The organism is Bartonella sp. bp_1 (genome assembly GCF_055808085.1).
Genome location: NZ_CM147851.1, coordinates 172,190 through 633,562 on the forward strand (window position 1 = coordinate 172,190; position 461,373 = coordinate 633,562).

Sequence of the window (461,373 nt, forward strand, 5' to 3'; positions counted from 1 at the left end):
GCACGTGGTCAGCTCAAGCATAAGGGCTGTATGCGTATGGAGGAACTGGCCGAACATCCATTTGTATTTTTTGAGAGTCAGTTTGCCTTGTCACCGATTGTGCAGGACGCTTTTCGGGCGCGTGGTATAGAGCCAAAAATCGCGGCCCGTTCCAGCCAAATTGATTTTATTTTCGGGCTTGTCGCGGCTGGTATGGGAATCGGTTTTTTACCGAAATTCATTGTCGAGGAGCGCCATTATCAGGGGGTTGATATGGTCGAGATTGAAGGTAATCCGCTACAATGGCATATGGTACTGGTATGGCGTGAGCGTGCCCGTCTCGGCTATGCTGCACAGGAATGGCTCGCTTTATCCAAAATATTGCATCATGCTAACCATCCTGTATAGACTGCTGTATCTGGCTATCTATGATTTGATGTCTGTTTCTGCTATCGGATGCTTTATGATTGATAACCCGACTGGATATAGCCCCTATGGCAACCGAAATTGATTATGTCATTGCATGGGTGGATGGACAGGATCCGCAACATATGGCGGCCCGACAAGCTTATCAGAATGGCCCGCAGAAAGTCCATGCCGAGGCAAGGTCAGTCGAACGTTATCAGGATAATGGTGAAATCTATTATCATCTTGCATCTATTATACGGTATGCGCCTTTCATCCGTCGCGTACTGATCGTCGCGGATCAACAGCGCCCGCGCTTTCTTGATGATTTCTTGGCATTCAACCATTTGAATGCCGATTTTATTCGTATGGTCTCACATGACGAGATATTTGAAGGGCTTGGTGCTGTGCGCCCTTCATTCAATGCCCGTGCAATTGAATCGGCTTTGTGGCGAATCAAAGATCTGAGCGAGCATTTTGTTTTTGCTAATGATGATTTTTTTATCAATGGCGAGATTGATGAAAGTTATTTTTTCAAGAATGGCCTGCCTGTTATTTATGACCAGTGGGCAGTGCCCGAAGATTGGCGATGGAAATACCGTTTGCGTCAATGGCTGGCACGCATAACCTCCTATCGTTATAACCGACCCAATCATGGTTTGTCGCAATGGAAGGCTGCGCAGTATGCAGGTGTTGAAGGGCGATATTTAAGCCCTCATCATTATCCTCATCCCTTGCGGCGCTCTACATTGGAAAATTTCTTTTTAAAGCATCCGGATTTGCTCAGGAAACAGCTTGCTTATCGATTCCGCCATATCGAGCAATTCAATATGGTTACGCTTGCCAATAATATCGAGGTTTTCCAAAATAAGGTTGTGCCTGTAGTGCCACAAGGTCTGGCTTATATTGATCACGTCAAGCCGAAGCGGGTAATAGATGCACTTAGACAGATTGAGACTGCATCGGTTCCTTTTGGGTGTGTTCAGGGATTTGAACAATTCAACTGCTCGACCCGTCATCAAATCCATTCTATTTTGATACATAAATTTGCCGGTTTTTTACCGCCTTGTATTGTTTCGGCTTTGCAGAATTGTGGCTGATGGAGAGTGTGATATGCAAAATATAAAAGCGATGATTATCCATCTTCAACGGGCCCATGAGCGTCATGCACAGGTAGAGCATTTAAAAAATATCTTACCGGTGAAAACGGCAGTTATTGATGCCGTGGATGCCCATATGCTGGGTGATGATGAAATAGCAGACGTTTATCGTAAAAAAAGTTTCAAGCCCCATTATCCTTTTACTCTGTCACGTAACGAGATTGCTTGTTTTTTGTCGCACCGCAAGGCGTGGCAGAGCATTGTCGATGAAAAGCTGACAGCCGGTTTCATTCTTGAAGATGATATCGCCCTCCTAGACGGTTTTGATGAGGCATTCGCCTTTGCTACAGCGCATATCCAACAGGCAGGATTTATCCGCTTTCCTTTCCGGACACGTGAAACAGGTGTTTGCGTTGCGCAGACGGATCATTATCGTCTACTGAAACCTGTGCCGATCGGATTGGGGCAGGTCGCGCAAATGGTCAGTTATGAGGCTGCCCAGACTTTATTGGCGAAAAGTACATTTTTTGATCGTCCGGTTGATACATGGATGCAGATGTTCTGGCAGACGGATATTCATTCTTTGACTTTGCTGCCGCCGGTTGTCGAAGAAATATCGGCTGTGCTTGGCGGTACAACGGTGCAGAAGAAGGGGCGGTCATATTTTTCAAAATTACATCGTGAAATTGCCCGTCCGCTTTATCGCAAAAAGGTTGGTCGTCTTTCACGGCAAAAGGATGCTTGATATGGCAGTTCCCATTCTTCTTTATCATCATATTGGTGATGCACCGCCGACGGGAATACCGTCACGCTCCAATTATGTAACGGTCAAAAATTTTGAAAAACAGATGAGGACCCTCAAGGTTTTAGGATTTCAGGGGCTTTCTCTGGTCGAGGCCATGCCTTACATCAGGGGTGAGAAAAATGGAAAAGTTGCGGCTATTACCTTTGATGACGGTTTCTTATCTGTTTATGAGAAAGCCATGCCAATCCTAGACCATTTTGGTTTTAAGGCGACAAATTATTTTGTTGTCAACCAGATATCTGGTCAGAATGAATGGGACCCGCCTTTGGCCCGTCGCGAGCCTTGCATGGATGTAGCGCATATACGTCATTGGATGCAAAACGGGCATGAAGTTGGAGCACATACACTTGATCATGTGCGATTGGCCGAAGTTGATGCAGATCAGGCTTGTGAACAGATTATGCTTTGTCGTCAAAAACTGGAAGCAATAACGGATTGTGAGATTTCTTCTTTTGCCTATCCATATGGTAGCGAAAATGCGGCTGTTCGCGCTATGGTTGCAAAGGCAGGATATTCTTATGCTGTAACGACACGCAAGGGGCGGGCCAGTCGAATGGATGATTTGTATGAGTTGCCTCGTCACAGTGTACGCCGCAACGATGGTCTGATACAATTTATTTTAAAATGCCTGATACGATGAGCACGATATGCGTAAAGAAAAAAGCCGGGTTTTGACACCCGGCATAAAATTTGAAACAAGGGCACCTCGGACCAGAAATGGTGATTCCGAAATGTCGGCTGTATATTTAGCAATTTATGGTTAACGGTTGATTAATTGACGATAGGACAGAAAAATAAAAAACGACAGTGGTTGAGAGCTGTATTTTCAGCCTTTTTGGTTGTCGTGATTTTGCTTGCGGGTCTGCTTGCCGCATTGCCGTATCTGGTCTCGACTGATTCTATTCGTATTCGTCTTGCGCAGGATCTGAGTGTATGGACAGGTTATAATGTTCAACTGCATACGCCGCCGAAATTGACATTTTTCCCCCGTTTTCAAGCTTCTCTTGAAGGGGTTACATTGTCAAGCAACGAAGCCGGAGCTGTACCTCTGATGGAAGCAGAGCGGATTGATGTTGATCTTTCATGGGTGCGGGCTTTGATGGGAGAGATCGCCTTTTCGGAAACCCGTATCGTGCGCCCGCGCTTTGTGATGGACGAGCCATTGCAGACAACAGCGGATTTTCTTATTTCTTTATCCAATTCATCTGGGACATTTGGTCAGGCTTTGGCGCGTGCACGTGAAGTTGTCACACAGAATCCTGAATTCCCTGACGAGACAAAATTATTGGCCCAGCCTTTTGGTCGTATTATGATTGAAAATGGTACGTTGACCTATCATGTTTCTGAAAATGAGCAGGAACAGCTGATTAGCGACATTAGTGCGACAATCGATTGGCCTGATTCTAATCGTGCTGCCGATTTTCGGTTGCAGGGACGTTGGCATGGTGAGTTGACGGAGTTGCGTATCGATGCCGATCAGGCGCTTTTATTGTTGGCTGGCGGTCAGTCCCCCATGCGTATCAGTGTTAATTCCAAACGCGGCGGTGCAACATTGACGGGGCAGGCGCGTTTGATGGGCAATGTTTTTTTTGATGGCCGTTTGGCGGCCCGCTCCCCTGGTTTGAACCAGACATTGCGCTGGCTTGGTTTGCAGCGTCTTTTTGGTGTTGGTCTGAATGCACCTATTGTTTGGGAATCATCCTTGAATATACTGCCTGAACGAATCCAGATGAATGATGTCAGTTTTCGCTTGGGTGAAGACAATGCAAGAGGGGCAATGGAGATCAATCATCAGTCGGAGCTTACTGTAACGACCGGTTCTTTGGCCTTTCAATCACTGGATATGAATTTGTTGGCAACGGCCTTTTTCCCGGCAGAAGATAGTAGCGAACTGCTTGATTTGACATTATTGGATCATTTGGGGCTTGATCTGCGCTTATCCGCACCGGAAGCTCAGCTAGGGCAGACCAAACTTCATGATCTGGCGGCTGCTATCCAGATTCGCAACGGGCAGGGTATTTTTGATATTGGCAATGTCAGTGCTTTTGGTGGCAGTCTACAAAGCAATATACAGCTTTCGCGCAGTGGCAGTCATAGTTTCATAGAAGCGCGCGTTTCCGGTTCAAATGTTGAATTGGGTGGATTGGCGCCGGCATTCGACTTGCCGTCTGGCATCTCTGGTCCGGCAAATTTTATTTTGTCGATGAAAGCACCTTTTACAAGATGGTCGGATATTGGCTATGAACTTGATGGCAATATTGTTGTGAATGGTAATCGCGGTACTTTGAAGGGTTTTGACCTATCTGGTCTTGAAGGTGCCTTGGCGGATCCTGCTCCGATTTTATTGTCGAAAAATAAGGATGCTCAATTCAATTTTGGCCGTTTCAATATTGAGGCCCGTCTTGAAGATGGTCAGGCCAATGTCACCAAAGCGATTGTGCGTTTTGATCATCGCCAATTGATGTTCAACGGGCTTTTACCTTTCCGTCCTAGCCGCGATGTCTTGATAGGGGAAAGAGGTTTGGCTCTGGATATGATGCTTGTGCCGGAGAACTACTCGTCAGATATGTGTATACAGGCCGATTGCGTGATGGCCAGTTTGCAGGCACCGAAAGTCATGTTTCTGTCTGGAGATTTCAATCAGCCTATCTTGATTCATTCGCCTTCGCAGCTTTTTGCCGCGGCACCTTGAAGGCTAGGATATGTGCGTTCCAGTTTTTCTGCAAAGTTTGCATATTGGTAAAGTGGCATTATTGGCAGACCAAAAGACGCAATCGGCTATTGATAAAACGATGGTCGATGGCCCACTGCATTTGCGGGTGACAGGATTTGAAGGTGATAATCAGGCAGACAAACGTCATCATGGGGGTTTGGAAAAAGCCGTTCATCATTATGCTTTCGATCACTATCAAAGCTGGCGACAGCAATTAGGCGATATTCCCATTTTACAAAAGGCCGGTGCTTTTGGCGAGAATTTCTCCACGTTGGGTGTGACGGAAAAAAATGTGGCTGTCGGAGATCGGTTCCGTCTGGGAACGGCTTTGATCGAAGTTTCACAAGGGCGTCAACCTTGTTTTAAGCTCAATCAGCGTTTTAATGAAAGATCTATGTCCCGTCTAGTGCAGCAAAGCGGCAGGACGGGATGGTATTATCGGGTTATTGAGGAAGGAATAGTTTCGCCATGTGATCAGTTCGAGCTGGTTGATCGCGTGGCTCCACAATGGACTATCTGGAAGATATGGCATTATTTTTATGAAGATCGATTCAATCGTGAGGCTTTGGCCGCGCTTGCCGCGCTTGACGTATTGTCATCCAGTTGGCGATCGATTGCCCAAAAACGCATAGAGAGTAACGATCTTGAAGATTGGTCCAGGCGGTTGGATGGCCACTGAATATTTCGTTTAGCCCTGCCGCTGTTTATTCATTTCACGAACCTGGTTGGCCGATAGATAGGTGAATTGTTCAACAATAAGATCTTTGAGCACGGGCTGCGCAAAACGCTGATTTACACCATCAATAATCTTCTGCTTGACATCGTCAAATTTTACCCGTTCGATTTCTCTCGTGTCTGAATAGGCGGTAAAGAAGGCGCGAAAGACTTCATCATTGATGAAAAGGCCTAATGGAACGGTCAGCTGCGCTTTGATATTCGAATCTGTTGTATAGACAAGCTGTGAAATGACATAGCCTTCAACTTTGCCATCCACCATAACAGGAACACTGATAACATCTGTGCGGTCATATTCCGTTCGTGATACCGGCTGGCTTGTTTCAGCAGTTTGCGGTTCAGGTACATTCATCTTGATGCCGAGCATCAAAGTGCCGAATGCGACGAGGCAAACCCATAAGCCGATAACGACGATCTTGACCATATTCTAGCGTCCATGACTGTTCATCGAGAATGGATCATATGTTCCATCTGTTTCATTTGCACGTACCGCAGCCTGCATCATTTGTGATAATTCGCTGACGGCCTCAAGATGCATTTTAAGCACTTCGCTGTTTCGTTCAAGCTTCAATTTCAAACGTTCCAATAAGGTCTCTACATATTTTTCAACTGTTTCGTTCATATAACGCGCAACATCGGCCATTGTGTTGTTGAGATCGCGTAAACCGCGTGTTTTTTTGGCGTTCACAGATTGATAATCAGGGTTTTCATTTTTTTCCAGCATATCGGTTTCATATTCGACAACTTCTTCAAGAGAGGTGACGGCGGCTGTAAACTTCGCTATGGCAAGCTCACGTCCTTTGTTTTCTTCAGCTGAAATCAAGACAGGCTGCGAATTTGCTTCTTCGTGCGAGGTTTGAGCAGTATGAATATCGGCAGTGTTTTCTTGCTGTAGTGTCGACATTATCGGTTCCTAACTTTAGTATACGATATCAAAAAGGCTTAAAAATTTATCCGGCGCTATCAAGCTGGTCGCGGATCATATCCAATTGACTTGATTGAACGATACCGTTGATGACCGCTTGTTTGCGTAATCCTTCGCTAGATTGGTCTGTGCGATTGATCTGGTCTTGATTGATCAGTTGCGCAACAGAATCTGTCTGCGTATCAGGCTGGCCGGATTTGCGTTCCATATCTTTTTCAAGCATCTTAGCAATGCCGATGCCGCCCGCTTCAGCGGTTTCATTCGCCATGGCCTCAATCATCATGGACTTCCATATTTCTCCAGCTTGCCCTTTGCCATAGACGGACGGTGTATCGCTGGTGAACATATATTTCATCATGGATTGGAGCATAAAACCCTCAAATTTTTTGAAGGCTTCGGTTGTTTTTTGTGCTTTAGCCGCATCGGCATCTGGGGTTTTATGGATGGCTGTATTTTGATGTACAGGGGTGCTTTGAGCCATTTGTGCAAAATTATTGACAGATGAAATTTGTTGGTTTGCTGCGCGTACGGCGCTTTTAGCATTCCGTAATTTTTCAACAGAAGCCTGAAATTCAAGCGGATCAGCAGCACGCGCTACATCCATGATAATATCAGACGGTGGTCTAATGGCCATAATACATACCTCTTATATTATGGCCTAATATAGAGAACGAAGCTTAACCCAAGCTGGAGTCTTTGTGGAGGTGTGAAGAAACATATTCCTCTAGCATTTCAGCGGTCTCTTTGCGTTCTTCTTGTGATAGGGCCGCTTTGTATTTGTCGTCGAGAATTTCATTGCGGCGGGTTGATTGCAATAATAATTGGCGTTGGTGGGCAATGCGGGCATTGAGGATCGCCTCTTCACGGGCATTGCGTTCTAACCTTTTGGCAATCAATGAGGGATCAATCAGTCGGGCATTGGTTTCATTTTCCATCATGGCAAACAGGTATTGGTCTTCTTCTTGTAATGTAACAAGTGCACTGCGCATGGCATCCAGATCCGCCTCATCACGCGCTTTGATCAGTGATTGTGCTTTTTTCAAGCGTTTAAGACGTCGGCTATCGGTTGCCATTTAGGGGCCTCTTTGCAGCCATGCACCCAATTCGCCGCTAAAAAAGCGCAATATTTCGGGGATGAGGAAATATAAAAGAGTTATACCGCCGGCCAGTACGAAAGGCATAGAGATAAAATAGACCGGAATACTAGGTGTGAGCTTGTTAATGAGACCGACCGCAAAATTGACCAGAATGGCATAAATAATGAAAGGGGTCGCAATACGCATGATTGATGAAAAAGCAGTTGAAAGTGCATCGCGATAGTCGATCAGTGCGGAATCCGGCTGCGGAATGAGTGTTGCAGGTACAACTTGATAGGATAGCATAAGACCGCGGATAACAATCATATGCATATCGGCAGCAAAAAATAGCATTAGGGCGGATAATGAAATGATATTGGCAAGGGCTGCTTCAGGTTGGGAATCAATAACGCTATGGCCGGGTTGCCCAGAAAAATTCATGGAGAGGGCGATTACATTGCCCATGAATTGGAGTGCCCAGAAATAGGCTTGGGAAATAACGCCGAATGTAACACCGACTAACATTTCTGAAGCCAATGCGGTGGCAAGCTCGCTGACCGTGGGGTGGTAGGCCAATGTCTGTAGATTCTGTCCGGCAAGGGGAACCATGATAAGCGAAAAGGCGATCGCCAGAAAAAGACGCAAATTCATGGGAATGCGTGCGCTTGAGACGCCGGGCATCAACATTAGACATGCGCCGATCCGAGCAAAGATCAACATGGCGATAATCACCAGTTGATCAATAGGAATATTACTCAAGCCCGGCATATGTGCCCGCCTTTTCGGTCAGGAAATAGAACCCAATGTTTTCACCTCGATACCGCGTGCAATCTCTGCATGTGAGAGAACCGGCATGGTAGCAAATAGCCGTTCGACGATCATTCGCACATAAGGACGCGCTTCCGGTGAAGTAATAAGAACAAATCGTTCACCACGCTCCATATGTTGGCGAATGGCTGCCGATGCTTCCGTTCCAAATCTTTCCAGCTCGCGTGGATCAATATCGAACTCGACAACTTCACCTTTGCCATCACGTTTCAAGGCTTGATGGAAAACCATATCCCAATGGGAACCAAGGCGCAATACACTCAATGTGCCGTTATCTGACAGGTCTCCACAGATCTGTTGTGACATACGCATGCGCACATGTTCAACAATCAGTTCAGCCCGACGTACATGGGGTGCTATTTCTGCAATAGCTTCCAGAATAAGATCAAGATTACGGATTGATACCCGTTCGCTCAACAATAATTTGAGCACAGATTGCAAGCCGGAATAGGATAAATGCTGCGGGCAGATATCTTCAACAAGTTTGCGATATTCAGGGCCAAGACGCTCAAGCAGAATGCGCATGTCCTTGTAGGAGAGGAGCTGGGCAAGATTATTGCGCAAGACTTCGCTCAGATGGGTAAGCAGGACTGAAAGGTTATCTACGACCATATAGCCGTCACGAACCAATTCGCTGCGGAATGTTTCAGATGTTGCAAAAGCACGCATACCGAAGGCGGGTTCGATAATTTCTTCGCCGGGTAGGTTGGGCGCTTCACGCTCACCCAGCATGACAAGAACATCACCGATACGCATTTCATAAGTGGCAACGGCTGTACCATGCAATTTGATACGGTAAGCTTTGGCCGGTGTGTTATAGTCGTCGCTGACCTGGATTTCAGGAATAACAAAACCGAATTCCTGTGCGAATTTGCGCCGCATCTTGGCAACACGATCGGCTAGCTCGCTTTGTAAATTCATAAAACGTCCAGAGAGCTGTGGCCCAAGAGCGATCTCGATCTGTGGTATATCCAGAGAAGCTTTGACGGAGCTTTTTTCTTCGGTTGATGCCATTTCCTGAGCTTGTGCTTCCAAAGCTTGCTGGGCTTGTTCTGCACGCTTGAGACGGCGAGGAATGGAATAACCGGCAGCTGCCATGATCAGTGACAATGAGAGGAATGGAAATGCTGGCAGACCCGGCATCAAACCGAGAACCAGTAGTAGCAATGCTGCAACAAAGAGAGCTTTCGGATAGGCCCCAAGCTGGCCGAATACGGCTTTTTCTGTAGAACCGCGTGTGCCGCCTTTGGAAACAAGAAGACCGGCGGCTAGTGAAACGATCAGCGCGGGAATCTGTGTGACAAGACCATCACCCACAGAAAGCTTGGTGAAAACGTCTGCCGCCTGGGATAATGTCATGCCATGGCGGGTGACACCAATAACAATTCCGCCAAAAATATTGACGGCAGTAATAATCAGACCGGCAATCGCATCACCACGGACGAATTTTGACGCACCGTCCATAGACCCGAAGAATGAGCTTTCTTCTTCTAGTTCGCTACGTCGATGCTGTGCTTCTTTTTCGTCAATGAGACCAGAAGATAAATCGGCATCGATTGCCATCTGTTTGCCTGGAATAGCGTCCAAAGTAAAACGGGCACCGACTTCTGCAATACGGGTCGCACCTTTGGTGATAACCAGAAAATTGACAATGATTAGGATGGCGAAGACCACCAGACCGATAACGAAGTCTCCACCCATCACAAATTGTGAAAAGCCATGAATAACATGGCCTGCTGCGGTGTAGCCTTCACCGCCATGGGTCAGAATAACGCGTGTTGTCGCAATATTGAGCGATAGTCGCATCATCGTGGCAATCAGCAATACCGTTGGGAAGGCAGAGAAGTCGAGCGGACGCTGGATCCACAAGGATACCATGAGAATCAAAACAGAAAAAGCGATAGAAAAGGAAAGACCTAGATCGAGGACAAAAGCGGGAACTGGTAAGAATAATACTGTCAAGATAATGACAATACCGGCTGCAAAACCAAGGTCGCTACCGGAAAAACCAGTTGCTTTTAGTGGGGATGTCGCGCTTTGCTGCACAAGATTCTCCTAGTTTTTTCAATGGGTTGGCCTAAAAAAATGGCGCAATTCTACCTTCTGTCAATTGACAATAAAATACGAAGCTTGCGCGAAGGTGGCGTTGAAAACTGCGGTTCGGGATCATGCTAAATGGGGAAAACGAGAATATGGAACCTTTTTTTATTGAACTCATTGTAACACTTTGTTATGTTTCGTGTTGTAACAATGCGTGATTAGGTAGATGAAGTTTAAAACTTCCACACAGGTGTTTAAATGACTGATATGGTAAAAACTGCACTTCTTTATTCGGCTATGATTGTGAGCCTGAATGCTGTTCTTGTTGCTGCAATCTTTACAGCAGCCTGATAAGATTTAAGGCTAAGATGCCGTGGCTTCGAGATGAAGCCGGTTTCAGCTTGAGCAAATGCGTTGTTCTGAACTATAGATTTCAAAGTCATTGCCGCGAGCCCGTGCGATGAGTGTGATTCCTGATTTTTGACTGATAGAAATGGCATGTGCTGTCGGTGATGATATGCCGATTAAGATGGCGCTGCCTAAAATTGCTGTTTTTTGAACCATTTCAACAGATAGGCGGCTGGTAACGACCACACTGCCCTCCGCCGGATTAATGTCTTGTGCCGTCACCGCCCCAGCTAATTTATCGAGAGCATTATGCCGACCAACATCTTCACGTACCACCAGCATTCCATGTTGGGGATGGTAAAAACCGGCGGCATGGACGGCGTGTGTCAGATGGTTGAGCTCCTGCTGTTGGGACAGGGTCTCGATTGCATGGGTGATATGGCGTGGTGTAAAACAGATATCAGCCTGAATATGGGGAATAGAACGGGTTGCCGCGTCAATGGATTCAATGCCGCAAAGTCCACAACCGACAGGCCCTGCCATATGGCGCCGTCTTTGTTGGAAGGCATCGCGCTGTTTCTCATGCAAGCATATCTGAATGTCTATACCATTGTTAAAAGTGACAAGATCAATCATTTTTATTTCATCGCGGGTCTGGATGATTCCTTCTGTCAATGAAAAGCCGATAGCAAAATCTATAAGGTCTTTCGGGGTTGCCATCATGACTGCATGGGTTGTTCCGTTGTAGGAAAGGGCGATGGCCGTTTCGGTGGCGGTCTGTTTTGATTGGTTTTGCCATTGACCGTTATGATAGCTTTTAACGTTTGATGTTATTGCCGCTGGAAAAAGGACTTGTGTCATAAAATGCTCCACTCGGGAAACTGGCTCTATTTTTATTGATTGACTATATGACATCTATGGCGTTGATAAAACAAGTTACAGATAGTCTATTATGAAGTAGTAGGGTGAACGACGATCATGGAATTGAGTGAAATTAACGATGGGATTTTTGTAAGCGGCCAGATTGATGCTGATGATATCAAGCATTTGAAAGCGTTGGGTGTGTGTACATTGATTTGTAACCGTCCTGATAATGAAGAACCTGGGCAGATTAGCTTTTCTGAAATTCGTATATTGGCGGAAAAAGCCGGTATGCATTGTCATTATATACCGGTAACAATGGGTTCGGTATCTGTGGATGATGTGGTCGCTATGAAAAATGCGATTCAATCTGCCGAGCGACCTCTTTTGGCTTATTGCCGTTCTGGACGACGTTCTGCTTATCTTTATGAGATGAGCCAAGCGTAAGGGATAGACAGGTATCCAGCTTGCTTTGAAGCTTATTTGATACCCTTTTATCGACTATCCCCAATGCTGATATATGTCATGATGACGATAAAGATTGAAGCGGTGTAAGGCACTGATTGCCATACCAAGGAGTGCAATAGCAACACCACTTGCGACCAGCCAATGACCAATTCCATCAAGCAAGAAAGATACGGTCGGTTGGGTTTCGATCACGCCAATATAGATAATGCCAAGACATATCAGTATCGATGCAATGTGCCAATACGGTTGTGCGCCTGTATCGGATAAGGCTTTCCATAATGAAAAACCCAAGCAGAAAAATATAAAAATAAGGGCAAGTGCTGTGTTAAGCAGATCCATCGGATGCCAAGATGCTGTAAAAATTGCGGTATGCATGTCTTCCTCCTGTTTGTGAGGTAGTCAAATTTCGGATGATTGCAGCCATAAATTGCATTTTTATAAAAGGGAAAATTCGTCTCTTATAAAGGTATAAAGCTTTGAACAATGCTGTTTACAATATAATTCTGAAACAGATGAAATTAAAGCCCGCAGCAATAGTGCGGGCTTCACAAATTATAACGGCTGAATTATTTGATGTATTATTATGGCTGCAACGCTTTGAGCAGTTTCTCATATGTTGTGATAATCGTTGTGAGAAACTCTTTGGCGCTGTCATTCGCCGGCTGTCCATCGTCTGTTACAAAATTCTGGATGTTGCCAATATAGGCTTCTGGCTGTTGCATGGTTATAACGTCGTTGAAAACGAGTGCTTGACGCAGCTGGTGGTTAGCGCCGAAGCCGCCCATCGCTCCTTGCGATATAGAAATAACTGCACCGGTTTTTTTGTTCCATGCACCTTGCCCATAGGGGCGTGAACCAACATCAATGGCATTCTTTAAAGGAGCGGGGATGGAGCGGTTATATTCAGGGGTGATAAAGATGAGACCGTCGGCCGCAATAATTTCTTGACGAAAACGTGTCCAGCTAGCAGGTGGATTGGCTGTTTCAAGGTCTTCATTATAGAGAGGAAGGTCCCCGATTTCAACGATGTTGAATTTCATATCAGAAGGTGCAATGCTTTGTAGGGCTTTGGCCAGTTTGCGACTATAGGAATCTTTTCTGAGGCTGCCGAGAACAATGGCGATCTTATATTCTTTGGTCATAATTTCATCCTGCAAATATTGGGTTTCTTCAGCTTTATCTAGCTTTAAATAGCGTATAGGTAAAATGATATATAGGAGACGGATTGTCGCTTTTTTGTAGACAATATTAATGGATCAATCATCTGTTTACCAAAAGTCTTAAAGGCCTTGAAACAACTTCTCTATAGGGTGGAGATAAGTACAATTGAAGCTGTTTGACAGTTGTGAAATGAAAGCAGGATTATGTCACGTTCTCTTTATAGTCGGATGAATGGACTAGGCGAACCAGCTCGTAAGAACAGATTGTTTGCATTACTTGAGCTAAGTTTTATTGCCACAATGACAGTAATTGCTATTGTTTCTTCCTCATTCATCTTGCGTGATCTGGTTGTCAGTTATCTGTAAGAGGCTTTTAAAAAAATCCACAAAATAAAAACCGTCAGTGACGGTTTTATATGTATGATATTGCAGCCCTCTCACGGCAGGCGTGCTGTTTTAGCGTGATGCAGAAATACCGTAGCCGTCTTCGCTTGCCATGGCTGCATTGTCTGCTCCGCCAGAGCTGATGCCCGCTGCAATCATAACAAAGGCAAAAAGTGTGGCAATTGTTACAAAGGTCGCTTTTTTTGCGGACATGAGCCTTTCTCCAATCTGATCCTGCTTGATCAAAATCCATATTGATGGATGATGTTTGTTGATATGTAGCTTCTCATATAGTGCGAATATATTACCATCAAGGCTTAAGCACGTGATTGATTACAGTTTTTGTTGGATATTGGTTAAAATAGTATCTATGTGACGTGAAAGTCACGTCTTTGAAGTCTTTTGCCTCATATCCGGTTTGTCTGTTTTCATTTTCTTGTTATGTATACACTTGCGGTACGCCCTGCGACCAATCTGAGTTGATCTGTTACAGAATCAAGACGAATTCGCACCGGTACACGTTGAGCGAGCCGGACCCAGTTGAATGTGGGGGCAACATTGGCAAGAAGATTTGCTGATTCTGTGCGTTCACGGTCTTCAATGCCTGCTGCAATGCCTTCTACAACGCCTGTCAGAATAATATTGGCGCCCATAATATGGACTTCTGCCTTGTCGCCGATGGTAATGCGGTCCAGTTTGTTTTCTTCAAAATAACCGGAAGCATAGAAGGAATCGGTGTCAACTAACGCTAAAATAGGAGCGCCGCGGTTGACATATTCACCTGGTTGTAATGAAAAATTGGTGATCTGACCGTTTACCGATGCACGTACAACAGAACGTTGCAAATCAAGTTTGGCGGTATCCAGAGCGACTTGTGCCATGCGATAGGCAGCTTTAGCTTGGAGATTTTGCATTTCAGCTTGCTCAAGCTGTTGTTGGGTTACTGTCGCATTATCTAGTTTGCGATAACGTGCCAGATCACGGGCAGATTGGTCCATAGCGGCACGGGCATTATCAATTTGTGCCTGGGCATCTTCAAGCGCCAGATAAAAACGGGCTTCGTCTATCTGAAATAATACATCACCTTTTTTGACCAATTGATTGTCATGGACTTCGACTTTACTGACAAAACCAGAAACATCGGGTGCAATGCGGACAATATCGGCACGGATTTTACCATCGCGTGTCCATGGGTCATTCATATAGTAATCCCAGAGGTGCCACATCAACAAAGCCGCAACGATCACCATGACGAGGGTGAGAAAAATCCGTCCTGATTGTTGGAGAATACGGTTCATAAAATCATATCCTTATGCTGATGAGGGCAAGCAGCCCTAAAATAACAAAATAACTGGCTGCATCGAAAAGGGCACGGTGCCATATATATTTGGCCCAGCCTGTCCGATTGATCAAATTGTGTAGGCCGAGATTGAGAAAATAGCTCAACAGGGCCATAATACCCAGACTGGGCAAGTAAACACCATAAATGTCGATTTCGGGGTTCATGGCCTGTCTTTCACAGTTGTTTCAGAAGTAGTCTTATGCATAAGGAAAGGAGAGGCAAACGGAAAGAGGTTTTGTCTCAAGCCGGTCAGTGCAAAAGAAATGTCCTGATGCTGGTGGCTTTGGCTGCTTTTAAGAATACGCCGCAATGAATCATCCAGCGCATTAATCAGAGCATTTTCTTCAGGGTCATGATGGTGTTTGAGTTTGTAGCTGTAATAACGCCCAAGTTCGTCAAGGGTGCGGTCGATACTTTGTCGGCTTGTTGGGCCCAGATTGTTTTTTTTCTGCTGTAGATCAATTGCATTTATACCAACGCGGACATCACGGATGATATCGGCTTTTGCGGCAGCCGATTCCGGTGCAATGGCTGACAGGCGTGGTACAAACTGGCCGAACCGGTCAAGCATACGGTGCAGCAAGCGGTTTTCACTGGCCACGTCACGTTGACGATCACTGATCGCAATAATATCGTTATATCCGGATTTGACCAACCGCATAGCGCTCCATTCTGCGCCGACCGAGCGAACGACAGCGGTGGTGGAGGCTGCAATAATAATGCCGAGGATCATAGCCGCATTAGCATTGATGAAAACGTAAAAATCATCGTTGAACCGTGCTTGTAGCAAGAGTAGATTGGGTAGATTGACCCCGATGGAAAGTCCGAGCATGAATTTGGACGGAATAGTCATCCATATACCGGCAGGAATCAACGCGAAGGCCAGACAGAGAACCAGATCGAAATAGCTATCGACAAGCGGCAGTAAAGCAAATTGGAAGATAAAGGCGATCAAGACTACAATGATCAACATTTTGTTGAAAGTGCGGATCATTGGTACCGGATCATCCATGGTTGCAAACAGACAGCAAGAAATACCGGTCATCATTGCTGCTGTGCCGCCTTGGGGCCATTCGGTTAATCGCCAGAACATGACAGAAATGACGGTGGCAAGCATGGCGGCAAAAGCGGAAAGCGCGGCCATGCCGTAATCATAATGTATGGCCTGTTGTGTATCTTGGGCAAGAGCCGACCTTTTCCAACGCATCTGGTGGACGGTGCCATTGATAATGTCGAGTTTGAGGTTGAGGCAGTCACTATATATTTGGATGAGATCTGAAAGGCGCACCGTTAAATTACGCGAGATCAGATCAATCCATTTATGTGCGCCTGAAAAAGTTTCAAGAATATCATCACGCAATACGATGATTTGGTCACGTTCTGTCTCGTTAAAGGGCTTTTCACGTTCGAGAAATTCAATCGTTGCGCCGATGAGTTGGTCGAGTTTGCGTTGGGCCGGTTTTTGTTGGTCTTTGTCTGTTAGTAGGCGTTTGCGTATACTGACCAGATCGTTGGCGCTGGCTACCATCGGTAAGAGTGCAACCATGCGGCTTTGCAGGATGCGCATGGCATGGACGGTTGAGCGCAGCGATGATGTGTCATAGGCAATATGGGTAGTAAAATTACGCAGATCTACCGCATCCGTTGCCAGTTTGCGGCGTGTGGTTAAGGCCTGATCGTCATTGCCTTCGCCCATAAGGCTTTTAATAGCTAGATCGGCGCTATCCTTGAGCCAATTATCTATACGGCTGGCAAGGACAGGACCGGCATGGCGTGGAAAGACCAGACGACTGATGAGGGCGGCACAGATAATGCCGATGCCTATTTCTTCCGCCCGGCTTGTGGCGTAATCAAAAACATGGGTCGGTGTGTCAACGATCGGAAAGGCGATGAGTGTTGCTGTATAGCCTGCGAGCATGAAGACATAGGAACGTGGACTGCGGTCTAATAGACTGCAAAATAGACAGGCACCAAGCCAAAGTGCTAGCCCTAACGTTGTGAGTTCCGGTGAATTGATAAGTTGCGGCAGCATGACAACGGTTGCCATGCCGCCGATGGCTGTGCCGAGCAGACGATAAAGTGCCTTTGACGTTAGTGCGCCGGATAATGGGTGGGCAACAATGTAAACGGCGGCTAAGGCCCAATAGGGATTGGGTAGGTCGCATAAAAAGGCGACATAGAGAGCAAGACAAGCGGCAGCGAATGTCTTTAACGAAAAGACGACATCCCAAAATCCTGGCAATGCGGGTTGTGCCGACTGCATGGCTAATCCCGCGACAAGGTGCTGATACAGCCGTCGTGAGCATATGCAGATTCATTGTTTGAATAAAGACAATAATGGACAGGCACGTTTTGCACTTTCAGATATCTCGTATTATCGGAAATAACCCAGCATAAAAGTCAGGCTAAGAATTTTGAATAACGATGTTTTGAATGTGATGCCAATCACCTTTTTGTAAGTTTGGATGAGATTTTGTGAACGATGACAGGCTGTTGCAAAACAGTTTATCACTTTCTATAAAGTAAGAGAAACTAACATATTGTTTTATTTGTAAAAAGAGGTGCGATGCGGGCGAATTACAAAATGCAGAGGCTTTTTGTCGATGCGGTCATGGCGCAAGATGTCAATCTGACACTTGAAGGGGCACAGGCACATTATCTGTTGCATGTGCTGCGTAAGAAAGAAGGAAGCGAACTGTTGGTGTTCAACGGTCGCGATGGTGAATGGCGTGCTGTGATTACAAAAAATGGCAGAAAATCGGTTGATCTTGTTCTGACCGGATGTGAGCGGGTACAGACTCGGCCCTGTGATCTGATCTATTGCTTTGCGCCGCTTAAACATGCTCGTCTTGATTATATGGTACAAAAGGCCGTCGAGATGGGGGCAGGAAGCTTGCAGCCGGTTATGACACAATATACGCAGGCGACAAAACTCAATAGCGAGCGTATGCAGGCCAATATTATCGAAGCAGCGGAGCAATGTGGAATATTATCGCTGCCTGATTGCAAGGCGCCTGTAACATTGCAACAATTGCTGGACCATTGGGATAGGGCGCGTATACTTGTTTTTTGTGATGAGGCGGCAGACACCGATAATCCGCAGATGCTTTTGCAGCAGGCATTTGGAACGCCGGTTGGTATTCTGATTGGCCCAGAAGGTGGCTTTAGCGACGAAGAGCGGCAGATGTTGTGCCATCATGATTTTGTCCTTCCTATTCCACTGGGGCCGCGTATATTGCGTGCGGATACAGCTGCGGTGGCGGCAATGGCTGTGGTGCAGATGATGCTGGGGGACTGGCATTGAAGAAGGTGTCTTGCATTACCTGCTCAAACAGTTCTATCAATAGTCTCTTTGGTTCATATGCGGAATTCGGTTCATGGCGCGCGATACTTCTGATGATACATTAATTACCGGTTTTGACGATCTTGTCGGTTATTTGGCCGACGGTTGCAAACCGAAAGATCAATGGCGAATCGGTACGGAGCATGAGAAGTTTCCATTTTATCATGATGGCAATCGTCCTGTGCCTTATGAAGGTAAGAAGGGTATACGTGCACTTCTTGAAGGTATGCAGACAACGCTAGGCTGGAACCCGATTATCGATGAGGATAAGATTATCGGTCTTGTTGAACCGACGGGACAGGGTGCAATATCGCTTGAGCCAGGTGGGCAGTTCGAGCTTTCAGGAGCGCCGCTTAAAAATATTTTCCAGACCTGTCGTGAGGTAAACGCCCATTTGGCGCAGGTTAAGGAAATTGCCGGACCTTTGGGGATCGGGTTTTTGGGGCTTGGCGGTAGTCCGAAGTGGACATTGAACGAGACGCCTAGAATGCCGAAGTCACGTTATCAGATCATGACCGACTATATGCCGAAAGTTGGTAGTCAGGGCCTTGATATGATGTATCGCACCTGTACCATTCAGGTTAATCTCGATTTTTCCTCGGAAGAGGATATGCGTCGTAAGATGCAGGTTTCAATGAAGCTGCAATCGGTAGCAACGGCGCTTTTTGCAACATCGCCTTTTACTGAAGGCAAACCTAATAATTTGTTGTCATGGCGTTCGGATATCTGGCGCGATACCGATAATAACCGCTCGGGTGTTTTGCCTTTTGTTTTTAACGAAAATTTTGGTTTTGCCGATTATGTTGACTGGGCTCTGGATGTGCCGATGTATTTTATCGTACGCGAAGATCATTATATCAATTGCACCGATATGACATTCCGCCAGTTTATGGAGGGGGCCAGAAAACATCAAGGTATCACACCCAATATGGGGGATTGGATCAATCATCTTTCGACACTTTTCCCTGAAGTGCGGTTGAAGCGTTTTCTAGAAATGCGTGGTGCAGATGGTGGCCCGTGGCGTCGTATTTGTGCGCTTCCGGCTTTTTGGGTTGGACTGCTTTATGATGATGAGGCTTTAAGTGCTGCCGAAGCCTTGACGAAAGATTGGTCTTATGAAGACGTTTTAAATATGCGTAACGATGTGCCTAAAAATGCGCTTAACACCTTATTCGGCAATGGAACCGTGCTTGATTTGGCGCGTGAGGCATTGGAGATATCGCGTCTGGGGCTTAAAAATCGTCATCAACTCAACAGTGATGGCAATGATGAAACCCGTTTTCTTGATCCTTTGGAGGAGGTTGTGCTGATTGGCAAAACAGATGCTCAGAAGCTGCTTTCACAATATCATTCCATATGGGAAAAATCGGTTGAACCGGTATTTCTGGAATATGTATATTAGGGTAGGTTTTGTTGTGGTCTGATAAGGTTGTCGGCCTTATTGGAAAACAAAAACTATAATTAAGAGCACGAAGCCTGACTATGTGCCCATTCGCGTAAAATGCAGCTATATAACATGGTCGGTTTTCTGTTTTATGTTCAAGAATATAATGATGTGCACGAAAAACGGTTCCATTGGTGCTTTTGAAGTTCTAGAAAAAGACCATGAGTGATTTTTTTAAAAATATGGAATCAGAAACTGCAGCTGTTTCAAGCAATGCGGCAGAATATACAGTTTCGGAGATTTCAGGCGCGCTTAAACGTACGGTTGAGGATCAATTCGGCCATGTGCGTGTGCGTGGCGAGATTTCCGGTTATCGTGGTGCACATGGATCGGGGCATGCCTATTTTTCATTGAAGGATGACAAAGCGCGGCTTGAAGCGGTGATTTGGCGTGGAGTGATGGGCAAACTCAAATTTCCACCGGAAGAAGGTATGGAAGTTATCGCTACGGGTAAGCTGACGACCTATCCCGGTTCATCCAAGTATCAGATTGTCATTGATCATCTTGAGCCGGCAGGGGCTGGCGCTTTAATGGCTCTATTGGAAGAGCGTAAAAGAAAATTTGCTGCAGAAGGATTGTTTGACGACGCGAACAAGCAGCTTTTGCCTTTTATGCCAAAAGTGATTGGCGTTGTCACATCGCCGACAGGCAGTGTTATCCGTGATATTATCCATCGTATTTCTGATCGTTTTCCATTGCATGTGCTGGTTTGGCCGGTCAGGGTGCAGGGGGAGACCTGCGGAGCGGAAGTTGCTGCAGCTATTAACGGTTTCAACGCCATTGCCGATGGCGGGCCTTTACCCAAGCCCGATCTGATCATTGTCGCGCGTGGTGGGGGTTCATTGGAAGACTTATGGGGCTTCAATGACGAGGCGGTTGTGCGTGCTGCGGCTTCCTCTTTCATTCCGTTAATCTCGGCTGTCGGTCATGAAACCGATTGGACATTGATTGATTATGTGGCCGACCGGCGTGCCCCGACGCCAACCGGGGCTGCAGAAATGGCGGTGCCAGTCAAGGCTGATCTGGAAGCAACATTAGCCTCTTTGGGAGCCCGTCTTAAGGCCGGTTTGACCCGCTCTCTTGATTTCAGGCGTCAACGTTTGCAAGGCGCAATACGGGCTTTGCCGTCAAGCGATCAGCTGTTGGCCTTACCGCGACGGCGATATGACGAGGCGGCCTTGCGTCTTTCGCGTGCATTGCGGGTGAGCGTAGAAAAAAAGCGTGAACGTTTTATCGGTTTGTCTCGACATTTGTCGCCGTGGCTTGTGCAGGCTTTGATTGCACGTGGCGAGCAATTATTGGATAGTATGCAGCATCGTAGTGAAAGTGCTTTTCTTGCGCTGGTTGATAAAAGAAAACAGCGCATGGTGATGGCCGTACGTCTGCTGCAGTCGGTTTCCTATCAAAGCATTTTGCAGCGTGGTTTTGCGTTGGTGTTGGATGCGCAGGATGCCCTTATTAAACGTCGTTCTGCTGTGCCGGAAGACGGGCATATGCGCTTGCGTTTTGCGGATGGTGATGTGGCCGTATATACGGATGAGCGTGCCCCTGAGCCATCCAGAGCCATCAAGAAACCTAAAAATCAGATACCTCCCGGTGGACAGGGAGATCTATTTTGACAAATACCGGTCTGATCACTGGTGCTGATGGCAAAGTTCGCTGTTTCTGGGTGGGCCATGATCCGCTCTATAGGCGCTATCATGATGAAGAATGGGGTGTCGCCTGTCATGATGATAGACATTTGTTTGAAAAAATTTGCCTGGAAGGCTTCCAATCTGGCTTATCGTGGCTGACCATTTTGAAAAAACGTGAAAATTTCCGTGTTGCTTTTGATGGGTTCGATTTTTACAAAATCGCACTTTACGATGCAGAAAAAATTGAAAATCTGCTGAAGGATGCAGGTATTGTCCGCCATCGCGGTAAGATTGTTTCCACTATCAATAATGCGCAGCGCGCGCTTAAACTGGTTGCCGAAAAAGGCAGTCTGGATGCCTATTTTTGGTCTTTCAAGCCGCCCGAGAGCGAGCGTTTCAAACGGGTTGATTATGAAACACTTCGAGCTAATCCCACAACAGCGGCTTCTGTACGATTGTCCAAGGATTTGAAAAAGCGTGGTTGGACTTTTGTCGGTCCCACCACAGCCTATGCCTTTTTTCAGGCTATGGGCATGGTCAATGATCATATCGATGGTTGTTTTTGCCGGTGAATGTATATTTGCCTAAAAAGTAATTAAGAGATTGATTTTCAATATATGGTTGTTGGGTGCGTAACAATTGCCAACACTATGAATGATCACAAACAATTCATTCTTCTTTGTGCTTTTGTGAAAGGCTTGCGCCTTAATAAGACATAATTGGAGTGTGTTATGAATGGACAGTTTCATAAGGAGAAAGCAAATGTCACATTCAATTTCTACCAAAGTCTTGGGTGTTCTTCTGGCTACAGGATGTTTTATGTCAATGGGCAGCGCCTATGCGGCCGATAAGGTTAATATCGGCATGCTGGTTTGCACCGGCTCGGGAACAACGGGGAAAATTTTTAAAACGCAAGAGCAGCTTTCCTGTCTTTTCCAGCCTAATGATAAAAACCAACCGACAGACAAATATAACGGTTCTGTTAAACAGATCGGCATTGATATTGGTAAAAGCGGTGCGGGACAGATGTCATGGATGGTGATGGCTCTTTCCAAAGACGCATATAAAACGGGAAGTCTTGCTGGTGAATATGCCGGGGTCAGTGCTGATGCGGCCTTGGGGGTTGGCGGTGGTGCCAATGTTCTGCTTGGCAAGAATAAGACCTTTTCCTTGCAGCCAGTCAGTGTGCAGGCACATGAAGGGGCTGATCTTGCTGTAGGTGTGACAAAATTTGTGCTGACCTCGCAGAACTGATGATATTTTTATGGATAAGCTATGGACGCGCTGCATGGATATCCATGCAGCGTTAAAATAGTATGATAAGGCAATATATAAGGACAATCAAGCAAAGGGCGAGGAAACGGCGCGCTTCAGGCCGTTCTCTCCAGAATGGTAGAAAGCTTGCCAGATAGCCGTTGATGAATTCAAGTGTCATTTGAAAAAGACAAACAACAGAGAAAAGAGAGATAATCATATAATAGATGCTGATCGGCGCGATGTCTTGCTATTTGGTGACGCTGGACAGCAAATCATCAATATAGATTATATAGAAAATGGCGATGATAAGGCTCATGATGCTAACCAACAAAGCTATTATATAGATTTCGAATAATTCTTTTCTCTCTTCACCGGTAGACGGGGTTTTCTTGAATGTATTGAACATCCAAAGGCCTGCATAACGCCGACGGATGTCACGTGTTTTAGCTGGATCATCAGCAAGTTTTTTATGCGGCTATTTTTTGTAAATGACATAGATGATCAGGGCTGTCAGCAATAGATATAAGAACCAGTAATCAGGGAGCAGCCCGTCATTGTTCAATTTGTTAAAGCCGTAAATGATAAGCGGGATAGCAATATGCAATGTAACGAGCGTTGCGAAAAGAAAATAGAAGAATGCGCCCCATCCATCTTCATCGGGATGGGGCTTTGGTTTTTCCGTACGCTCTACTATTTGCTTTTTATTCATATTTTTTTCTAGCAAAGGTGCGGATATTTTTTAAATCGGTCTGCTTGTTATGCTTCAAACCTTGCCGCTTGCGGCTGGATGAGCTAGAAGCCAAGAGAAATTAATTTTTTATAAACCGATAAGGTTTCAACATGGCCGATAAAAATAACAAGCAGAACAAACCCAAAAGAACGGAAGCTCGATTGCCGCGTGGTTTTGTCGATCGCTCCAGCGCTGAATTGCGTTCTGTAGAAGCGATGATGGCAAAAATCCGTCAGGTCTACGAGTTGTATGGTTTTGAAGCTGTCGAGACACCGATTTTTGAATATACCGATGCTTTGGGTAAGTTTCTGCCCGATCAGGATCGTCCCAATGAAGGTGTTTTCTCATTACAGGATGATGACGAACAATGGTTGTCATTGCGATATGATTTGACTGCGCCGTTGGCTCGTCATTTTGCCGAAAATTTTGAAACCTTGCCTAAACCCTATCGCAGTTATCGTGCCGGTTGGGTTTTTCGCAATGAAAAACCGGGCCCGGGCCGGTTTCGCCAATTTATGCAGTTCGATGCCGATACAGTTGGTACGCCCACGGTGACAGCGGATGCAGAAATTTGCATGATGGCGGCTGATACATTGGAGAAATTGGGTATTGCACGTGGTGATTATGCTATCCGCGTGAATAACCGTAAAATTCTTGATGGTGTCATGGAGCTGATCGGCCTTGGTGGAGATGACAAGGCGGTGAAACGTCTATCGGTATTGCGGGCGATTGACAAGCTTGATAAATTCGGCGTCGAAGGGGTCAAGCTGTTGCTTGGTAAGGGACGTCTGGATGAAAGCGGTGACTTTACCAAGGGCGCGGAACTTGATGAAAAAGCGATTGATCATGTGTTGGCTTTTACATCGGCTGCCGGAAAGGATGGTCGTGAAACCATTGATAATCTTAGGGCTGTGGTTACAGGTTCAGCACGCGGCTTAGAAGGGGTTGAGGAGCTTGACGAAATGCAGGCTCTGTTTGCGGCAAGCGGTTATGAGGGAAGGGTAAAGATTGACCCGTCGGTGGTGCGTGGTCTTGAATATTATACCGGTCCTGTTTTTGAAGCCGAACTGCTTTTTGATGTCACCAATGAAGATGGCGAAAAGGTTGTGTTCGGTTCGGTCGGCGGCGGCGGTCGCTACGACGGGCTGGTTTCACGGTTTCGCGGTGAGGCAGTACCTGCCACGGGATTTTCAATCGGTGTTTCGCGTTTGATGACGGCCTTGAAGAATTTGGGCAAGCTTGAAAACAGTGCGCAGATCGGGCCGGTTGTTGTTCTTGTTATGGATAAGGATCGTGAGTCACTGGCGCGTTATCAAGGATTTGTCACGCAATTGCGGGCGGCTAATATCCGTGCTGAGCTTTATGTCGGTGGTTCGGGCATGAAGGCGCAGATGAAATATGCAGATCGCCGTTCGGCACCTTGCGTTATTATTCAAGGTAGTCAGGAGCGTGATGAAGGCAAAGTACAGATTAAGGATCTGGTTGAAGGTGCGCGCTTATCCCATGAAATCGAGGATAACCAGACATGGCGAGCAAGTCGTCCGGCGCAAGTGACAGTAGATGAAAAAGATCTGGTGATTACGGTTCAAAATATATTGGATGAACAAGCAAAGGAACGCCAAGACGCATGAAACGTGCACGACCGGATTTTGCTGACTCTATCTTGAAATTGCTTTATGCGCGGCAAGCCGAGGCAATAGATATTGACATTCTACAGCCTGCCGATCCGTTTCTGGATATGGCTGGCGAGGATTTGCGCCGTCGTATTTTTATGACCGAAAATGAGAATGGTGATTCCTTGTGCCTGAGACCTGAATTTACCATTCCGGTTTCAATACAATATATGGCGCGAGAGACGCAAAAAACGGCGCGTTATGCTTATTGTGGCGAGGTTTTCCGCCAAAGGCGCGACGGTGAGAATGCATTCTATCAGGCTGGTATTGAAGATTTTGGTGATGGTGACGAGGCGCATGCAGATGCCCGTTCTCTGACCGATGCTTTGGCTGCCTTGGTATTGGTGGCACCGCAGATTGATATGGATATTGTTGTCGGTGACCAGACGGTATTTGAAGCTGTGCTTGCCGCTTTGGGACTACCTAAAGGGTGGCAGAAGAAGCTTGCACGTGCTTTTGGCAATGACGAGCTGTTGCGTTCTTTATTGGCGGATTTATCTGCGCCCAAACAGGAAAGTACTTTGCCAGAATTCTTGGCAGGTTTTGTCACAACAGGTGACGAACTTGCTTTATCTCAGGCTTTAGAAGCTGAAATGCGCGAGGCCGGTATTTCACCGGCAGCCAGTCGCTCTCCACTGGAGATCGCCCGTCGAATGATTGAAAAAAGAGCGCTTTCGACCATAAGGCTCTCTGATCAGGTTATTACAGCGGTGAAGGATTTTCTGGCGATTAATTGTGCGTTGGATAAGGCCGAGGCTGTTTTATGTGATTTTGCGGATAGGAATGGTCTGGATGTGGATGCGATATTGAAGACCTTTATCCGACGCAATAAGGCTTTTGAAAACATGGGTATTGATCTGTCGATGGTCCAATATGATGCGGCTTTTGGTCGTCCGCTCGATTATTATACCGGTCTTGTTTATGAAATTCGTGATGGTGCACAGGTGATTGTCGGGGGTGGTCGATATGACCGGCTGTTAACGATGCTGGGCAGCCAAACAGAAATACCGGCTGTCGGATTTTCTATCTGGTTGGACCGGATCGGTGACAATATCTTTATTGATGCAAAGGATGGTGCATCATGACAGTCACACTTGCACTGCCTTCGAAAGGGCGCTTGAAAGAAAAGACACTCGATGTTCTAGTACGTGCCGGTTATGAGATTATACTGCCTGACGATGATCGCAATTATCGTGCATCGGTCAAGAATGCGCCAGAAATTGAAATTCTGTTTTTGTCGGCATCCGAAATTGCACGTGAGCTTGGCTATGGCAATCTTGATCTTGGTGTGACGGGGCAGGATCTAATTCATGAAACGCTGGCCCATCCTGATGAAAAGGTCAAAGTCGAGGTTGAGCTTGGTTTTGGTCATGCGGATGTTGTCGTGGCGGTGCCGGAAGTTTGGCATGATGTGGTGACCATGGCCGATCTTGATGATGTTGCAGCAGATTTTCGCCAGCGCCATGGTCGGCGTTTGCGTATTGCCACCAAATTTTGGCGGCTGACGCAGCAGTTTTTTTCGCACAAACATGGCATTCAGGTTTATCGTATTGTCGAAAGTCTTGGTGCAACAGAGGGGGCACCAGCTGCCGGTTCTGCCGATATGATTGTTGACATTACCTCGACCGGATCAACGCTTGTTGCCAATAAACTCAAGATCTTGCAAGATGGTATTATTTTGAAGTCGCAGGCTTCTTTGGTCTCGGCGCGACGGTCATCGGATCATCCTTCTGTTGTAAAATTTGTCGACCGTATTGCTGCGATGATGCAACAGCAAAATAAACAGGATAAATAATTCTGAATGGCAAGGCTCAATTAGCGTTATGATTTAGATATGGGCCATGGCGAGCGCATCGACAGTATCAATATCAAAAAAAGAAAAAGTCAGATATATCAGGATTGCCAGTAGTATAACGACAAGTAAGGTCAAAAAGACAACGCGACGGCGGAGATGCTTAGGCGTTAAAAAATCAGGAATAATCGGCTTTTCGCTCATTAGACCTTAGTCATCATTGTTTGAGTTGAGATTGCCCAGATAGTGTGCTGATGCCTTGGGATGGGGCGAGATACGGACGTCCTGCAAGGCTTTTTTGCGTGATAAAAGAAAAGCTGCATCCATATAGGAAAGAATGATGCATGGCACCAACGGTTTTCCATCAAGTATATGCCTGATTTGCTTGAGATTCTCCCTTGAAGAATAAACCCCGGATTGCTCCGGGGTGGGTAAGTTAGGACTGAAGATTTCTAAGAATCTTTTGGGGTGATGATTCACCGTAAGGATCGCTTTCACAATTGTCACAGCGACCTTCTTCTTCATACCATCTTTCGATGACGCCATCATTGATGACAGCACCATAACGCCACGAGCGCTTGCCGAAGCCGAGATTATCCTTGGCGACCAGCATACCCATAGCGCTGGTAAATTCGCCAGAGCCATCAGGAATCAGTTTGACGTTTCTGATCTTCTGCTGCTTGCCCCATGCATTCATAACAAAGGCATCATTCACAGAAAGACAATAAACGGCATCAATGCCGACAGCTGTGAACTGATCATAGAGTCTTTCAAAATCCGGCAGCTGGAAAGTCGAGCAGGTTGGTGTAAATGCACCTGGTAATGCGAACAGGACGACGCGCTTTCCCTTGAAGTAATCGTCACTTGTTACATCTAGCCAACGATAAGGGTTGGGGCCGTCAACATTCTCATCACGAACGCGCGTGCGGAAAGTGACATTTGGAACTTTCTTTCCAATCATAAAATGCTCCTACATATTTGAATCATGATACATATGTTGCAGACTGAAGCCGGAAGTTTGCAATCTAAAGTTAAGTCATGCAGGGCAAGGTTTCAAGATGGAAGTCTATGTTTTTAATATTTTCTCGCCTTTTTCTTATGACTGACATAATTTGATAGAAATATCGGCTAACAGATTTTCAATATGGGTGTAATATGGCCATTAAAACGATTGTGACGGTTCCTTTTTGTGATCAAAATCCGGGTACGTCGGGTTTACGTAAAAAAGTAACGGTCTTCCAACAACCGCATTATGCCGAAAACTTTATCCAGTCCATTTTTGCCAATATTGGCAATGTACAAGGACAGTTGCTGATTGTTGGAGGGGATGGGCGTTTTTATAATCGTGATATTATTCAAAAAGTGATTAAAATTGCAGCGGCCAATGGTTTTGGCCGGGTGATTGTCGGGCAAAATGGTCTTTTGTCGACGCCGGCTGTTTCCCATCTTATCCGCAAGAATAAAGCGCATGGCGGTATTGTGCTTTCTGCCAGTCATAATCCTGGCGGTCCGGATGGAGATTTTGGTATTAAATACAATATCGCCAATGGCGGTCCTGCTCCGGAAAAAATCACCAAGGCGATCTATGAATTTTCCCAAAATATAAACGCCTATAAAATTGCCGATACTGATGATGTCGATCTTTCTGTGATCGGTGCTGTAATGGTTGAAGCGATGGCTGTCGAAGTTATAGACAGCGTCAAGGATTATGCCGATCTGATGGAAGAGCTTTTTGACTTCGATTTGATGCGCAAGGTGATCAAGGCGGGGTTGCGCTTTAAATTTGATGCCATGCATGCGGTAACCGGTCCTTATGCGAAAGAAATATTCGAGCGGCGTTTAGGGTTTTCAGCCAATACCGTTGTTAACGGTATTCCGATGGAAGATTTTGGTGGCCATCATCCTGATCCTAATCTGGTTCATGCGCATGATTTATATGCTTTGATGATGTCGAATGATGGCCCTGATCTGGGTGCGGCTTCTGACGGAGATGGGGATCGTAACCTTATTATTGGCTGGAAGCAGTTTGTAACCCCTTCCGATTCATTGGCTATTCTTGCAGCCAATGCGCATCATATCAAAGCCTATAAGAATGGTATATCGGGTATTGCGCGTTCAATGCCGACAAGCTGTGCGGCCGATCATGTGGCACAAAAGCTTGGTCTTAATATCTATGAAACGCCGACCGGCTGGAAGTTTTTCGGTAATCTGCTGGATGCTGGAAAAGTTACGTTCTGTGGCGAGGAAAGCTTTGGTACGGGTTCCAACCATGTCCGTGAGAAAGATGGTTTATGGGCCGTTTTGTTTTGGATTAATCTGTTGGCGGCAACCGGTAAAAGTGTAGGCGAAATTGTAGAAGCGCATTGGCAGAAATATGGCCGTTCTTATTATTCCCGCCATGACTATGAAGAAGTTGATGCACAGGCTGCCAAAGAGATGATGGAAGAATTGCGTGGCAGATTGTCAACTCTTTCAGGGCATCGGGTTGCCGGATTGACCATTGAAAAGGCCGATGACTTTGCATATCAAGATCCGATTGATGGTTCATTGAGTGAACATCAGGGGATCCGTATTTTCTTTGAAGGCGGCGCGCGTCTTGTCTATCGTCTGTCAGGGACGGGAACAGCGGGTGCTACCGTTCGTATCTATATGGAGCATTATGAGGCGGACTGCTTGAAACAGGATGATGAAACACAAGAAGCCTTGGCGGCACTTATTGTGGCGGCCGATGAGCTGGTTCATCTGAAAAAACGCTTGCAGCGTGATCAGCCGACAGTGATTACTTGATATGAAATGGCATTTTGTGGGATTTGGGTTTATGATGTGCTCTGTACGCTTTTACAGACGTGCGTCCCGATGACATCACATTCTATACAGAAGCGGGATGTCAGCATTTTCATAAGGCCTATGCCAAAGGCGATATGCGGGTTTGTCATCCCAGTGTTTATCCGGTTGGTATTGTCTATTCGATAACACTTGCCAATATTGGCAAAGAGGATGATTGGATTATGAAGGTTATGAGCCCGATGGCTGAGCGGGTTGATTTGTGCCAGCCTTTGAAAAAAGCGTAGCCGATCAGGATCAGTTCCGGTGTGGATATTCAATCCATGCTGGACCGGCAAATGCGAAAAGTATGATATGCCTTTGCTTATACCAGCCCGTTCACAAATTTATATGTTTCTTCATGGGTTGAAATTCATGTTGAAAGAGGGATTTAAATCGGGAACATTTATACCGGTAACTTTTTATTTTGAAAAAGCTGGCAGGCTTGATACCGAATTCAAGGTTGTTCGTCCCGACGCATTTTGAAAAAAGCACTTCATTCCTTTTTTCTATACGACTATGTTTAATGAAGTTATGAAGGAGAAAATAGGTGTTCGATTTCAACGAGGCCATTGCCTGTTTTGAAATTGGCTATTGCTGGCGGTTGACAACGAGAAAATCAATAAATGAACGGATAACCGCATTATTATAACGCGAGGGAAAATACATGGCGTAAAGCTGGTGGGTTTTTGTGGAATGATAGCCATCTAGAACTGTAACAAGCGTTTTCTGTGACAAGGCCTGTTTGATTGCATAATCAGGAAGACATGCAATGCCATGACCATCAAGTGCGGCTTCCATGAGCATCAAACTCGAGTTGGCTGTCAAGCGGCCTTTGACTTTGATTGTCTCAACATGCCCTTTTTTTTCAAAATGCCAAAGACCATTATCACTCATATTGGGGTAGACAAGACATGCATGTTGGCGGATGTCAGATGGATGTTTCAATTGTGGGTGGTTTTTTATATAGGCGGGAGAAGCACAATAAATCCAGTGCACATCACCCAGACGGCGAGCCGCGTAGCCCCAGTCGGTTTTTGATGTGATCCGTAAAGCGATGTCGATATCGTCCTCGCCTAGGTTTCTGTAGTTGTCATCAAGCTCAACAATTACCTCTACATCGGGGTATTGCTTTTGGTATTTAACCAGTATTGCGGCCAGTTGTGTATATCCGAAAGCAATTGATGTTGTTAGCCGCAGTCTACCTTTGATTGCTTTCTGTGTGCCAGCAGTTTCATTCATTGCTGTTTCAAGATCATTTAATATTTTTTGTGCTCGTTCGAGAAATTCGGCACCTTGTTGTGTAAGCGAAACAGAACGTGTTGTTCGTTTGAGTAGTAATGTATCTAGACGCCTTTCAAGTTGTGTTAAACTTTTTGAAACGGCAGATGGAGAAAGATTGAGCTTTTGAGCAGCCTTGCTGAGGCTTTCGGTTTCAGCCACTTTAACAAAAATAGCCATTTGTGAAAATGAAGTTTGATAACGCATTTTTGACTTTTAGTTAAAATTAATTTGAAAAAAAACCGTTTCTTTTTCTTATCATTCAATTTTAGGCTGTTTGCAAACGGTATTCAATAACAACAAAAGCCGGGGAAACGAAAATTATTGCGCAATCATATCCGTTAAACTGATGTTGCAGGGATTGAGCTGTTGCATTCTCGGTCTTTTTTTGTCCTATTTGGTTGGGAATACCACAGAGAGGATAAAATATGTATGATTTTGATGAACTAGTTGACCGTGTACATTCCAATTCAATGAAATGGGCTTATTCCAACCGGTTGCTCAATGAGGAACAAGCGGCTGCCAATCCACTTCCTATGTGGGTAGCAGATATGGATTTCAAGGTCGCCGAACCGATTAGGCAGGCGATGTCGAAACTGATTGAACATGGTATATTTGGATATTCCGGTGTTACAGATTCTTATAAAAAAACAGTCAATAATTGGCAGCGTACCCGTCATAACTGGGATGTTGATCCCAATGCGCTGGTTTTAAGCCCCGGTATTGTCACTATGCTTAACTTGATTATCCAGACTTATACCCGTCCTGGAGATAGTGTTTTAATTCAACCGCCTGTTTACGTGCATTTCCATCAAGACGTTATAACGAATGGAAGAGAAGTCGTCTGGGCTCCGCTCAAGCTTGAGGGGGATCGTTATTGTTTTGATGCGGAAGTTTTTGAAAAGGCGATTAAAAGCAATACGCGCTTATTTATTCTTTCCAATCCGCATAATCCTACAGGTAATGTTTGGTCCGCCGACGAACTGAAGCAGATGGGCGATATTTGCGCGGCTCATGGTGTTATTGTTGTATCGGATGAAATCCATGGTGATTTGATCATGGACGAGACAAAGCGGCATGTTCCATTTGCCTCACTTGGCGATCAATATGCGCAAAATTCTATTATTTGTACGGCGGCAAGTAAAACCTTTAATCTTGCTGGTCTTCAATGTTCTAATAATTATATCGCCAATAAATTATTACGTGAGCAGATGCTCGCAACTATGAAGAAATGTGGTCTTAATCATATCAATATTATGGGCATGGTGGCGACAGAGGCAGCTTATCGTGATGGTGCACAATGGCTTGACGAATTATTGAACTATATACGCGCCAATCAGGTTTTCTTTGCGACTGCGATCAATCAGTCCGGTTTGCCTATCCATGTTATGGAAATGGATTCTCTTTATCTGGCTTGGATTGATTGTCGCAAGATGAATATGTCACCCGAGGAACTTAATAATTTTATGTTGACTGAGGCAAGACTATGGTTGGATGACGGTCGTAAATTTGGACCTCAAGGTCATGGTTTCATGCGTATTAATTTGGGATGCACCCGTAAAACAGCCGAAGAAGCAGTTAAGCGGTTGAAATCAACACTATTACGATAGACGGCATGCGCTAACCGACACTTTATCGGTTAGCGCTTCTTGTTGATGGGTATGGGGAAATGGAGGAGGAGACTATGGAAATTGCAGCACTGGAAAGATCAAAAAAGCGTGTGCCTTTTACGCGTTACGATTTAGGGTGGGTCATTCTATGTATTGGTATGGCTATTGGTGCCGGTATTATATATCTGCCTGTACAGGTCGGTTTAAAAGGGATCTGGGTGTTTCTGGCATCACTTATTTTTGCTTATCCTGCTTGCTATTGGATGCAGTCGCTTTATCTGAAAAGCCTCAGTGCAAGCGAAGAATGTGAAGACTATGCCAATGTTGTGAGCCAATATCTGGGTAAGAATTGGGGCATGATATTGGGTTTTTTGTATCTTGGAATGTTGATGAAAGGCATTTTAAGTTATTCGATTACAGTTGTCCTCGATAGTGCAAAATATCTGCAGGAATTTGGTGTTAGCGAAAGACTCCTATCCGGTAATATTTGGTATATCCTCGGTGTACTTGTCTTTCTCGTAGCCATTGCAGCTCAGGGCGAGAAACTACTTTTCAAGATTTCCGGTCCAATGGTTGTTGTTAAGGTCGCTATCATTGTGTTGCTTGGTGTCGTGATGATTCCTCATTGGAATTTTGCTAATTTGACAGGGTTTCCTTCGATATTGGTTTTTATTCGCGACACCATCCTCACGCTACCGTTTGCTTTGGTCTCAATACTTTTCGTGCAGATACTTAGCCCGATGAATATCGCCTTTCGTAAGCATGATCCAGATCCTGCGCGTGCAACCTATCGTGCATTGCGCGTTAATCTGATTGCCTTTGTTGTATTGGTTTTATGTGTTCTCTTTTTTGCACTGTCGTTCACCTTTGCAACTAATCATGACCAGGCCGTAATGGCACAACAGCAAAATATTTCAGCCTTAGCGCTAGCGGCAAGCGTCATGGATGGTAAGGCCATTTCGATCATGTCTGTATTGTTGAATATATTCGCTATTGTAACAGCCTTTTTTGCAATTTTCCTTGGCGTTTATGAGGCTTTTAAGGGATTGATTGTCAACATACTTTCTCGTTTTATTGATATGTCAAAAGTGCCTATGCTCATTTTGCATATCTGCGTTTGTGCTTTGATTGTTGCCATCTTATGGGGCTGGGTCGCACTGAATTTTTCCGCTTTGATGCTGATTCAAATTTTTGCTCCCTTTAATGGTATTGTTGGCTTTATTATTCCGTGTTTTCTTATCTATAGGGTGAAAGCTTTGCATCAATTTATAACGCCGACTTATTGGTATGTCTTTATATTTGGCATTCTGTTTACGTTGTCTCCTTTATTGATGTTTTTTCATTAATCAGAAAATAATTTAGGTGCACATCATGGAGAATGAGGCTTCTCATATTCGACGCAATCTTGTCCTATTGACATTAGCCCAAGCATTAGGTGCTTCTAGCCCGCCAATTATTATATCTCTTGGCGGGCTTGTCGGACGCGGGTTAATCGAAAATCAGGCTTGGGCTACACTGCCTGTGAGTATCTATCAGGCGGGAATGGCATTATGTGTACTTCCTGCGGCTTTGACTATGAAGGTTTGGGGACGACGAAATGCTTATCTTTTAGGCGGTTTATTTGGGGTTCTATCCGGTCTTTTTGCAACAATGGGTATTGTCGCAGGCTCTTTTCTCCTGTTTTGTTCGGGTACGCTGCTTGCAGGGATATATGGTGCCTATGTGCAAAGTTATCGATTTGCAGCGACAGATACGGCACCTACCAGTATGCGTAACAAGGCAATATCTTTGATTATGGTCGGTGGGCTTGCAGCCGCTATTATCGGACCTCAGCTTGTTATTTGGACACGAGATGCTTATGAGGGCATCTCTTTTGCAGGGTCTTTTTTGAGCCAAACAGCTTTAGCGTTGGTTGCCCTTCCTATTCTTGCGATGCTTAAAATGCCGGTCGTTAGGATCAAGTCGGACAAGGTAAAGTCTGGTGGAGGGCGCACAATAGTCCAAATCCTTTCCTTGCGTTCATATATATTAGCTGTTGTTGCCGGTGCCGTGTCTTATGGCTTGATGAGTTTCCTGATGACGGTGACACCTATGGCCATGCACGATCATCATCATACAGTAGCGCAATCAACAGTTGGTATTCAGTGGCATATCTTGGCCATGTATGGACCAAGTTTTTTTACAGGTTATGTTATTAATCGTTTTGGCGCTGAACGTGTAACCGCTGTCGGTTTAATCTTGATTATGATGGCTGCGGTTTTTGGTTTAAGTGGTTATGAAGTTTACCATTTCTATACTGCTCTTATAACTTTGGGCCTAGGGTGGAATTTTGGTTTTATCGGAGCAACGTCAATGATTGCAGCTTATTCAACACCGGAAGACCGTGTAAAAGTTCAAGGGATTAATGATCTTATTATTTTTGGCAGTGTAGCGATTTGCTCATTCTCGTCTGGGGCCTTGTTGAGTGCATCTGGTTGGACAACCATCAATTTGATTGTCTTTCCTATTGTGATTGCAATTCTGGTTCCTTTGTTATGGTTTGGGCGAGATAGACAATTAAAAAAACCTTTTTAATTGCATGACAGTTTTTTTTGAGTACCTATGGCTGTTGCTCAAAATCCATTCTTTCGGATTTGTAATATATCAAGAATAAATTGATTGTTGTGCTTGCTATCACTTTCTTTGAAAAGTTATTTCACCGCCGGCTTTTTAGGCAAACGGTAGAAGCGTGTGCTGATAATTTAGATGGCACATAAAGGTATTGAGATGGAACTTTGCCACAAATTTTAAGTCATCAAATAATAGGACAAGAAGAAGCCAGATATTAAAAAGGGGGCCACGGCCCCCTTTGCATTTCACCCAATTGGATTTACTTCGGATGGATCATTTCTTCCGGACGGACGATCTCGGTATATTCCGCTTCAGTAACGAGGCCGGTTGCAAGAGCTTCTTCGCGTAAGGTTGTACCATTTTTATGCGCGGTTTTGGCAATCTTTGCTGCGGCATCATAACCAATTTTCGGTGCCAGTGCCGTTACCAACATGAGGGACTGTTCCATCAGGTCATGGATACGGTTTTCATTGGCCTTGATCCCTTTGACACAATGGTCGGCAAAGGAAATCATCACATCAGAAAGGAGTTTGATCGACTGTAAGACATTATAGGCAATGACCGGTTTATAGACATTGAGTTCGAAATGCCCTTGTGATGAGGCAACAGTTACAGTCGTCTGATTGCCGAATACCTGACATGCTACCATGGTCATAGCTTCGCATTGGGTAGGGTTGACTTTGCCCGGCATGATAGAAGAACCGGGCTCGTTTTCCGGCAGGCTCAGTTCACCAAGGCCGGAGCGTGGGCCTGAACCCAAGAAGCGGATATCATTGGCAATTTTGAATAGATCCGTTGCCAGTGCATTCAGGCTGCCGTGAAAATCGGTAATGCCGCCATGACTTGCCAAGGCTTCGAATTTATTATTAGCCGTTTTGAATGGTAGGCCGGTAATATCACAAACGGCAGCGGCAAATTTTTTGTCAAAACCGATAGGAGCATTCAACCCTGTGCCAACAGCTGTGCCACCCTGTGCCAAATAAAGAATGCTGGTCAGGCTTTTTTCGATACGTTTGCGGGCATATTCAAGTGCAGCACGATAGCCAGAAAATTCTTGGCCCAATGTGACTGGTGTTGCATCTTGCGTATGGGTGCGTCCGATTTTGATGATCTTGGCAAATTCTTTTTCTTTGTCGTTTAAAGCTAGAATTAGATGATCAAGCGCGGGGTAGAGCTCTTTTACAGTTTGTACTGCGGTGGCAATATGGATAGCTGTCGGAAAAGAGTCGTTCGAGGACTGGCTCATATTGACGTGGTCATTGGGGTGGATAGGTTTTTTTGAGCCCATCTCGCCGCCCATCATTTCAATGGCGCGGTTGGAGATAACTTCGTTGACGTTCATGTTGGATTGGGTGCCTGATCCGGTTTGCCAGACAACTAGCGGAAAATTGTCATCCAATTTGCCATCAATGACTTCATCAGCAGCACGGATGATAATCTCACCCAGTTTTTTATCCAATTTGCCGGCATCCATATTGGCAAGCGCTGCCGCTTTTTTGACGATACCCAAGGCATGGATCAATGGTAGCGGTTGACGTTCGCCGCCAATTTTGAAGTTATGGCGCGAACGTTCTGTCTGTGCACCCCAATAATGATCGCCGGGTACTTCGATTTCACCAAATGTGTCGGTCTCTTTACGAATGGCGGCCATGGCTGAACTCCTCTTTATGGGTCGCTAAGAAATGTGTTTGCTGTCTAGCATATGAAAGACGATAAGTCTTTTCAAAATCTGTTGTGATATAGACATGAAGTTCATCGCCATTCAAGACCGCTGTATGATCTTATTATTTAGATGAAAATTGATAATAGTGGCTTCTTTGGGATAGATAATGCAACGTAAAGCGGTCAAAATAAAAAATGGGCCCGCAGGCCCATTTCTTTTGTTTTTGACTTCTTAGAAGTCCATGCCGCCCATGCCGCCGCCGGGCATTGGAGGCATTGGAGCCTCTTTCTTCGGCAGTTCGGCAATCATGGCTTCTGTGGTGATCAACAAGCCAGCAATGGAAGCTGCATTCTGCAGGGCAGAGCGGACAACCTTGACGGGATCGACGATACCGATCTTGATCAAATCGCCATAAGTACCGTTGGCTGTGTTGTAGCCATAGGTATCGGATTTGTTTTCCAAAATCTTGCCAACAATGATCGAAGCTTCTTCACCGGCGTTGGTTGCGATCTGGCGGGCAGGAGCCTGCAGTGCGCGACGAACGATGTTGATACCGGCTTCCTGATCGGCGTTGATGCCTTTGACCTTGATTTCGGTTGCAGCGCGCAGCAATGCTGTGCCACCACCAGGAACAATGCCTTCTTCAACAGCCGCACGGGTTGCGTTCAGTGCATCGTCAACACGGTCTTTCTTTTCTTTCACTTCGACTTCTGTCGAACCGCCAACGCGGATAACAGCAACACCACCGGCAAGCTTGGCCAGACGTTCTTGAAGTTTTTCACGATCGTAATCCGATGTGGTTTCTTCGATCTGTGCCTTGATCTGATTTACACGGGCGTTGATTTCTGCCTTTTTGCCGGCTCCGTCAACGATTGTTGTGTTTTCCTTGGAAATGTTGACCTTCTTGGCGCGGCCGAGCATATCAAGTGTGACATTTTCAAGCTTGATGCCGACATCTTCGGAAATAACCTGACCTGAGGTGAGGATAGCGATGTCTTCAAGCATGGCCTTACGGCGATCACCGAAGCCAGGCGCTTTAACAGCAGCAATTTTCAGACCGCCGCGCAGCTTGTTGACAACGAGTGTTGCCAAAGCTTCACCTTCTACATCTTCAGCGATGATGAGGAGCGGTTTGCCTGACTGGACAACAGCTTCAAGCACGGGAAGCAGAGCTTGCAGGTTGGAAAGCTTCTTCTCGTGAATGAGGATATAAGGATCGTCGAGATCGGCAACCATCTTTTCAGCATTGGTAACGAAATAAGGTGACAGATAACCACGGTCAAACTGCATGCCTTCAACAACTTCCAATTCGGTTTCAGCTGTTTTGGCTTCTTCAACTGTGATAACACCTTCATTGCCGACTTTCTGCATGGCTTCAGCAATCATCTTGCCGATTTCTTCTTCGCCATTGGCAGAAATAGTACCGACCTGGGCAACTTCAGCTGAAGTCTTGATCTTTTTGGCTTTTTTCAGGAGGTTGGCAACAACTTCATCAACAGCTGCATCGACGCCACGCTTCAGATCCATTGGGTTCATGCCGGCGGCAACAGCCTTGGCTCCTTCCTGAACAATGGCCTGACCCAGAACGGTTGCAGTTGTTGTACCGTCACCGGCAACATCATTGGTCTTGGAAGCAACTTCGCGCAGCATTTGTGCGCCCATATTTTCGAACTTGTCTTCAAGTTCGATTTCTTTGGCAACCGATACACCGTCCTTGGTGATGCGCGGTGCGCCGAATGATTTGTCGATGACGACATTACGACCTTTGGGGCCGAGTGTTACCTTGACGGCATTGGCAAGGATATCAACGCCGTGCAACATGCGCTCACGCGCATCACGACCGAATTTGACTTCTTTAGCAGCCATGTTTCTATCTCCTTAAGGGGGAATTCCCCGAATTAAACTAATGTCTAGGGCTGGCGATTAGCCGAGAATGCCCATAATATCGGATTCTTTCATGATCAGAACGTCTTCACCGTTAAGCTTGACTTCTGTGCCCGACCATTTGCCGAATAGAACGCGGTCGCCAGCCTTGACGTCAAGCGCTACGAGTTTGCCATTGTCATCACGAGCACCCGGACCAACGGCGATTACTTCACCTTCAGACGGCTTTTCTTTTGCAGTATCGGGAATAATGATACCGCCAGCAGTTTTTTCTTCTGAGTCAAGCCGACGCACAACAACACGGTCGTGGAGCGGGCGGAACTTTGTCTTAGCCATAGTTTGAACCCTTAAACTGTTAAACTCTTCTGGTTTATAATTATTAGCACTCGTAAGCGAAGAGTGCTAACATGATAGAACAGATAAAAATTGAGGGCACAGATGTCAAGAAGCAGGTCTAAAAAAATATCAAAATTTTCTTTATGGCTTAAATATCTATTTATTATTGGGGGAAGTCTTTATGTAGTAATCCATTTTGCGAGGGACTTCATTTATCGTTACGATGTATTGCAAGAGGGTATCATTCGCGGTACGTATTATTCACGTTATTTATCAGCTCGTTCCAATCGATATCCGGTTTTTGGTGAGCTCGGGCCAGTGGTGCAGTCGGTCTCTGCCCATGGGAATAGTGGTGAGTGGGTCGGTTATCTCGAATATGTAAGTTATCTTGATAGCGATGCATTAAAAAAAGAATATACTGCTTATGCTATTAGCCAAAAATGCGAAGTGAAATATAATCAAACCGGCTATTATACATGGCAGAATATAGACATAACACTTTTTTGTCCTGATAGATCGGGGAAATTGGATTTTGATAGCGAAATCCGTTTGGACACCCAACATAAGGGTGCAACAGAAGTGCTAATTGTTTTGGGGCCAGATGATAAGTTGGGTAAGTGATGCAATATGCTTTGATCGGGCGTGAATTTGCACTTTGAGGTAATTCACTCTATGGAATGCAATAAATATTATTATTTATGAATGGTCTGATTGATGAGTGAACTACCTGCATGCCCGAAATGTAATTCTGCCTATACGTATGAAGATGGTGGCAATTATATTTGCCCTGAATGTGGCCATGAATGGAACGCAGAAAGTGCAGTTGAGGGAGTGTTGACTGTACGCGATTCTAACGGTGTGGTGTTGAAAGACGGCGATACGGTAACAGTGATCAAGGATTTGAAGGTCAAGGGCTCGTCATTGGTGGTCAAGGTTGGCACCAAGGTGAAGAATATCCGTCTTGTCGATGGTGATCATGATATCGACTGCAAAATCCCCGGTATTGGCCAGATGGGGCTGAAATCGGAATTTGTCAAAAAGGTGAGTGAATGAAGCAAAATCGGGCTGATCCGATCGTGCTTCATTTCTATCTTATCGTTATTTGGGTGCTTCGACCAATATTTTTATCTGGTGTTTTTCATTGACCAGCGTTTCGAAACCTTCCTTGACGATGTCGTCAATTTTGATTTTCTTGGTCACCAGTTTGTCAGCGGCAAAATAGCCCTGTGCCATCAATTCCATGACGGCTGGGAAAATATCACGATAGGCGATGATACCTTTCAGTGTTTTTTCCTTCAAGACAACAGTATTGGGCTGGAAAGCCGCTTCGCTTTCCCAAATAGAGACAATCACAGTCTCGCCTTCATAAAGGGTTGAATCAATGCATTGTTGCAAAACTTTGGGCACGCCGGTCACTTCAAAAGCAACATCGACGCCTCCGTCTGTCAGTTCACGGATACGGGCTGCAGGATCTTCTTTTGAAGGATCAATCGCCAATCGCGCGCCCAGTTCGATAGCTTTTTGGGCGCGCTGTTGCGAGAGCTCCACAACATAAATTTCGGAAGCGCCGGCCGCTCTCAGGGCTTCGACAAGTAGAAGCCCGATTGGACCAGCGCCGTAAATGACAGCCTTGTCACCGGCTTTCAATTTGCTCAGGCGTACGGAATGTAATGCAACAGCTGCCGGTTCAACAAGGGCACCCTGTTCCATGGAAAGACCCTGTGGCATTTTATGGACCATATGCTCGTCAACCACTGTATAGGCCGCAAAACCACCACCGCCGCCGGAGAGACCATGGAAACCCAGATGGTCGCATAGATTATATTTTCCCTTTTGGCAGGCATTACACTTGCCACAAGAAAGAATGGGTTCGACAACGACCTTGTCCCCCTTTTTTACTTTGGTTACACCATCGCCGGTTTCAACGACTTCGCCGGAAAATTCATGCCCCATAATGATCGGCGCTTTTTCACCGCTGACAAAATGCGGTATGTCGACCGGTACAAAAATTGGTCCGGCGACATATTCATGCAGATCACTACCACAGATACCCGCCCATGCAACTTTGATTTTAACACGTCCGGCTGCAACGAGCGGCTCTTCAACCTCTTCGACGCGGATATCGCGGGCTTTATACCAACGAGCTGCTTTCATAGCTTGGTCCTTTCATTGCTTTTGCTAATTCATTCAAAACATAATTAAGTAATGTGGAGACGTGCTAAAAGTGACAAAAGCACGCAGGTAAAAGCGTGCTTTTGTAAAATGACCTAGAAAAAGCGATTAAGAGATTATTATTGCGGCATCGCTTCAACACCTTGAACTTCAGGCACAAAATGGCGTAGCAAATTTTCAATGCCATGTTTCAAGGTTGCTGTTGATGATGGGCAGCCGGAGCAGGCGCCACGCATATTGAGATAGACAACACCATGTTCAAAGCCGCGGAAAGTAATATCGCCGCCGTCATTGGCAACAGCGGGCCGTACACGGGTCTCGATCAGTTCTTTGATCGTGTCGACAATTTCAGCATCCTTTTCGTCAAAAAATTCCTCATCCTGTGAATGGTCAACAGCTGCTGTATTTGCGGTCAGGATTGGCGCACCTGATATGAGATGTTCCATAATGGTGCCCAAAATGGCAGGCTTTAAATGTGGCCATTCCGCTTCATTCTTGGTTACGGTGATGAAGTCATAGCCGAAGAACACGCTGCTGACACCGGGAATGGCAAAGAGCTTTGCCGCGAGCGGAGAACGCTCGGCCGCTTGTTCGGCATTGGTGAATTCTGCAACATCGTTTTCAAGGACGACTTTGCCAGGCAGAAATTTAAGCGTTGCAGGGTTAGGTGTAGTTTCAGTTTGAATAAACATGTGTCTTCTTCCTTAATCCATGTTCAAGGCATGGAAAGTGTTGAGAGGTTAATATGAACAGGATCATCCAATTTTTCAAGTGAGCAAAAAACAGCGGATTGTTCTGTTTTTGTAAAGATGTGGAAGGCCGAGCATCAGCCTAAGTAACGGCATCGATATCTTCGTCACTCAAACCATCAGGTACGATGGTTACAGGAATAGGGAAGGCATTGCCACGCCCGCCGATTGACTGGACAAGTGGACCGGGACCATCCGTACTGTTTCCTGCTGCCAGAACGAGAACGGCAATATCCTGATCCTCTTCAATAAGTTTCAAGATTTGCTCGGCCTTTTGTCCTTCCTGCACAATCAGTTCGGATTCTATGCCTTGTTCATCACGCACTTCAGCAGCAATTTGTGCCAAGGTTAGATGGGCACGTTCTTCCGCTTCAGCGCGCATAATGTCGCCGACACCGAGAAAATGCTGAAAGTCGGAACTGTCGATGACAAAGAGCAGCAATAAAGTGCCATTTGTATTTTTTGCGCGGCGTGATGCATAGGCGACTGCACGTCGACATTCGGGTGTTTCATCTATGACAGCAAGAAACTTGCGTCGGTGGCCGGTTTCACGGCTTAAGCGTTTTGTTACCATGTGTTCAATTTGCCATTCTGCGTGCAAGACTGCAAGTACAGAATAGCAAGAATGTTCATACGGCTAAAAAGCATACCATAATTTGTTTAAAGGTTTGCATTGTTTGTTTCGTGCGGCCTTATGAAGGACGTATTCTTAAAGCTTTTATTGCAAAAAGCCGATAATATCACGCACATCCTTCATGGTTTTTTCAGCCAATGTACCGGCTCGTTCGCCACCGTCTTTCAATACGGCATCGATATAGGAGGGATCGGCATTCAATCGGCGCAGTTCATTCGAGATAGGTTCCAGCTTGGATACGGCAAGATCGGCTAAAACCGGCTTGAAATCGGAAAATTGTTTCCCACCGAATGTCGCAATGACTTCTTTTTTACTTTGATCGGCAAGGGCGGCATAAATGCCGACCAGATTGTCGGCTTCCGGCCGGTTTGCCAAATTGTCAACGGTTTCCGGTAATGGCTCGGGATCTGTTTTGGCCTTACGGATTTTTTTGGAAATATCGTCGGCCGTGTCGATCAGATTGATACGGGAAAGATCGGAAGGATCGGACTTCGACATTTTCTTGGTACCGTCACGCAATGACATGATACGGGTAGCATTTTCACCGTATATACCTTCTGCCAAAGGAAAGAAGCCGTTGACCATTTCATCACCGACTTGCATTTCGATGCCGACACCGAGTTCGGCGATGCGGGCCGAATAGTCATTATTGAATTTTTGCGCAATATCACGGGTCAACTCAATATGCTGCTTCTGGTCATCACCAACAGGAACGTGGGTTGCGCGATAGACCAGAATATCAGCGGCCATCAGGCTGGGATAGGCAAACAGTCCAAGGGATGCATTTTCACGATCTTTGCCAGCCTTATCCTTGAATTGGGTCATGCGACTCATCCAGCCGATACGGGCAACGCAGTTGAATATCCACGCCAATTCGGCATGCTGGTAGACGCGCGACTGGTTGAAGACAATATGATTTTTAGGATCAATGCCGGATGCAAGAAAGGCGGCTGTCACTTCACGCGTAGAGGCTATGAGATCTTTTGGATCAGGATTGACAGTTAGGGCATGCATATCAACGACACAATAGATGCATTCATAGCTTTGCTGCAATTCGGTCCAGCGTTTGATGGCCCCCAGATAATTGCCCAGATGCAGATTACCGGTTGCTTGAACGCCGGAAAAGACCAGCTCTTTGAATGCTGACATAGCGATGTGTCCTTTTAATTCTTCATGCATGTAGATTTCCCAAAAGGTTTTCGGTTTTGGCTACACGCTATCGGTGAGTGGTTTTCGCAAAGCTTGGTTTACAAAGCAAGGGTATTTTTTCACGCCTGTAAAGAGTGAACTTTATCCCTATTGTGTTTTATTTTTGGGTGCACGCTTTAGACTGCGTTTGATCATATTGAGGCTGGCACCGCCAAGTATGAAAGTAAGGCTGAAGTAGAAGATCATAGCGCCGATAACCAATGCAAAAACGGTTGAGGCCCGTATGACAAGCGAAGCTTGGGATGAAAGCTCGAATGAGAGGTAAGAAATGGCATAATGCAATGCCACAGCCATTGCGATAGAGGCAATAACAAGTTTGGGAATACGTTTAAGCAAGACACTATCACTGCCCCAATGACCGCGTTTGGTCAGGGTGACGAAAAGCAATATGGCATTGACCCATCCGGCGCTAACTTCGGCAATGGCAATGCCGCGTGCTGAGAGTAATGGAAATAATGTCAATGCAATAGCAATATTGATGACAACTGAGATGCCGGCAAAAATCATCGGTGTCTTGGTATCTTCACGGGCAAAAAAGCCGGGAATGAAAGCTTTGATCAGGACAAAGGCGGGTAGGCCAAGGCCATAAATGCCCAATATGGCAGAAACGATGGATGTTGAATCAGCGCTAAAATGGCCGCGCTCGAAAAGGAGGCGTACGAGAGGTTCAGACATGACCAGAAAAGCGGTGGCGGCTGGTAATGTCAAAAAAAGAGTAAATTCGACCGAGCGGTTTTGCAGATGAGCGGCCTCTTCCATATCGCCGCTGCGTAATGCGCGTGCAAGTTCGGGGAGAAGAACGGTCGCAACTGCAATGCCGACAACACCAAGCGGCAATTGATAGAGCCGGTCGGCATAAACAAGAGCAGAAACCGCGCCGGATTCCCCGGACGCAATATTCGTATTGATGAGAAGATTGATCTGTGTGATGCCGCCAGTAATGGCTGCCGGTAGAGCCAACCATAAAAGACGGCGGACATTTTTTGTAAAACGGGGTAGCCGAAAGCCGATTTTCATACCGGCATTTCTAACCGCCACCCAGACAATGATCAATTGCACGATGCCGGATACCATGACACCCCATGAAAGACCAACGCCGACATGCCATGGATCAAGTTTATATATCCATGCATAGGCCAATACGCCGATCAGGATAATATTAAGGAATACCGGTGCGATAGCAGCGGCGAAGTAGCGATGCAACGAGTTGAGCATGCCGCCCATCATGGCAGCCAGTGACATACAGGTCAGATAGGGAAACATGATTACGGCAAACCGTACTGTTGCTTCGAATTTTGTAGCATTTTGTGTAAATCCTGGCGCAATGACATAGGCGACAAGCGCTGGCATGGAAAGTTCCATAGCGATGGTCAGGATCAGCAGAATGGAAAAGAGTACGCCGAACACCTCTTCGGAAAATTTTCGCGCGCTTTCCATGCCATCTTCTTCAATTTGCTTGGCAAAGAGAGGGACAAAGGCCGAATTGAAAGCACCTTCGGCGAAAAGTCGCCTAAAGGTATTGGGAAAACGGAAAGCCGCATTGAAAGCATCGGCAACCGGTCCGGTGCCGACCGCAGCCGCCATAAGCATTTCACGTACAAAACCAAAAATACGGCTCATCAAGGTGCCGCTGGCAACGGTTGCAAATTTTTTTATCAGGCTCATGAAACTGGTCTAACGCGAGAGTCTTTATTTTCGGTTTCAAACAGTGCCAATAATTTGCGGCGAATATTGGATTGGCGCTGTGGGCTGATGACTTTATGCCCAACAAGATCACGGACATAGAAACTATCGATAATTTTTTCGCCAAATGTCGTAATATGGGCCGAAGCAATATCAAGGGACAGATCGGAAAGTGTGCGGGTGAGTTCTGATAGCAGACCTGCACGGTCCATGCCTTCAACTTCGATAACGCTGAATTTGTCGGATAATGAATTGTTGATTTCAATACGTGGGGCAACAGTAAAGGCTTTGGCAGCCTTTTTAGGTTTCGCGCGTGCGGCAATAACTTCGGGCAAGCGGATTTTTCCTGCCAATGCATCCTCGATCATTTTACTGACACGTGCGGCACGCCGCCGCTCATCATCATCAAGATTGAATTCACGGCTGATCATGATTGTATCAAGCGCACGGCCATCCGTTGTGGTAAATATCTGGGCATCGACAATATTGGCCCCGGCCGCGGCACAGGCCCCGGTGACAACCGAGAGCACGCGAGGATGATCGGGAGCAAGTACGGTGATTTCGGTTACAGCTTCGAAATTATGAGGCTCAACGCTGGTTGCCAATGTTTTATGGTCTTTGTCTGCGGCTTCGATAAAGTAGGCGTGACGCAATTGGTCCTCGCTTGATACGGTAAGCCAATAATTGGAATAATGCAGATCAAGATAGGCTTTACGCTTTTTCTGTGGCCATGATTCTAGTTTTTCAATCAGGCTGTTTTGAACAGATTCGATGCGCTCAATGCGTGAGACAGTTGGGAAACCGCCGGTCAGTACAATTTCGGTTTCATAATAGAGATTGCGCAATAACTGGCCTTTCCAGCCATTCCATACGCCGGGACCAACACCTTTAATGTCACAGATTGTCAAGATCAGTAGTAGTTTTAATCGATCCATGGTTTGTACGACATTGGCGAAATCTTCAATGGTTTTACGATCATTGAGATCGCGTGATTGAGCCACCGTACTCATCGTTAGATGTTCTTGGATTAGCCAGGCAACAGTTTGGGTTTCTATGGGGGTAAGACCAAAGCGTGGGCAGAGTTTGCGCGCGATTCTTGCACCCGCAACCGAGTGATCCTCGGGCCTGCCTTTGGCGATGTCGTGCAGGAATAGGGCTACATAAAGCACCTTGCGCTCACGTTTGAAAGTAGGCAGGATTGAAGCCGCCAGTGGATGGTTGTGTGCGCTGTCGCCATGTTCAAGTTCGCTCAAAATGGCAATGCAGCGCAGTAGATGTTCATCAACTGTATAATGATGATACATGTTGAATTGCATCATGGCGACAATTTTACCGAAGTCGGGAACAAATTTGCCCAGAACACCGGTTTCATTCATCCGCCTTAAAATCAGGGCAGGGTCGCGGGGCGAACTAATAATATCGACAAACAGGCGGTTGGCTTGTTCATTATCGCGCAGGGTTCCGTTGATGAGTTTGAGCGAGCGGGATGCTTCCTGAACCGCATGGGGATGGAGTTCCAGCCCGTCACGATCAGAAATATGGAAAAGTCGGATGAGATTGACCGGATCATTTTTGAAAACATCATCATTGGCAATGTTAAGACGTTGGTTATCGATAATGAAATCGTTTGTGCCTGCAATCTTTTTACGGCGTTTGGAAAAGGTCAGGAATATCTGGTTCAATCCCGGAACCGGTTTGGCGTGTTCTTCTTCCAGAGCAGATGCGACGATGCGGGTAAGATCGCCAACTTGTTTGGCAACCAGAAAGTAATGCTTCATGAAGCGTTCGACATCTTCAAGGCCTGGATGGGCGGTATATCCAAGTCGATGGGCAATGTCGCGCTGGATATCGAAGGAAAGGCGCTCCTGCGCTTTACCGACGAGAAAATGCATATGGCAACGTACAGCCCATAAAAAGTCGTCGGCTTTTTTGAAAATACGCAACTCCGCTTTTGACAAGACACCAAGCGAGACCAGCTGGTCAACAGTCTTAATATGATAGTAATATTCACTGATCCAGAGCAAGAGCTGCAGATCGCGTTGACCGCCTTTGCCTTCTTTGACATTGGGTTCGACAAGATAGCGTGTTTCACCGGTTGTTTTGTGTCTATCATCACGTTCTGCCAGCTTGGCGCGAATAAATTCCGATGCGGTACCGGTGACAACTTCATTGTCATAACGTTTTTTCAACTCACGGAATAATTCTTTGTTGCCCGCTAGAAACCGCATCTCCAGCAAGGCGGTACGTACGGTCATGTCGTCTTTGGCCATACGGATGGAGTCATCGATATTACGGGTAGCGTGGCCGACTTTGAGACCAATATCCCAAAGCATGTAAAGAATATATTCCATGACCTGCTCACCCCACGGGGTTTGTTTCCATGGCAGCAGGAAGTGGATGTCGATATCAGACCCCGGAGCCATTGTACCGCGGCCATAGCCGCCAACGGCGACAAGAGTAATTTTCTCGCCGCTTGAAGGATTTGGCAATGGATAGATTTTTTCGCAGACAAAATTATAGAGTGTTTCGATAATATCATCGGTTAGTTGTGAAAGACGGCGGGCGCAATAGCGGCCGTGCCCATTTTGCAGTAAAATGGTTTCAGCTTTTTTTCGGCCTTCGGCGATAGCCTGTTTAAGCCGTGCAATAATTTGGGGCCGTATTTTTTGACTGATGTCGCTGTGGAGCTCATGGCCGACCAGTTTGTCAAGGTCGGCATGCAGTTGGTTTTTGTCTATCAGGGTTAAACCTTTTGCTGACGGGCGCAGGTGAGTTTCAAGGTTTGAAGCGACGGCATCTGTCATGAAATATCCGGTTTGATAGGGCCTTAAAAATGCGTGGAAGACAAGCATAATAAGCATGTTGACTAGACACAAGCAGGAAATGGGTTCTATCACGCATAGATCGATGCAAGGAAAGCCGATAAAGCAGATGACAGGCGCTTTGACTTGCTATAGGTCTTGACCATATTGATTGATGAATAGACCGGAACCATAGAGATGAAATTCATAACCTCCTTAGCAGAGATTGCAGACCAGTATGATGTCTTTTTTTGTGATGTGTGGGGCGTTGTCCATAATGGTGTTGCCGGTTATGAAGATGCTATCCGCATTCTAAAGACAATGCGTCAAAAGGGTAAATGCGTTGTTCTGGTAACCAATTCGCCACGTCCACATGATAGCGTTGAAACACAAGTGGCAGGATTTGGCATTGATGGGAGTTGTTATGATGCGATTGTAACATCGGGGGATGTTACGCGTAGTCTGATTGAAAATAGTGCCCGACGGATATTCCATATCGGAACCGAGCTGGAGCTGGTGCTTTTTGATGGTCTTGATGTCGAACTGGTTGAGGAGTTTGAAGCCAGTTGTGTTGTTTGCACTGGTCTTTATGATGATAGCAGCGAGACACCGCAAGATTATCAGGAAATGTTGATGCGGATCCGTTCGCGCAATCTTCCCTTTATTTGTGCCAATCCTGATATCGTGGTGGAACGCGGCAATAAGATGGTCTGGTGTGCTGGAGCCTTGGGGCGTGAATATTCTTTGATGGGTGGGCGTACATTGGTGGCAGGTAAACCGCATCGGCCGATCTATGAATTGGCGCTTGAAAAAGCCCAGGCAATTAAGGGACCGGTAGATAAAAACCGTATTCTTGCTATCGGGGATGGTATGTTGACCGATATTAAAGGTGCGGTTGAATATGGTCTTGATGCATTATTCATTGCTGGTGGCATTCATGAAAAAGAATATGTAACGGATAGCAAATTTGATCGTGATCGTTTAGCCGCTTTTATTGACAAGCAGGGACATCATCCTGTCGCTATTATGCCGTCCTTGGTATAAATAATATTCGGGAAATAAGTATGGAAAAGACATTCCTACAACTAACTAGTCCGGCTGAGTTGCCGTTTTCGCTAAAAGGCGGAGTGGTGGCGATCGGTAATTTTGACGGTGTTCACCGTGGCCATCAAGCCGTACTGGAAGAGGCACTATTACAAGCGAAAGCAAAGGGTTCTCCGGCCCATGTCTTGACATTCGAGCCACATCCGCGTGCATTTTTCAATCCCTCGCAACCGCTTGATCGGTTGACATCTCTCTCTGAAAAAGCGGAGCTGATCAGATTGATGGGGTTTGACAGTATTATTGTCCAGAATTTTACCCGTGATTTTGCCGGGCTGGCTGCTGATCAATTTATTCGTGATATTTTGATCGGACAAATGGGGGTACATGCTGTTGTTACAGGTTATAACTTTCATTTTGGGGCCAAACGGAGTGGCACACCGCAAACCTTGAAAGAAAAGGGTGACGAGTATGGATTTTCCGTGACACTTGTCGAGCCGTTTTGCGACGAGAATGGGGAGGTTATCTCATCAAGCCGTATTCGCAATCTTTTAGGCCAAGGGTGCATTGGTGAAGCCGCCGGACTTCTCGGGTATCGTTATGCAATCAAGGCCCCTATCATTCATGGCGAAAAACTGGGCCGTACCTTGGGTTTTCCAACAGCCAATATGATGGTTCCGCAAGCAACCGGTCTTCGATATGGTGTTTATGCTGTAAAATTCCGATTGATGGATGGTCAGTTGTATAATGGTGTCGCCAGTTTTGGCCGTCGGCCAACGGTGAATGAAGTAGATCATCCGCTGCTTGAAACTTATCTTTTTGATTTTGATGGCAACCTTTATGATCAGAATTGTCGCGTTTCCTTTTTTTCCTATCTGAGGGGAGAGGAAAAGTTTGATGGACTTGATCCATTGATTGCGCAGATAAAATTGGATTGCGCACAGGCAAAAGCCTTTATGGAGAAAGTCGAGCCACTTTCATTTCTTGACCGTCACTATACATTCTAGCAGATATAGTAATTGTCTGTGAGCAGGTTCGGTATAAATTTAAATTAAAAATTTACTTGTTGGGGGCATGGTAAGGGAACTTTAGCCCCTCAGGCCGCATGGTCTGTCCTGAGGGGTGATGTGTGTATTGCGTCGGAGTATTAAAGTGTCCCAACTAATGAAAGCAGGTTCTGTTTTTGCACTGAGCCTATTAATAAGTGAAACAGTTTTCGCTCAAGGTCTTTATAATTATCAGACAGGGCAGGTGGAAAGCCAGTCTTCTGCACAAAAGCAGGTAGACCAACAGAATTATCAGGCAACCAATACGCAAGGAAAAAAGAACTTTTATGCCGGACACTGGTCTTTGACATTGGGCGCTTCGGCTGCTGGTGCACCAAAATATATTGGCGATGATAGTTATGAGTTCAAAATAAAGCCGCTTATTTCATTTGGTAAATATGGTGCTGGTGCGCGTTTTGTTTCGCGCAATGACAATGCTTCTTTTTCACTTTTTGAATTGAATGCGCTTCGGCTTGGTTTGACCGGTAAGATTGTCAGTGAACGCGATGGTGGTACATCGGATGACCTGAAAGGCTTAAGTCGGGTCAAATGGGGGGCTGAAGTTGGGGGATTTGCTGAAATTTATCCAGTGGACTGGATGCGGGTGCGCGCTGAATTGAGACAAGGTATCCGATCCCATAACGGGGTTACAGCCGATGTGGCGGTTGATGCATTCAAGGATGTTACGCCGACTATCCGTATTTCAGGTGGCCCGCGTACATTTTATGCGACCAAGGATTATTTTAAGACATATTATGGTGTGAATGCTGAAGAATCATTGCGTAGCGGATTGAAGGAGTTCCATCCTGATAGCGGTTTTGGGTCTGTTGGTGTTGGTGGTGCCGTTACGTGGAAAACAACAGACAAAATAACAACAAATGTTTTTGGCGAGTATAGTCGTTTAACGGGAGATGCAGCCGATTCATCATTGGTGCGCGAGCGTGGTGATAAAAACCAGTTCACCCTTGGCGTATCGGCAACCTATCGGTTTGATTTTTCGCTCGATTGATTTTGGTTGTTATTCCTCTTTGTTAAAAGATATTCGGATCAGGTCCGATACGGCCGCCACTCTGGTCAAGTGCGGTAATCGTGTCATGATCTGCGGCTGTCAGCGAGAACGAAAAAATATCGAAGTTCTCTTTCATGCGTTGCGGATTGGCTGATTTGGGAATGGCAATGTTGCCGACTTCCATATGCCAGCGTAAAATAATCTGGGCAACCGAACGGCCGTGTGCTTGGGCAATCGTTTTTAATGCCGGTTCATTGAATAAAGCACCACGGCCAAGAGGGCTCCATGCCTGTGTCGCAATATCATGTTTTTGGTGATAGATGCGCAATTCCTTCTGTTGAAAATAGGGATGAAGTTCTATCTGGTTGAGAACTGGTTTTATACCGGTCTCATTGATGAGACGCTCAAGGTCAACAATGCGAAAATTACAGACTCCGATGGATTTTATACGTTGTTCTTCTTTGAGACGGATTAGGGCTTTCCATGAATCGACATAAAGATCACGTGACGGTGAAGGCCAGTGGATCAGATAAAGATCAAGCTGGTCAAGTTGTAGTCTTTTCATACTTTCATCAAAAGCCCGCAAGGTTGCATCATAGCCTTGGTCATCGCTGGCTAATTTTGTGGTAATAAAGAGTTGTTTGCGCGGTATTTCGCTTTGCTTGATTGCACGGCCAACACCATTCTCATTATTATAGAGCTTAGCAGTATCAATACTACGATAGCCGATATTGATGGCGGAGACTATGGCGGATGGTGTATCAATATCACTGATCTGCCAAACGCCATATCCGAGTTGGGGAATTTCATATCCATCATGAAAGCGGATTGTCGGCACACTCATTTATCTCTCCCGTTTAATATCTACGAGACCAATTGTATCTTATATGGTGACAAAAATATTGAGGTAAAGATTTGTCGTTGTGGGATGTAAAAAAATGAATATAAGCGAAATCCTCTTTATTCCTTAGGCTTTTCCATTACATGGCTGGCTTCAGGATGCGCGCATCATTGAGCGCTTGTACAAGTTTTTGGGTATTATCTTCTGCATCAGTTGCTGGGTTCTCAAAAATGATGTTGTCAAGCTGGACATTGAAGCTTTCAGCGGAAAGAGTCAGGCGGAAGTAGGCGGTAACGCCTTCATTGGAAAACTCCATGTCCAATGAGATCGAGGGAAGTTCATCCCATTCCAGCTTATAGTTGCCGCCATTGCCAAACCGCAAGGTGTGAGGATAGAAATGCAGCTCTGTGGCAGCATCGACAATATCTGTAATATTGGCAAATTGTTCAGCTTGGATATAGACAATGTAATCTGCAGGGTCGACAAGTTTGAGGTCTGGCAGGATACGGGCAACCTGACGGGCAATTATCATTTCACGCATTTCGGTGAATTCTTCATTTTTCATTTTTATACTCATTTGTTAAGGCCCCGAGATTTTGTTGTATAATGCGTTTCATGTAGTAATCAATGCAGCTTTTGTGTATTGATAAAACGGATTAGTTCGGCAACAGCCTGATAAAACTCTTGTGGGATAATTTGGTCAATCTCGACTTGCTTGTAAAGGGCGCGGGCTAGTTCAACATTTTCGATAACGGGTACATCGTTTTCAGTAGCGATTTCACGGATTTTCAAGGCCAATATATCCTGCCCTTTGGCAATAACGACGGGGGCGGGGTCTTGGGGCGGATTATAGCGCATTGCAACGGAAAAGTGTGTTGGGTTGGCAACAACCAGAGTTGCCGAAGGTACTTTGGCCATCATGGCGCGACGGATACGATCACGTGCTAATGAGCGCATACGCGCCTTAAGCATCGGGTTGCCTTCCATATCCTTGTGTTCGTCTTTGACCTCTTGTTTTGTCATACGCAACTGGTTGCGCCAATTGATGCGCGACCAGAAAATATCGAAACCTGCAATAGCGACAACGGCAACAGTATTGCAAATCAAAAGGCTGGCAAGTTCGGAACGGATAAATTCCGGAATTGCTTTTGGGTCAGTGGCGAGGGCATCGATAAAAACAGTATTTCCTTTAAAGAACGTCATGTAGACGATACCGGAAACACCGACAAGTTTTGCTAATGATTTGAGAAATTCAACGAAGCCAGCCTTGCCGAAAATACGGCTGAAACCAGACATGGGGGAGACGCGTGAAAATTGTGGCCTAATGCGTTCTCCGATGAAGCGGGGTGCGTTCTGGATCATTGATGCTGTCATGCCAGCAACAGGAATAATGACAAAAATAGGCGCCAAAGCTACACCGACGGTCGTACCGACAATAATCAAAAGATTCTTGATATCTTCTGCACCGTTAAGACGCCAATCTTCAGGTCTGTCTATCAGCTGGAATAAAAAGGTGGATAGTTTTGACATGCTTGGATAGGCGATGAACACAGCGATCATGGAAAAGGCAAGGAGTGAGCAGAAGATCGGTAATTCGCGAGAGACTGGAAGGTTACCCTTTTCTTCCGCTTTTCGGATCTTGTTTTCGGTTGGCTCTTCGGTTTGACTCTCTTTGTCTGGTTTATCCTCAGCCATCCACTATAGTGCAGCACTCAGGCTGCACCCTCCTCTTCACCGGCAAGGCTGATGGAACCCTGTTCGGCAAGTTGGATAGCTGCCTGCGCGATAGCACGTCGTGCATTGGATATATCGGTCTGACTGATTTGGTCGTTCGGGGTGGCCAGTTCACCTTCTACCATGCGGCGGCTGCGCTGCGACAGAGAACTCAAAATAAGTTCGCTCATCTGTGCGTCGGCGCCGCGCAAGGCCATGATAATGGTATCGGCAGGAATGTCATCAAAAAGCAGCAAGCGTGCGCGTTCGCTGAGCCGCGGAATGTCGTCAAAGACAAAGAGTTTCGATTTGATGGCAGCAAGGTCTTCCGGACTGATTCCTTCAAGACTTGATAACATTTCATCAATTTCACTCTTGTCGAGCTGATTAAGAATGGTTGCGACCTGACCGTAATGGGATTTTTCTTCCACAGCAGTTTCTTTAGTCAGCAGCGGACGCAAGGCGCTTTCAAGTAATTCATCTGCAGCCGGTTGGACATTGCGCAGATGCAGGGAACGCTTGATAATATCAGAGCGTACAGCCATGTTTTCTTCGAGGAGAATTTTAGCCGCAATGTCAGAAGGCAGTTTGGAAAAAATATAGGCAACAACCTGTGGGTGTTCTCCCGTCAGATGCCCTTGTAGGTCTTCCGGCGACAGACGCGCCATAATATCCCAAATACTTTCCATTGGCAGTGCGGGAGTGGAAGATGGATCAAGTACGGCTGCAGCCTCATCTTCTGGCAGCGTTTCAAGGACAAGGTTTTCGAAACGTTCGCCAGCTTGCGAGAATGAAACGCCTTCGGCGAATTTATCTTCAAACTCCCGAACCAAGACTTCAAAGTCAGACAGGCTAATATCAGGCAGTGTATGGGCCTGACCGGTAAGACGGCGTAGATCGTCAGGGCTGAAATGTTTCAAAAGTCTTGCGGCAGCAGGTTTGCCCATCGCAACCAGAAGCGCGGCCACCTTTTGTTGGCCGGTGAGTGAATCGATAATGGAAGAATGCAGCGCTTTTGTTTTTTCGCTGATAGAATCACCTGATACTTTCAGATTTTCTTTACCGATATCTGTCTTTTTTTCTGCTTCTGACATGTGCGTCTTTCGCTTGGTGCGTGCCGGTTATTTACCGATTACTTCTGTAAGGCTGACGCCGAAGCGCGAAGAATCATCCTCCAGAACAATAACTTCACCGCGTGCAATAATGCGACCGTTGACAACGATGTCCACAGGATCACCGATCTGTTTGTCAAGCGTAATAACGGCGCCGCGGCCAAGATTCATCAATGTTGCAACTGGCATGGTTGTTGAGCCCAGTACAACTTGAACCTCGACAGGGATGCTCATGATGAGATCAGAGTTACTGGCCGTATCGGCTGGTGCAGCAGTGCTGCCTGCCGGTTTGGCTGCGCCACCCGCTGCAAAATTACCCGCTGGTTTGGCACCGCCTGCAAAGCCGCCAGCACCCGGAGCGCTACCGCTCGGTTGAAATCCACCTGTAGCGCCGGCTGGTTTCGGCGCCATTGAAGGGGCTGCGCCCGGTGTTGGTTTTATTTCATCTGCCATTGGCTTCACCGTTTTTTCTATGGCCAGAAGGCCGTTTTATCGTTTTAAAGCTGGATCTTGTTGCCAAGGGCCGCTTTATGGACTTTTCGGTTCACGAAAACCGGCAAGCCGCTGGTTTGTACTGCTGGAGAAATAGCAGCTGAATGACCTGCGCTCGATGATACTGCTGGGCCGTGAGCCTGAGCTGTCAGGATACCACGCAGACGGTTAAAATCCCCTTGCAACTGATTGCGTACATTTTCCATATGGGCAACAGAGCGGTCAACGTCACGACGGATACGTGCCGATTCGCCAATCCGGGCATCAAGCTTACGGTTCTCGTCGCGGAAGTCCTGATGTTCTTCACGCAGTGCGCTGACTGCACGGTCAAGACTGCGTGTTGCAGCGTTTACCTGTATGGCAAGCTCGCGGCCAAGACGGATTGTGTTGGCAAGTTTGCGGGTTGTGATTAAAAACACACCCAGTGACAACATGGCCATAACGGCACTGATGATATTAACCATGAACCAGCTCATCGATCATTTCCTCTTCTTCATCAATTGGATCACTCACCCGGATAGAAAAATTTGTTCCTACTTTGCCGAGAGAGCATTTATAAAGTGGTTTGTCACCGCTTCGTAAGCGAATTTGTTTAACAGCGTTAACGGGCAACGGCAGAACTTGTCCTACAGTGAGATTGCACAGATCTTCCAATGTCAGTGTGCCCTGCAGCATATAGGCTTCGATATTGACGTGGGCACGGCTGACTTCTTGCCTTAAGCGTTTGGCCCATGTTGGATCCGTGCGTGTCGAAGGAGTACGCAACATACGTGTAATCGCTTCCTGAATAGGCCGATGGCAGCTGCGTGGCATCAGAATGCGTAAATTGGTATGTTCTTCACCATATTTCACAGAAAGCAGACAGGTGAACATGCGGGCATGTTCATATTCTTCCATATCAAATTGTGCTGCACTGACAATGTCCTTAACGCTCATTAATGTACCGTCGCCATTGCCAAAAATATCATCCATGGCCTGCGCTAGTGATTGGGCAACAGCTTGACCAACTTGCTTTTCAACAGCACTGATCGGACGGCCATTGCGATTGCCAGCGCTGGGCGTGGCGGCACCAAAAAAAGCATCTGTTGCAAGACTAAGCAGATCTGGATCAAGAATGAAAAGAACATTGCCGCCCCAACGGTCGGCTTCTGCCGTGACAACCAGTCCATCTGTTCCCATGGCGGCGGGAATATCCGATGGATTGAGGGTGTCGAGAGCTTCTACATTACTTTCAAATGGTGTCGAGCTATAGAGGGTAAGGCGTGAACACAGATTGATGACCGTATCACGAAAGATGTGCTGGAATGACATAAGGTCATCGCTGGAAAGACCAGCAGCGCGCAGAATGTGCTCGGCAAGCGCATCCTGTTTCTTTTCGTCGACGGGGGTTTCTGTATTCTGTTCAGACATGATTAGGCCGCTTCTTTCGCTGCGCCCGGTGCTGACATGGCTTCTTGTTCAACAACGTCAATAGTCGGACGGTCTTTGGCAGAAATGGTTTTGCGTCCGTATTCCAGTGCAATTTGTGGCATGGCACCGTTCATATAGGCAATCAGGGTTTGTTTGATGACAACATACATACGGGCTTTTTTATCGCGCACCATTTTGATTTTTGTCGCGATCGGACCAAACACACCATAAGAGAAGAAGATACCGGCGAATGTACCGACAAGCGCGGCGCCAATCAAATGGCCCAGCACTTCAGGAGATTCATTCAAGGCACCCATGGCCTTCACGACACCAAGCACGGCAGCCACAATACCGAGGGCAGGAAGACCATCGGCAATGGCCTGCATCGCCTCATAAGGCTTCTGGGAGTCGTGGCTGATCGTATGGATTTCTTCATCCATCAAGGCTTCAATTTCAAATGGCCTTGCATTCCCGATAATGATCAGGCGGCTATAGTCACATATGAAATTGGTAATGGAATCATCCTTTAAGACACCTGGATATTGTTGGAATAGCGAAGACTCTTTTGGATTGTCTATGTGGCCTTCTACCTCGGAACGTGATTTTGAACGCATTTCACGCATCAAAGCAAAGAGAAGGCCGAGAACAGAAAGAAAATCTTTCTGTTTTGGGACAGCATCTTTCAATGCTTCCAGCGTTGCTTTCATTGTATCCTTAATAGTTGGGAAGGGATTGGCAATGACAAAAGTACCCATAGCCGAACCGAGAATAATGACATATTCCCAAGGTTGAATGAGAACCGAGACGTGCCCACCCATGGCCATAAAGCCACCAAGCATACATCCCAGAGCAATTGCTATACCGATAATAATACCCAAGGCAAGATACTCCTATTGCCAGATTGATCGTGGTTATAAATGTTAGGGCTTGCGTGAAGCTTGCCACATGAAAATGTAACATAACACAAAAAGTAAAAAACTTGCATAGCCCCTGATTATGGCGCATTATATATAAAGGCTCATGATGAGTCAGACAATTGGTACAAGCGGCTATGTTATATGCCATCATCTTATTAATAGTTTTTTAAGAGATCAGGTTCAGGCAAGCTTCACCATCTATTCTCTCAGTTAATCGGGAAAGGTATCGCTATGATTGGCACTTATGTCAGCTATAGAAATACAATTGATAATATGAAGAAAACGCTTGAACGGGTTCAAAAAGATCCTACTGTCGAGCGTGAGACAGCCTATTATCAGGAAAATATTATTTACGCGAAATCGCTTGACGATTTTATGGCGGATGACCGACTCTATAATTATGCGACAAAAGCATACGGCCTTGAGGATATGTCTTATGCCAAAGGTTTAATTCGTAAGGTATTGAGTGATCCGAAATATGCTGCAGGCATGACGGATAAGCGGTTTCAGGCATTTGCAAAGGCTTTTGACTTTAATAAATATGGTGAAAAGACTACGCAGCAGGATTCAGCAACGAAAGTTGCTGTAAATCGGTATATGCAGCAATCGCTTGAAGAAGATGTCGGCAATTCAAATCCGGGCGCGCGTTTGGCGTTGTATTTCAATCGTACAATGACGACACTGGCACGTGATGGAAAATTGAACAAAGATGGATGGGCCTATCAAGTTCTTGCCGATAAGGCGTTGTCCGAAGTTGTTTTTACGGCATTAAATATTCCTGATTCTGTCAGGGCATCGGATATTGATGCGCAAAAAAAGCTGATTGAGAAGAAGCTTAATGTCAACGATGTCGTAACGGCGGATGGCGGTGTTTCTAGCCAGTTTATTGGTCGCTTCAGTGCGATGTACGATTTGAATAACCAGTCGCAGGTTAGCCCTGCATTGACAATTTTACAAAGTTCGAATGTAGGGGGTGTTGCAGGCTTTTCGCAAAATACCTTGCAGGCGATGCAAAATTTAAAACCTGGCGGATTCTGAAGGATAGAGGCTGTTTGAAGCTTATATCTTCTATCCGCCGGATATGGATCCGGTAAGCGGATCTATAGAAATGGAAGGATGGAAGATCGATGCAGAATCCGATCTATGTAGGTGTATCTGGTCAGATTGCACTGGCGCGACGCATGGAAGTGATCGCGATGAATATGGCCAATATCAATACGCCTGGGTTTCGAGGCGAGGCGTTGAAATTTGATAGCTTGGTTTCCCAAACTGCAACCGATAATCGTGATACAGTCAGCTTTTCATCTGCCGGTGAAAGTTTCATCACGACCAATCGCGGTCCCGTAACGCAGACAGGCAATGCGCTGGATGTTGCGGTTAAAGGGGATGCCTATTTTTCTATTCAGACACCGACAGGTGTTTCCTATACACGTGATGGCCGTATGATCATGACGCCGGAAGGTGGTTTGGTCAATGTTTCAGGCTATCCCTATCTTGATAATGGTGGGGCGCCTTTGCAGATTGATCCGCAAAATGGACCGCCGCGTATTTCGGCTGATGGTGCTATTTATCAGAATAATCTTCAGGTTGGTCAGATCGGGGTTTTCCAGCTTCAGGAAAATTCCAAACTGAGCTATGGTATGAATCAGTCTATTGTGCCGGATAAGCCGCCTGTGCCGGTTGTAGATGATGCGGTCAATGGCGGTGTCATGCAAGGTTATATCGAAAATTCCAACGTCAATGGCGTCATTGAAATGACTCGGTTGATCGAGGTCAGTCGTGCTTTCGAACAGGTGGAAGCAATGCTGCGCACCGAGGAAGAAAGTAACCGCAATGCTATCCAGACACTGGGCGGTAAAAACCAGTAAGTGTCTATATTTTCGATTAACATATAGTTTGAAAGATCTGATCTGTGGCCGATATTACCCCGACAGAAAATCGACCGGATGAAGCTGGTGCCTTAAAGGCAGCCGTTGTTGCTGAAGGTATGGATGATACTCCGGTTGAAGCAGGTGATGTGGCCGTATCTCAAGCTGAAAATGATAGTCGTCTTGTCGAGAATACGGATGATATTAGGGGGGCAGCAGCCTTGTCTTTGGCAACACCGTTGAAAAGCTTGTCGCGTCTGGCGGCTTTTATGGTTCGTGAAAATGCCCATCCTTCGACATTGGTCAGTTCAGGCGGGGTTGTGAGCGATGTATCACGTGCGGCAATTTCTACGCGTGGGCTTTCTGATTCTGTTGCATTAGGTGATAGTGTCTTGATTGAATGTAATCGGGAAATGTCTCGTGGTGAAGTAATCCGGGTTAATGCCGATCATGCGCTAATCAAACCTTTTGATGAAACCAAAGTGCCTGTTCTCAATGCATCTGTTTTTCCGGCCGGTCCCTTGCTGATGACGCCGGATGTGTCGTGGAGGGGGCGTGTTGTCAATGCGCTGGGTGAGGCGATTGACGATCTTGGGCCATTACTTTCAGGTGATCGTAAAATGCCGGTTGAAACCCATGCGCCGCCAGCATTGAAGCGTGGTCGTGTTGGTACAGGATTACGCACTGGTGTAAAAGTGATTGATATTTTTACACCGCTTTGTTTTGGGCAACGTATTGGTATTTTTGCCGGGTCAGGCGTTGGTAAATCGACATTGCTTGCCATGATGACCCAGACAGATGATTTTGATACGGTCGTATTGGCTATGACCGGTGAACGTGGTCGTGAAGTACGCGACATGCTTGATGATACTATGAAGGGCAAGCTTGATAAGGTTGTAACTGTTGTCGCAACTGGTGATGAAAGTCCGATGATGCGTCGTCTGGCGCCGGCAACGGCAACAACCATTGCAGAATATTTCTGTGCACGCGGTGACAATGTTTTGTTGATGGTCGACTCGGTAACACGTTATGCCTTGGCTGCGCGTGAAGTGGCTATTGCCGCCGATGAACCGCCGGTATCGCGTGGTTTTCCGCCGAGTGTTTTTTCTCAGCTTCCGCGTTTGCTTGAACGCGCAGGCCCCGGCCCCGAGGGCAAGGGTTCTATAACCGGTGTTTATGCGGTTTTGATTGACGGGGATGATCACAATGATCCTGTCGCCGATGCAATCCGCGGTACTCTGGATGGGCATATTGTGTTGGATCGTTCGATTGCGGCGCAGGGACGCTTTCCGGCTGTTGATATTCCTTCATCTATTTCACGTCTTGCTCCATTGAGCTGGACACCTGAACAGCGCAAGCTTGTACAGAGTTTGAAAGAGATGATTTCACGTTTTGAAGAATCTCGTGATTTGCGTGCTATGGGTGCCTATCGTCCCGGCTCGGACGCAATATTGGATCAGTCTGTTACTTTGGTGCCGCGTATTTACGAGGCGATGCAGCAGGGGCCGTTTACGGCAGTGTCGCGTGATCCTTATGATGAATTGGCGAGATCACTAAAATTAGACCCTGCAGCCCGACAAGTTGAAGGGGGGAGGCCATAATGACCGATATGACTCATGGTGATGATTTTGGCGGCTTTAGCACTCTGGTGCCATCGCGTCTCTTGCAGCGGCATAAGAAAATGCAAGAACGCTCACAGCGCGCGGAGCAGGAATTATCCCAGCTTCTTTATGGCATGGAACGTGGGCAGCAATCTGTCAAACGCGTTGAGGAGACGGCGGGCCAAAATTCCTTGTGGGGGCGTATAAGAGCATTCTTGACTGGTACGGAAGATGTGTCGTTGGATCTGTATTATGATAATAAAAGTCAGAGCCGGACCAAGGCACTGTGGATGGCAACAGGCGGAACGGGCTTATTGGGGCTTTTCACATCGTTGGATGCATTGTTGCGTATTGGCGGTATTGTGTTGGCATTGGGGTGTGGCAGTCTGCCGATTGTTGTTTATGCCTTGCAGATTAATATGCTGCATTCGGCTAATAATAATTGGTCATCTATGTCAAGCAGCCTATCCAGGCAGCCTAATGCACAAAGTCGTTTTCAGGAAGGGCCTTATGAGCCGGTAGACACAGTTGATCCTTATGCTGCGGCAGAATTGGATGAAGCAAAAGCCATTATGTCAAACGGAGCAGGCTTGCCTGTTGGTGATGTGCCGGCGCCAATCGATACGGGGTTAAAACCGACGGCACCTGCGGCAAAACCTTATGTCCTAAAAGATGTAGTCGATGGCATGGCCTTGATTGAATATGACCAAAATTATTGGTTTGCTGCACCGGGTGGTGTTTTGCCGGATGGCAGCCGTTATATCAGGGTTGTCAAGGACAAGCAGACAGGTGGTTGGAAAATGCGTACATCAAAGGGTGTTATTGTATCACAAAAGCAGGTCGGTAAGACTGAAGGCTAGTCTGACATAATGGTTATGGGCGTATTTTCTTAATGGCTTGATGATTTTTTTATTAAAAAATCAATATAAAACATTACGTTAAAGAATTTCTTTTAAATATTAACAAGACCTTACCCTGACGCAAGCTTTGCGCAAGATTGGGTCGCTATTGTGTTTTTATCGCAAGAAGCTCCTCTAAAACGGCATCGTCCGAGAATGAGGGCCAACAAGGTAAGGACACATGGTCGAATCGGTTAATCTTTTCGATTTAGCATCAAAGCAGGCTGAATGGCTTGCTGTACGCCAGCGTACAGTGGCGGGCAATGTTGCCAATGTGAATACGCCCGGATTTCAGGCGCGTGATGTCAAATCTTTTGAATCAGTTCTCAACAATCAAGTTATGAGTATGGCTGTTACCAATCAGGCGCATATGGATGTGACAGATGGTGGTATGGGAACAGAGGCTTTGCAGCCTATCGACACGAGTGAAACAACGCACTCGGGCAATACTGTTAATCTGGAAGATGAAATGCGCAAAGGCGGTGAAATTGGCCGTGAGATGCAGCTCAATACCGTTATTGTCAAAGCTTTCCATCGCATGATGATGGCAACTGTAAAAGGAGGTGCTTGATTATGTCTGATCCTCTAATCGCAGCAGGCCGCGTGGCGGCAACAGGTTTGTCGGCGCAGTCGACACGGTTGCGTATTATCGCAGAAAATATGGCCAATGCCAATTCGACAGGGCCGACGCCGGGGTCGACACCTTATCAGCGCAAAACAGTTAGTTTTGAAGCTGTGCTTAATCCTTATGAAGATTCACAAGGTGTCGAAATATCACGGATTGATCATGATCGTGCGCCCTATATCATGAAGTATGAACCAGGCCATCAGGCAGCCGATGCCAATGGTTATGTTAAATACCCCAATGTTAATGCCATTGTTGAAATGGCGGATATGCGTGAAGCCAATCGTACTTATGAAGCCAATCTTCAGGTCATCCGGCAGGCACGTGATCTTGTTTCACAAACTATAGATTTATTGAGAGGCTGATATGCTGGATATGAACCTGCAAGCAGAAGATATTGTTGTTGATATCAATGCATTGATTGAGAGCGCTGATGTCCTGACAGGCCAACAGGAAAGCACGATTGATGAATCTTACAAGGCTGATCTGGAAGTCATCCGCCGTTCGGCACATTTGATGGCTGGTCTCATTAAGTTTTCGAGGATTTAAAGATGATACAGTCTCTTACCAGTGTTGCGACACGTGCGGCTCTTGATCGTTTGACACAGACGCATGGTGCCGGTCAGGCAGCGCAGACAAATCCGATTACCCCGGGACAACAGACCCAAGACGCCAAGGCAACAAGTTTTGACCAGGTTTTGGCAGAAATATCAGGGGCGGCTAGCAACAAGTTACAAAATGCCGAAAGCTTATCGATGCAGAAAATGGCCGGTGGCGACGTTGCGGTGCGTGATGTGGTCAATTCGGTGATGGAAGCCGAGCAATCATTGAATACGGCAATTGCCATTCGTGACAAGATTGTTCAGGCCTATCTTGAAGTTAGCCGTATGCAAATTTAGTCGAAACCTTATGGTTTCTAGAATTTAGACAAGGAACGAAAACATGGTGATGAGAGCTTTATCGATTGCTGCAACCGGTATGAATGCCCAGCAGACCAATCTTGATGTTATTGCGAACAATATCGCCAACGTCAACACGACGAGCTATAAGCGTGCGCGTGCCGAGTTTGCCGATTTGATGTATACATCGGAACGTATGGTCGGTGTGCCGAACATGATGAATCAGGCAACCATTCCTGAAGGCGCGATGATCGGTATGGGGGTGCGTACAGCCGCTGTCCGTAACCTACATATGCAGGGTTCATTTATCCAGACCAATAATGATTTGGATCTTGCCATTCAGGGACGTGGCTGGTTTGAAATTCAAGATCCCAACGGTAATACATTCTATACTCGTTCGGGTGCGTTCAATATCAATGAAAACGGTGAAGTGGTCACACTTGACGGGAACCTCGTGCAGCCGGTGATCAATATTCCGAATGAAATCGGTAAGAATGGTATTATTACCGTCAGTCAAGATGGTACGGTCTATTATAAAACTGATGCCGATGCTGCACCGCAGGAAGCCGGTCGTATTAATTTGATCAACTTCACCAATGAAGCCGGTCTTGAACCGGTCGGTGACAATCTCTTTCGTGAATCACAGGCTTCTGGTCCTCCAATTGCCTCCAATCCGGGTGAAGAGAATTTTGGTACGCTGTTACAGGGATATCTGGAAGCATCCAACGTCGATCCAGTGAAGGAAATGACGGATATGATTGCTGCCCAGCGTGCTTATGAATTGAATTCCAAGGTTATCCAGACCGCCGACGAAATGTCAGCTGTTGTCTCGAAAAATCTGAGGTAATAAAATGAAAAAGCTTTCGTTTCTTAGCTTTGTGATAATGTTCTTTGCCATGATCGGACAAGGGCATGCTGACCGGTTTGATTTTATTGTACCGACAAAAACGGTCTATCCGGGCCAGACAATCACAGATATCGGGCTTATTGAGAAAAGCTTTTTTGTCAAAAACGATGCGGCTCCGCTTTATGTGCTGGAATTGAAACAGCTGATGAACAAGGTTGCTAAGCGTACTCTTGTTGCCGGACGGCCTATTTCCCTGTCGGCTTTGGGAGAGCCTGTTTTGGTTAATCGCGGTCAGTCAACTAAGCTGGTTTTCCAGTCAGGTGATCTGACAATTACAGCTAATGGTGTGCCGCTGGAGCCGGGTAGTGCCGGCGATATGATCAAGGTACGTAATGTCGACTCCGGTCGGGTTGTATCGGGTACGGTAATGGATGACGGAAGCGTCCGGGTAGGTTTCCAATGATTATACGTTCTTTTGCACTTTTTGCTGCATTGTTGACGGGGATTATGCCGCTTTATGCCGATGGGGCTGGAAAGGGCGCACGTCAATTCAGCTCGCAAGCAGCTGCCGATGCCGATTGGCTCGGTTCGGGTGGTGATCCGGCAAAGATGCGTTATGCCGAACTTGGTGCTTCCGGTGTTGTGGCTCGTCTTAAAGATATCGCTGAAATTCAAGGTGTGCGTGATAACCAGCTTGTTGGTTATGGTCTGGTCATCGGCCTTAATGGTACGGGTGATTCATTGCGCAATGCACCGTTTACCGAACAGTCCTTGCGGGCCATGCTGGACAATCTGGGGATTAGTCCGCCTGCAGGTGCTTCACGCGCCAACAATATTGCGGCTGTTATTGTGACGGCTGACCTGCCACCTTTTGCAACGCCGGGGTCACGTATCGATGTGTCGGTTTCTTCTTTGGGTGATGCGACATCGCTACAGGGTGGCACGCTTGTTATGACGCCTTTGTTGGGTGCAGATGGCGAGACATATGCGGTAGCACAGGGTAATATGATTATTTCCGGTTTTGGTGCACAAGGTGCGGCTGAAAGCGTAACGCAGGGTGTGCCGACATCAGGCCGTGTGCCGAATGGTGCATTGGTCGAGCGTAAGGTTGAAGGCAATTTCAATCATGAAAACGAGATTGTTTTGGAATTGCGCAATCCTGATTTCTCGACAGCCGTCCATGTTGCCGATTTGGTCAATATTTTTGCTTCCAAGCGTTACGGTAAGACAGTTGCCAAAGAGCGTGATGCCAAGACAGTTGTCTTGACTAAGCCTAGCGATATTTCTTCAACACGTTTTATTGCCGAGCTTGAAGGTTTGCCGATTCCCACAGATGAAGTGGCACGTGTTGTTGTTGATGAACGCACGGGTACTGTTGTTATTGGCGAAAAAGTTCGGGTTTCGAAAGTGGCGATTTCGCATGGTTCTTTAACTGTGCGTGTTACAGAAACGCCTTATGCTTCGCAGCCACAGCCTTTTTCCGAGACTGGTGAAACGGTTGTGCTGCCGCAGACAGCAGTTGATGCCAATGAAGAAACATCGCAAATTGGTGTTTTGAGCGGTACAGATCTTGATAATCTTGTGAAAGGTCTCAATCAGATCGGAATCAAGCCGACGGGCATTATTGCGATCTTGCAGGCCATCAAGACATCGGGTGCCTTGCATGCGGAGCTTGTCGTCCAATGATGAAATCACGCCGCCATGTGTTGACTGTTTTAAGTCTGGTACCCTTTGCCGGCCTGATCGGGAATGCTTATGCGCAGACACCGCAAGGGAAGCCCGCTGAAGCAACCCCGAAAATCGGTGGAGCTGCGCCGGCAATCGAACCTGGACAGGCACCATTGCCTTCAGCTAATGCCAGCGTCGATGAGATTGAACGCTTTTGCGGTAATATTGATAGTCAGGCTGCCGATGCGCGTTTTGAGTTGCAAAGTCAGCAACTGGTGCAGCTACGTTCCCAGATTGATGAACGTATCAAGGTGCTGGAAGAGAAGCGCAAGGAATATGAAACTTGGCTAGTGCGCCGTAACGAGTTTCTTGATAAAGCGCAGGATTCATTGGTTGCGATCATTTCAAAAATGAATCCATCGGCGGCTGCCGCCCAATTGGCGCTTGTTGATGATGTGGCTGCGGCTGCTATCATTCTCAAGCTGACACCGCGTGTATCAAGCGCGATTATGAATGAATTGCCGCCGGAGAAATCCGCTAATCTTACGCGTGTGTTGGTAAGTGTCCAACATGTGCCGGCCGGTAAACCCCTTCCATCTAAAGCCGCGGAGGCTACACAATGAAAAAGATTGTAACAATCCAAAATAAGATAAAAGCCATGAAAATTGTCGGGGGGATACTGGTTGCGGCGACAATGCTGTCGGGCTGTGCCTATAATACCAAAGATTTCAATCGTGCGCCTGATTTTTCACCGGTGCGTGCCGACCTTGGCTATGCGCCGTCACTTAATCCGGATCTTTATCCGTCCAAGCCGAACGAAAGCAAGTATTCGCTTTATCAAGCCAATTCGAAAAGCTTTTATCGTGATCCGCGTGCGACCAAGCCCGGCGATGTTCTGACGGTTATGATTTCGATCAATGACCGTGCCAATATGAATAATAAAAGCGATTTGAAAAAAGATTCGAGCGCCAAATACAGTCTGGGTGCGAGTTATCATTTGCTAGCCAGAAATGCCGGTAGTGTAAATGGTGATTCATCCGCCCATTCAAAGGGTGATGCCAAAGTTAATCGTAACGAGGATATCCAGCTTTCGGTTGCTGCTGTCGTGACCGATGTACTGCCTAATGGCAATCTGGTGATCAATGGTTCGCAGGAAGTACGTGTCAATTATGAACTACGTGTATTGAATATTGCCGGTGTTGTGCGTCCGCGCGATATTACTGGTAATAATACGATCGCTTATGACAAGATTGCCGAGGCCCGTATTTCTTATGGTGGCCGTGGTCGTATGAGTGAAATACAGCAGCCGCCTTATGGGCAGCAATTGCTCAATCAGATTTCACCATTTTAATCGTCGTTCAAGACAAGAGGCAATCCGTTTATCTTTCATAAACGGATTGCCTCTTTTGTATTTAGTCTTTATTCATTCCTTTAAATCAATATGGTATAGATGGGACATGGGGTGATCATATCATCCTGTTGTTTGGCAATTGTTGACAAGGTTTACTTATGGCAGCGGATGACGCTTCAGGTGCAAAGAAGAAAGATGGCGGTGCCAAAGCCCTTATTATTGCCGGGGCGGTGCTGACTCTCGTAGCGGCTGCCGGTGGTTGGCTGCTTGGGGCTCAGATATCCAAAGAGATTACGCCGCCACCGCCGCCGGAAGTTAAGGAAAAGGCTGAAAATCTTGGCAATATTATTGCCGCCAATGCCAATGTTACCGTATTGCCGCCGATTTTGACCAATATGGCTGCCCCCAACAATGCATGGATTCGTATGGAAGTGGCATTGGTTGCACAGCCGGGTGAAATTGTTTCTCCGGCTCTGGCAGCAGAAATTACAAATGATTTTCTGGCTTTTATGCGTGAGACAACAATTGCCCAGATAAAAGGTCCTTCCGGTTTATTAGGCTTGCGTGAGGATTTGCTGGATCGGGCGCGGGTGCGTTCGGAAGGAAAAATTTCCAACGTCCTGATTTCATCTTTGGTGATTGAACAATGAAGCGTCTAGGTCTTGCATTTATTATGGTATTGGTTTTTGGGATGGGGGCTGCTCTGGCGCAAAGCGCTGGTGGTGCTGCCGCTCCTACAGCCGGTGTGGGAAGTGCATTGGCCAATCTGGTACCGCAAGGGGCGACAACTGTTTCGGGACGTATCGTTCAGCTTTTCGGTCTTTTGACCGTTTTGTCGGTAGCGCCGGGGCTGTTGATGATGGTCACCAGTTTTACCCGATTTGCTATCGCTTTTTCCTTGTTACGCTCGGGCCTTGGGTTGCAGACAGCGCCTTCCAATCTTGTGATGGTATCATTGGCATTGTTTATGACTTTTTATGTGATGGCACCGGTTTTCAACCAGTCATGGACAAATGGTGTGCAGCCGTTGATTGATAATAAGATTACCGAACAACAGGCCGCGCAGGAAATCAGTCAGCCTTTTCGTAATTTTATGCTTTCCCAAGTGCGTGAAAAGGATCTTGATCTTTTTGTCGATCTTGCTGATCCATCTTTTCAGGTAGGCGAGGGAGAACAGGTCGATCTGCGTGTATTGGTACCGGCTTTTATGATTTCGGAATTGCGGCGCGGTTTTGAAATCGGTTTTCTGATTGTATTGCCGTTTCTGGTGATTGATCTGGTCGTTGCGACATTGACCATGTCGATGGGTATGATGATGCTGCCGCCGACTGTTATTTCTCTTCCCTTTAAAGTCTTGTTTTTTGTGTTGATTGACGGGTGGAATATTCTTGTCGGCAGCTTGATAAGATCATTTGGCGTATAGCGCTCCGGCTTGATGGCGCAATAGAATCTGAATTCTGGTTCAAGGAACAGATTTTGCTGGTTTTTACTTATTCCCTTTATGAGATGAATTCCATTTTTATAGATTCTCGCCGTTTATGCAGGCAACGATAAATCTACAAACGATAAATAGCGGTTTTTTGCGATGTCTTTTCTTGGGTTAACAAGAAAAAAACATGGAGTTTTTATTATGGTTAACGCTTCCTTGATGCCGGTTTTTAAGGCTTTTTTAAGGGGGCTGATATCTAGTCAAGAAAAAAAGTAAGATAAAGTAGAAAAAGGGACTTTACTTCATTGTCCAATATGATAGATATGAATGCGTGACGGGTTAGAAATATCTAACAGACATGATGTCGAGCCGTCGCCAGCTGGGAAAGCCAGCATGTCCCTCTCCAATTTATTCTTATTAAAGGGACAACTATTATGGGTACTAGCTTACTTACAAACCAATCCGCAATGACAGCTCTTCAATCATTGAAGACTATCGGCAACAATATGGACACAACACAGAATCGTATTTCGACCGGTCTTCGTGTTTCATCCGCTGCCGATAACACAGCTTATTGGTCAATTTCTTCGATGATGCGTTCCGATGCAAGCTCATTGGGCGCTGTCAGCGATGCGATGAACCTTGGCTATCAGCAGATCGATACTGCCTATCAGGCTGTTGAACAGTCAAAAGATCGCCTCAATGATATGTCTCAGACACTCATCACAGCCCAGAACAAAGAAGGCCGTGACGTTCAAAAGCTTCAGGCCGATCTTCGTAAGTCGATGGACGGTATGGAAAATGCCATTAAGTCGACAACAATGGCTGAAAAGAACTTCTTGACCGATGGTGGTAGTTCGGTTCGTGTGACCGGTGGTTACCGTCGTGAAGATAACGCTGTTTATGTTGATATGATCGATGTCGGCGGTAAGACGCTTAACTTCGGTAAAACAGATGCAACAACCGGCAAGGTTGATTTGAGCTCTGGCGTTGTCAGCACTGTTTTCGGCTCAGGTACGGTGAAACTTTCTGCAGCCTCTTTCAAAACTCAGGTGAGTGCTGTTGCCAAGGCTCAAGCTGATTTGGACGCATGGGTACAAGGTACGACTACTTCTCGTCAGAGTTTGGTTGACGCCGTCACCAAAGCACGTTCAGATCTTGTTAAAGAGATCTTAAAGAGTAACGTAAGTGTCAAGGATTTTGCTGAAGCCAAGCTTGATGGTATGAGCGGTGCTCTGGTTGAAGGTTTGATCACTGCCATGGGCAAACAGATTGAAACTGCCAACCAGAATGTTCTTGATGCCGGTGCCGATCTTGGTGCTTCGATGAAGCAGATCAAGAACCAGCAGAAATTCGTCGGACTTCTGACCGACTCTTTGGATAAGGGTATCGGCTCTCTGGTCGATGCTGACATGAACAAAGAATCTGCTCGTTTGGCTTCTCTGCAGGTTCAGCAGCAGCTTGGTGTTCAGGCTCTGTCGATTGCTAACCAGAACAGCCAGAATATCTTGGCTCTGTTCCGCGGCTAATTGCAGATTGGTTTACAAAACTAAAGAAGGCCGGGTTTTCCCGGCCTTTTTGTTTTCTATTCTTGCGATATAAGAACTTTTTTAGTTTGATCCAGATAAAATCTATTGGTTGATTTTCACCAGTGTAATCATGGCATCGATGCGTTTGAAACTATAAGGTATCTGTAAAGATTTTTCCTGCGGTGCCGGATAACGTTTGCCGGTTTTGGGATCTGTGTAATGGATCATTTTCATGGTGATATTACACAGCATCATATCTCCGCTTTGTCCGATGGTTTGCGGGTTGAGTAATTCAAGAGCGGCACGGGTGCCGTCATAATAGCCTTTGACACCGACTTCGTAATTGAGACCATCTATCAGTTTGCCACGCAGATTGGATATGACATCTTCGGACCCACATGTTGCAGGCTCACTGTCACAACCGGCCAATGGCAGGCACATTAATCCCAATGTTATGATCTGGCGAAATGAAAATCTGGGTAGGGTGCGCAAACGTCTCTCCTATCTCTAAGTTCTGAGCCTAATCTGTATGGGTTAATTCTTCTTATATATAGGGAGTGCCTGCTGTTGATGCCAACCCGCCATGATGTTTTTTTTAACTTTTTTTCCACCCATTTTTCTCGTTAAGGCCCCGTTAAGGTTAATAAAATCTTGAATATAGATCACCTTCGCGCAAGCTTCAGCCATTATGGTGCAGGATGAGATAAGGGTATTGTGATGCCGGATAGGCTTTAAGATACCGGAAATGAAGTGTTTTGGCCGGTGGCCGTATAAAAATGGTGAAGTTCGATGCTGGAAAGACTACAGGTGCTTTTAAGTTCATTGGGAACAGCTTTAGGCCGATTGGGAGCAAAACGTCTTATTGCTCTTGGTCTGGTTGGGTTGGCTCTTTTTGGGACAATTCTGTTTTCAAGCTTCTATCTGACGCGTCCAACCTATGAAACGCTTTATGTCGGTTTGTCCCGTGATGATGTTAACCGTATGGGTATGGCATTGGGCGAGGCCGGTATTGCTTTTGATGTCTCATCCGATGGCAGTGCGGTTCAGGTCCCCGTCGGGCAGGCAGAAAAAGCGCGTATGTTTTTGGCCGAAAAAGGGCTGCCGACATCGAATAATGCCGGTTATGAGCTTTTTGACAATATGGGCAATCTGGGCCTGACATCCTTTATGCAGGATATTACACGCCAGCGCGCCCTGGAAGGTGAAATCGCCCGTACGATCCAGGCGGTGCAGGGTGTCAAGGCTGCCCGTGTCCATATTGTGCTGCCAGACAAAGGTTCTTTCCGTCGTGCCAATCAGAAACCGACAGCTTCTGTTGTTATTCGTACAGAAGGCGGTTTTGCGCCAGAAGCGGCACAAGCCATCCGCCATCTTGTGGCTTCGGCTGTGCCTTCGCTCGAGGCAAGCTCTGTTACAATTATGGATACAAATGGCAAGTTGCTGGCTTCGGGTGCCGATATTATGAATGGGACGCCGATGATGGCTTCTTCATTACAGGAAAAAGTAACAAGCCAGATTGAAGACAATATCCGCCGCCAGTTGGCCCCGATTATCGGGTTACAGCATTTCCAGACATCGGTCAGTATCGAGCTTGATACAGACCGCCGTCAGACCAGTGAGACAACTTTTAACCCCGATTCACAGGTTGCGCGGTCTGTGCGCAATGTTCGTGAACAGGGAGACAGCCAGAATTCACGTAATAATAATGCTGTTGGTGTGGAGCAAAATATTCCCCAGGAAGAGTTGGCTGGCGGTGGCGGTGATAACTCATCGGATAAAAAAGATCGTCGTGAAGAAACAACCAACTATGAAATCAATTCTAAAACAGTCACAACAGTCAGTGATGGTTTTGCGATTAAAAATATGAAAGTGCAGGTAACGATTGACCGTGCGCGTTTGGCGCCGCCCGCAAGCGAGACGCCGGCTCCTGCCAATTATGTTGACGATCAGATTGCCCGTATCCAACAGATGGTGGCAACAGCAGCCGGTATTGATAAAAGCCGTGGGGATGAGGTCAATGTGACAGCAATGGACTTCATTGATAATCTGGATGCCAATATGGCACCGGTAGAAGCGCCGATGTGGCAGTCGCTGTCGCGCTATACATCTGGGCTTGTCAATGGTGCGGCTCTTGTTATTGCGGTTCTTTTGATCCTCTTTATGGGTGTACGTCCTTTGATGCGTGAAATGCGCGGTGGGCAGGCTGCTCTTGAAGGTAATGGTCAAACAGCATTGGCAGGTCCTGAGAATATGCCTGCACTGGCCAATCAGCAGCAATTGGCTGTTGAAGGTTTCAATAGCAATGCCATGGTAAATGGTGATATGCTGGGTGACCTTAGAAGTCGCATGCGTGTGCCACCGCAAAACCGCCTTGATCAGATGATTGATATGGATGAAGAACGGTTTGCCGGTGTATTGCGCGAGTGGGTCAATGATAGTGATGCTGCTGGTCGAACACCGCAGGTTGCCTGATTGATACCGCACGGATAGAGTAGATAATGCCGATGGAAAGCTTGGGAACCATGGATAAAGGACACAAAATTGAAGGCGGGCAGGCAGTTTTGTCAAACTTCCTGTCGGACTTCAGACCCAAGCGTGTTCCCGATGAGGCGATAGAGCTTTTTCCAGCGGGGCCTGATGTTGCATTTGATGCGCCTCCTGTTGTTGAGGAATCTGCCCCTGAGGGTGTGTTGGCTGATGCAGATGAATTTGATGCCATTGCAGCGGCTGATGGTGTTGCCAATGAAACGATGGAAGAACTGAGTAGCGGCCAGCCGATGAAAGCGGCAGCGCCACCGCCTGATCTTGATGCCATTCGTTCAGAAGCAGCTGCGCAGGCTGCTGAGCAGACCCGCGTTGAAATGCAGGCAAAGTTTGATGCGGAAAAGGCAGCACTTGAAAGTGCCCATGTACAAGCGCTTGAGGAAATTAGAGAACAGACGATCAATGAACTTGCTGCCCATCTGGATGAACAACTCAAAAGCGCTCTAGAGCAGATTGCGCAAAGTCTGTCATTGGAAGTAGCAACAGTTTTGCAAGGCTTTATTAGCGAAAGACTGACCAAGGAAGCCGTTGATGGGTTTGCGAAAAAACTGGCACAGACAGCGATAACAGCTGGAACGCCTTTGGTAATAGAAGGCAATGCCGTTTTGATTGCTGCTTTGAAAAAAGTGCCCGGTTTTAATGCAATGAAATATACCTATATAGAAAATGAGGATGGCGATATCCGTCTTCGTTTAGGTGATCAGGTTATTGCAACGCGGCTTGAGCCGCTAATGGCAGAGTTGAAGGAGCTTGTTCGATGACATCGACTGATCCTGAAACAAAACACGAAGAAATCATTATCGTTCGCCGTGGCGGGGAAGGGCATGGCGGCCATCATGGTGGTGCCTGGAAAATTGCCTATGCCGATTTTATGACTGCAATGATGGCCTTCTTTTTGGTGATGTGGCTGATTAATGCGGCCAATGAAGAAACAAAGGCCGCGGTGGCGAGTTATTTTAATCCGATTAAGCTGGTCGATCGTCGTACCAATCCGCGTGGTATTCAGGAAAATACGGAAGCCGGCAATGCTGATGTGCAGACTTCGAGTAAAGCTGACGATAAAGAGCATACCAAAACTTCTGCGGCTTCGGAGGAGACGCCGAGCAAGGAAGAAGAAGCCAAGATGATGAGTGAGCCTTATGAAGCACTCGACGAGATTGCGGCTGAGGAAAACCCAGATACAAAATTCCAATTGCAAGGCGAGGGAGGTGCATCGGAAGGTGGTAGTCAGAAAGGGGCGAGTGAAGGTACTGCCTATCGTGATCCTTTTTCGCCTGATTATTGGAGCAAGAATGCGCCGGTAGATGATGCCGCTTCTGTTGAGCTTGCCGAACAAAGCTCAGGTGGTGGCAGTGGGGCAGGAGCGCAAGAGAATACGACTAATGGCCCTCGGGTTCAGGTGGCCGAAAATCCACAACAGGTTTCACCAACTCAGTCTGATAAAACAAAAACAGAAGAATTAGCATTAAATGCACAGCAGACAGGTGATAAACCGCTTGGACCACCACAATTGTCAAAGTCAGAAGATGGAACAACGCCGACGATTGCCGGTGGGCAGGGACCGGCGATGCAAGCCTCTGAGGAAAAGGCAATTCAACAGGCTATGCAGGATGGGCAAAATCAGAATACAGGTGCGGAATCTGTAGGTGATAAAAAAGCCGGGGAAGAAAAAGCAGGCGATCAGCATGCCGGTGCTGGTGGGCAGGCTATGGTGGAACAGACACCGGAAGAAGCTGCTAATAATGCTGCACTGGATAAGCAGATTCGCGATCTGGCTAAAGATGTTGAAACATTGATACAAACGCAGGGCAATGGCAGCCAACCAGCGGTCAGGATTGTGCCGCAGGACGGTGGTGTCACGATTGAACTGACAGATCAGATGAATTACGGCATGTTTTCAATTGGCTCTGCAAAGCCCGATAAGGAAATTGTCAATCTTTTACAGGGTGTTGGTGAAATTCTTAAAAAACGTTCAGGTGACATTACTATTTCTGGTTATACGGACGCGCGTCCGTTTAAAAAAGCAAATTATGATAACTGGCAATTGTCTACGGCTCGCGCTCAAATGGCTTATTATATGTTGGTGCGCGGAGGATTGGATGAAAAGCGCATTGTCAAGGTGGAAGGCCATGCTGATCGTGATCTGAAAAATCCGGCTAATCCCTTTGCAGCAGAAAATCGTCGAATCGGTATTTTCATTAAGTTGAAACCCGAGGGGAAGCATAATGAATAGTTTGATCAAGCGCTTTCTTTTGTCGGGATTTTTATCGGGGTGTGCCGTTGTGCCGAGTGTCCACGCTCAAACGATGCTCGCTGCGCTTGAACCAGTTCGTCTTGTCAGGTCTTTGCAAAGTTTGCAGGATGATATTGCTATAGGACAGCCAGGCGCACAGCAGATGCAGGCCCATGTGCTTAATAATATTGGTAATAAGCTGATTGCACTTGATCCATCAGTTTGGGAAAATGCCGATAATCTTTATGCTGTCATTACCTATCTTTTTAATGGTGGCAACCCACAAGTCGTCGAGACTATTTTGAAACAGCGCCCGGAAGGGGTGATCTCGGATAATCTTGTTAAGGGAACACTTGCCTATATGCACCATAAAAAGGGTGCTTTTATGAAGGCTTTTGCTTCGCCGCCACCAGAAAATGCTGATATTCCGGCAGCACTTATCTTATCGATTTATCTTAGTACAGTTGTCGATCTATCTGAGGAAGACCCTGCTTTGGCTATGGATCGCCTTGATCGTGTCCGATTGATGGCACCGGGTTCCTTGTTTGAAGAGGCCGCAATACGCCGTCAGGTCAAGGTCGCGACAATGGTAGGAGATATTCCGAAAATTAAATTGTTGACACGCAATTATACAACGCGTTTTTCCAAGTCGCCTTATGCTTCAGAATTCTGGCGTGAGTTTATTGAAACACTTCCGCGTATTGATCGTAATCTCAATGATGATCAGCTTATACAGCTTATAGATTATGCACCGATAACAATTCAGTATGTTGTTTTGCTGCGTGTTACACGTGGTGCATTGATTGATGCGCGTATGGCGCGTGCGCATTTTGGTGCTGAAAAAGCATTGAATTTGGCAGAAGAACTGCATCATGACACGAGCCAGGCAAGATTTTATTATGCGGCTAGTGCTGTAGGTTCGACAGCAGCGGGTGATGCAGCAAGAATATTGTTGTCAATTGATCCTGCAAAACTGCAGGCGAAGGATCGTCCTTTGTTAGAGGCAGCACAGGCTGTCGCGCACGGTGTTGTATTGCAACCGGAAGATATACCGCAAGAGGTAGCGCATAGCGATGCTAAAGTAAAATCGGCCACGTCGGTTGAGTCTGTTGGTATACCGATTAATCAGCTTGAGGATGGCGCGGAAGCGATTCCAGCTAATCTGCCAACGCCGGGTAAGGTCACTTATAATCGCGGGTCGATGCAGAAAAGCAGTCAGGAAATAGATGACTATGTCAAAAAGACACAACAAAAGGTTCTAGAAATAGATCAGCTTTTAGGGGGCAAAAAATGATGAGTGCTGTTGAACACATTTCGAATTCGGCGCCACGCCCAGTCTCTCGTGATGCACAAGATAAAGCATCTGCGTCGGACCAAAATAATAGTTTTGAAACTATGGTCAAAAATGATGGCGCCCAGAAGCAAAATGCGGATGGTGCAAAAGTTGAGGAACGTCAACAAAAGGCACAAGATAAGCATGATGAGCAGTCGACAGATTCGAAAGATGAAAAGGCGCAGCAGGATAATAATGCCGTGGCAACCATGTCATCTTTGATGCAGCAGATTAATGATGCCAAGGAAAAAACGGTATCGGATAAGGATGCTGCAACTGAAAAACTGATGGCAGCTAAATTGTCCAGCAAAGAAGCCAAAATTGATAAAAAAGAAGAAAAGATATCTATAAAAGCAGGCGCCGACGATACCCGAAAAGATTCTGAAAAGCCGGTTTCATCGGGTAAATTATTATCGGAAGCTGTAGAAAGCAGTGATGGTGTTTCAAAAAGTGGACGTGGTATTCGTCAGTCGCCAGCGGATAAAGTTCGCGAAGCGTTAGCTATGAAGTTTGATGGTAATACGGGTGCGGTCGATAAAACGGGTGTGATCAATAAGCCTTTAGAAGTAGGCGATAAGATTGATCTTAAGGCGGTTACAGATAAAGCCACTCAATTATCAAGGATCACAGATGTTGAAGTGACCCAGAACAAGCAGGTCGGGGATCTCAAGGTTTTGCATATTAAACTGAACCCTGAGGATTTGGGTTCTGTGGATGCCCGTATGCGTTTGACACATAACGGATTACAAATCGAATTAAGAGCCGAACGTATTGATACAGCACGTCTTTTGGCAGCTGATCATCATATGCTTACTAAGACAATTGAAAAGGCAGGCTTCAACAATGATGATGGTCGCCTTTCTATCTCTATTGTTGATCGTAGTGGTTCTATCCAGTCGGTTCAGAATTCATCAGCAGGACAGGGCGCCAATAATCAAAGTTTTGGTGGGCAAGAACAATCAGGTCAACAATTCGGTGCCCAAACGGGACAGCAAGGACAGGGGCGTCAGAATAGTTCGGCAGCACAAGCAGGATTTGATAGCGCGTTAAGCGGCAAACCGGCTATACAGGTAGATGAAAAACAAAATGCGTATCGCGATCCTCGCCGTCTTGTTGTTTAACGCATTGACGCTAAGTCTGGCCTTTGGGCGCAATGCGTGCGAGGGTGAGATGGAAGCCGCTTCCAGGCGTTATGGTGTGCCGATTGGGATTCTTTATGCTGTTGGTCTGACGGAGACAGGTCATAAAGAATCACTCCAGCCTTATGCGCTTAATATTGATGGTAAAGCAGTATTTGCACGCTCTCAGGCTGAAGGTATACGATTTTTTAATGAGGCTAAAAAGCGGGGGAGCAAATTGATTGATGTCGGATGTATGCAGATCAACCATTATTATCATGGTGAAAAATTCCGTTCTGTCGCTGCTATGTTTACGCCATCCATCAATGTCGATTATGCCGCGCGTTTTTTAAAAGATCTTTATAAAAAGGAAGGCAACTGGACATTGGCTGTTGCCCGTTATCATGCAGGACCCAACAATAATCCGGCACAAAAACGTTATGTATGCCGTGTAATGCGTAACATGATTGCAACAGGTTTTGGAAAATGGACAAAAGAGTCCCAAGAATTTTGCAAAGGAGAGAAATAGTGGTACTTATTCTTTCTATGGTAAAAAAAACTGGTTAATTTCAATTATCTATTTGATTTTATTTGTTAAAAATAATTTATTTTTTGACCCTTTTATGGGGCGTGCAATATGGATTGATAAATTTAATCAACCTACAGTTGTTTTTTTGCTGGTATGGCATTGTCTTTGGGGCAAAAAAAACTTGTGTTTCTCTGAGTTAAATATATCTTAACGAAGAAGTAGAGGAATAGTTCCTCTTGAAACGCGTATTTTGTGAGGGCTCATGATTGTCATTGTTGATGAGCGAAAATTAGTAACAGACGGCTACACGGCTCTTTTTGCGCGTGAAGGTATTTCTGCGTCGGGTTTGACGTATGATGATTTTAATGATTGGGTCGAAACAGCTGAGAAAACTGATCTGAATGCTGTTGAAGCATTTATGCTTGGAGATTTTTCCGGTCGTATTGAGCTGCCTAAAAAGATTCGTGAATATTCTGATGCGCCGGTGCTGGCTGTATCGGACACCAATTCTCTTGAACAGACACTGGAATTATTTCAGGCTGGTATTGATGATGTTTTGCGCAAGCCTATACATGTGCGTGAAATCCTCGCTCGTGTTGCAGCGATCCGTCGTCGTATGGGCGGTGATGTACGTCCTGCAGAAGCAGCAATTGAAGTTGGTCCAATAGCTGTATTTAATGACGGTCGTGATCCTAAGATCAATGGTGTTGATTTTGTATTGCCGCGTCGTGAGCGCCGTATTCTTGAATATCTGATGGCCAATGTTGGACGCCGTGTAAATAAAACGCAGATTTTCAATGCTATTTACGGTGTATTTGATGCCGAAGTTGAGGAAAATGTTGTTGAAAGCCATATCAGCAAGCTGCGTAAGAAGCTTAAAATTCAGCTTGGCTTTGATGTGATTGATTGCAAGCGTTTTCTTGGATATAGCTTGAATCTGGAAAGCTGAGTATTATAAACACGAAACAAAGCCCGCTTTTAAGCGGGTTTTTTTATGCCCTTATTTTAGACTTCGGTATTAAAACCGGTGTGTTGGTGTCTATCTTATAAAAAAATTATATTGGTAAACAAAAGCTGACTATAAGACAGCTTCGCGCAAGGAAAGCACAGTAATGTGCCACCATGGTTCTCATTATAAGGAGAAAACAATGGGTATTTACAGCATGATGCGCACCGGTGTTTCCGGCATGAACGCGCAGGCCAACCGACTTTCATCCGTAGCGGATAACGTCGCAAACTCTAGTACTGTTGGTTACAAGCGTACGGACGTTCAGTTTTCAACGCTTGTTGTTCCCTATACGCGTAATGCTTATCAATCTGGAAGTGTCAATAGCCATGTGCGTCATGATATTGCAGTCAGTGGTGCGGCGCGTAATACAGCGCGACCGGGTGATATTATGATCAATGGCAATGGATTTTTCCGTGTTGCCGAGAATGCAAGTTCACCACAAGGACAATATCCATTATTGACCCGTGCCGGCTCTTTTGAGCGTGATGGCGATGGCTATATGCGTAATGCTCAGGGGTATTATCTGCTTGATGACAATGATGAGCCGATCCGTTTGGATCCGGCGGTCAAGGATACGGACTATTTTGAACCGCAGGCATCAACGGAATTGTCAATGACGATGAATCTGGATCCGAATGCAAAAGTTCCTAAAGATGATTCAGGCGTTGCGATTCCTTTTGATCCAACTAAAAGCGCCAGTTATAATCAGAAAAAGTCGACAACAATTTATGATGCGCAAGGTAATAAATTCAATGTCGATATCTATTTTGTAAAAACGGCTGATAATAAATGGGATGTCCATTATTATGATAGTAGCACACCACCCCAGAAGTTGCCGACCTCGACAGGTTCGAATCCGGCACAACTAACTTTTGATTCCAAGGGTAGTGCTGTTAATCCACCTGCCATAGCATTGGATATGCACACATTTGCACCGAGCCGTTTTCCAGCGCCACCAGATGGCAAGCCGGTTAATGTCGATTTCGGTAAGGCGCCTGATGGTAAGGCCAAAGTAACTCAATGGGGTGAGAATTTCAGTTTTGGTATTAAAAATGATGGTTACCCTTCAGGCTTTTATGATTCTTTCCGCTTCAGTGAGAAGGGTGAGGTTATGATCAATTACTCCAATGGTCAGACCCGTCAGCTGAAAAATGATAATGGTGATCCGGTCTATGTTGGTCTTGCAACAGTGACGTCGCCCAATAGTCTTTCTGTGCTCAGTGGCACTGTGTTCCAATATAATGCCGATTCAGGCAGCTATATTAAAGGAACTGCCGGTACAGGTGTTTTTGGCAATCTCTTTGAAGGGACGCTGGAAGAATCGAATGCCGATATAGGCGATGAGCTGACCGATATGATTGAGGCGCAACGTAACTATTCAGCAAACTCCAAAGTCTTTCAGACGGGTTCTGAAGTCATGGATGTGCTTGTTAATCTGAAGCGGTAATAGAGTAGAAAGAACGAGGGATTAAAGCGATGGCGCTCGGTTCGGCACTGGCTACAGCCAGAAACTCATTAAAGACGACGACGGGACAGATGAATTATGTCTCGCAGAACATCGCTGGCGCCAATGATCCTAATTATACACGTCGCGTAACATATACGCAGAGCGGTCCCCACGGATCTGTTTATGCGGTTGTGCGGCGTGAAGATAATACACGTTTGATGGAAAACTATACGCTGAAAAATAGTCAAGCAACATCATCAGATGTGATCGCCAATGGCATGGATCGTGTAGCTTCTGTATATGGGACGGATGATTATGCCCAGTCTCCCAACAAAATTTTGGTCGAGTTTCAAAAGGCTATCCGTGAATATGCCAATAGCACATCATCGGCGGCAGCAGGTGGGGCAGCTTTAAGCCAGGCTAAAGATTTATCGACGGCCTTGAATGAAGGCAGCCGTCAGCTTGAAAAAATTCGCAATGACTCGGATGCCGATATTAAAAATTCGGTTGATCATATTAATAGTTTATTGCAGCAATTTGATGATGTCGGCAAACAGATATTTGATGCCGAGCGGACAGGCAAAGATTCTTTTGCCTATCAGGACCAGCGCGATGGTATTTTAAAAGAATTGTCGGAAGAAATCGGTATTACGACTGTTAATCATGATGATGGAAGCATGTCGATTTACGGTCTGGATGGTTCTACTCTTTATGATAAGGCACCGCGTAAACTGACTTTTGAGCGCAGCTCGGCTTTACCTTCGGGAACACAGGGCAATATGGTTTTGATTGATGGTGTGCCGCTTGGACATTCATCATTTAAAGACCCGTATGGTAGTGGTAAACTGGGTGGTGCCTTGAAGGTACGTGATGATCTGGTGCCGCAATATCAAAAGCAGCTTGATGAAACTGCTGCTATGGTTATCAAGATGTTTGACAGTTCGTCATTGGGTGCATCCTTATTTCTGGATGCTGGTGGACCTGCTGCGACAGGGGCTGCAGGGCGTATTAAGTACAACGCTGCAGATTTTGATGGGCATCCTGAAAAACTTGGTAAAAGTGGTGATCCAGAAAAGTTCGGCGATGAGCTTCTGGCATTGGCCAATAGCTTTGATAAAAAGCAGACATTTGGTGCTGGCACTGGTCTGGAAACAAACCAGAGTATTATGGATTTTACTAAAAATTCACAGACATGGGTGGAAACAACACGTAAAAGTGCAGTTTCCGATGCGCAATATAAAGCAACTCAGAAAATGCGTGCCGGTGAAGCACTGTCAAATGGTGGCGGCGTCAATAATGATGATGAAATGGCGTTAATGTTGCAATTAGAGCAGACATATTCGGCAACTGCGCGTATAGTCAGTACTGTCGGCAAAATGCTTGATGATTTGATGGCAGCGATAAGGTAGGTGTGTGATGCGCGTTAATCACGTTTCAAGTTATATGATCGGTAATCATCAAAAGCCTATTATTGCACAGGGCCAGTCTGATCTGATCAATGCAAGTTATGAGGCAACCATGGGGCGGGTGCGGGATCCGGGGTTAACGCTCGGTTATCGTACGGGACACTTTTTGGAAACAGATAACCAGATTACATTGCTGACAAGTCAGCAAAATATGAACAATCTGGTGGCCCAGCGTATGAAAGCATCGCAGTCGGCGATGGAAAGTCTGATAGCAAATCCAGGGGATAAAGAAGCGACAAAAGGCCCGCTACAGGCTTATTTGAACCAGTTGATTGGCGATAACGTTGTTCCGGGTGCGGCTGTCAAATCATCGCGTTCTGCATTGGATTCGATGATATCGGCTTTGAATACAACATATAATGGCGAGTATGTTTTCGGGGGTGCTAATAAGACACAGCCACCAATGGAATATTATAAGCCGGGCAGTTCAACAGGTGCCAGTAAAGCAGTGCAAGATGCGTTCGATAACTATTTTGCAGCGCATGGTAGTCCGGCGGTTGAAGATATAACGCCTACGCAAATGCAGGATTTTCTGGATAGTCCTGACTTTAATAATCTCTTTGATACAAACCCGCCTAATGCCAATGGGAAATGGAATGATGCAACGACCGGCTTCTCAAAAGCCAGTTCGGAAGAAGCTAAAAGCTATATTTCACCCAATGGTGAGATTGTTGATGTGTCTGTTTCGGCAAATTCCAAAGGTTTTCGTGATTCAATGAAGGCTTTGGTTATGGTGGCAGAGTTTGGCGACATTGGACTTTCTGATAAAACAATGCAAACGCTTGCGGATAGCTCTGTGAAAGTTATGGGCAATGCTATTAAAGATATCGGTGATACACAGTCACTTCTAGGGACATCAGAAAATCGTGTGGCTGTTGCCAATCAGCGAATTGATTCTCAATTGAAGGTGTTGAACCAGAGTAAGAATGACCTCATCGGTGTTGATACGGCAGAAGCTAGTAATCGGCTGATAGCGATAGAGAATATGTTGAACATTTCCTATAACTTGACGGCGCGTATATCGAAGCTTAGCTTGATTAATTACTTATAAGATAAATAAGGACAGGCGAAGGTCTGGAGCAGTAATATGTATCAAATGCGATACGAAGATGTAATGGAAGATGGGAATGTAAGCGCACGTGAGCGTGAAAGCATTCTGTTTGATCGTTGTATAAAGATGTTGCGTAAGGCACAAGCGGCAGGCGTGGGATCACGTGAGGCAGCTGAGGCCGTTGCCTTTACACGAAAACTGTGGATCATATTGATTGAAGATTTGGGGCATGCTGAAAATGGGCTGCCTAAAGAATTGAAGGCATCGTTAATATCTATCGGTTTGTTTGTTATCAAAGAAGTGCAAAAGCTTGATGATGGCGAGCATATTGATTTTGATGTGATGGTGGAGATTTCTGAATCTATTCGTGACGGTCTTGCGACTAACCCTATGGAGGGAAAATGACAAAGCGAACAATGCACTTAACTCTGCGGCCAAATGAAAAATTGTTTCTTAATGGCGCTGTCATCCGTACTGATCGTAAAGTATCTCTTGAACTGATGAACGATGCAACCTTTCTGTTGGAAGCACATGTTCTTCAGGTTGAAGATACAGATACGCCACTCAAGCAGCTTTATTTTGCAGCCCAGCTTATTTTGATTGATCCGGATAATGCGCAACAGGCCTTGATGACATTTATCGAGATTCTTGGGCGTTTGGTTCAAACATTCAAGGACCCTGATATTGTCGCTGGATTAAAGGAATGTATTCACTTGACCGAGCAAGAGAGGTTTTTTGATATTTTGAAGATTATTCGTGGTCTTTTTGATTATGAAGCACGGATTATGAATGCTCAAGAAAAAGATGATAATGAGGCCACTCAAAAAGAGGTGAAGTCATGAGTAGTGTAGACAGCCTAAATAGTAATGCGCGTAGCGCATCTAATGCGGCTACAGCAGCCAATAATGCTGCGAATCCGGCTTCAACGGCTTCTAAGAAAAAAGGTGCTGATGCTGATTATCAGACTTTTATTACTTTGCTTGTTGCCCAGATGAAAAATCAGGATCCAACAAAGCCAATGGATTCTACAGAGTTCGTTTCACAGCTTGCTAGTTTCTCTGCTGTAGAACAGCAGACACAGTCAAATAAGAAACTGGATAGTCTTCTTGGCTTTATGACGGTTAATGGACCGATTAATCAGGCTGCCGATTATGTCGGAAAATATCTTGTTGACGAAGATAACAAACTTGAAGGAAAAGTTGAATCCATCAAGATTTATACTAACGGTATTACAGCAACGCTTGATAATGGCAAGGAAGTCGTTATTGGTGCAGGTGTATCAATTTATAACCAAAAGCCTGATTCTGCAGGCAACAAGGATAAAGCTTAAAAAGCATGAATGAGACAGATGCCATTGAAATGGTAACGTCGGCAATCTGGACCGTTCTTATAGCGAGCGGTCCGGCTGTGTTATCTGCTATGTTTATTGGTATTCTGATTGCCTTGTTTCAGGCGTTGACCCAGATTCAGGAAATGACTCTGACATTTATTCCAAAAATCATCATAATTTTTGTGGTGTTGGCTTTAAGTGCGCCATTTGTCGGCGGACAGATATATTCATTTACGCAGCTTGTTTATGGGCGCATTGAAAGCGGTTTTTAGTTCTTTACGGTAAAGCTATTCATGGTGGCGTATAGATATAAAAATGCCCTGGTCAACGATGTGTCCAAGGGCATTTTTGTTAATCATATTGCTTAGGCCGATATGCCAGTATCCGCATCTTTATATGTTGTTGAAGGGATAGAAATATTTACTTCTCTATTTCCGTCATCCTTATTGTTTTTTATAATTTGGCCAGATGCTCTATCTGTTATTTCAGAAGCTTCTACCGGTTTTCCATGTTTCAGTATCTGCACCATTGAAGCGGATTCAGTTGCGTGTTCTTCCGAGAAATCAGCCGTTATAATCGTTTTTGCTAAATGATCATCAACAGTATTGTCTTGGGAAAACTTGTCCAAATTTTCATTCTGGCCGGTTAAGCGTTTTGCATCAACTGAGTTCAATGCCGCATTTTTACTTTGTGAGCCTATAATATTGACCTCGTCCGCCGTATTATTGTTGTTCGTAATTGCATTAAAAAGTTTTGCCATCTCATCTCTGATCTGGTCACTATGCTGTTCACTTGCGGCTTTTTCAGACGCCTCTCGTTGTTCCGAAATCATCTCGTTAATACGGGTGATCATTTCTGAAACGGTGGCAGAAAGTGGATAGTGCGGTAATGGCTCTACAATCGGAATTGGTTCAATGATTTTATTGTTGGATTTGGCTGACTCAGTAGGAACTGTAATACGTACAGCACTAGACGCAGTCGTTGCAGAGGTCGCATCGATCGGTCTCATAGCCCTTCTCCATGTCTTTCGGCGGAAGTGATATCATCATGATATATTCCGCTAGAAAAGGACTCTTCATAAGTCCATGGTTAATGATATATTGTTTTTGCGATAAAATCAACTCTTACGCGAAATCAGTTTGGCCTTATTCTATCACTAAATTGAAGGTCTCCATTGTGCGCAGTTTTTCAATATCTCGGCAGACAGCATGGCATTGCGCTGCTGATGATCAATTTGTATATCTGTTGATTGAATACTGCTCTTTTGCCGTAACGTCCAGAGAAGCATTTTAGCGCCACGTGGGTCAATCGCAGCAATATGGCTATGATTTTCAAGGTTGATCTGTACAATTGCTGCGACGTTCAGATTGTCAAGGTTTTGCTTTATGATGTCATAGCTATCGAACTCATAGTTAGGATCAATGACATAGGCTTGATCAAGCCATTGCCATTGGATGCCGTCGAGTGGAAAAAATGTCTCCATTCGTAATGAGGAGGATGAGTTGTGATTATCTCTCGCAAGTTTTCTAGGTGTGAATTCTATAAAATCATCGATCTGGTTTGAGGCCTTAAATTGGCTATGTTGTATATGCGATTGATCTTCCAGATGATCTGCAAGGTTTAATAAAGGCAAGTGTGATGACGAAGTAAAGCTTTTGTCTAATGTTTTTCTTAGACTGATCCCGCAAGATTCGTTGCCTGCATATAGTTTTCCCAGCCAATGTATTTCACTACCCATGATTGTTTTCTCCGTTTGCATATAAACGGGCGGCAGGTTTTATGGTTCCATCAAAATATAATTTTCTTGGAGTAGTGTTTTTAATATCGAGTGATAAGACTAATTATCTTCTGCCATAATGTTGCAATAGAACCACCGACAAGAACAGCGACTACACCTATAATCATCACAGCACCCACGCCGCGCTGTTGCCATTGTTCCCATTTTGACAACGGCCCTTCAACGGCTTTGATACGGTTTTCTAAACTCTCGACACGCTTTTCAAGGCTAGCAATATGCAACCGGACTTGTTCGAGCGATTCATGTGTTTCCTTCCGCGACTTGGCCGCGTTCCGATTATCTTCTACCATATTGTCGAGTTTGGCCGATAGCTGGCCAAGAACTAGACTGATTTCATGAATAGTTTCTGTCATTTCCAGCACTTCTGTTTTTGACCGAACTGATCTGTTGCAATTATCCAGCGTGTGAGTTCTGGCTCAACCTGAACCATACGGACAGGTTCATTTGCCTTGGGTGGTTTTTTCCATCCGCTGCAAGAGAGTGGCGCATTCATCATGCAGCCCGCCAATAGCAAGGCAAGCATCAATAGGGGAAAGGTCAGAAATTTCATGGTCTATTTCCTCACGGGTTTGATAGGCTTTGACCACACTTTCAAGCGTGGCCTTGCGCTCATAGCTGCGGCCATAAAAAAAGCCGCTCATAAAGGCGGCGGCAAATAATGCGGCAATTATGCCGATACGATAGGGGAGGGTCATGCTCTCTCTTCCTTTTCACGAATGAAAAAATGCCAAAGGCCGAAAATACAGGCCAAAACCATAACAAGGGCAAAAGCCCATTGGACTGGCCCCGTTCCAGATACAAAGCCACCAAGACCGGAAAGAAGACCGGCAAAGGGGGCTAAAGCTTGAGGGCTTTTGAGGATATTGGACTTTTTCGGTTCCGGCTTTTCATAATTGGAAGAGACAAACTCACCTTTGACCCATAGTCCACCTTCAGCAGCACGGCGATTGACAAGCCCCTGAACGCGCTTGCCACCAGAACGAACCCACTTCATCAATTCAGCCGGCACGGCTTCATAATCGCCCTTATTGAGCTTTTTAAGCAGTGTAGACTTTTTGAAAGCCCCGATGCCGACATTGTAGGTAAAGGAAACAAGGGCTGCGAATTGATTGTCATTCAGATCAACCTTGACTGAATTTTCCACGGTCTGTTCATATTGCCCCAGATCAGCCATGAGAATGTCAGTCGCTTGCTTTTCGGTGATCTTCATTCCGGCCTTTGGTTTTGGTTCACCGGCTGCGGCTGTGTGTCCGTAACCAATCGTCCAGATTTCGGCTACATCCTTATAGGCAGTCAGGCGCTTTCCTTCCCACTGTTTGATAAGATCAAGTCCGGTTTTGTTTATTTGTCGCATGAATTTTCCTTGTCTAGCATAAAAAACCCGATAAGCGGGGAGATATTGATGGTCTGTTTATGGTTGCTCCTTGTCGGGGGGATTGAATAGCCATTTATGGTTATTGCAGAGCTGGCTCTATGATTGATTGTGGTTTGAATATTAAAAGTAATTCATGAGGTCGTCTGTCCTATCTTGCTTTTGATATTGAGTGGACTATTTATTGATCTTCAACGAGGATAATCATTATGAAAAAAATTTTTGTATTCTTAATTGGACTATATAGCGCGTTCACAATTGCGCCTGTCTTTGCGGCTGATAATCCGCTCAGTGTACATGTGCTTAATTTGCAAGATGGATTGCCATCGCCAAATGTTACAGTAACGTTGGAAAAGCAAAATGGTGATCGCTGGGATATGTTAAATCAAGCGGTGACAAATGATCAGGGACGCATTACGGCCCTTTATCCAGAAGGTCAAACTTTAGAAAAGGGGGTTTATCGCGTTGTGTTTAAAACCGAAGATTGGTTTAAATCTCATCAGACTGAAACATTCTTTTCTGAGGTGCCCGTTATTTTTAAAGTAGATGGAGCATTGAAGCACTATCATATTCCGTTGTTGCTGAGCCCATTCGGTTATTCGACGTATCGCGGTAATTAAAAGATCATCAAACATGATTCAGACCGGTTAGCATACGGCCTGCCTTAAGAATGTTTAAAGTCGAGAAGCCCATACCCAGAGATCGTCAAATTCGTCTTTAGGAATATCCAGGGTATGGGCCATCATCTGAACCAACCAATTATCATGTTCAAAGGTTGTGGCATAATCCCATTCAATTTGAGCGTCGCTCTTTTCCTTTCCAGAAAGAGCGTCAATCATTGGCTGCACTTTATCGAGCATGTCCATTTTGTTAAGTGCAAGACGGATTTGTCGGGCCGTTAAAGGTGGATAGACGGGGGCTGGTTCTTTATATTCGACAATCACACCGCCTTGGCTCACCCATTCCTGAATGGCTCGATAATGGCGATTGTTATCATCTACAGGCACAAACACGGTTTCCGTATCTATGATTGCCTGGACGTTCGTTTTTTCTGAATTTGAATAATTCGCACTTTCAACATTCATCTTTAAAACTCCGCATCTAATGACAAGTCGCAGGTTGATAATCCTATATTATTGTTTTGATATTGATATAAAACGCCATCTTTTGCTTGATATGTTGCTGTTGGATTATTGTTTTCCTCATTATTTGTTATTAAAACCGTAGCTGATGTTCTTTGTCGTGGATAAAATTTAACAGATAAATATCTGCTGCTGTCATTATTATATATAAGGTTTCCTTTGTATTTTTGAAAATAATACATGCACAGAGATAGTTCTTGATTTATAAGGCGCTGACAATACGGCCATGGATTGGCGTTGCTTTGATCCCCTGCCACCAAAGAAGCATTGGATGCATCTTTGGGAACGATGATTGAGGTGTCACCACTCGTCACATCGACAACAAGCGGGGAAGGTCCTGTTGTTTCTCCAACATACCCATTACCTCCGCCGGTCCATGTGAGCGTATATTGACTGGCTGGCAGTGCTTCGACGACCTGTTCAAGTCCGTTTGCGTGGCCTTTCCATCTGTCATAGCCATAAATACCGATAGCGACATCGCGTGGGGTCTTTACCTCACGTTGATTGATTGTAAAGCCACCATTGATAATCCAATTATATGCGCTGCCACTGTTGCCAATTGAATTGTCGTCGAAAGTTAGCTTTCCGGCTTCATTTATATTCAATTTATCAAGTACGTCTTTGTTGTATGGTTTTGCGTATGCATAGGTATAGGCAATAGCTTTCGCCAATATACCTTTGCCTTTAATGCCTCCGGGGGTGATGCCGTCATGCACACGAATATCGCCGGTATCTGTATCAATATTGATTACTCCGTCGGGTAGGGCAATATCATTATTGAATTGGGATGTATCGCGCAATTGTTGGATAATTGTTGCCATATTTAGTCCTTTCATAGCAGTTCCAAAAGTTGCGTAGTTTTTGAATAAGCTAATGTGTTTGTGAATGAATTTTCCCGACAGCCGTTAAAAGGCGGCTGGTTGAATGGTTGTTTGTTATGAAAAAATGTGCTTTGTCAGCTAAGTTTCACTGAGGTGTTTTAGATCGATTATGAAGTATCGTGCCGAAATAGATGGATTGCGAGCAATCGCTGTTTTACCGGTCATCTTCTTTCATGCCGGTTTCAGTTTTGCCCATCGTGGTTTTCTTGGTGTTGATATTTTTTTTGTAATAAGCGGATTTTTAATCACTGACCTTGCCCCTAACTTATCCCCATTTATAAGTTAGCAATGTTCACATTTTGATCTTTTTTATGCATTTTAGTAAATTCTATGGGGGTTAAACCCTTCAGGCTTGTATGTGGTCTTTTATGGTTGTAGTCATTCCTCCATTCTTCGATAAGGTGGCGTGCATATGTCAAACCAGTAAAAAGATGCTCATTGAGGCATTCGTCACGTAACCTGCCATTGAAGCTTTCAATAAAACCGTTCTGCATTGGCTTTCCCGGTGCAATGTAATGCCATTCGACATTTTTATGCTTTTCCTGCCATTCAAGCATAGCATTGGATGTGAACTCGCTGCCATTGTCACTGACAATCATATTGGGTGCTCCATGGTATTCACAAAGCCTGTCAAGTTCGCGCGCAACACGCTTGCCTGATAGGGAATAATCGATAATCATTGTCAGACATTGCCGGTTGAAGTCATCAATCACATTCAAAAGTCGGAAGCGTCGACCATCAATCAGAGCATCCGAGACAAAGTCGAGGCTCCAACGTTGATTGACATCCTGTGGAATGGTCATTGGTGAACGTGTTCCCAAAGCACGCTTTCGGCCGCCACGTTTGCGCACCTTAAGCTCCTCTTCTCGATAAATACGATAAAGCTTCTTATGATTGACAATAAACCCCTCACGTTGCAGCAGCAGATGCAAACGGCGGTAGCCAAAACGGTGACGTGCCTGCGATAGTTCACGCAGACGTTGGCGCAGAATACCATCATCAGATCGGTGGGATTGATAGCGGTAAACCCGCGGATCAATACCAACCAAATAACAGGCACGGCGTTGCGAATAAGATCGCTCTTCAATCGCCCAGTTCACGGCACTTCTCCTTGAACCAGGCGTTAAAAGTTTTTTGACAGCATCTCGCGCAAGCTCGCCACATCCATAACGCTTTCAGCCAGAAGCTTCTTCAAGCGGGAATTTTCATCTTCAAGCGCTTTTAAGCGCTTGGCATCCGACACTTCCATCCCACCATATTTGGAACGCCATTTATAAAAGGTTGCATCACTAATCCCATGGCGGCGGCATAAATCAACCGCAGTCATGCCACTTTGATGCTCTTTCAATATCCCGATAATTTGCTCTTCGCTAAACCGGCTCTTCTTCATCTCGTTCGTCTCCTAAACAGAAAACAAACTAACTTAATAACGAGGATAATCTAAGGGGCAAGGTCACAGAGACAACAGCCCCGTCTTTCGCCTTGCCATAGATCAGCATATTGCCCGCTTCATCCATACCCTGATAAAAGCCGAGCGATGATGGTTGGCCATTTTGTCCTGCAATCACAATGTCGCCGACGGTTGGCTCATCGGCAGGAAGAGCAAAGTTGAGGAACGCCTTGGCATTCTTATTGATACCGTGGGCATCGATCTCTGCTTCGCCAAGTACGGTTTGTGTTACGTTTGTTGCCCATGGAGCTACAGCAGGGTCAACCGTTTCTCCCGCTGCATGGCGGATAAAACTGGCCGGTGCCGATGATGGGTCGATTGCTGTCATACCCATATGGTTTACCAATAATGTCTGGTAATCGATCGGACGCTGGCTGGGCCTGGCTGCAACCGCGCCTGTTACCATCGGGTCGTTGTCAGCATGCGGCAGTGTATAATCGGGTGCCGGCAGGGCGTTCATGATTGTGTCGGATGCATTTTGCACTTTGGCGTTAAACACCTTGGGCGCTATCTGCCTGTCAAATTGTCGTCGCTGCTGGACATCCAGTCTTTCACCCAGACTTTCTACCCATGCCTGTGCGCCGATTGGGTCTTCTTCGGCCTGTTGATAGGCCATGCCCATATAGATATCGCCGGCATAGCGTTTCTGTTCGTTGGCAATGGTCTGTTGGTCTTGTCCGGTCAGGGCGCCCCGTTCGGCAATACTCTTTTGCCCCATGGCAATACGGGCATCTACTGCATTGATGTCACCGCTATAAAGGGTTGCTTCCTGTGCATGGAAGTCGATCTGTTTTTGAAATGAGGACAGTACCTGTTCTTTCATAGCTTTGCCGGAATGCAGGATAGCCTGTTTATTCGCGTCTAGAAAGCGTTCGCCGCTACTTTGCAGATAATAGCTGCGTGCGCTTTTTGATAGGCGGTTGCCGATTTCCTCGCGCATGGTTTTTGTGTCGGCTTCAAATTGGGGGCGGGCATCAATGGCGTCTTTGCCCTGCAATTGCAGATACCCGTTTTCACCATAAAGGCGCTCTTGTACAAAACTTGCATAGTCGACTTCCGCCTCGCGTGCCTGTGTCATATCCTCCAGTTTCTGGCGTTCGGTCAAGGCTGCACCCAGTTGGCCCATGCCTTGCGCCATGCTTTGCAAGCCACTGCCCACCCCTGCGCCAAAATGCGATGCGTCGGCCTGCACATGGACATCGGTGCTATACGCACCGCGTGCCGATACATCTCGTTTATATTTGGGTACACGTATCATAGGCATGACTCCTTATTTCGTCTGCAGGTAATTGTGTGATTTGAAAGGAAAAATAGATTGTGTGTTAAATAAAAAAGGCAGCCTTGGGCTGCCTTGATAGGGATAACAATTTATTTGTTAGAGATGTGTTTCCATGGTGGAAAAGGTGACATATATTTAGAAAAAGTCAAAACCTGTCATGAATTCAAAATGGCCTTTGGTTTAGTAAAAGGTTTGTCGGGATGGTCGATGTCGAACAGATCGACCAGTGCATCAAGCCCGCGGACAAGATAACCCACCATATGTGGATATTGCATTTGTTCGGCACGTTCCTCGATGCAGACCCGTTTGACAACCATGGTCACAGCGCGGCCGGAAACATCGGCCATGGCAATGGCTTGTTCGATTTTCATAACGTCATTGGTGGCTTTCTTTGTGGCCGTTTCACGGTCTTGTCCACCATAAGGCGCCCAGCCTGCCCGAATGGATGCTTTGACAATGTCATGTGCGCGTGGTGAGGGATAGGGGATGCCGGTTAAAGCATAATAACGGGCAAAGCATTCCGCCATACGTTGTCCAGCTTCGAAATGATGGCGTTTGATAAGTTCGGGAAAACAGATCATCATGCGTCCTAAAATCGATCCGGCTTCCTGAAGCCCGGCATATTCGGGTGGTAATCCATGACGCAGCCTTGCAGCAATTACGACTTCTTTGGTTTCCCGTTCAGTTTCTTCCCTTCGTCTACGTTGGGAAAATTTGCGTCGACTCGGGCGGCCATTTGGCTCTCGCATGACATCGGCTAGTCTAGGACGTCCGCGTTTTCTTCTTTTTTCTGCTTTTGAACCCGCTTTGCTTTCTATCAACATTTTATTCCTCTGTTCGTTTGTTGACTTTTAAATGATTATTGGATATATGTAGGCTATAACTACATTAAGAGTCAATCAAAAATGTAGGTATAAATAACAAGAAATAGGATGCTGTTGGTTTATGGATGATTTGGGCGAGAGAATCCGGCTGATCCGGAAAGAAAAAAAAATGACGCAGCAGGATGTGGCGACTGCGCTTAATCTGGCTCGTGTTTCTGTCACGCAGTGGGAATTGAATCAGACGCGCCCTTCATTAGAGAATTTGACGGCTTTGGCGCAGCTTTTTAATGTGACACTCGATTATTTTGCTGCTGCTGATGTTGCATCTATACCGGTGGCTAATGGTCGGATTGCCGGGCCGGTCAATTTTGACAAAAAAATGAAAATTCCGGTTTTCGGTCAGGCTGTTGGCGGTGTTGACGGTGAGTTCGAGATGAATGGCAACATTCTTTTCGATGTTTTATGTCCGCCACAATTGTTGGCGGTCAAGGGTGCTTATGGCGTTGTTGTCAGTGGCGAATCGATGGTGCCGCGTTATTTCGATGGCGAAATTGCCTACATTGATCCGACGCGCCGCGTCAAAAAAGGGGACTTTGTTGTCGCCCAGATTGTTATGGATGAACATGCTCCTCCGCATGCCTTTATCAAGCGCTTTGTGCGCCATAATGCTGCAGAGCTTGTATTGGAACAATTCAACCCGATGAAGGAAATGGTTTTTCCACACGCTTCTGTCTTGTCGGTGCATTTCATTGCGCTTGCAGGTGAGAATATTTAAAATGTAGGTATTGATAACAATTACCTTGGTGTAAAGGGTATAAAATCATATCTTTTTTTCTGCTAAAGAGAGAAAGAAAATGATTCATACTGTTTCTACAGACGTTAAAGCTTTTCCTATTATCAATACCCGCCAGATGCTCATTATTGTTCCAGCGCAAGGTGAGGGATATTGTATTCGCGGGGCGCTATTTTCCATGCATGATATATTGGCGCTTCACGATGATGATACAGTGGATTTTTTGTGCCTTGATGTAGTAAGCGGCGCTGTTGTCTCTTTGACAGAGGTCATGGCGCAAATGTGGCTTGCGCGACATGATGATCTCGATTTTGAAGCCGATATGGCGCGTTTGCCGCTTTTCGTACAGGCTTCCAATGCATTGATGCAATATGTTTCATAGTTTCAATGGAGCAGGCTGCCTTTGCTATTATCTTTTTTATTGCTATTTTGTTTTCTATCAGTAGTTTCCGTGGCAGATATGCTGGTTTTATCAGATACTGTTTTTTTAAGAATTGAGGATTCCAAATGGCAAGCCTTGGCGGCGCAGATGCACTTTTGGTCAGTCGGGGGCTGGTAGCGCGTATTTTCCATGCTGTTCTTTTTGAAATAACAGCTATTCTTTTGACATCGGTTTTTCTGATTTTTGTTATGAGGCAGGGCTTTGTCAGTATGGGGGTGCTGGCTATTATGATTTCCGCTATTGCCACAACATGGAATGGGATTTTCAATTTCTTTTTTGATCGCATTCAAAAGCGTTTTGTTTTCACTCGAACAGCAAAAGTCCGTTTTCTTCATGCCACCTTGTTCGAGTTGGGCTTGATGGTCTTTACCGTACCGGTTGCCGCCGTTTATCTTGATATCTCTTTTGCTGCCTCCTTTTTCCTTGAAGTCGGTCTGATTGCATTGTTTCTACCCTATTCTGTTGTTTTCAATTATATCTATGACAAAATTTATGTCTGGTACTATAAAAGATCTGAAAAGAAGCGTTGATCTTCAAGTCGTATAGGGTCTTTGTGGTGGCAAATTATTTTTCAAAATGTCTGGCCGGCTTATTGGCTGTTTTGTCGTTGGTCGCTGCTGCTTCTTATGGTCACGCACAGGTTTCAGAAAATACCGCTCCTATATTGGAAGCTGTTCAAAAAAGTCCCTCCGCTTTCCAGCAGGCCGAAAGTTATTGGCAAGAAGGGCAATATAAAAAATCATTTCCCTTATATGAGGAAATTGCTCAGGGGCGTGCCTATTCAAATGCCGAAAAGGCTGAAGCTGCATTCAAGTTAGGGCTAATTTATGCCAATGGCTCAGGAGCAGCTAGAGACTATAAAAAATCTGAATATTGGTATCAGCAGGCTTGTGATCTCGGTCATGCACAGGCGATGAATAATCTTGCTTTTATCTACACCAAGGGCGAAGGGCTACCACGTAATATCGAGAAGGCTGTTGCGCTGTATCGGGAGGCTATTACTCTTCAAAATAGAACAGCCATGTTCAATCTTGCCATGCTTCATATGGACGGTGATGGCGTCGAGCGTGATTATAGTAAGGCCCGTGTTTTATTTGAACGTGCTGCCGGATTGGGTGATGATAATTCAATGCGCCAGCTTGGGAATTTCTATCGCGATGGTCTGGGTGTAAAGGTTGACGGCAAAAAGGCGGTTGAGTGGTATAGTAAAGCGGCTGAAAAAGGCAATGATATTGCCATGCAGGAGATCGGCAATCTTTATCGGGAGGGTATTGTGATTGCCCGCGATTATGCCATGGCAATGGAGTGGTTCAAAAAGGCTTCAGATCTTGGCAATGCTGGTGCGATGAATAATATCGGCTATATGTATGAAAAAGGTCAGGGGGTTAGTCAGGATTATCATCAAGCACTTCATTGGTACTTGAAAGCCGCTGAAAAAGGTAACAGCTATGCTATGAACAATATCGGCTTTATCTATTCCCGTGGATGGGGACAGCCGCTTGACTATGACAAGGCTTTTGAATGGTTTACCAAATCCGCTGCTAAAAACAACCCTTATGGCTATACCAATCTTGGTGATCTGTATCGTGATGGACATGGGGTAGAGCGTGATTATCTCAAAGCGATTGCCCTTTATAAAAAAGGTGTTGAGCAAGGTTTTTCTATTGCACAGAATAATCTAGCCAATATGTATCTTGAGGGTCGCGGCATTGATAAGGATTACGATAAGGCCCGTTATTATTTTACCCTATCGGCGAAACAAGGCGAGGTTTCCGCCATTAATAATTTGGCTATTATGGATCGTGATGGCAAAGCCGGTCCTAAAGATCATAAGCGCGCCTTGGAAGGGTTTCTTTATGCAGCCAAAGCGGGGGAGCCGGGTGCCATGTTCAATCTTGCTAACCTTTATGAAAAAAGTGATGAAGTCGGACCTGATTATGCGCAGGCTTTCTATTGGTATCAAAAAGCGGCCGATAGCGGACAGATACAGGCAATGGTGTCGCTCGGGGACTTTTATTATTTTGGCATGGTTGGGCCTCGTAATCAAAAACAAGCGCGTTTTTGGTATCAGCAGGCAGCCAAACAGGGAGATATTCGTGGTGATATGCGCTTGCGAGTGATGCGTGATAATGATCGTGAAACAAGACCGCTGGGTTATCTGGTCCGTTGTGTTACAATGTTTTTGATGTTTGTTTTATAAGGATAGGATGGCCATATGAGCCTTCTGAATTTTATTGACTTGATGGGTACTTTTGTATTCGCGCTTTCCGGTACAACGGCTGGTATCCGCAAGGGGTTTGATTTTTTTGGTGTCTTTGTGCTCGCTTTTGTAACCGCAGTTGGTGGCGGTGTGTTGCGCGATGTGGTGATTGGTGCAACGCCGCCAGCTGGCCTCATACGGCATGAATATCTGGTTGCTGTTGCAATCGCTGTCTTTATCGGCATCGTATTTCAGTCTGCCATTATCCGAATGGAAAAACCGACCCGCTGGCTCGATGCAATCGGTCTTGGTTTTTTTGCCGCATTTGGTGCCGAGCGTGCTTATTACTTTATTCCCTCTATCCAGCTTGCAATTGTCATGGGTGGGCTTTCTGCTGTTGGAGGTGGTTGTATACGTGATGTGCTGGCAGGCCGTTCGCCGATTATTTTTTCAAAGGAAATATATGCTAGCGCGGCATTGGTTGGTGCTTGTATTGCGGTTCTTGGGCCAGTGGGACTTTTGCCGCAGAGTATTTCTGTTTGGCTTGCAATTATTGCTTGTACGGCAATCCGCGTGATATCCATGCATTATCAGATCAATTTTCCGATTATCAAGGATAAGACACCGCCGCAATTATAGAATGTTCTATTTTTGGGAATCTTTAGGCGGCTGCCAGCTCATTGCTTTGAACTTTTCGTCGCCTTTGATGAAGAAAAAGGCAAAAGCATTGATAAGGAACAAAAGAAAAAGAGTCGCAAGAAGGAGTGCCAGTAATATATAGCCGAAAGGAATAACCGCACTCAGGCCCAATGAGCCAATAGTATCAATGCCCCAAACGATAGCGGTGACAAGCATCAAAACAATAATTGCTTTGAACAAAAACTTTAAAAATTTCATATTTTGTTCCTTGAAAAGATAAAGCCATACAAGCGCTTTATTTTGATATTTAATGCCGGGAGAGACAGGACGCAATCTTTATATATCAATGCTTCGATAAAATAATTTTAATCGTATTTTAAAACCTAAAATGTCTCAAATTATTTTAAAGTTGAGAATTGATATGCTTGGTCAAAAGACATTGGCTATAGCGTAATATTATTCAAGACGTGTAAATAGGGTAAAAAACTGACGGGTGTTGTTGAGAATTTTGAGGCAGAAGTGAATAGACGCAAAACAAAAGTTGTCTAACCCTTTATAGAAAGGGTCTAACTCAAAATATTCAGATTGCATCTGGTGTTATTTTTATAAATTTTTCAATGAGATAGAATGGCTGGGGAACCTGGATTCGAACCAAGACTGACGGAGTCAGAGTCCGCAGTTCTACCATTAAACTATTCCCCAGCATAACCCGCATAGATGCCGGATTTTCCGTGGTTTCTACCAGATTCTTTTTTTTATGCAAGTCTTAAATTTGTAGAACCGGTAGCTTCATTGAAATCAATGGCTTACGGGCCATTTGTATAAGCTAAATCTATAATTCATTATTATAGATAAATTCAATGTCATCTTTATGGCAAAATTGTTTTGTTGTTTTCCTGATAATGTTCAGCCCCATAATTTGTTGGTGGTTGCAGACAAGGTAATCTGGCTTGTCAATATGATACGGTTGAGGCCATAGCTGCGCAGGAATGTGCCGTCCCACATCAACGCCTTTGAGGCGGAAATCCTCTCTTATCAATTAACCCAATTTTGTCTCAAAGGCGTTGATGTGGGACATGAGTGATACGATTTAGCTATTGCATAAAGCATGACTGGTTTGCACCTTTCAGATAAGTTAGATTTAGTTTAACGACACCTCGAAAAATCAATCGGTGATTTTCTTCTTTTGGTTATCTTTTGCACATTGCACGGTGGAGGATTCTCGTTATCACCTTTTCTCATCGCCACCATATGTCGATGATCTACATCTTTTTAAAACGGGTCGTTTTGAGGATATTCTCAATTAAACGGGATGCATTCAATTAAAAGTGACATCACGTAATAATGAAAGAATTGGGCGTAAAAATATTTGTCAGTATAAATATATAATATATTATGTCTGTGTTTATTTTGGTTTTTACTTGGTTTGAAGCCGTATATTTATGGCAACGTTAGGGGGCAAAGACATGTTTCGTAGACACTTTTTAATAGGCTGTGCAGGCGCCTCTGCGTTTGTTTTATTGAATGCGACAACACCTTCTGTTGCCAAAAGTTTATTGTCAGAAAAAAGGACGTCGGGTGTAAAAACAGAAGCCGAGCGTTCTCTTGAAAATGCGATTAAAGCTGGTTTTGGAGGTGGGTTCTCTTTGCAGGCACATGGTGTCTCGCAAGGCGTCACTTATGCAAAAATCCAACATTTCGACAATCAATATATTGTGTCTTCAACGGATTTGGTCGAGTGGAAAATTTTAAAATCATCTTTGAATAATGAAGGATTAGGTTCGTTTTCTGTGAATGTATAATGAAGGTGTTTAAAATTAATATTTTCGTTAATACATTGGAATCTTTCGTTAATTTTAATTTTTAAATCAATGTTCCGATATTTGTAATTTAGGAGGCAGGTTGTGCCTAATGAAATTAGTAGAATTCGTATTCATCCCGGAATAGGTATTGCCCGTTTAGGCAATAGTGATGAATTTTATATAGGGCCGGAATCTCCGGGGTCGGTTGTGAATCCGGGCGGTAAAAATGGCCCGGGCCCGGACGGTGGTACATATCGGGATGCGAAGGGTGCTTTAAAAAGGCAAGCCCAACGTTATCGCGTTTATGCCTATAATGCAGACGGTGAAGTTGTAAAAGAGCTTTCTTTAGATTCGGATTTAGTTAAATCCATGCGTTGGCGTGTGCATGTGCGTAATATGAAGGCGGCAAATTATGCTTTCCAAGGGGCATATTTGTTTGATCCGGATAAATTGCGCAATCCAACCGTTCAACCCGATAAAAAACCAAATGAACGTGACAAACTTATTATTGATGCAGGCGTTTGCCATATAGCAACAGGTGATAATGGGCCAGTTGTTATGAAGGGTGATGTTTTCGATGGCATTGGTACGGTAAAATTGCCGGGTGCTTTACGTTTTGAAGGCTTTACACCAAAAGATGTCAGTCAAGAAGTTGATGTGACGTATAAGGCTGCAAAAGATATTGAGCTGGGCCAGCTTCGTCTTGATGATCAAGGGCGCTTGCTGTTTGTTGCAGCACCGGGAAAAAGTGACAGTGTGACAACGCCGAGAGTTTTACTTTCTAACCCAAGTGAGACAATCAATCCGCCTAATGGTGCGGAAGACGGTAAAAATCCACTTACTAACCAGTTTGCATATTTTAATGTTCCAGGTTGGTGGGATGATACTTGCGGCGGCGAAATTGACGTAACTGTTGAGCTCCACGATGGTACGGTCTTAAGTACACGTAATGATGTCACGGCATTGGCAGATGAAGGTAAAAGAAACCCTCACAATGGGGCTTGGATTGTAACTGCGCCACCGAAGTTCTCGCCCTATATGTATCATGTCGTATCTATTCTCGATCGCGTTTATGAGGCGTTTCCGGAATCTTATCCGAATGCTAAGAAAAAAACTAACTTCTATCGCGATATTTATCCAATTTTTGCGAATGCAGTTGCTTCGGGCTGGACCGGATTAGAAGCTTCCGGCACGATTTCTCAAACAAAAGGTGCCGCTCATGGCCCAACACAGCCGGGCAATCTGCTGAATCCACAATTAATAGCAGCCTTCACAGATACATCAGATAAAAGTAAAGATAAAAGACAATTTGTCTATAATTTGATGCGTCATGCGCCAGGCAATCGCGGGCGTTTGGTGGATTCATTGATGCCACCGCCACCACAACGTCCAACCAGTTGGAAAAATGAAGAATTTCAGCGCAAAGAACAGCAATTTTTAATGCCGCGTCTTTGGGGTACTGGTGGTAAACCATTGCAAAATAAGCAGCTGGGTAATCATTTACCAGATGAATTTTTAAGTTTAACGACTTGGCAGCTTAACCATATGAAAGAATGGGCAGAAGGTAACTTTGAAGTTGGTGAATTGTCACAGGCTGTTCCTCTGGATAAATTGCCATTGTCAGAGCAACCTTTGGCCTTGGATAGTTCAGCTGTTCAACCAACGGTTGGCGGTGGTTTTCACCCCGGTATCGAGTTCCCATATTTGATTATTTATGCAGAATTTTTTGCTGAGGCTTTCCGTGTCAATGATACGGTTGAGCCGGGGGCGTTGGCTGCTTTCATGTCTAGCCCATGGCAAGGTGATTTTTGGTCATGTAACCAAGCATGGTGGCCGGCACAGCGTCCGGATATTGTGTTTGAGTTTGATAGTACAAATCAGATCAAAGCTTATAAAGAATGGTTCCGCGGTTATGATGAAAGTGGTACCCCGCTTTCAAATACGGATGGCTACAACCAGATGGTTTATGCTTGGCCTCATTTGGGTATGATCTTGCCTGTTAAAGATGAAAAAGGTGAATACATAAAAAATAATGGCGATACTATTTTTGCCGAGTTTGAGCGTAATCCTATTCTGGATGATCCTTCAAAGAAGAGTGAGAAATAAGCTGTGCCATTTGTTGAGCAAGACATGAAAACCAAAATTTGGGATTCGGTGATTATCGGTGCAGGTCCTGCAGGGGCTGCCACGGCAATCACATTGTCCAGATTTGGTTTAAGTGTTTTGCTTGTCGAGGAAAGAGCAGGTTCTGTTGCATTCAAATTGGGTGAGTCTCTGGCGCCAAGTGCTGTTACTTTATTAAAGCATTATTGGGGAGATGATTTGGAAGAGAAATATCAAAATGTTTTCAAACGTTCAATGGGAAACATTTCCATTTGGGGGAAAGAAGAGTCTGATGTATCGGATTTTTTCTTTACTCAAACGGGTTTTGGACTTTGTGTTGAGCGTTTGGCTTTTGATGAGATTTTTCGCCAAAAAGCAGTTGAAGCGGGAGCTACTTTTATAAAAGGTTTTCGTTTTCAAGGTTGTCGTGCTGTCTCGGAACAAGACTTCCATTGGCAAATTGAATTGGTGTCCCAAGATAAAATACAAATCTGTCATGCCCGTTATCTTGTTGACTGTTCTGGCAGGAAGGCAATTGTTGCGAAAGCGATGAATATCGGAACAAGCCATATCGACAATGACAAGGATATGTTTGCTTATGCGCAATGGTTTTCATCGTCACAAAACGATGATGATAGTTTTACGCGCATTGAAGCCTCCCCTTTTGGCTGGTGGTATAGTAACCGGTTGCCTAATAGTGATGGTGATGATGCAAAGCGTCTGGTCATGTTATTTAGCGATAAAGATTTGCCTCAGGCTGTTAAGGCATCTGATAATGATGGTTTCCTTGAATTGCTAGAGCAGGGTACAAGTCATATAGGGCGTTTTATTAAAGAAAAAGCCTATTTGCCCATTCACACAATCAAAGGTAGCCCGGCCTGCAGCCAAAAATCAGACCAGTTTTGTGGAAAAAACTGGATGGCGGTTGGTGATGCCGCGCAAGCTTATGATGCTTTATCCTCGCAAGGTATTGAAAAAGCTATGATGACAGCGAGTTTTGCTGGTCACATGATTTATTATGCTTTGTCAGACAATGTTGAAGGTGAGATATCTTGGGATCAGGATAACCAATTTATCCATCGTTATGATGAACAGCAACACAAGCTTTGGCAAGATTATATTTCACATAAAGATTTCTACTATCAGGCGCAATCGCTTTGGTCAGATCAGCCATTTTGGGCGCGTAGGAGGCAGTCAAATGATGCCAAAATATATTACAATGAACGATTATCTTAATTTGGATCAGAGTGATTTAAATTTTTTAGTTCTTAATAACGAGATTTTGTAGGATAAATTATGAAAAAATTATTGATTACTGTTGTTACATTGGTTGTCTTATTTGCAGTGGTGGCAATCTTTTTTACTGTTTATCATGGCAAACTTTCTCAATTGGATAATAATGCCGCGTTAACGCCTGCTATGGTCGAGCGTGGTGAGTATCTTGCAACTATGGGAGACTGTGTTTCTTGTCACACAGACAAGAGCAAAGATGCACAGCCATATGCAGGTGGCTTGGCCATTAACTCTCATACGGTTGTCGGTTATATTTATAGCAGCAATATTACACCGGATGCAAAAACAGGTATTGGTGCATATAGTTTGCAAGATTTTGATAATGCGGTGCGTTATGGTGTTTCTAAAGATGGCCGTGCACTTTATCCTGCGATGCCGTACACGTCATTTGCTTCTATTAGCGACGATGATGTGACCGCACTTTATGCGTATTTTATGAAAAAGGTTAAACCTGTTGAACAAGATGATAAACCAATTAGTGGTATATCAGCTGGGTGGGGTGTGAATGCGTGGCGTTTGTTTTTCTCCCAAAATGTTCAAGATGCACGCAGTAATGCACAATTGCCGGAAGGTGGCATGGCCCCTTTAACTCAGGATGCCTTAGTGAAAAGAGGCGCATATATTGTTGAAGGTCTGGGCCATTGTGGGACATGTCATACACCACGTAATCTTTTCATGCAGGAAAAAGCGTATCATGACGATCAAAGTTCAAAGTTTCTTTCAGGTGGTATGATTGTAGATGGTTATTTTCCAGTCAGCTTGAGAGGCAATGTTAGAACCGGTTTAGGTAATGTCAGCCAAGAAGAACTTTTTAAAATTCTTAAAACCGGACACAATGAAAAAAGAGTTGTTTTTGGTCCGATGCAGGAAGTAATCGCCAATAGTTTTCAATATTTAACAGATGATGATGTGAATGCTGTTGCGGTCTATCTGAAAACTTTAAGCAGTACGGATCAAAAAGAGACATCTTTTGTTTATGATAACAAAACACAAGCTACACTTTTGACCGATCTAAATAGCAGTACCGGCAGTAAGCTTTATGCAGATTACTGTGCAGCATGCCATAGAGCTGATGGTGCCGGTTACGCCAACTTTGTGCCTGCTCTTGCAGGTAATTCAGTTGTACAAAGTAAAAATGCAGACTCTCTCGTCAATATTGTTTTACAAGGTTCAGCCTATTACGGTATAAATAAAACAGCTCTTCCGATGCCAAGCTTTAAAGAGCCTTTAAGCGATCAGGACATGGTTGATTTGCTGAACTTTATTAGAAGTTCTTGGGGCAACCATTCACCTCAAGTAAAAATTGATACTGTTAAAAAATATCGTGCAGACTTAAAATAAGAAACGGTCTCAAAACCGTATTGTCAGAATAAATTTTTCTCTTGCTCATGGCGTAATATTTTCATGCCATGAGCAAGTTCAAATATTTTAAAACTTCATTTTCTCGCTAGTGGTGCATTACAGTAGATGGTTATTCGATTTTTGGCTGGGAGAGGATCGTTTCAACAGTCAGGAATTGTCTGCGAAAAATTTCACCTCTTTTGATGTCTGAATTAAAAACAAAAGTCATATGGCCATACCTTCCCCCAATTGTCGTAACATTTGGCAGCAGTTGTCCAACTCGTTCTGGGTAATATATTCATTAGGCTTGTGTGCTCGCGATATGTCTCCTGGCCCGCATATAATGGAATCAATGCCGGCTTGCTGGAAAAGGCCAGCTTCTGTTCCATAGCTGACCGCATCTAACGAGGGCTTGCCGGAGATTTTTTCAACCAGAGCGTTGAGAGGTGAATCAATCGCCAGCGAGAGGGCTGGATATTCGCTCATCACGGTCCAGTTAACTGTAAATCCTTTGTGACGTATTTTTTCGATATAATTATGCAACGCTTCGAGTACGACGAGTGGAAGAACACCTGAAATCGTACGTATCTCCAGCTCGGCCGAACAATAATCGGGAATAATGTTGACGGCTTGGCCGCCGCTTACCGTCCCAATTTGAAGAGATGAATAGGGAGGAGAAAAGGTTTCGTCAAAGGGACCTTTGGTTAGTTCGGCCCCTATTTCAATGGCTTTATTGAGAATATCCGACATTGCATGAATAGCATTTTTGCCCAGATCAGGTCGGGAGGAGTGTCCACTTTGACCATGAATTTCTATTTTTATAGCGGCTTTGCCTTTGTGTCCGCGAATGGGTTGCAGATTGCTGGGTTCTCCGACAATGCAGCCCATGGGTTTGGCAGCAAGTTGTTGTAGTTGTGCAATCATATGGGGGACACCGCGGCATCCCAGTTCCTCATCATAGGAAAAGGCGACATGAATAGGTTTGTTCAGCTTTTTCTTCGCTATATCTGGCAGGACCGCTAGAACACACGCCAGAAAGCCTTTCATGTCACTGGTGCCACGGCCAAAATAGCTATTATTTTGGCTTCGGAGTTGGAATGGATCGCTTTCCCATTCCAGTTCATTAGCGGGTACCACATCCATATGACCAGAAAGGATAATTCCTGCATTTTCTTTGGGGCCAAGCGTCGCGAATATATTGGATCGATTGCCTTCAGGGCCAGTTATAACAGTTACATTCAAGCCGATATCTTCAAGATATCGCTGGATCCACTCGACAATCCCACTATTATCATGCCCGCAGACGGAGTTGAAGGATATCAGTTTTTCTAGAATGCTATATACGTTCACGTGTTGTGCTTTCATTATTGATGATTGGAAATCGTTGTCTTGATTAGAGCCTGAATTTAGCTACCATATGGAAAAATTTCAAATACTGATCACTCTCTGATAGGATATAGCCTATATAAGTTATTTTTTAAGTCTCTGTTATTCATAGTGTCTGGATTGTCATTTTAGGTCAGAAGTTTTTTATCCGCCCTATTGGTAAATTATAAATAGGCTGTTACATTAAGTACAACTGAAAAGTGTCTGCGCGCAAAAGCGCTTATGCGGCACGAGCGGCCAGAGTGAAACAGGCAACCGGTTTTATTTGATGGCTGTATGATTATGACACAGGCAGAGACCGGTTGCGGTTTGTCACTGTCCTGAAGGACAAAAAATGGACCCGTTGAATGGCAGCCCGAAAAGGGCGGGGCGGGATGCGGAGATCGGAAAGGCGGCAATAGCTTCTTCTGATCATGGTTCAGATGCCAAGGCCGATCATTCTACTTCCGGCTCGTCATCTGAAACGGTTGTGCCTCTGGATGTGGCACAATTTGCCTATATTGGCTCGCGTCCGGCAGAAAAAAAGAAAAGAGCACGGCGACGTAAAAAAAAGGGACATCGTACGGCGCCAGTCATGCAGGACGACGTCGCGGATGGTGCTGCTATCCACACTGCAGAGTCAACGCAAGACAACAAGGTCCCCTTGCGAAAGAAACGTCGTCGTCGGCGTAAAAAACCCTTTTTCTTGCAATCCCAACCTGCAAGGCAGGGAGGTGACGGTGCTGATTCCAAACTTAAAATAGCTCAGTTGGACAATGGCCATTTAAAAAAACATGATGTAGTTGGTCATGCCTCTCGTGCAAATCATGCCGCGCAGCATTTGTATCATGGTTCAAATGGTCCGCTTTATGCCGCGCTTGATTTGGGCACTAATAATTGTCGTCTGCTTATCGCAACGCCGACAAAACCGGGTTTTTTTCGTGTGGTTGACGCCTTTTCACGAATTGTCCGTCTGGGTGAGGGGTTGTCGACTTCTGGTCGGTTGAGCGATGATGCCATGGATCGTGCTGTTGAGGCCTTGAAGGTCTGTGCTGCAAAGCTAGCGCAAAAAAATATCAAGAGTAAGCGGCTGATTGCTACAGAAGCTTGCCGTTCGGCAAAAAATGGTGCTGCATTTATTGATCGTGTCTATCGTGAGACGGGCTTGAAATTGGAAGTTGTTGACCGGGAAACCGAGGCCCGTTTGGCAGTGTCAGGTTGTGGTACTTTGGTTGAGCGTCATACAGACGCTATTGTTCTTTTTGATATTGGCGGTGGTTCTTCCGAAATAGCTTTGATCGATATTTCTGCTAAAAGGTCTTCGCGTTTGGCTGAACATATAACCGCGTGGACTTCATTGCCGGTTGGGGTTGTATCGTTGGCTGAAAAGTTTGGCGGCGAAGATGTTTCCAATGATGACTTTGAAAAGATGAAAGCTTATGTACGGTCGTTGCTTGATAATTTTGCCGACCGTTATAAATTGGGTAAGCTGGTGGAAAGTCCACATTTTCATCTCTTGGGTACATCAGGTACTGTTACAACGCTTGCAGGTTTGCATCTTGATCTCGAGCGTTATGATCGTCGCCGTATTGACGGGGTCTGGTTGCAGTCGGGTGATGTCACACGCATGACGGAACGCCTCTTGTCGTGGAATTTGGAGCAACGTATGGCCAATCCATGTATTGGACGGGAAAGAGCAGATCTTGTTTTGGCTGGCTGCGCTATTTTGGAAGCAATCCGTGAGGTCTGGCCGTCTGAACGTTTGCGTGTGGCCGATCGCGGTCTGCGTGAAGGTATATTGACAGAGTTGATGTCTCGCGATGGTGTGTGGCGCAAGCGTCGCCGCTCGTTATATGGCGAAAGGCAACGGGATAAACAGAAGCAGAGCGATAATCGCAACGAAAGAGAACGCCTATGAAAAAGCCGACGAAAACAACAACAGGCGGGCGTGGAGGCAAAGGTTCGCATACACTGCACACACGGGTTAAAAAGAAAGCCGGTACGATCAAGGCTTCTTCTCGGCGTTGGCTTGAGCGCCATTTGAATGATCCTTATGTGCATCAGTCGAAAATTGACGGTTATCGTTCACGTGCGGCCTATAAGTTGATCGAGATCAACGATAAATATAATCTTTTGAAAAAGGGACAGAAGATTATTGATTTGGGAGCTGCTCCCGGTGGCTGGTCGCAGGTTGCTGCGGCCATTGTCGGTTCAACCGATGCGTATCCTTCTGTTGTGGGTATTGATTATTTGCATGTGGATCCACTGCCAGGTGTTATCATGCTGGAGATGGATTTTCTTGATGATGATGCGCCGGATAAATTGATGGAAGCCTTGGGCGTCAAACCTGATCTCGTCATTTCCGATATGGCAGCGCCGACAACGGGTCACCGTCAGACCGATCATATCCGCACCATCTATTTATGTGAGGTTGCAGCTGATTTTGCTATTTCGGTGTTAAAGCCGGGCGGACATTTTCTTGCCAAGACATTTCAGGGGGGGGCGGAAAACCAGTTGCTTACCACCTTGAAGCAGCACTTCAAGTCGGTCCATCATGTCAAGCCGCCGGCAAGCCGTTCTGAATCGGTCGAGCTCTATCTTTTGGCCCGTGACTTCAAGGGGCGTCGCTCAGATCATCAAAACGAAGATCAAAACGGCTGAGATATTTGCGCAGACGATCGGCATCATTACTACTTTTTTTAGAAAGGCGGGAAACTTTGAATATGCGCCGTCCGGCCTCCGAAATTGATGGCGATTTTACGCAGATATTGAGGACGTAGTCGAGCTGCACCAATTCGAATTGGTCATACTCCTCCATGCGGCTACCAAGAACTTTGCGGCATAATGCCAGCGGTATTGCTTCAAGACTGCCACCATGCCAGATAGAACACAAAGTTGAAATTTCTTCATTGACAATATCCAGATTGATACGGCCATTACTGCTTAATGTGGCCATCCGCATCAATGAGGCGGAAAGATCACGAAAATTGCCACGCCATAATGCCTCATCGCTCAGGGCAAAGTTGAGGTAATGGTGACGCGCTTCGGCGTTAAAGGTAATTGTGCGCCCTTCTTTTTCGCTATATTTTCTGAGTTCATACTCGATATTGGGTTCAATATCTTCGCGTCGTTTGCTTAATGAGGGTAGTTTGAAGTTCCACAAATTAAGGCGTGCCAATAGATCTTCGCGGAATGCCCCTTTTGTGACAGCCTCGTAAAGATTACGGTTTGTACCGGCAATCAGCAGAAAGTCGGCTGTCTCTTCCTTATCCGCACCAAGCGGCAGGAATTGCTTTTCCTCTAATGCGCGTAAAACCATGGCCTGTTCATCAAGACCAAGCTCGCCAATTTCATCAAGAAACAGCATGCCTTGATCAGCGTTTTTCATCAGTCCGCTACGTGCCGATTGTGCGCCGGTAAAAGCGCCTTTGACATGGCCAAAAAGTGTAGACATGGCATGATCGCCACGCAATGTGGCGCAATTGACTTCAATAAAATCACCGCTGATTTGTCGTTCTTTCTTTTTCAGCTCATAAATACGTCGTGCAAGCTGCGTCTTGCCAGCGCCTGTTGCGCCGGAAAGCAAGACCGGTGCTTTTGATCGGATTGCGACTTTTTCTATTCTGTCGATAAGCTGGTTGAAAGCAGGATTACGTGTTTCGATGCCGGACTTTAGAAAAGAGGTTGCTACACGCTTTTCCTCGGCGAAACGTGTGGCGATACTGTCATAGATTGAAAGGTCCAGATCGATAATGGAATGGCTGCCGCGGATATCTTTGGTGGGGTTGCGCGCTCTTGGCGGTGAAAGTTGCAGCAGGCGTCCCGGAATTGTACGCGCTTCGGTTAATAGGAACCAACAGATTTGCGCGACATGGGTGCCTGTTGTGATATTGACAAGGTAATCCTCCCGATCGGGATCAAAGTTATAGGCGCGGGCAAAATCATGCAATTGCGCATAGACTTCAGCAAAATCCCATGGATTGTCCATGTTGATAAGATGTTGTCGTACTTCCGTCGCCGGTGAGACCGTGGCGATATCTGCGGTGATGCATGCCGCTAATTTTTGGCTGTGGGTGTTATGTAATAATTCCAGCCGGTCGATAAACAGTCCATCTTGCTGGCATAGTGCCACTGTCGGTCGCCAGCGGCTCCAACGGTTGTCCTGCTGGCCAACATCAAGTGTCGTGCCAAGAATGGAAAAGGCAACGCGTCTATGCATGGTGTTTATCCAAAATTATAAATTACGATACTTATGTATACAATAACATTGTTCTTTAAGAAAGAGATATTAAAGCCTGAAGGAAGATTTATTTTTTATTATCCAATAAAATCAATTATATATAATATTATTTAATTTTATTTTTAAAAGTTGGCACGCTTTTTGCTTTTCTTTCTAGTGAAGCAAGTGCTTCGATAAAACAAGTATAAGGAAAAGAAAAATGTCAGCTTTTTTTGAAAAGCCAGTTTTAAGTGGTCAGGATCTGATCAATGCCGGAAAACAGCAAGGTAAATGGTTTGGTCCTGCTTTGGTTGCGGGAAATGCCTTGTTGGAACAAGGTCGGAGCTTTGATGAGGCGTTGACATGTGCGCTGGGCTTTGCGCCGCCGCCAACTATTCTTTTGGATGGCGTCGATACAAAACCACTCTATATCAATATTGACGCTGAAAATAATATCGAAGAAAAGAATGTGGCTTTTGTAACAGATTGTATGCGTCAATTATTGCGTACTCCGGTTGTTAAATCCGGTGCGATTATGCCTGATGCCTGTCCGACAGGTTCGGTTGGCACGATTCCTGTTGGTGGTGTTGCCGTTTCCGAGGCTATTCATCCGGGTATGCATTCTGCTGATATTTGCTGCTCAATGGCGATTTCTGTTTTGGGTGCTGTTGACCCTGCAGAAGCTTTGGATGCGGTTCATGCCAGTACGCATTTTGGTGGTGGCGGACGTGCGCGCGGTGGACAAATCAGACCGGCAGCCCATGTGATGGAAGCTTTTGAAGCCAATCCGTTTCTGAAAAATTTTACCAGTCTGGCTATCGAGCACTTTGCCACACAGGGTGACGGCAATCATTTTGCGTTTATCGGCATCTTGAAGTCGACTGGTGAAACGGCGCTTGTAACCCATCATGGATCGCGGGCACCCGGTGCACGTCTTTATGATCGTGGTATGAAGTTGGCTGAGCGTTATCGTCGTGAACTTTCACCTGAAACCTTGCCACAAAATGCTTGGATTCCAGCTGACACAGAAGACGGTGACCATTATTGGGCAGCTTTGCAGATTGTGCGAGAGTGGACGAAAGGCAACCATTTTGCCATTCATGATATGACAGCAGAAAGGCTTGGTGTGAAGGTAAAAGACCGTTTTTGGAATGAACATAACTTTGTGTTTCGTCGTTCTGACGGGTTATTTTATCATGCCAAGGGCGCAACGCCGGCTTTTGATGGTTGGGCTGATGATGCTTCGGGTCTTACACTGGTACCGATGAATATGGGTGAGCCGGTATTGGTTTTGAGAGGGAGCAATGCTGCGCACGGACTTGGCTTTGCACCGCATGGAGCAGGTCGTAATCTTTCGCGTACCCAGCATAAGCGTAATTTGGCAGGATTTACGGATGCCGAGATTTTTACCTCTGAAACTGCACATATTGATGCCCGTTTTTTTTCAGGTGTTATCGATGTTTCGGAGCTGCCAAGTGCCTATAAAAATGCTGCATCGGTACGTCGCCAGATCAGTCATTACGGTCTTGGCGAAGTGGTAGATGAGGTGCTGCCCTATGGCTGCATTATGGCTGGTGACTGGCAGGTTAATGCTCCGTGGCGTAAAAAGAAAGAGGCCAAACGTGCTGCAGCTGCTGCGCAACAGGAAGAATGAAGAAGAAAACGGGGGCAAGAGCTCCCGTTTTTTATTTAATGATTTGTGGGGAGCTTATTATTTTATTATTTGCTATATTAGAGACATTATAAGTTTTTTACGGCAGGTGGTTTGGGATGTTTCAAAGTTTGCAGTGTATTGTTTTGCGTCTTTTTAGCATGGGCATGATGATAGGGATACTGGCTATTCCAACCTATGCATCATCTGATGCTATTGCCCCGGTACCGATGAAGGAACATGTAAAAGCGCTGTCTGTTGCTTTTCATCCGCGTAATGCAGACAATCATGAAAAACTTGATGCTGCTGCCAATTACATCCAAAGCTTTTTAACAAAATACTCATCGCGTGTTGAGGAACAGGTCTTCGATTATAAAGGTAAACCCTATCGCAATCTGATTGCTCGTTTTGGACCAGAAGAGGGGCGGCAACTTATTATTGGTGCGCATTATGATAGTTTTGACAAAACTCATGGTGCAGATGATAATGCCAGTGGGGTAGCCGGTTTGCTGGAATTAGCACGGATGCTTTCTCAAAATCCGCCAAAACGCCCTATTGTTCTTGTTGCATATACATTGGAAGAACAGGCATTTGGTACCAATCATATGGGAAGCAGCCAGCATGCCAGAATGATCAAAAAGCAAGGTGTTGGAGTTGACTTGATGATCTCGCTTGAGATGATCGGTTATTATTCAGACAAAGCCGGTTCGCAGCGTTATCCTATCAAGGGCATGGAAAAGCTTTATGGTGATAAAGGAAATTTCATTGCCGTTATCAGCAATATGGATAATGTTGCGGTCACTGAAAAAGCTCGAGATTTAATGCGCAAGGTTTCCGGTTTGCGTGTAGAATCCTTGAATGCGCCGAATAAGATGCAGGGCATCGACTATTCTGATCATCGTGAGTATTGGAAAGAAGGCTATCCGGCACTGATGGTGACAGACACTGCCTTTTATCGAAATTCCAATTATCACAAGGCCAACCGTGATACATGGGATACGCTGAATTATGATAATATGGAAAAGGTTATTAAAGGTGTTTATCAGATCACATTGGATTTTCAATCCGAGACGTGAATGGCATCCTTTTCCCCTTCATTGATCGAATAGCTTTGTATTGATCCTTCAAAGATGTTTGCGGCTTGAAAGGGTGCGGCAAATGTGGCTTCATCGTCAAACAAGGGATAGAAGAATGTCGCATAATTGACACTGTCCCTAATGCCTTTGGACTTTAACTGCTGCAACGCATTATTATAAATAATCCGTTGCGCCTCATTCATCAGATCACGATAGGGCACAGGGCTTTTCACCCAATCGGTAATGTCGATTTTCTGAAACGCCTCATAGCTTTGTCGGTCGCCTTCCATGAGAAGCCCGAAGGTCGTTGCACGATAATCGTCTGATAGGAATGGAATAGACCGGGAATAATAGCTGGCATAGCGGAAGGATAGTCGCGGCCTTTTGCTATTATGAAAAGAGCCATTATATTGAAAGGTCTGGTCGTAAAGTTTTTTTTCCATATAAATGAAGTTGAAAGCGCCAGCACCATTTTCAACCATTTTTTGCTGCATGTGTTTCCGCAACTGCTCCAGCGTGCTTTCTTCGTTTGACAGGCTGTTTTTATGCGTTATCACTACGGGAAACTGGACATAGAGCCGGTAACGGCGGGGCTCTTTGTCAGGTTGTGGTGCCGCAGTCTCTTTGCCGTGTTCTTCATTGGTGTTTTTATAAAGGCCTTTTTCATATCGCTCAGTGAAAAGATCGTTCGAGTTACTAATGCCAGCCCGTATATCGCTATGATGCGCAGCTTTCCTGATAGCGGGCGGTATGACGAGTTCCGTCTCGTCGCCATATAATATACTGCGGATCAGCTTGCCATTGCGATAAAGGTGGATCAGGGCAAAAGGGCTGTCATAAAATATCGGGGCACGACCTTCTGCAAAAGCGTAGTGATTGAGCTTGATTTCTTGGCGATATTGTTTGAGCAATTCCTGATCATCGATAAAGCGATAAGATGATCCATATCGATCCGTTGGAAAGACGAGTGTATAGATATCTTTTTCAAAATCGGCATTGCCCAAGAGATAGTCGCTATAATCTATATGTTCAAGTGAAACACCGAACCAATACCATGTGTCCGGCTCATATTTTTCTGTGTCGGGATTATAAGTCACGTTCAGCCATGTTTCGGCTTTTTCTGCCATTGCCGGATTGAGTACGCCAATCATAAGAGCAATAATAATGATAGATGCTTTGAGGGAATGTACAATTCTTGTCATGTTGCAGTGGCGCTTTTGGCGACTTTACTATATGGAAGGACAAAATAGATATAAAGAGACTATAAATGAAATTTCTCGATCAGGCAAAAATTTATATACGTTCCGGTGATGGTGGGGCGGGTGCGGTTTCATTTAGGCGTGAGAAATTTCTTGAGTTCGGCGGGCCGGATGGTGGCGATGGTGGACGCGGTGGTGATGTCTGGGTCGAGGTTGTTGACGGTCTCAACACGCTGATCGATTATCGCTATCAACAGCATTTCAAGGCCAAGACTGGTATGCATGGCATGGGCCGTAATCGCACCGGCGCCAAGGGTGCCGATGTGGTTTTAAAAGTGCCGAGCGGGACGCAGGTTTTTGATGAAGATAATGAAACGCTGATTTGCGATTTGACGGAAAAAGGCCAGCGCTATCGTCTTGCCAAAGGCGGCAATGGCGGTTTTGGTAATCTGCATTTTACGACATCGACCAATCGTGCGCCACGCCGTGCCAATCCCGGTCTTGAAGGTGAAGAGCGTACATTGTGGTTACGATTAAAACTGATTGCCGATGGCGGTCTTGTCGGATTGCCCAATGCCGGTAAATCGACTTTTTTGGCATCGGTGACGGCTGCCAAGCCGAAAATTGCCGGTTATCCTTTCACTACATTGCATCCTAATCTAGGCGTTGCACGCATTGATGCGCGTGAATTTGTATTGGCCGATATTCCGGGACTGATTGAAGGTGCGCATGAAGGGGTCGGTATCGGAGACCGGTTTTTGGGACATGTGGAGCGTAATCGTGTCCTCTTGCATCTGGTTTCTGCCCAGGAGGAAAATGTTGCCAAAGCCTATAAGACGGTACGTGGTGAATTGGATGCTTATGGTCATGGCTTGCTGGATAAAACAGAAATTGTCGCGTTAAGTCAGATTGACACGCTGGATGATAAGGAACGTAAGAAAAAACAAAAGGCTCTGGAAAAAGCCGTTGGCAAGCCGGTCATGATGTTTTCTGCCGTCAGTCGCGAAGGGCTGGAAGATGTGCTGCGTGCTGTGGCAAAGGTTATTGAGGATGCACGTCGCAGTGAAGCGGGTGAAAATATCGAGGATTGATGATGGCCGCAGCATTAGCAAAGCTGAAAACCTATAAACGTATTGTTATCAAGATCGGCTCGGCTCTTCTTGTAGATCGTAATAGCGGTCTGAAAGCCGATTGGCTTAGAAGTCTGGTCGCTGATGTGGCAGCCTTGCGTCAACATGGTGTCGATATTCTTCTTGTCTCGTCCGGTTCGATCGCTTTGGGGCGCACCCTGTTGAAACTGCCGTCAGGTACGCTGAAATTGGAAGAAAGTCAGGCTTGTGCTGCAGTCGGACAGATCGAGCTTGCAAAGGCTTATGGTGATGCTTTGAGCGCCCATAATATCCGTACCGGCCAGATATTGCTGACTTTTTATGATACTGAAGACCGCCGTCGTTATCTCAATGCTCGTTTCACTATGAATACATTACTTGGTTTTGGTGCTGTGCCGGTTATCAATGAAAATGATACTGTGGCCACTGCTGAAATCCGCTTTGGTGATAATGACCGCTTGGCAGCGCGGGTTGCCACGATGATGAATGCCGATCTATTGGTTCTACTTTCCGACATTGACGGGCTATATACAGCGCCACCACATCTAGATCCCGATGCAAAATTCCTTCCCCATATTGATGCGATCACCCCTGAAATCGAGCAGATGGCGGGTGCTGCCGCTTCCGAGCTTTCACGTGGTGGAATGCGTACCAAGCTGGATGCCGGTAAGATTGCCAATGCAGCCGGTACTGCGATGATTATCACGTCGGGTGCGCGGCTTAATCCGCTGGCGGCCATTGATAAGGGCGAACGCGCCAGTTTTTTTGCGCCGAGCAACAAACCTGTCAATGCATGGAAGACATGGATATCCGGTCATCTTGAGCCATCCGGCAGTGTGATAGTCGATGAGGGGGCTGCACGGGCGCTTCGGGCAGGAAAGTCACTGTTGCCTGCCGGTGTCAAAGCTATTGAGGGCAATTTTCGTCGGGGTGATCTGGTGGAAGTACAAGACGTAACAGGTGTCGAGATTGCCCGTGGGGTTGTCGGTTATAATGCTGATGAAGCTGCACAAATTATCGGTAAGAAGACGGCCGAGATTGAAGATATGTTGGGCCATGAAATCCGTGTGGTCATGATCCATCGCAACGATATGGTCGTTCACGGCCTAAAATAGGCCGTAAAATTGTTGATCACACGCTAAAGCCGCTTTTATGGACTTTCTGCTCCCAATCGTCGGGGAAAGGTGGTTCGCGGCCATTGTTTTTGGCTCCGATTTCCTCTGACTGGATAAAGCGGAAAAGTGCATAAAGCTGTTCGGGATCAATATGATCGGTTGGATCGATCGATGTTTCTGTTGCGTTGACGCCGATATCGCTATGCAGTTCATTAAGTGTCCAGAGGCGCAAAATATCACCATGAGGCATGATGAGGACGGCTTGATCGCGATTGGCTAGTACAATGCGCCCGACAGCAATCTTGTTGGTCATCAGCAAGGCTTGGCGGATGGTGTTGAATAACAAGCGGACATGATGGGGATAGGGTAGAACATTATAGGGGGTCTCAAGCCATGATTCTTCCAGATCATCACTTTTCATGAAGGTTTCGATATGCAGCTGGTTTTCCATGGTTGCAGCATCAAGTGGTATAAAGCTCTCTTCATCATCAAGAAGGTTATAATGCCATGAGCGATAAGGCGTTTGTTGCTGTGAGAAGTTTTCTATATGGTTGCCGGCCAGACGTGGTTTCTGGGGCGTGCTTTGCCCTTCAAAGAGATCATCGTCAAGATCATCTGTATCCTGTACCAGATTGATACGACAATTCCATTGCGCAACCACGAGCCTTCCGGCCCAAATTTTTTGTGTATCCATTTTTGACCCCAACATGCCCCAATGTTTGGATTAATATCCTTGTTGCGATCGTTTACGGATAACCTTTAAAAAAGTATAAATTATTATTGGTGAGTTGCCTTAAAGCGTTGGAATAGCCAATCAAAATGCCAATATAGTTGATAAAGTGTATATAAAAAAGCCCTAATCTGTTACTTGTATGTTTGGGGTTTCTCCTTATTATAAGGTGCTTCTGGCTCGGAAGAGGCTTTTCCCATAAGCTGAGACTTATGGGAGTTTTTTACTGTGTCGGTACTATATTGGATAATAGATGAAAGCTATAGAAATGAACGATCTGCACGTTGCCATGCTGAAACTTGGTGAAAATGCCCGTCACGCCGCGGCTCGGTTGGCAATTGCACCGGCTTTGCAGAAGTCGCAGGCACTGGTGGCCATGGCAGATCGGATCATTGCAACGACACCGGATATTCTTGAAGCCAATCATCGTGATATCGAAACGGCAGAAGCGGCCGGTATGGGGACGGCTATGGTGGATCGTCTCTTACTGAATGAAAGCCGTATTATATCTATTGCGGAAAGTGTACGAATGATTGCTGATCTACCCGATCCTGTCGGTGCAGTGATATCGCAATGGGATCGGCCCAACGGGCTACATATCGAGCGGGTGCGCACACCCTTGGGCGTTATCGGTGTTATTTATGAAAGCCGTCCCAATGTGACAGCCGATGCTGGTGCATTATGTCTGAAAGCAGGAAACGCTGTCATCTTGCGTGGTGGTTCTGATAGTTTTCATTCATCCACAGCCTTGCATCAGGCTTTGCAAGCGGGGTTGAAAGCAGCCGGTTTGCCGGAAGAGGCCATTCAGCTTGTTGCGACGACTGATCGTGCGGCTGTTGGGGAAATGTTAAAAGGTCTGGGCGGCGCAATTGATGTTATTGTCCCACGGGGTGGTCGCTCATTGGTGGAGCGTGTGCAGCATGATGCCCGTGTACCTGTTTTTGCCCATCTAGAGGGGTTATGTCATATTTATATTGATCAATCGGCCGATGTCGATATGGCGTGCAAGATTGTGGTCAATGCCAAATTACGCCGCACCGGTGTATGTGGTGCAGCAGAAACATTGTTGATCGACCGTCATGCAGCACAAAAATTCTTGCCTGTCCTGCAGGAGCTGGAAAAAAATGGCTGTGAAATTCGTGCCACAGATGAGGTGAGAGCTTTTTTTCCGCAGGCAGCCCATGCGCATGAGAGCGATTGGTCAACAGAATATCTGGACACGATTATATCGGTCAGTCTGGTGGATGGTGTTGAGGGAGCGATTGATCATATCAATCGCTATTCTTCCCATCATACAGAAGCTGTAATTTCAGAAGATCCTGCCGTGGTTGAAGCTTTTTTCAATCATATTGATTCAGCTATTTTGTTGCATAATGCGTCGACACAGTTTGCAGATGGCGGCGAGTTTGGCTTTGGTGCCGAAATCGGCATTGCAACCGGCAAGATGCATGCGCGCGGCCCAATCGGTGTCGAGCAGTTGACGTCATTTAAATATCGCGTTCGTGGAACAGGGCAGATCAGACCTTGATCATTCGTGATACTTCACCGTTCCATGTTCCCCATGGCCCTGATGGTGCGCTTATCGGTCTGTTTGGCGGGTCGTTCAATCCGCCCCATAAAGGTCATGCGCTGGTCGCTTATACGGCAATTCGGCGATTGGGGCTTGATCAGTTATGGTGGATGGTGTCTCCCGGCAATCCGTTGAAAGACCATCGCGGTTTGCCTTCTGTTGAAGAGCGTATATCGGCAAGTCATATAGTGGTTGATCATCCGGCTATCCATATAACCGGCTTTGAAAAGACAATTGGCACACGAACATCAGTCGAGACAATCGCCTATCTTTTGCAGCATCGGCCAAAATTGCATTTTGTATGGGTTATGGGTGCTGATAGCCTTGCTAATTTCGATCACTGGCATGATTGGCAGGTCATCGCAGAGACATTACCGGTTGCCGTAATTGACCGACCCGGCGTGCTGCATGCGGCTTTATCATCAAAATTTGCAATCCGTTATCGGCATTATAGGTTGGATGCGCATAATGCTCCCTTGTTGGGACGTATGGCGGCACCTGCATGGGTTTATCTATATGGACCGCGTTCTGATCTTTCCTCAACAGCCTTGCGACAGAGGTAATGAAAATCGACTTGAAAAAAAACGTTTTTTCTGCAACTCTTAATAGAGTTCAGGCGTATTGGAGCAAAGTATTTCTGATAGAAAGGGTTATGATCTGAAAACCGCCTCACAACAAAAAGGCATTGCCAAAATTAAAAACAATGTCGTGTCTCATACATTTGATGATGCAGAAACTATTGCAGTCACCAATCAGTTCAACCTGATTCTTAATTCTCTTGATGATGCAAAAGCCGAAGGCGTTGTCCCGATTGATATTCGTGGCAAATCGTCGTTAGGGGATTATATGATTATTGCATCGGGGCGCTCACAACGTCATGTTGGTGCCGTCGCTGATCAGCTTTTGCGGGCCCTCAAAGATAGCGGTATTAAAAACCCGCGCATTGAAGGGCTTTCAGGTTGTGATTGGGTGCTGATTGATACAGGTGATGTTGTTATCCATCTCTTTCGGCCCGAAATCCGTGAATTCTATAATTTGGAAAAAATGTGGATGACACCGGAAGAAGCAGAGGCTCTGCGTGTGCGCAGCCACTAGATGAAAATTTCTGTTTTTACAATCGGGCGTATGAAAAAAGGTGCGGAAGCAGAACTTGTCGCCCGCTATTTTGACCGCTTCACAAAGTTGGCCCCATCGTTGGGGTTAAGTTTTGGCCGACTTGTCGAGATTAACGAGAGCCGTGCCACAAGTACTGAAAAACGTATGGAAGAAGAAGGTGCAAAGCTTTTGGAGCAGTTGGGAGAGGGGAACAAGCTGATTGTTCTAGATGAACGTGGAAAATCAATGACTTCGCCTAAGTTTAGTCATCTCATTGGTGATTGGCGCGATAATGGTATCAAGCATATTTGGATAGCTTTGGGTGGACCGGATGGTCACAGTGAAAAGGTGCGTGAACGTGCCGATCTACTCTTATCTTTTGGTGCGATGACATGGCCGCACCAAGTTGCCCGTATTCTATTGGCCGAGCAGCTCTATCGTGCCGCTACAATACTCAGCGGCCATCCTTATCATCGGGTTTGAATTTTTTCTTTTGGAATTGTCTGGCCGAGAAGCAAAGTAAATTCCTCGGCTGTTATTCCTTGCTCTATACCTAAAACATAAATGATCAGTTGGCGATCTTTAGGCAAGTACATGGTTTGAAAGCGTTCTTTTTTATCGAATGTTTGATTGAAATTTGTTTTGAAGAAAAAATTGATCTCCCATGCAAGCGAAATAAAAAGCCATGTCTTTTTTACCAGCACATATCGTTTAATTGCGTCTGCTGGGATAGGTTCTTTGAAGCCGGGGAGCCTAAGCGCATTTTCATAGATTGTTATAACCGGAATAGAACGTCTTTTGATTATGCGATAAAATTTATATATCAAATTTGCGCCGAACAAAATCATACACGGAGCATAGAGAAAGCGGTCGGTGGTTGTATCTATAAAGAAACTGACTGCGCCGCCTAATAATAAAATTAAGGCAAGCACGGTGAATATTGTGATTACCTTATTGCTGAAGTTGTTTCCTTCGTGAAGGACAATGCCACCTGAAGCGTTGTGACGTAACTGAATTTTGTCAGTTGTCGCGTTTTTCTTTTCGATAACAGGTTTTCTGGACATGTTCTGTTTTTGAGGTTCAATCAGATTAAATTTATCAGGCCGCTATTAGCACGGATATTGTCGATAGTCTATGGAGCGTGTGTGCAGGGCTTTGTATAGTTGCTAACGTCAACACTGCCTAGCCCATTGGCCAATGCTGTTTCCTTATTGGATGCGGATAGAATAGCTGTATTTCAAGCCAAATATTAGATTTTAAAAAATCCTGCATGTTAACGGATGTTTAGCGCTCCTTGGCTATTCATAGGGCTGCTAACCCCTTTTTGGTCATGATTCGAGTATAAACAGTCAAGATGCGCAAAAGCCTGATTGCCAGATGTGGTTTCCTCGCCGGTTTAATTGTACCGGTTATGGCTGCTTATGCCCAAGACAAGGCTACATTGGAAGGACGCGAGCAAGCCAGCAAAGCCTTGGAGGATGTACGCCAGAACCTTGTGCTTTCTAAAGAGAAAATGGCTGGTCTGATTGCGCAGGTCGATGGCCTTAAAAAGGATCAGCGTACCATTACCGCAGCCTTGGTAACAGCGGCAGCACAAGAGCGGAAAGCCGCTGATAATATCGCTGCAGGCAAAGAAAAGCTGGCTATTTTGACAAGTCAGAAAAATGATGTGCAAAAAAACCTTAATGAGCGGCGCACTGAGTTTGCTGAGGTTTTGGCAGCATTGGAACGAATGGGGTTGAAGCCGCCGCCGGCATTATTGGTGCGTCCCGATGATGCATTGGCATCGGTAAGAAGCTCTGTCCTGCTTGGTGCTGTTGTCCCTGATATGCGTAAAAAGACATTGGCCCTGACGCAGTCGCTGCGTGAATTGACGGCGATTAGCGCATCCATTCGCCAGCAGCAGACGCAATTGGCTGGAGAAATAGACAAACAGGCACAAGAGCAACAGCGTCTTAAATTGCTATTGAGTGAAAAAGCCAAACTGCAAAAGCAGTCAGAAAACGATTTGGTGAGCCAGCGAGCGCAAAATTATGAGCTGGCAGAAAAGGCCAAATCGTTGCAGGATCTGGTCAATGAGTTAGATAGGCTTTCTCGTTCCCGGGATAGTTCGGGACAGAGTATTCCTGAGGGGACAATCCGGCTTCAGGCAGAGGTTGCCTTTGACAGTCTTAAAGGGCGATTGTTGCGTCCTGTGTCTGGTACGGTTTTAAGCCGTTATGGCAGTGAATCTTCCGCTTATAGTGCAGGTGGTCAGGGGGAAACGGTAGAGACAGAACCCAATGCAATCGTGACATCACCGGCAGATGGTGTTGTTGCTTATGCGGGATCATTCCGCTCTTATGGGCAGCTGGTGATTCTTGATGTCGGTGAGAATTATCATGTTCTTCTTGCCGGTATGGGGCGGATGGATGTTACACCCGGCCAGTTTGTGCTTTCTGGCGAACCTATAGGTTCCATGGGCGCACAACTTATTGCGAGTGCAACAGCTTTGGATATAGGCAAAAGCGCGCCAATGCTTTACATTGAATTTCGAAAACAAGGAAAGCCTGTAGATCCGTCACCTTGGTGGGTGCACGGCGAGCGGGAAAGGAATGCTAATGATTCGTAAGATTACTTTGATTGCTGCCGGTGCCTTTTTGGGTGCAAGTTCCATGGTCATGGTCCAGTCTGTTGCTGCCAATGGTGAAAGTGACACTTATCGCCAGTTGGCTATATTTGGTGATGTCTTTGAGCGCGTACGGGCCCAATATGTCACTGTGCCGGATGATAAAAAATTGATAGAGACGGCCATCAACGGTATGCTGACATCGCTTGATCCGCATTCATCCTATATGAATGCAGAAGAGGCCAAGGATATGCGTACTCAGACCAAAGGTGAGTTTGGCGGCCTTGGCATTGAAGTCACAATGGAAAATGATCTCGTCAAGGTTGTCTCACCGATGGATGATACACCAGCTTCCAAAGCAGGTATTCTTGCCGGTGATCTGATAGCAAAAATTAATGGCGATGAAGTCCGCGGCCAGTCATTGAATGATGCCGTTTCCAAAATGCGCGGCGAGGTTGGCGAAGCCATTACATTGACAATCATTCGTAAGGGTGTTGATAAACCCTTTGATGTCAAGCTCGTACGCGATGTCATCAAGATGCAGGCAGTAAAACATCGTGTGGAGAAAGATGTTGGCTATTTGCGGATCAGCCAGTTTACCGAGCAAACCTATGATGACCTTGAAAAAGCGATTGCGGATATTCGCAAGCAGGTTCCAGCTTCAAAGCTTAAGGGTTATGTCGTCGATTTGCGTCTTAATCCGGGCGGACTTCTCGATCAGGCCGTCAAAGTATCGGATGCTTTCCTTGACAAGGGTGAAATTGTTTCGACACGGGGTCGTTCAGCCGATGAAATTATGCGCTTTGATGCCCATAAGGGCGATTTGACAGCGGGCAAGCCGGTTATCGTGCTGATAAACGGTGGTTCGGCGTCGGCATCTGAAATTGTTGCCGGTGCGCTGCAGGATCATCGTCGTGCAACTATTTTGGGTTCCCAGTCTTTTGGTAAGGGTTCGGTACAGACAATCATTCCTCTGGGTGAAAACGGTGCGTTGCGCCTAACGACAGCGCTGTATTATACACCTGCTGGTATTTCTATTCAGGGCAAGGGTATTACACCGGATATCAAGGTTGACCAGCCGTTGCCAGACGAGTTCAAAGGATATAATGTCAATGTTGGTGAATCCGAATTGAAAGGTCATATCAAAGGTAAGGAAGAGGACGATAAAGGATCGGGTTCTTCAGCCTATGTGCCTAAGGATCCCAAAGATGATATCCAGCTCAATGAAGCCTATCAGTTGTTGCGGGGAGAAATGGCCAATGCCGCTTTTCCGCCTAACCCTCAAAAAGGTGTTCCCAATTAGGATTAGTGTATATGAAAAAAATCAAGATTCAAAAAAGTATCGATCATCAAGTGGTAGAGGACTATTCAATACCGGTCTTGTTTATTTCGATGCTTGAAAAATTGATGCCGTCAGCAGCCATAAATGGGTTGAAAGATAAGGGATTTGATATTCAAGCGCTTATTGCAGCTGCGAATGGGCAAGGTCTTTATGATGAAACATTTGAAGTTGTTGAGCATGGTCATGCGACCATGGTCAATGTCAGGCTTTGTCATTGATGTTACATAAGGTTCTATCATGAAAAAGCTTGATATTGGTGCCTTACCTTACCGCAAATGTGTTGGCATTGTTGTCTTCAACAAGCAGGGCAAGGTTTGGGCTGGACGCCGTTTCATGACCAAGAATAATGAACTGGCCGGTGCTTCCAAATTGTGGCAAATGCCACAAGGTGGCATTGATAAGGGAGAGCAGCCTTTGGCTGCCGCCTATCGTGAATTATATGAGGAAACCGGTATTCGTTCGATTGAATTATTGGCCGAAGCACCGGATTGGATTTGTTATGATTTACCAGAAGAATTGATCGGTATGGCATTGAAAGGCAAGTATCGCGGACAGACACAGAAATGGTTTGCCTTTCGCTTTAGCGGAGATGAAGCTGAAATTCAGATAAATCCGCCACCGGATAACAATCCGGCAGAATTCGATGAATGGGCTTGGGTTGATTTGGAAGCGCTGCCTATGATGGTTGTACCATTCAAGCAGGCTGTTTATGAAAAAGTCGTTGCTGCTTTTCGTCATATTTAGGCCTTTTTTTCAAAAGGCTTTTCTGTCTGCATAATGGAATATGACTTTTCAGGTTCTTTATATGAAGTGATGGAAATAAAGCTGTTTAACTACAGGGGCTGTTATATTTAACATGTATTGATGACGTACAGCATGTTTTAGCTGTGTACTGAACATATAATAGATAGTTTTATGCTACTTTTTGACTGGGCTTTTCTTATAGATATGATTAGGTTTTACGAGACGCACAGCGTGTATGTGGAGCCTGATAATCAAAGAATGGAAATATGGTAATGAAAAAATTGATCGCAGCTTTCGCTTTTTGTAGCGTTATTGCATCTGCTAACATTGTAGCGGCCCAAACAGAATCAAAGCCGGGAACGGACACGCTTCCCAATGGCGCATCGTCATTGTCTGAAACTTATGGTCTTTGGTCTGTCAACTGTGCTTTGCAGGACGGCAATAAGTATTGCGGTATGGGCCGTCAGGAAATCAATAATCAAAATCAACCGGTTGTTAATTTGAGCGCTTCGACCGACAAAGATGGAGGTGTTTCAGGTGCCCTCATCGTGCCATTTGGCATTCTTGTCAGCAAACCGATTGTGTTACAGGTTGATGATAGCAAAACGGTTATTAATACGGCGGTGCGCACGTGTATGCCGCAAGGCTGTCTTGTTCCTGTCAGCTTTGACAAGAACACAATCGCTGCCTTACGTGCAGGCAAAGCTTTAAAAATTTCTGCGACATCAGCGGGAAATGGCGAGCCTAAGATTGATAATCTTTTTGTTCAGCTTGAAGGTTTTGGCGGTGCTTTGGATCGTCTTATCGCCCTTAAAAAATAAATGTAATAAGTGACGTTAAAAAGCGGTGCATCAGACACCGCTTTTTTATGATTATGGTTTATGATCCGCCTTGAATGGCAACAACCGCAAGGCATTGAGCGTTACCAGGACAGTTGCACCCGTATCAGCCAGAATGGCAATCCATAAACCTGTCTCACCCATGACGGTTGTCATAAGGAATAAGAATTTAAGCCCTAAAGCAATGCCGACATTTTGACGTATATTGCCCATTGTTGCCCGTGAAAGACGTATCAGTGCGGGAACATCTTTGATACGGTTACGCAAAATGGCGGCATCTGCTGTCTCTAAAGCAACATCGGTGCCTGATCCCATGGCGATGCCAACATCGGCAGCGGCCAGAGCCGGCGCGTCGTTGATGCCGTCACCAACCATGGCGATCTTTCGGTTTTGACGCAGTTCGCGGATTGCATCGGCTTTCATTTCTGGCATTAGTTCTGCTCTAACATCCATATTTAAAAGATTGGCAATAGCGGTGCCCGTGCGTTTATTGTCACCCGTTAGCATCACGCTTTGAATGCCGAGGGATAAAAGATCGGCAATGGCCTCTTGTGCATCGGTGCGCGGTTCATCGCGTAGTGCAATAAGGCCGATTGCCTTTTTATCGACAATGATGGCGATAACTGTTTTGCCTTCATCTTCAAGAGCGTTTGTTTTGTCCGATAAAGACTGGTCAAATGTGCCAAACTCGCTAGCAAAGCGGGGAGCACCTATAAAAATATCACTATTGTTGCTTTTTCCGACAATGCCTTTGCCTGCCAAAGCCTTGATTTGGGTGGCGGCTGCGGGTTCAAGCCCATCCTGTTCGGCACGATTGACAATTGCACGTGCAAGCGGATGGCTTGCTTCGCGTTCCAGTGCGTAGGCTAGCGATAATAATGTGCTTTCTTGATCTGTATGGGTAATAATATCGGTAACAACCGGCTCTCCTTTGGTCAGTGTTCCAGTTTTATCAAAAGTAATACAGTCAATCTTGCTCAGGTTTTCAATGATATTGCCACCTTTGACCAGCAAGCCACTTTTGGTGCCGGCTGAAAGGCCGGAAGCAATGGCCGCCGGTACAGATATGACAAGGGCGCAGGGGCAGCCGATCAGCAAGAGCGCTAAGGCACGATATGTCCATTGATACCACTGGCCATCGAAGAGCGGTGGCACTAGGGCGACAAGTAGAGCAAAACCGACAATGATCGGCATATAGATGCGGGCAAAGCTATCAATAAAACGCTCTGTCGGCGCCTTGGCATCCTGTGCTTCTTCAACCAGTGCAATGATGCGGGCAATTGTATTATCCTGACTTAGGCTCCCGACATTGATGCGCAGGGTTGCTTCGGTGTTGATAGAACCGGCATAGACTTTGTCCCCTGTCGATTTGATGACCGGAATGGATTCACCGGTTACCGGTGATTCATCAATGCCGGATGTACCGTTTAAAATATGTCCGTCAGCGGCGATCCGATCACCCGGTCGCACCATGATTGTATCATTAAGTTTCAGGGTATCGACATCGACTTCTGTGAGTGTGCCGCCTTGTTCGATCCATGCCGTTTTAGGGGCAAGTTCTCCCAGAGCTTTGATGCCTGCGCGTGCACGTCCTGCTGCAATTCCCTCCAGGACTTCTCCGACACAAAACAGAAAGACAACAATGGCGGCTTCTTCTGTGGCATTGATAAAGATGGCGCCGATAGCGGCAATCGTCATCAGCATTTCGATGGTAAAAGGGCTGCCGTTTTTGACGGCACTAAAGGCACGTTTGGCAATGGGAAGGAGCGCTGCTATTGTCGCAATGGTAAATACCCAAAATGATATATTGACGCTGGTGCCGGAAGTTATTCGCAGTTCTGGTAGGAGAAAGGAAACAGCATAAGCGATGGTCACTAAAAGGCCGGATGTAATAACCGCTTTGCCTTTGGAAGTTTGCCACCACTTTTTTTCAATTCTGTCTTTGCTTGTCTGGGGAGTGTTTGTCGTGATAGCTGTCAGCTGATAGCCGAGCGAGCGAACAGTCTTTTCGACTTGCTCTCGACTGGTGCTTTGGTCATCAAGTGTTAGTGCCAGCCTCTCACGGGTCAATGAAACATGGACATTGTCGGTGCCGGGAAGACGTTTTAAAGCTGTCGTAATTGTTGCCGCGCATGATGCGCAATCCATACCTTCCACATGCCATATAAGGCTGCCACGGGCATCGGTTACATTATCCTCAAGCGGAGTTGACGTGCAGCAACCATCATGATGATGGTGTTCATGTTCATGTTCATGTTCATGTTCATGTTCATGTTCATGTTCATGTTCATGGCTTTCAGCATGGTTGTGGTCGTGGTTGCTTTTTAGGCTGCTCATGGTTTTCTCCACTGGTTTTTTCTGCTCGCCTATTCTATATAATCCCTGTAGTCGCTACAGGTTCAAGAGGAAAAATGAAAAAAACAAATTTTTCTATTGGTGATCTTTCAAAAATGACCGGATGCAATATCGAGACTATTCGTTATTATGGCAAGATTGGTTTGCTGCAAGAGGCGGAGCGGACCAGTGGTAATCAGCGCCGTTATTATCAGGACCACTATAATCGTCTATTATTCATTCTTCATGCGCGTGAATTGGGTTTTTCTATCGAATCAATCAGGCAGTTGATTGCACTTTCTAATCATCCCGATGAGCCATGCCATCAGGCCGACGAGATTGCCCAAGAGCAGTTGAAAGAAGTGCAGAATAAAATTATGCGGCTGAAACTTCTGGAAAAGGAGTTGAAGCGTATGACCGAACAGTGTGAAAATCATACGGTGCATGATTGTAAGGTGATTGAAATGCTGGCATCTTGTGGTGCTTGTTATAGCGAGCATCATAAAGTGAGATAAGTTCAGGATTCCGGTTCATCTCCGGCTTTTCCAGCTTCTTTTACAATCGGCTCAATCGAGTTGACTGCAACCCGTGTAATACGATGGCCCGTTTTGGTATGAACTTCGAAATGCAATCCGTCATAGTCGAATCCGGCTCCAACTTCGGGTATCCGCTTTAAACGTTCAAGCACAAAGCCGGCAACCGTATGGTAGGAATGTTTGTCATGAATGCCGAAATTAGGGCGTCGCAATTGTTGGCGGAAGTCATCCATGGATATGCCCGCATCGAAAATGCGCTGCTCAATTAGCGGGTTTTCATCTTCACCGTTTTCAGTGCCGACAATTGGTAGCGCATCGGCATCGCCAGCTAACGCATCAAAAAGATCATGCGTTGTTACCAGTCCCTGTATTTCACCATAATAATCTACAGCAAGTGCAAATTCGATACGGTCACGGCGGAATTGGTCGATGACACGTAATATTGGTGCATTTTCACTGATGATCAAGGCTGGTTTAATTATATTTTTAGGTAGCGTTTTTTTTGATGGATCAATCGACAGCACAGATTTTGCTGTAACCATGCCGATTTCATCGCTTTCCGGTGTACGTACAGGAAAACGGGTGTGGGGACTTGCAATGATCAGCTTTCGGATGTCTGAAAGGGGAGCGCTTGGATCAATCCATTGGAAGTCCACATGTGGTGTCATGCAGCTTGCAATACGCCGGTCGGCAATATTGAGCGCGCGATTGACCAGATCTCCTTGTGCTTCACGGATAAGGCCTGCACGACTGGCTGCTGTAAACAGCAGTTTGAGTTCTTCCGGTGAGTGAACATGATCTTCTTCCGAAGCATTTTGCAAACCGGCTTTATGTAAAAGCCAGTTGGCAAGACCATTCAGTACAGCAATAGCAGGGCGGAAAACAAACCGGAAAAAAGCCAATGGGCGCACAACAGCAATCGAGACCATTTCCGCTTTCTGGATGGCAAGGCTTTTCGGCATCAGCTCGCCCAATACAATATGCAGGATCGTGATGAAAGTAAAAGCGATCACCATCGAGATGCCGTGACTGCCGATTGCATCAAATGGTGCGGGCATATTTGCAAAAAGTGGATGCAGTAATGTGGCAATAGCCGGTTCACCGATCCAGCCCAAGGCCAGAGACGATAGTGTGATGCCTAACTGGGTTGCGGCAAGATAGGCGTCGAGATGTTGGCTGGCTTTTTCCAGATCATTAGCGATTTTATGGCCTTCATTTTTGAGCTGTTCGATACGTGAGCGGCGTACGGCAACAAGTGAAAACTCTGCAGCCACAAAAAAACCGTTGGCGCCGACCAGCAGGATAACAGCCAGAAGATTAAGTAAAATCGACCAATTAAACCCGTCCATGTTGACAGACTTCTCCTTATGCGTGGCCATTGCAATTGGCCCAAATATCAATCATAATGATTGCTTATGTCTATGTCATTTTAAATGCCGGAATGCAAAGTGCAATTCTGTATAAACATTGGTATCATTGATTTGTCGAATAAAAATGGTGCGAAAAATCGCACCATTTCAAAAGTAATATGGGAGGAGAGCCTCAGATCGTTTTCGGTGTGTAGCCTGCTTCTTCAATAACTGTTTTCAGTTTATTTGCATCGCTGGGGCCGATGATGCTGACTTTGTGGGAACTCAGGTCGGTCTCGACGCGGGCACCGGGAAAGGCATCTTCAACAGCATTGGTAATGGTTTTAACGCAATGGCTGCAGGTCATATCATCGACCTGAAAGGTGATTTTATCCGATTGGGACATGGCGGTTTCTTTCATAAGGTTTGATATGTTTACCATTATGGGGGCTTCCCCTAGGGGAAGGTCAAGAGGCTTTCATTTTTCTTTGTATTTTTTATTATTATGGCTTCCAGTCGTGCTCGTTCATTAAAAAAGACGGTACCTTTAACGATCAACACTTGTCGATTGGCGATTGAGCGTCTACATCTCATGAAACTTTATGGAGAAGACTATGGTTGGTGCTTTGGTTGTTACATTGGTGCGTGCGCTTGATTTCTATATTATGATATTGATCGCTAATGTCGTGTTTTCATGGCTCTATGCCTTTAATGTAATCAATGTGCGTAATCGTTTTGTTTCAATGGTGGCAACATTTCTCTATTATGCAACCGAACCTTTTTTAGGCCCTATACGCCGTATTTTACCGCGCCTTGGTCCGATTGATATTTCGCCGATCATTCTTTTCTTTATCATTATTTTTATCCAGAGTGCTGCAATCAATATTTATAATGGCATGTGGTTCTGATTGGTCATGCCAAGCTTCTATCGCACGGATGGCGAAGGGCTTTTAATTTTTGTACGCCTGACGCCGAAATCGGCCAAGGATGTGATTATCGGCATGGAAGAAACTGCAGATGGCAAAGTGCATCTTCATGTTAAAATCCGTGCCGTGCCGGAAGATGGCAAGGCCAATAAAGCGTTGATCAAATTTTTGGCTAAACAATGGAAAATTCCCGCTTCATCACTTACACTTGTCAGTGGCTCAACCTCACGTATCAAGACCCTACGTTTCGAGGGGAATGACGATAGTTTGCTCAGCCAGTTGGAGCAATTAATATAATTGGAACTGTTATAATCAGGATATTGTCGATTATCGCGTAGTCGATAAAAGATGATATTAAAACGGCATTGAAGACGTTTCATATAAAGTTGGTTCTTCATATTGAATTTCATTCAATAAAAAAGCCCGCATAAAGCAGGCTTTTTGTTTCTTGAAATCAAAGCTTATTTCTTGGCCTTCTTGGCGCGTTCGATCGCTTGAACCACCATTTCACGGGCATAGTCTTCATCTTTCCAGCCATGTATTTTTACCCATTTTCCGGGTTCGAGATCCTTATAGTGCTCGAAAAAGTGTTCAATCTGTTTCAGCGTAATTTCTGGCAGATCTTTATAGTCATGGACATGCACATAGCGCTGGGTCAGCTTGGGGGTGGGCACAGCAATGATTTTTTCATCCTTGCCACCGTCATCTTCCATCATTAAAACACCGACAGGGCGTACATTGATGACGCAACCGGGAACCAGTGGACGGGTATTGCATACCAGAACGTCAATCGGGTCGCCATCTTCTGACAATGTATGTGGTACAAAGCCGTAATTGCCGGGATAAGTCATTGGAGTATAAAGAAAACGGTCGACAAAAAGTGCACCGGATTCCTTATCCATTTCATACTTGATCGGCTGTCCGCCAACCGGAACTTCAATTACGACATTGACATCTTCCGGCGGGTTCTTGCCGATTGCAATTGCATCAAGGTTCATTACATCATCCTTTCACTTAGGATCTGACACGGAAAGTGCCAGCAGGAAAATTGTCAAGCAGAGCCTGACGACCGGGTCTTCTCAAAACGTTTGCGCTCATTCGGATCAAGATAGAGCTTGCGCAAGCGAATATTCTTTGGCGTAACCTCCACCAATTCATCATCTTGAATCCACGACAATGCGCGTTCTAGAGTCATTTTGATCGGTGGTGTCAGTTTGACAGCCTCATCCTTGCCAGCAGCGCGGATGTTCGTCAATTTTTTACCTTTAAGCACATTCACTTCCAAATCATTATCGCGTGAATGGATGCCGATAATCATACCCTGATAGACCTTGACACCGGCATCAATAACCATCGGGCCGCGGTCTTCAAGGTTAAAGAGGGCGTAAGCGACCGCTTCACCATTGTCGTTGGAAATCAGAACGCCATTGACGCGTCCACCGATCTCCCCCTTGTAGGGTTCATAGGCATGAAAAAGACGGTTCATAACAGCAGTGCCACGTGTGTCGGTCAATAGTTCCGATTGGTAACCGATAAGGCCGCGTGTCGGCGCATAAAAGACAAGGCGCACACGGTTTCCGCCTGAAGGGCGTAATTCAACCATTTCCCCTTTACGTTCAGACATTTTTTGCACAACAGTGCCTGAATATTCCTCATCAACGTCGATTACGACTTCTTCGATCGGTTCCAGTGTTTCACCATTTTCATTTTTTTGCATGACAACACGTGGACGCGAGACTGAAAGCTCAAAACCTTCACGGCGCATGTTTTCAATTAGAACGGCAAGCTGCAACTCTCCGCGACCGGATACATAGAAAGAATCTTTGTCGGCAGATTCTTCGATTTTCAACGCGACATTGCCTTCGGCTTCTTTCAATAGACGGTCACGGATGACACGGCTTGTCACCTTGTCACCTTCCGTACCGGCCAATGGGCTGTCATTGACAAGAAAGCTCATGGTAACTGTCGGCGGATCAATCGGCTGGGCCGTCAGCGGCTCGCTAACGGCAGGATCGCAGAATGTATCGGCAACTGTTCCTTTTTGAAGCCCTGCAATGGCGACGATATCACCGGCAACACCTTCTTCGATCGGTTGGCGCTCAAGGCCACGGAAAGCGAGGATTTTCGAGATACGACCATTTTCAAGCAATTTGCCATCCTGTCCCAGAACTTTGACAGCTTGATTGGGCTTGATCGAACCGGAATGGATACGGCCGGTGATGATGCGGCCCAGAAATGGATCGGCTTCCAAAATTGTACCGATCATACGGAATGGACCTTCGGCAACGGTTGGTGCTGGAACATGCTTGCATACCAGATCAAAGAGAGGAGCAAGCCCTTGGTCTTTGGGGCCCTCAGGATTTTCAGCCATCCAGCCGTCACGGCCTGAACCGTAAAGAATTGGAAAGTCGAGCTGTTCGTCGGTTGCATCCAAGGCGGCAAACAGGTCGAACACCTCGTTAATGACTTCATCGGGACGGCCATCGGGACGGTCGATCTTGTTGATGGCGACAATTGGACGAAGGCCGACTTTCAAGGCTTTGCCGACGACGAACTTTGTCTGTGGCATCGGGCCTTCGGCAGAATCGACCAGCACAATAGCGCCGTCCACCATATTAAGGATACGTTCAACTTCACCGCCAAAATCGGCGTGTCCAGGAGTGTCAACGATATTGATGCGGGTATCTTTCCAAACAACTGATGTGGCTTTTGCCAGAATGGTGATGCCGCGTTCGCGTTCGATGTCGTTGGAATCCATCATGCGCTCGGATGTGCGCTGGTTCTCGCGGAAATTACCGGATTGTTTAAGGAGTTCGTCGACAAGTGTTGTTTTGCCATGGTCAACGTGGGCAATGATGGCAATATTGCGCAATTGCATAAATCTGTCTTCTTTTCGTCACTGGATTTTCGTCTGAGATTGACAGGTTTGGAACCGGCTCATCCCGTGCTTGCAGCTCTCTTACAGGTTTTTCACTGGATTTGGAAGGGGACGATGCATTTTTCTTGTTTCGTCTATCGGGGATTGTTGATTATAGTGGTTGGAAATAGGGGTTGAATTCAATCGATGAGGAATATGATGAGACGTTTTATGGCGGGATTATGTCTGTCATTACTGGCTTTTGGGGGGGCTCATGCCGAGGAGTGGAAAAATATAAGAACAGGCAAAAGTTTTAACGTGCCGGCCTTTTTGAATATATCGGAAGTTGTTCCTGGCCAGTCTTACTCGATTTGGAATAAGGACGAGGGCTATCTCGTTGGGCAGATGCAGCTTATGCGTGAACGCATTGATGATATTGCCTATTTTCTGGATGAACGCGTTGAAAATATCAAAACAGATTTGGTTGCTCCACAATTGGACCAGTCATGGAGCAGCTATCCGCTTGGGAAAGAAACAGCCTATCATTTATCCTTTCGGGCTATGCCGGATAATCTGGGTGCAGACGTGATGGTCAATTACGATATGCGGCTTGTGGCTACCGACACATTCTATTGTCAGATCATGGTGCATGATTATACCGGTGATGTATCTCAGCCGGAAGCAACGCCGGAAGAAAAATCACAATTGGAAAAATTTTCTGATTCTTTTTTGAAAACCTGCCTTTCGGATGCAGAGATTCATAGTCTGCCGATTGTTGCTACATGGAAGAATCCGTTAAGCGACAAGACCATTAATATTGCCCCGAACTGGGAAGGTATAGAAGCGCCAAAATCTCCAAAGCAGTTTCCGCCACGTCAGCAGAAGTTAATGGTCTATTTTAACAATGGGCAATCAGCCAATCTAAACTTGATGGTCTATGATAAGAAGTTTAATCGCGACAATAGTCTTTCAAGCCACATCATTCAGGCGTTGGTTGATAAGACGACAACGCAAAAAGAGATTGCGGGCCATAAGGTTGAGATTGTCAAAGGCTGCGGAAAAGCCGGTTATCGTTGCAATGAAATATGGAGATTTGCAACGGATCAATATCAGGTTGATATTGATCTTTCTCAAAACAAAGGTCAGTCGGTTAGTAATGACAGCATGGCTTTGATTCAGGCTTTGGTTGAAAGTATGGATAAGGAATAGGGATGTATAAATTTTTCAGATACTTACTTGGCATTATTGCTTTAGTACTCGTTTGTACACAGATGGGAAATGCAGAGACATTTCTTAATGCGCGCACGGGCAAAAGTGTAAAAGTGCCTGAAAATCTCTCTATTCGCCAGACACAGCCGTTGCAATTCTATGATATAATCAATGAAACCCTGCGGAATGGTTATAGCGGCACCATTGCAATCCGTCGCGCAATCCGGTTTGATTTGGTGCAATTCGAGAAATACTATGTTGAAACCATCCGTCAATCGAATGACGAGTTCAGGATAGAGCAGGATTGGACCCCCTATAAAATTGACGATCATGACGCATGGTCAATGGTAACGGAGGAAATGCGCGATCTGGGTCAACATTCAGCACCGCAAATGATCGAGTTTCGAATTCTTCCGGCCAAGGACTTTTACTGCTCGGTGCGTTTTGTGCGTGACGAGCCGAATATCATCAAAGGCCGGGTTATGGAAAACAATGACGAGATATCTGCCTTTGCCGATAATATCTTAAAAAGCTGTATCACCGATCAGCAGATGAAAAGCCTGCCGGTTACCGGCAGTTGGACAAATTCCCTGACCGGAAAGTCGCTTGATATTCCTGCAATTTGGGAGGGTGTGGAAGGGTCTGCGTCCGAAACCGGATCAAATCAGGATACAAAGCCGCTAACTGTCTTTTTCAATGATGGTGATGAAAACCGTGTATCTTTGTTTATGGTTGCAAAGGATTCGTCCTTTAGGGAAGGGGTGATGGAAATGCGCACCCGCATGATGGAGAATGCGATCAGGGACAAGCAGATGGTCAATGGTAAAGAGATCGCTATTATGAAGGGCTGTATGGAAAAAACCATGCTCTGCCTTGAAGCATGGTCCTATGAGGGGCCGCAATATTTCACCATAGTGGAAGCATCATTGCAAAAAGGAAAGACAATATCTGACGCGACAAAGGCTTTCATGACAGCATTGTTCGGCACGATTGATTGAGCCTTACGGGCGACCGCAGTCAGGTGAAACTCACGGACAGACCAAAGCACGGATTTTTTCATAAACTGGTCTGGCAGCGTCGTTTTCGCTACTCCACGCTGCATTGAGGTGTATCATGACACCGAAATAATGATCGGGCCGCGGCAGATCGGTTGTGCCGCGCATGGCAAAGGAAATTATCTCTTTGACATACGCCGTGCGGCAATCTATCTGGTTGTAAGAATAGGTAGAAGTCTGTTCTTCTGGATGACCATTGTCCTCATCACCCATTTTTTGCCAATAGCTGACATAGTCTTTTTGCCAATAGCTGACATAGTTTTTTTCATGTTGCAGCGATGATTGATCAATCTGGAGGCTCTCATCCTTATCGGCATTAATCCAATCCGGATTTTCAGGTGGTAAGGTAAATTGTTTATACTGCTCAGGTATCATGTCTGGTATGTCGGGGACATGTTTTATATTTTCCATCAGTTCGGCAATGTTGACAGGGGATTCAATCTTGGGTGCGACTTTGAGATAATTTGCATGTTGTTCCAATGCTGGTTTATCTTTAAAAACCGTATTGATACGGCTGATCTGTTTTTCATCAAGAATGTAGATGCTGCCATCTTTGGATGTTGCCAAACCGTTGTACAGGTTTTCAAATAATAGCGGGTCAAGATGAAGCGGATAAGGTGATTTTGCGCCTTCAATCCGGCAGAGGAAATCTGCACCGGCTTCATCGGCATCTTCACCCTTGATGTGTCCTGGTATAATGTAGCCACCGTTAAAGTCATATGACAGGTTGCGCATGTCGATATAGATCAAAGAGTGATTAAATTCATCATCTCCGTAATAGGTAACATTTTGAAATCGGATTTCACGCGGAGCATTGCAATCAATCTTTTGAGTATATTTGACGATAAGATAGTTTTTTTCTTGAATATCAACTTCTGGGAAGGAAAAAACATCGATTATGATATTGGAACCTTCTTTATGGTAAGATGAACGGTCGAAGTAGAGAGCTTCATATTTTTTGGTATAGTATAGCCACCAGCGCGGTGCATTATCGGCAAAGAAATCGACTTTGTTCTGATTGTCAGCAAAAGCCGGAAACAGAGACAGAAGCAAAGCAGTAACCATGACTATAATTTTGGTAAAAGCGTGCATCTCATCTCCGTTAGTATAGTGGACTATCCTTATGACAATGTTTCGGTCAAAATTGTGACGGTGATGGAAAAATAGATCACAATACCGCTGACATCGACGAGTGTTGCCACAAAGTGTGCCGAAGCGCTGGCTGGGTTAAAGCCGAAGCGTTTCAGGATAAAGGGCAGCATGGAGCGACCATAGAGCCTAAGGTTGCGAAGATTGTCAGTGCAATCAGTAGCCAGTGTTCGTCACAATTATAGATGCCGAGTTGTTGCCAAAGGATAACGCGCACAAAACCAAGCGCTCCGCGTATGATATCCAGTGCCAGTCGGATGGAACGGCGATAAATTCCATTGTCATCAAGGCACCCGCCGTATCAGCTGGATAGGCGGCAAGTTTTGTACTTCCGTGCGGGTCAGCGGCAGCAAAAGTGCAAACAGCCTGTTGCGGGTTGCCTCGTCCATTTCTTGAAAAACGTCTGCGGCCTCATCTGCCGACATGCCGTCAAGAATGGCGCTGGCGCGCTCGGTGGTAGCATTTTCAATATCTTTGCAGGGGCTTCCAGTTCCGGCTTATTGAAGAGGTCGATCACGAAAGCAAACGGCAGTTTTTCAAGGATGTTGACTTTTCCATCCTACGGTAATGTATTGATAATATCGATGACATCGGTAAAGCGCATATGGGTGAGCGCATGGATGCTTGGCAATTTGTTATGACAATCTGACATTCATGCAGGCGCTGGTTGAAAGTATGAACAAGGATTAAAGATGTATAAAGTTTTTAGATATGCATTCGTCATCATGGCTTTGGTCTTGGCATTTACACAGATGGGAAATGCCAAGACTTTCCTTAATGAGCGCACGGGAAAGAAAGTTAATATCCCAGCCCGTATTATATTGATGCAAACGGCACCGGGGGAATCCTATCGAATTTATGACAAAGATCATTATCGCCTCCGCGGTACGATAGGCATAAGACGTTTAAACCAGTTTGACTGGGAACAATTCAAGCAGACTTTTATGCAAAATATGCGGTTTTCAGTAGATGAGTTTTCTGTTCTTCATGATTGGGAAGAACACAAAATTGACGGACATAAAGCGTGGCGCATTATGACGAGCGAAGTTGCTAACACAGTTTTGTCGCCTGAGCCCGCGACATACGATATACGCATTTTGCCGGCCAACGGGTTTTATTGTCTTGTTCGTTTGAACCGCCGGGATATTGCAGGTAATACTGGCAGCGATACGGATAATTATGACGCGCTGACGGTTTTTGCCGACGATGTGTTGGAAAGCTGTATATCTGATCAACCGATGAAAAGTCTCGAGATTAGCGGACAGTGGACAAATTTTATCACTAAAAAGAGCATCAACTTGCCCGCCAATTGGGAGGGAAGCAGGTTGCGTGATCCTGAAAGTGGCGAGCCGGTTGAACGCGATGACGGTACAGTTGCCTATTTCAATGACGGTAACAAAGGCCAGGTGACCATCTATATGCTGACCAATGGGGCCACAAAAAAAGATGATTTTTTAACCGCGCGTATTATTTATAGCATGGAGAACAAGAAAGAGGAGCAACGCCGGATTGACGGCAAAAACATTAAAGTTGTCAGTGGATGCCTTAAAAAAAGCGCAAGCTGTTATGAGATATGGTCTTATGAGAATAAAGGCTATTTTACCGATATTCATATATCGTATGTAAGAGGCGAGAATGTTAGTGATGAAGTCCATAACTTTGCCTCTTTATTACTCGAGACAGTGGATTGACTGTTGGTTTCCAACATAAAGTAGAGCATTGCGATCGTCTATTGTTTCATATTGCTCCACAGGTATCTGAAAATTATAACAAGGTACCTGTTAAAATAGCCGCTGCAATGGAAAAATAGATCGCAATGCCGCTGACATCGACAAGTGTTGCTACAAAAGGCGCGGAAGCGCTTGCCGGATCAAATCCGAACCGTTTCAGGATAAAGGGCAGCATGGAACCGACTATGGAACCAAAGGCAACAATACCAATCAAGGTCGCAAAAATTGTCAGTGCAATGAGCAACCAATGTTCGCCATAGTCATAGATGCTGAGTTGTTGCCACAAAATGACACGTACAAAACCGAGTGTCCCTAACATCCCCCCCAAGGCCAGTCCTGTTGGTAACTCTCGTTTGATAACCTTCCACCAATCGGATAATTTGATTTCACCCAAGGCAAGTGCACGGATGATGAGTGATGTGGCCTGTGAGCCCGAATTGCCGCCAGAACTCATAATCAATGGAATAAACAGGGTTAGGACGATGGCTTTTTCCAATTCGTCTTCAAAGTGCTGCATGACCGATGCTGTCAGCAATTCGCCTAGAAACAGTACAGCTAGCCAGCCCCCACGCTTTTTGAGCATATCAAAGAGACCTATTTGCATATAGGGCTTATCAAGAGCCTCCATGCCACCAAATTTATGTGCATCTTCACTGCTTTCTTCGACAATGGCATCTAGCACGTCATCGACAGTTACAATGCCGATGACGTGGTTTGTATCATCCACGACAGGTACAGATAAGAGATCATAACGACGAAACAGCCGTGCTACATCCTCACGATCGGTCAGGGCAGATATAGTGATCGGATTGACATCTTTGGCAATATCCAGAATATTATCGGTTGGATCAGCCAAAACCATCATGCGCAATGAAACAGCCTTTAACAAAGTGCTGTTGCGTGGATCAATCACATAGCTTGCATAGACTGTTTCTCTCGTGCGCTCGACAGCACGAATATGGTCTAGTGCTTGTTTGACCGTCCAGTCGGCAGGGACAGCAATAAATTCTGTTGTCATCAAGGCGCCTGCCGTATCGGATGGATAGGCAGCAAGCTTTTGTACTTCGGCTCGTGTGAGCGGCAGAAGTAATGCAAATAGTTTTTTGCGTGCCTCAATATCCATTTCTTGAAAAACATCAGCCGCCTCATCTGCTGACATGCCGTCAAGAATGGCGCTGGCGCGTTCAGGAGACAATGCCTGTAATATTTGGGCCGGCATTTGCAGTTCCGGTTTGTCAAAAAGTTCAATGGCAAAGGCTAGTGGAAGTTTCTCGATAACGGCAACTTTTTTGTTAAGTCCAAGAACATTGACAGCGTCAATCGCATCGACAGAATGTAAATGGCTCAAATGTTCGGCAAGTGTCTCGGCCGTTTGCATTCGAGATGCTTTTTTCAAATTTTTATTCATTCAATACGTCTTGTCATTAAGGTGTTGCAAAAATATGAATTGAAATGTTCATTAGATTCTCAGATTCTCCACCAGATAGTCGATAAATAATCGTGTTGTCAGGCGAAGACGTTTGTCACCAGCATAGAGAATATTGATATCCTGTAATGGCAGGCGGTAATCAGGAAAAAGATGTATCAATTCACCTTTGATAATATCATCGCACACTAGCCATTCAGGTAATATAGCTACACCTAGTCCGGCTTTTGCCATTGCCTTGATTAAAGAAGCGGAATTGGCATGAAAGCGCGCTATTCCATTCGTGTTGAATGGTTTATCCTGCTCATAGATCAGTGTCCATTGTGCTGGTGTGGATAGATTGCTGCTGCCAATCCACGCTGCATGGTTTAGATCTTCAACAGCAACAAGAGGATTCTGGTCGAGCCAAGCTTTTGAAGCGACTAGAACAAGATTATAACTAGCAAGTTTGCGGCATTTAAGAGCAGAGTTGCGTAAAACACCTAGCCGGATTGCTAGATCCAGCCGATCAGTTACGAGATCATTGAGAGACGAGTCGGCGTAGAAATTTATATTCAGTTGTGGATGCAGCTGGCAGAATTGTCCCACAATAGGTAGTAGATAATGTTCGCCGAATTCTATGGTTGAGGTCAGATTCAGTGTGCCGGATAATGCTCGGTGGCTATTGGCTATATTCTCAACCGATGCCTCTATTTGTGTAAAAATTCTGCTAAAATCATTATAGAGAACCGCGCCAGCGTCTGTTAGTGAAATGCCGCGCGTATTGCGGGTAAGTAATGGCACATTCAGTATGTCTTCTAATGTTTTTACATGGATACTAACCATGGATTTGATGATAAAGAGACGTTTTGCTGCTTTGGTGAAAGAACCGCAATCCACCACGGCAATGAAAGTACGAACCTGATTTATATAATGAAACATTCATTGTTCACTTTCAACAAACAGCATGTTTGATAGAGTATCGTTGACGCTGCATGATTGTCTGACTAGAGCGAGTGCGGAGGTCGAAATGACATATCGTTATCGTGTTGCTATTGTATTTCTAGCTGGTTTTTTTATTGACTGCATCAATATTTTTATGTCGGCAATCGCCTTGCCAAATATAGCCAATCAGCTTCAGGTTTCCGAATCGAGTACTGCTTGGGTTGCCAATGCCTATATATTGGGATTGATATTAATTATCCCTCTTAGCGCATGGATTGCTAGCCTTTGGGGTGCACGTATAACAATGGTGATTTCTATGCTGATTTTTTCAGTAGGAGCGTTATGTTCCGGTCTTTCAAATGATTTTTCTTGGCTGGTGATCTTCCGTTTTATACAAGGTGTGGGCGGTGGTTTGCTTATTCCTATTGGACAGGCATTGACCTTCGGGTTATTTGGCAAGCAGGAACGTGCTAAAATATCAACACTTGTGATGGCGGTTGCCTTGATAGCGCCAGCTGTTTCACCGGCGATCGGTGGTGTTCTTGTTGACTATTTTTCATGGCGTTGGGTTTTTTTAAGTAATATGCCTTTGGGACTGGCTACTGCCTTGTTGGCTTTTTATTGGATTAAAAACAACAGGACAAAACAAGAAAGTCGACCTGATATTGTTGGGTTGTTATGGGTCAGTTTGGCTTTGACAGCCATATTGTTGGGCATGTCATTCTATGCTGCAACAGGTTCTTTATTATTGTTTTTGTGGTTGGTGCTTCTAGGGGCTATTTTTTCCTGCCTTTATATACGCCATTATCGTCTGGTAAGCACGCCGATATTAGATATTTCCTTGCTTGCCAATTTGCGTATGCAATTTTCGATAATAACTTATTATGCTGTGCCGGGAGTTTTTACCGGTGTCAATCTTCTTGCTATTTTTTTCTTCAACAGATATTGGGCTGGGGGGCTGGTGAAACCGGAATGTTGATGATTTTTTATGCCGGTGGTTCTTTCTGCGCTATGCTTTTATGCGGTCGTCTTTATAATCACATCGGAGCTGTTATCCTATTTCTAACCGGTCTCATTTGTCATGCAGTAGGTATTATTTTTCTTTCATGGGTTAAACCGGACCAGCAACAACTGTCTTTATTGATAGCCGCTTATTTATTGATGGGAATTGGTGGCGGCATTACTGCTAATACGGCACAAACAACGGCTATGATTGATTTTGAAGGTGAAAAACTGGTGCGTGCCAGCACTATATGGAATCTTAACCGGCAAATATCATTCAGTGTCGGGGCCACATTTTTCACCTTGATTTTCAACGCGCTGCAAAAGCATAGCGCCACAATAGACGCTTATCATATATGTTTTCTTATCGGTGCACTTTTGGGTTTATTGCCCTTGTTACGTCTTATCTCATTAAACAACGTATCACAGGAATAGCTAATGTTGGTAGAACAGGAAAAGATTGCCTACAACAGTATCATCGAACTGCATCAATGGATTGAGGATGTCTTTACAGGCCGCGAAGATAAACCTCAGTCACTCGAACAAGTGATTGAGAGCTTCCATCAAAGTTTCACGATGGTAACGATGCGGGGACAAGTCATTACACGCGCTGAAGTCGAGAGTATGTTTCGCAACTCTATTGGTAGTCGGCCACAACTGCATATTGAAATTGATGGTTATGCCCCCTTGCAGATATGTAAAGGTAGTGCATTGTGCCGGTATTGTGAAACCCATTTTAATGGAAACGTGTCAAACTCACGGTGGTCCGTTGTCTTGATCGATCTCAAATGCAAACGGCCACAATGGCGCTATCTGCATGAAACCGCAATTGTGCCAGCCTAACAAGTGATAGATATTTTATGATATGCTACTGATGGCGACTTTTTGTTTTAAAGCGTTTTTAATATTCTATAAGTTTCTATATGTGTTTTTTATAACTGTTTGAGCAAAGGTTACGGTATATGAGCGAAAAAAAATACAATGTGGCTTTGACCAATTGGAACGGTGTTCATGGCTTGCCGGACTATTCAGCTTTTAAGGATGAGGATTTCAAAGTTGCTTTTACAGTTGCTTTGGAAAGCGCTAAGGAAGAGATTGAGGCGTTGGCGAAAGATCTTGCTCCGCCGACTATCGAGAGTTTTCTGATTCCTTTTGAATTATCGGGGCAGGCGCTGGACCGCTTTTGTTCAATTTTTTTTCAGCGTTCTGGTGCCCATTCCAATGCATTGATCCAGAATTTGGAACAGGAATTTGCACCGGCTTTATCGCGTTATGGATCCAGCATTATGATGGATGGGCGCTTGTTTCAAAAGATCAATCACCTTTATCAAAACCGCGAAAAACTGACGCAGGACGAGCAGACAAGGCGTGTAATTGAGCTACATTGGAAGGCATTTACCCGTAATGGTGCCAGACTTGATGAGCAGGGAAAAAAACGCTTGGCCGAAATTAATGAGCGGCTTGCTGTTCTTGGGGCCACATTTGGTCAGCATGTTTTAAAAGACGAGGCGGAATGGGTATTGTTTTTGAAAGAAGACGATCTTGATGGTCTGCCGGATGATCTGAAATCTGTTATGCGTGAGATCGCACAGGAAAAGGGCAGACGAGGTGAATATGCGTTGACATTGGCTCGTTCTGTTGTTGAACCGTTTCTGGCTAAATCTGCCCGTCGCGATTTGCGCGAGATTGCATTTGTTGCATGGAGCAAACGCGGTGAAAACAGCAATGATAATGATAATCGTACCATTATTAAAGAAACTGTCGCGTTGCGTGATGAAAAAGCAAAGTTGCTTGGTTATGAATCTTTTGCTGCTTTCAAACTTGATAATACCATGGCGAAAAAGCCCAAGGCAGTAATGGATCTGCTATTGCCGGTCTGGGAAAAAGCACGCAAGAAAGCAAACGCTGAGGAAGCGGCGTTGAAAGCGCAAGCAATGGAAGAGGGGATGAATGAAGCCTTTAAAGCATGGGATTGGCGTTATTACGCTGAAAAATTGCGCCAAAATCGTTTTGCGTTTGACGCTGCCGAACTTAAACCCTATTTACAGTTGGATCAGATTATTGCTGCGGCTTTTGATTGCGCGACTAGATTGTTCGGTATCACTTTTGAAGAAAAAAAAGGTGTGCCGCTTTGGCATGAGGACGCCCGGCTTTTTGAAGTAAAAAGTCCGGATGGTTCTCTGCAAGGTCTATTTATCGGTGATTATTTTGCTAGGGCTTCCAAGCGTTCGGGCGCATGGATGAGTGCTTTGCAATCGCAACATAGGCTTAATGGCGAAAAGCAAATTCCAATCATTTATAATATCTGCAATTTTGCAAAACCGCCCAAGGGAGAGCCGGCTTTATTATCTTTGGATGATGCACGCACACTTTTCCATGAATTCGGTCATGCACTGCATGGGTTGTTATCGGATGTTACATGGCCATCTGTTTCAGGTACATCGGTTGCCCGCGATTTTGTTGAACTGCCTTCACAGCTTTATGAGCACTGGCTGACTGTACCGGAGGTTTTACAAAAATTTGCGCTTCATGCTAAAACCGGAGAAGCGATGCCCCAAGCATTGTTGGAAAAAGTCAAGGCGGCACAAACTTTCAATTCCGGTTTTGAGACAGTGGAGTTCACATCCTCCGCCCTAATCGATATGGCTTTTCACCAAGGCGGTGTGGTTGGTGATGTAAGCCGGTTCGAGAAAGATGAACTTGAAAAGCTCCATATGCCGGATACAATTATTATGCGTCATCGCCCGCCCCATTTTACCCATGTTTTTTCCGGAGATGGCTATTCAGCCGGTTATTATTCCTACCTTTGGTCGGAGGTGCTGGATGCCGATGCGTTTGAAGCTTTTGAGGAAACAGGTGATAGCTTTCATCCTGCTTTGGCGGATAAGTTGAAAACCTATATTTATTCTGCTGGTGGTAGCCGTGATCCCGAAGAACTATACAAGGCCTTTCGTGGCAAGATGCCGACAGCAGAGGCCATGATCAAAGGGCGAGGACTTTGATTTCATTCGGTGCTTTCCAATTAATATGGAAAGCACCATATTTATTCTTCTATTGTTCGCCTAACTTCATCGCCGGATCATATGTCTTGCCATCTACCGTTTTGATAACAGCTTGGCCACAGACCATCTCACCGGTTTTAGCATTGAAACTGTAGCTTGGACTGCCATAAAGTTCCCACCCCTTGTCGAGGGCGTTGGATATCTTGTGGCAGAAACTTGAATCGTCGGAGCCGGTCAAATAGCGATAAAGCTTCATTTTAGTCTTCCTTCTTTTTTAGAAAACGTGCTGGATTGCCGGTAACAGTACTTCCTGCCGGAACATCTTTTGTTACTACGCTGCCTGCGCCGATGATGGCGCCATCACCAATAGTGATGCCGGGCAAAATGAGTGCGCCTGCACCGATCCAGACAGTGTTGCCAATATAGACGAATGAACCAAATTCTAGTTTTTGATTCCGCGATTGTGGGTCTTTGGGGTGGTCGGCGGCAATTATTGTAACATTGGGGGCAATATCACAGTGATTGCCTATGGTTACCGGCCCTACATCAAGAATGGTACAATTGTAATTGATGAACACGTCATGGCCTATGGAGATGTTGTAGCCATAATCGACATTGAAGGGAGAGCGTATTTCGACATTTCTCCCTATCGCTTTTAACCGTTGGGCCAATATGGCCTGCCGCTCTTTTAAGGGTTCAGCAAAAGACTCATTGAGTTTTTTCATCCAGCGATAGGCGGCCATCCGGTCGGCTTCAAGTTCGCTGTCGGCTGCAAGATAGAGTTCGCCATCCAGCATTTTCTGCTTTTCGCTTTTGGATTTGTCTGGCATGAGCGCACTTTCTGGAGTTTCATGAGTGACTGGTATTTTTTCAGGAAAATAACAGACTGCCAAGATCAATTATGAAAATTTTGACACAGCCTTTATACGGTAGTATGGACGTGGAGAAGATATAAAGCTTGAGGAAAATGTCATGGAAAAGTTTACAAAATTGACGGGCGTTGCTGCCGCCTTGCCGATTGTCAATGTTGACACCGATATGATTATTCCTAAAAATTATCTCAAAACCATCAAACGGACCGGCTTAGGCAAAGGTCTTTTTGCTGAAATGCGCTATCTTGAAGATGGCTCTGAAAATCCTGACTTTGTGTTGAATAAACCGGCTTATCGTCATGCCAAGATTCTTGTGGCTGGTGATAATTTTGGCTGTGGTTCCAGTCGCGAACATGCACCTTGGGCCTTGGCGGATTTTGGTATTCGCTGTGTGATTTCAACATCTTTTGCTGATATTTTTTATAATAACTGCTTTAAAAACGGTTTGTTGCCGATCAAGGTTAGCCCTGAGGACTTGGAAAAGTTGATGGATGATGCCTCTCGTGGTGCTAATGCAACTTTGAGTGTTGATCTGGAAACTATGGAAATTCGTGGGCCAGATGGCGGCATACTGAAATTCGATCTTGATGAATTCCGCCGCCATTGTTTGTTAAACGGCCTTGATGATATCGGTTTGACTATGCAGAAAGTCGATAAGATCGGCGCATTCGAGAAGAAAAATAACGAAAGCCATCCTTGGGTTTAAGAGCCGGGAGGCTGAAGGAAATTTTTTATGGCCAGAACAGATCAAAGCGGCGACTGGGCGCGCCGCTTTTCTCCGTCACTTGAAGAACTCGACTCTTTGGTTCGTAGCGCCTACTCTCATTTGCCGGATAATTTTCGTGGTCTGTGTGGCGAGATTGTCATTCAGCTGGTTGATTTTCCAGATGAGCAGACAATCGAGGATATGGGACTTGAATCGGAATTTGACCTTCTTGGGCTTTTTGAAGGTACATCAATTGGCGAGCGGTTGATGAGCGAAAGTGGCGATGAGCCGAATCGTATTACTTTATTTCGTCGGGCCATTCTTGATTATTGGTCAGAAAATCAGGAAACATTGGGTGATATTGTCACTCATATTCTCATTTATGAGATTGGACATCATTTTGGTTTATCGGATGACGAGATGGAAGCAATAGAAGGCGTGGCTGAGTAATCGCTTTTCTTTTCTCTATCATTATCCTTGCCTGACGGGAGCCCCATATAGGCGGGTTCTACTTCGTCTGCATAACAGACGGGTGATGCATTTTTCCTGATTTTACAGTGCTTATCGTTTTCAGACATAATACTTCTTTTATGCAAGAACGACATTCTACTGCGCTATTGCGTAATTATCAACACGTCCAGCATGTTGGCCATTTTTCGGTTGCCAGTCATCGTCATCGCTTTTTTGGGGTGCCTCAACATCACCTACCAATGAATTGTTTCCTTTGGCCATTTCATAAAGGCTCATCGGAGCAACACGCTCGACATTACGTGGGAAAACCGTATTGGGTGCATTGAGTAATGTGTCATTCGCTTGTCCATTATCTGGTGCAGAAGGACTGGCAAGATTCAGAATCGCCTGTAATGGTTTTTCTGCGTAAAAGGCCAGTTTTTTACGCCCTGCCGGAGTAAAATTGATGCCATCATTGCTACGTAGGCGTACGGTTTTACCGCTGATGTCATAACCTGATAAGGCAAATTTGCCATCATCACCGACAAAACCATCCCATACTTCGATAAAGCGTCCGCCGGCAGCTTCTGTCTGGGTTTTATAAAAACCGTTCAGAACAACAATTTGTTGGGTCAGATTGTCTTGTTTGAAAGCGGGTTGCCCCATCCATAAGAACGGTTTCCCACTCTGTTTAAGGGCAGCTGAAAATTGTGATAACCGTTCCTGATAGACGCGGTTGAAGGTTTCTGTTCTTGGTTCGAAACCATCGCCTTGGCGTAATGTCTGGTTGTCATTGGCACCCAGCATAATGATAATGACATCTGCCTTTTCCTGCGTGATGAGCGGGCCGATTTGCTTGATCCAGTTGAAGTGATCATCGCGCACAAAACCCGATGATGAGTCAATTTTTGTTCTGATGACGACATCGGGATTATCGGCATAAAGCTCGTTTAGGCCATCGGCAAGGGCGCCAGCGACAAAGTCGCCGACGACAAGAATGCGCTTGGCATTTTCTTTTTTGGGTTGAACTTTGGCTTGCGTGGCTTGTTTTGATTTTTTTTTGCTTGTTGCCGGCTTTTGCGGTTGTGTTTTGGTCGGTTGCTTTTCTTTTTTTCGGTTGAAGATAATGTCAAAAATATTGCGTGCCTGTGCCTGTTGCACGGAAGGTCCTATCATTGCCAGGCTGAGTGACAGTAAAATGAACAGTCTGAATGTGCGCAATATTATTTTCATGCTTTTGCCTATCTTCTACGTAATATAGATAGAACTTCACGGCTTGGATGTCCATCAACTTTCAATCCGTTACGGGTCTGAAAACTTTCAATAGCGCTACGTGTGGCGTCACCGATTTTACCATCAATATTGCCTTTATAATAACCTAAAGCGCGCAAATGGGATTGTAATTCCTGTCGCTCTTTCATGCTGAGTTTGGTGAAGGGTCTGTTCCAGTCCTGTATAAGATCGGGGTATCCGGCAATACGGTCGGCAAGCAGACCGACAGCAAAAGCATAACGATCGGCATTATTATAACGTTTGATAACAAAGAAATTTTTAGTGACCAGAAAGACCGGGCCATTTCGACCATCTGGCAGTTTAAGCGTGGCTTTTTGTGACGGGTTGGGAAATGGCTTGCCATTGGCACGACGGATACCGAGTGCTGCCCATTGGGCTAAAGTTTGCGAGCCTGTCGGAAATTTGCCATCTGGGATGGTCACTTCATAGCCCCATGTGCGGCCGCTTTCCCATCCGTTTTTTCTTAAGAGGTTCGCTGCTGTTGCTAATGCATCTGGCACCGATTGCCATATATCGCGTCGCCCATCTCCATCCATGTCGACCGCATAGGCAAGATAGCTGGTGGGGATAAACTGTGTGTGTCCGAGTGCTCCAGCCCAGGATCCGGCAAGATGGCCGCGATCAATGTCACCGCTTTGCAGGATCTTCATAGCAGCAATCAGCTGTGTTCGGGCATATTTGGCACGTTTTTTGTCACCATAGGCCAATGTTGCCAAAGAGCGTATCGCATCACGCATGACATCGTCACGTTGCATAATCGCGCCGTAATTTGTTTCCATCGACCAGATGGCCAGAAGGATGTTACGGTCGACACCAAAACGCTTTTCAATAGCTTTAAGCCATTTAGCCCACTTTTTGCTATGAGCCTGTCCCTCGGCAATGGCTTGTTCTTCAACGCGGTTATCGAAATAGTTCCATGTTGGATCTTTGAATTCGGGCTGATAGCGCGCTTTTTTCAGCACTTCCATGTCTGGTGTATCGACATTCTTAAACGCACGGTCATAAGTCTGCGCTGTGATGCCGGCATTCATGGCCGTTTTTTGGAAGTCACTGATAAAGCGTCTGAACGCGGTATCGGCAAGAGCTGCATTTGGCAGCAAGGTTGATGTGAATCCGAGGCTTGCAATTGCAAAACCTGCGCATAAAAAATACCGACGGTTAAGATCGCGCTTGATCATTTTTGTTTATCCAAAATTTAGTATGTGTCAAAATCGATTTCATTAATGCATGATTTGGTTAGTATTCAGTTTAACGGCAATAAAGTTGAAATCGATGGTTGTGGTTATGTTATTTTCCGCTTCATCACGTTTCATGTCAGTGTGCCATGAAAGATGTAATGCTTCTGTTATAGTCGTGCCACATTTTGCCGCATATAGGGTTTATTCATGAAAGCGTAATATATATTGAATATAGGCATGGCAAATCGGTCATGGCCCAATGAGGAGAATTTGATTTGCGTAAGATCAGAAAAGCGGTTTTTCCTGTCGCCGGTCTTGGTACACGTTTCCTACCAGCAACGAAGACCGTGCCTAAGGAAATGCTGACAGTTGTTGATAAGCCTGTTATTCAATATGTCGTGGATGAAGCCCGCGAAGCTGGTATTGAGCATCTGATCTTTGTGACAGGCCGTAATAAGGCGGTTATTGAAGATTATTTTGACGCTCAGGTCGAACTTTATACGACTTTGGAAGAGCGTGGTAAAAAAGAAGAACTCGATCATTTACAGGATTTGCAACCGCAACCGGGGACGACTTCCTTTACTCGTCAGCAGCAGCCTCTGGGCCTTGGTCATGCCGTTTGGTGTGCCCGTGAACTGGTCGGGGATGAGCCTTTTGCCCTGTTGTTGCCGGATATGGTTATGCAGGCGCCCAAAGGCTGTTTGTCGGAAATGGTGCGCCTTTATAATGAAACAGGCGGTAATATTGTTGCAGTACAAGAATGTGATCCGGCAGAAGCCCATAAATACGGTATTGTCGCTAAAGGTGTTGATGTCGCCCATGGCTTTGAAATTACTGGCATGGTTGAGAAACCGGCTCAAGGAACAGCGCCGTCCAATCTTTATATCAATGGCCGCTATATTCTTCAGCCGGAAATTTTTGATATTCTTTTCCATCAGGAAAGAGGAGCGGGTAATGAAATCCAGTTGACTGACGGCATGTTAAAAATGGCCGATACGCAGAAGTTTTATGGCTTCCGCTTTGATGGACGCACTTTTGATTGCGGTTCTAAAACCGGGTTTATCGAGGCCAATGTTGCTTTTGCACTCTCGCGTGCAGATATGCATCACAAGGTATCAGCTCCGTTAAAAGACCTTTTGGCAACGATTGCCAAACCTGAGTGATTATTCCTGATTCATATAGAATATAGACGGATGCCCTGAATTGTTTTATTTGTTCAGGGCATTTATTTTAGGGATAGAAAAATGACGCAAACCACACCATTGCAAGCTGCACAACGTACATTGATGATGGAGCGCAATGGGTTGGAAGCGCTTTCCAACCAGTTGGAAAATTGCCTTGCAGAAACATTTACGTCATTGGTTGACAAGATTTTCAATCTCAAGGGCCGTGTTGTCGTAACAGGCCTTGGAAAAAGCGGCCATGTCGGCGTCAAGATTGCTGCAACTTTGGCATCAACCGGAACGCCGGCTTTTTTTGTACATGCTTCTGAAGCCAATCATGGCGATTTGGGCATGATCGGGCCAGATGATTTGATTATTGGTCTATCATGGTCGGGTGAAACAATTGAGTTGCAGGGTATTCTCAACCATTCGCGTCGTTTTTCCATTCCTTTGGCGGCCTTTACGTCAGGTGAAAAATCCTCGCTTGGTCGGCAGGCCGATTATCTGATGTTGTTACCCAAGGTCGAAGAGGCCTGCCCACATGGCTTGGCCCCGACCACTTCAACAAGTATGCAAATGGCTTTAGGTGATGCGCTGGCTGTTGCCTTGTTGGAAAAGCGTGGTTTTTCAGCTCAGGATTTCAAAATTTTCCATCCCGGCGGCTCACTTGGTGCAAGTCTCAAATATATTCGCGATGTCATGCATAAAGGCGATGAGTTACCTTTGGTTAAAAGCGGCACCTTGATGCCCGAGGCTATGAAGGTTCTTTCACACAAACATTTTGGTTGTGTTGCGGTAGTGGATGTAAAAGGCACTCTGGTTGGTATCGTGACAGAGGGGGATCTGGCGCGCAATATCCATCGCGACTTGTCTGGTCTTGCCGTTGATGAAATTATGACCAAGTCACCCAAAACAATCGAGCCAGATGCTTTGGCCGGTCGTGCCACTGCGTTAATCAATCAATATCAGATTGGAGCCTTGCTGGTGGTTGAGGATGACAGACCCGTTGGTATTGTCCACTTTCATGATTTGATCCGGATCGGTGCTGCATAATGAAAAAGAAGTTGATCAGATTGATTGTAATGATGGGGATAGTATCCGGTTTTGTTGCACCTCTTTATGCAGATATATCAGATACGGATTTTATCGATTATCAGAAGCGCATTGCCAATTTGTCAGAGCAGTTGTCTCGAAATAAGGACAATCCTCCTCGGCTTGGTACTCCGGCCGGTGATGCTCTTTTCTTGCCGGTATTTGACCTTAAAAAATTGGCTGATGAGCCGATGACAGTTGCTGATATGCCCAAAATAAGCGCCTTGATGAAGTCGAATACTCTCATACTTATGTCATATATAACTCATGAAGGTATGACACAGGCAGATGTTGAAAAGTCTTTGAAGAAATATGAAAATGAATTTATCCAGTTTATGGTTCTGACGCTGTATCTGGGCGTGGCGGCCAATGAATCTGAAAATGCGATGTTTGCGCATACATCGGCAGATGATTTGAATGATATGGTGCGCAAAGGTATCATCCAGATGCATCGGGGCATGTTGCAGACTGTGAGTGGTGTGGCGGTCACCTTATCCGACCCTGATTTGTCCACACAGTCGAGGGCCATTCTGGTTGATGCTCTTGAGGCAACATTGCCGCGTCTGCTAAGAAACCTTTCGGTTGAGGAACGCCGGTCACTTGTTAGCAATATGCGCATTGGCTATAAATATCTTGATGATCGGCAGAACGCTGCTATCCAAAAGATCATGGACAATATAGAAAATATGCCTTGTGATAATGCCTGTAGAGTGACAAAGGCATCGTATTAAACGATCTTCCTTCAAGGCATGCCATGTAATATTTGGTTAATAGAGAAAAGCTGAGAAATATTCAGCTTTGATAGTTTTATGGCAATGGAGCCTATTGAGAATATTTGAGATGAAGAATGTATTGTTGCATAAAATTACGATTATATTCGTAACGCTTCTGACATTGTTTTTTTTAAATTCGTCCTATGCCAAAATGCCGTCTGACGCTGTTAAAATCGCAAAACAAAGGGTTGAAGAATTTAAGAGTGTCCGAAAGGAACTCGGCGGTGCTTTGCCGAAGTTCGGCACAAGGTTGGGTGATCCCGTGTTGCAACGCTTATACGATAAAAGCGCAATCTTGGGTGAGGAGCCTTATACGGCTGATGATATTGAAAAAATTCGTGGTGTTAGAAATGCGATGGCTGATGTCCTCGACGTTTACATGCAATTGACATTGAATAATTCATATGAAGAAAGCAATCTGAAACAACTTGAATATCAGCGTGAACTGGCCGTAAGTATGAGCTTTGTGATGCAAATGAGTAAAGTCTTTACTCTGAGTACTGCAGATGATCAATTTAAAACAGAATCACGAATAAGAACACGTAAAGTTTTATCGACTTTTCTTCCTCTTGTCGTATTTTATGCATTAAATCCGAAGTTATCAAAGGAGTCACAAGCGATTTATTGGCAATCCATTCGTGACAATTTGCCAATATTGGCAGCATCACTGTCGAAGCCTCAGCGTGTAGAGTTTGTGTCCGTTATGAAGAAGATATCGATTTTGGATGAAGAACACCGAAAAGTAGTATCCGATATTATATTGAGCCTTCCGACTATGCCGTGCGAAGGCCTTTGTGCCTTAAAGGAAGATTGATCTATAAGCGACTTACGCTTCCTCAACATTGAAGGCGCCATCGTGAAACGCAATAAGACGAATACGCTTGCCGATTGCTAGATCCGGCCCTTTGATGCGCCAGATCGTATCATTAATACGCACGCGCCCATGCCCGTCCTTGATCGGTTCTTCCAATGTGGCAATTTCGCCAATCAACTGCTCGGTACGCTGGTTTAAAAGTGGTTCATCACTGGCGGGCTCGCGACGAAAATAACGCCGGCCTGAAAGCACAAAAATGACGGATAGGGCAAGGAACAGGATGATTTGACCTTGCCAGTCGCCCAAGCCGATATGGTCTCCTATCAGACCGGCAATGGCGGCCGTTACTAAAGCGGCAAAACCGAACCAGACAATAAATACGCCGGGAATCATCAATTCGGCGAAGAGAAGGATAAGGCCGATAATAACCCACGTCCATAATCCGAGAATTGAGATGATTTCCTGCATATTTTATCCGTTCACAATCAAGATTTGCGTTTATTGCCGCTATCGTCCGAGAATAATTCCTTGGCAATCGCCCCAATGCCCCCCAAAGAACCGATGAGTGAAGAAGCTTCCATAGGCATCATCACAATTTTTTGGTTGGGAGCTGTACCGATAGCAGCCAGTGCTTCGGTATATTTCTGGGCAACAAAATAGTTGATCGCCTGTACATCGCCTTTTGCAATGGCTTCAGAAACGGCAAGTGTTGCTTTAGCTTCGGCTTCGGCCAAACGTTCACGCGCTTCAGCTTCACGGTAGGCTGCTTCACGCTTGCCTTCTGCTTCCAAAATCTGAGCCTGCTTAAAGCCCTCGGCGCGCAGAATGTTGGCATTACGATCACCTTCTGCTTCCAGTACCTGCGCACGCTTGACACGTTCGGCTTTCATCTGGCGCCCCATGGCATCGACCAGATCACGCGGCGGTTGAATATCTTTGATTTCGATACGTGTCATCTTCAAGCCCCACGGGTGGGCGGCTTCATCAACAACGTGCAGCAGTTTTTCATTGATTGTATTGCGGTTGGATAAAAGCTCATCCAGATCCATTGAACCAACAACTGTACGAATATTGGTCATGGTTAAATTCATCACCGCATATTCCAGATCAGCGACCTGATAGGCAGCTTGTGCGGCATTGAGAACCTGATAGAAGGCAACCGCATCAACTGAAACAGTTGCATTGTCACGGGTGATTACTTCCTGTGTCGGTACATCGAGAACCTGCTCCATGACATTGATACGTGCGCCGATCTTGTCGAAGAAGGGCACAATGAGGTTAAGGCCGGGAGACAGTGTTTTTGTGTAACGGCCAAACCGCTCTACTGTATACATATGGCCTTGCGGTACAGTTTTTATACCTGCAAATAATGTAGCGATGACCAGAATGGCCAAGACAATCAAAGCAATACCGAAACCGGTCATGGGAATTCCTTCAGTAAATCCAAGTTCAAACATTATATATTCTGTTTTTACACAAAAATGTGAAATGACAAAGGGGAAACCAACTTTTTATCAAGCTTATCAAAGGGATTTGCTTGCTTTCAGGATCAAATCCAGCCTGAAAGCTCTTTTTTTACGAGACTGGCAATAACATTCATACCGTCTTCGCTGTCATTCAGGCACGGAATGTGGCTGAAATTGATGCCACCATTTTCTTTAAATAACAAAGCGGCTTCATGGCCGATTTCATCGACCGTTTCAAGGCAATCGGCAACAAAACCCGGATTGAAAACAGCAAGTGATTGAACGCCGCTGCGAGCGAGTTCCTCGACCGTTTTGTCCGTATAGGGCTGCAACCATTCTTCCGGTCCAAAACGTGATTGATAGGTCATCAGCAGAGTATTCTCGTCCATTTTGAGGCGCTGGCGCAATGCCTGTGTTGTGCGCTCACATTCTTGCGGGTAGGGATCGCCGCGTCGTGCATAACTTTGAGGAATACCATGATAAGAGGCAATAATTTTTTCCGGTTTGAATGGAAGTGTTTTGAGATGTGTTTCAATCGAACGGGCAAGCGCTTCAATATAGACGGGTTCATCAGGATAGGATGGTACCGTGCGTATGGCCGGTATAAAACGACGCTTCATCATGGCGTCAAATAACGCATCACATACAGTCGCTGTAGTTGTTGCCGAATATTGCGGATAAAGAGGCACGGCCAGTAGCTTTGTGCAGCCGGCATCAATCATGCGGTTGGCAACCGTTTCAATTGAAGGCTGTCCGTAGCGCATAGCCCAGTCCACATGGATATTGGCGCCTTTGAAATCATGATTCATGAGGGTTTGTAGTTTTTCACCTTGAGAACGCGTATAGGTACGCAAGGGTGATTCATTGCGCTCGCGGTTCCAGATACGGTCATAGAGCGCGCCGGATTTCTTTGGGCGTGTATTTAAAACAATGCCATACAGAATGGGTAGCCATAAGAGACGTGGCCATTCGATGACGCGCCGATCGGATAAAAATTGCCCGAGATAACGGCGCATGGAACGTTTGTCGGTTGCATCTGGTGTCCCGAGATTGATGAGTAAAACACCGATGTGTTGATTGTCGTTCATAAATATTTTGCTTTCACAAGGCAGACAAACCGTACTGCCTTGATGATAGAGTTAACTAGACTCTGCGGTTGAGTGCAAATTGCGAGCCGTTCTGGGAGGTGCACAGAAGCTGCATATTGTTGTTAGAGATGGCACAATTTACACGAGATACAGTGCCTCGCACAATTGAGCGCATTTCAATGCTGACATTCTGCGTACCATGATAAACGTAATTGCCTTCAGACAATTTTTCATTTGTATCAGGGGCGCGTGTTTCAAAAATCCCGTTTTTGAATGATGACACAATATTGTTTGAATCGGCCCATTGCCCTTCAATGCCATTCGGTACATTCTGGATAGCGGGCCTTTGTCCGTAATTTTGTGACAAATTACAGGCCGAAAGCGCGATGGCTGCAATCCCTAATGTCATAACATTCAAAATTGATCTCATTTTCGATCCTTCTCGCTTTTATGCGTTATTATTAGCCTGTCTTGTTGCTATCATCAATATGGCGCTTTTTTTGTAAATCAATGGAAAACCTTTTTTTAAGTTAAAATATCGGTTTGCTGTTGCAACTAATCATCATTTTTCATGCGTGGCAGTGGCGGGAAGACCGGAAACGGAATTTTTTATTCTATTTCGCAACTAAGGCGCTATTGGCGCGTTTTAGTTTCCGATAAAGGAGATTTTTTACATATGATGGGTGCAATTTTGGTCGTGGGTGAAAATAGCACTCTTCGATCCCGGACAGCTTCGATTCTAATTGCTTTGGGATATCGCGTGATTGAGGCTGAAAGCGGTTTAAGGGCGATTGATCTGTTACGTAGGCGCCGTAACATTTCTATGGTTATTATGGACCTGTTGATGAGTGATATTTCAGCCGTCGAGCTGATAGGGTCTATTCGCATCGTGGGTGTTTTTCTGCCGGTTGTCGTCGTTGCCCATTGCGATAATGATCCCGGGCTTGAAAAAGCGATAGAATCAGGAGCGCGCGAATATTTGACCTATCCTGTGTCGTCGCTAAGATTGAAAGTGATGTTGGGCAATGTGGTGTTGATGAATACCTATGAGCGCGAGATCCACTATATGCGCCGTGCATCCGAGGACCATCTGACATTTGATGATCTGTCGGCAAGCAGTATAGCCATGCGTCATGTTCTGGCTATTGCCAAGCCGCTTAAAAGGTCTGATAAAAATATGTTGATAGAAGGGGAAAAAGGAACAGGGCGTGAAACGTTTGCCCGAATTATGCATCGAGAGAACGGCTGTGGCGGCCATTTTACCCGTGTGCAATGCGTATCCTTTGCCGATGAAAAGATTGGACATCGGATATGGACGGGGGACATGGCTGAAATAGCCTTTTCAGCCAAGGGCGGCACACTTTGTCTTTGTGACGTAGATGTGCTGGATCCGATCCAGCAACGTCGATTGTGCAATTATCTGAAAGAACGTGACGTAAAGGGACATCCCCATGAATATCGGCTGGTTGCTTTATCGGCTTCCAGACTTTCCGACCTTGTTCAGGATCATGCCTTTGATGCAGAGCTTTTTGCATTGCTGTCACAGTCATATATCCGTATTCCACCCTTACGTGAAAGACGGGAAGATGTGCCCGATATTGCCCAACGGATTTTGAACCATCTTATTGTAGAAAGTGGGCATTCGTATGTGCATGGTATTCAAGGTTCGGCCATGGCTTTGTTCATGCAATATGATTGGCCCGGTAATATTACGGAACTCGAGAATATGCTTTTCAGGTCAATGTTGACGAGCAAGGGGCCGCTTTTAACAATTGCTGATTTTCCCCATCTTGTATGTAGCCAGTCGGTTGATGCTATGATCAATGGTAGTGGGGATAGAAATTTATGCAATTCTTTTTATAGAGAAAACGGTCATATCAAATCATTGCCGCAAGTGGAGACAGAACTTATTGAAGAGGCGCTCAAGCGTTATCAGGGGCATATGAGTGAAGTCGCAAGACGTTTGAAAATCGGACGCTCGACACTTTACCGCAAACTTGAGGTCGAGGACATCAACCTATTGGAGGGCAGGGATGCGTAAAGGGCCCATATTCGCTAACTGATAAGAGATCGCCTGTCAGATAAACGTTTGAATCGATTTTAAACGCTATTTCTGCAATGGAATGCGGCATGTAAAATCATAAAAAAGTCTGCTTTTCGCGGTTTTATGTGCCAGCGTAATATTTTTTGACTGTTGTGGGCCAATTGCCATGTTATGATCGTATTCATAAAAGATAAGCCGTTATTAACCATTTTTGTGTTATATTGGTTAAGCTTTTCTTGATTGTGCGTTGTTTTGTCATGAGACAATGCACATATGAATGGTGTGTAAAAGCGTATTTGAAGAGGGATGACATGGTCATTGATATGTTATCCAGATTTACCGATCCGGCTGTCTATAAAAAGGGAAACAGCCAGCAGGCAGGGTTATATGATCTTTTCTAAATTCGCAGATATTATGTATAAGGCAAAACGGTCGGTTATCATTGCATTGGCGCTGGTAACAGCAGGGGCTGTTTTTCTTCCCTATATAGGGGCCGCCCAGAACGAGACACGTTCTCTCAAGCTTTATTATATTCATACCAAGGAAAAGGCAGAGATTGTTTTTAAACGTAATGGCAAATATGATCAGGCCGGTCTGAAAAAGCTCAATGTATTTTTGCGTGATTGGCGCCGTAATGAGCCGACCAATATGGATCCGCGTTTGTTTGATCTGATATGGACTGTTTACCGCAATAGTGGATCACATGAATATATCAATGTTGTTTCGGCTTATCGTTCGCCTGCAACTAATAATATGTTGCGTTCGCGTTCTGCCAATAGTGGTGTTGCCAAAAACAGCCAGCATACGCTTGGCCATGCGATGGATTTTTTCCTTCCTGATATCAAGCTAGCAAAATTACGTGCAATCGGACTTAAACAACAGGTTGGCGGTGTTGGCTATTATCCAAAATCGGGTTCGCCTTTTGTGCATATGGATATCGGTAATGTACGCCATTGGCCACGCATGAGCCGCAAGGAGCTTCTGGCGCTTTTTCCGGATGGTAAAACCATGCATATTCCAACTGATGGGAAGCCTTTGGCAGGATATGCGCAGGCCAAGGCTGAATGGTTGGCACGTCGTGGCGCTCCTGTGCTAGTCGCTTCGGCAGCTCCAAGCAGTGCCTCTCATGAGAAAAAATCATTATTCGGCTCGATTTTTGGCAAGGGTGATAAAACAGAACGTGCACCTGGGCCACAGCGTGATTTGACACCAGCGCCGACTGTTCGTGAAGAATTGCCGGGTGTCGAAGTTGCCTCTTTGCCAACGGATGACATACCTGTACCTGAACCGTCACCATTGCGTGCTGCCCCTCAGGGTGAAGAAGATGATGGGGGTGATGATTCGGCTTTGATGGCTTATGCTGATGTGCCGATTCCTGTTGCTCGTCCCAACGATCTGGTTTTTTCGGATGATGCACCGGCTGCTGATAGCGAGCAGAGTGTGGCTGCCGCTGTTGTTCCTTTACCAAGTGATAGTCCGGCTGTGCAGGCAGCACAGGATCAGATTGCTATGGCTATTGCCGGTTATGATGACGATGCAGCTGCTGGTAAGCAGGGCTCGGATGATCTGGCTTCACTTATTGATGATAATAACGATCTTGCTGTTATCCCTGTTCCTGACGATGATTGGGAAGATGAAGATGATTATATCGACTTGCCGGATGATAATGGTAATGGTGTTGCATCGGCTGACAATGGTGATGTTGCAGATAATCAGCAGGTTGCCTCCATTGCTCCGGTCAAGGTTGCACCGAAGGCTGATAAACCGACACAGGATGATGTATCAACCATTATTCATGAAAAGACCTCACCGGTTAAGGAACTTTCTGTTGATGAAGAATTGAAGAGGGTTCCTAATATGGTTTTCGTTTTGGGCTTGAATAAAGAAAATAACGGGCCTAAATTGGCGGTGTTGCGTGGTAAGGCAATTGATTTTCGTACTGTTGCCAAAATAAATGCCACTTATTGATTTTTTTTCAATTGAAAATGATAGACGCCGGATTTTCCGGCGTTTTATTTTTACGATATATGTCTTGACCTTCCCATAGGGGGAAGCTCTATTTATATGCTGCGCCATGCAAAGAGAGAATTATATTTGCGAGGTAAATACTTTGTCGGATTGCTTATATTTTCTCTTTTCCGGATGAAGGCGTTTTATAAAACACAGGCTTAATGCATTTTGCATGAATTTGAAAAAACGCAATGTGCATTAATGTCATGAAAGGGATTTATCATGGCAAGGCAGACGCAGCATTTACAATTGAATATTGAAGGGATGACCTGCGCGTCATGTGTTCGTCACGTTGAAAAAGCGCTGCAAAGTGTTGAGGGTGTGCAGTCGGCAACCGTCAATCTGGCCATGCATCGTGCCAATATTGAAGCTGCGTCTTCTGTGCCCGTTGATGCGGTGGTCAAAGCCGTTGAAAAAGCCGGTTATGAAGTTCCTGCAACACGGGTTGATTTTGATATTGAAGGTATGACGTGCGCCTCTTGTGTGCGGCATGTCGAAAAAGCTTTAAATAGTGTTTCTGGTGTTATTTCGGCCAGTGTTAATCTGGCTACCAATCGTGCTCATGCCGAGATGGTCGGAGCGACTATTGACGAGTTGAAAGATGCTGTTGCCAAGGCAGGCTATGGAGCAACAGTGGTCGTGAAAGGTGAACAGCGCGACCGTCAGGCGGAAGAGGCTGTTAAATTACGCCATTCTCTGATGGTTGCTCTTATTCTGACGCTTCCTGTTTTCATCATTGAAATGGGGGGGCATCTATATACGCCCTTCCACCATTGGGTGATGATGGCAATTGGTCCATTGCCAAGCCGTATTTTCCAATTTGTATTGACAACTTTTGTGTTGTTCATTCCGGGATGGCGTTTTTTTAAGGCGGGTATTCCCAACCTGTTCCGTTTGACGCCGGATATGAATTCGCTTGTCGCTGTCGGTTCCTTTGCCGCATGGGCCTATTCCGCCGTAGCAACCTTTGGTGGCTCTTTTTTGCCGCAAGGGACAGATCATGTCTATTTTGAAGCTGCTTCTGTTATTATCACGCTCATTCTGTTGGGACGTTATTTAGAGGCAGGTGCACGTGGGCGCACGGGTGAAGCCATTAAAGCTTTGGCAGGCTTGAAGCCGAAGACGGCACGTATTTTAAAGGACGGGGCCGAACAGGAAGTTGCGCTTGAAAAGATTGTTGTCGGAGATCTTATTATTGTCCGTCCGGGTGAAAAGTTCGCTGTTGACGGTGTTGTCACTCATGGTTCTTCCCATGTTGATGAATCGATGATGACCGGTGAATCTGTTCCTGTGATCAAGGCTGAAGGTGACAATGTGTTTGGCGGTACTGTCAATGGCAATGGTACTTTGACCTTCAAAGCCGAAAAGGTGGGCAACGATACTTTGATTGCGCAAATCCAGAAGATGGTGGAAGATGCACAAAGTACCAAACTGCCGATTCAGGCGATGGTGGACAAGGTAACCGCTTGGTTTGTACCCGCTGTGTTTGCGGTTGCTTTTATTACTTTTATTGTCTGGATGATTTTAGGGCCTGATTTGCCACATGCTCTGGTGGCAGCCGTTGCCGTTCTTATCATCGCTTGTCCTTGTGCCATGGGTTTGGCTACGCCAACCTCGATCATGGTCGCTACAGGTAGGGCTGCGCGTATGGGAGTGCTTTTCCGTCGCGGTGATGCTTTGCAGACTTTGCGTGATGCTCAAATGATTGCCTTTGATAAAACCGGCACTTTGACTTTGGGCAAACCTGTTCTGAATGACATGGTCTTGGCGGATGGTTTTGATCGCACAACCGTTCTTGGTGCAGTTGCTGCAGTTGAAATGCGTTCCGAACATCCCATTGGCGAGGCGTTGGCCGAAGCTGCACATAATGAAAAAATGGAACTGAAGCCGGTTGAAGGTTTTGTTGCCAGAGCGGGCTTTGGTATTTCCGGCAATGTGGATGGGCATCAAATCATTATTGGGGCTGATCGTTATATGAAAGAGATTAGCGCTGATATTGCGAATTTTGCCGATAGTGCAGAAGATTTTGGCAAGCAAGGTATGACACCGTTTTATGCGGCAATTGACGGCAAGGCAGCTGCAATTTTTGCTGTGGCCGATCCTGTCAAACCACGTGCGCAGGAAACCATTGAGGCGCTTAAATCACTGGATGTGCAATCGGCTATGATTACCGGTGACAATAAACGTACAGCCGAAGCCATTGCCGCAAAGCTGGGGCTTACAAAGGTCGAGGCCGAGGTTTTACCTGCGGGTAAGGTCGATGCGGTCAGGCATTTGCAAGCAGATAGTAAGCGTGTGGCTTTTGTCGGTGACGGCATCAATGATGCACCCGCCTTGGCGGCAGCGGATACCGGTATTGCTATTGGTACGGGTACGGATGTGGCAATTGAAAGCGCCGATGTGGTGCTGATGTCGGGTGATCCTGCTGGTGTGGTCAATGCCATTGCCATATCCAAGGCCACCATTCGCAATATCAAGCAAAATCTGTTTTGGGCTTTCGGTTATAATGCTGCCTTAATTCCTGTGGCCGCCGGTGTGTTTTATCCGTGGTGGGGCGTGCAATTGTCACCGATGCTGTCGGCGGGTGCCATGGCGCTCTCCAGTGTCTTTGTACTGTCCAATGCGCTGCGGTTGAAAGCCTTCAAGCCGATTTTATGATATTTTGTTCCGCCTATAAAAAAATATAGGCGGGATAATTTTCCCATCATTTCATAAAGATCGCTGATATCGTCATTGTTGCTTTTGGAAAATACATCTGTCTCAATCTTTACATAATCCTCATGGCCAATGATTAAGGCTGCTGGCTATATGCCATCTGTGATGGGGAAAGACAGTATTGAAATTGAAGATCATGAAAGCCGGAAATGTCTGCGTTTCATTATAATTTACTCAACTTTTAAAGTTCAATCATTCTATCGATATTGATGGCTTCAAGAAAAGCTTCATCATGGCTGACTATAATCAATGCGCCATCATAGGCATTAAGACCAGCTTCTAAAGCGGCAATAGCATCAAGGTCGAGATGATTGGTCGGCTCATCCAATATCAGCAATTGTGGAGGGCTTGCACGACCAATAGTGCAGGCAAGAGCGGCGCGAAGTTTTTCGCCGCCGCTTAAGGCACTCACACGTTTATGCGCGGCTTCATTACGAAAACCTAGACGTGCCAAAGCTGCATGGCAGTCATTGTTGTTGGCTTTGGGATTGATGAGATTGAAATTTTCTAAAACTGTTTTTTCGTGGTCAAGTAAGCTGACGTGCTGGTCTAGCATAGCGCTGGAGACATAAATTTCAGCATTTCCCTTTGTTGCTTTTAGTCGCCCGGTCAACAGATTAAGCAATGTTGTTTTGCCGCTGCCGTTTTTCCCTGAAATAGCAATGCGTTCTGGTCCGTATAGAGATAAATTGAAGGCTTTGATAATTTCATTGGCACCGCCGCTTAAATGACGCGCCTCCATAACATGTTTGCTTTTAGGTAAATTGGTAGAGAGCAATTGAACACTGAGTGGTGTTTTTATGGCTAGTCTTTGTCTGGCTGTTTGGAGTACGCCATCTGCTTTAATGCTGGCAGCATCCAATTTTTCATTCAAGCGGCCGGTTGATTTTTCCGCATTGTTTTTGGCGCGGTCTAGCGCAATCTTGGGCGCCCCCCCTTTTTTGCGCGCTGCCTTTCCTTGTCGGTTCCGTTTGTCCTGCCGCTCTTTTGTTTTTTGATTTTCAAGTGCGATATGACGGTAGTGTTTTTCCGCTTGGTTTACGGCTTGTTCATCCAGCTCCAGACGCTGTTGCTTTTCACGGGCGTAGAGTGTGTAATTTCCGCCGGTATGGATGATGCCTTGCGATGTCAATTCACTGATCGTATCCATTTCCATCAACAGGGCGCGATCATGACTGGCGATTAACGCTATGCCTTGATAGGCTTTAAGCTGCTGTATCAACTTTTGGCGGGCACAGCTATCCAGATTATTGGTCGGTTCATCCAGTAATATCAAGTCGTTTTTGTTGCAAAGCAGAGCAGCAAGTGCCGCACGCATGGCCTGTCCACCGCTCAACTGTGTCAGTTTTGTATCGCCATCACAGAAGCTCAGCTCAGCAGAAGCTTTCATGGCGTCAAATCGTTGCAGTACCGACCAGTCAACATTTTCCAAATCCTGATCGGTTGCTGTGCCGATTTCGATACGTCGGATTCGTTCGAGGTCTTTTTCAAGTCCGAACAGTTCTGCCAGAGTCTGTTTTGTATCCGTAATGATGTTCTGTCGCAAATATCCGGTATTGGAAGGCTTACAGACCGTGCCAATATTTGGTGTTTCAATACCGGCTATAATCTTGAGTAAGGTCGATTTGCCACTGGCATTTTTGCCGACCAGTCCATGCAGTCCTGTAGGAAAAGTCGCATCGACTGCTTTGAAAAGTACGCTGCCGTCAGGTAGTTTGTAAGAAAGTGATTTTAGTTCGAGTATAGAAGCCATGTTTTAAGCCTTGTTCACGATAACATTGATACGTTGTCATGAATGTCTGGCGCATTGAGCTTCTCCTTAATTTTCATAAAAATATATAGGAACTTTTACATGCTTTCAATCAAAAAGTAATACAGGCCGGTTTTGTGATGTGGCTTGTCTTGCTATTTTGTGATGACAGGATGGCTGTTGTTATTAATGGCTTTTAACCGGTTTGCCTGCAAGATATCGGCGTCCCTCGTGCCGATTTTGCCGAAACGTCGCTCACGGCTATGAAAATAGCTGACGGCCTCGTTTAGATTTTCATATCCGAATTCTGGCCACATAATATCGGTAAACCATAATTCTGCATACGCACTTTCCCAGAGCAAAAAGTCCGAAAGACGTTTTTCACCACTGGTGCGGATGACAAGGTCGACATCGGGGAAATCACTCTCGCCAGTCAAGGCCTGCTTGAAGGTGTCTCGATTTGGCAAACCTGTATTTTGTAGTTTTTCGACAGCTTGCAAAATCTGGTCGCGAGATGAATAGTCGATAGCAATACGCATATGGACACCTGTATTATGAAGGGTTGCGGCTTCTGTTGATTGAATAGCATCAAGAAGTTTTTGCGGCAGTCGATTGCGTTTGCCTATCACGTTGAGCTTCACATTATGCGCAATCAGATTTGGTGTTTCATTGATCAGGAATGTCGTAAAAATATCCATCATTGTTTCGACCTCCTGCTGTGGGCGGGTAAAATTGTCGGATGACATGCCGAAGAGTGTCAATATGCCGATATTAAGCTTCTCAGCATGGATAAAACAATTGCGTACCGCTTCTGCACCTGCCCAATGGCCGACCGAGCGGGGGAGCCCCTGTCGCGAGGCCCATCGTCCATTTCCGTCCATAATGATGGCGACATGTATTTTATGTTTGCAGTTTAAAATACTTTGCATTGTAAAGTCCTTTTATAAATAGAAATATCAAATGGTCGCTTTAACCGGCGTGTGGAAGAGGTTTGTTCTTTTTTGTGTTGACGGGATGCGAGGCGCGTGACGCATCTTTGACTACCTGTTCAAGCACGTTGATATAGTCGAGAAAGCGCTGTCGTCCTTCATGGGTCAATGTGATAGTTGTCAGCGGACGTGTACCTTCAAACTGTTTATGTACATTAACAATGCCACTTTCCTGTAAGACCTGTAAGTGGCGGCTAAGATTGCCATCGGTCAGGCCACAGGCGCTTTTAAGATCATTAAAGGCAGTGGCACGGTCATGTGCGATCAGCGAAGATAGAATGGCAAGGCGTGCCCGTTCGTGAATTGTTCGGTCCAGTCCGTCATAAGCAAAAGGTGCGGTATCATCAGAATGTGTCATCGGTTTTCCTTGAAGCTGTATGAAGCAGAAAAGCCAGCAAAGCCTGCCCTAATGCAAAAGGTATGGCCATAGCCCATGGAGAAAGTGCGGTTGAGTGGGCATTGAGCAGTAGTGTGAAGAAACCAAGCAGGATATAGGCGCCACCGCTAATACTGACGCTTGATGGTAGAATACGCATGGAAGAGAGAACGCCCAGTCCGACAAGAATGAGCCAGAGGGGTGGTAGAAGCCAGAATAGTTGGCCGCCAATCGCGCCAAATGCCATAAGAAGTAGTGCGCCAACGACACCGGCCGGTAAAAAGTTTCCGGCGGCTGCCAATAACATTTCATCAGCCATACCTTGATGATGACGCTTGGTACGGGCTATCATTTCAGCACCAACCAGCAAAACAGCAATGATTGCCGTGATAATCCATGTACTGAAATAGGCAAAGGGCGAGGATGCTAAGGCAGGAAAGATAGATTGTAAAGCGCCTGTAATGACTGCCAGAACTGCTGTTAGTGCTATTGTCAACGGACCAAAGCCGCGAAACTCTGTTCCCGACACCAGTTGGTAGCGGATTGTTGCGAGGTCGCGCATGGCTTTGTGAAGGTCGTTCATAAATCAACTCTTTGTTATCAAATGCTTTGCATTATAAAGTAAATCAATATGGCCAATTTATGTCGTGTGGCTAAACTGTTTTGTGTTGGTGTATTGCTGATGCCTGCTTTGCCGCACATCCGCTCTATCGTTGTTCAATAATAAATAATGGTTGACGCTTTGATTTTTGCGTCTTCCTATAGGTTATACAGAGCACATTGATAATAACTGTTTTTTGTAAAGTGTTAAAGACGGGGATTGACATTATACAACTTCATCATAAAACTGTCGTTATGAATACTGCGTTGACAATAAGATGCATGTTCTTACCATAGTGGAGATATGGTTAGAGGGAGGAAATCAGACGCAATTGATGGATTGTCCATGACCTGTATTGATCTGGTTTATGGGTGGTCTTCTTTTTATCGATTGTATCTGAAATTTAGCGGGCGTCAGATCCGTTCTTTCTAATCGTCTTTCATTCAACATAATCCAAACGGAGGAGGAAGCCGTCATGGATGAAGAAACAGTTGCCAAGATTGAGGCAAACCCCAGCTATATTGCTTTGAGAAAGAAAAGAAATGCTCTTGGGGGCATTTTGACTGCTATTGTTCTGGTTGTTTATTACGGCTGGATATTACTTATGGCTTTTGACAAGCAATTTCTTGCCAAACGCATTGGTGAGGGTGTGACAACAATTGCTGTTCCGATCGGCGTGGGTGTCATTGTTATCATGATTATTCTAACCGCGATTTATGTTTTTGTTGCCAACAAAACCTATGACCAGCTGATTACCAATATAGAGAAGGAGATCAAGAAATGAGGCTTCTTCATAAAATACTGTTTGTCATCGCTACGTCAGTTTTCATGATCAACTCTGCCTTTGCCGATGCCATTGAAGGACAAATGGACAAGCAGCCGATTAATAAGCCGGCGATTATTATGTTCTTGATTTTTGTCGGTCTCTCATTGTGGATTACAAAATGGGCTGCATCACGCACCAAGTCGCGTGCAGATTTTTATACGGCCGGAGGTGGTATTACCGGTTTTCAGAATGGTCTGGCAATTGCCGGTGACTTTATGTCGGCTGCATCATTTCTTGGTATTTCAGCCATGGTTATGAATTTCGGCTATGATGGCCTGATCTATGCCGTCGGCTTTCTGGTCGGTTGGCCGATTGTGATGTTTCTGATTGCAGAACGTTTACGCAATCTGGGGCAGTTCAATTTTGCCGATGTGGCGGGATTTCGTTTTGCAACGACACCGGTGCGCATTCTTGCCGCCTGTGGCACATTGGTGGTTGTGTCTTTTTATCTGATTGCCCAGATGGTGGGGGCCGGTCAGCTGATCAAGCTGCTTTTCGGCCTTGATTATCTTTATGCGGTGGTTCTCGTCGGTGTATTGATGATGATCTATGTGCTGTTCGGTGGTATGACTGCAACAACATGGGTCCAGATCATCAAAGCCTGTATGTTGCTGTTTGGTGTTACCTTTATGGCGGTGATGGTTCTGGCGCATTTCGGTTTCAGTTTTGATGCCTTTTTTCAGGCTGCCGTTAATGTCAAGGCGCAGGTTTTTGCAACCGCTAACAATGTTGCAGCCGATTCGCCTGAGGCCATTCAAGCCGGTCAGGTCATTATGGGGCCGGGCGGCAATCCGTCAGCAGCTCACCCTATTTCGGTGATTTCCGCCGGTATGGCCTTGATGTTTGGTACCGCTGGTCTTCCGCATATTCTTATGCGCTTCTTTACTGTGCCCAATGCCGTTGAAGCCCGTAAATCTGTTATGTGGGCAACCGTATGGAATGGCTATTTCTATATTGTTATCTTCATTATCGGCTTTGGTGCGATTGCTCTTGTGCAATCAAGTGCCGAGCTTTATGCACCGTTGCAAAGTGGCGCGGGGGCTGCGAATATGGCGGCGGTGATGGTAGCGAAAGCGGTTGGCGGCAATATATTCTATGGCTTTATTTCAGCTGTCGCTTTTGCAACTATTCTGGCTGTTGTCGCGGGGCTTACGCTTTCCGGTGCGACAGCTATCAGCCATGATATTTATAATATGGTTATCCGTAAGGGAAAAGCTTCGGGCAATGAAGAGCTGCGTGTTTCTAAAATTGCGACGGCTGTGATCGGTCTCGTTGCCATTCTGCTCGGCATTGTTTTTGAACGTCAAAATGTCGCCTTCATGGTGGGCTTGGCCTTTGCGATTGCTGCCTCGGCTAATTTTCCTGTACTGCTGTTGTCGATGTTCTGGTCGAAATGTACAACACGCGGTGCGGTGATTGGCGGTTTTGTTGGTTTGATCTCATCTCTGGTCTTGACCATTTTATCACCAGCCGTATGGGTATCTACATTCGGTTTTCCTGCAGACTCGGCATTGTTTCCTTATGCATCGCCAGCGATCTTTTCGATCCCGTTGGCTTTTATCTGTATCTGGTTCTTTTCTATTACGGATAATAGTAGCCGTGCTGCTGTTGATCGTAAGGCTTTTCCGGCTCAACAGATCCGTTCGGAAACTGGTTTTGGGGCTTCCCAAGCCGCAGATCATTGAGTGCTAAGAATAGAAAGAGGGGCGGTTTAAAGACCGCCCTTTTTTGTGTCTGCTGTTTTCAGTCGATAATGAAAGAAAGCCGCTATCAATAATACAGCAGCGGTTGTGAAAAAGACCCACTGCATACCGAAATGGCCGCTAATATAACCACCCATGACAGGACCGGTTACTTGTCCTACATATTGGGCCGAGACAGAAAGACCGAGAATAGCGCCTAGTATGTTTTCAGGTGCATGAAGACGCAGGATAGACGTGAGCGAAGGAATAAGACCGCCTAATGCCAGTCCCATTAGGAAACGTAACAAGGCCAATTGCCATGCACTGGTGACAAAGGCTTGGGGTATGAGCAGCAGGGCGCAGATAATCATAGCGCCGATAAGTACCGGCCAATGACCGACACGGTCGGCTAGCCGCCCAAGAAAACTTGAAGAAAGAGCCGAGCCGAGGGCCGCTAGGGACATAATGATACCTGCCCACAGGGTGACTTCGTGTGTTTGAGTGATCAATGTCTGGACATAAAGTGTAATGATCGGTTCGATCGACATATTGGCAAAAGTCAACAGACTGCCTGTAACCAGCATGGTAATGACTATGGTTTTTGCCGGAATGGTTTGCCAGAGTTTTACCTTTTGGTTTTTCTCTTGCTGGCGACGGTTTTTAAACGTGGTTTTATCTTCATGGATGAAAAACGAGGTTGCTAGAAAAGTGATGAAAATCAATCCGCCAACCAGCCAGAAACAGGCGCGTATTCCGATATAGTTAGGCAGGATGCCGCCGATCAGGGGACCGACAAAATTACCTGCCATAACAGCTGAAGATATAATGCCCAAGGTCCAGCCGGTTTTGTTTTTGGGAGATTGGGTAGCAGCCAGAATGGCGGCTCCCGAGGCATAGCCGCCAGCAAGGCCGGTAAATAAGCGAATGGCAACAAGCTGCCATATATTGCCGGCCATCCCCATAAGTGCAATGGCAATCGCCATGCCGAAAGATGCGCGTACCAGCATTAGTTTACGACCATATTTATCCCCTAGGCGTCCCCATAAGGGCGCGACAAGGGCGGCGGCAAAAAAGGTCGCGCCATAGGCAATGCCCGACCATTTGGCGATGGCCGCATGGTCATGGATGCCGAGTTCTTTTACGTAAAGTGGCAAGAAGGGGAGGAGCAGTGTCATGCCGATAATTGTGGTGAAGGCACCAAAGGCGCTGACATAAAGGTTCTTACGCCAATGGATTGTACTATCTTCAGACATTTGGGTTCATTTTTTTCTGCAGGTGGCAAATCTGTGTTTTGCGCCCTGTAAGGTTCCCGTTGGAGTCACGTTTCTTGATCCAACGGCAGCCTTCATTCTTAGGCTTTTTATCGTAAAGATAGATTTTGGCATTTTTTTTAGATGAGAAAGTACGGTTGGAAAAATCATGTCCGCTAACCCTGACATTATGACCAAAACGGACTTCAGCCTGTGCCGCTGTGACCAAGAAGAAAAGACCCGATACGGCTATTGGGATTATAAACTTTTTCATCGGTCCGGTTTCATATGGATGGTTTATAGCAATCAAGTATCTGTTTCGGTACAAAACATTAATCTTTACTTGAAAGCAATTGAATTCGGCCAGATGCATGATCTTTATCAATAAGTTGGTAAGAGGACTTTAAATCTCTATATTGGATGCCATGAGGTCTTTATAAGAATACTATGTTGGAATGAGGATGCCTTGGATATCTTGAAGATCATTGTCGGTGTAGCTGTTTTTTTTGTGCTGGCATCCATGTTGGCTGTTTATGCTTATGGTCGTTTTGCCAAAAGCGCCCGTGGTATGGCGTCATATGCTTTGCCTGTCGGGGATGATGTAACAGCGCTTGATAAAAAATTGCAACGATTGGCGATGAAAGAAGAAGGATTGGGTATCGACGTCGATGGTCTTTCTCTCATTATTTCCAATCTTGATGCTTTTGCAGCACGTGCGGTAGCAGCGTCCATGGCGGGGCGCAGTCTCGATTTGATGTATTATATATGGGATGATGATCTTACCGGCCGTTTGCTTTTGAACGAGGTTGTTGATGCTGCTGACCGTGGGGTGCGGGTGCGCATGTTGCTTGATGATATTAATGCGCAGGGGCGCGATCCTGCCTATGTTGCTCTTGACCGCCATCCTAATATTGAGGTGCGCATGTTCAATCCCGGGCGTGCACGCCATGGTGGATTGCGTCGCGGTCTGGAAATGGTATTGCGGGCACTCACTGTGACAAGGCGCATGCATAACAAGGCGTTTATCGCAGATGGACGTGTTGCCTTTGTCGGTGGTCGTAATATAGCTGATGCCTATTTCGATGCCGGAAAAATGTCGAACTTTCGTGATCTGGATGTCATGTTGGTGGGACCGTCGGTAAAAAAAGTCGAGACTATTTTTGATGGTTTTTGGAATAGTGAAGTGGCGCTGCCAATCCATGCTTTAAGTGTGCCGGGGAAAAAACGTGATCTAGCGCATTGGCGTAAAGAGCTTAAACAGTTCCGCCAGTCGGATAAGTCCAAGCCTTATCTTGATTATATTCATGCCCATATTTCATTTGAGCATTTTTTGAAACCGGACCGACGGTTATTTCGCGCTGAAAAGGTTGATGTTCTGTCCGATCCGCCAGAAAAGGCATTGGGGGGCAAGCCTGAAAATTGGTTGATGGGCATATTTATGCCGATGATTTATGGTGCGAAAAAGAGTCTGCAACTGACATCGCCCTATTTTGTGCCGGGAGCATCGGGCAGTGATCATCTTTGTAAGCTGGCGGCAAGCGGAACAGATGTCAAAGTTTTGACCAATTCATTGGCAGCAACCGATGTTGCTGCGGTTCATGGTGGTTATAGCCCTTATCGGCGCAAATTACTTAAAGCTGGTATATCGCTTTATGAACTGAAACCCGATGGTGGCACCCATCGCTTGCGGTTGTTTGGTTCCGGGCGTGCTAGTCTTCATACCAAAGCCTTTCTGATTGATGGTTATACGGCTTTTGTCGGCTCATTCAATTTTGATCCGCGTTCGGCTTCTCTTAATACTGAAATGGGTGTTCTTTTTGAATGTCCAGAAATTACTCAGCGCATGGATATGCTTTTTGCCGAAGAGATAACCGGTGAGATGAGCTATAAGGTGATGCTGAATGATAAAGGGCGGCTACAATGGCTTTATATGGAAAACAAGATAGCTAGAAAAACCACGCATGAGCCGGAAAGCCGTATATGGCGTCGGGCTTTTGCAAAACTTATCGGCTGGCTGCCAATCGAGTCACAATTATAGTTTATCGACTGTTTTTTATCGCTTTGCTCTTTCCAATTGCGTTGAGCCGTGTTACGAACCAGCGCCAATCCATAATAATTATACGCTTATTGCACTACCCTGATTTGGAGGCGATATCGGCGTTCAGCAAGGATAATGGCCATGGCAAAAATCATTGATACAGCAACCGGCGCTCTCGCCCTCACTTTTGATGACGTGCTTCTTCAGCCCGGCCACTCGGAGGTCATGCCCGGACAGGTTGATCTCAAAACTCGCATTGCCAGAGATATAGAACTTAATATTCCACTTTTGTCTGCCGCGATGGATACTGTAACGGAATCACGTCTTGCTATTGCTATGGCGCAGGCAGGCGGTATCGGTGTCATTCATCGTAATATGACGCCGTCAGAACAGGCCGAGGAAGTTCGTCAGGTTAAGAAATTTGAATCCGGCATGGTCGTCAATCCAGTCACTGTCGGCCCTGATGCGACTTTGGAAGAAGCCAAGACGGTTATGAAGGCCAATGGTATTTCTGGTATTCCTGTGGTGGAAAACGGGGGTAAGGGGGTGCCCGGCCGTCTGGTTGGTATTTTGACCAACCGTGATGTGCGCTTTGCTTCTAATCCCAAGCAGAAAATCTATGAATTGATGACGCGCGAAAACCTTATCACTGTACGTGAAAATGTGAGCCAAGATGAAGCCAAGAGATTGTTGCACCAGCATCGTATTGAAAAACTACTGGTTGTTGATGCGGAGGGTCGTTGTACCGGTCTTATTACGGTCAAGGATATTGAAAAGTCGCAACTTAATCCACATGCGTCGAAAGATGCCCATGGCCGTTTGCGGGCCGCCGCTGCAAGCACCGTTGGCAAGGATGGTATGGAGCGCGCCGAGCGTCTGATTGATGCCGGTGTTGATGTTCTTGTCATTGATACGGCGCACGGTCATTCTCAGCGTGTTCTGGATTCGGTGAAGGAAATTGCCAAAATGGTTGGCAATACGGCGTTGATTGCCGGTAATGTTGCAACGCCTGAAGCAACAAAAGCGCTGATTGATAGTGGGGCCGATGCGGTCAAGGTCGGCATTGGTCCGGGCTCGATTTGTACCACCCGTATTGTTGCCGGTGTCGGTGTGCCACAGCTTGCCGCCATTATGGGGGCGGTTGAAGTCGCTGAAAAGGCTGGTATTCCGGTTATTGCCGATGGTGGCATTAAATTTTCCGGTGATCTGGCTAAAGCCTTGGCTGCTGGCGCACGTGCTGCTATGGTCGGCTCATTGCTGGCTGGTACTGAAGAAAGCCCCGGCGAGGTTTATCTGCATCAGGGACGTTCTTTTAAAGCCTATCGTGGTATGGGATCGGTCGGTGCCATGGCACGTGGTTCGGCAGACCGTTATTTCCAGGCCGAAGTGCGTGACGAGTTGAAGCTAGTCCCGGAAGGTATCGAGGGGCAAGTTGCCTATAAAGGGCCTATCGCTGGTGTCCTACATCAATTGGCTGGCGGTCTTCGTGCCTCTATGGGCTATGTTGGAGCCAAGACATTGGAAGAATTCCGCGAAAAGGCAACCTTTGTGCGTATTTCCAATGCGGGTTTGCGTGAAAGCCATACGCATGATGTGACCATCACCCGCGAAAGTCCGAATTATCCCGGTAGCATATAAGCGTCATTAAAATCGTCAAGACATGCACCCTGCTGACAGAAATTGACAGCAGGGTGTTTTATTGGTCAATGTGTTCAATAAAGGAAACATGATGACTGATTTAATTTTTTATACCCATCCTCAATCGCGTGGCTGCACCATTCGCTGGATGCTGGAAGAATGTGGCGCAAAGTATGAAACGCGGCTGCTGCAGTGGGGTACCAGCATGAAAGCGCCGGACTATTTAAAAATCAACCCGCTTGGCAAGGTGCCTACCATTGTCCATAAAGGGCATGTGGTGACGGAACAATCGGCTATTGTTGCCTATCTTGCCGATCTTTATCCCGAGGCAAAACTTGTACCTGAAAACCGTGCCAGTTATTACCGTTGGCTCTTCTTTATGGCGGGGCCTTTTGAAACCGCATTTATGGATAAAGCGCGTCAGATTGTTGAAAATCCGCAAATGGAAATTGCGCTTGGCTATGGTTCATTGGATCGTAGTATTAAAATGTTGGAAGACTGGTTGAAGAACCGAGAATTTATTGCGGCTGACCATTTTACCGCAGCCGATCTTTATGCGACAGCATGTTTTGATTTCGTCAAAAAACGTGGCTTAATTCAAAGTAATATTTTTGATTCTTATTGTGTGCCTCATTTAGAACGTGCTGCCCATAAGCGTGCGGTTGAGATGGATGCGCAAGAGATGAAAGAGATGGAGAAATAATCTGAGCCGCGCTGCCCGTCTTTTGCAATTGATGGATATTCTGCGCCGTCATCGTTATCCGGTGGCGGGGCAGGTGCTTGCGGATGAATTGAATGTCAGCCTGCGCACGCTTTATCGCGATATTGAGAGCCTGAAGTGCCAAGGTGCTGAAATTGAAGGCGAAGCGGGGTTGGGTTATGTTCTAAGACCCGGCTTTATGTTGCCGCCGATGATGTTTTCACAAGAAGAGATTGAAGCGCTGGTGTTGGGATCGCGCTTTGTCGCAGGGCGTACCGATGAGCCTTTAGGTTTGGCGGCGCGTTCGGCGCTTTCCAAGATCATGGCGGTTTTGCCCGATGATTTACGTCGCCAATGTGATGACAATGGTTTGTTGATGGCGCCGTCATGGCGTGAACGTGGGGAAAGATATCTGCCGCAATTGCGCGCAGCCATTCGCGGGCAAAAGAAAATCCGGATAGATTATGAAGATGGGGAAAGCCAGAAAAGCACCCGTATCATCTGGCCTTTTGGGTTGGCATTTTTTGATAATGCATTGTTGGTCATGGCATGGTGTGAAATACGCGCCGATTTCCGTCATTTTCGCAGTGACCGGATTGCCCACCTTGAAGAGGTTGGAGAATCTTATAAAATCCGTCGTGCAGAATTGTTGCGTCAATGGCGTGAACAATTGAATCTCCCACTTGAAAAATTCACTGCTGCCGGAAATTGACAGCAATCTCCTTTATGCAAGACATAAAGGAGATTGCCATGTTCAAACCGTCCAGCCTTATTCTCTATGTTGATGATGTCGAGAAAAGCACGCAATTTTATTCCCGCATTCTACAGGCAGAACCAGTTGAGATGTTTGAAGGTTTTTCTGTTTTTGCCTTTGGACAGGATTTTACGCTGGGCCTACAGGATCGACATTCGATTGATCCGCTGCCGGAACCACATAATGGTGGTATGGAAATCTCCATGAGCTATGCAACAAAAGATGAGGTTGATAGGCTTTATAAGGCTTTTCTCAATCTTGATATGGGTATTGCATTAGAGCCGGTCCTGTTGGATTTTGGCTATACATTTGTAGCACTTGACCCCGATGGCCACCGTTTGCGCGTTTGTGCGACCGATACAAGCAATGTGAAAATGCTATGAGCCGATATTGGCTGGCAGTTGCTTCTGCCGATCATGTGGCAATAGGAATAGCAGGCGGATTTTGCCAAGTCTGTCATGGCAAAAAGGCACCATTGCAACGCATGAAAAAGGATGATGGCATTGTCTATTATTCTCCATCACGTGTTATGGGGAAAAAGGACGGGCTGCATTCCATCACGGCTATCGGATTTCTCAGGGATGAAAATACCTATCAGGTTGATATGGGAAACGGCTTTCTACCTTATCGCCGTGACGTCGATTGGCTACCATCACAGAGGGTCGCCATCCATCCTTTGTTGCAAAGTCTGACCTTTACCCGAGGCAAACAGAATTGGGGCTACGCTCTGCGTTTTGGAATCATCGAAATTGGGAAAGAAGATTTCATATTGCTGCAAGATAAAATGCTATCTGGCTGTTTGTGAGTTACGGTTTCTTCATTCAATCTTTCTCTCATAACTAACATGATCATAAGCTGTAACCAATTGTGTTTGGCTGTAAGGGGGCGTGGATCTTTCCGGTTTTTGTCAAAAGCGCTGGGCCCGCATGACGAAATGATAGCCCTTCTACTCAGCAGCACATTTGTGCATATGCGTGGGATCAACAGAAAATAACGCATGGTACAGCGTTCTTTAAAATAGGGTGTTTTGAATATGCGAGGACTTCTGCATGATAATAATTTTAAATTTATCAGATAATAATTATTGTAAAGCAATAATTATTAATTTATATACAATATATTATTTTTATGGAGATGTATTATGGATGAACCTTTATCTGTTTCGGTGCCGGTGAAATGGCCTTTACGGTTGGTCAATTCTTTATTTCTAATATTGCCTTTAGGATGGGCTTCTTATTGGGCAACGAGTAGTCTTGATCAGCTTTCTTACGATTTTCTTGCCAGTGGAGGCTCTCTCTTTGAGTTTGGTTATCAAGGCGTGGTTATAATCAAAGGCGCTGAAACACAGGCCCGTTGTTTGGGGAGTCTTGTGTCTTTTCTTGGCCTTTTGCCAGTACTTTACGGATTTTATCAGTTACGTGTTCTTATCGTATTGTATGGACGTGGTTGTTTTTTTACCGCCCAGCATGTGAGAGCATTTCGCAAAATTGCTTGGTGTTTTATTGTTTATGCGCTTATTGGTATAGTTCAGACACCCCTTATGAGTTTTGTCTTGACGATGGGCAATCCTAATGGTGACCATGTTATCAGCGTTGGATTTGGATCGGATATCTTTATTCCATTTATGATAGGTTTTATTTTATTGCCATTTACCCATGTCATGGCGGCAGCACAAAAAATGGCTGAAGAACAGGAGCTGACAATCTGATGGCGATTATTGTAAGGCTGGATGTGATGCTGGCCAAACGCAAGATGCGTTCTAACGAGTTGGCACAGATAATCGGCATTACCGAAGCCAATCTGTCATTGCTCAAATCCGGTAAGGTCAAGGCGATCCGGTTTTCAACATTGGAAGGCATATGCAAAGCTTTAGATTGCCAGCCCGGTGACTTGTTGGAATATGAAACCTGAATTGGACAGTCCACTTGCCTTTTCAAGAGGGCTGCCTTTTTGGGTGTGGCTAGAAGGGCGATTTAGCCCTAAGGAAACCCTATGGGAAACTCGGTTTGATATAGGCATGGGCTTCGTTTAAAATTCCTTCGGATATACTGGCTATAAGTTTGGCAAGACGGACAAAGTCTTTATGTCGAGGGCTTTTGGCGCGCCAGTACAGGTTTATTTCACGGCTTGGCAACGGTGCCTTGAATGGCCATATAGCCAATGAAGCATCACGGTTTTCGGTTTTTATGGCGATCTGGGGAATGAGTGTGATTCCAAGATCATTGGCAACAAGTTGAACAAGCGTGGAAAGGGATGAAGCCGATATATTACGTTGGTATAGTCGACGATTACACACTTGCAGTACTTGGTCACGCAAACAGTGCCCTTCTTCAAGCAGGATAAGGTTTCGCTCATCAATATCCTGAATGGTTATCGGTATGGCTTGGGGTTGCTCTATGCTTTTGGCTGTTGCCAGAAAAAAGGGATCGTTGAACAAATGCTTGCTGGCCATTTCATCGTAGAATGGAGACGCAGCAATGACCGCATCAATTTCCCCTTCTTGTAATTGGGCAGCTAATTGTTCGGTTTTGGCCTCATGAATTTCAAATGTCAGATTGCTCATGTCTTTGGAGCAGGCTGGTAATAGTGATGGCAGTAGATAAGGCGCAATTGTTGGAATAACGCCCAGCCGAAAGTGGTGTTTTAGTTTCGGACCATCGGTGTTTATAATGTCATTGAGACGCACCATGCGTTTGAGAATATCGCTGATTGGCTCGGCAATCTGACGCCCTAGAGGGGTAAGGATAATGCCTTTGCGTGTTCGTTCAAACAGGGCATTTCCAGCGGTTTTTTCCATTTCGGCAATTTGCACCGATAAGGCTGGTTGTGAGATAGAACAGGCCTCTGCAGCCAGCTTGAAGTTGCCATGGCGTGCCAAAGCCTCGAAATAACGTAATTGACGAAGTGAAAACATGATAAGTAAATCTTATCAAAAATAATATAAAAAACAATTGGAGTTTATGAAAGACTTATTGGATAAACAGGATATCCCGAAACAGATAGTGGTCTGGACTTGCCGGAAGATCAGACCCTTCATAGGAAGCTGGGTGTCCCCCGCCTTTCAGCTTCCTGTTTCGGGTGTTTAAGGCCGGTCATTTAGATCTCTTACAATCAGTACCGGAACGCTGCTGTTGATAATAATATTCTGACTCATGGAGCCGAAAAAGAAATTACGCAATTTGGAATGGTTGTACGCGCCCATGACAACCAGATCGACAGATTGGCTATCAATAGCATTCGAGATCATATTTTCAACCGATTCCGCTGCCCGCAGTGATTGTGGATTACGCCCGGTCTTTTGTAATTTTTCCATATGTTCGTCAAAGCTTTGCTCAATCTCTTTATCCATTTTTCCGGCCATGGAGAGGATCGTATTGGTATCTTTAAAAAGCGGACTGGTGCAGATGAAGTCGACAGCTTTTTTAATAAGCGGACCGCCGTCAAATGCAATCAGCACATTGCGGATAGGGCGTATAACTTTAGAGGCAACCAGAATGGGTTTTTCACTTGAGCGGACAACCATTTCAAAATGGGCGCCCAGACGGCGTTGTTGCTCATTGGCATCTTGTCCTCGTTTGCCTATAATGACCAGAGATGATTTGGGCGCATAGACATCAAGGGCATCAAGCAGATCATCATGGCGCAAACGTGGATCTATGTCTTCTATGTCATGGCGTTTTATATAGCTAACAGCATCATCAAGTACGGCGTGTCCAAGCTTTTGTGCCAGCCGTGCCTTTACCAATTCGATATTATTGAATTCTTGGATCAGTTCATTTTGTTGTATATCATTGCCACTTATGCTGGTGGGTAAAGATACATTGTTTGTTTCTCTATCAAGAAGATGCAGCAGCCGGATGGGAATATTTAACTGTTTCGATGACCATATGGCAAGATCACATACTGGCTTTGTATAAGGTGATGCGTCAATCAATCCCAAAACTGAATCAGACATTCATTCTCCTCCATGGTCTATCCTTGCGATGAGGCATCCAAGGGATATAATAGCATGCCGAAGTTTTTCGGTATGTGTCTTTTATCATAGTCCAGAATAATAAAATCACAAAGATATTTAAACCGAATGCTTTATTGAAAATGCTCATGTCGATTATATTCCAAGTGCTCGAATGCTATAGATAAGCAAGTCATGAGGATGGAAGCGGATGACATACTCCTTTTTGACATTATTATTTTAGCCATTTAGAAGGCTGTAACGGCATTATGCTGTTATGTTTTTTAGATGGATTTTTTCATGGATTTATATGCCATCATTTTTGGATTGTTCATTGGCTTTGGTATCTTTTGTGCCCTGATCGGATCGTTGCTTCTATATTTTATCATGAATGCCGGACTAAAGCGGCGTCAGCAAAAAATGGAAGAGGATCTTATTGATCAGATACGTAGAATTAATGTGCTTGAACGGCAATTGTCGGATTTGATGGATGTTCATGTAAAGGGTAGGGATGCGCGGCAAAATGAAAGCGAAACTGCAGTTATGCAAATAGCGTTCGAGCCCGTTGCTAGCGAGGCCGTAAAGAGTAATGATGTCGCGGAAATTATAGCGACCGATAACGATATAATCATTACTGAGCAGGAGACTGAAAACAAGCCTTCGCCGCCTGCTTTCGACTCTCCATCAGAAGAACAGATTTCATTTAAGGAGGAGCCTGTTGAAAACAGGGTTGAGCAAGAAAGTCGTCCTGCTACTCCCGGTTTGATGAGCAAAGCTATTCTTTGGATCACGAAGGGCAACCCGATTTTGAAAATCGGTGCGATTGTCTTGTTTTTAGGGCTTGCCTTTTTGTTGCGCTATGTCAGCCAGCATACCTATTTCCCGATTGAACTGCGCTATGCAGCCGTCGCCCTTGCTGCTTTGATACTGACTGCGGTGGGGTGGTTTGTGCGCCATAAGAATGCGCATTATGGCCTGATCTTGCAAGGTCTGGGTGTGGGTGTTTTCTATCTGACGACTTTTGCCGCCATTAAGATGCATCCGCTGTTGCCGCCGCAATTTGGTTTTATCATTTTGGTTGTGGTAACGGCAGCCGCCATCCTTCTGGCATTGTTGCAAAATGCAATGCCGCTGGCTTTAGCCGCTAGTCTTGGTGGTTTTGCGGCCCCTGTTTTGGCGTCAAGCGGTGGTGGCAGCCATATTGCGTTATTCAGCTATTTTGTTCTTCTGGATATAGCTATTTTGGTTATTGCTTGGTTTAAGGCATGGCGACCGCTTAATCTTGTCGGATTTATTGGTACATTCTCAATTGGATTAGCGTGGGCTATGAAGGGATATGATCCATCCCTCTATTTTAGCACCCAGCTTTTTCTCATTTTCTTTTTTCTTCTTTTTATTGCTGTGGCGCTTTTGTTCGCCCGTCGTCGTCTGCTCGAAAGTATCAGCACGGGCGGGAATGTTTTACAAGGCTTGGCAGAGGCTGCCCGTCAGACCCATTATGTTGATGGCTCTCTCTTTTTTGGTGTGCCGATTATCGGTTTCGGTTTGCAATATACGCTGACAAAAGACTTTGCATTCGGGCCGGCCTATTCGGCATTGATATTGGGGCTTTTCTATATAGCCTTGGCCTTCGGCGTCTTGAAACGCGGACAAGGCACTTTGCAACTGCTCTTTGAAACCTGTCTTGCATTAGGGCTTATCTTTGCATCCCTTGCGGTGCCCCTAGGCTTTGATGCTGAATGGACCTCAGCCATTTGGGCTGTTGAAGCCGCTGGCATTTATTGGTTGTCTTTACGCCAAAATCGGTTGCTGTCGCGTCTATTTTCATTGCTGCTGCTAGCCGCTACTTTCTTTAGCTGGCTAGGTACATTCTATGCAGGTGGCGAAACGGTATTGGGAGCGTCAAAACTTGGTGGCGTTCTTCTAGCGGGCAGCCTTTTATTTTCTTGGTGGCAGGCGCATCGTGTTGACCCATCTCGTTTGCAGGCTTTTGAAAAGCCAGTTTCTGCGGGGCTATCTATCATGGCAGTTGTTGTCATCGGTTTGCTGCCATCCGTGTTCTTTATGCATGACAATGCGACAATGGCGACAACAATTCTTGCTACAATCCTGTTGGTACTCGCTTTGAAAGAAAATGAAATCGTTATGGCGGCCAGTGCGTGTTTTTTCCATGTCTTTGCCGGATTTATCATGATGACGGGTATTTCTGCTTTTGCATTGTATGCGCACTTTCTGCCCGCTTTTGTTTTGAGCCTCAGTCTTTTGGTCAGCGCGGCCATGCTTTTTGGCCGCGATATGAAGACCAATCCGGTTGTCAAGGGACTGGAAATTGCCGTTTTGATCTATATGGTTATGGCTTCGGGCTTTACGATTGTTGAGACGCTTGATTATGGTTCTGTCGGTCTGCCGGTTGTGCATGGAATGCTTGCCATGTCGCTTGTCGCTATCGCGGTCTGGGCGGTTCTTGCTTTTATACTGCGTTGGCGGTTACTTGCCAATCTTGCCTTATTACTCGCTCCTTATAGCTTTGCATTGCTTTTCCTCTCTTTCGGGCACCTTTTCTTCCTCTATATGGGGGTAGGCTATTATGGGAATTTTTATAATTATCAGCCTTTTGCTTATTGGGGATGGTTGTTATGGCCTCTTGCCGTTGTCATGCATGGTGTTTTGCTTGCCATCTTGGCGGATTTAGGTGACAGCAGGATTCTGCGTATTGCCCATATTGGCGGTGCATTTTTAATCACTTTGCTGATTTCTCTGGTCTTTGGCGGCATGCTGATTGATACGGTGGGTGAATTCAATGCATGGCGCTGGCTTGGTTGGGCGATGGGGCCGGTTATCTATCTTCTGGCCGTTTCCTTTACCGATAAAAGCTGGCCGATGGATATGGATGAAAAGGCTTATAACTTGATTGCCGCTACGCCGATTGCGACAGTAACGTTGCTATGGTTATGGTTTGCTAATATTATCAATGATGGCAGCGCCGCACCGATCAGCTATATGCCAGTGTTCAATCCACTTGATCTTGGGCTTTTGGCCTCGCTCGTTACACTTATGGTGTGGACGTGGCGCTATGCGCTGGGGGTAATAATCGGGCGGGCAGTGGCCGCCAGCCTTTATGGAGCCACAGGTTTTGCGGTGCTTACAGCTATGATTTTGCGCAGTGTCCATCACGCAAGCGGAGTTTTTTGGAATTTTTCAGATCTTATGTATTCCAATGTGGCCCAGACGGCACTGTCAATTGTTTGGGCAATGGTTGCGCTTGCCGCTATGCTTATCGGCTATAAGAAAGGCTGGCGTATATTATGGATAAGCGGTGCTATTTTAAGTGGTATTGTTGTTGTCAAGCTTTTGGCAATTGATTTGGGCAATAGCGGTACGATGGAACGTATTATTTCCTTTATCGGGGTTGGTATATTGATGCTGATAGTCGGTTATTTTGCCCCCTTGCCGCCGAAGGATGCCGACAAGTCCGAACTGCCATTCTTGAAGGAGGATAATTGATGCTCCGTTTTCTTGTGATAAGCCTTGGTATGTTTTTTTCCCTCACAGCAATACCAATACAGCTTTATGCTGCCCCTTATAAGGCCGAGCTTGCAACGACAGGCGAGGGGCCATGGTATGTTTTGCCTCTTGATGCCAATATGCAGTTTATGTCGGCAAGTCGTGGATTAGGTGATATCCGTATTAAGGATTCGAATGGCAAGGTACAGCCTTATGCATTTTATGTTGCAAAGGACCATGCAAATATTCAGCGCAGTGCGCTGATTCAGGCTGAACTTTATCCTCTTTATCAAAATGGAAGTGGTAACAATGGCGGTTCGAATCTCTCGGTCTTAAAACGGGGAGATGATATTTCTATTTCGGTCAATCATGACCCAGGAAATCGCCATGGAGGTAGTAAATCTCGGTTGCAGGGCTATGTTTTCGATTTGAAAAAAACTGTTTCGGGAATTGTCCGTTTTTCTCTTGATTGGAAACCTGAAAAGGACGGTTTCTATCCATATCGGCTGGAGATTAGTGATGATATGGTCAATTGGCGGCTGATTGCGAATGACCAGCTATATCGTTTGTCCAATGACAAGAATGTGCTGGATCAAAAATGGATTTCATTGAATGAAACCAAAGGCCGGTTTTTACGTCTGTTTTGGCAAAATGATGGAAATGCACCTATTGTCAGCAAGGCAACGATTGATCATCTTATAATGCCGCAAGATGAGGCAATACAGTCGATTACATGTGTGGAAGCTTTGCGCCAGAAAGGCGACGGATATAACGGAAAAGAAGTCTATGAAGTTTCTTTGGGCGTCCCTCATCTTATCCAGACATTAAAAGTCCGTATGCCGGATGGTTATTTTTTAGCGCCCTTCAAACTTTACGGTAAATATGGCGCGTCATATAATGATTGGACGCTTTTGCGTGAGGGACGTTTCTATCAGATAAAGGGAAAAAATGGCGATCAGGAACGTCTCGATAGTGTCGAGCTTCCGGCAAGTGAAATTTCGGCTTTGCGGATCGAGATTGATCCGAGAGGTGGTGGCCTTGATATACAAAAATTGCCTCTTGAGCTTAGTCTAAAGACGCAAAATTTGATTTTTCTTGCACGTGGTACAGCGCCTTATACAATGGAAATCGGTTTTCCGGATCAAACGCCCGCCGCTCTTTCCTTTGAAGATCTCGTTCCAGATGCCGATAATTCAGGTCTTTCCGATCAGCGTATCGGTATGGCACATATTGCCGGTCCACTTATTCCGATTGAAATGGCAGGAGCTCCCGTTGAAGAACCGGCATCGGAAAACTGGAAACGTTATATCCTTTGGGGCGTATTGGTTATCGGCGTTGCTTTTTTGGTGCTTATTGCTTTCCAACTTATGCGCCAGTCAGATAAGAATAAAGGCGTATAAAAAGAAAAAAGCAGGTGTATGCACACTCTATATTGATGGATAAGATGCTGTTTGATTATGCGCTGGACATGATATTTCAGTCAAGATATGCCTTTGTCGTTTATGGTGTTTCAGCATTATTGATGATTGCTAAAGATAAATTTTTCTCATCAAAAGCCATGACGGACAAGCAATGATAGGATTGAATAATGCGATTGGGCGGACGCCTTCAGGCGGCAATTGAAGTTCTGGAAGAGATTGAGGGGCGTCGACGTCCTGCAGCCGACGCCTTAAAGGACTGGGGGCTGTCACATCGTTTTGCTGGTGCCGGTGATCGTGCGGCTATTGGCAATATTGTTTATGATGTATTACGTCGTCGTTTGTCATTGCAATGGCGCATGGATAGCGAGGTGGTGTCGGATGCTGCTTTTGGCGCATTGCTTGATGATGGTGGTATGACTGTCGATGAATTATCCTATACGTTTGCCGATGATCGTTTTGCCCCTACTTTTTTGGATGAAAACCAAATAAAGGCATGGCAGCAACGCAAACTGGAACAAGCGCCTGAGCATGTTCAGGCTGACTGTCCTTTATGGTGCGTTCCATCATTTCAGGCTTCGTTTAGTGAGCATTGGATTAATGAAATATCGGCAATGGCTTCCCGTCCGCCTTTGGACTTGAGGGTCAATTTTTTACGTGCCAACAAAGACCGGGTGTTGAAAGAGCTTGGTGCTTCTGGCGCCGTTGCTGTTGAATGGTATGATGAAGCCTTGCGCATTGCTCCGATCAAAGGACTTGGCCGCCATCCCAACGTACAGGCCGAACCAGCTTTCCAGAAGGGCTGGTTTGAAATTCAGGATCTAGGCTCGCAGGTTGTCGCTTATCTTTGTGACGCCACAGCGGGGCAGCAGGTTTTGGATTATTGTGCCGGTGCTGGTGGCAAAACGATGGCTCTTGCCAGTCATATGGATAATCGCGGACAAATTCATGCCTATGATGCGGAAAAAGCACGTCTGGCACCAATTTTCGATCGGCTGCGGCGTGCTGGCGTGCGCAACGCCCAGCCCCATGCCAATATTGAGGAATTGGCTACGCTAGAAGCATCAATGGATATGGTCGTTGTCGATGCGCCTTGTACCGGTACAGGAACGTGGCGTAGGCGGCCGGATGCCAAATGGCGTTTGTCGGAAGGACAGCTTGAAAAACGTGTTTCAGATCAGCGTGATGTACTTGATAAGGCCTGCCAATACGTCAAGAAAGGCGGCAGGCTTGTCTATATTACATGTTCGCTTCTTCGTGAGGAAAATGACATGCAGCTGATGGATTTTCTGGCTCGCCATAAAGATTTTGCACCGGTTGATATGAAGGGTTTGTGGCAGCATAAAATGCATAGTAATGCGCCTTTTCCTTTCTTTTGCTCCCATGGTCTTGTTCTTTCTCCCCGTCAGACAGGAACAGACGGTTTTTTTATTGCTGTTGTGGAAAAAAAGAGCTGATGCTGCTCGATGTTGGCAATAAAAAAATACTGTTTTTGATGGCGGTTGATCTTGAATATGGTGATTGCCTTAGAAAGTTGTTTAAGCCGTTATTTATAGGTGTCGGTCCTGTCGAGGCTGCTATCAATACAACAAAGGCCCTGGCCGCTTTGAAAGCGGAAGATAATTTGCCTGATTATATCATTTCTCTCGGCTCTGCGGGTTCTGCAAAGCTTGATCGTTGCAGTGTCTATCAGGTGCAAAGTGTTTCATGGCGCGATATGGATGCCTCGCCTTTAGGCGTTGAAAAAGGCGTTACGCCTTTTCTTGATCGCCCTGCAGTTATTTCTATGCCATGTCTATTAAATGATTGTCCAAAGGCCAGTCTTTCGACAGGTAGCAATGTCGTGACGGGGCGTGGTTATGATGCTATTGATGCCGATATGGTGGATATGGAAACCTATGCGGTTTTACGGTCTTGCCAGGCATATGATGTGCCGCTTCTAGGGTTTCGTGGTATCTCTGATGGACGCGATGATTTGCAACATGCCCATAGCTGGCGTGAATATTTGCATATCATTGATGAAAAACTCGCCAATACGGTTAAAAACTAATGGACCGGATTCAATAGTGTTTTATTGCCAATCTCATTTGGCCGCTATATCCAGAAATAACACTTTTCCATTTTGTCCTTTTTCCAAACTCAGTCGACATGTTTGCAGCTTTTCATCAATCGGTTCGTGGCGGCTCGTCGGCTTGCCAAGAAAGTTTAATGTAAAGTCTCCGTCTATTGCTATTTGGCTGGCAACCAATATCAGGCGGTGATGTCCTGTTTGTGTAGGGTTGAACTGTTGGCAGATGGCATTTGATACAAAAAAGCGCGCTCCCTTATCGATGCTGACGGGGCCATCAATTGCCATCAAAGGTGTGTCATAGGCTTTTGACATTACAGATTGCGGACTCCAGATGCGCTCTAATGTTATAATCGCATTGGCTCCAAATTGCGCCTTTCCCTTAATAACAAGGGGGGGGGCGGGCATGTTTGTCTCTTTTTCTTTAACGCTCCTGCGGGCGGGTGAGAAAATATTAAGCACCACCTCGCCACCAGTTTGGTTGAAGTTGCTATTTTCAAAATAGAGTGCGCGTGCCGTTATATCGGTTGTATTGAGTTGGAGAACGCCGCCTGTCTTTTCGAACGTCGAGCCTTGCATATAGAATCCGGTAGCATGACTGCCGACATTGAATTCCAGACTGCTATTATCGGCTTGCGAGAAAGTCATGTCATAAAAGTCGTCTTTATCGGTTTGCTCGTTTTCAGTTTTTTCTGGGGCGATATAAAATCCATAAGTATTTTTACCATTTACGGTCAATGTCATGGATGCAGAGTTGGTTTGACGAACAAATGAACCGGCAGGGGTAATATGGAAGCCGATACTATTGTCACCTTTGATTAGCATTTCGATACGGGCGTTATCGCTTTGCTTGAAATCAAACCGTGTATTGCCAATAAGACCGGTGGCGCCATCATCGATATTTATTCGCATTTTGGCGTTGCCCGATTGGCTAAATCCTCCGCCGTGATTAAATAAAAATGCCGTTGAGTTTTTTCCCTTGGTTGTCAGTTCCGCTTGTCCGCGACCATTTTGGTCGAAATGACTTTGATAGAGACCAGTGCTAAAATCAAGAATACTCCCTCCATTGACAGAATTGCCACGCAAATAGCCCTGCTGCGTAAATATGGTCTCTGAGCCAAAAGCAAGGCCGGTTGCATTGTCGGCTTTGATGATAAGACGGCCATCTTTTTGCCTGTATTCTGCGGCGTCTTCTACCAGATCACCTCCATCAAAATCCATGCCTCGGCCTTTATTGCCCACATTGATATCGATCAGGCTGGTGCCGGATTGAATAAATTTTGTACGTGTCATACCTGCACATGAAAAGCCGATGCCTCCCATAATATTCATGCGGACTTTTATGTTGTTTTGAATTTGGACTGTATGAGCACTTTCACATTCAACGGCAATAGCATCTTGTGCCTGCAAGTTGATCTCGCCGCTTGAAAAAACACTGTCTGTAGGGCCAAGATAAAGGGAAACATTATTTTTCCCATGGGCAATGACAGCCATCTTTCCGCCGTCGAGCAGAATGTTTAATGGGTTATATAATACACCGTTTGCAGGATAGGCTTTTGGTTCAATACGCAAAGTCGTATCCGTGCCGATGTGGATTCCAGGTGAATAGCCTTGCACTTCTTGTTGGCGTTCCTCGACTATATAAGTGCCGGTTTTAAGGCGGTAGACGGTGTCAAAGTCATCATCTGCTTCACCCTTTTCGTGCCCGGCGTAGTCATAGAGTGTTTTCGTGTTGACTTGTATCGTTGGCTGTATTGCTTTGGGTGCTGCGTCAAGCGCATGGAGACAGGTACCCATAGAAGTGGCAACAAGCAATCCTAATACGTGTTTTCTAGAGATCAAAATCAATCTTCCCTGTGATATTGCGCAATGCATCAGGAGTAAGTTCGAGTGCTTGCACGTAGCGGGCAGGAATGTCCTGCATGCACGTTATATTGAAATCTGTTGTTGGGCGAAATCCGAAACGGCTATAATAGTCCGGATCGCCGAGTACGATAATGGACTTGAAACCCATTTCTTCGGCACGTTTAATACCTTCTTTGATCAGCGCCGAGCCAATATGTTGATTGCGATGTTCCAATTGCACACTGACTGGTGCCAGAAGCAGCGAAGGCAATGCCGGAAAATTGTCGCGTTTGATATTGAAGCGGGTCAGCATCATATGGCCGATAAGCATGGTGTTGTTTTCTGCAACAAGCGATAGCTGTACAATATAGGCGTGACTATTGCGCAAGCGTTTATACAGGTCCTGTTCATCGCCATCGCGTACATTTGCTGTTTCAAAGGCGGTTTTAATCAATTGATAGATTTCGATGCTGTCCTTATCTGTTTCTGTGCGGATTACAAAAGTCATCGTGCCTTACCCTTGCGAAAAAAGTTATTCTCCTTCATAGATCGGATATCATTTTTTAAAAAGTTTTTTAATGGCAGTTTAATGACGAGCGTTCATCCCGATTCCATTCTGATTATTGATTTTGGTTCACAGGTCACCCAGCTCATTGCCCGACGTGTGCGTGAAGCGGGTGTCTATTCCGAGATTGTTCCTTTCCAGTTAGCCCAAGAGGCATTCGGACGTATCCAGCCCAAAGCCGTTATTCTTTCCGGTTCTCCTCATTCGACGGTTGATATTGGTAGTCCGCGTGCACCGCAGACGATTTTTGATGCCGGTATTCCTGTGCTTGGTATCTGCTATGGTGAGCAGACCATGTGTGCGCAATTGGGTGGCGCGGTTGAAGCCGGACATGAGCGTGAATTTGGCCGTGCTTTTCTTGATATTGAGGAAGATAGTGCTCTTTTTGAGGGGGTTTGGGAAAAGGGTAGCAAGCATCAGGTATGGATGAGCCATGGTGATCGTGTAACGGCCTTGCCGGAAGGCTTCAAAGTAATCGCAACATCAAAGGGTGCGCCTTATGCAGCGATCGCCGATGAAAAACGTCGTTTCTATGCCGTGCAATTTCATCCAGAGGTTGTCCATACGCCCGACGGAGCCAAACTGCTCTCGAATTTTGTTCATAAGATTGCAGGTCTTAAAGGGGATTGGTCGATGAAGGCCTATCGGGACCAGTCAATTGCTGCCATTCGTGCGCAGGTTGGCAAGGGTAGGGTCATTTGCGGGCTTTCAGGTGGTGTTGACTCTTCTGTGGCCGCTGTACTGATCCATGAAGCCATTGGCGACCAGTTGACCTGTATTTTTGTTGATCATGGTCTGATGCGTAAAAACGAAGCGCAGGAAGTGGTTTCGATGTTTAAGGAAACCTATAATATACCGCTGGTGCATGTGGATGCATCCGATATGTTTATCGGTGCCTTGGAGGGTGAGTCTGACCCTGAGAAAAAGCGTAAGACGATCGGCCGCCTCTTTATTGAGGTGTTTGAACAGGAGGCTAAAAAAATTGGCGGTGCCGAATTCTTGGCCCAAGGCACGCTTTATCCGGATGTGATTGAGAGTGTTTCCTTTACCGGCGGCCCTTCGGTCACGATCAAGAGCCATCATAATGTCGGCGGTTTGCCGGAACGTATGAATATGAAATTGGTTGAGCCTCTACGCGAGCTTTTCAAGGATGAAGTGCGTGTTCTTGGTCGTGAGCTTGGTTTGCCGGAACATTTTATCGGACGTCATCCGTTCCCTGGTCCGGGGCTTGCTATTCGTTGTCCGGGTGGTATTACCCGCGAGAAGCTTGATATCTTGCGTGAGGCCGATGCGATTTATCTTGATGAAATCCGTAAGGCCGGTTTGTATGATTCAATCTGGCAGGCTTTTGCCGTGTTGCTACCGGTCCAGACTGTCGGTGTGATGGGTGACGGGCGCACTTATGAATTTGTCTGTGCGCTTCGTGCGGTAACGTCTGTCGATGGCATGACTGCCGATTTCTATCATTATGATATGGAATTTCTTGGGCGCGCCGCTACCCGTATCATCAATGAAGTGCGCGGTATTAATCGGGTTGTCTATGACGTAACTTCTAAACCCCCCGGTACTATTGAATGGGAGTAGGTTCTTTTTTTTGAGGCTTTGCTTTCTGTTGTTTGCGTGCGGCTGCGGTTGCGACGGCTAGAGAAATAGCCAGTGTCATTGTGGCTGTCAGGGTGCGGAATGAGTCATATTCTGCTTCGCGCACCGGCATTATGATTGGCGAGAACCGGTGTAATTGTGGATTGACCGCATCGCTGATAGCAACGATTTTCGCACCATTTTGATAGGCCTTTTCAATCAGATCGATAACGGGTTGGGCTGAAGGATTGTACGTTATTGCCAGAAAGACATCATTTTTACGGATTGTCTGGTGTGCACCCAAAGCGCCTGCATTATCATGCAGTAAAGCGGGAATATTCATTTTTTCGAAATAGTAATAGAGATAGGCGGCTGCGGGAAAAGAACGCCGAAACCCTGCAATGTGTATAATGTCGCCCTTGGCAAGAATACTGACTACTCGATCCATTAGATCCTGATCAACAGTCTTTATGAGATTTTCAAGTGATTTGCGTCCGGCATCTGCAAATTCAGCCAGAAAGAACGCGCTTTTTTCATAATCGGTATCAAGTAATTTTTCCAATCTCTTGCCATAATCGGGCCATTCATTGGATAGCGACATGCGTAAAAGTTTTTGAAGTTCGGAGTAACCGGAAAAACCCAATGTCTGACAAAATCGGACAAAGGCTGATGCGGGAACATTACATTCCACAGCACTTTCAGTAATAGTGGAAATGGCAATCCGGTTTTGTGCGCGGATGACGTAATCGGCACATTGTTTTAGTCTTTTGGGTAGATCCGGTGTCAGAGTGAGCAGCCGTTGATGGAGTTCGTCTATCGTTTTAGGCGCTTCTAAGGTTATGTTGTTTTGCTTGTTCATCCATGTTCCCTGTAATCGTCATTCTCGTTTTGAGGATTTATATCGCTTTAGCTTTTTGTTTTCAAAGATTGCAATTCCAAATAGCGATCTTTGTGAAAAACAAAGAGATTGCACTTGTTTTTTTAGAAAAAAAATTCTATTTATAATTAAAATAGAACATAATTTATGTTTTAAAGGGGATGGGGAGGCTTCTATGGATAAATCACGCGATACAGTATTGGACGTCATTACCATTGGGCGTTCATCTATTGATCTCTATGGCCAGCAAATCGGAACGCGTCTGGAGGATGTGGCATCCTTTGCCAAGTCGGTAGGTGGGTGTCCGTCAAATATTGCGATCGGTGCGGCGCGTATGGGACTAAAATCTGCGGTGATTACCCGCGTCGGCAACGAGCAGATGGGGCGCTTTATTATTGAGCAGATGCAGCGTGAAGGTGTTTCAACTAAGGGCATCGTGGTTGATAAGGAACGCTTGACAGCGTTAGCAATTCTCGGTGTCGAGAATGATGAAGATTTTCCTCTTCTTTTCTATCGTCAAAACTGTGCCGATATGGCTTTGTGTGAAGATGATATTGATGAAGCTTTTATTGCTTCTTCCGCCGCTATACTTGTGAGCGGGACACATTTTTCCACGTCGAATACGGAAGCTGCCCAGAAAAAAGCTATTCGTTTGGCCAAGCAATATGGCCGCAAGGTTATTTTTGATATTGATTACCGTCCTAATCTTTGGGGGCTTGCCGGCATTGCCGATGGCGATCAACGTTATATCGCTTCTGAACGTGTTACCAATTGTTTGAAAACAGTGTTGCCTGACTGTGATCTGATTATCGGCACAGAAGAAGAAGTGATGATCGCATCGGGCGAACAGAATCTTCTTGCTGCCCTTCATGCCATCCGTAGTTTATCCAATGCAACAATTGTTCTCAAACGTGGCCCTATTGGTTGTATTGTTTATGATGGTGCTATTCCTGATGATCTGGAAAAAGGGATTGTCGGAAAAGGATTTCCGATTGAGGTTTATAATGTTTTAGGTGCGGGCGATAGCTTTATGTCTGGCTTTTTATGCGGCTGGCTTAAAGGTGAGGATCTTTTCACCTGTGCAACCTGGGCCAACGCCTGTGGTGCCTTTGCCGTGTCGAGATTGCTGTGTTCGCCGGAAATCCCGACATTTGAAGAAATGCAGTATTTTCTTACCCATGGTTCTCATAAAAAAGCTTTGCGCCATGATGAGATGTTGTCCCATTTACATTGGGTTACAACGCGTTCGCATGATTTTCCGCGCATAATGGCCTTTGCAATTGATCATCGCAGTCAATTGGAAGATGTGGCTGATCGTGTTGGTGCTCCTTATGAAAAAATTGCCGATTTCAAGCGGCTTGCGGTGAGGGCTGCTGCACATGTCGCCAAAGGACGTGCCGGTTATGGTATGTTGCTGGATGAGCGTTATGGACATAAAGCCATGTTTGATGCCGCCAAGGCCAAGATCGACTGGATAGGGCGTCCTGTAGAGTATCCCGGTAGTCGTCCCTTGCAATTTGAATATTCGCAGGACATTGGTTCGCAACTGGTCGAATGGCCGACACATCATTGCATCAAGGCATTGTGCTTTTATCATCCTGATGATCCGGTGGAGTTAAAAAATCTTCAGATCGCCAAATTGAGAACCCTTTATGAAGCCGCCCGTAAAATTGGCCGTGAATTGATGGTCGAAATTATCGCCGGTAAAAACGGCTCTTTGAAGGAAGATACAATTGCCTGTGTTCTGGAGGAACTTTATGTCGTCGGTATCAAGCCTGATTGGTGGAAACTTGAACCACAGGCCAATAAAACAAGCTGGAAAAAGATCAGCGATGTCATTGTAAAAAATGATGCCTATTGTCGGGGTGTCGTGTTGTTGGGGCTTGCCGAATCTGAGGAGAATTTGGTCCATGTTTTCAATGCGGTAGCTGATATTCCGCTTGTCCGCGGCTTTGCTGTGGGGCGGACATTGTTTATGGCGGCTGCCGAGAAATGGCTTGCAGGCAAGATTGATGACGAGACTGCCATTACCGATATGGCAACACGTTTTGAAAAGCTGACGGGTGCATGGCTTGCAGCACGGTAGGATACTTTTTTTATAAATATTAGCCCGGATTTTAAAAGGCGAGTAGCGGGCAGATTACTGGGGAAAGGGAAGAAAAGAAAATGAGTGAAATAAATAAAAATACGATAGGGAATCCGGTTTTACCGTCGAGAGCCACTATATCCCTTGTCTTTAAACGGATTTTGCCCATTCTGGTTTTGGGTTATATCATGAATTTTCTTGATCGTACCAATATCAGTATGGTCAAAGCCGAGCTGCAATATGACCTGGGGATTGATGCTGTCGCCTATGGTACCGGTGCCGGTTTATTCTTTCTGACTTATGCTTTTTTCCAGGTGCCAACCAATTTGGTGATGCACCGTTTTGGCGTACGTCGTTGTCTTGGCATTATCATGCTGTTATGGGGGATATTATCCGTTGGTACAGCTTTCATCCGCGGTCCTATGGATTTCTATCTTATCCGTCTGGGATTGGGGATTGTTGAATCAGGTTTCTATCCTGGTGTTATCTATTACCTCACCCGCTTTTTCCCTCACGCCGACCGTAGTCGTGCGAATAGTATTTTCTTGATGGGGGCAGCGATTGCCAATGTGATCGGCAATCCACTTGCCGGTCTTCTGGTGGGTATGCATGGACTGGGTTCATTTAACGGTTGGCAATGGCTTTTTATTATGGAGGGGCTGCCTTCCGTTATTCTGGCCCTCTTCATTTTAAAAACCTTGCCCGATTGTCCGACCGAGGCTAAGTGGCTTGATAAAGAAGAGGCTCGTAATCTGGAAGCTTATATTGCCATGCAGGACGAGCAGGGTTCTAGTGAAGCGGGTAACCGCAACTGGAAGGAGGCACTTCTTGATAAGCAGATCATTTTGACAGCGATTGTATTTTTCACGATTGTTATTGGTGTTTATTCTCTGGGGTACTTTCTGCCGGCGATTGTCCAAAGCTGGGGTACAGCTCTGACCAAGTTTGAAGTTGGTCTGATCACTTCTGTTCCTTATATTTTTGGTGGTATATGTCTGTGGGTTGTGCCGTTAATGGTGAAAGCAGACAAGACGCGCAAATGGATTGTCGGTCTTACCGGTCTTATCGCTATCGGTCTGGTTGTTGCGCTTCTTTCGGAAAGTTATCTGACCGGTCTTGTGGCACCTATTGTTAGCATAATCGGTTTCTGTTTTGCCTATGCGGCTACACAAACTGTTCAACCTTTGATTTTGGCCAATGTCGGTATCCGTCTTTCAGGGGCGGCACTTGCCGGTGGTCTTGCCATGGTCAATATGGTAGGCCAGCTCGGTGGATTTTTTGGGCCCTATATTTTGGGTTATACCGAAAAATATACCGGTATTGCATCGTCAGGCCTTTGGGTTGTGACAGTAATTGTCATCATCGGCACGATCATGGCTCTTTGGGTCAAAGTCGGCAATACAGTTGTCAAAGGTGAAAAATAAAAGTCGCATAACATGCAGGCTTTGATAAAGGTGTTCCGGTTGTTTCCGGAAGCCTACTCATGATTGATGCATTTCATGTTTGAAAGAGAGATAATCATGTCTTCCGATACCAATAAACATAGTGCTTCGGTATTAAAAAACACGTATATGCCATCCGATGAAATTGTCCGCTTGTTGAAAGAAAAGGCTGAGTTTGTCCGTCTTGAGACAGTTCGTCTCATCGAGATCGCTAAAACGGGTCATTATACGTCTGTTTTTTCTGCGGCCGAAATTTTTGCCAGTCTTTATTATGATGTCATGACGCTTAAGAAAGGCGATCCTAAATGGGAAGATCGTGATCGTTTTTTGATGGGCAAGGGCCATGCAGCGGTTGGTCTTTTTCCGATTCTGGCAGATCTCGGTTTTTTTCCAAATGAATGGCTTGATCATTATACCCGGTTGGGCAGTCCGCTTGGAGATCATCCAGACATGCGGAAGGTTCCAGGGATTGATTTCTCATCTGGTTCGATCGGTCATGCTTTGTCCAACGGGCTTGGTATGTGCCTGACCCAACGTATTACGGGCAAAAACTTTCATGTATTTGTTATGTTGGGGGATGGCGAGATGCAGGAAGGACAGGTTTGGGAAGCAGCGATGAATGCCGGCCACAATAAGGTTTCCAATCTGGTCGCTATTGTTGACCGCAACGGCTATCAGCTGGACGGTGCTGTCGATGATGTCATTTCAATCGAACCTTTGGATGATAAATGGCGCTCATTCGGATGGGATGTTTACGAAGTTGATGGTCATGATGTAGCCGCCGTGACGGAAATTTTGCGCCGTATCAAAGCCGATACGATACGTAAAAAACCAGCTTGTTTGATTGCCAAAACGGTAAAAGGTAAGGGCGTTTCTTATATGGAAACAGAACCGGGCTGGCATCTCGGTTATCTTGATCCGTCAGATGGTAAAAATGCGGTTGAGGAAATCAAGGCAATGGAGAATTAAGATGTCCCAGGCTTTATCCGAGAATTCATGGCATTATCGCCAGCTCAATGCAAAGAATCCCGGTCTTCAATATCTTTCCGACGGACTGATCGAACTCGTCAAGGAAGGTTATCCGGTTGTTGCAGGTTCGGCAGATTTGCAATATTCCAATGGCTTGAATAAATTTGCCGACATCTATCCTGAACGCTATTTCCAGTTTGGTATCTCCGAACAGAATATGATTTCAGCCGCAGCTGGTATGGCGACATGTGGCGTCATGCCGTTTGTAGCGAGCTTTGCTTCTTTTGTCGGCTTGTTATGTTGTGAGCAGATACGGATGGATATTGCCTATTCGGCACAACCGGTTCGTGTCATTGGCCATCATACCGGTATTTCACTCGGCTTTTATGGCACCTCCCATCATGCAACTGAAGACATAGGTACAATGCGTTCGATTGCTGATCTTGCTGTTGTTTCACCGTCTGATGGTGAGCAGCTCATCGCTGCTATCAAGGCATCGGCTGATTATGACAAACCGGTTTATTTTCGCATTGGACGTGGACGTGATCCGGTAATTTATGAAAAGCGCCCTGTTTTCAAATTTGGCAAGGCACATATTCATGCCTTTGGTGATGATCTAACAATTTTTGCTTGTGGTGCGACCGTTCACCCTGCATTGAAAGCAGCCGAGAATTTGCGTACTCAAAGCCTGTCTGTTGGTGTTGTTGATATGGCATCCATCAAGCCGATTGATCGTGAGGTGATATTGGAAGCAGCCCAAAAATCAAACAAGTTGATGAGTGTGGAAGAGCATAATATTTTAGGGGGGCTCGGTTCGGCAATTGCTGAAGTTTTGGGCGATGAGGGGGGTGGTAAAAAACTGCTGAGACATGGCATTAAAGATACGTATGCACTTATCGCGCCGCCAACACATCTTTATGCCCATTATGCGCTTGATGAAGCTGGTATAGAAAAAGTTGCAGGTGATTTCATCTGTTCCTGAAATAAACAGATATATCTTGTAAAACGGCTCCGTTAAGGAGCCGTTTTGTTTTGTTTATGGACGGGAACGCAGGCTTTTAACCAGACTCATCATATAGATAATAATGACAAACGAGAATGGCAGGCCGCATAGTACGACAGCAGTTTGGATTGCGGTAAAGTTACCCGACAAGAATAATCCTATGGTAACGGCTGTCGTGGCTACGCACCAGAAAATACGCAGCCATATGGGTGATTCTACTTCAGGATCATCTGTGCGTATAGCGAGGTTCGAAATCATCAGACTACCTGAATCGACTGGTGCCAAGAACAGAACAAAGCTGATCAGAATGGCAAAGCATACGGTAATTTGTGGCAAAGGCAGATATTCGAGGAAGCGATAGATTGCCATTTGCGGATCAGCAACGACAGCTGTACCGAGATCTTTCATACCTTCGATAAAGACCATGTGGATGGCAGCATTCCCAAAGATGGAGAGCCACAAAAGCGTGAAACCCAATGGTACCAGCAAAACGCCGAAAATAAGCTCTTTGATGGTGCGTCCTTTAGAAATACGGGCAATAAATAGGCCGACAAAAGGTGCCCATGCAATCCACCATGCCCAATAAAAAATCGTCCACAAGCCGCGCCATTTATTGGCATTCTCGAAAATATAGAGATTGAAGCTCATTTTGACGAAGCCGTTTAGATAGTCGCCGATATTTTGTACAATGCCGTCCATAATATGGAAGGTTGGGCCGGTCAGAAAAACAAAGGCAAGCAAAAGGCAAAGTAGAATAATATTGACCTTTGAAAGGGCGGCAATACCTTTTTCAATACCGATTACGGCAACAATGGTTGCTACAACCATCATAATGATAATAAGCGTGATCAGCATACCCAGGCTATCGGAAATACCAAAAAAGTCTACTAAACCGGAATGGACCAGCAGGGCGCCGATGCCCAAATTGGTAACCATAGCAACAACTGTTGCCAGAATACCGAAACCGTCGACCATATCACCGGCGATACCATTGGTGAGCTTTTCTCCGAAAATGGGATAGAGTGCTGTACGCAAGGCCAGAGGACGCTGTTCGACATAGGCATAGTAGGCAAGTACCGTGGACATCAATGCATAGAGCGCCCAACCATGAATGCCCCAATGCAGGAAAGTGATAACCATGGCATGTTGGGCAACTTCAGCTGTACCAGTTGGGCCGCTTGGGGGATTAAGAAAATGGTCGAGAGGTTCGTAAGCACCGAAATAGACCAAGGCGATACCGATGCCGGCTGAAAACAGCATTGTTACCCAGGCCGTATAGCTGAATTCGGGTTTTTCTCCCTCTTGTCCTAGTGTAATGTGCCCATATTTTGAAAATGCTAGCCAGAAAACAAAGATAACACATACGATAATCAGCGATGTATAATACCAGCTTAATGTATCAGAGACGAATTGCTGCGCCCAGTTGAGCAGAAAAGAGCTTTCCTGAGGGAAAATAACTGTGAGTGTCGAAAAGACGATGACACTTATGGCAGAACTGAAGAAAACAAATTTATTGAGTTTCGGTGTTTCATGGTGATGAGCTTTGCCTTCACCGGCTTGATGCGCTGACATTTTTACATTCCCTCCCAAGGGTCGATGTCCTTTTATTTGCTTTTAAGCCAATAATCTATGCTTTTGAGCTATACTTTTTCATTGATTGAACGTACAATCAACAAAATGTGTTTCGCCAAAATGCCATCAAAGGCATTAAGTGGCAAGATACAAAACACATCTTTGGATTGAAGAGGTGTTTATAACGAGATGCACATATTTCCGAGCTTCGGTTAAGTAAACCAAAGGTATGAAAATAAAAGACCAATCGGGTTATGTCAGGATGGACAGGGATGGGAAAAGCGATAAAAAAGCCACGCAAGGAGATCGCGCCTGAACGACGCGAACAATTTGTTGCGGCAACCTGCTCTATCATCGACCGGGTCGGTCTAGCAGATGCGTCTTTAAACCAGATTGCTGGTGAAATTGGTATTTCCGCCGGATTGGTTGCGCATTATTTTGGCGATAAAAGAAGCCTTCTTTATGCCACCATGCGTAAAATTATGAGTGATTTGAAAATCACGGCCGAAAGTCTGCAAAAAACGATAGATCGGCATGATCCGGTGGCCCAGATACGGGTGATTATTGATAGCAACTTCCATAACAGCCAGAACAATCGCGCTATCATAAAGACATGGCTCAATTTCTGGGTTGCCAGCCTTTATGATGATGAACTCAAGCGGTTGCAGCGTGTGAACGAGTATGTGCTTTTTTCATCTCTCTATGCGCAGTTCAGTAAACTTGTTTCGAAAGACGTTGCTCTTGATGCCGCACGTACGCTGGCTTCTCTGATTGACGGGCTATGGCTTCATTTAGCTTTGTCTTCGGATTTTTCTTTTGATGGCGGCCGTTGTCTTGCTCATCAATATCTTGATCAGTTTTTGGTGCAAAATGCACCTTCAGCTCTTGCATAAGGAATAAAAAATGACACTTTACCCCCTACAAAAATTATATATTGGCGGTCGTTTCGTCGATGCGACCAGCGGTAAGACATTTACAACAAAGAATCCTGCTAATGGCGAGGTTATTGCTGAAGTGCAAATGGCATCTGCCGAAGATGTCGATCGTGCTGTGATTGCCGCGCAAAAAGGGCAAAAGGTCTGGGCATCGATGACGGGTGTTGAACGTTCTCGTATCCTGAACCGTGCTGTGGCTATTCTGCGTGAGCGTAATGACGAAATTGCTTTGGTCGAAACTCATGATACCGGTAAGGCTTATTCGGAAACGTCAGCAGTCGATATTGTTACCGGCGCTGATGTAATTGAATATTATGCGGGCTTGGCCGTTGCTATTGAAGGCGAACAATATCCACTGCGTGATAGCAGTTTCTTTTATACACGCCGTGAACCTTTGGGTGTGATCGGTGCAATTGGTGCATGGAATTATCCGATCCAGATTGCCATGTGGAAGGCTGCTCCTGCTTTGGCTGCAGGCAATGCGATGATTTTTAAACCCAGCGAAGTTACACCTTTGACGGCGCTTATTCTGGCACAAATCTTTACAGAAGCCGGTCTGCCCGATGGTGTTTTCAATGTTGTACAGGGGCCGGGACGTATTGTCGGCCAAGCCATGACGGATCATCCGCATATTGACAAGATTTCATTCACGGGCGGTGTTGAGTCGGGCAAGAAAGTTATGGCGAATGCCGCTGCTTCGTCGTTGAAAGATGTTACAATGGAGTTGGGTGGCAAGTCGCCGCTTGTTATTTTGCCTGATGCCGATGTCAAGCGTGCTGTCGATGTGGCGATGATGGCCAATTTTTATAGCTCCGGTCAGGTTTGCACCAATGGAACGCGTGTGTTTGTACCGGCTGCAATGAAAAAGGAATTTGAAGCGGGTTTGCTTGAACGCGTTAAACATATTCGTATGGGCGATCCGGTTGATCCGAATACCAATTTCGGTCCGATGGTCAGCTTTGAGCATATGGAAAATGTATTGCGTTATATCGAGTTGGGCAAACAGGAAGGTGCGCGTCTTTTATGTGGTGGTGGACGTGAGACCAGTGGTGAGTTCGCCAAAGGTGCCTATGTACAGCCGACGATTTTCACTGATTGTCGTGATGATCACACCATTGTTCGTGAAGAGATCTTCGGTCCTGTGATGAGCGTATTGAGTTATGAAACCGTTGATGAGGCTGTCGAGCGCGCCAATAATACGACTTTTGGTCTGGCAGCTGGCGTCGTTACACGGGATGTATCTCTTGCCCATAGTGTTATCCATCGTCTGCAGGCTGGGATATGTTGGATCAATACATGGGGTGAGTCACCCGCACCGATGCCGGTTGGTGGTTATAAACAGTCAGGTGTGGGACGTGAAAATGGTCTGGCTACACTTGCCCATTACACACAAATCAAATCGATCCAAGTTGAATTGGGAGATTTTGCGTCGGTCTTTTAAGGCCGGCGTTTTGTTTTTTTAAAGTTTGACGCCGCCATCAATGTAAGCGGCGGTGTATCAGGAGGACGTTATGTCAAGCAAACAGGAATATGATTATATTATTATCGGGGCAGGCTCTGCCGGCAGCGTACTTGCTGCACGCCTGACAGAAGATACGGGCACAACCGTTCTTCTTCTGGAAGCAGGTGGACCTGACTACCGTCTCGATTTCCGTACCCAGATGCCGGCTGCACTTTCTATGCCGCTTCAGGGAACACGTTATAATTACGCTTATGCAACTGATCCCGAGCCGCATATGAATAATCGGCGTATGGATTGTGGTCGCGGCAAAGGACTCGGTGGTTCATCTTTGATCAACGGCATGTGCTACATTCGCGGCAATGCACTTGATTATGATAATTGGGCCAAGATGGAAGGGCTAGAAAATTGGAGTTATCTCGATTGTCTGCCTTATTTCAAAAAAGCTGAGACACGCGATATTGGTGGTAATGATTATCATGGTGATAGCGGTCCATTGCATGTGACCACTCCGAAACAGGGTAATAATGTCCTGTTTCACGCGATGGTTGAAGCTGGTGTTCAGGCCGGTTATAAACGGACTGATGATCTCAACGGGTACAGTCAGGAAGGCTTCGGTCCGATGGATCGTACAACGACTTCGTTTGGACGTCGTTGCTCGACATCGCGCGGATATCTTGATGTTGCTCGCCAGCGCGATACATTGACGATTAAGACTCGTGCTGTAACCGATCGTATTCTTTTTGATGGCAAACGTGCGATTGGTGTGCGTTGGTTGCAGGGATCAGAAGTCAATGAAGCACATGCCCGCAAGGAAGTGATTCTTTGTGGCGGCGCTATAGCTTCGCCACAGATTCTGCAACGCTCTGGTGTTGGCCCTTCTGATTTGTTGAAAAGTCTGGATATTGCTGTTGTTGCCGATATTCCGGGTGTCGGTAGCAATCTGCAGGACCATGTTGAAATGTATATGCAGTGGAAATGTACCAAGCCGGTGACGTTGGCAACAGCCGCACGTGCATATAATAAGCCCTTCATTGGTGCAGAATGGTTGTTTTTAGGTAAGGGGATCGGTGCTTCCAACCATTTTGAGGCTGGTGGCTTCATTCGTTCACATGATGATTTCGAATGGCCGAATATCCAATATCACTTCCTGCCTGTTGCCGTGAACTATAATGGAACCAATCCGATTAAGGTTCATAGTTTCCAGGCCCATGTTGGCTCGATGCGTTCGATGAGCCGTGGTCGTGTTCACCTCAAAACGAAGAACCCCAACGATCATCCGAGCATTCTATTTAACTATATGTCGGATGCCGATGATTGGCGTGAATTTAGAGCGGCCATCCGCATTACACGTGAAATATTCAGCCAGTCGGCATTGGATGAGTTCCGTGGTGCGGAAATTTCGCCAACTGCTGATTTGCAATCGGATAAAGAGCTGGATGATTTCGTGCGTAATCGTGCAGAGACAGCCTATCACCCATCTTGTACCAATGCGATGGGTTATCATGATATGGCTGTTGTCGATTGTGAAGGTAAAGTACACGGTATGGAAGGGCTGCGCATTGTCGATGCTTCGATTATGCCACGTATCACGACCGGTAACCTCAATGCGCCGACGATCATGATTGCTGAAAAGCTTGCTGATGTCATTCGTGGTCGTAAGCCTTTGGCTAAAGTGGATGTGCCATATTATGTTGCTAATGGTGCACCGACACATGCCGTTAAAAAAAACAATTAATTACAATAGCGTTTAGCTGAAAAAAAAGCGGGGTATTGCCCCGCTTTTTTTGTTTTAGCTTATGAGTCTGTCTAATGCGACTGCTTGCGATAAACGATGCCATATGCCAAGCCACATAAAGCTGAAAATGCAGAGCCAACTAGCACGCCTGTTTTGGCTGCAGCCAGTTGATCACTGTTGTTGAAAGCTAACATTGAAACAAAGATTGCCATTGTAAAACCAATGCCTGCCAGCATGCCGATCAATAACATATCCTGCCATCTAACATCAGGAGGTAAACGGCACAAACCGAGTTTAACGGCAAGGTAGCTGGCTAAAATAATTCCAAGCGGTTTTCCCAGAAATAGTCCCAGACTGACGCCGCCTAGGATAAAAAAACCGCCATGTTGTAAAAGATCGAGGCCGGAAAAGACAATGCCAGCATTGGCCAATGCGAAAACTGGCATAATAAGATAGGCAACCCATGGATGCAGCACCATTTGGATACGTGTGATCGGTGCAACCATATCACGTTGTCCAATACGTATGTTTTTGAGTGCAGTTGTGAGTTTTTCTCCTTCAGCACCTTGATTGATTGCTAGGATGGCGTCATGGACACGTTTGACTGGAGCTACGGTGCTGCGTGCTGCAAAAACAGGTGTCATCATACCTAATATAACACCGGCAAGAGAAGGATGGATGCCGGTTTTCATCAGGCTGATCCATATTATGGCTGCTGGTAGAACATAGAGAATAGCCATATTAAGGCCGATCCAATGGAAAATTAGAATTAAAACCACGCCGAAGGCAGTGAATATTAACCAGTAAAAAGCGATGTTGTCGGAATAGAATAAAGCAATAATCAGAACGGCAATAATATCGTCGATGATAGCCAGTGATAGAAGAATAATACGAACATTAGCGGGAATAGATCGGCCTAATAAAGCCAGAACACCGATGGCGAAAGCGATATCGGTTGCTGTTGGTACAGCCCAGCCATGAAGGCGGGTTGGATCAGCGTTTAACAGGCTGTATAGGATAGCGGGTAAGATAACACCGCCTATTGCAGCAATTATAGGCAAAGTGGCTTGTCGAATATCCGATAGAGCGCCCTCATGGATTTCACGTCGTATTTCAAGTCCAGCAACCAGGAAAAAAAAAGTCATGGCAACGTCATTGACCCAAAAATGCAGACTCCATGAAATACTGAATGATCCAAGAGCCAATGAAAGCGGCGTATGCCATAATGCAATATAGCTTTCCCCATAGCTTGAATTGGCCCAGATGAGCGCTATAGCCGCGGCGAATAACAAGATGATACCGCTTGTTGCTTCGGTGTGTGTAAGACGCTCGATATTGGAGAGTGCGCGTTCTTTTAAAATAAAAGTACGATCGGCACCGCGATGTTGTGACAATTTTGGCATAGTATAGAACTCCGTACGCTGGCGGCCCGACCAACGTATGGAAACCTGTTCGTCCGATTATCGGTCAAACACCCTATTTTATATTATAGGCACAATGAAATCTTAGACAAGTTCATCTGTGCTCTATGCAAAGCTATTCACTACTTTGGGCATTGATATCAACCTTATTGAGCAGAACACTCAGATCATTTTCAATGGCAGCTTGAAAATCGCTCGCTGTAAGGCCCGTACTATTTTTGGCTTTGATATCAATCGTCAATGTACCCGGTTTGCGGGCAAATTTGCCTAGTGTATTAATGAGGCCTTCTGCTTGCGAATGATCCTTTAGCATCAAGGCGGGACTTTGTGTCATGACAAGGTAGAAGTCGTCATAAAGTTCTTCTTTGCTGACGTCGACAATCTTCGTAATGTAGTTGAAGAAATTGTCGATGAAGCCATAATCATGATATTGCATATGAATATTGGTTACGCCGATTTTTTCAGCAGCCTGAAGGGCTTGAGTTTCACTACCTGAAAATAATGCCTCTTCGACATTGCTGATATCGGCAGTCAGTTGGCCGGATGCGATGTTCTTCACTTCAAAGGACATGTCGTTGACATTCAATGTCTGCCGACGTGCATTATAGTCGAATTCCAGCTTTCCTGAAACATCAAGGCTGTTATAGCCCATTTCCTTGAAGAAGCTTAGCTCCTTATGCGGCAGCTGTGTGGTGTCGATAGACAAACCGTCAAGGGAAACCAACAGCTGTTCGGGAATGGTGTTTTTCCAGCGCTTCGGTTCAAGGCGGAAGGAGGCTAGGCTGGTCTTTATCTTCGGGGTGGCAATATCAGCATTTTCAACTTCGGCATTGATCGATGTAATGGACGCCAGCAGGTGGCTCAGCAGATCGCGGGTCAATTTTTTCTTATCGGTTTCGTTGCCGGCTTTAGCTGCTGTTGCAATTTCTTTTAGCAGATCTTCCGGCACAATGCCCGGATTCTTAATGGATAGACCATCGGAATTGAAGCTTTTAAGGGCAAGGTGGAGGGCGACTTTGGAGCTGTCTTCCATTGGTTTTGTATTATTGAAATAATCGATATTGATATTGTTCAATTCGACAGCGCCAAAGAGAACTTTGCCTTCTTCGTTTTTTTCGGCACGGCCGGAAAAAATACTATAGGCATAGGCAATGTCGATATTGCGTGCCGACAAACGGTCACTCTTGGCTATCAAACGCTCTTGCTCGTTGCTAGCGCCGGCCAAAGCACCAACATCGAAATTGGTGTTGATGCCGTTAATGCTGATTGTACCGATCCGGCCCTTGGAGAAAGATGACAGATAGAAGTCCTTGATAAGGATTTTTTCAGATTCATCATTATTTTTTTTCACTGATATTTCTATTGTGGGCGCATTAATGGATGAAAGGGAAAAGCGGTTCAGCAATTGTAGGACATGTGATTCAATACTGGCATCTTTGCCATGCTCACCAATACCATTCAAAGAAATTTCAGGTATATGGATATGGATTTTATCCCTTTCAATATCAAGGTTATAAAGCGTAGCCGCACCCGAAAGTGGGCCGACCGGTGGACGGGCGGTTGCTTCGCCAATTGTTACCTTGATGCCTTCAGGGGCTGGCACAACCACATTGGTCATATGGACGCGGCCAGTCATCGTAATATCGGCACTGTCGGCCTTGATATTGCGTTTTTCCATTTGCGAACTGACAATCGTATTGAGATATGGCTTGGCCATATAAAAGCCGCCAACGGCCAGAATTGCCAGTATGACAATTACGCCAATGATATAGATCAATGAACGTTTGATCGTTGATTTTATCCAGTTGCCGAAATTGGCCATCAATTTGTCTTTCGCTTTTGTCGTTGGTTCTGTCTTTATAATCTCATTGTGCGCTGTCTGGAGAAGTCGGTACCTTTTCTCCCCCAAGCGTCTGGGCCTTAAGATCGATTTTGTCCAAAAGACTCATCGGGTCTTTCTCGGCTAAAATAAGATCATAAAGATTAAGGCCCTGTTCGGATTTTGCTTTTGCTGTAATGTTCAATGTGCCGCCATTACGGATAAATTGTTTTCCGGCGTTGCTCAAGGATTTTCCTGCATCACCTGGAATAATGATGCCGGTGATAAAGCTGAGCTGCATGGCAGTATTATCAAGTAAACTTTCTTTATCTTGGCCACTTGTCTTGGTCAATTGATTAAGAAGTCTGTCGCGTACGCCATCAAAATTAATGGCTACTGTTGCCTCATTGGCATGCATAGCCATGGCGGCGGCACCATTCATTCTCAGATTTTGGGAAAACAGGGTTGCATCAACATTAGTGAGAGTTCCCTTGAACGTCACCGAACCAACATCATCCATTTTATAACCCAGCTCATTGACTTTCAATTCACGTGTATCTTTGTTCCATGCCATATCGGCTGTAATCGTTGTGTTGATAATATCATAGCCTAGATCGGTGAGGTTGAAAGGGGCGATATCGCTGGCACTTTCATTTAAACCCTTGTCGAAATCTTTGGCGCGAAGCCCCATATCACGCATCACGATACGCATGCCTGTCGGAATGGATTCCAAAGCATATTCGGCTGTCATGTCGATGCCGCCTATGGCAACATTTTGGGGAGTATCCGTGTTGACCGGATTTATATTTTCTACCTTGATGCCGTTAATGTGAAAAGCCTTGAAATGCGGTACAAAGGCAAAGCCCATACGGGTTGAGAAAGCGGTATCATTGTTCAAAGTGACATCGGTTGGATCATTGGCTATTTTTGCCAAATATTCCTTTATGGTAGCCGTGAATTGTGGAAATTGAACACCATTGGCTTCGATGGAATCAATATCCATATTGGTGCTGTTGTCACTAAACTTGATGTTTCTGATTTTTGTATCAGAGGCGGTACCATCGTAGTTGAAGGTAAAGTTGTCAATATCAAAGTTTTCATTTGCCTGAAAGCCGCTTGCATGTAGACCTTCAACGGTTACATCGAGTGGCCCTATAGCCGAGAGAATATCCAGTGCCTTGTTACTGAAGTCAGCAGCCTGTGCCGGATTATTTTCCATTTTGTCGCCATTCATTTGGACAAATTGGGTAATGAAGTCGGTCAGAGGGAAAGGCAAAAGCCGCATAGAGAATTGCGAGCCTGATATTTTTGCAATTTCAATGATCGGTTTTGTACCGTCAAGAGTGTGGTATGTATAATCTAGATTTGTCATCGCATAGGCGCCGTAAACTGGGTGGTAGGGATTGTCCTTTTCCGTTGTGGCATCCATGTAGAGATCGATGATGAAAGGTATGTTGATTTTTTCAACGGTGAATGATGACGCTTTCATATCCAGCGCGGCAAGATTGGATTGACGCGCCATCAGATCGTCATAGCTGACATGGGCGGTGAGTTCGCCGATAGTGGCTTTGCCGATAATACCGTTTTTAATGTCCTGATATTCAAGATTACTATAGGTGATCGTTTGATTGTTGCCTGCAATATCCTGTTTTACGACAATGTCCGACATAGTTTGCTTGTCGGCGTTGATGCGTGACATGCTAGCAAGCAGTCTTGGCGTTTTTTTTTCTTTTTCGCTCAAGGGCTGTTTCATTTCTATCGAGGCGTTTTCGGTAATTGTCCGCGCAACGCTAATTTTTGTGCCAGGAAATGAAATAACCGTATCTTTGATTTCCTCATGTTTTGTACTATTGCCCAAAAGTGACATCTGCCCGGTCATGCTGGCCATGGTTGCGGATGCATGATTAAATAGCTTGGCTGAAAGATTCTTAACTTCGAAATGGCCGCGCCAGTCAACATCAAGTGTTTCATATTGCAGTCCTTGGAAGGCAAGCATGCGAACGATGCGTTTTTGATAAAAATCCTTGCCGAAGATAAAGGCAGTCGCACCGATCAAAACGAGGACAACAATAAGACCGATTAGAAAACGGGGCCAGAAAGATGTTCTGGTATCGGTTTTTTGAAGAGTATTACTCATGAAAATTCCTCATTTGTTGATCTGTTGCGCCCTTCGGCAAAGGTAAGCAGAATATGTCTTATTTTATAAAATACGATAAAGTGCAATCTGTCTTTGTGGTTTCAAGCGTTAAAAATAGTAGGCAAAGGCTTTTCAACATGAATTGTAACCGTTTTATGACCTATGTTGCAAAATGTGGTTTTAATCTGCCAGAGTCGGTTTGACATCATATTTGTCTCGGGCACGGGCAATGGAGGTTTCAAAGTGTACCAGTGGCGGTTTGATTGCGTGTGATATCAGGTCTTTCCGGATTTGATGCGATGTGCCTGTTAAAACCAGCGGAATATTTTTGGCTTTGGCTTTCGTGGCCAGCGTTTCAATTGTGTTGGCACCGGTTGCATCCAGAAAGGGCACGTTGGAAAAATCAATGATAATGGCATTATGATTATCAGTGATCCGGTCCAGGACCGAAGCAATTGATGCTGCAGCCCCGAAAAAGAAAACACCGGATATCCGATAGACAACGACTTGGCTTTTGCGTTGGGCGTCTTCATCGTAAATACGCTGCATTGGATTATTGTCATCTGGATAATCGTCACCGACAAAGGCTGAATCGGTGATCACTTCGGCAATTTTGGACATGCGGTAGATAAATAATAACGCACCTAGAGCAAAACCGATGATAATCGCTTCTGTCAGGTCGCGGAAAATTGTCAGGAAAAAAGTTGTAAGCAAAACAATCGCGTCACCCCACGAGGCGCGTAACAGCACGGCAAGAGCATGTTTTTCAATCATATTCCATGATACCAGCGCCAGAATGCCAGCTAATGTTGCAAGTGGGATATAGGAGGTAAGAGGGGCGGCTATGAGCATAAAGAGAAGTAGGAAGACAGCGTGCATTATGCCGGATACAGGGCCATGGGCACCAGCACGGATATTCGTGGCTGTACGGGCAATCGTACCCGTGACGCAAATACCTGAAAAAAGTGCCGAGGCGATATTGCCGACTCCTTGCGCGACAAGTTCGCAATTGGAGCGGTGCCGGCGTCCGGTCATGCTGTCGGCGACGACGGCTGAAAGTAGCGATTCAATGGCACCGAGCAATGTGAAGGTGATGGCATTGGGCAAGACGGCTATGGCTTTTTCGATGCTGAAGGCGGGAATGTGCGGCATGGGTAGATGGGAGGGCATTTCACCGAAGCGCGAACCGATTGTAACAATGTCGAAATGTCCAATTGCGGTGGTGATACCGCCTATGATGACGGCAATTAACATGCCAGGTAATTTAGGGGCATGTTTTTTCAGGCCAATAATGATGGAAATAGTGACAATACAAAAAATGACAGAAGTCGGATTGAATGTCGGTAAAAACGTCCAGATGAGCGGAATTTTTTGTAATAATGGTCCCGGCTCGGGCCTATCAAGCTGTAGGCCAAGCATATTAATCAGCTGACTGGAGAATATGATGACAGCAATACCTGAAGTAAAGCCGACTGTAACCGGATAGGGAATGAATTTGATATAGGTACCGAATTTGAGATAGCCGATAATCATAAGCATGATGCCGGACATGATGGTCGCAAGTAATAGGCCATCCATGCCGTGTGTTTGTACGGTTGTGGCAACGACAATAATGAAGGCGCCAGCGGGGCCGCCAATCTGGAAGCGGCTTCCGCCCAGAAGGGAAATAATAAAACCGCCGATAATCGACGTGTACAGCCCTTGCGCCGGTGTTGCGCCGGAAGCAATAGCAATGGCAATTGAAAGTGGTAAAGCGACAATGGCAACAGTCAGTCCGGCAAGTATATCTGCCCGGAAATTATGAAGGTGATAGCCTTCTCGTAATACGGTAAACAGTTTGGGTGTGAACAGCCCCTTCGTTTCAATGTTCGTCTTTTTTGTGGCGTATTTTTTATTTGCCATATAGATCACAAAAATATCAGGATATCCTATCCTGAAACCCCTTTAATGAATGCTCTAGCATGAATAATAAGTCAAATCTATAATCGGTAAAGATGGCTTCATGGAAAAGGATAAACTTGCTTAATGCGTGGAAATGACGATTTGCAAAACCACCAACCCACTATCAGGCACGTGCGTGCAATTGCACTGATTGTTGCAGCCGCTTTTTTTATGGAAAATCTTGATGCGACGGTCATTGCTACGGCTTTGCCGCAGATGGCCCGCAGTTTTAATACGCAGGCTGTCGATATCAATGTTGGTGTCAGTGCCTATATGTTGGCGCTCGGTATTTTTATTCCGGCAAGCGGTTGGCTTACAACCCGCTTTGGTGCCAGAACAATGTTTCTTCTGGCTGTCGTTATTTTTACGCTGTCGTCGCTTTTTTGCGGATTGTCACAAAACCTGCCGCAATTTGTAATAGCGCGTATCCTGCAGGGCGTTGGTGGTGCTATGATGGTGCCGGTTGGACGTCTTGTCGTTTTGCGTGCAACACCAAAAGAAAAATATATGGATGCGATTGCCTTGCTTACATGGCCTGGACTGGTGGCGCCGGTTTTGGGGCCGCCTGTCGGTGGCCTTATTGCCCAATACAGTCATTGGAGCTTGATTTTCTATCTCAATATTCCGATCGGAATTATTATAATTCTATTTTCATGGAAGCTATTTCCTGTCATCAACGCCGAAATACCTAAGCGCTTCGACCTCGCCGGTTTTGCTCTGACCGGACTGGGTTTGGCTGCCACATTATTTGCGGTCGAAGAGATCAGTAAACCTGAAAATATGTCTTTCGTGGTGCTTGTGGTTTTTGCTGTTGGTCTTTCGGCATTGGGCTGGAGCGGCTTTCATCTGGCCCATAGTGATAAGCCGCTAATGCCTTTAACGGCCTTCAAATATCCGACATTCAGGGTTTCTGTTCTTGGCGGTACATTGTTTCGTATGGGCGCCAATGCTATTACGTTCATCTTTCCGTTAATGGCGCAGCTTAGTTTTGGTTATGAGCCTTTTTATGCGGGTTTGCTGCTTATTCCGGTTTTTGTCGGCAACCTCATGATCAAGCCGTTTACAACACCGATTATGCGTGCCTTTGGTTTACGTATGACATTGCTGGTTAATTGTGTTCTCAATGCTTTGTTTTTGGCATTATGTGCCTTTTTTAATGAGATAACACCGTTATGGCTGATGATTTCCATCCTGTTTTTAAGTGGCGTTTTTCGCTCGATTCACTTTACCGCCTTGAATGTCATTGCTTTTGCCGATGTGCCTAATGGTGAGTTGAATGGTGCCAATACACTCTTTTCCACACTCTTTCAGCTGGCTATCGGTTTGGGAATTGCTTTTGGTGCTATTTCCTTGCGATTGAGCGAGTGGTGGGCACAAACGCCGCTACAGGGGCACGATTTACCCTTCCAATTGGCTTTTTTAATGACCGGTTTTTTATCATTTATTCCGCTTTGGGGTATTTTTAGGCTCAAAGCCGATGTGGGTGATCTTGTCGCGGGCCGAGCAAAGCGATAAATGTTGTCGCAGGAAACACGTCTTTGACGTTATGGGAGTACGATCTTAACGATGGTCAACTTTTTGTTGCTGGTCTGGCTTGTCGCCTTTGTCCTTGCGGCCGTGATCAAATATCACTATCGCCCTCATGTGCTGGGTGGAATGGTTGTTTTGGGCCTGTTTTTGCTATGGCTTGTCGGGCAGGGCGCCGTTTTTATTACTGTTAAGGAAACATTGGCTTCAATCGTACGCTGGTTGCTTGATGTTGTAGGCATCAATGCCAATGAAATCAAAACCGACCAGATTTTAGCCTTCAGTGTTATTGCCATTATGATGGCGGTCTTTATCTTGGACCGGATTCGTTATGATGTCGTCGCGGTTGGTGCCTTACTGGTTTCTTGTGCTGTCGGTATTGTTTCTCCCAAGGATGCTTTCTCAGGCTTTAGTGATGATATTGTGATTATTGTCGGTTCTGCCTTGATGGTTAGTTACGGAGTGGCACGTTCCGGTATTATGGAAACCATTATTCAGCGAATCTGGCCGGACGTGAAATCTGTACGTATCCAGTTGGCTTTTTTGGTCATTATGGTGACATTGCTTTCTGCTTTTGTGAAAAATATTGGTGCACTTGCAATTATGTTGCCGATTGCTTTCCAGTTTGCCCGTCGCTCCAATGTCTCTGCCTCGACATTTTTGATGCCGATGGCCTTCGGCGCACTTTTAGGCGGATTGATGACACAGGTTGGGACATCACCCAATGTCGTTGTATCAGCGATGCGCGAAAAATTGAGTCCCGACGGCCAGCCTTTTTCAATGTTTGATTTTACACCTGTCGGCGCCTCGATTGCCGCAGTGGGTGTGCTCTATTTGGTGTTTTTTTCGTGGCTTTTGCCCAAACGTGAACGTGTTAGTGGTGATGAGGATGAAGGGTTAGAAATCCGTGATTACGTCTCAGAGGCACGGGTGTCGGCTGATTCTCCTATTTTGGGGAAAAATATTACTGATCTTATTCGCCCTGCAAGCGGTGAAGCTATGGTTTTGCAGGTTATTCGCAATGGCAAGCCGATATCACCTTTACCCGATTTTGTGTTGGCAGAAAATGATATTGTCTTGATGGAAGGTGATCATACAGCGCTTGACCGAGTAGTTAATATGGCGCGTCTTGAATTATCGACGGGTCGAAAAATTTCCGATATGGAAAAGGGCGAGCATATTGATGTCATTGAAGCCGTGATTACCGATACATCGCCGTTAATTGGCATTTCTGCCAAGCGGCTTGCACTTTTTGATCGCTATGATGTCAATCTTCTGGCTGTTAGCCGTCAACATGAGCGTATCCGCGCACGTTTGGGAGAAATTGTATTCAGGTTGGGAGACGTGATCGTTTTACAGGGCCGCGACAGTGTCATGCCCAATTTGTTGCGTGAATTAAAATGTCTGCCTTTGGCCAAGCGTAACATTAAGTTTGGCAGTTTTCGGCGTGGCTTGGTGCCCTTGGCTATTCTTGTCGCTGCTATTATTGCAACAGCTTTCCAGATTGTACCGGTTGCGCTTGCTTTCTTTTCTGCTGCCGTTGCCATGGTTGTTTTCAAGGTTATTCCGGCACGTGAAATCTATTCGGCGTTGGATGGCCAGATATTGGTTATGCTGGCAGCTTTGATACCGGTAAGTGAAGCGCTGGAACATACGGGAGCTACTGAACTGATTGGCGGGTGGCTGAGTGATTTTGCATCGACCTTGCCGCCTTCGGGCGCTCTGGCTGTTATTCTTGTCGCAGCCATGCTTGTTACGCCATTCTTGAATAATGCAGCCACTGTAATGGTTATGGCACCAATCGCGACAAGTTTTGCAAGTTCTTTGCACTATAAGCCGGAAGCTTTTTTGATGGCTGTGGCAATTGGGGCTGGTTGTGACTTCCTCACCCCTATCGGTCATCAGTGTAATATGCTGGTGATGGGGCCGGGGGGATATCGTTTTGCAGATTACCCACGTTTTGGTGCACCTCTGGCCGTGTTGATTGCCGTTGTTGCTGTTCCGTTATTGATGTGGGTTTGGCCGTTGCGATGATGATGTTTTCTACTTTGATATTACGTTTTAAACAGGCCCGTACCCGCGTTAAGGCAAGCTGGAAGGATGCTTTGTGTGCCGGTGTCGCTGCCGGTATTGCATGGTATGTTTCTGCGAAATTATTGGGGCATGAGCATCCGATTTATGCGACGATGACGGCATTGATCTGTTTGGCGCCGGGGATACCGGATCATGGCCGCCAGGCCATATATGTGCTGATCGGTGTATTGACCGGTGTGTTGGTTGGTGAAGCAACTTTGCTGCTGCCGCCCATGCCGACAGAAATACGTATTGCATTGGTGGGATTTGCAGGGCTTACGATTGCGTCTGGCTATGCTTTTGTACCGGCCATTATCATTCAGGCCGGCGTGTCGGCCGTTATGGTTTTTGCGTTTGGATCCGAAATTGCGGGGCCTACCCGTGTTATCGACGTGATGATTGGAACCTCTATAGGCTTGTTGTTTTCACAAGTTTTTTTTACCCCCGACCAAATCAAGAAATTGCGCCTTTCCGTAGAGTTATTTTTTCATCAATTGACGATCAACTTCAATTTAGCATCCGATGCCTTGGAACGGCGTGATGCGGGAGCGGCGCTCAAAGCGCTTAAAAGTTGCAGTCAGACCCATCAGGCGCTGATCGGGCTGGTGGGGGTCATTGATGTGGCACGCAATAATGCGCGCTGGACATTGCGAGGACGTTTTTCATCGCGTGAGGTTGCTTCCCTTTCAGCGCGTTATGATCAGTCGAGCATCCGTCTTTATGCTTCGTCATTGTTGTTTTGTGAAGCGCTTGCTAATGCTATTCGCAAGCAGCGTGAGCAGCCTCCTGAATGGCTGATTGATGCGGTGCGTCTGGCAGCCCAAAATTGTCGTTATTTGGCGGGCGAGACAAAAAATGATGAAGAATTTATAATTCCGGATCGCAGCTGTCGTGAAGAGCCGGCTATCAGTTGGCGTGAATGTGTAAATGGTATAGAGATGGTGGAAAATACACTGGCACGTTTTTATAAGAGTAAAACCCGTAAAACCAGATTACAGGCTTATCGCCGTAAACAGCTGTTGGATAGTGTGCGTGCTCATGTTGCTAGCCGATCTAACGGCCTTTCAAAGCAAGGGGCCGATGACTGATAAAAATAGTATTTTCCCCCTTTTTGTACTGTCATTACATTTTTTATATGGTGCAGGGCTACCATCTTGTTCAAATAATGCGTAAAAGCTCAGCAATATTTTTAACTCTTGAGGACTGTTTTGATGTCTGACGATAGTTTTATCCGCGAAGTCAATGAGGAAATCCGTCAGGAAAAGGCACGGGCGCTTTGGGGGCGTTATGGGCCTGCTTTGATTCTTTTTGCTGTTTTTCTAGTGCTGGCTACGGCTGTTTATCAGGGGTATAAATATTGGCAGGATAACAAAGGGGCCGCGATTGGCGATCAATTTGTTGCGGCGCTGACCTTGGCTGATCAGCAGGAGACCGACAAAGCAATAACGGCTCTTGATGAAGTGGTGGCAAAAAAGTTTGGTGGTTATCCGGCCTTGGCACAATTACGTAAGGCCTCTTTATTGGCTGCTAATAATAAAAAGGCAGAAGCGGTTGCTCTTTTTGATGCGATTGCAGCGGATTCCTCAACACCTGACCTTTTGAAAAAGATTGCTCAGTTGCGGGCCGCTTATGTGTTGGTGGACAGTGGGTCTTTTGATGATGTTGAAAAGCGTGTCGGCGAAATGGCCAATGAGGCCGATATTATGCGTGTTCCGGCATGGGAAGCTTTGGGCTTTTCAGCGTGGAAGGCAGAAAAGAACGCCGAAGCGCTGAAATATTTCCAGCAGATTGTTGAAGAAGGGCCGCAAGCGGGCCATGCCATGGATCGTGCGCAGCTGATGGTGGATTTGATTAAAAGCCGCACGCCAACGGATAAAGGATAGAAGATGGGATTGACCATCGCCATTATCGGGCGCCCCAATGTTGGTAAATCAACATTATTCAACCGTCTGGTCGGACAAAAGCTGGCATTGGTTGATGATACACCGGGTGTAACGCGGGATCGACGTATCCATGAGGCAAGATTGCAGGATTTGCGTTTTGACATCATTGATACTGCTGGCCTTGAGGAAGCAGATTCCCAAACCTTGGAAGGGCGCATGCGGTCGCAGACCCGGGCAGCCATTGATGAAGCAGATTTATTACTTTTTGTATTGGATGCAAAAACCGGTATGACACCGGCGGATATTACTTTTGCCAATTTGGTGAGGAAGTCGGGTAAAAAGATCGTTCTGGTTGCTAATAAATCGGAATCTAAAGATGCCTCGGCCGGATTTTATGAAGCGTGGTCATTAGGGCTTGGCGAGCCTTGTCCTATTTCTGCCGAGCATGGTCTGGGTATGTCGGATCTGCGTGACGCGATTGTCGAGGCGATCGGTGAAGAAAAGGCTCATGAAAAGGCTAAAGAGCTTGAAGCTGCAAAGGTGCAGCCTGCCTCTATTGGTGATGATATTGATGATCCGGATGCTGAAGAGCCTGAATATGATGCAACTAAGCCTCTACGTATTGCAATTGCCGGGCGTCCGAATGCAGGTAAGTCGACATTGATCAATTCAATGTTGGGACAGGATCGGCTTTTGACGGGGCCTGAAGCCGGTATTACTCGCGATTCTATTTCTGTTGATTGGGAATGGCGCGGACGTAAAATCAAATTGCATGATACAGCAGGGTTACGGCGCAAATCACGCGTACAGGCAAAGCTTGAAAAACTGTCTGTGGCCGATACGTTACGTGCTATCCGCTTTGCAGAAGTCGTGATTATATTGTTGGATGCAACTATTCCATTTGAAAAGCAGGATTTGCAGATTGTCGATCTTGTTATCCGTGAAGGACGCGCGCCGGTCATAGCCTTTAATAAATGGGATTTGATTGAGGATCGCCAGATGGTGCTGGCCGATTTGCATGAAAAATGTGAGCGTCTTTTACCGCAGGTCAAGGGATTGCGCGCGGTGCCGATTTCGGGTGAGCGCGGGCAGGGCATTGATCGTCTTATGGAAAATGTCGAAATGGTGCACCGTGTTTGGAATCGGCGTATTTCGACAGGGCGTCTTAATCGCTGGTTGGAAGGGATTGTTACCCATCATCCGCCGCCAGCTGTTTCCGGTCGTCGTTTGAAGGTTAAATATATGACGCAAGTCAAGACTCGTCCGCCGGGTTTTGTTGTTTCATGTTCGCGTCCTGATGCTATGCCGCAGTCCTATCTGCGTTATTTGATTAACGGGTTGCGTCAGACATTTGATATGCCGGGCGTACCGATTCGCTTATCTTTGCGTACTTCAGATAATCCCTTTGCGGGGCGGGCCAAGAAAAAGAGATAGAGTGATTGCTTGACACCCCTGCATGCATTGCATGCAGGAAAAGTTTGCCAAGGGAAAGCGCGTAGCCTCTGTATGAAATTTGCTTATGTCAGATTTCTCAATTCAATATTCTTCTAAGTCTATCGGCAAAAGCGCGCGCCAGATTTGCAGACTGAAATATATCTAAATTTTTTTGGTTAACGACTTTCAACCAAGATTAATATCTTTGTTATCTAAAGCTAGAAAAGCCCATTAGATCGGGGAAAAAAGATTAACAAAGTGGATGCATTAATTTAAAATTAATCAATAAAATCAACAAATAAAGATGTTTTTGTTAACCTTAAATAAAGGTTGATAGGGCATTCTTTGTCTATTGGAAGAACATGTTATTTTCTTTCAAAGTGTAGTGAGTTCAGTGTATTTGCGTTGGAGTAGCAGCGGTGCGTCAGTTATCGTCTTTGAAGTTTCCTCGCCCTCATGGGGGTGCCGGTCATGGCGAATTGGCGCTCCGCGCAGCTTCTTCTTATTATCTTCCGGAAGGCCGCTATTATGCAGCGCCTCTCGTTCTCAAGCGTAAACGGCAGAGCCGCCATGTTATGCCCGTTGTCCTTGGTGCTGGTCTTTCCGCTGTGACATTTTCCACCGCGCGTCATGATGCTGTGCCGATTGATGCACAGAATATGACCGTATTGTCCCGTTCCAACATGTCGGCAGATAGTGCCGGAGTTGATTTAATGACGACGGCTAGTACATCGGTACAAAACCATTATGCTGCCCGTCCGGTTACGGCGCAAAGCGATGGTTATAAAAAAGGCATACTTGATCCCAATCCTGATGAAGCGCGGATTAATCGCGCTGATAAGACAGACAGTTTGGCTTTTGATCCCAACAAGCACCAGCCGGATTTAAAAAGGCCCAAGCTTGATCGTGTTTCACTTGATAGTGACCATGTCTATTTCGGAGATTCCCGTTATGCTCGTGGTCTTCAATTGGCGAAAGCCGACAAGACCGTTAAAAAAGGTGAAAAGACACAGCTTGTTGCCGGTTTGATTGCGCCTAAAAAGGCACTACAAAAAATGCCTGTTGCCAAAGAGCTTGCCCCGTTGGTTAATAATGACAAACCAGATGTTTTGGCCTTGGCTTATGCCCCGACAGATGCAGGCAAGGCGATGGCGGCTCCCTTCGAAAGTATCATGAAGGAAGAAAATAAGAATAACGGGCGTTTTATTCCACCGATCGGTCCTAAAGACCATCAATGGGCAGCGACACCGCTGCCAGCCAGTGCTTTTTCTGCTAAAGAACAGAAATGTCTGGCCGAAGCGGTTTATTTTGAAGCGCGTGGTGAATCTGTCAAGGGGCAGGCTGCCGTTGCCCAGGTTGTATTAAACCGTGTACGTAATCCTGCCTATCCCAAAACAATCTGCGGTGTTGTTTATCAAAATACCAATTGGCGTAACCGTTGCCAGTTTTCTTTTGCCTGTGACGGCAAACGACATACAATTAGCGAAATGCCGCAATGGAAAGTTGCGCAAGATGTTGCCAAGTCTGTGAGTGCAGGCCAGATATGGCTGTCGGAAGTTGGTTCTGCCACCCATTATCATGCTACCTATGTACGTCCTCGTTGGGCACGTTCTATGGAAAAAGTGGATAAAATCGGCCTTCATATCTTTTATCGCACTAAAAATGGCGGTTGGAGTTAAAGCTTTTTCTTTTTTTTGAAAAGGTTTTTATTTTCAAGGTATTAGTTTTCCTTTTCGATGAAAAACAATGATTTGTACTTCTGCTTTTTTTCTTTCTCTTGCAATGGGCTGTATGATTCCTTGTGGCGATACTGTTTCCATGCTTGACGAACGGGCTTTGTAACAATATGTTGCGCTCGAATTGGAAGGTTGGATCTTGACTTTGCTTTTTTGATTGAGGGGCCGATGGCTGAGGGTAATAAGCCGTATAGGTTCGATAAAAAAAAGCAGGAAAAGAGTTCTTCTGATGGCGAGTTGGAACAGCGTCGAGAAGCGCTGGAGGCGGAATTAACCCGGAGGGGTGTTTCCATCAAACCAAAGCCTGAAGAAGGTGAACACCGGCCCAATCAGGGAATGGCACAGGCCATCAAACTTTCGAGCGAATTTCTCGCCGGTGTGGTGGTTGGCATTGTTCTGGGGCTTGGATTTGACCAACTTGTCGGCACGTCGCCATGGGGACTGATTGTTTTTCTTTTCCTTGGTTTTGCTGCCGGTGTTTTGAATGTTTTACGCTCGGTCGGGCGCGTTGCGCCTAGTCCGATAGGGAAAAGTGATGCTAAGGGTGCTGCACACCTGAAACATCATGATAACAAGACCGATAGGTCAAACTAGAAGAGGTTTAACATGGCTGCAGGTCATGCTCCAGATCCAATTCATCAGTTTGAGGTGAGCCGTCTCATCAATATACCTGTTGGCAATCTAGATTTGTCTTTTACAAATGTTTCTCTCTATCTTGTTATTACAGTTGTTTTATCGGCCTTTTTCCTTTTGATGACATCTTCGAGTCGAGGCATTGTCCCGACCCGTTTGCAGTCTGTCTCGGAAATAGCGTATGAATTTGTGGCCAATACATTGCGTGATTCGGTTGGCGCACAGGGAATGAAGTTCTTTCCATTGGTCTTTTCACTTTTCATTTTTATTCTTGTGGCTAACTTTATTGGCCTCTTTCCGTATGCTTATACGGTTACATCGCAGATCATGATCACTTTCGCTTTGGCGATGTTAGTGATTTTGACTGTTGTTATTTACGGCTTCTACAAGCACGGCATTGGCTTCCTCAAATTGTTCGTGCCCAGTGGGGTTCCCGTTGTTATAGTGCCGCTGGTGACGTTGATCGAGATAATTTCATTTCTCTCACGTCCTATCAGTCTTTCGGTTCGTCTTTTTGCCAATTTGCTTGCCGGTCATATCACACTTAAGGTCTTTGCGGGCTTTGTGTTTACCATGACTGGGATGGGAGCCATCGGTATCGGTGGTTCTGTCCTGCCGTTGATAATGACCATTGCTATTACAGCTTTGGAATTTCTCGTGGCATTCCTGCAAGCTTATGTCTTTACCGTTTTGACCTGTATGTATCTCAATGATGCGGTACATCCAGGACATTAACCTAACGGCTTTCAAACCGTAAGAATGAAACGCGCATTTATAATTCAAAGGAGATAAATATGGATTTTTCAGCGTTTGCAGAAGCATCAAAATATATTGGCGCTGGTCTTGCCTGCTTCGGTATGGCTGGTACAGCTCTGGGCCTCGGCAACATCTTTGGCAGCTACCTTTCGGGTGCTCTTCGCAATCCTTCTGCTGCTGACAGCCAGTTTGGCCGTCTGGTTTTCGGCTTTGCCGTGACCGAAGCTCTCGGCATCTTCTCGTTGCTGATTGCTCTTTTGCTTCTGTTTGCAAAGTAATTGCATTATTATCAGGTTGCGCAAGCTTTTGCGCGCGCAACCTGCCAACCACATAACCAAGACATTCCGTCGCGATGAAGGGTAAGAGGCATGTTTATATCAGCCGCTTATGCACAGACAAGAGAAACTCCGTTGGAACAGCTCGAGCAGGCTGCCAAGCATGCCGAGCGTGTGTTTCCACCGTTTGATTTTTCCCATTTCAGTTCACACCTCTTTTGGTTGGTGGTCTGTTTTGGCTTGTTCTATATATTTATTGCCAAGGTTGCGGCTCCCCGTATCGGTGGTGTTATCGAAACCCGTCGTGATCGTATTGCGTCTGACCTTGATCAGGCTGCACGCATGAAGCAGGAAGCTGATAGTGCGGTTGCGACGTACGAAAAAGAATTGATTGAAGCACGTTCGCGCGCCAGTGCTATTGCGCAGGAAGCCAGTGAGGCGGCCAAGCAAAAAGCAGATGCAGAGCGCAAGAAAACAGAAAATGCTTTTGAAAAGAAATTGGCGGAAGCTGAAAGCCGGATTGCCGGTATTCGTGATAAAGCCATGAAGGATGTCGGAGCCATTGCTGAAGAAACAGCAAGCGAGATTGTGCGTGAGCTAATCGGTGAAACTGCATCAAAATCGGCAGTCAGCAATGCTGTTAAAGCAGTACGTGGATAAGGGGTCGTCTGATGAGTGATACATTTTGGGCTTTGGTTTCCCTTGTTCTTTTCTTGGCCTTACTCGGTTTTATGAAAGTTCCTGCTTTTATCGGTCGCAACCTTGATGCACGAGCCAAGCGTATTTCAGATGAGCTTGACGAAGCACGCCGTTTGCGTGAAGAGGCCCAGCAATTATTGGCTGAATATCAGCGTAAGCGTACAGAAGCAGAAAAAGAGGCTCAAGATATTATTGCAGCAGCCAAGCGTGAGGCTGAATCGTTTACTGAAGAAGCTCGTAAAAAAACGCTTGAATATGTTACCCGTCGTAACAAGTTGGCTGAACAGAAGATTGCCCAGGCTGAAAGCGATGCGATTGCTTCTGTCCGTTCGACGGCCGTTGATATTGCTATTGCCGCTGCTGGCGAGGTGATTGCCAAGGAACTTGATGCAAAAAAGGCTGATGTGCTTTTCAAGAATGCGCTAGGTGATGTCAAGACCCGCCTTAATTGATGAGGGGCGTTTGGTTCTGATTAAAGCCGCGTTTTGACGCGGCTTTTTTATTGAAAATAATATGCTTGAAGAAAAGCCGTTTCCAATGGTGCTATTGGTTGGCGATCATTCAAAACTTTGAAGCTATTTATGATTATTTTTCCTTTTCGCATGATCAAAGCAGAACAATTGAAGATTGTTTTAGAGCTTGCCATCATTTTTCTCTTCTACAGAAGAAGATAACTCTACATGTAAATGGAAGAAGAAAGCCCCACGGATGTTTTCTCAAGCGTATAGCTTATTTATGAGCAGGCATGGCATGCACTGCTCCAGCTTTTAAAGGGGAGTAGTGGGTAGTACTTAACAGTGTATAAGCGTAATAGGGAACCGATATTCAAGCCAGTATATCTCGACATGACAAGGGTAGAGATAAAAGCTGCTTGATTATGTGCAACATTATAGAGCTGCACATAATCAAGAAAAATTTGTCATATCGGTTTGGGCCGGATGATTATAGGCCGCTTAAAGCTTATCCATTCAGTTTGGAGAAGTCTGCGACTTTTCCTATTGCTGTTTTGATGCGCTCGAGCAAGGCCAGCCGATTGGCGCGTATTGCCTCATTATCATCATTGACGAGCACTTTTTCAAAGAAACCGTCAACGGGCGCACGCAAAATAGAAAGAGCAGCCAATGCCCCTGAAAAATCAGCTGATTTCAAATGCTGATCGACTTTTACTTCTGCTGTTTCAATGGCAGATAGAAGCTGCTCTTCTTCTTTTTCGACAAAGAGTTTTTTATCAACCCTGTCCGCAATTTTTGTTTTCTTTTTGGCTTCTGCTTCTAGAATGTTGACAGCACGTTTGGTGCCGGTGAGCAGGTTTTTCCCGTCATCAGTCTGGATGAAAACAATGAGGGCCTCAACTTGTCGTGCTACTTTAAGTAGATCATCGCTTTCGGGTAACAAGACAGCATCAATCGCATCGTAACGCGCGCCTTCATCTTTAAGATGTACCTTCAAACGCTCATGGATAAAGCCAAGTAGGTCAGAAAGAACCGGTTCGGCTTTTTGTGCAATTTCTGCCGATAGTCGCTTCTCTTCTGCTTTCAATGCGTTGACAACATCTTCAGAGTCATCAATGTCACCGGCCTTTTGGGTGCGCAATTTGGTTTCATAAAGCGTAAGCGCCCGTTCTATCGTATGGCGTGATAACAGGTTCAACGCTTCACGCATAAGCAGCATGAGTTTGATTTTCCAGTCCTTGGACAAGGCCAAACGTATAACGCCAAGCGCAGCACGGCGTAGCGCATAAGGGTCTTTCGAGCCCGTTGGCTTTTCATCGATCAGCCAGAAACCAACCAATGTATCGATCTTGTCGGCCAGTGCAACAGCAACACCAACGGCATCTTGTGGTACGCGGTCTGTCGGACCTTGCGGGCGATAATGATCTTCAATAGCTTGAGCAACGGATGCGGTTTCACCTTGTAGAAGTGCATATTTATGGCCCATAACCCCCTGCAGTTCAGGGAATTCACCGACAACTTCTGTTTGTAGGTCAGCTTTGGCCAGAAGGGCCGCCCGTCTAGCCGCTTTTTTGTCGGCTGCAACCATTGGTGCAATCATTTCAGCCAAAACGGCCAGTCGTTGGACACGTGCGCCCTGTGTGCCCAGCTTGGCGTGAAAGGTTACATCCAGCTTGTCCAGACGAGCCATGCGCTGGTCCAGTGGTTTGGCAATATCCAGATCCAGTTTTTGAGCGGATAGGGCCAATGTCTCCAGATCATTGAGGTTAGCCTGATCGCTTTCCCAGAAATAGAGTGCATCAGACAGGCGGGCGCGCACCACTTTGCCATTGCCGAAAGCAATTTCCTTGCCGTGATCGGCGGCTTCAATATTGGAGACCAGAATAAAATGGTTGGAAAGCGCCGTTTCTTCGCCACGCTGGCGCGTGACAAAACATTTCTGGTTGATGCGGATGGTCAGGCGGATGATTTCTGGTGGTATAACCAGAAAATCACTTTCAAATTCACCCATTAAGACCACTGGCCATTCGACAAGGCCTGAGACCTCATCGGCAAGTTGCTCGTCTTCGACCAGCTCCAACCCTTTGGCAAAGCATAGATTGTGTGCGTCAGCGAGGATGATTTCCTTGCGCCGTTCTCCATCAAGAATAACTTTAGCAGCTTCCAGTTTTGTGACATAGTCATCAAAACGGCGCACGATAATCGGCTGGCCGTCGCTCATGAAGCGGTGACCGAAAGTCTGGTTATTGGAGCGAAGGCCTCCGACTTCAAAGTCGATGACTTCGGTTTCTCCGGTTTCTGGCCCGAACAGGCACAATATATTCTGTAGTGGTCTGATCCAGCGTAAAGCATTGGCTGACGTGGAAGGGGCACCCCAGCGCATGGATTTAGGCCAAGGGAAGCTACGGATAATTTCCGGCATAATATCGGCAATTATATCCTCGGCTTTGCGACCCTTTTTAGTTGTGCGGGCAACATAAAAATCACCTTTTTTAGGATCGGAGACAATTTCAGCCTGTGTGATGTCATCGAGACCGGCAGAACGCAAAAAACCGGCAATGGCTTGCTCGGGCGCTTTGGTGCTTGGTCCCTTACGCTCTTCCGATACATCTTTGGATTGTATATCCAGTCCTCGCAAATCAAGTGTTAGACGGCGCGGCGTCCAATATTCACGTGCCGCTTCATAGGTCAGACCTGCGTCGACCAATGCATCGGTGACCAGCTTTTTCAAGTCTCCCGCTGCCTTACGTTGCATACGGGCGGGAATTTCCTCACAGAAGAGTTCCAGAAGCATATCAGGCATTGCAGTTACCTTTGTAATTGGCGCCACCGGCATCGGTTAGCAGATAGGCTTCGCCACAGCGTCGTGCCAGATCGCGCACCCGCAATATGTAGCTTTGCCGCTCGGTCACCGAGATGACGCCGCGTGCCTGTAAAAGATTGAAAATATGGCTTGCTTTGATGCATTGGTCATAAGCGGGCATGACGCAAAGGTGTAGACCGTCTTTGTCGTGTGGTGCACCTGCATCAAGAATAGCAGCACATTCGCGCTCTGCATCAATGAAGTGGCGATGTAGAATTTGTGTGTCGGCATATTCGAAATTGAAGCGTGAATATTCCTGTTCGGCTTGCAAAAATATATCACCATAGCTGATACGGTCATGACCATCACGTCCGTTGAAGTTTAGCTCATAGACATTATCAACACCCTGAATATACATGGCCAGACGTTCAAGGCCGTAGGTCAGTTCGCCTGATACCGGTGAACATTCAATACCGCAAACCTGCTGGAAGTAGGTAAATTGTGAAACTTCCATACCATCACACCAGCATTCCCAACCAAGGCCCCATGCCCCCAGTGTCGGGCTTTCCCAGTCATCTTCGACAAAGCGCACATCATGCAATGATGTATCAAGGCCGATTGCTTTAAGCGAACCAAGATAGAGATCCTGCAGGTCAGGCGGCGAGGGCTTGAGCAGAACCTGGAATTGGTAATAATGCTGTAAGCGGTTAGGGTTTTCACCATAGCGACCATCTGTTGGCCGGCGTGAAGGCTGCACATAGGCGGCTTTCCATGGGCGAGGCCCTAAAGAACGCAAGGTTGTTGCCGGATGGAATGTGCCAGCGCCGACTTCCATATCATAGGGTTGCAAGATGGCGCAGCCATAGCTGGCCCAGTAGTTTTGCAAGGTAAGAATAAGGCCTTGAAAAGACTTTTTCGGATTAAGGTGATCGGGCAGGTTCACGAGTTTTACCCTTTAATATGGTGATAATGGAACGAGAAAGTCTCTATTCTTTCGTCGTAGTGCGGTCAAGAGCGACAGGCGTTTTAACTGTCATGTAGCCCTTTTTTCAGTTTTTCTTCAATTTTAGGCAGTGCGTCAGCTTCAGGTTTGCTGTCAATCGCATGTTGCCATTGGAAGGTTGCTTCCAACTTACGCCCGACATGCCAATAGGCATCACCGAGATGATCGTTGATCGTCGGGTCTTGCGGACGCAATTTTACTGCATTTTCAAGCTCTTCGGCGGCTTCTTCATAGCGCCCGAGTTTGTAATAGGCCCATCCGAGAGAATCGACGATATAACCATCGGTCGGACGCAACTCAACAGCCTTTTTCACCATGGCAAGCGCTTCATCAAGCTTGTCATTTCGGTCAATCAGGGAGTAGCCGAGATAGTTCAAAACCTGTGGCTGATCGGGTGCAAGAACGAGAGCTTTGCGAAAATCAGGTTCGGCTTTGTCCCATATTTTTAGGCGCTCGAAGGCTATGCCGCGTTGATAGAACAGCATCCAGTCAAGTTTTTTGGGAGCCTTGATATAGGAAATGGCGCTATTCATGACATCGGCGGCTTTATCAAACTTCTTTTCATTCATATAAAGGCTGGAAAGTGCCATTGAAATACGCTGATCATCAGGAAATTCTTTGTTGAGGGCAACAAGATGGGAGATGGCTTCATCCGTCTGTTCGGAATCGGCCAAGCTGAGGGCAAGATGAAGTTCGCTGTCGCGGTAATAGGGTGACTTTTCTGGCAATTTACGATAGAGCGCAATTGCACTTTTATGATTGTCCATCTTAGCCGCGATATCGGCCAGTTGATAGAGCGTTGCATCATGGTTCGGCCGCATGGCAAGTGCAATTTGTAGATAGAGACGTGCGTAGACTTCAGCGCCGCCCCGGTTGATGGCCGTACCAAGATTATAATTGATTTCTGCAGCACCATCTTGTGGTGTTTTAACAACCTGTTCGATAATTTGTCCTTTTTGAGCTCGTTGCAGCATATTTAAAAGGGCATCACGGCCGGAGAGGTCAGCCGATGCTTCGGTCAGAATTTTGATAGCTTCATCATTTCTATTTTGCCTTTGCAGGAAAGATGCATAGGCCGTAACAATACGCTCATAGGTGTCTGGGGCTGCAGATCCGCCACGCTGATCTGTATAGGCTATCTGATAAAAGTGTTCGGCCTCTTTATTGTGGTTGGCCGCGTCATTCATCAAAGCAAGATGATAGTTCAAGAAAAGATTATACCATTCCGGTCCTTTAAGGTTTTTGATTTCGGACATGGCGCCGCTTTTATCACCGCGGCCATAAAGGGCCCATGCGGAAATAATTTTACTTGCCACTACATCCATATCGGATGGATAACTATAGTGCATCAATTTGCGTGCGGTATTATAACTTTTCTTATTGATGGCATCGGCAGCCAGTATAAGGCGTACATAACGTTCGGTATCGGTATCATTTTTAAGTTTTGTTGCGAATTTGACCGCTTGCTGGAAGTTACCTGTTGCAAGCAATGTCGCCATCATGTCACGTTGCATGGAAACATTGTCAGGGTCGAATTTCAAAGCCTGTTTGAAATAGTCGATGGCAATGTCCTTGTGATCATCGGCTTCTGCGATGCGTCCGGCAAGATAGGCACCTGAAAAAGATTGTGCGGCAATATCGCTATTGGCTTGTACCGAGGCAGGAATAATCAAGCTGCCAAACGCCATACTGCTCATGAAGAAAGCGGAGAGAATACGATTGCGTTTGAAAGTCATGGCGGATCCTTCTTGGGTGGCACGATTGGTACCAGTTTTGTTTAATATAAAACAGAATAGACTATCATTAAGATCAAATCATAAATATCGACTGTATATCAAAAAAATATAGGTCAAATATCATCTCAATTAGTTCAATCGAGAAATACAAAACTCTACGACATCGTATAAAGCTTGTTTGTAGGGGCTTTCAGCAAGTCCATCCAAACAAGAATAGGCAACATCGCCATAATGGCGTGCCTTGGTAATTGTATCGGCAAGACTGCCGTGTTTTTCCATGAGCTGAAGCGCATGTTGAAGGGCAGAATCGTCATTTTCCCCTTCTTCCAGTGCTTGGCGCCAAAACTCTTTTTCTTCTTTATTGCCGCGGGCATAGCTTAAAATAACAGGTAAAGTGATCTTTCCTTCACGGAAGTCATCACCGGTGTTCTTGCCCAGATTTTCGCTATTGCCATCATAATCGAGTACATCATCGACCAGTTGGAAGGCCAGTCCTAATGCCGTGCCATATTCGCGCATGGCATGGCGCTCTGCTTCATTCTTGGCAGCAATGATCGGGCCGACTTCGGCAGCGGCTGAAAAGAGTGCGGCTGTTTTGGCGTTGATCACTTTCAGATATTCTTGTTCCGTTGTTTCCATATGTTTGGCGGCTGCCAACTGCATGACTTCGCCTTCGGCAATGACAGATGCCGCATTGGACAGGACAGCAAGTGCATTCATTGATCCGACATCGACCATCATTTTGAAAGCCTGCCCTAACAGAAAGTCACCTACAAGAACGCTGGCCTGATTGCCCCAGATCATACGCGCCGTAGACTTGCCACGGCGCAAATCACTTTCATCGACGACATCGTCATGAAGCAGTGTTGCTGTATGCATGAATTCAACGGCTGTAGCCAGTTTGATGTGGCCTTGTCCCGGATAACCGAACATTTTAGCTGTTGCCAGTGTCAGCATCGGCCGCAGACGTTTTCCACCTGAAGAAATCAGATGGTTCGAGATTTCCGGTATCATATCGACATCGGAGCCGGCCATAGAACGAATCAGTGTGTTGACGCTTTCCATATCGGCTTTTGTTAGCTCGATCAGCTTTCCAATTGAGGCCTGATGTTTGGATGTGTCAAGTTTTTGTACTGCGACCAAGGCATGAATCTCCTGCAAAATGATGGCCGTACCATAGTGGAGGGCTTGCAAAATTCCAAGCTTTCTTGACATAGAAAATACTGGATATTGTAAAACTTTGTATCATTGACGTGATAAGGTTATAAAAAAGCGAGGGGAATCGATGATGATTGAGCTGATCCGTACCAATGATGCTGTCATTTTATCTGTTGCCTCCAGCCTGATGAAAGAAGCAGGAATTGCGCATTTTGTGACCGATACCCATACCAGTGTTCTGGAAGGCTCAATGGGCTTTATCCAGCGTCGGCTGTTGGTGGATGAAGCTTGTGAGCAAGAAGCGCGGACAATTTTGAAAGATGCCGGATTGGCTCAGGAGTTGCGTGATTGAGTGCTGAGACGACCATAGATGCTTTCCATCGCGGACGCTTTTTTCTGGTGCAGCCGAAAAAAGGCCATCGCTCCGGTATGGATGCAATGATGTTGGCTGGATTGGTACCTTCCGATTTTTGCGGTAGGGTTGTCGATCTTGGTGCCGGTGCCGGTGCGGCAGGTCTGGCCGTGGCATCACGTGTAAAAAAGGCTGATGTTACACTGGTAGAAAAATCCGACTATATGGTTGCTTATGCAAAGCAGACATTGTCATTGCCTGATAATCAGCTGCTTTATCCGCGTTTGTCATTACTCCACGCCGATGTGGAGTTGACGGGCAAAAAACGTGTCCATGCCGGTCTTTTCGACGGCTCGTGTGATTTTGCTATTATGAATCCGCCTTTCAACCCTGCACATGACCGCATGACACCTGACGAAGTGAAGGCGCTGGCCCATGTCATGGAACCTGACATGTTTGAGAAATGGCTGCGGACCGCTGCAGCTATTGTGCGTCCTGGCGGTTTTGTCGGGCTTATTGCACGGCCGCAATCGATCAGTGATATTTTGATGGCCATGCATGGACGTTTTGGTGGTTTGCGCCTGATACCGCTTCATTCAAGGCCGCACGCTGCGGCTATCCGTATTCTGATTTTTGGTAAGCGTGCAAGCCGTGCTGCCTTGTCAATTGAGCCGCCTATTTTCATTCATGATGATAATGGTGACAAATTTTCAGTTCGTGCGGATGCGATTAATAATGGTCAGATCGGTATTTGGGAACAATAAATAGTAGGGCAGGCTGTTCTAGCTCTTGTGTTTTTGCGAATTGTTCTTAAATGGAAAGATAATGTTATTTTTATAGGAGTGCTGCCTTGGCTGGTTTATTGAAACGTCTTGTGCCGCGTCGTTTTCGTTCAAACGATGTTGAAATTCCGGTTGTGCGTCTTTCCGGTATGATTATGGCAGGTTCGTCGCCTTTGCGTTCAAGCCTTTCTCTTGCTAGTTGTGCCGAGATGCTTGAAAAGGCATTCCAGCAAAAGGAAGCACCGGCTGTTGCCATTTCTATTAATTCTCCCGGCGGTTCGCCGGTGCAATCACGTTTTATCTATAAGCGCATCCGTGATCTGGCGGACGAACATAAGAAGCAGGTTCTGGTCTTTGTCGAGGATGTTGCTGCGTCAGGTGGTTATATGATCGCCTGTGCGGGGGATGAAATTATTGCCGATCCATCGTCGATTGTCGGTTCTATCGGTGTTGTTTCTTCGTCTTTCGGTTTTCCGGAACTATTGAAGAAGATCGGCGTTGAACGGCGTGTTTATACGGCTGGTAAGAACAAGGTCTCACTAGATCCTTTCCAACCGGAAAAGAAGGCCGATATAGATCATTTGAAAGCTCTACAGCTTGAAATCCATGAAACCTTTATCAATTTGGTCAAAGAGCGGCGCGGTGATAAGCTAAAAGATGACGGGAACATTTTTACAGGCATGTTCTGGACTGGTATCAAAGGCGAGGCGCTTGGATTGGTCGATCATCTTGGTGATTTACGCAGTGTGATCAAGGTCCGTTATGGTGAAAAAACCAAGCTTAACCTTATCTCGGCGTCTAAAGGTCTATTGGGGCGGAAGACGCCGGCAGGCGTTGTTGCTGGTTTTGCCGATAGTGTTGCAGCCCATGCTGTTGAGGGTATTGTCTCGGTTGCAGAAGAACGGGCCTTGTGGGCGCGTTATGGTTTGTGATTTTATTGGTTATGGCCATAAATTGGCTTGGATTGTCTGTAATTAAAAAAGCTTGATGGCTTTTAACCGAAGGTGAATAAAATGGGACGGCTTATCGTTTATGGTCTTATCTGTGCAGCGGCTCTTTATGCCTATAAGGTTTATAAGCGTGAAAGCCAGCGTGTTGCTCAGCGTCTTGAGCGTGTGCGCGCTGAAAAGCGTAATGGTGCCAAGGGAACCCTAGTGCAGGATCCGGAAACCGGCGAGTATCGTGTTATACGGGATTAACAGGATCCATGGCCAAATGCCTGTCTGAAAATCATCAGATTGTTTTTACACCGATCAAGATCAATCTCGCGCTGCATGTAACGGGGCAGAGCGATGATGGTTATCATTTGCTTGACAGCATTGTGGATTTTTCCCGTTCGGGCGACTTGCTACAATATAGGTCTGATCCCGTTGAAAAGGATGATTTTGGTCTGGATGGTCCCTTTGCCGAAGGGCTTTCAACCGGACATGATAATCTGGTTGTACGTGCGCGAGAATTGATGCGTGCGGCCTTTCCTGATCAGGCAAGACCGGTCTGGTTTCGGTTGACCAAAAATTTGCCTTTGGCTTCCGGCATTGGTGGAGGATCAGGTGATGCGGCTTCGGTTATTTTCATGCTTAATAATTATTGGCGTCTTGAGAGCTCTTTTGACGCACTTTCGAAAATCGGGTTGCAGTTAGGGGCCGATGTGCCAATGTGCCTTTCATCTTTGATGTACAATAAAGCCATGCGTGTAACCGGCGTTGGTGAAAAGATGACCTTTTTGGATAAAGCCTGTTCTATTCCTATGGTGATCGTCAATCATGGACAGGAAATATCGACGCCACAGATTTTTAAACTTCTGGAAAAAAGGGACTGTGATCCGATTGTCTTTGATAAGATTGCCTATACGACGCTGGAGGAGCTGGTCGCGTTACTAGGTAAAACCCGTAATGATCTGTTTGAGCCAGCCTTGAAAATTGCACCAGAATTGAAAACGGTTTTAACCGTCATTAAGAAAAGCGGTGCGCTTTTTGCTCGCATGTCGGGTTCAGGCGCAACCTGCTTCGGTATTTATAAAGATATTGCCCATGCAACTGAGGCCGGTAAAAGAATAAAGCATGATCACCCTGACTGGTTTGTACAGGCTATCAAGACAGATGGAACGGCGTTTTCCGAACTGGCTGGTGAAGTAAAGAACACGGCTATGGAAAAAGATCATGAATGACGCGGTGAATTTTATTGACGAAACAATATCTTTTCAGCCCTTGAATATTGCGGTGCTGACTATTTCAGATACAAGACAAAAGGTTGATGACCGTTCTGGTGATATATTGTCGGATCGAGTGACAAAAGCAGGTCATCAATTGGCCGCGCGTGAGATTGTACGTGACGAGATTGCCGATATCCGTGCCAAGGTCAGACAATGGGCGGACGATCCATCGATCCAGATTATTATTACGACCGGTGGTACCGGCTTTACCGGACGTGATATTACGCCGGAAGCGGTTGAGCCGTTATTTGAAAAGAAGATGGATGGATTTTCGACACTCTTCCATCAGCTTTCCTATCAGACCATCGGTGTTGTCACCATACAGTCACGCGCCACAGCAGGTTTGATTAATGGTACTTTTGTTTTTTGCCTGCCGGGTTCAACCGGCGCAGTAAAAGATGCGTGGGACGGTATCTTGAAAGGTGAACTCGATATCCGCCAGAAACCGCATAATCTGGTTCTGTTGATACCAAGATTGAATGAACGCTAGAAAATAATTGTTCTTGTTTTGTTCTTTTTGTTTTGCTAGATACAAAGCATGAAAAGAACAGCAATTGATCCTGAATTGGTAGAGACGATGAAAACGGCTGATATCGCCGCTTTCAGTTGTGATATGCGCGAATTTGCAGATCAATTCGTCGAGGATTCAGGGCTGCGTGCGGCGCAAGAAAGCCGACGTGGACGCGGCGCCGGTATCAATCCGGTTGGCCGTTTTGAAACGCTCAAGGCTCAAAGTTTCGATGATGGCTGGCAAGGGGAAGTATCTGCCTCTTTAAAAACATCGGTGCAGGCAGAAAAAGCCCGTACTATTATTTCGACCAATACATCGCCTGATATTTCCTTTGAACGATCTATCAATCCGTATCGTGGTTGTGAACACGGCTGTATCTATTGTTTTGCCCGTCCGACCCATGCCTATATGGGGTTGTCGGCCGGATTGGACTTTGAATCGAAGCTTTTTGCCAAGCCTGATGCCGCACGTTTGCTTGAAAGAGAAATTTCCAAATCCGGTTACAAACCGAAAACCATTGCGATCGGTACCAATACAGATCCTTATCAACCGATAGAAAAAGATTGGTTGATCATGCGAGAGATTTTAGAAGTGCTCAATCGTGCTCATCATCCGGTTGCTATCGTAACAAAATCGGCGCTCATCATGCGCGATATTGATCTCCTTGGAGCTATGGCCGAACGCCGTTTGGTGCGCGTTGCTCTATCTATAACAACATTGGATCGGCGTTTGGCCCGTACGATGGAGCCACGTGCTTCTACGCCATTACGCCGTCTCAAGGCGATTGAGGCATTGGCAAAAGTAGGAGTTCCGGTTTCTGTTATGGTGGCGCCGATCATTCCCGGTCTTAATGATCATGAAATCGAGCAAATATTGGAAGCTGCCCGTGACCATGGCGCAACTGGTGCCGGTTTTGTCATGTTACGGTTGCCGTTTGAGGTTGCGCCTTTGTTTCGTGATTGGTTGCTTCGCGAGTGTCCCGATCGTTATCGCCGCGTTATGCAGTTGGTGCGCGATATGCGCGGCGGCAAGGATTATGATGCGAATTGGAAAACCCGTATGCGTGGTGATGGGCCTTTCGCAGAGCTGGTTGCCAAGCGTTTCCGGTTGGCGGCCGCCCGTTTGGGGTTGAATAAAAGAAGTTTTTCTCTCGATTGCAGCCATTTTACGCCGCCGATTAGTTTTCCGCAGCAATTGACATTGTTTTGAAATTATTCACCTCTTGCTATTGGCTTTATCCGGTGTCAAAACATCAATATGCGTGCCAATATACCTCTTTTGCCAATTTTTGATGAAAATGCGGGACCTGATTTTTCGGGTGAATTACGTGCGATTGAACGTGGTTTTCACAATGTTGCCGGCGTTGATGAAGTCGGGCGTGGACCTTTGGCTGGTCCGGTGGTGACGGCTGCAGTTATTCTGGATCCGCAAAATCTGCCTGTCGGGCTTAATGATTCCAAAAAACTGACGGCTAAAAAGCGTGCTGTTCTTTATGACGAGATTTTATTGAAAGCCCGTTCTGTTGCTTTTGCTTCTCTTTGTGCCCGTTCGATTGACAGGAGTGATATTCGCAAGGCTGCGCTTGAGGCTATGCGCCGTTCCGTTGTATCTTTGAATATTACCGCTGACTATGTGTTGGTGGATGGGCGTGATATTCCGCCGGGGCTGCCATGTCCGGCAGAAGCGTGGATCAAGGGTGACGGACGCTCATTGTCCATTGCTGCGGCCTCAATTGTTGCCAAAGTCATGCGTGACCGGATGATGGAAAAGGCAGGGGCGGTCTATCCGGCCTATGGCTTTGAAAATCATGCCGGTTATGCTGCGCTCAAACATCGTAATGCTATTGCCGCCCATGGCCCTGTGCCGGCTTTGCATCGTTATTCTTTTTCACCGATCAAAGGTCATTATCAGGATGATGGCCAATGACGGTTCTCTTCCTTTCTGATACTGCAATTGATCAATGTGTCGTGGCTTTGAGCAAGGGAGAATTGGTGGCCTTGCCGACAGAAACCGTTTACGGCCTTGCGGGTGATGCAACCAATGGTCAAGCGGTTGCTGCAATTTTTGCGACCAAGGGCCGGCCACAATTCAATCCGTTGATTGCCCATGTAAGCGATCAAGCCATGGCGGCGCGATATGTTGAAATTGATCCGTTGTCAAAAAAGCTGATGGATGCCTATTGGCCGGGGCCTTTGACGCTGGTGCTGCCTTTAAAAAAAGGCGCGGATATTCATCCATTGACAACAGCTGGTCTTGGTACATTGGCCGTTCGCAATCCTAAGGGGGCATTTGCTCATATTGTCGCGCGCTTCGGTCGTCCGTTGGCCGCGCCCAGTGCCAATCGCTCGGGTAGGCTCAGTCCGACCAATGCCGAAAATGTTAAGGGTGATCTGGGGGACAGAATTGCTCTTATTCTTGATGGTGGTGATTGCGGTGTTGGTGTTGAATCAACCATTGTCAAAGTCGATGGCAATGATATCTATCTGCTGCGTCCGGGTGGACTTGCCGCTGAGGATATAGAACAGCAAACGGGTAAGAAATTGAAACGCGTCGACCAGCGTGCTGCTATTGAGGCACCGGGTATGCTGCAGTCGCATTATGCACCACATGCCAAGGTGCGCATCCATGCAACAGAACTTTATGATGGCGAAGCCCTGCTGGCTTTTGGTGCAACGCGCATTAGAGGGGCTGAAAAGGCTGTTCAATGCCTCAATTTGAGTGAACAGGGGGATGTCGAGGAGGCGGCCCATCATTTGTTTTCCTATTTGAAAAAGCTTGATGAGAGCAAGCCCGTTAGCATTGCTGTTGAGCCAGTGCCCATGCGCGGGTTGGGTGAGGCGATCAATGATCGGCTCACGCGCGCGGCAGCACCGAGGGATGTAGAGAATGGATAAGACTCTGGTTGACGCTTTTAAAGCGATTGTCGGTAGCGAACATATCTTGCAGGATGATCTGCAATCCTATCTGGAAGAACAGCGCGGACTTTATCACGGGCGTGCTGCCTTGGTCTTACGCCCGCAGAATACACAGCAGGTTTCGGCTATTATGAAATTGGCCAGCGAGTCTAAAACGCCGATTGTACCACAAGGCGGCAATACCGGTCTTGTCGGAGCACAGCAACCGGATGATAGTGGGCATGCTGTTCTTGTCTCCATGTCAAAAATGAATAAAATCCGCTCAATTGATAGCGAAGGCAATCTGGCATTGGTCGAGGCTGGTGTTATTTTACAAAATTTGCAGGAAGCTGCAGAGCAGGCAGGAAGGTTTTTTCCTCTTTCACTCGGGGCGGAAGGCTCCTGCCAGATTGGCGGAAATCTTTCATCCAATGCTGGCGGCACCAATGTGCTTGCTTATGGCAACACGCGTGAACTTTGTCTGGGGCTGGAAGTGGTCTTACCGGATGGGCGTATTCTTGATGATCTGCGCTATGTTAAAAAGGATAATAGCGGTTATGACCTCAAAGATATGTTTATTGGTGCGGAAGGTACCCTTGGCATTATTACAGCGGCTGTAATGAAGCTTTTTCCGAAGCCTAAGGGTAAGGCTGTAGCCTTTGTCGGAGTTAAAAGTCCGTTTCATGCACTTTCCCTGTTCCAGCATGCACGGGAGCAAACAGGTGGCATGTTGACCGGTTTTGAACTGATGGCGCAGGTTGGCATGGAAATGACATTGCAATATTGCTCCGATATACGCGACCCGCTTACTGCAACCTATCCATGGTATGTCTTGATCGAGCTTTCCTCTCATCAGGATGAAGCGGATGCCGATGAACAATTACAGGCAATATTGGAACATGCCTTGAACGGAGCGATTGTTGAGGATGCGGCGATTGCCGCGAGTATTGCTCAGCAAAAGGATTTTTGGCGCCTGCGTGAGGAAATGTCACCGGCACAAAAGCAACATGGTGGTTCGATCAAACATGATATTTCTGTGCCGGTTGCTTCCATTCCCGATTTTATTGCACAAGCTGCCCCCGTCATCCAGTCGTTGGCGCCGGGTGCGCGCATTGTCTGTTTCGGACATATGGGAGATGGCAATTTGCATTATAATGTCAGCCAGCCGGTAGATATGGATAAACAGGAATTTCTATCACTTTGGGCAGAAATGAATCATCGCATCCATACGCTTGTTATGCGCTTTCACGGTGCATTTTCGGCTGAACATGGTATCGGCCAATTAAAGCGTGAGGAATTGGTTGCTTTCAAGTCACCGGTTGCTGTTAGCTTGATGCGTGATATCAAGCAGCTTTTCGATCCACTTAATATTATGAACCCTGGCAAAGTTCTATAATGGCCTGTTTTTTCCTCTGGTCTTAACGGATCAAAAACTTTTTGTTTGCCTTTTGATAACCACGAGTGAAACAAAGGATTTTTTAACCTAACCTTTTAACGGTCCCGGTAACTGTTTGCGCCTAATCTGGCTCAACTTATTTAAACAGTATTGGGGATATCAATGGCCAATCTTTGGGCAAACCACGTAAAAGCAGGGCAGGTACATCGTCTTGACCCTTGTCATTTACCGCAGACTGTCATTTATGACACGCTTGAAAAAAATCGCGTGTTGACATGTGCGCTGAATGAGCGTGGGGCCACTATTACTGGCTTACATGATTGTGCTGCAACAAGCTTGTCGCGAATTATTCCCGCTCATCAGTTTAAAGGGGTGGCAGCACGCATTGTGGCGGGTGAAGATGGTCACAATGCTGTCGCATTGGAGCTTTTGCATGAGCAAAAGGATCTGTGCATTCCATTGCTTGTCTCGCGTGATCTCGATGATGTATTGCTGGATTGGCGTTTGTGGTCTGATACCTATGATCTGCCGATGTTATTGTTGAATGAAGATGGATATATAACACCGGTTAAGGATCGTTCTCCCTTGGAACATTTCTTTGCCCGTACACAGGCCAAGACAAAAAAAAGTTTCATGCTGCGTTGCCGCGGCGCTTCACTCGGTATCAAGCTGATGATCAATAATCAGATCATGCTGGGTTGATGAATAATATTGTAAGAATCAGAAAGGCCGCGTTGGATGACGCGGCTTTTCTGCCTTCTATAGAGCGTTCAAGCAATCGGGCTTTTTTGACAGTTAAAGGGCTTGAATGGATCGCCGATGATGCGGTGATGTCAAAAAGCGACCATATCACTTATATAGAAGCGGGTGATGAATATATCGCTCAGATTGGGACGCAGCCTGTCGGCTTTATCATTCTGCTTACCTATCCGTCACAGCTTTATATAGCGGAACTGGTGGTCGCAAGCGAACACCAGAAAATGGGCATAGGCTCTGCCTTACTTAAAAAGGCTGAAACCGTTGCGCGTGAAAAGAGACTTGCGGCACTGACGCTTATTACTTTTCACAACATCAAGTTCAATGAAATGTTCTATCGCTGTCATGGCTATGATGAGGGTGTTACTAGGCCTGCTTATCTTGAAATACATTGGTGCCAACAAGAGGCCAAGGGCTTGTCTATGCAAAAACGTTTTGCCATGATCAAATGGATCAAGAGTGGAGAGACGGGATGAACACGCCATGGACCATTCGGACGGCAAAAAAAGAAGATGTGCAGGCGCTATGTTCTGTTTATGAGACTTTTCGAGAGCGCTTCCGTTTGCTTGATGATATGCAGTGGGTTTTTAATATGCCCTTGCCGAAGGAAGATGCTTTCCTGCCATTTGTTGAAGCGAGTCAGATATTGCTGGCCGAAGTTGATCAACAGCCGGTCGGCTATATGATTGCGGTTCAATATGAAAAAGTGCTTGATATCAGCACACTCATTATCAAGCCGAATGCTTATGATCATAAGATACGGTCAAATTTTTTAGCTATTGCAGAAAAATTGGCTTATTTATTGGGGTTGGAAGCTCTTGTTTTTGCAGAAGAACGTCATACCGGCTCCAACGAAATGTATTTTAAGGCCCAAGGCTTTGAAGAATTGGCTGAGCCATCGCAATATAGTTTGGATATATGGGAGAAATGCCGTCAATACGGTATGCCGGATGGGATGGGTGTTGTATGGCGCAAGCATTTGACGCCACGACAAATAAGCGGCTTCACCTTAAGTGAAAGCGATCTTGTTGATGCGGCGCGACTGGATCGCAAGATCGCGTGGATAGGCAGGAAGAAGCTCTTATTCTATGGTGTATGTGCTTTTGCTTTTTGGCTTTTCTTTCTTTATAAAATGGCAAAAGACGGTCCTTGGGATCCTGTAAAGACAGGCTTTGCTATTGCGTTTTGGCCCTTTGTCATTGGCTGTTTCGTGGCAGGTTATCAATATTGGCTTAAATATCTTATTCCTCTTCGCATCAAGAGGCTGTTTAAAAATGAGCCTGATCGTCGTGATCCCATATCTTATATATGGGATGGGGAAGGTATCTATTATTGGAATTTACCAGATGATCTGTTTTGCGAGTGGAGCCGTTTTTATAGCTATGAAGAGGGGGAGGAGCTATTTCTGCTCTACATGGACGAAGACGAATTTTTTACTATCCCAAAGCGCGCTATGAGCGGTGAACAGATAGAAATGTTCCGTCAAATCATTACCACAAAAATTACCAAACGTACTTAATTGGATATGATGCATGTAGACGCGGTTGTAAGGCGTTTACTTTTCCCTACTTTTAATTGTAGAGGATATCAAAGGGGGCTTTGATGAATCGCAGCGTGACATTTACATTGACCGAAGAAGAGGCGTTGAATGCGTTGAAATCGCATTATCAGCGCAAAAGTGTCACGCCCAAGACATTGCGTAAGATGTTTTATATCTGGACGCTGTGTCTGGTGCTGGTTATTGCTGTGGTTATTGCTATAGACGGGATGGATTGGACCCAACATTGGGGGCGTTCGGTATTCAAGACAGCGTTGGTCTATCTTGGCATTATTGCTGCCCTTCTGGCCTTTAATGTTTATATCCTTGTGCCGCGGGGTATCCGTCGTTTATTGAAGAATGATCGGCAGATCGGTCTGTCACAAACGCTATATTGGGATGATAGGGCGCTTGCTATCCGTAGCTCCTATATCAGGGGAACCTATCCTTTCCGTTTATTTTATAATTGGCGTGATTATCCCACCGCTTTGGCGCTTTATCTTAATGATGACAAGTTCAATATTGTGCCGAAATCGGCTTTGTCCGATGAGCAGCTCAAAGATTTGCGTGAAATATTGGCACGCGAAATTGTGCCACCGCAAAAGGGTAATAAAAAAGGCATTGCCAAAAGCTGATTATTTTTCCCGTGCAACAGCCCGCCAGCCGATATCATGGCGATAGAAGCCGCCTGGCCAGTCGATTTTTGTAATGGCCTCATAAGCGCGCTTTTGCGCTTCCTTGACTGTTTTTCCCCTTGCTGTCACGTTAAGAACCCGTCCGCCATTGGCAATTAATTGCCCGTCTTTCAAGGTTGTTCCGGCTTGGAAAATTTTAACATTTTCAAGCGCGTCAGCAGCTTCCACACCTTTAATGATAGTACCTTTGATGGGGGCGTCAGGGTAATTTTCTGCTGCCATTACCACGGTAAGGACAGCATCATCCGACCAGACCGGTTTGACTTGATCCAGATTGCCGTCAACGGCGGCCAACAGCAATTCCAGCAGATCGCTTTCAAGCCGCATCATCAGGACCTGACATTCAGGATCACCGAAACGGACATTGTATTCAATCACCTCTGGTCCTTTTTTTGTAATCATCAGGCCGACAAAAAGTACACCAACAAAAGGAGCCCCGATGGCTTTCATGCCTTTTAAGGTTGGTTCGACAATTTCGTGCAGAGCGCGTTCCTCTATGGACGCAGTCATGACGGGGGCTGGTGTGTAGGCACCCATACCGCCGGTGTTCGGGCCGGTGTCACCATCGCTTACGCGTTTATGGTCTTGGGCCGAGCCGAGAATAAGCGCCTTTTCGCCATCGCAAAGACAAAAGAAGCTAGCTTCTTCGCCGTCAAGATATTCTTCGACAACGACTTCAGTTCCGGCTGATCCGAATGCGCCATTAAAACAGGCGTCAACGGCTGCCAAGGCCTCATGTTTATCCATGGCGACAACCACGCCTTTGCCGGCGGCCAGTCCATCGGCCTTGACGACAATCGGCGCTCCTTTTTCCTCGATGTAGGCTTTGGCATCGGTAGGATTGTGAAAACGTGCATAATATCCGCTTGGTACATTGTTTTTGGCACATATATCTTTGGTGAAGCCTTTGGAGCCTTCCAATTGTGCAGCCGCTTTTGAAGGGCCGAAAACTTTGATGCCTTCGGCTTTTAATGAATCGGCCAGTCCCTCAACCAGAGGGGCTTCCGGGCCGACTATAACGAGATCAATCTGTTTATCCTTGCAAAAGGCGGTAATTTCTCGATGGTCGTTGATATTGACCGTGACCAGTTCTGCCGATTGGGCAATGCCGGGATTGCCGGGCGCGCAATAAAGTTTTGTTAAAAGCGGGGATTGGCTGATTTTCCATGCCAATGCATGTTCACGTCCGCCCGAGCCGATAAGAAAAACTTTCATTGCTTGCTCCTCTGCGAGAAAATAAGTAAGTAAGCATCTTCTAGAAATGAATAGGCCCTTCTTCAAGGTCAAAGGTTTCATAAAGTGTCGAAAAACACCGAAAATCATTCAACAGTCCAGTCGCGCGACATGCAGGGCGTGGTCAAAGATGCTCCGTCCGGTCATTGGGTCTATCGTGTTTTGCCCCGTTCTATATGGCCTTATGCGCAATTGGCGCGCTGGGATCGGCCAATTGGCTGGCAGCTGTTGATGTGGCCGTGTTTTTGGAGCGTGATGATGGCCATCAATGCCACTCAAAATCCTGTTTATTATAACAGCTCGACCTATCTTTGGCTTGTCTATGCGCTGGTTCTGTTCTGGCTTGGTGCTTTTGTGATGCGCGGTGCCGGTTGTACATGGAATGATCTGGTTGATCAAAAAATTGATGATCTGGTTGATCGCACCCGCTCAAGACCATTGCCATCTGGTCAAGTGTCACGTTTGCAGGCCAAAATATTTATGGTTGCACAGGCCTTGGTCGGTTTCGTCATTTTGCTGCAATTCAATTGGTTCACGATTGTTCTGGGAATTGCCTCGCTTGTTATTGTTTTTATCTATCCTTTCATGAAACGCTTTACCGACTGGCCGCAATTGTTCTTGGGCTTTGCTTTCAATTGGGGTGCTTTGGTCGGTTGGGCTGCTTTTTATGGTACGCTCTCGGTTTCGGCTTTTTATCTTTATGTTGGCGCTATCATGTGGACAATAGGCTATGACACCATCTACGCCCATCAGGATAAGGAAGATGATGCCATTGTCGGTGTACGTTCAACCGCCAGATTGTTTGACCGCAACACAAAACCGGTTCTATTCGTGCTTTATGGCGCCTTTGTCCTTTGTGCCCTGTTTGCCTATATAATGGCAGATATTGGTGCAATCGCCTATCTCGGGCTTGTAGCAGGCAGTGTCCATATGATGGTGCAGATCATTGTTTTGGATATTGATGACAATGAGCAGTGTTTGCGACTGTTTCGCTCCAACAATATTACCGGCTTGCTGATTTTTGCAGGACTGGTTTTCAATTTCATATTTATGGTTTTTTCAGTTGATTAAGTATCGAGCGGTAAAGTACCGGCCAGTCTTCGATGATAATAAGAGCGCATTTCGGCATTGACCGGTATGAACTCAAGCGCCATATCTTGCCGTCATAGGCAAAGCCATAATCACGTCCGCAATCATTGTTAGGGCCAAAACGGTGGAAAGAGTGAAGCTCGTTGTGGTCAAAATAGATATCCCGCAACATCGTCTGTTGCGGCCAATCCTGCTGTGGGCGCCAATTGGTCTTATTATCAAATATAGGTGTGTTTGTTATTGCGTTTTTTCCGAAGGTATAAAGAACATGAAAAAAACCGCGATTAACTGGGGATGTAGCAAAAGAATTGGCATCATAACATCGCACTTCAAATTCATCGCCATTGGCAGCGTTGAGGCTGTAATCATTGGATTTTGATTGAAAACATGCATCATATTCATCTTGCGGCTTGGGTTTTTGCAAGATGGTGGTTTTGAATGTCATGGCCTGAAGATGTGGCAATTGCGCCTGTTCTTGACCATAAAGTTTATCGACATTCTCCTTCTGGCCTTCATAAAATTCGACAAAGGGTTTCAGATCAAGATGTGATACTGGCATATCCTCGTTTTCTAGGCCGAAATCGAGCTGGCTATCTTTGAGCAGTATCTGTAAAAAGTCTTCTGCCTTATTGGTCTCGATATGAGCGGCCATGATGATGGGGGCGTCGGCTTTTTCTTGAACAAGCGGGAAGTCAGTTTTGTTTTGAGAAAATGAATAACTAAAACGTCCATTTTGTACTTTGTCGTCATAACTTGCGACCACAAAGCGGATGTCAGGGGCAGTATTGCTATTATATTGCCAGCGAATGCGGATATATTGGCCTTTATCATAGGCATCTTCAATGGCAGGATAGCCTATCGCTGTGCATGTAAAACTCTGGTCACAACCAAAAATCCAGTTATCTTTTTGCAAGAGATGTCCGAGATTGGCATAGCTGCCATATATGATTTGGGTGCTATAAGGATCAAAATCCATCTGGGTGATGCGATGGTCTATAATGGCGCTGATTCAGAGCGATTTGCGATAATGATTTTCTACTGTCTCGTCGAGAAAATCAAAGAAACGGCAAGCTTTATTCTTAAAGCTATCAAAGCGTATACGGTCACGTTCGGCATCTTTTTTGAGGTCGATACCATATTATTTCATCAATTCTGCATCATCTTCTACGCTTGTTTTATCATCAGAGTCAGTCGGTTTTGTGGGTGGGGTTTCAAGACGTTGAATTGTTGACTCTAGGTTTTCGGTGTCGCTGAAGTCAGCTTCTAGCTGTCTGTCAAATCCACATTTATCATCAAAACAGTAAAAATAGCGCAGTTCATCAATACGATCTTCAATCAGCTTGGCTTGGCATAACGGTCCACCTAAGACCTGTCCTTCACGGCCCCAATAGCCGCTTGAGAAAATATCACAAACATTTTCTTTGTAAGCGATCCATGCGCGTTGTTCTGCAATTAGGCTTTTGCGGATTTCATCAGCTTTTGCATGGCCTTCATAACTGGAAAGGATGATTTTCCAGGTGGCGTTTAATTGCTTGTCTATACGCTCAATATATTCGCCGCCGCAGGATCCTCAATCGACATTTGTGCCATAGGGATTTTCATTAAGGCATTGATCATAAAGCGGATCGGCCTTGGCAAAACCGCCAAACGGCCCCATGGAGAGAAATAATAAAACACGGACAAGTTTTTTCATTATGGATAAAGCCGTTCTTTATTCCAGTCTGTGCTTGCCACATCTTCACGTGTAAACAGAACGCGGTCATGCAGGCGAAATGGCCGATCATGCCAGAATTCGATGAAGCTTGGACGAATGCGGAAACCGGACCAATAGGGTGGGCGTGGAATAGAGCCAATGGCATATTTGGCTGTATATTCGGCAACAGCCTTTTCCAGAGCAAAGCGACTTTCAAGCGGACGTGACTGTTTGGATGCCCATGCGCCAATGCGGCTACCGCGCGCGCGTGAATTATAATATTCATCGGCTTCCTGATCGCTGACCTTTTCGACAATACCGCGTATGCGTACCTGACGACGCAGGCTTTTCCAATGGAAGCAAAGAGCCGCTTTCATTGAGCCCAGTATTTCCTGTCCCTTGCGGCTTTCATAATTAGTGTAGAAGACAAAACCGTCGGCATTAAAACCTTTGAGCAACACCATGCGGACATCCGGCAGTCCCGTTTTATCAACTGTCGCCAGCGCCATGGCATTGGGGTCGTTGAGTTCACTGGCTGTCGCATCTTCAAGCCATTGGGCAAAAAGGGCAAAAGGTTCTTCATTTTGCGTAAAGTCACCGCTTGTTAATATATTGTCGGTCATAATGCACCTTCAAGTATTGCGTATCAGAACATCGGATATATACGATGTGGAGTATAAACGGAATGAATACCATTTTCCGCCCTTTGAAATGGCTTCTATTTGTCATTTTTTCGGCATGTCTGCTTGTTGCATATGGTTGTGCGGTAGGTGGCTTCAAAATGAGCAAGGCGGATGATATCATGCTTCCGGACCAGTCTATTCTTACCGGTTCTATACCGGCCATGCAACCGGTATTGACGGATTCAATCGGCGAGCTGGATAAGGCCTATCTGCGTGATCGTATTGCATCATTGAATATTGGTGATGAAAAATTGCCGCTTGCATGGAGTAATGAGCAAACAGGCTCGGGTGGGCTAATCCAGATGTTATCCCAGTCAAAGCGTAATGACCGGCGGTGTCGCAACTTTGAGACGACCCGCAGTGCTTTTGACGGAGCGGCCCTTTATGTCGGTGAAATATGTCAGGCACCATCGGGATATTGGCTCTTGACTGATTTGCATGAAAAAGAAATCTGATTGTTGGTTTATATATTATTTTTTCTCCCTCTAGTAATCATGGTCGAGGGTGAACATATAAGAAAAAACTGGGAAAGCAGGCGTTGTTGAAACGGTTGTTTTTGCAGTTAAATTTTTGATTATGTCTATATGACCTTGGGCAGAGACATTGGAAAGAGGTAACAATGCGTGATCCCTATACGGTTCTGGGCGTTGCGCGCAACGCCAAGCCGCAAGAGATTAAGTCGGCTTTTAGAAAACTGGCCAAACAGTTCCATCCTGATCATAATAAGGGTGAGAATAAGGCTAAGGAAAAATTTGCCGAAATCAATCAGGCTTATGAGATTATTGGTGACAAGGATAAACGGGCACAGTTTGATCGCGGCGAGATTGATGCTGAAGGCAAACCTGTTTTTCAAGGATTTTCAGGCGGTCAGGGTTATTCCAGAAGTGGCGCCCAATCTCAAAATCCGTTTGGGCAGGGCGGTTTTGACGCGAGTGATATTTTTAGGGATCTCTTTGGTGGAGGTGGTTTTAACGGCTTTGGCAAAGGGAAGACTAAATCTCCGCCCCAAAAGGGTGCCGATATTCAGGCAACCCTTAATGTCTCGTTAGAGCAAATGGTTGGTGCGGAAAAAGTTGAGGCTAAGTTTCCCAATGGCAAGACACTGAAAATCAAGCTTCCCGCATTTGTCGAAAATGGCCAGACGATCCGGCTGAAAGGTCAGGGAGAGGCATCAAGTAGTGGAGTGGCAGGTGATGCCTTGGTTACAATCCATATTAAAAATCACACGCGGTTCAAAGTGGAAGGACGAGCCCTTCATCTTGATTTGCCCGTTGCGCTTAAGGATGCTGTACTTGGCGGTAAGCAGCCCGTTGACACATTGGAAGGACGTATTGCGCTGACAGTGCCTGCATGGTCAAGCTCGGATCGTGTGCTACGTTTGAAGGGCAAGGGCTTACCACTGAAAAATGGTGCGCGTGATGATCTCTTCGTCCACATCCGTATTATGCTGCCGGAAGGTGGAGATGGCGCTTTGGAAGAATTCATGAAAAAGCATGTATGAGCCAGAAATGTTACAGGCTGCTATTTTTGCAGCCTGTAATAATCCATCACCCATTTTCCATTGATTTGCGTCAGGTGTCCGGAGAAGACCCGTGGAGGCTGATAGGTGAGGGCAAATCGTAACTTCATCTGGACAGTGCCGCTGACGATGAGGCCACTCGACATCTGGAAACCCTTGATTGTTTCATAATAGAATTTTTCTGGGCGGGTAAGATTGAAACCGCTGGAAAGATCATTTTCAATAACGTCCTTGATCGCCGCAATTTGTTCTTGATTGAGTTGGACTTCCTTTTTTTCCATCTCAGCCCTAAAAGCAGCATTTTGTGACGGAGTTTGGCATGCTGTTAGATAAAGAGCCGCCACAATAAGTAATATAATACGCATAAAGGCCATCCTGTTGAGGAGCAGGTCTTATATTTAGAATGTCAATTAACTGCTAGCTATTATTTCATAAAATGAAAATTAAGCGGCGAAGATACGTTCCATCGTTTTTGTTACAGGCTGGGTATGTTTTAAACCTAGCTCTTTCCAGACCAGATCAAGCGCTTCGACAAGCCGAGCCATCATAGCATCATTATGCAAAGGATTTGGCGAGATACGCAGTCTTTCTGTACCGCGCGAGACCGTTGGATAATTGATCGGCTGTATATAGATATTAAACCTATCCAGCAGTAGTCGACTGGCTTCCTTACATAAGGCTGCGTCTCCAATCATAAGCGGTATGATATGGGTTGGCGTATCCATGATAGGCAGGTTTTTATCTTTTAAAAGCTGTTTGAGTTTTGCTGCGCGTTCCTGATGGCGTGTACGAAGGCAAATGCCGTGGGGCCCACGTAGATCTTTGATGCTGGCTAATGCAGCCGCCGTTACGGCAGGTGGGAGCGATGTTGTAAAGATAAAACCACTTGCTGTTGAGCGGATAACATCGACCAATAGGCGATTGGCAGCAATGTAACCACCGATACAGCCGATGGCTTTCCCTAATGTGGCCTGTATGACATCAATTTGGTCGGCCAGTTCAAGCGCTTCTGCCACACCGGCACCGGTTTTCCCATACATGCCTACAGCATGGACCTCGTCGAGATAGGTCAGCGCACCATATTGTTTGGCCAAGGTAACAATATCGGAAATGGCACCGAAGTCGCCATCCATGGAATAGATGCTTTCAAAAATGATTATTTTAGGTTGTTCAATCGGGTATTGGCGCAACAATTCTTCCAGATGGGCCATGTCATTATGGCGGAATATATGTTTGGGTGCCCTTGAACGCCGGATTCCTTCAATCATTGAAGCATGGTTTTTTTCATCGGAAAAGATGATGCAGCCGTCAATGGCGTTAACAATGGCGCTAATAGCAGCCTCATTGGCGACATAACCAGATGTAAAGATAAGTGCATTTTCTTTTTGATGGAAAGCAGCCAGTTCGCGTTCCAGTAATTCATGCCCATGGGTGTTGCCGGAAATATTACGTGTGCCGCCCGCGCCCGCGCCGTAGGCCTTCAGTGCCTCGCAGGCAGCATTGATGATTTTTGGATTGGTTCCTTGCCCCAGATAGTCGTTGGAACACCATATTGTGATCTGACGCTTGCGGTTGCCATCATAAAACGTCGCTTCTGGAAAGTGTTCTGTTGTTCGTTGCAAGTCTGCAAAAATCCGATAACGATCTTCTTTTATGACCGTATCGATGGACTGTTGGAATGCAGATTGATAATCGAACATTGGAATTCTCTCTTAATTTGTGTTTTTTTGCAGACGGGCCAAGTCGCGGGCAAAATAGCTGATAATAATTGATGCTCCGGCGCGTTTAATAGCTGTTAAAGTTTCCAGCATAGCGGCCTGTTCATCAAGAGCACCGGCAGCAGCAGCAAATTTGATGGCTGCATATTCACCACTGACCTGATAGGCCGCAACCGGCAAGAGGGTTCGAGCATGGACATCGGCGATAATATCCAGATAGGTACCGGCCGGTTTAACCATGATGATATCGGCTCCTTCTTCTTCATCGCTTATGGCCTCGCGCAGGGCTTCGCGGCGGTTGGCGTAGCTCATCTGATAGCTTTTGCGGTCTCCTTTAAGGGAAGATCCAGCTGCTTCGCGGAAAGGGCCATATAAGGATGAGGCAAATTTTGTTGCATAGGCCATAATCGGTATATGACTGAAGGCCGACTCATCAAGCGCTTTGCGTATTGCGCTGATCTGGCCGTCCATCATGGCCGAGGGTGCCACCATATCGGCACCGGCCTGGGCACATAATACGGCCTGTTTTCCAAGGTTTTCTATTGTGCTGTCATTATCAATATGTCCATGGTGGACAATGCCGCAATGTCCATGGCTTGTATATTCACAAAAGCAATTGTCGGAAATAACAATCATTTCCGGAACGCTTTGTTTGGCAATCTTGATCATACGTGCCAGTAGACCGGTTTCACACATGCTGTCACTGCCGGTTTCATCCTTGTGTTTGGATACGCCGAAAAGCATGATGGCGCGGATACCCTCATTGTATAGTTCTTGGATATGGCGACCAAGTTTTTTTTCTGGGATACGGTAGAGACCCGGCAAGGTATCAATGGCTACCGGTGTATCAATTTCTTCTTCAACAAAAATGGGATAGACAAAACTATTGATATCAAGCATCGTTTCATTGGTAAAAGCGCGCAAAGGCGCATTCCGGCGTAGGCGGCGCATACGTGTGAGCGGAAACATATCTTACTCCTTCAGCTCTTCAGCTGACTGACGATCGGCGATTTCACCAGATAAAAATTTAGAGGATCTCTAAAATTTACACTTTATATAAAACTAATTTTGTCAAACGGCAACCTTTTTGGCGTAAATCGCAGCTATCGCTTGAAGAAAAGCCAAGCCTATGTCATAGGCTGACACAAAGATTTATTTTGACTAAGAGGCAAGCCTATGGCTGAAAGTAACAATTTATTACGTGGCAAGCGCGGGCTCATTTTAGGGTTGGCAAATAATCGCTCTATCGCATGGGGTATTGCTAAAGCAGCACAGGCTGCCGGCGCAGAACTTGCTTTCACCTATCAAGGGGAAGCCATGAAAAAGCGTGTCGAACCCTTGGCAGAAGAACTGGGCGGTTTTGTTTGTGGCCATTGCGATGTGACTGACGCCAAGTCTATGGATGACGTTTTTGCCAATTTGCAGAAAAAATGGGGCAAGCTTGATTTTGTTGTTCATGCCATTGGATTTTCCGATAAGGACGAGCTGACGGGTCGTTATGTCGATACATCTGAAGCCAATTTCAATATGACCATGAATATTTCGGTCTATTCATTGACGGCTATTGCACAGCGTGCCGAAAAAATGATGACGAATGGCGGATCAATTTTGACGCTGACCTATTATGGTGCTGAAAAAGTGATGCCGAACTATAATGTCATGGGCGTTGCAAAGGCAGCGCTGGAGGCCAGCGTAAAATATCTTGCTGTTGATCTTGGACCAAAAAATATCCGCGTTAATGCGGTGTCAGCCGGTCCGATCAAGACATTAGCAGCTTCCGGCATTGGTGACTTCCGCTATATTTTGAAGTGGAACGAATATAATGCGCCATTGCGTCGTACAGTTACAATCGAGGAAGTCGGCGATAGCTGCCTTTATTTCCTTTCTGATCTGTCACGCTCTGTTACTGGTGAAGTCCATCACGCTGATTCGGGTTATCATGTTATCGGCATGAAAGCTGTTGACGCTCCCGATATTTCTGTTCTCAAAGATTAAGGGTTTTTCGTGGCACGTCCGCTTATCTATTTTTCCCGTCATGGCTTGACAGACTGGAATATTACTCGCCGTATTCAGGGGCAGATTGAGCGAGATATTACGGAGATCGGACAGAAGCAGGCCGATGCGAATGGGCGCAAGCTTAAAAATCTGATTGGCAATGCTGCAGAATTTCGTTTTGTGGCCAGTCCACTTCGCCGTACCCGCGAGACTATGGAACGCATCCGTTCTGCTATGGGGCTTGACCCAAAAGCCTATTCTACAGATCCGCAGTTGATGGAATTGAATTTTGGCGACTGGCAAGGTTTTAGCGAAGAAGAGATCGCCAAGGAAAAACCGGAACAGGTTGAAGCACGTTATCGTGATAAATGGAATTTTGTGCCGCCCGGTAAAAAGGCCGAGAGTTATGCCATGTTGGAACAACGTATTGTTCCTTGGGTAGAAGCGGTAAAAGAAAATACTGTTTGTGTCACCCATGGCGGTTGTCTGCGCACGATCTTGCATCATTATATGCAATTAAGTGACACAGAGGCTGCCAATCTAGACATTTCACAAGACCATATTCTGAAATTCTCCGATGCTGGTCTGGAATGGCTCTAGTGTTAGAATTTGGTTGATACGCCGGGTAACGGTCCTGAGGTTCTATCACCATCTATTCCAGTATCATCGGCATTGCTCTCGTTCGTGGTTTGGCCGCCGCCCTGATTGATAATTTCTTCGCCATCTTGTGGCAGTGGGGTGTCATCCTCCGGTGTTTGTAAGGGGCCGTCAACACCTTCCATGTCGCTGATATAGCGTTTACCGCCTTGTGTGTCGTAGAAGACAAGAATGCGTAAGCCGTCATGGAGTGCCGAATAATCAAATTCGCTTGGTAGCTGATAGCTGTTGCCATCATCCAGTGTAATGCTTCCTGTGCTTTGGTCAATTGCTGTAATTGTACCTTGGGCACTATCGGCGCATGCAAAAGCCGGGAAAAGAATGGCAAAAACGGCACCTAGAAAAGCACTTTTTTTCATTTGTATCACCTTGGTTGAACTGTTTCACCCGTACTATGACGGATCATTGTGTCAAAAGAGCTGTCAAATTCAAATAAAAATGTGGCGATCCACAGGAATGGCGTTTGACCCGCAGCTAAAACCTCAATAAAAGTCTTGATAGTGAGACTGATTTTCACAATAAGCTAGGCGGAATCTTTATGTCGCATAATACCTTTGGCCATTTGTTTCGCGTTACCACATGGGGCGAAAGCCATGGGTTGGCTCTCGGTTGTATCATTGATGGCTGTCCGCCAGGCATTGTTTTTAGCGAAGAGGAGGTTCAGACCTATCTCGATAAACGTAAGCCTGGCCAGTCGAAATATACTACGCAACGTCGTGAAGCCGATCAGGTCAAGGTTCTGTCCGGTGTTTTGCCGCAAGACGACGGTAAGACCCTTGTAACCACCGGCACACCTATTTCGATGATGATTGAAAATATCGATCAGCGTTCCAAGGATTATGGTGACATTGCCCAGCAATATCGTCCCGGTCATGCTGATTATACATATGATGCCAAATATGGCATTCGGGATTATCGTGGTGGTGGGCGTTCATCGGCGCGTGAGACTGCCGCGCGTGTTGCTGCCGGTGCTATTGCGCGTAAAATAGTTCCCGGTCTTGTTGTGCGGGGCGCGGTGACGGCGATTGGCATTCATGATATCGACCGTGAGAACTGGGATTGGGCAGAGGTTGAACGTAATCCGTTCTTTACGCCGGATGCAAAGGCTGCTGCAGTATTTGCAGATTATCTTGATGGAATACGTAAAAATGGCTCTTCTATCGGTTCGGTGGTCGAGATTGTTGCCGAAAATGTGCCTGTAGGTTTGGGGGCGCCTGTCTATGGCAAGCTTGATCAGGATATTGCTTCATTGTTGATGTCGATCAATGCGGTCAAAGGGGTTGAAATCGGGGATGGTTTTGACAGTGCCCGGCTAACAGGCGAAGAAAATGCCGATGAGATGCGTATCGGCGATGATGGCAAGCCTGTATTTCTGGCCAATCACGCAGGAGGGATTCTGGGGGGCATTTCGACCGGCGAGCCGATTATCGCTCGTTTTGCCGTCAAGCCGACATCATCCATCTTGACACCGCGTCGATCGATTGATGCCAAGGGTCATAATGTGGATGTTGTGACAAAAGGCCGTCATGATCCTTGTGTCGGTATTCGTGCCGTGCCGGTGGGTGAGGCAATGGTTGCTTGTGCCATAGCAGACCACTATTTGCGACATCGTGGCCAGACCGGCCGTATATAGGGTATATAGAGGATAAGAGCCGATTAATTCGTTTAAAGGCAGTTGAAAAACAATGAGCTATAATCAGAAAAAAATTGTCGATGCCATCCGAGCTTTCGAGCGTGGTGAAATTGTGGTTGTGACTGATGATGATGGGCGTGAGAATGAGGGCGATCTTATTGTTGCCGCAGTCCATTGTACATCGGAAAAGATGGCTTTTATTATTCGTCATACATCCGGTATTATCTGTGCACCTATGCCAGCTGAGGAAGCCAAACGGTTAAACCTTGCGCCGATGGTTTCCAATAATGATTCAGCCCATCATACGGCCTTTACAGTAACTGTTGATTATAAGCATGGCACAACAACGGGTATTTCGGCAGATGACCGCACATTGACGGTGCGTAATCTTGCCAATCCTAACGCTGGTGCTGCTGACTTTGTCCGTCCGGGCCATGTTTTCCCGTTAATTGCGCGTGAGGGGGGTGTATTGATGCGGTCCGGCCATACAGAGGCTGCTGTAGATTTGTGTAAATTGGCCAAACTGCCACCTATCGGTGTTATTGGTGAGCTGGTTAATGATGATGGTTCAGTTAAGCACGGGCCGGAAGTCACCAGCTTTGCACAGGAGCATAATCTGCATGTTGTGACTGTTGCAGATCTGATTGCCTATCGCCAGCGTCAGGAAACGCTGATCGAGCATATTGGCGAGATGGAAATAGTAACACCGGTCGGCAATGCTATTGCGCATAGCTACCAGTTGCCATGGGAGCCGATGCAGCATGTGGCTGTTGTCGTCGGTGATATTCGGGATGGCGAAAATATACCGGTGCGCTTGCATCGGGAAAATGTCTTAAAGGATGTTTTCGGTAAAGAACCTGATATTGGCGCTATGTTGAAGCGTATGGTTGAAACCGACAAGCGCGGTGTTTTTGTTTATCTGCGAGAAGGTTCTGTTGCTGTCGGGCGCGACGATCGTTCACGTCAGATGGCTATGGAAGGTTTGGAAACCCATGATCAGGCTGTCGAACGTGAAGAGGAATGGCGCCAGATCGGGTTGGGTGCTCAGATTTTAAAGCATCTTGGAATTTCATCCGTTGTTGTTTTGGCATCGCGTGAGCGTCATTATGTTGGCTTGGAAGGATTCGGTATCCATATCGCCAGAACAGATATTTTGTGAGGATAAATGAGCAATATGCAGGATAGCAATGATATTTCAGCCATGAGCTTTGAAACAGCATTGGGCGAGCTTGAACGTATTGTTGAAAGCCTTGAGCGGGGTGATGTACCGCTTGAACAGTCTATTCGTATTTACGAGCGCGGTGAAGCATTGAAAAATCATTGTGATCGTTTGCTGAAAGGGGCGGAAGACAAGGTTGAAAAGATACGTTTGAACAGGGAAGGAAAAGCTGAAGGCATTGAACCGCTTGACGCCGAATAGGGGCTGATTACCGCTTACAGCTTGTTGCACCCTCTCTTTTTTCTCTATAATCCAATATATGCACTGATTTGTGATAAAATGGTGCAAATTTGCACGCAAAGGTGTAAGACGTGCAAAATAAATTATTTGAAGGAACGTCTTTGTCCCGTCCGCTGACACCTCTTTTGGATCAAGTCCATGTGCCGCAGGATCTGCGTAATCTGCCTGAAAGCGATTTGAGGCAGTTGGCGGATGAATTGCGCACGGAAATGGTGGATGCTGTTTCGGTGACAGGTGGACATCTGGGGGCTGGCCTTGGTGTAGTTGAGCTGACCGTGGCGCTTCACTATGTTTTCAATACACCTTATGATCGGTTGATATGGGATGTCGGCCATCAGGCCTATCCCCATAAAATCCTGACGGGCCGTCGTGATCGCATTCGTACGCTTCGTCAGGAGGGGGGGCTTTCGGGCTTTACCAAACGCGCGGAAAGTGAATATGATCCTTTCGGTGCCGGTCATTCATCGACTTCTATTTCTGCCGGTCTTGGCATGGCCGTTGCCGCCGAGCTGCAAGGTGAGATGCAGCGTAATGTAATTGCGGTCATTGGCGATGGCTCCATGTCTGCAGGTATGGCCTATGAGGCGATGAACAATGCCGGGGCTCGTGATGCCCGTCTGATTGTTATTCTCAATGATAATGATATGTCGATTGCACCGCCAACCGGTGCTATGAGTGCCTATCTGGCACGTCTTGTCTCCTCACCCGCCTATCGTAGTTTGCGTGAACGCGCTAAGGCTCTTTCAAAAAAATTACCTAAATTTTTTTGGGATAAGGCACGCCGTTCAGAGGAGTATGCACGTGGATTTTGGACGGGCGGCACTTTGTTTGAAGAGCTGGGATTCTATTATGTCGGTCCGATTGACGGTCATAATCTGGACCATTTATTACCGGTCTTGAAAAATGTCCGCGAGCATCCTGAAGGGCCTGTCTTGGTTCATGTCGTAACCCGTAAGGGCAAAGGCTATGCTCCGGCAGAAGAGGCGGCCGATAAGTATCATGGTGTCAGCCGTTTTGATGTGATTACCGGTAAACAACAAAAAAGTCCGAGCAATGCACCATCTTATACCAAAGTATTTGCCAATGCTCTGATTGAAGAAGCCCGTTATGATGACAAGATTGTCGCCGTGACAGCTGCAATGCCGACAGGTACGGGGCTTGATTCTTTTGTTGAGCATTTTCCGTCACGTATGTTTGATGTCGGTATTGCCGAGCAACATGCTGTCACCTTTGCGGCCGGTATGGCAACGGAAGGCTATAAACCGTTTGTGGCGATTTACTCGACCTTTTTGCAACGTGGCTATGATCAGATCGTCCATGATGTCGCAATTCAGCATTTGCCCGTTCGTTTTGCGATTGACCGTGCCGGTTTTGTTGGTGCCGATGGTTCCACCCATGCTGGCAGTTATGATACAGGCTTTTTATCGGCTTTACCGGGGTTTGTTGTTATGGCGCCATCCGACGAGGTGGAACTCATGCACATGGTGCGCACGGCTGCTGCCTATGATCAAGGGCCGATTGCTTTCCGCTATCCGCGTGGAGATGGTTTTGGTATGGATTTGCCAGCACGTGGAGAGATACTGGAAATCGGCAAAGGGCGGCTCTTGCGTGAAGGGACAAAGGTTGCCTTGATCGGCTTTGGCACGAGATTGAATGAAGCGTTGGCTGCGGCAGAGGAGCTGGCGGCCAGCGGTCTTGCAACGACAGTAATGGATGCCCGTTTTTCCAAGCCTTTGGATGAGGATATGATCCGTCAGATTGCCCGTCATCATGAAGTTGTTGTGACGATTGAAGAGGGCGCTATGGGTGGTTTCGGTGCGCAGGTTCTACAATTCTTGGCCCGGGACGGCTTGTTGGACAATGGCCTTAAAATCCGTACGCTGACATTGCCTGATAGTTACATTCATCATGGCGCACAGGATAAGGTTCTGTCACGTCTTGGTCTTGATCGTACCGGTATTGTAAATACGGTTTTTGCCGCTTTAGGGCGTGCGACAATATCGCAACCGCAAATTATTGCTTGAGCATGGACGATAAGAAACGCCTTGATCATTTGCTGGTCGAGCAGGGCTTTTTCGAAAGTCGTTCGCGCGCGCGGGATGCCGTTATGCGTGGTACTGTAAATGTGAATGGCGTTGTCGTGACAAAACCGGGCCAGACATTTAATCGCGATATGGCTTTCGAAGTTGTTGATCCGGCTCGTCATTATGTTTCGCGCGCGGCTTTAAAACTAATTGCCGGTCTTGACTGCTTCATACCCGTTATAGAGGGAATGACGGTATTGGATATTGGCGCCTCGACGGGGGGCTTTACACAAGTTCTATTGGAGCGTGGCGCCTGCCATGTAACCGCGATTGATGTCGGTCATGGTCAATTTCATGCCAGTTTACAGGGAGATACGCGCATTACACTTATGGAAGGAGTAAATGCCCGTGATTTGGAAGCGGTTCAATTACCTTATCCTGTAGTTGATCTTGTCGTAAGCGATGTCAGTTTTATTTCTTTAAAAATTGCTTTGCCTCCGGCATTGGCTTGTGTCCGTAAAGGCGGTTATGCGTTACTTCTGGTCAAACCGCAATTCGAGGTTGGACGTGAAGGGATTGGTAAAGGCGGTTTGTTAAAAGATCCCTCTTTAGGCAAAGCCGTTGCGCAAGAGCTGTTTTCGTGGCTTGATGGACTTGATAGTTGGCAGGCCAAGGGAGTGATTGAATCGCCGATTGAAGGCGGTGATGGAAACCATGAATATCTGCTTTATGGGGAGAAAACCGCGTGAGTGAGACTGTCTTGATCGACCATTTGGGGGCCGCGGGAGATGGCGTTGCCAAAACACCGCATGGTGCGGTTTATGTCCCGTTTACCTTGCCGGGTGAGGTTGTGACGATTGCATGTGAAGCAAATCGGGCAACATTGATGGGCGTAAAAGAAAAGTCCCCCCATAGAATTACCCCGCAGTGCCGCCATTTTGAAGATTGTGGCGGCTGCATGTTGCAGCATCTGGATGGAGAGACCTATCAGGCATTCAAGCGAAATATGGTTGTCGATGCTATGCGTGGCCGCGGTATTGATCATGATGTTGATCCGCTTATTGTCTGTGCGCCACATACGCGGCGACGGATAACACTGACCGCAAGAACAGACATGAAAGGCCAGTCTGTCGGCTTTAATCGTTTTGCCTCACATGATATTGTTGCTATTGAAGAATGTCCGGTCAGTCATCCCGATCTGATTGTCCGGCTTGATCATGTCCGTGCTATTGCGGCACTTTTGGCCAATAATGCCAAGAGTTTCCATCTTACGGTGACATTGGCTGATAATGGACTTGATATTGCCATTTCCGACTGCCCTATTATCGATGACAGACAGCGTCAGGCACTGATCAGAAAGGCGCTTGATTGTCATATTGCGCGTTTGACAGTCGATGGCGAGATTATTGTCGAAGAACATAAACCGCTGCTGCATTTTGGCAACGTGGCGGTTGAATTTCCTTCCGGTGGTTTTCTGCAAGCGACCAAAGAAGCAGAAATCTTTATGAGCGATCTTGTTCTTGCCGGGTTGAAGAAGGCCAAACGGGCGGCCGATCTTTTTTGCGGGTGTGGCACCTTTACTTTTCCTATGGCGCGTCAGATGAATGTCCATGCCGTTGAATTTGATAAGGCGTCCCTTTATAGTCTGGATCGTGCGGCTCGTCAGACAACAGGTTTGAAAACTCTGACCCATGAACAGCGTGATCTTTTTCGTCGCCCTTTGTCGGCCAAGGAACTTGAATATTTTGATGGTGTGGTTTTTGATCCGCCACGCGCTGGTGCCGAAGAACAGGTCAGAGAATTGGCAAAAACCAATGTTGCTCATCTTGTTGCAGTATCATGTAATCCGGTTACCTTGGCGCGGGATCTTGCGATCTTGATTGCGGGCGGTTATCGACTTGAAAAAATTGTACCGATTGACCAGTTTTTATGGTCGCCCCATGTTGAGGTTGTCGTTTATTTGAGCAAAAGAAAACCAAAGAAAAGCTGGTCTTTGTAAAGTGGCTTATCCTGTTTTGAATGCTGGTTTTCAGCACAGATTGGCAATCATTTTATTCCGTAGATGTATGAGGCGAATATTTTTCTTTGCTATTTGACCATACAAATTGCATAGCCCGATAAGAGGATGAAACATATGAGTGTTTCAGTGTGTTTGCGTTAGAAATAATGGTAATTTTTTCAAAAAAGCATCGCGTATTAGTGGACCGCTGATATTTTTATCTTTTGATTTTTGTTCTTCAAAAACAGCAAAGGCAATCTTTTGCGTGCCTTTTTCAAGCCAGCCGACAAACCATGAAATTCGATAAGGTTCTCCGGGGGCTGGATTTTTTGTCAGGCCGCTTGAACCGGTTTTGCCATAAAGGGTCCAGCCGGAAACCTGTTTTTCCTGTTTAAGCAGGTCTTTCAGATAGATGAAGTCACGAGGGTTGCGGATGTAATGCCCTTGTGCAACATGGCTTAGAAAATTCACCTGTTCTACAGGGGTAATCTTCAAAGTACTGCCGAGCCATGAATTGGTAAGGCCAGGTTTTCCTTCGAAGTCGGCAATATTCTGATTACCGTAATGATAGTGTTTCAGTTCGGTCTGAATGAAGCGCTTGCCTAATTTTTTTGTTAAGACCTGTGAATACCAGACGACAGAGTTTTTGATCCAGCTTCGCGGTGTCTGGTCATTGCGCCAGACCGGCAGCCAGTCATCATAGCCTTCTTTGTATTTCCAGACCGGATGTTCTGTATCTTGAAGTACGCCTTTATTATAGCCCATAATGGCAAGTGGAATTTTGAATGTCGACCACGGGCTTACCCGTTTATAGCATTCGCCTTTTTGGTAGAAAGGCTGTGCTTCGCCCAGTTTTTGTAATAATATGCAATCGGCAAAGCTTGGCGACGGCAAAATGAATATAAAACCCAGTGCTATTATTATATTACGTAGATATTTTTTCATGATTTTCACAAAGAATCTTTTCCCAAAGAACATCAAAGGGAATGAACGGGACAACAAAGGCGAAGACGTCTGAACTATTCTGATCAAGCTGTTGCAAAAAGGGAATGCAAAGTTTGTTGACGTTCAGAGGTTTTATCGTTGTTATATTAATGGGCAGATGAATCCCAGCAAAGGCAAGTTCTTTTTCGCCATCAATAGCAGCGATTGCGCTATGTTGTAGGCATAGCTTTTGAAGCGCCTCGTCTTTATCGGTAAACCAGTCAAGAAACGCATCTGGCATCTGCCAGTTTTGTGTTTCTTCAGCAATACATTCCAACGCTTCTGCACTTCCCGCGCCCGAGGAAATATATGTAATATAGCGCGGCCCTTGTTTTTCATGCACAAAGCTTTTTGTCAGATGGGAGGGCAGAGAATCGCTGAAAAGTCGGCTGCCAGCAGCAAAGAGCGTACTATCGATCATGTTTTTAATAAAGAGAACAGTGCTATTGGCTTTTGGTAAATGAGGGATATCGGAAGGATAGAAACGCCAGTTACTTTGTAATGGGGAAGGGAAAAAACGCCGCAGACGTCCGGTTAATGCCGGACCAAAATGGTGATGGCGATAGGTCAGGATCGTAAAAATGGTTTTACCGTTGCGTTGTTCTAGTTTTACGCCTTTAGGCAAATAAGCTGCAGCTGTTTGGCTATCTACCAGCCAGTTAAGATAGACAACGTCTGTTACATCACTTTTCAATTTTAAAAATGGCAGACGGGAAAAAATGGATCGTCTAAAGCGTAGAATGGTCCGATTGTTCAATAAGCCATTTAAAAAGTAACCAAGCAGATTGTTATTGGGGTGGCGATAGGCATTGTGCATGAAAACTACCTAAATAGCCGTGCCACCAATGGTCATGTCATTCATCCGCAGATGCGGCTGACCAACGCCGACAGGTACGCTTTGCCCGGCTTTGCCGCACATACCAATACCATTGTCGAGTTTGGGGTCGTTGCCGATCATGGTGATACGCTTCATGGCATCAGGCCCATTGCCAATCAATGTTGCCCCCTTTATTGGCGCGCCAATTTTACCATTCTTGACACGGTAGGCTTCTGTACATTCAAAGACAAATTTGCCGGATGTGATATCTACCTGACCACCGCCGAATGAAACGGCATAAATGCCGTCTTTGAGTGAGGCAATGATTTCTTCAGGTGTATGGTTGCCGCCCAACATCATGGTGTTGGTCATGCGTGGCATTGGCGCATGGGCATAGGATTCACGCCGGCCGTTGCCGGTTGGTTTGCTTCCCATCAGTCGTGCGTTCAGCCGGTCTTGCATATAGCCAACCAGCCTGCCGTCTTCAATCAGTACATTGCGTGCTGATGGCGTACCTTCGTCATCGACTGTCAATGAACCACGACGATCTGGAATGGTCCCGTCATCAACAACCGTTACGCCTTTTGCCGCAACCTGTTCACCCATTAAGCCGGCAAAAGCCGATGTTTTCTTGCGGTTGAAGTCCCCTTCAAGTCCGTGGCCGACAGCTTCATGTAACATAACGCCGGGCCAGCCACAGCCCAAGACAACATCGAATGAACCGGCTGGAGCCGGTTCGGCTTCCAGATTGACAAGTGCCATGCGCAAGGCTTCATCGGCAGCATGTTTCCAGTTTTTCTCGGTGATGAATTCACCAAAGGCCTTGCGTCCGCCACAGCCGTAAAAGCCGCTTTCTAGTCGTTCGCCATGGGCGGCGACAACCGAGATAGAAAGGCGAACGAGCGGGCGTATATCTTTGACAAGATGGCCATCGGCCCGCAAAATTTCAACGTGTTGTAAAGAGCCGGCCAATGAGATGGTGACCTGACGTACTTTGGTATCTTTGGCACGTAAATAACTATCAATTTTCTGGAGTAATGCCACTTTTTCTTCAAAAGAGGGAGTATCCAGCGGATTGATTGGCGCATAAAGACGCTGGTTTGTTCCTTGTGGGGCTACGCTATATTGGCCATTATATCCTTTGGCAACGGTAGATGCTGAATCGGCAGCCCGTTTAAGGGCTGCAATTGAAAATTCTCCTGCGTGGGCGTAGCCGGTTGCTTCATTGGCAACAGCACGTAATCCAAAGCCGCTATCTTGATTGAATGTGCCAGTTTTCAATCGTCCATTATCAAAAACCAGCGCCTCATTCTCGCTTGCTTCAAGATAAAGCTCGCCGTCATCACAATGCAATAAGGTTTCACGAAGCAGTTTCTCGATATTTTCGCGCGTTCTGTCAAATCGGTCAATCAGCGACAGGGTCATAGATGCATTCCTAATTTTAATGGATGCCTATTGGGCAGGTAGCGCATCATAGGCGGCTTTCAACCCTTTGAGATCAATCAATCCACCGACACCTTCTTCTGGTGTTGTGAAAATAAAATAGGTGGCTGTCTTGCCATTGAGAAAGCTTTTAAGTTCGGTTTCTTTGAGGAAGGCTTCTGCAACACAGGTATCACCAAGGCAGCGGCGATATTCCATTTTGCCCATATCCTTGTCATCAATCTTGATGCCGACACCCAAAGGCAATTCGACACGAATTGGTACGAATACGCGCATCAAGGTTGAACCGCCTTTAGGCAGTTTCACAAAGGTAACGCGGAATGTAATATCTGGACGGTCGGCAGCGCGGACATTCTGGAGAACTTCACACTGAACGTTGGGTGTGCCGGGTGGCAATGAACAAACTTTTGTCCATGCATCGAAGGTTTTTGGAGCAGGCACATCTTTCTGGTCAGGTGATTGGGCTAATGCCGTGCCACACGAAAAGATTGCTGAACCGATAATCAACAAACGCAGAATGCGGACCCAATATGAAAATATCTGCCTTTTAAAAAAATGGATTGGCGACATTAAAAACTCCTGCTCGAATCATAGTGACGTTATCTTGCTTGGCGCCGGAAAGAAAGAATCCTATCGTCACCATTCACAGCTTCCGGCATGGATGATACCCGCACATTTTTATTATTTTAGCTTATTAAATGGAAAAGTGGCAAAATAACGGGCATTATTCTGTGAAAACAGGCATAATCAGGCGCCTGCGCGAATTTGCCACCCTAATCTTATGATTGTTTCTTTTGCACTTTGTGATAAAGAAGAACAAATAAAAAGCGATCAAGATCGAACGGGTTGATATATCAGATGACAGGCACAAATTTCTCAACAAGAGAAAACAGGCAGAAAGAATATCCCAGTTTGCGTGGGCGTTTGATGTCGTGTGATCATCGTCATCTTGGTGTCGACTATCTTGTTTTTGCGCTTTTTTGCGGCGTTATTGGTACGGTTTTATCTTTGGTTATGAGGCTTGAGGCCGGTTTGCCTATGATGAAGGCCTTTCAATCTGTGGCGGCTTATCTGTTCGGGGCGGCCAATGTAGAAGAGCCTTTTCGCCTTTATGCGCTTTTTAGCACCGCCCATGCCTTGACGATGGTTTTCTTTATGGTTTTGCCGGCTTTGGTTGGCGGTTTTGCCAATTTGGTTGTGCCGCCCCAGGTTGGGTGCCGACAAATTGCATTTGCCCGTATCAATCGGATAGCTTTCTGGCTGTTGCCGGTTGCTTTTTTATTGTTACTTACAGCTCTTTTTCTCTCCTTGTCAGGTTTTGTCTTTCCGCTGCTTTTTCTGGCTGTTGCTTATCTTGCCGGTCTTTCTTTTCTGGTGACTTTTGTCTCGTTGATTACAACGATTATTGCCGGACGTGATATTGATATGCCTTTAAGTGCCCTGCCGATTTTTGCATGGTCTGTTTTGATTTCGTCTTTCTTGGGTGTTTTAAGTGTGCCGATGATTCTGGCTGCTCTGACATTCGGGCTTTTGACGGATATGAGTAGTTTTGCTAGCCACCTTGGAGATGGCAAGGCGCAGATGATGCTGTGGTTTTTCTCCCATCCGCAGATTTATGTTCTTTTGTTGCCTGCTTTCGGTATTGTGTCGCAGGTTATTGTCACTTTTTCCAAGCGTGCTCTGGTCGCTGAAAAAATTGTTATTTCTGCGATGATCTTTATGGGAATGGTTGGCTTCGTTTTATGGTGCGACAGTCTTTTTGCACCTGATAACGGGCGTGAATTTACCCATTATTTTGCTGTAGCCCTCCCTTTAATGGGCGTTCCTGTCGCCGCCATTGTTATGTGCTGGGTGGCAACGATTTTGAGTGCGCGTCCTGTCATGCAGGTGCCGGTTCTTTGGGCCTTGGGCTTTGTTCTTGTCGTGTTAAGTGGCACTTTGTCGGCGACCCGTTTTGTGGCTGCTGATCCAATTTATATTCAAGCGCATTTGCCGGCATTAATTACGCATTTCCATTATATTGTCTCATTGAGTGCTGTTTTCGCAATTTTTTGCGGTTGGCAATACTGGTTTCCTGCAATGTCGGGAGTTCTGGTGTCTAATCGTCTGGCGGTAGTCCAATTCTGGCTACTCTTTTTAGGTATCCACCTGATTTTCCTGCCGCAATATTTTGCGTTTTCTTCTGTTGCTCTTATTTCTGTCGTTGGTGCCGTTGCTGCTACATTATCTGTAGCCCTTTTCCTCTATATTATTGTTGAAGCTTTATTGGTGAAACGCCCAGCTTTGCAAAATCCATGGGGAGAGGGGGCTGAAAGCGGTGAATGGCAGCCTTTCTATGGCGAGCTGGAAAAAGTTCGTTTGCACGTGAAATCCTGAAAAACTTCGTGTATAGAGGCGCATGTCGGTTTTGCCTTCCAGTAGAACCATAATATGATATGTGCATATAATATTTACGATTGATAGAAAGAACGGTTTTATGGCAGCCCTTGATCATGAGACAGATCGCGCCAAAGCCATGCTTTATAGCCAGGCTGATGCCAATGATTATATGACATTGCTTAAACCACGGGTAATGTCTCTGGTGGTCTTTACTGCTTTTGTCGGCATGATGCTGGCACCCGGCCACATTAACCCTGTCCTCGGATTTCTTGCTGTTTTATGTATTGCCGTGGGCGGTGGTGCATCCGGTGCCCTTAATATGTGGTATGATGCCGATATTGATGCTGTGATGAAACGCACACAAGGTCGCCCCATTCCAGCCGGTAAGATTAAAAGTGGACAAGTGCTGGCGTTTGGTCTGTTTTTGTCGGCAGCATCTGTTTTTGTGATGGGCATTTTTATCAATTGGTTTTCTGCCGGTTTTCTTGCCTTTACAATTTTTTTCTATGCGGTGATCTATACAATCTGGTTGAAACGCTCTACCCCGCAAAACATTGTCATTGGCGGTGCTTCCGGTGCTTTCCCACCAATGATCGGTTGGGCTGCCGTGACGGGCTCGATTAGCCTTGAAAGTGTTGTGCTGTTTTTGATTATTTTTATGTGGACGCCGCCGCATTTTTGGGCCTTGTCATTATTTACCACCACGGATTACGGGGCTGCCAAAATTCCGATGATGCCCAATGTTCGTGGTGAACGTTCGACTAAAAACCAGATATTGGTGTATGCTGTCATTATGGCAATTATCGCTGTTTTGCCATTTCCTATGCATTTTGCCGGTATCGGTTATGGAATTGTCGCTTCTATATTGGGATTGATATTTATCTATTATTCTTATCGCTTATGGAAAGCGACAACAGCTGAGCTGACCATTGCTGCCGCCAAAAAGGTATTTTTCTTCTCGTTGTTTTATCTGACAGCACTTTTTGCTGTTTTGCTGATTGAAGTGTTATTATCGAAGATTATTGGCCTTTAGGGAAATTGATAATGGCGCCAAAGCAGAAAAAAAGAAAACCACAAAAGCCTTTGCTTGCTCCCGCTGAAGCCCGAAAAAGCCGTATGGTCGGGTTGGCTTTGGCCTTAATTGTTTTTATTTTGCTGATTTACTTAGGGACATTCGCCAAACTATGGGGATGATTGAAAAAGCACCACTAACGATCCGTCTTTGCGGTCCGCGCGGTTTTTGTGCCGGTGTTGATCGGGCGATACAGATCGTTGTTCTGGCGATTAAAAAATTTGGTGCACCAGTCTATGTGCGCCATGAGATTGTCCATAATCGTTATGTGGTCGAAGGCCTACAGGCACGTGGCGCTGTTTTTGTTGAAGAACTGGATGAAATTCCGTCTGAGCATCGCAATCAGCCGGTTGTGTTTTCTGCGCACGGGGTGCCGAAGTCTGTTCCTGTCGATGCAGAACAAAAAAATCTTTTTTATCTTGATGCAACTTGTCCGCTTGTTTCTAAAGTCCATAAGCAGGCTATCCGCCATCGCCGTCATGGACGTCACGTCATTCTGATCGGTCATTCCGGTCATCCGGAAGTGATCGGTACAATGGGGCAGCTTGAGCCCGGTTCTGTCACTTTGATTGAAACGGTGGATGATGCTGAAAATTATCAACCGCAAGATCCTCAAATGCTGGGTTTTGTTTCGCAGACGACGCTTTCCGTCGAAGATACGGCTGAGATTATCAGTGTGCTGCAGAGTCGTTTTCCGGCACTGGAAGCACCAGCGGCAGAATCGATTTGCTATGCGACGACCAATCGACAAGATGCGGTCAAGGCAGCGGCGCCGGGCAGTGATCTATTTTTGATTGTTGGTGCGCCCAATTCTTCGAATTCACGTCGCTTGGTTGAAGTTGCCAAGCGGGCAGGTGCAAAATCATCGCTGCTTGTCCAGCGGGCAGATGAGATCGACTGGCAAGGGATTGGCTCTCTTGAGACGGTCAGTCTTTCGGCGGGTGCATCAGCCCCCGAAATTATTGTTAATGAGATTATTGAAGCTTTTCGTGCCCGGTACAATGTCACAATAGAGTTGGCGGAAACGGCACAAGAGCATGAAACATTTTTAGTTAATCGCGAGTTGCGCGATGTTGCATTGACGTCTGCCGATATGGCCTTTGTCAATGGCGAGAAATAGGGCTGAAAGGTATCCGATATGGCTGTTTATACAGATATTCAGGAAGATGAACTCAGCGCTTATCTCGATCTTTATGATATTGGAGAATTACGCGCCTATCGTGGTATTGCCGAAGGGGTCGAGAATTCCAACTTCCTCCTTCATACATCAAAGGGCCAATATATATTGACCCTCTATGAAAAGCGTGTTTCCATCGATGATCTTCCGTTTTTTTTACAATTAATGCGGATGCTTGCGGCAAAGAATATCAAATGCCCGGAGCCGGTTATCCAGAAAAATGGCACGATGATCGGTTTGTTGGCTGGGCGTCCGGCTGCCATTATCACTTTTCTTGAGGGTGTATGGATGCGCAAGCCCAATGTGAAGCATTGTCGTGAAGTGGGAAGTGCGATGGCTGCCATGCATCTTGCCGTGCGCGATTTTGCACAAATGCGTCAAAATACCTTGTCGGTTGAGGCATGGCGTCCATTATGGGAAAAATCTATATCACAAGTCGATCAGCTTAGTGTGGGGATTGCCGAAAAGATAGAGGATGAGCTGGCCTTTCTTGAAGCCAATTGGCCTAAGGGTTTACCTCATGGTATTATCCATGCGGATCTTTTCAATGATAATGTGTTCTTTTTGAAGGATAAGCTTTCCGGCATTATTGATTTCTACTTTGCCTGTAGCGATGCTTTTTCCTACGATGTTGCTATCTGTTTGAATGCGTGGTGTTTCGAGCGTGATTTTTCTTATAATTTAACCAAAGCACAGGGTCTTTTATCGCATTATAACAAGGTGCGTCCGCTTAACGTGCAAGAAGTGGAGGCCATGCCGGTGCTGGCGCGTGGTGCTGCAATGCGCTTTTTCCTTACGCGCCTTTATGATTGGTTCAATACACCTCAAGATAGTCTTGTTGTAAAAAAAGATCCGATGGAATATTGGCGACGCATCCTTTTTTTTCGTGGTGTTACATCCCCTACCGAACTTGGGTTTGAAGTGTGAAAAAGCGGATTGAAGTTTTTACTGATGGTGCTTGTTCTGGCAATCCGGGTCCTGGTGGCTGGGGCGTTATATTGCGTTGGAATGGTCATGAAAAAGAGTTTTTTGGCGGTGAACTTGATACCACTAATAACCGGATGGAATTGACGGCTGCTTTCAAGGCATTGGAAGCCCTGAAAGAATCTTGCGATGTAGATCTTTATACCGATTCTATTTATGTAAAAGATGGGATCGCGTCATGGATAGAAGGCTGGAAAAGAAACGGTTGGAAAACAGCAGCCAAAAAACCGGTTAAAAATACCGAACTTTGGCAGGCGTTGGATGAAGCTCGTATGCGTCATGATGTGAGATGGCATTGGATCAAAGGTCATGCCGGGCATCCGGAAAACGAACGCGCTGATGCTTTGGCGCGTAAGGGAATTGCCGAGCTTTTAAAGAATTAATCTGTCTTTTTATTGCGATTATTCAATATCGGATGCAATGGTTGATATGGGAATGAAGTCTTTATTGATAAAATAAAAGCCGGTAGAAACCGGCTTTTAGAATAGGATTTAAAGGTCTTTTTCAATCTCTTTGATAACATCATCATAATAGCTGCAGGCATCGTCCAGATTTTTAATTTCTTGACCTTTTTGTGCCATTTCAGTCATTTTTTGCTGCCATTTTTGAGCCTGGCTCGGGTCTTTCATGATGACCTGCTGGAGCTTTGTCATGGCGTCGGTTGCCTTCGCCTGAAGATCAGCTTCCGTGCATGCTGCAGAAGCAACGCCGGTCATAGTTGTGATAAGGCCGAGAGCAAGAATAATTTTTTTCATAATATTACCTTTATAGAAAGCCGTTGAAGCAAGAAATATTAAATTTCAAACCATCTTTATCGGGACGGTGCTCAACGAACAGACAGATTGTTTACATGAAAACTTTGTACATTTCTTAAAATGTATGCAAGAAAAATCATCATAAGATATTATTTTACCACAATAAATATTCTATTTTGCTGTTACTTTTTTTGTAGGTTGGTATAGCCTGAAATGGCATTGCTGTTGTCTAAAACAGCTGTGTAGGCTACTGATGTTTTCTTTGTGTTGATCTTTGAAAGCAATGGAGCGATGAAGCGTGTCTGCTTTTCACTATGCTGTTGAACGTTTGCCGGACCGATTTGCAAATCCCCGCCATCCATAAAAAGTTGTGGCATTTTTTCGGATGTTTTTTGAGCAGGATGGATTAGTGTGGCGACCAGATGGTTGTTGTCGATGTGGATATCGGTAATTTTGAAATCATCATTTGGCTGGGCAGGAAGGTTGATCAGGCTGGCGGATAATATCATTTGGGTGCGGACATCAAGCGTATGGCTGGCATCCGATACCTTGAAAGAGAAAGGAACGGTGGCCGGAATACAGATTTTTTCACATAAGCCGATTGTCAGTTGACCGGAAATGTCATGGCTGGCGGTATCAATCGTGAAAGGCAGTATAACGCTCCCCTGATAACCGATGGCCCAGTCACTCTCGTGGCCTAGATAGTGGGGAGCAGGATAGGATATTCGGGCGTTGGCCTTTTGATTGAAAGTAAAAGAAGGCGCAAAGCCTGCCCCACCTGGATTGCGCCAATAGGTTTTCCAACCATCTTTGAGTTGTATTTCAATGAATCCTAAAATTGGCGAATCTGGATTATTGTGATTGACAAATTTCACCATTCGGATGCGAATTGTGCCGCCATCTTCTTGCTGGAGTGGTGTTGAGACTGCGAGAATTTCTTTTGTCTGTATGATCTTGTCGATATCCATATTTTCCCCGAATGAAGGGGTGGTTCCTGCGATAAAAATCATAAGGAAAAAGAAAGCCTTGATGTGCATGTTGAATATCCGCCTTGCAAAAAGTGCTGATAGCTATGCCATTATTTATAATCTTTTTAAATGGTTTTACACTTTTTACTTGCACCAGATTAAATCCACGCTACCTTTCAATTATGAATAAATTGAATTTGATGAAAAAGCGCGATGGGTTTTTAAACGGTGTCTTGCTGGTTGCTATGCCGACAATGGAAGATGAGCGTTTTTCACGTAGTGTTATTTATATTTGTGCCCATTCCGATAGTGGCGCAATGGGTATCATACTCAATCAGAAGCTGGATATTCGGTTTTGCGATATTCTTGTTCAACTGGATATTATCAAAGAGAGTGAAGCTGCTATATTGCCGCCACAGGTTGTAAATCTTGCCGTGCGCAAGGGAGGGCCGGTTGATAGTTCTCGAGGTTTTTTACTTCATTCCGATGATTATCGTTGTGAGTCTACTATGCCCATTGCCGAGGATATCAATTTGACAGCAACGGTTGATATTTTGCGGGCGATATATGCAGGTGAGGGGCCGAGCCAGGTTATCATGGCATTGGGCTATTCGGGCTGGGATGCTGGCCAGTTGGAAAACGAGATTGCAGCCAATAGCTGGTTGACTGTACCTGCAAGCAGAGAAAATATTTTCAATACCAATTTTGATCATTATTATGACCGATGCCTTGATCTCATCGGTATCAAATCAACACACTTTATCTCTGACGCCGGCCACGCCTAAGTATTTCAGGGCCTTGGTTTGGGCTTTTTTATTGTCCGGCTTTGGGATGCTTTTCGATCAATGCGATCAGTGCCTTCATATCCACAGGCTCGGTAAAGATAATACTCTGTACATATTCACAGCCTGCATCATGCAGCAGGACAGCGTCGTTTTCAGTTTCAACACCTTCGGCAATAACTTTAAGATTGAAGTCATGGGCCATGGAAATCAGTGATTTGAGCACAATGGCCTTTTTGCGGTCTTCTCCCGCAACGATAGAAGGATCGAGCTTCATGTAGTCGAAAGGATAACGTAGAAGATAGGAAAGCGATGAATAACCGGTACCAAAATTATCAAGTGCCAAATGTACATCCATTTGTTTCAGCCGGTCAAGCAGGGCTGCTGATTGTTCAGGATTATCCATCAAGATAGATTCTGACAATTCAATCATTAACCGCTTGGGATTGAAAGCATGGCGAGAGAGGGCCGTGCGCAATTCGCTTAGGAAATCTTGTCGCGCCATATCAGGGCTGATCATATTGATTGAAATGAAAAAATCGTCTTTGGGGTAATTGTCTTGAAGATAACGCAAATCCTCGCCTACTTTGGAGACAGCAAAGCCTGCAAGTTTCATGACCAATTTAGCCCTTTCAGCAGCAGATAGGAAGTCGGCCGAAGATAGTGATCCATAGCGGGGGTGTTCCCATCGTAACATGGCTTCAAAGCCGACAATAGCTGCATCGGCAAGGCTGAGAATCGGATGGTAGACTACATGGATTTCATTATGGTCCAATGCATGTTTGATATCATTTTCAAGACTACGACGTTCAACTGCCAAGGCGCGGAAGTTTGGCCGGAAAGGCTCGATTCGGTTGCCACCATTGTTCTTGGCATGAGTAAGCGCCAATTCGGCATCATTGAGAATATCGAGCGCTTTATTATTGCCATCGGTCCATGTCAGCAATCCGATAGAGCTGGTCAGCTTTATTTCCTGTTGGGCATAGCTGATAGGTGCATTGACCGTATTACGTAACCGTTCGACAAAACTCGCAATCTGAACGGGGTCGTTTATAGTGCTTAAAATGATAGCAAAGCGGTCTGCAGATAGGCGTGACAATGTATCCTGCGGCTTGATCATGCGACTCAGGCGACGGGCAATTGTAAGCAGAAATGTATCGCCGACCGACATGCCCAGTTGCTGGTTGATTTTGCGGAACCCATCAAAATCGATCACTAAAATGGTCGGACGAATGCGTGGATCACTCAAGGCAAGATTGACATAGATTTGTAAGCGGTCAAGGAAAAGCTGACGATTGGGAAGGCCAGTCAGATTGTCGAAAATCGAATCTTGCAGCAGTCGTTCTTCGGCTTTTTTATGATCGGTTATATTGATCAGTGTACCGATACAGCGCATAATTTCACCGTTTGAACCGATGACGGGGCGTGCACGCAAGGAAAACCAGTGATAATGGCCGTCACCAGAACGCAGTCTGAAGGTTTCTTCTATCCGTCCTTTTTTGGTGTCAAGGATAGTATCCAGCGTCGCACGAAAACGATCGCGGTCATCGCTGTGCATACCATTCATCCAGTTGCGTACTGGCCCAGAAAGGGCGTTTGCTGCAGATCCGATATGGGCTGTAAGATCAGGATTGACGATAACCTTGTCACGCATAACATCCCAGTCCCATACCGTGTCGCCAGCGCCGACAACAGCAAGGGCTTGACGCTCAAGATCGGAAAATAGCCCTTGTTGGAAAGCGCCGCCGGAGAAGGCGTGTTGCATCACGGTAAAACCAATAAGCAGGACAATCAGTACCAATCCGCCTGCTAATGCTGGTTGGATAATGTCATTATCAAGCCGCCCAGAAACACACATAAAGGCGCCAAGAAGCCAGAAAAGTACCAGCAGCCACGCCGGAATTAGCATAATAGCTCGGTCGTAGCCGCGGATTGATAAAAAGCCGATGAGTAGAACGCCTAAACCGGCGGTTAATCCGAAGGACATACGGGCTATGCCGGCAGCCATAGTTGGGTCGTAAATGGCAAAAGCGCCAAGTCCACAAAGAGCTAATATCCATAAAACGGCGCCATAGCTGAAATGGTAGTGCCATCGGTTGAGGTGGAGATAGGCGAAAAGGAAAATGAACAATGTTGCCGCGAGTGCGACTTCGGTGGCCGCGCGCCAGATTGGCTCATTATCGGGTGAAATTTCAACCAGTTTGTCAATAAAGTGGAAATCGACGCCGATATAGATCAGAACCGCCCATGCTATGGCTGCCGTTGCAGGAAATAGTGTGGTTCCGCGTACGATAAATAGAATCGTCAGCAGCAAGGCAAGCAGACCGGATATCCCTAAAAGTATTCCGTGGTAAAGCGTATAGGAGTTGATGGTGTCCTTATAGGCTTCTGGTTTCCATAAGTAGATTTGCGGCAGCTTTGGTGAGCCGAGTTCTGCTACAAAGGTAATAACCGAACCGGGATTGATTGTAATGCTGAAAACATCCGAATCCTGACTGGGCTGACGGACAAGGGCAAAGCCTTCTGATGGTGTAATCGAATAAATACGAACAGAACCGAGATCGGGAGAAAAAAGGCCGGAATCCGCGAGGCGATAATGGGGGGCGACAATCAATCGGTCGATCTGTTCATCGGTCGGATTGGCAATGGAAAAAACCGCCCAGTTGCCTTGGCTTTTATCACTATTGGCCTGTACTTCAATGCGCCGGACAATGCCATCGGCACCCGGTGCCGTTGCTGTTTGGAAACTGTTGCCCTGACTTTTGTGGATCTCAACGGCACGAGACAGATCGAGCGCTGTATCCTGAGCTGAAATTTTAACAGGCTCCACAGCGACTGCATTGGTTGTTAGGTTCACGACAAAAAGCAGAGCCGCAATGATCAGAGCGGATATTTGATATAAAGGTCTCAACGCAAGTCTTTCTGTTGCGGTCTTGTTCTTACATCGTCTTCAAGCAATGCATAAAGCACATGATCTTGCCATTGACCATTGATTTTGACGTAAGAGCGCAAAAGACCTTCCTTTTTAAATCCACACCGTTCCAATAGTTTAATGGACCGATTGTTTGTCGGAATCGAGGCAGCTTCCAAACGATGTAACTTAAGATGTTCAAAAGCGAATGCAATCAACAGATCAAGTCCTTCACGCATGTAGCCCCGACCAGAGAATTCAGTACCACACCAATAGCCAATTTGTCCGCTTTGAACGACACCTCTGCGGATATTTCCCAAACTTATTCCACCGATTAGGCATTCGTCTTCCCGTCGCATGATAAAAAAGACCAATTGTGTGTTGTTATGGCGGGTTTCCCTATAGCGGCTAAGGTAATCGCGGTAGCGAGATAGGCTAAGAGCATCTTCCGGCCATTTCGGTTCCCAAGGCTGAAGGGTTGCTTTGCTTTTTGCACGTAATGTTGCCCATTCCTCATAATCATCAAGATGGGGAAAGCGTAGAAAAATGCGTTCGCTTTGCAATGAAGGCAGGCGGACGGACTTGGTCGGGTCTGTTTTTCTGCTTGAAAATGGAAGCCGAAACATAGCCCTTCCGCCTTTATTCAGATACGCGAAGCCGCATTGTTTAAATTCGTAGAGAGAGAATTGGCAAGGTCTTCAAAAGGCATCAATGGTCCGATCGGGCCGACAGCGGCCAGTGTCGGCTTTGAATCGAGAAAGAGCCGTCCTGCAAGATCACTCAATCGCTCAGGCGTAATAAGCGATAACCGTTCTAAAAGTTCTGCGTTGGGGATGGGGCGACCATAGAGCAGCATTTGTCTGGCAATATGGTGGGCACGGCTTGCCGGGCTTTCCCGAGACATCATCAGACTGGCGCGATATTGGGCGCGTGCGCGGTTGACTTCTTCTACATTGATCTGCTCGCTGGCGCGATAAAGCTCATCAAGAATAACCGGTAGGAGAGGGGCGAGCCCGTCTTGTCCGGTTGCGGCATGGACGCCGAAAAGGCCGGTGTCGGAAAACCCCCAATGGAATGCATAGATCGAATAACAAAGACCGCGTTTTTCCCGTACTTCCTGAAATAAGCGCGATGACATGCCTCCACCAAGAATGATGGAAAGGAGCTGAGACGCATAAAAATCGCGCATATGATAGGCGCGCCCTTCAAAGCCGAGAAGAACTTGTGCATCCATGAGGTCGCGATATTCGCGAAAATCTCCGCCTACATAATTGGCAAGATCAGGCAGGGGACACATCGAGTGGCTACGCAAGGATCCTAAACGACTTTCAATCTCACGCACAAAGGCATCGTGTTTGACCGCTCCGGCCGCAACAATAATCATGCGGTCGGCACTATAATGTTCGTCCATAAATTCGCGTAGATTTGCAGAAGAAAAGGACTGGACAGTCTGCGGGGTACCGAGAATCGGGCGACCAATTGTCTGGTGTCTGAAAGCCGTTTCGGTAAAGTGGTCAAAGACAACATCATCTGGCTGATCGTGTGAAGCGCCGATTTCCTGCAGAATAACCTGTTTTTCACGTTCAAGCTCGTCTTCATCGAAAAGAGAACTTGTCATGATGTCGCATAAAATATCGACAGCCAGAGGCACGTCATCTTGTAAAACACGGGCAAAATAGGCGGTTGTTTCGACACTGGTTGCGGCATTGATCTCGCCGCCAACATCTTCAATATCGGTTGCAATTTTCAGTGCACTACGATTTTCAGTGCCCTTGAATGCCATATGTTCAAGCAGATGGGCTATGCCATGCTGGTCAAAACGTTCGTTGCGTGAGCCTGATTTCACCCATATGCCCAAAGCCACACTTTCAATTTGCGCCATCTCGTGTGTCGCGATGGTCAATCCGTTGGATAAACGGCTGATATCAACGCCCATGTGGTCTGAACTCCTGAATGCGCTGTTTGATGCAGCACTTTTTGATTGTTTTACGAGCCTTAACAAACCACATATTGGCAGTTCTGTCAGTTAAAAAATACACCAAAGGTTAATGGCATGAAGGGGGGGGCTCATGTCATCTTTTCATATCGTGGGGTATATTCAAACAGCCCGTGAATGGGTCGAGATAAAGTCTTTTACGTCTTTTTCATTATTGGCCAGCGTGCTGAAATGTTCTTCGCGTTGCATCAATCCGGCAAGCCATGTCGGCAAGGCCGGTGTTACAGCACAAGCGTCATGGACGGCATCAGGAAATTTGGCCGGATGGGCCGTGGAAAGAACGACCATGGGCACATTGTCATTCTTGTGTTCGTCGGCCACTTTTAGAGCAATGGCTGTATGTGGGTCGGCAAGATAACCGCTTTGCTCGTAAACGCTACGGATTTTTGCAGCGGTCTGTGCCATGGTGCTGCTGCCAGCACTGAATAGGCTGCGGATAGCATTGAGATGAGGTTCGTCAATGGAGAAACGTCCAGATTGGCGCAGGCTTTCCATGGTATTGCGAATATAGACGGAGTCACGGTTGCCGGCTTCGAACAGGAGGCGTTCAAAATTTGATGAAACCTGAATATCCATGGAAGGAGAGGTTGTCTGGATCAGTTCACGGGTTTCATAAATACCGGTTTCAAGCGTACGGGCAAGGATATCATTGTCGTTTGTGGCAATCACCAGACGATCGATGGGAAGGCCCATGCGCGAAGCAACAAAGCCTGCAAAAATATCACCGAAATTACCGGTCGGCACACAAAAAGAGACATGACGGTCAGGAGCGCCCAGCGCAACAGCGGCCGTAAAATAATAGACAACCTGCGCCATGATTCGTGCCCAGTTAATCGAGTTGACACCGGAAAGGCTCACAGAGTCACGGAACTTGTGATCATTAAACATGGCTTTGACCAGTGATTGGCAGTCATCAAAATTGCCGTCAATCGCCAAGGCAAAGACATTTTTTTCTTTATTGCTGGTCATTTGGCGCTGTTGGACAGGTGAAACACGCCCTTTGGGGAAAAGAATGAAGATATCGGTGCGTTCACGGCCGGCAAAGGCTTCAATGGCAGCGCCGCCCGTATCGCCTGATGTTGCACCGACAATTGTGGCGCGTTGATTACGCTGGCCAAGAATATGATCCATCAAACGGCCAAGCAACTGCATGGCAACATCTTTGAAAGCAAGGGTCGGGCCATGGAAAAGCTCGAGCACAAACTGGTTGGAATCGGCCTGGACCAAGGGGCAGGTTGCTGGGTGGCGGAAAGTGCCGTAGGCATCATCAATCATTTTTTCAAAAGCTGCGCGTTCGATCTCGCCGTCAATATAAGGCCATAAAATGGCTTTGGCCGTCGCTGCATAGGATTTGCCACGCAAAGCGCGGATCGCGCCAGGGGAAAGCTGAGGAAAGGACTGCGGTAGATAAAGTCCGCCATCACGTGCAAGCCCGCTCATAACCGTGTCGCAAAATCCTAGAACCGGTGCTTCGCCGCGTGTGCTGATATATTCCATAGTTTTCAATGCCCTCATAAATAGCGATAGTGTCAGGTGAAGAAACGAGCTTGCGCAATCCCTGCCATCAGTTTATGTGTCTTTTCTATTGCCGCAGATTGCATCTTTGAAAGAAGACCAATATGACAGCAATGAAGGTATAGAACAGGTTTGGCAGTCTAGGGAAGTCCACTTCATGGATAAAACTTCAATTTCTCGTATTTCTTTTAAAGGTCTCTTTCTGATCGGTGCGCTAGCGGCTTTGAGTGCTTGTGCAAGCAAGACGCCGATTGAAGAAGCAACACCTAAAACGACAATCACGGAAGAAGAATTGACGGCCTATTGTCCTTCAATCAATGTGACTGATGATGGTGCCTATTATAATAATTATACACGCGGCGGTGATGGTGACAGCAGCAAAGTGATCTATCAGGCTGCAATCCGGGATATTACCCGTGCTTGCCAATATCCCGGTGGCAATTTGAATATCAAGGTCGCTGCTGCTGGTCGTGTGGTGCCGGGTCCACAGTTCAAGGCAGGTAATATTACGATGCCGATTCGTGTTACAGTTATTCGCGGTACTGATGTTGTTTATTCAAAACTGCATAAATATTCGGTCCAGATTACAAATACCGCTTCAGCCACACAGTTTATCTTCATTGATGATCAGGTCTCTATTCCACGACCGAGCCAGAAAAATGTCCGCATTTTTGTCGGCTTTGAGGCTGGTGCAAAAAAATAAAATAGATTTTTTGATCTTAAAGAAAACCGGCTTTCATGCCGGTTTTTTTATGTGCTTAATCGTCCTGCCATTCATTCATGGCTGCAATGACGGCAGGTAGGTCGTGATGGCGTGATATAACGGTTTCGGCACCGGCCTCGCTTAATTTGTCTGCAAGTCCGATATAGGCATGGCTGCCACCGGTGAAGCCGATGACGCGCATACCGGCGGCACGCGCTCCATGAACACCGTGGACGGAATCTTCAATCACAACGCTGCGGCCCGGTTCTATATTGAAGCTTTGAGCCGCAACCTGAAAGACATTGGGGAAAGGTTTTGGTTCCTTGTTGCCGACTTCAGGTGCGGAAAATATCTTGTCTTTAAAAAGGTCGTAAAGTCCTACGGTTTCCAGCATGTCTTTAACGCTTTCACCTTGTGAGTTGGAACAGATACAATAGGGTTGTTGTATCTTTTCGATAGCTTGGCGCACATCGTCAATGGCGCGCAAATCGGTTTTGATGCGGCGACGGAATTCATCATAGATCTTGTCGAGAAGGGAAAGAGAAAAGGCGATTCCTGATTCACGTTCGATTTCTTTCAGGACATCGATGATGACCAAACCGGAATAGCGTTCCTGCATTTCCTCTAAACTCAGTTCATAGCCGGCCTCGGTAATGATTTCGGCACAAATTTGTGCTGATAGAAACTCTGAATCCACCAAAACACCGTCGCAATCGAATATGACAAAATCAAGTTTGGACATTTCTATTCCTGTATTTCCTTCAGATGGGATACCTCACATAGGACAGGCGTATGTCGATGTCACGATAAAATGCAAGTCGATTGAGAATCATTATGGATTTTGCTATGAAGAGGAAAGGCTTATACTGCCTGCCGTCCGCACCGTAAGGTAAGGTGAAAGTATATTCTGACTGATTTGTTTTTCAATCCATCGGGTGAAGAGCCAGCAATGCGGAAACTGATAGATAGTCACCCGAACGTTGAAGGACTAAATCTTAATGAGAAATTTTCTCTATGCCAAGGATATGGCAAGAACATTTCGTGTTGAATTGAAGCTGCAGGGGGTTGATATCAGTCATGCCCAGGCACTCGAGATTGTATCGCACCAGTTTGGTGTGAAAGACTGGAATGTTTTCGCTAATCATATTAAAATCAATCAGGAAATGAAAAAGGATTGGAAGCTGCCAAAGGGGTGGCGTATTTCTAAAACTGCTGATGATTATCTTTATCAGTGCGGCCTTGATCCTGATGAACCTAATGTCGCGACAATAAGGTGCCGTATCACTCGAGACAGTGCTATGCGTTTTTTTGGTGAATGCGATGTGTTGATGCAATCGGTGCGGGCAGCGAACTATCGCGGTAAAATCTTTAAACTATCGGCTGATTTGAAAACGAGTGATGCGGACAAAGCTTCACTCTGGATACGTGTTGACGATAATTTGCGCAATGTTGTTCTCTTTGACAACCGTTTGCCGGAACAGGAAGGCGGCGGCATCGTTGGGGATAATGATTGGAAAAATTATTCATCGCAGCTGGATATTCCACGAAATAGCGAGGTGATTTCATATGGCTTTTTGCTATGGGGTTATGGTCGTGTTTCTGCGCGGAATTTAAAAATTCTTTCACAAGAGCATAATGATTTTGGCTATGCGTCTTCAACTGTTCATGATGAGCCAGAAAATCTCGATTTCAATCAAACTATATAATGGAAATACAAAATTGGATGACCTGGCTTTTTCGGATCATTCATATGACGACGCTATCTTGTTATAATAATTAAACAATATAGATTTTTATAAATTTGTTTTTGCCATTAACGTCATATTTACCCTCTTCAGTAACCATAACAGACAGTAAAGCGGTGATTTGTTTCGCTGCAGATTTGTATTCGAGTAAATGAGTAGCCGATGTCTGTTACACGTCTTGTTAATGATTTGAATATCAATGCTCCATCGGATGAATGGCGCAATAAAATCTTGAAGGGTGATTGCGTTGCTGCTCTGGAAAAGCTTCCGGCCCATTCGGTTGACGTCATTTTTGCCGATCCTCCCTATAATTTGCAGTTGAATGGTGATCTTCACCGACCCGACCAGACATTGGTGGACGCGGTTGATGACCATTGGGACCAGTTTGAAAGTTTCGAGGCCTATGATGCCTTTACCCGTGCATGGCTTTTGGCCGCGCGGCGTGTATTGAAGCCTAATGGTACGATCTGGGTTATCGGTTCCTATCATAATATTTTCCGTGTTGGTACAGCCTTGCAGGATATCGGCTTCTGGCTGCTGAATGACATTATTTGGCGCAAGACCAATCCGATGCCGAATTTTCGTGGTCGTCGTTTCCAGAATGCCCATGAAACCATGATTTGGGCTTCACGTGATGAAAAGGCCAAGAATTATACTTTCAATTATGAGGCCATGAAGGCAGCGAATGAAGATGTGCAGATGCGTTCCGATTGGCTGTTTCCGATTTGTACCGGACATGAACGCTTGAAGGATGATTCAGGGCATAAGGTTCATCCGACACAAAAACCCGAAGCTTTGTTGGCCCGTGTCATTATGGCCTCATCCAAGCCGGGTGATGTGATTCTCGATCCATTTTTCGGCTCTGGCACGACCGGCGCTGTTGCCAAACGGTTGGGGCGTGATTTTGTAGGTATTGAACGCGAGCAAAGCTATATTGATGCGGCAATGGCGCGCATTGCGGCGGTTGAACCTTTGGCCAAGCCCGAGTTGGCATTGCTGACCGGTAAAAAGGCGGAGCCGCGTGTGGCTTTTGTATCTTTGATTGAAAGCAATCTGATTGCACCGGGCACCGTTCTTTATGACAAGAAGCGTCAGGTTAGTGCCATTGTACGCGCCGATGGTACGGTTTCTTGTCAAGGTGATGCCGGATCTATCCATATGATGGGTAGAAAAGCGCAGAATGCCGAAAGTTGTAATGGATGGACCTATTGGCATTATGAAGAAAAGGGCACGCTAAAGCTGATTGATACTTTGCGTGAAAAAGTCCGGAAACAAATCGCTGTAAGCGGCGTTTAACAATTAATATGGATCGGATAACCTCCAGTCTCCGGTCAACTTCAAGCGGCTTGTGGAAGAGAAAACCATAAGCCGCTTTTTTATATTTTTTTGTTAAAAGCGCATTGGATCGCTTTGGAAAATAGCGTTGGCAGGGCCTCCTTATCCAGTTGGCGGTGGTCACTCCACCAGCCGTTGCCTGCAGCAGTCTTTGCGACATGATCAGCCCGATAGACCGATAACATCAAGGTGAAATGGGTAAAGATATGGGTTACATCGCCCTTATGGTGCCAATCAGCCTTGAAGGGCGGTTCGATGACTTCGTCCTTATTGGTACCGAAAACATTGGGGATTTGTGTCATGCCTGCCAACAGGCCTTTATTGCCGCGCTTTTCCAGATAGATCATGTGATCATCAGAAAGAGCGACAAAAGCTTTTCCATAATGTATCGGGCGTTCTTTTGCCGCTGTTTTAATTGGATATTGTTCAGGATTGTCGTCTTTATGGGCCTGACAGTCACTATGCAAAGGGCAAATGGAGCACTTGGGCTTTTTGGGGGTGCAGACCGTTGCACCCAGATCCATCATGGCTTGGGCAAAATCTCCCGCCTTTTCAAGCGGTGTTATTTGACGTGTTTTTTCTAGAATAACAGCTTTGGCTTTTTCTTTGGGGATGGAAATTGCGAAAAGCCGTGTCACAATACGGATGACATTGCCGTCAATAACGGGTTCCGATCGGTCGAAGGCAATGGCAGCAATAGCGGCTGCGGTATAATCTCCAATGCCGGGCAGTTGCTTAAGAGCTGTAACTTGATCAGGAAAACGATTATTGAGTTGGTCGGCAACGTAATCGGCACAGGCTTTGAGATTGCGGGCGCGTGAATAGTAACCAAGTCCCGCCCATGCAACCAAGACATCTTCAAGGGATGCATCAGCAAGGCTTCTGACATTTGGCCACTGGTGTATAAATTTTTCAAAATAGGGTTTGACGCTGGCAACTGTTGTCTGTTGCAACATGATTTCTGAAAGCCAGACATGATAAGGATCGGCTTTCCGGTTATGGTCATGCGGACCTATCCGCCATGGCAATTGGCGGTGGTGGAGGCCGTACCAACGGAGCAATTTTTCTGCGATCGCTTTTCTCATAAGGGGGATGAAGCATAAAGATACGGGAAATGCAAAAGAAATGGCTAGTCAAATCACGGCCATCTTTATAAAAGACAATAAGGCTGCAATGAGAGCAATGCGTGTGACTATACCTCTTTACGTTATCAATCTGGATCGTTCGGCAGATCGTCTGCCTGCTCTCATTGATTCGGCACGTGCATCTGGCTTCGACTTTCGCCGTATTCGTGCATTTGATGGCCTCGAACTGGATATTTCTGCTTATCCTGAAATAGATGAATCTGCTTTCCGATATCGCCATGGCAAGAAGATTTTACCGGGTGAGGCCGGGTGTTATCTGTCACATCTTCAAGCGCTTCGACAGGTTGCGGAAGGAGATGAGGATTATGCTGTTATTGTCGAAGATGATGTCGCTTTTCTAGCACATGCCCATGCGGTTGTTCAGGCGATATGTAGCTATGAGGGGTTTGATATCGTCAAGCTGGCCAACCATCGATATAGAGGGTTTAGACCGTTTGTTGATATAGGGTATGGCTATTGGATAGGGCGTTTTTTACATGGCCCGCAAGGTAGTGCGGCTGCCTATTTGGTCAGCAAAAAAGGCGCAGCAAAGTTGCTTCAATGTCTGACGCCGATGTGTCTGCCTTATGATGTGGCGCTGGAACGCGGTTGGTCTGGTTTTGAAATTTTCAGTCTTGATCATGATCTGGTCGGTTTCTTGAAAACGTCCGGCTCGACCATTGCTCATGGCCGTAAATATTATAGAATGAACCGGTTGCCTTTTTATAAAAGGATAGGAACATTTTTTTTCAGGCTTGGCGATTATGCAAGACGCATTGTCTATGGCTTGAAACCTAACAGGCTTAAGAAGAAAACAGGGAAATGAAAAAAGCAATTGTGACAGGGGCTGCCGGTTTTATTGGTTCCTATATGGCTGAAAATCTTCTGCAATCAGGTTGGCAGGTGATTGGTCTTGATAATCTCAACAGCTATTATGATGTAGGTCTGAAAGAAGATCGTCTCAAGCGGCTCGCTTTGCATGAAGAGTTCCGTTTTGCCAAGGTTGATATCGCCGATATGGCGGCGCTTGAATCGGTAATCGCCGCCGATTATGATGCCGATATTATCATCCACCTTGCCGCGCAGGCAGGGGTGCGCTATTCGATCGAAAATCCTTCAGCCTATGTCAGTGCCAATGTGCAGGGACAGGTTAGTATTTTTGAAACGGCTTTGAAAATGGCCAAGCGTCCGCCGGTTGTTTATGCAAGTTCGTCCTCTGTCTATGGTGCCAATAAAAAGATACCCTTTAGCGAGGATGATGCCGTTAATGCACCGGTTTCCGTTTATGCCGCAACCAAAAGGGCGGGAGAGTTGCTGGCCTATTCCTATCAACATGTCCACCAGTTAACGACTGTCGGGTTGCGCTTCTTTACGGTCTATGGTCCATGGGGACGACCTGATATGGCACCATGGCTCTTTACCGATGCGATTTTGGCTGGACGTGCGATCAAGGTATTTAATCACGGTGATATGCAGCGTGATTTTACCTATATTGACGATATTATTGCCGGTGTGCGGGGTGTTGTTAATCGGGTTCTGGAGGATCCTGCCCAGATTCGTCCGATTTATAATCTCGGCAATAATCGACCGGTAAGACTTGGTGATTTTATTCATGCGATTGAAAAGGCAACCGGTCAAAGTGCCATTCAGGAAATGCTGCCTATGCCACCTGCCGATGTGCCCTTGACCTATGCCGACATCGACAAGGCGGTACATGATCTTAATTATCATCCCCAAACGACAATTGATGACGGGATTGCCCGCTTTGTGAGCTGGTTCAAGGATTATAGATTGGCCAAACATGGCTAGAAAACCATATCGCAGTGCGCGTTCTTTAAGTGCCGAGGCAACGGATATATTGGATCCGTTGATGCGCAAACGTGCCGGTATCAATGTCGAACTTTTCAATGCATGGGATGATATTGTCGGTGAGCAATTGGCTGAAACAACACAGCCCTTAAAGATATTGTGGCCGCGCAACAGCAGTCAGACAGAGCATTTTGAGCCGGCAACATTGGTTGTCGCCTGTCAGGGATTTGCCGCCATGAAACTGTCGCATGAAAGCAGCCAGCTGGTGAACAGGGTGAATGCATTTTTCGGTTATAATGCAATTTCACGCCTTAAGATCGAGCAGAGAGTCGTTGAATGTGATCTGCCAATAAAAGAAACGAAAATCGAGCTCGAACCGGAGGATAAGGGGCGTATTGCCAATCAAATGAATGACATTGAAGATGATAGGATACGCGATGCCTTGCAACAGCTTGGTGAGGGGATATTGCGCCGTCAAAAAGAGATGTCTAACAAAAAATTTAACAAATAGAGCGAGACTTTGCCACAAAGCTGTTTTATTGAATATATACCTTATCCGCCTGATCAAGCATCGGCTAACGGATATTTTAGTAACGGGAAGGCTTTCATGACATTAAATATCAATCGTCGTAATCTTATTTCTTTGACTGCAGCACTTACAGCTGCAACAGCTACAGGTTTGTGGAGCAGCGCATCGTTTGCTGCGCCCTCTGCGCCGAAAAAAAGCATAGATCAGGCCAAGCTTCTTGCTGCCGGTGAAGCAACCGATATGATTGAAGGTGACGCCAATGCGCCCGTGACAATGATTGAATATGCCTCTTTGACCTGTGGGCATTGTGCGCATTTTTATAGTGATACATTGCCGCAAATCCGTGAAAAATACATTAAGACCGGTAAGGTTCGGCTGATTTTCCGTGAATTTGCTTATGATCCACGTGCGACAGCCGGTTTCATGTTGGCACGCTGCGCACCGAAAGATCGTTATTTTCCTTTGATTCAGGTGTTGTTTGAAAAGCAGATGGAATGGGCCGCTCCGGCTGATGCGCTTACGCCGCTTAAACAGATTGCCAAATTGGCAGGCTTTGATGATGCCAGTTTTGAAGCTTGTCTGAAAAATCAGTCTGTTTTGGATACGATCAATACCTCGTTCCAAAAGGGGCAGGAATTCGGTGTCGAGGCTACGCCGACCTTTTTTATCAATGGTGATATGTATGAAGGTGCCTTAACTGTGGATGAAATGTCGCAAATCATCGACAAGCATCTTTAAAACCGCATTTTCATGTTAATAGAGAAAGCGTTGGCTTTGATGGGCTGACGCTTTTTTGTTTGCGTTATTCCGCTTCGGCGGTGTGTATGATGAGTAGGGTTGAGAGTTTATGCAATTCACCAAGCTTCGGCTGTTGGGATTCAAGTCCTTTGTCGAGCCACAGGAATTTGTCATTGAGCGCGGGCTGACGGGTGTTGTCGGCCCGAATGGTTGTGGCAAATCCAATCTGGTGGAAGCCCTGCGTTGGGTTATGGGTGAAAACTCCTATAAGAACATGCGTGCTTCCGGCATGGATGATGTTATTTTTTCCGGTTCTAATACGCGGCCGGCCCGTAACAGTGCTGAAGTAACCCTTTTTCTCAATAATCAGGATCGCAGTGCGCCACAGGCTTTTAATGACGCCGATGAATTACAGGTATCGCGTCGTATTGAACGTGAATCGGGTTCTGTTTATCGCATTAATGGCAAGGATGTCCGCGCCAAGGATGTGCAATTATTATTTGCCGACCAGTCAACGGGCGCACGTTCTCCCTCTATGGTTGGACAAGGGCGTATTGGTGAGTTGATACAGGCCAAGCCACAGGCTCGTCGGGCTTTGCTTGAAGAGGCGGCCGGTATATCGGGTCTCCATAGCCGCCGTCATGAGGCAGAATTGCGGTTGCGAGCGGCTGAAGGCAATCTTGATCGGCTGGAAGATGTTGTTGGTGATTTGTCCGGTCGGATGGAAAGTCTTAAGCGCCAGGCCCGTCAGGCCAATCGTTTCAAGTCGCTTTCTGCTAATATTCGTGAATTGGAAGCTGGGCTTTATTATTTGCGTTGGGCGCAGGCTAAAACCAATGAGGTGGAAGCTGAAACCCTTTTGACCAAAACCACATCGGATGTGGCCGAAAAGGCGCAGGCCCATATGTTGGCAGAAAAACAACGCGATGCGGACCGTGAAAGACTTAATCCCCTGCGTGAGGAGGCAGCCCGTGCAGCGGCCACCCTGCAACGGCTGCAATTGGCTGGCCGGCAACTTGAAGAAGAAGTAGAGAGAAATAGATTTCGCCAGAATGAATTATTGCGACGTCTTGAACAGTTGAATGCTGACATCGAACGTGAAAACAGCATTGTTGCAGAAAATGATGGAATTCTTGCTCGTCTTGATGGCGAGGAGGAAAGCCTTAAAATTACATTGGAGGAAAGCGCGGCGGAGGAAACCGCTCGGACAGAACAGATGGAAGCGGTTGCTGAGCGCCTGCGTGAAAGTGAAGAAACTTTGCGCATCAAGACGGCAGAGCAGATGCAGGTGCGCGCCGAGATCAGCCAGATCGAGCGTTCTCTTGTCGACATTGCGACGCGCCGTGCGGCACAACAGAGCGCACTAGATCGGGTCATTAGCGAGATCGAGGCGATCAATGAGGAAATAGAAGCGCAGGGCGATATTGATGCCATGCGCCAAATGCGTGATAGTTTGCAGGAAAATATGGAGGCTTTAGAAGCTTCCCTGCAGCAATGCGAGCATGAGTTTGCACATGCACGTGAACAGGAGGAGGTTGCCCGCGAGCCATTGGCAGAGGCTGAAAAGAATGTCGGTCGTCTGGAAGCAGAGGCAGCAACCATCCAGAATATGTTACAGGCGGCATCAAGTGGTGACTATGCGCCGGTTGTCGATTTGCTGAAAGTGGAAAAGGGCTTTGAAACGGCTCTTGGTGCAGCGTTAGGGGATGGGCTTGAGGCGGCAATGGAAGAGGCGGCAGCCGTGTTCTGGAAAGATTATGCCGTTGCATCATCCCTGCCTTCATTTCCCGATGGCGTTGAGGTTTTGGCTGATTTTGTTGATGCACCGCATGCTTTGCAACGTGCGCTTAGAATGGTCGGTATTGTCACACAAGAAAACGGAGCCAAATTACAGCAGACTTTGAAACCCGGACAGATATTGGTGAGCCGTGAAGGCGCTTTATGGCGTTGGGACGGTTTGACGGCACGCGCCGATGCACCGACTGCAGCAGCCCAACGGTTGGCACAGAAAAATCGGCTTGGTGAATTGGAAGGTCGTGTGGAAGCCGCTTTGCTTGTTGTCGCTCAAAGCCGGAAAGCACTTGAAGAGGCAGCATTGACTGTCCGCAATGTTGATCAACGGCAAAAACAGATACGTGAAGATATTCGTCAAACGGTTATGCGGCGTGATGAAATACAACGCCAATTATCCGATCTTGAAAAGCGGATGGGGGAGTGTTTAGCCCGTCGCACGGCATTGGAACAAAATCGTCAGCGTTTGGTTGATGAACTGGCACAGATTGATTTCCAGACTGCTCTTTTGCAGCAAAAAGCAGCGGATTTAACGCCGTCAGATAGTTTTGATTCACAAATTGCAGCGATGACAGCCAAGGTTAATGAAGAGCGGGTGGCGCTTGCCGATGCCCGGGCTGCGGTAGAAGGGTTCCGTCGCGAGCTTGATGTTGCTTGTCAGCGTTTGCAAATGATTGCCCGTGAGCGTTCGGATTGGCGTGGGCGTGCTGAAAATGCACGCCGCCAGATCGTTATTCTGGATGAGCGCCGTGAACAGGCCTTGGAAGAATCTGAAAATTTGATGAGTGCGCCCGATGATATCGAACAGCGGCGTATCGCCTTATTTGAGGAAATAGCCAAGGCCGAGACAATAGGCCATGAGATTATGGACCGGTTGGCAAAAGCCGAAAATGACCAGACAGGGCGTGAAAAATTTGTGGCTGAAGCCTTTGCACAGCTTTCCAGTGCAAGAGAGGAACGTGCCCGTGCTGAAGAACGCTTGAATGCGGCTGTTGACCGCTGCAGTGATATTGAAGCACGTATAAGCGAGCATCTCAATTGCGCACCGGTGGATGTGCTGCAAATGGCTAATTTCCCACCGGATGGTGATAAACCTGACATTGAAACGTTGGAACACCAGATCGAGCGTGTCAAATTGGAGCGCGAGCGTCTGGGGGCAGTCAATCTGCGGGCGGAAGAAGAGGAGCAGGAACTGCGTCAGCGTTATGAGGCGATGACTGTTGAACGTGATGATGTGGTCGAAGCGATCAAGAAATTGCGTCAGGCAATTCATAATCTCAATCGTGAAGGGCGAGAACGTTTGTTGGCTGCTTTTGAAAAGGTCAATCAGGAATTCAAGCGGCTCTTTACCCATCTATTTGGTGGCGGAGAAGCCGAGTTGCAATTGATTGAATCGGAAGATCCGCTTGATGCGGGTCTGGAAATTCTTGCGCGGCCTCCGGGTAAGAAACCCCAGACCATGACCTTGCTTTCGGGTGGCGAGCAGGCGTTGACTGCTATGGCGCTTATTTTTGCGGTTTTTCTGACCAATCCGGCACCAATCTGCGTCTTGGATGAGGTCGATGCGCCTTTGGATGATCATAATGTCGAACGCTATTGCAATTTGTTGGATGAAATGGCTAACTCGACTTTGACACGTTTTGTCGTCATTACCCATAATCCGATTACCATGGCTCGTATGAGTCGGCTTTTCGGAGTTACAATGGGCGAGCAGGGTGTTTCGCAGCTTGTCTCCGTTGACTTGCAAACAGCAGAAAAATTGCGTGAAGCCAGCTGATTTGGGAGGCGTCATGCGTAGTTTAATAATGCTATTTTTCTATTTTTCTTCTTGTAGTCTGCTTTTTGCCAATTCCGGTTATGGCGGTGTGGATGCAGGCGGATTGAAATTGCAGCAAACCCAAGATATTGCTATGATTTCTGAAAAGCTTTACATTTCGATGGATAAAATCGAGATTGACTATATTTTTGAAAATCTCACGGACAATGACATTACGGCAACGGTTTTGTTTCCTGTTGCGCCTTATGAACTGGATGCTGAATATGATCAAAATATTCCATCTGGTAAGGACGGCAGAATTCTTGATTTTCATGTCTTTGCCGATGGACGCGAAATTGCGACCAAGATGGTTCGTGAAGTTATTGCAGCGGATGACGAGACTAATGAGACTTGCAGCACAGCTGATCAGTGTCGCTTTGTGAAAGTGACCTATCACTGGCAACAGTACTTTCCAGCGCGTAAAAAAATACATCTACACCAGAGTTATATACCAGGGCCATCCGGCGAAATTGGTGGTTCTCCGGTGGGTGTTGTGGATGAAATGCGTGATGACGGACATGAAAAAGAAACTTACTGTCTAGACGAGGATTTTTTCACCACACTCAATAGAAGGGAAACACGCGACGGTTATGGTTATGTGCGATTTGTCTATTTGAAATATATCCTGACCACAGCTCAAAGCTGGGCTGGTGGTAGAATAGGCGACTTTACCTTGATTATTGATAAGGGCAAGGTCAAAAATCTTGTCAGCTTTTGCGGCGATAATGTGAAAAAAATATCACCAACTCGATTCGAGATGCACAAGATTAATTATCTGCCGATGAACGAACTTGATATCTTATTCATGGCAGGCTTTTCCAATTTATGATCAAAGGGCTTTTTAAAGTCCATTAACATCAGTTTATTGTTTTTGTGCCAAAAAAGGCTTAAGCGCATAGAATGGCATGTGTCGAGACGTTTTCTCTTTTTCGGCGGGGCTGTTTTGTGTTTAAAGTGCGTCATATGATTGTAGATACGGGTGTGCAGGAGCCCAGATATGGCAAAATGGGTCTATAATTTTGGCGGTGGTAGAGCGGATGGTTCGGCCAGACGTGCAGACCTGCTGGGTGGTAAGGGTGCCAATCTTGCCGAAATGTGCCGCCTGCAATTGCCGGTTCCGCCCGGTTTTACGATTTCAACATCTGTTTGCCAATGGTATCTTGAAAACCAAAAGTCCTATCCGGATGGTCTTGCCGATAATGTCGAAAAAGGCCTGAAAACGATTGGACGCCTGACGGGACGCATTTTTGGCGATGCCCGTAATCCGCTTTTGTTGTCCGTGCGTTCAGGGGCCCGCGTATCTATGCCCGGTATGATGGATACTGTTCTCAATCTCGGGTTGAATGATAAAACGGTCGAAGCGTTAGCCCGCCAGTCAGATGAACGTTTTGCCTATGACAGTTATCGTCGGTTCATCCAGATGTATGGGGATGTGGTTATGGGGATTGACCACAGTCTTTTTGAAGAGATGCTTGATGACTATAAGGATGAAAACGGGTTTAAGGTGGATACCGAACTTTCCGCCGATGACTGGAAAGCAATAATTATCCTTTATAAGCAGGTTATTGAGGAAGAGCTTGGTGAAGTTTTTCCGCAAGATCCGCATGAACAGCTATGGGGGGCAATCGGGGCGGTTTTTTCCAGCTGGATGAATAGCCGTGCTATTGCTTATCGTGCGCTTCATGATATCCCCGAATGTTGGGGGACTGCCGTCAATGTACAGGCAATGGTTTTTGGTAATATGGGGGATACATCGGCAACTGGCGTTGCTTTTACGCGTAATCCATCTACCGGTGAAAATGCGCTTTATGGCGAATATCTTGTCAATGCGCAGGGTGAGGATGTGGTAGCCGGTATCCGTACACCTTATCAATTGACCGAAGCACAACGCCAGTTGAGTGGTTTGGATGACCCCTCTCTTGAGGCGGTTATGCCGGAAGTATTTAAGGAATTTGTTGTAATTGCTGATAGGCTTGAACAGCATTATCGCGATATGCAGGATATCGAGTTTACCATTGAGCGTGGCAAGTTGTGGATGCTGCAAACGCGCAGTGGCAAACGCACGGCACAGGCCGCTTTGCGTATCGCCGTTGAAATGGCACAAAGTGGTCTGATTACGCCGCAACAGGCGGTGATGGCCGTCGATGCCCGTTCTCTGGACCAGTTGCTGCACCCGATGATTGATAAAAATGCATCACGCATATTACTAGGAGGCGGATTGCCCGCATCCCCCGGTGCAGCTTGTGGCGAGCTGGTCTTTTCCAGTCAGGATGCGGTCAAACGTGTTAAGGAAGGTGGCAAGGTCATTTTATGCCGGATGGAAACCAGCCCTGAAGATATTCATGGCATGCACGTAGCACAAGGAATTTTGACCGCGCGCGGCGGGATGACGAGCCATGCGGCGGTTGTTGCCCGTTCGATGGGCAAGCCTTGTGTTTGTGGCGTTACGACCATGCGTGTCGATCAGATAAAGCAGCAGATGATGATTGGTGATGAAATTTTCCAAAAAGGTGACTTCATTACCATTGATGGGGTTAGTGGTGAAATCTTCAAGGGTGAGGTTGCCATGGTGCAGCCGGAGCTTTCCCATGCTTTTGCCCGTTTGATGGAATGGGCGGATCGTGAGCGTCGTATGGATGTGCGCACCAATGCCGAAACACCGCTTGATGCGGAAATGGCCCGTTCATTCGGTGCGGAAGGTATCGGCCTTTGTCGTACAGAACATATGTTTTTCGAGGGTGAGCGCATCCATGTCATGCGCGAAATGATTTTGGCCGAAGATGAAAAAGGACGCCGGGCGGCCTTGGATAAATTATTGCCGATGCAACGTGATGATTTTATTCGCATATTCGAGATTATGAAAGGCTTGCCGGTGACAATCCGTCTTCTGGATCCGCCTTTGCATGAATTTTTACCGCGCCGCCAAGAAGATATTTTGGAATTGGCACAAGCTTTGGGGCTTGATAAAAAAATGCTGGTGCGTCGCATCGAGACCTTGCACGAGTTCAATCCGATGTTGGGAATGCGTGGTTGTCGTTTGGCAATTGTTTATCCTGAAATTGCTGAAACACAGGCCCGTGCTATTTTTGAAGCGGCGATTGCAATCAAGAAAAAACATAATATTGATGTGAAACCCGAGATCATGGTGCCATTAGTCAGCATGAAGTCAGAACTGGATTTCGTCAAGGAGAGGATTGAAACGGTTGCGACATTGCTGATGCAGGAAGAAGGCATACGGATTGATTATCAGATCGGGACAATGATTGAATTACCACGGGCAGCGTTGAATGCTGATCGTTTGGCTGAAACAGCCGATTTCTTTTCTTTCGGTACCAATGACTTGACGCAAACAACTTTCGGTATTTCGCGCGATGATTCGAGCAGTTTTCTGGAAATTTATTTGCGTAAAGGTTTGATGGAGCGTGAGCCTTTTGGTGCAACAGATGCCCTCGGTGTCGGCCAATTTATTACAATGAGTGTCAAGGGTGGACGCAAGACCAAAGCTGATCTGAAAATCGGTGTTTGCGGTGAACAGGGTGGTGATCCTGATTCGATTCTATTTTTTGAAAAAGCCGGTCTGGATTATATTTCTTGTTCCGCTTACCGTGTTCCGGTGGCGCGTCTTGCTGCCGCGCAGGCAGCAATGATGACTGGCAGGAAGCCAGCGAAAAGATTGTCGGATCAATGAGAAAAAAATATATACGCATAGCTTCAAAGGCTGCCTGTTGGGCGCCGCGATTGAGCAGTCTGGCTGTTTTTTTACTGGTTGGCGCGATTATAACACATCGCTTTTCCATTATTACAACCCGAGAGCTTCTGGTTCTGGCTGTTATTGTTGTTGTGGCGGCGCTGTTGGGGCTGGTCTTGGCTTGTAAGGGATTGTCTGATTTATGGAAGCGTGGCGATGCCGGCGGTATGAAATCGCTTTTTGCTATTGTCTATATGCTTATTGTTGCCGTTCCTTTGGGGTATGCTGCTATCCAATGGTATATGCTTCCGCCATTGAACGATATTTCCAGTGATCCGGTTAATCCGCCTGCCTTTATTGCTGGTTTGCGTCCTTTGGATGCATGGATGTTAACGCCACCTAGCGATATGAAAACGGATATGCAGATACGCCAATGGCCGCAATTGTCTGGACGCCGTTATGATGGCTCGCCGGATCGTGTTTTGGAAGCTGTGCGCAAGGTTATCGAGGCGCAGGGCTGGTCTATTTCGGGAGAAAAGGGAAAAAGCGGTGAAGATAGTGAGTTTTATGTCGAGGCTGTTGCTAAGACTTTCTATCTTGGGTTTGTTTCCGATGTTGTTGTTCGGTTGATTGATGAGGGCGATACAACCTTTGTGGATATGCGTGCGGCATCACGCGATACACAACGTGATTTTGGTGCCAATGCCCGATTTATTGCGAATTTTATGGATGCGCTGGATACGGAGATATTGCTCAGTCCCGATGATCAGGAAAGCGAATAGGCACTGTCGATATGCGGGGTGCCGTCGCATTGTACGAGGCCGCGAGTAACCATATCTTCCAGATGGGCGAAGACAGATAGACCGGCAGCGCGATGCAGCTTTGGATCTGTGTCACGATAAATGACTTTGACCATTTCCGCGATCAGGCGATCACCCTGTCTTAGCCGTTCAAGAATAGCACATTCGCGCATTTTCCGATGGGCTTTCATTCCCCGCACAAAAGCATGGGGCTTGAAGACAGGGCCACCATGACCGGGCAGATAGAGCCGGTCTTGGCGTGCCAATAATTTATCAAGCGATTCCATATAGTCTTTCATGGATCCATCAGGTGGTGCGATGACACTGGTCGACCATGCCATAACATGATCTCCGGTGAAGAGAACTTCTGCTTCATTCCATGAAAAAGATAGATGATTGGCCATATGACCGGGTGTGCTGACTGCCGTTAATGACCAGCCGTCACCTTCAATAGTATCATTGTCATGTAATATAATATCGGGTGTGAAGTCCTTTTGTGCCCCCCCATCAAGGGCTGTTCCCTCACCTTCTTGTATTGTTCTTGATGTTTTGTATGGTCCGCCTGCGACAACGGGTGCGTTGAAATGGCTGCCCAAGTGTTTTGCCAACGGCGAATGATCCATATGGCAATGGGTGACCAATATATGGCTGACCGTACGTGCACCAACAAAATCGATTAATGCCTGACGGTGGTTTTCATCAATTGGGCCGGGATCTATAATAGCAAGATTGTGGTCGCCGATTATGTAACTATTGGTTCCACAATAGGTAAAGGGGCTGGGATTGTTTACGGTGAGACGAAAGAGGGACGGGCATAATTTTACAGCAGTGCCGTAAGCGGGATCGAACTCTTTTTCAAAGCTTATCGGCATGTTGCTGTTCCTGTGAAGATATTATGTATCTGTCGCAATGTTTGTATCTATAGATCATTGGATAAAGGATAAAACTCTTTTAAACGAAAAATTTTAAAAAGATAAAGCTACGATGGTTGCACAGACCGCATTGAACAGCTATAAGGCGCGCAGCCGAATAAGATATTCGCTTTTAATGGGGTATAGCCAAGCGGTAAGGCACCGGTTTTTGGTACCGGCATTCCCTGGTTCGAATCCAGGTACCCCAGCCAACTTTTTCTAGTCAATATAAATCAGCGCTTCAGATTGATGATCTGGTCCATAACTTCTTCCGATATCTGGAAGACGCGAAAATTGGCCTTGAAGTTATGTTCTGCAATGGTCATATCGACTAGCTCATGATCAATATTGACATTGCGATCATGACCGGTTGTTGCATTGGCAATATTATCCGCAACACGTGTCATGCCCTCAACCTGACGGTTCATCCCTTCAACGGATATGCGCATAGCACCTGTGATTGACATTTACGGCTCCTATAATGCGGGCCATTATAGCATATTATCGGATTTCTGCCAGTTTTATATTATGCCGCATTATTGGTTATCTTTATTTATAGCCAGCCTTTTTTACGGAAATAGAGTAGTGGTAGAAGGGCCGAGATAATCATGAGCAGAATGGCGAGTGGATACCCCCATTTTTCATTCAGTTCAGGCATGAAATGAAAATTCATACCATAGATGGAAGCAATAAGGGTCGGGGGCATGAAACCGACGGCTGCAACCGAAAAAATTTTGATAATGGCATTCTGCTCAGTAGAAATCATGCCGACAACCGTATCAAGCAGAAAGGTCATCTTGGATGAAAGAAAGTCGGCATAATGTTCGAGTGATTGGGTATCGCGTTCTAGTGATTTGATCGTGGCTTTAAGGTCGTGTTTGGGGCCTGTTACTTTCGCAAAGGCTTCACAATATACAAGCAGCCGGCTGATGCCGGCAATACTTTCACGTACCATGGACAGAAATGTTCCTTGTCCGCCGATCTGTGTCAGCATATGGCGAAAATCGCTGGTGGTCATAGGGCGCGCTTTGGGCGAGCGGTGGAAAATAGTATGTGAGGCTTTTTCAATGCGTGCTGCAACGGCCTCTAGCAGGTCTGCCAGCCGGTCTGTTGCTGATTCGATCAATGCGAGCATGATTGTCGATCCGCTGGTGGTTGTATTGATGATGCCATTGCCGGACTTGGCAACGCGCGTCACAAATAGAGAAATGGCTTTGGGCTCGGCATAGCGTACTGTAATCAGATGATTCTGGACGAGAATGAATGTGATCGGTGCAATAGTGCGTTTTTCACCCTCAACTACATGGATGAAGGGCGCCGTGAGAAATTGGGCGCCGTCTTCTATGTAAAAGCGGCTTGATTCTTCAATTTCGACCATGTCGTCACGGGTGGGGATAGCAATATTGAGCCATTTTTCTATCTGTTTTTCTTCATCCTGCGTCGGGTTGAGAAGATCGATCCACAAGGTCTTATCGACCTGTGTTGTCGTATCAAAAGCACAGGGTATCAGCCGGTCTCCATCAACGCTTAAAACGGTGATCATCAAATGACTTTCAAGGTTTCTATGGGCGCATTGTTGCGAGCTTCTGCCAAATCGCTCTCATCGCGATGCAAGGTAAGTGGCTGGCAATGTAATATACCATCAGCCGTAAAAGCACTTGGCTTTGTCTTATATAGTCCCCATTGAGTTGTGGTTGAACTCTGCCCGTTCAATTGAGAAACAAGCAGACGTTCGCCTTTCAGCAGATCGGCAATACGCAGGTCACGTGCCTCTTCGATTCGACGCGCCAGTTTGCCGTCGATGAGGCTTTGCATGATGCCGCCTTCTTCTTCAAACCGTTGGAATTCTTCCCATGCGCTTTCTGCCAGAATATCAGAATCGTGGGAACGGCGGTTGGGGTGTTTGGTCAGTGCTGTTGTATTTTCATGGGCCATGATAGTCTGAACCTGTAGAGCGTGACGGCGAGCATCTTCATCTGGTAGGCCGTTGGCATGGTTATAGGGCAATATGCTGAGCGATGATGCGCCGCCGGTAATTGCAGCATAGGCCGCCAATGATGTGCGGGGTAGATTTGCAAGGGCATCATATCGGGTCATCATACGCATTGAAGTCTCGACATGGATGGTTGCGGCAAAAGGTGAGGGGACGTTACGTTCTTCCTGCAGGCGACGCCATAAAAGACGAAGTGCACGCAGTTTGGCAATGCCGCGTACGGGGTCCTGATCAAGTGCGGTGGCAAAGCCTATATGCGGCAAAGCGTAGACGATGTGATGGCGGCCGTCCTCAACCATTTTAAGATGGGCAAGAGCCACAGAGAGCATGGCACCCAGTTCCTGTGCATCTGTCGCACCGGCATTATGATAGGGGCGACCATCCGCTTCCAGAACGATACCGGGGATTCCAGAAGAGAAAAAACCGGACATGGATTGCGGCAGTGAAGCTTTAAGGGCTTCAATCGACATTTTCAATTTGCCGGTTGCAGCCAATACGGCGGTATAATCGGTTGAGAAAGTCAGTTTGGTTGTTGCCGGATTGATGCGGCGATTTTGCAAATAGCTGACAAAGGCATCGGTTAGCGGACGTCCGTGCGGATGGCTTTCAAGACGGATATGGAGGCCATCAAGGTCAATGCCGTCAAACAGGGCTTCAATTGTTTCGATTTTGCTGGGAAGGCCAAAGCCGAATGCATTGCCGGAGCCTTCAAAAACTAGAGATACACCAGTTGCGCCATTGGCAATGTCTTGCTTGAGCTGGCTGTTGGCGCGATCAATATCAGGATCGTCAGCCCGTTGCATCAATACCCAGCCTGCAATGCGTTTTGGCTGTGATGGAGAAATGGCAGCGACTTCTTTATTCATGAACTTTGTAATGTCCTGTTGATAGGGTCTCTCCATCATAATGATAAAATTCCGGCAAGTCTAATACAGATGTTAATTAAAAATACCGCCATGGCATTTATAGGGGCTTTCGCTTTTTAGCTCCTTGCCCGTATTGATATCGGTGATATGAACAGTCGCCTTTGGATAATTGGCACAAATGCCGTTTCGCATTGAATAGATCATTCTGCCTTGTGCATAGAATTTAGATTTTTCCATGATGGGTTTGCCCGTTTCGTCAACGGCGGTCAGTTGATAGTCCCCGCTCATCGTCAGACAACCGGTCAGCCAACCGAAAGAGATAAGTAGAATGAGCTTATAGACAAGCTTATAAGACATGGAATAATCCTTCAAAGTTAAAGCGGATATACGATTAAATTATAAATGCTGACTTTTGGCACAAATTCAAACAAATAATCATTGTTCATTTCTTGAATATAGCAAAGTCTGCTATAGATAGACTATGACTGTATCAGATTGGGGGCAACATGCTCAAGGATAATGGTGTTTTTATCGGCGCAAGCCGTCAACCGGATAATACGCTGAAAGGTGAATATATCTGGTTGAAATATGCCAACCGTCATGGGCTTGTTACGGGAGCTACAGGGACCGGGAAAACAGTTACTTTGCAGGTTCTGGCAGAGTCGTTCTCGCAAGCCGGCGTTCCGGTTTTTTGTGCCGATATCAAGGGGGATCTCTCGGGAATCGCCAAGGCTGGAATAATTAATGATAATATTATCGGACGTCTTGCCAATGTCGGGCTGGAGAGTGCCGAAATGAAGGCCAATCCGGTTATCTTTTGGGATATATTTGGCGAGCAGGGGCATCCGATCCGTGCGACCATATCCGAAATGGGACCACTTTTACTATCGCGTTTGATGGAACTGACATCGGCGCAGGAAGGGGTGCTTAATATTGCTTTTCGTGTTGCCGATGAAGAAGGTTTGCTGTTGCTTGATCTGAAAGATTTGCAATCCATGCTTTCCCATATCAGCGAACGGGCACAGGAATTGAGCGCTCGATATGGCAATGTCACCAAACAATCGGTTGGTGCGATTCAGCGCCAATTGCTGGTTTTGGAACAGCAGGGTGGTGATCTCTTCTTTGCCGAACCCGCTCTAAAACTTGTCGATATTATGCGTACCAGCCATGATGGCCGTGGTATGATCAATATATTGGCCGCTGATAAATTGATGAATAATCCGCGTCTTTATTCGACATTCTTATTGTGGCTGATGTCGGAACTTTTCGAGCAGCTGCCGGAAATCGGTGATCTTGAAAAACCCCGTATGGTTTTTTTCTTTGACGAGGCACATCTGCTTTTCAATAATGCACCACGTGCTCTTGTCGAGCGTATCGAGCAGGTTGTCCGGCTGATCCGCTCCAAAGGAGTTGGCGTTTATTTTATTTCACAAAATCCGCTTGATATTCCTGAAACGGTTCTTGCCCAGCTCGGTAATCGTATCCAGCATGCATTGCGTGCCTATACACCACGTGAGACGAGTGCTGTTAAAACCGCAGCGTCGACTTTCCGTGCCAATCCTGCTTTTGATACGATGGCGGCCATTATGGAGCTTTCAACCGGTGAGGCGTTGGTCTCGACACTGGAAGAAAAAGGCGTGCCATCGATGGTGGAGCGTACAATTATTCGTCCCCCTGTATCCCAAATCGGTCCGTTGAATTCGTCTGAACGGGCGCAGATAATGGCAATAAGCCCTGTTGCAGGTCTTTATGATGCGGTTGTTGATCGTGATTCCGCTTATGAGATGCTGGCACGTGCGGCAGAAGAAAAGATGCCCAAAGACGCACCGGAAGACGAGAGCAGCTTTTGGGACACCGTTTTAGGTGACGGAAAAAGTAAAGGGCGCCAGACAGTGGCCGAGGCGGCTGTCAAATCGGTAACCCGTTCTGCCGCCAATGCAATCGGTCGGAGTCTTGGAAAATATGCCGACCAGATTGTGCGTGGTATTCTTGGCAATATATTTGGTGGCAAAAAGAAATAGATCAGACGACAAGAATGGGTGTCTTTTCCGGTACACGCTCATAAAGATCGATTATATCCTGATTCATCAAACGAACGCAGCCTGATGATACATTCTTGCCGATGGATGCCCATTCCGGTGAGCCGTGAAGACGGTAGAGCGTATCTTTGCCATTCTGGAAGATATAGAGTGCGCGCGCGCCAAGCGGATTATTCAATCCCGGTTTCATGCCACCGTTTTTAGCGCTGTATTTGACCAGTTGTGGTTGGCGCTTGATCATTTCATCCGGTGGCGTCCATGTTGGCCATTGGCGTTTATATTGGATGATGGCACGGCCCGACCAGGCAAAACCGGCTTTGCCGATGCCGACACCATAGCGGATGGCCTTGCCGTTCTGGCGAACCAGATAAAGGTAGCGCCGTTTTGTATCGACCACAATCGTTCCCGGAATTTCGCCTGTCGGATCGTCAACAACCTGCCGTAAGAATTGCGGATCGATTCTGTCGTAAGGAATGGCAGGCAATGTAAAACCGCCGTCTTTTTGAGATGCATACATCTTGGCGTAAGGTGCCAGATCACTGCTGCTTGTGGGGAGCGCCGCCAGAATAGGGTTTGTGTGTTGAAAGCGTGAGGGCACACAGCCAGAAAGGGCGGCACCGGCACTTAAAGCGGTGATTGATGAAAGAAAGGTCCGGCGGTTAAAACGATCTGACATTGTATAAGCCTTTTACGCAATGAATTTCAGGCTTAAGACCATATCGTGAGAGCGTTAATATTTTGTCCTATAATCTGTCAGGATGGTTCAAACTGCTGTGAAATGACAATCAAGGCTTGTATTTCTGTATCTATCGCGCCATTTTAGCCGTTAGTCTTATTTATTCGTTTCATTTAACAAGGAGGAATCCCATGGCTTTCGAACTTCCCGAACTTCCCTACGATTATGAGGCGCTTGCTCCTTATATGTCAAAAGAAACATTGGAATATCACCATGACAAGCACCATCAGGCCTATGTCACCAATGGTAATAATCTGCTGAAAGATTCCGGTCTTGAAGGAAAGAGCCTTGAAGATATTGTCAAGGAAAGTTTCGGCAAGAATCAGGGGCTTTTTAACAATGCGGCGCAGCACTACAACCATATCCATTTTTGGAAATGGATGAAAAAAGGTGGCGGCGGTAATAAATTACCGGAAAAGCTGGCAAAGGCAATTGATAGCGATCTTGGTGGTTATGACAAGTTCAAAGCCGATTTTTCGGCAGCAGCTGCTTCCCAGTTCGGGTCAGGCTGGGCATGGCTGGCCGTGAAGAATGGTAAGATTGAAATTATGAAAACACCTAATGGTGAAAATCCGCTGGTTCATGGTGCCAAGCCTATTCTCGGCGTCGATGTGTGGGAGCATTCCTATTATATTGATTATCGCAATGCACGTCCGAAATATCTGGAAGCCTTTGTTGATAATCTGATCAACTGGGATTATGTGCTGGAAATGTATGAAGCAGCCTAAAGCACTTGCTACATGAGATAAAATCTAAAAGCCCGTTATGCGAATGGCGGGTTTTTTTTGCCCTTATATATGATTTGCAAGGCATATTGTTTGGGTGTTTTCCCCGTATAGAGCCTGAAAAAAAGCAACCGTTTGAATGAACAGCATAAAGCGGCTTGCCAATCGTCTTTTTAAATGTTGATATATCCTATATCATAGATAAACAGGGTGAAATATGTCAAAAACTTTGGTCGCAATTGTTTACCATAGCGGTTATGGACATACGAATAAGCAGGCTGAAGCCGTTCAGGCTGGTGCTGAGGAAATCGCGAATATACAGACATTGCTTATCAAAACAGATGATGTGCCATCTCATTGGGGCGATCTTGAGAAAGCCGATGCCATCGTATTTGGCTGCCCGACCTATATGGGGAATGTTTCAGCCGCATTTCAGGCCTTTATGGAATCGACATCGCAGCCAGTTATGTCGAAAAATTTTGCATGGAAAGATAAAATTGCGGCCGGCTTTACAAATTCTGGGGCGTTGGCTGGCGATAAGCTATCGACATTGATACAACTATCACTCTTCGCCGCCCAGCATGGAATGCATTGGGTCAATCTTGGTCTTCCTCCAGCCAATAATAGTTCGACCGGTTCGGATGAGGAGTTGAACAGGCTTGGCTTCTGGCTTGGTGCTGCCGCTCAATCTAATGTCGACCAAAGCGCTGATGTGGTGCCGCCCTCATCTGATCTTCGGACCGCACGGTATTTGGGCGCACGTGTGGCGCAGGTAGCAATGCAATTGAAGGCAGGGAAATTGCATATTTAAGACTATTATGCGTGTAGTCTTGTCACTGAGATCGGTAGGAGCATAGGTCGGTTTGACTTTGTTTCTGTTCGGGATACCTGCAGCGTTGGCATTGGCTGGGTCTCATTCTTTTACTCTTGTCATAAGGGACTTTTGGTCTTTTCTATTGTTGCGATAGAATTTCGCGCTGATATTGCTTTGGCGTCTGGCTTGTATAGAGCTTGAAAAAGGTGATGAAAGCACTATCACTTGAAAATTCAAGCCGATTGGCGATCTGGTGGATAGATTGTCCTTCAGCCAGGTATTCAAAAGCATGGATAAGCCGTTTCTGCTGTATCCATTGTTGATAGGAAAGTCCGGTGTCGCGTTTAAAGATGCGTGAAAGTGTTTTCTCATGTAATGCGGCTTTATCAGCCAGTTCTGTCAAGGATGGTAGTCTGTCTTCATTCATGAACTGGTCGAGAATGGGGTGGATGCGTGGGTCATGGGGCAGACGAAGATGAGTAATCTTGGCATGGGATGTCTGGATTTCCTCTCTCAATAAAACGACAAGCGGATCCTTTTGACGGAGTATTCTATCAAAAGGATAAGCCGTAATGCGCTCGATGATTTCTTTGAGCAAAGGTGTCATGGCAATGGCCATGATTGTGTCATGAATATCTAAAAAACCTGTTTTGAAATAGAGCGAACGATAGGCAACGCTGCCCATCAATGTCACACGATGTTGAGTGCCGGCTGGAATGACGAGTGCCTGTGTCGGTGTCAGAGTGAACCACTGATCATGAAGAACTACCCGCATGCAACCGTTCGGGGCATAAAGCAGCTGGTCTTTTTGATGATGATGAATTGCGGAATCGTGGCCGCGTTTAAGTTCTGCGGCAATGCCAATCACATCATGTTCAAAGATATCCGAGTTAAAATGATCTTTAGCCGATAAGAAAGGCATATTTGTCCTGTATTTGATATTTTTTGTCTTTTTATCTGTAATGTAAGAAATACGCAAATGCTACTACCTATGGATCAAACAAAGGATAGAGCATGCCTAGGATTTTATTTGTTCTTCTCGTGGCCATGATGATGATGCCGCAAATATCAGAAACCCTTTATAGTCCGGCATTACCATCCATTAGCAGCTTATATTCTGTTACGCCTGCGGTTGCGGTACAAACCCTGTCTGTCTATTTTTTCGCGTTTGCTTTCGGAGTTGTCTGCTGGGGGCTGGCTTGTGACTACATGGGACGACGCAAGTCGATACTGCTGGGGCTTATGATTTATTTTTTAGGTGCCCTGTTTGCCGCTTTTGCTCCAAATTTTACGCTTTTGCTCGGGGCTAGAATTATCTGTGCTTTTGGTGCGGCTGTCGGATCTGTCGGGACACAGACTGTTATGCGCGATGTATATAGCGGTGAAAGGCTTGCCAAAGCTTTTGCTATTATGGGGATTGCGCTTTCACTCAGTCCCGTTATTGGCATGGGGCTTGGCGGTTTTTTGGCATCGCAAGGCGGTGCGGCTCTGGTTTTTGTTGGCCAGATTGTTTTGGCGGCATTATTGTTGCTTTGGGCCAGCATGCAGCTTGAAGAAACCTATCAAGTTTCTCTTGCCCCAAAACATATTCCCGCTGCAGCATTGCGACAATTAATATCCGATATTCATATTTGGCGTACTGCATTTTTGGTCGCTCTCTTTAACGTCATGCTATACAGCTTTTATGCGATAGCTCCTTTTCTTTATGATGGTCTTGGAATCAGCGTTGATTTCTATGGGGTGAGCGGTGTCGTTCTGGCTGTTGGCGGCTTGGCAGGTGCATGGCTCAACCATCATGCCGTCAGTCGTCAATGTTCTCTTTTCAAGCAGTTGTTTGGGGCTGCCATTACTGCGCTTTTAGCTGGAATACTTGTTTTGTTTTTCAATACACCACTCATCATGATGTCGGTGGGATTTCTTCTTTCCCTTGCCTATGGCTTTGCTATTCCGGCACTTCTTTCTAGTGCGCTTGTCAATTACAGGGCAATATACGGTCGTGCCGGTGCTTTTCTAGGCTTGGTCTATTATATAATGATTGCGGCAGGCCTTGGGATTGCGGGAAATGGGCAAAATTTGGGCCTGACGCTTATTATATGTGCTGTTTTGGTTTTTTTGACCAGCTGCACCAAGCGATGATTGTTTAGAACTTTTTACAGATAGCGGCGTCATTGCCTTTATCGCTATATAGATAGGTCATTGTGGCAAGCCAACCTTGACATTCGTTGGTGGTTTTAAAGCAGCGATAGCGTTCTACCGGTCTCATACCGGAGCCGCGCCCGCCAAAAGGTGTCTGCTGCCAACCACGAAACAAACCGCCAACAACGCCACTGCCTTTTTTGGGGGTCGAACATTTTTCGCCCGCATATTCGCTGACCATATTACGTTCAACACGGCTGGTCGCAATGCCACTGGTATGGGCTGTCAGAATGGTGCCTGAAAATAAAAGTGATGCGAGAATAACTGTTAGGGACTTTTTCAATGGGGTGTCTCCGTTAGATTATAATCAATATTGTTTGCAAGAGGTAATACGTGGCGGTGGTATACCATAACGTGATTGCATTATATACATCCAATCACGACATTGTTGAATGGTCTTAAAACACCTAAAGCGGTCAATCGGCGCATAGTCTGAATCATTGGGCATGGCCGCTTCCTGATATCCGCTGAAGTAGCCGGCAACAATATTGCTGCCTTTTTTGGGTGTGTTACAGCGCTCACCCGCATATTCGGGATCATTCCTGAAGGGGTGTGGATCACGTCCGACAGCATATAGGTTGTTGGTGGACAGGAAGAGCAAAGCCAATACAAAGAGACTGATCAATTTCTTCAAAATTCTATTGCTCCTATATCCGTCACAGAGCTTATGAAAGAAAACTGAATGGGCCTCATTCTGTTCTTTCCTAATGTGTTGAAACAATCATATTGTGCGCGAACCTTAGCAAACCGTGCCGCTATGTAAAAGCCGTTATTATTGTAAGGCTTATAATTTCCGGATTTATAAAGGCGATAAAAGTAGACGATGACAATGTTAGCTAAACCGGATACTTCTTGAAGTTTCTCAGTATATAGGCACTTTTGGTCATGCCTATATATAGAAGTGTTGCGAGAAATCTTCATTACGCTTTTCTTGCATGGGTATTATGTTGCCAGCTTATTTCCTGCCTTTAATATATAGGTATAAATATAAGCTGTTTCTTCCAGTTTTGAAAACCTTCCCGATGCGCCAGCATGGCCTGAATCCATGTTGATACGAAATAGGATAGGGTGGTTATCCGTTTTGATTTTTCTCAGTTTTGCAACCCATTTGGCCGGTTCCCAATAGGTAACGCGTGGATCTGTTAGTCCAGCCATGACAAGCATAGCAGGATAGTCTTGGGCGCAAACATTGTCATAAGGAGAATAGGATCGAATCAACTCAAAATCTTCTTTTGAATCAATAGGGTTTCCCCATTCCGTCCATTCCGGTGGAGTCAGGGGAAGGGTTGCGTCCAGCATGGTATTCAAGACATCGACAAAAGGAACAATCGCAACAATTGCGGCATAATCACGTGGGGCCATATTGGCAATGGCACCCATCAGCATGCCACCGGCTGAACCGCCATGGGCAATCAGTCGGTCATGGCTTGTATAACCTTCTTTTACAAGATGGCGTCCGGCGTCGATAAAGTCTGTGAAAGTGTTTTTCTTATAGCTATGTTTGCCTTTTTCATACCATGCAAAGCCTTTGTCTTTACCTCCGCGAATATGCGCAATCGCATAGATAAAACCACGATTGGCCAATGATAATGAATTGGCATTGAAGCTCGCGGGAATAGAATGTCCATAGGCGCCATAGCCATAAAGCAGGCAGGGCGCACTGCCATCGAGCTTTGTATCCTTATGGTAATAGAGCGATATCGGTACTTCTTCACCGTCTTGTGCCTTAGCCATGATACGGCGGGTTACATAGTCGCTGATCACATGACCAGAAGGGACTTCTTGTGTTTTGAGCAACTCACGTTCACGGCTATCCATATTATAGTCGAATAATTGTTGTGGCGTGGTCATGGAAGAATAGGAAAACCGGATGACGCACGTATTATATTCGGCAGCTCCATTGAGGCCTAAAGAATAGGCTTCTTCGTCAAAGGAAATAGCGTGTTGGTTGCCACTGCTTCTATCCATAATTATGATACGGGGCAGGCCATTTTCACGCTCAAGCCATATGAGGTGTTTTTCATAAACATCATGGGCCAGAATCAGACGTCCGGGTTTATGGGGAATAACAGCTTGCCAGTTTTGGCTATGCGGTTTGTCGCAAGGTGTGACAAAGAGAGCAAAGTCTTTGGCGTTATCCTTGTTTGTAAGAATATAGAAAACGTCGCCGCCGGAGATAAAGGAATACTCAATACCTTTTTCTCTTTTGCAAATACATAAAGGTTTTTCCAGTGGTTCGGTAGCCGGTATCAGCCAGAGTTCAGATGTTTCATGATCATGTAGATCAATGAATATGAAATCATTGTTTTTTGACCCAGAAACGCTGAGGAAAAAAGCCGGGTCATCTTCTCTAAAGATCAGGACGTCTTCATTCTGGGAGGTGCCGAGCTTATGATAATAGAGCTCGGAAGGACGGTGGTTGTCATCCATTCTTGTATAGAAAAAACCTTCGCTTTTTGCGTCCCAGACACCATCTCCAGCTGTGTTTTCAAGAGTATCTTCATGATCTGATAAATGCGCAAAATCACGAATGCGGATTGTGTAAAATTCCGATCCTTTGTCATCATAGGACCAGAGAAATTTTTTATGATCGGGGGCGTGATCAACACTGCCGAGATGAAAATAATCGCGCTGGCCAGCTTCCTTGTCTCCGTTAAAATAGACTTCTCTGTCTCCCCCGTCACGCCGTGTACGGAAGAAATGGGGGTGTTCGCCGCCTTCTACATAAGAAACGCCATAGGCATAAGCACCATCTTTGAGGGGAACGGAGCTGTCATCTTCTTTGATGCGTGCACGCATTTCAGCCAGAAGTGCTGTTTGGAATTTTTGTGTATCAGCCATAAGGGCCTGTTGATAGGCGTTTTCAGCATCCAGATGTTTGCGGATTTCGGGTGCTAATATGGACGGATTTTTGAACATTTCCTGCCAATTGGCATCACGCAGCCAAGCATAATCATCGTTGAGTGTAATACCGTGATAGCTTGTTTCGTGTTTTTGTTTTTTTGCTTGTGGAACAGAAGCCGCAATAAAATCGGATGTCATTTTAAATTCTTTCAGGCGCGATATTTATTTAAAGGGTTTTTAATCTTCGTTATAGATCAGGGCATTTCCGTTCATGCAATAGCGAAGTCCGGTTGGTGGTGGACCATCAGGGAAAAGATGGCCTAAATGGGCATCGCAGTCAGCACATCGCACTTCGGTTCGCACCATATTATAAGAAAGGTCTTCAAAAAGATTGACGGCTTTAGCTTCTATCGGTTGGTAAAAACTTGGCCAACCGGTGCCTGAATTAAATTTGGCATCAGAGCGATAGAGTGGACGGTTGCAACATACACAGTGGAAAGTGCCGGGGCGACTGGTGTCGAAGTCCGGGCATGAGAAAGCGCGTTCTGTCCCGTGCTGACGGGTGATCTGGTATTGGACGGGGGTGAGCTGCTCACGCCATTCCTTGTCTGTTTTGATAACTTTAAGTGTGGTCTGTTTTGACATTGGTATAATCGGCTTTCTATCCATTATGGATAATATGAATGATTCTATTCTTGTTATATTAATTTTTACATCTTCTTTTAAGGTAGAAATACAATGCAATGAAACAAGACTATGTATAATATTTATTCATTTTTATACGATAATGGTAGCAGCGTTCTATATGAATGCACTTTTTGTAGGGACACATTTGATTTTAATCAAAATGATAGATTGGTAAAGTATAATTGCAGTTTAAGGTGTAAATATTTATCCAGTCAATATTGACATTGAATATTAGATGTTATTAAACCAGCCCAAATTAGAGCCACTTTCTTGCTATAATAGTTTAGAGGATAGTGATTCTTTTTTATTTTTATCGATTGACCGAAAAGTGCAATATATTTGCAAATGAGGAATACTTTTAAATGACCAATGAATTGATTAAAGAAACCGAAAACGATTTTCTTATTACACTTGTCGCAGATGTTGTTGCAGCCTATGTTAGCAATAATACAGTTAATGCTGAAGAATTACCGACATTGATTGGTCAGGTCCATGCCGCTTTTGCTAAAGCTGGCAGCAGTGAAAACATGGTGCAGGAAGTAGAAAAGCCGAAACCTGCTGTTAATCCAAAGCGCTCTGTATATAGCGATTACATTATTTGTCTTGAAGATGGCAAAAAATTCAAATCTTTGAAGCGCCATCTAAAGACACATTATGACCTGACGCCTGAACAGTATCGTGAAAAATGGAATCTTGATAGCAACTATCCTATGGTTGCGCCTAAATATGCAGAAGCCCGTTCGGCCTTGGCTAAAAAAATGGGATTGGGTCGCAAGCCATCGGCTGGTAAAACATCTGCTTCTAAAACAGCGGCAAGCAAACCAGCAGCTAAAAAGACGGCTAAAAAGACCAAGTAAATTACTGCTGCATACGTATCATTTTTATTTGTACGCCCGATATCAATCGGGCGTATATTGTTTAAATAGTAATGATTAAAAGGCTGTTTTTGAATATAAACGGATAATTCAATTGGTCTAAAAATATTAATTCATTTTATTTAAAATATATATATACCTATAAATATATAATAATATGTCATGAATTGCGATTAATAGTTTTGCTTAGATTTTTTTCGATATAAAATTTAATTTTATTAAATAAATTAAGATTTTGTATTTTATATTGACTGAATTCTTTGATTTTTTATTTCATCCTTGACGTCGTCTTTCTTTAAGGGAGAAGGATATATTTTTTATCAATGAATAACCGTTCAACCTTATTGGATCGAACCCGATAGGGGGCTTTTTTTATAGCTATATTTTTAATCCGGTTATAAGGACTATGCCTTTTCAAACCCTTGCATTTATCCGCTACGCTTGGAACCAGAAGAGGAACAAGTTTAAGCTGGAATATGGATTATTCACTATTAGGATTTAAGAGCGTTTTCTGCGTCATTCTGGATGCGTTTGACCATGGACTTTAATCCATTGGAACGTTGTGGGGTCAGGTTGTCATTCAAACCCAATGTTGTGAGCAACCCTTCAATGTCGGCGGCAAGGATAGCACTTGCCTTTTTGCCGGAATAGAAACTTAAAATGATGTAGACAAGACCGCGTACAATATGAGCGTCCGAATCGCCTTCAAAAGTTAGAACGGGGTCAGTGCCTTCAGCTTGATGGGTGAGCAGCCAAACCTGGCTGACACAGCCTGGTACCTTGTGGCTCTCATCACGCGCCGATTCGGGATAGGGAGAAAGTTCACGACCCAGTTCAATGACATATTTGTAGCGGTCTTCCCAATCATCAAGCATTGAGAAGCCTTCAATAATATTGTCGATTGTATCGCTCATTTTATTACTTTCACGAGTTATTTTAATGCTCAGGCTCTGTTGCCGTCGTTTGGGCCGGTATCTGCGTTTTTGAATTTGAATGCTCTTCAGGCTGTCGGGATGTTGGAATTGAACCGGTCTTTATATCCTGTGCCGGTTCCTTTTCTTTATGGCCGAATTTTGAATCGAGATATTCATAAGCATATTTTGCACCATCTCGGGCGCGTTCACCCAGTGAGCCAAGAAATGTCTTGCCTGTTTCACAGGTTTGCACATTGCGATCACAAAAGTTGCCGAGGTCATTGACGGTCTGCTTGACGGCAATAATTGCATCAATAGTTGATGTACTATTGTCGTTATCGGCACTTAGCGAATGGTCGGATGCGGGGGCAAAAAAAGAAATGGCAATAAACAGGAATGCCAGAAAGAATACACATTTAAAAGCAAAACGGATCATGGAAACCTGCGTTGTCTATGATAAGGAAATAGGCATTCTATATGTCTTTCATTTATGAAATATTGACAAAATCATCATTCTTTTCGTCTGCATGCCGTAAGAGGATAAAAAAGTCAAAAGCTGTTAACCATATTGTGAAAGATGGCGCTGAAATCGGTTCTATTATCAATTCATTAAAAACTTCAGCGCCATGGTTTTGGCACAATTTAAATTTGAAGGCCGTTATCATCAATATGATTATCCGTGCCTTTGCCAATGGAAAAAGGGCTGATGACAAAAAGCAGGACCATCATAGATATTTCGTATGAAGGGATTGTACGCCGATGTGTCGGTGATGGTTTGGATATGCTGTCTATTTCTGTTGCCAGGCCGTTTTATGAAAGCGTGCATATCAATGATCGTATTGCCTTTCTTGATATGCTGGACACCTTGCGCAAAGGAGAAGGTGTTTCTCCGGTTTATTTAAGGCTTATGGCCAAGGATCGTTTGCGTTTTATGGAAGTTGTACTGGAGTGTGAAGAATGTTTTTCCGAACACATCAGCCTATCACTTTTGCAAAATCGTATCGATGAAGAAATAGAGGGACAATTGACCCAAACGGTCGTGACTGCCCATGAAATGCGTACTCCCTTGAATGCTATCATCGGTTTTGCCGATTTGATGTTGCATTATGATACAGCTTCGGTTGAGCAGATTCGTCAATATGCAGGCATGATCAAGCAGGCTGGAGAGCATTTGTTGGCAGTTGTAGAACGGACAATGGCTCCAGTTGTTCCTACGCTTATTCATGACAATGAGGATGAACAGAATAAGCCAGCGGCCCAGCATAGTGAAATTTATCCTATCTTGAATGAAATACGCTCTATGATTGAAGCGTTAGGCGCAAAGCGTTCTTTCGTTTTTGATATTGAACAGGTCAAGCATGTTACAGTGTGTGCCGATAAGACAACTTTGCGCCAGATCATTATCAATCTGGTTTCCAACGCCATTAAATATACGAGCGAATGTGGGTCTATTGTCATGACTGCCGTATTGACATCGGATGGCCGTCTAAAACTGGGGGTCGAAGATGATGGCATCGGTATGGATGAGGAGACAATCAGCAGGATAGGCCGTGCCTATGTGCGCTCTTCCCGCGTGAAGGAACAAGGCATAACAGGCAATGGTGTCGGTTTGGCACTGGTCAGTGCCTTGTTGGCACCTTTGGGTGGGGAATTGAATTTCGAGGAAAATCGGCCGCAGGGAACATTGGCTGAAGTTATTTTGCCGGTTGCCGGTAAAGGTAAGGTTGTTTTGTTGAATGGCCCGGAAAAAGGATTCGCAGCGCAACCGGATATGGCATTGCGCCAATTGACGACAGGATAAAGGATAAAAGCGAAAAGTAAGATGGCCAGAAAACCGAATAATAAGGGAACAGTAAAAAAACGCAAAGGGCTGCCGGCTCGTGCTGGTATCGGCTTGTGCCGTTTGTTCTGTCGACTTTTGGTCTTGGGGTGGCGTGCTAGCTGTCGCAATCCGCTGGTTGCCAGTGGCTTTGTTCTTTTTACCTTCGGCTTCGGCTTTGTTGCCTATAATGCTGTGTTCTCACAAAAGGAAAGTCATCATGGCGTGTTTTTTGAAACGCGCCCGCTCCATAATCAAGATGTGGTCAGTCATAGAAATGAACAGCCCGTCCAGCAGCCTGTTATTACACAAACGGCTTCACAGCCTCAAAGGATTGCGCCTGTGCCCGTGGCTTCTCCTTCAGCCACTGCCGATAATGGCGATTTGCGACAAATGCAGGAAAAACTTTCCCGTCTTGGATTTTATCACGGTGCGGTCGACGGTCTGGATGGCCCCCAAACACGCGCGGCTATCACGGCGTGGAAAAAAGCCGGTATGCCGACTGAGGCACATGTGTCAAATAAGACCGGACAGTCCGATAGTATTGCTGCTTTGATCGGCGATGAAGGCCATAAAACTGTAGATAGAGTCACCACCAATGCTATTTCTGATGGTGCTTCGTCTACAGCTAAAACTATGTCGGACATTCCCGCTATGCAGCCTTCAGTTGAAGAAAAACAACCGGTTGAAGACCATGCAACAGTCCGCCCTCAAGATAGCCAACAAGACAAAGGGATAGAAGAAGTGCTGGATAGGCGTGAGGATATTATGCGTATCCAGACAGCTTTGCGTGCTTTTGGCTATGACAATATTGCCGTTAATGGTGCACTTGACCAGCCGACCTTTGAAGCGCTGAAATCCTTTCAGGAGATGTTTTCATTGGATGTAACAGGCCATGCCAATAGGCAGGTTTTGACCAAGATGCAGGATATTGGTTTAATTGGATAAATAGATGCGGTTAACAACAGATTTTTGGGTTTCTGCATTGATGCGACGGGTGCGCGCGGAAGGTGGTTTTGCCTATCTAACACGCCGTGGTGCCAATGAAGCGGGTGCCGTCTTTATCCTGTGGCGTTATCGCGATGATTTGGTTGATCTTTATGCACCAGCACCGCAAAGCTTCTATTCAGACGAGACAAGTAATGACGAACGTTTTTTTGTTCGGGTCATTACGCAAGCGGAAGAGGAACGTTCTGTTTCTTTTCTTGAGAAGGAGCTGCGTTTTGATCCCGATATCTGGCTGGTCGAGCTTGAAAGCTATATGCCGGATGAAAAGCCTTTTATCCTTGTAGGTGAGAATACGGATGTCGGCAATCCGGTCTGAAATAGGTTTTAGTCATCCAGCAGCTGGCAGCTGGCTGTTTTCAGAAATTTTTCACTTTGCCGGTTATCAATTGTATCGCCGCCTAGAGCGCGCAGAATAACAAATCCTTCATCAATATCCTGGGTAATCATGACCGATGTATCGGTACTTGGATCAATGGTTTCTTTCAACTCCATGATTTGTACAGGGTCGCCCAGTGTCAGATCCAAAACATTGTTGGGTGTTGTGCGGTTATTGATGCTGTAAAGGTTATCGCCTTCGCGGTTGAAGACTGACAATGACCAGAAGGATGTTGTATCATTAGCCTTCAACTGGACAGGCCCGTCAGAAAGATCGAAATGACATGCAACAAGTTTGAATAATGGGTCTGTAGAGCGGATAATCGCTTCATCCTTGGGGAGGAGGGCAAAGCGGTATTTGGGGGTGAGGGCTGAAATATGTGACCATGCATTGGATTGTGCAAAAGAGGGCACCATAAAAATAATCGTAATATGTACGATGATGGCTCCGAGCACAGTCAGCAGACTTAGATAGGCAATCCTACTCACACTCGCGTACTCCATTGGCTACAGGATGGATATTCGGCATAACCAGTTTCTGCATTGCTGTCGATGCAGCAATCGGCGTGTCATAAAGGGTCAGAACCAAGCCATACTCACCTTTATGGGGTGTTGCAAGCCAGTTGCCGCTACGGGCTTTTGCCGAGAGATTGATGGTTAGATTTTTGCCGTCACTGTCGCGGATAATATCGCGTGAATAAATCTCGCCAGGTAGGCCAGAGGATGGCTTCATTGGTTCGAGGCGATTGTTAACAGGATAAAGTGTAAAGAAGCGGGCTTCAGGAAGCTCTCCGTGTAATTCGTAATCGCATTGGCTGCGTAAGGGACGTCCGCGTTCATCCTGCCATGTTTGGAACATCAGCCCTTCAGCCCGTCCCAAGGCAATATCCCCTCTTTTGGCCGCCCGCGCTCGTGCATAGGCATCTGCTTGTAATGTTCCGGCTTCAGGATAGGCTAACCATTTACCGATGCGCATGCGGCCGAAGCCTTCGAAATGGTTCAATATATAATTGCTGCCCAAGGCGCCTAGAATAACGCTACAAGCAATAACTAAAATCGCAGAGAGTATATTGCGCAATATCATATTTTTACTGGATCTTGCTGGTTTGTGACGAGACAATTTTTGAGATCGGCATAGTAATAGTCGGAGCCTTGTCAAAGGCTTCCCCAATATCACGAATGACCTGTGATGTTGCAGGAGAGAGAACTTGCGGCAGATCAGCTGCAATATCAGGCTGAGGGCTGTCATCCTTGTTTTTAGGTGCGGAAAGAATCGAGTTCTCAACACCATAGATTGGCTTGATAGTGACATTCTGATGCGCATAAAGCATCATACGATGCCATATCATCGCCGGAACAACGCCGCCGAAGGCATGGTTTTGCGGCGAGTTGTCATCGTTGCCCATCCAGACAGCTGCGGTATAATTACCTGTAAAGCCGACAAACCATGTGTCGCGGGCCTCTTGTGATGTGCCGGTTTTTCCAGCAACCAATGTCATGGGCAGGCGCGCTCGTCCACCGGAGCCACGTGTGGTCACACCAACCATCATCTGGTTCAGATAGGCGGCGACTTGTTCGCTTAAAACACGATGTGGCTTAGGGCCATTGCGGTTCCAATCCCAGATAACGCGCCCATCGGGTGATAATATCTGGGTGAAGCCATGGCGGTTGCCGGCCATGCCACCATTGGCAAAGACATTATAACCGGTTGCCTGATCAAGCGTCGTCATGTCGGATGTTCCAAGAACCATGGTCTTATGCGCAATAATATCAGCATCAATACCCATATTCTTTATGAGGTCGCGAATTGGTTGCGTATCTCGGTTGAGATATTTCATGGTAAGATAGACCGGTACAGAGTTGATGGAACGTGCTAGAGCTGTTGCCAAATCTACGCGGCCGCGATAACCGCCAAGGTTTCTGGGGCTCCAACCTGCCCAATTGATGGGGGCGTCAGGTACGATTGTGGCCGGTGTCAGATTGCCTCGTGACATGGCCGTGGCATAGACATAGGGTTTGAATGATGAACCCGCTTGGCGCCCTTTTTGTGTGGCGCGGTTAAACTGGCTTTCGCCATAATCACGCCCACCGACCATAGCGCGTACCGAACCGTCATTATCAATCACAACGGTTGATGCCTGAGAGACACGATATTGCTGGCCATATTGGCGCAGATGGAATTCAATGGATTCCTCGGCCGCTTTCTGGATGCCCTGATCAAGGGTGGTACGAACGATTAAGGTGCGCTCGGGCAGCTGGTCACCCATTTTACGGATTTCGTCAAAAGCCCAGTCAAGAAAATAGTCGGGATGGCCGCCGCCAAGATCGGATTTGACACTCGCCGGATTGCGTCTTGCGCCAATGACCTGACCTTCGCTCATCATGCCGCTATCGACAAGATTGGAGAGCACGATATTGGCACGGGCTCGTGCTGCGGGCAGATTGACATGCGGCGCATAGCGCCCCGGGGCCTTGAATAATCCTGCAAGCATGGCAGCTTCTGCCAGCGAGATATTACGAACATCTTTACCAAAATAGAATTTGGAAGCTGCTGCAATGCCGAATGTGCCACCACCCATATAGGCTCGATCAAGATAAAGCTGGAGGATTTCTTTTTTACTTAGATTGGCTTCCAACCAGATGGCCAGATAGGCTTCCTTGATCTTGCGGGTCAGGGTTCTTTCATTGGTCAAAAACATGTTTTTGGCCAATTGCTGTGTCAAGGTTGAACCGCCTTGGACAACGCCGTTGGCGCGCATATTTGTAGAAAGGGCGCGCGAAAGGCCATAAAAATCAATGCCATAATGTTCAAAGAAACGACGATCTTCTGTGGCTAGAACCGCCTTGATGACATAATCGGGCATGTCGTCGATGGAGATGGATTCGGCATGTAATGCACCGCGCGAACCAATATTGTTGCCATGACGGTCAAGAAAAGTGACGGCAAAATCTTCCGGTGCGCGCCAATCACGTTCCGTCATTTGGAAAATTGAAATGCCAAGTGTTGTAAAGGCGATAAATCCGATCAGTCCAAGCGTTAGCGCTTCATCGCAGATTTCGACAAGAAATCGTTTGAAACCGCGTACACGGAAGCGTTTGGAAATGATGGTGGCAACGGACCAGAAAGAGGCAAAAGCGTGGCCGAGACGATAAAGGGCATTGTTTAACCATGCATCGGCGCTGATCAGCAGGGGACTGCGGAACGGCTTGCGTCGCCTGGTTTTTGATTTTTTAAAGAAGCCCAACATAAATGACCGGTCCAAAAGCCATGAAACTTGACCTTTTAAAGGTCACAGCTGTGATGCCAGAAAATCGCATTTTCTGCCAGTATTTTTTGTATGATGCAGTTGTTTTAGGAGAAAATATCCGATCACAAAAAATTTTTTCTTCAAAAACAGATTACCTGCTTTGTAATAAAGAGACGCGAGTGCCTGAAAAGCCGAAGGTTTGACGATTGTGTTCCCATTTCAATAGATTGGTAACCATATTGCGTAAAACTGGCATAATGGGTGGAAGTGTGGTTTTGTATAAATTCCAATCTGTTCATGTCCGGTTCATGATAATATTTGTAAGAAGTGTAGCATGATGAAAAAAATATTAGCCTTTTTTGTAATTTTCCCATTGCTGGGTGTTGGGGTTGCGCAGGCCGCAGATTGTGCCGAAGTCGGTAAACATGTGGCCGATCAACAAGGTGGAACACTGACACAGGCAAATCTTGTCTCGCAGGCTGATGGTAGCAATGTATGTGTGGTTGTCGTGCTGGTTCCTGGCCGCAATGGAGAAAAGCCACGTCGTGTCGAAGTTGCTGTGCCTGCCAATTGAGCAGGGGGGGTGATGCGTATATTGGTCGTTGAAGATGATCGCGAGCTTAATCGCCAGCTGGTTCAGGCCGTTCAAAATGCCGGTTATGTTGCCGATAGTGCTTTTGACGGTGAGGAAGGTCATTTTTTAGGGGATACAGAGCCCTACGATGCGGTCATTCTTGATCTGGGACTGCCGCAAATGGATGGTATCAGTATTATAGATCGTTGGCGTCGCGATGGTCGTCTGATGCCGGTGTTGATTTTAACAGCCCGTGACCGCTGGTCGGATAAGGTGGCCGGTATTGATGCCGGTGCCGATGATTATGTGGCCAAGCCTTTCCATATGGAAGAAGTTCTTGCACGTTTGCGTGCACTTATCCGGCGTGCCTCAGGCCATGCAACAAGCGAGCTTGTTTGCGGACCGATTATGCTTGATACCAAAACATCGCGTGTGACTGTTGACGGACAGTTGGTCAAACTGACTTCGCATGAATACCGGCTATTATCCTATCTGATCCATCACGAGGGGGAAGTCGTATCCCGTAGCGATTTGATCGAGCATATTTATGATCAGGACTTTGACCGCGATTCTAATACAATTGAAGTTTTTATCGGTCGTTTACGCAAGAAGCTGGGCCTTGATATGATCGAAACTGTGCGTGGTATGGGCTATCGTTTGAAAGCGCAGACTTGAAAATATGACAAGGGTGCCTTTAGAGCAAAAAACAGTTGGTGAAGCAGGAGAGACATCGCGTTGGGTTAAAAAACGGTCTTCGCTGATTGTCCGTGTCGTACTCCTTTCCAGCGTCTGGGTGATGTTGGCGTTGTTTGCCATTTCCGCTGTTTCGGTTATTTCTTACCAAAACGCCAATAAGCGTAATTTCGAACAGTTGCTCACGGCCCATCTCTATACTTTGATCAGTGGGGTCTATGCCAATCGTGAAGGTATCTTGCGCGGCAAGCCGCAGCTTGGCGATATCCGTTATAGTGATCCATCATCTGGATGGTATTGGGATGTTATACCGGTTTCGCCTGAACTGAAAGGACAGTTAAAGTCGCCATCGCTGGGCAGCAACAATATTGCCTCGCCGAGCGAAAAGGATTTTCCCTTCAATGACCAGTTTATACGTATGTACCCTGCCAAGACTCTACAGGGGCAGGATATGCAGGTTATTGAAAGTGATGTGGTTCTGGGGCGAGATAATTATGTTGCGCGGTTTCGCGTCATGGGAAATCTGGCAGATGTACGCGCCGAGTTTCATGAATTTCGTGTAACTTTGCGATGGTATCTTTTGACACTTGGTATTGCCAGTCTGGTCATCAATGCCCTGATCATTGCTTTTATGTTGCGCCCGCTCAGTCGTATTAAACGGGCTTTGGGAGAGATTCGTACTGGAAAGGCCCAGCATATTGATACGCGTTTGCCAATTGAGGTTGCCCCTTTGGCTGAAGAAATGAATGCGCTTATCGATAATAATCAACGCATTATAGAACGTTTTCGCCGACAGGTTGGCAATCTGGCCCATTCGCTTAAAACGCCTTTGTCGGTTCTGGTCAATGAGGCAAGTCGGATGCAGGATCATAATGGTGTATTGATTCGTGAGCAGACACAGAATATGCGCCAGCAGATCGACCATTACCTGCAACGGGCCCGTATTGCCGCCCAGCGTGACAGTGTTGTCTATCGTACGCCGGTTGTACCGGTGATAGAACGTTTATGCAGGGTTATGGAAAAGCTTAATCCCAATCTTGCGATTGCTTTTTCTACAGAGGTTAATGATCTGATCTTTGCTGGAGAGCGTGAAGATATTGAAGAAGTTATTGGCAATTTGTTGGATAATGCAGCCAAATGGGCGTCGAAAAGCATTGTCGTTAGTCTTTATCGTGATGAATCCTCATTGGAGAGTCGTGAAAAGAACGGCCCTGATTTTTTTATAATTTTTATTGAGGATGATGGGCCGGGTTTAAGTGAAGAAGAGAGAGCCCGTGCCTTAAAACGTGGCCTCCGTCTGGATGAAAGCAAGCCGGGGACAGGGCTTGGCTTGTCAATTGTTGCGGAAATGGTGCAGGAATATGGTGGCAAATTGGTATTGAATAAAAGCAAAACAGGCGGTCTGCGTGTTGAGGTAATGTTGCCGCTTGCGGCCAACTAGATGCGTTTAAAGTTTCTGTTCTATGTGTTCGCTGTGGCTGCGTTTGAGTATATTTATGTTGCCATGATCTATTGGAAGATTGAAGCGTTCACGCAATAATGAGGGCTTGCCCGTTGTTTTATAAAGGCCGCGTTTTTCAAGAATAGGGATAACCGTTTTTGTAAATGTTTCCAGATCATGGGGAAGGATAGGAAACAAAATGTTGAAGCCATCGGCGGCATCATTCTCGAACCAGTTTTGCATTTCATCTGCAATATCATCGGGGGTGCCGATGACAAGGACATGGCCGCGGCTAAAATTATAGCGTTCCACCATATCTTTTATGGTGCGATAATGGCGGCGTGCATCATCAAGGATTAGGCGGCTAAGGCTTGGCAATGTTTCAATATCGGCACGTGCCAGTAGTTTGGCCGGCAGAGGTTGGTGTTCGTCAAAGCTGCTTAGATCAATCTCAAGAGCCGATGACAGCCGAGATAATCCGATCCCTGGTAAAACAAGGTCGTTAAGTTGCTTATAACGGTTTTGTGCTTCTTCGCGTGTACGCCCGATCACCGGTACCAGACCGGGAAGAATGCGAACATGGGCATCCCGCTTGAAAGAAGTAGCCTGTTTTTTGATCTCTCGATAAAAATCTGCGGCACGAAGCATGTCGGTCTGGGTGGTGAAAACAAGATCGGCATAATGGGCTGCAAAACGACGTCCCAATGGCGAGGCCCCCCCTTGGCCGAGCAAGGGCCTCCCTTGTGGTGAACGTGGTACGGTCAGGGGGCCTATGCTGCGTGTATAGGAGCCGCGATAATTGGTATTCTTTACCGCCAATGTATCAAGAAAAAGTCCGCTATCCTTATCGGCGACCCGTGCCCCTGGTTTCCAGCTTTCCCATAGGGCATTGACTGCGTTTACAACATCTTCAGCACGGGCATAGCGTTCTTCTGTCGGGGCTAGAGCATCACGTCCGAAATTGCGCGCTTCGGAAAGTTTAGATGAAGTAACAATGTTCCATCCGGCACGTCCATTAGAAATATGATCAAGGGAAGCAAATATCCGAGCTAAATGAAAGGGATGTTCAAATGTTGTCGATGCGGTACCAATCAGACCGATATTTTGGGTAACAGTAGCTAAGGCCGAAAGGGTGACAAGCGGATCAAGCGAACCTGTTACTTGATAATGTGGTGCAGGAGAAAGGGCGAGAATATCACCGATAAATATAGCATCAAAGCCACCCTTTTCTGCCTTTTGGGCAAGATCAATCCAATAAGAAAGGTGGGTAGCTGCATGGGGGTCAATATCGGGCAGACGCCACCCGGCAATATGGCTGCCAAGCCCGTATATCATTGCATTGAGATACATTTGCCGCATTACTTCACTCTTTTTGATTTAGAATGCTTGGATTTTATCGAAAAGCATATAAACAACTTCGTGATATATGGTCACAAAACTGCGATAGTTTTGATGATAAACGATGAAAACAGAGCTTTATCTATGCTTGAAATCTGCTATAAGCCGATTTCTGTTGTTATGGTGTTGAGATGATGAAACGTCCTATTTCCTTGATCTGTTTATTTGTAGGGCTGTCGGTTCTTGCCGCTTGCCACAAAACGGATATAGTAAAGCCGGCCGACGAGAAGAAGATTTTGACGGTTCTGGGATATGGATTGATGGGAAATACCCTGAAAGATATGGATAGCAGCGATCAGCGTAAGGCGCTGGCAGCAGAATATAAAGCGCTGGAATTGACCGAAAGTGGGAAGTCGGTGCATTGGTCATCTTCAACGGGGAATGCTTCAGGAGACGTGACGCCGGGGCAGCCTTATCAGGTTGGCTCGCAAAATTGCCGTCAATATGTGCATTCATTTGTTGTCAATGGTATTCCTCAGACTGCTCGCGGTTCTGCTTGCCGCAATATAGATGGCAGCTGGTCGCCTTTGACCTGATATGTTTTGATGTGAGATGAAATATCAAACAAAATATCAAACAAAATTGCGTGTACCATAAAGATGGTCTTGGCTTTTTGTCGTAAGGGCCTTTATGAGTAAAATATGACTTTATGGATTTTTTGCGCGATTATTATTGCCGCGATATGCTTTATTATCATTTATGGAGTGACGGTCGTCCGAAAGGAAACGGACGAGTTCATTACTATTAATTCCAGTTCTTTTGCCCGTCAGTTTTATCTGGGGCGGTTGCGTGAGATTGATAGGGACCTGAAGCAGGGACTGATTGATCAAAAAAGCAGTGAAGAGGCACGTCTTGAAATGGCGCGCCAGCTTTTGGCTGTTGAACGCAAGGAAAATGACAAGGATATTTTTTTGCGACGTAGGCCTTTGATAAAATTTATTATTATTTTATCAATCTTAGCGGTCGCAGCCTTTTCATTATTGCTTTATGGTTATTTGGGGAATCCCGAGCAACCGGGTACTTCTTTTGATGCCTTTATGAAACAGGATCCACAAAAAATGTCGCGTGAAGCGCAGATTGTGCGGCTTGAATATCTGTTTGGAAAGGATCCTGAAAATGGTTCTTTGGCTGATCAGCTGGCAACGGCCTATTTGACTGGTGGCATGCCGCAACAGGCGGCCAACAGCTATCTTGATGCAATAAGATTGAATGGGGAATCGGCACCGCGGTTGGTTGGTTATGGTCTGGCCTTAACACAGTTTGAGGGAGGGGTGATTACGCAAGCTGCCGAAGAAGCTTTTAAAAAGGCTGTGCAGATGGCACCCGATGATTATTATCCGCAAATATTTCTTGCAGCATCTATTGCCCAAGATGGTGCACCGCAAAAAGCCGCGGCGCAACTGAAAGCCTTTTTAGGCCGCGTACCCGACAACGCACCTTATCGTTCCCGTCTTGAAGATTTGATTAGAAAATATCAGGCTGATGCCGATAAAAAGCGTGTCGCACCGAATGCATCTAAGAGTAATATCAAGCCGCAGGAAGGACAGGTTCCATAATGGCCGGTGAACAAAGTATAGTCCAGAGCATGGTGCGTAAACGCAAAAGACGAAGGCTGGCACTTATCATTGCCGCCTTGTGTATTTTTGGTGCAGCGGTTGGCCTTGTCCTTTATGCCTTGCCCAATATGACCAATCTTTTTCGGATGCCGTCAGAGATTACGATGGATGATATAACTTCGGGAAGGCCGCTTCGGCTTGGTGGCTTTGTTGAAGAGGGCAGTGTTAAGCGTGGTGATGGGGCAAGAATAGAGTTTGTTGTCACCGACTATTCCAAAAGCAAGAAAGTCGTTTTTGTCGGTATTCTGCCGGATCTTTTTCGCGAAGGTCAGGGGATCATCGCCGATGGTCGTTTTGATCATGATGGTGTCTTTATTGCCGATCAGGTTTTGGCCAAGCATGATGAAACTTATGTGCCAAAAGATATTGTCGATCGATTGAAAAAAGAAGGACTATGGGAGGCCTATCAGAAACGTGGTCATTGAGCTTGGACATTTCCTGTTGGTTGTTGCAACAGCCTTAAGCATTTTTCAGGCGATCATGCCGCTTGTCGGTCTGATGGCGCGTGATGTCCGCTTGTTGACAATTACCCGTTTGATTGCCTTTTTGATCTTCGTTTGTATTGCTGTGTCGTTTGCAACGCTTGTCCATGCCTATATTGTATCGGATTTTTCAGTACGCAATGTTGTCGAAAATTCCCATTCCCTCAAACCTTTATTGTTCAAGATTACCGGTGTTTGGGGCAATCATGAAGGCTCTATGTTCCTATGGGTGCTAATTTTGACATTTTTCAGCGCTTTGGTTGCTGCCTTTGGTAGAGCTTTGCCGCTGCGTCTCAAAGCATTGGTGTTATGTGTCCAAAGCTGGATCGGTGCCGCTTTTTTACTTTTTATTCTACTGACATCCAATCCATTTTTGCGTGTTGATTCCCCGGCCTTTCAAGGTCGTGATTTGAACCCGATTTTGCAGGATATCGGCCTGGCTCTTCATCCGCCGATGCTTTACCTCGGCTATGTCGGTTTTTCGGTTTGTTTTTCTTTTGCTATCGCCGCCTTGATTGATGGACGGGTCGATGCGGCATGGGCACGATGGGTTCGTCCTTGGACGCTCCTGTCATGGCTTTTTCTGACCGGTGGTATTATGATGGGTTCTTATTGGGCCTATTACGAATTGGGATGGGGTGGTTACTGGTTCTGGGATCCCGTTGAAAACGCATCCCTTATGCCATGGCTTGCCGGTACAGCACTTTTACATTCAGCCATTGTTTTGGAAAAACGCGATGCACTTAAAATCTGGACGCTGTTTCTTGCCATTTTGACTTTTTCATTGTCCCTCATGGGGACATTTCTTGTGCGCTCTGGCATTTTGACATCGGTTCATTCTTTCGCGGTAGACCCTAAACGTGGTCTCGCCATTTTGCTTATATTGGCCTTTTTTATCGGTGCTGCCCTTTTTCTTTTTGCACTGCGGGCACCTGTTTTGAAAAGTGGAGGACTTTTTCGTCCTTTATCGCGTGAAGGGCTTTTATTGCTCAATAATCTGTTTTTGACCTGTGCCGCGGCGACAGTATTTGTCGGCACATTATATCCATTGTTGCTTGAAACGGTCACAGGTACAAAAATTTCTGTCGGGGCTCCGTTTTTCAACATGACATTCGGGCCTTTAATGATACCACTTTTGGCACTTATTCCTTTTGGTCCGTTCATGGCTTGGAAACGTGGCGATCTGTTAAGCGTTGCCGAACGGTTGTGGGCGGCTTTCGGCCTTACAATTCTTGTGGTCGCTTTTGTTTTCTATCGTGTCGGATGGCAGCAGATACTCAGTGCAATGGCTATTGGTCTTGCTGTGTTTATTGTGATCGGTGCGTTGAGTGACTTATGGGTAAAGAGCGGCCCTTATAAGACGCCGTTGAAGAAACGCTTTTTTCGATTTATCCGGTTGCCGCGTGCCGCTTTCGGAACGGCATTGGCCCATATGGGTATGGGGTTTACGCTTTTCGGTATTATCGCAGTATCAAGCTTTAGCCATGAACGTATATTGACCATGCAAGCTGGAGATAGGGTGGAAATTGCCGGGCAATCGATTGTATTGGAAGGTGCGCGTGATGTTAATGGCCCCAATTATAGCGAAACGCAATTTTCTTTTTCGGTTCATGAAAAGGATCACTTGATTGGCGAGGTTATCGCATCGAAGCGTTTTTATCCGTCACAGAATATGCCGACCACCGAAGCCGGTATTATGAGCCGTTTTTTTTCTCAGCTCTATATTGCGCCTGGTGATGTGAATGACAGTGGTCTTGCCTTGCATATATGGTGGAAGCCGCATGTGATTTTTATCTGGTTTGGTGCTTTTGTTATGATGTTGGGCGGTGTGCTTTCCTTGTCTGACAGGCGGTTGCGCTTTGGTGCGCCCAAGGCTCCGCCATCACGAAAAACAGGCGGGGCTAAAATATGATACGCCGCTTGCTGGTTTGTTTTTTGTTGTTATCCGCTTCTTTTTGCCCGGCTTATGCCGTAGAGCCTGACGAGATGCTTGATAATCCGGTTCTGGAGGCGCGGGCACGTGAAATTTCGTCACAATTGCGTTGCCTTGTCTGCCAGAATGAATCGATTGACGATTCCAATGCTTCTCTTGCCCATGATTTACGGGTGCTGGTGCGCGAAAGACTGAAAGCAGGTGATACGGATTCGCAAATTGTAGATTATATGGTGGGTCGCTATGGCGATTTTGTCTTGTTGAAACCCCGTTTGACAACACAGACTTATCTTTTATGGATCACGCCTTTTGCACTGCTGCTTATTGCTTTTATGGTGATTGTTATACGTAGCTATACTGGGCGTAAAAATAAGATAGAACCATTGAGTGATGAAGAACAAAAACGTCTGAATAAGATTCTTGGTCAGGGATCAGGAAAATAAGGCTTTTAACCGGTCTTTCCATGATTTTTTGGAACAATAAAATCCGGTCTGCCGTTTTTGGTCCATGTCTGATAGGCATGATCAATGTGAGGAGCCAGTCTGGCATAGTTTTCAAAGCTGTCCTCAACTTCATAAAGTGTATCTGAAACCACCTGAAAGGTCTCGTAATAATCGCACCAGAACTGGCCTGCGCCATCACGGCCTTCATAATAGGCTTGTGCAAAACTGGCACCTTCCTGATTAAGATCGGAACTGACAAGTTTTCCGTTAAGTTCCTGCATGAGAAATTCAGCGCCGCTCATTGCCTGATTTTTTACATTCTCAATTGCAGACCAGCTTGTCGATTGCAGATCATCACTGGCAAAATCATTCTGTAATAGCCAGCATAAAAACATGCCGATATGGGTGGCGGCGGCTTCGATTGGCAGGTCTTGCGGAAAATCACCCTCGTAATGCCATGAGGCATCGTCAATTTTATGGACTTTGATTTTAGCCAAGCTGCTTATTGCTGGCTTTTCCCGTTTTGTTGGTCTTTTCTTGATGGTTTTTTTTGGGGCAGGTTTGGCTGTGAGAATACCCTCGGCCTTCAATCGCTTGCGTATCTCACGGATGATCGATTTTTGAAGATCTTTATGAACTTCTTCTTCAAATGGTTTGGTTGCGGCGATAAAGTCTATCGTGTTTTCATCAGCCACGCCGCGCAATGCTGCCAGAACCCAAACACGATGTATTTCATTTTTGACGATATCATGTAGCTTTATAAGAAAAGTACGGGCAATATTTTTTTGTTCGGAAGATATGGGGGCAGGATTCTTGAACGAATATCTGAAGTTCAAAACGTTACATAATTGAAATGCCAAATCATAATTACTTGCCGGATTATTGAACAGGTCTTTATACATCTCAAAGAAAAAATCCGTATCAAGGTCCGTATGGAGATGCTCGACCATCCGCATGATTGAATATCTATGCTTTTCATCATATTTGTATCGTTCAAGCACATCCGTGCCTTCTTCAGCATAAAGGCCGCAAATATAGGCACTGGCAGCGTGGGGAGGCGTCCAACTTCCATTTTCATTTTGATAGGCTTCAAAAGTCCAGCCAAGCTCTTGCGTTAATTGTTCAAATGTCGCTTTCAATCCTGGTAGGCGCAACCGTGCCGCTTCCGCCATATGTTCCCAATCAAGATCATGCGCGCGTGCTTTTTTTTTGATGGTTGCGAGTGTGATTGCCATGGTGAGGAGCCCCTGTTTGTTATAATTCTTATACAATTTTATTCAAAAATTACAAAAAATTCATGCTTTGGCCATTCGCCGGTAAGGTTTGCCTCCCTATTTATAAGCGTATAGCTGTGTGACCGATTCTGGTCATGATACGGTAATCCATATTCAACCCCGTATAGGGGTAATCCAAGGAGAATTTCCGATGACACACTCATCTTTGCGCAAAATTGTAACTGTTTTTGCTTTGTCTACGGCACTTGTCGCTCCGTTGGCTTTGCCTATGGGCAGCGCGCAGGCGGCTCCTGTTTTTGTTGAGGGCGCGCAACAGCAAGGCTTTGCTGATGTTGTAGCACTGGTCAAGCCGGCTGTTGTTTCTGTGCAGGTTAAAAGTAATGAGCGTCCAGATAATGAAGGTTTAAGTCTTTTTGGAGGCCCCGGTTTTGACCAGTTGCCTGATGATCATCCTTTGAAGCGGTTTTTTAGGGATTTTGATGATCGCGGCCCCAAACAGAAGAAAGGTCGTGGCGGACGTCCGCGTCCTGTTGCCCAAGGATCGGGCTTTTTCATCTCGGAAGATGGTTATGTGGTGACCAATAACCACGTGGTTGCCGATGGTACAGCTTATTCGGTCGTGCTTGATGACGGAACAGAGCTTGATGCCAAGCTGGTTGGAACCGATCCGCGAACAGATCTTGCTGTCTTGAAGGTCGACAGCAAAAAGAAGTTTACCTATGTTGATTTTGCCGATGACAACAAGGTGCGTGTCGGTGATTGGGTTGTGGCCGTTGGTAATCCCTTCGGTCTTGGTGGCACTGTGACAGCCGGTATTGTTTCTGCCCGCGGGCGTGATATTGGCGCGGGTGTCTATGATGACTTCATCCAGATTGATGCTGCCGTTAATCGTGGTAATTCAGGTGGGCCAACCTTCAATCTTAATGGCCAGGTTGTCGGTATCAATACAGCCATATTCTCGCCATCAGGTGGTAATGTCGGTATTGCTTTTGCTATTCCCTCGACGACCGCTTCACAGGTGGTGAAGCAGCTCATTGACAAAGGTTCGGTCTCACGAGGGTGGATTGGTGTGCAAATCCAACCTGTTACCAAAGAAATTGCCGATTCTATCGGTTTGAAAGAAGCAAAAGGTGCAATCGTTGCTGATCCGATGGATGGCCCTGCGGCAAAGGCCGGTATTAAGGCGGGTGATGCCATTATTTCCGTAAATGGCGAAGAGGTTACCGATGCTCGAGATTTGGCGCGCAAAATTGCCAATATTGCGCCCAATCAAACCGCAACATTGGGTGTCTGGCGGCATGGTAAGAAAGATGATGTAAAGATCAAGATTGCCGCGATGCCAAAAGATCAGAATCAGTCATCCGGTACGACGGATAATAGTGATAGCTCGGGGGATTCAGAAACTCTTGATGATTACGGTTTGACTGTTTCTCCTAATGATGATGGCGATGGCTTGGTTATTACCAATATTGATCCTGATAGCGATTTGACAGACAAAGGCGTGCGCGCTGGCGATGTCATCATTGCAGCCAATGGTAAGCCTGTTAAAAAGGCTGAGGATATTTCAAATGCCATCAAGGAGGCGCAAAAAGCAGGCCGTTCAAATGTGTTGTTACAAATCCATTCTAATGATCAGAACCGGTTTGTTGCACTCAGCATCCAGTCGAAATAAGATACATTTTTCCCCGCCGGATCAACTGGCGGGGAAACCTAAAAAGAGAGGCGCAGAGTGATGAAAATTCTTGTTATCGAAGATGACAAAGAGGCCGCGCGCTATCTTGAAAAAGCTTTGGATGAATCTGGACATTCTGCCGATGTGGCCGGTGATGGTGAAACTGGTTATACTTTGGCTGAAAACAATCATTATGATGTTTTGATTGTAGATCGCATGTTACCACGCCGTGATGGATTATCAGTTGTGGCAGCCTTACGTGCTAAAGGTATAGAGACACCGGTCTTGATCTTGTCGGCATTGGGACAGGTTGATGATCGTGTGACGGGGCTGCGTGCAGGGGGGGATGATTATCTGACCAAGCCTTATGCCTTCTCCGAGCTTTTGGCCCGTATTGAAGTTTTGCAACGGCGCAAAAGCCCCAAAGAGGCCGAGACAATTTATCGTGTAGGTGATCTTGAGCTGGACCGCATGGCGCATACAGCCAAACGGGGAGAGCATGATATTATTTTACAGCCACGTGAATTCCGGCTGCTTGAATATTTGATGAAATATGCCGGACAGGTCGTCACCCGTACCATGTTGCTTGAAAATGTCTGGGATTATCATTTTGATCCACAGACCAATGTGATTGATGTGCATATTTCACGACTGCGTTCCAAGATCGAGAAAGATTTTGATACGCCTTTGCTGCATACGGTTCGTGGGGCAGGCTATATGTTAAAGGCAACGGCGAAAAAGATATGAACCGGTTTTCTGCCTTGATGCGCACGACTGCCATAAGGTTAAGCGCTCTTTATGTGCTGTTGTTCGGTTTGGTTGCTTTTGGTCTTGCAGCTTATGTCGGCAGTCTTTCGGTTACAATGTTGACCGAGCAGACGCGGCAGGTGCTGGAAGATGAAGTCAAGAGCATTGAAAAAGCTTATAAATATGGCAGACTGCCTTTGTTGGTACGAACTATTGACCGGCGCGCGCGTGCACCAGGGGCCTTTTTGTATCTGGTGACTGATCCGATGGGGCGGGTTTTGGCAGGTAATGTCGAAAGTATTGAGCCCGGTTTGCTAAATAATGAAGGCATGACACAAAATGCTTTTATCTATTCACGTTACGGTGAAACAGGTAAAAGAAGTGAGCATAAAGCCATTGCTGTGGTTATAAATTTGCCTAATGGTATGAAGCTCTTGGTCGGACGAGACCTTGGCGAGCCGGAAAGGTTTCTACATGTTATCCGTAAGGCGGTGATGATTGCACTGGCTGCCATGGCACTGGGAGCATTACTGATCTGGCTTTTGATTGGGCGGCGGGCCTTGCAGCGTATTGATAAGATTTCGGCCGCTTCTCATCGTCTGATGGAGGGGGATCTAAGTGGCCGTCTGCCGGTGTCGGGGTCCGGTGATGAATTTGACCGCCTGTCACAAAATCTCAATATCATGCTGGAACGTATTGAAGAGCTTAATGATGGATTGCGTCATGTTTCTGATAATATAGCTCATGATTTGAAAACACCGTTGACGCGCTTGCGTAATCGGGCTGAAGAAGCGCTTTCTGGCAAAAAGAAAACGTCTGACTATCGTGCAGCACTCGATGATGTTATTGGTGAATCCGATCAGCTAATCCGCACGTTCAATGCTATTTTGATGATCTCTCGTATTGAGGCAAGTGCTTCTCTCGAACATCTGGAAAAGACCGATATCCAGCCGATTGTCAAGGATGTTGCCGAGCTTTATGAGCCGGTTGCGGAGGAGGCCGGTGTCTGTTTACTCTTGGGTGAGACATTGAATGAGGAATTGATGCTTAATCGTGAACTGGTGGCGCAATCTGTATTCAATCTGATTGATAATGCGATCAAATATGCAAACTCACAAAGTGGCGATGCCAAAGTGACCTTATCAATACAGCGCAATGATAGACACCTGTTGGTTATTGTGGCTGATAATGGGCCGGGTATTGATGAGGATAAGCTTGAAAAAGTGACGGAGCGTTTCTTCCGCTTGGAGGAAAGCCGTACCCGTCCGGGTTCGGGTATAGGTTTATCATTAGCCAAAGCGGTGATGAAATTGCATGGTGGCTTTTTAAAGCTTGAAAATGGCAAGACAGGTTTGCGTGCTATTTTAGCTTTTCCTTTGCTGCAGGATGGTGAGAGGAGAATAAAAAGCGCTTAAAACTGTTTTTTTAAGTTGCTGTTAAAGGCGCATTGCTCTTGAATGGAGAAAACCAATCTGATGAGGGCTTTCAATGTCCAAAGCTTTTTTTTCTTCGTCTTTAAAAAAAATAATAGCCGATGACAATGAGACCCGTAAATGGCTTGAAGAGCTTGTTGAATCAGCCCGTGAAAAAGCAATAGAAGATGTTGCACGCTTTGCGGAAAAAAGAAGTGAGGGTGCATTATTTGTCGGCGCGGTTTTAGCCCACTCACCTTTTTTACGCGATATTTTTACCCGCAATCCTGATTATCTTCTCCCTTTGTTGTCCTCAGATTTACGCAGCTGTCTTGAAGACGTGCTGACGAAGCTTTCCTTTTGCGATAAGGCAGACGAGGTAAGTGAAAATAGTTTGATGGAGGCCTTACGCCGTTACAAGGTTCACGCGCATGGATTGATTGCCTTGGGAGATTTGAGCGGGGCTTTCAATCAGGCTGAAAGCTCGCAATGGTTGACCCGATTGGCAGAGCGTGCTCTTGGTGCATCATTGCGCTTCTTGTTGCGGGATGCCCATGATCGGGGTAAGATCAATTTGGTAGATCGTAACAATCCCGAAAAAGATTGTGGTTTGATTGTGCTGGGCATGGGCAAACTCGGCGCGTGCGAGCTCAATTATTCTTCCGATATTGATTTGATTGTCTTTATTGATGAAACGTCGCCTCATATCGGTGAGCCTTATGAGAGTGTTGATGTGTTTTCTAAAATGATGCGTCGTCTTATTCGCATCATGCAGGAACGCACCGCTGCCGGTTATGTATTCCGTGTCGATTTGCGTCTGCGTCCTGATCCCGGTTCAACACCATTGGCATTGCCGGTCGGGGCTGCGTTGCATTACTATGAAGGGCGCGGACAAAATTGGGAGCGCGCGGCGATGATCAAGGCACGGCCTGTCGCTGGCGATATTGATGCAGGTTTGAAAGTCATCAAGGAACTTTCCCCTTATGTGTGGCGTAAATATCTTGATTATGCGGCAATTGCTGATGTTCATTCGATCAAGCGGCAGATTCATGCCCATAAGGGGCATGGCGAGATCGCGGTGCGTGGCCATAATGTCAAATTGGGGCGTGGCGGTATTCGTGAGATCGAGTTTTTTGTTCAGACCCAGCAATTGATCGCCGGCGGTCGTTTTCCTGAATTGCGTGGTAGCCGTACGGTTGAAATGCTTGGTATGTTGTGTGAAATGGGCTGGATTACTGCGCAGACCCGTGATGCGCTGAGTGTTGATTATGCCTATCTTCGCAATGTTGAACATCGAATCCAGATGATACGGGATGAGCAGACGCATATACTGCCAGAGGATGATGATGATTTTACGGCTGTTTCAGCCTTGATGGGTTATCCGAATATTGAGGAATTCTCAGCTGATTTTCTTTCTCATCTCAAAAGTGTTGAGCAGCATTATGCTGCACTTTTCGAGGCGGAGCAGGAGTTAGGAGCAGAGACCGGCAATCTTGTCTTTACCGGTGAGGATGATGATCCTGAAACATTGGCAACACTTGATCGCATGGGATTTGACCGTCCCAGTGATATATGTCGTGTGATCCGTACATGGCATTTTGGCCGTTATCGTGCCACCCAGTCGGCCGAGGCCCGTGAACGTCTAACTGAATTGACACCTGCCTTGTTGAAGGCTTTTGGTGCTACTAAAAGGGCGGATGAAGCGTTTTTGCGCTTTGATAGTTTCTTGCAAGGGTTGCCAGCAGGCATCCAGCTTTTTTCATTGCTGCAATCCAATCCGGCGCTGTTGGATATGCTGGTTCTCATTATGAGCGCGGCACCCAGACTGGCTGATATTATCACCCGCAAACCTCATGTTTTTGATGGTATGCTGGATCCGGCTATTTTTTCAGAACTTCCCACCCGGTTTTATCTTCAAAACCGGCTTGACCACTTTTTGGGTAGTTCGACCAATTATGAAGAAATTCTCGATAGGTTGCGTATTTTTGCCGATGAGCAGCGTTTCTTGATTGGTATCCGTTTATTGAATGGTGCGATTGATGGGCCGCGTGCCGGACGTGCCTTTACCGATCTGGCCGACTTGATGATTGCCAAGACATTGAATGCGGTCGAAGAAGAGTTTGTACGCCGCCATGGCCGTGTCGAAGGTGGTCGCATTGCCATTTTGGGTATGGGTAAGCTTGGCAGTCATGAACTGACGGCAGGGTCGGATGTCGATCTTATCCTGCTTTATGAGCACGATGAAAAGGCTGAAATGTCGGATGGCGACAAATCGCTTTATATCACCCAATATTATATGCGGCTGACCCAGAGGCTGGTTTCAGCTTTATCGGCTCCTACCGGAGAAGGAGTACTTTACGAAGTTGACCTACGTCTTCGGCCTTCCGGCAATAAGGGGCCGGTTGCCGTCCCTTATGAGGCTTTTGGCAAATACCAGCGCAATGAAGCATGGGTATGGGAGCATATGGCGCTGACACGGGCGCGGGCGGTTGCCGGTGATGCGCTCTTTATGCAAAAACTTGAGGATGAGGTGAAGAGAATTATTGCTTTGCCGCGTGACAAGAAAAAAACGATCAAAGAAGTGGCAGAGATGCGCACATTGATTGAAGATGAAAAGCCGCCCCGCAATGCGTGGGATTTAAAAACCATGAAAGGCGGTATTGTCGATCTTGAATTTATTGCCCAGTTTGCTCTTTTGACGGGATATGCACCTTTTGAAATCGGCCGTCCGACCGGCGAGGTTTTGGCACATTTCCTGACGGACGAAAAGGTTGGAGAGACGGCGCAGGTCCTTAGTCATGCAGACAAGCTCTATACAGGTCTTTCTCAGGTTATTCGGCTGTGTCTGGATGATGAGCTTGATCCTGATGATATGCCGCCAGGACTTGCGGAGTTGTTACAGCGAGCAGCCAATGAACCTGACCTGTCACGGGTTGAAAGTCTGATCAAGGATACGGCAGAAAATGTACGTATAGTTTTTGACAAAATATTCAAGGATGAAGGATGAGATGATACAGAGAATAGGAATATTATGGGTTGTATTATTGAGTTTGCCCAGTTTTGTCGGAGCTGCCTATGCCGATGCATGTGTAACAGGTCGGATTGATGACGAGGTGCTGGAAAATCCATCGACATTGGCAACGTTTTTAAGTCCTTTTATGGGGTGTTTGTTGCCGGATATGGTCGCTACCTATGAGCCTCAGGATGGTTCTTTTTCTATCCGGCAAAAAAAAACCGAGGATATTCAACATATCTATCTTGTCAATCTTCTACAAGTTTTGCGTTCACGCGATCTGGATGTCCGAAACGGCGAGATTGAGTATTTCTTTGCAACATTGGAGGACACACAACAAAAGGTTGGTCATGCCATTGATCCAGATAAGATTATGCCGGTTTTGAAGCCATCGGACTTTATTGATGGCATACGTCAACAGGTGGGAAAAAACGTTGAACCGCTACCAAGTTTTCCTGTCGCTGACGGGCTTATCCAGCTTTTTGTCAATGATGATGATAATAAAGTTTCCTATATTATGCCGGATGATCTTGATACATTGAAAATGGATGCTGTGGCTTTACGTCAAAAAGCAGAAGAAAATCTTGCCCGCTATCTCCGAGAGACTCCTTTTAAGATAGAACAGGCCGGCCCCATCAATGTTATCTTGATAGATGATTATTATGAAGCAAGCTTTGCTTTTTATCCATCTTATTGGCAACAGGTTGTTGACGAGAACAAGGCCAATCCGGTTGTCTTATTCCTTTCACGCAATATGGTGGCTTATACATTTGATAATGATGAAGAGGCGGTTTCATTTCTGCGTAAGATCAGCGCCGATACTTCTGATGTAGCCTATCCAGTGACCAATAATCTCTATCGTTGGCAGGATGGAAAATGGTCTCTTTATAAATAAGCGAGGCTTTTAATGGAAAGAATAGCTGTTCTGGGTATGGGGCTTTTTCTTGTCAGTGCTTGTATGCCGATCAACCACCTTATGCTCTATAAGGCGAATACGCCGGTTTCTGCCAAGCAAAGCGATCTTGACCAGTGCCGGATTGCCTCTTTCAAGCAGATACCGCAAGCAATGGTCACCGAGGTTGATCCCGGAATTTATGATCCGGGCTTCATCAGCTGTTATAGAACCCGTCATGGTTATCGTTATTGTGACCGTGTTGGCGGTATGTATATTGCGCCGTCAAGCCGCAGCTATGACCAAAATGGTAATCTACGCGATCGTTTTGTTGAAGCCTGTTTGAAGAAAAAGAGTTATCAATTTATCAGTTTGCCAGCATGTCGAAGTGGGCCTGAACGGGCTGCAGCATTAAGCGCTAAACGGATAACAGAGCTTAAATGTAACCCTGATCCAAGGCTGGATTACTAGGACTTTGGGATTTCTTATGCCGAAAGAGGCAAGGTGAAAGTCACGGTTGTGCCTTTTCCTTCTTTCGATTTGATCGTCAGTGTTCCGCCATGGAGTTCTACCAGAGAGCGCGAGATGGCAAGGCCGAGACCTGAGCCTGTATGGGTTTTGGTAAATTGATTTTCAACCTGTTCGAATGGTTGCCCCAATTTAGCAATCGCTTCTTGTGGAATGCCGACACCGGTATCTATAATTGAAAATGTCAGCATATTACCTTTATGATTAGCATTTACTGAAATAGTGCCGCCGGAAGGTGTGAACTTGACGGCATTGGAAAGCAGGTTCAAGAAAACCTGAAGAATGGCGCGGCGGTCAACTCTTGTCAGGGCAGGCGTTGTTACTTTGCTATTGAGGGCTACATTCTTTTCTTGGGCCTGAGGTTCAAGAACATGTAATGCTTCATCTAGAATTTCACTCACATCGGCTTCTTCGCACATGAGTTCGAATTTTCCAGCTTCAATCTTCGACATTTCCAGAATGTCTTCTGTCAGCGCAAGCAGATGTTTGCCGGTCTTATGTATGTTATTCATATAACCGACATAACGATCGGAGCCCAAGGGGCCGAAAATCGATTGAAGCATGATTTCTGAAAAGCCCAGAATAGCATTGAGTGGCGTACGGAATTCATGGGACATATTGGCGAGAAACTCGGATTTCGATTTATTGGCGCTTTCAGCGCGTTCTTTTTCGATTTGCAGGCTTTCATTGAGCTTTTCGACTTCTGCAGTGCGCTGGAATTGTGCTTCACGTGCATGACGCAAATCCTGAATAACACCCATGAGGCGGCGTTCTTGTTCTTCCAGTCGTTTTTGCTGGGCTTTGAGTTCGGAAATGTCGGTACCAACAGAGACAAAACCGCCGTCACCTGTCAGACGTTCGTTGATTTTAAGCCATGTGCCATCTGCCATTTGGCGCTCGACAGTACTATTGCCAAGAGCATCTTCTCCCATGGCCCGTTCACTGATGGCCGCGCGAATTTTGGCTTCTATCACAGTTCGCTTGACACCGGGAACCAGTGCCTCATTTGAAAGCCCGGCATATTCACGGAACTTGCTGTTGGACATGACTAGACGGTCATCGGCATCCCAAAGAACAAAAGATTCAGATATGTTTTCAATAGCATCGCGGATGCGCAAATCAGCCTGGGCTGTTTCTTCTGCAAACTGGTGCTGTTCGCTGACGTCAAAAGAAATACCGACAAGGTGTGGCTCGTCGCCTTCTGCGACTTCGGCACGAATACGCATCCAGACATAATGCCCATCGGCATGGCGCATAGGAACATTGATATCTACATGATTGGTTTCGCCGTTTAATACCCGTTCGGCAATATCATAAAAGTCTACATCCATCGGATTGATAATTTTAGTAATTTCCGAAATGGAAAGGAGCGCATCTTGTGGTTTGTAACCCAGCATTTCATACATGGAGCGTGACCAGTAAACACGACCGCTGGCCATATTCCAGTCCCATAGGCCGCAACGTCCGCGTAGCATAGCCATTGCAATACGGCTCTGGATTTTTTCTGAAATGTCATCGGCGTCACGTGCCCGTGCGGCTTGGCTGTAATAGGCATAGAGAATGGCCAGCATGACACCGCAAGTACCGGCAAAAAGGGTAATGTTAAGTGATACGCTTTTGCGCCAATCCGCAAATATATCTTGTGTTGCCTCGCTGACAAACACACCATAATCACCGTTGCCCGCTTGATTGAAAGAAGCAAGGGAAGGGACACTGTCAAGTTTGACCGGCATAACACCGGCACTGGCGCCAAAGACAAAAAGCGGTTGTGCATTGGTAATGATGGTAGACAGATTTTTCCCCAGAACCGGTTCAAGACCGGAGGCGGCAACCACATTGCCATCTTTGTCTACGATAGCAATCTTTGCCGATGCACTGATCAGGCTTTGCGTGCGGAAATCAAAAAGCAGATTTTGTAATCGGGAAGCATCCAGTGTCGGTGCATCTGTGTCTGTCTGAGTCAATAAGGCCCGATCAATGGAGCTGGCAATATGGCTGGTTGAAAGTGTCAAAGCACTGCGAGAGGCCAGTTCTATATTCTGGCGCCATTCATAAAGCGATAGGCAGCGCACAACAAGGATAATGACGAGAAAGGCCAATATAAGGATTGGAACAGAACGGCGCAGCCATGGTTCCACCTTCAGCAAACGCTGATAGGCCGGCCCTGAAAGCAGGTCGACATGGGCTGATCGGCCTGAGCGTTTTTTAGCGTCAGGCTTTTGATCAACAAACGTCTGTGTGGGCGCGTTAAACGCGTCCAATTCTGCCATTGCTGGCCCCCTCAAAAAAATAATGTAAAAACGGAAAACTGATTCGGCACGCAACAAACCCGAACGAGCGCAATGAATCAAAACTGATTCGTGTTGTCCAGTGTTTTTTTAATAAAAAATTAAATTTCATTATAAGAGCTTAATTTATAAGCATTAATAGAAATTTAATATTTGCGTTAACCTTTTGTTTTTGACGCTTTATGCCAGCATTCTGGTTATGATATCTGCCAAATCAGTTGACAAACTCTTTTCATCCGCTATGCGGCCCAATGCTTTTTTCAGCTTTTCGCGTCTAATAGGCTCATATTGCTTCCAGTTACGCAATATTGTGGCAAGACGTGCAGAAAGCTGCGGATTTTCCTTATCAATCATGACAATGAGATCGGTAAAAAATGTATAGGCTGCACCGTCTTCGCGATGAAAACCTGTTGGATTACCGGCCGCGAAGACAGCAATCAGGGCACGAGTACGATTGGGGTTATCTAGCGAGAACAGATGATGCTGCATCAGTTTTTTTACATCATCAAGCGTATGGGGGCCAGCAACCATGGCCTGGGTGCTGAACCATTTATCCATAACCAGCGGGTCCTGACCGAATTCTTCTTCAAAAGCATGAAGCGCATTTTTGGCTTCTAAGCTGGTGCTAAAACGATGGACAAGAATATTGAGTGCGGCTATTTTATCCGTCATATTATCGGCACTGTTGAAGTGGTTGACTGCATCTGAAGCATCGTTTTTGGCGATGGAAATATAATCAAGCAGCAAATTGGAAAGTGCTCTTATCCCTGATTGGCGGGTATCGGGTGAATAATGCTTGGCCCGTGGCAGGTTGCGATGCAGCGCATTGAAAATATCAAGCTTGTTTTGGGCGACAAAGAGTATGAAGCGTTGACGGGCTGAAAAAATAGCCTGTGGATCGACGTCCTGACCAATGGCGCGAGCAATGTCATTTTCACCGGGGAAACTCAGGCTCATGGCGCGAAAAGCCGGATCAAGTGTTTCATCGCTCGCAATTTTCGCGATACTATCGGCAAGAGCGGCCCGTTCCGTTTCATCGATATGGCCTTTGGATGCGGCGACCAGATGATCGCTTAGCAAGCTGTTTAGAGCCTGCCAGCGATTGACATCATCGCTATCGTAGGCAGCAAGAAAAAACAATTCCTGACGGTCGCGTGCAAAGGAGACTTGAACAGGTGCAGAAAAATCACGCAAGAATGAAACAACTGGCTTTTGCGGACAATGAGGGATTGTTAGCGTCTGTTCCTGTTCTTTTAAAACAAAAACGCCGTTATTGATCATATTGCCGGTTTCAAGCTGCATATCCTTGCCATCTGGTCCAATAAAGCCGAGACGCACCGGTATGACCATCGGTTTTTTGTTTGTCTGCCCCGGTGTTGGCGGGATAGATTGGCGGATTGTCAACTGATAGGTGCCGTCCTGATAGGTTTCATTGACATCGAGCTGTGGTGTGCCTGCCTGCTCGTACCAGAGCATGAATTGGCTGAAATCGTGGCCTGATATATCGGCAAAACACTGGATAAAATCTTCAATTGTACAGGCTTCGCCGTCATGCCGCTTAAAATAGAGATCCATGCCTTTGCGAAATAGTGCTTCACCCAGCAATGTATGGATCATCCGTACGACTTCAGCCCCTTTTTCATAAATGGTTGCCGTATAGAAATTATTGATTTCGCTGTATTGCCGCGGCCGTACCGGATGGGCAAGTGGTCCGCTATCTTCAGGAAACTGGGCGGCTTTCAAGGTACGGATATCGGCAATGCGCTTGACGGGACGGACCCGTTCGTCGGATGAAAATTCCTGATCGCGATAGACCGTCAGCCCTTCCTTCAAGCACAGCTGGAACCAGTCACGGCAGGTGATACGGTCACCAGTCCAGTTATGAAAATATTCATGCGCAATAACCCGTTCAATACCATCATAGTCATTGTCCGTTGCTGTATGCGGGTCGGCCAATACATATTTGTCGTTAAAAATATTGAGGCCTTTGTTTTCCATGGCGCCCATATTAAAATCCGATACGGCGACAATATTGAAAAGATCAAGATCATATTCGCGGCCAAAACGTTTTTCATCCCATGCGAATGAACGTTTCAGGGCATCCATGGCATAATGGGCGCGTGATTGCTTGCCTTTTTCGACATAGACGCCCAGTTGTACATTGCGTCCGGACATGGTGGTAAAACGATCATGGATGCTGTCGAGGTCACCGGCGACCAGTGCAAATAGATAGGAAGGCTTGGGATGGGGATCATGCCAAAGTGCAAAATGGCGGCCGGAATCAAGATCGCCTTCTTCCAGAAGATTGCCGTTGGATAGCAGAATAGGACAACTTTTTTTATCTGCTTCGATACGCACGCTATAGACAGACAATATATCGGGTCGATCATAGAAATAGGTAATCCGGCGAAAGCCTTCGGCTTCACATTGGGTACAGAAAACGCCATTGGAAAGATAAAGTCCCATCAATTGGCGGTTGGCTTTTGGGTTGATTTCGGTCTCGATTGTAACATTAAAGCTGGTTGCATCCGGTGGGGTCAGCTCAAGCTTTTTGGCTGATGCGCTATAGTGCTCAGCAGAAAGTGTTTCGCCATTTATGGCGACACGCAGCAGTTTGACATCGTCACCGGCCAGTTCCAGCTTAGTGCTCGGCTTTATGCCATCACGTCTTTTGAAGGTAAGGCTTGCTTTGACAAGTGTGTTTTCAGGATAGAGGGAGAAATCAAGTTCTGTTTTTTCGATTGCATAAGGTGTCTGTTGATAGTCTTCGAGGTGAAAAACAGGGCGGGATGGGGCATTCATGATTAATATCCTGATAGAGCACTATTATTGATATTGATCCTAAGCTTTCATTATTCAATCGGCAATGCTCTTTGCAAAAACTAACGTGCATGTGAATTGAGTTTCTTTCTTTGGTGTTTTTCCGGCATAGGCAGCCGTCGTGCTGCATTGTATAGAAATAAATAGAACAGCCTAACGATAGCGGTGTTTTGAAAAATCCATTTTAAAAATATAGACTATATTTTGGGTTACAGACTGTCGAGTCTGGCTTTGATTTCAAGGAGATCTTGCCATGCAAGTTTCTTTTGTGCCGGAAACCGTAACAAATGGTTGGGATGCAATGTTGCCATTAATGGCAATGACTGTCCGGTAGATGTTTTATAGTCGTGCCAATGGCCGCGCAGACGTACAATAGCTTGTTTCCCACCCGTCAAGAGTTGCGCGGCAGGGCCACCCATTGCGATAAGAATTTTAGGATTGGCCAATTCAATCTGTCGTTCAATGAATGGACGACAGATTTCAGTTTCGGCAGCAGTTGGAGCACGGTCACCTGGCGGGCGCCAGAATATTATATTGGCGAGATAGACGCTATCGCGGTTCAAGCCGATTGCCGTAAGCATACGGTTTAATAATGCACCGCTAAGACCGGCAAAAGGTTTACCTTGAATATCTTCGTCGCGACCGGGAGCCTCGCCAATAAACATAAGAGGGCTATTCGGGGTACCATCATCAAAGGAGGTGTTTTTTGCCGTAAATTTTAACCCGCAGCCGCTAAAATGTTCCAGAGCGGTACGTAGTTCTTCCAATGTTCCTGCTTGCTGTGCGGCATTTATGGCATTGTTGATTTCACTCTCGCCTGGGATAGGGGCAGGTGTAGACAGGCGTGGAGATGTCGGTTTGATTGGCGGATTTTTTTCTGCAGGCTTTTTGACAACAAAAGCCACTTCGCGACGATGTGCGGATTCTTCGCTTTCTATAAAACGGTTATGTGGCTTTTCCGATAGGGCACAGTCAACGCCGGCACTTTCGTAAAAGTGCAGTATATCGTCAAAAGTAAAGCGGTTTTCAGTCACATCCATTATCCTGCGGGTATCGTCGACAGTTTGGTCCTGTGCTGTCTTACATCATCACAATGCCAATGTCAGTCCTCAAGATGAAGAACATCAATAACGCTTATCTTGCCTGTGGATGTTTTGATGTGAGTTGGAGGTTGCAAAATATCCTCATGAACATCTTTGTACTTACAGTGTCTCGGGTAAAATGCGAGATTGTCTATATGCCAGTGTCCAGAAAACACAAAGACAACGCCAAGATTAAATTTTTAGGCCAACTGTTTGGGCGATAGTATGTAGTGGAAGGTGGTAACACCATGGGGTGATAGCCGATACTAACATTCCATTTGCAAACACAAGGAGAGCCGTTTCTAACAGGTGATATAGGATACAATCAAATCAGTTATCGTTTAATTGAAATTCGATCACGACCGGAAGATGATCGGAGCCAATGGAGGGAAGCGTTCCTGCACGGATGACGTGGATCGTATCGGACACCAGCACCTGATCGATCGGTAGGCCGAAAACAGGCCGCATAAAAGATGGAAATTGATAGGAGAGGAAGGTGTTGCCCAGTCCTGCAATATGGCGCGTATGGGTAGTTTTTTCCAATTTTCGGACTGTATTACTCCATGTTACAGCATTGAAATCACCGGCAACAATCATTGCATGGTTGCGTGTTTGGTTATGGTCATAGCGTTGCATGAACCACTGTTCCAACTCGTTAAGCTGTCGATTCTGTCCATAAGGCCATGGCCAGGATAGATGTGCTGAAAAGACATCTATTGTTTGCATAGGATTATCTTCTAGGGGGAGAGAATAACCGATCAAAATGCCGCGTGTTGTTTGTGCATAGATGCAATTGGGCACATCATAAATGGCTTGTGTGGTTCTTTTACGGGAAAAAATAATGCCATTGGCACCAATCCTGTCATTTTCTTTTTTGCATTGGTGCATGTTATTCCCCATAAGCTTGCTGATAGCTTTCAAGACTGGCTGCCATTGTTTTGAGGCTTCTTGAAAAGTCAAAATATCTGGTTGTTCTTTTTCAATCAGTGCAATCAGTTTTTGTGGGGTTGGATTATTATACCGCAGGTTGATCTGGACAAGTTTGAATATCGTCTTTTCTGCGTTGGCGCCTTGCGCTTTGATGCCGCCTGTCTGTTTGCTAAATGAGACAATCATCAAGGCAAATATGATCATCATCAAGGCCTGTTTTTTGAGTGGTGTGAGAAAGAGCGGTAATGTCAATAGAATGGTCAAAATAGCAAGCGGTATGCGAATATCGGCGAGTGAATCAAAAAACGGGTGTACACTGTTCATCAGACTACCCAATAAGGGCAGGGTTAGCAGAACCACTCCGATGAGCCAGATTGTAGCCAGTGGTGTTACGTTTTTTAGAGCGCCATTGTTTTTCATATGTCCTATATACGGATAGGCGGTCTGGTTTGCCAGCCTTTATCGAAGACTACTGGTTATAACAGGATCAATCCATGGTGTTGAAGCTGTTGATTTGCTGTAATAAAGCGCACTGCCACATGCAAGGCTGATGGATAGAATGGCAATGGATAAAATGGATATACGACGGATCAACATGCTATCTACTCCTTGATATTCTCTCTATTCTATAAGAATGTGTTTGAATGTAGGCTGAGATATTCATTCATCAGGTGTTCATGTTCTGGCTATCCTCCTATATGCTTATAGATAATGGCGAACGATGAAGAGGATAGATAATGCTATCGCAAACCAGACCGATCCAGCTTTATTACTGGCCGACGCCCAATGGTTGGAAGATTTCCATCATGTTGGAGGAACTCGGGATTCCTTATAATGTCAATTATATTAATATTGGCAAAGGCGACCAGTTTCAGCCGGAATTTTTAGCCATATCGCCCAATAACCGCATGCCTGCCATTGTTGACCCTGAAGGGCCCGATGGTCAGCCGATCAGTGTGTTTGAATCAGGTGCGATTTTGATGTATCTGGGGCGCAAGTTCAACCGTTTCTATCCTCAGGAAGAACGTAATCGTGTTATGGTCGAAGAGTGGTTGATGTGGCAGATAGGCGGTCTCGGTCCTATGTCGGGGCAGGCGGGACATTTCCGCAATTATGCGCCCGAAAAGGTACCATATGGCATTGAGCGTTATACCAATGAGGTCAATCGGCTTTATGGGGTGATGGACCGTCGTCTGGCTGAAAATGAATATCTTGCCGATCATTATTCTATTGCCGATATAGCTTGTATCGGCTGGGTGTCGAATTATGAAGCCTATGATCAGAAGCCGGAAGATTTTCCGCATCTATTCCGTTGGCTGAAAACCGTCCGCTCCCGTCCGGCTGTTCAAAAGGGGCTTGATTTGGGCAAGGATTTGCGCAGGAATCTGGCTACCGATAAGGAAGCCCAAAAAGTTCTTTTTGGGCAAAAAGCCACTTAAAGTCAACCATCACTCCGGTCTTTATAGAGACCGGAGTGATGGTAGGATGGCTATAATCATCAGCAACCAGTCACCCATCAAATTTTTCCATATGAGATGGTGTGTCTGTTATGCGTGATTGAAGGAGAGCAATTTCTTCTTGTGGAACCCTGAAAAACCCGATGGCGCGGGGCACAAAATAACTGATGAAGAGTGAACAGAAAAATATAAAAAAGCCAATAAATGAGAGATAAATTCCTGTCATTTCCATAATAGCATATTGTGCTATTTGAATAGCCAGTATTGTTTCCGGAAAAAATAGATGCAATACGCTCATGACAACAAATTCCAGAATGGCTAAAAGCAACAAAACAATAAAGAGCTTGATGAGCCAACGGCATTTTTTCTTGGCGGCGCAGCCATATTGCGGATCGGGCTCAAGACTTGAAAGAAGCAGAGCGGCATCGTGTGCATGCTCTGTTGGTATATAAAGTTCCATTCCTTGAAGTCCATGGACTTTATGGGGGTTGATGGCAACCATATGACAGTTTGTTAGCCAGACAGGGATGCCATAGGCTTCTAAAAAAGAACGTGTCACCATTGTTTCAGGTAGGCCATAGCCGGTTCCCATTTTGATCATGTTTGGTGGGGTACTATTCGCCATGCAATGCCTTTTGATGAAATGTTGCGGTTTCTTTGGAAAAGCAACAAAATATGATTTTTTGAGGAAAATCATATTTTGGAATCCAGTTTTTGACTGTTTTGACAGCGATTTGGGCAGCCTGTTGTGGCGGAAATCTATAAACACCGGTTGAAATAGCAGGAAAAGCAATGCTTTGGAATTGATGATCACAAGCGATTTGTAAAGAATTCTGGTAACAGGCTGCGAGCAATTCAGGTTCGTTATGATGTCCGCCATGCCAAACTGGGCCGACCGTATGAATGACAAAGCGGGCGGGCAGTTGATAACCTTGGGTAATTTTTGCCTCGCCTGTCTTGCAGCCATGCAATGTCCGACATTCTTCCAATAGCTTGGGTCCTGCTGCATGATGGATCGCACCATCAACACCACCTCCGCCCAATAGTGAATGATTGGCTGCATTGACGATAGCGTCGACATGAAGCATTGTAATATCAGCTGTGATGATCTCAATACGATTGGACATTTTTTTATCATATCGCACAAAATCAGAAAGAAACAACAATATATGGGCGGTACTATTACAATTCATGGGCAAGAGATTCCGCTTGATACGGAAGAACTTGATTTTTACAGTCCTTATGTCTTGCCTGATGAGGAATATCTGGACAGTCTTGAAGGGGTGGAGAAACTCACCCAATTAAAGCGTCTCAATCTGTGCGGAACAAATATTACTGATCTTTCACCTTTGCGTGGCTTAAACCAATTGTGTGAAATTGATTTGAGCGAGACAAAAGTGCATGATCTCTCGCCTTTGTCTGAATTAGAAAATCTTAAGTCATTCTGTGCCTCTCATACGAATATCCATGATATTTCTCCGCTTTCACGCTCTATAGGGTTACAAGAGATCGATATTCAGGAAACCAAAGTTTCTTCCATTGATGTGATTGCCGAAATGGAGCAATTAAGAAGTATTGATCTTGGCAATACATATGTTGGCGATCTTTCTGCTTTACGCCATGCTTATCAATTGCGCTATTGCGCTTTATGCAACGAGCCTCCGCCCGGCGCACCACGCCATCATGAAGTTGATTATCGTCGATCAACTTATCCAATTGGAAAAGCACTGACCTCGCTTGATATTTTTGAAAATGCTTACGCTCTGACAAAATTGATGGTCAATGGCACTGATCTTACTGATATTTCAGCACTAAAAAATCTGCATGCCATGACAACGCTTGATATTGGCCATACATTGGTAGAAGACCTGTCGCCTATTGCCTCTTTAACGAAACTGGAAGTTTTGGAGCTTGATCGATTACCGGTTATCGAACTGGCATTTTTGCAGGATAAACAGCATCTTTGTCGTCTTTCACTAAGCTATAGTACCATAACTGATCTTTGGCTTTTGCCGCAATTGCAAGCGTTGAAAAAGCTAATGTTTGATGACACAAGGCTGACAACACTTGCCGGCCTGCCTGAATTGCCCTCTCTTCAATGGATGTGTGCCGCTCGAAGCGACCTTCGTGACTTATCGGGCATTTCCCGCTATCCCCTGTTGGAGCATGTTCATTTTGGAGGCACTTTAATTCATGATCTGGCGCCATTGGCACATTTGAAAAAGCTGAAATTCGTTAATGTCTGCAATACGTCGGTTCAGGATTTTTCGCCTCTGGCACAATGTCCCGATTTGACAAGTCTGCTCATTGGCGAAGTATCGCCACATGGGCGAACTTTTATGAGTATTGGGGAGGGGCGTGAAATGGGCCTCAACTGGCAAAGGCTTGGTGGTAAGTCTTTAATAAAGAGCTTTTTAGCACGCCAATCAGCATGTTAGTGAGCCTTGCATTAATTGTGTGACGTAATCTTTGGCCTGTCTGATTGCTTCGTTCATGGTGTGTCCTTGGACAAGGCCGACTGCAATGGCGCTGGATAAAGTGCAACCGGTACCACGCATGGTCGTATCAAGGCGTGGATTGGAAAATGAAAAGGTTTTATGTGCTGTATAAAGCCTGTCAATGGCATTGTTACCTTGCCCGTGGCCGCCTTTGGCAAGGACTGCCTTTGCACCGAAGTGCATTAGCTTTTGTGCTTGGCGGTTGATGGTCTCTTCTGCATCTGCAATAGGCTCATCGCTTAAAAGTGCAAGCTCTGGTAAGTTGGGGGTTACTAATGAGACAAGTGGCAAAAGCATTGATGTGATGATTTCGATCAGCCCTTTTTTTGCCAATGGACTACCTGACGAGGCACCGAGGACGGGATCCAGTATGATAGGCAGTGTAGGATAGTGTCGAATATCTTCGACAATGATACGTGCAATTTCCGGTGTTGCAATCTGGCCGATTTTTATGGCGGCAATTTTGCCTGTACCAAGTGCTGCCCTTATCTGTCCACTGACGATAGTTGGATCCAGCGGGTTGACAGATGTAACGGTATGATCATCCTGTACATTGACTGATGTAATGGCCATGGCGGCGCCAAGCTTGAAAGCGGAAAATGTCTCAATGTCACGGATAATGCCCGCGCCGCCTGTTGGGTCTGTGCCCGCAATGGTGAGGATTTTTAACGCCATTTTGCCGTCACTTCGATCCATTCGTCAACACGTTTTTCAGGGGTATCATGAAGCAATATATCCGTGACAACGGCTGCACTATCGGCACCAGCTTCTAGAACACCCGTTACGCGTTCAGGTGTCAGGCCGCCAATGCCGACAAGGGGAATATGGCCGATCTGTTTTTTCCAGCCAGTAACTTTTTCAAGTCCTTGGGGCGCCCATTTCATCTTTTTCAAGATTGTCGGATAAACAGGCCCCAGTGCAATGTAATCGGGTTTGGCAGCAAGCGCTATATCCAGCTCTTCGCCATCATGGGTGGAAACGCCAAGTTTTAGCCCGGCTTTTTTTATGGCGGCAAGATCGGCTTCAGCCAGATCTTCCTGCCCCAGATGGATAAAATTGCATTGTTCTTCAATGGCTATTTTCCAATAGTCATTGATGATCAACTGACAGCCATATTGCGCACAAATTTCTTTTGAACGGCGAATATGGCTGCGAAGCGTTGTTTCGTCTTTATCTTTCATCCGCAGTTGTACCAAGCTGACACCAAGGGGAATAAGCCGTTCAATCCAGTCGGCACTGTCAACAATGAGATAGAAGGGATCAAGTTTCATGGAATACTGACCTTGCATAGAGAAAGGGGTTTTATGAAAAGACGGCTTGTCCGATAACAGGTGTTGAGGGAACCGCCATATCGCGTGGTTCAAGCAGACCCGCTTGATAGCCTTCACGGCCTGCATTGATGGCTTTGGCAAAGGCTTCAGCCATCAAGACCGGATCGCCTGCCTTGGCAACGGCTGTATTGAGCAATACGGCATCGTAGCCAAGCTCCATAGCTGCTGTTGCATGGGAGGGACGGCCGATTCCGGCGTCGATAATGAGCGGCAGGTCTGGAAAATGGGCGCGAATGGAGCGTAATCCGTCTGTATCACGCGGTCCTTTGGCCGATCCGATTGGTGCGCACCATGGCATAATGACACGGGCCCCTGCTTCTGCCAGTTTTTCGGCGACAATCAGATCATCTGTTGTGTAGGGGAAAACCTCGAAACCTTCTTCTGTCAGTATTTTTGTCGCTTCTACCAAGGCAAAGACATTGGGTTGCAATGTATCCTGATTGCCGATGATTTCTACCTTGATCCACGGGGTTTTGAATACTTCGCGCGCCATTTGGGCGGTTAAAACCGCTTCTTTGACAGAAAAGCAGCCTGCGGTATTGGGTAGAACTGACACATTAAGTGCCTTGATCATCTGGAAGAACTGGCCACCACTTTTGCCGCCGGCTGTTTCTCGCCGCAATGAAACGGTAACAATTTCAGCCGCCGATTTTTCAACGGCAGTTGCCAAAATAGCCGGTGAGGGGTATTGGGCCGTACCAAGCAGCAGGCGGGATGAAAATGTCTTGCCATAAAGTGTTAGCATGTCAGCCTCCCTGCATCGGACTTAAGACTTCGATCCGGTCACCTTCTTTGATTTTACATGTGCTTCGTGCATCGGTTGGTACAAGTGCGCTATTCAGCGCGGTTGCTAGCCATTCTCCTTCATAACCGAGCTCGGACAGCAGATGTTCAAGTGTAGATGCCTTGGTTTGAAGGATTTCACCATTAACGCTTATATTCATTGTTCAATCCAGTGCCAGTTGCGCGGCTTCCATTGCCATGGCTGGTGCTAAAAGATAGCCATGCCGATAAAAGCCGTTAATTGAAATATGGTTGCCGCTTTTACTTACGCGCGGAAAGTTGTCGGGATAAGAAGGACGGACGCCGATACCGGCTTCAATGATTTCCGCTTCACCAAAAGCCGGATGAAGTGCATAGGCCGCATTCAAGAACTCCATCATCGAACGGGCAGATATAGGGGCATCGCTATCGCTTTCAATCATGGTTGCGCCAACCATGAAAATATGGTCCGAACGCGGTACAATATAAAGTGGAATACGCGGGTGTAGAAGGCGGATAGGGCGGGAAAGATTGATTTCGGATGTACGCAATAGTAGCATTTCTCCTCGTACACCGCGCAATGAAGGATCTTTGCCAATTTGTGATCTGCCTGTTGCATCGATAATTGTGTCATAGGGGGTTTCATTTTCACCTTTGTCGACAAAGTGCACTCCGCGCTCATTCAATATTGCTTTAAGCGCCAATAATGCCTGTCGTGGATCAATATGGGTTTCATCAGCAAAGAAAAGTCCGCTATTGAAGCGATCGGCCAGATCGGGTTCGATTTTGGCAATAAATGATGTATCGACATTTTGATGTCCGCGGGTGCGGCTGGCAAAGCGATTGAGTTCAGAGCGATCGCGTGAAGATGCAACAACCAATGTGCCATTATGCTGGACAAGGTGTGGTAATTTTTCCGCCCACCATTTCATGGCTTGTAGGCCCAATGTTTCAACGCGTTCTTCTGCGCTTTCATGTTCGCAATGAGGGGCCAGCATACCGCCTGCAAACCAGCTTGCTGCACCGATGGGGGCATCAAGTGGTGCACTAACTGTAACCGATGCACCGCGTATAGCCAATTCATAGGCAACCGTAAGGCCACCGACACCTGCGCCTTTGACGAGGATATTTTGCCTGTTTTCTGCCATATCCGCTCTCCATCAGGGATGTTCTCTGACGATGCGATAGATGAGGTGGTAAAGAATATATTCTGAACAACAACACCATTCCTACGCCAGTCTGAACTGGATCAGGTTCAACGGGTCATTGCGCTGCTTAAAAGCCATCAATCTCTCAGCCCCTTGTCGGGACTCCCCTGGTGCCGTGACTCTTGTTGAGATGGCCGCTTTTGTCAAGTATCGTTTTATTGATGCCGTTTTGACAAAAGAAAATGATGTTCATTTATTCGTCTTGCGGTCTATCGTGGGGAACAAGTGCAGAAATAACAAAAAGCAGCCAGCCGAGAATAGTGGCCATACCGCCCAATGGTGCGGCAAAGGGAAAGAGTTTGTGCTCTGTCATTTCGCGCATGACGATATCGCCCGTAAAAAGAGTGACGCCTAATATGATCAAAGCACCGCCTAGACGGGTCAAAAGACCACTTCTATTGGATAGGGAAAGAGCAATCAATAAAGGTGCGTTTCCAAGCAGAATAGGGGCGATTGATTCAAAATGGCCACCCAGATGCGCCGCGGCAGCATAGGCTGCAATGCCTCCTGCACCAAACAGTCCGCCAATAGCGCAGAATATGCGGTGTTCAGTTTTGTGCATTCTATGCTCCTTTTGCTGATTTGAGTGTTTGAGCCAAGGCTGTTTCGAATAGATCCAATGCTTCATCATTTCCGACACTGACACGGATTAAACGATCAAGAACCGGCACAGACGGTTTGCGGATAAAGACACCTTGCTGGGCTAGGTCATCAAGAATAAAGCGCGCAAATGTGGCATCGTGTCCGCAGTCGATAGCAACGAAATTGGCAGCAGAATCAAGCGGCTCTAGATCATGGGCAAGAGCGATTTGTTGGATTCGGTGGCGTCCATCGATAATCTTTTGAATACTCTGTTCAAGATAGGTCTGGTCATCCAATGCGGCAATAGCAGCTTTCTGAGTTAAAAGGCCGATAGCAAAATGATCGCGGATTTTATCAAAGAGTGAAATGATTTCAGCTGGGCCGATGACATAACCACAGCGCATACCGGCCAGTGCATAGGCTTTGGAAAAAGTACGCATTCGCAGCACATTGGGCCATAAACGGTCAATGGGGGGCAAGGCGGCTTCGGGGGCGCATTCGCCATAAGCTTCATCAAGGATAATCATTGTTGATGAAGGAACAGACCGGATAAAGTCTTCGATAGCATTGGCTGTATGCCATGTGCCAAGTGGATTGTCAGGATTGGCGAGGTAGACTATTTTTGCATGATGGTCGTGTGCAGCCTGCGCCAATGCATTAAGATCACTTTTGAAATCCTTGTAAGGGACATGGACAAGACGCCCGCCATAGGCATTGACATGGTAATTGAAGGTTGGATAGCCGCCAAGCGAGTTGATGACGACATCGTCGTTTTCAATATAGAGACGTACAGCCAGCCCTAGCAAGGCATCGACACCCGCACCGACATTGATAGCTTTTGGCGCAAGACAATGATGGCGAGCCAAGGCGTGGATCAGATCATAATTTTCAGGATCGCCATAATGCCATATGTCATGGCCGTAGTTCTGGATAGTCTCGATGACTTTGGGTGAGGGGCCAAAACTGCTTTCATTGGCACCAATACGGGCTTTGAATATTTGTCCTGATTGCCGCTCCAGTGCCTCTGGCCCAATGAAGGGCGTTGTTGCTGGCAATGCATTGATAAGAGGCAATGCGGGCGGTGGTGTTGGATTCTTATTACTCAAAGGACGTTCCCCATTCATTATCGGGCCTTGATAATATGGATAGGCCATATTGATTTATCATCCATCTGGATATGGCAGAACATCAATGAAGCGGCCAATTTAATATATTTTATAGAGCTTGCCGGTTCGATAAGCCCTTTTATCGCCTAGCATGAAAAAAAATATATGCCTATGGGGCGGCAGTCACAAGCTGTTGACCAGACAGCAGAAGACAGCGAATAGAGCTTTCAATCAAGACATAAAAAAACCCGGCAGTTTCGACTGCCGGGTTTTTATAAGTTTTAATCCTAAAGGATTAGAACGAACGCTGAAGACGGATCATGCCTTCGAAAGCGTCTTTACCCTTAAGGGAAGTACGAACGCTATCACCAACAGCGACGCCGTTTATATCATGACGGTAGCCTGTACCGGCATCGTCATCCCATGAAACGTAAGTCAATTCAGGAATGATTGCCAAACCAGGAACGAGTTCATAACGAACGTTCAACGAAGCGGCAAATGTATCTGTGTCGTCATAGGACAACTGAGCATTCAGGCTTGTCTTCGGGTTGAATTTGAAAGTTGTACCGCCCCAAACGGACCAGTCACCACCCCAGTCACCATAGATTGAGTTGATTTGACGATAGATACCGAAACGGCCAAGGCCATTTTTATACTTACGATAGCCACCATCATACTCACGGTCACCTATAGTAACACCACGATTACCATAATTTTCGTCGATATCGTAGTAGTCGTTAGCTGACTTGTAACCAGCCATCAACCAAACACTCCACTGGTCGGTAACGTTTACGTCGATACGAGCCTTGGCAGCCCATTCTTCGTAATAAGCGTCATAAGCGCCAACCAAGGATACACCGCCCCAGCCCTGAACAAACTTCAGACCAGCAAGGATATTTGGTGTATAGTCATCAATTTTACCGCTAAGTTCTTTTGAACGGTTAAAGCCTACATTACCATTAACATCTGTTCTGAATCCACGTACGCCAGCATCGTCAGCATCGTTAGAACCCTGTTCAACACCCAAAATAGCCGAGAAGCCATTGCCGTTGTTGAAAGTGTAGCTGATGACGTTTGTACGGGCATACATCATTGGGTTAACAACGTCGTCGTTGTTCACAGCGCCGGCATAACCATTCCAGTGCCAGAAGATCGACTCGTCCATACCAACGCGAAGGCCGCCGAGTTCGATGTAACCGAACTGAAGACGTGTATAGCTGTTGTCGCCATCATCCCACTGCGAACGCAGGGTGATGTTTGTGCGCAAGGTGCCGAGTTCTGTTTCAGTTGCTGTCAAGAAGCTCAACTGACCGCGTGAACGCCAACGATAGGTGTCACGGTCAATGCCCTTACCTGTTTTACCAACCTGACGACCATATACGTTGTCACCGCCATGAATGTCGGCGCGGACGTAGCCGCCAATGCGCATGCAAGTTTCGGTACCAGGAATATAGAAATAACCTGCACCGTAAGCGTCACAAACGCGTACATATTCTACGGGTTCCGGCTCAGCAACGACAACGTCAGCTGCACGAGCGCCAGAAACTGCAACGAGGGCTGCAGCGGAGCCGAGAAGAAGGCTCTTAATGTTCATATCTGACCTCCAGTCAAAGTTTAAATTGGGTCGGGGTATTGAAGTTCAGCAAGCTGTTCCCCGATCCCCATTAACCGAAAAAGTCGCACGCAAGCGCTCCTTCTTCATGAGCCGAACATACTCGCCCCGTTTTATGTTTCAACCTCGAAATGCATATTTAACAGATAGTCATGACAGTATGCGTCTGCGTTGTTGCAAAAAAGTCACGAAAACACCGTTTAGGAGCTAAAAAATTGAGGGTTTGTTAACTATGGCCGACGTCTTGGCCTGTGGAAAAGGTAAAATCGGCTCCTTTTGATATGGAATCACCGTATCTGTGACGTGCAGATATATAATGCGATATGTGGAATTGTTTTATCATGCGAATGCATATCTGTATGGCTCCCTATATATAATGACTATAAAGTGGTTTTATGTTGACTGACTTAATCTGGATTACGTGTTGATTCTTCTAAGAATCAGTATCTGTTTGTCTATAGATAGGCTGTGATGCCCTGCAAGGTGGCTTTATTGCCGCTTTTAATGGGATGACTTTATAATATGGGCAGAAAAAATGCTTCGAATCGTCAAAAGTTCTTGAACTTGGCGTCAATACTGTTTATTCCCCGTCCTCGGAGAGGTGGCCGAGTGGTCGAAGGCGCTCCCCTGCTAAGGGAGTAGGGCTCAAAAGGCTCTCGTGGGTTCGAATCCCATCTTCTCCGCCATTCCCTAGAAAATTATCGTATATAGATAAAGAATAAGAAGCAGAATAGGTGTGCATTAAAGTACATATGTGTGAATGGAAATTGGCACAAATCTGGCACGGCACATTTGTCAATGAATCTGGTTTGTTTGAATTTTTGTAAGATGGCGATTAATCTCCTGCTTGATCGGTTGATAAAATCAGGTAGGCATTATCAATGTAATCGTTATTTTTTGCTTGGAGATCGATTTCTTTAAAAATATCTCGATAGTGCTGAACTGGTTGTGAGCGCATTGAATAATATGCTTTTTACATAAACCATCTTATAAGCAGTAAGATTGTTATAAAGATCGTGAAGTAGGTTGTGAAAGCATTCAAATCTGTTGTTTTTTTTGTTTTGAAAAAAAATACGCCATAAGAGATCATCATAAAGATTGGTACAATCGTCAAAATGGCTAAAAAATAGATCATTGATGTTTCAACTCCATTTTATGCATATCCATTTTTCTTCAATAGTTTTTATATCTTGATGAAACCTGCAATCGTAAGGATGAAATTACAGATTCTATGCTGTTTTTCAAATAAATAATGCATGTATGGTGTTTCCATTTATAGCAATGGAAATATTCAATATTTATGGTAGGGATACACTCACTAAGATAGAATATGGCTATTGGAACAGTTGGAGAAGGACGGTTATGACATATAGCACGTTGTCATTGATATGGATGATTTTTGTTTATGTTTATATGCCAATTGTAATAATTGCTTTTATTGCTCTTATAATCTGTGTGGGGAAGAATATAAGAAAGAAGTGTGTATTTTCTCCCGGGGCCATATTTATTAAATGCATTCCGGCTTTGCTTTTTTTAATCCTGTTTTCGGTGCCTGCTTTTTATGTCAATAATAAATATAATAGATATGATTATTGTGTAACAATTGTTGAGGCTAATAAAATAACGGATAGAAGGGATGAATTTCTTAATGAGAGATGTTCTTTTTATGATCTTGATGAATTAATAGATGTTGCTCGTAGGTATTAGTGAAATCGCATTGTATTATTGTTTGCTTAGCTTTTGTAAAAGCTCTTTTTCTTGAGCTATAATAACATGCGCTGTAGGCTTTTCTTATTTGTCTGTCGGCGCTGTCTTTTTTGTGTTTTATAGGCCAAAGATTGTCCGGTTAGGTGTCCACATTGAATTAGGGTCTCTATTCCCCGAGTTGTGATGTCCGCCACAGCCTGTCAGTGTAAATCCAATGATTATCATGAGGATTATTGATTTGACTAGAATATGGAAAGACGTACGCATAAAAGCCTCATGTAGGAATCTGAATATAAAACCTTTTATCAGAATGGTAGGGGGGCGTCTATATCTTGTTATATCCCACAAGGATAAGGCTTTCATGTCTTACAAGATGTGATAAACGCCGGTCGAAGCTTGTAGGGTATCATATTGTTCATTATTGAGGACACATCATTTGGGTAGCGAATAAAAAGTTTGCAACCTTGGGGTCTGATTAAATTGAAGTGGAAATTGTGAATGCAAAAACGCTCGATATTATTTATTGTTTTGGGGCTTGTGATATTGGCTGCTGCTTTTTTTATTGGTGGCGAAAAACCATCGGCACCTGAAGATTTAAAGGCGGCATGTGAGAAAAAATTCGAAAATACCGGCTCACAAGGTGATGTACTTATATCACGCTGCAAAGAAGTAACCTTTGCAATAGCAACGACCGCTACCAATGCACAAGATGCAGCCAAAGCAATTTCATCGGCCAATCAGTCTGATTTTATCATGAATATGATACAAAAGTTTCTTTTGGGATTTGGAAGTGTCTTAGTTTTCTGCGGCACATTAATAGCATTTAGAAAAAACAAAACAACTTTGTGAGTGTTCAAGAACCTTAAAGAGAAGAGGCAGGCAAGAATAGACAGTTGGTTTTTATGAGAGGCCCTGTGGTTAGATCGATAAGTGATTTTACGATGAACGCCGCTAAGATAGATATAAAATTATTATAGTGTGTCTGATATACTCGTCTTTCTTTAAGTAGGGTGAAATAGCTTAAATAAGAAAGAAGAAAATACTGCTCTGTTATGATAAAGTCTGTTAGTACCAGAATATTATGATCTGTGTGATGTCGATGGCTACTTTTATTGAATTGGAGGAGCTCAATGACGGATTTAACAGTAAAGCTTGTTGGTAAAACCAAGGGCTTTTAGATATGTTTCCAACGTTAGAGCGTGTCGGATTGTGAGGCAATAATTTTATGAGACGTTTTTTCTGGCCGTTTGTTACGCTGTTTGTTTCCGGTGTGATCTTTTTTTTATGGTTTTCAGCCCGTCCGTATGAGCGGCAGATAACCGCACAGTTTGCCGAGCTGACAATTGATTATCCTTGGGCAAACGCCAAAGTCACAGATGATGATATTGTGCTTTATGGCATGGCGCCGAATGAGGCTGAACGGAATCAGCTGATTGCCAAGGTTAAAAAGATTGCCAATATTGACGAGGTTAAATCGCAAATCACTTTGTTGCCGGTAGCGAAAGCATTTAACTTTGTGATTGATATGAAGAGTGATGTGATCACTTTGAGAGGGATGATCCCCCCGCAAATGGACCGTTTTGCCCTGATAGAAAAAGTTGAAAAAACAAAACCGGGTTTGCCCGTCTATGATGAATTGGAAGTCACCAATGGTGCTGATCCTCATTTCGAGCAATGGGTGGATTATATTATAGGCCTGTCAGCCGATTATGACGATGGAAATATTTGTCTTTCAAATAACAAGATCTATTTTACGAAAGAAAAACGTAAAAGGCAGACTTTCAATGCACCGCTGCCAGAAGCATTGAAAGAAGGTTAGGATTGCACTGAATTTTGGAAATGCAGTTGTATAAAATGCACAAAATTAAAAAAGCCGGTTTAAACCGGCTTTTTTAATTTGCTTATCCTTATCGCCCCGAGACTAGATCGGTTCTGATGTCGGTTGAGCCTGACAGGCGGGCTTTATAGACTTCATAATTCTCCATCACCCGCATTACATAGTTGCGTGTCTCGGTATATGGAATACGCTCCACCCAATCGACAACTGTATCAATATTCTGCCCACGAGGATCTCCGTAGCGTTCAATCCACTGATGGGCACGTTTGGGACCTGCATTGTAACCGATAAAGGTAAGGATATAGGAACCGTTGAAACGTTCCAGTTGTTCACCCAGAAAATGGGCACCAAGTGTGGCGTTATAGGCCGGATCGGTAGCGAGCCGGCTGGGTGAATAGGCGATGCCCTGTTTTACAGCAACGGCCTTGGCTGTACCGGGTAGTAATTGCAGCATACCTTTAGCGCCGGCACCTGATTGTGCAGTCGGGTTAAACTCGCTTTCCTGACGTGCAATGGCATAGGCCAGAGCCTTGCCGGACGCAGAGATATTGGCTGACGCTGGAATAGCACCAACCGGATGTGATAGCGCGCCGACATCAAGACCACGATTGACTGCGCTTTTGCCAATACGCAGACTTGTGTAGTGGTCGCCCTTTCTTTCAGCCATGACAGCCAGCATCGCAAGCTCTCCGGGACTGTTGATCGAAGCGCCCAGCTCGCGGTAAAGTAGGCCAGCCTTATCTTGATAGCCAATAGCTTCCAGACGCTTGATGGCCTGTACTGGTTCACGTGCTTCGAAACGCTGGCGCTCGGCGTTGCTTGGTTTGGGATAGGCAATATCTAGTGTTGTACGGCCAAGACGTGAAGCCGCAAGCTGGCCATAATAGGTGGTGCCATAATGGGCCGCGCGCTGGAAATAGCTTTGGGCGTTTTTGCGCTCTCCTGCTGCTTCGGCAGCGCGTCCCATCCAGTAATAACCGCGCGACATGGAAATGACACCGGTTGAAAGAGATGGGATTCGGGTAAAGTGTGCCAATGCTGTTTTGGGATTATTCAAGAATCGCAAGGCATACCAGCCGGCATGAAATTCGGCATCGGCAGCCATGGCCGGGGTTTCGGCCGTATGGGCAGACGCCAATTGATAGGCCAGTTTGGGCTGGTTCAAATCGAGCATTTCACGCGACAGAACACGCCGTTCGATCCACCATGCATCTGGATCAATCAGCGAGGCTGGATCCTTGGGAGCTTTTAACATCAGCTTGGCAGCTTCGTTATATTGACCGGCACGACGCAGATACTGGATTTGCGCAAATTGGAAAAGCGGGTCTTTATGCCACTTTTTATCGACATTTTTAAGCTTGGCCCCTGCTTTGGAATCACCTTTGATAACAGCAGCAACACCTTCAAAGAAAGATTGGGCCTGTGCCAGTGGCGCCAAGCGTTCGGCTGAATTAACGCGGCTCATATAAAGCATAGCACGCATGCGTTGTAGATGATCGGCTGTTGTCAGCGCCGGTCCGACCTTGTTGATAACCAGTTGTTCTTCTGCAGGTGATAATTTTGCGTGATACCACCATGGTGCTACAATTTGGCGGGCGCGATTGGCTTGCCCATTGTCAATCAGTGCTTTGCCCAGTGCTGCCATACCTTGTGCGGTGACCGGTATATGATTACCGAAACCATTGATAATGGCAGATGCACTATTGGTTTCGCTTGATAGAGCGCGTTCGGAATTCGCCCGCATTTGTGCCATGCCGGGCCAGTCTCTTAATTCGACAGCCGCATTGAATATTTCCGAACTTGGAATGCCGGGCATGCCCGATGTACCGATGGCCCATGTTAATATGTGCCGATCAAGCGCATTTTTAGGCATGCCATTGCGGATGGCAATGGCTTGTGGGGCGTTCTTGCTATAAAGGGCGTCTAATCCTTTTTTCAAATTACCGGAGGCAATCATATTGCCGGGGCGGATAATGCCATTTGTCACAACGCCATCCGTATTGAAAGGGCTGGTAGGTGTGGTGGTCGAAGCAAAGGGCTTGACGAGTGGTATAGGTGCTTTGGAAGGCAGCTCTTGAGCTATGGCTGCAGAAGACATCAAGGATGTGGAACCAAGGGCACACAGCAATAAAGGCGATAAAAATGACAAGGCGCGGGTCTGACGCATTACAATTCCATTTCTATAAAAAACAGTCGTCACGCATTCTAATTGTCAAGCATGAAAAGCCGGTTAACAATAGGAGTAATCCTTGATAAGTCCACTTTGATCAATAATTTCTGGTCGGATAATCATTTCTAATGAGATATAACTTATTGTGTATGCATTTTTCATGACGGTGATGATGTGAAAATCAACTTGCTTCATGCTTTTGGCAGGATTATGTTCATACTGTGAAAATTTGCCTTTTGGCTGTTAACGGAGCTTGATAATGTTTAAGGGAGCCTTTACCGCACTCATCACACCTTTTACCGATAAGGGGGATGTTGATGAAAAAGCCTTCCGTGCTTTTGTGAATTGGCAGATTGAAGAAGGCATTAATGGTCTTGTTCCTGTCGGTACAACTGGTGAATCTCCGACATTGAGTCATGAAGAGCATAAGCGTGTTGTCGAAATCTGTGTTGAAGAGACAAAGAAGCGCGTGCCGGTTATGGCGGGTGCTGGGTCCAACAGTACGGATGAAGCGGTGGAGCTGGCCCAGCATGCCGAGAAGGCTGGTGCCGACGCTGTCCTTTTGGTGACGCCCTATTATAACAAGCCTAACCAGAGGGGGATGTTTGCGCATTTTTCAGCCGTGGCCAAAGCAACCTCCTTGCCGATTTTCATTTATAATATTCCAGGCCGCTCTATCATTGATATGACACCCCAGACCATGGCTGAGCTGGCACGAACACATAAAAATATTGTCGGTGTTAAGGATGCGACCAGCAAGGTTGATCGTGTTAGTGAACAGCGTGAGATCTGTGGTCTGGAGTTTATTCAGTTGTCGGGAGATGATTGCACAGCGCTTGGTTTTAATGCGCAGGGTGGTGTTGGCTGTATTTCGGTAACATCTAATGTGGCGCCGCGTCTTGTGGCAGAGCTACATGCTGCCTGCAATCGCGGTGATTATAAGGCTGCCTTGGCGCTTAATGACCGGCTGATGCCGCTTAATCGTTCGCTTTTCATAGAGCCTAATCCGGCTGGTGCCAAATATGCTGCTGAAAAACTTGGTCTTTGTGGTTCTACTGTGCGTTTGCCTATCGTACCATTAGAAGCAAGCACCAAGCCGGTCATTGATGCGGCTTTACGTCATGCCGGCCTTATCAATTAGCGTCAAAGCTCTTGTCAAAGGGGCTTAAAGCTGCCATTTGAACGTTTATGAGTAAGAAAAATGATGCGCCGCAGCGCAAGCTGCTGGCGGATAACCGAAAGGCACGTTTTAATTTCGAAATCCTTGATACGCTCGAGGCAGGCTTGGTGCTGACTGGTACCGAGGTTAAATCTTTGCGTGCCAACCATGCCAATATTGCTGAAAGTTATGCCAGTTTTGAAAATGGTGAATTTTGGTTGATCAATAGTTATATTCCTGAATATACGCAGGGAAATCGCTTTAATCACGAACCGCGCCGGTTGCGTAAGCTGCTTGTTTCCAAACGTGAGATGAGCCGTCTCTTCCAGTCGATTTCACGTGAGGGTATGACGGTTGTGCCGTTGAAGCTTTATTTTAATATGCGCGGACGTGCTAAACTCGAGTTGGCTTTGGCCCGCGGTAAAAAATTGCATGACAAGCGTGAGACCGAGAAAAAGCGTGACTGGAATCGTGAAAAGTCACGTTTGCTGCGCGACCGCGGTTAGATTTATCGGAAAACTCATTGGGTCGTCATGGACAAATTATTTAGTCCTATTTTCATAATCTTGTAGCGCAAAATTTATGGCCGGAAATTCCCTTTTGTGATTCCATTATTTGGCAGAGCTTGGCCGGTGCGGTATTACTCTTACATCTTATAAATTATTTTGCTGGCACTCTTTGTTCCTTCACAATTGTTGATTCTGTTTATCTTGCGTAATCGGTCCAAAATTTTTTATTGATTGAGATAATCGCGTGCCGCTTTAAAGACATCATGAAACATTTTGGTTGTGAGGACGCCGGTATTGGTGTTGTAGCGCGAGCAATGATAGCTGGAAAAAATGTGAAGGCGCCCGATATCGGTTGCACGATTATGGCCGAAAGGATGGGCAGAAACTTTGGCACCCAAGGCCCGTACAGTCGATTGATGGGCAATGGAACCTAATGTGATAACGGCCTTTAATTTCGGCAGTTCGCTCAAGAGCGGTGCAAAGAACTGCCGACAAGTATTGATTTCTTGACCGACAGGTTTGTTTTCTGGTGGCACACAACGTACGGCATTGACAATGGCTGTTTCCAGTAATTCCAGACTGTCATCGGGGCGCGCTTCAAATTGACCGCGAGCAAAACCATATTTTTTCAAGGTCGAGTAGAGTAGATCGCCTGCATAGTCACCGGTAAATGGCCGACCGGTACGATTGGCTCCGCGTAGCCCCGGTGCCAGCCCGACGATAAGCAGCCGGATATTATTTTCTCCGCCAACCGGCAGAAAAGGTTTAACCGGTCCATTATGCCACTCAGGTTCCTTGTCGCGCCACATTGCGATGAAGTCATGCAGTCGCGGACATAAGGCACAATCATGGGGTGGTTCAGGAAAAAGCGACATGGTTTTCAGCCGTGCTTAATTTTCGTTGTGAGGTGTCTTTTCGCCATTAGCGCGGGTAATCTCTGGTTTTAGTGTAACCAGATCAATGAAATGATCGGCTTGACGGCGTAGATCATCGGCAATCATGACGGGCTGTGTTGCTTGGGTTGATACAACGCTGACTTTTTTACCCCGTCGCTGCAGAGCTTCAATGAGAATACGGAAATCGCCATCACCTGAAAATAGGACGAAATGGTCGATGGTATCGGCAAGTTCCATGGCGTTGACGGTCAGCTCGATATCCATATTGCCCTTGATACGCCGCCGACCTTGGCCGTCGGTATATTCTTTTGCTGCTTTGGTGATCACGTGATAGCCGTTATAATCAAGCCAGTCTACTAATGGACGGATGGATGAGTATTCCTGATCTTCAATGAGGGCCGTATAGTAATAGGCGCGAAGAAGGTAGCCACGTTTCTGAAATGCTTTCAGCAGTTTCTGATAATCAATATCAAAATCGAGAGCGCGTGAGGAGCTATAAAGATTGGCACCATCAATAAAGAGGGCGATTTTTTCGCGTGGATCAAACATAACTTGTACCAAATGGATAAAATAATAAATTTATAACGTAATACCTGTTTCTACGGTTATTCTGTGGTCCTGCCAAGGGGGGGTGGGGATATAATTGGTCTTTAGAACGGGTTTTTCTTGTGTTTGAATGAAAAAAAGTTTATGTGCTCAAACCAATCCTTTTGAACCGTTGTTTTTATAGAAAGGGGCGTCCATGGCCCGCGTAACAGTTGAAGATTGTATTGACAAGGTTAATAACCGTTTTGAGCTTGTTCTGCTTGCCGGTCATCGTGCCCGCCAGATTTCGCAAGGGGGGCAGATTACCATTGATCGCGATAATGACAAAAACCCAGTTGTGGCATTGCGTGAAATTGCTGATGAGACCCTGTCGCCTGCCGATTTGAAAGAAGATCTGATCCATTCCTTGCAGAAGCATGTTGAAGTGGATGAACCGGAAGTTTCGCCTGAATTGCTGGCTCAGTCGGATAGTTTTGCTGATGAGGGCGTTGCTGTTGAAGATGAAGCTATTTCCTTTGATCATATGTCGGAAGAAGAGCTGTTGGCCGGTATTGAAGGTTTGGTTGCTCCAGAAAAAAGCGACGATTATTGATTTTTTATAAAAAAACGTAGAATAGTATATGCGCTGTTGTGACAGCGCATATTTTTTTGCTTTTTTGATCGAGGTTTCCCATGATGCGTCAGTATGAGCTTGTTGAGCGCGTGCAGCGTTACAAGCCTGACGTCAATGAAACTTTGCTGAATAAGGCTTATATCTATGCGATGCAGAAACATGGACACCAAAAGCGGGCATCTGGTGATCCGTATTTTTCTCATCCGCTCGAAGTTGCTGCCATTCTTACCGATATGCATCTTGATGAGGCAACAATTGCGGTGGCTTTGTTGCATGACACAATTGAGGATACAAGCGCTACACGTGATGAGATAGACCAGCTTTTTGGGGCGGAAATAGGCAAGCTGGTCGAAGGCTTGACCAAGCTTAAAAAGCTTGATCTTGTTTCAAAAAAAGCCGTGCAGGCTGAAAACTTGCGTAAATTGCTGATTGCGATTTCGGAGGATGTGCGGGTTCTTCTGGTAAAGCTTGCCGATCGGCTGCACAATATGCGTACACTTGGCATTATGCGTGATGATAAGCGTCGGCGTATTGCCGAAGAAACCATGGATATTTATGCACCGCTTGCTGGCCGCATGGGTATGCAGGATATGCGCGAGGAACTGGAAGATCTTTCTTTCCAATATATAAATCCTGAAGCCTATAAAGCCGTGACCGATCGCTTGGCAGGCTTGTTGGAGCGCAACCGTGACCTGCTTTCGACAATTGAAGCTGATTTAGCCAAGCTTTTTGCTGAGCACGGCATAAAGGCCGATGTTAAAAGCCGACAGAAAAAGCCTTATTCTGTCTTTCGAAAGATGGAGACAAAAGCACTTTCTTTTGAACAATTATCCGATATTTTTGGGTTTAGGGTAATTGTCGACAGTCTGACAGATTGTTATCGGGCTTTAGGAGTTATTCATACAACATGGCCGATGGTGCCGGGTCGTTTCAAGGATTATATCTCTATTCCCAAACAGAATGGTTATTGCTCGATCCATACAACCATTGTCGGCCCGTCACGTCAGCGTGTCGAACTCCAGATCAGAACATTGGAAATGGATGAGGTTGCTGAATATGGTGTTGCCGCGCATTCGATCTATAAGGATCGCGGGTCCGATAATGCACAGCACAAACTGAGCGGTGAGACCAGCGCTTATGCATGGTTGCGCCAGACAATCCAAGCCTTGTCGGAAGGCGATAATCCAGAAGAATTTCTTGAACATACAAAGCTTGAGCTTTTTCAGGATCAGGTTTTCTGTTTTACACCCAAGGGACGTTTGATTGCTTTGCCGCGTGGGGCAACGCCGATTGATTTTGCTTATGCCGTGCATACAAATGTCGGTGATTCTTGTGTCGGCGTTAAAATTAATGGTCGCATCATGCCGCTGATGAGCGAGCTTAAAAATGGTGATGAAGTCGATATTATCCGTTCCGATGCGCAGGTGCCACCTGCAGCGTGGGAAGGGCTTGTCCGGACAGGCAAGGCCCGTGCCGCTATTCGTCGTGCAACACGTTCGGCGGTGCGTAAACAGTATTCGGGGTTGGGTATGCGCATTTTGGAGCGTACTTTTGATCGTGCCGGCAAGAAGTTTTCCAAGGATGATCTGAAAATGGTTTTACCGCGGTTGGCGCGTAAAGACATTGATGATGTGCTGGCAGCTGTTGGGCGGGGTGAATTGACATCAAGTGATGTTCTCAAGGCAGTATTTCCCGATTATCAGGATAATCGTGCGACGCAAAAGACTCCGATCAAGTATGGTGAAGAAGGATGGTTTAACATCCAGAATGCTTCCGGCATGATATTCAAGGTGCCGGAAGGCAAACACGATGGCGATGACAAGAAAGCTATTGAGCGGCAAAAGCGTGCTCTGCCAATTCGCGGAACACAGGGGGATGTACCTGTGCGTTTTGCACCTGAAGGGGCCGTGCCCGGTGATCGTATTGTTGGTATTGTTCAACCGGGAGCAGGTATTGTCATTTATCCGATCCAGTCGAGTGCTTTGACAGCCTATGATGATCAACCGGAACGATGGATTGATGTGCGCTGGGATCTGGATGCTGAAATGAATGAGCGTTTTCCAGCCCGTATCAGTGTTCTGGCGATTAATTCTCCGGGATCTTTGGCTGAGGTTGCGCAAGTGATTGCTGCCAATGATACCAATATCCAGAATCTGTCCATGGTGCGTACAGCTCCTGATTTTACAGAAATGATTATTGATGTAGAGGTTTGGGACCTAAAACACTTGAACCGGATTTTGTCTCAGTTAAAAGAGCTTGGCGCAGTAAGTTCTGCGCAACGGATTAATGGATAAGGATAATGTGATGACACGTGATGAAGTTCTCGATATTTTTCGTCAGGCTGGAGCTGTTTTGGAAGGCCATTTTATCCTGACATCGGGGCGGCGCAGCGCTGTCTATATGCAGAAGGCAAAGGTTTTTATGCATGCAGAGCTGACAGAAAAGCTCTGCCGTGCCTTGGCTCTAAAAATCAAGGAAAAAGTTGATGGCTCGATTGATTATGTCGTCGGCCCTGCCATTGGTGGCCTTATTCCATCTTATGAAACTTCGCGCCATTTGAATTTGCCGTCAATCTGGGTTGAACGTGAAAATGGTCAATTCAAGTTGCGGCGCTTTGATATTGAAAAAGGTGCACGTGTTGTGATCGTCGAGGATATTGTGACGACAGGTCTTTCAATCCGTGAAACTGTTACAGCAATGCGTGAAGCGGGCGCTGATGTTGTTGCTGCCAGTTGTATTCTGGATCGTTCGGCAGGCAAGGTCGATGTCGGCGTACCGTTAATAGCGTTATGTGAATATGAAGTGCCATCTTATGAGGCTGATAATTTGCCACCTGAACTGGCGGCTATTCCACCGATCAAGCCCGGAAGCAGGAATGTTTGATAAGCATCACCGTAGATGGTGTATATAAGCGATTGTGCTTTTAAAATAGGTTTCCCTACGACATAAGCCATACGGAATGGACGCGCTTGCCAAAACCGCTCCAGATATATGGTTATCAAAAAGTTGCACGATAAAAAGTGCAGCTTTTTGCGTATGATCAACGACTGCGACAATATGGAGAATTAAACCAGAGTTCATTCCATAAGATAATGCAATTGTTCATATTGCTTTGGTCGGTTGCGAGGATCGCCATCTTGAAAGGAAACACTTTGGCATGTCAGGACAATAAGAAAAATACTGCGCAGTTATTGCATGGGCAGTCTGGTTGTCTCAAATGTCTCGTGCATGATTATGCTGTATGTGGTGATCTGAGTAATACAGTGCTTGGTGATCTCGAAAAGTTTGTTTTGCATAAAAATGTTAAGGCTGGTGATGTTATTTTCAATGAAGGTGACCAGCGGCAATTTGTATTTACGCTCATTGAGGGAGCCGTCAGGCTTTTCAAAGCATTACCGGATGGGCGGCGGTTTATTACCGGTTTTATCCTGCCAGGTGATTTCATTGGTCTGATTGATGATGATGTCCATATTTTATCAGCGGAAGCGATTATAGATACACGCTTGTGCATATTACATAAGCAGGAGTTGGATGCGTTCATGGAGCATAACATGGCCATGCGTCAACGCATCGATAAGTTGAGACGGCTTGTTTTGAAGCGCTCATTTGAGAACCAGTTGCTCTTGGGGCGTCTTACACCGATTGAAAAGATTGCACGGTTTATTCTTGATTTGGAAGAAAGAGCAGTTCAGCGTGATATGTCGGTCAAAATAATCTGTTTGGTGATGAATCGTACAGATATTGCCGATCATCTGGGGTTGACAATTGAAACAGTTAGCCGGAGCTTTTCCAAGTTGAAAACTGCCGGAATTATATGTTTACCAAGCCCTAATATGGTTGAAATTCTTGATCATAGAAGATTGCGTAAAATTGCAGCTCTTGAAAATAATAATTGAAAGCTTGGCGAATATACGACATGTGATTATAAGGGGGGCATTGAAAGAAGGTGACCTGTGATCGAAAAGTCGACACTGCTGCATTATGCAACACTTGCCGTGCCTCGTTATACATCTTATCCGACAGCGGCTGATTTTGTTGCTGTTAGTGATGATTCGCGTGCTTTATGGTTATCGGGAATAAAAGATAAAGAAGCGGTTTCGCTTTATCTTCATGTCCCTTATTGCCGGGATATTTGTTATTATTGCGGTTGTCATACCAAGGCGGCCCGACGCGATGATGTTATCGATTCTTATGGAGAAACGCTGGTTCAGGATATCAAGCTGCAGGCTGCCCATTTAAAAGGGCGCCCACGCGTTGTCCATTTACATTGGGGTGGGGGTACACCTTCTATTTTGCCGCGTCAGAGTTTTGAAGCAATCATGGAAGCGCTTCATACCTATTTTGATTTTGATGAAAATGGCGAACATGCGATAGAGCTTGATCCGCGTACGGTGACGCCACAATTGGTCGAAACTTTAAAAAATATGGGCGTCAATCGTGCAAGTCTTGGGGTGCAGGATGTCAATGCTCAGGTACAGGAAGCGATTGGCCGTGTTCAACCGACGGCTACTGTTGAGCGTGCAACTCGTCTACTGCGCGAAGCGGGTATTACCCGTATCAACTTTGATCTGATTTATGGTTTACCGCTACAGACAAGTGAAACATTGCACGAAACCTGCCGCGTTGTCGGTGCTATGCAGCCGGATCGTGTGGCTTGTTATGGTTATGCACATCTGCCCAAACGTAAGGCCAATCAGAAGCTGATTGATGAGAAGTTATTACCGGATGCGCAGGCCCGTTTTGATCAGGCGGAAATTGTCCGGCAGAGTTTCGAGGATATGGGCTATGAGAGTGTCGGTATAGACCATTATGCCAAGCCAGATGATCCGCTTGCTCTTGCCGCACGAAATGGTGTTTTGAAACGTAATTTCCAAGGATATACCGATGATGATTGTCCAATCCTGATTGGATTTGGGTGTTCGTCAATTTCACAATATCATCAAGGCTTTGCTCAAACAATTGCCGATATAGGCCAATATAGACGTATGATTGGTGATGGTAAAATGGCAACTGTGCGTGGCATTGCAACCAATGATGATGATCGTATGCGGTCAGATCTGATTGCGCAGCTCATGTGTAATTTTGAAGTAGATCTAGCTGATTTTGGCGGGCGTGATCGTTTTGCACGCGAAATTAGCGCTTTAGCTCCGATTATTGCCGATGGCCTAGTTGATGAGAAGGCGGGTATTATTAGGATGCGTGAAGAAGGGCGTCCTTTTGTGCGTGCCGTTGCCGCATTGTTTGATACTTATCGTGCAGCCAATAGAGCACAATTTAGTGCTGCCGTTTAGACAGCACTTTTTATTTGTTTATTTGGCTCTACCGGTTTGAAGCTTGGGTAAAAAGACGGCAACCAAACCTAAAAGCGGCATGAAAGAGACATAATGGAATACAGTTTGCCATGAGTGGAGAACATCGTTGATGCCTCCCAGCGCTGCGGCAGAAATAGCACCAATGCCAAATGAAAGACCATAGAAAAGGCCGGCGACGGTACCAATTTTTCCCGGCATTAGCTGTTGGGCAAAGACAATGATGGCCGGAAAAGCCGAGGCCAGAATCATTCCGATAACAACGCTTAAAACACCGGTTATTGGCAAATTTGCATAGGGTAGGGCCACGGTGAATGGAAAGACGCCGAGGATTGATACCCAGATTACTGAACGTGCGCCGATACGGTCGCCAATGGGGCCGCCGATAACGGTTCCTAATGCAATGCCGCCAAGAAAAAGAAATAGGAATATCTGTCTTGTATGTAAGGCAAGACCAAATTTTTCTTCCAGATAGAACATATAATAGTTTTGCATGCTGGCCATATAGATATATTTGGCGAGCATTAGAAGAACGAGCACGGCAATGGCTTTGGTGACTTGTGAAGAGGTCAGATGGTTGGTGATGAGCGAGGCTTTCTTGGCAACGCGGGCTTTAAGATTATTTGCATACCAGCGACTGACAATGCTCAGGACAATAATGCCTAGAAAGGCAAGGCCAGCAAGCCAGCTGATGCGGGCTTGTGTTGAGATAAAAATTGCGGCAATCAATGGGCCGATAGCAGAACCTGTATTGCCGCCAACTTGAAAGATTGACTGTGCAAAGCCGTGACGTCCGCCCGATGCCAGACGCGCTACGCGTGAGGCTTCAGGATGGAAAATCGACGAGCCGAAACCGACAAAGGCTGCGCCAATTAGCAAGACAAAATAATGGTGGGCATGGGCCAGCATGAGCAGCCCGATCATGGTTGATGCCGATGCAAAGGGTAATGAATAAGGCATCGGATTTTTATCGGTATACATACCAACCAATGGTTGCATGATGGAGCCCGTCATTTGGTAAACGGCGGTAATAATACCAATCTGCAAGAAGGTCAGGCCATAATTGTCACGCAAGATAGGGTAGATGGCCGGCAGCATGGATTGCATTACATCATTCATGAAATGGCCAAAGCTGACAGCAATAATTATTGAGATAAATGTCATCTCGGTGCGGGGCATAGACTGTGAGCTTGCTTCGTTGCTCATGGTCATGTGTCCTTTTATCTGGTGTTTAAAGGCCTGAGATAATTCCAGTCTTAGGCAAAAATGTAAAATCACACAAGTCTAATTGGACCAGTAACACAATTGTGCGTAGGGGATGAAAGATTGACCGGAAAGCTGGAAAGGAAGCGAATATGCAACAGTAAAGTTGTGTTTTTATCGATAAAAGGCCATTTAGGACAATTATCATTGTATCGCCCTTATTTGATGGTTAAGAGAGACCATGCTTTTTCGACGTCGAGAACCTGTTACTTTTTGGGAGCGCTTTCGGTTGTGGCTATGGCCGCGCCGTTCCTTTTCGCGTTCCTTACGGTATATGGGTAAAAGACTGTTGCGTATTTCGGCAACACCGCATGCTGTGGCCTTCGGTCTTGCTATTGGTGTTTTTATGGCCGCAACGCCTCTTTTGGGGCTTCATTTTATCCTTGCGCTTATCATTGCGTGGTTTGCCCGTGCCAATCTGGCCGCAGCCGCTATCGGTACGGCTTTTGCAAATCCTTTGACTATACCGCTGTTTTTTGGGGCTGATTTTGTCATTGGTACATTTTTACTTTCATTATTTGGTATTTCTGGTGAGGGGCCGGAAGGAATCGATATTCATTTTAGCAATCTTCTGGATGTCTGGAATCAATTGAGTTTTGAAGATGCATGGGTGCCGCTTATCCGTCCGCTTTTAAGTGGTGCACCGGTTACCGGTTTTGTTATAGGTTCGCTTGCCTATATGGGAGCATATTGGGCGACAGCGCGTTTTCAGCGTAGCCGTAAGGAAAAGTTGGCCGCCAAGGTGCGCGAACGGCTTTTACATGACACAAGCGTAGATGGAGCTCTTTCATGATTATCGGTATGGGTAATGATATGATTGATATACGCCGTGTCGAAAAAGTATTGGAACGTCATGGTGAACGATTTACCAATCGTGTTTTTACCGATGTTGAGCAGGCAAAATCAGAAGGACGTAAACAGCGCATTGCTTCTTATGCCAAGCGTTTTTCTGCCAAGGAAGCTTGTGCAAAGGCTTTGGGTACAGGAATTTCACAAGGGGTGTGGTGGCGTGATATGGGGGTGGTTAATGCACCATCCGGCAAGCCGACAATGCTGTTGACCAATGGTGCAAAAAGGCGTCTTGATCAAATTGTACCACAAGGTTACGAGGCGGTCATCCATTTGACCATTACGGATGATCATCCATGGGCGCAGGCCTTTGTTATTATTGAAGCGCTTAAACATGGTGGTGAATGAAGCATTGTTTTAACAGTTAATCCTGTTATTTAAGGCGCGAGTCATAGCGAGATAGTGAAGAACGGTAAATTGGAATGAGTGAACTGACAGAAAATGCAAAGCCTGAAAAGAAAAAAGACGGCATAGGAGAGTCTCTTATCGTTGTGATCGAGGCCATCTTGATCGCTATGTTTATCCGTACTTTTTTATTCCAGCCTTTTGTGATTCCATCCGGTTCTATGCGTCCGACACTTCTGGTTGGTGATTATCTGATTGTTTCCAAATTTTCTTATGGATATTCGCGTTATTCGCTTCCCTTTGCGCCGGATCTGTTTTCAGGACGTATTTGGGGGAGCGAGCCTAAGCGCGGTGATGTATTGGTCTTTCGCCATCGCGATGTCTATGATGGCAAGGAGAAAGATTATATCAAGCGCCTAATCGGGTTGCCCGGTGATCGGGTGCAGATGCGTGATGGGCTTCTCTATATCAATGATGTGGCCGTTCCCCGTGTCAAAGCAGGTGTCTTGACCGATTATGATATTACCGAAGAAACCAGACCGGTTGATGTCTATCGTGAAACTTTGCCTAATGGTGTTACTTATAATACGTTAGATGTCATTCCTTATGCCGTTGATTCCATTGAACGTTCACCAGGGGATAATACACGTGAGTTTACTGTGCCTGCAGGGCATTATTTTATGATGGGGGACAATCGGGATCGTTCGGAGGATAGCCGTTTTTCGGTGAAATATGTGCCTTATGAAAATCTGATCGGACGTGCCAATCTGATTTTCTTTTCTATTGGTAATGGTGCAAGTGCATGGCAGTTGTGGCGCTGGCCGACTAGCACTCGTTGGGAACGCCTGTTATCGTGGGTGTCGACAATCCAGTATTTCCCGCCAGAGGATAAATGATATCAGCTCATGGCTTTTAATCTTGTAAAACTGGAACGTATAACCGGTCATCGGTTTAAAGATGAAAAACGTCTTGCCCGCGCATTGACTCACTCCAGTGTGCAAAGTGCTGAGAAGGGTAATTATGAGCGGCTGGAGTTTTTAGGCGATCGTGTTTTGGGATTGCTGATCTGTGAAATGCTTTTCCGCTTTTTTCCCAATGCCAGTGAAGGTGAATTATCGGTGCGTTTGAATGCGCTTGTCAATGCCGAGACGTGTGCCGAAATTGCGCAAGAAGCCGGATTACCAGCGATGATTGAAGTTGGCGCTGATGTTAAAAATATAAGCAAAGAGCGCCGCGGTAATATTGATGCGGATGTTGTGGAAGCTCTGATTGCAACCATCTATCTGGATGGAGGATTGGAGGCCGCACGGCCTTTTATTGAAAAATTCTGGGAAAAGCGTGCTCGTCTTTCTGATGCTGCCCGTCGTGATGCTAAAACAGAATTGCAGGAATGGGCACATCAGCAAAATGGCGCGCAACCGGTTTATCGTGTTGTCAAGCGTAAAGGGCCTGATCATGACCCGTTATTTATTGTCGAAGTGCGGGTGTCAGGGTTTGCCCCCGCAACAGGTGAAGGGCGTTCCAAACGCAATGGTGAACGTGCGGCAGCTGAAATTTTATTGGTTCGTGAAGGTGTATGGGAAGAAGGTGAAGCATGACAATTGAAACTGAAACCCGTTCCGGATTTGTTGCTTTGATCGGTGCGCCTAATGCGGGTAAATCGACATTGCTTAACCAGTTTGTCGGTACCAAGGTTTCGATTGTTACCCATAAGGTACAGACAACACGCGCTTTGGTACGTGGCATTGCCATTCATGGACCGGCACAGATTGTCTTTATTGATACGCCGGGTATCTTCAGTCCCAAACGACGTCTTGATCGGGCCATGGTGTCTAGTGCTTGGGGCGGTGTCAAGGATGCTGATATTGTTATGGTGCTTGTGGATGCACAAATGGGCATTAATGAAGAGGTTGATGCTCTTATCACCCATCTGGAAACGATTAAGCGGCCTAAAATACTTATTCTTAATAAGATTGATTGTGTCGAGCGTTCGACGCTTTTAGGGCTTACGCAGGCTCTCAATGACCGTATCAGTTTTGAGCGGACCTTTATGGTGTCGGCGCTGAAAGGTTCAGGTTGTAGCGATATTATGGATTATTTGGCGGCCGCGCTACCGCAGGGGCCATGGTATTATCCGGAAGACCAGATATCCGATATGCCGATGCGTCAATTGGCGGCGGAGATTACACGTGAAAAGCTTTATCTGCGTTTGCATGAGGAGCTACCTTATGCTTCGACTGTTGAGACCGAAACATGGGAAGAGCGCAAGGATGGGTCGGTCAAGATTGATCAGGTGATCTATGTCGAGCGGGACAGCCAGAAAAAAATTGTGCTGGGCAAGGGTGGTGAAACCATCAAGGCGATCGGACAGGCCGCGCGTAAAGAACTGATGGAAATTATGGAACAGAAGGTTCATCTTTTTCTTTTCGTCAAGGTGCGTGATAATTGGGGTAATGATCCGGAACGTTATCGTGAAATGGGGCTTGATTTCTCAGATTAGACAGTGTGGTCAAGATGCAATGGGATGATGAAGGCATCATTTTAGGGTCACGCCCGCATGGGGAAACCAGCTTGATCGTCGAGTTGATGACACGGGAGCATGGTCGCCATATGGGAATTGTCAAAGGTGGGCGTTCGCGTCGTTTGGCAGCTGTTATGCAGCCGGGGAACAAGGTGGCGGCCCATTGGTGGGCGCGTCTTGACGAACATCTTGGCAGTTTTTCGATTGAACCATTGGTGTTGAATGCGGCCCAGTTAATGCGTGATGTGGCTGCCCTTTATGGTTTGCAATTGGCGGCATCCCATTTGCGATTATTGGCTGAGCGTGATCCTCATCCTGCCCTTTATCATATTCTTTGTTTATTGATTGAACATCTTGATACCCCACTTTTGACCGGCGAATTATTGGTACGGCTTGAATTGCGCTTGCTGGAAGATTTGGGTTTCGGACTTGATCTCTCGCAATGTGCGGCATCAGGTGTTGAAGAAGATTTGATCTATGTTTCGCCTAAAAGCGGACGTGCTGTTTCACGCCATGCAGGGGAGCCATGGAAGGACAAGCTTTTGGCCTTTCCTGATTTTTTACATAGGGCACAGCAAAGGGCATATCATGAACAGGATGTGGTGGATGGTTTTGCTCTGACCGGTTTTTTTCTTACCCGCCATGTATGGGAGCCGCGTGGTCTTGATATTCCACCCCAGCGTGCCGCTTTTATCCGTCATATCCATCGCATGAAGGATGCTTAATCCAAGTCGCGTCAATATGTGTGATATCGCGGTAAAGTGGCGTCTTTTTAATATGTTTCCACACTATGGAAAACTGGATTTTTGTATTTTATTCTGTCGGAATATTAAATAAAGAATAATGGACAGGACAGATTGCAGGTATATTATTTCCCGATGTATCTATAAACTCTCAAAGAGATAACGAGGCTAAAATGACGCCATCAACCAGCCCGAAAATATATAGTGAAATTCGTCCACATCGCGTGCCTGTTTTGCTTTCGACGTTCATGTGTCTTCTTACTCTTTGTGCTACGCTTTATGTCGGGTTTTTTGCCGGTCAGTTGCCAAGCTGGAGTATTTGGACAACTCCGCTTTTGATGGTTATCGCACTGGTGGCCAATATTTTAATTGCACCACGCAATTTTACACTTGGCTTTCTGTTTTCAACTCTGCCTTTCATGATTGCATGGCGTGTGGGCGCTGCAGCAGATTCATGGCTTATCATGGGGGTGGCGTCGGTTACATGCCTTGTTTTTCTGCTTCAGTTTCTTGATTGCGCTTGTAGCTATATGCAACGCAGTGATTCAAAATGGTCCGATCTTGCCGAATGGCAATATACCTTTCTACGGCTTTATTTCGGTTATGACATGGTCGGCCATTTTAGCGAAAAACTGTTTGCCGGTTATGATTCATATCTTCATATGACGACTGTTTTTGCGACAAAATATTTTATTTCTTTACCGCCAATCTTTGTCATTATGGGCGGCTTTGCCGAGCTGGCTATAGCTATTGGTATTGGTATGGGCTTTTTAACACGACTGACAGCCGTTTTCGGTACGTTCTATTATTTTGTTGCGACAATTATTGGTTCCCATTTTCTTATTGGTTATACATGGAATGCTGGCACCGGTGGCTGGGAATATTGTATGTTGATGATGGTCTTCTTTATCAGTTTTGCATTTACCGGTAGCGGAAAGTTTTCCATTGATGGCTGGTTGTTACGCAAAAACCTTATTCCGCAAGCTATCCGTTTTCTTTTTGTACCTAAAGTGGCTGTCCGTGACATGAAAGAATAAGGCCAAGCATGTGTTTTTGCCTTTTATGCTGTGGCAGGGCTTAACATTTTGCCCGCCAACGCTTAAAAGGTGGCTTTATTTATTTCAGGAATGTCCATGCGTATAATTAAGACTATTGCCGAAATGCGCGCTGTTTTGGCTCTCAAGCGTCGGCAAGGTGCAACGATCGGTCTGGTGCCGACCATGGGAGCATTGCATATCGGGCATCTGACATTGGCACGCAATGCCAAAGAGGCTTGCGATGTGACTGTTGTGTCAATTTTTGTTAATCCCAAGCAATTCGGACCAGGTGAGGACTTTCATACTTATCCGCGCGATTTGCAGGGGGATTGTGCATTACTTGAAAAAGAGCAGGTAGATTATGTGTTTGCTCCCAGTGTCGAAGAAATGTGGCCGCAAGGTAATGAAACATTTGTTGATACCGAGAACTTATCTACAATACTGATTGGTGCTTTGCGTCCCGGTCATTTTCGTGGTGTGACAACGGTTGTTGCGAAGCTTTTCAATATTATCCAGCCGGATAAGGCTTTTTTCGGTGAAAAGGATTTTCAACAGATCACTATTATCCGCCGTATGGTCGATGATCTGGCTTTTCCGGTCGAGATTGTCGGTGTAGCGACTTTGCGTGATGCAGATGGTGTGGCAAGCTCTTCGCGTAATCAGCTTTTGACGCCACAAGATCGCAAGGCCGCTGTGATCATTCCGCAGGCATGGCAGGCTGCTGAAGCGCTTTATCAACAGGGTGAGCGGCATGTGGATCGGCTGCGCCAGATTGTGTTGGACATATTGGGGCAGGAAAAACGCGGACATGTGGAAGCGGTTGATCTTCTTGATGCGCGAACATTGCAGGATATTGAAGGCGAAGTTTGCGGCAATGCTGTATTATTGATAACTGTTCGCTTTGGCGATGTCCGTCTGATAGACCAGAGGGAATTGAAAGAGGTAGAATAATGAGTGCCCAGACAGCTGTAAAGCGCCGTACCGTGCCGCAGATTCGTGCTCAAAAAGGCAAGGAGCCGATTGTTTCCCTGACAGCCTATGATGCATTTACAGCCCGTTTAGCCGATCCTCATTGCGACTTTTTATTGGTTGGCGATAGTGTCGGGATGGTTATTCATGGGTTTGATTCAACGCTTCCCGTTACACTTGATATGATGATTTTGCATGGTCAAGCTGTGATGCGCGGTTCAAGTCAATCGCTGATTGTAATCGATATGCCTTTTGGTTCTTATGAGGAAAGCAAGGAACAGGCGTATCGCAATGCTGCGCGTATTATGCGTGAGACCGGTTGTGGTGCACTGAAGCTTGAAGGCGGTGTTACCATGGCAGAGACAATTAATTATCTGGTAGAACGTGGTATTCCGGTTATGGCCCATATCGGGCTGACGCCACAGGCAGTCAATACTTTTGGCGGCTTCAAGACGCAAGGTCGCAATAATGATGATTGGGCGCGTATTGAAGCCGATGCCGCAGCGGTTGAAGAGGCTGGCGCTTTTAGTGTGGTGCTGGAAGGTCTGGTTGAACCATTAGCTGTCAAGATTACCAAAGCTCTCACAATTCCAACTATCGGTATCGGGGCATCGAACCAGTGTGATGGACAGATTTTGGTCTTGCAGGATATGCTTGGCTTTAATGATTGGACGCCGAAATTCGTGCGCCGTTACGGGCAGTTGGGACAGGCCATGGATGAGGCTGTGAAAAATTATGCCGATGATGTAAAATCCCGCGCTTTTCCGGCTGAATCTGAGGTTTATAAGTAGTCAGCGTATCAAGAAGGCATTTTATGATTTTTTCGCCGCTTAATGGCCATTCCGGCTTTGATATTAAGGACGATCAGCGTGATGTTGACGGCTCCGGCGATCAGTTCGATAATCTGGACGGTTGTGAATAAAACGCCCCATTGGTTCTCTAATGCTAGACACTGCAAAATCAATGAGCAAGGAATGAGAACAAACAGGCCGTTAAGCGCAACCCATTTCATACGGCGTTTTTTATGGACAATAGCCGTATGTGTGGATTTTCCGCTTAGGCGAAAACCGGAGGCCCCCGTCATGATCAATGCCGGTATGAGAATAACAAATCCGCGTGGAATGGCGATCTTGACATGACGGATCATGTCCCAATTGCCGGAAAGCTCGTTCGCAACTGTAGACAACCAGAAAATCATAAGGACGAGCAGGGCCACACCGCCGGCGAGGCGGTGGATGATGGATACAATATTTCTTTTCATCAGATAGGTTCTTCCTCGATCAGATCAGATAGCGATTTCAAAGATTGTGCAATGTGCAGGTAGTCGACATCCTGCATGTTGGCTATCAATTGTTTGGCGGCCTTTTCCCAAGATTCGTTAATATTGGCAAAAGCGGTTTGGCCATTTTGTGTTAATTCAAAAAGGATAGAACGCTTATGTTCGGGATTAGGCATGGCGCGAATAAAGCCGTCGCGATTCAGATCATCAACCGTGCGCTGGACAGCTTGTCGTGTCAGCCCCATTTCACGTGCAATTTGCGGCACCGTCAAAGGGGGCTGTGCGCGCTGTAATGCACCGAGTATTTTCCAGCGGGCAACACTGAGATTCTGGGCGGTAGAGATTCTATCGCCCATTTCGATGATGGCGTGATTGGCTCGAAAAAGAGCAATCACCATTGTATTGAATGGTTCTATTTGATTTGTCATAATGACAACATATTGTCATGTTGACAATGCGTTGTCATTATGAATCGATATCCCATTCAAAGGGCTCGCCTTCAAAAGCTTCAGCGCCGCGACCAATCTTCTTGATGGCAGCAATCATGCGTCCTTCACGGGATAATATCTGGTCGGCAATGGCAATCATCAGGGCATTAGGGGTCGCAAAGGGCGCTTTTTTACGTAATTCCAATGCAAGTGCTTCTTCATCCTTTTCAGGCTGCAACAGGCAGGTTGCAATATAGGCGGCAGCAGTCGAGCGCGAGACGCCCATATAGCAATGGATAAGTAAGGGGGCGGCCATATCCCAGTGATGGACGGCCCTCAGCAAGGCGTGGATATGTTCGGGGGCCGGCGGTGTCAGTCCGTCTTGCGGTGCATTAATATCATTAAAGGCAATATAGTGATGGCGGGCTTCACTGACGGATAACGGTCGGGTGACCGGTGTTCCGGCATTGATCAGTGTGATCATGTCATGGGGTTGATAGCGTATGCCGACTTCTTCTAGCCGGGATCGTGGGCAGACAATGATGAAGCTCATGGGGTGCGTTCTTTTTCAAGATGATGGAAGCGTGCCAGAAAGCTGCCCTCGATATGCTGGATAGGGCGAGGGATAAGATCAAGACCATCAGGGGTGATGCTTTGTGGGCGGCCAAAATATTTGAAGGCTTCACTTTGGGTGAAACCAGCTAATTTTGTTGCTTCATAAAAGGCAGCGATCCGATCGGCCTGCTTGATGGTTTTTTGTAATTTTTCGTCAATACCAGGGGGGAGCGAAAAACGGATATGAATGGCATGCTGCAATCTTTTTTCGATGACTTCATAATCACCGCCCATCACAGCCTTGAAAGGCGAGATCATATCGCCGATGACATATTCGGGGGCGTCATGCAAAAGGGCGACAAGTTTCATATCGGCAGATGCTTGGGGGGCGAGCCTCACATAAATCTGTTCGACAAGAAGGGAGTGTTGGGCCACGGAATAGGCGTGATCGCCTTTGGTTTGGCCGTTCCAGCGCGCTACACGTGCCAAACCATGCGCAATGTCGCTGATTTCGACATCAAGAGGTGAAGGATCAAGCAGGTCAAGGCGGCGACCTGAAAGCATGCGTTGCCAAGCGCGTGGTAGACCATCGTCTTTAATATCTTTTTTAGCCATTATTCATCAGCCGTTTCGGGATAGGTAAATGTTGCATAGGGTGGAATCGACAAGGTAAGAGGAAGATTATCAAGCAGAATCGGTTCTCCTTTATCCAACGCCGTTTTTACGCGGTCAATACGCACCAGCCCTAAAGCTTTACTAGCTTCTACGCTGCCTAATGTACCGATAATGCGCCCGCCACTTGTTATTTCCGATTGTACATCCGGCATCTTGCTTGCTGGCAGTATTTCATCGGCTTCTACAATTAATAGTCGTCGCCGCGCTGTGCCGCGATGATGCATCCTCGAGACAACTTCCTGACCGATATAGCAACCTTTATGAAGACTGAGGCCGCCGATTTGGTCGTAGTTGATATCATGGGGTAAGACATCGCCAATGATAAAATCATGGCCACTTTCCGCAATTGCATTATCAATACGAAACTGTGTCCATGTGTTTATTGTCTGGTTGGCAGGAAAGGGGAGGGGGCCATACAATCTTATGATTTTTTCTTTTGTTTTGAAACGCTTGTCAATAAAAGCGGAATCACTTTGCAAGAGAGATGAATCAAACTGCAAAGCAATCACGCCAACTGATTCATTTGATTCAACAATATAGACATCCGCACGCAGTCTATGCAGCAAGAGCCGTTTTTTGAATGCTTCTACCAGAATCTGGTCAATGTCGATCAGAAAACCATCGACTGTTCGGGCAATAAGAAAGTCGAACATTACTTTGCCTTGCGGTGTCAAGAGCGCACCGGCTGAGATCGTTCCTTGTTCCAGATGTTCGACATCAGTCGTGATGAGGTTGTGCAAGAAATGCTCGTTATCTCGACCACGAATATAAAGGACCCGTCGGTTATCTAATGTCCATATTTTCATATTGCCGCTCATAGACTTTTCCTTTGCAGCTTTCTTTTTGGTTGCAATTTAGGTAAGCGGTCATGGTCTTTCATGCAAGATATGAGATGATCTTGATGGGCAAGATTTTTGATGACGGGATGATGTGATGTTTAATGTCGTGGCTTTTGATGCTGATGATACGCTTTGGCACAATGAACGTCTTTTTCGTTTTACAGAAGCGCAATTTGCTGAAGTGCTTGCCGATTATGTCGATGAAAAGAGTTTGGAACGCCATCTTCTTGAAGTCGAAAAGCGCAATCTTGATTTTTATGGTTTCGGGATTAAGGGCTTTATGCTTTCAATGATCGAGACGGCGATAGAAGTCACTGAGGGACGGGTTGAGACACATATTATTTCCAGGATTCTGGAAGCTGGGCGGGCCATGATCAACCATCCGGTTGAAACGCTGCCGGATGTGAGGGAAACCTTATCTCTATTACATGAAAATTATAAGCTGATATTGATTACAAAAGGTGACTTGTTCGATCAGGAAAGGAAATTGGCCCAATCGGGGCTTGGAGATTTCTTTAATGCGGTTGAAGTTGTCAGCGATAAGAATATGGATACCTATCGTACCTTGTTTTTACGCCATGGAAAGGGACCGCAAAGTGCCATGATGGTGGGTAATTCGTTGAAGTCTGATGTTGTTCCAGCGCTTCAGGCTGGTGCCTATGGGGTGCATATCCCCTATGAAATCACCTGGATTCTGGAAGAGGCCGAAGAGCCGCGAGGTGAGCCGCGTTACAAGAAGCTTTCCTCAATTGCCCAGTTGCCACTTTATCTGGAAACACTTTCACATTGAATTTTTAATTTAGTCACCGGTTACAAAGAAGCGCCATTTGCCATCCGGTGTAATGCCGATGCGATAAAAACTATAGGCACCGATTTCTTTCATCTGCTCAAGATCGCCGGCTGTCATGATCTGGAAAAGCTCAACCAGCTGAGGCTTGCTGAGATCATCAAGCGGCAGGGCAAAGAAATAGGGCCAGACATAGATTTCATCATCTTCACCCGCATTGATATGGGCGTAGCCACTATTGAAAAGATCAATAAGGATAGCCAGTGTTTCAAGTCCTTCGCCATCACCTGAAAGCTCTTTGATGTATTTCACCGGATCTGCAACATTTTGTGCCAAGGATAATTGTGTTGCATCGCTACCGGTTTCAAAGAGTGGTCGTAATGCATCAAGATCGCCTGCCTTGGCGGCTAGAATGATCTTTTCACGTAATTGACGTACTGCTGATGGTAGTTTTTCAAGATCATATTCAATGCTGACTTTTGCATCGTTTTCATCAAATTTGTTTGGTTTGCCATCAACGCCATCAAGCGGAACCAGATTGTTGGATTGGTTTTTGGTAGAATTATCCTGATGCCAGTCATTATCAATGGCTTTATTGACTGCAATCCAATCATGAGAGTTTTCAATATGAGGGGTACCGTTGGGTACGGCCGCAGCCGCCATAATAGAGACAGAAGAAACAACAAGTGTAAAAGCCAGTCGTTTCAACATATTATCAGACCTTATTGAATCGTTTTATGATCGCTATATTCGCCCATAACAATTTTGTCACGCATGCGGCCGAGCAATTTGAGTGCCTGTTTTTCCGATCGTTTTTTTAGCAAATGGCGCAGAGCCGTATCGAAAGCGGCTTCAGCAAATATTTCTGGTTCGATACCATTCATGATACCGCCTGCCCAGGCTTCACTTTGATATTCCAACGCGGCCAGTTTCTGTTCTTCAGCAATAAGATCGGCGAGCTGGCTGTTGTCTTGCTTCATGGTAAAATCCGTGTGTTCTTTTGGGCTTTGATTAGGATGGAATCAATCTAGCAGTTTTTTTTATTCTGTCAGTCTATGATCGTAAAAAAGGTTAATTGCCATAACGATTGATTAATTCCCGTGAGAGCTTTTTGCCTTCTTCAATATAGCGTTGATAGGCTGACAGGGCTGAGGGGGTGCATTGATGATAGTTTTCTGAAAACGCGCGATAGGCATCGTTGAATGCCGCATAAAGCCGTGCTTGCCGATTCGGGGAAGGTTTTTCGGCTTCAACAAGGGTTGTCATGCGATCTCGCCATTCGTTACTTTTTTCACTGCATAGATTGGTAAGATAATGTAGGGATCCCAATATTTCGGCAAAACGCAGCAGATCATTTTCATATTGAGGGGCGACATTATTTTGCGCTACAGCTGTCAGGCTGAAGAGCGGTGATAAAAATAGACAGATTATGAGGTGTTTAATCATGAAAGTTGATTCTCTTGATTCATGAGTTGGAAAGCCACCTGATAGACCGAAGGTATAACTTTTTCAAACTGCATTTGATGGATATCCATCCATACCGCTTCAAGTGCATCATCTCCGGCGATAACATTGCCTTCAAAATGGTCGGCATGATAGACGGAAAGAAAATAGTCGGGCGCCTGTTTATCCTGATCACCAAAATTAAGTGTAACAAGATGGGTTAATTGGTGGGCGGTCAAATTTGTTTCTTCCAATAGTTCACGTTTGGCGGCCTCAATCGGTGTTTCACCAGCTTCAACCGAGCCACCGGGAAAAGCAAGCCAATGTTTGAAGGTGGCTTTAGCCCGCTTGATAAGAAGAAACTTGGATTGCACACGGCAGACAACCGATACTGCGTTGACCGGATGGGATGGCGGGACAGAGGTCAGTGTCAACATGATGAAGCCAATCGAGCGGTGTTTTGTCTGAATAGAATAGGCGCAAAACACATTGAATTACAATAGATTTTCATTTGCTTTTATTGATGTCTCTTGCCTATGGTGTTTGATTGTGGCAATGAAGGGCTATAAGATGTGCGGGCGGTTTGCATTGACAGCATCGGTTGAAGCGGTCGAAAGCAGGTTTTCAACGCTGGTTGAAATGCCTTTCCCCCCACTTTACAATATTGCGCCAAGCCAAGGTGTTCTGGTGGTTAAGGCACCGGAAGCTTATCGTCCACCAAGCAGCAATCGTGCACCTTATGATAGTGTTTTGGCGCGATGGGGCTTTATTCCGGCATGGACGCGCAATCCGGATAAATGGCCATTGACAATCAATATCCGTGCCGAAACGGTGCATGAAAAAAAGTCTTTCCAGAATGCCCTTCGTTATCATCGCGTGATCATTCCGGCTTCAGGCTTTTATGAATGGAAAAAGCGGAGCGGCCATGCGTCCAGACCCTTTTATATCTGTCATAAAGAACAGCCTTTGATAGGATTTGCCGGATTGATGGAAACGTGGAGTGGCGCGGAAGGGTCTCAGATTGATACGGTGGCAATTATAACAAAAGCGTCAACCGGATCTTTGAAAGCCATCCATCATCGCATGCCGGTTATATTGAGCCCGCAAATGGCCGAGGATTGGTTGGATTGTCGCAATATGCGCCCGCGTGATATTTTGGATTATCTGCGTATGCCTTGTGATGATGGGCTGGAAGCGGTTCCTATATCGAATAAAATCAATAATGCTGCCTATCGCGGGGCGGATGTGCAGAAGGCGATTGTGGTTGATGATAATAAGCAAGAAAAATTATTGAAAAATGATGGGCAGCTGCATCTTTTTTGATGCCCTTGCATTCTGCCGCTTGACGCTTTGCCTATGACTTGTCAAAAACAATAAAAATCAGGAAAATATTGATGGTTTCATTGCGCTTTTATAATACGTTGACCCGTGAACGGCAGGACTTTACACCGATCAATGACAAGGCGGTACGTATTTATGTATGCGGACCGACGGTTTATGATTATGCCCATATCGGTAATGCGCGTCCTGTTGTGGTATTTGATGTGCTGTTTCGTTTGTTGCGGCATATCTATGGCCCCGATCATGTGGTCTATGCGCGCAATATTACCGATGTCGATGATAAAATTAATGCACGTGCGGTACGTGATTATCCTGATCTACCCTTGAATGATGCTATCCGCCTGCTGACAGAGAAGACCAATGAGCAGTTCCAGCGTGATGTGGCAGCATTAGGGTGCTTGCCGCCAACTGTGCAACCGCGTGCTACTGATCATCTGGATGATATGCGAGCGTTGATTGAACGACTGGTAGAACGGGGGCATGCTTATGTCGCTGAGGATCATGTGCTTTTTTCCGTATCAAGTATGGGAGAGAATCCGCGTTATGGATCGTTGGCCAAGCGCTCGCTTGATGAGATGATCGCGGGTGCCCGTGTCGATGTTGCAGACTACAAGCGTGACGAGATGGATTTTGTCTTGTGGAAACCTTCTGCCCAAGGTGAACCCGGTTGGCCTTCTCCGGCAGGTATTGCCGTACTGGGACGTCCGGGATGGCATATTGAATGCTCGGCCATGTCGATGGCAAAACTGTTAGAGCCTTATGGCGGTGGTTTGAAATGCGATGATCCGCAAACTAATATTTTTGATATTCATGGTGGCGGTATTGATCTGGTTTTCCCTCACCATGAAAACGAAATTGCCCAGAGTTGTTCGGCTTTTGGCAGTGCACGTATGGCTAACTTATGGATGCATAACGGCTTTTTGCAGGTTGAAGGACAAAAAATGTCTAAAAGCCTTGGTAACTTTGTCACTATACGGGATGTTCTTGGAACGGATATCGATCTTTTTAACGATCATATAGAAATATCCATACGTGAACGGTGGATTGGCCTATGCGCGCGTTTTTCCATGTTGCAGACGCATTATCGAGAACCGATCAACTGGACGCTACAGCGATTGCAGGAATCAAGTGATGAACTCTATCGCTGGTATGAATTATTGCGCGAGATTGATTTTGATTCTGCCATTGATACAAGCGCTGATGATGATCTGGTGGCGGCGTTGGGGGATGACCTCAATACATGGAACGCGATCACCTGTCTGCGCCGTTTCTATAAGCAGGGCGATGTACGGGCCTTGGGAGAGGGGATGACCCTGATGGGATTTGTCGATGACAGCTTTATTCATGATCGTGAACATCCGCTGTTTCATCGTGTGCTTGCTATTGATACGAAGGTAATTGAGGCGAAATTGGAAGAAAGACTTTCATTTATTGCCAATAAGGATTGGGCATCTGCAGATGCCATTCGGGACGAACTGGCGCAACAAGGTGTTGTGGTGAAAGATGGCAAAAATCCTGAAACCGGTGAGCGGATTAGTCATTGGGAAGTCAAGAAATAGTTGTTACTTTCATTAAAGTGGTCAACATAGCATGGAATATAGAGGTCGTTGCGGTTATATTGTGATCAAGCTGGTTTTCGGCCGTGTTGCTTTTCGTTTGGTCTTACGTATTTTTTATTATAGTCGCTTGAGTTAGGTAACTCCATTGATTGCTTTATAGATAGGATCATATGCTTATAGAAATGCAGGTGTTCTGTTGAATTCATCTTCCCGCCAGCAATCGACATCAACGAAAAGCGGCTTGATTGCTGCGCTCTTGACCTATCTCATATGGGGCATGTTTCCGATTTATATGAAGGTGATGGCTTATATGCCTGTGCTGGAAGTTATCGGCCATCGTATGATTTGGTCGGTGCCTGTTGCAGGTATTACGCTGTTGGTTTTACGGCGCGTCGGCGATTTGAAGGCGGCATTGGCTAATCCCGCTGTTTTACGTATGGCCTGTCTTACGGCTGTTTTGATTACTGCAAACTGGACCATTTATACCTGGGCGATTATGAATAACCATGCGATTGACGCAGCCTTGGGTTATTACATCAATCCTTTAGTTAATGTGCTGCTTGGATTTATCTTTTTGCGTGAACGCTTGATGCCGGTACAATGGTTTTCGGTCATGCTGGCCTGTTGTGCTGTGGTTATTCTGGCAGTCAATGCAGGTGGATTGCCATGGGTTGCACTTTGCCTGCCATTAACATTTGCTTTTTATGGTTTTTTCCGTAAATCCATGCCGATTGGACCTGCGCAGGGTTTTATGCTGGAAGCGACTTTGATGCTGCCGATTGCGCTCGTTTATATCGGCTATCTTTTGTGGCGAGGGGAAAGCCATTTTCTACAAACAACACTTGATGATAGCTTGCTGCTTTTATTGGCAGGGCCATTGACAGCGGCTCCGTTAATCCTGTTTGCTACCGCGGCCAAGAAGCTTAATTTTGCGACATTGGGTTTGATGCAATATATAACGCCAACCATGGTTTTCATTATGGCTGTGGTCTTTTTCAAAGAACCTTTTTCCTATGTGCAGCTGGTTGCCTTTGCTTTGATTTGGATAGGTTTGGTGATTTATACAATATCGAGTATTCAGGCCTATCGTAGCCTGCAGTTGGAAAAGCGTAGAATCCATACGATTGAATAATGGCGGGGAGGGCCGGTGTTTCTATAACCGGCAGCGATCGGCTTTATGAGCCGTTTTGCGCGACTTTATCCAGAATAGCCGGTATAACAGCTTCAACATGATTGACAACAATGGGCCTGACAAGATTATGCGTATGGATAAAGCCTTCTTCAATCATATGGGCAAGCAGGCTTTCCATCGGTTTCCAGAAATCATTGATACTGACAAAAACCATCGGTTTTTGATGGTGGCCCAATTGTGCCCATGTCATTATTTCAACAATCTCTTCCAATGTACCAATACCGCCGGGTAGGGTTACAAAGGCATCTGAGCGCTCAAACATCAATGTTTTACGCTGATGCATGGTCTCTGTTACAATCAGTTCATCAAGTGTTGTCAAGGTGCCGGCTGTAGCTTCCTTGTCTGTCAAAAATTCAGGAATAATACCGGTTACTACGCCGCCGTTGTTTTTAACACCGCGTGAAACCGCACCCATAATGCCTTTGGTGCCACCGCCATAGACCAGCTTGATGCCGGCTTCGGCTAAAAGTTGGCCAAAATGTTCGGCTGCTTTGATATAAAGCGGATCCTCTCCGTTTGATGATCCGCAATAAACACATATTGATTTAATTTTATTCATACTCTCTATGTGTTGCGATTAATGGCGGGAGTCAAGCAACTCATCGGGGATTTCATCTGCGGCGAGTTGAACATTATGTGACTTTGAGGCATAGGAAATATATGTTTTGTTGTCTGGCTATGATTATTTCTTCTTTTGATTGCCGGTCATAATGTAAGATAAATATCGAATGGAGATATTTTTTGTTACATCGATTCTATAACCTTTTGATGTTATTGTGCTTTGTCTTTCTTAGTGCAGTGGCTCCTATAACAGTGTTTGCGCAGTCCGATGCTGTTGAAAACCAGCAGGCAGAAAAGCTTGAAAAGCTTCCGGTATTCGATAGGTTCATCGTGAATGAGAATGGCCATGGTGAGTTAAGTGGCTATGCACAGTCCGGTACGATTGTGGAACTTGTCAGCGGTGCAAGTAATCTGGGTTCTGCAATTGTTGATTCACGGGAACAGTTTACAATTATCCTATCACATAAGCTGAAAGCAGGTGATTATCAGTGGGTTTTGCGTTCAACGGATAAGGACGGCCATTCTGCAACTTCGCTTCAGACTGCTTCTGTCACGGTGCCTGAAAATGATAAAACGGCAATCATGGTTATTGTAACCTCGCCGGGGGCAGGACGACGTTTTATATCGCAGGCACCAAGCACGATCAGCAATGGGAAACCTCAGGAAAAGAATTTTGCCGTCGAAGGCATGGCTTATGAAAAAGGTTCTTTGGCTATTCTTGGCCATGGACCAAAAGACATGCATGTCTTGGTTAGCATCGAAGATCGACGGCTTGGCAATGAACAGATTATGGGAGACGGCACTTTTTTACTTATTCGTGATTTCCAGCTGCTGGCGGGAGATCACATTATTCGTACCGACTTGATGGATGACGCTGGCAAGGTCTGGGCTACTATGCGTGTGCCTTTCCATGTTGATCCGGATAAGACGCTGAATACACAGGCCTATTCTGATGGTAAGCCGGTTGATTCAGTACGTGTAAAAAGTGGCGACACAATATCATCCATTGCTTATCATAATTATGGTTCTGCCGATTATGCCAATTTTCTTTTTGAGGCGAACCGTGACCGTATCCATGATATTCATAAAATCCAAGCAGGGCAGATTTTGATTTTGCCGCCACTTTTAAAGAAATAAAGTATATGTCAGTATATCATCAGCCGAAAACCGTATCAGACGATTCCGGCGAAACACTACGTACCTTACGCAATTTATGGCCTTATATGTGGCCATCAGACCGCCCTGATTTAAAGCGGCGGGTACTTTGGGCATTCTTCTATCTTGTTCTGTCAAAGATCATTCTGGTTATTGTTCCCTATTTTTTTAAATATGCAACCAATGCCTTGAGTGGTGGAATGTTTATGCCGGACTGGTTGCCAATGACCTTGGCAACACCGGTTATGTTGGTGCTTGCCTATAATGTCGCGCGTATCCTACAGGCCGGTCTTAACCAGCTCCGGGATGCGCTTTTTGCCAATGTCGGGCAGCATGCGGTCAGAAATCTTGCTTATAAGACATTTGTCCATATGCATGAATTGTCATTGCGTTTTCATCTTGAGCGCCGTACCGGCGGGTTGTCGCGTGTAATTGAACGTGGGGTTAAAGGTATTGAGGCTATCGTACGATTTACCATCCTCAATACAGCGCCTACATTGCTGGAATTTGCACTGACTGCTTTTATTTTTTGGCTGTCTTATGGTTGGAGCTATCTTGTTGTTATGGCAGCCACCGTTGGGCTTTATACATGGTTCACTATTAAAGCCAGTGACTGGCGTATCAGTATACGTCGCCAGATGAACGAGTCTGATACTGAGGCCAATGTTCGGGCGGTTGACTCATTACTCAATTTCGAAACTGTTAAATATTTTGGCAATGAGGACAGGGAAGCTGTCCGGTATGATGCTTCTATGGCCCGTTATGAAAAGGCTGCAATCCGTACTTGGGTATCGCTCGGTTGGCTCAATTTTGGACAGGCCGTCATTTTTGGTGTCGGCATGGCTGCGATGATGTTGATGTCTGCTTATGAAGTGTCGCATGGCACGCGTAGTTTGGGTGATTTCGTGTTTGTCAACGCATTGCTTATCCAGCTGTCAATACCGCTTAATTTTATCGGTTCCATTTATCGTGAAGTACGCCAAGGGCTGACTGATATTGAAGCAATGTTTTCATTGTTGGATGTTCCTCAAGAAGTGGTTGATATGCCGCAGGCAGAGGATTTGCAAGTTGATAAAGGGCGTGTCGTTTTTAAAAATGTCAGTTTTGCTTATGATCATGCCCGTCCGATTTTAAAAAATGTTACATTTGAGGTGCCGGAGGGTAAGACTGTTGCGCTGGTAGGCCCGTCAGGTGCGGGAAAATCAACAATTTCGCGTCTTCTTTATCGTTTTTACGATATCGATGCGGGGGAAATCACTATTGATGGACAGAATATTGCCCATGTCACACAAAAATCCTTGCGCAAGGCAATCGGCATTGTTCCACAAGATACGGTGCTATTTAATGATACAATTGCTTATAATATCCGTTATGGGCGGATGGATGCCAGTGAGGTGGATGTCGTCAAGGCTGCAGAAATGGCGCAGATATCGACTTTTATCGAGCAGTTGCCAGAAGGCTATCAATCCATGGTTGGCGAACGCGGCCTTAAGCTTTCCGGTGGCGAGAAACAACGTGTTGCTATTGCCCGTACAATTTTAAAAGCGCCGCCTATATTGATGCTGGATGAGGCGACATCGGCGCTCGATACCGCAACGGAACAGGAAATCAGCCAAGCGCTTAATATGGTCAGCCGTGGGCGTACGACATTGATTATTGCCCATCGTCTATCAACCGTTGTGGATGCTGACGAGATATTAGTATTGAAAAGTGGTGAAATTGTCGAGCGTGGCAAGCACCAACAGCTTTTGGCCCAAAATGGTCTTTATGCTTCGATGTGGGATCGGCAGAAACAGGCGAGTGCTGTGGAAGAACAGCTGCGAAAAATACGCGAAGAGGATGATCTCGGGTTTATCGAACGCGCGGAGCAGCCTTAATAGAGGCTAAAGATCGTTTTTATCGTGGAAGGGAATAGCTTTTTGGCTTTGCATTGAATAAAAGAAAACGAAATGTGATTATGCAGTGTGATCTGATGTTTTTCTGTAAAAGGAACAGGATCAGATTTATAATCGGTTTGTTTTGTCTTTGGTAGGGCCGATATGCTCTGGAAGGAATAGAGTCTGGATTTATGAGTATTGTACGTTCTGTCCGTAATAGTTTTGCCCCCATCCATCGTGAAGGCTATCCCTTTATTGCGGCATTTTTTATTATTTCGCTTGTTCTGGGCTATATATGGGATCCGCTTTTCTGGTTTGGCCTTGTTGTTACGGTCTGGTCCATCTATTTTTTCCGTGATCCTGAGCGTGTGACACCAATTGATCCACATCTGGTTATGAGTCCTGCCGATGGCAAGATTTCATGGGTCGGCCCTTTCATGCCGCCTGTCGAGCTTGGTCTCGGGGATGAAGAAATGATCCGTATCTCAGTTTTTATGGATGTGTTTTCCTGTCATGTAAACCGTATTCCAATTGATGGCACAATCAGTTCGGTTATTTATAGACCCGGTAAATTTGCAAATGCTGAACTAGACAAGGCAAGTGACCATAATGAACGTAATGGCCTGTTGATCGAGACAGCACATGGCAATATTGGTGTTGTTCAGGTGGCTGGTCTTGTGGCGCGACGTATTGTCTGCTGGTCGCGTGAAGGTGATAAAGTTGTTGCCGGCAAGCGTTTTGGCCTGATCCGTTTTGGTTCACGGCTTGATATCTATTTGCCGTCGGATGTAAAGCTTCGTGTCAGCGTTGGTCAGAAAGCTATTGCCGGAGAAACCGTTCTGGCTGCCTTTGACAAGAGCAAGAACATTACAGATTTCCGGTTGGACTGATAAGTGTAAGGAACGAACATGGATTCATCATCGCCTTTTCCATCGTTTGATCCTGAAGGATCGTCAGAAGACGAACTCCACCGTCGCCGCTCGCCTATTCCGATGCGTTATGTCATCCCTAATGTTATTACTATTCTGGCTATTTGTGCCGGTGTGTCCGGTATTCGTTTGGCATTTGAAGGGCGTTTTGAAAATGCCATTTTGATGGTTTTGATTGCCGCTTTGCTGGATGGTGTGGACGGGCGTGTCGCACGGATTATGAAAGGGTCTTCGCCTTTCGGTGCGCAAATGGATTCATTGGCCGATGTTATCAATTTCGGTGTCGCTCCTGCGCTTGTTGTCTATTCTTATATGTTGGATCAGGCCCATCAGGTTGGTTGGGTTGCTGCCCTGATCTACTGTATCGCCTGTTGTTTGCGATTAGCCCGTTTTAATGTGATGCTGGAAAATAAAGAGCAACCGGCATGGCAGAAAGAATATTTTGTCGGCGTGCCTGCGCCTGCCGGCGCTCTTATTGTGTTGATGCCCGTCTATCTCGGCTCGATTGGCTTGGGAACAGGCATTGTTTCAGCTTTTATTTTCAGCTTTTATACAGTTGTCGTTGCTTTCCTTCTGGTAAGCCGTTTGCCGGTTTGGAGCGGCAAGACTATTGGTTCCAAATTACGTCGCGATATGGCTGTACCGATGATGTTGGTACTGGTTGCCTATGTCGGTTTTCTGGTAACCTATACATGGTGGACGCTGACATTGACTGCCTTTGGTTATATTGCTTTTCTTCCATTTAGTGTCAGAGCTTATAATCGGCGCCGTCTGATTGAAATGTATAAGGATGAAGGCCCAAGCAAGAAACAGGCTGCTGATTGAGCTTTATTCAGCAAGCTTTGAGCGGATGAAGTCTACTCTTCCGACAATATCGGTTTTAGGGAGGACTTCAATGAGATAGCCAAGTTCGCTATAGGTTTTTTCCATGATCTGGCAGGTCGTGCGGGCTTCGGCTTTGTCCTGTTTGCGTTCTTCGTCACAGGCATATATTTCTTCCCAGAATGGTGCGATGAATACGGTTTTATAATAGGGATAGTGCAAGGCTGCTGCTTGAAAAAAAGGGGCTATAGGCAGGTTCATCAATCTTAGATAGCCAATAATATCTGGTATGCCGCGATCAAAGAAAACATCCGCATTAATCAGTCCTGCTTCATCATGATTGCGGATATCCCAACTCAGCATATGTTCGGCAAAGATCAAGGGATCTTTTTCCGGTAAAGCTGGCCCGTCAATTATTTTTTGCGCCTTGATAATGGCACGGCCAGCCTCGGGCATGATGTGGCCCCCATCTTCTTCCAGCGCCTTTAGAAGCGTTGTTTTTCCAGAACCGGGGCCACCGGTGATGATGATCCGTTTATTATCTTGGTTCATATAACGACTCCAATCAAGTTGATACTATATTTTTCAGTACGTTTGGGATCGGTAGAATGCTGAAGATAGCTCAGTCGGGTAGATGATAGGTCAAAAAACGTTTTTGTTGCACATCAAAGAGTTTACCGGATTGCTGCAAATGCGGCGACGCAAGCATGACAATAGCTTGTGCGACTTCTTCTGTTGTTGGCAGGGTTTGTGGGTTCTCACCCGGCATCGCTTGGGCGCGCATGCTTGTGCGAGTGGCACCGGGATTGACATTGTTGATTTTGAGTGACGTATTTTTTGTTTCATCCGCCCATGTCCGGCCAATCACTTCCAATGCGGCTTTTGAAGCCGCATAGCTTCCCCAGAATGCACGTGCCGAATGGGCAACGCTAGAGGACATGAGTATAGCTCTTCCAGCCTCACTTTTCCGCAATAGAGGGTCTACACTGCGGATCAGACGCCACTGGCTGACAAGGTTGATTGTCATGACATCATCAAAAGTCTTTGATTCAATATGGTTGATAGGCGAGATTGTGCCAAGAATGCCAGCATTGGCAACAAGGATATCAAGCACGCCCCAGCGGTCATAGATTGTTGCGCCTAGACGGTCGATTGCTTCCATGTCGTGTAGATCAAGCGGAACAAGCGTTGCGGTGCCGCTATTTTTTCTGATTTGATCATCAAGTTCTTCAAGACCGCCCGTGGTGCGTGCAACAGCAATAATATGGGCACCGCGTTTGGCCAGCTGCAGGCTCAACGCATAGCCAATGCCGCGCGATGCACCGGTGATAAGGGCAATTTTTCCGTCAAGGCGGAAGTTGTCGGTCATTTCTCTTTTACCGGCTGCTTCTTAAGACAGCGAGTTTATGAACATTACTGGCGTTTTCCTGATCCAGAAGACGTGTCGGATAATCGCCGGTAAAGTAGTGATCAGTAAATTGTGGCTGTGTATTATTACGGTTTTCTCCACAGACGGCACGGTAAAGTCCATCAATGGAAATAAACTGTAATGTATCGCAACCGATATAGGCAGCCATGGCTTTTTCATCGGGATATTGATTGGCCAGAAGTTTGGCCGCCTCCGGTGTATCGATACCGTAGAAATCGGGATGGAAAATCATCGGGCTCGCAACACGGATATGGACTTCCTTTGCACCCGCGTCACGCAACATCTGAACGATCTTGATCGAGGTTGTACCGCGTACAATGGAATCGTCGACGAGAATAATGCGTTTGCCGCTGATGACAGCACGGTTGGCCGAATGTTTAAGCTTGACCCCGAGAGCACGTATTTGCTGGGTCGGCTCAATAAAGGTTCGCCCGACATAATGGTTGCGGATGATGCCGAGTTCAAATGGAATGCCGCTTTCTTGCGCATAGCCAATAGCTGCTGGTGTGCCGCCATCGGGAACTGGTACGACAACATCGCCCTCACATGGGGCTTCTTGTGCCAGATGAACGCCCATATTCTTACGCGCCTGATAGACAGATCGCCCGCCGATTGATGAATCGGGACGGGCGAAATAGACATATTCAAACATGCAGATACGTTCGGGTTTTGGATTTTCCGGCTTGATAACCTTCGTCGTAATGGAGCCGTCTTTCTGGATTTCACAGATGATGACTTCACCATTTTCGACGTCACGAACGTATTTGGCGCCAATAATATCAAGTGCGCAAGTTTCCGAGCAAAAAATCGGTTTGCCGTCGAGTTCGCCCATGACAAGCGGACGGATGCCGATTGGATCGCGTGCCGCAATCAGTTTGGTTCGGGTTAGTGCCAGCATGGCATAACCGCCTTCAATCTGTTTGATGGCATCTACAAAACGATCGGATGATGATTCATGGCGTGAACGGGCAATGAGATGAAGAATAACTTCTGTATCCGATGTCGATTGACAGATAGCGCCTGTCGCGATGAGTTCACGCCGCAAGGTTAGACCGTTGGTTAAATTGCCGTTATGGGCAATAGCAATGCCGCCGACTTCCAGCTCGGCGAAAAGCGGCTGCACGTTTCGCATCCCCGCGCCGCCGGTTGTTGCATATCGTGTATGGCCGATAGCCTGATTGCCGGGAAGACGGGCAAGAGTAGCCGGATCGGTATAGTGGTCGCCAACGAGGCCTGGGTGTTTTTCTGTATGGAATATCTGGCCGTCATAAGAAACGATCCCCGCCGCTTCCTGACCTCGATGCTGTAGGGCGTGAAGTCCGAGTGCTGTTAGCGCCGAGGCGTCATCATGACCTAAAATGCCGAAAACACCGCATTCTTCATGCAGTGTGTCATCATCAAGAGAAAAATCGGAATGATTGTGATCGTTCATCGCCATCGTCGCCTTTCACGCATCGATGTTAAAAACAGTTCATAACATAATCATAGGCCAATCGGAAGCTGGCTTTTTGATTCTGTCGACTTATTCCGGCATAACAGGTGATTCAACTGGACCATTTGTTGTGTCCTTATTATCTTTCGGGCCAAGCAGGTCTTCAAGATAGTCTTGTGGGTTCTTAGGTAGGACATCCCATATTTTAACACTCAGAGCATCAAACATAGGTTTGGTTTTTGCTTCGGCAATCCATGCATGTTGTTTTTCGGGCTTGACCATGTGATTGATCAGCAGTGTTGCAACAGCGATAATCAGTAGGCCGCGTAAAATGCCGAAAATAAAACCGATGGTGCGGTCAAGAGCGCCGATCTTGCTATCGATGATAAGGTCTGCAATCTTCATGGTGATGACGGATATAATGATAAAGGCAACCAGAAAAATGACGGCTGCGGCTACTGCCGTTGCAATCAGTACACTTGACAAGTGTCCCATCAATATGGGGACGAGATAGGGATAAAGCATATAGGCTGCAATGGCTGCAACAAGCCAGGAAACCAGAGATAGCACTTCGCGTGAAAAACCGCGTACCATGGCTAGAAAAGCCGAAATCACTGTCACAAGAATGACAATGCCGTCAACGGGGGTCATGAACATGGGAGTCTGATCCTTTTACAATAGCCGTTTTGTGCTTTTTCAATGTTTGCACTATAGGCATCGCGGCTTATTTTTCTATATGGAGGAAAAGATTTTCGATCATAATTCAAGGTTTTTTCTATCATTGTTTTTTCATGGCGGCGATCCGTGCGACAAAAGAAGTCAGGTCACTATAAAAGGCGCGGTTGAATTGCCCCTTAATACCTTTTTCGTGTTCCGTATTCTTTGCCGGTTGTGGGGAGACGGCGCCATTAAATCCAAGCTTTTCCGCTTCTTTTAAGCGTTGCAGCGCGTGGGCAACAGGACGGATTGCTCCTGAAAGACTGACTTCGCCGAAATAGACATAATCGGCAGGTAGTGCAATGCCGGCAATGGACGAAACAAGCGCGGCGACAACAGCAAGATCGGCTGCCGGTTCGGATATGCGATAGCCCCCCGCAACATTAAGATAGACATCATGTTGTCCGAATTTAACGCCGCAATGGGCCTCCAAAACGGCTAAAATCATTGATAGGCGATTGGAATCCCATCCCACGACAGCGCGGCGCGGCATGCCAAGTGAGGAGGGGGCGACAAGTGCCTGTATTTCAACCAACACCGGCCGCGTACCTTCCATGCCGGCAAAGACAGCAGCACCGGGCGTTTTTTCATTGCGTTCGCCTAGAAAGAGTTCTGACGGATTGGCGACTTCGCGCAAACCTTTGTCGGACATTTCGAAAACGCCAATTTCATCGGTTGCACCAAAACGGTTTTTGACAGTGCGCAAGATTCGATAATGATGGCCACCTTCGCCTTCAAAATAAAGAACCGCATCAACCATATGTTCGACCACACGGGGGCCGGCAATCTGTCCTTCTTTGGTAACATGGCCGACAAGAACAACGGCTGAACCGGTTTTCTTGGCAAAGCGGATCATGGCCTGTGCGCCGACACGTACCTGTGTTACTGTGCCGGGTGCGGATTCAGCCATGTCCGACCAGAGTGTCTGGATAGAATCGATGATGACAAGAGCCGGCTTTTCTCCTTCGGTAAGGGTTGCCAGAATATCTTCGACATTGGTTTCGGAAGCAAGTTTGACAGTCGTATCCGCAACGCCGAGCCGCTGGGCACGCATACGGATTTGAGCAACAGCTTCTTCGCCCGAAACATAGATGACATTGTGTCCTTGGCGGGCCAAAGCTGCTGCCGCTTGTGTTAAAAGGGTCGATTTTCCGATTCCCGGATCGCCACCAACAAGCAGGGCCGAACCGGGTACAAAGCCGCCACCGGTGACACGGTCTAGTTCGGCAATGCCAGCCTTGATGCGCGGGGCATCTTCTGATTCACCCGCAAAACTTGAAAGGGGGACGGCATGGCCCTTGCGGACAGCTTTGCCGGGGCCAGCGCCAATGCCACTTGCGCTATTTTCTTCCTGTAAGGTATTCCATTCTCCGCAGGCTTCACAGCGTCCTGACCATTGCGGGTAGGTGGTGCCACAATTCTGGCAGATATATTGAAGACGCGCTTTGGCCATTTTGGTATGTCCTATGAAGCGTTATGAATCGGCGAAAGGCCTTACACATATCGGATCGGTTTCGCCAAAGCTACGCTTTTATATAATCTTGACGTTTTGCCAGAGCAAAATGCCCAGACTTCAGTTTACTGTATTTCCAATTCAGCCAACGGGCAAAGTTCGTCATTAGCCTTATTGTACTTTCATCGCTGTCAGCCGTTTATGGTCTTGTCAAGAAGAACAGCCTCGCTGACAATACCCGTTTTATACTTAGTTCATCCGAATTGCTCGGGCAAATGATCTTCTTCTGCCAGATCGCTGAAGCGGGTGAATTCCGCTTGGAAGGCAAGTTTGACTGTGCCGGTCGGGCCGTGACGCTGCTTGGCAATAATGACTTCAGCCTTGCCGAAAACAGCATCCATTTCAGCCTGCCATGTTTCATGTTCTGCTGTGCCTTCCGGCGGTGCCTTACTTTGCTTGTAATATTCTTCACGATAAACGAATAATACAACGTCGGCGTCTTGCTCGATGGAGCCGGATTCACGCAGATCCGATAATTGCGGGCGCTTGTCTTCGCGGCTTTCAACCTGTCGCGAGAGCTGTGACAAGGCAATGATTGGCACATTCAATTCTTTGGATAAAGCCTTGAGGCCGGTGGTGATTTCGGTAATTTCCTGCACACGGTTTTCTGATGCGCGTCGCGATGCGCCGGTCATCAGTTGTACGTAGTCGATGATCAGGACATCCAATCCGTGTTGGCGTTTCTGGCGGCGTGCGCGTGCCGCAAGCTGGGCAATGGAGATGCCGCCGGTTTGGTCAATGAAGAGTGGTACTTTCTGCATCCGCTTCATGGAACGTACCAGCTTGGCAAATTCATCTTCCGATATGTCGCCACGGCGAATTTTGGAAGATGAAACTTCCGCTTGTTCGGAAATGATACGGGTTGCCAACTGTTCGGATGACATTTCCAGCGAAAAGAAGCCGACAACACCGCCTTCATTTTCTTCATTGGGCTTGCCATTGTCATCGGTGGGGTTAAAGGCGTTGGCAATGTTGAAGGCAATGTTTGTGGCAAGTGATGTCTTACCCATGCCTGGGCGTCCGGCCAGAATGATCAGGTCGGAGCGTTGTAGCCCACCCATTTTTTCATCAAGTGATTTGATCTGTGTTGGGATGCCGGATAGGCGGCTTGAGCGCTTATGCGCTGCACTTGCCATATCAATGGCCTTGGTGACCGCATCGTTGAAACTTTCAAAACCGCCGCCATATTGGCCGGTTTCTGCGAGTTTGAAAAGTCGTTGTTCAGCATCTTCAATTTGCTGGTTAGGAGCAAAATCTACCGGTGCGTCATAGGCTGTGTTGACGATATCTTCTCCCAGACCAATAAGTGATCTACGAATATGCAGATCATAGATCATGCGGGCATAGTCGACAGCATTGATAATTGTGACAGCTTCTGTTGCCAGACGCACGACATAATTGAACGCAGGCATATCCGCAACCATTTCGTCTGAGCTTAAAAATGGTTTGAGTGTGATGGGGCTTGCCAGTTTGTTGAGTTCGATAATTTTTTGGATAAGGGAGAATAAGCGGCCATGAAATTCCAGAGCGAAATGTTGAGGCCGTAAAAAATCGGCTACACGGTCAAAAGCATCATTATTGATAAGCAGTGCACCAAGCAAAGCCTGTTCCGCTTCGATGTTGTGCGGCGCTTGGCGAAAGCCTGCGGGTTTGTCTTCATTCTCGACCCTGGCGCTGTCAATGGAATGAATACTTGCTTCGGCCATTTTAAATTCCTGTATAATTCTCGTTCAGATATCTAATTGAGTGCAATCTAGATAAAAAGGATTGAACAGGCAGATGCAATGCAAAGAATGATGATTCACACTGATTCACATATTTAAAAAATAATATGCGCTTCTGCCCTTGACGTCATCATTATTTTAGATTCTGTACGCCAACAGGGTGGATATCAAAATTTGGTAGGCTCTATTACCTTTATCTCGATTTTAATGGCTTGGGTGCGGTCCGCCGTGATGCCGGTGTTTTTCCAGCCTTTTGCGTTTTTGTTTTCGATTTTTGCGCAATATTGGTATTGGCCGAAAGTTTGCTGCCAGTTCCTTTTTCGGTAAGCATGATATGATCAATTTTACGCAAACGTGCTTCTTCATGGGTGATATAGTCACGTGTCAGCGGAACCGCATCCTGTTTATGTGCTAGCTGGATCTGGAAAACCATCATATCCTGCCAGCGGAAGGCGCTTTCGGATGCAGCGAGATAAAATTCCCACATACGGCAGAAAGCTTCGTCGTAAAGGGTTTTGGCCTCATCACGTTTTGCCATAAAAGCTTCCCGCCATGCTTTTAATGTATCGGCATAATGCAGTCGTAAGATTTCAATATCGGTAATGATAAGACCGCTTTTTTCAATGACGGGAATAACTTCAGATAAAGACGGGATATAACCGCCGGGGAAAATATATTTGGCAATGAATGGATTTGTAACGCCCGGTTTGCCTGAGCGGCCGATCGAATGTAGTACAAACCGACCATCGGGCTTTAAAAGCTTTTTGACGTGGGAAAAGTATTCTTTGAAATGGCCAATGCCCACATGCTCAAACATGCCAACAGAAACGATCTTGTCATATTGGCTTGTCAAATTGCGGTAATCGGTGAGTTGGAACTTGGCGTGATTCTCTATGTTAGATTCCTTGGCACGTTTGTTGGCAATGACATATTGTTCGTGTGAGAGCGTGACACCGGTCACCTCGGCTTCAAGAACACGAGCCATATAAAGACCAAGGCCACCCCAACCACAGCCTATGTCAAGCAGTTTTTCACCCTTTTGGACTTGAAGCTTGGCGGCAAGATGACGCTTTTTAGCAAGTTGTGCCTGTGTAAGGCTTTGATCGGGTGTTTCAAAATATGCGCAGGAATATTGTCTGTCCGGATCAAGAAACAGGTCATAAAGCTTGCCTGAAAGATCATAGTGATGTCGGATGTTGCTTGATGAGCGGCGCAGATTATTCATCTGGGCAAAGCGTTTGGTTGCAATACGAAAATCGCTTAGCATTTTCATCCACATCTGGTTTTCTGCATCGGGGCCAGCGCTTTCAAAAATAATTTTTAAAAGCTGGTACATATCGCCTTCGATAATATCGAAACCACATTCCATATAGGCTTCACCGAATTTGAGGGCAGGATCCAGCGCAACAGCCCGTTCCCATTTTTGGGAATTGAAACGGATATGAACCGGTTCGCCATTGCCATCGCCATAGCGAAATGTAATGCCTGCATAGTCGGTAATAGCAAGATTGCCTTTTTTGATAATCCGGTCGGCAACAATTTTCAGTAAAGCGAACATTGATTTTCTCTTTCCAGTTATCGGCTTTTGCCGATTGTGCCTGCTGGTTGATATAATCCATCTTGCTTTCAAATATAGACGACTGAGGCTTTGAAAAAACAAAAAAACGTCCGGTGTTGCCACCGGACGCGATCATTTTTTGGTGACCAAAAATATTTTATGCGTTTTCGTTTTCGCCGTCGAAATCATCTTCGTCGATTTCTTCTGCCAAGGGCTGTTCTTCAATGCCATAGATGGCTTCAGCTGATGTCAGATCTTCACCAGCAGCCTGACGTTCAGCTTCTTCGGTTGAACGGGCGATGTTGACATTGATAGAAACTTGAACTTCCGGATGCAGGCTGATGGCCAATGCGTGGAAGCCGATTGTTTTGATTGGATGGTTGAGCTCAACCTGATTGCGGCCGACACTAAAGCCTTCGGCAGTGACAATATCGGAAATGTCACGGGTTGAAACAGAACCATAAAGCTGGCCAGTTTCACCAGCCGAGCGGATGATGATGAAGCTCTTGCCGTCAAGCTTTTCAGCTACCTTTTCAGCTTCTGACTTGCGCTCAAGGTTGCGGGCTTCAAGCTGGGCGCGCTGTGATTCAAATTGTTTCTTGTTGGCTTCATTAGCACGAAGGGCTTTGCCCTGAGGCAACAGAAAATTGCGCGCATAGCCGTCTTTTACGGTGACAACGTCACCCATCTGGCCAAGGCGTGCAATACGTTCAAGTAGAATAACATCCATAATAAGTTCCTTTCGATGGATCGGTTTTATAATTTGATCGGGTTGTTTTTTAAGTTGAGCCATTCGCGGATAGTGGCCCAGATGCCCATCATCAGTATGATAATGGAAATTGGCAGGGTCAAAACCAGCGATAGGATTAGAAAATAGACAAGAGATAGAATGATCAGCCGTGCCTTGAGCGGTTTTGTAATTTCATGCAGATAGGCTAGACCGGCAATTGAAAATACAGTTGTCAGTGAGGCCTCGAAGATCATTGCGCCAACGCCGATACTGCTATTTTCAGCAAAATAGGATAGCACAAAGCTGACTGCAAAAAGTATCAAGGCGTTTAGTGGTAGGCGAAAACGTGATGGCCAATCATCGCTCGGACGTTTGAGGCGCCCCATTTTTTTTGCAATTTTGGTCGAGGCATAAAGATTACCGATAAAAAGTAACAGGCTATAGGTAGAAATAAGAATGATACTATACAAGGTAAAATTTATCTGGAGATATTGCCTGAAGGCGGCAAGATCAAATCCGCTGCTATCGGGTGAAGCGGTAATGTTTTCGATAATATAATCAATAAAGGGATTGATTGTTTCAGGCTTTGGTGGATTGGCAGTATAGTAAAAAGCCAGAAGAATAGTCACCAGTGAGATCAAAACTGTGCTCTGATAGAGGATAGACGATAGTGGAAACCATATAAGATTTGCCTTTTTTGCTGTTTGAGTATCTGGCTCTATGTTTTTGGCAAGGCCGAGAAGCCATGCGGCATAAAAGCCGGGAAGAAAGAACAGCAAGCTGAAAGTAAGACCGGTTATTGGCCATTCAATAAAGAGCAGAGGCGATTTTTCAGCAACCAACAAGGCCAGCGTTGCAACGATGATAGCAATAAAGCTTGCTTTTGTTCCCCAGCCAAACGCCGCGATAAAGATAGGGGTTGCAACAAAACAACCAACCAGAACTGCCAGCGGTGGGAAAGAAATTAATCGCATGACAGCCATAGCCAAGGCTGCAGACAAAAGACCGCAAACAATAGCTGTAGGATAGATGTGGCTGTTTGTATTCATCAAGCGCTGTCCTGCTTTTTGCAGTTAGAGGCGTTTTCTGCCCCAACTCGGTCATAGACCGTTTGAAATGCGGAAGGCGCAGAACGCCTTCCGAATAGGATTATTTTACAACATAAGGCAAAAGGCCGAGAAAACGGGCACGTTTGATGGCTTTAGCCAATTCACGCTGCTTTTTCTGGCTGACAGCCGTAATACGTGAAGGAACAATTTTACCGCGTTCTGAAATGTAACGCTGTAAAAGCTTGATATCCTTATAGTCGATCTTTGGCGCGTTCGGGCCTGTAAACGGACAGGTCTTGCGGCGGCGATGGAAAGGACGGCGTGCAGCAGTCTGACTGACTTCAACCATTATTCAGCTCCTTCTGCTTCTGCATTGCGTTCATTGTCATCACGGCGCGGACGGCGCGGACGATCATCGTCACGGCCAAAACGCTCATCGCGATCACGGCGTGACAGCATAGCGGACTGACCTTCTTCATGTTCTTCAACACGGATGGTCATGTAACGCAAAATATCTTCATTGATACGCATTTGGCGCTCAACTTCGGCAATCGCAGCTGCCGGTGCATCGATATTCATCAGTGCATAATAGGCCTTGCGGTTTTTGCGAATACGATAGGTCAGGGTGCGAAGACCCCAATTTTCAATACGCCCGACTTTACCGCCATTGGCTTCGATCACACCCTTGTAGGTATCTACAAGCTGATCAAGCTGCTGCGGCGTAATATCCTGCCGGGCAAGGAATACATGTTCATAAAGAGCCATTATCTTGCCTTTCTTCTTTTTCACCATGCCGGATTTGACGCAAAGCCTCTGCGACTTCTCTAATAAGGGGAGTTCCCCGAAGAAAGGACGCTTTGGTTTAAGACATTCGAGAGCGGAGACACAGGAGGACGGGTGTTTTTCATGACCCTGCCGCAAGCGGCCCTCCGTTCAGCCCCCAGCCAAATGCCGGCAACGAACAGCGCGTCTTTACGGGCTTTTTTTGGATTTGGCAAGTGTTCTGTGTCATTTATTGCAAGGAAAGACTATAAGAGATCAATGTTAAAGCAGTTTCTTTCAGCGATTTTAGTGGTTTTAAGTCCCTTGATCGGTGCATTTCCGGCATCCTCAGCGCCCTTATGGGATCGGCTGTCAACGATGAAGCGATCACTGTTTTAGATCAAACGGATCATGGGTTGTATGCTGGCGTGGATATTCCTGTTCTTTTTAGCCGCATTGATCCTGTTTGTTTTATGTTGTCTTATGAGAAGCCAGCAAAATGTAAGAATGTTATGCTGGATCTGCTTGATCCGGCTATGTTCTATATCGAGCAAAAAGCCGGTCACAGAATAAAGTTTGATCTCGCTTTGAAAGCGCAGGACTGGAACACGCCTTTTATTTTGTCTGATGGTGGGCCTTTTGACTTGCGCAATTTTGTCCGAATGTCCTTTATCCTTGATCCCGATGTAAAAACAGTTTTGCAAGGAAATATGGATTTTCGACCCCTTGTATGGCATGAGCGTGATGGGAACACACAAGAAACACGCACGACCACAATAGGGCCGGCGCATTTGTCATTCCGTCTGGAAAAAGGAGGGAGCAAAAGCGCATTCCATGTCACGTATCAGGCAATGGATATTGTTATTGTCAGTCAATCGGAAAAATGGGACCAGACGGTGACTATCAAGGACCCGGATATAAAATTGACGATGGTATCATCCGAAGTAATAGCACTTTATAATGATCTCTTGAGCGGCGATAAGGAATCCTTGTTTCGTCATTTATTGCAAACATCAGTGCAGGCCAATCTGGCGTTAGAGGGGATTGGTACAGAAACTACAGATAAGAATGAAGTGAAAAAAGCGACCAAAGATGGTTATATGCCTGTCGCGACTTATCTTGATAAAAGCGGAGTTGTACGGTGGTATATCTACTATAATGCGCCACAAAACCGCAATGCACTTGAATTTTCGGTCTATAATGAAACGGAATATTTTGAACGGTGGCGCCAGAAGTCCGGCCATATCAGCCAATGGCAAGAGGGAAGCTTGCGTGAACTGCCGGAAAATACTTTCTATCTTGGTCTCATCCAAATTTTGGGGCGCAAGTTTTATGATGAAAGCGTGCAAAGATAGCTTGAGGCCCGGGATCCTTTCTATCTTATCGGACGCCTGCCATAATATTGCCGATTTGTGAGGCCCTAGCTCTCTATTTCCAGAATCGAAAGACTTTTTATGTTCCAATCAATTGATGCCGCTTTGCTGCACTGGGTAGCAGCTACACCCGACACACCAACGCTGTTTGTATGGTTCGGTATATTCAGTGCCAAGGTGCTGCTTTATATTATTCCGGCCCATCTGGTGATTATGTGGTTTGCTGGCAGTATATTTGATCGTCGGGCGGCCTTGACCATTTTTATTGTTGTTGTCATTGCCGTTTTTATCGGTTTTCTGATTTCGATCGGGTTCTATCGTGATAGGCCTTTTGTCGAGGGGTTGGTGCAGGCTCTGATTTATCACAAAAGTAATGCTTCTTTTCCCTCCAATCATGCAACTATCTGTGCTGCCTATTTTACTGTGCTTTATATGTTACGCTATAAAACAGCTGCGAAAATGGCGCTTGTTTTGACGCTCCTTGTCTGTTGGGGGCGGATTTTTGTTGGTGTCCATTATCCATTTGATATTTTTGCTGGCCTGATCTTAGGGGGCTTTTGTGCGTTTTTTGGTGTTCGGGCGGTAATGCCCGCCATACCGGAAGTGGTTTTGCATATCCCGCCGGTTAAAAAGGGTTGAAAATAAAGATGAAAAGGCGTGGCTCAAGCCATTTTCCTTGACTTTTTTGGTATCACTCGTCAAGAGCAATGATTAAATAGCAAGGGAGCATGATAATGGCTGTTGCATTTACATTTCCGGGACAGGGAAGCCAGTCTGTCGGTATGGGCAAGATGCTTGCCGAACAATTTGCCGAAGCGCGGGCGGTATTTGAAGAAGTTGATGACGCGTTGGGCGAGAAGCTTTCAACAACAATGTTCGAAGGCCCTGAAGATAAGCTTACGCTGACAGCCAATGCGCAACCGGCATTGATGGCTGTGTCAATGGCGGTTATCCGTGTGATGGAAGCGCAGGGTCTCAATCTTGCTGAAAAGGTTAAATTTGTAGCCGGTCATTCCTTGGGCGAATACTCTGCCCTTTGTGCTGCTGGTACATTTTCACTTGCCGATACAGCACGTCTTTTGCGTATTCGCGGTAATGCCATGCAAGAGGCTGTCGGTGTTGGCGAGGGTGCCATGGCTGCCATTATCGGTTTGGAAGAAGTCGATGTTGAAGCGGTTTGCAGTGCGTCTTTGAGTGAAGGCGCATGTCAGATTGCCAATGATAATGGCGGTGGACAGATTGTGATTTCCGGCACGAAAGCGGCTGTAGAAAAAGCGGCAGCCTTGGCCGGTGAGAAGGGTGCTAAGCGGGCTATTTTGTTGCCAGTATCAGCGCCATTCCATTCAGCCTTGATGCAGCCTGCGGCTGATGTCATGCATGAGGCGTTGCTGGACGTGAATAAATATGAGCCTAAAGTACCGGTTGTTGCCAATGTCATAGTTGAGCCGGTGCGTGATCCGAAGAAAATCGTTGAGTTGCTGGTGCATCAGGTGACAGGCCGTGTACGGTGGCGCGAAACGATCGAATGGTTTGGTAACAATGGCATTGATACGCTTTATGAAGTCGGTGCGGGCAAGGTGCTGACGGGGCTTGCGCGTCGGATAAACAAGGACATGACTGGTGTTAGTGTCGGCTCGGCAGAAGAAATTGAAGCGGCATTAAAAGCATTGGGCGTATAAGCCGGCTTTTGAAAACACGGTATTTCACACAGGAAATGAGGGAAAGATATGTTTGAACTCAAAGGCCGCAAGGCGTTGGTGACAGGGGCGACAGGCGGTATAGGCGAAGCGATTGCCCGTAAACTGCATGCACAAGGTGCAATCGTTGGTTTGCATGGTACAAGAGAAGAAAAGCTGAAAAGCCTTGCTCAGGAATTGGGTGAGCGGACTTTTATCTTTCCAGCCAATCTGTCGGATCGCGATGCCGTCAAGGCGTTGGCTGAAAAAGCTGAAAAAGACATGGATGGTGTTGAAATTCTCGTCAACAATGCCGGTATTACCCGTGATGGTCTGTTTGTGCGGATGAGTGATCAGGACTGGGATGATGTCATTAATGTCAATCTGACGGCTGTTTTTACCCTGACTCGTGAATTGACCCATCCGATGATGCGTCGCCGGTTTGGTCGTATTATCAATATTTCTTCGATTGTCGGTGTGATCGGTAATCCGGGACAGGCGAATTATTGCGCAACCAAAGCTGGCTTGATCGGATTTTCAAAATCTCTGGCACAGGAAATTGCTACGCGTGGTGTTACAGTTAACTGTATCGCGCCAGGCTTTATTGAATCGGCAATGACCGACAAGCTGAATGATAAGCAGAAGGAAACAATCATGGGCGCTATTCCCATGAAGCGTATGGGCTCGAGCGATGAAGTTGCTGCTGCGGCCGTCTATCTTGCCAGCGACGAGGCTGCTTACATGACCGGCCAGACATTGCATGTCAATGGCGGTATGGCCATGATCTAAACGATCTTGGAATGGAATTGAAAGGCCGGTTCAACCGGTCTTTTTGTTATTTTAGGTGTCGTATTTATGATAGTAGTGTGCAGCCTGTTCAATAACCCACATTTTTTTGCCGTTTTGACACCATGAATAGGACCAGAATGGTCTGGACAGCATCCATTTTTTGTGTCCGCCATCATTCTAATGCTTTTTTCAACCATTTATTCTGTTTGTTTTGGGTAAAATTGGATAAAAAGATAAAATCTCTTTGCGTCTTGGGGAAGAGCATGCTAATTGCGCCCCTCAAGATCGGTGGAAAACCGGTTTATCCTTTATGAGGATATCCACAGGATGCAGAAAAATGCGGCTTTTTTGCTTTTTCATGCATCTATCGCTTGATTAGATTAGCCCATGCCATTAACCAATGGCAGGGATAGAAACATAAAGTCGAGGTTCCGACAATGAGTGATACAGCAGAACGCGTCAAAAAGATTGTAATTGAACATTTGGGCGTTGACGCCGACAAGGTAACAGAAGGTGCAAGCTTCATCGATGATCTCGGTGCAGATAGCTTGGACACAGTTGAACTTGTTATGGCTTTTGAAGAAGAATTCGGTGTTGAAATTCCTGACGATGCCGCTGAAACCATTTTGACTGTTGGTGACGCTGTCAAGTTCATCGACAAGGCTTCTGCTTAATCTTCAAATAGATAAGCGGGGATGCCTGCGGCTTTCCCGCTCTTATTTTGTCCGGCAGGCTGTTGGCAAAAAAGCGCCTGCTTTTCTTTTCACGGTTTATACCGCAGCCAGAAGGTAGAAATATGAGACGTGTCGTTATTACGGGTCTTGGATTGGTTTCTCCTTTGGCGGGCAATGTCGAGGATAGCTGGAAACGGCTGCTTGATGGTCAAAGCGGTGTGCGCCGTATTACAGAATTTGAAGTTGATGATTTGCCAGCCCAGATTGCTGCACGCATTCCGGTTGGTGATGGTACCAATGGTACGTTTAATGCTGATTTGCATATGGAGCCGAAGGAACAGCGCAAAGTTGATCCTTTCATTGTTTATGCAATGGCTGCCGCTGATGAAGCGCTTGATGACGCCAATTGGCATCCTGAAAGTGATGAAGACCAGATTCGCACGGGTGTAATGATCGGTTCGGGTATTGGTGGTGTTGAAGGCATCGTTGAGGCCGGTTATACATTGCGTGATAAGGGGCCGCGGCGTATTTCGCCCTTCTTTATTCCTGGCCGTCTGATCAATTTGGCTTCTGGTTATGTCTCCATCAAGCATCATTTGCGTGGCCCCAACCATTCTGTCGTAACAGCTTGTTCAACCGGTGCCCATGCCATTGGCGATGCATCGCGTCTCATCGCTTTAGGCGATGCCGATGTTATGTTGGCCGGTGGTACAGAATCACCTGTAAATCGTATTTCGTTGGCTGGTTTTGCTGCCTGTAAGGCGCTTTCAACGACACGTAATGATGATCCTATTCATGCTTCGCGTCCGTATGACAAAGACCGCGATGGTTTTGTCATGGGGGAAGGCTCGGCAGTTCTCGTTCTTGAAGAGCTTGAGCATGCCAAGAAACGTGGTGCTAAAATTTATGCCGAAATTATCGGTTACGGCCTGTCGGGTGATGCCTATCATATTACTGCACCAAGCGAAAATGGCGAAGGGGCACAGCGTTGCATGGAGATGGCAATCAAGCGTGCCGGTATTAAAGCGTCAGATATCGACTATATTAACGCCCATGGCACTTCAACAATGGCTGATACGCTAGAGCTTGCTGCCGTGGAGCGCGTTTTGGGTGATTCTGTCAGCCGTGCTACCATGTCATCGACAAAATCATCGATCGGGCATCTGTTGGGGGCTGCCGGTTCGGCTGAAGCGATTTTTTGTGTGCTGGCTATGCGTGATCATATGGCACCGGCAACACTTAATCTTGATAATCCGGATGTCGATACTAAGCTTGATCTTGTACCGCATAAGCCTAAAGCGAAGGAAATTAATGTGGTTTTATCCAATTCCTTTGGTTTTGGCGGCACCAATGCCTCGCTGGTTATGCGTCGTTTTAACGGCTGATTTTCACATTCTTTTCATTAAATTGGGGAGAGCGGATTTATAATCGCTTTTTTCTTGCTGTTTCAAAGGCTGCAGACTTGTGCTTTTTGCCATGATTGACATATTTTCCCAATAAAGAACGGTTAATATGGTGCTGTATGCATCAACGTTATGGAAAATAAAGGAATTGGGGCAAACTATTGACGACGGATGATCAAAAACAAACAGCGTCAACGTCCACAATGGATGGGCAAGGGCAGGGTGCCGGACATTCACAAGATCATGGCGCGCCGCAAGCTGAAGCTGCAGGCGCTATAGCTCGTAAGCGTTCAAAGCTTGCCCGCAATCAATTTGTTATTTTGATTAATTTTGCGATGATGCTGGTTTTTATTGCCGTGATTATCGCTGCCGCGACCCTTTATATTTCAAGTCGTATGTTCGAAGCTCCAGGTCCTTCTATTGAGGCAAAGACAATCTTGATTAAACCGGGTACCGGTATTCGTGAGATTGCAGCTCAACTTGAGTCACAGGACCTGATCCGCTCCAACAAAGTATTTGTCTATACGATCGGTTTTGAAAACCGTGCCAAGGATTTGAAAGCTGGTGAATATGAAATTCCGGCTCATGCTTCGATGCGACAAATCATGGATATTTTGGTTTTAGGCAAATCGATTGAATACAGCCTGACAATTCCGGAGGGGTTAACTGTTTTTCAAGCCGTTGAGCGTTTGAAAAACAATGAAATTTTGACCGGTGATATACCGCAAAAATTACCGCCCGAAGGCAGCCTGATGGCAACAACCATCAGCTTTACACGTGGTACGACCCGTCAGCAAGTTATCCAGCGTTTGATGCATGGCCAACAAAAGCTGGTTGAGGATATCTGGCAGAAGCGTGATAAGACTCTGCCGCTTAAAAGTCGTGAAGATATGGTCAATCTGGCTTCTATTGTTGAGAAAGAAACGGGTGTGGCTTCAGAACGCCCAATGATTGCCGGTGTGTTCTATAATCGTATGGAAAAGAATATGCGGTTGGAGACAGATCCGACATTTCTTTATGGTGTTTATGGTGGAGCCGGTAAACCAGCTGATAAGCCGGTAACAGCGGATGATCGTAAATCCGATACACCGTATAACACTTACCGTATTTTCGGACTTCCTCCCACACCAATTGCTATTCCGGGGAAAGATGCATTGGAAGCGGTTGCCAATCCGCAAAAAACAGATGCTTTATTCTTTGTTTCCGATGGCAAAGGGGGGCATGTGTTTTCCAAGACATTTGACGAGCATATACAAAATACTGGAAAACTGCGGCAACTGCGTGCCCAACAAAAAAACGAGAATACTGAAACGCCTGAAAAATAGGTGCGAATTATCTGTCTATTGATGCTCTGGATGGGATTTGTATTGATAAAGGACAAAGAGATGGCACTTCAAAGTATGACCGGATTTGCCCGTGCGACATCGCTTTATGACGGTTTTGAAATCAGCTGGGAGATGCGGTCTGTCAATGGCAAAGGGCTTGATTTGCGGTTTCGGCTTCCTGCCGGTTATGAAGTGCTGGAAATTGAATTGCGCCGGTTGGCCGCTCAAAAGCTTAGTCGTGGCAATGTCCAGCTGTCGCTTAGTATTGATTCCCCTCACGAGCAGTCTGTGCCCAAGATCAATATAGCTTATCTTGAATCCCTGATTCATGAAATGAAAACTCTGGAAAGCCGTTTTTCTATGCCGCCGGTTCATATAGAGGGATTGTTGGGGTTGCGCGGTGTTATTGATAATAATGTTGCCGAGCTTTCAGATGAGCAGAAAAAGATTATCAATGAACGGGTTCTCTCTACATTTATTGAGGCTCTTGATGCCTTGGTGGCTATGCGCAATGGGGAAGGAAAAAAGCTCAAAGCGCTGATTGTGGCGCATGTTGAAACGATGGCTCAACTAACGGATCAGGCGCGATCTGACCCGGCGCGCCAAACGGATGCTATCCGTGACCGTCTGAAACAGCAGATTGCGCCACTTGTGACAGAAATTGCCGAGCTTGAACCCGAGCGGCTTTATATTGAGGCGGCGCTATTGGCAACGCGTGCCGATATACAAGAAGAGTTGGATCGTCTGGATGCCCATATTGCCGCTACACGCGCTCTTTTGGATGAGGGCGGTGCCATAGGACGCAAGTTGGATTTTTTGGCACAGGAATTTAATCGCGAAGCCAATACGCTATGTGCAAAGGCCAATGTTCCCAGTCTGTCGGCAACAGGGCTTGCGTTAAAGGCGGTCATTGATCAATATCGTGAACAGATACAGAATTTGGAATAGAGAAAATAACCATTATGAGCGCAAACAAAATTCTTTCCGGTAGTCCCTATTTGAATGCGGGTAAGAGACGTGGACTTTTATTGGTGCTGTCTTCGCCTTCGGGTGCGGGTAAGTCGACCATATCGCGATTACTTTTGAAAGAGGCAAATCTTGGTTTATCTATCAGTGTGACAACCCGTCCGCGCCGTGGCGATGAAGTTGATGGTGTGCATTATCACTTTATTTCCGTTAAAGAATTCGAGCGTCGGCGTGATAATGGCGAATTGATTGAGTGGGCCAAGGTTCACGGTAATTATTACGGCACCCTACGAGAAAGTGTTGAAGATGCGCTGGGTCAGGGTAGGGATATGCTGTTTGATATCGATTATCAGGGGACGGAGCAGTTACAGGCGCAGATGCCTCAGGATGTTGTTTCTATTTTCATTCTGCCGCCCTCCATGCGTGAATTGAAATCCCGTCTGCATCGTCGCGCTGAAGATAGCGCAGAGGTGATTGATATCCGTCTTAACAATGCCCGTGTCGAGATCGAGCAATGGTGTAATTATGATTATGTTCTGATCAATGAAGATTTAGCCCAGTGTTTTGCATTGGTAAAATCTATTTATCTTGCCGAAGCGGTAAAACGTGAGCGTTTGCTATATCTTGAAAGCTTTGTTCATAGTCTTCTGGAAGAAAAAACCAGTTAATATTTTTTAGGGAGGAGTTACGGAGCTTTATCTATAATTGATTGGCAAGTGTAACGAACTCTTCGATTTCCAATGTCTCGGCACGTCGAGTCGGATCAATTCCAGCTCTGGCAAGAAGTGTTTCACCGCCAATGGCTTTTAGGCTCTGGCGTAGCATTTTGCGCCTTTGGCCAAAAGCTGCCTGTGTAACACGGCCCAACGTATCTGCCTGGCATGGTAAAGGAGCTTCCCGCGGGACAAGGTGAACAACCGAGGATGTCACCTTGGGTGGTGGATTGAAGGCTTGGGGTGGTACGTCAAAAGCGATTTTTGCTTCTGTCCGCCATCCTGCCAATACACCCAGCCGACCATAATGATTAGAACCGGGGTGGGCGACAATACGTTCGGCAACCTCGCGCTGGAACATCAAGGTCATCGATGCATAAAAAGGTGGCCATGGCTCACACAATAGCCAGTTAAGCAGCAATTGAGTGCCGATATTATAGGGAAGATTGGCAACAATTTTCGGTTTTTGATCAAGATTTGCCCATAATGTCGCAAAATCCTGTTGCAGGGCGTCACCTGAAATGATGCGTAAACGGTCGGGATAGTGTTTGGCTATTTCATCAAGAGCTGAAAGACAACGCTCATCCCGTTCAATAGCTGTTACATATGCCCCTTGTGCCAGCAGGGCGCGTGTCAGTCCACCCGGGCCGGGGCCGATTTCAAGAATGGGATAGTCTTGCAGATCACCGGCTGTACGGGCAATTTTTGATGTTAGGTTAAGGTCGAATAGGAAATTTTGTCCTAAGGACTTTTTAGCTGCTAGCCCATAGGTTTCAATGACTTCGCGCAAGGGGGGGAGCGTATCAATGGCCATTCTTGCCGTCCCCCATTTTCCAAGCCATTTTTAAAGCAGCGATAAAGCTTGCAGGATTGGCAATACCTTTCTCGGCGATATCAAAGGCTGTACCATGGTCGGGTGATGTCCGGATAAAGGGGAGGCCGAGTGTAACATTAACCGTATCATCAAAGCCGATAGTTTTGACAGGAATGAGTGCCTGATCATGGTACATGCACAAAGCCGCATCATATTGACGGCGCGCATGGTCATGAAACATGGTATCAGCGGGTAGGGGGCCGTTAATATGGATGCCTTCGCTGCGCAATGTCTTTATAGCGGGTTGTATGACATCAATTTCTTCATGCCCCATCGTACCATCTTCACCGGCATGGGGGTTAAGGCCTGCCATAGCAAGACGTGGATGATTGATTTGAAAGCGGTTTTGAAGGTCTTTATAAACAATTCGAGCTGTTTCGCAGATAAGATCGCTGGTCAGTGTGTCCATCACATTATGTAATGCGATATGGACGGTAATTGGCACTGTTTTTAACTGCGGTCCGGCTAGCATCATGACAGGTTTGAAAGCACCCTGATAGAGTGTGTCAGCCAATGACCCGAGAAATTCCGTGTGGCCAGGAAAAGGAAAACCTGCATCATAGAGCGGCTTTTTGGCGATTGGGCATGTGACAAGCGCTTTTGCTGCACCTTGATGGACCAAATGGACGCTGCGTTCAATCGCTTCAATTGTGGCGGCCGCATTTTCAACTAGCGGTATGCCGGGTGCATCCTTTTGTCTGTTTTTTAAAGCATATACTGATAAGGCACTATTATTTGTTATGTATGCCTGACTTTTTTCAATAATCTTAATGTCGAGTGGAATAGAAAAGCGCGCAGCGCGCGCTTTTAAAAGGTCAGGATCAGCTAGAACCATAAAAGGTGGCAGGCCATATTCATGACGTTTGGCCCATGCTTTGAGAATAATTTCCGGGCCTATACCGGATGCATCACCAGCACTGACCGCAAGCACAGATTTCAAGGTGTTTCAATCCGTGCTTTAGCCCGTAATTCGCCAAGATATTTTGTGTTCAGATCTTCGATCTTTTTATCGCCGCCGTTGCCTTGTGAATCTTCGATCGAAAAAACAAGCTGGGCGACTTTGTCGTCTGAGACTTTGCGAATTTCACAAACAGCTAGAACTTCGACACCGCGTTCAGTTTCTTGCGGTGCAGTCATTTTGCCAGCAGGAGTTGCTTTGACGGCTTTTTCCCATTCTGGTGGCAATTGCTGTTCGATAATACGATTAAGCGGCTTGGGCGGCGCCACATCGACCTTGAATTTGCTGCGAGTTTCATTAACCAGAGATTTTAAATTCTGGCAGCCGGTAAAATTGGTACGTAGAAAATTGGCTGCCTGCTTGCGGCTGCCCATTAAGACACCGCGTTTATTGGCTGGAATAACAAAAATAACTTGTTGCATTGTATACTCATTGGCGCTTGGCTTGACGCCGCCATTTTTAAGCATACGCTGGACTGCCTTTTCAATCGGGATAAGACCGGATGAGCCACCGTTCTCAGCATGATAGCGCGCTTGCAACAGGCGCCCCCACCCCATTTGTACCTGAATATAGGTTTTAAAGTGCTCAGGTGTAACACCGGCTTGATTGAGCATGGCAGATAGCTGCGCTACGGTCATTTTATTACGTTGGGCAAAGCCTGCAAAGGCCTGATTGACTTCGGCATCGCTGACATTGATGTTGCGAGTTTTCATTTCAATGCGTTTGAGCATTTCTTCAGTCAATTCATCTTTGGCCAAAGCGTTGAGATTACCTTTGCGCTGTTGTAATCGCAAGAAAGCAGCACGACGCTGGATATCATAATTGGTAATAGCATTGCCATTGACAATAACGGCTACTTCTGTTGCTGCATAGGCTGGTGTCATCAAGCCTTCTTGTGACAGGCTTATCCCGCTCAATGCCGCTGTCAATAGCAGGGCCATACAACCGCGTCGTACATTTTTCATGGGTGTGCAAACTTTCTTTATTTCGGGCATAGAACTCATTAAGCGTTTATTATAAGAATTTCATAGAGGAAAAACAACGCCATATCTAATATCATAAAACTGCGGATGTGAACTATATTCCCTGACCAAAATCTCCGACAGTACGGAATGAAATCATGAATCCCCATTTATGGCTAGCATCGTCATCCCATGGATTGCGGGTCTGCTGATAGCCAAGTAAAAGGCCTACACAATCATCAAGATATTGGACATTGGCACCGGCACGAACAAGCGTATCTGAAACCAGATCATAGCTTGTGTTGGCGCTGAGCGTCCATGTATCTGTCAGCTTGAAGCCGCCTTGCACAGAGACTTCTTGACGATCTTGAGCGTAACCGTAATAGGCTTGTCGTTGGATATAAGCATATTGCGAGGAGGCCCAGACAGGTCCCCAGTTTTGCTGGATTTCTATTTCACCACGCCGCATGGCGCCTGATTCTTCATCAAAGCGGCCGCGAGTGGCAACCGAGAATCCGGAACCATTATTGGCACCGAGCATAGCAACATAGTCGGAACGAGCGGTTTCAAGTCCCGATTCAGAGCCGACACTAACCATATCTTTTGTTGCAAAGGAATTGCGGCCTGCCAACTGGAAGGATTGTCCAGCTAGGGCATAAAGTGACCAATTGTTGCCGATATTGCCGGAATAGCGTAAACCCAGATTGGCACGTGTGCCACCTTCTAGGCGATCATAGCCGGAAAATTTATCGCGTTGGAATAAAGTCGTGGCATCAAAAACGAAGCTCTGCGCATCTTCATTGAACATTTTGCCGGCATAAGATTCATTGTTGCGAACAAAGATCTGTGCAATCGGTTCAAGAATATGGGTAGTGTTGCCAGCTGTAAAAAGCAATGGATAGCGCATTTCAAAACCGGCTGTTGCCATACCGCGGAAAGCGTCATCACGCATATTGATCGCATTATAAGAACCGTTGGCATCAGTGCCCATGGCATCGCCACGCAAGGCTAGCAATGGTGTTAATGTCAAGCCACCTTGTGTGATGAAGGTACGTTTCCATTCCACTTCATTGGTTAGGCGGGCATTGGTACCGGCGACACCAGCCAATCGTGCACGATTAAGAGGATTGCCGCTCCAGTCGGCAAAGGCATAATCTGCGCGATCACGATAGATAGCTTGTAGATTGGCTTTGAAGGTCAGCTGTCCGCCATAGATCGATTCTTCAGGGATGAAAGTATAGTCGATGCGTGGCAAAACCCAAGGCTGGCGCGAATTGCGCTCACTCGGACTGCTTTTTAACAATGAATCCTGCACTTCGAAATGATAGAACCGCATATCGAAGTAATTGCGACCCGAAAGCCCAGTCAGATAGACCTGTGAGCGATGGACACTCTGATTATAATTGGTAATATTATATGTTTTTGAGAAATCCCGGTCTGTTTGGGCCAGAATATCCCAGCCATATGTCCAGCGCGGGTTGATTTCGAAATCCCCTTTGGTCCCTAGCATAAAGCGTTTTTCATGAAAACGGTCGGTTTCATCACGATCAAACTCACCCGGATTAACCTGATAAATACCGGCAAATTGAACAGTATAAGAACCGTTCTCTAGACGATGGCGCCATTCACCATCCAGCAATAGCCCCTGACTAGAATAGCCCGTTGCCGATAGTGTCAGGTCATAATTGGGTGCCAAGGCCCAGAAATAAGAATTCTTGATGCCATATCCAAGATTGCTTTTTTGTGAAAAGCCCGGTTGGAGAAAACCGGATTTTCGCTTGACGGTGGGATCTGGCATTTCAAAAACAGGAAACCAAGCTATTGGTGTGCCGAAGACTTCAAAGTGACTATCTTCGAAACGCATTGTTTTGGTTGCGGTGTTCCAGATGATTTTTTTGGCCTTCAGCTGCCATTTGACTTCACGGTCAGGTTTGTAATAGCAGGGCTCGCAGGCTGTGTAGACGCCATTGTTGAAGACAGTCATTTCACCCTTGCTGCGTTCAGCGCTTTCAGCGGCAAAACGGGTGTTGTCTGCAGATTCAACACGCAATGCGTTAACAAAACCATCGCCGAGATCGTCTGTCATATCAATTTTATCGGAATAGATCTTATTGCCATCCGGCTCGACAATCTCGACACTGCCTTCGGCTATGACACGCTTTGTCTGCTGGTTGTAGACAACCTTGCGGGCAACGATATGGTTACCGTCATATTCGATCTGTACATTGCCCTGTGCCGTAACGGTTTTGGCGTCACGGTCATAGATAAGCTCATCTGCCGATAAAAGCATACGAGCCTCAGGATTGGTTGTCTTTTCTGAAGAAAGAGGCTGCAGGTTTTGGGCAATAGCCGACGACATAACTAAAGGCGACCCGAATGCGCCAAGCATAAGAGTTCCAAAAGCGAGAAATTCGAGTTTTTTAACCAGTTTTTTAACCGAGCTCACCCTACTCACCTAACCATCTTCCTTGTGTAACAAAAAGGAAATTCCAAAAAATAACGCAATAAGAACCGGCACCCACGCTGCAATAATAGCAGGAACATATCCTGCATTACCAAAGGCCTGAACCAGAACCGAAATTACATAAAGCACGAACCCGGCAATGATTCCACCCAGAATCAACGCTCCTGACTGTCCAAATCGCACAAATTTTAACGAAACGGTAGCCGCAATCAATGTCATGGCAACCATTAAAAATGGAGTTGCAACCAGAGATTGTAACTGCATATTGAATTCATTAGCCGAATATCCAAAGGATCTGGCAACCGAAATTTTATGGGGCAGTTCATAGAATGGAATGCTGGCTGGATCAGCTAGCTTTTCTTCGACAAATTCGGGTCTCAAATTTGTGTTTATGTCAATAACATCAAAGTGTTGTGGTTCTTGTCCGGCTTTGTATTGGGTGACGTTTATAAGCTGCCAATAATTGTCTTTTAGCTCGGCGCGTTCTGCATTCAGCCAATGCATAATTGTATTGTCCGGATTGAATTGGACAAAGCGTGCATCGATGAGTGTATGTCCCCTGTTGATAACTGATTTAGCACCTATGGTTGTAGTCCCGTCATCGGTCTTTTGCGTTAACCATGGTATACGATCGATATCTGTGGATGATGTTTTTGGCGTTCCTTTGAGGTCGGAAAGCATATTTTCAGCCTGGGTTGTCCCCCATGCAGCCAATGGGTTGACAATGATGACAGCTAAAACCCCGAAAAGAAATGCGCCAAGGCAGGCTGGAAAGATGAATTGCCATGCTGAAACACCAATAGAACGTGCAACAACAAGTTCGAATTTACGATTAAGAGAAATGAGCGTCGCCATTGCCCCGAATAATGCAATAAAAGGAAATAGCTGTTGCATGATGAAGGGAATACGCAGTGCCGACATGATCAAGGCACGAGAAGCCGTATAACCGGGGAGGTTGGAGATACGCCCTGCATTTTCAGTGAAGTCCATTAAAAGGGCAAGGGTGAAGATTCCAAGAAGGAACCAGCCCGTTATCTTGACATAGCGCATGAAGAAATAGCGTCCCAGCGTCCAGCCGATCATTGTGTCGTACCTCCGCTATTTTGGTGATCACCAAGATCAAAGCGTTTTTTGACAAGGTCGACGAAATTGGCAATCCTGTCACTGATCCCGGCTGGAAGCCCCAAACGCCGGTGCGTGAAGATCAAGAAAGCCGATATGGTACCGATAACCAGTGGCGACAGGTAGAGAAGGGGAATGAATGCAAGATCATTATCCGCACGGTCGCCAAAAAAATAACCGAGCCAATAAGCAATGAGTGACAGGCTGATGGCGGAAAAGGATGCCGATATACGCGCTTCGCGGTGGGAGCGGGCATCGCCAGCAACAGCCAGAGCAATCAATGCAAAGATGAAAGGATAGATCCACTCGGTACAGCGACGATGGAGTTCGGCTGTATACTGGTTGGGCCGGCGTTGGTAGTTGGCATCATTGGGGTCGGGGTTGAGTAGGAACGAAAGGGACTGATCTTTGGGAAAAAGCAGAACACTGTCACCGGCGGGTGAAAATTCTCCCAGATCGAATGTATAGGAATTGAATTTAATAATGGAAACATCGCCGCTCTTGTTATCATGGCGCTGGACTTCGCCATTTTCCATAATCAGAAAGCTGCCACGATTATTGCTTTGCACGGCACCATTCACGGCATAATAATAAAGATCAAGATCGGGATTGCGCTGATCGGCAATAAAAAGCCGCCCGATGGAGCCATCGGCATGGCGTTCACCGATTTCCATATAGATATTATCGCTTAATTCGCGAAAATTACCTTCTTTGATCAGGACATTGATTAGGTCTGAGTGGGCATTGGCAACCATATCTCTCATATTGATACGGGCATGGGGAGCAACAAAGTTGGCAATGACAAAGGAAAGAATCGAGATGACAACGGCCAGATAAAGAACGGGCCGCCATACTGAAGAGCTCGGTGCGCCGGATGCATTAATAACAACCAATTCCGAATCCTGGTTCATGGTGGAAAGCGTTTGTGCAATGGCAATAACCAACGCAAAAGGCATGACAAGCGGAATTGCGGACGGGATAAACAGCGACGAGAATTTCAGAACGGTTAGAAATGTCTGTCCACTCGTTGTCAGGAAGTTGATTCGCGCCAACACCTGAACTGTCCATGTGATGCCGATGGCAGCAAACAAAACAGCCAGAAATAGTACGGTTATACGTCTAAGGATGTATGACTCAATAATACGCATGTCGGGGAGCATACACCTTTTCAATTAACTGACGCACGACTACGGTGCTGCTAAGATACCAAAGTTTATATTTAAAATATTTCTCTGTTTCGGTTTCTAACAAGCTTGAGCAAACAAGCAAGCTCAAACATTAACGAAATATTAAAAACTTACATTATTTGCCATATCTATTGTGATTAATTCAAGTCTGTTGACGATATGAATATTGAAACGTGTTATAAAGATCACACTTAGATAGGATTGCTTGCCTAATGGCATGATATGTAAAGAAGATTCTGGAGGGAATATGTCGAAGTTAAGTGTGGTCGGCCTCAAAGAACAGGCTTTTCAGGCTCCAGATGCGGTTGTGGTTGCGCTTGTCAATTCACAAGGTGATTGTGATGGGCGTATTGAGAAGCTGGTTGGCAAAAAAAGTTTGACACAATTGATGAACGCTCATGAATTCAAGGGCGAGCAGTGTAAGACGGTTGAAACGATGGTTGAAACACGCGCTGGTTTCTTCAGATTGATTTTGCTGGGAGTCGGCGAAGTGGAAAAAAATGGACAAGATGACTGGATCAAGCTTGGTGGTACGGCTTTTTCGCTTATTGGGCGCGGCGCAACGGCTTCTGTTATGCTTTTGTTGAAGGATTACGTCTTACAGGAAAAGGAAATAGCTGATTTTGCATTGGGATTGCATCTGCGCCATTATGACTTCAAGAAATATAAAACCTCAAAGACAACAGTGAAAGAAGGTAAGAAAACGACTTCTATCACGCTTGTTGCATCTAATGCCGTCGATGTTAAAAAGGCGGTTCAAAAAGGTTTTGAGGTGGCTCAGGGCGTCATAACCGCGCGTGATCTTGTTAATGAGCCGGCTAATGTTCTAGGCCCTTTCGAATTTGCTAAGCGCATTGAAAAGCTTGAAAAGAACGGGGTAAAAATCGAAATTCTTGATGAAAAAGAGTTGAAAAAAATCGGGATGGCGGCGCTTCTTGGTGTGTCGCGAGGTTCTCGGCGTCCGCCCCGTGTTGTCGTGATGCGGTGGAATGGAAAGAAAGGGACTAAAGGGAAAGACAGGCCGCTTGTTTTTATTGGTAAGGGCGTTGTTTTTGATACAGGGGGAATTTCGCTGAAACCCGGTGCGGGTATGGAAGATATGAAAGGCGATATGGCGGGTGCGGCCGCCGTAACTGGTTTGATTCAGGTGTTGAGCGCCCGTAAGGCCAATGTTGATGCAATCGGTATTGTCGGGCTGGTGGAAAATATGCCCGATGGCGATGCGCAGAGACCCGGTGATATCGTGACATCAATGTCGGGACAGACCATCGAGGTGATCAATACAGATGCTGAAGGCCGTTTGGTTCTTGCGGATTTGCTTTGGTATGCCAAAGAGCGTTTCAAGCCGAAATTTATGGTCAATCTTGCAACCTTGACCGGTGCTATTATGGTTGCGCTGGGGCAGCATCATGCGGGATTGTTTTCCAATGACGATATGCTTGCCAGCCATTTACTTGATGCAGGCTTGCACAGTGGTGAAAAGTTGTGGCGTATGCCGCTCGGGCCTGAATATGACAAGATGGTCGATTCGACTTTTGCCGATATGCGCAATAGTTGCGGCCGCTATGCAGGCTCTATTACGGCCGCACAATTTTTGAAACGTTTTGTAGGTGATGTGGCATGGGCGCATCTTGATATCGCCGGTACGGCTATGTCATCGTTGAAAAATGAATATAACCAGTCATGGGGGTCCGGTTACGGCGTTCGCCTGCTTGACCGATTGGTTGCCGATTATTACGAGGGCTGATGTGGCTGAAGTGCTTTTTTATCATCTGACACAAACGCCACTTGAGGAGGCCTTGCCAGGGCTTGTCGAGCGTTCACTCGAGCGGCAGTGGCGTGTTCTTCTTAACTTTGCTACGGTGGAAAAGCATGATTCATTTGATGCCCATTTATGGACATTTTCCAATGATTCCTTTGTGGCCCATGGAACAGCTGCGGATAAATATGCAGAGCAACAGCCGGTTTTGCTGACACTTGATGGGGATAATCGGAATGCTGCTGATGTCTGTTTTTGTCTGGAAGGCACAAATTGCCGTACCATTGAAAGCTTTAAGCGGGTTGTGATTATGTTTGATGGACACGACGAGGATCAGGTTCAGGCAGCGCGTGATTATTGGAAAAGTTTAAAAACAGCAGACCATCAGCTGACCTACTGGCAGCAGAGTGAGGATAAACATTGGGAAAAGAAAGCTTGAACTGATGCGGATTACTCCCTTTATTCTGATCTGTATCGCTGTCGCCGGTCTTTTATTCCCACATTATTTTATTGCTGAAGATAAAGGGGATGGTCGCTGGGTTTTTGCCATTATTTTGCTGCTGGGCGTTTTCAGTCTCTGGCGGACGATTAAACGTATGAAGGATCGTGACCGCTGATGCTGGATCGGTTGATTATTCTTTTATGGGCATCAGCGATGGGGTTTGTTTGCACGGTTATTGTCGGTACGACCCATATTATGTCTTCAATGGTTCCCTATGCAATATTGGGATATTCGGTCGACATATTGTTAATTTTTCTTACAGCCCTATATGCGGGGCTGATTTGGCGTTTTGTTCCTTTGCCGCAGTCTTTTTATATGAAAATGGCGGCTTTATTGCCGCCATTATGTCTCTTTATTTACTGTCTTTCATAATTAGCCGGATATTTCCTCATCGGTGAATATGATAAAGCATATCAGCGATATAAAGGCGCTCAGTAATAGATAATAGCCGATATAGGCTGTGCCGAAGTTCTGGACTAGCGTTTCAGCGATATAGGGTGCAAAGGATGCGCCAACAATACCGGCAAGATTAAAGGTCATGGAAGCGCCGCTATAACGGATTGCTGTCGGGAAGGGTGACGCTAGTGCTGCACCGATCGGCCCATAGCTTAGTCCCATTAAACCGAGCCCAATCATAGAAAGAGTGAAAACGCCACTAAGACCGGAATCTAGCAAATAGGGTACAGCAAAAGAGAAAAGCCCGATAAATATTGTAACCCATATCATCAAGGTGCGGCGACCGATCATGTCGGAAATCTTTCCGGCGCAAGGGATTAGTAGCCCGAAGAAAATGGCGCCGACCATCTGCACTTCGAGCGCTTCGTCAAAGGCAAGATTCATATGGTTGCGTGAATAGGATAAAAGATAGGCACTGAAAATATAGAAGATAACAAATGTTGTCATACCGGCAAATGTGCCGAGACACAAAGCACGCGGGTATTTGGTAAAGACATCGGCAATAGGCACCTTGACACGTTCTTCACGCTCGACTGCTTTTTTAAATTCAGGTGTTTCACTGATTGAAAGACGAACCCATAATCCGACAATAATCAGAATGATTGATGCGATAAAGGGAATGCGCCAGCCCCAGTCGTGGCGTTGGCTTTCGTCAAGAAAGACCCACATTGACCAGAATGTCATGGCGGATAGTAAAAGGCCGATAGGCGCGCCTAATTGCGGAAACATCGCATACCAGCCGCGTTTTTCCGGTGGTGCGTTTTCTGTTGCCAACAAGACAGCGCCTCCCCATTCACCGCCAAGGCCTAATCCTTGACCAAAACGGCAAATTGTTAAAAGTAGCGGTGCTACCCAGCCGATTGTTTCATAAGTCGGCAGAAAACCAATCAGAACGGTTGATATTCCCATCGTGAGTAAAGCGGCAACCAGCGTTGCTTTGCGGCCGATTTTGTCACCGAAGTGCCCGAAGATAACTGAACCCAGAGGACGGGCGAAAAAGGCTGCGGCAAAAACGGCAAAAGAGCTCAAAAGTGCGACAGTCGGATCGCCTTTAGGAAAAAATAGAGTGGGAAATAAGAGTGCGGCTGCCGTCGCAAACACATAGAAGTCAAAGAATTCAATTGTTGTTCCGATCAAACTGGCCAGCAAAATATGCCCAACAGAGTTTTTTTCGGTTTGCGATGCATCAATACTCGACATTTTCTTATAGTTCCTCTCTAATTTACGCAATATTATGAGTAGCGATGCAACTGCTTAAATAAAAAGCCTGATAATGTCGAGCATCTTGAATAATAAATGTGATACTATCTTATGGAGCTTGTTTTCTTGAAGTGCCCTATAGCGTTGCGCTATTGAACGATATTTCAAGCAATAGCTTCTTCATATTTGTCGGAGAGCATTAACCAGCGCATTTCTGCATCTTCCAGCCGTTTGGCCGCATCAGCACGTTCTTTTGCTTTTTCAGCCGCTAGATCGGGCGTATTGGTATAGAGTTCGCCATTGCCCAGTTCTTCATCCAGCCGAGCGATCAGTTTTTGTAGCCGCTCCATCAGTGCTTCTGCATCTGTGATCTGTTTGCGTAAAGGGGCAAGCTGGCTGCGTTTTTCAGCGCTTAGCTTGCGTTGTTCGTTTTTGGATTTCGGATTGTTTGTCGTTTTAGCTTCAGCTGCGGCTTTGGGGCGACTTAGCCCTAAAACATCACTGCGATAATCATCCATGTCGCCGTCATAGTTTTTAACGGTTCCATCTTTAACCAGCCATAGGCGATCCATGGTGGCTTCAATCAAATGGCGGTCATGGGCAATCAAGATAACAGCACCTTCAAAATCATTGAGTGCATGGACAAGCTCTTCGCGGCTGTCGATATCCAAATGGTTGGTCGGTTCATCAAGAATGAGCAGATGTGGACCTTCAAAGGTAGCAAGGCCCATCAACAGACGGGCTTTTTCGCCACCGGACAGCTCTTTGGCTTTGGTCATCATTTTTTCTGTGGTCAATCCCATTTGGGCAACACGGGCGCGAATTTTGGCTTCCGGTGCGCCAGTCATCAACGGGCGTACATGCTCAATCGCGTTTTCTTCCGGATGTAGATCATCAAGTTGGTGTTGTGCAAAAAAAGCGATCTTGAGCTGGGGCGCCAATGTTATGGTGCCTTTTTGTGCTTTCAGACGTCCGGCAATCAGCTTGGCCAGTGTTGATTTGCCGTTGCCGTTGGAACCGAGCAAGGCAATGCGGTCATCATCATCAATACGAAGGTCAAGATTTCGAAGGACGGGTTTGTTTTCTTCATAGCCGACATCGACTTGAGACATGGCAATGATGGGAGAGGCCACTTTTTTTTCGGCCTGTGCAAATTTGAAAGGCTGGACATGTTCATCGCGCCATATATCGATGGGTTTAAGCTTTTCCAGTGCCTTGATACGTGATTGAGCTTGTCTCGCCTTGGTGGCCTTGGCCCGGAAGCGGGCAACAAATGCCTCCATATGTTTGCGGTGGGCTTCCTGTTTTGTCGCCTGCTTTTGTTGCTGTTCTATGGTTTCTGCGCGTTGGCGTTCAAACTGGTCGTAATTGCCGCGCCAGAAAGTAAGTTTTTTGTTTTCCAGATGCATGATCGATGTGGCTGCACTGTTTAGCAAGTCACGATCATGGCTGATGATGATAACTGTTTTTGGATATTTGCGAACATAATCGATCAGCCAAAGCGTACCTTCAAGATCAAGATAGTTGGTTGGCTCATCTAGTAGCAGGAGATCGGGTTCGGCAAAAAGAACGGCGGCCAAGGCCACGCGCATACGCCAACCGCCGGAAAAGGATGATGCAGGGCGCATTTGTGCCGTGCTGTCAAAGCCGAGGCCCGATAGAATGGCACCGGCGCGGGCTTCGGCAGAATGGGCATCAATGTCGTTAAGCCTTGTATGGATTTCGGCAATACGCATCGGATCTGTCGCTTTTTCTGCTTCGGCAAGCAGTTGGCTACGCTCCTTATCGGCCTCAAGGACAATTTCGATCAAGGATTGTTCTGTACCGGGAGCTTCTTGTGCGACCTGGCCGATTCGTGTTTCTTTGGGCATACGGACAGAACCGGTATCTGAGGCAAGTTCGCTGGTAATAACTTTGAATAGAGTTGACTTGCCGGTTCCGTTATGGCCGACAAAACCGGTCTTTGAACCTTCAGGCAAGGTAATGCTGGCGTGATCAATCAATACACGCCCTGCCATACGTACCGTTATATCATCAAATATAAGCATAATATTGGACGCTTTCGCATAGAGCACCATGTGAGCGCAAGTAAAAAGAATGCGGCACGCTCTTGGCAATCATCTTTGTACAGCGTATAGAGCAGCACCAACTTCAATTTTGATAAATACTAAAGGTGAAATATGGCTGTAGAGCGTACATTTTCAATGATCAAGCCCGATGCAACACGTCGTAATCTGACCGGTGCAATTACAAAAATGCTTGAAGATGCAGGACTTCGTGTTGTTGCTTCCAAGCGCGTATGGATGAGCCTACGCGAAGCGGAAGGTTTCTATGCTGTGCATAAAGACCGTCCTTTCTTCAAAGAACTTACAGAATTCATGTCATCGGCTCCAACTATTGTTCAGGTTTTGGAAGGTGAAAATGCCATTTTGAAAAATCGTGAAATCATGGGTGCAACTAATCCTGCCGATGCTGCAGAAGGCACAATCCGTAAGACCTATGCACTTTCTATCGGTGAAAATTCCGTTCATGGCTCCGATGCACCGGAAACCGCACGTGAAGAAATCGCTTATTGGTTCTCGGGGACTGAAATTGTCGGTTGATTACTTGATGTAATTTATCAAAAGCCCGGTTTTGACCGGGCTTTTTTATTTCAGATGTCAGGTACTAGGCGCCCGATAATCTGGTCGTTGCTATCTTTCAAGAACAGACGTCCTAAATCATCGAATTCATAGCTGCGTGTTTTGGAAAGCATATCGATGAAACGATTTTCCTGAGCTGAAATGGCTTCTGCGCAAGCCATAAAAGTCATGCCAGGAGGATTGAAGCGCACGGTCTTTTTGCTTTCATTTAAGATAATCGAGCTTGTGTAATGATTGCATCCGCCTGTGCCATTGATACGGTAGCGCAGGCCGTCTTCTTCGGGTAGGCCATTGGCTTCGGCTTCGATATTGATCGTAAGATGGGAAGAATCGATAATGCCGTCGTTGAAAATATCTTCGACAATCCATTTCTGACCATTCAATACATCATTGGGGACATTGTTATCTGCCGTATTCTGGTAAACCATAGTCAATACGAGATCATGTGCATTGAGTGCTTCTGTTGCTTTGAAACCTTCATCACGCGCACTGACAAACCATAATGTATCACCAACGGTAATACGCGCTGCAATGCGATATGAATGGTCCGGGTCTAGGGATTTTGAATCAATAGGCAGGGTAAACGCAATTGGAACTTCTCCGTCTGGCTGCACTGTCGTTTGTGCAATCGTTTTTTCAGGTGCTTTTGGACTATTGATTTCTATCAGCTGGACGGTCAGCATGGCGTGATTGGGTAATGTGATGCGTTGATGGTATGTCACACTGCCGTGGATACGCAATGTTTCGGCAATACCCGGTGTGGGTATAGATGTATTGAAAACGAAAGCTGGAAGACCGATAGCTACGATACTGGCGAGACACGCAAGTCCAATAGACAGGGCCGCAAGGGCTTTTCTTTTCATATAATAGATTCCGATAAACAATGATTTTTGATATAGCAGCTTTAACTGCTGCACTCGATTATAATCCATGGTCTTTATTTACGATTAAATTAAGGCAGAGTTGGCGGTGTTAATGATCTTATCAATAATTTACCACCTTTGGCGCTTATGTTCATCATGCGTGCAGGATTGTACCCATTCGGCTTTTTGTCCGTCCTTGCGATGGGGCTTTTTCCAAAAAGGTGCTTCGGTTTTAAGGTGGTCCATAACAAAGCTTGCCGCGTCAAAGGCGTCGCTGCGATGCGCCGCGGCTGAAATAACAAGCACAATCTCTTCACCCACTGCAATCAGACCATAACGGTGGACGATGGTCAATGCATCCAGTTTGAAGCGTGATACAGCTTTTTCGCCAAGGGTACGGATATAGATTTCTGCCATATGGGCATAATGTTCAATTTCCAGCGCATCCAATGTCCCGCCTTCATCACGACAATAGCCGATGAAATTGACCACAGCCCCGATGTGTCCCTTTTTTGCCTGAATACAGGCCATTTCTGTTTCCAGATTGAAATTTTCGCGTTGTACACGGAGATTTAATAAAGGAGGATTCATATTCAACCGCCGGTCATAGGCGGAAACAATGCAATCTCATCGGCACCTTCTATCCGCTTGTCATGGGAGACATGTTGATAATTGATAGCCACCTGTATCAATTCTTTTTCAGCCAGCGCCTGTTGATAGTTGTCTCCTCTTTCTTTCAGAAAGGCGAGCAGATCGCTGACTGTAACAATATGGGCGGGAATATCTATTTTTTCTTCTGCCTTTCCGATTTTTTCACGGATCCAGGCAAAATAGAGAAGCTTCATTTATGTCCTTTCATCGATCACATGTTTTAATCCATGGCGGAAATAGTCCCAGCCTGTGACCAAGGTCAAAATGGCAGCAATCCACAAGAGGGCGATGCCGGATTTGGTTGTATAGGGAAATATTTTATCAGCTGCCGGACCGGCTAGTAGAAATACCAGAGCCAACATTTGTACCGCTGTTTTCCACTTGGCTAATCGTGAAACCGGAACGGAGACTTTCAATTCGGCAAGATATTCACGCAGCCCCGAAACCAGAATTTCGCGGCATAGAATAATAATAGCGGCCCAAAGGCTCCAGCCTGCAATGGTATGTTCGGAATCGGCAGCTAGCAGAAGAAGGCAGGCAGAGACCAGCAGCTTGTCTGCAATTGGATCAAGCATCCGTCCGATATTGGATGTCTGCTTCCAGATACGGGCAAGATAGCCATCAAAAAAGTCAGTGATTGAGGCGATAATGAAAATGGCAACGGCGCTCCAGCGAGCTGCATCGCTGGAATGTAACCGCCCTTCCATGAAAAAGCATAAGACAACCATCGGCACTGCAACAATGCGGGCATAGGTCAATATATTGGGAAGTGAAAAAGTATGTTTGCTCATCTGTTTCTATAATATGCCACAGCGTATTGTTTTCGGGTGTTTTCATGTCCATCTAACGGAATCAAAGCCTTTGAAACAACCCCTAACTTGCAGCGCTCCACGATTATCTATCCTTCGTTGAAATGGTCATAGATGGTTTGGGCGGTAGTAGCGGATATGCCTTCGACCTTCATCAGATCGCTCAGAGCCGCACCGGCAACGGCTTTAGCTGTACCAAAATGGCTTAAAAGTGCACGTTTGCGTGCAGGACCGATACCTTCGATTTCATCCAGCGGATTCTTGACCATTTCCTTTTTGCGTTTGGCGCGGTGGGTGCCAATGGCAAAACGGTGGGCTTCGTCACGCAGACGCTGGACAAAGTAAAGCACCGGATCACGTGGCGGCAGGGTAAAGGAAGGGCGCCCTGCCATAAAGAATCGCTCACGTCCGGCTTCACGATCGACACCCTTGGCGATGCCGATGGCGGTGACACGGTTTTCAATGCCGAGATCGGATAGAATAGCGCGGACTGCGCTCATTTGTCCTTGGCCGCCATCAATCAGGATAATATCCGGCCATTGCGGAAAAATATCTTCGTCATATTCTTCTGTTTCGGGCTGCTCTTTCAATAGCCGGGTAAATCGTCGCTCGATTACTTCTTTCATCATGCCGAAATCATCACCGGGGGTAATATCGTCTGAGCGTATATTGAATTTACGATATTGATTTTTGATAAAACCGTCATGGCCTGCAACAATCATGCCGCCAACGGCATTGGTGCCCTGTATGTGCGAATTGTCGTAGACTTCAATGCGCCGCGGTACTTTTTCTAGTTTGAAGGTTTTGGCAAAACCCTCAAGTAGTATTTTTTGCGTCGATGTTTCTGCAAGTTTGCGTCCTAAGGCTTCACGGGCATTGGTCATGGCATGGTCAACCAGATCCTTTTTTTCGCCGCGTTGGGGGACATGGATAGCGACATTGCGTTCTGCTTTGAATGATAGAGCATTTTGCAACAGGTCGAGTTCTGGAATGGGGTGTGAAATGAGAATAAGTTTGGGTATGGGCTTATTATCATAAAACTGTGCGATAAAGGATTCTAGAACTTCACCTAAAGAAAGGGCCGGATCGGCCTTGGGGAAATAGGCGCGGTTGCCCCAGTTTTGTCCCGTGCGAAAAAAGAAAATCTGAATGGATATCATGCCGCCTTGGCTATAAATGGCAAAAACATCGGCTTCATCGACGGTATGGGGATTAATGCCCTGATGGGATTGTATCTGTGTCAATGCGCTGATGCGATCACGATAAAGGGCTGCCCGCTCGAAGTCGAGAGAATCGGAAGCCGCATGCATGGCTTTGGCCATATTATCGGTTATGGTTTTGCTGCGCCCCGAAAGAAAGGTTTTTGCCTCTTCTACCAATAGGACATAGTCTTCTTGCGAGATTTCATTGGTGCAGGGCGCAGCACAGCGCTTGATCTGATAGAGCAGACAAGGGCGGGTGCGGCTTTCAAGAACGGAATCTGTACAGCTGCGTAACAAAAAGGCACGCTGCATGGCGTTAATCGTCCGGTTGACTGCGCCGCCTGATGCAAAGGGGCCGAAATAATCACCTTTAAGCGAGCGGGCACCACGATGTTTGAAAAGGGCGGGCGCTTGGTGGTTTTGGGTAATGACAATATAGGGAAAGCTTTTATCGTCGCGTAGCAGGACATTAAAACGCGGACGCAACCGTTTGATAAGGTTGGCTTCTAGCAGAAGGGCTTCGGTCTCGGTACGGGTGACAACAAATTCCATGGCACGTGTGGCACGGATCATCCGTTCGATGCGGTTGGAGTGGCCGCGTCCACGCGCATAATTGCTGACACGTTTTTTCAGGGAGTTGGCCTTGCCAACGTAAAGCACATTGCCATCCTCATCAAGCATCCGGTAGACTCCCGGTTTATTGGGCAGCCGTGTTACAATATCGCTGATAAGGGCCGCTCCTTTAAGGGTGTTTTCCGAAGTATCATCCTGTTGGGTGTGGTCCCAGCTGATGTCATGCATATTGGTGTTTTCGTTTTCTTCAATGTCGACAGCTATGGATTCAGGATCTGCTGTTGCATGAAGTTCAAGCGAGCTGATATCTCCCGTATTTTTAGATGGTTTTTTCATTCGACAATGTCCGCCAGATCGGCTGTTTTCCACATTAGATGTTGTCCGCCGTCAAGCGCAATCATTTGGCCGGTTACAGATTTGGCATTCCATAAATAGCGGATTGTGGCACCGAATTCGGCCAAATCCGGCCCATGCCCCAGTAAAATCGCTTCCGACTGCCGCTTGAAATCATCTTCGTTTTGACGTGTGCTTTTGAGTGATGGCCCCGGACCGACAGCATTGACGCGGATATGGGGCGCCAAGGCTTGTGCCAATGTACGGGTTGCTGTCCAAAGTGCCGATTTTGATAAAGTATAGGACAGAAATTGCGGATTGGGTTTCAAGACGCGCTGGTCGATCATATTGATAATCAGACCTTGCATATCATTTTTTAATGATTGTTTCATGGCGCTTGCCAGAACGATAGGTACTTTGACATGAAGACAGAAATGATGGTCCCAGATGAGAGGATCCAGCTGGTCTAGGCTATCATCGAGAAAAAGCGAGGCGTTATTGATGACCAGCTGTGGTGGCCCCATTTTCTCGCATACGGCTTTAATAAGTCCGTTGCCATGGCTGGCCAATAGATCATCACGGAATATCTCGACGGTTGTACCTGCTTGCTGAAGTTCGTTGCCGAGGGCTTGGGCTTCCTCATGGCCATTATAATAATGGATTGCTATTTTGAAGCCATTGGCGGCAAGATCACGCGCGATAGCTGCGCCGATACGTTTTGCACCGCCGGTGATCAGGGCTACAGGAGAAGATGTGTTTTTCACAATAATGACCCTTTAAGCCATAGCCACGATGCATCTTACATTTTGTTGTTACATAAGATGGCTTTCACATTTGATTTTTTCAAGAGATTTAAGCGTGTTGTACCGGCTTTTGCAATTGCGGATATTGCGCATGGAAACGCTCCCACCATTTTTGTAATGCCGGTCTGCCGATCTGCCATTGTCCTTCAAATCGCTGTTCTGCAAAATTCAGCATGATTCCCAAGGTCAGGCTACCAGCATCCAATCCATGATCAAGTGAAGGGAGATTTTTTTCTATATAGTCGAGGGTGCGCGTAACTTTTCCCCATTGTTTGTCGAGCCAAGGCTGGTGAACGATTTCTGCTGGCCGGTAGCGGCGCTCATAAATATGTGCAACCATAACATCGCCTAGACCATCGGCGATAGATTGTGTGCGCTCAACTTTCAAACGTTCTATCGGGTCCTGCGGAAAAATCTTTTTGCCGGTCGAAATCAGGTTGAGATAGCTTAAGATAACCGTACTGTCGAAATAGACTTCGTTATTTTCGGCAATTAGGGCCGGAATTTTGCCCAAAGGATTGAATTGTGTCAGCTCTTGCGGATCCTGCATTGTGTTTATGTGCACTTCCTCAAATGGAATATCCATATAGCGCATGGCCAAGCGTGCTTTGGCAACAAAAGGTGAAAGTTCGGATCCCAATAGCTTTATCATGTCTTTATCATTCCTGATTGTTATTGCCGGATAGATTCTAGCCTTAGCGAATGGCGTGGCACTTGCCGTCTTGAATGCGCCATTTATCAAAGCCATCGATGCAAAATTCGACATTCATGCCACCAATGCCGATAAAGCCTTGATTGTGCTCGATCATATAATAGGCTTTATGCGTGCTACCATCGTTTAAAACAGCTGTGGCGCTGCAATAATGACGTGCAATATTATAGGTTTCAGCCGGTGCGGCATAACGGGTCTGGGTGATGTCTGAAAATCCTTTAATTCGTACAATCGGCATATTGGGGATATGGCGTACACTGTGGTAGAAGTTATGCGATACATTGCTCAGGACATGCTGGCTGGCACAAATACCGGGGGTCATATAGGTTTGCTGTATATCAACTATATCAGCCGATAAGGCCGTATGGCTTGAAAGAGCCATGATAGCAGCTGTCAGTGCGAAGCTTGCAGCATGCGTATTTTTTTTAAAAAAAGAAGTCATTTCATCGTTCCTGTTTTTGTCCACGCAATGTTGTTGTATCGCGATTATAGCGTCAAGATCAAAGCTATTCGCCTTTAATCCATTCACGATTAATTTTGGCCTGCAGATATTGGCCGTCTTTTGTTTCGCCCAGTGTGTCTTGGAAAAACGGTGTCAATATATCCATCTCTTTTTCCAGTACATAGGGCGGGTTGACGATAATCATGCCACAACCGTCCATGCCGCTAGTGGCAGAATAGGGTTTGCGCGCAATTTCCAGACGTAATATTTTGGTCATCGCACTTTGACGTAGATTACGGATGAAATGCTCGATCTGATCGGGGTTTTTGATCGGATACCATAAAGCATAGATGCCACCGGAAAATCGACGGTACGCCCGGCATAATCCATCAAAAAGCCGCTCGAATTCGCCCTTTTCTTCAAAAGGCGGATCAACAAGAACGAGGCCGCGTTTTTCTTTGGGTGGCAAGTGTGCGCCGAGCGCAAGCCAGCCGTCAAGATGGATGATTTTAGACTGGTAGTCGCCTTCAAAATGTTTTTTGAGGGTTTTGAAGTCGTCAGGGTGAAGTTCCATGGCGCTTAGACGGTCCTGTTTGCGTAATAGATGGCGCACAAGCAAGGGGGAACCGGGGTAATATCGCAATCCACCTTCGGGATTGAAATCCTTTATGGTGTCAAGCCATGGGTGAATAAGTGCCTTGATCTCGTCATTATATGATTGTGCAAGGATACGACCGATGCCGTCATGCCATTCACCGGTTTTTTGTGCGGCAACCGAACTGAGATCATAAAGACCGATACCGGCATGGGTATCAATGACACGAAAAGCCTGATCCTTGCGTTTGAGATAATCGACAATGCGTGTGACCAAAATATGCTTGAAGACATCGGCAAAGTTACCGGCATGATAGACATGACGATAGTTCATTATATTTCCTTAAAAAATGCGGCGAACGAGTATATCCTACTCATAAGGAAGAATTCCGATGTGGCAGAACAATAGCTTTGGCGCCTGTCGTGACGCGTGAATAAAGATCTATAATGTCCTGATTGAGGAAGCGGATACAGCCTGAGGAAACACGTTTACCGATAGAGGTTGGCTCATTGGTGCCGTGCAGGCGGAAGAGCGTATCGTTTCCATTGCGGTAAAGGTAGAGCGCACGTGCCCCCAACGGATTGTTTGGCCCACCTGCCATGCCCTTGCTTAAATGGCCATAGCGCTGCGGCTGTTTACGGATCATATTGTCGGTTGGTCGCCATGATGGCCATGCGGCTTTGCGCCCGATGGTGGCTTCGCCTTGAAAATCCGTCGCATTCGTTCTGGCTACCCCGACACCATAACGGATGGCGCGGCCATTACCTAAAACAAAATAGCAATGGAAATTGTTGGGGTCTACGACGATTGTACCAGCTGAATAATTGCCTGTATAGTCAACCTCACGTCGCCATAAATCGGGATTGATCCGGCTCAAATCTATAGCGGCAACATGAAATCCGCCATCCCGTTTGGCACCGTAAATATCGGCATAATAGGGATCAATCTTGATGGTGCTACGGGATGTACTCTTTGCTTTGTCTTTGACCGATTTAAGCGTTTTGGTCGGGGACTTGGATGGTTTGAGCGTCCTTGTGCCGGATGAGGGGGTAAAGTCCTCGTCATTATTATATTGGGTTTTTTCCGTTCTCACCAGCACATTACGGCGTGTCATTTGGTTTTGTGGCGGATTTTTAAGCGGGAGCGGTGAATCGCCAACCTCGCCGCCGGGGACAGGATGGCGGAAGGTGCAGGCACCAAGCAGTGCAGGAATGGAAATAATAAATGTGCGGCGGGACAAACCCATAATCTGATAATCCGTTATATCTGTCTTCATGTAATATCGCATTGACCATAACGATATGGAACAGTTTTTAGCACGGGCCATATCATTATTTTGCAAAAAACAATGGGTAAAAATAAAAAGCTTTGCTAATGTTGCAATATTGTATCGGGGGATCGTGCTAAAAACTGTTTAAAACCTCAAATGCCCGCGCCATTTGTGTCATGATTATGGTTTATAGGGATGAAAATTACCTTGAGGCTATAATGTCAGAACAATCGCAACCGTCGAAAGCGTTTATTACCGGAGTAGCGGGGAAAACACTTCATGCGGATGAAAAATCTTTTATCTCCCGTGAGCAACCATGGGGCGTTATTCTTTTTGCCCGTAATATCGGCAGCAAAGATGAGGTGCGGGGGTTGACCGCCAGTTTGCGTGAGGCAGCGGGTCGTGAGGATATGTTTGTTTTTGTTGATCAGGAAGGGGGGCGTGTGCAACGATTGCGTGCTCCTTTGGCACCTGATTATCCGTCCGCAGCGTTGCTCGGAAAAATCTATCAAAACAATCAAGAGGCTGGATTGCGTGCAGCATGGATTATGTCGCGCCTTCATGCTTTTGATTTGATGTCCTTGGGGATCAATGCCAATTGCCTGCCCGTGCTTGATGTACCGGTGGAAGGAGCGCATGATGTGATCGGCGCACGCGCTTATGGCCACCATCCCGATATTGTGACACAAATGGGGGGCGCTGCGGCCAAGGGGCTGCGTGATGGCGGTGTTTTGCCGGTAATGAAACATATTCCGGGGCATGGTCGTGCATTTAACGATACACATAAGGAGCTGGCGCGTGTTACCGCATCGCTTGCCGAGCTTGAAGAACATGACTTCATACCCTTCAAAGCACTCAAGGATCTGCCAGCGGCCATGTCGGCTCATGTTATTTTTGATGCTATTGACAGTACCCATCCGGCGACCATGTCTACTAAGATTGTGAAGGAAATTATCCGGGCCAAAATCGGCTTTGACGGATTGTTGATGTCGGATGATCTGTCTATGAAAGGACTGGCTGGGGATGCGGTAGGGCATGATTTCAAGACGCTTGCTGGACAGGTTTATGCTGCTGGATGCGATATGGTGCTGCATTGTAACGGAGACATGACGGAAATGGTGCCGGTTGCGCAGGCCGCACCGGTTTTGACGGGCGATGCCCTCAAAAGAGTGGATGCTATCTTCCATTATATGCGTGCGCCGCAAAATGATGACGAGCAGGCATTGCGCGAAGAGTTCCACTTACTAACGGCTGGATTGCAAGCCTGATTTATTGGCGAAAGGAACGAGAGTGGCTTTGAGACCTGCAAATTCCATGAAGCGTTCGCCACAGCGTGCGATGGAATCGATATGGACAAATGACGAGGACCATGGAGTCAGCGAGCCGACCCTTGTTATTGATGTGCAAGGATTTGAAGGGCCACTCGATTTGTTGTTGCATCTGGCGCGCAACCAGAAGGTTGATTTGGCGCGTATTTCTATTGTTGGGTTGGTCGAACAATATTTACAATTCATTTCCGAGGCCCAACGGCTGAGATTGGAACTTGCGGCTGACTATCTGGTGATGGCGGCATGGCTTGCTTATCTTAAGTCACGTTTGCTTATCCCCAAGAGCAAGGATGAGGAAGGCGCAAGCGGTGAAGAATTGGCTGAGTTGCTACAATTCCGGTTGCAGCGGCTTGAGGCAATGCGTGATGCGGCGGGAAAGCTGGTCAATCGAGATCGTTTGGGACGAGACATTTTTGCCCGTGGTAATCCTGAGATTGTTGTGGTCGAAAAGAAGCATCAATATGATGTATCTTTATATGATTTGTTGATCGCCTATGCAGGACTACGACAGCGTAATTCGGTCAGCCATATGGAAGTGGGTAAGAGAACCGTCTGGTCATTGAAGTATGCGCGTGAAATTCTTGCTCGCCTTTTGGGGACGCCGATGGAATGGCAGGCATTAGACCATTATCTTCTCGCTTATATCCCACAGGCGGAAGAGCGCAGAACGGCATTGGCCAGTGCCTTTGCCGCCAGTTTGGAAATGGTGCGTGAAGGCCAGATCGAGTTGAAGCAGACGGAAGCTTTTGCACCGCTTTATCTGCGTCCGCTTGCTGTTTCTCCCCGGTCGCAAATCGCACATGAACAGACCGGATTATCTCCGGCCATTGGGGAATAGCGATATGGCTGATCATAAATCTGACGGCAAAGAAAAGACAGGTGAACTCAATCTTAATCCGGCATTGGTGCGTATGGCCGAAGCAATTATTTTTGCATCCAGCGCGCCTGTTAGCTATCGCGCGCTGGAAGAGCGTTTACCGGTTGATACCAATATTGATGCCGTGATTGATATTTTACAGAAAGATTATAGTACGCGTGGTGTCCATCTGATGAAAGTGGGTGAAGCCTATGCTTTCAGGACAGCGCCCGATCTCGGTTTCTTGATGAATCGTGAAGAAGAAAGCCAGCGTAAATTATCGCGTGCTGCTATGGAGGTTCTTGCGATCATCGCTTATCATCAGCCGGTAACGCGTGCCGAGCTTGAAGATATCCGAGGCGTTGAAACCTCGAAAGGTACCTTGGATGTGTTGATGGAGGCAGGTTTTGTCAAATTACGCGGACGTCGGCGTACACCTGGCCGGCCGGTAACCTATGGTACAACTCAGGAATTTCTCGATCATTTTTCGTTGGCCGATATTGGTGATTTGCCGGGTATGGAAGAATTGAAAGGAGCCGGATTGTTGTCGTCACGTTTGCCGGGGCATTTTAAAATACCGGTTCCCTCTGTTGATCCAGATGCCCTTCAGGATGATGAAGATCCGCTGGAAGATATCGATTTGGAACAGCTGGGGCTGCTAACACCATTAGGTGAAGAAGAAAAATAATAAGGTTGTTTGAAACTGATGCGAAAACGCATTATGCTGATAAAAATATGATTTCTAGGAGTTAAAGACAGTATGAACTTTTTTAATCCAGTCCACTTCATTCCCATTCTCATTATTATCCTGTTGCTTTTCGGGCGGGGTAAGATTTCCGAGTTTATGGGGGATTTTGCCAAGGGCATCAAAAGCTTTAAAAAAGGTCTGAAGGATGATGAGGATGAAGGCAATAATGTTGATACGGTTCGACAGCCTGCTCCTGTTGCCCAGCCTGCGCTCAGAACGATTGAAGCGCAAGTGGTAGAAGATGTGCCTGTTGCCCCCGTTGCCCGTAAGGCACCTGCCAAAGCGAAGGCGCCTGCCAAAGCGGCCGCAAGCAAAACCGTAAGCAAAACCAAAACGGTGGCCAAGGCTAAAGCACCGGCAAAAGCCAAGGCGGCAACTGTTGCCAAACGTTCGACAAAGACTACGGCTGCAAAGGCCGCGCCGAAAGCCAAAGCAAAAAGCAAGAAATAAGGGATTATACCTTATAGATTGAATTGGATTTAGGTGATGCTTGGTATTGATGGGCCGGAATTTCTTGTCATAATGGTCATTTTGATCATTGTGATAGGACCAAAGGAATTGCCAAAGATGATGCGGTCTTTTGGCAAAGCGGCTGCGCGTATGCGCACAACGGCCAATGAATTTCGCCGCCAGTTTGATGATGCTATGAAAGAGGCAGAGCTGGATGAACTGAAAAAGACGATTGGCGATGTTAAAAATCTCGATCCGCGTAATAGCTTGAGCAAGGTTTTTGATCCAATTCGTGATGTTGCTAGTGACGTGCGGGCTTCACTTGATCCTGTTCAGGATGTGTTGAAGGTGGAATTAGACCATTCAACGCCAGAGCAGCAGCCTGAAAGGCCTACCAATATGGCTGATGTCGAAACGGATGCAAAAACTGTGTCGGCAGCTGGGTTGTTGCAAAATGGCAAGGATAGGAAGGTTTCGTCGGTCAAGACTAAAAAGGTCGCTGTTTCCAAAGCAAAGCCGGTAAAAGCAAAAGCTGGTGCCACGGTCAAAAAGAGAACAGAAAAAGGAAAGTAAGTGGCTGAGCAGGAAGACGATATTGACGCTAGCGCGGCACCATTGCTCGATCATCTGATCGAATTGCGGCAGCGGCTTATCCACTCGATCATAGCGTTTTCCATTATTTTTATATTCGCTTTTATGATCAAGGACTACATTCTTGATCTGCTTCTTATTCCCTATCAGTGGGCGATGTCCTTTTTTGGCGGGGATCCCAATAATATACGGGTGCAGTCCACGGAAGTTTGGGAGACTATTTTTACTAAAATCAAGCTGGCGGCTTTCGGGGCTGTTGTTCTGGCTTTTCCCTATATCGCTTTCCAGCTCTATAGCTTTATTGCGCCCGGTCTTTATAAAAACGAGCGCATGGCTTTTTTGCCTTTTCTCGTGGTGGCGCCTTTATTATTCGTAATCGGCGGAGCATTTGTCTATTTTGTTGTTGCTCCGCTCATTATCTGGTTCGGCCTTACACAGCAAACTTTGCCGAATGCCTATATCAAGATTGAGTTTATCGTGAAGGTTTCGAGTTATTTGAGCTTCATGACGTCGATGATGCTGATTTTCGGATTGGTGTTCCAGCTGCCTCTGGTCACGACCCTGCTTGCCAAGGCGGGATTGGTTACAGCCAAGTTTCTAGCCGAAAAAAGACGTTGGGCAATTGTGTTTTCTTTTGTTGGTGCTGCTATGATTACAGCGGATTTTCTGTCGATGTTCGGCCTCGCTTTGCCAACTATCCTTCTCTATGAATTGTCAATTTTATTGGCAAAACACTTTGAAAAGAAGCCGGAAGTCACAGAAGACGCTTCCTGATTATTATAATCTGTTTTAAGACAGTCTTATTATAGGATTCTTGAGAACGGAAATATCCCATGCTTGATATTAAATGGATACGCGAAAATCCGGCAGCTCTTGATGCCGCATTGCAAAAGCGTGGTGCATCGGCTGCATCCGATGCTTTGATTGCTCTTGATTTGGAGCGGCGCAACCACATCGTCAAAGTGCAGGATGCGCAGGAGCGTCGTAATGCTGCATCCAAGGCGATAGGGCAGGCCATGGCGGCTGGCGATAAGGCCAAAGCTGAAACATTGAAAGATGAAGTGGCTGACTTGAAAAAGTTTTTGGCTGAGGCTGAGGCTGAAGAGCGCCGTTTGACTTTGGCACTTGAAGAGGCTTTGTCAGGCTTGCCGAATATACCGCTTGATGATGTGCCTGTTGGCGTGGATGAAAATGACAATGTCGAAATTCGCAAGTTTGGAGCACCGCCAATATTTGATTTTACCCCCAAAGAGCATTTTGATCTGGGTGAACAGCTCGGATTGATGGATTTTGAGCGCGCGGGGCGTATGTCGGGGGCGCGTTTTACTATTCTTTCTGGCGCTTTGGCTCGCCTTGAACGTGCTATTGGCCAGTTTATGTTGGATCTGCATGTCAGCGAACATGGCTATAAGGAAATGTCGACACCGGTATTGGTGCGTGATGATGCGCTTTATGGTACGGCACAATTACCGAAATTTGCCGAAGATCTGTTTCAGACAACGGATGGGCGCTGGTTGATACCGACAGCCGAGGTCACCCTGACCAATATGGTAAATAACGAAATTGTCGATCTTGCGCAGTTGCCAATGCGTATGAGTGCGTTGACAGCATGTTTCCGCTCTGAAGCCGGCTCCGCTGGACGTGATACACGCGGTATGTTGCGCCAGCACCAGTTTTGGAAGGTTGAAATGGTATCGATTACCGATGCCGATTCATCTCTGGATGAGTTGGAACGGATGACAGATTGCGCTGAGGATGTATTGCGTCGTCTTGAAATTCCATTCCGTACCATTGTGTTGTGCACTGGTGATATGGGATTTGCTTCGCGCAAGACTTACGATATTGAGGCATGGCTACCGGGGCAGAACACCTATCGTGAAATTTCAAGCTGTTCGGTTTGTGGTGATTTTCAGGCGCGTCGGATGAATGCCCGTTATCGTGCGCCGGATCAGAAGGCTCCTCAATTTGTCCATACATTGAATGGGTCGGGTACGGCCGTTGGGCGTTGTCTGATTGCGGTTATGGAAAACTATCAGCAGGCAGATGGTTCGATTGTTATTCCTGATGTTTTGCGGCCTTATATGGGTGGGCTTTCAAAAATTAGTGCTTAAAAGGATGGGCTATGCGTATTTTGTTGACCAATGATGATGGTATCCATGCTGAAGGATTGGCTGTGTTGGAGCATATTGCTCGGACACTTTCCGATGATGTCTGGGTGGTTGCACCGGAAACAGATCAGAGCGGGCTTGCGCATTCTTTGACTTTGTCTGATCCTTTGCGGGTACGTCAGATCGATGAAAAGCGTTTTGCTGTACGTGGTACGCCGACCGATTGTGTTATTATGGCGCTTCATCATATTTTGCCGCAAAAGCCCGACCTTATTTTATCCGGTGTGAATGCGGGTGGAAATTTGGCGGATGATGTGACGTATTCAGGGACGGTTGCTGGCGCCATGGAAGGAATGCTGCTTGGTGTGCGTTCCATCGCTTTGTCGCAGGAATATGAGGTAGTCGATGGTAAACGTGTTATCCATTGGGAAACTGCTGAAACCCATGCGCCGACTTTGATCCGTAAATTGTTGAAGACGGATATTGTGCATGATGTTTTAATCAATATCAATTTTCCCGCATGCTTGGCCAGTGAAGTGAAGGGCTATGCCGTGACGACACAAGGTAAACTTGCCCATAAGATTCATGTTGATAAGCGTGAAGATGGGCGTGGCTTTCCTTATTTCTGGCTCTGTTTTGAACGCGATAAGGCCGATGTCATGGAAGATACCGATATTGCTGCCATTCGTGCCAAGAAAATATCGGTTACACCTTTGCAGCTTGATCTGACAGCCTATCGTTCGCGGGATGTAATTGCAGATGCAATTTTGGAGGCATGATGACGGGGCTGCAGATTTCGGAGCGTGAGGAGCTGGCTCAACTGGCGTTGCGTCTAAGGGCCAAAGGAATCAGTGATACACGGCTTTTTGCAGCTTTGGAGCGCGTATCGCGACTTAATTTCGTAGAATCACAATGGCAGCACAATGCTTATGAAAATGCTGTGCTGCCAATTGAATGTGGTGAATATATTGAACGTATAGACGAACAGCTTATTTTAATTTCTGCTTTGCAGCTTGAAAAAAAACACCGTGTGCTTGAAATTGGTACCGGTTCGGGTTTTACCGCTGCCTTAATGGCCAGTCTTGCGGGAAGAGTAACAACGATTGAGCGCTATAAAACCTTGTGTGATGCTGCTCGGCGGCGTTTTCAGATGCTTGCTCTGGATAATGTCATTTTACGCCAGATGGATGGTAGTAAGGTTGTGCCGGGGGCAGGGCCTTTTGATCGGATTATGATTTGGCCTGCCTTGGAAAAGGAACCATCCGACTTTCTCGAATTGCTTGCCGGTAATGGTGTATTGATTGCGCCTATCGGTGAAAAAGAAGGTATCCAGACCATGGTACAATATACCAAAACCGGCAGTCGTTTTGAGCGTGCCGATCTTTTCAAAGTCCGTTATCAGCCGTTTATAGAAGGAGTTGCGGCCGCGCTTTAGACTGAAAGAACAGTTACCCATTTTAAAAAAAATGATTTTTTTATGGCAAAATTGATAATCTTAACCCGTCAGTAATATTAACGCGATTTAATAGCGTCAGTTGAGTATTGAGTAACGGGCAAAAACTATGCGTTCTATTGTATTGAGTAAAGCTATCCGCCGTTCTGTTCAGGGCGTTTCTCTTATCATTCTTGCTGGTATTGCAGCTGGTTGCAGTTCCAATACTGCGCGCTTTACCGATGATTTTTATACGGGCGCCACTCCCAATCAGCAATCCATTATCAATAATCAGGGTGGCTATCAACAGATGCCGCCACAAGCTGGTAGTATCGAAAGTTCCCAATTGCCACCAGTGCAATCACAGGCCTATCCGCCTGCACCTCAACCGGTTCAGACCGCATCGGCCGGTCAGCTTGGTACACCGCCACAAAATCTTGGCACATTGCCTGCCACTTCTGTGTCTAGCCCGGTTACAACAACGGCTTCTGCCCAGACTCATAATGGTTCTTATGTTGTCCAGAGTGGTGACACGCTGTACAGCATTTCACGCAAGACCGGTGTCGGCGTAGAAAAGTTAAAGCAGGCCAATGGGTTGAGCAATGGTGCTATCCGTGTCGGCCAGTCTCTGGTTATTCCAGGTGCAGCTGCATCCACTCGGGTGGCCGCAGCGCAAACCCCTAAGGCCCAGACAGTATCTGCGCCGCAAGTGGCCGCACCGGCCAAGACAAATGAAGTGAAGACGGTTGTTGTTACGCCGTCTAACACAACAACCAAGGCAGCACAGACGACGACTGCACCGGTTTCGCAGCCTGCCGTCGCGGCACCTTCAGATACAATGCAGAAGGCAACGGATGTGGCTGTTGTTGCCCCGCAGGCAACCGGCATTTCACAGATGCGTTGGCCCGCTCGTGGCAAGATTCTTTCAAGCTTCGGCCAGAAAGAAGGGACGAGCACGAATGACGGTATTGATATTATGTTGCCGGAAGGCTCACCCGTTAAAGCAGCTGAAAATGGTGTTGTTATTTATGCCGGTGATGGCTTGAAAGAGTTTGGTCAGACCGTTCTGATCAAACATGAAAATAATATTGTGACTGTTTATGGTCATAACTCGAAAATCTTGGTACAGCGCGGTCAACAGATTCGTCGCGGTGACGAGATTGCCAAGTCCGGTATGTCTGGTAATGCTACCAATCCGCGCCTGCATTTTGAGGTGCGTAAGAATTCGGCGCCGGTCAACCCGATTAAATATCTTGAAAACTAATCAAGGTGAATTAAAAAAAAGCCCGGTTTTGCCGGGTTTTTTTATGTTCATGAAAGGTTTTTTCCAAGTCTGCCGGCTAGATCTTGTACATATTGCCATGCGACACGGCCTGAGCGATTGCCGCGTGTTGCCGCCCATTCAAGTGCTTCCGCTCTTGTTTTTTCCCAATTCTGTTCAAGATTATAATGGGATGCATAGCCTTCAATCATACTTAAATAGTCGTCTTGACTGCATTTATGAAAACCAAGCCATAAGCCAAAACGATCTGATAAGGAGACTTTCTCTTCTATAGCTTCCGATGGATTGACCGCTGTTGAGCGTTCATTGTCAATCATATCGCGTGGCATCAAGTGGCGGCGGTTGGAGGTCGCGTAGAAGAGTACGTTGTCGGGGCGCCCCTCAACGCCGCCATCAAGGGCTGCTTTAAGCGATTTATAGGATGTGTCATCATGATCGAAAGAAAGATCATCGCAAAAAAGGATGAAACGATAAGGTGTATTTTTGATCTCGTTCATGAGAAGTGGCACGGTATCGATATCCTCGCGATGAATTTCGATGAGCTTGAGAGGTTTGTGATCGCTGTTACGGGTATTGACTTCTGCTTGTACAGCCTTGACCAGAGAGGATTTCCCCATGCCGCGTGCACCCCAGAGAAGTACATTGTTGGCGGGTAGGCCTTCGGCGAAACGGCGGGTATTGTCAAGAAGCATGTCTCGCACATGGTCGACGCCCTGGATGAGGCGGATATCGACACGGTTGACGTGGGGGACGGCATCAAGATGGAGCTTTTCCGGATTCCAGACAAAACAGTCGGCTGCTTCATAATTGGGTTTTTCGAACTGGGGAGGGGCCATACGGTTCAGGACCGCAATCAGTGCATCCATTTTCTGCATCAGTTCTTTATTGTCGCTCATTGTGTCCTTGTCCTATTTTGGCTTTTTGCTGCTATGAGAGATATCGTATGGTTGAAAATAACAGATGTTAAATATGTTAGCATGAGTTTTTGCTGGTTGCCTTCGGCTGTTCAAGTCTTTATTGCGTAAACAAGGTAAAGTCCGCGTGAAGCGGACAGATGAAGTGTTGTAATTCTAATAGATACTGAGGAGATCATTATGTTCATAACTCCCGCTTATGCGCAGGCAGGTACAACTGCTGCTACAGGTGGCATGGGTTTGGAAAGCCTTTGGATTTTTGTTGTTATTTTCGGTATCATGTATTTTCTGATTATCCGTCCGCAGCGCCAGCAGATGAAAAAGCGCCAGCAGCTGCTTAACAGCGTACGGCGTGGCGATACGGTTGTAACAGGTGGTGGCATTATCGGTAAAGTCACCAAAGTTTATGACGAAAGCGGAGAGATTGAAGTCGAAATCGGTGAAAATACCAAGATCCGGGTTTTGCGCTCTACATTGTCGGATGTACGTACAAAAGGCGAAGCTGTAGCTGAAGCCAAGGAACCGGTCGCAGCCAAGGCAAAGAGCGTGAAAAAAGCGGTTGTCAAAAAGACAGAAACAAAATAGATCGGGGCATTAGGCTGGCGATAAACAGGGATCGTTTTTCATGCTTTACTTTTCACCATGGAAGCGTTTTCTGGTCTGGCTTGTCGTTGTTGCCGGTCTCCTTGTCGGATTGCCTAATTTTCTACCGCAATCCGTTTTAAACAGTTTGCCGCAATGGTATGCTGGTGTCCACGTTCCGATGGGTATTGATCTACAAGGCGGTTCTCGCCTTGTTGTTCAATTTCCCGATGATGATACTGCGCGAAAATATCGTGATAAAACCATCAATGTAATGACGCGTCGCATCTATAATCTGGATGCGGATTTGCGCGATTTTACCATTGTTGCGCAAGGTCGCAACCAGATTCGTATTGAGGTTCCGGGTCTTTTTAATGTTCAGTTGCTTAAAGATATTATCAGTGTAACGGCGCGGCTTGAAGTTGTGGCTGAAGATAAGAATGTTGTGGCTGATGATGTTATTACCGGTAAAATTGTTCTCCCTGCCGGTGATCTGCTTGTCTATTCGGAAGAGGATCCACCAACCGGATATGTCGTTCACAAAACCCCGCTTCTCACCAATGATAATATTGTCAATGCCGTTGCCGAATCCGCAGATGCTAATGCTGATACGGCAACATTGACGTTGACTTTTGATGAAGAGGGACGCCGGAAGATCGAACAGTTCCGCCAGGGCGCGGGTGAAAAAAGATTATTGGCGATGTTTGACGGGCAGGTTGTTGGACCAATGCCTGATGATGTAAAAAACAGTTATCTGCGTATCGACAATATAGATCGTGGGGTTGCGCAAAATCTGGCAACTGTTCTCTCGACAGGCGCATTGCCGACAGATGTGAGCTTTATTGAAGAGCGCACGATTGGTGCCGATTTTGGGGTCGATTATGCTAAGGCAGGGCTTTATGCCGCAATTGGTGCTGTTGTTGTTGTCGCTCTTTTTATGCTGCTGGCTTATGGCTTTTTAGGATTGCTTGCCGATATAGCGCTTGCTGTCAATATTGTTATTTTGATGGCAGTTTTGAGCCTTGTTGGAACGCCTTTGTCTTTGGCTGGCTTCGCGGGATTGGTGCTGATTATCGGTGTTTCTGTCGATGCTAATATACTGATTTTTGAACGTATCCGTGAAGACCGACGTCACGGATATTCGCTGACACAGGCTGTGGTGTCGGGCTTTTCTGGTGCGCTTGCAACCATTATGGATGCCAATATTACCACTTTGATTGCCGCTCTTGTTCTGTTTTTGTTGGGTGTCGGTCCTATTCATGGTTTTGCGCTTGTTGTTTCAATCGGCATTGTGACATCGCTTTTTACGACGATAACTTTTACGCGGATGATGATGAGCTGGTGGATCAAGGTGGTTAAGCCCATGGAGCTGCCACGTGGTTTTATGCGGCTTGTTGCGATTAACAGCCGTATCGGGTTCATGCACTTGCGTAGCTTTACCCTTGGGTTGGCGGGCATCCTCATCATATTGATTGTTGTGCTTTATTCCACGACTGGCATTAATTATGGTATTGATTTCAAGGGCGGCTCGCTGGTCGTCTTGGATGCCAAGAACGGTGCCGCCGATATATATGATATTGAGAACCGCGCCATGGGACTGAATGTACTTGATGCGGGTGTTGAAGCCTCTAAAAAACCATCGCAGGCATTCTTAAGTATTCCTAATCAGGGATTGGGCGAAGATGCTGAGCAATCTGCACGAATCAAGGTTGCCAATGAGTTTTCTGATGATTATCGCCTTGAGCGTGTCGATGTTGTTGGCCCGACCATTTCTGATGAATTAAGCCGGGCAAGTCTCTTGGCTGTCATTATTTCTCTAATCGCTATCTTTGTTTATGTTCTGGTGCGCTTCAGCTGGCAGTTTGCAGTTGGTGCAGTTGTGACCACGATCCATGATATTATTATTCTGGCTGGTGTATTCATCATCACAGACTGGCAGTTCAACCTCTGGTCGATCGCTGCTGTTCTAGCCATTATCGGCTATTCGTTGAATGATACAATTGTTGTTTATGATCGTGTGCGTCAGTTGTTGGCCCGTGGTGGTGATATCACTATGAAAGAACTGGTTGATCTGGCGATTAACCGTACATTATCACGTACAATCATGACGTCTCTGGCAACCCTGATTGCGCATATTCCGCTTTATTATTTTGGCGGTATTGATATGCGTAATTTTGCCTCCGTTCTTTTGCTTGGTATTTTAATCGGTACCTATTCGTCTATTTTTATTGCAGGACCCTTCTTGGTTCTTCTGGGTGTGCGGTCAAAATCCGTTCCGGTTGAAAAGGTTTAATTATGGGAACACAGATAGAAATTAGAGAAGCCCATTTTCCGGATCGCGCCCCGATTGATGCCTATGGGAATGGTGGATTCCGGTTTGCCGATATGTCGCATAAAGGATCGATTATCTGTGTCCCATCGGGTACGTACGGCATTGAACTTGCCGGTCCTGTGCCACGTCTTGTCGATATTACACGTGTTCTGGACGAGGCGGGCCATATCGAAATATTTATTGTCGGCACGGGTACAGATCTTAAACGTTTGCCGGATGATTTACGAGCGGCTTTGCGAGAAAAGTCGATCTCGACAGATACGATGAGTACCGGTGCTGCAGTACGAACCTATAATATATTGCTGGCTGAAAATCGGGCTGTCGCCGCTTTGTTTTATGCTGTTGAATGAATAAGTCGGATCAATATTGTCTGGATTTTTTGCGTGCGCGTGATCGCGACCGTTATCTGAGTGTACTTTTTGCGCCAAAAGATAAACGCGCCCATCTTGCTGCCCTTTATGCCTTCAATGTCGAAATTGCTCATATACGTGATGTTGTGCGTGAGCCGATGGCCGGTGAGATCAGGTTGCGGTTCTGGCGTGATGCTATCGAGAACGGCCAGTCGGAAAGCACTGAAGGTGGACCGGTTCTGGAAAGCTTGTTGAGGACGATAGAGACGCATGGTTTGCCTCGGCATATTTTTCTGCGTTATTGTGATGCCCGCATATTTGATCTTTATAATGATCCTATGGGGTCTCGAAGTGATATGGAAGGCTATTTCGGCGAGACGGCAAGCTCGATTATCCAGTTGGCTGTTATGATTCTTGATAAGGAGAGTGCTCTCGCCAGTGCCGATGCCGCTGGTCATGGCGGTGTAGCGCAAGGTGTAAGTGGCTTGATGCGGTTATTGCCGATGACATCTGCTCGCGGGCAGATGTTTATTCCTGCCGATCTTTTAAAAGCTGTTGGAGCCGATGGAAATGATGCCTTGGCGCGCAACGAGAATGAAGCTGCGCGTGTTCATATTATTGAAGCATTGCAGGCTCTGGCAGATGAGCATTATGCTGCTTTTCGTGAGGCCTATCAGCATTTGGATAAAAAAGTTTTGCCGGCCTTTTTGCCTTTGTCACTTATTCCACATGATTTGAAAGCGATAGCAAAAACCGGTGCCTCTGCCTTCAAGACGTTTGGCCGCACCCGCCCTTTCAAGCGTCAATGGATATTGACACGTACAGCTCTAAGCAGCAAGTTTCCGGTGTAGTGAAGCTAAAATCAAAGGCCGTCAGGGGCAACCAGAACATTACATAGATCGCCGATATTCAGGGCTGGAGCATTGGCTTCATGGATAATCAGTCCATCGGCATGGGCCATACGGGTCAGGAGGGAAGAATCCTGACTATCCATTTCGCTTGCCCAATAAAATCCCTGATCATCTCGTGCCAGTGTCGCCCGCATATAATGACGGCGTTCGCCATTGGCTTTGATTGGTGTTTTAAGTCGGGCCTTGATAATTTCAGGTTTGTAAGGGCGGCCTGTCATTTTGGCAATAATCGGTAGCAGGAAAAGTCGTGCACAAATCAGTGACGAAACAGGGTTGCCGGGAAGTCCAAGAATAAAAAGCGGTTTCTCGCCTGGTAATTTTCCGAACATTAAAGGTTTGCCAGGGCGCATGGCAATCTTCCAGAAATCAAGTTTCATACCTTCTTCGCGCAGTACATCCTGCACCAGATCGTATTCGCCGACCGATACACCGCCACTGGTAACCAGAATGTCGATATGGTTGTTACGGGCTTTTTTAACGGCATTGCGGATAGATTCCTTATTATCGGCAGCAATACCGAGGTCGGTAATTTCACATTCCTGCCGTCGAATGAGTTCACGCAGACCATGATTGTTAGAAGCAATAATCTGGTCCGGGCCGGGAAGGGTGCCGGCTTCAACCAGCTCGTCACCGGTTGCAAGGATGGCAATATGTGGGCGACGATAAACGGAAACATTGTCATGGCCGCTCGCCGCGCAAAGGGAAAGGGCTGAAGGGCTTAAAAGGCGACGGGCTTCCAGCACAATATCGCCTTGACTGAAATCTCCGCCCATAGGACGTATATTGGCGCCTTGAGTAGGGAGCTTGGTTAGATGGATAAGATTGCCATCGCGTTCGACATGTTCCTGCATGACAACGGTATCAACAGCGGCAGGTACAGGTGCACCGGTAAAAATACGGATGGCCTCGTTCTTGTTGAGAGCCCCATTAAATCCCCGTCCGGCGGCAGCCTCGCCAACCAGTGTCAGCGGACTGTTTTTAGCTTCACAAAAACGGATGCCGTAGCCATCCATGGCAGATGAGTTGAATGGTGGTTGTGTCAGCCGAGCTTTAACAGGAGCGGCCAATATGCGATTACCAGCCTTATCAAGAGGGGCGCTTTCAGGGGACAGGGTAGGAATGGTTTCAAGCAAAAGTTGAAGGACTTCATCTGTGCCGAGTAGTGCCATTATTGTTCCTTTTTCCAATCTCCCGATTTTCCACCGGTCTTTTCTTCGACACTAATATTGCCGATCTCCATAAAGCGATCAAGCGCTTTGGCCATATCGTAGATTGTCAGGCAGGCAACAGATACGGCCGTTAAGGCTTCCATTTCGACACCGGTTTTCCCTGTGAGTTGGACTGTTGCTGTGACCTGATAGCCGGGCAGCTGATGATCAGCTTCAATATCAACCTTAATTTTGGTAAGGTTGAGGGGGTGGCAAAGCGGAATAATATCGGATGTTTTTTTTGCCGCCATAATGGCCGCAATACGCGCTGTAGCCAAAACATCGCCTTTGGGTGCCTTGCCGTTTTCAATGGCATCAAGCGTTGTATGCTCCATACGAATATGGCCGCGTGCGATGGCCTTGCGTATTGTATCATCCTTGCTTCCCACATCGACCATATGCGCTTGGCCCTTTTCGTCTATATGGGTAAGCCTTGCCATTAGTCTATTCCAAGCAATTTTTTGGTTGCCATTGCAACATCATCCTGACGCATCAGGCTTTCACCAATCAGGAAGGAGCGGATATTGCTTTTGGCCAATCTTTGGCAGTCATTATGGGTAAATACGCCGCTTTCGCCAACCAGTAGACGATCATCATGCACCATAGTGCTCAGACGTTCACAATTGGCGAGATTGACAGAGAAATCATGCAAGTCGCGGTTGTTAACGCCGACAAGTGGTGATGAAAGTTTCAAGGCGCGTTCCATTTCGTCCTCGGTATGGGCTTCAAGCAAGACATCCATACCAAGTGAAAACGCCGTATCTTCAAGGGCCTTGGCAAGATTGTCGTCAACAGCCGCCATAATGATCAGGATACAATCCGCACCCCATAGACGTGCTTCGAAGACCTGATAGGTGTCGTAGAGAAAATCCTTGCGCAAGGCAGGCAGTGAACAGGCCTGACGAGCGGCCATAAGAAATTCCGGTGCACCTTGAAAGGATGGTGTATCGGTCAATACAGAAAGGCAGGCTGCTCCCCCTGTTTCATAGGCCTTGGCCAATGCCGGAGGATCGAAGTCGGGGCGGATAAGTCCTTTGGAAGGGCTGGCTTTCTTGATTTCGGCGATCAGACCGAATTGTCCTGCATCCTGTTTGGCTTTAAGCGCCTCATAAAAACCGCGCGGCTTGTCATTGTCATCAAGACGGGCTTTTACTTCCTCTAGTGGTAAACGAGCTTTGGCAGCTGCGATTTCCTGTTTTTTATAGACTTCTATTTTTGCCAATATATCGCTCATTATAAGGCCTCGTTGGAAACAATAACAAGATTTTCAAGAATGGTTTTAGCCCTGCCGCTGTCAATGCTTTCTTTGGCTATTTCAACGCCCTGTTTAAGATCTTCGGCCTTATCGGCGATGATAAGGGCGGCTGCAGAGTTAAGTAGAACAATATCCCGATAGGCGCCTTCTTGTCCTTCTAATACACCGCGAAGGGCGGCTGCATTATGTTCAGGGTCTCCGCCGCGAAGAGCTTCGAAATCAACCCGTTTTATACCGGCATCTTCAGGTGTGAGGGTAAAATTGCGCAACTGCCCATTTTTAATTTCGCTTACAATTGTTTCTCCTGCGGTGGTCAATTCATCCATGCCACTGCCATGGACAACCCAGAGAGATTTTGACCCTAAGCCTTGCAGGGTTTTAGCGATTGGTTCGACCCATTTGGGTGCAAAAACGCCAATCAGCTGATTGGTGACACCAGCAGGATTGGAAAGAGGACCGAGAATATTAAAGATCGTACGGGTGCCAAGTTCAACACGGGCAGGGCCGACATGGCGCATGGCCGAATGGTGCGTTGGCGCAAACATAAAGCCCAGCCCAACTTCGCGAATACAGCGCCCGATAACGGCGGCACTGGCATCAATATTGACGCCGAGGCTTTTCAGCGCATCAGCTGCGCCAGACTTTGATGACAAGGCACGATTGCCGTGTTTGGCAACGGGAACCCCTGCGCCGGCAACAACAAAGGCGGATGCGGTCGATACATTGTAGGAGCCGGATTGATCACCACCGGTACCGACAATATCGATAGCGCCGGGGACAAAATCGACAGGCAGCATCTTTTTACGCATGGCGTTAACGGCGCCTGAAATCTCATCAATGGTTTCGCCGCGGACCCGCAAAGCCATTAGAAAACCGCCAATCTGCGCCGGTGTGGCACTGCCCGACATCATAATTGAAAAAGCTTCTTCTGCTTCTTGACGATTCAAAGCAACACCGGTGGCAGCTTTATTGATATAGGGCTTGAGATCGCACATGGTAGGTTCCTTTATCGTTCAAATTGACCGCTAAGGATTTGATTGAGGACATTAGGATCAGCTTTGATCGGGTAGGCATCATCAGCAAAGTTGAGCATGACGTTCTGGATTGTATCCTGAAATGACAGATTGAAGCCATCGCGTATGTTTTGTGGCAAGTCTTCAGGGCTGGTGCTTAATGGATCAACGGTTTCAGTGACCTTGAAGATGATCCGCGTCAGGGGATTTGCACCTTTGGCGCTGCCAATCGAGCCATCAGGACCGGCAAAGACTGCCCGTGCGGCATCATTGCCAATGGCTTCTGGTGATGCCGTGCGAGTGATGCCGCGCGCCGTTTCTGTTGCGACATTCAATTGTGCAGCCAGTTTGTCTATAGTCTTGCCATCATTAAGTTCTTTTTTGAGTTCATCAGCTTTTTTATCCAGTTTTTTCTGGATCTCGTCATTTTTCCAACCGTCAATGACTTTTTGCTGAACTTCGCTTTCTGCCAGAATACGCGAGGGAGTGATGTCACTAACATTATACCAGATATAACCGCCGCTTTGGACAGGCAAAGGATCGTGGTCGGTATCGGCCTCTGCCTGAAAAGCAGCATTAAGAAGCATTTGAGACTCTGGTAGATCCTTGATTTGTACCCCGTTTTTATCCTTACCGGTGCTGTCGACAGTAATGGTGCGCAGCGGCAATTGATAGCGTGAAGCAATTTCTTTCAGCGGTTCACCGTTAAACCGTGCATCTTCAATGGCCTGATAGTTGTCACGCATGGCATTGGCTGCATTGGTATTGGCGATAAACTCACGAATTTCTTTTTCGACCGAAGACATTTTTTTAGCGACCGATGGTGTCATAGCTGTCAGGCGGACAATAACCGGCCCCTGCAAATCATTGATGACCGTACTTACCTGATTTGTCTGCAAGTCAAAGATTTCACCGCCTAGCAATGTCGGCAATTCGGCTTTGGTAACAGGACCTTTTTGAATGTTCTCAGGCTTTTTGCCTTCGGCTTTAATTAGTTCATCAAAGCTCAAGCCGTTTTTCAGTTTTTGGGCTGCGGCATCGGCGGCTTCGCGCGTAGCAAAGCGCAATTGCTGATAGCTGCGTTTTTCAGGTTCGCTGAAGCGGGCCTGATTTTTTTCATAAAAATCCTTGATTTCGTCAGGTGTGACATCAGCAGGGCGGACAAGCTCTTTACCGGTCATGCTCATCAGGGTGATGGTACGGTATTCTGGCACAGAAAAGCTTTCTTTATGGGCCTCGTACCATTTTGTTTGTTCAGCCTTGTCCGGTTCGCCAACAGAGCCGACCTGCGCGGCTTTCAATGTGATATAGTTGATGCTACGGGTTTCATTTTGATAAAGCATATAGGCTGCAAAAAATGCATCAGGTGCCTTCATGCCACCAAGCGCACCCTGTAAAAGTTGGGCGCGTTTTTCTTTCTGGGCATAGATATTGAAAACATCGTTTTGCTGTACGCCTAGACGATGTAGGTAATCGTTAAAAAGAATAGGACTGAACTGGCCATTTTCTTGCAGGAATGGATCCGTGCCCAGAGCTTGGGCAATGCCGTCTTTAGAAACACCGATCTTCATTAGGCGTGCTTCTTCATTAAGGAGGACATCCGAACGTAATTGGCTGAGTACCAGTTGTGGAATCTGATATTGCTGTGCCTGGTCGGGAGACATAATACCGGGTAGATTAAGCGCAACGGAATAGCGCATCATCGTATCATTGAGGCTGTAATGGACATCCTTGCGCGAAATGCTCGAACTGCCCGCGCTCATTGCATCATCATGTGTAATCTGGGTTATTTGGGGCGCGCCCCATAAAACCGCAAAACAGATAACCAAAAGGCCCAGAAAAACCTTGGCAACCCAAGAATTAACAGCCGAGCGCATAGAATCAAGCATAGTGTCATCCCGTGACGAATTGAAATTTAAACCATAATCAGCTATGGATTTGCCTGAAAGCGGCAAATTATGCAAGGTTAAAGACTTCGTCGTCCTGAGGATTTTGTGTGCTGTTCATGCGAATAAACGACAAAATAGACAAGATCACTTGATTATCAGCTTAAAATAATGGTGTATCAGTGCATTGTTTTATGGTCTGGACATAATTGCTGAAGGAGCTGAATGCGATGACACCTGATATACGTCCTATCATTGCCGGAAATTGGAAAATGAATGGAACAGGCAGTGCCCTTGGCGAGTTGCGGGCGATTGCAACAGGCTTGAGTTCTGATCTTGGAACCCGCTTTGATGCATTGATCTGTGTGCCCTCTACTTTACTTTCACGTGCTGCCGATACGCTCGACGGTGAAAAGCTGGCATTGGGCGGTGAAGATTGCCACGTTGCTGCTTCGGGTGCGCATACAGGAGATATTTCGGCTGAAATGCTGCGTGAGGCAGGCGCCAGCCATGTTATTGTCGGCCATTCGGAACGTCGTGCCGATCATCATGAAAGTGATGCTTTGGTTTCTGCCAAGGCTGAAGCTGCATGGCGGGCAGGGCTTGTTGCCATTGTCTGTGTTGGCGAGACTGAAGCGGAGCGCGAAAGTGGCAAGACACTTGATGTGATTGCATCACAATTGAAAGGTTCTCTACCGACTGGTGCAACGGCAGCCAATACAATTATCGCTTATGAACCTGTATGGGCTATCGGTACCGGTAAGACCCCGACCGTGCAGGATGTTGCCGAGGTCCATGCTTTCATGCGTCGGCACATTGTTGGCAGTTTTCAACAGGAAGGAACTAGAATGCGTCTGCTTTACGGCGGTTCGGTCAAGCCTTCCAATGCGGTCGAATTATTGGGTGTTGATAATGTTGATGGTGCGCTTGTCGGTGGCGCCAGCTTGAAAGCGGTTGATTTTCTCGCTATTTGTGAGGCTTATCGAACACTTTAATCTTTGTATGGGGAAAGTTTTTGTGGTTGCCCTCTTTCAATAGCGTTTTTTTGCGTGTAAAGAACCGCTAGATTTTCAGGCAAAATGTTGGCCAGATAAAAATATAAAGAGCAGAATTTATGCAGACAGTCTTGATCGTTATCCATCTGTTGATCGTCATTGCCCTTGTCGGGGTAGTCCTGATCCAGCGTTCCGAGGGCGGTGGCCTAGGGGTTGGCGGTGGTTCGGGTTTTATGACCGCACGCGGTACAAAAAATGCATTGACACGTGTGACGGCTATTCTGGCAGCCTGCTTCTTTATTATGTCGATTATTCTGGTGATCGTGAATGCGGTTTCCAATCCGGCTTCAGATATTCTCGAACGTATTCCGTCAGCAGCAGGTCAAAAACCTAGTGCAGCTGGTTCGGCAGAACCGACGCCCGCCAATCAGACAACGGATGATGTTATGAAGGGGCTGGGTGGTCCTGCATCGGATAAGTCGGCAACACCGGAGCAGCAAACATCACCGGTGCCACAACCGGTAAGCCCTGTCCCATCGGGCAATTAAAAGATAAATCATTAGAAAAGAGCGGCTTGGCCGCTCTTTTTTTGCTGAAATAACTGTTGCGCCTTTGCAATAGTGGGAAGCTCTTTTTTTCTATTGCGAAGTCGTGAGTTGAGAATCGATATAGCTATACTATAATAATGTGAAATGCGGCTTTAGGCCGCTTTTTGGTTTTAGGGTTGAGGGTTGTATTCATGCGCCGTTTTATGATCGCCGGTCTATCCGGTCTTTTTTTCAGTTTAGTTGCCCTGTCAGGAGTTGTACAGGCCGCCAGCAAGTCCGAGACGGCGACCAAAACCGCATCGGTAAAGCGGGTGAAGCAGCCGCAGCTTAAAACCTATGCTGTGCCGGAGCGTTTCAATGCTCAGGAAGTCTCATTTTCCGGCTATAAGCCCGGTACCATCGTTATTGATCCTAAAAATTATTTTCTTTATTTTGTTGAGACGAATAGTACAGCACGCCGCTATGGTATTGCCGTTGGCAAGCAGGGGCTTGAATTCAAGGGCAGCGCTAATATCCGTTTCAAGCGTGAATGGCCGCGCTGGATTCCAACCAAGGATATGGTCAAGCGCAGCCCAACCCATTATGCCCAATATGCCGATGGTATGGATGGCGGTCCGGGTAATCCGCTCGGTGCGCGAGCGCTTTATCTGTGGCAGGGCAACAAGGATACCTATATCCGTATTCACGGGACAACCCAACCATGGACTATTGGTTCCAATGCTTCCAATGGCTGTTTCCGTATGCGTAATGATGATGTACTTGATCTTTATGATCGAGTGAATGTCGGTACAGAAGTTGTTGTGCTGTAATGTCAATAAAAGCCCCGATTTCAGCGGGGCTTTTTTATTAGAGAAGAACTCTGTGTAGAAACTTTGGTATGGTTGCATTTTTTGCTGGCAGAATCATAGAAAACAGATTAAGCCCATAATCCCATGGCACGATATGTTTTTATTACTGGTGGCGTGGTTTCTTCCCTTGGAAAAGGCATAGCTGCAGCTGCTTTGGCAGCACTTTTACAGGCGCGTGGGTACCGTGTGCGTATCCGCAAGCTCGATCCCTATCTTAATGTTGATCCCGGCACGATGTCGCCTTATCAGCATGGCGAGGTTTTTGTTACCGATGACGGTGCAGAAACCGATCTTGATCTTGGTCATTACGAGCGTTTTACCGGTCGTTCGGCCAATAAGCTAGATAATATTACGACAGGACGGATTTATCGTAATATTATAGAGCGCGAGCGCCGTGGTGATTATCTGGGCGCAACTGTTCAGGTCATTCCGCATGTGACGGATGAAATTAAAAACTTCATTACCGAAGGCAATGATGAATTTGATTTTGTCTTGTGTGAAATCGGCGGTACGGTTGGCGATATCGAGGCTATGCCGTTTCTGGAAGCTATCCGCCAATTACATAATGAGCTTCCCCGTCAGAGCGCTGTTTATGTGCATTTGACATTGATGCCCTATATTCCCGCAGCAGGTGAGTTGAAAACAAAACCGACCCAGCATTCGGTAAAAGAGTTGCAGTCTGTCGGTATTGCGCCGGATGTACTGCTTGTGCGTGCAGATCGTGAAATCCCTGAAGGCGAACGCCACAAGCTTTCGCTTTTTTGTAATGTCCGCCCGACGGCGGTTATTCAGGCATTGGATGTCAAGGCAATTTATGATGTGCCGATGGCTTATCATCGCGAAGGGCTTGATTCTGAAGTTCTGGCTGCATTCGGTATTGATCCGGCCCCCAAGCCGCGTATGGAGCGCTGGGAAGAGATTACACGGCGTATCCATAATCCTGAAGGTGAAGTAACAATTGCCGTTGTCGGTAAATATACCGGCCTTAAGGATGCCTATAAGTCTTTGATTGAAGCACTCGCCCATGGCGGTCTGGCCAATAAGGTCAAAGTCAATCTTGAATGGATTGAATCGGAGCTTTTTGAAAAGGAAGATCCGGCCCCTTATCTTGAGAAAGTTCATGGCATTCTGGTGCCGGGTGCATTCGGCAAACGTGGTGCAGAAGGCAAGATTCTGGCAACCCGTTTTGCCCGTGAGCGCAAGGTACCGTTTTTCGGTATTTGTTTCGGTATGCAGATGGCATGTGTCGAAGCTGCGCGTAATCTTTGCGGCATAGAGAATGCGTCATCGACCGAATTCGGTCCGACCAAGGAACCGATCGTCGGTTTGATGACGGAATGGCTTAAAGGGGATGCTTTGGAAAAACGTGCAGCCTCTGGTGATCTTGGTGGTACGATGCGGCTTGGCGCTTATGCCGCTAAGCTTATGGATGGTAGTCATATTGCCAAGATTTATGGCAAGAGCGATATTGCCGAACGTCATCGCCATCGCTATGAGGTTAATGTCGATTATAAACAGCGGTTGGAAGAGGCCGGCCTCATCTTTTCTGGTATGTCTCCTGATGGTGTCTTGCCTGAAACAGTTGAATATGAAGATCACCCGTGGTTTATCGGCGTTCAGTATCACCCCGAGTTGAAGTCACGCCCGTTTGAGCCGCATCCGCTTTTTGCTTCCTTTATCGCGGCTGCAGTTGAACAGAGCCGACTTGTATGATTTAAAAGCGGAAAGATAATCTTTCCGCTTTTCTTAATTAAAGAGCATCCTATGACTTGCCCCAATGCCGCCATTCAGGTGGGAAATGTTACTTTTTCGAATAATGCGCCCTTGTCTTTCATTTTAGGCCCTTGCCAGATGGAAAGCCGTGATCATGCCTTTGATATGGCTGGTCGCTTAAAGGAGATGACAGATCAGCTTGGTGTCGGTTTGGTTTATAAGTCAAGCTATGATAAGGCCAATCGCACATCCTTGAATGCTGCACGTGGTATCGGTCTTGAAAAAGCGATGGAAATTTTTGCCGATTTGAAAAGAGAGTTCGGTTTTCCGGTCATTACCGATGTTCATACCGAGGAGCAATGTCAATTGGTGGCTCCCACTGTTGATATGTTGCAAATACCGGCCTTTTTGTGCCGTCAGACCGATTTGTTGGTTGCAGCTGCCAAGACGGGTCGTGTAATCAATATCAAGAAGGGGCAGTTTCTGGCACCATGGGACATGAAAAATGTTCTGGCTAAAGTGACGGAAAGCGGCAACCCCAATGTGATGGCGTGTGAGCGCGGTGTGTCTTTCGGCTATAATACGCTTGTTTCGGATATGCGTGCATTGCCGATTATGGCCTCTTTCGGCTCGCCGGTGATTTTTGATGCCACCCATTCAGTCCAGCAACCGGGCGGGCAGGGTGGTTCTTCCGGCGGACAGCGCGAATTTGTTGAAACCTTGGCGCGTGCAGCTGTTGCGGTCGGTGTAGCCGGTGTGTTCCTTGAAACCCATCAGGATCCTGATCATGCACCATCGGACGGCCCCAATATGGTTAAGCTTTCCGATCTGCCACGTTTATTGGAAACCTTGATGGCTTTTGATGCACTTGCCAAAAGCAAATCTGTGTCCCGGAATGCTTAAGAAGCTTGTTTTTGCTTTGTTGTTTGGGGTTGCTTGTTTGACAGGCGCTTATGCCAATGATGCCTCATGGGAGATGGATCCAGCTGGCGGACTCGTTTTATTGCAGCAGCAAAATATCGCCATGGTATCAGAGGAACTTTATATTTCACTTCATAAAATAGAAGTGAATTACGTGTTTGAAAATCGCAGCAACGTAGATATTAAAACAATTGTTGGCTTTCCTTTTCCTTATTATGAGAATAATTTTGTCGATGACTTCAAAATATGGGTTGAAGGCCGACTGGTCGAGACAGACTATTATGATAGACAAGATGAACAAGCGGTCGAAGCTTGGGAGCAACTGTTTCCCGCCGGACTAAAGCTACATATACGTCATGTTTATACGCCTGTACCCGGTGGTGATCCTTATGGGGTGATAACTGAACCAGAGGAGGATCATTTTTGTATGACTGATGATGCCAAGCGTGCTTATAAGTCAATGAAAGAGGCGGCGACACAACCTGATAGGCTCTATCCAACGGGGATCAATTTTAATGTCGTGAAATATATACTGACAACCGGTGGTTATTGGGCCGATGGGACAATTGGCGATTTTCATCTTGTTGTTGATAAAGGTACGGACGATGATATTGTTGCATTTTGTGCCGATGGAATGAAGCAGACTGGTTCCCAGCGATATGAGTGGCACAAAAAACAATTTCATCCCGATAAAGATCTTGAAATTATGTTTATAGGGCCGTCGTCAGGAATCAAACAGCGCCTAGAGAGTAAATAAAGTGATCTTCATTTGTTTTGTCTCAGAATTTGTTATATGAGATGAATATATCCAAAATACGTTGAAAGTTGAACGGGAAGGGCCCCTTAAATGACCGCTATTATTGATATTTTAGGACGCGAGGTATTGGACAGCCGGGGTAATCCGACTGTTGAGGTTGATGTGCTATTGGAAGATGGTGCTTTTGGCCGTGCGATGGTGCCTTCAGGCGCTTCGACCGGCGCCCATGAGGCGGTTGAGCTGCGCGATGGTGGTAGCCGTTATGGCGGTAAGGGTGTTGAGAAGGCTGTAGCTGCAGTTAATGGTGAAATATTGGAAGAAATAGGCGGTCTAGATGCCGAAGATCAGGTGGCTATTGATCAGACGATGATCGCGTTGGATGGTACAGCCAATAAAAGCCGTCTGGGTGCCAATGCTATTCTCGGTGTTTCAATGGCGGTTGCCAAGGCAGCTGCTGAATCGTCCGGTTTGCCGTTTTATCGCTATGTTGGCGGTACACAGGCTTCTCTGCTGCCAACCCCGATGATGAATATTATCAATGGTGGTGTTCATGCCGATAATCCGATTGATTTTCAGGAATTCATGATTTTGCCTGTGGGGGCGCCTACCTTAAAAGAAGCTGTACGTTATGGTGCTGAAGTATTCCATACATTGAAAAAGCGCTTGAAAGATGCGGGACACAACACCAATGTCGGTGATGAGGGTGGTTTTGCTCCTAATCTGAAAAGTGCTGAAGCTGCTCTTGATTTCATTATGGAATCGATTGAGGCTGCCGGTTTCAAGGCGGGTGAGCAGATTGCTATCGGTCTTGATTGCGCTTCGACCGAATTTTATAAAAATGGTCAATATGCTTATGAAGGCGAAGGCGTGGTGCGTGATGCAGCGGCTCAAGCAGATTATTTGGCCAAGCTGGTGGGCGCTTATCCAATTGTAACGATCGAAGACGGTATGGCAGAAGACGATTGGGATGGCTGGAAAATTCTTACGAATAAAATTGGCAAGAAATGCCAGCTTGTTGGTGATGATCTCTTTGTGACCAATTCGGCACGTTTGCGTGACGGTATCAAAATGGGCGTTGCCAATTCGATTTTGATCAAGGTCAACCAGATCGGTACGCTGAGCGAGACATTGGATGCTGTCGAGACCGCCCATAAGGCAGGTTATACAGCTGTGATGTCACACCGCTCCGGTGAAACAGAAGATAGCACTATTGCCGACCTTGCTGTTGCGACCAATTGTGGACAGATCAAGACCGGTTCGCTGGCGCGTTCCGATCGGTTGGCAAAATACAACCAGCTAATCCGTATTGAGGAAGAATTGGGTTCTCAAGCGCGTTATGCTGGTAAATCAGCGTTTCGTTTTTAATAAAAGCGACAATAAAGAATTTAAAAAGCAGGCGGGTCAGCTTGCTTTTTATGAAGCATTTGCTTTATGAATCTTGATATAAAAAGTTTTATCGGTTGGATATTTATAATTTTACGAATTGTTATCCCGATGACACTGCTTTTATATGATAATTTATATATCAGGAGGAGTGATATATGAAGATTGATTTCATGGATCAGGCTATTCCTGATTTAGAAGGCCATCATTGGGATGTGGTCCAAAATGTGGCTATCAATGATTGCGGAGAGGCTTTGATTGACATTCCCAATGAAGGCCGCTTGAAACAACATCCTATCTATTATGAAAATAAAGTTCCGCATGCGATCAATCAGTGTTTGGCTCGCGAAAGTGTTGTTGAAAAATTATACGATGCTATAGCATTTTTGCCCGAGCACCTTGGTATTGTCGTTTTGGATGCATGGCGCCCCAGAGCCGTACAAAAGGCGCTTCTGGAACAGATTGGCGCGGAAATTAAAAAAACGCATCATGATTTGGATGCCGATGAATATGCAGCCATGCTTTCGAAGTTTGTGGCACCTGCTGATGCCCGTTTTATAAGTCCCCATTTGACGGGTGGATCGGTAGATATCACTTTGTTTGAACGTGCGACCGGAAGCTATCTGGATATGGGGAGCGTTTTTGATGAACCGAGCGAGGCATCTTATACAAATGCTTTTGAAAATCGGCTTGATCATAGTGCTCATGGTCACCGCCGCTTGTTATATGGTGCGATGATAAAGGCCGGTTTTACCAATATAACAAGTGAATGGTGGCATTATGACTTCGGTAATCAGCTATGGGCGCATTACCGCCATAAGGATTATGCCATTTATGGTGAGGCAAAACGGGTCGAGCATATATAGATATTCCACCCATCTGGCATTGTATGGCAAAGACTGCGCTCTTTTTCACAATAGAAATGATGATGTATCCTTATTTTAAATGGGCCGCGGATAACAATTGAGAAAGTTGAACGAGATGAATATCTCCTTAAAGAAATCACTGAGTTTTACATCATTGGTTATTTTGGGATCTGCCGGTGTTATCGGATCTGGCTGGATTTATACCACCAGTTATTTTTTTGCCGAATATACCGCCGGTGGTGTGGTTTTGGGTATGGTGCTGGCGAGTGTTCTGGCCGGTTGTGTGGCGGTGGCCTATGGTGAGTTGGCGGCGCAATTTCCACGTGCGGGCGGGGAAATCTTATTCACCTTTATTGCTTACAATCGCAAGCTATCCTTTATCATTGGCTGGCTTTTGATCGGTGCGTTTATCAGTTCTACTGCCTTTTATATGGCGGCATTTGGCGGGTTGATAAGTAAAGGTTTGCCAATATTGAAACCGATCATGGAAGCGATTCCTTTATATAATATTGCCGGAAGCCAAGTTTATCTGGGTGAATTTTTATCTGGTATCACTCTTGTCGTTGTTTTCTATCTTCTTAATACGAGAAGCGTTGATGTAGGAGCAAAAACACAAAAATTATTATTCACTGTCAAGGTGTTGTTGGGGGTGGCTTTGGCAGCGGCTGGTGTTGGACTGGGCAGTTGGAGTAATTTTTGGCCGGCCTTTACAGCGCTTGGGCAAACTGAGACCGATGTGGTGCATGGAATGGCTTTTACCATGCGGTTTGTTATACCGGCTTTGACTTTTTTGACTGGATTTAGCTTGGTATCCTTATTGGCAGAAGAAGCACGGATATCTCCTCAGAAAATTGGAGTGGCTATTGTTCTGACTATCTTTATTGCAGGTGCCTATTATTGTCTTGTGCTGCTTGGTACGGCCATGATTATTCCGTGGCAGGATTCTGCAAATATGGAATTTGGCGCCATATCGACATTTACCCATGCAGGATATCCCATTTTAGGTTATGCCGCGATGGGGATTGCCTTTTTGGGGATGGGGACTGGTTCACTGGGCATGGCAATGGGATGCTCGCGTATTATTTTTGCGATGGGGCGCGGTGGCTTACTTCCTGTCTTTCTCGGAAAAGTCAGTAAAAGTGGAGTTCCTGTCAATGCCTTGACCATGACGCTGATTATAACCTTGGGGCTCGGATGGCTAGGCAAGGGGGCTATGATCTGGTTCTTGGATGCTGGTGGGGTGTATGTTGGCTTGTCTTGGGCTTTGACTGTTCTTTGTATGTATAAAGTTCGGCGTAAATACCCTCATAACAAACGCCCTTATCAGGTTTCATGGCAATGGGTGCCGTTTATTGGTGCCTTGGGGGCGGTTGCGATTGTTTTGATGACAATTATGCCCGGCACATCGATGTCTTTAAAATATCCAGAATATATCATCTTGTTATTATGGGTCATTCTTGGTCTTGTTCTGTATGCTATCCAGTCCAAGAATAATCATTTTAGCGATGAAGAAGCATTACAAAATATGCTGGGCGATAATTATGATGAAATAAAAAAAATGACGGATGAAGGTTAGTTTTCGATCATAAAAGAGGCATGATATTGCTGGGAACGGGAGGCTTTTACTCAGCCCATCTAGGCTCAGACCTCATTAATTTTGTTAAAATGCCATAGTAAACAGCAAGAATATATGCGGAAGAAAGCGAGAAGAGGATGTTCTATCCGGTTAAGCTTTCTGACAAAGCAGATACGCTGTTTCTATGTCCTTCGAATATGGGAAAATTTCCCGATAATATCGTCAAGGATCCTTAAATATTCATATTTCCTTCGGCCCTTTTCTCATACCATTTTGACAAAATTAATGGGGCCTGAGCCTAAAGTTTATGAAATAGACTTTTTTGTTTTAAGTGGATGGAATAAAGATATTAGAAGCGGGCTCGGTGGCCCGCTTTTTTTATGAATTGAGAGTTTAGTGGTTGAATGTATTTTGGGTGGACTTAGAACAGATGAGCCATATGACGAGCACCAGATATAATAGACATAGTGTGACTGAAAGTGGATTGAGGGCGCTGATGGAGGGCTCGAAATAGTGACTTATACGGCGATTGTCTTTTAAAGCGCTTAACCAGAATGCTTGCACGGGTATCATGATTATCATTGCGCTGATAAAGCCGATGTAAAGTTTTTTTCTAAGATGAAAGAGAATTAAGGCAAAAACATTGGTGCTGAAACCAATGATGCCTATGTAGTCTAGCCCTATATAATTCAAAGGTGAATTGGCTATAAGAAATAGACTGAGATATTCGTAAACAGATCGTAGGAAACTATAGAGCCAACCTTGCTGCGAAAGATTGTTGGCAATGATAGGGATAAGGTATATGGCTATGAGACCATAGAGCCAGATCACTGATAGAAGGGCGTGGAGGGGAGGTCTTATTTTATGCATGATGATCAAGTCTTGTTTTTTTGTTTAACGGGTGAAAGTCTGTTTAACGCGATCGGATAAGAGCAGATAAAGCCCGATTATACCGGCAATTCCGATATGGAGTAAAAATTTAAAAAAGATGGTGCTTGGAATGAATTCGCCATAGTCTATCATTTCATTAATCATAGACCAGATGTTGAAGATGTTGGAGCTGATCTGGTAGATTAGTAATGACCCTAGAATATAGGGAAAAGCACGATGTTTTTTGCAAAAGGCAACAATGCTCCAGATTAACATAATGATCAGAAAAAGAGTTGGAGCCGAGAAAAACATCTCTTTGAGGTAAAAGGCATAATGTTCGGCCGATATATATCGATAGGCAAAGACAAAGCCTGCAATTATGATGATGACACGATAGGCCAGATAGAAACCTATTGCATAAAGCCAGCCGCCAATTTTTGGTTTTTGAAGCTGTGTTTCCAATGATTTTTTCTCCGTTTAAATCTTCTTTAAACAAAATCAGTCATAGATCAAGCAAATCACATTTGTGATGAAGTTTTTTGCCAATTGGAAATGCTCTTGATGTGGACAAAACAAAAACGCCGTAGCAATAAGAGCCGGTTTATCTTGCCGTTGCTAACGGTCGGTGTTTTGAGTTATTTTGGCTATCATATTTATCATGGCGAATATGGTCTTTATTCGCGTGAGCGGGTTGAAGATCATATCCGGCATCTGAATAATAGGCTGGATGGTCTTGTTGGGCAGCGACAGGCACTTGAAAAGAGAGTTGCGCTATTAAAAGACGGCTCTATTGAAAAAGATGCGCTTGATGAATATGCGCGTAAAAATCTTAATTTGTCACACCCCAATGAATTGACAATTTTGCTTTCAAAAGGCGATTTATCCAATTAACCAAAATCAGGTTAATTTATAAAAGATTATAAAAATCAATCCGTTGTGAGTTTTTATAATTGTATTTTTAGTACTTGTCATGGATTGCAATGAAGCTTATTTTAGCTCCTATTAAAGGGAGTTGAATATGGCAACGAAAGCAAAAAAGGCTCCGGCCAAGAAAGCGCAAGCCACGCGCAAAGCGCAAGCAACATTATCCAATACATCCAAGGCGCCCGCGCCTATTGATTTTACCAAAGAGCAGGAACTTGACGCCTATCGCGAGATGCTATTGATCCGCCGGTTTGAAGAAAAAGCCGGACAGCTCTATGGTATGGGCTTTATCGGTGGTTTCTGCCATCTTTATATTGGTCAGGAAGCGGTTGTGACCGGTTCCTTGAATGCGACCAAGGATGGCGACCAGATTATTACATCCTATCGTGATCACGGTCATATGTTGGCTGCGGGTATGAGCCCGCGCGGTGTTATGGCTGAATTGACCGGTCGTCAGGGCGGCTTTTCCAAGGGGAAGGGCGGCTCGATGCATATGTTCTCCAAAGAAAAGAATTTCTATGGCGGTCATGGTATTGTTGGGGCGCAGGTGCCGATTGGTACGGGGCTTGCTTTTTCCAACCAATATCTGGGCAAGGATAATGTGACACTTGTCTATTTTGGTGACGGTGCTGCCAATCAGGGGCAGGTTTATGAAAGCTTCAATATGGCATCACTATGGAAGTTGCCGGTTATCTATGTGATTGAGAACAACCAGTATGCCATGGGAACGGCGGTTTCGCGTGCATCGGCTGAAACTGATTTTTCGCGTCGCGGTCTTTCTTTTGAAATTCCCGGTATTGTTGTTGACGGTATGGATGTGCGTGCGGTTCAAGCCGCATCCGAAGAGGCAATTGCATGGGCACGCGCTGGCAAGGGGCCGATGATTCTGGATATGCAGACTTATCGTTATCGTGGCCACTCAATGTCCGATCCAGCGAAATATCGTACCAAGGAAGAAGTACAGAAAGTGCGCTCTGAACATGATCCGATCGATCAGGTTAAAAACCGTGTTATTGAAAAAGGTTGGGCCAGCGAGGATGAGCTGAAGGATATCGACAAGGATATCCGCGCGATTGTTGCCGATGCAGCTGATTTTGCCCAAAACGATCCTGAGCCGGATACAGCAGAGCTGTATACCGATATTCTGGTTTAAGTGAGAGGATAAGCGAACATGTCTATTGATATTCTGATGCCAGCACTCTCGCCAACAATGGAAGAGGGTAAGCTTTCCAAATGGTTGAAAAAGGAAGGTGACAAGGTCACATCCGGTGATGTGATTGCCGAGATTGAAACCGATAAGGCAACGATGGAAGTCGAAGCCGTCGACGAAGGTACAATTGGTAAGATTTTGGTGCCGGAAGGTGCTGAAGGTGTCAAGGTGAATACGCCGATTGCCGTTCTTTTGGAAGAAGGTGAAACTGCTGCTGATATTGCAAAGGCTGTTGATCCATCCAAGTCGAAGAAAGACGAGGCCAAGGTGGCTGATGCACCTGCATCTGAAACATCTGTTTCCACAGTGCCAGCAGCACCACGGGCACAAGTGGCGGCCGATCCTGATATTCCTGCTGGCACCGAAATGGTGTCCCTGACTGTGCGAGATGCGCTTAATCAGGCTATGGCGGAAGAAATGCGCCGCGATGAAAAGGTCTTTTTGATGGGTGAGGAAGTTGCCCAATATCAGGGGGCCTATAAGGTTTCGCAGGGGCTTTTGGAAGAATTCGGTCCGCGTCGCGTTGTCGATACACCAATCACCGAACATGGTTTTGCAGGTTTAGGTGTTGGGGCTGCCTTTGGCGGCTTGCGCCCGATTGTCGAATTCATGACCTTTAACTTTGCCATGCAGGCAATGGATCAAATTATCAATTCCGCTGCCAAGACCCGTTATATGTCGGGCGGGCAGATGTCGGCACCAATGGTCTTTCGTGGTCCTAATGGTGCAGCAGCAAGGGTAGGTGCACAGCATTCGCAGTGTTATGCCTCATGGTATAGCCATATTCCGGGATTGAAGGTTGTTATGCCTTATACAGCGGCAGATGCTAAAGGTCTGCTCAAGTCGGCTATACGCGATGACAATCCGGTTGTTTTCCTTGAGAATGAGCTGCTTTATGGGCATCAGTTCGATGTGCCGCAGATGGATGAGTTCCTGTTGCCGATTGGTAAGGCCCGTATCCATAAGGCCGGTAGTGATGTAACCATCGTTGCTTTCGGCATGGGGATGAACTATGCGGTGCAGGCATTGCCTGAGCTTGAAAAGCTTGGCATTGATGCGGAATTGATTGATTTGCGCACCATTCGTCCGATGGATATTCCGACCATTGTTGAATCGGTTAAGAAAACCGGTCGTCTTGTTACTGTTGAGGAAGGTTTCCCGCAGTCATCGGTCGGAACGGAAATTGCAACTCGCGTTCAGCAACAGGCTTTCGACTATCTTGATGCACCAATCTTGACCATTGCTGGTAAGGATGTGCCGATGCCTTATGCGGCCAATCTTGAAAAGTTGGCCTTGCCAAATGTCGGTGAAGTTGTCGATGCCGTTAAGGCTGTAACCTACAAGGCTTAAAGAGGAGCGCATTATCATGCCGATTAAAATTACCATGCCTGCGCTCTCGCCAACGATGGAAGAGGGCAATCTGGCCAAGTGGAATGTCAAGGAAGGCGACAAGGTTTCCTCCGGTGATGTGATTGCTGAAATTGAAACCGATAAGGCGACAATGGAAGTCGAGGCTGTGGACGAGGGAACGGTAGCAAAAATCGTCGTGCCCGCCGGTACACAGGGTGTGAAGGTCAATGCTTTGATTGCTGTCTTGGCCGAGGAAGGTGAAGACGTGACAGAAGCAGCCAAGGCTGCAGAAGGCGGTTCATCCGTATCTGCACCTAAAGCGGCGCCTGCGCCAGCTCCGGTTCCGACTGCCGCAACGCCTGCGCCGGCAGGGCCAGTATCATTTAATGGTTCG

The 461,373-nt window shown here is 46.2% G+C and carries 460 protein-coding genes, 3 tRNA genes, 4 pseudogenes and 1 riboswitch (2 of these 468 only partly in view); of the genes and pseudogenes, 272 read left to right on the top strand and 195 right to left on the bottom strand.

Features of this window, described 5'->3' with window-relative positions; genetic code table 11:
- From ACYZ97_RS00860 to ACYZ97_RS00885, 6 genes are all read left to right on the top strand, one after another.
- Positions 1–387, top strand: partial view of a LysR family transcriptional regulator gene (locus ACYZ97_RS00860; protein ID WP_473299497.1) — the 3' portion only. It extends 504 nt beyond the left edge of the window; only the last 387 of its 891 coding nucleotides appear in the window; the start codon falls outside the window, past its left edge; it ends in the stop codon at positions 385–387.
- Positions 388–473: 86 nt separating this feature from the next.
- A complete protein-coding gene (locus tag ACYZ97_RS00865) occupies positions 474–1,484 on the top strand; it encodes a hypothetical protein (protein WP_473299499.1) in 1,011 nt (336 codons plus the stop codon).
- 13 nt (positions 1,485–1,497) lie between these two features.
- Positions 1,498–2,229 (top strand): glycosyltransferase family 25 protein, encoded by a 732-nt coding sequence (locus tag ACYZ97_RS00870; protein WP_473299500.1) that lies wholly within the window; start codon positions 1,498–1,500, stop codon positions 2,227–2,229.
- A 1-nt stretch (position 2,230) separates the two neighbouring features.
- A complete protein-coding gene (locus ACYZ97_RS00875) occupies positions 2,231–2,929 on the top strand; it encodes a polysaccharide deacetylase family protein (protein WP_473299503.1) in 699 nt (232 codons plus the stop codon).
- A gap of 135 nt (positions 2,930–3,064) precedes the next feature.
- Positions 3,065–4,981, top strand: a complete 1,917-nt coding sequence (locus ACYZ97_RS00880) for an AsmA family protein (RefSeq protein ID WP_473299505.1) — start codon at positions 3,065–3,067, stop codon at positions 4,979–4,981.
- Positions 4,982–4,991: 10 nt separating this feature from the next.
- Positions 4,992–5,681: an MOSC domain-containing protein gene (locus ACYZ97_RS00885; protein ID WP_473299506.1), complete on the top strand. Its 690-nt coding sequence runs from the start codon at positions 4,992–4,994 to the stop codon at positions 5,679–5,681.
- 9 nt (positions 5,682–5,690) lie between these two features.
- Here the strand turns inward: ACYZ97_RS00885 and ACYZ97_RS00890 are convergent, their stop codons facing one another.
- The 7 genes from ACYZ97_RS00890 to fdhD all read right to left on the bottom strand — a co-directional run bounded on the left by ACYZ97_RS00890 (position 5,691) and on the right by fdhD (position 11,815).
- Positions 5,691–6,161 (bottom strand): hypothetical protein, encoded by a 471-nt coding sequence (locus tag ACYZ97_RS00890; protein WP_473299508.1) that lies wholly within the window; start codon positions 6,159–6,161, stop codon positions 5,691–5,693.
- Positions 6,162–6,164: 3 nt separating this feature from the next.
- A complete protein-coding gene (locus tag ACYZ97_RS00895; protein ID WP_473299510.1) occupies positions 6,165–6,641 on the bottom strand; it encodes a flagellar protein FlgN in 477 nt (158 codons plus the stop codon).
- A gap of 46 nt (positions 6,642–6,687) precedes the next feature.
- Positions 6,688–7,296, bottom strand: coding sequence for a rod-binding protein (locus ACYZ97_RS00900; protein ID WP_473299512.1), 609 nt, complete (start codon positions 7,294–7,296; stop codon positions 6,688–6,690).
- A 43-nt stretch (positions 7,297–7,339) separates the two neighbouring features.
- Positions 7,340–7,735: a hypothetical protein gene (locus ACYZ97_RS00905; RefSeq protein WP_473299513.1), complete on the bottom strand. Its 396-nt coding sequence runs from the start codon at positions 7,733–7,735 to the stop codon at positions 7,340–7,342.
- Positions 7,736–8,506, bottom strand: a complete 771-nt coding sequence (locus ACYZ97_RS00910; protein ID WP_473299515.1) for a flagellar biosynthetic protein FliR — start codon at positions 8,504–8,506, stop codon at positions 7,736–7,738. It abuts the gene before it with no gap.
- 18 nt (positions 8,507–8,524) lie between these two features.
- Positions 8,525–10,612, bottom strand: a complete 2,088-nt coding sequence (gene flhA, locus ACYZ97_RS00915; RefSeq protein ID WP_473299517.1) for a flagellar biosynthesis protein FlhA — start codon at positions 10,610–10,612, stop codon at positions 8,525–8,527.
- A 390-nt stretch (positions 10,613–11,002) separates the two neighbouring features.
- Positions 11,003–11,815 (bottom strand): formate dehydrogenase accessory sulfurtransferase FdhD, encoded by an 813-nt coding sequence (gene fdhD / locus ACYZ97_RS00920; protein WP_473299519.1) that lies wholly within the window; start codon positions 11,813–11,815, stop codon positions 11,003–11,005.
- A 117-nt stretch (positions 11,816–11,932) separates the two neighbouring features.
- Between fdhD and ACYZ97_RS00925 the strand changes: the two genes are divergently transcribed.
- On the top strand, positions 11,933–12,262 hold the full coding sequence (locus ACYZ97_RS00925) for a protein tyrosine phosphatase family protein (protein ID WP_473299521.1): 330 nt from the start codon (positions 11,933–11,935) through the stop codon (positions 12,260–12,262).
- A gap of 54 nt (positions 12,263–12,316) precedes the next feature.
- On the opposite strand, the gene ACYZ97_RS00930 is transcribed toward ACYZ97_RS00925, so the two are convergent.
- Both ACYZ97_RS00930 and ACYZ97_RS00935 read right to left on the bottom strand, forming a co-directional pair.
- Positions 12,317–12,658, bottom strand: a complete 342-nt coding sequence (locus tag ACYZ97_RS00930; protein WP_473299523.1) for a hypothetical protein — start codon at positions 12,656–12,658, stop codon at positions 12,317–12,319.
- A gap of 206 nt (positions 12,659–12,864) precedes the next feature.
- Positions 12,865–13,425, bottom strand: a complete 561-nt coding sequence (locus ACYZ97_RS00935) for an NADPH-dependent FMN reductase (RefSeq protein ID WP_473299525.1) — start codon at positions 13,423–13,425, stop codon at positions 12,865–12,867.
- Between the two features lie 222 nt (positions 13,426–13,647).
- On the opposite strand from ACYZ97_RS00935, the gene ACYZ97_RS00940 reads away from it, so the two are divergent.
- Positions 13,648–13,809: a hypothetical protein gene (locus ACYZ97_RS00940; RefSeq protein ID WP_473299527.1), complete on the top strand. Its 162-nt coding sequence runs from the start codon at positions 13,648–13,650 to the stop codon at positions 13,807–13,809.
- A gap of 90 nt (positions 13,810–13,899) precedes the next feature.
- Here the strand turns inward: ACYZ97_RS00940 and ACYZ97_RS00945 are convergent, their stop codons facing one another.
- From ACYZ97_RS00945 to ACYZ97_RS00960, 4 genes are all read right to left on the bottom strand, one after another.
- Entirely contained in the window at positions 13,900–14,040 is a 141-nt protein-coding gene (locus tag ACYZ97_RS00945) for a hypothetical protein (RefSeq protein ID WP_473299529.1), read from the bottom strand.
- Positions 14,041–14,255: 215 nt separating this feature from the next.
- Positions 14,256–15,125 carry an efflux RND transporter periplasmic adaptor subunit gene (locus tag ACYZ97_RS00950; RefSeq protein WP_473299531.1) on the bottom strand — a complete coding sequence of 290 codons (870 nt, stop codon included), beginning with the start codon at positions 15,123–15,125 and terminating at the stop codon, positions 14,256–14,258.
- A 4-nt stretch (positions 15,126–15,129) separates the two neighbouring features.
- Positions 15,130–15,333 (bottom strand): DUF1656 domain-containing protein, encoded by a 204-nt coding sequence (locus ACYZ97_RS00955; protein WP_473299533.1) that lies wholly within the window; start codon positions 15,331–15,333, stop codon positions 15,130–15,132.
- The gene (locus ACYZ97_RS00960; RefSeq protein ID WP_473299535.1) at positions 15,330–17,432 is read right to left on the bottom strand and encodes an FUSC family protein; all 2,103 of its coding nucleotides are present in this window, start codon (positions 17,430–17,432) and stop codon (positions 15,330–15,332) included. The genes ACYZ97_RS00955 and ACYZ97_RS00960 overlap by 4 nt, the downstream gene beginning before the upstream one ends.
- A gap of 303 nt (positions 17,433–17,735) precedes the next feature.
- Between ACYZ97_RS00960 and ACYZ97_RS00965 the strand changes: the two genes are divergently transcribed.
- The 6 genes from ACYZ97_RS00965 to ACYZ97_RS00990 all read left to right on the top strand — a co-directional run bounded on the left by ACYZ97_RS00965 (position 17,736) and on the right by ACYZ97_RS00990 (position 23,202).
- On the top strand, positions 17,736–18,473 hold the full coding sequence (locus ACYZ97_RS00965; protein WP_473299536.1) for a 16S rRNA (uracil(1498)-N(3))-methyltransferase: 738 nt from the start codon (positions 17,736–17,738) through the stop codon (positions 18,471–18,473).
- Positions 18,474–18,546: 73 nt separating this feature from the next.
- Positions 18,547–19,914 carry a glutamate--cysteine ligase gene (locus ACYZ97_RS00970; protein WP_473299538.1) on the top strand — a complete coding sequence of 456 codons (1,368 nt, stop codon included), beginning with the start codon at positions 18,547–18,549 and terminating at the stop codon, positions 19,912–19,914.
- A 224-nt stretch (positions 19,915–20,138) separates the two neighbouring features.
- Positions 20,139–21,575, top strand: a complete 1,437-nt coding sequence (gene xseA / locus ACYZ97_RS00975) for an exodeoxyribonuclease VII large subunit (protein WP_473300594.1) — start codon at positions 20,139–20,141, stop codon at positions 21,573–21,575.
- The gene (locus tag ACYZ97_RS00980) at positions 21,572–22,162 is read left to right on the top strand and encodes a DNA-3-methyladenine glycosylase I (protein WP_473299540.1); all 591 of its coding nucleotides are present in this window, start codon (positions 21,572–21,574) and stop codon (positions 22,160–22,162) included. Before xseA ends, ACYZ97_RS00980 begins: the two co-directional genes overlap by 4 nt.
- 190 nt (positions 22,163–22,352) lie before the next feature.
- Positions 22,353–22,844 carry a DUF992 domain-containing protein gene (locus ACYZ97_RS00985; protein ID WP_473299542.1) on the top strand — a complete coding sequence of 164 codons (492 nt, stop codon included), beginning with the start codon at positions 22,353–22,355 and terminating at the stop codon, positions 22,842–22,844.
- A gap of 181 nt (positions 22,845–23,025) precedes the next feature.
- Positions 23,026–23,202, top strand: coding sequence for a hypothetical protein (locus ACYZ97_RS00990; RefSeq protein WP_473299543.1), 177 nt, complete (start codon positions 23,026–23,028; stop codon positions 23,200–23,202).
- Between the two features lie 120 nt (positions 23,203–23,322).
- On the opposite strand, the gene ACYZ97_RS00995 is transcribed toward ACYZ97_RS00990, so the two are convergent.
- On the bottom strand, positions 23,323–23,556 hold the full coding sequence (locus ACYZ97_RS00995; protein WP_473299545.1) for a hypothetical protein: 234 nt from the start codon (positions 23,554–23,556) through the stop codon (positions 23,323–23,325).
- 131 nt (positions 23,557–23,687) lie between these two features.
- Between ACYZ97_RS00995 and hisS the strand changes: the two genes are divergently transcribed.
- The 3 genes from hisS to hisG are packed head-to-tail and all read left to right on the top strand — an operon-like array spanning position 23,688 to position 27,045.
- Positions 23,688–25,208: a histidine--tRNA ligase gene (gene hisS / locus ACYZ97_RS01000; RefSeq protein WP_473299547.1), complete on the top strand. Its 1,521-nt coding sequence runs from the start codon at positions 23,688–23,690 to the stop codon at positions 25,206–25,208.
- Positions 25,205–26,335 carry an ATP phosphoribosyltransferase regulatory subunit gene (locus ACYZ97_RS01005; protein WP_473299549.1) on the top strand — a complete coding sequence of 377 codons (1,131 nt, stop codon included), beginning with the start codon at positions 25,205–25,207 and terminating at the stop codon, positions 26,333–26,335. The genes hisS and ACYZ97_RS01005 overlap by 4 nt, the downstream gene beginning before the upstream one ends.
- Positions 26,332–27,045: an ATP phosphoribosyltransferase gene (gene hisG, locus ACYZ97_RS01010; RefSeq protein WP_473299551.1), complete on the top strand. Its 714-nt coding sequence runs from the start codon at positions 26,332–26,334 to the stop codon at positions 27,043–27,045. The genes ACYZ97_RS01005 and hisG overlap by 4 nt, the downstream gene beginning before the upstream one ends.
- 33 nt (positions 27,046–27,078) lie before the next feature.
- On the opposite strand, the gene ACYZ97_RS01015 is transcribed toward hisG, so the two are convergent.
- The 3 genes from ACYZ97_RS01015 to ACYZ97_RS01025 all read right to left on the bottom strand — a co-directional run bounded on the left by ACYZ97_RS01015 (position 27,079) and on the right by ACYZ97_RS01025 (position 28,003).
- Positions 27,079–27,246 carry a hypothetical protein gene (locus ACYZ97_RS01015; protein ID WP_473299553.1) on the bottom strand — a complete coding sequence of 56 codons (168 nt, stop codon included), beginning with the start codon at positions 27,244–27,246 and terminating at the stop codon, positions 27,079–27,081.
- Positions 27,247–27,252: 6 nt separating this feature from the next.
- On the bottom strand, positions 27,253–27,393 hold the full coding sequence (locus tag ACYZ97_RS01020) for a hypothetical protein (protein ID WP_473299555.1): 141 nt from the start codon (positions 27,391–27,393) through the stop codon (positions 27,253–27,255).
- Between the two features lie 85 nt (positions 27,394–27,478).
- On the bottom strand, positions 27,479–28,003 hold the full coding sequence (locus ACYZ97_RS01025) for a redoxin family protein (protein WP_473299558.1): 525 nt from the start codon (positions 28,001–28,003) through the stop codon (positions 27,479–27,481).
- Positions 28,004–28,197: 194 nt separating this feature from the next.
- On the opposite strand from ACYZ97_RS01025, the gene ACYZ97_RS01030 reads away from it, so the two are divergent.
- Together ACYZ97_RS01030 and ACYZ97_RS01035 are read left to right on the top strand one after the other, a co-directional pair.
- The gene (locus tag ACYZ97_RS01030) at positions 28,198–29,829 is read left to right on the top strand and encodes an alpha-D-glucose phosphate-specific phosphoglucomutase (protein WP_473299559.1); all 1,632 of its coding nucleotides are present in this window, start codon (positions 28,198–28,200) and stop codon (positions 29,827–29,829) included.
- 59 nt (positions 29,830–29,888) lie between these two features.
- The gene (locus tag ACYZ97_RS01035) at positions 29,889–30,113 is read left to right on the top strand and encodes a hypothetical protein (RefSeq protein ID WP_473299561.1); all 225 of its coding nucleotides are present in this window, start codon (positions 29,889–29,891) and stop codon (positions 30,111–30,113) included.
- 343 nt (positions 30,114–30,456) lie between these two features.
- Here the strand turns inward: ACYZ97_RS01035 and ACYZ97_RS01040 are convergent, their stop codons facing one another.
- The gene (locus ACYZ97_RS01040; protein WP_473299562.1) at positions 30,457–31,353 is read right to left on the bottom strand and encodes a LysR family transcriptional regulator; all 897 of its coding nucleotides are present in this window, start codon (positions 31,351–31,353) and stop codon (positions 30,457–30,459) included.
- A gap of 221 nt (positions 31,354–31,574) precedes the next feature.
- On the opposite strand from ACYZ97_RS01040, the gene ACYZ97_RS01045 reads away from it, so the two are divergent.
- The 3 genes from ACYZ97_RS01045 to ACYZ97_RS01055 all read left to right on the top strand — a co-directional run bounded on the left by ACYZ97_RS01045 (position 31,575) and on the right by ACYZ97_RS01055 (position 35,330).
- Entirely contained in the window at positions 31,575–32,756 is a 1,182-nt protein-coding gene (locus ACYZ97_RS01045) for a MalY/PatB family protein (RefSeq protein WP_473299564.1), read from the top strand.
- Between the two features lie 74 nt (positions 32,757–32,830).
- A complete protein-coding gene (locus ACYZ97_RS01050; RefSeq protein WP_473299565.1) occupies positions 32,831–34,102 on the top strand; it encodes an amino acid permease in 1,272 nt (423 codons plus the stop codon).
- 25 nt (positions 34,103–34,127) lie between these two features.
- A complete protein-coding gene (locus ACYZ97_RS01055; protein WP_473299567.1) occupies positions 34,128–35,330 on the top strand; it encodes an MFS transporter in 1,203 nt (400 codons plus the stop codon).
- A gap of 295 nt (positions 35,331–35,625) precedes the next feature.
- On the opposite strand, the gene fumC is transcribed toward ACYZ97_RS01055, so the two are convergent.
- From fumC to groES, 3 genes are all read right to left on the bottom strand, one after another.
- Positions 35,626–37,017, bottom strand: a complete 1,392-nt coding sequence (gene fumC / locus ACYZ97_RS01060) for a class II fumarate hydratase (protein ID WP_473299569.1) — start codon at positions 37,015–37,017, stop codon at positions 35,626–35,628.
- Positions 37,018–37,260: 243 nt separating this feature from the next.
- Positions 37,261–38,895 (bottom strand): chaperonin GroEL, encoded by a 1,635-nt coding sequence (gene groL / locus ACYZ97_RS01065; protein WP_473299571.1) that lies wholly within the window; start codon positions 38,893–38,895, stop codon positions 37,261–37,263.
- Between the two features lie 57 nt (positions 38,896–38,952).
- Positions 38,953–39,249 (bottom strand): co-chaperone GroES, encoded by a 297-nt coding sequence (gene groES, locus ACYZ97_RS01070; RefSeq protein WP_473299573.1) that lies wholly within the window; start codon positions 39,247–39,249, stop codon positions 38,953–38,955.
- Positions 39,250–39,351: 102 nt separating this feature from the next.
- On the opposite strand from groES, the gene ACYZ97_RS01075 reads away from it, so the two are divergent.
- Complete coding sequence (locus tag ACYZ97_RS01075; RefSeq protein ID WP_473299574.1) at positions 39,352–39,870, top strand: hypothetical protein; 519 nt, start codon at positions 39,352–39,354, stop codon at positions 39,868–39,870.
- Positions 39,871–39,963: 93 nt separating this feature from the next.
- The gene (locus ACYZ97_RS01080; protein ID WP_473299576.1) at positions 39,964–40,302 is read left to right on the top strand and encodes a zinc ribbon domain-containing protein YjdM; all 339 of its coding nucleotides are present in this window, start codon (positions 39,964–39,966) and stop codon (positions 40,300–40,302) included.
- 45 nt (positions 40,303–40,347) lie between these two features.
- On the opposite strand, the gene ACYZ97_RS01085 is transcribed toward ACYZ97_RS01080, so the two are convergent.
- The 6 genes from ACYZ97_RS01085 to ACYZ97_RS01110 all read right to left on the bottom strand — a co-directional run bounded on the left by ACYZ97_RS01085 (position 40,348) and on the right by ACYZ97_RS01110 (position 48,500).
- Positions 40,348–41,403, bottom strand: coding sequence for a 2,3-butanediol dehydrogenase (locus tag ACYZ97_RS01085; protein ID WP_473299578.1), 1,056 nt, complete (start codon positions 41,401–41,403; stop codon positions 40,348–40,350).
- Between the two features lie 137 nt (positions 41,404–41,540).
- The gene (locus ACYZ97_RS01090) at positions 41,541–42,113 is read right to left on the bottom strand and encodes a NifU family protein (RefSeq protein ID WP_473299580.1); all 573 of its coding nucleotides are present in this window, start codon (positions 42,111–42,113) and stop codon (positions 41,541–41,543) included.
- A 139-nt stretch (positions 42,114–42,252) separates the two neighbouring features.
- Positions 42,253–42,744, bottom strand: coding sequence for a universal stress protein (locus ACYZ97_RS01095; RefSeq protein ID WP_473299582.1), 492 nt, complete (start codon positions 42,742–42,744; stop codon positions 42,253–42,255).
- A 144-nt stretch (positions 42,745–42,888) separates the two neighbouring features.
- Positions 42,889–43,953: a tryptophan--tRNA ligase gene (gene trpS / locus ACYZ97_RS01100; protein WP_473299584.1), complete on the bottom strand. Its 1,065-nt coding sequence runs from the start codon at positions 43,951–43,953 to the stop codon at positions 42,889–42,891.
- A 147-nt stretch (positions 43,954–44,100) separates the two neighbouring features.
- A complete protein-coding gene (murJ, locus tag ACYZ97_RS01105) occupies positions 44,101–45,678 on the bottom strand; it encodes a murein biosynthesis integral membrane protein MurJ (RefSeq protein WP_473299586.1) in 1,578 nt (525 codons plus the stop codon).
- On the bottom strand, positions 45,675–48,500 hold the full coding sequence (locus tag ACYZ97_RS01110; protein ID WP_473299588.1) for a [protein-PII] uridylyltransferase: 2,826 nt from the start codon (positions 48,498–48,500) through the stop codon (positions 45,675–45,677). The genes murJ and ACYZ97_RS01110 overlap by 4 nt, the downstream gene beginning before the upstream one ends.
- Before the next feature lie 195 nt (positions 48,501–48,695).
- Here ACYZ97_RS01110 and ACYZ97_RS01115 point away from each other — a divergent pair, with 195 nt between their 5' ends.
- The 3 genes from ACYZ97_RS01115 (at position 48,696) to ACYZ97_RS01125 (ending at position 51,593) form a co-directional block, all read left to right on the top strand.
- Entirely contained in the window at positions 48,696–49,541 is an 846-nt protein-coding gene (locus ACYZ97_RS01115; RefSeq protein WP_473299590.1) for a TIGR01459 family HAD-type hydrolase, read from the top strand.
- A gap of 20 nt (positions 49,542–49,561) precedes the next feature.
- Positions 49,562–50,545 carry a bifunctional riboflavin kinase/FAD synthetase gene (locus ACYZ97_RS01120; RefSeq protein WP_473299591.1) on the top strand — a complete coding sequence of 328 codons (984 nt, stop codon included), beginning with the start codon at positions 49,562–49,564 and terminating at the stop codon, positions 50,543–50,545.
- Between the two features lie 145 nt (positions 50,546–50,690).
- Positions 50,691–51,593 (top strand): MipA/OmpV family protein, encoded by a 903-nt coding sequence (locus ACYZ97_RS01125; RefSeq protein WP_473299593.1) that lies wholly within the window; start codon positions 50,691–50,693, stop codon positions 51,591–51,593.
- 22 nt (positions 51,594–51,615) lie between these two features.
- On the opposite strand, the gene ACYZ97_RS01130 is transcribed toward ACYZ97_RS01125, so the two are convergent.
- The 8 genes from ACYZ97_RS01130 to motA form a co-directional block, all read right to left on the bottom strand.
- Positions 51,616–52,437 carry an aldo/keto reductase gene (locus ACYZ97_RS01130; RefSeq protein WP_473299595.1) on the bottom strand — a complete coding sequence of 274 codons (822 nt, stop codon included), beginning with the start codon at positions 52,435–52,437 and terminating at the stop codon, positions 51,616–51,618.
- Positions 52,438–52,573: 136 nt separating this feature from the next.
- Positions 52,574–52,999, bottom strand: a complete 426-nt coding sequence (locus ACYZ97_RS01135; RefSeq protein ID WP_473299596.1) for a hypothetical protein — start codon at positions 52,997–52,999, stop codon at positions 52,574–52,576.
- Positions 53,000–53,058: 59 nt separating this feature from the next.
- Positions 53,059–54,129: a flagellar biosynthesis protein FlhB gene (flhB, locus tag ACYZ97_RS01140; RefSeq protein ID WP_473299598.1), complete on the bottom strand. Its 1,071-nt coding sequence runs from the start codon at positions 54,127–54,129 to the stop codon at positions 53,059–53,061.
- A gap of 17 nt (positions 54,130–54,146) precedes the next feature.
- The gene (locus ACYZ97_RS01145; protein WP_473299600.1) at positions 54,147–55,241 is read right to left on the bottom strand and encodes a flagellar motor switch protein FliG; all 1,095 of its coding nucleotides are present in this window, start codon (positions 55,239–55,241) and stop codon (positions 54,147–54,149) included.
- A 27-nt stretch (positions 55,242–55,268) separates the two neighbouring features.
- Positions 55,269–55,712: a flagellar motor switch protein FliN gene (gene fliN, locus ACYZ97_RS01150; protein WP_473299602.1), complete on the bottom strand. Its 444-nt coding sequence runs from the start codon at positions 55,710–55,712 to the stop codon at positions 55,269–55,271.
- A gap of 44 nt (positions 55,713–55,756) precedes the next feature.
- Positions 55,757–56,227 (bottom strand): BAB2_0123 family type IV secretion system effector, encoded by a 471-nt coding sequence (locus ACYZ97_RS01155; RefSeq protein ID WP_473299603.1) that lies wholly within the window; start codon positions 56,225–56,227, stop codon positions 55,757–55,759.
- Positions 56,208–57,161, bottom strand: a complete 954-nt coding sequence (locus tag ACYZ97_RS01160) for a FliM/FliN family flagellar motor switch protein (protein WP_473299604.1) — start codon at positions 57,159–57,161, stop codon at positions 56,208–56,210. Before ACYZ97_RS01160 ends, ACYZ97_RS01155 begins: the two co-directional genes overlap by 20 nt.
- 2 nt (positions 57,162–57,163) lie before the next feature.
- Entirely contained in the window at positions 57,164–58,039 is an 876-nt protein-coding gene (gene motA, locus ACYZ97_RS01165) for a flagellar motor stator protein MotA (RefSeq protein ID WP_473299605.1), read from the bottom strand.
- 270 nt (positions 58,040–58,309) lie between these two features.
- Between motA and ACYZ97_RS01170 the strand changes: the two genes are divergently transcribed.
- The 16 genes from ACYZ97_RS01170 to ACYZ97_RS01245 all read left to right on the top strand — a co-directional run bounded on the left by ACYZ97_RS01170 (position 58,310) and on the right by ACYZ97_RS01245 (position 70,794).
- Positions 58,310–59,116 (top strand): DUF1217 domain-containing protein, encoded by an 807-nt coding sequence (locus ACYZ97_RS01170; RefSeq protein WP_473299606.1) that lies wholly within the window; start codon positions 58,310–58,312, stop codon positions 59,114–59,116.
- An 89-nt stretch (positions 59,117–59,205) separates the two neighbouring features.
- On the top strand, positions 59,206–59,946 hold the full coding sequence (gene flgF / locus ACYZ97_RS01175; RefSeq protein WP_473299608.1) for a flagellar basal-body rod protein FlgF: 741 nt from the start codon (positions 59,206–59,208) through the stop codon (positions 59,944–59,946).
- A 269-nt stretch (positions 59,947–60,215) separates the two neighbouring features.
- A complete protein-coding gene (locus ACYZ97_RS01180; RefSeq protein ID WP_473300595.1) occupies positions 60,216–61,547 on the top strand; it encodes a FliI/YscN family ATPase in 1,332 nt (443 codons plus the stop codon).
- Positions 61,547–62,407 (top strand): hypothetical protein, encoded by an 861-nt coding sequence (locus ACYZ97_RS01185; protein WP_473299610.1) that lies wholly within the window; start codon positions 61,547–61,549, stop codon positions 62,405–62,407. Before ACYZ97_RS01180 ends, ACYZ97_RS01185 begins: the two co-directional genes overlap by 1 nt.
- Before the next feature lie 220 nt (positions 62,408–62,627).
- On the top strand, positions 62,628–63,017 hold the full coding sequence (gene flgB, locus ACYZ97_RS01190; RefSeq protein WP_473299611.1) for a flagellar basal body rod protein FlgB: 390 nt from the start codon (positions 62,628–62,630) through the stop codon (positions 63,015–63,017).
- Positions 63,018–63,019: 2 nt separating this feature from the next.
- On the top strand, positions 63,020–63,436 hold the full coding sequence (flgC, locus tag ACYZ97_RS01195; protein ID WP_473299613.1) for a flagellar basal body rod protein FlgC: 417 nt from the start codon (positions 63,020–63,022) through the stop codon (positions 63,434–63,436).
- Position 63,437: 1 nt separating this feature from the next.
- The gene (locus ACYZ97_RS01200; RefSeq protein WP_473299614.1) at positions 63,438–63,620 is read left to right on the top strand and encodes a hypothetical protein; all 183 of its coding nucleotides are present in this window, start codon (positions 63,438–63,440) and stop codon (positions 63,618–63,620) included.
- A gap of 2 nt (positions 63,621–63,622) precedes the next feature.
- On the top strand, positions 63,623–63,970 hold the full coding sequence (gene fliE / locus ACYZ97_RS01205) for a flagellar hook-basal body complex protein FliE (RefSeq protein ID WP_473299616.1): 348 nt from the start codon (positions 63,623–63,625) through the stop codon (positions 63,968–63,970).
- A 49-nt stretch (positions 63,971–64,019) separates the two neighbouring features.
- Positions 64,020–64,817 (top strand): flagellar basal-body rod protein FlgG, encoded by a 798-nt coding sequence (flgG, locus tag ACYZ97_RS01210; RefSeq protein WP_473300596.1) that lies wholly within the window; start codon positions 64,020–64,022, stop codon positions 64,815–64,817.
- Positions 64,818–64,821: 4 nt separating this feature from the next.
- Complete coding sequence (gene flgA, locus ACYZ97_RS01215) at positions 64,822–65,280, top strand: flagellar basal body P-ring formation chaperone FlgA (RefSeq protein WP_473299618.1); 459 nt, start codon at positions 64,822–64,824, stop codon at positions 65,278–65,280.
- A gap of 44 nt (positions 65,281–65,324) precedes the next feature.
- The gene (locus tag ACYZ97_RS01220; protein WP_473300597.1) at positions 65,325–66,503 is read left to right on the top strand and encodes a flagellar basal body P-ring protein FlgI; all 1,179 of its coding nucleotides are present in this window, start codon (positions 65,325–65,327) and stop codon (positions 66,501–66,503) included.
- Positions 66,503–67,108: a MotE family protein gene (locus tag ACYZ97_RS01225; protein WP_473300598.1), complete on the top strand. Its 606-nt coding sequence runs from the start codon at positions 66,503–66,505 to the stop codon at positions 67,106–67,108. Before ACYZ97_RS01220 ends, ACYZ97_RS01225 begins: the two co-directional genes overlap by 1 nt.
- A 35-nt stretch (positions 67,109–67,143) precedes the next feature.
- The gene (flgH, locus tag ACYZ97_RS01230; RefSeq protein ID WP_473300599.1) at positions 67,144–67,836 is read left to right on the top strand and encodes a flagellar basal body L-ring protein FlgH; all 693 of its coding nucleotides are present in this window, start codon (positions 67,144–67,146) and stop codon (positions 67,834–67,836) included.
- Between the two features lie 158 nt (positions 67,837–67,994).
- The gene (locus ACYZ97_RS01235; protein ID WP_473299620.1) at positions 67,995–68,486 is read left to right on the top strand and encodes a flagellar basal body-associated FliL family protein; all 492 of its coding nucleotides are present in this window, start codon (positions 67,995–67,997) and stop codon (positions 68,484–68,486) included.
- Entirely contained in the window at positions 68,483–69,259 is a 777-nt protein-coding gene (gene fliP, locus ACYZ97_RS01240; RefSeq protein ID WP_473299621.1) for a flagellar type III secretion system pore protein FliP, read from the top strand. Before ACYZ97_RS01235 ends, fliP begins: the two co-directional genes overlap by 4 nt.
- 440 nt (positions 69,260–69,699) lie before the next feature.
- On the top strand, positions 69,700–70,794 hold the full coding sequence (locus ACYZ97_RS01245) for a flagellin N-terminal helical domain-containing protein (protein ID WP_473299623.1): 1,095 nt from the start codon (positions 69,700–69,702) through the stop codon (positions 70,792–70,794).
- 102 nt (positions 70,795–70,896) lie between these two features.
- Here ACYZ97_RS01245 and ACYZ97_RS01250 read toward each other — a convergent pair whose 3' ends face one another.
- Positions 70,897–71,286, bottom strand: a complete 390-nt coding sequence (locus tag ACYZ97_RS01250; protein WP_473299625.1) for a hypothetical protein — start codon at positions 71,284–71,286, stop codon at positions 70,897–70,899.
- Between the two features lie 297 nt (positions 71,287–71,583).
- Here ACYZ97_RS01250 and fliF point away from each other — a divergent pair, with 297 nt between their 5' ends.
- The 14 genes from fliF (at position 71,584) to fliQ (ending at position 85,126) form a co-directional block, all read left to right on the top strand.
- On the top strand, positions 71,584–73,266 hold the full coding sequence (gene fliF, locus ACYZ97_RS01255) for a flagellar basal-body MS-ring/collar protein FliF (RefSeq protein ID WP_473299627.1): 1,683 nt from the start codon (positions 71,584–71,586) through the stop codon (positions 73,264–73,266).
- Positions 73,267–73,292: 26 nt separating this feature from the next.
- Positions 73,293–74,099: a hypothetical protein gene (locus ACYZ97_RS01260; protein ID WP_473299629.1), complete on the top strand. Its 807-nt coding sequence runs from the start codon at positions 73,293–73,295 to the stop codon at positions 74,097–74,099.
- Positions 74,096–75,571: a MotB family protein gene (locus ACYZ97_RS01265; RefSeq protein ID WP_473299631.1), complete on the top strand. Its 1,476-nt coding sequence runs from the start codon at positions 74,096–74,098 to the stop codon at positions 75,569–75,571. The genes ACYZ97_RS01260 and ACYZ97_RS01265 overlap by 4 nt, the downstream gene beginning before the upstream one ends.
- Entirely contained in the window at positions 75,564–76,865 is a 1,302-nt protein-coding gene (locus tag ACYZ97_RS01270; RefSeq protein ID WP_473299633.1) for a chemotaxis protein, read from the top strand. The genes ACYZ97_RS01265 and ACYZ97_RS01270 overlap by 8 nt, the downstream gene beginning before the upstream one ends.
- Positions 76,862–78,025 carry a flagellar hook-length control protein FliK gene (gene fliK / locus ACYZ97_RS01275; RefSeq protein WP_473299635.1) on the top strand — a complete coding sequence of 388 codons (1,164 nt, stop codon included), beginning with the start codon at positions 76,862–76,864 and terminating at the stop codon, positions 78,023–78,025. The genes ACYZ97_RS01270 and fliK overlap by 4 nt, the downstream gene beginning before the upstream one ends.
- Complete coding sequence (locus tag ACYZ97_RS01280) at positions 77,991–78,551, top strand: lytic transglycosylase domain-containing protein (RefSeq protein ID WP_473299636.1); 561 nt, start codon at positions 77,991–77,993, stop codon at positions 78,549–78,551. Before fliK ends, ACYZ97_RS01280 begins: the two co-directional genes overlap by 35 nt.
- Before the next feature lie 262 nt (positions 78,552–78,813).
- Positions 78,814–79,500: a response regulator transcription factor gene (locus ACYZ97_RS01285; protein WP_473299638.1), complete on the top strand. Its 687-nt coding sequence runs from the start codon at positions 78,814–78,816 to the stop codon at positions 79,498–79,500.
- Positions 79,501–79,699: 199 nt separating this feature from the next.
- Positions 79,700–81,007 carry a flagellar hook protein FlgE gene (locus ACYZ97_RS01290; RefSeq protein WP_473299640.1) on the top strand — a complete coding sequence of 436 codons (1,308 nt, stop codon included), beginning with the start codon at positions 79,700–79,702 and terminating at the stop codon, positions 81,005–81,007.
- A 29-nt stretch (positions 81,008–81,036) separates the two neighbouring features.
- Positions 81,037–82,416: a flagellar hook-associated protein FlgK gene (gene flgK / locus ACYZ97_RS01295; RefSeq protein WP_473299642.1), complete on the top strand. Its 1,380-nt coding sequence runs from the start codon at positions 81,037–81,039 to the stop codon at positions 82,414–82,416.
- 7 nt (positions 82,417–82,423) lie between these two features.
- Positions 82,424–83,524, top strand: a complete 1,101-nt coding sequence (locus ACYZ97_RS01300; RefSeq protein WP_473299644.1) for a flagellar hook-associated family protein — start codon at positions 82,424–82,426, stop codon at positions 83,522–83,524.
- A 36-nt stretch (positions 83,525–83,560) separates the two neighbouring features.
- Positions 83,561–83,929 carry a flagellar biosynthesis regulator FlaF gene (gene flaF, locus ACYZ97_RS01305; protein WP_473299646.1) on the top strand — a complete coding sequence of 123 codons (369 nt, stop codon included), beginning with the start codon at positions 83,561–83,563 and terminating at the stop codon, positions 83,927–83,929.
- Positions 83,926–84,366, top strand: a complete 441-nt coding sequence (gene flbT, locus ACYZ97_RS01310) for a flagellar biosynthesis repressor FlbT (RefSeq protein WP_473299648.1) — start codon at positions 83,926–83,928, stop codon at positions 84,364–84,366. The genes flaF and flbT overlap by 4 nt, the downstream gene beginning before the upstream one ends.
- Positions 84,363–84,854, top strand: a complete 492-nt coding sequence (flgD, locus tag ACYZ97_RS01315; RefSeq protein ID WP_473299649.1) for a flagellar hook assembly protein FlgD — start codon at positions 84,363–84,365, stop codon at positions 84,852–84,854. Before flbT ends, flgD begins: the two co-directional genes overlap by 4 nt.
- Before the next feature lie 5 nt (positions 84,855–84,859).
- Complete coding sequence (gene fliQ / locus ACYZ97_RS01320; RefSeq protein ID WP_473299651.1) at positions 84,860–85,126, top strand: flagellar biosynthesis protein FliQ; 267 nt, start codon at positions 84,860–84,862, stop codon at positions 85,124–85,126.
- A 92-nt stretch (positions 85,127–85,218) separates the two neighbouring features.
- On the opposite strand, the gene ACYZ97_RS01325 is transcribed toward fliQ, so the two are convergent.
- The 5 genes from ACYZ97_RS01325 to ACYZ97_RS01345 all read right to left on the bottom strand — a co-directional run bounded on the left by ACYZ97_RS01325 (position 85,219) and on the right by ACYZ97_RS01345 (position 88,006).
- A complete protein-coding gene (locus ACYZ97_RS01325; protein WP_473299652.1) occupies positions 85,219–85,863 on the bottom strand; it encodes a hypothetical protein in 645 nt (214 codons plus the stop codon).
- 147 nt (positions 85,864–86,010) lie between these two features.
- On the bottom strand, positions 86,011–86,592 hold the full coding sequence (locus ACYZ97_RS01330; RefSeq protein ID WP_473299653.1) for a Ku protein: 582 nt from the start codon (positions 86,590–86,592) through the stop codon (positions 86,011–86,013).
- 80 nt (positions 86,593–86,672) lie between these two features.
- The gene (locus tag ACYZ97_RS01335) at positions 86,673–87,005 is read right to left on the bottom strand and encodes a hypothetical protein (RefSeq protein ID WP_473299655.1); all 333 of its coding nucleotides are present in this window, start codon (positions 87,003–87,005) and stop codon (positions 86,673–86,675) included.
- Between the two features lie 87 nt (positions 87,006–87,092).
- On the bottom strand, positions 87,093–87,347 hold the full coding sequence (locus ACYZ97_RS01340; RefSeq protein WP_473299657.1) for a hypothetical protein: 255 nt from the start codon (positions 87,345–87,347) through the stop codon (positions 87,093–87,095).
- Positions 87,344–88,006 (bottom strand): lysozyme, encoded by a 663-nt coding sequence (locus tag ACYZ97_RS01345; RefSeq protein ID WP_473299658.1) that lies wholly within the window; start codon positions 88,004–88,006, stop codon positions 87,344–87,346. Before ACYZ97_RS01345 ends, ACYZ97_RS01340 begins: the two co-directional genes overlap by 4 nt.
- 227 nt (positions 88,007–88,233) lie before the next feature.
- On the opposite strand from ACYZ97_RS01345, the gene uraH reads away from it, so the two are divergent.
- Positions 88,234–88,644, top strand: coding sequence for a hydroxyisourate hydrolase (gene uraH, locus ACYZ97_RS01350; RefSeq protein ID WP_473299660.1), 411 nt, complete (start codon positions 88,234–88,236; stop codon positions 88,642–88,644).
- Between the two features lie 54 nt (positions 88,645–88,698).
- On the opposite strand, the gene ACYZ97_RS01355 is transcribed toward uraH, so the two are convergent.
- Positions 88,699–89,109 carry a hypothetical protein gene (locus tag ACYZ97_RS01355; RefSeq protein ID WP_473299662.1) on the bottom strand — a complete coding sequence of 137 codons (411 nt, stop codon included), beginning with the start codon at positions 89,107–89,109 and terminating at the stop codon, positions 88,699–88,701.
- 2 nt (positions 89,110–89,111) lie between these two features.
- Positions 89,112–89,987, bottom strand: a complete 876-nt coding sequence (locus ACYZ97_RS01360; RefSeq protein ID WP_473299664.1) for a hypothetical protein — start codon at positions 89,985–89,987, stop codon at positions 89,112–89,114.
- Between the two features lie 169 nt (positions 89,988–90,156).
- Here ACYZ97_RS01360 and ACYZ97_RS01365 point away from each other — a divergent pair.
- Positions 90,157–90,303: pseudogene (locus tag ACYZ97_RS01365) on the top strand (acyltransferase family protein); the annotation flags it as partial.
- A gap of 19 nt (positions 90,304–90,322) precedes the next feature.
- Here the strand turns inward: ACYZ97_RS01365 and ACYZ97_RS01370 are convergent.
- From ACYZ97_RS01370 to ACYZ97_RS01380, 3 genes are all read right to left on the bottom strand, one after another.
- Positions 90,323–91,437 (bottom strand): IS3 family transposase gene (locus ACYZ97_RS01370; RefSeq protein WP_473299666.1). Its coding sequence is split into 2 segments (ribosomal slippage): positions 90,323–91,185 and positions 91,185–91,437, totalling 1,116 coding nucleotides; the frame shifts between segments, so codons are not numbered across the junction.
- Positions 91,438–91,465: 28 nt separating this feature from the next.
- Positions 91,466–92,755, bottom strand: a complete 1,290-nt coding sequence (locus ACYZ97_RS01375; protein WP_473299668.1) for a hypothetical protein — start codon at positions 92,753–92,755, stop codon at positions 91,466–91,468.
- Between the two features lie 176 nt (positions 92,756–92,931).
- A complete protein-coding gene (locus ACYZ97_RS01380) occupies positions 92,932–93,600 on the bottom strand; it encodes a hypothetical protein (protein ID WP_473299669.1) in 669 nt (222 codons plus the stop codon).
- A 169-nt stretch (positions 93,601–93,769) separates the two neighbouring features.
- On the opposite strand from ACYZ97_RS01380, the gene ACYZ97_RS01385 reads away from it, so the two are divergent.
- From ACYZ97_RS01385 to ACYZ97_RS01405, 5 genes are all read left to right on the top strand, one after another.
- Complete coding sequence (locus ACYZ97_RS01385; RefSeq protein WP_473299671.1) at positions 93,770–94,375, top strand: XRE family transcriptional regulator; 606 nt, start codon at positions 93,770–93,772, stop codon at positions 94,373–94,375.
- A 79-nt stretch (positions 94,376–94,454) separates the two neighbouring features.
- Complete coding sequence (locus tag ACYZ97_RS01390) at positions 94,455–94,775, top strand: hypothetical protein (RefSeq protein ID WP_473299673.1); 321 nt, start codon at positions 94,455–94,457, stop codon at positions 94,773–94,775.
- A gap of 125 nt (positions 94,776–94,900) precedes the next feature.
- Complete coding sequence (locus tag ACYZ97_RS01395; protein WP_473299675.1) at positions 94,901–95,365, top strand: PACE efflux transporter; 465 nt, start codon at positions 94,901–94,903, stop codon at positions 95,363–95,365.
- Between the two features lie 26 nt (positions 95,366–95,391).
- Entirely contained in the window at positions 95,392–97,035 is a 1,644-nt protein-coding gene (locus tag ACYZ97_RS01400) for a tetratricopeptide repeat protein (protein WP_473299677.1), read from the top strand.
- Between the two features lie 15 nt (positions 97,036–97,050).
- Positions 97,051–97,674, top strand: coding sequence for a trimeric intracellular cation channel family protein (locus ACYZ97_RS01405; protein WP_473299679.1), 624 nt, complete (start codon positions 97,051–97,053; stop codon positions 97,672–97,674).
- A 6-nt stretch (positions 97,675–97,680) separates the two neighbouring features.
- Here the strand turns inward: ACYZ97_RS01405 and ACYZ97_RS01410 are convergent, their stop codons facing one another.
- Positions 97,681–97,932, bottom strand: a complete 252-nt coding sequence (locus tag ACYZ97_RS01410; protein ID WP_473299681.1) for a hypothetical protein — start codon at positions 97,930–97,932, stop codon at positions 97,681–97,683.
- 370 nt (positions 97,933–98,302) lie between these two features.
- Positions 98,303–98,376: transfer RNA gene (locus tag ACYZ97_RS01415), tRNA-Gln, on the bottom strand.
- Between the two features lie 764 nt (positions 98,377–99,140).
- On the opposite strand from ACYZ97_RS01415, the gene ACYZ97_RS01420 reads away from it, so the two are divergent.
- The 4 genes from ACYZ97_RS01420 to ACYZ97_RS01435 all read left to right on the top strand — a co-directional run bounded on the left by ACYZ97_RS01420 (position 99,141) and on the right by ACYZ97_RS01435 (position 104,213).
- Entirely contained in the window at positions 99,141–99,476 is a 336-nt protein-coding gene (locus ACYZ97_RS01420) for a twin-arginine translocation signal domain-containing protein (protein ID WP_473299682.1), read from the top strand.
- Between the two features lie 102 nt (positions 99,477–99,578).
- Complete coding sequence (locus ACYZ97_RS01425) at positions 99,579–101,582, top strand: LodA/GoxA family CTQ-dependent oxidase (RefSeq protein WP_473299684.1); 2,004 nt, start codon at positions 99,579–99,581, stop codon at positions 101,580–101,582.
- Between the two features lie 24 nt (positions 101,583–101,606).
- Positions 101,607–102,815: an FAD-dependent monooxygenase gene (locus ACYZ97_RS01430; protein ID WP_473299685.1), complete on the top strand. Its 1,209-nt coding sequence runs from the start codon at positions 101,607–101,609 to the stop codon at positions 102,813–102,815.
- A 60-nt stretch (positions 102,816–102,875) separates the two neighbouring features.
- Positions 102,876–104,213 carry a c-type cytochrome gene (locus ACYZ97_RS01435; RefSeq protein ID WP_473299687.1) on the top strand — a complete coding sequence of 446 codons (1,338 nt, stop codon included), beginning with the start codon at positions 102,876–102,878 and terminating at the stop codon, positions 104,211–104,213.
- 225 nt (positions 104,214–104,438) lie between these two features.
- Here ACYZ97_RS01435 and argE read toward each other — a convergent pair whose 3' ends face one another.
- A complete protein-coding gene (gene argE, locus ACYZ97_RS01440; protein ID WP_473299689.1) occupies positions 104,439–105,563 on the bottom strand; it encodes an acetylornithine deacetylase in 1,125 nt (374 codons plus the stop codon).
- A gap of 370 nt (positions 105,564–105,933) precedes the next feature.
- On the opposite strand from argE, the gene ACYZ97_RS01445 reads away from it, so the two are divergent.
- Positions 105,934–107,496, top strand: coding sequence for a Ppx/GppA phosphatase family protein (locus ACYZ97_RS01445; RefSeq protein ID WP_473299691.1), 1,563 nt, complete (start codon positions 105,934–105,936; stop codon positions 107,494–107,496).
- Positions 107,493–108,239, top strand: a complete 747-nt coding sequence (locus ACYZ97_RS01450) for an RlmE family RNA methyltransferase (protein ID WP_473299693.1) — start codon at positions 107,493–107,495, stop codon at positions 108,237–108,239. Before ACYZ97_RS01445 ends, ACYZ97_RS01450 begins: the two co-directional genes overlap by 4 nt.
- On the opposite strand, the gene rtcR is transcribed toward ACYZ97_RS01450, so the two are convergent.
- Complete coding sequence (gene rtcR / locus ACYZ97_RS01455) at positions 108,193–109,797, bottom strand: RNA repair transcriptional activator RtcR (RefSeq protein WP_473299694.1); 1,605 nt, start codon at positions 109,795–109,797, stop codon at positions 108,193–108,195. The genes ACYZ97_RS01450 and rtcR overlap by 47 nt on opposite strands.
- A 220-nt stretch (positions 109,798–110,017) precedes the next feature.
- Between rtcR and ACYZ97_RS01460 the strand changes: the two genes are divergently transcribed.
- Together ACYZ97_RS01460 and ACYZ97_RS01465 are read left to right on the top strand one after the other, a co-directional pair.
- The gene (locus tag ACYZ97_RS01460; protein ID WP_473299696.1) at positions 110,018–111,451 is read left to right on the top strand and encodes an RtcB family protein; all 1,434 of its coding nucleotides are present in this window, start codon (positions 110,018–110,020) and stop codon (positions 111,449–111,451) included.
- A gap of 116 nt (positions 111,452–111,567) precedes the next feature.
- Positions 111,568–112,524: a M28 family peptidase gene (locus ACYZ97_RS01465; protein WP_473299698.1), complete on the top strand. Its 957-nt coding sequence runs from the start codon at positions 111,568–111,570 to the stop codon at positions 112,522–112,524.
- Here the strand turns inward: ACYZ97_RS01465 and ACYZ97_RS01470 are convergent.
- On the bottom strand, positions 112,509–113,726 hold the full coding sequence (locus ACYZ97_RS01470) for a hypothetical protein (protein ID WP_473299700.1): 1,218 nt from the start codon (positions 113,724–113,726) through the stop codon (positions 112,509–112,511). The genes ACYZ97_RS01465 and ACYZ97_RS01470 overlap by 16 nt on opposite strands.
- Positions 113,727–113,791: 65 nt before the next feature.
- Here ACYZ97_RS01470 and obgE point away from each other — a divergent pair, with 65 nt between their 5' ends.
- Positions 113,792–114,814, top strand: coding sequence for a GTPase ObgE (gene obgE / locus ACYZ97_RS01475; RefSeq protein ID WP_473299701.1), 1,023 nt, complete (start codon positions 113,792–113,794; stop codon positions 114,812–114,814).
- A 2-nt stretch (positions 114,815–114,816) separates the two neighbouring features.
- Entirely contained in the window at positions 114,817–115,947 is a 1,131-nt protein-coding gene (proB, locus tag ACYZ97_RS01480; RefSeq protein ID WP_473300600.1) for a glutamate 5-kinase, read from the top strand.
- Between the two features lie 16 nt (positions 115,948–115,963).
- Here the strand turns inward: proB and ACYZ97_RS01485 are convergent, their stop codons facing one another.
- The gene (locus tag ACYZ97_RS01485) at positions 115,964–116,641 is read right to left on the bottom strand and encodes a Ku protein (RefSeq protein ID WP_473299703.1); all 678 of its coding nucleotides are present in this window, start codon (positions 116,639–116,641) and stop codon (positions 115,964–115,966) included.
- A 289-nt stretch (positions 116,642–116,930) separates the two neighbouring features.
- Here ACYZ97_RS01485 and ACYZ97_RS01490 point away from each other — a divergent pair, with 289 nt between their 5' ends.
- The 4 genes from ACYZ97_RS01490 (at position 116,931) to rlmH (ending at position 119,825) form a co-directional block, all read left to right on the top strand.
- The gene (locus ACYZ97_RS01490; protein ID WP_473299705.1) at positions 116,931–118,205 is read left to right on the top strand and encodes a glutamate-5-semialdehyde dehydrogenase; all 1,275 of its coding nucleotides are present in this window, start codon (positions 116,931–116,933) and stop codon (positions 118,203–118,205) included.
- On the top strand, positions 118,202–118,810 hold the full coding sequence (locus ACYZ97_RS01495) for a nicotinate-nucleotide adenylyltransferase (RefSeq protein WP_473299707.1): 609 nt from the start codon (positions 118,202–118,204) through the stop codon (positions 118,808–118,810). Before ACYZ97_RS01490 ends, ACYZ97_RS01495 begins: the two co-directional genes overlap by 4 nt.
- Positions 118,811–118,955: 145 nt before the next feature.
- Positions 118,956–119,342 (top strand): ribosome silencing factor, encoded by a 387-nt coding sequence (rsfS, locus tag ACYZ97_RS01500; RefSeq protein WP_473300601.1) that lies wholly within the window; start codon positions 118,956–118,958, stop codon positions 119,340–119,342.
- Positions 119,343–119,825, top strand: a complete 483-nt coding sequence (gene rlmH / locus ACYZ97_RS01505; protein ID WP_473299708.1) for a 23S rRNA (pseudouridine(1915)-N(3))-methyltransferase RlmH — start codon at positions 119,343–119,345, stop codon at positions 119,823–119,825.
- Here rlmH and ACYZ97_RS01510 read toward each other — a convergent pair.
- Positions 119,813–120,406: a hypothetical protein gene (locus ACYZ97_RS01510; protein ID WP_473299709.1), complete on the bottom strand. Its 594-nt coding sequence runs from the start codon at positions 120,404–120,406 to the stop codon at positions 119,813–119,815. The genes rlmH and ACYZ97_RS01510 overlap by 13 nt on opposite strands.
- 290 nt (positions 120,407–120,696) lie before the next feature.
- Here ACYZ97_RS01510 and ACYZ97_RS01515 point away from each other — a divergent pair, with 290 nt between their 5' ends.
- From ACYZ97_RS01515 to ACYZ97_RS01535, 5 genes are all read left to right on the top strand, one after another.
- Entirely contained in the window at positions 120,697–121,953 is a 1,257-nt protein-coding gene (locus tag ACYZ97_RS01515; RefSeq protein ID WP_473299711.1) for a murein hydrolase activator EnvC family protein, read from the top strand.
- The gene (locus ACYZ97_RS01520) at positions 121,943–123,253 is read left to right on the top strand and encodes a S41 family peptidase (RefSeq protein ID WP_473299713.1); all 1,311 of its coding nucleotides are present in this window, start codon (positions 121,943–121,945) and stop codon (positions 123,251–123,253) included. Before ACYZ97_RS01515 ends, ACYZ97_RS01520 begins: the two co-directional genes overlap by 11 nt.
- A gap of 11 nt (positions 123,254–123,264) precedes the next feature.
- On the top strand, positions 123,265–123,510 hold the full coding sequence (locus ACYZ97_RS01525) for a hypothetical protein (RefSeq protein WP_473299715.1): 246 nt from the start codon (positions 123,265–123,267) through the stop codon (positions 123,508–123,510).
- Between the two features lie 19 nt (positions 123,511–123,529).
- Complete coding sequence (locus ACYZ97_RS01530; protein ID WP_473299717.1) at positions 123,530–124,036, top strand: RNA pyrophosphohydrolase; 507 nt, start codon at positions 123,530–123,532, stop codon at positions 124,034–124,036.
- 272 nt (positions 124,037–124,308) lie between these two features.
- Positions 124,309–124,857 (top strand): invasion associated locus B family protein, encoded by a 549-nt coding sequence (locus ACYZ97_RS01535; protein ID WP_473299719.1) that lies wholly within the window; start codon positions 124,309–124,311, stop codon positions 124,855–124,857.
- 51 nt (positions 124,858–124,908) lie between these two features.
- Here the strand turns inward: ACYZ97_RS01535 and ACYZ97_RS01540 are convergent, their stop codons facing one another.
- Entirely contained in the window at positions 124,909–127,212 is a 2,304-nt protein-coding gene (locus tag ACYZ97_RS01540) for a heavy metal translocating P-type ATPase (protein ID WP_473299720.1), read from the bottom strand.
- Positions 127,213–127,286: 74 nt separating this feature from the next.
- On the opposite strand from ACYZ97_RS01540, the gene ACYZ97_RS01545 reads away from it, so the two are divergent.
- Positions 127,287–127,724 carry a MerR family transcriptional regulator gene (locus ACYZ97_RS01545; protein WP_473299722.1) on the top strand — a complete coding sequence of 146 codons (438 nt, stop codon included), beginning with the start codon at positions 127,287–127,289 and terminating at the stop codon, positions 127,722–127,724.
- Between the two features lie 2 nt (positions 127,725–127,726).
- Here ACYZ97_RS01545 and ACYZ97_RS01550 read toward each other — a convergent pair whose 3' ends face one another.
- Together ACYZ97_RS01550 and ACYZ97_RS01555 are read right to left on the bottom strand one after the other, a co-directional pair.
- Positions 127,727–129,124: a hemolysin family protein gene (locus ACYZ97_RS01550; RefSeq protein WP_473299724.1), complete on the bottom strand. Its 1,398-nt coding sequence runs from the start codon at positions 129,122–129,124 to the stop codon at positions 127,727–127,729.
- Positions 129,125–129,287: 163 nt separating this feature from the next.
- Entirely contained in the window at positions 129,288–129,500 is a 213-nt protein-coding gene (locus tag ACYZ97_RS01555) for a heavy-metal-associated domain-containing protein (RefSeq protein ID WP_473299726.1), read from the bottom strand.
- A gap of 208 nt (positions 129,501–129,708) precedes the next feature.
- Between ACYZ97_RS01555 and ACYZ97_RS01560 the strand changes: the two genes are divergently transcribed.
- Both ACYZ97_RS01560 and ACYZ97_RS01565 read left to right on the top strand, forming a co-directional pair.
- Positions 129,709–130,002, top strand: coding sequence for a YggT family protein (locus ACYZ97_RS01560; protein WP_473300602.1), 294 nt, complete (start codon positions 129,709–129,711; stop codon positions 130,000–130,002).
- A 6-nt stretch (positions 130,003–130,008) separates the two neighbouring features.
- Positions 130,009–130,317 carry a DUF167 family protein gene (locus ACYZ97_RS01565; RefSeq protein ID WP_473299727.1) on the top strand — a complete coding sequence of 103 codons (309 nt, stop codon included), beginning with the start codon at positions 130,009–130,011 and terminating at the stop codon, positions 130,315–130,317.
- A gap of 164 nt (positions 130,318–130,481) precedes the next feature.
- Here the strand turns inward: ACYZ97_RS01565 and ppa are convergent, their stop codons facing one another.
- Positions 130,482–131,018, bottom strand: a complete 537-nt coding sequence (gene ppa / locus ACYZ97_RS01570; protein ID WP_473299728.1) for an inorganic diphosphatase — start codon at positions 131,016–131,018, stop codon at positions 130,482–130,484.
- A 53-nt stretch (positions 131,019–131,071) separates the two neighbouring features.
- Positions 131,072–132,898 (bottom strand): translational GTPase TypA, encoded by a 1,827-nt coding sequence (gene typA / locus ACYZ97_RS01575; RefSeq protein WP_473299730.1) that lies wholly within the window; start codon positions 132,896–132,898, stop codon positions 131,072–131,074.
- 195 nt (positions 132,899–133,093) lie between these two features.
- Between typA and ACYZ97_RS01580 the strand changes: the two genes are divergently transcribed.
- On the top strand, positions 133,094–134,086 hold the full coding sequence (locus ACYZ97_RS01580; RefSeq protein WP_473299732.1) for a hypothetical protein: 993 nt from the start codon (positions 133,094–133,096) through the stop codon (positions 134,084–134,086).
- A gap of 2 nt (positions 134,087–134,088) precedes the next feature.
- Complete coding sequence (locus ACYZ97_RS01585) at positions 134,089–135,084, top strand: hypothetical protein (RefSeq protein WP_473299734.1); 996 nt, start codon at positions 134,089–134,091, stop codon at positions 135,082–135,084.
- Positions 135,085–135,114: 30 nt separating this feature from the next.
- On the opposite strand, the gene ACYZ97_RS01590 is transcribed toward ACYZ97_RS01585, so the two are convergent.
- The 3 genes and pseudogenes from ACYZ97_RS01590 to ACYZ97_RS01600 all read right to left on the bottom strand — a co-directional run bounded on the left by ACYZ97_RS01590 (position 135,115) and on the right by ACYZ97_RS01600 (position 136,715).
- Positions 135,115–136,233, bottom strand: a complete 1,119-nt coding sequence (locus tag ACYZ97_RS01590) for a hypothetical protein (protein WP_473299736.1) — start codon at positions 136,231–136,233, stop codon at positions 135,115–135,117.
- Positions 136,234–136,262: 29 nt separating this feature from the next.
- A pseudogene (locus ACYZ97_RS01595) lies at positions 136,263–136,504 on the bottom strand (magnesium transporter); the annotation flags it as partial.
- A 70-nt stretch (positions 136,505–136,574) separates the two neighbouring features.
- Positions 136,575–136,715: a hypothetical protein gene (locus tag ACYZ97_RS01600; protein WP_473299738.1), complete on the bottom strand. Its 141-nt coding sequence runs from the start codon at positions 136,713–136,715 to the stop codon at positions 136,575–136,577.
- 267 nt (positions 136,716–136,982) lie between these two features.
- Between ACYZ97_RS01600 and ACYZ97_RS01605 the strand changes: the two genes are divergently transcribed.
- Positions 136,983–137,981: a hypothetical protein gene (locus ACYZ97_RS01605; protein WP_473299739.1), complete on the top strand. Its 999-nt coding sequence runs from the start codon at positions 136,983–136,985 to the stop codon at positions 137,979–137,981.
- 73 nt (positions 137,982–138,054) lie between these two features.
- On the opposite strand, the gene mgtE is transcribed toward ACYZ97_RS01605, so the two are convergent.
- Positions 138,055–139,428, bottom strand: a complete 1,374-nt coding sequence (gene mgtE, locus ACYZ97_RS01610; protein WP_473299741.1) for a magnesium transporter — start codon at positions 139,426–139,428, stop codon at positions 138,055–138,057.
- Positions 139,429–139,479: 51 nt separating this feature from the next.
- Positions 139,480–140,367: a LysR family transcriptional regulator gene (locus ACYZ97_RS01615; RefSeq protein WP_473299742.1), complete on the bottom strand. Its 888-nt coding sequence runs from the start codon at positions 140,365–140,367 to the stop codon at positions 139,480–139,482.
- 88 nt (positions 140,368–140,455) lie between these two features.
- Here ACYZ97_RS01615 and ACYZ97_RS01620 point away from each other — a divergent pair, with 88 nt between their 5' ends.
- From ACYZ97_RS01620 to ACYZ97_RS01635, 4 genes are all read left to right on the top strand, one after another.
- The gene (locus ACYZ97_RS01620) at positions 140,456–141,349 is read left to right on the top strand and encodes an MFS transporter (protein WP_473299744.1); all 894 of its coding nucleotides are present in this window, start codon (positions 140,456–140,458) and stop codon (positions 141,347–141,349) included.
- The gene (locus tag ACYZ97_RS01625) at positions 141,349–141,807 is read left to right on the top strand and encodes a PucC family protein (RefSeq protein ID WP_473299746.1); all 459 of its coding nucleotides are present in this window, start codon (positions 141,349–141,351) and stop codon (positions 141,805–141,807) included. Before ACYZ97_RS01620 ends, ACYZ97_RS01625 begins: the two co-directional genes overlap by 1 nt.
- A 3-nt stretch (positions 141,808–141,810) precedes the next feature.
- Positions 141,811–142,215: a hypothetical protein gene (locus ACYZ97_RS01630; RefSeq protein ID WP_473299748.1), complete on the top strand. Its 405-nt coding sequence runs from the start codon at positions 141,811–141,813 to the stop codon at positions 142,213–142,215.
- Between the two features lie 119 nt (positions 142,216–142,334).
- Positions 142,335–144,374 (top strand): M3 family metallopeptidase, encoded by a 2,040-nt coding sequence (locus ACYZ97_RS01635; RefSeq protein WP_473299749.1) that lies wholly within the window; start codon positions 142,335–142,337, stop codon positions 144,372–144,374.
- Between the two features lie 49 nt (positions 144,375–144,423).
- Here ACYZ97_RS01635 and ACYZ97_RS01640 read toward each other — a convergent pair whose 3' ends face one another.
- Both ACYZ97_RS01640 and ACYZ97_RS01645 read right to left on the bottom strand, forming a co-directional pair.
- A complete protein-coding gene (locus tag ACYZ97_RS01640) occupies positions 144,424–144,630 on the bottom strand; it encodes a DUF1737 domain-containing protein (protein WP_473299751.1) in 207 nt (68 codons plus the stop codon).
- Position 144,631: 1 nt separating this feature from the next.
- The gene (locus ACYZ97_RS01645) at positions 144,632–145,204 is read right to left on the bottom strand and encodes a sugar O-acetyltransferase (protein ID WP_473299752.1); all 573 of its coding nucleotides are present in this window, start codon (positions 145,202–145,204) and stop codon (positions 144,632–144,634) included.
- Positions 145,205–145,346: 142 nt separating this feature from the next.
- Between ACYZ97_RS01645 and leuD the strand changes: the two genes are divergently transcribed.
- Both leuD and ACYZ97_RS01655 read left to right on the top strand, forming a co-directional pair.
- Positions 145,347–145,952 (top strand): 3-isopropylmalate dehydratase small subunit, encoded by a 606-nt coding sequence (gene leuD, locus ACYZ97_RS01650; protein ID WP_473299754.1) that lies wholly within the window; start codon positions 145,347–145,349, stop codon positions 145,950–145,952.
- A 27-nt stretch (positions 145,953–145,979) separates the two neighbouring features.
- Entirely contained in the window at positions 145,980–146,402 is a 423-nt protein-coding gene (locus ACYZ97_RS01655; protein WP_473299756.1) for a metallopeptidase family protein, read from the top strand.
- 156 nt (positions 146,403–146,558) lie between these two features.
- Here the strand turns inward: ACYZ97_RS01655 and ACYZ97_RS01660 are convergent, their stop codons facing one another.
- Positions 146,559–147,563: an SGNH/GDSL hydrolase family protein gene (locus tag ACYZ97_RS01660; RefSeq protein WP_473299757.1), complete on the bottom strand. Its 1,005-nt coding sequence runs from the start codon at positions 147,561–147,563 to the stop codon at positions 146,559–146,561.
- 80 nt (positions 147,564–147,643) lie between these two features.
- Positions 147,644–148,873, bottom strand: coding sequence for a lytic murein transglycosylase (locus ACYZ97_RS01665; RefSeq protein WP_473299759.1), 1,230 nt, complete (start codon positions 148,871–148,873; stop codon positions 147,644–147,646).
- Positions 148,874–149,148: 275 nt separating this feature from the next.
- Here ACYZ97_RS01665 and galU point away from each other — a divergent pair, with 275 nt between their 5' ends.
- From galU to ACYZ97_RS01685, 4 genes are all read left to right on the top strand, one after another.
- Positions 149,149–150,036, top strand: a complete 888-nt coding sequence (gene galU, locus ACYZ97_RS01670; protein WP_473299760.1) for a UTP--glucose-1-phosphate uridylyltransferase GalU — start codon at positions 149,149–149,151, stop codon at positions 150,034–150,036.
- Positions 150,037–150,117: 81 nt separating this feature from the next.
- On the top strand, positions 150,118–151,089 hold the full coding sequence (locus ACYZ97_RS01675) for a KpsF/GutQ family sugar-phosphate isomerase (protein WP_473299762.1): 972 nt from the start codon (positions 150,118–150,120) through the stop codon (positions 151,087–151,089).
- A complete protein-coding gene (locus ACYZ97_RS01680) occupies positions 151,089–151,859 on the top strand; it encodes a hypothetical protein (RefSeq protein WP_473299764.1) in 771 nt (256 codons plus the stop codon). Before ACYZ97_RS01675 ends, ACYZ97_RS01680 begins: the two co-directional genes overlap by 1 nt.
- A 109-nt stretch (positions 151,860–151,968) precedes the next feature.
- A complete protein-coding gene (locus tag ACYZ97_RS01685) occupies positions 151,969–152,715 on the top strand; it encodes a hypothetical protein (RefSeq protein WP_473299766.1) in 747 nt (248 codons plus the stop codon).
- Between the two features lie 12 nt (positions 152,716–152,727).
- Here ACYZ97_RS01685 and ACYZ97_RS01690 read toward each other — a convergent pair whose 3' ends face one another.
- The 4 genes from ACYZ97_RS01690 to omp10 all read right to left on the bottom strand — a co-directional run bounded on the left by ACYZ97_RS01690 (position 152,728) and on the right by omp10 (position 155,699).
- Positions 152,728–153,183 carry an NfeD family protein gene (locus ACYZ97_RS01690; protein ID WP_473299767.1) on the bottom strand — a complete coding sequence of 152 codons (456 nt, stop codon included), beginning with the start codon at positions 153,181–153,183 and terminating at the stop codon, positions 152,728–152,730.
- Positions 153,184–153,200: 17 nt separating this feature from the next.
- On the bottom strand, positions 153,201–154,139 hold the full coding sequence (locus ACYZ97_RS01695; protein ID WP_473300603.1) for an SPFH domain-containing protein: 939 nt from the start codon (positions 154,137–154,139) through the stop codon (positions 153,201–153,203).
- A gap of 125 nt (positions 154,140–154,264) precedes the next feature.
- On the bottom strand, positions 154,265–155,269 hold the full coding sequence (gene hemH, locus ACYZ97_RS01700) for a ferrochelatase (RefSeq protein WP_473299768.1): 1,005 nt from the start codon (positions 155,267–155,269) through the stop codon (positions 154,265–154,267).
- Between the two features lie 55 nt (positions 155,270–155,324).
- Positions 155,325–155,699, bottom strand: coding sequence for an outer membrane lipoprotein Omp10 (gene omp10 / locus ACYZ97_RS01705; protein WP_473299770.1), 375 nt, complete (start codon positions 155,697–155,699; stop codon positions 155,325–155,327).
- Positions 155,700–155,945: 246 nt separating this feature from the next.
- Between omp10 and ACYZ97_RS01710 the strand changes: the two genes are divergently transcribed.
- The 3 genes from ACYZ97_RS01710 to ACYZ97_RS01720 all read left to right on the top strand — a co-directional run bounded on the left by ACYZ97_RS01710 (position 155,946) and on the right by ACYZ97_RS01720 (position 161,981).
- Positions 155,946–157,310 carry a sigma-54-dependent transcriptional regulator gene (locus tag ACYZ97_RS01710; RefSeq protein ID WP_473299772.1) on the top strand — a complete coding sequence of 455 codons (1,365 nt, stop codon included), beginning with the start codon at positions 155,946–155,948 and terminating at the stop codon, positions 157,308–157,310.
- 390 nt (positions 157,311–157,700) lie between these two features.
- Positions 157,701–159,281, top strand: coding sequence for a peptidoglycan L,D-endopeptidase MepK (locus ACYZ97_RS01715; RefSeq protein WP_473299774.1), 1,581 nt, complete (start codon positions 157,701–157,703; stop codon positions 159,279–159,281).
- A 264-nt stretch (positions 159,282–159,545) separates the two neighbouring features.
- Positions 159,546–161,981, top strand: coding sequence for a heavy metal translocating P-type ATPase (locus ACYZ97_RS01720; protein ID WP_473299776.1), 2,436 nt, complete (start codon positions 159,546–159,548; stop codon positions 161,979–161,981).
- Between the two features lie 238 nt (positions 161,982–162,219).
- Here the strand turns inward: ACYZ97_RS01720 and ACYZ97_RS01725 are convergent, their stop codons facing one another.
- The 4 genes from ACYZ97_RS01725 to ACYZ97_RS01740 form a co-directional block, all read right to left on the bottom strand.
- Positions 162,220–163,791: an ABC-F family ATP-binding cassette domain-containing protein gene (locus tag ACYZ97_RS01725; protein ID WP_473299778.1), complete on the bottom strand. Its 1,572-nt coding sequence runs from the start codon at positions 163,789–163,791 to the stop codon at positions 162,220–162,222.
- 152 nt (positions 163,792–163,943) lie between these two features.
- Positions 163,944–164,717 (bottom strand): polyprenyl diphosphate synthase, encoded by a 774-nt coding sequence (gene uppS, locus ACYZ97_RS01730; RefSeq protein ID WP_473299780.1) that lies wholly within the window; start codon positions 164,715–164,717, stop codon positions 163,944–163,946.
- Positions 164,718–164,757: 40 nt separating this feature from the next.
- Positions 164,758–165,135, bottom strand: a complete 378-nt coding sequence (locus tag ACYZ97_RS01735) for a winged helix-turn-helix domain-containing protein (protein ID WP_473299782.1) — start codon at positions 165,133–165,135, stop codon at positions 164,758–164,760.
- Complete coding sequence (locus ACYZ97_RS01740; protein ID WP_473299784.1) at positions 165,122–165,736, bottom strand: hypothetical protein; 615 nt, start codon at positions 165,734–165,736, stop codon at positions 165,122–165,124. Before ACYZ97_RS01740 ends, ACYZ97_RS01735 begins: the two co-directional genes overlap by 14 nt.
- Before the next feature lie 493 nt (positions 165,737–166,229).
- Between ACYZ97_RS01740 and ACYZ97_RS01745 the strand changes: the two genes are divergently transcribed.
- On the top strand, positions 166,230–166,538 hold the full coding sequence (locus ACYZ97_RS01745) for a DUF485 domain-containing protein (RefSeq protein ID WP_473299785.1): 309 nt from the start codon (positions 166,230–166,232) through the stop codon (positions 166,536–166,538).
- Positions 166,539–166,582: 44 nt separating this feature from the next.
- Positions 166,583–168,265, top strand: coding sequence for a cation acetate symporter (locus ACYZ97_RS01750; RefSeq protein ID WP_473300604.1), 1,683 nt, complete (start codon positions 166,583–166,585; stop codon positions 168,263–168,265).
- A gap of 26 nt (positions 168,266–168,291) precedes the next feature.
- Here ACYZ97_RS01750 and ACYZ97_RS01755 read toward each other — a convergent pair whose 3' ends face one another.
- Both ACYZ97_RS01755 and ACYZ97_RS01760 read right to left on the bottom strand, forming a co-directional pair.
- On the bottom strand, positions 168,292–169,515 hold the full coding sequence (locus tag ACYZ97_RS01755; RefSeq protein ID WP_473299786.1) for an MFS transporter: 1,224 nt from the start codon (positions 169,513–169,515) through the stop codon (positions 168,292–168,294).
- On the bottom strand, positions 169,508–169,786 hold the full coding sequence (locus ACYZ97_RS01760) for a hypothetical protein (RefSeq protein WP_473299787.1): 279 nt from the start codon (positions 169,784–169,786) through the stop codon (positions 169,508–169,510). Before ACYZ97_RS01760 ends, ACYZ97_RS01755 begins: the two co-directional genes overlap by 8 nt.
- Positions 169,787–169,978: 192 nt before the next feature.
- Here ACYZ97_RS01760 and ACYZ97_RS01765 point away from each other — a divergent pair, with 192 nt between their 5' ends.
- The 8 genes from ACYZ97_RS01765 to ACYZ97_RS01800 all read left to right on the top strand — a co-directional run bounded on the left by ACYZ97_RS01765 (position 169,979) and on the right by ACYZ97_RS01800 (position 176,553).
- Complete coding sequence (locus tag ACYZ97_RS01765; RefSeq protein WP_473299788.1) at positions 169,979–171,550, top strand: phospholipase D family protein; 1,572 nt, start codon at positions 169,979–169,981, stop codon at positions 171,548–171,550.
- Positions 171,551–171,691: 141 nt separating this feature from the next.
- On the top strand, positions 171,692–173,188 hold the full coding sequence (guaB, locus tag ACYZ97_RS01770; RefSeq protein WP_473299789.1) for an IMP dehydrogenase: 1,497 nt from the start codon (positions 171,692–171,694) through the stop codon (positions 173,186–173,188).
- Between the two features lie 88 nt (positions 173,189–173,276).
- Positions 173,277–173,891, top strand: coding sequence for a glutathione S-transferase family protein (locus ACYZ97_RS01775; RefSeq protein ID WP_473299790.1), 615 nt, complete (start codon positions 173,277–173,279; stop codon positions 173,889–173,891).
- Position 173,892: 1 nt separating this feature from the next.
- The gene (locus ACYZ97_RS01780; protein ID WP_473300605.1) at positions 173,893–174,600 is read left to right on the top strand and encodes a helix-turn-helix transcriptional regulator; all 708 of its coding nucleotides are present in this window, start codon (positions 173,893–173,895) and stop codon (positions 174,598–174,600) included.
- A 38-nt stretch (positions 174,601–174,638) separates the two neighbouring features.
- Positions 174,639–175,025 carry a VOC family protein gene (locus ACYZ97_RS01785; protein ID WP_473299791.1) on the top strand — a complete coding sequence of 129 codons (387 nt, stop codon included), beginning with the start codon at positions 174,639–174,641 and terminating at the stop codon, positions 175,023–175,025.
- Entirely contained in the window at positions 175,022–175,447 is a 426-nt protein-coding gene (locus tag ACYZ97_RS01790; RefSeq protein ID WP_473299792.1) for an EVE domain-containing protein, read from the top strand. The genes ACYZ97_RS01785 and ACYZ97_RS01790 overlap by 4 nt, the downstream gene beginning before the upstream one ends.
- 336 nt (positions 175,448–175,783) lie before the next feature.
- The gene (locus tag ACYZ97_RS01795) at positions 175,784–176,350 is read left to right on the top strand and encodes a DUF2975 domain-containing protein (RefSeq protein ID WP_473299793.1); all 567 of its coding nucleotides are present in this window, start codon (positions 175,784–175,786) and stop codon (positions 176,348–176,350) included.
- Positions 176,350–176,553, top strand: a complete 204-nt coding sequence (locus ACYZ97_RS01800) for a helix-turn-helix domain-containing protein (protein WP_473299794.1) — start codon at positions 176,350–176,352, stop codon at positions 176,551–176,553. The genes ACYZ97_RS01795 and ACYZ97_RS01800 overlap by 1 nt, the downstream gene beginning before the upstream one ends.
- Before the next feature lie 79 nt (positions 176,554–176,632).
- Here ACYZ97_RS01800 and ACYZ97_RS01805 read toward each other — a convergent pair whose 3' ends face one another.
- Together ACYZ97_RS01805 and ACYZ97_RS01810 are read right to left on the bottom strand one after the other, a co-directional pair.
- Positions 176,633–177,556, bottom strand: a complete 924-nt coding sequence (locus ACYZ97_RS01805) for a hydrogen peroxide-inducible genes activator (RefSeq protein WP_473299795.1) — start codon at positions 177,554–177,556, stop codon at positions 176,633–176,635.
- Between the two features lie 168 nt (positions 177,557–177,724).
- Positions 177,725–178,597: a universal stress protein gene (locus tag ACYZ97_RS01810; protein WP_473299796.1), complete on the bottom strand. Its 873-nt coding sequence runs from the start codon at positions 178,595–178,597 to the stop codon at positions 177,725–177,727.
- Between the two features lie 297 nt (positions 178,598–178,894).
- Between ACYZ97_RS01810 and ACYZ97_RS01815 the strand changes: the two genes are divergently transcribed.
- From ACYZ97_RS01815 to ACYZ97_RS01835, 5 genes are read left to right on the top strand one after another with little or no spacing between them, the layout of a single operon-like run.
- Complete coding sequence (locus tag ACYZ97_RS01815) at positions 178,895–182,098, top strand: DUF2339 domain-containing protein (RefSeq protein ID WP_473299797.1); 3,204 nt, start codon at positions 178,895–178,897, stop codon at positions 182,096–182,098.
- On the top strand, positions 182,098–183,498 hold the full coding sequence (locus tag ACYZ97_RS01820; RefSeq protein WP_473299798.1) for a DUF3999 family protein: 1,401 nt from the start codon (positions 182,098–182,100) through the stop codon (positions 183,496–183,498). Before ACYZ97_RS01815 ends, ACYZ97_RS01820 begins: the two co-directional genes overlap by 1 nt.
- Positions 183,499–183,533: 35 nt before the next feature.
- On the top strand, positions 183,534–183,674 hold the full coding sequence (locus ACYZ97_RS01825) for a hypothetical protein (protein WP_473299799.1): 141 nt from the start codon (positions 183,534–183,536) through the stop codon (positions 183,672–183,674).
- 12 nt (positions 183,675–183,686) lie between these two features.
- A complete protein-coding gene (locus tag ACYZ97_RS01830) occupies positions 183,687–184,973 on the top strand; it encodes an RsmB/NOP family class I SAM-dependent RNA methyltransferase (protein WP_473299800.1) in 1,287 nt (428 codons plus the stop codon).
- On the top strand, positions 184,973–185,566 hold the full coding sequence (locus tag ACYZ97_RS01835) for a 5'-methylthioadenosine/S-adenosylhomocysteine nucleosidase (RefSeq protein ID WP_473299801.1): 594 nt from the start codon (positions 184,973–184,975) through the stop codon (positions 185,564–185,566). Before ACYZ97_RS01830 ends, ACYZ97_RS01835 begins: the two co-directional genes overlap by 1 nt.
- Positions 185,567–185,599: 33 nt before the next feature.
- On the opposite strand, the gene ACYZ97_RS01840 is transcribed toward ACYZ97_RS01835, so the two are convergent.
- Entirely contained in the window at positions 185,600–187,426 is a 1,827-nt protein-coding gene (locus ACYZ97_RS01840) for a hypothetical protein (protein ID WP_473299802.1), read from the bottom strand.
- Positions 187,416–187,937: a GNAT family N-acetyltransferase gene (locus ACYZ97_RS01845; RefSeq protein ID WP_473299803.1), complete on the bottom strand. Its 522-nt coding sequence runs from the start codon at positions 187,935–187,937 to the stop codon at positions 187,416–187,418. Before ACYZ97_RS01845 ends, ACYZ97_RS01840 begins: the two co-directional genes overlap by 11 nt.
- A gap of 81 nt (positions 187,938–188,018) precedes the next feature.
- Between ACYZ97_RS01845 and guaA the strand changes: the two genes are divergently transcribed.
- Entirely contained in the window at positions 188,019–189,578 is a 1,560-nt protein-coding gene (gene guaA, locus ACYZ97_RS01850; RefSeq protein WP_473299804.1) for a glutamine-hydrolyzing GMP synthase, read from the top strand.
- On the opposite strand, the gene ACYZ97_RS01855 is transcribed toward guaA, so the two are convergent.
- On the bottom strand, positions 189,562–190,434 hold the full coding sequence (locus ACYZ97_RS01855; RefSeq protein WP_473299805.1) for a MurR/RpiR family transcriptional regulator: 873 nt from the start codon (positions 190,432–190,434) through the stop codon (positions 189,562–189,564). The genes guaA and ACYZ97_RS01855 overlap by 17 nt on opposite strands.
- A gap of 193 nt (positions 190,435–190,627) precedes the next feature.
- Between ACYZ97_RS01855 and ACYZ97_RS01860 the strand changes: the two genes are divergently transcribed.
- The 4 genes from ACYZ97_RS01860 (at position 190,628) to ACYZ97_RS01875 (ending at position 195,931) form a co-directional block, all read left to right on the top strand.
- Complete coding sequence (locus ACYZ97_RS01860) at positions 190,628–192,538, top strand: bifunctional 5-dehydro-2-deoxygluconokinase/5-dehydro-2-deoxyphosphogluconate aldolase (protein ID WP_473299806.1); 1,911 nt, start codon at positions 190,628–190,630, stop codon at positions 192,536–192,538.
- 80 nt (positions 192,539–192,618) lie between these two features.
- Positions 192,619–193,962: an MFS transporter gene (locus ACYZ97_RS01865; protein WP_473299807.1), complete on the top strand. Its 1,344-nt coding sequence runs from the start codon at positions 192,619–192,621 to the stop codon at positions 193,960–193,962.
- 96 nt (positions 193,963–194,058) lie between these two features.
- Positions 194,059–194,949 carry a transketolase gene (locus ACYZ97_RS01870; protein ID WP_473299808.1) on the top strand — a complete coding sequence of 297 codons (891 nt, stop codon included), beginning with the start codon at positions 194,059–194,061 and terminating at the stop codon, positions 194,947–194,949.
- Between the two features lies 1 nt (position 194,950).
- Complete coding sequence (locus ACYZ97_RS01875; RefSeq protein ID WP_473299809.1) at positions 194,951–195,931, top strand: transketolase family protein; 981 nt, start codon at positions 194,951–194,953, stop codon at positions 195,929–195,931.
- Between the two features lie 54 nt (positions 195,932–195,985).
- On the opposite strand, the gene ACYZ97_RS01880 is transcribed toward ACYZ97_RS01875, so the two are convergent.
- A complete protein-coding gene (locus tag ACYZ97_RS01880; RefSeq protein ID WP_473299810.1) occupies positions 195,986–197,524 on the bottom strand; it encodes a BCCT family transporter in 1,539 nt (512 codons plus the stop codon).
- Positions 197,525–197,796: 272 nt separating this feature from the next.
- Here ACYZ97_RS01880 and betI point away from each other — a divergent pair, with 272 nt between their 5' ends.
- The 3 genes from betI (at position 197,797) to betA (ending at position 201,656) form a co-directional block, all read left to right on the top strand.
- Positions 197,797–198,417 carry a transcriptional regulator BetI gene (betI, locus tag ACYZ97_RS01885; protein ID WP_473299811.1) on the top strand — a complete coding sequence of 207 codons (621 nt, stop codon included), beginning with the start codon at positions 197,797–197,799 and terminating at the stop codon, positions 198,415–198,417.
- Positions 198,418–198,427: 10 nt separating this feature from the next.
- The gene (gene betB, locus ACYZ97_RS01890; protein ID WP_473299812.1) at positions 198,428–199,900 is read left to right on the top strand and encodes a betaine-aldehyde dehydrogenase; all 1,473 of its coding nucleotides are present in this window, start codon (positions 198,428–198,430) and stop codon (positions 199,898–199,900) included.
- A gap of 70 nt (positions 199,901–199,970) precedes the next feature.
- Complete coding sequence (gene betA / locus ACYZ97_RS01895) at positions 199,971–201,656, top strand: choline dehydrogenase (RefSeq protein ID WP_473299813.1); 1,686 nt, start codon at positions 199,971–199,973, stop codon at positions 201,654–201,656.
- A gap of 71 nt (positions 201,657–201,727) precedes the next feature.
- Here the strand turns inward: betA and nhaA are convergent, their stop codons facing one another.
- The 4 genes from nhaA to ACYZ97_RS01915 form a co-directional block, all read right to left on the bottom strand.
- Positions 201,728–203,059 carry a Na+/H+ antiporter NhaA gene (nhaA, locus tag ACYZ97_RS01900; RefSeq protein ID WP_473299814.1) on the bottom strand — a complete coding sequence of 444 codons (1,332 nt, stop codon included), beginning with the start codon at positions 203,057–203,059 and terminating at the stop codon, positions 201,728–201,730.
- Positions 203,060–203,192: 133 nt separating this feature from the next.
- The gene (locus tag ACYZ97_RS01905) at positions 203,193–204,899 is read right to left on the bottom strand and encodes a hypothetical protein (RefSeq protein WP_473299815.1); all 1,707 of its coding nucleotides are present in this window, start codon (positions 204,897–204,899) and stop codon (positions 203,193–203,195) included.
- A gap of 43 nt (positions 204,900–204,942) precedes the next feature.
- Positions 204,943–207,033 carry a hypothetical protein gene (locus ACYZ97_RS01910; RefSeq protein ID WP_473299816.1) on the bottom strand — a complete coding sequence of 697 codons (2,091 nt, stop codon included), beginning with the start codon at positions 207,031–207,033 and terminating at the stop codon, positions 204,943–204,945.
- A gap of 180 nt (positions 207,034–207,213) precedes the next feature.
- Positions 207,214–208,935: a SulP family inorganic anion transporter gene (locus tag ACYZ97_RS01915; protein WP_473299817.1), complete on the bottom strand. Its 1,722-nt coding sequence runs from the start codon at positions 208,933–208,935 to the stop codon at positions 207,214–207,216.
- A 123-nt stretch (positions 208,936–209,058) separates the two neighbouring features.
- Here ACYZ97_RS01915 and ACYZ97_RS01920 point away from each other — a divergent pair, with 123 nt between their 5' ends.
- The 11 genes and pseudogenes from ACYZ97_RS01920 to ACYZ97_RS01970 all read left to right on the top strand — a co-directional run bounded on the left by ACYZ97_RS01920 (position 209,059) and on the right by ACYZ97_RS01970 (position 220,442).
- Complete coding sequence (locus tag ACYZ97_RS01920; RefSeq protein WP_473299818.1) at positions 209,059–210,489, top strand: MFS transporter; 1,431 nt, start codon at positions 209,059–209,061, stop codon at positions 210,487–210,489.
- Positions 210,490–210,756: 267 nt separating this feature from the next.
- Positions 210,757–212,535, top strand: coding sequence for an SLC13 family permease (locus ACYZ97_RS01925; RefSeq protein WP_473300606.1), 1,779 nt, complete (start codon positions 210,757–210,759; stop codon positions 212,533–212,535).
- The gene (locus tag ACYZ97_RS01930; protein ID WP_473299819.1) at positions 212,532–213,662 is read left to right on the top strand and encodes an FUSC family protein; all 1,131 of its coding nucleotides are present in this window, start codon (positions 212,532–212,534) and stop codon (positions 213,660–213,662) included. The genes ACYZ97_RS01925 and ACYZ97_RS01930 overlap by 4 nt, the downstream gene beginning before the upstream one ends.
- Before the next feature lie 123 nt (positions 213,663–213,785).
- The gene (locus ACYZ97_RS01935) at positions 213,786–214,457 is read left to right on the top strand and encodes a tetratricopeptide repeat protein (protein ID WP_473299820.1); all 672 of its coding nucleotides are present in this window, start codon (positions 213,786–213,788) and stop codon (positions 214,455–214,457) included.
- Positions 214,458–214,460: 3 nt separating this feature from the next.
- Positions 214,461–215,891, top strand: coding sequence for a ribosome biogenesis GTPase Der (der, locus tag ACYZ97_RS01940; RefSeq protein ID WP_473299821.1), 1,431 nt, complete (start codon positions 214,461–214,463; stop codon positions 215,889–215,891).
- Positions 215,892–216,964: 1,073 nt separating this feature from the next.
- Positions 216,965–217,570, top strand: a pseudogene (locus ACYZ97_RS01945) (cell wall hydrolase); the annotation flags it as partial.
- 225 nt (positions 217,571–217,795) lie between these two features.
- Positions 217,796–218,221, top strand: a complete 426-nt coding sequence (locus ACYZ97_RS01950) for an AtpZ/AtpI family protein (RefSeq protein ID WP_473299822.1) — start codon at positions 217,796–217,798, stop codon at positions 218,219–218,221.
- Positions 218,222–218,233: 12 nt separating this feature from the next.
- On the top strand, positions 218,234–218,995 hold the full coding sequence (locus ACYZ97_RS01955; protein ID WP_473299823.1) for a F0F1 ATP synthase subunit A: 762 nt from the start codon (positions 218,234–218,236) through the stop codon (positions 218,993–218,995).
- A 59-nt stretch (positions 218,996–219,054) separates the two neighbouring features.
- The gene (locus tag ACYZ97_RS01960; protein WP_473299824.1) at positions 219,055–219,294 is read left to right on the top strand and encodes a F0F1 ATP synthase subunit C; all 240 of its coding nucleotides are present in this window, start codon (positions 219,055–219,057) and stop codon (positions 219,292–219,294) included.
- A 90-nt stretch (positions 219,295–219,384) separates the two neighbouring features.
- Positions 219,385–219,951: a F0F1 ATP synthase subunit B gene (locus ACYZ97_RS01965; RefSeq protein ID WP_473299825.1), complete on the top strand. Its 567-nt coding sequence runs from the start codon at positions 219,385–219,387 to the stop codon at positions 219,949–219,951.
- Between the two features lie 11 nt (positions 219,952–219,962).
- The gene (locus tag ACYZ97_RS01970; RefSeq protein WP_473299826.1) at positions 219,963–220,442 is read left to right on the top strand and encodes a F0F1 ATP synthase subunit B; all 480 of its coding nucleotides are present in this window, start codon (positions 219,963–219,965) and stop codon (positions 220,440–220,442) included.
- 508 nt (positions 220,443–220,950) lie between these two features.
- Here the strand turns inward: ACYZ97_RS01970 and glyS are convergent.
- The 4 genes from glyS to ACYZ97_RS01990 form a co-directional block, all read right to left on the bottom strand.
- A complete protein-coding gene (glyS, locus tag ACYZ97_RS01975; protein ID WP_473299827.1) occupies positions 220,951–223,245 on the bottom strand; it encodes a glycine--tRNA ligase subunit beta in 2,295 nt (764 codons plus the stop codon).
- Entirely contained in the window at positions 223,238–224,188 is a 951-nt protein-coding gene (locus ACYZ97_RS01980) for a glycine--tRNA ligase subunit alpha (protein ID WP_473299828.1), read from the bottom strand. The genes glyS and ACYZ97_RS01980 overlap by 8 nt, the downstream gene beginning before the upstream one ends.
- Before the next feature lie 83 nt (positions 224,189–224,271).
- Positions 224,272–225,984, bottom strand: coding sequence for a tetratricopeptide repeat protein (locus ACYZ97_RS01985; protein WP_473299829.1), 1,713 nt, complete (start codon positions 225,982–225,984; stop codon positions 224,272–224,274).
- A gap of 129 nt (positions 225,985–226,113) precedes the next feature.
- Complete coding sequence (locus ACYZ97_RS01990) at positions 226,114–227,127, bottom strand: polyprenyl synthetase family protein (protein ID WP_473300607.1); 1,014 nt, start codon at positions 227,125–227,127, stop codon at positions 226,114–226,116.
- A gap of 145 nt (positions 227,128–227,272) precedes the next feature.
- Here ACYZ97_RS01990 and ACYZ97_RS01995 point away from each other — a divergent pair, with 145 nt between their 5' ends.
- The 14 genes from ACYZ97_RS01995 (at position 227,273) to ACYZ97_RS02060 (ending at position 238,217) form a co-directional block, all read left to right on the top strand.
- The gene (locus ACYZ97_RS01995) at positions 227,273–227,494 is read left to right on the top strand and encodes a putative signal transducing protein (protein ID WP_473300608.1); all 222 of its coding nucleotides are present in this window, start codon (positions 227,273–227,275) and stop codon (positions 227,492–227,494) included.
- Positions 227,491–228,258, top strand: coding sequence for a tRNA1(Val) (adenine(37)-N6)-methyltransferase (locus ACYZ97_RS02000; protein ID WP_473299830.1), 768 nt, complete (start codon positions 227,491–227,493; stop codon positions 228,256–228,258). The genes ACYZ97_RS01995 and ACYZ97_RS02000 overlap by 4 nt, the downstream gene beginning before the upstream one ends.
- Positions 228,259–228,344: 86 nt before the next feature.
- Positions 228,345–229,208 (top strand): S49 family peptidase, encoded by an 864-nt coding sequence (locus tag ACYZ97_RS02005; protein WP_473299831.1) that lies wholly within the window; start codon positions 228,345–228,347, stop codon positions 229,206–229,208.
- An 81-nt stretch (positions 229,209–229,289) separates the two neighbouring features.
- On the top strand, positions 229,290–229,475 hold the full coding sequence (locus ACYZ97_RS02010) for a hypothetical protein (RefSeq protein WP_473299832.1): 186 nt from the start codon (positions 229,290–229,292) through the stop codon (positions 229,473–229,475).
- 8 nt (positions 229,476–229,483) lie between these two features.
- Positions 229,484–230,443, top strand: coding sequence for a 4-(cytidine 5'-diphospho)-2-C-methyl-D-erythritol kinase (locus ACYZ97_RS02015; RefSeq protein ID WP_473299833.1), 960 nt, complete (start codon positions 229,484–229,486; stop codon positions 230,441–230,443).
- Positions 230,436–230,978 (top strand): molybdenum cofactor biosynthesis protein B, encoded by a 543-nt coding sequence (gene moaB, locus ACYZ97_RS02020; protein ID WP_473299834.1) that lies wholly within the window; start codon positions 230,436–230,438, stop codon positions 230,976–230,978. Before ACYZ97_RS02015 ends, moaB begins: the two co-directional genes overlap by 8 nt.
- Before the next feature lie 48 nt (positions 230,979–231,026).
- Entirely contained in the window at positions 231,027–232,208 is a 1,182-nt protein-coding gene (locus ACYZ97_RS02025; protein ID WP_473299835.1) for a PA0069 family radical SAM protein, read from the top strand.
- Positions 232,209–232,256: 48 nt separating this feature from the next.
- On the top strand, positions 232,257–232,925 hold the full coding sequence (locus tag ACYZ97_RS02030) for a ribonuclease HII (RefSeq protein WP_473299836.1): 669 nt from the start codon (positions 232,257–232,259) through the stop codon (positions 232,923–232,925).
- Positions 232,922–233,893: an L-threonylcarbamoyladenylate synthase gene (locus tag ACYZ97_RS02035; RefSeq protein ID WP_473299837.1), complete on the top strand. Its 972-nt coding sequence runs from the start codon at positions 232,922–232,924 to the stop codon at positions 233,891–233,893. Before ACYZ97_RS02030 ends, ACYZ97_RS02035 begins: the two co-directional genes overlap by 4 nt.
- Complete coding sequence (locus ACYZ97_RS02040; protein WP_473299838.1) at positions 233,886–235,289, top strand: FAD-binding oxidoreductase; 1,404 nt, start codon at positions 233,886–233,888, stop codon at positions 235,287–235,289. Before ACYZ97_RS02035 ends, ACYZ97_RS02040 begins: the two co-directional genes overlap by 8 nt.
- Before the next feature lie 162 nt (positions 235,290–235,451).
- Complete coding sequence (locus ACYZ97_RS02045; protein WP_473299839.1) at positions 235,452–235,991, top strand: DUF6101 family protein; 540 nt, start codon at positions 235,452–235,454, stop codon at positions 235,989–235,991.
- Positions 235,991–236,521 (top strand): GNAT family N-acetyltransferase, encoded by a 531-nt coding sequence (locus ACYZ97_RS02050; RefSeq protein ID WP_473299840.1) that lies wholly within the window; start codon positions 235,991–235,993, stop codon positions 236,519–236,521. The genes ACYZ97_RS02045 and ACYZ97_RS02050 overlap by 1 nt, the downstream gene beginning before the upstream one ends.
- Positions 236,518–237,564 carry a YcxB family protein gene (locus ACYZ97_RS02055; RefSeq protein ID WP_473299841.1) on the top strand — a complete coding sequence of 349 codons (1,047 nt, stop codon included), beginning with the start codon at positions 236,518–236,520 and terminating at the stop codon, positions 237,562–237,564. The genes ACYZ97_RS02050 and ACYZ97_RS02055 overlap by 4 nt, the downstream gene beginning before the upstream one ends.
- Before the next feature lie 83 nt (positions 237,565–237,647).
- Positions 237,648–238,217 (top strand): YcxB family protein, encoded by a 570-nt coding sequence (locus tag ACYZ97_RS02060; RefSeq protein WP_473299842.1) that lies wholly within the window; start codon positions 237,648–237,650, stop codon positions 238,215–238,217.
- Here the strand turns inward: ACYZ97_RS02060 and purD are convergent, their stop codons facing one another.
- Positions 238,218–239,492 carry a phosphoribosylamine--glycine ligase gene (gene purD / locus ACYZ97_RS02065; RefSeq protein ID WP_473299843.1) on the bottom strand — a complete coding sequence of 425 codons (1,275 nt, stop codon included), beginning with the start codon at positions 239,490–239,492 and terminating at the stop codon, positions 238,218–238,220.
- Between the two features lie 129 nt (positions 239,493–239,621).
- On the opposite strand from purD, the gene ubiA reads away from it, so the two are divergent.
- Positions 239,622–240,581 carry a 4-hydroxybenzoate octaprenyltransferase gene (ubiA, locus tag ACYZ97_RS02070; RefSeq protein WP_473300609.1) on the top strand — a complete coding sequence of 320 codons (960 nt, stop codon included), beginning with the start codon at positions 239,622–239,624 and terminating at the stop codon, positions 240,579–240,581.
- Here ubiA and ACYZ97_RS02075 read toward each other — a convergent pair.
- The 4 genes from ACYZ97_RS02075 to pdxH form a co-directional block, all read right to left on the bottom strand.
- Complete coding sequence (locus tag ACYZ97_RS02075; protein WP_473299844.1) at positions 240,559–241,575, bottom strand: hypothetical protein; 1,017 nt, start codon at positions 241,573–241,575, stop codon at positions 240,559–240,561. The genes ubiA and ACYZ97_RS02075 overlap by 23 nt on opposite strands.
- Positions 241,576–241,737: 162 nt before the next feature.
- The gene (locus tag ACYZ97_RS02080) at positions 241,738–242,148 is read right to left on the bottom strand and encodes a lysozyme inhibitor LprI family protein (protein WP_473300610.1); all 411 of its coding nucleotides are present in this window, start codon (positions 242,146–242,148) and stop codon (positions 241,738–241,740) included.
- A 21-nt stretch (positions 242,149–242,169) separates the two neighbouring features.
- On the bottom strand, positions 242,170–242,292 hold the full coding sequence (locus tag ACYZ97_RS02085) for a hypothetical protein (protein WP_473299845.1): 123 nt from the start codon (positions 242,290–242,292) through the stop codon (positions 242,170–242,172).
- Positions 242,292–242,915, bottom strand: coding sequence for a pyridoxamine 5'-phosphate oxidase (gene pdxH / locus ACYZ97_RS02090; protein WP_473299846.1), 624 nt, complete (start codon positions 242,913–242,915; stop codon positions 242,292–242,294). Before pdxH ends, ACYZ97_RS02085 begins: the two co-directional genes overlap by 1 nt.
- Before the next feature lie 62 nt (positions 242,916–242,977).
- On the opposite strand from pdxH, the gene ACYZ97_RS02095 reads away from it, so the two are divergent.
- On the top strand, positions 242,978–243,430 hold the full coding sequence (locus tag ACYZ97_RS02095) for an RT0821/Lpp0805 family surface protein (RefSeq protein WP_473299847.1): 453 nt from the start codon (positions 242,978–242,980) through the stop codon (positions 243,428–243,430).
- Positions 243,431–243,594: 164 nt separating this feature from the next.
- Positions 243,595–244,476, top strand: a complete 882-nt coding sequence (locus ACYZ97_RS02100; protein WP_473299848.1) for a DnaJ C-terminal domain-containing protein — start codon at positions 243,595–243,597, stop codon at positions 244,474–244,476.
- 20 nt (positions 244,477–244,496) lie between these two features.
- Here ACYZ97_RS02100 and ACYZ97_RS02105 read toward each other — a convergent pair whose 3' ends face one another.
- The 3 genes from ACYZ97_RS02105 to hemB form a co-directional block, all read right to left on the bottom strand.
- Positions 244,497–244,859 carry a hypothetical protein gene (locus ACYZ97_RS02105; RefSeq protein WP_473299849.1) on the bottom strand — a complete coding sequence of 121 codons (363 nt, stop codon included), beginning with the start codon at positions 244,857–244,859 and terminating at the stop codon, positions 244,497–244,499.
- 78 nt (positions 244,860–244,937) lie between these two features.
- Positions 244,938–246,194 carry a 5-aminolevulinate synthase gene (gene hemA, locus ACYZ97_RS02110; protein ID WP_473299850.1) on the bottom strand — a complete coding sequence of 419 codons (1,257 nt, stop codon included), beginning with the start codon at positions 246,192–246,194 and terminating at the stop codon, positions 244,938–244,940.
- Positions 246,195–246,206: 12 nt separating this feature from the next.
- Complete coding sequence (gene hemB, locus ACYZ97_RS02115) at positions 246,207–247,181, bottom strand: porphobilinogen synthase (RefSeq protein ID WP_473299851.1); 975 nt, start codon at positions 247,179–247,181, stop codon at positions 246,207–246,209.
- 207 nt (positions 247,182–247,388) lie between these two features.
- Here hemB and fabI point away from each other — a divergent pair, with 207 nt between their 5' ends.
- Positions 247,389–248,207 (top strand): enoyl-ACP reductase FabI, encoded by an 819-nt coding sequence (gene fabI / locus ACYZ97_RS02120; RefSeq protein ID WP_473299852.1) that lies wholly within the window; start codon positions 247,389–247,391, stop codon positions 248,205–248,207.
- A 9-nt stretch (positions 248,208–248,216) separates the two neighbouring features.
- Complete coding sequence (locus ACYZ97_RS02125; RefSeq protein ID WP_473299853.1) at positions 248,217–248,807, top strand: histidine phosphatase family protein; 591 nt, start codon at positions 248,217–248,219, stop codon at positions 248,805–248,807.
- Positions 248,808–248,809: 2 nt separating this feature from the next.
- Here ACYZ97_RS02125 and ACYZ97_RS02130 read toward each other — a convergent pair whose 3' ends face one another.
- Positions 248,810–249,223, bottom strand: coding sequence for a DUF1344 domain-containing protein (locus tag ACYZ97_RS02130; RefSeq protein WP_473299854.1), 414 nt, complete (start codon positions 249,221–249,223; stop codon positions 248,810–248,812).
- Between the two features lie 179 nt (positions 249,224–249,402).
- On the opposite strand from ACYZ97_RS02130, the gene aroC reads away from it, so the two are divergent.
- The 6 genes from aroC (at position 249,403) to ACYZ97_RS02160 (ending at position 255,979) form a co-directional block, all read left to right on the top strand.
- Positions 249,403–250,497, top strand: coding sequence for a chorismate synthase (gene aroC / locus ACYZ97_RS02135; protein WP_473299855.1), 1,095 nt, complete (start codon positions 249,403–249,405; stop codon positions 250,495–250,497).
- Between the two features lie 52 nt (positions 250,498–250,549).
- Positions 250,550–251,656: a 3,4-dihydroxy-2-butanone-4-phosphate synthase gene (gene ribB / locus ACYZ97_RS02140; RefSeq protein ID WP_473299856.1), complete on the top strand. Its 1,107-nt coding sequence runs from the start codon at positions 250,550–250,552 to the stop codon at positions 251,654–251,656.
- Positions 251,657–251,662: 6 nt separating this feature from the next.
- Positions 251,663–251,917 carry an exodeoxyribonuclease VII small subunit gene (locus ACYZ97_RS02145; protein ID WP_473299857.1) on the top strand — a complete coding sequence of 85 codons (255 nt, stop codon included), beginning with the start codon at positions 251,663–251,665 and terminating at the stop codon, positions 251,915–251,917.
- Between the two features lie 140 nt (positions 251,918–252,057).
- A complete protein-coding gene (gene dxs / locus ACYZ97_RS02150; RefSeq protein WP_473300611.1) occupies positions 252,058–253,980 on the top strand; it encodes a 1-deoxy-D-xylulose-5-phosphate synthase in 1,923 nt (640 codons plus the stop codon).
- A gap of 2 nt (positions 253,981–253,982) precedes the next feature.
- A complete protein-coding gene (locus tag ACYZ97_RS02155) occupies positions 253,983–254,729 on the top strand; it encodes a TlyA family RNA methyltransferase (protein ID WP_473299858.1) in 747 nt (248 codons plus the stop codon).
- Positions 254,726–255,979 carry a class I SAM-dependent RNA methyltransferase gene (locus tag ACYZ97_RS02160; protein WP_473299859.1) on the top strand — a complete coding sequence of 418 codons (1,254 nt, stop codon included), beginning with the start codon at positions 254,726–254,728 and terminating at the stop codon, positions 255,977–255,979. The genes ACYZ97_RS02155 and ACYZ97_RS02160 overlap by 4 nt, the downstream gene beginning before the upstream one ends.
- A 144-nt stretch (positions 255,980–256,123) precedes the next feature.
- On the opposite strand, the gene ACYZ97_RS02165 is transcribed toward ACYZ97_RS02160, so the two are convergent.
- Genes ACYZ97_RS02165 through ACYZ97_RS02180 form a run of 4 tightly spaced genes read right to left on the bottom strand, consistent with a single transcriptional unit; the run spans position 256,124 to position 259,793 of the window.
- Positions 256,124–256,924 (bottom strand): penicillin-binding transpeptidase domain-containing protein, encoded by an 801-nt coding sequence (locus ACYZ97_RS02165; RefSeq protein WP_473299860.1) that lies wholly within the window; start codon positions 256,922–256,924, stop codon positions 256,124–256,126.
- Entirely contained in the window at positions 256,905–257,780 is an 876-nt protein-coding gene (locus ACYZ97_RS02170; RefSeq protein WP_473299861.1) for a DUF2071 domain-containing protein, read from the bottom strand. The genes ACYZ97_RS02165 and ACYZ97_RS02170 overlap by 20 nt, the downstream gene beginning before the upstream one ends.
- 9 nt (positions 257,781–257,789) lie before the next feature.
- Positions 257,790–259,205, bottom strand: coding sequence for a metalloprotease TldD (gene tldD / locus ACYZ97_RS02175; RefSeq protein ID WP_473299862.1), 1,416 nt, complete (start codon positions 259,203–259,205; stop codon positions 257,790–257,792).
- Between the two features lie 27 nt (positions 259,206–259,232).
- Positions 259,233–259,793, bottom strand: coding sequence for an invasion associated locus B family protein (locus tag ACYZ97_RS02180; protein WP_473299863.1), 561 nt, complete (start codon positions 259,791–259,793; stop codon positions 259,233–259,235).
- A gap of 288 nt (positions 259,794–260,081) precedes the next feature.
- Between ACYZ97_RS02180 and ACYZ97_RS02185 the strand changes: the two genes are divergently transcribed.
- From ACYZ97_RS02185 to rnhA, 5 genes are all read left to right on the top strand, one after another.
- Complete coding sequence (locus ACYZ97_RS02185) at positions 260,082–261,599, top strand: cbb3-type cytochrome c oxidase subunit I (protein ID WP_473299864.1); 1,518 nt, start codon at positions 260,082–260,084, stop codon at positions 261,597–261,599.
- Between the two features lie 100 nt (positions 261,600–261,699).
- Positions 261,700–262,635, top strand: coding sequence for a heme o synthase (gene cyoE / locus ACYZ97_RS02190; RefSeq protein ID WP_473299865.1), 936 nt, complete (start codon positions 261,700–261,702; stop codon positions 262,633–262,635).
- A gap of 157 nt (positions 262,636–262,792) precedes the next feature.
- A complete protein-coding gene (gene ispH, locus ACYZ97_RS02195) occupies positions 262,793–263,794 on the top strand; it encodes a 4-hydroxy-3-methylbut-2-enyl diphosphate reductase (RefSeq protein ID WP_473299866.1) in 1,002 nt (333 codons plus the stop codon).
- An 18-nt stretch (positions 263,795–263,812) separates the two neighbouring features.
- The gene (locus tag ACYZ97_RS02200) at positions 263,813–264,778 is read left to right on the top strand and encodes a homoserine kinase (RefSeq protein ID WP_473299867.1); all 966 of its coding nucleotides are present in this window, start codon (positions 263,813–263,815) and stop codon (positions 264,776–264,778) included.
- A complete protein-coding gene (gene rnhA, locus ACYZ97_RS02205) occupies positions 264,775–265,218 on the top strand; it encodes a ribonuclease HI (RefSeq protein ID WP_473299868.1) in 444 nt (147 codons plus the stop codon). Before ACYZ97_RS02200 ends, rnhA begins: the two co-directional genes overlap by 4 nt.
- Before the next feature lie 108 nt (positions 265,219–265,326).
- On the opposite strand, the gene ACYZ97_RS02210 is transcribed toward rnhA, so the two are convergent.
- Together ACYZ97_RS02210 and ACYZ97_RS02215 are read right to left on the bottom strand one after the other, a co-directional pair.
- Positions 265,327–265,590, bottom strand: a complete 264-nt coding sequence (locus tag ACYZ97_RS02210) for a hypothetical protein (protein ID WP_473299869.1) — start codon at positions 265,588–265,590, stop codon at positions 265,327–265,329.
- Between the two features lie 182 nt (positions 265,591–265,772).
- On the bottom strand, positions 265,773–266,627 hold the full coding sequence (locus tag ACYZ97_RS02215) for a protein-disulfide reductase DsbD domain-containing protein (protein WP_473299870.1): 855 nt from the start codon (positions 266,625–266,627) through the stop codon (positions 265,773–265,775).
- A gap of 131 nt (positions 266,628–266,758) precedes the next feature.
- On the opposite strand from ACYZ97_RS02215, the gene ACYZ97_RS02220 reads away from it, so the two are divergent.
- On the top strand, positions 266,759–267,343 hold the full coding sequence (locus ACYZ97_RS02220) for a YqgE/AlgH family protein (protein ID WP_473299871.1): 585 nt from the start codon (positions 266,759–266,761) through the stop codon (positions 267,341–267,343).
- Between the two features lie 28 nt (positions 267,344–267,371).
- On the opposite strand, the gene ACYZ97_RS02225 is transcribed toward ACYZ97_RS02220, so the two are convergent.
- From ACYZ97_RS02225 to thrC, 4 genes are all read right to left on the bottom strand, one after another.
- Positions 267,372–270,251 (bottom strand): EAL domain-containing protein, encoded by a 2,880-nt coding sequence (locus ACYZ97_RS02225; protein ID WP_473299872.1) that lies wholly within the window; start codon positions 270,249–270,251, stop codon positions 267,372–267,374.
- On the bottom strand, positions 270,248–270,877 hold the full coding sequence (locus ACYZ97_RS02230; RefSeq protein ID WP_473299873.1) for a GNAT family N-acetyltransferase: 630 nt from the start codon (positions 270,875–270,877) through the stop codon (positions 270,248–270,250). Before ACYZ97_RS02230 ends, ACYZ97_RS02225 begins: the two co-directional genes overlap by 4 nt.
- A 17-nt stretch (positions 270,878–270,894) precedes the next feature.
- Positions 270,895–272,187, bottom strand: a complete 1,293-nt coding sequence (locus tag ACYZ97_RS02235) for a M16 family metallopeptidase (RefSeq protein ID WP_473299874.1) — start codon at positions 272,185–272,187, stop codon at positions 270,895–270,897.
- A gap of 162 nt (positions 272,188–272,349) precedes the next feature.
- Complete coding sequence (gene thrC, locus ACYZ97_RS02240) at positions 272,350–273,744, bottom strand: threonine synthase (RefSeq protein ID WP_473299875.1); 1,395 nt, start codon at positions 273,742–273,744, stop codon at positions 272,350–272,352.
- A gap of 175 nt (positions 273,745–273,919) precedes the next feature.
- On the opposite strand from thrC, the gene ACYZ97_RS02245 reads away from it, so the two are divergent.
- Positions 273,920–274,465, top strand: coding sequence for a hypothetical protein (locus ACYZ97_RS02245; protein WP_473299876.1), 546 nt, complete (start codon positions 273,920–273,922; stop codon positions 274,463–274,465).
- Between the two features lie 55 nt (positions 274,466–274,520).
- Here the strand turns inward: ACYZ97_RS02245 and ACYZ97_RS02250 are convergent, their stop codons facing one another.
- Positions 274,521–275,207 carry an HAD family hydrolase gene (locus tag ACYZ97_RS02250; protein WP_473299877.1) on the bottom strand — a complete coding sequence of 229 codons (687 nt, stop codon included), beginning with the start codon at positions 275,205–275,207 and terminating at the stop codon, positions 274,521–274,523.
- Between the two features lie 256 nt (positions 275,208–275,463).
- Here ACYZ97_RS02250 and ACYZ97_RS02255 point away from each other — a divergent pair, with 256 nt between their 5' ends.
- Together ACYZ97_RS02255 and ACYZ97_RS02260 are read left to right on the top strand one after the other, a co-directional pair.
- On the top strand, positions 275,464–276,171 hold the full coding sequence (locus tag ACYZ97_RS02255; RefSeq protein ID WP_473299878.1) for a glyoxalase superfamily protein: 708 nt from the start codon (positions 275,464–275,466) through the stop codon (positions 276,169–276,171).
- Positions 276,172–276,372: 201 nt separating this feature from the next.
- Entirely contained in the window at positions 276,373–277,506 is a 1,134-nt protein-coding gene (locus ACYZ97_RS02260) for a DNA methyltransferase (protein WP_473299879.1), read from the top strand.
- Between the two features lie 80 nt (positions 277,507–277,586).
- On the opposite strand, the gene mutY is transcribed toward ACYZ97_RS02260, so the two are convergent.
- Complete coding sequence (gene mutY, locus ACYZ97_RS02265) at positions 277,587–278,630, bottom strand: A/G-specific adenine glycosylase (RefSeq protein WP_473299880.1); 1,044 nt, start codon at positions 278,628–278,630, stop codon at positions 277,587–277,589.
- A 40-nt stretch (positions 278,631–278,670) separates the two neighbouring features.
- Between mutY and ACYZ97_RS02270 the strand changes: the two genes are divergently transcribed.
- The 8 genes from ACYZ97_RS02270 to ACYZ97_RS02305 all read left to right on the top strand — a co-directional run bounded on the left by ACYZ97_RS02270 (position 278,671) and on the right by ACYZ97_RS02305 (position 289,822).
- Positions 278,671–279,495, top strand: coding sequence for a glycosyltransferase family 25 protein (locus ACYZ97_RS02270; protein ID WP_473299881.1), 825 nt, complete (start codon positions 278,671–278,673; stop codon positions 279,493–279,495).
- A complete protein-coding gene (locus ACYZ97_RS02275) occupies positions 279,492–280,478 on the top strand; it encodes an SDR family NAD(P)-dependent oxidoreductase (protein ID WP_473299882.1) in 987 nt (328 codons plus the stop codon). Before ACYZ97_RS02270 ends, ACYZ97_RS02275 begins: the two co-directional genes overlap by 4 nt.
- Positions 280,471–280,989 carry a DUF721 domain-containing protein gene (locus tag ACYZ97_RS02280; RefSeq protein WP_473299883.1) on the top strand — a complete coding sequence of 173 codons (519 nt, stop codon included), beginning with the start codon at positions 280,471–280,473 and terminating at the stop codon, positions 280,987–280,989. Before ACYZ97_RS02275 ends, ACYZ97_RS02280 begins: the two co-directional genes overlap by 8 nt.
- 96 nt (positions 280,990–281,085) lie before the next feature.
- Entirely contained in the window at positions 281,086–281,745 is a 660-nt protein-coding gene (locus tag ACYZ97_RS02285; protein WP_473299884.1) for a DsbA family protein, read from the top strand.
- A 109-nt stretch (positions 281,746–281,854) separates the two neighbouring features.
- Entirely contained in the window at positions 281,855–285,313 is a 3,459-nt protein-coding gene (gene smc / locus ACYZ97_RS02290; protein ID WP_473299885.1) for a chromosome segregation protein SMC, read from the top strand.
- A 13-nt stretch (positions 285,314–285,326) separates the two neighbouring features.
- Positions 285,327–286,181 (top strand): DUF4424 family protein, encoded by an 855-nt coding sequence (locus tag ACYZ97_RS02295; protein ID WP_473299886.1) that lies wholly within the window; start codon positions 285,327–285,329, stop codon positions 286,179–286,181.
- A gap of 168 nt (positions 286,182–286,349) precedes the next feature.
- Positions 286,350–289,040, top strand: a complete 2,691-nt coding sequence (gene ppdK, locus ACYZ97_RS02300) for a pyruvate, phosphate dikinase (RefSeq protein ID WP_473299887.1) — start codon at positions 286,350–286,352, stop codon at positions 289,038–289,040.
- On the top strand, positions 289,037–289,822 hold the full coding sequence (locus ACYZ97_RS02305) for a DUF1499 domain-containing protein (protein ID WP_473299888.1): 786 nt from the start codon (positions 289,037–289,039) through the stop codon (positions 289,820–289,822). Before ppdK ends, ACYZ97_RS02305 begins: the two co-directional genes overlap by 4 nt.
- Here the strand turns inward: ACYZ97_RS02305 and ACYZ97_RS02310 are convergent.
- On the bottom strand, positions 289,807–290,712 hold the full coding sequence (locus ACYZ97_RS02310; RefSeq protein WP_473299889.1) for an MBL fold metallo-hydrolase: 906 nt from the start codon (positions 290,710–290,712) through the stop codon (positions 289,807–289,809). The genes ACYZ97_RS02305 and ACYZ97_RS02310 overlap by 16 nt on opposite strands.
- Positions 290,713–290,888: 176 nt before the next feature.
- Between ACYZ97_RS02310 and ACYZ97_RS02315 the strand changes: the two genes are divergently transcribed.
- Positions 290,889–290,963 (top strand) — tRNA-Gln (locus ACYZ97_RS02315).
- A 21-nt stretch (positions 290,964–290,984) separates the two neighbouring features.
- On the opposite strand, the gene ACYZ97_RS02320 is transcribed toward ACYZ97_RS02315, so the two are convergent.
- The 4 genes from ACYZ97_RS02320 to ACYZ97_RS02335 form a co-directional block, all read right to left on the bottom strand.
- Positions 290,985–291,218, bottom strand: a complete 234-nt coding sequence (locus ACYZ97_RS02320; RefSeq protein ID WP_473299890.1) for a flagellar basal body rod C-terminal domain-containing protein — start codon at positions 291,216–291,218, stop codon at positions 290,985–290,987.
- 86 nt (positions 291,219–291,304) lie between these two features.
- On the bottom strand, positions 291,305–292,294 hold the full coding sequence (locus tag ACYZ97_RS02325) for a magnesium transporter CorA family protein (RefSeq protein WP_473299891.1): 990 nt from the start codon (positions 292,292–292,294) through the stop codon (positions 291,305–291,307).
- Entirely contained in the window at positions 292,294–293,649 is a 1,356-nt protein-coding gene (locus tag ACYZ97_RS02330; protein ID WP_473299892.1) for a methylmalonyl-CoA mutase family protein, read from the bottom strand. Before ACYZ97_RS02330 ends, ACYZ97_RS02325 begins: the two co-directional genes overlap by 1 nt.
- 33 nt (positions 293,650–293,682) lie before the next feature.
- Positions 293,683–293,967 carry a hypothetical protein gene (locus tag ACYZ97_RS02335; protein WP_473299893.1) on the bottom strand — a complete coding sequence of 95 codons (285 nt, stop codon included), beginning with the start codon at positions 293,965–293,967 and terminating at the stop codon, positions 293,683–293,685.
- Between the two features lie 149 nt (positions 293,968–294,116).
- On the opposite strand from ACYZ97_RS02335, the gene ACYZ97_RS02340 reads away from it, so the two are divergent.
- On the top strand, positions 294,117–295,631 hold the full coding sequence (locus tag ACYZ97_RS02340) for a helicase HerA-like domain-containing protein (RefSeq protein ID WP_473299894.1): 1,515 nt from the start codon (positions 294,117–294,119) through the stop codon (positions 295,629–295,631).
- Position 295,632: 1 nt separating this feature from the next.
- On the opposite strand, the pseudogene ACYZ97_RS02345 reads toward ACYZ97_RS02340, so the two are convergent.
- Positions 295,633–296,169, bottom strand: a pseudogene (locus tag ACYZ97_RS02345) (L,D-transpeptidase); the annotation flags it as partial.
- A 347-nt stretch (positions 296,170–296,516) separates the two neighbouring features.
- On the opposite strand from ACYZ97_RS02345, the gene ACYZ97_RS02350 reads away from it, so the two are divergent.
- Together ACYZ97_RS02350 and ACYZ97_RS02355 are read left to right on the top strand one after the other, a co-directional pair.
- On the top strand, positions 296,517–297,113 hold the full coding sequence (locus tag ACYZ97_RS02350) for a superoxide dismutase (RefSeq protein WP_473299895.1): 597 nt from the start codon (positions 296,517–296,519) through the stop codon (positions 297,111–297,113).
- 214 nt (positions 297,114–297,327) lie between these two features.
- Positions 297,328–297,921, top strand: coding sequence for a flavodoxin family protein (locus tag ACYZ97_RS02355; RefSeq protein ID WP_473299896.1), 594 nt, complete (start codon positions 297,328–297,330; stop codon positions 297,919–297,921).
- A gap of 142 nt (positions 297,922–298,063) precedes the next feature.
- On the opposite strand, the gene ACYZ97_RS02360 is transcribed toward ACYZ97_RS02355, so the two are convergent.
- Positions 298,064–298,846, bottom strand: coding sequence for an AraC family transcriptional regulator (locus ACYZ97_RS02360; protein WP_473299897.1), 783 nt, complete (start codon positions 298,844–298,846; stop codon positions 298,064–298,066).
- Positions 298,847–298,938: 92 nt separating this feature from the next.
- On the opposite strand from ACYZ97_RS02360, the gene ACYZ97_RS02365 reads away from it, so the two are divergent.
- Positions 298,939–300,060: an MFS transporter gene (locus ACYZ97_RS02365; RefSeq protein WP_473299898.1), complete on the top strand. Its 1,122-nt coding sequence runs from the start codon at positions 298,939–298,941 to the stop codon at positions 300,058–300,060.
- A gap of 4 nt (positions 300,061–300,064) precedes the next feature.
- Here ACYZ97_RS02365 and ACYZ97_RS02370 read toward each other — a convergent pair whose 3' ends face one another.
- The 4 genes from ACYZ97_RS02370 to msrB all read right to left on the bottom strand — a co-directional run bounded on the left by ACYZ97_RS02370 (position 300,065) and on the right by msrB (position 303,609).
- Positions 300,065–300,403, bottom strand: a complete 339-nt coding sequence (locus ACYZ97_RS02370) for a hypothetical protein (protein WP_473299899.1) — start codon at positions 300,401–300,403, stop codon at positions 300,065–300,067.
- 24 nt (positions 300,404–300,427) lie between these two features.
- Positions 300,428–300,754, bottom strand: coding sequence for a hypothetical protein (locus ACYZ97_RS02375; protein WP_473299900.1), 327 nt, complete (start codon positions 300,752–300,754; stop codon positions 300,428–300,430).
- A gap of 308 nt (positions 300,755–301,062) precedes the next feature.
- On the bottom strand, positions 301,063–303,162 hold the full coding sequence (locus ACYZ97_RS02380) for a S9 family peptidase (protein WP_473299901.1): 2,100 nt from the start codon (positions 303,160–303,162) through the stop codon (positions 301,063–301,065).
- Between the two features lie 39 nt (positions 303,163–303,201).
- Positions 303,202–303,609, bottom strand: a complete 408-nt coding sequence (msrB, locus tag ACYZ97_RS02385) for a peptide-methionine (R)-S-oxide reductase MsrB (RefSeq protein ID WP_473299902.1) — start codon at positions 303,607–303,609, stop codon at positions 303,202–303,204.
- Positions 303,610–304,013: 404 nt separating this feature from the next.
- On the opposite strand from msrB, the gene ACYZ97_RS02390 reads away from it, so the two are divergent.
- Complete coding sequence (locus tag ACYZ97_RS02390) at positions 304,014–304,508, top strand: Ros/MucR family transcriptional regulator (protein ID WP_473299903.1); 495 nt, start codon at positions 304,014–304,016, stop codon at positions 304,506–304,508.
- 509 nt (positions 304,509–305,017) lie between these two features.
- Here the strand turns inward: ACYZ97_RS02390 and ACYZ97_RS02395 are convergent.
- Both ACYZ97_RS02395 and ACYZ97_RS02400 read right to left on the bottom strand, forming a co-directional pair.
- Positions 305,018–305,440: a SufE family protein gene (locus tag ACYZ97_RS02395; RefSeq protein ID WP_473299904.1), complete on the bottom strand. Its 423-nt coding sequence runs from the start codon at positions 305,438–305,440 to the stop codon at positions 305,018–305,020.
- A gap of 22 nt (positions 305,441–305,462) precedes the next feature.
- On the bottom strand, positions 305,463–305,876 hold the full coding sequence (locus ACYZ97_RS02400) for a DUF5330 domain-containing protein (RefSeq protein ID WP_473299905.1): 414 nt from the start codon (positions 305,874–305,876) through the stop codon (positions 305,463–305,465).
- Positions 305,877–306,146: 270 nt separating this feature from the next.
- Between ACYZ97_RS02400 and ACYZ97_RS02405 the strand changes: the two genes are divergently transcribed.
- The 3 genes from ACYZ97_RS02405 to ACYZ97_RS02415 are packed head-to-tail and all read left to right on the top strand — an operon-like array spanning position 306,147 to position 308,583.
- Positions 306,147–307,241: a sensor histidine kinase gene (locus tag ACYZ97_RS02405; protein ID WP_473299906.1), complete on the top strand. Its 1,095-nt coding sequence runs from the start codon at positions 306,147–306,149 to the stop codon at positions 307,239–307,241.
- A 21-nt stretch (positions 307,242–307,262) separates the two neighbouring features.
- Positions 307,263–308,207, top strand: coding sequence for a peptidoglycan-binding domain-containing protein (locus ACYZ97_RS02410; protein WP_473299907.1), 945 nt, complete (start codon positions 307,263–307,265; stop codon positions 308,205–308,207).
- 4 nt (positions 308,208–308,211) lie between these two features.
- Positions 308,212–308,583, top strand: coding sequence for a DUF1491 family protein (locus ACYZ97_RS02415; protein ID WP_473299908.1), 372 nt, complete (start codon positions 308,212–308,214; stop codon positions 308,581–308,583).
- Between the two features lie 8 nt (positions 308,584–308,591).
- On the opposite strand, the gene ACYZ97_RS02420 is transcribed toward ACYZ97_RS02415, so the two are convergent.
- From ACYZ97_RS02420 to ACYZ97_RS02430, 3 genes are read right to left on the bottom strand one after another with little or no spacing between them, the layout of a single operon-like run.
- Positions 308,592–309,131, bottom strand: a complete 540-nt coding sequence (locus ACYZ97_RS02420; protein WP_473299909.1) for a DUF1254 domain-containing protein — start codon at positions 309,129–309,131, stop codon at positions 308,592–308,594.
- The gene (locus tag ACYZ97_RS02425) at positions 309,124–309,726 is read right to left on the bottom strand and encodes a DUF1214 domain-containing protein (RefSeq protein ID WP_473299910.1); all 603 of its coding nucleotides are present in this window, start codon (positions 309,724–309,726) and stop codon (positions 309,124–309,126) included. The genes ACYZ97_RS02420 and ACYZ97_RS02425 overlap by 8 nt, the downstream gene beginning before the upstream one ends.
- A gap of 4 nt (positions 309,727–309,730) precedes the next feature.
- Positions 309,731–311,890 (bottom strand): transglycosylase domain-containing protein, encoded by a 2,160-nt coding sequence (locus tag ACYZ97_RS02430; protein ID WP_473299911.1) that lies wholly within the window; start codon positions 311,888–311,890, stop codon positions 309,731–309,733.
- A gap of 2 nt (positions 311,891–311,892) precedes the next feature.
- Here ACYZ97_RS02430 and ACYZ97_RS02435 point away from each other — a divergent pair, with 2 nt between their 5' ends.
- The 4 genes from ACYZ97_RS02435 to ACYZ97_RS02450 all read left to right on the top strand — a co-directional run bounded on the left by ACYZ97_RS02435 (position 311,893) and on the right by ACYZ97_RS02450 (position 314,598).
- Positions 311,893–312,093, top strand: coding sequence for a hypothetical protein (locus tag ACYZ97_RS02435; protein WP_473299912.1), 201 nt, complete (start codon positions 311,893–311,895; stop codon positions 312,091–312,093).
- A gap of 131 nt (positions 312,094–312,224) precedes the next feature.
- Positions 312,225–312,464: a hypothetical protein gene (locus ACYZ97_RS02440; RefSeq protein ID WP_473299913.1), complete on the top strand. Its 240-nt coding sequence runs from the start codon at positions 312,225–312,227 to the stop codon at positions 312,462–312,464.
- A gap of 12 nt (positions 312,465–312,476) precedes the next feature.
- Positions 312,477–313,139, top strand: coding sequence for a winged helix-turn-helix domain-containing protein (locus ACYZ97_RS02445; RefSeq protein WP_473299914.1), 663 nt, complete (start codon positions 312,477–312,479; stop codon positions 313,137–313,139).
- A 4-nt stretch (positions 313,140–313,143) separates the two neighbouring features.
- A complete protein-coding gene (locus ACYZ97_RS02450) occupies positions 313,144–314,598 on the top strand; it encodes an ATP-binding protein (protein ID WP_473299915.1) in 1,455 nt (484 codons plus the stop codon).
- Between the two features lie 6 nt (positions 314,599–314,604).
- Here ACYZ97_RS02450 and ACYZ97_RS02455 read toward each other — a convergent pair whose 3' ends face one another.
- Positions 314,605–315,957 (bottom strand): LLM class flavin-dependent oxidoreductase, encoded by a 1,353-nt coding sequence (locus tag ACYZ97_RS02455; RefSeq protein ID WP_473299916.1) that lies wholly within the window; start codon positions 315,955–315,957, stop codon positions 314,605–314,607.
- Positions 315,958–316,127: 170 nt separating this feature from the next.
- Here ACYZ97_RS02455 and ACYZ97_RS02460 point away from each other — a divergent pair, with 170 nt between their 5' ends.
- The 5 genes from ACYZ97_RS02460 to ACYZ97_RS02480 all read left to right on the top strand — a co-directional run bounded on the left by ACYZ97_RS02460 (position 316,128) and on the right by ACYZ97_RS02480 (position 320,470).
- A complete protein-coding gene (locus ACYZ97_RS02460) occupies positions 316,128–316,532 on the top strand; it encodes an RT0821/Lpp0805 family surface protein (RefSeq protein ID WP_473299917.1) in 405 nt (134 codons plus the stop codon).
- Between the two features lie 105 nt (positions 316,533–316,637).
- Entirely contained in the window at positions 316,638–317,552 is a 915-nt protein-coding gene (ccmI, locus tag ACYZ97_RS02465) for a c-type cytochrome biogenesis protein CcmI (RefSeq protein ID WP_473299918.1), read from the top strand.
- Positions 317,552–318,037, top strand: a complete 486-nt coding sequence (gene ccmE, locus ACYZ97_RS02470) for a cytochrome c maturation protein CcmE (protein ID WP_473299919.1) — start codon at positions 317,552–317,554, stop codon at positions 318,035–318,037. The genes ccmI and ccmE overlap by 1 nt, the downstream gene beginning before the upstream one ends.
- The gene (locus tag ACYZ97_RS02475) at positions 318,027–320,006 is read left to right on the top strand and encodes a heme lyase CcmF/NrfE family subunit (protein ID WP_473299920.1); all 1,980 of its coding nucleotides are present in this window, start codon (positions 318,027–318,029) and stop codon (positions 320,004–320,006) included. The genes ccmE and ACYZ97_RS02475 overlap by 11 nt, the downstream gene beginning before the upstream one ends.
- Positions 320,003–320,470 (top strand): cytochrome c-type biogenesis protein, encoded by a 468-nt coding sequence (locus ACYZ97_RS02480; RefSeq protein ID WP_473299921.1) that lies wholly within the window; start codon positions 320,003–320,005, stop codon positions 320,468–320,470. Before ACYZ97_RS02475 ends, ACYZ97_RS02480 begins: the two co-directional genes overlap by 4 nt.
- Before the next feature lie 5 nt (positions 320,471–320,475).
- On the opposite strand, the gene ACYZ97_RS02485 is transcribed toward ACYZ97_RS02480, so the two are convergent.
- The gene (locus ACYZ97_RS02485) at positions 320,476–321,705 is read right to left on the bottom strand and encodes a DUF7832 domain-containing protein (protein ID WP_473299922.1); all 1,230 of its coding nucleotides are present in this window, start codon (positions 321,703–321,705) and stop codon (positions 320,476–320,478) included.
- Positions 321,706–321,895: 190 nt separating this feature from the next.
- Between ACYZ97_RS02485 and ACYZ97_RS02490 the strand changes: the two genes are divergently transcribed.
- The 6 genes from ACYZ97_RS02490 (at position 321,896) to ACYZ97_RS02515 (ending at position 329,912) form a co-directional block, all read left to right on the top strand.
- Positions 321,896–323,377 carry a Do family serine endopeptidase gene (locus tag ACYZ97_RS02490; RefSeq protein ID WP_473299923.1) on the top strand — a complete coding sequence of 494 codons (1,482 nt, stop codon included), beginning with the start codon at positions 321,896–321,898 and terminating at the stop codon, positions 323,375–323,377.
- A 60-nt stretch (positions 323,378–323,437) separates the two neighbouring features.
- Positions 323,438–324,124 carry a response regulator transcription factor gene (locus ACYZ97_RS02495; RefSeq protein ID WP_473299924.1) on the top strand — a complete coding sequence of 229 codons (687 nt, stop codon included), beginning with the start codon at positions 323,438–323,440 and terminating at the stop codon, positions 324,122–324,124.
- Entirely contained in the window at positions 324,121–325,539 is a 1,419-nt protein-coding gene (locus ACYZ97_RS02500; protein ID WP_473299925.1) for a sensor histidine kinase, read from the top strand. Before ACYZ97_RS02495 ends, ACYZ97_RS02500 begins: the two co-directional genes overlap by 4 nt.
- Before the next feature lie 73 nt (positions 325,540–325,612).
- Positions 325,613–328,543, top strand: a complete 2,931-nt coding sequence (locus tag ACYZ97_RS02505; RefSeq protein WP_473299926.1) for a bifunctional [glutamine synthetase] adenylyltransferase/[glutamine synthetase]-adenylyl-L-tyrosine phosphorylase — start codon at positions 325,613–325,615, stop codon at positions 328,541–328,543.
- A 1-nt stretch (position 328,544) separates the two neighbouring features.
- Positions 328,545–329,444, top strand: coding sequence for a DUF1444 domain-containing protein (locus ACYZ97_RS02510; protein ID WP_473299927.1), 900 nt, complete (start codon positions 328,545–328,547; stop codon positions 329,442–329,444).
- Between the two features lie 12 nt (positions 329,445–329,456).
- Positions 329,457–329,912 (top strand): hypothetical protein, encoded by a 456-nt coding sequence (locus ACYZ97_RS02515; RefSeq protein ID WP_473299928.1) that lies wholly within the window; start codon positions 329,457–329,459, stop codon positions 329,910–329,912.
- Between the two features lie 14 nt (positions 329,913–329,926).
- Here ACYZ97_RS02515 and ACYZ97_RS02520 read toward each other — a convergent pair whose 3' ends face one another.
- From ACYZ97_RS02520 to ACYZ97_RS02540, 5 genes are all read right to left on the bottom strand, one after another.
- Positions 329,927–332,239 (bottom strand): PAS domain-containing sensor histidine kinase, encoded by a 2,313-nt coding sequence (locus tag ACYZ97_RS02520; protein WP_473299929.1) that lies wholly within the window; start codon positions 332,237–332,239, stop codon positions 329,927–329,929.
- Between the two features lie 198 nt (positions 332,240–332,437).
- Positions 332,438–335,059 (bottom strand): aminopeptidase N, encoded by a 2,622-nt coding sequence (gene pepN, locus ACYZ97_RS02525; protein ID WP_473299930.1) that lies wholly within the window; start codon positions 335,057–335,059, stop codon positions 332,438–332,440.
- A 227-nt stretch (positions 335,060–335,286) separates the two neighbouring features.
- Positions 335,287–336,111 carry a uracil-DNA glycosylase gene (locus tag ACYZ97_RS02530; RefSeq protein ID WP_473299931.1) on the bottom strand — a complete coding sequence of 275 codons (825 nt, stop codon included), beginning with the start codon at positions 336,109–336,111 and terminating at the stop codon, positions 335,287–335,289.
- A 378-nt stretch (positions 336,112–336,489) separates the two neighbouring features.
- On the bottom strand, positions 336,490–337,509 hold the full coding sequence (locus tag ACYZ97_RS02535) for an endonuclease/exonuclease/phosphatase family protein (protein WP_473299932.1): 1,020 nt from the start codon (positions 337,507–337,509) through the stop codon (positions 336,490–336,492).
- 39 nt (positions 337,510–337,548) lie between these two features.
- Entirely contained in the window at positions 337,549–337,686 is a 138-nt protein-coding gene (locus ACYZ97_RS02540) for a hypothetical protein (protein ID WP_473299933.1), read from the bottom strand.
- Positions 337,687–337,826: 140 nt separating this feature from the next.
- Here ACYZ97_RS02540 and ACYZ97_RS02545 point away from each other — a divergent pair, with 140 nt between their 5' ends.
- A complete protein-coding gene (locus ACYZ97_RS02545; protein WP_473299934.1) occupies positions 337,827–338,528 on the top strand; it encodes a glutathione S-transferase N-terminal domain-containing protein in 702 nt (233 codons plus the stop codon).
- A gap of 70 nt (positions 338,529–338,598) precedes the next feature.
- Here ACYZ97_RS02545 and ACYZ97_RS02550 read toward each other — a convergent pair whose 3' ends face one another.
- Both ACYZ97_RS02550 and ACYZ97_RS02555 read right to left on the bottom strand, forming a co-directional pair.
- Positions 338,599–339,171: a hypothetical protein gene (locus ACYZ97_RS02550; protein ID WP_473299935.1), complete on the bottom strand. Its 573-nt coding sequence runs from the start codon at positions 339,169–339,171 to the stop codon at positions 338,599–338,601.
- A complete protein-coding gene (locus ACYZ97_RS02555; protein WP_473299936.1) occupies positions 339,161–339,673 on the bottom strand; it encodes an O-acetyl-ADP-ribose deacetylase in 513 nt (170 codons plus the stop codon). The genes ACYZ97_RS02550 and ACYZ97_RS02555 overlap by 11 nt, the downstream gene beginning before the upstream one ends.
- Positions 339,674–339,715: 42 nt before the next feature.
- Between ACYZ97_RS02555 and ACYZ97_RS02560 the strand changes: the two genes are divergently transcribed.
- Entirely contained in the window at positions 339,716–340,984 is a 1,269-nt protein-coding gene (locus tag ACYZ97_RS02560) for a leucine-rich repeat domain-containing protein (RefSeq protein ID WP_473299937.1), read from the top strand.
- Here the strand turns inward: ACYZ97_RS02560 and thiD are convergent.
- The 8 genes from thiD to ACYZ97_RS02600 all read right to left on the bottom strand — a co-directional run bounded on the left by thiD (position 340,973) and on the right by ACYZ97_RS02600 (position 347,627).
- Positions 340,973–341,740, bottom strand: a complete 768-nt coding sequence (gene thiD / locus ACYZ97_RS02565) for a bifunctional hydroxymethylpyrimidine kinase/phosphomethylpyrimidine kinase (RefSeq protein ID WP_473299938.1) — start codon at positions 341,738–341,740, stop codon at positions 340,973–340,975. The genes ACYZ97_RS02560 and thiD overlap by 12 nt on opposite strands.
- Positions 341,710–342,315, bottom strand: coding sequence for a thiamine phosphate synthase (locus ACYZ97_RS02570; RefSeq protein WP_473299939.1), 606 nt, complete (start codon positions 342,313–342,315; stop codon positions 341,710–341,712). The genes thiD and ACYZ97_RS02570 overlap by 31 nt, the downstream gene beginning before the upstream one ends.
- A gap of 31 nt (positions 342,316–342,346) precedes the next feature.
- The gene (locus tag ACYZ97_RS02575) at positions 342,347–343,120 is read right to left on the bottom strand and encodes a thiazole synthase (protein WP_473299940.1); all 774 of its coding nucleotides are present in this window, start codon (positions 343,118–343,120) and stop codon (positions 342,347–342,349) included.
- Position 343,121: 1 nt separating this feature from the next.
- Positions 343,122–343,319, bottom strand: coding sequence for a sulfur carrier protein ThiS (gene thiS, locus ACYZ97_RS02580; RefSeq protein WP_473299941.1), 198 nt, complete (start codon positions 343,317–343,319; stop codon positions 343,122–343,124).
- A 3-nt stretch (positions 343,320–343,322) separates the two neighbouring features.
- Complete coding sequence (gene thiO, locus ACYZ97_RS02585) at positions 343,323–344,285, bottom strand: glycine oxidase ThiO (RefSeq protein ID WP_473299942.1); 963 nt, start codon at positions 344,283–344,285, stop codon at positions 343,323–343,325.
- Positions 344,286–344,345: 60 nt separating this feature from the next.
- A riboswitch (TPP riboswitch) is annotated at positions 344,346–344,464 on the bottom strand.
- A 74-nt stretch (positions 344,465–344,538) separates the two neighbouring features.
- Positions 344,539–344,907: a DUF423 domain-containing protein gene (locus tag ACYZ97_RS02590; RefSeq protein ID WP_473299943.1), complete on the bottom strand. Its 369-nt coding sequence runs from the start codon at positions 344,905–344,907 to the stop codon at positions 344,539–344,541.
- Between the two features lies 1 nt (position 344,908).
- Entirely contained in the window at positions 344,909–346,051 is a 1,143-nt protein-coding gene (locus ACYZ97_RS02595; protein WP_473299944.1) for a pyridoxal phosphate-dependent aminotransferase, read from the bottom strand.
- Between the two features lie 277 nt (positions 346,052–346,328).
- Positions 346,329–347,627 (bottom strand): porin, encoded by a 1,299-nt coding sequence (locus ACYZ97_RS02600; protein ID WP_473299945.1) that lies wholly within the window; start codon positions 347,625–347,627, stop codon positions 346,329–346,331.
- Positions 347,628–348,240: 613 nt separating this feature from the next.
- On the opposite strand from ACYZ97_RS02600, the gene ACYZ97_RS02605 reads away from it, so the two are divergent.
- The 3 genes from ACYZ97_RS02605 (at position 348,241) to ACYZ97_RS02615 (ending at position 351,171) form a co-directional block, all read left to right on the top strand.
- Positions 348,241–348,331: transfer RNA gene (locus tag ACYZ97_RS02605), tRNA-Ser, on the top strand.
- A gap of 1,564 nt (positions 348,332–349,895) precedes the next feature.
- Complete coding sequence (locus ACYZ97_RS02610; RefSeq protein ID WP_473299946.1) at positions 349,896–350,201, top strand: hypothetical protein; 306 nt, start codon at positions 349,896–349,898, stop codon at positions 350,199–350,201.
- 376 nt (positions 350,202–350,577) lie between these two features.
- Positions 350,578–351,171: a BON domain-containing protein gene (locus tag ACYZ97_RS02615; RefSeq protein WP_473299947.1), complete on the top strand. Its 594-nt coding sequence runs from the start codon at positions 350,578–350,580 to the stop codon at positions 351,169–351,171.
- Positions 351,172–351,259: 88 nt separating this feature from the next.
- Here ACYZ97_RS02615 and ACYZ97_RS02620 read toward each other — a convergent pair whose 3' ends face one another.
- Entirely contained in the window at positions 351,260–353,356 is a 2,097-nt protein-coding gene (locus tag ACYZ97_RS02620) for a lytic transglycosylase domain-containing protein (RefSeq protein WP_473299948.1), read from the bottom strand.
- Positions 353,357–353,618: 262 nt separating this feature from the next.
- Here ACYZ97_RS02620 and dapA point away from each other — a divergent pair, with 262 nt between their 5' ends.
- Both dapA and smpB read left to right on the top strand, forming a co-directional pair.
- Positions 353,619–354,500, top strand: a complete 882-nt coding sequence (dapA, locus tag ACYZ97_RS02625; protein ID WP_473299949.1) for a 4-hydroxy-tetrahydrodipicolinate synthase — start codon at positions 353,619–353,621, stop codon at positions 354,498–354,500.
- A 47-nt stretch (positions 354,501–354,547) separates the two neighbouring features.
- Positions 354,548–355,024 (top strand): SsrA-binding protein SmpB, encoded by a 477-nt coding sequence (gene smpB / locus ACYZ97_RS02630; protein WP_473299950.1) that lies wholly within the window; start codon positions 354,548–354,550, stop codon positions 355,022–355,024.
- A gap of 227 nt (positions 355,025–355,251) precedes the next feature.
- Here the strand turns inward: smpB and ACYZ97_RS02635 are convergent, their stop codons facing one another.
- Positions 355,252–355,902, bottom strand: coding sequence for a uracil-DNA glycosylase (locus ACYZ97_RS02635; protein WP_473299951.1), 651 nt, complete (start codon positions 355,900–355,902; stop codon positions 355,252–355,254).
- A 15-nt stretch (positions 355,903–355,917) separates the two neighbouring features.
- A complete protein-coding gene (locus tag ACYZ97_RS02640; RefSeq protein ID WP_473299952.1) occupies positions 355,918–356,472 on the bottom strand; it encodes a LabA-like NYN domain-containing protein in 555 nt (184 codons plus the stop codon).
- Between the two features lie 193 nt (positions 356,473–356,665).
- Between ACYZ97_RS02640 and rpoZ the strand changes: the two genes are divergently transcribed.
- From rpoZ to hemN, 5 genes are all read left to right on the top strand, one after another.
- The gene (gene rpoZ, locus ACYZ97_RS02645; protein WP_473299953.1) at positions 356,666–357,061 is read left to right on the top strand and encodes a DNA-directed RNA polymerase subunit omega; all 396 of its coding nucleotides are present in this window, start codon (positions 356,666–356,668) and stop codon (positions 357,059–357,061) included.
- An 80-nt stretch (positions 357,062–357,141) separates the two neighbouring features.
- Positions 357,142–359,376, top strand: a complete 2,235-nt coding sequence (locus tag ACYZ97_RS02650) for a RelA/SpoT family protein (RefSeq protein ID WP_473299954.1) — start codon at positions 357,142–357,144, stop codon at positions 359,374–359,376.
- A gap of 10 nt (positions 359,377–359,386) precedes the next feature.
- On the top strand, positions 359,387–359,965 hold the full coding sequence (gene pyrE / locus ACYZ97_RS02655; protein WP_473299955.1) for an orotate phosphoribosyltransferase: 579 nt from the start codon (positions 359,387–359,389) through the stop codon (positions 359,963–359,965).
- A 254-nt stretch (positions 359,966–360,219) separates the two neighbouring features.
- Positions 360,220–360,978 (top strand): helix-turn-helix domain-containing protein, encoded by a 759-nt coding sequence (locus tag ACYZ97_RS02660; RefSeq protein ID WP_473299956.1) that lies wholly within the window; start codon positions 360,220–360,222, stop codon positions 360,976–360,978.
- Positions 360,979–361,038: 60 nt separating this feature from the next.
- Positions 361,039–362,373, top strand: a complete 1,335-nt coding sequence (gene hemN, locus ACYZ97_RS02665; protein WP_473300612.1) for an oxygen-independent coproporphyrinogen III oxidase — start codon at positions 361,039–361,041, stop codon at positions 362,371–362,373.
- Between the two features lie 18 nt (positions 362,374–362,391).
- Here hemN and ACYZ97_RS02670 read toward each other — a convergent pair whose 3' ends face one another.
- Positions 362,392–363,597 (bottom strand): MFS transporter, encoded by a 1,206-nt coding sequence (locus tag ACYZ97_RS02670; RefSeq protein WP_473299957.1) that lies wholly within the window; start codon positions 363,595–363,597, stop codon positions 362,392–362,394.
- A 238-nt stretch (positions 363,598–363,835) separates the two neighbouring features.
- On the opposite strand from ACYZ97_RS02670, the gene ACYZ97_RS02675 reads away from it, so the two are divergent.
- The 9 genes from ACYZ97_RS02675 to panB all read left to right on the top strand — a co-directional run bounded on the left by ACYZ97_RS02675 (position 363,836) and on the right by panB (position 370,909).
- On the top strand, positions 363,836–364,447 hold the full coding sequence (locus tag ACYZ97_RS02675) for a DUF2062 domain-containing protein (protein WP_473299958.1): 612 nt from the start codon (positions 363,836–363,838) through the stop codon (positions 364,445–364,447).
- Positions 364,444–364,851, top strand: coding sequence for a holo-ACP synthase (acpS, locus tag ACYZ97_RS02680; RefSeq protein ID WP_473299959.1), 408 nt, complete (start codon positions 364,444–364,446; stop codon positions 364,849–364,851). Before ACYZ97_RS02675 ends, acpS begins: the two co-directional genes overlap by 4 nt.
- Before the next feature lie 83 nt (positions 364,852–364,934).
- Positions 364,935–365,744, top strand: a complete 810-nt coding sequence (gene lepB / locus ACYZ97_RS02685) for a signal peptidase I (protein WP_473300613.1) — start codon at positions 364,935–364,937, stop codon at positions 365,742–365,744.
- Positions 365,745–365,753: 9 nt separating this feature from the next.
- Entirely contained in the window at positions 365,754–366,446 is a 693-nt protein-coding gene (rnc, locus tag ACYZ97_RS02690; RefSeq protein WP_473299960.1) for a ribonuclease III, read from the top strand.
- Positions 366,443–367,348 (top strand): GTPase Era, encoded by a 906-nt coding sequence (era, locus tag ACYZ97_RS02695; protein WP_473299961.1) that lies wholly within the window; start codon positions 366,443–366,445, stop codon positions 367,346–367,348. Before rnc ends, era begins: the two co-directional genes overlap by 4 nt.
- 14 nt (positions 367,349–367,362) lie before the next feature.
- A complete protein-coding gene (recO, locus tag ACYZ97_RS02700) occupies positions 367,363–368,094 on the top strand; it encodes a DNA repair protein RecO (RefSeq protein WP_473299962.1) in 732 nt (243 codons plus the stop codon).
- A 191-nt stretch (positions 368,095–368,285) separates the two neighbouring features.
- The gene (locus ACYZ97_RS02705) at positions 368,286–369,149 is read left to right on the top strand and encodes a DoxX family protein (RefSeq protein ID WP_473299963.1); all 864 of its coding nucleotides are present in this window, start codon (positions 368,286–368,288) and stop codon (positions 369,147–369,149) included.
- A gap of 96 nt (positions 369,150–369,245) precedes the next feature.
- On the top strand, positions 369,246–370,100 hold the full coding sequence (gene panC, locus ACYZ97_RS02710) for a pantoate--beta-alanine ligase (protein WP_473299964.1): 855 nt from the start codon (positions 369,246–369,248) through the stop codon (positions 370,098–370,100).
- A complete protein-coding gene (gene panB, locus ACYZ97_RS02715; protein WP_473299965.1) occupies positions 370,100–370,909 on the top strand; it encodes a 3-methyl-2-oxobutanoate hydroxymethyltransferase in 810 nt (269 codons plus the stop codon). Before panC ends, panB begins: the two co-directional genes overlap by 1 nt.
- 8 nt (positions 370,910–370,917) lie before the next feature.
- Here the strand turns inward: panB and ACYZ97_RS02720 are convergent, their stop codons facing one another.
- Genes ACYZ97_RS02720 through ygfZ form a run of 5 tightly spaced genes read right to left on the bottom strand, consistent with a single transcriptional unit; the run spans position 370,918 to position 373,873 of the window.
- Positions 370,918–371,379: a hypothetical protein gene (locus ACYZ97_RS02720; RefSeq protein ID WP_473299966.1), complete on the bottom strand. Its 462-nt coding sequence runs from the start codon at positions 371,377–371,379 to the stop codon at positions 370,918–370,920.
- Entirely contained in the window at positions 371,379–371,825 is a 447-nt protein-coding gene (locus ACYZ97_RS02725) for a MarR family winged helix-turn-helix transcriptional regulator (RefSeq protein ID WP_473299967.1), read from the bottom strand. Before ACYZ97_RS02725 ends, ACYZ97_RS02720 begins: the two co-directional genes overlap by 1 nt.
- A gap of 37 nt (positions 371,826–371,862) precedes the next feature.
- Positions 371,863–372,378, bottom strand: coding sequence for a tyrosine phosphatase family protein (locus ACYZ97_RS02730; RefSeq protein WP_473299968.1), 516 nt, complete (start codon positions 372,376–372,378; stop codon positions 371,863–371,865).
- Complete coding sequence (locus ACYZ97_RS02735; protein WP_473299969.1) at positions 372,375–372,995, bottom strand: YfbR-like 5'-deoxynucleotidase; 621 nt, start codon at positions 372,993–372,995, stop codon at positions 372,375–372,377. The genes ACYZ97_RS02730 and ACYZ97_RS02735 overlap by 4 nt, the downstream gene beginning before the upstream one ends.
- Positions 372,995–373,873: a CAF17-like 4Fe-4S cluster assembly/insertion protein YgfZ gene (gene ygfZ / locus ACYZ97_RS02740; RefSeq protein WP_473299970.1), complete on the bottom strand. Its 879-nt coding sequence runs from the start codon at positions 373,871–373,873 to the stop codon at positions 372,995–372,997. Before ygfZ ends, ACYZ97_RS02735 begins: the two co-directional genes overlap by 1 nt.
- 115 nt (positions 373,874–373,988) lie before the next feature.
- On the opposite strand from ygfZ, the gene ACYZ97_RS02745 reads away from it, so the two are divergent.
- The gene (locus ACYZ97_RS02745; protein ID WP_473299971.1) at positions 373,989–374,684 is read left to right on the top strand and encodes an HAD family hydrolase; all 696 of its coding nucleotides are present in this window, start codon (positions 373,989–373,991) and stop codon (positions 374,682–374,684) included.
- A 9-nt stretch (positions 374,685–374,693) separates the two neighbouring features.
- Here the strand turns inward: ACYZ97_RS02745 and ACYZ97_RS02750 are convergent, their stop codons facing one another.
- The 4 genes from ACYZ97_RS02750 to ACYZ97_RS02765 all read right to left on the bottom strand — a co-directional run bounded on the left by ACYZ97_RS02750 (position 374,694) and on the right by ACYZ97_RS02765 (position 376,561).
- Positions 374,694–375,392 carry a hypothetical protein gene (locus ACYZ97_RS02750; protein WP_473299972.1) on the bottom strand — a complete coding sequence of 233 codons (699 nt, stop codon included), beginning with the start codon at positions 375,390–375,392 and terminating at the stop codon, positions 374,694–374,696.
- An 11-nt stretch (positions 375,393–375,403) separates the two neighbouring features.
- Positions 375,404–375,661, bottom strand: a complete 258-nt coding sequence (locus tag ACYZ97_RS02755) for a hypothetical protein (protein WP_473299973.1) — start codon at positions 375,659–375,661, stop codon at positions 375,404–375,406.
- A 91-nt stretch (positions 375,662–375,752) separates the two neighbouring features.
- Positions 375,753–376,127, bottom strand: a complete 375-nt coding sequence (locus tag ACYZ97_RS02760; RefSeq protein WP_473299974.1) for a TIGR02301 family protein — start codon at positions 376,125–376,127, stop codon at positions 375,753–375,755.
- Positions 376,124–376,561, bottom strand: a complete 438-nt coding sequence (locus tag ACYZ97_RS02765; RefSeq protein WP_473299975.1) for an NUDIX hydrolase — start codon at positions 376,559–376,561, stop codon at positions 376,124–376,126. The genes ACYZ97_RS02760 and ACYZ97_RS02765 overlap by 4 nt, the downstream gene beginning before the upstream one ends.
- Positions 376,562–376,694: 133 nt before the next feature.
- Between ACYZ97_RS02765 and ACYZ97_RS02770 the strand changes: the two genes are divergently transcribed.
- The 3 genes from ACYZ97_RS02770 to rarD all read left to right on the top strand — a co-directional run bounded on the left by ACYZ97_RS02770 (position 376,695) and on the right by rarD (position 380,156).
- Complete coding sequence (locus ACYZ97_RS02770) at positions 376,695–377,447, top strand: SOS response-associated peptidase (protein ID WP_473299976.1); 753 nt, start codon at positions 376,695–376,697, stop codon at positions 377,445–377,447.
- 71 nt (positions 377,448–377,518) lie between these two features.
- On the top strand, positions 377,519–379,024 hold the full coding sequence (gene cysS / locus ACYZ97_RS02775) for a cysteine--tRNA ligase (RefSeq protein WP_473299977.1): 1,506 nt from the start codon (positions 377,519–377,521) through the stop codon (positions 379,022–379,024).
- Positions 379,025–379,220: 196 nt separating this feature from the next.
- Positions 379,221–380,156: an EamA family transporter RarD gene (gene rarD / locus ACYZ97_RS02780; RefSeq protein WP_473299978.1), complete on the top strand. Its 936-nt coding sequence runs from the start codon at positions 379,221–379,223 to the stop codon at positions 380,154–380,156.
- 43 nt (positions 380,157–380,199) lie between these two features.
- On the opposite strand, the gene ACYZ97_RS02785 is transcribed toward rarD, so the two are convergent.
- Complete coding sequence (locus ACYZ97_RS02785; RefSeq protein WP_473299979.1) at positions 380,200–380,775, bottom strand: LOG family protein; 576 nt, start codon at positions 380,773–380,775, stop codon at positions 380,200–380,202.
- A gap of 254 nt (positions 380,776–381,029) precedes the next feature.
- On the opposite strand from ACYZ97_RS02785, the gene ACYZ97_RS02790 reads away from it, so the two are divergent.
- The 4 genes from ACYZ97_RS02790 (at position 381,030) to pssA (ending at position 385,563) form a co-directional block, all read left to right on the top strand.
- On the top strand, positions 381,030–381,914 hold the full coding sequence (locus tag ACYZ97_RS02790) for a LysM peptidoglycan-binding domain-containing protein (protein WP_473299980.1): 885 nt from the start codon (positions 381,030–381,032) through the stop codon (positions 381,912–381,914).
- 5 nt (positions 381,915–381,919) lie between these two features.
- Positions 381,920–383,809 (top strand): ABCB family ABC transporter ATP-binding protein/permease, encoded by a 1,890-nt coding sequence (locus ACYZ97_RS02795; RefSeq protein WP_473299981.1) that lies wholly within the window; start codon positions 381,920–381,922, stop codon positions 383,807–383,809.
- Between the two features lie 191 nt (positions 383,810–384,000).
- The gene (locus tag ACYZ97_RS02800; protein ID WP_473299982.1) at positions 384,001–384,699 is read left to right on the top strand and encodes a phosphatidylserine decarboxylase; all 699 of its coding nucleotides are present in this window, start codon (positions 384,001–384,003) and stop codon (positions 384,697–384,699) included.
- An 18-nt stretch (positions 384,700–384,717) separates the two neighbouring features.
- Positions 384,718–385,563, top strand: coding sequence for a CDP-diacylglycerol--serine O-phosphatidyltransferase (gene pssA, locus ACYZ97_RS02805; RefSeq protein ID WP_473299983.1), 846 nt, complete (start codon positions 384,718–384,720; stop codon positions 385,561–385,563).
- 3 nt (positions 385,564–385,566) lie between these two features.
- Here pssA and ACYZ97_RS02810 read toward each other — a convergent pair whose 3' ends face one another.
- From ACYZ97_RS02810 to rpsF, 11 genes are all read right to left on the bottom strand, one after another.
- On the bottom strand, positions 385,567–386,112 hold the full coding sequence (locus ACYZ97_RS02810; protein ID WP_473299984.1) for an AAA family ATPase: 546 nt from the start codon (positions 386,110–386,112) through the stop codon (positions 385,567–385,569).
- A 70-nt stretch (positions 386,113–386,182) separates the two neighbouring features.
- On the bottom strand, positions 386,183–386,929 hold the full coding sequence (locus ACYZ97_RS02815; protein ID WP_473299985.1) for an SDR family NAD(P)-dependent oxidoreductase: 747 nt from the start codon (positions 386,927–386,929) through the stop codon (positions 386,183–386,185).
- A gap of 7 nt (positions 386,930–386,936) precedes the next feature.
- The gene (purF, locus tag ACYZ97_RS02820) at positions 386,937–388,427 is read right to left on the bottom strand and encodes an amidophosphoribosyltransferase (RefSeq protein ID WP_473299986.1); all 1,491 of its coding nucleotides are present in this window, start codon (positions 388,425–388,427) and stop codon (positions 386,937–386,939) included.
- An 84-nt stretch (positions 388,428–388,511) separates the two neighbouring features.
- Positions 388,512–389,078, bottom strand: coding sequence for a CvpA family protein (locus ACYZ97_RS02825; protein ID WP_473299987.1), 567 nt, complete (start codon positions 389,076–389,078; stop codon positions 388,512–388,514).
- A gap of 121 nt (positions 389,079–389,199) precedes the next feature.
- On the bottom strand, positions 389,200–390,591 hold the full coding sequence (radA, locus tag ACYZ97_RS02830; RefSeq protein ID WP_473299988.1) for a DNA repair protein RadA: 1,392 nt from the start codon (positions 390,589–390,591) through the stop codon (positions 389,200–389,202).
- Between the two features lie 254 nt (positions 390,592–390,845).
- A complete protein-coding gene (locus ACYZ97_RS02835; RefSeq protein ID WP_473299989.1) occupies positions 390,846–392,357 on the bottom strand; it encodes a replicative DNA helicase in 1,512 nt (503 codons plus the stop codon).
- 211 nt (positions 392,358–392,568) lie between these two features.
- The gene (locus tag ACYZ97_RS02840; RefSeq protein WP_473299990.1) at positions 392,569–393,933 is read right to left on the bottom strand and encodes a class I SAM-dependent methyltransferase; all 1,365 of its coding nucleotides are present in this window, start codon (positions 393,931–393,933) and stop codon (positions 392,569–392,571) included.
- Between the two features lie 157 nt (positions 393,934–394,090).
- On the bottom strand, positions 394,091–394,663 hold the full coding sequence (gene rplI, locus ACYZ97_RS02845; RefSeq protein ID WP_473299991.1) for a 50S ribosomal protein L9: 573 nt from the start codon (positions 394,661–394,663) through the stop codon (positions 394,091–394,093).
- A 26-nt stretch (positions 394,664–394,689) separates the two neighbouring features.
- Complete coding sequence (locus ACYZ97_RS02850; RefSeq protein WP_473299992.1) at positions 394,690–395,712, bottom strand: hypothetical protein; 1,023 nt, start codon at positions 395,710–395,712, stop codon at positions 394,690–394,692.
- A 100-nt stretch (positions 395,713–395,812) separates the two neighbouring features.
- Positions 395,813–396,061, bottom strand: coding sequence for a 30S ribosomal protein S18 (gene rpsR / locus ACYZ97_RS02855; RefSeq protein ID WP_473299993.1), 249 nt, complete (start codon positions 396,059–396,061; stop codon positions 395,813–395,815).
- Positions 396,061–396,477, bottom strand: coding sequence for a 30S ribosomal protein S6 (gene rpsF, locus ACYZ97_RS02860; RefSeq protein ID WP_473299994.1), 417 nt, complete (start codon positions 396,475–396,477; stop codon positions 396,061–396,063). The genes rpsR and rpsF overlap by 1 nt, the downstream gene beginning before the upstream one ends.
- Positions 396,478–396,833: 356 nt before the next feature.
- Here rpsF and ACYZ97_RS02865 point away from each other — a divergent pair, with 356 nt between their 5' ends.
- From ACYZ97_RS02865 to gmk, 9 genes are all read left to right on the top strand, one after another.
- Positions 396,834–397,829 carry a hypothetical protein gene (locus ACYZ97_RS02865; RefSeq protein ID WP_473299995.1) on the top strand — a complete coding sequence of 332 codons (996 nt, stop codon included), beginning with the start codon at positions 396,834–396,836 and terminating at the stop codon, positions 397,827–397,829.
- 99 nt (positions 397,830–397,928) lie between these two features.
- Positions 397,929–398,486 (top strand): undecaprenyl-diphosphatase, encoded by a 558-nt coding sequence (locus tag ACYZ97_RS02870; RefSeq protein ID WP_473299996.1) that lies wholly within the window; start codon positions 397,929–397,931, stop codon positions 398,484–398,486.
- Positions 398,487–398,581: 95 nt separating this feature from the next.
- Entirely contained in the window at positions 398,582–399,526 is a 945-nt protein-coding gene (gene fabD / locus ACYZ97_RS02875) for an ACP S-malonyltransferase (RefSeq protein ID WP_473299997.1), read from the top strand.
- A gap of 48 nt (positions 399,527–399,574) precedes the next feature.
- Positions 399,575–400,312, top strand: coding sequence for a 3-oxoacyl-[acyl-carrier-protein] reductase (fabG, locus tag ACYZ97_RS02880; protein ID WP_473299998.1), 738 nt, complete (start codon positions 399,575–399,577; stop codon positions 400,310–400,312).
- 437 nt (positions 400,313–400,749) lie between these two features.
- Positions 400,750–400,986 (top strand): acyl carrier protein, encoded by a 237-nt coding sequence (locus ACYZ97_RS02885; RefSeq protein ID WP_473299999.1) that lies wholly within the window; start codon positions 400,750–400,752, stop codon positions 400,984–400,986.
- 122 nt (positions 400,987–401,108) lie between these two features.
- Positions 401,109–402,371 carry a beta-ketoacyl-ACP synthase II gene (gene fabF, locus ACYZ97_RS02890; protein WP_473300000.1) on the top strand — a complete coding sequence of 421 codons (1,263 nt, stop codon included), beginning with the start codon at positions 401,109–401,111 and terminating at the stop codon, positions 402,369–402,371.
- Positions 402,372–402,550: 179 nt separating this feature from the next.
- Positions 402,551–403,714, top strand: a complete 1,164-nt coding sequence (mltG, locus tag ACYZ97_RS02895; protein ID WP_473300001.1) for an endolytic transglycosylase MltG — start codon at positions 402,551–402,553, stop codon at positions 403,712–403,714.
- A gap of 60 nt (positions 403,715–403,774) precedes the next feature.
- Positions 403,775–404,662: a YicC/YloC family endoribonuclease gene (locus ACYZ97_RS02900; protein ID WP_473300002.1), complete on the top strand. Its 888-nt coding sequence runs from the start codon at positions 403,775–403,777 to the stop codon at positions 404,660–404,662.
- A 14-nt stretch (positions 404,663–404,676) separates the two neighbouring features.
- A complete protein-coding gene (gene gmk, locus ACYZ97_RS02905) occupies positions 404,677–405,348 on the top strand; it encodes a guanylate kinase (protein WP_473300003.1) in 672 nt (223 codons plus the stop codon).
- 31 nt (positions 405,349–405,379) lie between these two features.
- Here the strand turns inward: gmk and rsmA are convergent, their stop codons facing one another.
- From rsmA to lptF, 6 genes are all read right to left on the bottom strand, one after another.
- Positions 405,380–406,207 carry a 16S rRNA (adenine(1518)-N(6)/adenine(1519)-N(6))-dimethyltransferase RsmA gene (rsmA, locus tag ACYZ97_RS02910; RefSeq protein WP_473300004.1) on the bottom strand — a complete coding sequence of 276 codons (828 nt, stop codon included), beginning with the start codon at positions 406,205–406,207 and terminating at the stop codon, positions 405,380–405,382.
- A complete protein-coding gene (gene pdxA / locus ACYZ97_RS02915; RefSeq protein WP_473300005.1) occupies positions 406,197–407,207 on the bottom strand; it encodes a 4-hydroxythreonine-4-phosphate dehydrogenase PdxA in 1,011 nt (336 codons plus the stop codon). The genes rsmA and pdxA overlap by 11 nt, the downstream gene beginning before the upstream one ends.
- Positions 407,204–408,190 (bottom strand): peptidylprolyl isomerase, encoded by a 987-nt coding sequence (locus ACYZ97_RS02920; RefSeq protein ID WP_473300006.1) that lies wholly within the window; start codon positions 408,188–408,190, stop codon positions 407,204–407,206. The genes pdxA and ACYZ97_RS02920 overlap by 4 nt, the downstream gene beginning before the upstream one ends.
- A gap of 112 nt (positions 408,191–408,302) precedes the next feature.
- Positions 408,303–410,642, bottom strand: a complete 2,340-nt coding sequence (locus ACYZ97_RS02925; protein WP_473300007.1) for an LPS-assembly protein LptD — start codon at positions 410,640–410,642, stop codon at positions 408,303–408,305.
- The gene (gene lptG, locus ACYZ97_RS02930) at positions 410,643–411,734 is read right to left on the bottom strand and encodes an LPS export ABC transporter permease LptG (RefSeq protein WP_473300008.1); all 1,092 of its coding nucleotides are present in this window, start codon (positions 411,732–411,734) and stop codon (positions 410,643–410,645) included.
- Positions 411,731–412,921, bottom strand: a complete 1,191-nt coding sequence (lptF, locus tag ACYZ97_RS02935; protein ID WP_473300009.1) for an LPS export ABC transporter permease LptF — start codon at positions 412,919–412,921, stop codon at positions 411,731–411,733. The genes lptG and lptF overlap by 4 nt, the downstream gene beginning before the upstream one ends.
- Positions 412,922–413,207: 286 nt before the next feature.
- Between lptF and ACYZ97_RS02940 the strand changes: the two genes are divergently transcribed.
- The 4 genes from ACYZ97_RS02940 to ACYZ97_RS02955 are packed head-to-tail and all read left to right on the top strand — an operon-like array spanning position 413,208 to position 415,593.
- Entirely contained in the window at positions 413,208–414,707 is a 1,500-nt protein-coding gene (locus tag ACYZ97_RS02940) for a leucyl aminopeptidase (protein WP_473300010.1), read from the top strand.
- Position 414,708: 1 nt separating this feature from the next.
- Entirely contained in the window at positions 414,709–415,158 is a 450-nt protein-coding gene (locus tag ACYZ97_RS02945; protein ID WP_473300614.1) for a DNA polymerase III subunit chi, read from the top strand.
- Between the two features lie 4 nt (positions 415,159–415,162).
- The gene (locus ACYZ97_RS02950; protein WP_473300011.1) at positions 415,163–415,336 is read left to right on the top strand and encodes a hypothetical protein; all 174 of its coding nucleotides are present in this window, start codon (positions 415,163–415,165) and stop codon (positions 415,334–415,336) included.
- Positions 415,336–415,593 carry a hypothetical protein gene (locus tag ACYZ97_RS02955; RefSeq protein WP_473300012.1) on the top strand — a complete coding sequence of 86 codons (258 nt, stop codon included), beginning with the start codon at positions 415,336–415,338 and terminating at the stop codon, positions 415,591–415,593. Before ACYZ97_RS02950 ends, ACYZ97_RS02955 begins: the two co-directional genes overlap by 1 nt.
- Here the strand turns inward: ACYZ97_RS02955 and ACYZ97_RS02960 are convergent, their stop codons facing one another.
- Positions 415,594–416,877, bottom strand: a complete 1,284-nt coding sequence (locus tag ACYZ97_RS02960) for an MFS transporter (protein ID WP_473300013.1) — start codon at positions 416,875–416,877, stop codon at positions 415,594–415,596.
- Positions 416,878–417,041: 164 nt separating this feature from the next.
- Positions 417,042–418,925: an ABC-F family ATP-binding cassette domain-containing protein gene (locus tag ACYZ97_RS02965; protein ID WP_473300014.1), complete on the bottom strand. Its 1,884-nt coding sequence runs from the start codon at positions 418,923–418,925 to the stop codon at positions 417,042–417,044.
- Positions 418,926–419,057: 132 nt separating this feature from the next.
- Between ACYZ97_RS02965 and ndk the strand changes: the two genes are divergently transcribed.
- A complete protein-coding gene (ndk, locus tag ACYZ97_RS02970; RefSeq protein ID WP_473300015.1) occupies positions 419,058–419,480 on the top strand; it encodes a nucleoside-diphosphate kinase in 423 nt (140 codons plus the stop codon).
- Between the two features lie 50 nt (positions 419,481–419,530).
- On the opposite strand, the gene ACYZ97_RS02975 is transcribed toward ndk, so the two are convergent.
- The 10 genes from ACYZ97_RS02975 to ACYZ97_RS03020 form a co-directional block, all read right to left on the bottom strand.
- Positions 419,531–420,382 (bottom strand): YbaY family lipoprotein, encoded by an 852-nt coding sequence (locus tag ACYZ97_RS02975; protein ID WP_473300016.1) that lies wholly within the window; start codon positions 420,380–420,382, stop codon positions 419,531–419,533.
- A 129-nt stretch (positions 420,383–420,511) separates the two neighbouring features.
- Positions 420,512–420,973 carry a molybdenum cofactor biosynthesis protein MoaE gene (locus tag ACYZ97_RS02980; protein ID WP_473300017.1) on the bottom strand — a complete coding sequence of 154 codons (462 nt, stop codon included), beginning with the start codon at positions 420,971–420,973 and terminating at the stop codon, positions 420,512–420,514.
- Between the two features lie 2 nt (positions 420,974–420,975).
- Positions 420,976–421,227, bottom strand: a complete 252-nt coding sequence (gene moaD, locus ACYZ97_RS02985; RefSeq protein ID WP_473300018.1) for a molybdopterin converting factor subunit 1 — start codon at positions 421,225–421,227, stop codon at positions 420,976–420,978.
- Positions 421,228–421,824 carry a CDP-diacylglycerol--glycerol-3-phosphate 3-phosphatidyltransferase gene (pgsA, locus tag ACYZ97_RS02990; protein ID WP_473300019.1) on the bottom strand — a complete coding sequence of 199 codons (597 nt, stop codon included), beginning with the start codon at positions 421,822–421,824 and terminating at the stop codon, positions 421,228–421,230.
- Between the two features lie 107 nt (positions 421,825–421,931).
- Positions 421,932–423,845: an excinuclease ABC subunit UvrC gene (gene uvrC, locus ACYZ97_RS02995; RefSeq protein ID WP_473300615.1), complete on the bottom strand. Its 1,914-nt coding sequence runs from the start codon at positions 423,843–423,845 to the stop codon at positions 421,932–421,934.
- 104 nt (positions 423,846–423,949) lie between these two features.
- Positions 423,950–424,714, bottom strand: a complete 765-nt coding sequence (locus tag ACYZ97_RS03000) for an SDR family oxidoreductase (protein ID WP_473300020.1) — start codon at positions 424,712–424,714, stop codon at positions 423,950–423,952.
- A gap of 88 nt (positions 424,715–424,802) precedes the next feature.
- Positions 424,803–425,519: a glutathione S-transferase N-terminal domain-containing protein gene (locus ACYZ97_RS03005; RefSeq protein ID WP_473300021.1), complete on the bottom strand. Its 717-nt coding sequence runs from the start codon at positions 425,517–425,519 to the stop codon at positions 424,803–424,805.
- The gene (locus ACYZ97_RS03010; protein WP_473300022.1) at positions 425,449–425,907 is read right to left on the bottom strand and encodes a hypothetical protein; all 459 of its coding nucleotides are present in this window, start codon (positions 425,905–425,907) and stop codon (positions 425,449–425,451) included. Before ACYZ97_RS03010 ends, ACYZ97_RS03005 begins: the two co-directional genes overlap by 71 nt.
- 64 nt (positions 425,908–425,971) lie before the next feature.
- The gene (locus ACYZ97_RS03015) at positions 425,972–426,835 is read right to left on the bottom strand and encodes a 23S rRNA (adenine(2030)-N(6))-methyltransferase RlmJ (RefSeq protein WP_473300023.1); all 864 of its coding nucleotides are present in this window, start codon (positions 426,833–426,835) and stop codon (positions 425,972–425,974) included.
- A 40-nt stretch (positions 426,836–426,875) separates the two neighbouring features.
- Positions 426,876–427,778 (bottom strand): L,D-transpeptidase, encoded by a 903-nt coding sequence (locus tag ACYZ97_RS03020; protein WP_473300024.1) that lies wholly within the window; start codon positions 427,776–427,778, stop codon positions 426,876–426,878.
- Between the two features lie 212 nt (positions 427,779–427,990).
- On the opposite strand from ACYZ97_RS03020, the gene nagZ reads away from it, so the two are divergent.
- The 10 genes from nagZ (at position 427,991) to ACYZ97_RS03070 (ending at position 436,549) form a co-directional block, all read left to right on the top strand.
- The gene (gene nagZ / locus ACYZ97_RS03025; protein WP_473300025.1) at positions 427,991–429,040 is read left to right on the top strand and encodes a beta-N-acetylhexosaminidase; all 1,050 of its coding nucleotides are present in this window, start codon (positions 427,991–427,993) and stop codon (positions 429,038–429,040) included.
- Between the two features lie 70 nt (positions 429,041–429,110).
- On the top strand, positions 429,111–429,938 hold the full coding sequence (locus tag ACYZ97_RS03030) for a segregation and condensation protein A (RefSeq protein ID WP_473300616.1): 828 nt from the start codon (positions 429,111–429,113) through the stop codon (positions 429,936–429,938).
- A gap of 4 nt (positions 429,939–429,942) precedes the next feature.
- Entirely contained in the window at positions 429,943–430,644 is a 702-nt protein-coding gene (scpB, locus tag ACYZ97_RS03035) for an SMC-Scp complex subunit ScpB (protein ID WP_473300026.1), read from the top strand.
- Between the two features lie 72 nt (positions 430,645–430,716).
- Complete coding sequence (gene tatA, locus ACYZ97_RS03040; protein ID WP_473300027.1) at positions 430,717–431,154, top strand: twin-arginine translocase TatA/TatE family subunit; 438 nt, start codon at positions 430,717–430,719, stop codon at positions 431,152–431,154.
- Positions 431,155–431,226: 72 nt separating this feature from the next.
- Complete coding sequence (tatB, locus tag ACYZ97_RS03045; protein WP_473300617.1) at positions 431,227–431,727, top strand: Sec-independent protein translocase protein TatB; 501 nt, start codon at positions 431,227–431,229, stop codon at positions 431,725–431,727.
- Positions 431,728–432,519, top strand: coding sequence for a twin-arginine translocase subunit TatC (gene tatC / locus ACYZ97_RS03050; RefSeq protein ID WP_473300028.1), 792 nt, complete (start codon positions 431,728–431,730; stop codon positions 432,517–432,519).
- 59 nt (positions 432,520–432,578) lie between these two features.
- Positions 432,579–433,856: a serine--tRNA ligase gene (gene serS, locus ACYZ97_RS03055; RefSeq protein WP_473300029.1), complete on the top strand. Its 1,278-nt coding sequence runs from the start codon at positions 432,579–432,581 to the stop codon at positions 433,854–433,856.
- Between the two features lie 11 nt (positions 433,857–433,867).
- Complete coding sequence (gene surE / locus ACYZ97_RS03060) at positions 433,868–434,632, top strand: 5'/3'-nucleotidase SurE (RefSeq protein WP_473300030.1); 765 nt, start codon at positions 433,868–433,870, stop codon at positions 434,630–434,632.
- Entirely contained in the window at positions 434,629–435,288 is a 660-nt protein-coding gene (locus ACYZ97_RS03065; protein ID WP_473300031.1) for a protein-L-isoaspartate(D-aspartate) O-methyltransferase, read from the top strand. Before surE ends, ACYZ97_RS03065 begins: the two co-directional genes overlap by 4 nt.
- Positions 435,289–435,415: 127 nt before the next feature.
- Positions 435,416–436,549 (top strand): peptidoglycan DD-metalloendopeptidase family protein, encoded by a 1,134-nt coding sequence (locus ACYZ97_RS03070; RefSeq protein ID WP_473300032.1) that lies wholly within the window; start codon positions 435,416–435,418, stop codon positions 436,547–436,549.
- A 47-nt stretch (positions 436,550–436,596) separates the two neighbouring features.
- Here ACYZ97_RS03070 and ACYZ97_RS03075 read toward each other — a convergent pair whose 3' ends face one another.
- A complete protein-coding gene (locus ACYZ97_RS03075; RefSeq protein ID WP_473300033.1) occupies positions 436,597–437,463 on the bottom strand; it encodes an ATP-binding protein in 867 nt (288 codons plus the stop codon).
- 198 nt (positions 437,464–437,661) lie between these two features.
- On the opposite strand from ACYZ97_RS03075, the gene yajC reads away from it, so the two are divergent.
- From yajC to ACYZ97_RS03095, 4 genes are read left to right on the top strand one after another with little or no spacing between them, the layout of a single operon-like run.
- On the top strand, positions 437,662–438,066 hold the full coding sequence (gene yajC, locus ACYZ97_RS03080; RefSeq protein WP_473300034.1) for a preprotein translocase subunit YajC: 405 nt from the start codon (positions 437,662–437,664) through the stop codon (positions 438,064–438,066).
- A gap of 40 nt (positions 438,067–438,106) precedes the next feature.
- Positions 438,107–440,356: a protein translocase subunit SecD gene (gene secD, locus ACYZ97_RS03085; protein ID WP_473300035.1), complete on the top strand. Its 2,250-nt coding sequence runs from the start codon at positions 438,107–438,109 to the stop codon at positions 440,354–440,356.
- 2 nt (positions 440,357–440,358) lie between these two features.
- Positions 440,359–440,745 carry an Mth938-like domain-containing protein gene (locus ACYZ97_RS03090; RefSeq protein WP_473300036.1) on the top strand — a complete coding sequence of 129 codons (387 nt, stop codon included), beginning with the start codon at positions 440,359–440,361 and terminating at the stop codon, positions 440,743–440,745.
- Entirely contained in the window at positions 440,742–441,596 is an 855-nt protein-coding gene (locus ACYZ97_RS03095) for a phytoene/squalene synthase family protein (protein ID WP_473300037.1), read from the top strand. Before ACYZ97_RS03090 ends, ACYZ97_RS03095 begins: the two co-directional genes overlap by 4 nt.
- 11 nt (positions 441,597–441,607) lie before the next feature.
- On the opposite strand, the gene ACYZ97_RS03100 is transcribed toward ACYZ97_RS03095, so the two are convergent.
- From ACYZ97_RS03100 to ACYZ97_RS03120, 5 genes are read right to left on the bottom strand one after another with little or no spacing between them, the layout of a single operon-like run.
- Complete coding sequence (locus ACYZ97_RS03100) at positions 441,608–442,825, bottom strand: molybdopterin molybdotransferase MoeA (protein WP_473300038.1); 1,218 nt, start codon at positions 442,823–442,825, stop codon at positions 441,608–441,610.
- Positions 442,825–443,304 carry a cyclic pyranopterin monophosphate synthase MoaC gene (gene moaC / locus ACYZ97_RS03105; protein WP_473300039.1) on the bottom strand — a complete coding sequence of 160 codons (480 nt, stop codon included), beginning with the start codon at positions 443,302–443,304 and terminating at the stop codon, positions 442,825–442,827. Before moaC ends, ACYZ97_RS03100 begins: the two co-directional genes overlap by 1 nt.
- Positions 443,304–444,101, bottom strand: a complete 798-nt coding sequence (gene trpC / locus ACYZ97_RS03110; protein ID WP_473300618.1) for an indole-3-glycerol phosphate synthase TrpC — start codon at positions 444,099–444,101, stop codon at positions 443,304–443,306. The genes moaC and trpC overlap by 1 nt, the downstream gene beginning before the upstream one ends.
- Entirely contained in the window at positions 444,098–445,114 is a 1,017-nt protein-coding gene (trpD, locus tag ACYZ97_RS03115) for an anthranilate phosphoribosyltransferase (protein WP_473300040.1), read from the bottom strand. Before trpD ends, trpC begins: the two co-directional genes overlap by 4 nt.
- A gap of 11 nt (positions 445,115–445,125) precedes the next feature.
- Complete coding sequence (locus ACYZ97_RS03120; protein WP_473300041.1) at positions 445,126–447,021, bottom strand: peptidyl-prolyl cis-trans isomerase; 1,896 nt, start codon at positions 447,019–447,021, stop codon at positions 445,126–445,128.
- Positions 447,022–447,248: 227 nt separating this feature from the next.
- Here ACYZ97_RS03120 and tpiA point away from each other — a divergent pair, with 227 nt between their 5' ends.
- From tpiA to ACYZ97_RS03165, 9 genes are all read left to right on the top strand, one after another.
- Complete coding sequence (gene tpiA / locus ACYZ97_RS03125; RefSeq protein ID WP_473300042.1) at positions 447,249–448,013, top strand: triose-phosphate isomerase; 765 nt, start codon at positions 447,249–447,251, stop codon at positions 448,011–448,013.
- 119 nt (positions 448,014–448,132) lie between these two features.
- Complete coding sequence (secG, locus tag ACYZ97_RS03130; RefSeq protein ID WP_473300043.1) at positions 448,133–448,561, top strand: preprotein translocase subunit SecG; 429 nt, start codon at positions 448,133–448,135, stop codon at positions 448,559–448,561.
- A gap of 203 nt (positions 448,562–448,764) precedes the next feature.
- The gene (locus ACYZ97_RS03135) at positions 448,765–449,370 is read left to right on the top strand and encodes a L,D-transpeptidase (protein ID WP_473300619.1); all 606 of its coding nucleotides are present in this window, start codon (positions 448,765–448,767) and stop codon (positions 449,368–449,370) included.
- Between the two features lie 123 nt (positions 449,371–449,493).
- On the top strand, positions 449,494–451,122 hold the full coding sequence (locus ACYZ97_RS03140) for a CTP synthase (protein ID WP_473300044.1): 1,629 nt from the start codon (positions 449,494–449,496) through the stop codon (positions 451,120–451,122).
- A gap of 51 nt (positions 451,123–451,173) precedes the next feature.
- Positions 451,174–452,025, top strand: a complete 852-nt coding sequence (kdsA, locus tag ACYZ97_RS03145) for a 3-deoxy-8-phosphooctulonate synthase (protein ID WP_473300045.1) — start codon at positions 451,174–451,176, stop codon at positions 452,023–452,025.
- Positions 452,018–452,800 (top strand): DUF4424 family protein, encoded by a 783-nt coding sequence (locus ACYZ97_RS03150; RefSeq protein ID WP_473300046.1) that lies wholly within the window; start codon positions 452,018–452,020, stop codon positions 452,798–452,800. Before kdsA ends, ACYZ97_RS03150 begins: the two co-directional genes overlap by 8 nt.
- A 90-nt stretch (positions 452,801–452,890) precedes the next feature.
- Positions 452,891–454,165: a phosphopyruvate hydratase gene (gene eno / locus ACYZ97_RS03155; RefSeq protein WP_473300047.1), complete on the top strand. Its 1,275-nt coding sequence runs from the start codon at positions 452,891–452,893 to the stop codon at positions 454,163–454,165.
- A gap of 176 nt (positions 454,166–454,341) precedes the next feature.
- The gene (locus tag ACYZ97_RS03160; protein WP_473300048.1) at positions 454,342–455,049 is read left to right on the top strand and encodes a M15 family metallopeptidase; all 708 of its coding nucleotides are present in this window, start codon (positions 454,342–454,344) and stop codon (positions 455,047–455,049) included.
- Between the two features lie 115 nt (positions 455,050–455,164).
- Positions 455,165–456,625: an APC family permease gene (locus tag ACYZ97_RS03165; protein ID WP_473300049.1), complete on the top strand. Its 1,461-nt coding sequence runs from the start codon at positions 455,165–455,167 to the stop codon at positions 456,623–456,625.
- An 894-nt stretch (positions 456,626–457,519) separates the two neighbouring features.
- Here the strand turns inward: ACYZ97_RS03165 and ACYZ97_RS03170 are convergent.
- On the bottom strand, positions 457,520–457,957 hold the full coding sequence (locus tag ACYZ97_RS03170; RefSeq protein WP_473300050.1) for a DUF2569 family protein: 438 nt from the start codon (positions 457,955–457,957) through the stop codon (positions 457,520–457,522).
- A 99-nt stretch (positions 457,958–458,056) separates the two neighbouring features.
- Between ACYZ97_RS03170 and ACYZ97_RS03175 the strand changes: the two genes are divergently transcribed.
- The 4 genes from ACYZ97_RS03175 to ACYZ97_RS03190 all read left to right on the top strand — a co-directional run.
- Positions 458,057–458,386 (top strand): FtsB family cell division protein, encoded by a 330-nt coding sequence (locus tag ACYZ97_RS03175; protein WP_473300051.1) that lies wholly within the window; start codon positions 458,057–458,059, stop codon positions 458,384–458,386.
- 127 nt (positions 458,387–458,513) lie between these two features.
- On the top strand, positions 458,514–459,572 hold the full coding sequence (gene pdhA, locus ACYZ97_RS03180) for a pyruvate dehydrogenase (acetyl-transferring) E1 component subunit alpha (protein ID WP_473300052.1): 1,059 nt from the start codon (positions 458,514–458,516) through the stop codon (positions 459,570–459,572).
- Positions 459,573–459,590: 18 nt separating this feature from the next.
- Positions 459,591–460,979 carry a pyruvate dehydrogenase complex E1 component subunit beta gene (locus ACYZ97_RS03185; protein ID WP_473300053.1) on the top strand — a complete coding sequence of 463 codons (1,389 nt, stop codon included), beginning with the start codon at positions 459,591–459,593 and terminating at the stop codon, positions 460,977–460,979.
- Positions 460,980–461,034: 55 nt separating this feature from the next.
- Positions 461,035–461,373 carry the start of a pyruvate dehydrogenase complex dihydrolipoamide acetyltransferase gene (locus tag ACYZ97_RS03190; RefSeq protein WP_473300620.1) on the top strand. The gene runs 948 nt beyond the window's last position, so only the first 339 of its 1,287 coding nucleotides appear in the window; it begins with the start codon at positions 461,035–461,037; the stop codon falls past the right edge of the window.

Coding starts and splice junctions, on each gene's coding strand:
- ACYZ97_RS00865 (WP_473299499.1), top strand. CDS start 474: ATGGCAACCGAAATTGATTATGTCATTGCATGGGTGGATGGACAGGAT.
- ACYZ97_RS00870 (WP_473299500.1), top strand. CDS start 1,498: ATGCAAAATATAAAAGCGATGATTATCCATCTTCAACGGGCCCATGAG.
- ACYZ97_RS00875 (WP_473299503.1), top strand. CDS start 2,231: ATGGCAGTTCCCATTCTTCTTTATCATCATATTGGTGATGCACCGCCG.
- ACYZ97_RS00885 (WP_473299506.1), top strand. CDS start 4,992: ATGTGCGTTCCAGTTTTTCTGCAAAGTTTGCATATTGGTAAAGTGGCA.
- ACYZ97_RS00890 (WP_473299508.1), bottom strand. CDS start 6,161: ATGGTCAAGATCGTCGTTATCGGCTTATGGGTTTGCCTCGTCGCATTC.
- ACYZ97_RS00895 (WP_473299510.1), bottom strand. CDS start 6,641: ATGTCGACACTACAGCAAGAAAACACTGCCGATATTCATACTGCTCAA.
- ACYZ97_RS00900 (WP_473299512.1), bottom strand. CDS start 7,296: ATGGCCATTAGACCACCGTCTGATATTATCATGGATGTAGCGCGTGCT.
- ACYZ97_RS00905 (WP_473299513.1), bottom strand. CDS start 7,735: ATGGCAACCGATAGCCGACGTCTTAAACGCTTGAAAAAAGCACAATCA.
- ACYZ97_RS00910 (WP_473299515.1), bottom strand. CDS start 8,506: ATGCCGGGCTTGAGTAATATTCCTATTGATCAACTGGTGATTATCGCC.
- fdhD (WP_473299519.1), bottom strand. CDS start 11,815: ATGACACAAGTCCTTTTTCCAGCGGCAATAACATCAAACGTTAAAAGC.
- ACYZ97_RS00925 (WP_473299521.1), top strand. CDS start 11,933: ATGGAATTGAGTGAAATTAACGATGGGATTTTTGTAAGCGGCCAGATT.
- ACYZ97_RS00930 (WP_473299523.1), bottom strand. CDS start 12,658: ATGCATACCGCAATTTTTACAGCATCTTGGCATCCGATGGATCTGCTT.
- ACYZ97_RS00935 (WP_473299525.1), bottom strand. CDS start 13,425: ATGACCAAAGAATATAAGATCGCCATTGTTCTCGGCAGCCTCAGAAAA.
- ACYZ97_RS00940 (WP_473299527.1), top strand. CDS start 13,648: ATGTCACGTTCTCTTTATAGTCGGATGAATGGACTAGGCGAACCAGCT.
- ACYZ97_RS00945 (WP_473299529.1), bottom strand. CDS start 14,040: ATGTCCGCAAAAAAAGCGACCTTTGTAACAATTGCCACACTTTTTGCC.
- ACYZ97_RS00950 (WP_473299531.1), bottom strand. CDS start 15,125: ATGAACCGTATTCTCCAACAATCAGGACGGATTTTTCTCACCCTCGTC.
- ACYZ97_RS00955 (WP_473299533.1), bottom strand. CDS start 15,333: ATGAACCCCGAAATCGACATTTATGGTGTTTACTTGCCCAGTCTGGGT.
- ACYZ97_RS00960 (WP_473299535.1), bottom strand. CDS start 17,432: ATGCAGTCGGCACAACCCGCATTGCCAGGATTTTGGGATGTCGTCTTT.
- ACYZ97_RS00965 (WP_473299536.1), top strand. CDS start 17,736: ATGCGGGCGAATTACAAAATGCAGAGGCTTTTTGTCGATGCGGTCATG.
- ACYZ97_RS00970 (WP_473299538.1), top strand. CDS start 18,547: ATGGCGCGCGATACTTCTGATGATACATTAATTACCGGTTTTGACGAT.
- xseA (WP_473300594.1), top strand. CDS start 20,139: ATGGAATCAGAAACTGCAGCTGTTTCAAGCAATGCGGCAGAATATACA.
- ACYZ97_RS00985 (WP_473299542.1), top strand. CDS start 22,353: ATGTCACATTCAATTTCTACCAAAGTCTTGGGTGTTCTTCTGGCTACA.
- ACYZ97_RS00995 (WP_473299545.1), bottom strand. CDS start 23,556: ATGAATAAAAAGCAAATAGTAGAGCGTACGGAAAAACCAAAGCCCCAT.
- hisS (WP_473299547.1), top strand. CDS start 23,688: ATGGCCGATAAAAATAACAAGCAGAACAAACCCAAAAGAACGGAAGCT.
- ACYZ97_RS01005 (WP_473299549.1), top strand. CDS start 25,205: ATGAAACGTGCACGACCGGATTTTGCTGACTCTATCTTGAAATTGCTT.
- hisG (WP_473299551.1), top strand. CDS start 26,332: ATGACAGTCACACTTGCACTGCCTTCGAAAGGGCGCTTGAAAGAAAAG.
- ACYZ97_RS01015 (WP_473299553.1), bottom strand. CDS start 27,246: ATGAGCGAAAAGCCGATTATTCCTGATTTTTTAACGCCTAAGCATCTC.
- ACYZ97_RS01025 (WP_473299558.1), bottom strand. CDS start 28,003: ATGATTGGAAAGAAAGTTCCAAATGTCACTTTCCGCACGCGCGTTCGT.
- ACYZ97_RS01030 (WP_473299559.1), top strand. CDS start 28,198: ATGGCCATTAAAACGATTGTGACGGTTCCTTTTTGTGATCAAAATCCG.
- ACYZ97_RS01040 (WP_473299562.1), bottom strand. CDS start 31,353: ATGCGTTATCAAACTTCATTTTCACAAATGGCTATTTTTGTTAAAGTG.
- ACYZ97_RS01045 (WP_473299564.1), top strand. CDS start 31,575: ATGTATGATTTTGATGAACTAGTTGACCGTGTACATTCCAATTCAATG.
- ACYZ97_RS01050 (WP_473299565.1), top strand. CDS start 32,831: ATGGAAATTGCAGCACTGGAAAGATCAAAAAAGCGTGTGCCTTTTACG.
- ACYZ97_RS01055 (WP_473299567.1), top strand. CDS start 34,128: ATGGAGAATGAGGCTTCTCATATTCGACGCAATCTTGTCCTATTGACA.
- fumC (WP_473299569.1), bottom strand. CDS start 37,017: ATGGCCGCCATTCGTAAAGAGACCGACACATTTGGTGAAATCGAAGTA.
- groL (WP_473299571.1), bottom strand. CDS start 38,895: ATGGCTGCTAAAGAAGTCAAATTCGGTCGTGATGCGCGTGAGCGCATG.
- groES (WP_473299573.1), bottom strand. CDS start 39,249: ATGGCTAAGACAAAGTTCCGCCCGCTCCACGACCGTGTTGTTGTGCGT.
- ACYZ97_RS01075 (WP_473299574.1), top strand. CDS start 39,352: ATGTCAAGAAGCAGGTCTAAAAAAATATCAAAATTTTCTTTATGGCTT.
- ACYZ97_RS01080 (WP_473299576.1), top strand. CDS start 39,964: ATGAGTGAACTACCTGCATGCCCGAAATGTAATTCTGCCTATACGTAT.
- ACYZ97_RS01085 (WP_473299578.1), bottom strand. CDS start 41,403: ATGAAAGCAGCTCGTTGGTATAAAGCCCGCGATATCCGCGTCGAAGAG.
- ACYZ97_RS01090 (WP_473299580.1), bottom strand. CDS start 42,113: ATGTTTATTCAAACTGAAACTACACCTAACCCTGCAACGCTTAAATTT.
- ACYZ97_RS01095 (WP_473299582.1), bottom strand. CDS start 42,744: ATGGTAACAAAACGCTTAAGCCGTGAAACCGGCCACCGACGCAAGTTT.
- trpS (WP_473299584.1), bottom strand. CDS start 43,953: ATGTCAGCATTCAAAGAGCTGGTCTTTTCCGGCGTTCAAGCAACCGGT.
- murJ (WP_473299586.1), bottom strand. CDS start 45,678: ATGAGCCTGATAAAAAAATTTGCAACCGTTGCCAGCGGCACCTTGATG.
- ACYZ97_RS01110 (WP_473299588.1), bottom strand. CDS start 48,500: ATGACAGATGCCGTCGCTTCAAACCTTGAAACTCACCTGCGCCCGTCA.
- ACYZ97_RS01115 (WP_473299590.1), top strand. CDS start 48,696: ATGAAATTCATAACCTCCTTAGCAGAGATTGCAGACCAGTATGATGTC.
- ACYZ97_RS01120 (WP_473299591.1), top strand. CDS start 49,562: ATGGAAAAGACATTCCTACAACTAACTAGTCCGGCTGAGTTGCCGTTT.
- ACYZ97_RS01130 (WP_473299595.1), bottom strand. CDS start 52,437: ATGAGTGTGCCGACAATCCGCTTTCATGATGGATATGAAATTCCCCAA.
- ACYZ97_RS01135 (WP_473299596.1), bottom strand. CDS start 52,999: ATGAAAAATGAAGAATTCACCGAAATGCGTGAAATGATAATTGCCCGT.
- flhB (WP_473299598.1), bottom strand. CDS start 54,129: ATGGCTGAGGATAAACCAGACAAAGAGAGTCAAACCGAAGAGCCAACC.
- ACYZ97_RS01145 (WP_473299600.1), bottom strand. CDS start 55,241: ATGTCAGAAGCAGAAAAAAAGACAGATATCGGTAAAGAAAATCTGAAA.
- fliN (WP_473299602.1), bottom strand. CDS start 55,712: ATGGCAGATGAAATAAAACCAACACCGGGCGCAGCCCCTTCAATGGCG.
- ACYZ97_RS01155 (WP_473299603.1), bottom strand. CDS start 56,227: ATGAGCTGGTTCATGGTTAATATCATCAGTGCCGTTATGGCCATGTTG.
- ACYZ97_RS01160 (WP_473299604.1), bottom strand. CDS start 57,161: ATGTCTGAACAGAATACAGAAACCCCCGTCGACGAAAAGAAACAGGAT.
- ACYZ97_RS01170 (WP_473299606.1), top strand. CDS start 58,310: ATGATTGGCACTTATGTCAGCTATAGAAATACAATTGATAATATGAAG.
- flgF (WP_473299608.1), top strand. CDS start 59,206: ATGCAGAATCCGATCTATGTAGGTGTATCTGGTCAGATTGCACTGGCG.
- ACYZ97_RS01180 (WP_473300595.1), top strand. CDS start 60,216: ATGGTTCGTGAAAATGCCCATCCTTCGACATTGGTCAGTTCAGGCGGG.
- ACYZ97_RS01185 (WP_473299610.1), top strand. CDS start 61,547: ATGACCGATATGACTCATGGTGATGATTTTGGCGGCTTTAGCACTCTG.
- flgB (WP_473299611.1), top strand. CDS start 62,628: ATGGTCGAATCGGTTAATCTTTTCGATTTAGCATCAAAGCAGGCTGAA.
- flgC (WP_473299613.1), top strand. CDS start 63,020: ATGTCTGATCCTCTAATCGCAGCAGGCCGCGTGGCGGCAACAGGTTTG.
- ACYZ97_RS01200 (WP_473299614.1), top strand. CDS start 63,438: ATGCTGGATATGAACCTGCAAGCAGAAGATATTGTTGTTGATATCAAT.
- fliE (WP_473299616.1), top strand. CDS start 63,623: ATGATACAGTCTCTTACCAGTGTTGCGACACGTGCGGCTCTTGATCGT.
- flgG (WP_473300596.1), top strand. CDS start 64,020: ATGAGAGCTTTATCGATTGCTGCAACCGGTATGAATGCCCAGCAGACC.
- flgA (WP_473299618.1), top strand. CDS start 64,822: ATGAAAAAGCTTTCGTTTCTTAGCTTTGTGATAATGTTCTTTGCCATG.
- ACYZ97_RS01220 (WP_473300597.1), top strand. CDS start 65,325: ATGCCGCTTTATGCCGATGGGGCTGGAAAGGGCGCACGTCAATTCAGC.
- ACYZ97_RS01225 (WP_473300598.1), top strand. CDS start 66,503: ATGAAATCACGCCGCCATGTGTTGACTGTTTTAAGTCTGGTACCCTTT.
- flgH (WP_473300599.1), top strand. CDS start 67,144: ATGAAAATTGTCGGGGGGATACTGGTTGCGGCGACAATGCTGTCGGGC.
- ACYZ97_RS01235 (WP_473299620.1), top strand. CDS start 67,995: ATGGCAGCGGATGACGCTTCAGGTGCAAAGAAGAAAGATGGCGGTGCC.
- fliP (WP_473299621.1), top strand. CDS start 68,483: ATGAAGCGTCTAGGTCTTGCATTTATTATGGTATTGGTTTTTGGGATG.
- ACYZ97_RS01245 (WP_473299623.1), top strand. CDS start 69,700: ATGGGTACTAGCTTACTTACAAACCAATCCGCAATGACAGCTCTTCAA.
- fliF (WP_473299627.1), top strand. CDS start 71,584: ATGCTGGAAAGACTACAGGTGCTTTTAAGTTCATTGGGAACAGCTTTA.
- ACYZ97_RS01260 (WP_473299629.1), top strand. CDS start 73,293: ATGCCGATGGAAAGCTTGGGAACCATGGATAAAGGACACAAAATTGAA.
- ACYZ97_RS01265 (WP_473299631.1), top strand. CDS start 74,096: ATGACATCGACTGATCCTGAAACAAAACACGAAGAAATCATTATCGTT.
- ACYZ97_RS01270 (WP_473299633.1), top strand. CDS start 75,564: ATGAATAGTTTGATCAAGCGCTTTCTTTTGTCGGGATTTTTATCGGGG.
- fliK (WP_473299635.1), top strand. CDS start 76,862: ATGATGAGTGCTGTTGAACACATTTCGAATTCGGCGCCACGCCCAGTC.
- ACYZ97_RS01280 (WP_473299636.1), top strand. CDS start 77,991: ATGCGTATCGCGATCCTCGCCGTCTTGTTGTTTAACGCATTGACGCTA.
- ACYZ97_RS01285 (WP_473299638.1), top strand. CDS start 78,814: ATGATTGTCATTGTTGATGAGCGAAAATTAGTAACAGACGGCTACACG.
- ACYZ97_RS01290 (WP_473299640.1), top strand. CDS start 79,700: ATGGGTATTTACAGCATGATGCGCACCGGTGTTTCCGGCATGAACGCG.
- flgK (WP_473299642.1), top strand. CDS start 81,037: ATGGCGCTCGGTTCGGCACTGGCTACAGCCAGAAACTCATTAAAGACG.
- ACYZ97_RS01300 (WP_473299644.1), top strand. CDS start 82,424: ATGCGCGTTAATCACGTTTCAAGTTATATGATCGGTAATCATCAAAAG.
- flaF (WP_473299646.1), top strand. CDS start 83,561: ATGTATCAAATGCGATACGAAGATGTAATGGAAGATGGGAATGTAAGC.
- flbT (WP_473299648.1), top strand. CDS start 83,926: ATGACAAAGCGAACAATGCACTTAACTCTGCGGCCAAATGAAAAATTG.
- flgD (WP_473299649.1), top strand. CDS start 84,363: ATGAGTAGTGTAGACAGCCTAAATAGTAATGCGCGTAGCGCATCTAAT.
- fliQ (WP_473299651.1), top strand. CDS start 84,860: ATGAATGAGACAGATGCCATTGAAATGGTAACGTCGGCAATCTGGACC.
- ACYZ97_RS01325 (WP_473299652.1), bottom strand. CDS start 85,863: ATGAGACCGATCGATGCGACCTCTGCAACGACTGCGTCTAGTGCTGTA.
- ACYZ97_RS01330 (WP_473299653.1), bottom strand. CDS start 86,592: ATGGGTAGTGAAATACATTGGCTGGGAAAACTATATGCAGGCAACGAA.
- ACYZ97_RS01335 (WP_473299655.1), bottom strand. CDS start 87,005: ATGACAGAAACTATTCATGAAATCAGTCTAGTTCTTGGCCAGCTATCG.
- ACYZ97_RS01340 (WP_473299657.1), bottom strand. CDS start 87,347: ATGACCCTCCCCTATCGTATCGGCATAATTGCCGCATTATTTGCCGCC.
- ACYZ97_RS01345 (WP_473299658.1), bottom strand. CDS start 88,006: ATGCGACAAATAAACAAAACCGGACTTGATCTTATCAAACAGTGGGAA.
- uraH (WP_473299660.1), top strand. CDS start 88,234: ATGAAAAAAATTTTTGTATTCTTAATTGGACTATATAGCGCGTTCACA.
- ACYZ97_RS01355 (WP_473299662.1), bottom strand. CDS start 89,109: ATGAATGTTGAAAGTGCGAATTATTCAAATTCAGAAAAAACGAACGTC.
- ACYZ97_RS01360 (WP_473299664.1), bottom strand. CDS start 89,987: ATGGCAACAATTATCCAACAATTGCGCGATACATCCCAATTCAATAAT.
- ACYZ97_RS01375 (WP_473299668.1), bottom strand. CDS start 92,755: ATGATACGTGTACCCAAATATAAACGAGATGTATCGGCACGCGGTGCG.
- ACYZ97_RS01380 (WP_473299669.1), bottom strand. CDS start 93,600: ATGTTGATAGAAAGCAAAGCGGGTTCAAAAGCAGAAAAAAGAAGAAAA.
- ACYZ97_RS01385 (WP_473299671.1), top strand. CDS start 93,770: ATGACGCAGCAGGATGTGGCGACTGCGCTTAATCTGGCTCGTGTTTCT.
- ACYZ97_RS01390 (WP_473299673.1), top strand. CDS start 94,455: ATGATTCATACTGTTTCTACAGACGTTAAAGCTTTTCCTATTATCAAT.
- ACYZ97_RS01395 (WP_473299675.1), top strand. CDS start 94,901: ATGGCAAGCCTTGGCGGCGCAGATGCACTTTTGGTCAGTCGGGGGCTG.
- ACYZ97_RS01405 (WP_473299679.1), top strand. CDS start 97,051: ATGAGCCTTCTGAATTTTATTGACTTGATGGGTACTTTTGTATTCGCG.
- ACYZ97_RS01410 (WP_473299681.1), bottom strand. CDS start 97,932: ATGAAATTTTTAAAGTTTTTGTTCAAAGCAATTATTGTTTTGATGCTT.
- ACYZ97_RS01420 (WP_473299682.1), top strand. CDS start 99,141: ATGTTTCGTAGACACTTTTTAATAGGCTGTGCAGGCGCCTCTGCGTTT.
- ACYZ97_RS01430 (WP_473299685.1), top strand. CDS start 101,607: ATGAAAACCAAAATTTGGGATTCGGTGATTATCGGTGCAGGTCCTGCA.
- ACYZ97_RS01435 (WP_473299687.1), top strand. CDS start 102,876: ATGAAAAAATTATTGATTACTGTTGTTACATTGGTTGTCTTATTTGCA.
- ACYZ97_RS01445 (WP_473299691.1), top strand. CDS start 105,934: ATGGACCCGTTGAATGGCAGCCCGAAAAGGGCGGGGCGGGATGCGGAG.
- ACYZ97_RS01450 (WP_473299693.1), top strand. CDS start 107,493: ATGAAAAAGCCGACGAAAACAACAACAGGCGGGCGTGGAGGCAAAGGT.
- rtcR (WP_473299694.1), bottom strand. CDS start 109,797: ATGCATAGACGCGTTGCCTTTTCCATTCTTGGCACGACACTTGATGTT.
- ACYZ97_RS01460 (WP_473299696.1), top strand. CDS start 110,018: ATGTCAGCTTTTTTTGAAAAGCCAGTTTTAAGTGGTCAGGATCTGATC.
- ACYZ97_RS01465 (WP_473299698.1), top strand. CDS start 111,568: ATGTTTCAAAGTTTGCAGTGTATTGTTTTGCGTCTTTTTAGCATGGGC.
- ACYZ97_RS01470 (WP_473299700.1), bottom strand. CDS start 113,726: ATGACAAGAATTGTACATTCCCTCAAAGCATCTATCATTATTATTGCT.
- obgE (WP_473299701.1), top strand. CDS start 113,792: ATGAAATTTCTCGATCAGGCAAAAATTTATATACGTTCCGGTGATGGT.
- proB (WP_473300600.1), top strand. CDS start 114,817: ATGGCCGCAGCATTAGCAAAGCTGAAAACCTATAAACGTATTGTTATC.
- ACYZ97_RS01485 (WP_473299703.1), bottom strand. CDS start 116,641: ATGGATACACAAAAAATTTGGGCCGGAAGGCTCGTGGTTGCGCAATGG.
- ACYZ97_RS01490 (WP_473299705.1), top strand. CDS start 116,931: ATGAAAGCTATAGAAATGAACGATCTGCACGTTGCCATGCTGAAACTT.
- rlmH (WP_473299708.1), top strand. CDS start 119,343: ATGAAAATTTCTGTTTTTACAATCGGGCGTATGAAAAAAGGTGCGGAA.
- ACYZ97_RS01510 (WP_473299709.1), bottom strand. CDS start 120,406: ATGTCCAGAAAACCTGTTATCGAAAAGAAAAACGCGACAACTGACAAA.
- ACYZ97_RS01515 (WP_473299711.1), top strand. CDS start 120,697: ATGCGCAAAAGCCTGATTGCCAGATGTGGTTTCCTCGCCGGTTTAATT.
- ACYZ97_RS01520 (WP_473299713.1), top strand. CDS start 121,943: ATGATTCGTAAGATTACTTTGATTGCTGCCGGTGCCTTTTTGGGTGCA.
- ACYZ97_RS01525 (WP_473299715.1), top strand. CDS start 123,265: ATGAAAAAAATCAAGATTCAAAAAAGTATCGATCATCAAGTGGTAGAG.
- ACYZ97_RS01530 (WP_473299717.1), top strand. CDS start 123,530: ATGAAAAAGCTTGATATTGGTGCCTTACCTTACCGCAAATGTGTTGGC.
- ACYZ97_RS01535 (WP_473299719.1), top strand. CDS start 124,309: ATGAAAAAATTGATCGCAGCTTTCGCTTTTTGTAGCGTTATTGCATCT.
- ACYZ97_RS01540 (WP_473299720.1), bottom strand. CDS start 127,212: ATGAGCAGCCTAAAAAGCAACCACGACCACAACCATGCTGAAAGCCAT.
- ACYZ97_RS01545 (WP_473299722.1), top strand. CDS start 127,287: ATGAAAAAAACAAATTTTTCTATTGGTGATCTTTCAAAAATGACCGGA.
- ACYZ97_RS01550 (WP_473299724.1), bottom strand. CDS start 129,124: ATGGCCACGCATAAGGAGAAGTCTGTCAACATGGACGGGTTTAATTGG.
- ACYZ97_RS01555 (WP_473299726.1), bottom strand. CDS start 129,500: ATGTCCCAATCGGATAAAATCACCTTTCAGGTCGATGATATGACCTGC.
- ACYZ97_RS01560 (WP_473300602.1), top strand. CDS start 129,709: ATGGTTGGTGCTTTGGTTGTTACATTGGTGCGTGCGCTTGATTTCTAT.
- ACYZ97_RS01565 (WP_473299727.1), top strand. CDS start 130,009: ATGCCAAGCTTCTATCGCACGGATGGCGAAGGGCTTTTAATTTTTGTA.
- ppa (WP_473299728.1), bottom strand. CDS start 131,018: ATGAACCTTGATGCAATTGCAATCGGCAAGAACCCGCCGGAAGATGTC.
- typA (WP_473299730.1), bottom strand. CDS start 132,898: ATGCAATTGCGCAATATTGCCATCATTGCCCACGTTGACCATGGCAAA.
- ACYZ97_RS01580 (WP_473299732.1), top strand. CDS start 133,094: ATGATGAGACGTTTTATGGCGGGATTATGTCTGTCATTACTGGCTTTT.
- ACYZ97_RS01585 (WP_473299734.1), top strand. CDS start 134,089: ATGTATAAATTTTTCAGATACTTACTTGGCATTATTGCTTTAGTACTC.
- ACYZ97_RS01590 (WP_473299736.1), bottom strand. CDS start 136,233: ATGCACGCTTTTACCAAAATTATAGTCATGGTTACTGCTTTGCTTCTG.
- ACYZ97_RS01600 (WP_473299738.1), bottom strand. CDS start 136,715: ATGTCGGCAGATGAGGCCGCAGACGTTTTTCAAGAAATGGACGAGGCA.
- ACYZ97_RS01605 (WP_473299739.1), top strand. CDS start 136,983: ATGTATAAAGTTTTTAGATATGCATTCGTCATCATGGCTTTGGTCTTG.
- mgtE (WP_473299741.1), bottom strand. CDS start 139,428: ATGAATAAAAATTTGAAAAAAGCATCTCGAATGCAAACGGCCGAGACA.
- ACYZ97_RS01615 (WP_473299742.1), bottom strand. CDS start 140,367: ATGTTTCATTATATAAATCAGGTTCGTACTTTCATTGCCGTGGTGGAT.
- ACYZ97_RS01620 (WP_473299744.1), top strand. CDS start 140,456: ATGACATATCGTTATCGTGTTGCTATTGTATTTCTAGCTGGTTTTTTT.
- ACYZ97_RS01625 (WP_473299746.1), top strand. CDS start 141,349: ATGATTTTTTATGCCGGTGGTTCTTTCTGCGCTATGCTTTTATGCGGT.
- ACYZ97_RS01630 (WP_473299748.1), top strand. CDS start 141,811: ATGTTGGTAGAACAGGAAAAGATTGCCTACAACAGTATCATCGAACTG.
- ACYZ97_RS01635 (WP_473299749.1), top strand. CDS start 142,335: ATGAGCGAAAAAAAATACAATGTGGCTTTGACCAATTGGAACGGTGTT.
- ACYZ97_RS01640 (WP_473299751.1), bottom strand. CDS start 144,630: ATGAAGCTTTATCGCTATTTGACCGGCTCCGACGATTCAAGTTTCTGC.
- ACYZ97_RS01645 (WP_473299752.1), bottom strand. CDS start 145,204: ATGCCAGACAAATCCAAAAGCGAAAAGCAGAAAATGCTGGATGGCGAA.
- leuD (WP_473299754.1), top strand. CDS start 145,347: ATGGAAAAGTTTACAAAATTGACGGGCGTTGCTGCCGCCTTGCCGATT.
- ACYZ97_RS01655 (WP_473299756.1), top strand. CDS start 145,980: ATGGCCAGAACAGATCAAAGCGGCGACTGGGCGCGCCGCTTTTCTCCG.
- ACYZ97_RS01665 (WP_473299759.1), bottom strand. CDS start 148,873: ATGATCAAGCGCGATCTTAACCGTCGGTATTTTTTATGCGCAGGTTTT.
- ACYZ97_RS01675 (WP_473299762.1), top strand. CDS start 150,118: ATGACGCAAACCACACCATTGCAAGCTGCACAACGTACATTGATGATG.
- ACYZ97_RS01680 (WP_473299764.1), top strand. CDS start 151,089: ATGAAAAAGAAGTTGATCAGATTGATTGTAATGATGGGGATAGTATCC.
- ACYZ97_RS01685 (WP_473299766.1), top strand. CDS start 151,969: ATGAAGAATGTATTGTTGCATAAAATTACGATTATATTCGTAACGCTT.
- ACYZ97_RS01690 (WP_473299767.1), bottom strand. CDS start 153,183: ATGCAGGAAATCATCTCAATTCTCGGATTATGGACGTGGGTTATTATC.
- ACYZ97_RS01695 (WP_473300603.1), bottom strand. CDS start 154,139: ATGACCGGTTTCGGTATTGCTTTGATTGTCTTGGCCATTCTGGTCATC.
- hemH (WP_473299768.1), bottom strand. CDS start 155,269: ATGAACGACAATCAACACATCGGTGTTTTACTCATCAATCTCGGGACA.
- omp10 (WP_473299770.1), bottom strand. CDS start 155,699: ATGAGATCAATTTTGAATGTTATGACATTAGGGATTGCAGCCATCGCG.
- ACYZ97_RS01710 (WP_473299772.1), top strand. CDS start 155,946: ATGATGGGTGCAATTTTGGTCGTGGGTGAAAATAGCACTCTTCGATCC.
- ACYZ97_RS01715 (WP_473299774.1), top strand. CDS start 157,701: ATGATCTTTTCTAAATTCGCAGATATTATGTATAAGGCAAAACGGTCG.
- ACYZ97_RS01720 (WP_473299776.1), top strand. CDS start 159,546: ATGGCAAGGCAGACGCAGCATTTACAATTGAATATTGAAGGGATGACC.
- ACYZ97_RS01725 (WP_473299778.1), bottom strand. CDS start 163,791: ATGGCTTCTATACTCGAACTAAAATCACTTTCTTACAAACTACCTGAC.
- uppS (WP_473299780.1), bottom strand. CDS start 164,717: ATGCAAAGTATTTTAAACTGCAAACATAAAATACATGTCGCCATCATT.
- ACYZ97_RS01735 (WP_473299782.1), bottom strand. CDS start 165,135: ATGACACATTCTGATGATACCGCACCTTTTGCTTATGACGGACTGGAC.
- ACYZ97_RS01740 (WP_473299784.1), bottom strand. CDS start 165,736: ATGAACGACCTTCACAAAGCCATGCGCGACCTCGCAACAATCCGCTAC.
- ACYZ97_RS01745 (WP_473299785.1), top strand. CDS start 166,230: ATGGATGAAGAAACAGTTGCCAAGATTGAGGCAAACCCCAGCTATATT.
- ACYZ97_RS01750 (WP_473300604.1), top strand. CDS start 166,583: ATGATCAACTCTGCCTTTGCCGATGCCATTGAAGGACAAATGGACAAG.
- ACYZ97_RS01755 (WP_473299786.1), bottom strand. CDS start 169,515: ATGTCTGAAGATAGTACAATCCATTGGCGTAAGAACCTTTATGTCAGC.
- ACYZ97_RS01760 (WP_473299787.1), bottom strand. CDS start 169,786: ATGAAAAAGTTTATAATCCCAATAGCCGTATCGGGTCTTTTCTTCTTG.
- guaB (WP_473299789.1), top strand. CDS start 171,692: ATGGCAAAAATCATTGATACAGCAACCGGCGCTCTCGCCCTCACTTTT.
- ACYZ97_RS01775 (WP_473299790.1), top strand. CDS start 173,277: ATGATGACTGATTTAATTTTTTATACCCATCCTCAATCGCGTGGCTGC.
- ACYZ97_RS01785 (WP_473299791.1), top strand. CDS start 174,639: ATGTTCAAACCGTCCAGCCTTATTCTCTATGTTGATGATGTCGAGAAA.
- ACYZ97_RS01790 (WP_473299792.1), top strand. CDS start 175,022: ATGAGCCGATATTGGCTGGCAGTTGCTTCTGCCGATCATGTGGCAATA.
- ACYZ97_RS01795 (WP_473299793.1), top strand. CDS start 175,784: ATGGATGAACCTTTATCTGTTTCGGTGCCGGTGAAATGGCCTTTACGG.
- ACYZ97_RS01800 (WP_473299794.1), top strand. CDS start 176,350: ATGGCGATTATTGTAAGGCTGGATGTGATGCTGGCCAAACGCAAGATG.
- ACYZ97_RS01805 (WP_473299795.1), bottom strand. CDS start 177,556: ATGTTTTCACTTCGTCAATTACGTTATTTCGAGGCTTTGGCACGCCAT.
- ACYZ97_RS01810 (WP_473299796.1), bottom strand. CDS start 178,597: ATGTCTGATTCAGTTTTGGGATTGATTGACGCATCACCTTATACAAAG.
- ACYZ97_RS01815 (WP_473299797.1), top strand. CDS start 178,895: ATGGATTTATATGCCATCATTTTTGGATTGTTCATTGGCTTTGGTATC.
- ACYZ97_RS01820 (WP_473299798.1), top strand. CDS start 182,098: ATGCTCCGTTTTCTTGTGATAAGCCTTGGTATGTTTTTTTCCCTCACA.
- ACYZ97_RS01825 (WP_473299799.1), top strand. CDS start 183,534: ATGGATAAGATGCTGTTTGATTATGCGCTGGACATGATATTTCAGTCA.
- ACYZ97_RS01830 (WP_473299800.1), top strand. CDS start 183,687: ATGCGATTGGGCGGACGCCTTCAGGCGGCAATTGAAGTTCTGGAAGAG.
- ACYZ97_RS01835 (WP_473299801.1), top strand. CDS start 184,973: ATGCTGCTCGATGTTGGCAATAAAAAAATACTGTTTTTGATGGCGGTT.
- ACYZ97_RS01845 (WP_473299803.1), bottom strand. CDS start 187,937: ATGACTTTTGTAATCCGCACAGAAACAGATAAGGACAGCATCGAAATC.
- guaA (WP_473299804.1), top strand. CDS start 188,019: ATGACGAGCGTTCATCCCGATTCCATTCTGATTATTGATTTTGGTTCA.
- ACYZ97_RS01855 (WP_473299805.1), bottom strand. CDS start 190,434: ATGAACAAGCAAAACAACATAACCTTAGAAGCGCCTAAAACGATAGAC.
- ACYZ97_RS01860 (WP_473299806.1), top strand. CDS start 190,628: ATGGATAAATCACGCGATACAGTATTGGACGTCATTACCATTGGGCGT.
- ACYZ97_RS01865 (WP_473299807.1), top strand. CDS start 192,619: ATGAGTGAAATAAATAAAAATACGATAGGGAATCCGGTTTTACCGTCG.
- ACYZ97_RS01870 (WP_473299808.1), top strand. CDS start 194,059: ATGTCTTCCGATACCAATAAACATAGTGCTTCGGTATTAAAAAACACG.
- ACYZ97_RS01875 (WP_473299809.1), top strand. CDS start 194,951: ATGTCCCAGGCTTTATCCGAGAATTCATGGCATTATCGCCAGCTCAAT.
- ACYZ97_RS01880 (WP_473299810.1), bottom strand. CDS start 197,524: ATGTCAGCGCATCAAGCCGGTGAAGGCAAAGCTCATCACCATGAAACA.
- betI (WP_473299811.1), top strand. CDS start 197,797: ATGGGAAAAGCGATAAAAAAGCCACGCAAGGAGATCGCGCCTGAACGA.
- betB (WP_473299812.1), top strand. CDS start 198,428: ATGACACTTTACCCCCTACAAAAATTATATATTGGCGGTCGTTTCGTC.
- betA (WP_473299813.1), top strand. CDS start 199,971: ATGTCAAGCAAACAGGAATATGATTATATTATTATCGGGGCAGGCTCT.
- nhaA (WP_473299814.1), bottom strand. CDS start 203,059: ATGCCAAAATTGTCACAACATCGCGGTGCCGATCGTACTTTTATTTTA.
- ACYZ97_RS01905 (WP_473299815.1), bottom strand. CDS start 204,899: ATGGCCAATTTCGGCAACTGGATAAAATCAACGATCAAACGTTCATTG.
- ACYZ97_RS01910 (WP_473299816.1), bottom strand. CDS start 207,033: ATGAGTAATACTCTTCAAAAAACCGATACCAGAACATCTTTCTGGCCC.
- ACYZ97_RS01915 (WP_473299817.1), bottom strand. CDS start 208,935: ATGGCAAATAAAAAATACGCCACAAAAAAGACGAACATTGAAACGAAG.
- ACYZ97_RS01920 (WP_473299818.1), top strand. CDS start 209,059: ATGCGTGGAAATGACGATTTGCAAAACCACCAACCCACTATCAGGCAC.
- ACYZ97_RS01930 (WP_473299819.1), top strand. CDS start 212,532: ATGATGATGTTTTCTACTTTGATATTACGTTTTAAACAGGCCCGTACC.
- ACYZ97_RS01935 (WP_473299820.1), top strand. CDS start 213,786: ATGTCTGACGATAGTTTTATCCGCGAAGTCAATGAGGAAATCCGTCAG.
- der (WP_473299821.1), top strand. CDS start 214,461: ATGGGATTGACCATCGCCATTATCGGGCGCCCCAATGTTGGTAAATCA.
- ACYZ97_RS01950 (WP_473299822.1), top strand. CDS start 217,796: ATGGCTGAGGGTAATAAGCCGTATAGGTTCGATAAAAAAAAGCAGGAA.
- ACYZ97_RS01955 (WP_473299823.1), top strand. CDS start 218,234: ATGGCTGCAGGTCATGCTCCAGATCCAATTCATCAGTTTGAGGTGAGC.
- ACYZ97_RS01960 (WP_473299824.1), top strand. CDS start 219,055: ATGGATTTTTCAGCGTTTGCAGAAGCATCAAAATATATTGGCGCTGGT.
- ACYZ97_RS01965 (WP_473299825.1), top strand. CDS start 219,385: ATGTTTATATCAGCCGCTTATGCACAGACAAGAGAAACTCCGTTGGAA.
- ACYZ97_RS01970 (WP_473299826.1), top strand. CDS start 219,963: ATGAGTGATACATTTTGGGCTTTGGTTTCCCTTGTTCTTTTCTTGGCC.
- glyS (WP_473299827.1), bottom strand. CDS start 223,245: ATGCCTGATATGCTTCTGGAACTCTTCTGTGAGGAAATTCCCGCCCGT.
- ACYZ97_RS01985 (WP_473299829.1), bottom strand. CDS start 225,984: ATGACTTTCAAACGCAATCGTATTCTCTCCGCTTTCTTCATGAGCAGT.
- ACYZ97_RS01995 (WP_473300608.1), top strand. CDS start 227,273: ATGATTGAGCTGATCCGTACCAATGATGCTGTCATTTTATCTGTTGCC.
- ACYZ97_RS02010 (WP_473299832.1), top strand. CDS start 229,290: ATGGGACGGCTTATCGTTTATGGTCTTATCTGTGCAGCGGCTCTTTAT.
- ACYZ97_RS02015 (WP_473299833.1), top strand. CDS start 229,484: ATGGCCAAATGCCTGTCTGAAAATCATCAGATTGTTTTTACACCGATC.
- moaB (WP_473299834.1), top strand. CDS start 230,436: ATGAATGACGCGGTGAATTTTATTGACGAAACAATATCTTTTCAGCCC.
- ACYZ97_RS02025 (WP_473299835.1), top strand. CDS start 231,027: ATGAAAAGAACAGCAATTGATCCTGAATTGGTAGAGACGATGAAAACG.
- ACYZ97_RS02030 (WP_473299836.1), top strand. CDS start 232,257: ATGCGTGCCAATATACCTCTTTTGCCAATTTTTGATGAAAATGCGGGA.
- ACYZ97_RS02035 (WP_473299837.1), top strand. CDS start 232,922: ATGACGGTTCTCTTCCTTTCTGATACTGCAATTGATCAATGTGTCGTG.
- ACYZ97_RS02040 (WP_473299838.1), top strand. CDS start 233,886: ATGGATAAGACTCTGGTTGACGCTTTTAAAGCGATTGTCGGTAGCGAA.
- ACYZ97_RS02045 (WP_473299839.1), top strand. CDS start 235,452: ATGGCCAATCTTTGGGCAAACCACGTAAAAGCAGGGCAGGTACATCGT.
- ACYZ97_RS02050 (WP_473299840.1), top strand. CDS start 235,991: ATGAATAATATTGTAAGAATCAGAAAGGCCGCGTTGGATGACGCGGCT.
- ACYZ97_RS02055 (WP_473299841.1), top strand. CDS start 236,518: ATGAACACGCCATGGACCATTCGGACGGCAAAAAAAGAAGATGTGCAG.
- ACYZ97_RS02060 (WP_473299842.1), top strand. CDS start 237,648: ATGAATCGCAGCGTGACATTTACATTGACCGAAGAAGAGGCGTTGAAT.
- purD (WP_473299843.1), bottom strand. CDS start 239,492: ATGAAAGTTTTTCTTATCGGCTCGGGCGGACGTGAACATGCATTGGCA.
- ubiA (WP_473300609.1), top strand. CDS start 239,622: ATGCAGGGCGTGGTCAAAGATGCTCCGTCCGGTCATTGGGTCTATCGT.
- ACYZ97_RS02075 (WP_473299844.1), bottom strand. CDS start 241,575: ATGGATTTTGATCCTTATAGCACCCAAATCATATATGGCAGCTATGCC.
- ACYZ97_RS02085 (WP_473299845.1), bottom strand. CDS start 242,292: ATGAAAAAACTTGTCCGTGTTTTATTATTTCTCTCCATGGGGCCGTTT.
- pdxH (WP_473299846.1), bottom strand. CDS start 242,915: ATGACCGACAATATATTAACAAGCGGTGACTTTACGCAAAATGAAGAA.
- ACYZ97_RS02095 (WP_473299847.1), top strand. CDS start 242,978: ATGAATACCATTTTCCGCCCTTTGAAATGGCTTCTATTTGTCATTTTT.
- ACYZ97_RS02100 (WP_473299848.1), top strand. CDS start 243,595: ATGCGTGATCCCTATACGGTTCTGGGCGTTGCGCGCAACGCCAAGCCG.
- ACYZ97_RS02105 (WP_473299849.1), bottom strand. CDS start 244,859: ATGCGTATTATATTACTTATTGTGGCGGCTCTTTATCTAACAGCATGC.
- hemA (WP_473299850.1), bottom strand. CDS start 246,194: ATGTTCGATTATCAATCTGCATTCCAACAGTCCATCGATACGGTCATA.
- hemB (WP_473299851.1), bottom strand. CDS start 247,181: ATGTTTCCGCTCACACGTATGCGCCGCCTACGCCGGAATGCGCCTTTG.
- fabI (WP_473299852.1), top strand. CDS start 247,389: ATGGCTGAAAGTAACAATTTATTACGTGGCAAGCGCGGGCTCATTTTA.
- ACYZ97_RS02130 (WP_473299854.1), bottom strand. CDS start 249,223: ATGAAAAAAAGTGCTTTTCTAGGTGCCGTTTTTGCCATTCTTTTCCCG.
- aroC (WP_473299855.1), top strand. CDS start 249,403: ATGTCGCATAATACCTTTGGCCATTTGTTTCGCGTTACCACATGGGGC.
- ribB (WP_473299856.1), top strand. CDS start 250,550: ATGAGCTATAATCAGAAAAAAATTGTCGATGCCATCCGAGCTTTCGAG.
- ACYZ97_RS02145 (WP_473299857.1), top strand. CDS start 251,663: ATGAGCAATATGCAGGATAGCAATGATATTTCAGCCATGAGCTTTGAA.
- ACYZ97_RS02155 (WP_473299858.1), top strand. CDS start 253,983: ATGGACGATAAGAAACGCCTTGATCATTTGCTGGTCGAGCAGGGCTTT.
- ACYZ97_RS02165 (WP_473299860.1), bottom strand. CDS start 256,924: ATGAAAAAATATCTACGTAATATAATAATAGCACTGGGTTTTATATTC.
- ACYZ97_RS02170 (WP_473299861.1), bottom strand. CDS start 257,780: ATGCACAATGCCTATCGCCACCCCAATAACAATCTGCTTGGTTACTTT.
- tldD (WP_473299862.1), bottom strand. CDS start 259,205: ATGACCCTGTCGCTGATTGACCGATTTGACAGAACGCGCGAAAATATC.
- ACYZ97_RS02180 (WP_473299863.1), bottom strand. CDS start 259,793: ATGTCGCCAATCCATTTTTTTAAAAGGCAGATATTTTCATATTGGGTC.
- ACYZ97_RS02185 (WP_473299864.1), top strand. CDS start 260,082: ATGACAGGCACAAATTTCTCAACAAGAGAAAACAGGCAGAAAGAATAT.
- cyoE (WP_473299865.1), top strand. CDS start 261,700: ATGGCAGCCCTTGATCATGAGACAGATCGCGCCAAAGCCATGCTTTAT.
- ispH (WP_473299866.1), top strand. CDS start 262,793: ATGATTGAAAAAGCACCACTAACGATCCGTCTTTGCGGTCCGCGCGGT.
- ACYZ97_RS02200 (WP_473299867.1), top strand. CDS start 263,813: ATGGCTGTTTATACAGATATTCAGGAAGATGAACTCAGCGCTTATCTC.
- ACYZ97_RS02210 (WP_473299869.1), bottom strand. CDS start 265,590: ATGAAAAAAATTATTCTTGCTCTCGGCCTTATCACAACTATGACCGGC.
- ACYZ97_RS02215 (WP_473299870.1), bottom strand. CDS start 266,627: ATGCACATCAAGGCTTTCTTTTTCCTTATGATTTTTATCGCAGGAACC.
- ACYZ97_RS02220 (WP_473299871.1), top strand. CDS start 266,759: ATGAAAAAGCGCGATGGGTTTTTAAACGGTGTCTTGCTGGTTGCTATG.
- ACYZ97_RS02230 (WP_473299873.1), bottom strand. CDS start 270,877: ATGTTTCGGCTTCCATTTTCAAGCAGAAAAACAGACCCGACCAAGTCC.
- ACYZ97_RS02235 (WP_473299874.1), bottom strand. CDS start 272,187: ATGGGCGTTGATATCAGCCGTTTATCCAACGGATTGACCATCGCGACA.
- thrC (WP_473299875.1), bottom strand. CDS start 273,744: ATGGAATATATCAGCACACGCGGCGAAGCACCGGTTCTAGGATTTTGC.
- ACYZ97_RS02245 (WP_473299876.1), top strand. CDS start 273,920: ATGGATAAAACTTCAATTTCTCGTATTTCTTTTAAAGGTCTCTTTCTG.
- ACYZ97_RS02250 (WP_473299877.1), bottom strand. CDS start 275,207: ATGTCCAAACTTGATTTTGTCATATTCGATTGCGACGGTGTTTTGGTG.
- ACYZ97_RS02255 (WP_473299878.1), top strand. CDS start 275,464: ATGAGAAATTTTCTCTATGCCAAGGATATGGCAAGAACATTTCGTGTT.
- ACYZ97_RS02260 (WP_473299879.1), top strand. CDS start 276,373: ATGTCTGTTACACGTCTTGTTAATGATTTGAATATCAATGCTCCATCG.
- mutY (WP_473299880.1), bottom strand. CDS start 278,630: ATGAGAAAAGCGATCGCAGAAAAATTGCTCCGTTGGTACGGCCTCCAC.
- ACYZ97_RS02270 (WP_473299881.1), top strand. CDS start 278,671: ATGGCTAGTCAAATCACGGCCATCTTTATAAAAGACAATAAGGCTGCA.
- ACYZ97_RS02275 (WP_473299882.1), top strand. CDS start 279,492: ATGAAAAAAGCAATTGTGACAGGGGCTGCCGGTTTTATTGGTTCCTAT.
- ACYZ97_RS02280 (WP_473299883.1), top strand. CDS start 280,471: ATGGCTAGAAAACCATATCGCAGTGCGCGTTCTTTAAGTGCCGAGGCA.
- ACYZ97_RS02285 (WP_473299884.1), top strand. CDS start 281,086: ATGACATTAAATATCAATCGTCGTAATCTTATTTCTTTGACTGCAGCA.
- smc (WP_473299885.1), top strand. CDS start 281,855: ATGCAATTCACCAAGCTTCGGCTGTTGGGATTCAAGTCCTTTGTCGAG.
- ACYZ97_RS02295 (WP_473299886.1), top strand. CDS start 285,327: ATGCGTAGTTTAATAATGCTATTTTTCTATTTTTCTTCTTGTAGTCTG.
- ppdK (WP_473299887.1), top strand. CDS start 286,350: ATGGCAAAATGGGTCTATAATTTTGGCGGTGGTAGAGCGGATGGTTCG.
- ACYZ97_RS02305 (WP_473299888.1), top strand. CDS start 289,037: ATGAGAAAAAAATATATACGCATAGCTTCAAAGGCTGCCTGTTGGGCG.
- ACYZ97_RS02310 (WP_473299889.1), bottom strand. CDS start 290,712: ATGCCGATAAGCTTTGAAAAAGAGTTCGATCCCGCTTACGGCACTGCT.
- ACYZ97_RS02320 (WP_473299890.1), bottom strand. CDS start 291,218: ATGTCAATCACAGGTGCTATGCGCATATCCGTTGAAGGGATGAACCGT.
- ACYZ97_RS02325 (WP_473299891.1), bottom strand. CDS start 292,294: ATGATCACCGTTTTAAGCGTTGATGGAGACCGGCTGATACCCTGTGCT.
- ACYZ97_RS02330 (WP_473299892.1), bottom strand. CDS start 293,649: ATGATGGAGAGACCCTATCAACAGGACATTACAAAGTTCATGAATAAA.
- ACYZ97_RS02335 (WP_473299893.1), bottom strand. CDS start 293,967: ATGTCTTATAAGCTTGTCTATAAGCTCATTCTACTTATCTCTTTCGGT.
- ACYZ97_RS02340 (WP_473299894.1), top strand. CDS start 294,117: ATGCTCAAGGATAATGGTGTTTTTATCGGCGCAAGCCGTCAACCGGAT.
- ACYZ97_RS02350 (WP_473299895.1), top strand. CDS start 296,517: ATGGCTTTCGAACTTCCCGAACTTCCCTACGATTATGAGGCGCTTGCT.
- ACYZ97_RS02355 (WP_473299896.1), top strand. CDS start 297,328: ATGTCAAAAACTTTGGTCGCAATTGTTTACCATAGCGGTTATGGACAT.
- ACYZ97_RS02360 (WP_473299897.1), bottom strand. CDS start 298,846: ATGCCTTTCTTATCGGCTAAAGATCATTTTAACTCGGATATCTTTGAA.
- ACYZ97_RS02365 (WP_473299898.1), top strand. CDS start 298,939: ATGCCTAGGATTTTATTTGTTCTTCTCGTGGCCATGATGATGATGCCG.
- ACYZ97_RS02380 (WP_473299901.1), bottom strand. CDS start 303,162: ATGACATCCGATTTTATTGCGGCTTCTGTTCCACAAGCAAAAAAACAA.
- msrB (WP_473299902.1), bottom strand. CDS start 303,609: ATGTCAAAACAGACCACACTTAAAGTTATCAAAACAGACAAGGAATGG.
- ACYZ97_RS02390 (WP_473299903.1), top strand. CDS start 304,014: ATGACCAATGAATTGATTAAAGAAACCGAAAACGATTTTCTTATTACA.
- ACYZ97_RS02395 (WP_473299904.1), bottom strand. CDS start 305,440: ATGAGCGATACAATCGACAATATTATTGAAGGCTTCTCAATGCTTGAT.
- ACYZ97_RS02400 (WP_473299905.1), bottom strand. CDS start 305,876: ATGATCCGTTTTGCTTTTAAATGTGTATTCTTTCTGGCATTCCTGTTT.
- ACYZ97_RS02405 (WP_473299906.1), top strand. CDS start 306,147: ATGACAAAAAGCAGGACCATCATAGATATTTCGTATGAAGGGATTGTA.
- ACYZ97_RS02410 (WP_473299907.1), top strand. CDS start 307,263: ATGGCCAGAAAACCGAATAATAAGGGAACAGTAAAAAAACGCAAAGGG.
- ACYZ97_RS02415 (WP_473299908.1), top strand. CDS start 308,212: ATGCGGTTAACAACAGATTTTTGGGTTTCTGCATTGATGCGACGGGTG.
- ACYZ97_RS02425 (WP_473299910.1), bottom strand. CDS start 309,726: ATGATATTGCGCAATATACTCTCTGCGATTTTAGTTATTGCTTGTAGC.
- ACYZ97_RS02430 (WP_473299911.1), bottom strand. CDS start 311,890: ATGTTGGGCTTCTTTAAAAAATCAAAAACCAGGCGACGCAAGCCGTTC.
- ACYZ97_RS02435 (WP_473299912.1), top strand. CDS start 311,893: ATGACCGGTCCAAAAGCCATGAAACTTGACCTTTTAAAGGTCACAGCT.
- ACYZ97_RS02440 (WP_473299913.1), top strand. CDS start 312,225: ATGATGAAAAAAATATTAGCCTTTTTTGTAATTTTCCCATTGCTGGGT.
- ACYZ97_RS02445 (WP_473299914.1), top strand. CDS start 312,477: ATGCGTATATTGGTCGTTGAAGATGATCGCGAGCTTAATCGCCAGCTG.
- ACYZ97_RS02450 (WP_473299915.1), top strand. CDS start 313,144: ATGACAAGGGTGCCTTTAGAGCAAAAAACAGTTGGTGAAGCAGGAGAG.
- ACYZ97_RS02455 (WP_473299916.1), bottom strand. CDS start 315,957: ATGCGGCAAATGTATCTCAATGCAATGATATACGGGCTTGGCAGCCAT.
- ACYZ97_RS02460 (WP_473299917.1), top strand. CDS start 316,128: ATGATGAAACGTCCTATTTCCTTGATCTGTTTATTTGTAGGGCTGTCG.
- ccmI (WP_473299918.1), top strand. CDS start 316,638: ATGACTTTATGGATTTTTTGCGCGATTATTATTGCCGCGATATGCTTT.
- ccmE (WP_473299919.1), top strand. CDS start 317,552: ATGGCCGGTGAACAAAGTATAGTCCAGAGCATGGTGCGTAAACGCAAA.
- ACYZ97_RS02480 (WP_473299921.1), top strand. CDS start 320,003: ATGATACGCCGCTTGCTGGTTTGTTTTTTGTTGTTATCCGCTTCTTTT.
- ACYZ97_RS02485 (WP_473299922.1), bottom strand. CDS start 321,705: ATGGCAATCACACTCGCAACCATCAAAAAAAAAGCACGCGCGCATGAT.
- ACYZ97_RS02490 (WP_473299923.1), top strand. CDS start 321,896: ATGACACACTCATCTTTGCGCAAAATTGTAACTGTTTTTGCTTTGTCT.
- ACYZ97_RS02495 (WP_473299924.1), top strand. CDS start 323,438: ATGAAAATTCTTGTTATCGAAGATGACAAAGAGGCCGCGCGCTATCTT.
- ACYZ97_RS02500 (WP_473299925.1), top strand. CDS start 324,121: ATGAACCGGTTTTCTGCCTTGATGCGCACGACTGCCATAAGGTTAAGC.
- ACYZ97_RS02505 (WP_473299926.1), top strand. CDS start 325,613: ATGTCCAAAGCTTTTTTTTCTTCGTCTTTAAAAAAAATAATAGCCGAT.
- ACYZ97_RS02510 (WP_473299927.1), top strand. CDS start 328,545: ATGATACAGAGAATAGGAATATTATGGGTTGTATTATTGAGTTTGCCC.
- ACYZ97_RS02515 (WP_473299928.1), top strand. CDS start 329,457: ATGGAAAGAATAGCTGTTCTGGGTATGGGGCTTTTTCTTGTCAGTGCT.
- ACYZ97_RS02520 (WP_473299929.1), bottom strand. CDS start 332,239: ATGGCAGAATTGGACGCGTTTAACGCGCCCACACAGACGTTTGTTGAT.
- pepN (WP_473299930.1), bottom strand. CDS start 335,059: ATGAATGCCCCATCCCGCCCTGTTTTTCACCTCGAAGACTATCAACAG.
- ACYZ97_RS02535 (WP_473299932.1), bottom strand. CDS start 337,509: ATGAAAAACAATGGCGCTCTAAAAAACGTAACACCACTGGCTACAATC.
- ACYZ97_RS02540 (WP_473299933.1), bottom strand. CDS start 337,686: ATGTTGATCCGTCGTATATCCATTTTATCCATTGCCATTCTATCCATC.
- ACYZ97_RS02545 (WP_473299934.1), top strand. CDS start 337,827: ATGCTATCGCAAACCAGACCGATCCAGCTTTATTACTGGCCGACGCCC.
- ACYZ97_RS02550 (WP_473299935.1), bottom strand. CDS start 339,171: ATGGCGAATAGTACCCCACCAAACATGATCAAAATGGGAACCGGCTAT.
- ACYZ97_RS02555 (WP_473299936.1), bottom strand. CDS start 339,673: ATGTCCAATCGTATTGAGATCATCACAGCTGATATTACAATGCTTCAT.
- ACYZ97_RS02560 (WP_473299937.1), top strand. CDS start 339,716: ATGGGCGGTACTATTACAATTCATGGGCAAGAGATTCCGCTTGATACG.
- thiD (WP_473299938.1), bottom strand. CDS start 341,740: ATGGATCGAAGTGACGGCAAAATGGCGTTAAAAATCCTCACCATTGCG.
- ACYZ97_RS02570 (WP_473299939.1), bottom strand. CDS start 342,315: ATGAAACTTGATCCCTTCTATCTCATTGTTGACAGTGCCGACTGGATT.
- ACYZ97_RS02575 (WP_473299940.1), bottom strand. CDS start 343,120: ATGCTAACACTTTATGGCAAGACATTTTCATCCCGCCTGCTGCTTGGT.
- thiS (WP_473299941.1), bottom strand. CDS start 343,319: ATGAATATAAGCGTTAATGGTGAAATCCTTCAAACCAAGGCATCTACA.
- thiO (WP_473299942.1), bottom strand. CDS start 344,285: ATGGCAGAAAACAGGCAAAATATCCTCGTCAAAGGCGCAGGTGTCGGT.
- ACYZ97_RS02590 (WP_473299943.1), bottom strand. CDS start 344,907: ATGCACAAAACTGAACACCGCATATTCTGCGCTATTGGCGGACTGTTT.
- ACYZ97_RS02595 (WP_473299944.1), bottom strand. CDS start 346,051: ATGAATGGGGAACGTCCTTTGAGTAATAAGAATCCAACACCACCGCCC.
- ACYZ97_RS02600 (WP_473299945.1), bottom strand. CDS start 347,627: ATGAACATTAAGAGCCTTCTTCTCGGCTCCGCTGCAGCCCTCGTTGCA.
- ACYZ97_RS02615 (WP_473299947.1), top strand. CDS start 350,578: ATGAGACGTTTTTTCTGGCCGTTTGTTACGCTGTTTGTTTCCGGTGTG.
- ACYZ97_RS02620 (WP_473299948.1), bottom strand. CDS start 353,356: ATGCGTCAGACCCGCGCCTTGTCATTTTTATCGCCTTTATTGCTGTGT.
- dapA (WP_473299949.1), top strand. CDS start 353,619: ATGTTTAAGGGAGCCTTTACCGCACTCATCACACCTTTTACCGATAAG.
- smpB (WP_473299950.1), top strand. CDS start 354,548: ATGAGTAAGAAAAATGATGCGCCGCAGCGCAAGCTGCTGGCGGATAAC.
- ACYZ97_RS02635 (WP_473299951.1), bottom strand. CDS start 355,902: ATGTCGCTTTTTCCTGAACCACCCCATGATTGTGCCTTATGTCCGCGA.
- ACYZ97_RS02640 (WP_473299952.1), bottom strand. CDS start 356,472: ATGTTTGATCCACGCGAAAAAATCGCCCTCTTTATTGATGGTGCCAAT.
- rpoZ (WP_473299953.1), top strand. CDS start 356,666: ATGGCCCGCGTAACAGTTGAAGATTGTATTGACAAGGTTAATAACCGT.
- ACYZ97_RS02650 (WP_473299954.1), top strand. CDS start 357,142: ATGATGCGTCAGTATGAGCTTGTTGAGCGCGTGCAGCGTTACAAGCCT.
- pyrE (WP_473299955.1), top strand. CDS start 359,387: ATGACACGTGATGAAGTTCTCGATATTTTTCGTCAGGCTGGAGCTGTT.
- ACYZ97_RS02670 (WP_473299957.1), bottom strand. CDS start 363,597: ATGAGCAACGAAGCAAGCTCACAGTCTATGCCCCGCACCGAGATGACA.
- ACYZ97_RS02675 (WP_473299958.1), top strand. CDS start 363,836: ATGCTTTTTCGACGTCGAGAACCTGTTACTTTTTGGGAGCGCTTTCGG.
- acpS (WP_473299959.1), top strand. CDS start 364,444: ATGATTATCGGTATGGGTAATGATATGATTGATATACGCCGTGTCGAA.
- rnc (WP_473299960.1), top strand. CDS start 365,754: ATGGCTTTTAATCTTGTAAAACTGGAACGTATAACCGGTCATCGGTTT.
- era (WP_473299961.1), top strand. CDS start 366,443: ATGACAATTGAAACTGAAACCCGTTCCGGATTTGTTGCTTTGATCGGT.
- recO (WP_473299962.1), top strand. CDS start 367,363: ATGCAATGGGATGATGAAGGCATCATTTTAGGGTCACGCCCGCATGGG.
- ACYZ97_RS02705 (WP_473299963.1), top strand. CDS start 368,286: ATGACGCCATCAACCAGCCCGAAAATATATAGTGAAATTCGTCCACAT.
- panC (WP_473299964.1), top strand. CDS start 369,246: ATGCGTATAATTAAGACTATTGCCGAAATGCGCGCTGTTTTGGCTCTC.
- panB (WP_473299965.1), top strand. CDS start 370,100: ATGAGTGCCCAGACAGCTGTAAAGCGCCGTACCGTGCCGCAGATTCGT.
- ACYZ97_RS02720 (WP_473299966.1), bottom strand. CDS start 371,379: ATGAAAAGAAATATTGTATCCATCATCCACCGCCTCGCCGGCGGTGTG.
- ACYZ97_RS02725 (WP_473299967.1), bottom strand. CDS start 371,825: ATGACAAATCAAATAGAACCATTCAATACAATGGTGATTGCTCTTTTT.
- ACYZ97_RS02730 (WP_473299968.1), bottom strand. CDS start 372,378: ATGAGCTTCATCATTGTCTGCCCACGATCCCGGCTAGAAGAAGTCGGC.
- ACYZ97_RS02735 (WP_473299969.1), bottom strand. CDS start 372,995: ATGGCTAAAAAAGATATTAAAGACGATGGTCTACCACGCGCTTGGCAA.
- ygfZ (WP_473299970.1), bottom strand. CDS start 373,873: ATGAGCGGCAATATGAAAATATGGACATTAGATAACCGACGGGTCCTT.
- ACYZ97_RS02745 (WP_473299971.1), top strand. CDS start 373,989: ATGTTTAATGTCGTGGCTTTTGATGCTGATGATACGCTTTGGCACAAT.
- ACYZ97_RS02750 (WP_473299972.1), bottom strand. CDS start 375,392: ATGTTGAAACGACTGGCTTTTACACTTGTTGTTTCTTCTGTCTCTATT.
- ACYZ97_RS02755 (WP_473299973.1), bottom strand. CDS start 375,661: ATGAAGCAAGACAACAGCCAGCTCGCCGATCTTATTGCTGAAGAACAG.
- ACYZ97_RS02760 (WP_473299974.1), bottom strand. CDS start 376,127: ATGATTAAACACCTCATAATCTGTCTATTTTTATCACCGCTCTTCAGC.
- ACYZ97_RS02765 (WP_473299975.1), bottom strand. CDS start 376,561: ATGTTGACACTGACCTCTGTCCCGCCATCCCATCCGGTCAACGCAGTA.
- ACYZ97_RS02770 (WP_473299976.1), top strand. CDS start 376,695: ATGTGCGGGCGGTTTGCATTGACAGCATCGGTTGAAGCGGTCGAAAGC.
- cysS (WP_473299977.1), top strand. CDS start 377,519: ATGGTTTCATTGCGCTTTTATAATACGTTGACCCGTGAACGGCAGGAC.
- ACYZ97_RS02785 (WP_473299979.1), bottom strand. CDS start 380,775: ATGAATAAAATTAAATCAATATGTGTTTATTGCGGATCATCAAACGGA.
- ACYZ97_RS02795 (WP_473299981.1), top strand. CDS start 381,920: ATGTCAGTATATCATCAGCCGAAAACCGTATCAGACGATTCCGGCGAA.
- ACYZ97_RS02800 (WP_473299982.1), top strand. CDS start 384,001: ATGAGTATTGTACGTTCTGTCCGTAATAGTTTTGCCCCCATCCATCGT.
- pssA (WP_473299983.1), top strand. CDS start 384,718: ATGGATTCATCATCGCCTTTTCCATCGTTTGATCCTGAAGGATCGTCA.
- ACYZ97_RS02810 (WP_473299984.1), bottom strand. CDS start 386,112: ATGAACCAAGATAATAAACGGATCATCATCACCGGTGGCCCCGGTTCT.
- ACYZ97_RS02815 (WP_473299985.1), bottom strand. CDS start 386,929: ATGACCGACAACTTCCGCCTTGACGGAAAAATTGCCCTTATCACCGGT.
- purF (WP_473299986.1), bottom strand. CDS start 388,427: ATGGCGATGAACGATCACAATCATTCCGATTTTTCTCTTGATGATGAC.
- ACYZ97_RS02825 (WP_473299987.1), bottom strand. CDS start 389,078: ATGTTCATGACCCCCGTTGACGGCATTGTCATTCTTGTGACAGTGATT.
- radA (WP_473299988.1), bottom strand. CDS start 390,591: ATGGCCAAAGCGCGTCTTCAATATATCTGCCAGAATTGTGGCACCACC.
- ACYZ97_RS02835 (WP_473299989.1), bottom strand. CDS start 392,357: ATGGCCGAAGCAAGTATTCATTCCATTGACAGCGCCAGGGTCGAGAAT.
- ACYZ97_RS02840 (WP_473299990.1), bottom strand. CDS start 393,933: ATGTTCGCTTTACTGAAAATTGTTGCCGACCGGATTATCAAAAAAGGC.
- rplI (WP_473299991.1), bottom strand. CDS start 394,663: ATGGATGTTATTCTACTTGAACGTATTGCACGCCTTGGCCAGATGGGT.
- ACYZ97_RS02850 (WP_473299992.1), bottom strand. CDS start 395,712: ATGAATACAAACAGCCACATCTATCCTACAGCTATTGTTTGCGGTCTT.
- rpsR (WP_473299993.1), bottom strand. CDS start 396,061: ATGGTTGAAGTCAGTCAGACTGCTGCACGCCGTCCTTTCCATCGCCGC.
- rpsF (WP_473299994.1), bottom strand. CDS start 396,477: ATGGCTCTTTATGAACATGTATTCCTTGCCCGGCAGGATATTACGCCG.
- ACYZ97_RS02865 (WP_473299995.1), top strand. CDS start 396,834: ATGGGATCGGCTGTCAACGATGAAGCGATCACTGTTTTAGATCAAACG.
- ACYZ97_RS02870 (WP_473299996.1), top strand. CDS start 397,929: ATGTTCCAATCAATTGATGCCGCTTTGCTGCACTGGGTAGCAGCTACA.
- fabD (WP_473299997.1), top strand. CDS start 398,582: ATGGCTGTTGCATTTACATTTCCGGGACAGGGAAGCCAGTCTGTCGGT.
- fabG (WP_473299998.1), top strand. CDS start 399,575: ATGTTTGAACTCAAAGGCCGCAAGGCGTTGGTGACAGGGGCGACAGGC.
- ACYZ97_RS02885 (WP_473299999.1), top strand. CDS start 400,750: ATGAGTGATACAGCAGAACGCGTCAAAAAGATTGTAATTGAACATTTG.
- fabF (WP_473300000.1), top strand. CDS start 401,109: ATGAGACGTGTCGTTATTACGGGTCTTGGATTGGTTTCTCCTTTGGCG.
- ACYZ97_RS02900 (WP_473300002.1), top strand. CDS start 403,775: ATGGCACTTCAAAGTATGACCGGATTTGCCCGTGCGACATCGCTTTAT.
- gmk (WP_473300003.1), top strand. CDS start 404,677: ATGAGCGCAAACAAAATTCTTTCCGGTAGTCCCTATTTGAATGCGGGT.
- rsmA (WP_473300004.1), bottom strand. CDS start 406,207: ATGGCCATTGATACGCTCCCCCCCTTGCGCGAAGTCATTGAAACCTAT.
- ACYZ97_RS02920 (WP_473300006.1), bottom strand. CDS start 408,190: ATGAAAAATGTACGACGCGGTTGTATGGCCCTGCTATTGACAGCGGCA.
- lptG (WP_473300008.1), bottom strand. CDS start 411,734: ATGATCGGCTGGACGCTGGGACGCTATTTCTTCATGCGCTATGTCAAG.
- lptF (WP_473300009.1), bottom strand. CDS start 412,921: ATGCGTATTATTGAGTCATACATCCTTAGACGTATAACCGTACTATTT.
- ACYZ97_RS02940 (WP_473300010.1), top strand. CDS start 413,208: ATGTCGAAGTTAAGTGTGGTCGGCCTCAAAGAACAGGCTTTTCAGGCT.
- ACYZ97_RS02950 (WP_473300011.1), top strand. CDS start 415,163: ATGCGGATTACTCCCTTTATTCTGATCTGTATCGCTGTCGCCGGTCTT.
- ACYZ97_RS02955 (WP_473300012.1), top strand. CDS start 415,336: ATGCTGGATCGGTTGATTATTCTTTTATGGGCATCAGCGATGGGGTTT.
- ACYZ97_RS02960 (WP_473300013.1), bottom strand. CDS start 416,877: ATGTCGAGTATTGATGCATCGCAAACCGAAAAAAACTCTGTTGGGCAT.
- ACYZ97_RS02965 (WP_473300014.1), bottom strand. CDS start 418,925: ATGCTTATATTTGATGATATAACGGTACGTATGGCAGGGCGTGTATTG.
- ndk (WP_473300015.1), top strand. CDS start 419,058: ATGGCTGTAGAGCGTACATTTTCAATGATCAAGCCCGATGCAACACGT.
- ACYZ97_RS02975 (WP_473300016.1), bottom strand. CDS start 420,382: ATGAAAAGAAAAGCCCTTGCGGCCCTGTCTATTGGACTTGCGTGTCTC.
- ACYZ97_RS02980 (WP_473300017.1), bottom strand. CDS start 420,973: ATGAATCCTCCTTTATTAAATCTCCGTGTACAACGCGAAAATTTCAAT.
- moaD (WP_473300018.1), bottom strand. CDS start 421,227: ATGAAGCTTCTCTATTTTGCCTGGATCCGTGAAAAAATCGGAAAGGCA.
- pgsA (WP_473300019.1), bottom strand. CDS start 421,824: ATGAGCAAACATACTTTTTCACTTCCCAATATATTGACCTATGCCCGC.
- uvrC (WP_473300615.1), bottom strand. CDS start 423,845: ATGCATGACATCAGCTGGGACCACACCCAACAGGATGATACTTCGGAA.
- ACYZ97_RS03005 (WP_473300021.1), bottom strand. CDS start 425,519: ATGTCGAATTTTGCATCGATGGCTTTGATAAATGGCGCATTCAAGACG.
- ACYZ97_RS03010 (WP_473300022.1), bottom strand. CDS start 425,907: ATGACTTCTTTTTTTAAAAAAAATACGCATGCTGCAAGCTTCGCACTG.
- ACYZ97_RS03015 (WP_473300023.1), bottom strand. CDS start 426,835: ATGAACTATCGTCATGTCTATCATGCCGGTAACTTTGCCGATGTCTTC.
- ACYZ97_RS03020 (WP_473300024.1), bottom strand. CDS start 427,778: ATGAAGACAGATATAACGGATTATCAGATTATGGGTTTGTCCCGCCGC.
- nagZ (WP_473300025.1), top strand. CDS start 427,991: ATGTCAGAACAATCGCAACCGTCGAAAGCGTTTATTACCGGAGTAGCG.
- ACYZ97_RS03030 (WP_473300616.1), top strand. CDS start 429,111: ATGGAATCGATATGGACAAATGACGAGGACCATGGAGTCAGCGAGCCG.
- scpB (WP_473300026.1), top strand. CDS start 429,943: ATGGCTGATCATAAATCTGACGGCAAAGAAAAGACAGGTGAACTCAAT.
- tatA (WP_473300027.1), top strand. CDS start 430,717: ATGAACTTTTTTAATCCAGTCCACTTCATTCCCATTCTCATTATTATC.
- tatB (WP_473300617.1), top strand. CDS start 431,227: ATGGTCATTTTGATCATTGTGATAGGACCAAAGGAATTGCCAAAGATG.
- serS (WP_473300029.1), top strand. CDS start 432,579: ATGCTTGATATTAAATGGATACGCGAAAATCCGGCAGCTCTTGATGCC.
- surE (WP_473300030.1), top strand. CDS start 433,868: ATGCGTATTTTGTTGACCAATGATGATGGTATCCATGCTGAAGGATTG.
- ACYZ97_RS03065 (WP_473300031.1), top strand. CDS start 434,629: ATGATGACGGGGCTGCAGATTTCGGAGCGTGAGGAGCTGGCTCAACTG.
- ACYZ97_RS03070 (WP_473300032.1), top strand. CDS start 435,416: ATGCGTTCTATTGTATTGAGTAAAGCTATCCGCCGTTCTGTTCAGGGC.
- ACYZ97_RS03075 (WP_473300033.1), bottom strand. CDS start 437,463: ATGAGCGACAATAAAGAACTGATGCAGAAAATGGATGCACTGATTGCG.
- yajC (WP_473300034.1), top strand. CDS start 437,662: ATGTTCATAACTCCCGCTTATGCGCAGGCAGGTACAACTGCTGCTACA.
- secD (WP_473300035.1), top strand. CDS start 438,107: ATGCTTTACTTTTCACCATGGAAGCGTTTTCTGGTCTGGCTTGTCGTT.
- ACYZ97_RS03090 (WP_473300036.1), top strand. CDS start 440,359: ATGGGAACACAGATAGAAATTAGAGAAGCCCATTTTCCGGATCGCGCC.
- ACYZ97_RS03095 (WP_473300037.1), top strand. CDS start 440,742: ATGAATAAGTCGGATCAATATTGTCTGGATTTTTTGCGTGCGCGTGAT.
- ACYZ97_RS03100 (WP_473300038.1), bottom strand. CDS start 442,825: ATGGCACTACTCGGCACAGATGAAGTCCTTCAACTTTTGCTTGAAACC.
- moaC (WP_473300039.1), bottom strand. CDS start 443,304: ATGGCAAGGCTTACCCATATAGACGAAAAGGGCCAAGCGCATATGGTC.
- trpD (WP_473300040.1), bottom strand. CDS start 445,114: ATGTGCGATCTCAAGCCCTATATCAATAAAGCTGCCACCGGTGTTGCT.
- ACYZ97_RS03120 (WP_473300041.1), bottom strand. CDS start 447,021: ATGCTTGATTCTATGCGCTCGGCTGTTAATTCTTGGGTTGCCAAGGTT.
- tpiA (WP_473300042.1), top strand. CDS start 447,249: ATGACACCTGATATACGTCCTATCATTGCCGGAAATTGGAAAATGAAT.
- secG (WP_473300043.1), top strand. CDS start 448,133: ATGCAGACAGTCTTGATCGTTATCCATCTGTTGATCGTCATTGCCCTT.
- ACYZ97_RS03135 (WP_473300619.1), top strand. CDS start 448,765: ATGATCGCCGGTCTATCCGGTCTTTTTTTCAGTTTAGTTGCCCTGTCA.
- ACYZ97_RS03140 (WP_473300044.1), top strand. CDS start 449,494: ATGGCACGATATGTTTTTATTACTGGTGGCGTGGTTTCTTCCCTTGGA.
- kdsA (WP_473300045.1), top strand. CDS start 451,174: ATGACTTGCCCCAATGCCGCCATTCAGGTGGGAAATGTTACTTTTTCG.
- ACYZ97_RS03150 (WP_473300046.1), top strand. CDS start 452,018: ATGCTTAAGAAGCTTGTTTTTGCTTTGTTGTTTGGGGTTGCTTGTTTG.
- eno (WP_473300047.1), top strand. CDS start 452,891: ATGACCGCTATTATTGATATTTTAGGACGCGAGGTATTGGACAGCCGG.
- ACYZ97_RS03160 (WP_473300048.1), top strand. CDS start 454,342: ATGAAGATTGATTTCATGGATCAGGCTATTCCTGATTTAGAAGGCCAT.
- ACYZ97_RS03165 (WP_473300049.1), top strand. CDS start 455,165: ATGAATATCTCCTTAAAGAAATCACTGAGTTTTACATCATTGGTTATT.
- ACYZ97_RS03175 (WP_473300051.1), top strand. CDS start 458,057: ATGTGGACAAAACAAAAACGCCGTAGCAATAAGAGCCGGTTTATCTTG.
- pdhA (WP_473300052.1), top strand. CDS start 458,514: ATGGCAACGAAAGCAAAAAAGGCTCCGGCCAAGAAAGCGCAAGCCACG.
- ACYZ97_RS03185 (WP_473300053.1), top strand. CDS start 459,591: ATGTCTATTGATATTCTGATGCCAGCACTCTCGCCAACAATGGAAGAG.